This is a genomic window from Candidatus Poriferisodalis sp., from assembly GCF_965205175.1.
Classification (GTDB): Bacteria; Actinomycetota; Acidimicrobiia; order Acidimicrobiales; family Poriferisodalaceae; genus Poriferisodalis.
In genome coordinates this window covers 1,897,677-2,359,049 of record NZ_OZ242038.1, presented here as the reverse complement: position 1 = coordinate 2,359,049, position 461,373 = coordinate 1,897,677, and the positions used below count along the sequence as shown (strand labels likewise).

Annotated in this window: 366 protein-coding genes, 5 tRNA genes, 1 other RNA gene and 2 pseudogenes (2 of these 374 running past the window's edge); 190 read left to right on the top strand and 184 right to left on the bottom strand. The window is 67.8% G+C overall.

Annotated features, from left to right (window positions below; translation table 11 throughout):
• Window positions 1-2,147, top strand: partial view of a 3-phosphoshikimate 1-carboxyvinyltransferase gene (gene aroA, locus ACOGI4_RS10185; RefSeq protein WP_419841562.1) — the 3' portion only. 166 nt of this gene lie to the left of the window's left edge; only the last 2,147 of its 2,313 coding nucleotides appear in the window; its start codon lies beyond the left edge, outside the window; it ends in the stop codon at window positions 2,145-2,147.
• Complete coding sequence (locus ACOGI4_RS10180) at window positions 2,137-2,844, top strand: lysophospholipid acyltransferase family protein (protein WP_419841561.1); 708 nt, start codon at window positions 2,137-2,139, stop codon at window positions 2,842-2,844. The genes aroA and ACOGI4_RS10180 overlap by 11 nt, the downstream gene beginning before the upstream one ends.
• A gap of 29 nt (window positions 2,845-2,873) precedes the next feature.
• Here the strand turns inward: ACOGI4_RS10180 and ispH are convergent, their stop codons facing one another.
• Window positions 2,874-3,917 carry a 4-hydroxy-3-methylbut-2-enyl diphosphate reductase gene (ispH, locus tag ACOGI4_RS10175; RefSeq protein WP_419841560.1) on the bottom strand — a complete coding sequence of 348 codons (1,044 nt, stop codon included), beginning with the start codon at window positions 3,915-3,917 and terminating at the stop codon, window positions 2,874-2,876.
• A 70-nt stretch (window positions 3,918-3,987) separates the two neighbouring features.
• On the opposite strand from ispH, the gene ACOGI4_RS10170 reads away from it, so the two are divergent.
• From ACOGI4_RS10170 to ACOGI4_RS10155, 4 genes are all read left to right on the top strand, one after another.
• Window positions 3,988-5,550: a DUF512 domain-containing protein gene (locus ACOGI4_RS10170; protein WP_419841559.1), complete on the top strand. Its 1,563-nt coding sequence runs from the start codon at window positions 3,988-3,990 to the stop codon at window positions 5,548-5,550.
• A complete protein-coding gene (gene der, locus ACOGI4_RS10165) occupies window positions 5,547-6,905 on the top strand; it encodes a ribosome biogenesis GTPase Der (RefSeq protein WP_419841558.1) in 1,359 nt (452 codons plus the stop codon). The genes ACOGI4_RS10170 and der overlap by 4 nt, the downstream gene beginning before the upstream one ends.
• On the top strand, window positions 6,902-7,141 hold the full coding sequence (locus ACOGI4_RS10160; RefSeq protein WP_419841557.1) for a hypothetical protein: 240 nt from the start codon (window positions 6,902-6,904) through the stop codon (window positions 7,139-7,141). The genes der and ACOGI4_RS10160 overlap by 4 nt, the downstream gene beginning before the upstream one ends.
• A gap of 99 nt (window positions 7,142-7,240) precedes the next feature.
• A tRNA-Pro gene (locus ACOGI4_RS10155) sits at window positions 7,241-7,318 on the top strand.
• A gap of 28 nt (window positions 7,319-7,346) precedes the next feature.
• Here the strand turns inward: ACOGI4_RS10155 and ACOGI4_RS10150 are convergent.
• Window positions 7,347-8,615, bottom strand: coding sequence for an NAD(P)/FAD-dependent oxidoreductase (locus ACOGI4_RS10150; protein ID WP_419841556.1), 1,269 nt, complete (start codon window positions 8,613-8,615; stop codon window positions 7,347-7,349).
• A gap of 240 nt (window positions 8,616-8,855) precedes the next feature.
• On the opposite strand from ACOGI4_RS10150, the gene ACOGI4_RS10145 reads away from it, so the two are divergent.
• Complete coding sequence (locus tag ACOGI4_RS10145) at window positions 8,856-11,300, top strand: ribonucleoside-diphosphate reductase subunit alpha (RefSeq protein ID WP_419843128.1); 2,445 nt, start codon at window positions 8,856-8,858, stop codon at window positions 11,298-11,300.
• A gap of 229 nt (window positions 11,301-11,529) precedes the next feature.
• Complete coding sequence (locus tag ACOGI4_RS10140) at window positions 11,530-12,489, top strand: ribonucleotide-diphosphate reductase subunit beta (RefSeq protein ID WP_419843127.1); 960 nt, start codon at window positions 11,530-11,532, stop codon at window positions 12,487-12,489.
• Here the strand turns inward: ACOGI4_RS10140 and meaB are convergent.
• Entirely contained in the window at window positions 12,441-13,478 is a 1,038-nt protein-coding gene (gene meaB / locus ACOGI4_RS10135; protein ID WP_419841555.1) for a methylmalonyl Co-A mutase-associated GTPase MeaB, read from the bottom strand. The two genes, ACOGI4_RS10140 and meaB, sit on opposite strands and share 49 nt — an antisense overlap.
• A gap of 75 nt (window positions 13,479-13,553) precedes the next feature.
• On the opposite strand from meaB, the gene ACOGI4_RS10130 reads away from it, so the two are divergent.
• From ACOGI4_RS10130 to ACOGI4_RS10120, 3 genes are all read left to right on the top strand, one after another.
• Window positions 13,554-14,789 (top strand): ImmA/IrrE family metallo-endopeptidase, encoded by a 1,236-nt coding sequence (locus ACOGI4_RS10130; protein ID WP_419841554.1) that lies wholly within the window; start codon window positions 13,554-13,556, stop codon window positions 14,787-14,789.
• Entirely contained in the window at window positions 14,789-15,364 is a 576-nt protein-coding gene (locus tag ACOGI4_RS10125; RefSeq protein ID WP_419841553.1) for a DUF4411 family protein, read from the top strand. The genes ACOGI4_RS10130 and ACOGI4_RS10125 overlap by 1 nt, the downstream gene beginning before the upstream one ends.
• 82 nt (window positions 15,365-15,446) lie before the next feature.
• Entirely contained in the window at window positions 15,447-16,001 is a 555-nt protein-coding gene (locus ACOGI4_RS10120) for a hypothetical protein (RefSeq protein ID WP_419841552.1), read from the top strand.
• Window positions 16,002-16,055: 54 nt separating this feature from the next.
• Here the strand turns inward: ACOGI4_RS10120 and scpA are convergent, their stop codons facing one another.
• Window positions 16,056-18,479: a methylmalonyl-CoA mutase gene (scpA, locus tag ACOGI4_RS10115; protein ID WP_419841551.1), complete on the bottom strand. Its 2,424-nt coding sequence runs from the start codon at window positions 18,477-18,479 to the stop codon at window positions 16,056-16,058.
• Window positions 18,479-20,038 (bottom strand): methylmalonyl-CoA mutase family protein, encoded by a 1,560-nt coding sequence (locus ACOGI4_RS10110; RefSeq protein WP_419841550.1) that lies wholly within the window; start codon window positions 20,036-20,038, stop codon window positions 18,479-18,481. The genes scpA and ACOGI4_RS10110 overlap by 1 nt, the downstream gene beginning before the upstream one ends.
• Before the next feature lie 211 nt (window positions 20,039-20,249).
• Here ACOGI4_RS10110 and leuS point away from each other — a divergent pair, with 211 nt between their 5' ends.
• Both leuS and ACOGI4_RS10100 read left to right on the top strand, forming a co-directional pair.
• Complete coding sequence (gene leuS, locus ACOGI4_RS10105) at window positions 20,250-23,093, top strand: leucine--tRNA ligase (protein WP_419843126.1); 2,844 nt, start codon at window positions 20,250-20,252, stop codon at window positions 23,091-23,093.
• Window positions 23,090-24,826, top strand: coding sequence for a thiamine pyrophosphate-binding protein (locus ACOGI4_RS10100; protein ID WP_419841549.1), 1,737 nt, complete (start codon window positions 23,090-23,092; stop codon window positions 24,824-24,826). Before leuS ends, ACOGI4_RS10100 begins: the two co-directional genes overlap by 4 nt.
• Here ACOGI4_RS10100 and ACOGI4_RS10095 read toward each other — a convergent pair.
• The gene (locus tag ACOGI4_RS10095) at window positions 24,823-26,295 is read right to left on the bottom strand and encodes an ABC transporter ATP-binding protein (protein WP_419841548.1); all 1,473 of its coding nucleotides are present in this window, start codon (window positions 26,293-26,295) and stop codon (window positions 24,823-24,825) included. The two genes, ACOGI4_RS10100 and ACOGI4_RS10095, sit on opposite strands and share 4 nt — an antisense overlap.
• Before the next feature lie 180 nt (window positions 26,296-26,475).
• Between ACOGI4_RS10095 and ACOGI4_RS10090 the strand changes: the two genes are divergently transcribed.
• Window positions 26,476-27,801, top strand: a complete 1,326-nt coding sequence (locus ACOGI4_RS10090; protein WP_419841547.1) for a PLP-dependent aminotransferase family protein — start codon at window positions 26,476-26,478, stop codon at window positions 27,799-27,801.
• Here the strand turns inward: ACOGI4_RS10090 and ACOGI4_RS10085 are convergent.
• Complete coding sequence (locus tag ACOGI4_RS10085; protein WP_419841546.1) at window positions 27,788-28,198, bottom strand: limonene-1,2-epoxide hydrolase family protein; 411 nt, start codon at window positions 28,196-28,198, stop codon at window positions 27,788-27,790. The two genes, ACOGI4_RS10090 and ACOGI4_RS10085, sit on opposite strands and share 14 nt — an antisense overlap.
• Before the next feature lie 175 nt (window positions 28,199-28,373).
• Here ACOGI4_RS10085 and ACOGI4_RS10080 point away from each other — a divergent pair, with 175 nt between their 5' ends.
• From ACOGI4_RS10080 to ACOGI4_RS10065, 4 genes are read left to right on the top strand one after another with little or no spacing between them, the layout of a single operon-like run.
• Window positions 28,374-29,819 (top strand): CaiB/BaiF CoA transferase family protein, encoded by a 1,446-nt coding sequence (locus ACOGI4_RS10080; protein ID WP_419841545.1) that lies wholly within the window; start codon window positions 28,374-28,376, stop codon window positions 29,817-29,819.
• On the top strand, window positions 29,816-31,135 hold the full coding sequence (locus ACOGI4_RS10075) for a CaiB/BaiF CoA transferase family protein (RefSeq protein ID WP_419841544.1): 1,320 nt from the start codon (window positions 29,816-29,818) through the stop codon (window positions 31,133-31,135). Before ACOGI4_RS10080 ends, ACOGI4_RS10075 begins: the two co-directional genes overlap by 4 nt.
• A 30-nt stretch (window positions 31,136-31,165) precedes the next feature.
• Complete coding sequence (locus ACOGI4_RS10070) at window positions 31,166-31,918, top strand: enoyl-CoA hydratase/isomerase family protein (RefSeq protein WP_419841543.1); 753 nt, start codon at window positions 31,166-31,168, stop codon at window positions 31,916-31,918.
• A 20-nt stretch (window positions 31,919-31,938) separates the two neighbouring features.
• On the top strand, window positions 31,939-33,201 hold the full coding sequence (locus tag ACOGI4_RS10065) for a CaiB/BaiF CoA transferase family protein (RefSeq protein ID WP_419841542.1): 1,263 nt from the start codon (window positions 31,939-31,941) through the stop codon (window positions 33,199-33,201).
• Window positions 33,202-33,286: 85 nt separating this feature from the next.
• Here the strand turns inward: ACOGI4_RS10065 and ACOGI4_RS10060 are convergent, their stop codons facing one another.
• The 4 genes from ACOGI4_RS10060 to ACOGI4_RS10045 all read right to left on the bottom strand — a co-directional run bounded on the left by ACOGI4_RS10060 (window position 33,287) and on the right by ACOGI4_RS10045 (window position 39,167).
• On the bottom strand, window positions 33,287-34,234 hold the full coding sequence (locus ACOGI4_RS10060; protein ID WP_419841541.1) for an MOSC domain-containing protein: 948 nt from the start codon (window positions 34,232-34,234) through the stop codon (window positions 33,287-33,289).
• 45 nt (window positions 34,235-34,279) lie between these two features.
• Window positions 34,280-36,241, bottom strand: a complete 1,962-nt coding sequence (locus ACOGI4_RS10055) for an acetyl/propionyl/methylcrotonyl-CoA carboxylase subunit alpha (protein ID WP_419841540.1) — start codon at window positions 36,239-36,241, stop codon at window positions 34,280-34,282.
• A gap of 47 nt (window positions 36,242-36,288) precedes the next feature.
• Window positions 36,289-37,911 carry a carboxyl transferase domain-containing protein gene (locus tag ACOGI4_RS10050; protein WP_419841539.1) on the bottom strand — a complete coding sequence of 541 codons (1,623 nt, stop codon included), beginning with the start codon at window positions 37,909-37,911 and terminating at the stop codon, window positions 36,289-36,291.
• A gap of 86 nt (window positions 37,912-37,997) precedes the next feature.
• Window positions 37,998-39,167: a hypothetical protein gene (locus ACOGI4_RS10045; RefSeq protein ID WP_419841538.1), complete on the bottom strand. Its 1,170-nt coding sequence runs from the start codon at window positions 39,165-39,167 to the stop codon at window positions 37,998-38,000.
• A gap of 125 nt (window positions 39,168-39,292) precedes the next feature.
• Here ACOGI4_RS10045 and ACOGI4_RS10040 point away from each other — a divergent pair, with 125 nt between their 5' ends.
• The 11 genes from ACOGI4_RS10040 (at window position 39,293) to ACOGI4_RS09990 (ending at window position 64,953) form a co-directional block, all read left to right on the top strand.
• On the top strand, window positions 39,293-41,812 hold the full coding sequence (locus ACOGI4_RS10040) for a CoA transferase (protein WP_419841537.1): 2,520 nt from the start codon (window positions 39,293-39,295) through the stop codon (window positions 41,810-41,812).
• Between the two features lie 389 nt (window positions 41,813-42,201).
• Entirely contained in the window at window positions 42,202-45,219 is a 3,018-nt protein-coding gene (locus ACOGI4_RS10035; protein WP_419841536.1) for a fibronectin type III domain-containing protein, read from the top strand.
• A gap of 566 nt (window positions 45,220-45,785) precedes the next feature.
• Entirely contained in the window at window positions 45,786-46,916 is a 1,131-nt protein-coding gene (locus ACOGI4_RS10030; protein WP_419841535.1) for an LLM class flavin-dependent oxidoreductase, read from the top strand.
• On the top strand, window positions 46,913-49,399 hold the full coding sequence (locus ACOGI4_RS10025; RefSeq protein WP_419841534.1) for a molybdopterin-dependent oxidoreductase: 2,487 nt from the start codon (window positions 46,913-46,915) through the stop codon (window positions 49,397-49,399). Before ACOGI4_RS10030 ends, ACOGI4_RS10025 begins: the two co-directional genes overlap by 4 nt.
• Window positions 49,400-49,503: 104 nt before the next feature.
• The gene (locus tag ACOGI4_RS10020; RefSeq protein ID WP_419841533.1) at window positions 49,504-50,793 is read left to right on the top strand and encodes an O-acetylhomoserine aminocarboxypropyltransferase/cysteine synthase family protein; all 1,290 of its coding nucleotides are present in this window, start codon (window positions 49,504-49,506) and stop codon (window positions 50,791-50,793) included.
• The gene (locus ACOGI4_RS10015; protein WP_419841532.1) at window positions 50,790-51,383 is read left to right on the top strand and encodes a CoA-binding protein; all 594 of its coding nucleotides are present in this window, start codon (window positions 50,790-50,792) and stop codon (window positions 51,381-51,383) included. Before ACOGI4_RS10020 ends, ACOGI4_RS10015 begins: the two co-directional genes overlap by 4 nt.
• A 122-nt stretch (window positions 51,384-51,505) precedes the next feature.
• On the top strand, window positions 51,506-54,712 hold the full coding sequence (locus tag ACOGI4_RS10010; RefSeq protein ID WP_419841531.1) for a cell wall-binding repeat-containing protein: 3,207 nt from the start codon (window positions 51,506-51,508) through the stop codon (window positions 54,710-54,712).
• A gap of 361 nt (window positions 54,713-55,073) precedes the next feature.
• Entirely contained in the window at window positions 55,074-58,328 is a 3,255-nt protein-coding gene (locus ACOGI4_RS10005; RefSeq protein ID WP_419841530.1) for a cell wall-binding repeat-containing protein, read from the top strand.
• Between the two features lie 333 nt (window positions 58,329-58,661).
• Window positions 58,662-61,847, top strand: coding sequence for a cell wall-binding repeat-containing protein (locus tag ACOGI4_RS10000; protein ID WP_419841529.1), 3,186 nt, complete (start codon window positions 58,662-58,664; stop codon window positions 61,845-61,847).
• A gap of 500 nt (window positions 61,848-62,347) precedes the next feature.
• On the top strand, window positions 62,348-63,391 hold the full coding sequence (locus tag ACOGI4_RS09995) for a hypothetical protein (RefSeq protein ID WP_419841528.1): 1,044 nt from the start codon (window positions 62,348-62,350) through the stop codon (window positions 63,389-63,391).
• A 35-nt stretch (window positions 63,392-63,426) separates the two neighbouring features.
• Window positions 63,427-64,953, top strand: coding sequence for a glycoside hydrolase family 3 N-terminal domain-containing protein (locus ACOGI4_RS09990; RefSeq protein ID WP_419841527.1), 1,527 nt, complete (start codon window positions 63,427-63,429; stop codon window positions 64,951-64,953).
• Window positions 64,954-65,217: 264 nt separating this feature from the next.
• On the opposite strand, the gene ACOGI4_RS09985 is transcribed toward ACOGI4_RS09990, so the two are convergent.
• Together ACOGI4_RS09985 and ACOGI4_RS09980 are read right to left on the bottom strand one after the other, a co-directional pair.
• Window positions 65,218-66,333 (bottom strand): hypothetical protein, encoded by a 1,116-nt coding sequence (locus ACOGI4_RS09985; protein ID WP_419841526.1) that lies wholly within the window; start codon window positions 66,331-66,333, stop codon window positions 65,218-65,220.
• A gap of 247 nt (window positions 66,334-66,580) precedes the next feature.
• Entirely contained in the window at window positions 66,581-67,300 is a 720-nt protein-coding gene (locus ACOGI4_RS09980; RefSeq protein WP_419841525.1) for a thiamine diphosphokinase, read from the bottom strand.
• Window positions 67,301-67,350: 50 nt separating this feature from the next.
• Between ACOGI4_RS09980 and ACOGI4_RS09975 the strand changes: the two genes are divergently transcribed.
• The 4 genes from ACOGI4_RS09975 to ACOGI4_RS09960 all read left to right on the top strand — a co-directional run bounded on the left by ACOGI4_RS09975 (window position 67,351) and on the right by ACOGI4_RS09960 (window position 71,921).
• Window positions 67,351-69,699, top strand: coding sequence for a transglycosylase domain-containing protein (locus ACOGI4_RS09975; RefSeq protein ID WP_419841524.1), 2,349 nt, complete (start codon window positions 67,351-67,353; stop codon window positions 69,697-69,699).
• A 56-nt stretch (window positions 69,700-69,755) separates the two neighbouring features.
• Complete coding sequence (locus tag ACOGI4_RS09970) at window positions 69,756-70,556, top strand: zinc ribbon domain-containing protein (RefSeq protein WP_419841523.1); 801 nt, start codon at window positions 69,756-69,758, stop codon at window positions 70,554-70,556.
• 109 nt (window positions 70,557-70,665) lie between these two features.
• The gene (locus ACOGI4_RS09965; protein WP_419841522.1) at window positions 70,666-71,175 is read left to right on the top strand and encodes a hypothetical protein; all 510 of its coding nucleotides are present in this window, start codon (window positions 70,666-70,668) and stop codon (window positions 71,173-71,175) included.
• A 143-nt stretch (window positions 71,176-71,318) separates the two neighbouring features.
• Window positions 71,319-71,921, top strand: a complete 603-nt coding sequence (locus ACOGI4_RS09960) for a histidine phosphatase family protein (RefSeq protein WP_419841521.1) — start codon at window positions 71,319-71,321, stop codon at window positions 71,919-71,921.
• Between the two features lie 116 nt (window positions 71,922-72,037).
• Here ACOGI4_RS09960 and rnpB read toward each other — a convergent pair.
• Together rnpB and ACOGI4_RS09950 are read right to left on the bottom strand one after the other, a co-directional pair.
• Window positions 72,038-72,425: RNase P RNA component class A (gene rnpB, locus ACOGI4_RS09955), an RNA gene on the bottom strand.
• Window positions 72,426-72,472: 47 nt separating this feature from the next.
• The gene (locus ACOGI4_RS09950; RefSeq protein ID WP_419841520.1) at window positions 72,473-72,964 is read right to left on the bottom strand and encodes a hypothetical protein; all 492 of its coding nucleotides are present in this window, start codon (window positions 72,962-72,964) and stop codon (window positions 72,473-72,475) included.
• A gap of 117 nt (window positions 72,965-73,081) precedes the next feature.
• Between ACOGI4_RS09950 and ACOGI4_RS09945 the strand changes: the two genes are divergently transcribed.
• From ACOGI4_RS09945 to ACOGI4_RS09935, 3 genes are read left to right on the top strand one after another with little or no spacing between them, the layout of a single operon-like run.
• The gene (locus tag ACOGI4_RS09945) at window positions 73,082-73,495 is read left to right on the top strand and encodes a WhiB family transcriptional regulator (RefSeq protein WP_419841519.1); all 414 of its coding nucleotides are present in this window, start codon (window positions 73,082-73,084) and stop codon (window positions 73,493-73,495) included.
• Window positions 73,496-73,522: 27 nt separating this feature from the next.
• On the top strand, window positions 73,523-74,647 hold the full coding sequence (trpD, locus tag ACOGI4_RS09940; protein ID WP_419841518.1) for an anthranilate phosphoribosyltransferase: 1,125 nt from the start codon (window positions 73,523-73,525) through the stop codon (window positions 74,645-74,647).
• Between the two features lie 9 nt (window positions 74,648-74,656).
• Window positions 74,657-74,899, top strand: a complete 243-nt coding sequence (locus tag ACOGI4_RS09935) for a hypothetical protein (RefSeq protein WP_419841517.1) — start codon at window positions 74,657-74,659, stop codon at window positions 74,897-74,899.
• 44 nt (window positions 74,900-74,943) lie between these two features.
• Here ACOGI4_RS09935 and ACOGI4_RS09930 read toward each other — a convergent pair whose 3' ends face one another.
• On the bottom strand, window positions 74,944-75,879 hold the full coding sequence (locus ACOGI4_RS09930) for a serine/threonine-protein kinase (protein ID WP_419841516.1): 936 nt from the start codon (window positions 75,877-75,879) through the stop codon (window positions 74,944-74,946).
• A gap of 124 nt (window positions 75,880-76,003) precedes the next feature.
• On the opposite strand from ACOGI4_RS09930, the gene queG reads away from it, so the two are divergent.
• The 4 genes from queG to ACOGI4_RS09910 all read left to right on the top strand — a co-directional run bounded on the left by queG (window position 76,004) and on the right by ACOGI4_RS09910 (window position 80,046).
• Window positions 76,004-77,170, top strand: coding sequence for a tRNA epoxyqueuosine(34) reductase QueG (gene queG / locus ACOGI4_RS09925; protein ID WP_419841515.1), 1,167 nt, complete (start codon window positions 76,004-76,006; stop codon window positions 77,168-77,170).
• Window positions 77,170-78,282 carry a glycosyltransferase family 4 protein gene (locus ACOGI4_RS09920; RefSeq protein WP_419841514.1) on the top strand — a complete coding sequence of 371 codons (1,113 nt, stop codon included), beginning with the start codon at window positions 77,170-77,172 and terminating at the stop codon, window positions 78,280-78,282. Before queG ends, ACOGI4_RS09920 begins: the two co-directional genes overlap by 1 nt.
• A 65-nt stretch (window positions 78,283-78,347) precedes the next feature.
• Window positions 78,348-78,836 carry an SRPBCC family protein gene (locus ACOGI4_RS09915; RefSeq protein WP_419841513.1) on the top strand — a complete coding sequence of 163 codons (489 nt, stop codon included), beginning with the start codon at window positions 78,348-78,350 and terminating at the stop codon, window positions 78,834-78,836.
• 25 nt (window positions 78,837-78,861) lie between these two features.
• Window positions 78,862-80,046 (top strand): aminotransferase class I/II-fold pyridoxal phosphate-dependent enzyme, encoded by a 1,185-nt coding sequence (locus ACOGI4_RS09910; protein WP_419841512.1) that lies wholly within the window; start codon window positions 78,862-78,864, stop codon window positions 80,044-80,046.
• Window positions 80,047-80,089: 43 nt separating this feature from the next.
• On the opposite strand, the gene ACOGI4_RS09905 is transcribed toward ACOGI4_RS09910, so the two are convergent.
• Window positions 80,090-81,574, bottom strand: a complete 1,485-nt coding sequence (locus ACOGI4_RS09905) for an FGGY family carbohydrate kinase (RefSeq protein ID WP_419841511.1) — start codon at window positions 81,572-81,574, stop codon at window positions 80,090-80,092.
• A gap of 118 nt (window positions 81,575-81,692) precedes the next feature.
• Between ACOGI4_RS09905 and trkA the strand changes: the two genes are divergently transcribed.
• The 3 genes from trkA to ACOGI4_RS09890 are packed head-to-tail and all read left to right on the top strand — an operon-like array spanning window position 81,693 to window position 86,232.
• A complete protein-coding gene (gene trkA / locus ACOGI4_RS09900; protein WP_419841510.1) occupies window positions 81,693-83,036 on the top strand; it encodes a Trk system potassium transporter TrkA in 1,344 nt (447 codons plus the stop codon).
• Window positions 83,033-84,664: a potassium transporter TrkG gene (locus ACOGI4_RS09895; RefSeq protein ID WP_419841509.1), complete on the top strand. Its 1,632-nt coding sequence runs from the start codon at window positions 83,033-83,035 to the stop codon at window positions 84,662-84,664. The genes trkA and ACOGI4_RS09895 overlap by 4 nt, the downstream gene beginning before the upstream one ends.
• Window positions 84,661-86,232 carry a TrkH family potassium uptake protein gene (locus ACOGI4_RS09890; protein ID WP_419841508.1) on the top strand — a complete coding sequence of 524 codons (1,572 nt, stop codon included), beginning with the start codon at window positions 84,661-84,663 and terminating at the stop codon, window positions 86,230-86,232. Before ACOGI4_RS09895 ends, ACOGI4_RS09890 begins: the two co-directional genes overlap by 4 nt.
• A gap of 4 nt (window positions 86,233-86,236) precedes the next feature.
• Here the strand turns inward: ACOGI4_RS09890 and ACOGI4_RS09885 are convergent, their stop codons facing one another.
• The 4 genes from ACOGI4_RS09885 to ACOGI4_RS09870 are packed head-to-tail and all read right to left on the bottom strand — an operon-like array spanning window position 86,237 to window position 89,516.
• The gene (locus tag ACOGI4_RS09885) at window positions 86,237-86,890 is read right to left on the bottom strand and encodes a GerMN domain-containing protein (RefSeq protein WP_419841507.1); all 654 of its coding nucleotides are present in this window, start codon (window positions 86,888-86,890) and stop codon (window positions 86,237-86,239) included.
• A complete protein-coding gene (locus ACOGI4_RS09880) occupies window positions 86,887-88,317 on the bottom strand; it encodes a sensor histidine kinase (protein WP_419841506.1) in 1,431 nt (476 codons plus the stop codon). Before ACOGI4_RS09880 ends, ACOGI4_RS09885 begins: the two co-directional genes overlap by 4 nt.
• A 9-nt stretch (window positions 88,318-88,326) precedes the next feature.
• A complete protein-coding gene (locus ACOGI4_RS09875; RefSeq protein WP_419841505.1) occupies window positions 88,327-89,007 on the bottom strand; it encodes a response regulator in 681 nt (226 codons plus the stop codon).
• Entirely contained in the window at window positions 89,004-89,516 is a 513-nt protein-coding gene (locus tag ACOGI4_RS09870) for a hypothetical protein (protein WP_419841504.1), read from the bottom strand. The genes ACOGI4_RS09875 and ACOGI4_RS09870 overlap by 4 nt, the downstream gene beginning before the upstream one ends.
• Window positions 89,517-89,581: 65 nt before the next feature.
• Between ACOGI4_RS09870 and ACOGI4_RS09865 the strand changes: the two genes are divergently transcribed.
• Window positions 89,582-90,088, top strand: coding sequence for an NUDIX hydrolase (locus ACOGI4_RS09865; protein ID WP_419841503.1), 507 nt, complete (start codon window positions 89,582-89,584; stop codon window positions 90,086-90,088).
• Between the two features lie 205 nt (window positions 90,089-90,293).
• The gene (locus ACOGI4_RS09860; protein WP_419841502.1) at window positions 90,294-90,671 is read left to right on the top strand and encodes a DUF3040 domain-containing protein; all 378 of its coding nucleotides are present in this window, start codon (window positions 90,294-90,296) and stop codon (window positions 90,669-90,671) included.
• Window positions 90,672-90,722: 51 nt separating this feature from the next.
• On the opposite strand, the gene ACOGI4_RS09855 is transcribed toward ACOGI4_RS09860, so the two are convergent.
• The 3 genes from ACOGI4_RS09855 to ACOGI4_RS09845 are packed head-to-tail and all read right to left on the bottom strand — an operon-like array spanning window position 90,723 to window position 95,216.
• Window positions 90,723-93,005, bottom strand: a complete 2,283-nt coding sequence (locus tag ACOGI4_RS09855) for a transglutaminase TgpA family protein (RefSeq protein ID WP_419841501.1) — start codon at window positions 93,003-93,005, stop codon at window positions 90,723-90,725.
• Window positions 93,002-94,225, bottom strand: coding sequence for a DUF58 domain-containing protein (locus ACOGI4_RS09850; RefSeq protein ID WP_419841500.1), 1,224 nt, complete (start codon window positions 94,223-94,225; stop codon window positions 93,002-93,004). The genes ACOGI4_RS09855 and ACOGI4_RS09850 overlap by 4 nt, the downstream gene beginning before the upstream one ends.
• Before the next feature lie 10 nt (window positions 94,226-94,235).
• A complete protein-coding gene (locus tag ACOGI4_RS09845) occupies window positions 94,236-95,216 on the bottom strand; it encodes an AAA family ATPase (RefSeq protein WP_419841499.1) in 981 nt (326 codons plus the stop codon).
• Between the two features lie 199 nt (window positions 95,217-95,415).
• On the opposite strand from ACOGI4_RS09845, the gene ACOGI4_RS09840 reads away from it, so the two are divergent.
• Both ACOGI4_RS09840 and ACOGI4_RS09835 read left to right on the top strand, forming a co-directional pair.
• Entirely contained in the window at window positions 95,416-95,739 is a 324-nt protein-coding gene (locus tag ACOGI4_RS09840) for a hypothetical protein (RefSeq protein WP_419841498.1), read from the top strand.
• A 50-nt stretch (window positions 95,740-95,789) separates the two neighbouring features.
• Complete coding sequence (locus tag ACOGI4_RS09835; RefSeq protein ID WP_419841497.1) at window positions 95,790-96,419, top strand: HNH endonuclease; 630 nt, start codon at window positions 95,790-95,792, stop codon at window positions 96,417-96,419.
• 2 nt (window positions 96,420-96,421) lie between these two features.
• On the opposite strand, the gene ACOGI4_RS09830 is transcribed toward ACOGI4_RS09835, so the two are convergent.
• Window positions 96,422-98,560, bottom strand: a complete 2,139-nt coding sequence (locus tag ACOGI4_RS09830) for a fibronectin type III domain-containing protein (protein ID WP_419841496.1) — start codon at window positions 98,558-98,560, stop codon at window positions 96,422-96,424.
• Window positions 98,561-98,893: 333 nt separating this feature from the next.
• On the opposite strand from ACOGI4_RS09830, the gene ACOGI4_RS09825 reads away from it, so the two are divergent.
• The 19 genes from ACOGI4_RS09825 to ACOGI4_RS09735 all read left to right on the top strand — a co-directional run bounded on the left by ACOGI4_RS09825 (window position 98,894) and on the right by ACOGI4_RS09735 (window position 117,397).
• Window positions 98,894-99,565, top strand: coding sequence for a lipoyl protein ligase domain-containing protein (locus tag ACOGI4_RS09825; protein WP_419841495.1), 672 nt, complete (start codon window positions 98,894-98,896; stop codon window positions 99,563-99,565).
• Window positions 99,566-99,807: 242 nt separating this feature from the next.
• Window positions 99,808-100,254 (top strand): division/cell wall cluster transcriptional repressor MraZ, encoded by a 447-nt coding sequence (locus ACOGI4_RS09820; RefSeq protein ID WP_419841494.1) that lies wholly within the window; start codon window positions 99,808-99,810, stop codon window positions 100,252-100,254.
• Window positions 100,251-101,207: a 16S rRNA (cytosine(1402)-N(4))-methyltransferase RsmH gene (gene rsmH / locus ACOGI4_RS09815; RefSeq protein WP_419841493.1), complete on the top strand. Its 957-nt coding sequence runs from the start codon at window positions 100,251-100,253 to the stop codon at window positions 101,205-101,207. The genes ACOGI4_RS09820 and rsmH overlap by 4 nt, the downstream gene beginning before the upstream one ends.
• Window positions 101,208-101,239: 32 nt before the next feature.
• Entirely contained in the window at window positions 101,240-101,716 is a 477-nt protein-coding gene (locus tag ACOGI4_RS09810) for a hypothetical protein (protein WP_419841492.1), read from the top strand.
• Window positions 101,700-103,649 carry a peptidoglycan D,D-transpeptidase FtsI family protein gene (locus tag ACOGI4_RS09805; protein WP_419841491.1) on the top strand — a complete coding sequence of 650 codons (1,950 nt, stop codon included), beginning with the start codon at window positions 101,700-101,702 and terminating at the stop codon, window positions 103,647-103,649. Before ACOGI4_RS09810 ends, ACOGI4_RS09805 begins: the two co-directional genes overlap by 17 nt.
• Complete coding sequence (locus tag ACOGI4_RS09800) at window positions 103,646-105,166, top strand: UDP-N-acetylmuramoyl-L-alanyl-D-glutamate--2,6-diaminopimelate ligase (protein ID WP_419841490.1); 1,521 nt, start codon at window positions 103,646-103,648, stop codon at window positions 105,164-105,166. Before ACOGI4_RS09805 ends, ACOGI4_RS09800 begins: the two co-directional genes overlap by 4 nt.
• Window positions 105,163-106,215 carry a phospho-N-acetylmuramoyl-pentapeptide-transferase gene (gene mraY, locus ACOGI4_RS09795; protein WP_419841489.1) on the top strand — a complete coding sequence of 351 codons (1,053 nt, stop codon included), beginning with the start codon at window positions 105,163-105,165 and terminating at the stop codon, window positions 106,213-106,215. The genes ACOGI4_RS09800 and mraY overlap by 4 nt, the downstream gene beginning before the upstream one ends.
• Window positions 106,212-107,654, top strand: a complete 1,443-nt coding sequence (gene murD / locus ACOGI4_RS09790) for a UDP-N-acetylmuramoyl-L-alanine--D-glutamate ligase (RefSeq protein WP_419841488.1) — start codon at window positions 106,212-106,214, stop codon at window positions 107,652-107,654. Before mraY ends, murD begins: the two co-directional genes overlap by 4 nt.
• The gene (ftsW, locus tag ACOGI4_RS09785; RefSeq protein ID WP_419841487.1) at window positions 107,651-108,778 is read left to right on the top strand and encodes a putative lipid II flippase FtsW; all 1,128 of its coding nucleotides are present in this window, start codon (window positions 107,651-107,653) and stop codon (window positions 108,776-108,778) included. The genes murD and ftsW overlap by 4 nt, the downstream gene beginning before the upstream one ends.
• Before the next feature lie 3 nt (window positions 108,779-108,781).
• Window positions 108,782-109,963: a UDP-N-acetylglucosamine--N-acetylmuramyl-(pentapeptide) pyrophosphoryl-undecaprenol N-acetylglucosamine transferase gene (locus ACOGI4_RS09780; RefSeq protein ID WP_419841486.1), complete on the top strand. Its 1,182-nt coding sequence runs from the start codon at window positions 108,782-108,784 to the stop codon at window positions 109,961-109,963.
• On the top strand, window positions 109,960-111,369 hold the full coding sequence (gene murC, locus ACOGI4_RS09775) for a UDP-N-acetylmuramate--L-alanine ligase (protein ID WP_419841485.1): 1,410 nt from the start codon (window positions 109,960-109,962) through the stop codon (window positions 111,367-111,369). Before ACOGI4_RS09780 ends, murC begins: the two co-directional genes overlap by 4 nt.
• Window positions 111,359-112,369, top strand: coding sequence for an FAD-binding protein (locus ACOGI4_RS09770; protein ID WP_419841484.1), 1,011 nt, complete (start codon window positions 111,359-111,361; stop codon window positions 112,367-112,369). The genes murC and ACOGI4_RS09770 overlap by 11 nt, the downstream gene beginning before the upstream one ends.
• Window positions 112,370-112,438: 69 nt before the next feature.
• Window positions 112,439-113,155 carry a cell division protein FtsQ/DivIB gene (locus ACOGI4_RS09765; RefSeq protein WP_419841483.1) on the top strand — a complete coding sequence of 239 codons (717 nt, stop codon included), beginning with the start codon at window positions 112,439-112,441 and terminating at the stop codon, window positions 113,153-113,155.
• 186 nt (window positions 113,156-113,341) lie between these two features.
• Window positions 113,342-114,430: a cell division protein FtsZ gene (ftsZ, locus tag ACOGI4_RS09760; RefSeq protein WP_419841482.1), complete on the top strand. Its 1,089-nt coding sequence runs from the start codon at window positions 113,342-113,344 to the stop codon at window positions 114,428-114,430.
• 78 nt (window positions 114,431-114,508) lie between these two features.
• Window positions 114,509-115,192, top strand: coding sequence for a laccase domain-containing protein (locus ACOGI4_RS09755; RefSeq protein ID WP_419841481.1), 684 nt, complete (start codon window positions 114,509-114,511; stop codon window positions 115,190-115,192).
• Window positions 115,189-115,854, top strand: coding sequence for a YggS family pyridoxal phosphate-dependent enzyme (locus ACOGI4_RS09750; RefSeq protein ID WP_419841480.1), 666 nt, complete (start codon window positions 115,189-115,191; stop codon window positions 115,852-115,854). Before ACOGI4_RS09755 ends, ACOGI4_RS09750 begins: the two co-directional genes overlap by 4 nt.
• 117 nt (window positions 115,855-115,971) lie before the next feature.
• Window positions 115,972-116,469 carry a cell division protein SepF gene (locus ACOGI4_RS09745; RefSeq protein WP_419841479.1) on the top strand — a complete coding sequence of 166 codons (498 nt, stop codon included), beginning with the start codon at window positions 115,972-115,974 and terminating at the stop codon, window positions 116,467-116,469.
• Between the two features lie 31 nt (window positions 116,470-116,500).
• A complete protein-coding gene (locus ACOGI4_RS09740) occupies window positions 116,501-116,755 on the top strand; it encodes a YggT family protein (protein WP_419841478.1) in 255 nt (84 codons plus the stop codon).
• A gap of 57 nt (window positions 116,756-116,812) precedes the next feature.
• Window positions 116,813-117,397 (top strand): hypothetical protein, encoded by a 585-nt coding sequence (locus ACOGI4_RS09735; RefSeq protein WP_419841477.1) that lies wholly within the window; start codon window positions 116,813-116,815, stop codon window positions 117,395-117,397.
• Here ACOGI4_RS09735 and ileS read toward each other — a convergent pair.
• Window positions 117,394-120,564, bottom strand: coding sequence for an isoleucine--tRNA ligase (gene ileS / locus ACOGI4_RS09730; protein WP_419841476.1), 3,171 nt, complete (start codon window positions 120,562-120,564; stop codon window positions 117,394-117,396). The genes ACOGI4_RS09735 and ileS overlap by 4 nt on opposite strands.
• 200 nt (window positions 120,565-120,764) lie before the next feature.
• Here ileS and ACOGI4_RS09725 point away from each other — a divergent pair, with 200 nt between their 5' ends.
• From ACOGI4_RS09725 to ACOGI4_RS09715, 3 genes are read left to right on the top strand one after another with little or no spacing between them, the layout of a single operon-like run.
• Complete coding sequence (locus ACOGI4_RS09725) at window positions 120,765-121,487, top strand: TraR/DksA family transcriptional regulator (protein WP_419841475.1); 723 nt, start codon at window positions 120,765-120,767, stop codon at window positions 121,485-121,487.
• Between the two features lie 46 nt (window positions 121,488-121,533).
• Complete coding sequence (gene lspA / locus ACOGI4_RS09720; RefSeq protein WP_419841474.1) at window positions 121,534-122,025, top strand: signal peptidase II; 492 nt, start codon at window positions 121,534-121,536, stop codon at window positions 122,023-122,025.
• On the top strand, window positions 122,022-123,077 hold the full coding sequence (locus ACOGI4_RS09715; RefSeq protein WP_419841473.1) for an RluA family pseudouridine synthase: 1,056 nt from the start codon (window positions 122,022-122,024) through the stop codon (window positions 123,075-123,077). The genes lspA and ACOGI4_RS09715 overlap by 4 nt, the downstream gene beginning before the upstream one ends.
• Here ACOGI4_RS09715 and ACOGI4_RS09710 read toward each other — a convergent pair.
• A complete protein-coding gene (locus ACOGI4_RS09710; RefSeq protein WP_419841472.1) occupies window positions 122,999-123,454 on the bottom strand; it encodes an RrF2 family transcriptional regulator in 456 nt (151 codons plus the stop codon). The two genes, ACOGI4_RS09715 and ACOGI4_RS09710, sit on opposite strands and share 79 nt — an antisense overlap.
• Window positions 123,455-123,556: 102 nt before the next feature.
• Here ACOGI4_RS09710 and ACOGI4_RS09705 point away from each other — a divergent pair, with 102 nt between their 5' ends.
• The 4 genes from ACOGI4_RS09705 (at window position 123,557) to ACOGI4_RS09690 (ending at window position 126,757) form a co-directional block, all read left to right on the top strand.
• Window positions 123,557-124,693, top strand: a complete 1,137-nt coding sequence (locus tag ACOGI4_RS09705; protein ID WP_419841471.1) for an alkaline phosphatase family protein — start codon at window positions 123,557-123,559, stop codon at window positions 124,691-124,693.
• A 72-nt stretch (window positions 124,694-124,765) separates the two neighbouring features.
• Window positions 124,766-125,272 (top strand): proteasome activator, encoded by a 507-nt coding sequence (locus ACOGI4_RS09700; RefSeq protein ID WP_419841470.1) that lies wholly within the window; start codon window positions 124,766-124,768, stop codon window positions 125,270-125,272.
• An 84-nt stretch (window positions 125,273-125,356) separates the two neighbouring features.
• Window positions 125,357-126,022, top strand: coding sequence for a hypothetical protein (locus tag ACOGI4_RS09695; RefSeq protein WP_419841469.1), 666 nt, complete (start codon window positions 125,357-125,359; stop codon window positions 126,020-126,022).
• Between the two features lie 45 nt (window positions 126,023-126,067).
• Window positions 126,068-126,757 carry a nitroreductase family protein gene (locus ACOGI4_RS09690; protein ID WP_419841468.1) on the top strand — a complete coding sequence of 230 codons (690 nt, stop codon included), beginning with the start codon at window positions 126,068-126,070 and terminating at the stop codon, window positions 126,755-126,757.
• 73 nt (window positions 126,758-126,830) lie between these two features.
• On the opposite strand, the gene ACOGI4_RS09685 is transcribed toward ACOGI4_RS09690, so the two are convergent.
• Window positions 126,831-128,645 (bottom strand): glutamine--tRNA ligase/YqeY domain fusion protein, encoded by a 1,815-nt coding sequence (locus ACOGI4_RS09685; RefSeq protein WP_419841467.1) that lies wholly within the window; start codon window positions 128,643-128,645, stop codon window positions 126,831-126,833.
• Window positions 128,646-128,651: 6 nt separating this feature from the next.
• The gene (locus tag ACOGI4_RS09680) at window positions 128,652-129,551 is read right to left on the bottom strand and encodes an SCO6745 family protein (RefSeq protein ID WP_419841466.1); all 900 of its coding nucleotides are present in this window, start codon (window positions 129,549-129,551) and stop codon (window positions 128,652-128,654) included.
• A gap of 526 nt (window positions 129,552-130,077) precedes the next feature.
• Between ACOGI4_RS09680 and ACOGI4_RS09675 the strand changes: the two genes are divergently transcribed.
• Window positions 130,078-132,240: a fibronectin type III domain-containing protein gene (locus tag ACOGI4_RS09675; RefSeq protein WP_419841465.1), complete on the top strand. Its 2,163-nt coding sequence runs from the start codon at window positions 130,078-130,080 to the stop codon at window positions 132,238-132,240.
• A 713-nt stretch (window positions 132,241-132,953) separates the two neighbouring features.
• Here ACOGI4_RS09675 and ACOGI4_RS09670 read toward each other — a convergent pair.
• Window positions 132,954-134,546 (bottom strand): phosphotransferase family protein, encoded by a 1,593-nt coding sequence (locus ACOGI4_RS09670; protein WP_419841464.1) that lies wholly within the window; start codon window positions 134,544-134,546, stop codon window positions 132,954-132,956.
• 159 nt (window positions 134,547-134,705) lie between these two features.
• Between ACOGI4_RS09670 and ACOGI4_RS09665 the strand changes: the two genes are divergently transcribed.
• Window positions 134,706-136,007 (top strand): dihydroorotase, encoded by a 1,302-nt coding sequence (locus ACOGI4_RS09665; protein ID WP_419841463.1) that lies wholly within the window; start codon window positions 134,706-134,708, stop codon window positions 136,005-136,007.
• A 20-nt stretch (window positions 136,008-136,027) separates the two neighbouring features.
• On the opposite strand, the gene ACOGI4_RS09660 is transcribed toward ACOGI4_RS09665, so the two are convergent.
• On the bottom strand, window positions 136,028-137,251 hold the full coding sequence (locus ACOGI4_RS09660) for a CaiB/BaiF CoA transferase family protein (protein ID WP_419841462.1): 1,224 nt from the start codon (window positions 137,249-137,251) through the stop codon (window positions 136,028-136,030).
• Between the two features lie 148 nt (window positions 137,252-137,399).
• Between ACOGI4_RS09660 and ACOGI4_RS09655 the strand changes: the two genes are divergently transcribed.
• Entirely contained in the window at window positions 137,400-137,723 is a 324-nt protein-coding gene (locus tag ACOGI4_RS09655; RefSeq protein ID WP_419841461.1) for a hypothetical protein, read from the top strand.
• A 135-nt stretch (window positions 137,724-137,858) separates the two neighbouring features.
• Entirely contained in the window at window positions 137,859-139,073 is a 1,215-nt protein-coding gene (locus tag ACOGI4_RS09650) for an NAD(P)-dependent oxidoreductase (RefSeq protein WP_419841460.1), read from the top strand.
• Here the strand turns inward: ACOGI4_RS09650 and ACOGI4_RS09645 are convergent.
• Window positions 139,060-139,929 carry a methylenetetrahydrofolate reductase gene (locus tag ACOGI4_RS09645; RefSeq protein ID WP_419841459.1) on the bottom strand — a complete coding sequence of 290 codons (870 nt, stop codon included), beginning with the start codon at window positions 139,927-139,929 and terminating at the stop codon, window positions 139,060-139,062. The two genes, ACOGI4_RS09650 and ACOGI4_RS09645, sit on opposite strands and share 14 nt — an antisense overlap.
• A gap of 12 nt (window positions 139,930-139,941) precedes the next feature.
• On the bottom strand, window positions 139,942-141,651 hold the full coding sequence (locus ACOGI4_RS09640; RefSeq protein WP_419841458.1) for a formate--tetrahydrofolate ligase: 1,710 nt from the start codon (window positions 141,649-141,651) through the stop codon (window positions 139,942-139,944).
• Window positions 141,652-141,832: 181 nt separating this feature from the next.
• On the opposite strand from ACOGI4_RS09640, the gene ACOGI4_RS09635 reads away from it, so the two are divergent.
• From ACOGI4_RS09635 to ACOGI4_RS09600, 8 genes are all read left to right on the top strand, one after another.
• Window positions 141,833-144,355 (top strand): FAD-dependent oxidoreductase, encoded by a 2,523-nt coding sequence (locus ACOGI4_RS09635; RefSeq protein ID WP_419841457.1) that lies wholly within the window; start codon window positions 141,833-141,835, stop codon window positions 144,353-144,355.
• A gap of 27 nt (window positions 144,356-144,382) precedes the next feature.
• On the top strand, window positions 144,383-145,147 hold the full coding sequence (locus ACOGI4_RS09630) for an electron transfer flavoprotein subunit beta/FixA family protein (protein WP_419841456.1): 765 nt from the start codon (window positions 144,383-144,385) through the stop codon (window positions 145,145-145,147).
• On the top strand, window positions 145,144-146,187 hold the full coding sequence (locus tag ACOGI4_RS09625; protein ID WP_419841455.1) for an electron transfer flavoprotein subunit alpha/FixB family protein: 1,044 nt from the start codon (window positions 145,144-145,146) through the stop codon (window positions 146,185-146,187). Before ACOGI4_RS09630 ends, ACOGI4_RS09625 begins: the two co-directional genes overlap by 4 nt.
• 180 nt (window positions 146,188-146,367) lie before the next feature.
• The gene (locus ACOGI4_RS09620; RefSeq protein ID WP_419841454.1) at window positions 146,368-148,332 is read left to right on the top strand and encodes a molybdopterin oxidoreductase family protein; all 1,965 of its coding nucleotides are present in this window, start codon (window positions 146,368-146,370) and stop codon (window positions 148,330-148,332) included.
• Window positions 148,325-150,118, top strand: coding sequence for an NADH-ubiquinone oxidoreductase-F iron-sulfur binding region domain-containing protein (locus ACOGI4_RS09615; RefSeq protein WP_419841453.1), 1,794 nt, complete (start codon window positions 148,325-148,327; stop codon window positions 150,116-150,118). The genes ACOGI4_RS09620 and ACOGI4_RS09615 overlap by 8 nt, the downstream gene beginning before the upstream one ends.
• Entirely contained in the window at window positions 150,115-151,122 is a 1,008-nt protein-coding gene (locus ACOGI4_RS09610) for a 2Fe-2S iron-sulfur cluster-binding protein (protein WP_419841452.1), read from the top strand. The genes ACOGI4_RS09615 and ACOGI4_RS09610 overlap by 4 nt, the downstream gene beginning before the upstream one ends.
• Window positions 151,123-151,128: 6 nt before the next feature.
• The gene (locus ACOGI4_RS09605; protein WP_419841451.1) at window positions 151,129-152,562 is read left to right on the top strand and encodes an MFS transporter; all 1,434 of its coding nucleotides are present in this window, start codon (window positions 151,129-151,131) and stop codon (window positions 152,560-152,562) included.
• 77 nt (window positions 152,563-152,639) lie between these two features.
• The gene (locus ACOGI4_RS09600; protein ID WP_419841450.1) at window positions 152,640-153,464 is read left to right on the top strand and encodes an EamA family transporter; all 825 of its coding nucleotides are present in this window, start codon (window positions 152,640-152,642) and stop codon (window positions 153,462-153,464) included.
• A gap of 256 nt (window positions 153,465-153,720) precedes the next feature.
• Here the strand turns inward: ACOGI4_RS09600 and ACOGI4_RS09595 are convergent, their stop codons facing one another.
• The 6 genes from ACOGI4_RS09595 to ACOGI4_RS09570 form a co-directional block, all read right to left on the bottom strand.
• Entirely contained in the window at window positions 153,721-155,253 is a 1,533-nt protein-coding gene (locus ACOGI4_RS09595) for a trimethylamine methyltransferase family protein (protein ID WP_419841449.1), read from the bottom strand.
• Window positions 155,254-155,263: 10 nt separating this feature from the next.
• Entirely contained in the window at window positions 155,264-157,402 is a 2,139-nt protein-coding gene (locus ACOGI4_RS09590; RefSeq protein WP_419841448.1) for an ASKHA domain-containing protein, read from the bottom strand.
• 10 nt (window positions 157,403-157,412) lie between these two features.
• Entirely contained in the window at window positions 157,413-158,351 is a 939-nt protein-coding gene (locus tag ACOGI4_RS09585) for a dihydropteroate synthase (RefSeq protein ID WP_419841447.1), read from the bottom strand.
• A complete protein-coding gene (locus tag ACOGI4_RS09580) occupies window positions 158,348-159,043 on the bottom strand; it encodes a DUF1638 domain-containing protein (RefSeq protein WP_419841446.1) in 696 nt (231 codons plus the stop codon). Before ACOGI4_RS09580 ends, ACOGI4_RS09585 begins: the two co-directional genes overlap by 4 nt.
• Window positions 159,044-159,074: 31 nt before the next feature.
• The gene (locus ACOGI4_RS09575; protein ID WP_419841445.1) at window positions 159,075-159,809 is read right to left on the bottom strand and encodes a corrinoid protein; all 735 of its coding nucleotides are present in this window, start codon (window positions 159,807-159,809) and stop codon (window positions 159,075-159,077) included.
• A gap of 133 nt (window positions 159,810-159,942) precedes the next feature.
• Window positions 159,943-161,652, bottom strand: coding sequence for a proline--tRNA ligase (locus ACOGI4_RS09570; RefSeq protein WP_419841444.1), 1,710 nt, complete (start codon window positions 161,650-161,652; stop codon window positions 159,943-159,945).
• 383 nt (window positions 161,653-162,035) lie between these two features.
• On the opposite strand from ACOGI4_RS09570, the gene ACOGI4_RS09565 reads away from it, so the two are divergent.
• The 4 genes from ACOGI4_RS09565 (at window position 162,036) to ACOGI4_RS09550 (ending at window position 168,823) form a co-directional block, all read left to right on the top strand.
• Complete coding sequence (locus ACOGI4_RS09565; protein ID WP_419841443.1) at window positions 162,036-165,647, top strand: DEAD/DEAH box helicase; 3,612 nt, start codon at window positions 162,036-162,038, stop codon at window positions 165,645-165,647.
• On the top strand, window positions 165,644-166,036 hold the full coding sequence (locus ACOGI4_RS09560; RefSeq protein WP_419841442.1) for a hypothetical protein: 393 nt from the start codon (window positions 165,644-165,646) through the stop codon (window positions 166,034-166,036). Before ACOGI4_RS09565 ends, ACOGI4_RS09560 begins: the two co-directional genes overlap by 4 nt.
• A gap of 638 nt (window positions 166,037-166,674) precedes the next feature.
• Window positions 166,675-166,995, top strand: coding sequence for a hypothetical protein (locus tag ACOGI4_RS09555; protein WP_419841441.1), 321 nt, complete (start codon window positions 166,675-166,677; stop codon window positions 166,993-166,995).
• 340 nt (window positions 166,996-167,335) lie between these two features.
• Window positions 167,336-168,823, top strand: a complete 1,488-nt coding sequence (locus ACOGI4_RS09550; RefSeq protein ID WP_419841440.1) for a DUF222 domain-containing protein — start codon at window positions 167,336-167,338, stop codon at window positions 168,821-168,823.
• Between the two features lie 134 nt (window positions 168,824-168,957).
• Here the strand turns inward: ACOGI4_RS09550 and ACOGI4_RS09545 are convergent, their stop codons facing one another.
• From ACOGI4_RS09545 to ACOGI4_RS09535, 3 genes are all read right to left on the bottom strand, one after another.
• The gene (locus ACOGI4_RS09545) at window positions 168,958-169,662 is read right to left on the bottom strand and encodes a DsbA family protein (protein ID WP_419841439.1); all 705 of its coding nucleotides are present in this window, start codon (window positions 169,660-169,662) and stop codon (window positions 168,958-168,960) included.
• 195 nt (window positions 169,663-169,857) lie between these two features.
• A complete protein-coding gene (locus ACOGI4_RS09540) occupies window positions 169,858-171,894 on the bottom strand; it encodes a DNA gyrase/topoisomerase IV subunit B (RefSeq protein ID WP_419841438.1) in 2,037 nt (678 codons plus the stop codon).
• Window positions 171,891-174,386 carry a DNA gyrase/topoisomerase IV subunit A gene (locus tag ACOGI4_RS09535; protein WP_419841437.1) on the bottom strand — a complete coding sequence of 832 codons (2,496 nt, stop codon included), beginning with the start codon at window positions 174,384-174,386 and terminating at the stop codon, window positions 171,891-171,893. The genes ACOGI4_RS09540 and ACOGI4_RS09535 overlap by 4 nt, the downstream gene beginning before the upstream one ends.
• Window positions 174,387-174,611: 225 nt before the next feature.
• On the opposite strand from ACOGI4_RS09535, the gene ACOGI4_RS09530 reads away from it, so the two are divergent.
• Window positions 174,612-176,081 (top strand): hypothetical protein, encoded by a 1,470-nt coding sequence (locus tag ACOGI4_RS09530; RefSeq protein ID WP_419841436.1) that lies wholly within the window; start codon window positions 174,612-174,614, stop codon window positions 176,079-176,081.
• On the opposite strand, the gene ACOGI4_RS09525 is transcribed toward ACOGI4_RS09530, so the two are convergent.
• The 8 genes from ACOGI4_RS09525 to ACOGI4_RS09490 form a co-directional block, all read right to left on the bottom strand.
• Window positions 176,028-176,441 (bottom strand): NUDIX hydrolase, encoded by a 414-nt coding sequence (locus ACOGI4_RS09525; protein WP_419841435.1) that lies wholly within the window; start codon window positions 176,439-176,441, stop codon window positions 176,028-176,030. The genes ACOGI4_RS09530 and ACOGI4_RS09525 overlap by 54 nt on opposite strands.
• Window positions 176,438-176,950: an N-acetyltransferase family protein gene (locus tag ACOGI4_RS09520; RefSeq protein ID WP_419841434.1), complete on the bottom strand. Its 513-nt coding sequence runs from the start codon at window positions 176,948-176,950 to the stop codon at window positions 176,438-176,440. The genes ACOGI4_RS09525 and ACOGI4_RS09520 overlap by 4 nt, the downstream gene beginning before the upstream one ends.
• Window positions 176,951-176,955: 5 nt before the next feature.
• Window positions 176,956-178,671: an FAD-dependent thymidylate synthase gene (locus ACOGI4_RS09515; RefSeq protein WP_419841433.1), complete on the bottom strand. Its 1,716-nt coding sequence runs from the start codon at window positions 178,669-178,671 to the stop codon at window positions 176,956-176,958.
• Window positions 178,672-178,758: 87 nt separating this feature from the next.
• The gene (locus tag ACOGI4_RS09510) at window positions 178,759-179,388 is read right to left on the bottom strand and encodes a diacylglycerol/lipid kinase family protein (RefSeq protein ID WP_419841432.1); all 630 of its coding nucleotides are present in this window, start codon (window positions 179,386-179,388) and stop codon (window positions 178,759-178,761) included.
• A complete protein-coding gene (locus ACOGI4_RS09505) occupies window positions 179,385-181,781 on the bottom strand; it encodes a DEAD/DEAH box helicase (protein WP_419841431.1) in 2,397 nt (798 codons plus the stop codon). Before ACOGI4_RS09505 ends, ACOGI4_RS09510 begins: the two co-directional genes overlap by 4 nt.
• Before the next feature lie 53 nt (window positions 181,782-181,834).
• On the bottom strand, window positions 181,835-182,656 hold the full coding sequence (gene tatC / locus ACOGI4_RS09500; protein WP_419841430.1) for a twin-arginine translocase subunit TatC: 822 nt from the start codon (window positions 182,654-182,656) through the stop codon (window positions 181,835-181,837).
• On the bottom strand, window positions 182,653-182,994 hold the full coding sequence (gene tatB / locus ACOGI4_RS09495; protein WP_419841429.1) for a Sec-independent protein translocase protein TatB: 342 nt from the start codon (window positions 182,992-182,994) through the stop codon (window positions 182,653-182,655). Before tatB ends, tatC begins: the two co-directional genes overlap by 4 nt.
• A 36-nt stretch (window positions 182,995-183,030) precedes the next feature.
• Window positions 183,031-183,297 (bottom strand): hypothetical protein, encoded by a 267-nt coding sequence (locus ACOGI4_RS09490; RefSeq protein ID WP_419841428.1) that lies wholly within the window; start codon window positions 183,295-183,297, stop codon window positions 183,031-183,033.
• A 143-nt stretch (window positions 183,298-183,440) separates the two neighbouring features.
• On the opposite strand from ACOGI4_RS09490, the gene ACOGI4_RS09485 reads away from it, so the two are divergent.
• Window positions 183,441-184,199 carry a glycerophosphodiester phosphodiesterase gene (locus ACOGI4_RS09485; protein ID WP_419841427.1) on the top strand — a complete coding sequence of 253 codons (759 nt, stop codon included), beginning with the start codon at window positions 183,441-183,443 and terminating at the stop codon, window positions 184,197-184,199.
• 64 nt (window positions 184,200-184,263) lie between these two features.
• Here ACOGI4_RS09485 and lepB read toward each other — a convergent pair whose 3' ends face one another.
• The 11 genes from lepB to arc form a co-directional block, all read right to left on the bottom strand.
• The gene (gene lepB / locus ACOGI4_RS09480; RefSeq protein WP_419841426.1) at window positions 184,264-184,875 is read right to left on the bottom strand and encodes a signal peptidase I; all 612 of its coding nucleotides are present in this window, start codon (window positions 184,873-184,875) and stop codon (window positions 184,264-184,266) included.
• Window positions 184,872-185,897 (bottom strand): DUF3866 family protein, encoded by a 1,026-nt coding sequence (locus ACOGI4_RS09475; protein ID WP_419841425.1) that lies wholly within the window; start codon window positions 185,895-185,897, stop codon window positions 184,872-184,874. Before ACOGI4_RS09475 ends, lepB begins: the two co-directional genes overlap by 4 nt.
• Window positions 185,898-185,984: 87 nt before the next feature.
• Window positions 185,985-187,343: a Pup--protein ligase gene (pafA, locus tag ACOGI4_RS09470; RefSeq protein WP_419841424.1), complete on the bottom strand. Its 1,359-nt coding sequence runs from the start codon at window positions 187,341-187,343 to the stop codon at window positions 185,985-185,987.
• A 21-nt stretch (window positions 187,344-187,364) separates the two neighbouring features.
• On the bottom strand, window positions 187,365-188,138 hold the full coding sequence (gene prcA, locus ACOGI4_RS09465; RefSeq protein ID WP_419841423.1) for a proteasome subunit alpha: 774 nt from the start codon (window positions 188,136-188,138) through the stop codon (window positions 187,365-187,367).
• A complete protein-coding gene (gene prcB, locus ACOGI4_RS09460; protein ID WP_419841422.1) occupies window positions 188,135-188,977 on the bottom strand; it encodes a proteasome subunit beta in 843 nt (280 codons plus the stop codon). The genes prcA and prcB overlap by 4 nt, the downstream gene beginning before the upstream one ends.
• Before the next feature lie 5 nt (window positions 188,978-188,982).
• A complete protein-coding gene (locus ACOGI4_RS09455) occupies window positions 188,983-189,174 on the bottom strand; it encodes a ubiquitin-like protein Pup (protein ID WP_419841421.1) in 192 nt (63 codons plus the stop codon).
• Window positions 189,175-189,261: 87 nt separating this feature from the next.
• Window positions 189,262-190,770 (bottom strand): depupylase/deamidase Dop, encoded by a 1,509-nt coding sequence (dop, locus tag ACOGI4_RS09450; RefSeq protein ID WP_419841420.1) that lies wholly within the window; start codon window positions 190,768-190,770, stop codon window positions 189,262-189,264.
• Between the two features lie 54 nt (window positions 190,771-190,824).
• The gene (locus ACOGI4_RS09445; protein WP_419841419.1) at window positions 190,825-192,417 is read right to left on the bottom strand and encodes a DNA polymerase Y family protein; all 1,593 of its coding nucleotides are present in this window, start codon (window positions 192,415-192,417) and stop codon (window positions 190,825-190,827) included.
• A 2-nt stretch (window positions 192,418-192,419) separates the two neighbouring features.
• A complete protein-coding gene (locus ACOGI4_RS09440) occupies window positions 192,420-193,205 on the bottom strand; it encodes a hypothetical protein (RefSeq protein WP_419841418.1) in 786 nt (261 codons plus the stop codon).
• Between the two features lie 56 nt (window positions 193,206-193,261).
• Window positions 193,262-196,729 (bottom strand): error-prone DNA polymerase, encoded by a 3,468-nt coding sequence (locus tag ACOGI4_RS09435; RefSeq protein ID WP_419841417.1) that lies wholly within the window; start codon window positions 196,727-196,729, stop codon window positions 193,262-193,264.
• Window positions 196,730-196,890: 161 nt separating this feature from the next.
• The gene (gene arc, locus ACOGI4_RS09430) at window positions 196,891-198,654 is read right to left on the bottom strand and encodes a proteasome ATPase (protein WP_419841416.1); all 1,764 of its coding nucleotides are present in this window, start codon (window positions 198,652-198,654) and stop codon (window positions 196,891-196,893) included.
• Between the two features lie 231 nt (window positions 198,655-198,885).
• Between arc and ACOGI4_RS09425 the strand changes: the two genes are divergently transcribed.
• Complete coding sequence (locus tag ACOGI4_RS09425) at window positions 198,886-199,119, top strand: ferredoxin (RefSeq protein ID WP_419841415.1); 234 nt, start codon at window positions 198,886-198,888, stop codon at window positions 199,117-199,119.
• A 73-nt stretch (window positions 199,120-199,192) separates the two neighbouring features.
• Here the strand turns inward: ACOGI4_RS09425 and ACOGI4_RS09420 are convergent, their stop codons facing one another.
• From ACOGI4_RS09420 to thrH, 9 genes are all read right to left on the bottom strand, one after another.
• Entirely contained in the window at window positions 199,193-200,050 is an 858-nt protein-coding gene (locus tag ACOGI4_RS09420) for a S1 family peptidase (protein ID WP_419841414.1), read from the bottom strand.
• Entirely contained in the window at window positions 200,047-200,892 is an 846-nt protein-coding gene (locus ACOGI4_RS09415; protein ID WP_419841413.1) for a tRNA (adenine-N1)-methyltransferase, read from the bottom strand. Before ACOGI4_RS09415 ends, ACOGI4_RS09420 begins: the two co-directional genes overlap by 4 nt.
• On the bottom strand, window positions 200,889-201,164 hold the full coding sequence (locus ACOGI4_RS09410) for a hypothetical protein (RefSeq protein ID WP_419841412.1): 276 nt from the start codon (window positions 201,162-201,164) through the stop codon (window positions 200,889-200,891). Before ACOGI4_RS09410 ends, ACOGI4_RS09415 begins: the two co-directional genes overlap by 4 nt.
• Window positions 201,165-201,185: 21 nt before the next feature.
• Window positions 201,186-201,431, bottom strand: coding sequence for a hypothetical protein (locus ACOGI4_RS09405; protein ID WP_419841411.1), 246 nt, complete (start codon window positions 201,429-201,431; stop codon window positions 201,186-201,188).
• On the bottom strand, window positions 201,424-201,795 hold the full coding sequence (locus ACOGI4_RS09400) for a hypothetical protein (protein WP_419841410.1): 372 nt from the start codon (window positions 201,793-201,795) through the stop codon (window positions 201,424-201,426). Before ACOGI4_RS09400 ends, ACOGI4_RS09405 begins: the two co-directional genes overlap by 8 nt.
• A 150-nt stretch (window positions 201,796-201,945) precedes the next feature.
• On the bottom strand, window positions 201,946-203,403 hold the full coding sequence (gene dacB, locus ACOGI4_RS09395) for a D-alanyl-D-alanine carboxypeptidase/D-alanyl-D-alanine-endopeptidase (RefSeq protein ID WP_419841409.1): 1,458 nt from the start codon (window positions 203,401-203,403) through the stop codon (window positions 201,946-201,948).
• A 22-nt stretch (window positions 203,404-203,425) separates the two neighbouring features.
• Window positions 203,426-204,433: an ROK family protein gene (locus ACOGI4_RS09390; RefSeq protein WP_419841408.1), complete on the bottom strand. Its 1,008-nt coding sequence runs from the start codon at window positions 204,431-204,433 to the stop codon at window positions 203,426-203,428.
• Between the two features lie 61 nt (window positions 204,434-204,494).
• Window positions 204,495-204,977, bottom strand: coding sequence for a peroxiredoxin (locus tag ACOGI4_RS09385; protein ID WP_419841407.1), 483 nt, complete (start codon window positions 204,975-204,977; stop codon window positions 204,495-204,497).
• Window positions 204,978-205,044: 67 nt separating this feature from the next.
• Window positions 205,045-205,677, bottom strand: coding sequence for a bifunctional phosphoserine phosphatase/homoserine phosphotransferase ThrH (thrH, locus tag ACOGI4_RS09380; RefSeq protein WP_419841406.1), 633 nt, complete (start codon window positions 205,675-205,677; stop codon window positions 205,045-205,047).
• Window positions 205,678-205,857: 180 nt separating this feature from the next.
• Between thrH and ACOGI4_RS09375 the strand changes: the two genes are divergently transcribed.
• Window positions 205,858-207,021 carry an acyl-CoA dehydrogenase family protein gene (locus ACOGI4_RS09375; protein ID WP_419841405.1) on the top strand — a complete coding sequence of 388 codons (1,164 nt, stop codon included), beginning with the start codon at window positions 205,858-205,860 and terminating at the stop codon, window positions 207,019-207,021.
• A gap of 44 nt (window positions 207,022-207,065) precedes the next feature.
• Here ACOGI4_RS09375 and ACOGI4_RS09370 read toward each other — a convergent pair whose 3' ends face one another.
• From ACOGI4_RS09370 to ACOGI4_RS09355, 4 genes are read right to left on the bottom strand one after another with little or no spacing between them, the layout of a single operon-like run.
• Window positions 207,066-208,541 carry a dihydrolipoamide acetyltransferase family protein gene (locus ACOGI4_RS09370; protein ID WP_419841404.1) on the bottom strand — a complete coding sequence of 492 codons (1,476 nt, stop codon included), beginning with the start codon at window positions 208,539-208,541 and terminating at the stop codon, window positions 207,066-207,068.
• A 5-nt stretch (window positions 208,542-208,546) separates the two neighbouring features.
• Window positions 208,547-209,578 carry an NAD(+)/NADH kinase gene (locus tag ACOGI4_RS09365; RefSeq protein ID WP_419841403.1) on the bottom strand — a complete coding sequence of 344 codons (1,032 nt, stop codon included), beginning with the start codon at window positions 209,576-209,578 and terminating at the stop codon, window positions 208,547-208,549.
• Window positions 209,575-210,591 carry an alpha-ketoacid dehydrogenase subunit beta gene (locus ACOGI4_RS09360; protein WP_419841402.1) on the bottom strand — a complete coding sequence of 339 codons (1,017 nt, stop codon included), beginning with the start codon at window positions 210,589-210,591 and terminating at the stop codon, window positions 209,575-209,577. Before ACOGI4_RS09360 ends, ACOGI4_RS09365 begins: the two co-directional genes overlap by 4 nt.
• Window positions 210,591-211,574: a thiamine pyrophosphate-dependent dehydrogenase E1 component subunit alpha gene (locus ACOGI4_RS09355; RefSeq protein WP_419841401.1), complete on the bottom strand. Its 984-nt coding sequence runs from the start codon at window positions 211,572-211,574 to the stop codon at window positions 210,591-210,593. The genes ACOGI4_RS09360 and ACOGI4_RS09355 overlap by 1 nt, the downstream gene beginning before the upstream one ends.
• Window positions 211,575-211,849: 275 nt before the next feature.
• On the opposite strand from ACOGI4_RS09355, the gene ACOGI4_RS09350 reads away from it, so the two are divergent.
• The 6 genes from ACOGI4_RS09350 to ACOGI4_RS09325 all read left to right on the top strand — a co-directional run bounded on the left by ACOGI4_RS09350 (window position 211,850) and on the right by ACOGI4_RS09325 (window position 217,722).
• A complete protein-coding gene (locus ACOGI4_RS09350) occupies window positions 211,850-212,794 on the top strand; it encodes a calcium/sodium antiporter (protein ID WP_419841400.1) in 945 nt (314 codons plus the stop codon).
• A 99-nt stretch (window positions 212,795-212,893) separates the two neighbouring features.
• Entirely contained in the window at window positions 212,894-214,432 is a 1,539-nt protein-coding gene (locus tag ACOGI4_RS09345) for a class I adenylate-forming enzyme family protein (RefSeq protein WP_419841399.1), read from the top strand.
• A 1-nt stretch (window position 214,433) separates the two neighbouring features.
• Window positions 214,434-215,390, top strand: coding sequence for a YihY/virulence factor BrkB family protein (locus ACOGI4_RS09340; protein WP_419841398.1), 957 nt, complete (start codon window positions 214,434-214,436; stop codon window positions 215,388-215,390).
• A gap of 10 nt (window positions 215,391-215,400) precedes the next feature.
• The gene (locus tag ACOGI4_RS09335) at window positions 215,401-216,186 is read left to right on the top strand and encodes a hypothetical protein (RefSeq protein WP_419841397.1); all 786 of its coding nucleotides are present in this window, start codon (window positions 215,401-215,403) and stop codon (window positions 216,184-216,186) included.
• A 67-nt stretch (window positions 216,187-216,253) separates the two neighbouring features.
• Window positions 216,254-216,805 (top strand): TIGR03086 family metal-binding protein, encoded by a 552-nt coding sequence (locus ACOGI4_RS09330; protein ID WP_419841396.1) that lies wholly within the window; start codon window positions 216,254-216,256, stop codon window positions 216,803-216,805.
• A complete protein-coding gene (locus ACOGI4_RS09325; protein ID WP_419841395.1) occupies window positions 216,802-217,722 on the top strand; it encodes an MBL fold metallo-hydrolase in 921 nt (306 codons plus the stop codon). Before ACOGI4_RS09330 ends, ACOGI4_RS09325 begins: the two co-directional genes overlap by 4 nt.
• A 20-nt stretch (window positions 217,723-217,742) precedes the next feature.
• Here the strand turns inward: ACOGI4_RS09325 and ACOGI4_RS09320 are convergent, their stop codons facing one another.
• On the bottom strand, window positions 217,743-219,197 hold the full coding sequence (locus ACOGI4_RS09320) for an NAD(P)/FAD-dependent oxidoreductase (RefSeq protein ID WP_419841394.1): 1,455 nt from the start codon (window positions 219,195-219,197) through the stop codon (window positions 217,743-217,745).
• Between ACOGI4_RS09320 and ACOGI4_RS09315 the strand changes: the two genes are divergently transcribed.
• The 6 genes from ACOGI4_RS09315 to ACOGI4_RS09290 all read left to right on the top strand — a co-directional run bounded on the left by ACOGI4_RS09315 (window position 219,196) and on the right by ACOGI4_RS09290 (window position 225,233).
• A complete protein-coding gene (locus ACOGI4_RS09315) occupies window positions 219,196-219,960 on the top strand; it encodes a GNAT family N-acetyltransferase (RefSeq protein ID WP_419841393.1) in 765 nt (254 codons plus the stop codon). The genes ACOGI4_RS09320 and ACOGI4_RS09315 overlap by 2 nt on opposite strands.
• 148 nt (window positions 219,961-220,108) lie before the next feature.
• Window positions 220,109-221,017 carry an agmatinase gene (speB, locus tag ACOGI4_RS09310; protein WP_419843125.1) on the top strand — a complete coding sequence of 303 codons (909 nt, stop codon included), beginning with the start codon at window positions 220,109-220,111 and terminating at the stop codon, window positions 221,015-221,017.
• Entirely contained in the window at window positions 221,014-222,144 is a 1,131-nt protein-coding gene (locus ACOGI4_RS09305; RefSeq protein WP_419841392.1) for an ABC transporter ATP-binding protein, read from the top strand. The genes speB and ACOGI4_RS09305 overlap by 4 nt, the downstream gene beginning before the upstream one ends.
• The gene (locus ACOGI4_RS09300; RefSeq protein WP_419841391.1) at window positions 222,144-223,091 is read left to right on the top strand and encodes an ABC transporter permease; all 948 of its coding nucleotides are present in this window, start codon (window positions 222,144-222,146) and stop codon (window positions 223,089-223,091) included. The genes ACOGI4_RS09305 and ACOGI4_RS09300 overlap by 1 nt, the downstream gene beginning before the upstream one ends.
• Window positions 223,092-223,104: 13 nt before the next feature.
• Window positions 223,105-223,941: an ABC transporter permease gene (locus tag ACOGI4_RS09295; RefSeq protein ID WP_419841390.1), complete on the top strand. Its 837-nt coding sequence runs from the start codon at window positions 223,105-223,107 to the stop codon at window positions 223,939-223,941.
• Between the two features lie 152 nt (window positions 223,942-224,093).
• Window positions 224,094-225,233 carry an ABC transporter substrate-binding protein gene (locus ACOGI4_RS09290; RefSeq protein ID WP_419841389.1) on the top strand — a complete coding sequence of 380 codons (1,140 nt, stop codon included), beginning with the start codon at window positions 224,094-224,096 and terminating at the stop codon, window positions 225,231-225,233.
• Between the two features lie 72 nt (window positions 225,234-225,305).
• Here the strand turns inward: ACOGI4_RS09290 and ACOGI4_RS09285 are convergent, their stop codons facing one another.
• From ACOGI4_RS09285 to ACOGI4_RS09275, 3 genes are all read right to left on the bottom strand, one after another.
• A complete protein-coding gene (locus tag ACOGI4_RS09285; RefSeq protein ID WP_419841388.1) occupies window positions 225,306-226,544 on the bottom strand; it encodes an acyl-CoA dehydrogenase family protein in 1,239 nt (412 codons plus the stop codon).
• Between the two features lie 13 nt (window positions 226,545-226,557).
• Entirely contained in the window at window positions 226,558-226,782 is a 225-nt protein-coding gene (gene infA / locus ACOGI4_RS09280; protein ID WP_419841387.1) for a translation initiation factor IF-1, read from the bottom strand.
• A 180-nt stretch (window positions 226,783-226,962) separates the two neighbouring features.
• On the bottom strand, window positions 226,963-227,508 hold the full coding sequence (locus ACOGI4_RS09275; protein WP_419841386.1) for a flavin reductase family protein: 546 nt from the start codon (window positions 227,506-227,508) through the stop codon (window positions 226,963-226,965).
• 140 nt (window positions 227,509-227,648) lie between these two features.
• Between ACOGI4_RS09275 and ltaE the strand changes: the two genes are divergently transcribed.
• Window positions 227,649-228,653, top strand: coding sequence for a low-specificity L-threonine aldolase (gene ltaE, locus ACOGI4_RS09270; RefSeq protein WP_419841385.1), 1,005 nt, complete (start codon window positions 227,649-227,651; stop codon window positions 228,651-228,653).
• Here the strand turns inward: ltaE and ACOGI4_RS09265 are convergent.
• From ACOGI4_RS09265 to ACOGI4_RS09250, 4 genes are all read right to left on the bottom strand, one after another.
• A complete protein-coding gene (locus ACOGI4_RS09265; protein ID WP_419841384.1) occupies window positions 228,650-228,988 on the bottom strand; it encodes a hypothetical protein in 339 nt (112 codons plus the stop codon). The genes ltaE and ACOGI4_RS09265 overlap by 4 nt on opposite strands.
• Window positions 228,989-229,006: 18 nt before the next feature.
• Window positions 229,007-229,135, bottom strand: a complete 129-nt coding sequence (locus tag ACOGI4_RS09260) for a hypothetical protein (RefSeq protein ID WP_419841383.1) — start codon at window positions 229,133-229,135, stop codon at window positions 229,007-229,009.
• A gap of 35 nt (window positions 229,136-229,170) precedes the next feature.
• Window positions 229,171-229,244 (bottom strand) — tRNA-Val (locus ACOGI4_RS09255).
• Between the two features lie 20 nt (window positions 229,245-229,264).
• On the bottom strand, window positions 229,265-230,029 hold the full coding sequence (locus tag ACOGI4_RS09250) for an inositol monophosphatase family protein (protein ID WP_419841382.1): 765 nt from the start codon (window positions 230,027-230,029) through the stop codon (window positions 229,265-229,267).
• Between the two features lie 158 nt (window positions 230,030-230,187).
• On the opposite strand from ACOGI4_RS09250, the gene ACOGI4_RS09245 reads away from it, so the two are divergent.
• Window positions 230,188-230,757 (top strand): hypothetical protein, encoded by a 570-nt coding sequence (locus ACOGI4_RS09245; protein WP_419841381.1) that lies wholly within the window; start codon window positions 230,188-230,190, stop codon window positions 230,755-230,757.
• Between the two features lie 39 nt (window positions 230,758-230,796).
• Here the strand turns inward: ACOGI4_RS09245 and ACOGI4_RS09240 are convergent, their stop codons facing one another.
• From ACOGI4_RS09240 to ACOGI4_RS09220, 5 genes are read right to left on the bottom strand one after another with little or no spacing between them, the layout of a single operon-like run.
• Window positions 230,797-231,981, bottom strand: coding sequence for an ABC transporter ATP-binding protein (locus ACOGI4_RS09240; protein WP_419841380.1), 1,185 nt, complete (start codon window positions 231,979-231,981; stop codon window positions 230,797-230,799).
• Window positions 231,978-233,690 carry an oligopeptide/dipeptide ABC transporter ATP-binding protein gene (locus tag ACOGI4_RS09235; RefSeq protein ID WP_419841379.1) on the bottom strand — a complete coding sequence of 571 codons (1,713 nt, stop codon included), beginning with the start codon at window positions 233,688-233,690 and terminating at the stop codon, window positions 231,978-231,980. Before ACOGI4_RS09235 ends, ACOGI4_RS09240 begins: the two co-directional genes overlap by 4 nt.
• Window positions 233,691-233,720: 30 nt before the next feature.
• Window positions 233,721-234,551, bottom strand: a complete 831-nt coding sequence (locus ACOGI4_RS09230) for an ABC transporter permease (RefSeq protein WP_419841378.1) — start codon at window positions 234,549-234,551, stop codon at window positions 233,721-233,723.
• Window positions 234,544-235,692 (bottom strand): ABC transporter permease, encoded by a 1,149-nt coding sequence (locus tag ACOGI4_RS09225; RefSeq protein ID WP_419841377.1) that lies wholly within the window; start codon window positions 235,690-235,692, stop codon window positions 234,544-234,546. The genes ACOGI4_RS09230 and ACOGI4_RS09225 overlap by 8 nt, the downstream gene beginning before the upstream one ends.
• Before the next feature lie 29 nt (window positions 235,693-235,721).
• Entirely contained in the window at window positions 235,722-237,767 is a 2,046-nt protein-coding gene (locus ACOGI4_RS09220) for an ABC transporter substrate-binding protein (protein ID WP_419841376.1), read from the bottom strand.
• Between the two features lie 131 nt (window positions 237,768-237,898).
• Here ACOGI4_RS09220 and ACOGI4_RS09215 point away from each other — a divergent pair.
• Window positions 237,899-237,971, top strand: a tRNA-Ile gene (locus tag ACOGI4_RS09215).
• Between the two features lie 109 nt (window positions 237,972-238,080).
• Window positions 238,081-238,153 (top strand) — tRNA-Asn (locus tag ACOGI4_RS09210).
• Window positions 238,154-238,198: 45 nt separating this feature from the next.
• Here the strand turns inward: ACOGI4_RS09210 and dnaG are convergent.
• From dnaG to ACOGI4_RS09195, 3 genes are all read right to left on the bottom strand, one after another.
• Complete coding sequence (gene dnaG, locus ACOGI4_RS09205; RefSeq protein ID WP_419841375.1) at window positions 238,199-240,523, bottom strand: DNA primase; 2,325 nt, start codon at window positions 240,521-240,523, stop codon at window positions 238,199-238,201.
• Window positions 240,524-240,588: 65 nt separating this feature from the next.
• Complete coding sequence (locus tag ACOGI4_RS09200) at window positions 240,589-242,142, bottom strand: putative PEP-binding protein (RefSeq protein WP_419841374.1); 1,554 nt, start codon at window positions 242,140-242,142, stop codon at window positions 240,589-240,591.
• Window positions 242,143-242,194: 52 nt separating this feature from the next.
• Window positions 242,195-243,493 (bottom strand): glycine--tRNA ligase, encoded by a 1,299-nt coding sequence (locus ACOGI4_RS09195; RefSeq protein ID WP_419843124.1) that lies wholly within the window; start codon window positions 243,491-243,493, stop codon window positions 242,195-242,197.
• 184 nt (window positions 243,494-243,677) lie between these two features.
• Here ACOGI4_RS09195 and ACOGI4_RS09190 point away from each other — a divergent pair, with 184 nt between their 5' ends.
• Window positions 243,678-244,124 (top strand): hypothetical protein, encoded by a 447-nt coding sequence (locus ACOGI4_RS09190; RefSeq protein ID WP_419841373.1) that lies wholly within the window; start codon window positions 243,678-243,680, stop codon window positions 244,122-244,124.
• A 171-nt stretch (window positions 244,125-244,295) separates the two neighbouring features.
• Here ACOGI4_RS09190 and recO read toward each other — a convergent pair whose 3' ends face one another.
• Window positions 244,296-245,012, bottom strand: coding sequence for a DNA repair protein RecO (gene recO / locus ACOGI4_RS09185; protein WP_419841372.1), 717 nt, complete (start codon window positions 245,010-245,012; stop codon window positions 244,296-244,298).
• 16 nt (window positions 245,013-245,028) lie between these two features.
• Window positions 245,029-245,751 (bottom strand): polyprenyl diphosphate synthase, encoded by a 723-nt coding sequence (uppS, locus tag ACOGI4_RS09180; protein WP_419841371.1) that lies wholly within the window; start codon window positions 245,749-245,751, stop codon window positions 245,029-245,031.
• A 128-nt stretch (window positions 245,752-245,879) separates the two neighbouring features.
• Between uppS and ACOGI4_RS09175 the strand changes: the two genes are divergently transcribed.
• Window positions 245,880-247,832 (top strand): ATP-dependent DNA helicase, encoded by a 1,953-nt coding sequence (locus tag ACOGI4_RS09175; RefSeq protein WP_419841370.1) that lies wholly within the window; start codon window positions 245,880-245,882, stop codon window positions 247,830-247,832.
• 30 nt (window positions 247,833-247,862) lie between these two features.
• On the opposite strand, the gene era is transcribed toward ACOGI4_RS09175, so the two are convergent.
• The 5 genes from era to ACOGI4_RS09150 are packed head-to-tail and all read right to left on the bottom strand — an operon-like array spanning window position 247,863 to window position 252,030.
• On the bottom strand, window positions 247,863-248,744 hold the full coding sequence (gene era / locus ACOGI4_RS09170) for a GTPase Era (RefSeq protein WP_419841369.1): 882 nt from the start codon (window positions 248,742-248,744) through the stop codon (window positions 247,863-247,865).
• Window positions 248,745-248,758: 14 nt separating this feature from the next.
• Window positions 248,759-250,135: a hemolysin family protein gene (locus ACOGI4_RS09165; protein ID WP_419841368.1), complete on the bottom strand. Its 1,377-nt coding sequence runs from the start codon at window positions 250,133-250,135 to the stop codon at window positions 248,759-248,761.
• The gene (ybeY, locus tag ACOGI4_RS09160) at window positions 250,120-250,719 is read right to left on the bottom strand and encodes an rRNA maturation RNase YbeY (protein WP_419841367.1); all 600 of its coding nucleotides are present in this window, start codon (window positions 250,717-250,719) and stop codon (window positions 250,120-250,122) included. Before ybeY ends, ACOGI4_RS09165 begins: the two co-directional genes overlap by 16 nt.
• A 44-nt stretch (window positions 250,720-250,763) precedes the next feature.
• Window positions 250,764-251,726 carry a PhoH family protein gene (locus ACOGI4_RS09155; RefSeq protein ID WP_419841366.1) on the bottom strand — a complete coding sequence of 321 codons (963 nt, stop codon included), beginning with the start codon at window positions 251,724-251,726 and terminating at the stop codon, window positions 250,764-250,766.
• A gap of 55 nt (window positions 251,727-251,781) precedes the next feature.
• Window positions 251,782-252,030: a DUF3039 domain-containing protein gene (locus ACOGI4_RS09150; protein WP_419841365.1), complete on the bottom strand. Its 249-nt coding sequence runs from the start codon at window positions 252,028-252,030 to the stop codon at window positions 251,782-251,784.
• A gap of 193 nt (window positions 252,031-252,223) precedes the next feature.
• Between ACOGI4_RS09150 and hemH the strand changes: the two genes are divergently transcribed.
• Complete coding sequence (gene hemH / locus ACOGI4_RS09145; protein ID WP_419841364.1) at window positions 252,224-254,611, top strand: ferrochelatase; 2,388 nt, start codon at window positions 252,224-252,226, stop codon at window positions 254,609-254,611.
• A gap of 45 nt (window positions 254,612-254,656) precedes the next feature.
• On the opposite strand, the gene ACOGI4_RS09140 is transcribed toward hemH, so the two are convergent.
• The gene (locus ACOGI4_RS09140; RefSeq protein ID WP_419841363.1) at window positions 254,657-257,470 is read right to left on the bottom strand and encodes a vitamin B12-dependent ribonucleotide reductase; all 2,814 of its coding nucleotides are present in this window, start codon (window positions 257,468-257,470) and stop codon (window positions 254,657-254,659) included.
• A gap of 155 nt (window positions 257,471-257,625) precedes the next feature.
• Here ACOGI4_RS09140 and ACOGI4_RS09135 point away from each other — a divergent pair, with 155 nt between their 5' ends.
• On the top strand, window positions 257,626-258,369 hold the full coding sequence (locus ACOGI4_RS09135; protein WP_419841362.1) for a dihydrofolate reductase family protein: 744 nt from the start codon (window positions 257,626-257,628) through the stop codon (window positions 258,367-258,369).
• Window positions 258,370-258,606: 237 nt separating this feature from the next.
• Window positions 258,607-259,263, top strand: coding sequence for a transcriptional repressor LexA (gene lexA / locus ACOGI4_RS09130; RefSeq protein ID WP_419841361.1), 657 nt, complete (start codon window positions 258,607-258,609; stop codon window positions 259,261-259,263).
• Here lexA and cysS read toward each other — a convergent pair whose 3' ends face one another.
• The 3 genes from cysS to ACOGI4_RS09115 form a co-directional block, all read right to left on the bottom strand.
• Window positions 259,264-260,703 carry a cysteine--tRNA ligase gene (gene cysS / locus ACOGI4_RS09125; protein ID WP_419841360.1) on the bottom strand — a complete coding sequence of 480 codons (1,440 nt, stop codon included), beginning with the start codon at window positions 260,701-260,703 and terminating at the stop codon, window positions 259,264-259,266. It abuts the gene before it with no gap.
• A 138-nt stretch (window positions 260,704-260,841) separates the two neighbouring features.
• Window positions 260,842-261,528 carry a hypothetical protein gene (locus tag ACOGI4_RS09120; RefSeq protein WP_419841359.1) on the bottom strand — a complete coding sequence of 229 codons (687 nt, stop codon included), beginning with the start codon at window positions 261,526-261,528 and terminating at the stop codon, window positions 260,842-260,844.
• A gap of 197 nt (window positions 261,529-261,725) precedes the next feature.
• Entirely contained in the window at window positions 261,726-262,223 is a 498-nt protein-coding gene (locus tag ACOGI4_RS09115) for a helix-turn-helix domain-containing protein (protein ID WP_419841358.1), read from the bottom strand.
• A gap of 218 nt (window positions 262,224-262,441) precedes the next feature.
• On the opposite strand from ACOGI4_RS09115, the gene ACOGI4_RS09110 reads away from it, so the two are divergent.
• Genes ACOGI4_RS09110 through ACOGI4_RS09070 form a run of 9 tightly spaced genes read left to right on the top strand, consistent with a single transcriptional unit; the run spans window position 262,442 to window position 269,861 of the window.
• Window positions 262,442-263,164 carry an SAF domain-containing protein gene (locus ACOGI4_RS09110; protein WP_419841357.1) on the top strand — a complete coding sequence of 241 codons (723 nt, stop codon included), beginning with the start codon at window positions 262,442-262,444 and terminating at the stop codon, window positions 263,162-263,164.
• Window positions 263,134-264,510, top strand: coding sequence for a CpaF family protein (locus ACOGI4_RS09105; protein WP_419841356.1), 1,377 nt, complete (start codon window positions 263,134-263,136; stop codon window positions 264,508-264,510). The genes ACOGI4_RS09110 and ACOGI4_RS09105 overlap by 31 nt, the downstream gene beginning before the upstream one ends.
• Window positions 264,507-265,361, top strand: a complete 855-nt coding sequence (locus ACOGI4_RS09100; protein WP_419841355.1) for a hypothetical protein — start codon at window positions 264,507-264,509, stop codon at window positions 265,359-265,361. The genes ACOGI4_RS09105 and ACOGI4_RS09100 overlap by 4 nt, the downstream gene beginning before the upstream one ends.
• Entirely contained in the window at window positions 265,358-266,101 is a 744-nt protein-coding gene (locus tag ACOGI4_RS09095; protein ID WP_419841354.1) for a type II secretion system F family protein, read from the top strand. The genes ACOGI4_RS09100 and ACOGI4_RS09095 overlap by 4 nt, the downstream gene beginning before the upstream one ends.
• 52 nt (window positions 266,102-266,153) lie before the next feature.
• Window positions 266,154-266,558: a hypothetical protein gene (locus ACOGI4_RS09090; protein ID WP_419841353.1), complete on the top strand. Its 405-nt coding sequence runs from the start codon at window positions 266,154-266,156 to the stop codon at window positions 266,556-266,558.
• Complete coding sequence (locus ACOGI4_RS09085) at window positions 266,555-266,956, top strand: hypothetical protein (protein WP_419841352.1); 402 nt, start codon at window positions 266,555-266,557, stop codon at window positions 266,954-266,956. The genes ACOGI4_RS09090 and ACOGI4_RS09085 overlap by 4 nt, the downstream gene beginning before the upstream one ends.
• Window positions 266,950-267,402, top strand: coding sequence for a hypothetical protein (locus ACOGI4_RS09080; protein ID WP_419841351.1), 453 nt, complete (start codon window positions 266,950-266,952; stop codon window positions 267,400-267,402). Before ACOGI4_RS09085 ends, ACOGI4_RS09080 begins: the two co-directional genes overlap by 7 nt.
• A 25-nt stretch (window positions 267,403-267,427) precedes the next feature.
• Entirely contained in the window at window positions 267,428-267,850 is a 423-nt protein-coding gene (locus tag ACOGI4_RS09075; protein ID WP_419841350.1) for a hypothetical protein, read from the top strand.
• Between the two features lie 4 nt (window positions 267,851-267,854).
• The gene (locus tag ACOGI4_RS09070; RefSeq protein WP_419841349.1) at window positions 267,855-269,861 is read left to right on the top strand and encodes a hypothetical protein; all 2,007 of its coding nucleotides are present in this window, start codon (window positions 267,855-267,857) and stop codon (window positions 269,859-269,861) included.
• 75 nt (window positions 269,862-269,936) lie between these two features.
• Here the strand turns inward: ACOGI4_RS09070 and hemW are convergent, their stop codons facing one another.
• From hemW to lepA, 4 genes are all read right to left on the bottom strand, one after another.
• Window positions 269,937-271,025, bottom strand: coding sequence for a radical SAM family heme chaperone HemW (gene hemW / locus ACOGI4_RS09065; protein ID WP_419841348.1), 1,089 nt, complete (start codon window positions 271,023-271,025; stop codon window positions 269,937-269,939).
• A gap of 1 nt (window position 271,026) precedes the next feature.
• The gene (gene dnaJ / locus ACOGI4_RS09060; RefSeq protein ID WP_419841347.1) at window positions 271,027-272,205 is read right to left on the bottom strand and encodes a molecular chaperone DnaJ; all 1,179 of its coding nucleotides are present in this window, start codon (window positions 272,203-272,205) and stop codon (window positions 271,027-271,029) included.
• Window positions 272,206-272,216: 11 nt separating this feature from the next.
• Window positions 272,217-273,323: a heat-inducible transcriptional repressor HrcA gene (gene hrcA / locus ACOGI4_RS09055; protein ID WP_419841346.1), complete on the bottom strand. Its 1,107-nt coding sequence runs from the start codon at window positions 273,321-273,323 to the stop codon at window positions 272,217-272,219.
• Window positions 273,324-273,423: 100 nt separating this feature from the next.
• Window positions 273,424-275,250: a translation elongation factor 4 gene (gene lepA, locus ACOGI4_RS09050; protein WP_419843123.1), complete on the bottom strand. Its 1,827-nt coding sequence runs from the start codon at window positions 275,248-275,250 to the stop codon at window positions 273,424-273,426.
• 54 nt (window positions 275,251-275,304) lie between these two features.
• Here lepA and rpsT point away from each other — a divergent pair, with 54 nt between their 5' ends.
• Window positions 275,305-275,574, top strand: coding sequence for a 30S ribosomal protein S20 (rpsT, locus tag ACOGI4_RS09045; protein ID WP_419841345.1), 270 nt, complete (start codon window positions 275,305-275,307; stop codon window positions 275,572-275,574).
• Window positions 275,575-275,582: 8 nt separating this feature from the next.
• Here rpsT and holA read toward each other — a convergent pair whose 3' ends face one another.
• The 4 genes from holA to ACOGI4_RS09025 form a co-directional block, all read right to left on the bottom strand.
• The gene (holA, locus tag ACOGI4_RS09040) at window positions 275,583-276,575 is read right to left on the bottom strand and encodes a DNA polymerase III subunit delta (RefSeq protein WP_419841344.1); all 993 of its coding nucleotides are present in this window, start codon (window positions 276,573-276,575) and stop codon (window positions 275,583-275,585) included.
• A gap of 170 nt (window positions 276,576-276,745) precedes the next feature.
• Entirely contained in the window at window positions 276,746-278,698 is a 1,953-nt protein-coding gene (locus ACOGI4_RS09035; RefSeq protein ID WP_419841343.1) for a ComEC/Rec2 family competence protein, read from the bottom strand.
• On the bottom strand, window positions 278,685-279,347 hold the full coding sequence (locus tag ACOGI4_RS09030; RefSeq protein ID WP_419841342.1) for a helix-hairpin-helix domain-containing protein: 663 nt from the start codon (window positions 279,345-279,347) through the stop codon (window positions 278,685-278,687). The genes ACOGI4_RS09035 and ACOGI4_RS09030 overlap by 14 nt, the downstream gene beginning before the upstream one ends.
• 93 nt (window positions 279,348-279,440) lie before the next feature.
• Window positions 279,441-280,604, bottom strand: a complete 1,164-nt coding sequence (locus tag ACOGI4_RS09025; protein WP_419841341.1) for an MFS transporter — start codon at window positions 280,602-280,604, stop codon at window positions 279,441-279,443.
• Window positions 280,605-280,773: 169 nt separating this feature from the next.
• On the opposite strand from ACOGI4_RS09025, the gene ACOGI4_RS09020 reads away from it, so the two are divergent.
• Together ACOGI4_RS09020 and ACOGI4_RS09015 are read left to right on the top strand one after the other, a co-directional pair.
• A complete protein-coding gene (locus ACOGI4_RS09020) occupies window positions 280,774-281,811 on the top strand; it encodes a phosphotransferase family protein (protein WP_419841340.1) in 1,038 nt (345 codons plus the stop codon).
• A gap of 253 nt (window positions 281,812-282,064) precedes the next feature.
• Window positions 282,065-283,078, top strand: a complete 1,014-nt coding sequence (locus ACOGI4_RS09015) for an LLM class F420-dependent oxidoreductase (RefSeq protein WP_419841339.1) — start codon at window positions 282,065-282,067, stop codon at window positions 283,076-283,078.
• A gap of 67 nt (window positions 283,079-283,145) precedes the next feature.
• On the opposite strand, the gene ACOGI4_RS09010 is transcribed toward ACOGI4_RS09015, so the two are convergent.
• A complete protein-coding gene (locus tag ACOGI4_RS09010; protein ID WP_419841338.1) occupies window positions 283,146-283,550 on the bottom strand; it encodes a pyridoxamine 5'-phosphate oxidase family protein in 405 nt (134 codons plus the stop codon).
• Between the two features lie 130 nt (window positions 283,551-283,680).
• Between ACOGI4_RS09010 and ACOGI4_RS09005 the strand changes: the two genes are divergently transcribed.
• From ACOGI4_RS09005 to ACOGI4_RS08995, 3 genes are all read left to right on the top strand, one after another.
• A tRNA-Ala gene (locus ACOGI4_RS09005) sits at window positions 283,681-283,753 on the top strand.
• 116 nt (window positions 283,754-283,869) lie between these two features.
• Window positions 283,870-285,666 carry a cation:proton antiporter gene (locus ACOGI4_RS09000; RefSeq protein WP_419841337.1) on the top strand — a complete coding sequence of 599 codons (1,797 nt, stop codon included), beginning with the start codon at window positions 283,870-283,872 and terminating at the stop codon, window positions 285,664-285,666.
• A 77-nt stretch (window positions 285,667-285,743) separates the two neighbouring features.
• Window positions 285,744-286,388, top strand: coding sequence for a VOC family protein (locus tag ACOGI4_RS08995; protein WP_419841336.1), 645 nt, complete (start codon window positions 285,744-285,746; stop codon window positions 286,386-286,388).
• 157 nt (window positions 286,389-286,545) lie between these two features.
• On the opposite strand, the gene ung is transcribed toward ACOGI4_RS08995, so the two are convergent.
• Both ung and ACOGI4_RS08985 read right to left on the bottom strand, forming a co-directional pair.
• The gene (gene ung, locus ACOGI4_RS08990) at window positions 286,546-287,211 is read right to left on the bottom strand and encodes a uracil-DNA glycosylase (protein WP_419841335.1); all 666 of its coding nucleotides are present in this window, start codon (window positions 287,209-287,211) and stop codon (window positions 286,546-286,548) included.
• Between the two features lie 24 nt (window positions 287,212-287,235).
• Window positions 287,236-288,366: a phosphotransferase family protein gene (locus ACOGI4_RS08985; RefSeq protein WP_419841334.1), complete on the bottom strand. Its 1,131-nt coding sequence runs from the start codon at window positions 288,364-288,366 to the stop codon at window positions 287,236-287,238.
• A gap of 275 nt (window positions 288,367-288,641) precedes the next feature.
• Between ACOGI4_RS08985 and ACOGI4_RS08980 the strand changes: the two genes are divergently transcribed.
• Window positions 288,642-290,129: a pyridoxal-dependent decarboxylase gene (locus tag ACOGI4_RS08980; RefSeq protein WP_419841333.1), complete on the top strand. Its 1,488-nt coding sequence runs from the start codon at window positions 288,642-288,644 to the stop codon at window positions 290,127-290,129.
• 18 nt (window positions 290,130-290,147) lie between these two features.
• Here ACOGI4_RS08980 and hisC read toward each other — a convergent pair whose 3' ends face one another.
• Genes hisC through ACOGI4_RS08965 form a run of 3 tightly spaced genes read right to left on the bottom strand, consistent with a single transcriptional unit; the run spans window position 290,148 to window position 292,190 of the window.
• Window positions 290,148-291,239, bottom strand: coding sequence for a histidinol-phosphate transaminase (gene hisC, locus ACOGI4_RS08975; RefSeq protein WP_419841332.1), 1,092 nt, complete (start codon window positions 291,237-291,239; stop codon window positions 290,148-290,150).
• Window positions 291,240-291,274: 35 nt separating this feature from the next.
• Window positions 291,275-291,820 carry a hypothetical protein gene (locus ACOGI4_RS08970; protein WP_419841331.1) on the bottom strand — a complete coding sequence of 182 codons (546 nt, stop codon included), beginning with the start codon at window positions 291,818-291,820 and terminating at the stop codon, window positions 291,275-291,277.
• Between the two features lie 13 nt (window positions 291,821-291,833).
• Window positions 291,834-292,190, bottom strand: a complete 357-nt coding sequence (locus ACOGI4_RS08965; protein WP_419841330.1) for a helix-turn-helix domain-containing protein — start codon at window positions 292,188-292,190, stop codon at window positions 291,834-291,836.
• A 201-nt stretch (window positions 292,191-292,391) separates the two neighbouring features.
• Between ACOGI4_RS08965 and ACOGI4_RS08960 the strand changes: the two genes are divergently transcribed.
• From ACOGI4_RS08960 to ACOGI4_RS08950, 3 genes are all read left to right on the top strand, one after another.
• The gene (locus ACOGI4_RS08960) at window positions 292,392-293,522 is read left to right on the top strand and encodes an epoxide hydrolase family protein (protein ID WP_419843122.1); all 1,131 of its coding nucleotides are present in this window, start codon (window positions 292,392-292,394) and stop codon (window positions 293,520-293,522) included.
• Between the two features lie 40 nt (window positions 293,523-293,562).
• Window positions 293,563-295,245 (top strand): long-chain fatty acid--CoA ligase, encoded by a 1,683-nt coding sequence (locus tag ACOGI4_RS08955; protein ID WP_419841329.1) that lies wholly within the window; start codon window positions 293,563-293,565, stop codon window positions 295,243-295,245.
• Window positions 295,246-295,499: 254 nt separating this feature from the next.
• The gene (locus ACOGI4_RS08950; RefSeq protein WP_419841328.1) at window positions 295,500-295,802 is read left to right on the top strand and encodes a hypothetical protein; all 303 of its coding nucleotides are present in this window, start codon (window positions 295,500-295,502) and stop codon (window positions 295,800-295,802) included.
• A gap of 112 nt (window positions 295,803-295,914) precedes the next feature.
• Here the strand turns inward: ACOGI4_RS08950 and ACOGI4_RS08945 are convergent, their stop codons facing one another.
• Window positions 295,915-296,517, bottom strand: a complete 603-nt coding sequence (locus ACOGI4_RS08945; RefSeq protein WP_419843121.1) for a class I SAM-dependent methyltransferase — start codon at window positions 296,515-296,517, stop codon at window positions 295,915-295,917.
• A complete protein-coding gene (locus ACOGI4_RS08940) occupies window positions 296,514-297,296 on the bottom strand; it encodes a crotonase/enoyl-CoA hydratase family protein (RefSeq protein ID WP_419841327.1) in 783 nt (260 codons plus the stop codon). The genes ACOGI4_RS08945 and ACOGI4_RS08940 overlap by 4 nt, the downstream gene beginning before the upstream one ends.
• 105 nt (window positions 297,297-297,401) lie before the next feature.
• Between ACOGI4_RS08940 and ACOGI4_RS08935 the strand changes: the two genes are divergently transcribed.
• Entirely contained in the window at window positions 297,402-299,030 is a 1,629-nt protein-coding gene (locus ACOGI4_RS08935; RefSeq protein WP_419841326.1) for an alpha/beta hydrolase, read from the top strand.
• A gap of 20 nt (window positions 299,031-299,050) precedes the next feature.
• Here the strand turns inward: ACOGI4_RS08935 and ACOGI4_RS08930 are convergent, their stop codons facing one another.
• The 5 genes from ACOGI4_RS08930 to ACOGI4_RS08910 all read right to left on the bottom strand — a co-directional run bounded on the left by ACOGI4_RS08930 (window position 299,051) and on the right by ACOGI4_RS08910 (window position 306,277).
• Entirely contained in the window at window positions 299,051-299,728 is a 678-nt protein-coding gene (locus ACOGI4_RS08930; RefSeq protein ID WP_419841325.1) for a hypothetical protein, read from the bottom strand.
• A 277-nt stretch (window positions 299,729-300,005) separates the two neighbouring features.
• Entirely contained in the window at window positions 300,006-300,437 is a 432-nt protein-coding gene (locus ACOGI4_RS08925; RefSeq protein ID WP_419841324.1) for a hypothetical protein, read from the bottom strand.
• A gap of 431 nt (window positions 300,438-300,868) precedes the next feature.
• A complete protein-coding gene (locus tag ACOGI4_RS08920) occupies window positions 300,869-301,621 on the bottom strand; it encodes a hypothetical protein (protein WP_419841323.1) in 753 nt (250 codons plus the stop codon).
• 361 nt (window positions 301,622-301,982) lie between these two features.
• A complete protein-coding gene (locus ACOGI4_RS08915; RefSeq protein WP_419841322.1) occupies window positions 301,983-304,952 on the bottom strand; it encodes a molybdopterin-dependent oxidoreductase in 2,970 nt (989 codons plus the stop codon).
• On the bottom strand, window positions 304,949-306,277 hold the full coding sequence (locus ACOGI4_RS08910) for a 4Fe-4S dicluster domain-containing protein (protein ID WP_419841321.1): 1,329 nt from the start codon (window positions 306,275-306,277) through the stop codon (window positions 304,949-304,951). The genes ACOGI4_RS08915 and ACOGI4_RS08910 overlap by 4 nt, the downstream gene beginning before the upstream one ends.
• Window positions 306,278-306,435: 158 nt before the next feature.
• Here ACOGI4_RS08910 and ACOGI4_RS08905 point away from each other — a divergent pair, with 158 nt between their 5' ends.
• From ACOGI4_RS08905 to ACOGI4_RS08895, 3 genes are all read left to right on the top strand, one after another.
• Window positions 306,436-307,695, top strand: a complete 1,260-nt coding sequence (locus ACOGI4_RS08905) for a quaternary amine ABC transporter ATP-binding protein (RefSeq protein WP_419841320.1) — start codon at window positions 306,436-306,438, stop codon at window positions 307,693-307,695.
• Window positions 307,692-310,337 (top strand): ABC transporter permease, encoded by a 2,646-nt coding sequence (locus tag ACOGI4_RS08900; RefSeq protein WP_419841319.1) that lies wholly within the window; start codon window positions 307,692-307,694, stop codon window positions 310,335-310,337. The genes ACOGI4_RS08905 and ACOGI4_RS08900 overlap by 4 nt, the downstream gene beginning before the upstream one ends.
• Window positions 310,338-310,782: 445 nt before the next feature.
• Window positions 310,783-311,817, top strand: coding sequence for a glycine betaine ABC transporter substrate-binding protein (locus ACOGI4_RS08895; RefSeq protein ID WP_419841318.1), 1,035 nt, complete (start codon window positions 310,783-310,785; stop codon window positions 311,815-311,817).
• A 141-nt stretch (window positions 311,818-311,958) separates the two neighbouring features.
• On the opposite strand, the gene ACOGI4_RS08890 is transcribed toward ACOGI4_RS08895, so the two are convergent.
• Window positions 311,959-312,786: an SDR family NAD(P)-dependent oxidoreductase gene (locus tag ACOGI4_RS08890; RefSeq protein WP_419841317.1), complete on the bottom strand. Its 828-nt coding sequence runs from the start codon at window positions 312,784-312,786 to the stop codon at window positions 311,959-311,961.
• 37 nt (window positions 312,787-312,823) lie between these two features.
• Here ACOGI4_RS08890 and ACOGI4_RS08885 point away from each other — a divergent pair, with 37 nt between their 5' ends.
• The gene (locus ACOGI4_RS08885) at window positions 312,824-313,675 is read left to right on the top strand and encodes an alpha/beta fold hydrolase (protein ID WP_419841316.1); all 852 of its coding nucleotides are present in this window, start codon (window positions 312,824-312,826) and stop codon (window positions 313,673-313,675) included.
• A 74-nt stretch (window positions 313,676-313,749) separates the two neighbouring features.
• On the opposite strand, the gene ACOGI4_RS08880 is transcribed toward ACOGI4_RS08885, so the two are convergent.
• On the bottom strand, window positions 313,750-314,892 hold the full coding sequence (locus ACOGI4_RS08880) for an amidohydrolase family protein (protein ID WP_419841315.1): 1,143 nt from the start codon (window positions 314,890-314,892) through the stop codon (window positions 313,750-313,752).
• Window positions 314,893-315,125: 233 nt separating this feature from the next.
• Between ACOGI4_RS08880 and ACOGI4_RS08875 the strand changes: the two genes are divergently transcribed.
• Complete coding sequence (locus ACOGI4_RS08875) at window positions 315,126-316,115, top strand: NADPH:quinone oxidoreductase family protein (protein ID WP_419841314.1); 990 nt, start codon at window positions 315,126-315,128, stop codon at window positions 316,113-316,115.
• Window positions 316,116-316,130: 15 nt separating this feature from the next.
• Here the strand turns inward: ACOGI4_RS08875 and ribH are convergent, their stop codons facing one another.
• A complete protein-coding gene (gene ribH, locus ACOGI4_RS08870; RefSeq protein WP_419841313.1) occupies window positions 316,131-316,700 on the bottom strand; it encodes a 6,7-dimethyl-8-ribityllumazine synthase in 570 nt (189 codons plus the stop codon).
• Between the two features lie 150 nt (window positions 316,701-316,850).
• Here ribH and ACOGI4_RS08865 point away from each other — a divergent pair, with 150 nt between their 5' ends.
• Entirely contained in the window at window positions 316,851-317,453 is a 603-nt protein-coding gene (locus tag ACOGI4_RS08865; RefSeq protein WP_419841312.1) for an MOSC domain-containing protein, read from the top strand.
• A gap of 34 nt (window positions 317,454-317,487) precedes the next feature.
• On the opposite strand, the gene ACOGI4_RS08860 is transcribed toward ACOGI4_RS08865, so the two are convergent.
• Both ACOGI4_RS08860 and ACOGI4_RS08855 read right to left on the bottom strand, forming a co-directional pair.
• The gene (locus ACOGI4_RS08860) at window positions 317,488-318,513 is read right to left on the bottom strand and encodes a branched-chain amino acid aminotransferase (RefSeq protein WP_419841311.1); all 1,026 of its coding nucleotides are present in this window, start codon (window positions 318,511-318,513) and stop codon (window positions 317,488-317,490) included.
• A gap of 93 nt (window positions 318,514-318,606) precedes the next feature.
• Window positions 318,607-319,839: an Ldh family oxidoreductase gene (locus ACOGI4_RS08855; RefSeq protein ID WP_419841310.1), complete on the bottom strand. Its 1,233-nt coding sequence runs from the start codon at window positions 319,837-319,839 to the stop codon at window positions 318,607-318,609.
• 156 nt (window positions 319,840-319,995) lie between these two features.
• On the opposite strand from ACOGI4_RS08855, the gene tcuA reads away from it, so the two are divergent.
• Together tcuA and ACOGI4_RS08845 are read left to right on the top strand one after the other, a co-directional pair.
• On the top strand, window positions 319,996-321,435 hold the full coding sequence (tcuA, locus tag ACOGI4_RS08850) for an FAD-dependent tricarballylate dehydrogenase TcuA (RefSeq protein WP_419843120.1): 1,440 nt from the start codon (window positions 319,996-319,998) through the stop codon (window positions 321,433-321,435).
• Between the two features lie 34 nt (window positions 321,436-321,469).
• Window positions 321,470-323,764, top strand: coding sequence for an NADP-dependent isocitrate dehydrogenase (locus ACOGI4_RS08845; protein ID WP_419841309.1), 2,295 nt, complete (start codon window positions 321,470-321,472; stop codon window positions 323,762-323,764).
• 25 nt (window positions 323,765-323,789) lie between these two features.
• Here ACOGI4_RS08845 and argG read toward each other — a convergent pair whose 3' ends face one another.
• Window positions 323,790-325,172 (bottom strand): argininosuccinate synthase, encoded by a 1,383-nt coding sequence (argG, locus tag ACOGI4_RS08840; protein WP_419841308.1) that lies wholly within the window; start codon window positions 325,170-325,172, stop codon window positions 323,790-323,792.
• 194 nt (window positions 325,173-325,366) lie between these two features.
• Between argG and ACOGI4_RS08835 the strand changes: the two genes are divergently transcribed.
• Window positions 325,367-326,569, top strand: a complete 1,203-nt coding sequence (locus ACOGI4_RS08835) for a M20 family metallopeptidase (protein ID WP_419841307.1) — start codon at window positions 325,367-325,369, stop codon at window positions 326,567-326,569.
• Window positions 326,570-326,620: 51 nt separating this feature from the next.
• Here the strand turns inward: ACOGI4_RS08835 and ACOGI4_RS08830 are convergent, their stop codons facing one another.
• From ACOGI4_RS08830 to ACOGI4_RS08820, 3 genes are all read right to left on the bottom strand, one after another.
• Window positions 326,621-327,178 (bottom strand): hypothetical protein, encoded by a 558-nt coding sequence (locus ACOGI4_RS08830; protein WP_419841306.1) that lies wholly within the window; start codon window positions 327,176-327,178, stop codon window positions 326,621-326,623.
• Between the two features lie 60 nt (window positions 327,179-327,238).
• The gene (locus tag ACOGI4_RS08825; RefSeq protein WP_419841305.1) at window positions 327,239-327,628 is read right to left on the bottom strand and encodes a hypothetical protein; all 390 of its coding nucleotides are present in this window, start codon (window positions 327,626-327,628) and stop codon (window positions 327,239-327,241) included.
• A 399-nt stretch (window positions 327,629-328,027) separates the two neighbouring features.
• The gene (locus ACOGI4_RS08820; RefSeq protein WP_419841304.1) at window positions 328,028-328,483 is read right to left on the bottom strand and encodes a nitroreductase family deazaflavin-dependent oxidoreductase; all 456 of its coding nucleotides are present in this window, start codon (window positions 328,481-328,483) and stop codon (window positions 328,028-328,030) included.
• A 104-nt stretch (window positions 328,484-328,587) separates the two neighbouring features.
• Here ACOGI4_RS08820 and ACOGI4_RS08815 point away from each other — a divergent pair, with 104 nt between their 5' ends.
• From ACOGI4_RS08815 to cofH, 6 genes are all read left to right on the top strand, one after another.
• Complete coding sequence (locus tag ACOGI4_RS08815) at window positions 328,588-329,040, top strand: hypothetical protein (protein WP_419841303.1); 453 nt, start codon at window positions 328,588-328,590, stop codon at window positions 329,038-329,040.
• Between the two features lie 15 nt (window positions 329,041-329,055).
• On the top strand, window positions 329,056-330,237 hold the full coding sequence (locus ACOGI4_RS08810; protein ID WP_419841302.1) for an FIST signal transduction protein: 1,182 nt from the start codon (window positions 329,056-329,058) through the stop codon (window positions 330,235-330,237).
• 27 nt (window positions 330,238-330,264) lie between these two features.
• On the top strand, window positions 330,265-332,232 hold the full coding sequence (tkt, locus tag ACOGI4_RS08805) for a transketolase (protein WP_419841301.1): 1,968 nt from the start codon (window positions 330,265-330,267) through the stop codon (window positions 332,230-332,232).
• Between the two features lie 114 nt (window positions 332,233-332,346).
• Window positions 332,347-333,438: a transaldolase gene (gene tal / locus ACOGI4_RS08800; RefSeq protein ID WP_419841300.1), complete on the top strand. Its 1,092-nt coding sequence runs from the start codon at window positions 332,347-332,349 to the stop codon at window positions 333,436-333,438.
• A gap of 61 nt (window positions 333,439-333,499) precedes the next feature.
• Complete coding sequence (locus ACOGI4_RS08795; RefSeq protein ID WP_419841299.1) at window positions 333,500-334,075, top strand: winged helix-turn-helix transcriptional regulator; 576 nt, start codon at window positions 333,500-333,502, stop codon at window positions 334,073-334,075.
• Window positions 334,076-334,238: 163 nt separating this feature from the next.
• Entirely contained in the window at window positions 334,239-336,668 is a 2,430-nt protein-coding gene (cofH, locus tag ACOGI4_RS08790) for a 5-amino-6-(D-ribitylamino)uracil--L-tyrosine 4-hydroxyphenyl transferase CofH (protein WP_419843119.1), read from the top strand.
• 27 nt (window positions 336,669-336,695) lie between these two features.
• On the opposite strand, the gene ACOGI4_RS08785 is transcribed toward cofH, so the two are convergent.
• The 4 genes from ACOGI4_RS08785 to ACOGI4_RS08770 all read right to left on the bottom strand — a co-directional run bounded on the left by ACOGI4_RS08785 (window position 336,696) and on the right by ACOGI4_RS08770 (window position 340,749).
• Window positions 336,696-336,911 carry a hypothetical protein gene (locus ACOGI4_RS08785; RefSeq protein WP_419841298.1) on the bottom strand — a complete coding sequence of 72 codons (216 nt, stop codon included), beginning with the start codon at window positions 336,909-336,911 and terminating at the stop codon, window positions 336,696-336,698.
• 33 nt (window positions 336,912-336,944) lie between these two features.
• Window positions 336,945-338,261, bottom strand: a complete 1,317-nt coding sequence (locus ACOGI4_RS08780) for a (Fe-S)-binding protein (protein WP_419841297.1) — start codon at window positions 338,259-338,261, stop codon at window positions 336,945-336,947.
• On the bottom strand, window positions 338,258-339,199 hold the full coding sequence (locus ACOGI4_RS08775; protein WP_419841296.1) for an FAD-binding protein: 942 nt from the start codon (window positions 339,197-339,199) through the stop codon (window positions 338,258-338,260). The genes ACOGI4_RS08780 and ACOGI4_RS08775 overlap by 4 nt, the downstream gene beginning before the upstream one ends.
• An 89-nt stretch (window positions 339,200-339,288) precedes the next feature.
• A complete protein-coding gene (locus ACOGI4_RS08770) occupies window positions 339,289-340,749 on the bottom strand; it encodes an FAD-linked oxidase C-terminal domain-containing protein (protein WP_419841295.1) in 1,461 nt (486 codons plus the stop codon).
• Window positions 340,750-340,778: 29 nt separating this feature from the next.
• Here ACOGI4_RS08770 and ACOGI4_RS08765 point away from each other — a divergent pair, with 29 nt between their 5' ends.
• Window positions 340,779-341,567, top strand: coding sequence for a hypothetical protein (locus ACOGI4_RS08765; RefSeq protein WP_419841294.1), 789 nt, complete (start codon window positions 340,779-340,781; stop codon window positions 341,565-341,567).
• A 39-nt stretch (window positions 341,568-341,606) separates the two neighbouring features.
• Here ACOGI4_RS08765 and ACOGI4_RS08760 read toward each other — a convergent pair whose 3' ends face one another.
• From ACOGI4_RS08760 to ACOGI4_RS08745, 4 genes are all read right to left on the bottom strand, one after another.
• The gene (locus ACOGI4_RS08760; protein WP_419841293.1) at window positions 341,607-341,873 is read right to left on the bottom strand and encodes a hypothetical protein; all 267 of its coding nucleotides are present in this window, start codon (window positions 341,871-341,873) and stop codon (window positions 341,607-341,609) included.
• A gap of 132 nt (window positions 341,874-342,005) precedes the next feature.
• Window positions 342,006-343,193 (bottom strand): ribonuclease D, encoded by a 1,188-nt coding sequence (locus tag ACOGI4_RS08755; RefSeq protein WP_419843118.1) that lies wholly within the window; start codon window positions 343,191-343,193, stop codon window positions 342,006-342,008.
• An 8-nt stretch (window positions 343,194-343,201) separates the two neighbouring features.
• Entirely contained in the window at window positions 343,202-343,780 is a 579-nt protein-coding gene (locus tag ACOGI4_RS08750; protein WP_419841292.1) for a molybdenum cofactor guanylyltransferase, read from the bottom strand.
• A complete protein-coding gene (locus ACOGI4_RS08745) occupies window positions 343,777-344,241 on the bottom strand; it encodes a DUF3151 family protein (protein ID WP_419841291.1) in 465 nt (154 codons plus the stop codon). Before ACOGI4_RS08745 ends, ACOGI4_RS08750 begins: the two co-directional genes overlap by 4 nt.
• 82 nt (window positions 344,242-344,323) lie before the next feature.
• Between ACOGI4_RS08745 and ACOGI4_RS08740 the strand changes: the two genes are divergently transcribed.
• A complete protein-coding gene (locus tag ACOGI4_RS08740) occupies window positions 344,324-344,635 on the top strand; it encodes a hypothetical protein (RefSeq protein ID WP_419841290.1) in 312 nt (103 codons plus the stop codon).
• 16 nt (window positions 344,636-344,651) lie between these two features.
• On the opposite strand, the gene pyk is transcribed toward ACOGI4_RS08740, so the two are convergent.
• From pyk to ACOGI4_RS08720, 4 genes are all read right to left on the bottom strand, one after another.
• A complete protein-coding gene (pyk, locus tag ACOGI4_RS08735; RefSeq protein ID WP_419841289.1) occupies window positions 344,652-346,085 on the bottom strand; it encodes a pyruvate kinase in 1,434 nt (477 codons plus the stop codon).
• A 120-nt stretch (window positions 346,086-346,205) separates the two neighbouring features.
• The gene (locus ACOGI4_RS08730; protein ID WP_419841288.1) at window positions 346,206-349,403 is read right to left on the bottom strand and encodes a hypothetical protein; all 3,198 of its coding nucleotides are present in this window, start codon (window positions 349,401-349,403) and stop codon (window positions 346,206-346,208) included.
• Between the two features lie 77 nt (window positions 349,404-349,480).
• Window positions 349,481-352,987: a tubulin-like doman-containing protein gene (locus tag ACOGI4_RS08725; RefSeq protein ID WP_419841287.1), complete on the bottom strand. Its 3,507-nt coding sequence runs from the start codon at window positions 352,985-352,987 to the stop codon at window positions 349,481-349,483.
• Between the two features lie 79 nt (window positions 352,988-353,066).
• The gene (locus tag ACOGI4_RS08720) at window positions 353,067-356,093 is read right to left on the bottom strand and encodes a vWA domain-containing protein (RefSeq protein ID WP_419841286.1); all 3,027 of its coding nucleotides are present in this window, start codon (window positions 356,091-356,093) and stop codon (window positions 353,067-353,069) included.
• An 815-nt stretch (window positions 356,094-356,908) separates the two neighbouring features.
• Between ACOGI4_RS08720 and ACOGI4_RS08715 the strand changes: the two genes are divergently transcribed.
• Window positions 356,909-357,526, top strand: coding sequence for a histidine phosphatase family protein (locus ACOGI4_RS08715; RefSeq protein WP_419841285.1), 618 nt, complete (start codon window positions 356,909-356,911; stop codon window positions 357,524-357,526).
• A 221-nt stretch (window positions 357,527-357,747) separates the two neighbouring features.
• On the opposite strand, the gene ACOGI4_RS08710 is transcribed toward ACOGI4_RS08715, so the two are convergent.
• Window positions 357,748-358,578 (bottom strand): SirB1 family protein, encoded by an 831-nt coding sequence (locus ACOGI4_RS08710; RefSeq protein ID WP_419841284.1) that lies wholly within the window; start codon window positions 358,576-358,578, stop codon window positions 357,748-357,750.
• 33 nt (window positions 358,579-358,611) lie between these two features.
• Here ACOGI4_RS08710 and ACOGI4_RS08705 point away from each other — a divergent pair, with 33 nt between their 5' ends.
• From ACOGI4_RS08705 to ACOGI4_RS08695, 3 genes are all read left to right on the top strand, one after another.
• Window positions 358,612-359,469: a glycerophosphodiester phosphodiesterase gene (locus ACOGI4_RS08705; RefSeq protein WP_419841283.1), complete on the top strand. Its 858-nt coding sequence runs from the start codon at window positions 358,612-358,614 to the stop codon at window positions 359,467-359,469.
• Window positions 359,466-360,914 carry an FAD-binding oxidoreductase gene (locus ACOGI4_RS08700; protein WP_419841282.1) on the top strand — a complete coding sequence of 483 codons (1,449 nt, stop codon included), beginning with the start codon at window positions 359,466-359,468 and terminating at the stop codon, window positions 360,912-360,914. The genes ACOGI4_RS08705 and ACOGI4_RS08700 overlap by 4 nt, the downstream gene beginning before the upstream one ends.
• Before the next feature lie 73 nt (window positions 360,915-360,987).
• A complete protein-coding gene (locus ACOGI4_RS08695) occupies window positions 360,988-362,586 on the top strand; it encodes a gamma-glutamyltransferase (protein ID WP_419841281.1) in 1,599 nt (532 codons plus the stop codon).
• Window positions 362,587-362,637: 51 nt separating this feature from the next.
• On the opposite strand, the gene ACOGI4_RS08690 is transcribed toward ACOGI4_RS08695, so the two are convergent.
• Window positions 362,638-363,189: a GGDEF domain-containing protein gene (locus ACOGI4_RS08690; RefSeq protein ID WP_419841280.1), complete on the bottom strand. Its 552-nt coding sequence runs from the start codon at window positions 363,187-363,189 to the stop codon at window positions 362,638-362,640.
• A gap of 55 nt (window positions 363,190-363,244) precedes the next feature.
• Between ACOGI4_RS08690 and ACOGI4_RS08685 the strand changes: the two genes are divergently transcribed.
• Window positions 363,245-364,090 (top strand): fumarylacetoacetate hydrolase family protein, encoded by an 846-nt coding sequence (locus ACOGI4_RS08685; protein WP_419841279.1) that lies wholly within the window; start codon window positions 363,245-363,247, stop codon window positions 364,088-364,090.
• Between the two features lie 22 nt (window positions 364,091-364,112).
• Window positions 364,113-365,060: a DNA-3-methyladenine glycosylase family protein gene (locus tag ACOGI4_RS08680; RefSeq protein WP_419841278.1), complete on the top strand. Its 948-nt coding sequence runs from the start codon at window positions 364,113-364,115 to the stop codon at window positions 365,058-365,060.
• Between the two features lie 41 nt (window positions 365,061-365,101).
• On the opposite strand, the gene ACOGI4_RS08675 is transcribed toward ACOGI4_RS08680, so the two are convergent.
• Entirely contained in the window at window positions 365,102-366,904 is a 1,803-nt protein-coding gene (locus ACOGI4_RS08675) for an acyclic terpene utilization AtuA family protein (RefSeq protein WP_419841277.1), read from the bottom strand.
• A 111-nt stretch (window positions 366,905-367,015) separates the two neighbouring features.
• On the opposite strand from ACOGI4_RS08675, the gene ACOGI4_RS08670 reads away from it, so the two are divergent.
• On the top strand, window positions 367,016-367,705 hold the full coding sequence (locus ACOGI4_RS08670; protein ID WP_419841276.1) for an alpha/beta fold hydrolase: 690 nt from the start codon (window positions 367,016-367,018) through the stop codon (window positions 367,703-367,705).
• On the opposite strand, the gene ACOGI4_RS08665 is transcribed toward ACOGI4_RS08670, so the two are convergent.
• The 7 genes from ACOGI4_RS08665 to ACOGI4_RS08635 all read right to left on the bottom strand — a co-directional run bounded on the left by ACOGI4_RS08665 (window position 367,668) and on the right by ACOGI4_RS08635 (window position 374,822).
• Window positions 367,668-367,943 carry a DUF4031 domain-containing protein gene (locus ACOGI4_RS08665; protein ID WP_419841275.1) on the bottom strand — a complete coding sequence of 92 codons (276 nt, stop codon included), beginning with the start codon at window positions 367,941-367,943 and terminating at the stop codon, window positions 367,668-367,670. The two genes, ACOGI4_RS08670 and ACOGI4_RS08665, sit on opposite strands and share 38 nt — an antisense overlap.
• Window positions 367,944-367,952: 9 nt before the next feature.
• Entirely contained in the window at window positions 367,953-369,104 is a 1,152-nt protein-coding gene (locus ACOGI4_RS08660; protein WP_419841274.1) for an AI-2E family transporter, read from the bottom strand.
• Entirely contained in the window at window positions 369,094-369,915 is an 822-nt protein-coding gene (locus ACOGI4_RS08655) for an inositol monophosphatase family protein (RefSeq protein ID WP_419841273.1), read from the bottom strand. Before ACOGI4_RS08655 ends, ACOGI4_RS08660 begins: the two co-directional genes overlap by 11 nt.
• Entirely contained in the window at window positions 369,912-371,549 is a 1,638-nt protein-coding gene (locus ACOGI4_RS08650) for a cation:proton antiporter (RefSeq protein WP_419841272.1), read from the bottom strand. The genes ACOGI4_RS08655 and ACOGI4_RS08650 overlap by 4 nt, the downstream gene beginning before the upstream one ends.
• Before the next feature lie 93 nt (window positions 371,550-371,642).
• Window positions 371,643-372,482, bottom strand: coding sequence for an enoyl-CoA hydratase (locus ACOGI4_RS08645; RefSeq protein ID WP_419841271.1), 840 nt, complete (start codon window positions 372,480-372,482; stop codon window positions 371,643-371,645).
• Between the two features lie 109 nt (window positions 372,483-372,591).
• Window positions 372,592-373,068, bottom strand: a complete 477-nt coding sequence (locus ACOGI4_RS08640) for a peptidylprolyl isomerase (protein ID WP_419841270.1) — start codon at window positions 373,066-373,068, stop codon at window positions 372,592-372,594.
• Window positions 373,069-373,103: 35 nt separating this feature from the next.
• Window positions 373,104-374,822 (bottom strand): N-acyl-D-amino-acid deacylase family protein, encoded by a 1,719-nt coding sequence (locus ACOGI4_RS08635; RefSeq protein ID WP_419841269.1) that lies wholly within the window; start codon window positions 374,820-374,822, stop codon window positions 373,104-373,106.
• A gap of 240 nt (window positions 374,823-375,062) precedes the next feature.
• On the opposite strand from ACOGI4_RS08635, the gene ACOGI4_RS08630 reads away from it, so the two are divergent.
• On the top strand, window positions 375,063-375,731 hold the full coding sequence (locus ACOGI4_RS08630) for a hypothetical protein (protein WP_419841268.1): 669 nt from the start codon (window positions 375,063-375,065) through the stop codon (window positions 375,729-375,731).
• Between the two features lie 83 nt (window positions 375,732-375,814).
• Here ACOGI4_RS08630 and ACOGI4_RS08625 read toward each other — a convergent pair whose 3' ends face one another.
• Together ACOGI4_RS08625 and ACOGI4_RS08620 are read right to left on the bottom strand one after the other, a co-directional pair.
• Window positions 375,815-376,213 carry a hypothetical protein gene (locus tag ACOGI4_RS08625; protein ID WP_419841267.1) on the bottom strand — a complete coding sequence of 133 codons (399 nt, stop codon included), beginning with the start codon at window positions 376,211-376,213 and terminating at the stop codon, window positions 375,815-375,817.
• A 524-nt stretch (window positions 376,214-376,737) separates the two neighbouring features.
• Window positions 376,738-378,102, bottom strand: coding sequence for a M20/M25/M40 family metallo-hydrolase (locus tag ACOGI4_RS08620; protein ID WP_419841266.1), 1,365 nt, complete (start codon window positions 378,100-378,102; stop codon window positions 376,738-376,740).
• A gap of 64 nt (window positions 378,103-378,166) precedes the next feature.
• On the opposite strand from ACOGI4_RS08620, the gene ACOGI4_RS08615 reads away from it, so the two are divergent.
• From ACOGI4_RS08615 to ACOGI4_RS08605, 3 genes are all read left to right on the top strand, one after another.
• Complete coding sequence (locus tag ACOGI4_RS08615; protein ID WP_419841265.1) at window positions 378,167-379,354, top strand: acyl-CoA dehydrogenase family protein; 1,188 nt, start codon at window positions 378,167-378,169, stop codon at window positions 379,352-379,354.
• Between the two features lie 120 nt (window positions 379,355-379,474).
• Window positions 379,475-380,758 carry an LLM class flavin-dependent oxidoreductase gene (locus ACOGI4_RS08610; protein ID WP_419841264.1) on the top strand — a complete coding sequence of 428 codons (1,284 nt, stop codon included), beginning with the start codon at window positions 379,475-379,477 and terminating at the stop codon, window positions 380,756-380,758.
• Window positions 380,755-381,615, top strand: a complete 861-nt coding sequence (locus ACOGI4_RS08605) for an alpha/beta fold hydrolase (RefSeq protein ID WP_419841263.1) — start codon at window positions 380,755-380,757, stop codon at window positions 381,613-381,615. The genes ACOGI4_RS08610 and ACOGI4_RS08605 overlap by 4 nt, the downstream gene beginning before the upstream one ends.
• Before the next feature lie 48 nt (window positions 381,616-381,663).
• On the opposite strand, the gene ACOGI4_RS08600 is transcribed toward ACOGI4_RS08605, so the two are convergent.
• From ACOGI4_RS08600 to ACOGI4_RS08585, 4 genes are all read right to left on the bottom strand, one after another.
• Entirely contained in the window at window positions 381,664-384,132 is a 2,469-nt protein-coding gene (locus tag ACOGI4_RS08600; protein WP_419841262.1) for an RCC1 domain-containing protein, read from the bottom strand.
• A gap of 169 nt (window positions 384,133-384,301) precedes the next feature.
• Window positions 384,302-386,548 carry a penicillin acylase family protein gene (locus tag ACOGI4_RS08595; protein WP_419841261.1) on the bottom strand — a complete coding sequence of 749 codons (2,247 nt, stop codon included), beginning with the start codon at window positions 386,546-386,548 and terminating at the stop codon, window positions 384,302-384,304.
• A 16-nt stretch (window positions 386,549-386,564) separates the two neighbouring features.
• Window positions 386,565-387,485 (bottom strand): TIGR01777 family oxidoreductase, encoded by a 921-nt coding sequence (locus ACOGI4_RS08590; protein WP_419841260.1) that lies wholly within the window; start codon window positions 387,483-387,485, stop codon window positions 386,565-386,567.
• A 4-nt stretch (window positions 387,486-387,489) separates the two neighbouring features.
• Window positions 387,490-388,272: an enoyl-CoA hydratase/isomerase family protein gene (locus ACOGI4_RS08585; RefSeq protein WP_419841259.1), complete on the bottom strand. Its 783-nt coding sequence runs from the start codon at window positions 388,270-388,272 to the stop codon at window positions 387,490-387,492.
• Between the two features lie 223 nt (window positions 388,273-388,495).
• Here ACOGI4_RS08585 and ACOGI4_RS08580 point away from each other — a divergent pair, with 223 nt between their 5' ends.
• Entirely contained in the window at window positions 388,496-389,263 is a 768-nt protein-coding gene (locus ACOGI4_RS08580) for a DUF169 domain-containing protein (protein WP_419843117.1), read from the top strand.
• 163 nt (window positions 389,264-389,426) lie between these two features.
• The gene (locus ACOGI4_RS08575; protein ID WP_419841258.1) at window positions 389,427-389,852 is read left to right on the top strand and encodes a rhodanese-like domain-containing protein; all 426 of its coding nucleotides are present in this window, start codon (window positions 389,427-389,429) and stop codon (window positions 389,850-389,852) included.
• Between the two features lie 55 nt (window positions 389,853-389,907).
• Here the strand turns inward: ACOGI4_RS08575 and ACOGI4_RS08570 are convergent, their stop codons facing one another.
• Entirely contained in the window at window positions 389,908-390,456 is a 549-nt protein-coding gene (locus ACOGI4_RS08570) for a DsbA family oxidoreductase (protein WP_419841257.1), read from the bottom strand.
• A gap of 147 nt (window positions 390,457-390,603) precedes the next feature.
• On the opposite strand from ACOGI4_RS08570, the gene ACOGI4_RS08565 reads away from it, so the two are divergent.
• Window positions 390,604-391,860: an acyl-CoA dehydrogenase family protein gene (locus ACOGI4_RS08565; protein WP_419841256.1), complete on the top strand. Its 1,257-nt coding sequence runs from the start codon at window positions 390,604-390,606 to the stop codon at window positions 391,858-391,860.
• 50 nt (window positions 391,861-391,910) lie between these two features.
• On the opposite strand, the gene ACOGI4_RS08560 is transcribed toward ACOGI4_RS08565, so the two are convergent.
• The 14 genes and pseudogenes from ACOGI4_RS08560 to ACOGI4_RS08495 form a co-directional block, all read right to left on the bottom strand.
• Window positions 391,911-392,333: a MaoC/PaaZ C-terminal domain-containing protein gene (locus tag ACOGI4_RS08560; protein WP_419841255.1), complete on the bottom strand. Its 423-nt coding sequence runs from the start codon at window positions 392,331-392,333 to the stop codon at window positions 391,911-391,913.
• A 70-nt stretch (window positions 392,334-392,403) separates the two neighbouring features.
• The gene (locus tag ACOGI4_RS08555; RefSeq protein WP_419841254.1) at window positions 392,404-392,943 is read right to left on the bottom strand and encodes an FAS1-like dehydratase domain-containing protein; all 540 of its coding nucleotides are present in this window, start codon (window positions 392,941-392,943) and stop codon (window positions 392,404-392,406) included.
• A gap of 139 nt (window positions 392,944-393,082) precedes the next feature.
• Window positions 393,083-393,928, bottom strand: coding sequence for an alpha/beta fold hydrolase (locus ACOGI4_RS08550; RefSeq protein ID WP_419841253.1), 846 nt, complete (start codon window positions 393,926-393,928; stop codon window positions 393,083-393,085).
• 4 nt (window positions 393,929-393,932) lie between these two features.
• A complete protein-coding gene (locus ACOGI4_RS08545) occupies window positions 393,933-395,228 on the bottom strand; it encodes an O-acetylhomoserine aminocarboxypropyltransferase (protein WP_419843116.1) in 1,296 nt (431 codons plus the stop codon).
• A gap of 78 nt (window positions 395,229-395,306) precedes the next feature.
• Complete coding sequence (locus ACOGI4_RS08540; protein ID WP_419841252.1) at window positions 395,307-397,670, bottom strand: xanthine dehydrogenase family protein molybdopterin-binding subunit; 2,364 nt, start codon at window positions 397,668-397,670, stop codon at window positions 395,307-395,309.
• 73 nt (window positions 397,671-397,743) lie between these two features.
• Entirely contained in the window at window positions 397,744-398,853 is a 1,110-nt protein-coding gene (locus tag ACOGI4_RS08535) for a hypothetical protein (protein ID WP_419841251.1), read from the bottom strand.
• Window positions 398,854-399,143: 290 nt separating this feature from the next.
• Window positions 399,144-399,902 carry a hypothetical protein gene (locus ACOGI4_RS08530; protein WP_419841250.1) on the bottom strand — a complete coding sequence of 253 codons (759 nt, stop codon included), beginning with the start codon at window positions 399,900-399,902 and terminating at the stop codon, window positions 399,144-399,146.
• 115 nt (window positions 399,903-400,017) lie between these two features.
• Window positions 400,018-403,287, bottom strand: coding sequence for a DUF499 domain-containing protein (locus ACOGI4_RS08525; protein ID WP_419841249.1), 3,270 nt, complete (start codon window positions 403,285-403,287; stop codon window positions 400,018-400,020).
• A gap of 183 nt (window positions 403,288-403,470) precedes the next feature.
• Window positions 403,471-403,890: a hypothetical protein gene (locus ACOGI4_RS08520; protein ID WP_419841248.1), complete on the bottom strand. Its 420-nt coding sequence runs from the start codon at window positions 403,888-403,890 to the stop codon at window positions 403,471-403,473.
• A gap of 74 nt (window positions 403,891-403,964) precedes the next feature.
• The gene (locus tag ACOGI4_RS08515; protein WP_419843146.1) at window positions 403,965-406,298 is read right to left on the bottom strand and encodes a DUF1156 domain-containing protein; all 2,334 of its coding nucleotides are present in this window, start codon (window positions 406,296-406,298) and stop codon (window positions 403,965-403,967) included.
• Window positions 406,299-406,551: 253 nt separating this feature from the next.
• Window positions 406,552-406,674, bottom strand: a pseudogene (locus tag ACOGI4_RS08510) (DUF1156 domain-containing protein); the annotation flags it as partial.
• Between the two features lie 98 nt (window positions 406,675-406,772).
• Entirely contained in the window at window positions 406,773-408,089 is a 1,317-nt protein-coding gene (locus ACOGI4_RS08505; RefSeq protein ID WP_419841247.1) for an ATP-binding protein, read from the bottom strand.
• Complete coding sequence (locus tag ACOGI4_RS08500; protein ID WP_419841246.1) at window positions 408,082-410,922, bottom strand: TrlF family AAA-like ATPase; 2,841 nt, start codon at window positions 410,920-410,922, stop codon at window positions 408,082-408,084. Before ACOGI4_RS08500 ends, ACOGI4_RS08505 begins: the two co-directional genes overlap by 8 nt.
• A gap of 24 nt (window positions 410,923-410,946) precedes the next feature.
• A complete protein-coding gene (locus ACOGI4_RS08495) occupies window positions 410,947-414,600 on the bottom strand; it encodes a helicase-related protein (RefSeq protein ID WP_419841245.1) in 3,654 nt (1,217 codons plus the stop codon).
• Window positions 414,601-414,664: 64 nt separating this feature from the next.
• Between ACOGI4_RS08495 and ACOGI4_RS08490 the strand changes: the two genes are divergently transcribed.
• A complete protein-coding gene (locus ACOGI4_RS08490; protein WP_419841244.1) occupies window positions 414,665-415,264 on the top strand; it encodes an HhH-GPD-type base excision DNA repair protein in 600 nt (199 codons plus the stop codon).
• Complete coding sequence (locus ACOGI4_RS08485) at window positions 415,261-416,202, top strand: PfkB family carbohydrate kinase (RefSeq protein WP_419841243.1); 942 nt, start codon at window positions 415,261-415,263, stop codon at window positions 416,200-416,202. The genes ACOGI4_RS08490 and ACOGI4_RS08485 overlap by 4 nt, the downstream gene beginning before the upstream one ends.
• A gap of 100 nt (window positions 416,203-416,302) precedes the next feature.
• Here the strand turns inward: ACOGI4_RS08485 and ACOGI4_RS08480 are convergent, their stop codons facing one another.
• A complete protein-coding gene (locus tag ACOGI4_RS08480; RefSeq protein ID WP_419841242.1) occupies window positions 416,303-417,175 on the bottom strand; it encodes a methyltransferase domain-containing protein in 873 nt (290 codons plus the stop codon).
• Window positions 417,176-417,248: 73 nt separating this feature from the next.
• Here ACOGI4_RS08480 and ACOGI4_RS08475 point away from each other — a divergent pair, with 73 nt between their 5' ends.
• The 4 genes from ACOGI4_RS08475 to ACOGI4_RS08460 are packed head-to-tail and all read left to right on the top strand — an operon-like array spanning window position 417,249 to window position 423,104.
• Window positions 417,249-419,687, top strand: a complete 2,439-nt coding sequence (locus tag ACOGI4_RS08475) for a xanthine dehydrogenase family protein molybdopterin-binding subunit (protein WP_419841241.1) — start codon at window positions 417,249-417,251, stop codon at window positions 419,685-419,687.
• A gap of 60 nt (window positions 419,688-419,747) precedes the next feature.
• Complete coding sequence (locus tag ACOGI4_RS08470) at window positions 419,748-421,145, top strand: TauD/TfdA family dioxygenase (RefSeq protein WP_419841240.1); 1,398 nt, start codon at window positions 419,748-419,750, stop codon at window positions 421,143-421,145.
• Window positions 421,138-422,025, top strand: coding sequence for a 3-keto-5-aminohexanoate cleavage protein (locus ACOGI4_RS08465; protein ID WP_419841239.1), 888 nt, complete (start codon window positions 421,138-421,140; stop codon window positions 422,023-422,025). The genes ACOGI4_RS08470 and ACOGI4_RS08465 overlap by 8 nt, the downstream gene beginning before the upstream one ends.
• Window positions 422,022-423,104, top strand: coding sequence for a 3-hydroxyacyl-CoA dehydrogenase NAD-binding domain-containing protein (locus ACOGI4_RS08460; protein ID WP_419841238.1), 1,083 nt, complete (start codon window positions 422,022-422,024; stop codon window positions 423,102-423,104). Before ACOGI4_RS08465 ends, ACOGI4_RS08460 begins: the two co-directional genes overlap by 4 nt.
• A 252-nt stretch (window positions 423,105-423,356) precedes the next feature.
• Here the strand turns inward: ACOGI4_RS08460 and ACOGI4_RS08455 are convergent, their stop codons facing one another.
• Entirely contained in the window at window positions 423,357-423,557 is a 201-nt protein-coding gene (locus ACOGI4_RS08455) for a ferredoxin (RefSeq protein WP_419841237.1), read from the bottom strand.
• Window positions 423,558-423,879: 322 nt separating this feature from the next.
• Here ACOGI4_RS08455 and ACOGI4_RS08450 point away from each other — a divergent pair, with 322 nt between their 5' ends.
• The gene (locus tag ACOGI4_RS08450) at window positions 423,880-426,315 is read left to right on the top strand and encodes a molybdopterin-dependent oxidoreductase (RefSeq protein ID WP_419841236.1); all 2,436 of its coding nucleotides are present in this window, start codon (window positions 423,880-423,882) and stop codon (window positions 426,313-426,315) included.
• A 402-nt stretch (window positions 426,316-426,717) separates the two neighbouring features.
• Here ACOGI4_RS08450 and ACOGI4_RS08445 read toward each other — a convergent pair whose 3' ends face one another.
• The 3 genes from ACOGI4_RS08445 to ACOGI4_RS08435 all read right to left on the bottom strand — a co-directional run bounded on the left by ACOGI4_RS08445 (window position 426,718) and on the right by ACOGI4_RS08435 (window position 429,881).
• On the bottom strand, window positions 426,718-427,680 hold the full coding sequence (locus ACOGI4_RS08445) for a hypothetical protein (RefSeq protein WP_419841235.1): 963 nt from the start codon (window positions 427,678-427,680) through the stop codon (window positions 426,718-426,720).
• Between the two features lie 115 nt (window positions 427,681-427,795).
• Window positions 427,796-428,935, bottom strand: a complete 1,140-nt coding sequence (locus ACOGI4_RS08440; RefSeq protein ID WP_419841234.1) for a hypothetical protein — start codon at window positions 428,933-428,935, stop codon at window positions 427,796-427,798.
• Window positions 428,936-429,122: 187 nt separating this feature from the next.
• Entirely contained in the window at window positions 429,123-429,881 is a 759-nt protein-coding gene (locus ACOGI4_RS08435) for a dihydropteroate synthase (protein ID WP_419841233.1), read from the bottom strand.
• Between the two features lie 790 nt (window positions 429,882-430,671).
• On the opposite strand from ACOGI4_RS08435, the gene ACOGI4_RS08430 reads away from it, so the two are divergent.
• Both ACOGI4_RS08430 and ACOGI4_RS08425 read left to right on the top strand, forming a co-directional pair.
• Window positions 430,672-430,812: a hypothetical protein gene (locus tag ACOGI4_RS08430; protein WP_419841232.1), complete on the top strand. Its 141-nt coding sequence runs from the start codon at window positions 430,672-430,674 to the stop codon at window positions 430,810-430,812.
• Window positions 430,813-432,684: 1,872 nt separating this feature from the next.
• The gene (locus ACOGI4_RS08425; RefSeq protein WP_419841231.1) at window positions 432,685-434,106 is read left to right on the top strand and encodes a DUF222 domain-containing protein; all 1,422 of its coding nucleotides are present in this window, start codon (window positions 432,685-432,687) and stop codon (window positions 434,104-434,106) included.
• Window positions 434,107-435,353: 1,247 nt separating this feature from the next.
• Here the strand turns inward: ACOGI4_RS08425 and ACOGI4_RS08420 are convergent.
• The 3 genes from ACOGI4_RS08420 to ilvD all read right to left on the bottom strand — a co-directional run bounded on the left by ACOGI4_RS08420 (window position 435,354) and on the right by ilvD (window position 440,136).
• Window positions 435,354-436,064: a thioesterase family protein gene (locus ACOGI4_RS08420; RefSeq protein WP_419841230.1), complete on the bottom strand. Its 711-nt coding sequence runs from the start codon at window positions 436,062-436,064 to the stop codon at window positions 435,354-435,356.
• A 40-nt stretch (window positions 436,065-436,104) separates the two neighbouring features.
• Window positions 436,105-438,126, bottom strand: coding sequence for an MFS transporter (locus ACOGI4_RS08415; RefSeq protein WP_419841229.1), 2,022 nt, complete (start codon window positions 438,124-438,126; stop codon window positions 436,105-436,107).
• A 174-nt stretch (window positions 438,127-438,300) separates the two neighbouring features.
• A complete protein-coding gene (gene ilvD, locus ACOGI4_RS08410) occupies window positions 438,301-440,136 on the bottom strand; it encodes a dihydroxy-acid dehydratase (RefSeq protein ID WP_419841228.1) in 1,836 nt (611 codons plus the stop codon).
• Window positions 440,137-440,227: 91 nt separating this feature from the next.
• On the opposite strand from ilvD, the pseudogene ACOGI4_RS08405 reads away from it, so the two are divergent.
• The 7 genes and pseudogenes from ACOGI4_RS08405 to ACOGI4_RS08375 form a co-directional block, all read left to right on the top strand.
• A pseudogene (locus ACOGI4_RS08405) lies at window positions 440,228-440,539 on the top strand (arsenate reductase family protein); the annotation flags it as partial.
• Window positions 440,540-440,583: 44 nt separating this feature from the next.
• On the top strand, window positions 440,584-441,855 hold the full coding sequence (gene gcvT, locus ACOGI4_RS08400; protein ID WP_419841227.1) for a glycine cleavage system aminomethyltransferase GcvT: 1,272 nt from the start codon (window positions 440,584-440,586) through the stop codon (window positions 441,853-441,855).
• Between the two features lie 293 nt (window positions 441,856-442,148).
• Window positions 442,149-445,031, top strand: coding sequence for an aminomethyl-transferring glycine dehydrogenase (gene gcvP / locus ACOGI4_RS08395; protein WP_419843115.1), 2,883 nt, complete (start codon window positions 442,149-442,151; stop codon window positions 445,029-445,031).
• Window positions 445,032-445,059: 28 nt separating this feature from the next.
• A complete protein-coding gene (locus tag ACOGI4_RS08390; RefSeq protein WP_419841226.1) occupies window positions 445,060-446,013 on the top strand; it encodes a nucleoside hydrolase in 954 nt (317 codons plus the stop codon).
• A gap of 31 nt (window positions 446,014-446,044) precedes the next feature.
• Window positions 446,045-447,157 carry a selenide, water dikinase SelD gene (selD, locus tag ACOGI4_RS08385; protein ID WP_419841225.1) on the top strand — a complete coding sequence of 371 codons (1,113 nt, stop codon included), beginning with the start codon at window positions 446,045-446,047 and terminating at the stop codon, window positions 447,155-447,157.
• A gap of 126 nt (window positions 447,158-447,283) precedes the next feature.
• Window positions 447,284-447,844 carry a hypothetical protein gene (locus ACOGI4_RS08380; protein WP_419841224.1) on the top strand — a complete coding sequence of 187 codons (561 nt, stop codon included), beginning with the start codon at window positions 447,284-447,286 and terminating at the stop codon, window positions 447,842-447,844.
• The gene (locus ACOGI4_RS08375) at window positions 447,790-449,004 is read left to right on the top strand and encodes an isopenicillin N synthase family dioxygenase (RefSeq protein WP_419841223.1); all 1,215 of its coding nucleotides are present in this window, start codon (window positions 447,790-447,792) and stop codon (window positions 449,002-449,004) included. Before ACOGI4_RS08380 ends, ACOGI4_RS08375 begins: the two co-directional genes overlap by 55 nt.
• A 38-nt stretch (window positions 449,005-449,042) precedes the next feature.
• Here the strand turns inward: ACOGI4_RS08375 and ACOGI4_RS08370 are convergent, their stop codons facing one another.
• Together ACOGI4_RS08370 and ACOGI4_RS08365 are read right to left on the bottom strand one after the other, a co-directional pair.
• A complete protein-coding gene (locus ACOGI4_RS08370; protein ID WP_419841222.1) occupies window positions 449,043-450,497 on the bottom strand; it encodes a mycothione reductase in 1,455 nt (484 codons plus the stop codon).
• A complete protein-coding gene (locus ACOGI4_RS08365; protein ID WP_419841221.1) occupies window positions 450,497-451,897 on the bottom strand; it encodes a serine hydrolase domain-containing protein in 1,401 nt (466 codons plus the stop codon). The genes ACOGI4_RS08370 and ACOGI4_RS08365 overlap by 1 nt, the downstream gene beginning before the upstream one ends.
• 298 nt (window positions 451,898-452,195) lie before the next feature.
• Here ACOGI4_RS08365 and ACOGI4_RS08360 point away from each other — a divergent pair, with 298 nt between their 5' ends.
• The 9 genes from ACOGI4_RS08360 to ptsP form a co-directional block, all read left to right on the top strand.
• Window positions 452,196-452,609 (top strand): hypothetical protein, encoded by a 414-nt coding sequence (locus ACOGI4_RS08360; protein WP_419841220.1) that lies wholly within the window; start codon window positions 452,196-452,198, stop codon window positions 452,607-452,609.
• Window positions 452,610-452,718: 109 nt separating this feature from the next.
• Window positions 452,719-453,399 (top strand): histidine phosphatase family protein, encoded by a 681-nt coding sequence (locus ACOGI4_RS08355; protein WP_419841219.1) that lies wholly within the window; start codon window positions 452,719-452,721, stop codon window positions 453,397-453,399.
• A 65-nt stretch (window positions 453,400-453,464) separates the two neighbouring features.
• Window positions 453,465-454,511, top strand: a complete 1,047-nt coding sequence (locus ACOGI4_RS08350; protein ID WP_419841218.1) for a peptidase M29 — start codon at window positions 453,465-453,467, stop codon at window positions 454,509-454,511.
• A 52-nt stretch (window positions 454,512-454,563) separates the two neighbouring features.
• Window positions 454,564-456,234: a class I adenylate-forming enzyme family protein gene (locus ACOGI4_RS08345; RefSeq protein ID WP_419841217.1), complete on the top strand. Its 1,671-nt coding sequence runs from the start codon at window positions 454,564-454,566 to the stop codon at window positions 456,232-456,234.
• The gene (locus tag ACOGI4_RS08340; protein ID WP_419841216.1) at window positions 456,224-457,189 is read left to right on the top strand and encodes an NAD(P)-dependent oxidoreductase; all 966 of its coding nucleotides are present in this window, start codon (window positions 456,224-456,226) and stop codon (window positions 457,187-457,189) included. The genes ACOGI4_RS08345 and ACOGI4_RS08340 overlap by 11 nt, the downstream gene beginning before the upstream one ends.
• A gap of 305 nt (window positions 457,190-457,494) precedes the next feature.
• A complete protein-coding gene (locus ACOGI4_RS08335) occupies window positions 457,495-459,315 on the top strand; it encodes a zinc-binding dehydrogenase (protein ID WP_419841215.1) in 1,821 nt (606 codons plus the stop codon).
• Window positions 459,312-460,253, top strand: coding sequence for a 1-phosphofructokinase family hexose kinase (locus tag ACOGI4_RS08330; protein WP_419841214.1), 942 nt, complete (start codon window positions 459,312-459,314; stop codon window positions 460,251-460,253). Before ACOGI4_RS08335 ends, ACOGI4_RS08330 begins: the two co-directional genes overlap by 4 nt.
• On the top strand, window positions 460,250-460,918 hold the full coding sequence (locus tag ACOGI4_RS08325; RefSeq protein ID WP_419841213.1) for a hypothetical protein: 669 nt from the start codon (window positions 460,250-460,252) through the stop codon (window positions 460,916-460,918). The genes ACOGI4_RS08330 and ACOGI4_RS08325 overlap by 4 nt, the downstream gene beginning before the upstream one ends.
• On the top strand, window positions 460,915-461,373 hold the 5' portion of the coding sequence (gene ptsP, locus ACOGI4_RS08320; RefSeq protein WP_419841212.1) for a phosphoenolpyruvate--protein phosphotransferase. It continues 1,269 nt past the right edge of the window; the window shows 459 of its 1,728 coding nt (coding positions 1-459); its start codon is at window positions 460,915-460,917; the stop codon falls past the right edge of the window. The genes ACOGI4_RS08325 and ptsP overlap by 4 nt, the downstream gene beginning before the upstream one ends.

Genomic DNA, 461,373 nt, shown 5'->3' with positions numbered 1-461,373 from the left:
TGGACGGCGTGCTGTTCGCAGACGACACCGAGGCGATGATCCAGGCCGCTGCAGCCATCGGTGCGGAGGTACGCATCAACCGGGGCAAGCGCCGGCTGGTCATCGACGGCATCGGTGCTGCCAGTCCAGCTGTTGCTGGCCCAGTTGTTGCTGGCCCAGTTGTTCCCAGCCCAGTTGCCGACGGCCTCAGCCATGCGAGCTCGCCGGCACCGGACCCCGGCCATGAGCGGGCCGCTGCGCAGGCGCCGGCCGCCGCGAGCGGGGTGCATGCACGGTCCTCGGGCACCACGGCCCGTTTCGTCCTGCCCGTCGTCGCAGCCCTCGGCGGACGTTGGCAACTCGACGGCGATGCACAGCTGCGCGCACGCCCGCTGGACGATCTGCTCGCCGCGCTGCGCTCGCTGGGAATCACGGTGCGTGAACTCTGCCACCAAGGCTGCCTGCCGATCGAGGTGATCTCCGACGCTGCAGGAGACGGTGCCGATGACCGTGTCGATGACGGTGCCGACGAGCCGAGGCAACGGCGCCACGTGCGAATGCGCGCCGACACCTCCAGTCAGTTCGTGAGCGGACTGCTGCTCGCCGGACCGCTGTTCGGCGGCCTCTCGGTGGAGATCGACGCCGCGTTCGACACCGTGAGCAGACCGTACATCGACATGACGATCGCGGTCATGGAGGCGTTCGGGGCCAAGATCGACCGGCCCAGCGCCGACAGCTTCGTCGTTGCCCGAAACGGGTATCGAGCGGTCGACTATGCGATCGAGCCGGACGCATCCGCAGCCGGCTATGTCTGGGCCGCCGCGGCGCTGTGCGGCGGGGAGGTGCGCGTCGAAGGGCTCGGTGCCAACAGCGTGCAAGGCGACGTGCGCTTCGCGGACGTGCTCGGTCAGATGGGCGCTGAGGTCACCGTCGGCGACCACGCCATCGCGGTGAGCGCGCCGCCGAGCGGCACGCTTCGAGCCGGATCGTTCGACTTGCGCGACTGCTCCGACGCGGCCCAGACGCTGGCGGTGGTGGCCGCATTCGCTGAAGGCGCCACCACGATCAACGGCATCGGCTTCATCCGGCGCAAGGAGACGGACCGCATCGCCAACACGGCCGCCGAACTCGCACGGCGCGGCGTCGATGCCGTGGCGGACCCCGACGGCATCACCGTCCGCCCCAGTCCCTTCGGGCTGCGTGCGGGGCTGGTGCGCTGCCACGGGGACCACCGGATGGCGATGGCGATGTCGCTGATGGGCCTGCGGGTAGCCGGCATCCAGCTCGACGATCCTTCCTGCGTCGCCAAGACGTTCCCCGAGTTCTTCGACGTGGTCGAGACGCTTCGCCGCACGCCGGAGGTGACCTGCGGCGCAGGTTCAGCCGCCGATGCGCCCGCAGGCCCGATCATCGCCATCGACGGCCCCGCGGCGTCAGGCAAGTCCAGCGTGGCTCGCGGCGTGGCTGCCGCGCTCGGCATGGAATACCTCGACACGGGCGCGATGTACCGGGCGGTGGCGTGGGCGGCGTTGAGGGACGGCATCGACCCCCACGACCTCGATGCCGTCGCCGAGATCGCACGCACCGCGCGGATCCGCATCTCCAGCGTGTGCGGCACGCAGCAGGTGACCGTAGACGGCCAGGACGCTGCCGCCGCGATTCGCACCCCTGAGGTGGACCGCAGCGTCAGCGCAGTCGCAGCGAACCCTGCCGTGCGGCGAGTCCTGGTCGAGCGTCAGCGACGCTGGGCCGGCGAACTGGGCGGAGGCGTCATGGAAGGCCGGGACATCGCCAGCGTCGTGTTCCCCGACGCCGCCCTGAAGGTGTTCCTGACTGCCACACCCCAGGCGCGAGCTGAGCGTCGTCTCATGCAGCAGGCCGCACAGCATGTCGTGTCCGGCAACGGCGCAGATCGGCCGGCGTGTCCGGATCGGCTGGATCAACCTGATCGGCTCAGCCCTGGCGCTGAGGACATTGCGGCGCTGGCCCACGGGCTCGGCGAACGGGACCGGCTGGACGCGAGCAGGGCCGACTCGCCGCTGCGGATCGCGCCGGGCGCCGTCGTGGTCGACACCACCGAGCTGACCCAAGACCAAGCAGTAGCGCAGGTGACGGCGCTCTTTGCACTTTGTGGGCGCTTCGTGGGTGACAGCGCTCATGCCGGCTGACTCGCGCGGCGCCGGTTCGCATTCCGGTCCGCAGCTGCGAGACGGACGCCTCAACATGGTCGCCTACGCCACCATGAAGTACGCGATCTGGGGCGTCTTTCGGGTGTGGAACCGGATTTCGGTGGACGGGCTGGCGAACCTGCCCGCAGGCGCGTGCGTGTGGGTGCCCAACCATCGCAGCTACATCGACACACCGATTCACGCAGCAATTCCGCGGCGGATGCGGCTGATGGGCAAGGATTCGATGTGGAAGTACCGTTTTCCGGCTTGGCTGTTCACCACCATCGGCTGCTTCCCGGTGAACCGCGACGCACCGGACCGGACGGCGCTGCGCATTGCCTCGGATGCGTTGCGATACGGCAGCGACCCGGTGGTGATGTTCGGCGAGGGCGAGCGCAAGGACGGCCCCCGCGTGCTGCCGCTGTTGGACGGGCCGGTGTATCTGGCTGCGCGGGCGCAGGTTCCGATCGTGCCGGTCGGCATCGGCGGAACTGCCGCCGCTATGCCGCGAGGCGCCAAGTTCATGTATCCGCGGCGCATCAAGATCATCGTCGGCGAACCGATGGTGCCGCCGCCGCTGGGGCCGAACGGCCGCGTGCCGCGCCCAGCGGTCCGCGAGCTGACCGCTCAGCTGCGTGAGCGCATTCAGGAGCTGTTCGATCAGGCGCAGTCCGACGTCGGCACACCCAACACCTGAACCGACGGTCCGAGTCTCCCGACGGCGCCTCAGCCGCCGGAGGCGACGAGTCCGGCCAGAACGCTGCTTGCCGCTGTCGTTCGATCCGAGGTGCTGCGTCTCGCCTGCGGGGGCACGGCGAGACCTGCGTGAACGGCAGCCTCCAGCGCGCCGAGCAGGCTGCGCAGCTCGCGAGGTGCAGGGAAGTACTCGTCCTCGTCGGTCATGGCCACCTCGGTGGTGCCGTGCGCCGGCGCGAGCCGTTCGATCACCGAGTCCACGAGTTCTTCGGGCGCCGATGCCCCCGCGGTGACCCCGACGGTGCCGTGCAGGTCTTCGGGCAGCTCGGAGGCGCCGTTCACCCGCAGCACGCGTCCGCAGCCCGACTCGACGGCCACGTTGACGAGCGCCATCGTGTTGGACGAGTTGGCCGACCCGATGACCACGACGGCGTCGCAGTCGGGTGCGATCTGCTCGAGTGCGCTCTGGCGGTTGGTGGTGGCGAAGCAGAGGTCCGAGCGTTCCGCCATCCAGACGTCGCCGAAGCGCGATGCGGCGGCGTCGGCGACCTCGGCCCAGTCCCGGTGGCTCAGCGTCGTCTGAGCCAGCACTGCCACCGGGGCCTCGGTGCGCTCCAGCGAGTCGACGTCTGCGGGCGCTGAGACCAATGAGATGGCATCGGGCGCAACGGCCATCGTGCCGACGGCTTCGTCATGGCCGTCGTGGCCCACGTAGACGATCCGGTAGCCCTTGGCGGCGCGCACGCGAACCTCGTGATGCACCTTGGTGACCAGCGGGCACACCGCATCCACCACGTAGCCGCCGCGTCGGCGGGCCTGGTTCACCACCGCGGGCGCGGAACCGTGAGCCGACAGCATCAGCGGCGCTTGGGGCGGCACCTCGTCGACGTCGTCCACGAACACCACGCCGAGCCGCTCGAACCGGTCCACCACGAGACGGTTGTGGACGATCTCGTGATAGCAGTACACCGGCGGCGGAAACGAACGAACCAGCCAGGCGAGCGCCTTGATGGCCATCTCCACGCCGGCACAAAAGCCGCGAGGCGCGGCCAGCAGCACCCGGTCGACGGCCATGGCGCCGACATTACCGACGGTGCAGGTGTGACCGGCGTTCTGGCCGCCTGCATCTTCCTATCCTGCATCCATGTCCCGGCCGGTGGTTGAGGCGGTCGAGCCCGGCTCGGCGGCGGCGAAGGCCGGACTGTCCGCAGGCGACGAGGTGCTCTGCATCGACGGTGCGGTGCCGTCAGACGTCATTGCCTGGCAGATGCTGGTGGACGAGCCCGATCCCGTCATCACGGTGCTGCGAGACGGCCGCCGCGTCGAGCTCACGGTGTCCAAGCGCGCCGGGGTCCCGTTGGGCGCGCAAGTGAACGCTGCCATCTTCGACCGGGTGCGGACCTGCGACAACCACTGCGAGTTCTGCTTCATTTACCAGCTGCCGCCCGGTCTGCGGCGCAGCCTGTACCTGAAGGACGACGACTACCGGCTGTCGTTTCTGTACGGGAACTTCACGACCCTCACCCGCTTCACCGAGTTGGATCTCGAACGGGTGCTCGACGAGCGACTGTCGCCGCTCTACGTGTCGATCCACGCAACCGACCCGGACCTACGAGCGAGGATGCTGCGCAACCGACGTGGCGCGACGAGCCTGCGCTGGCTGAGCGCCTTGCTGGCAGGCGGCATCGAAGTCCACGGCCAGGTGGTGGTGTGTCCAGGCGTCAACGACGGCGCGGTGCTGGCGGACACGCTGCTGGGTGTGCTGGACCGGTTCGATTCGCTGGCCACGCTGGCGGTGGTGCCGTTGGGCGTCAGCGCCCACCAGCGCGAACCCGCGATGCGGCCTCACACCGCAGCCGAGGCGGCGGCGGTGGTGGACCTGTGCGAGCAGTGGCAGCGGCGCTTCGTCGAGGTGCTCGGCCGACGGCTGGTGTTCGCGGCCGACGAGTACTACTTGCTGGCGGGCCGCTCGTTCCCGCCTGCGGATGCCTACGGCGACTTCCCGATGCACGAGGACGGCATCGGCATGGCCCGAGCCTTCGAGCAGGAGTTCACCGCTGTCGGCAGCGATGCCCCAGCGACGCCGCGTGCGCCCGCTGCAGGGTTCTTCTCCTGGGTGGACGGTGCGCCCGCTGTGGGATACCGAGCTGTGCGGGCGGCGGGTCACGGAGCGAATCGCAGCGGCGCAGTCGGCGGCGGAGCGTTGCCGTCCTCGCCGGGGGCGGTGCCGGTCTCGTTGTCCGTGCAGCCGCAGCGGCGCCGAGACCGCCGTGGCCACGACCAGGCAATCGGCATCCTCACCGGCGCCTACGGGGCTGCCGTGCTGGGTCCGCTGGTGCAGGCTTGGCGCACCGAAACCGAGCGCGACCGCGGCGCGGCGGCACCCGACGCGGTACTCGACGTTCGGGTGATCCCGGTTCCCAACGAGTTCTTCGGCGGCAACATCGGCGTCACCGGGCTGCTGGCCGGTGCCGACATCGCAGCGGTGCTCAGCAGCCAGCCTGCAGGGGACCGCTACCTGCTCGCCGACGTGTGCCTGTCCGGCGGACGGTTCTTGGACGGCACCTCCCCGCAGGACTTGCCGCGCCAGGTCGAGATCGTGCCGACGAACGGCACCGCGCTGCGCAGGCTGCTCGACGCCGCCGCGGCAGCGCACCGCCGCGGCCCGGGGCTCTCGGCGGCCGCTGCGGTGGGGGCGACGCTGTGAGCGCGCCGCTGCCGGTGGTCGGCATCGTGGGACGGCCCAACGTCGGCAAGTCCACGCTGTTCAACCGGCTCGTCGGACGCCGTGAAGCAGTGGTGGCGCCTGAACCGGGCGTGACGCGTGACCGCAAGGCCGCCCAAGCCGCCTGGCGGGGACACTCGTTCTTGGTCGTGGACTCCGGCGGCTGGTCGGCTGGCGGCGACTCGCTCGACGGCAAGGTTTCCCAGCAGAGCGAACGTGTGATGGACGAGGCCGACGTGCTGCTGCTGGTGGTGGACGTGACGGTGGGCATCACCGAGCCCGACGCCCGGATTGCGGCACGACTGCGGCGCAGCGAGCGTCCGACGCTGGTCATCGCCAACAAGTCCGACAGCGTCGCGCGTGACGACGGACGCTGGGAATTCGACCGGCTCGGATTGGGCGAAGCCTGGGCGGTGTCCGCGCTGCACGGTCGCAACGTCGGCGACGTGCTGGATCGGCTGGTCGAGCTGACAGGCATGCGCGCCGCCGGCGCCGCGGAGACCAGCGCAGACAGCTCCAGCGCCGCCGTGAGGAGACACGACGACGAGTCTCACGCCGACATCAGCGACGACGAGATTCCGGCGGTCGCCATCGTGGGCCGGCCCAACGTGGGCAAGTCGACGCTGTTCAATCGCCTCATCGGCGACGAGCGGTCCGTGGTACACGACCGCGCCGGCACGACCCGCGACGCCATCGACACGGTCGTACACACCGAGGCCGGGCCGGTGCGATTCGTGGACACCGCCGGCATGCGGCGCAAGGCACGGGTCGACGCGGACACCGAGTACTACGCCAACCTGCGGGCGCTGCGGGCTATCGACGCCTGCGACGTGTCGCTGCTGGTCATCGACGCCTGCGACGGCGTGACGGCGCAGGATCAGCGTCTCGCCGAGCGCATCGACGCCGCCGGCTGCCCGATGGCGGTGCTGCTCAACAAGTGGGACACGCTGGACGCCTCACACCGAGACGACGTGCTGAGCCAGCTCGGGCGTCGTCTGCACTTCGTCGGAGCGTCCCCCGTGCTGCGCATCAGTGCGCTGACCGGTCGGGGCGTACACCGTCTGGTGCCCGCGATCACCGCCGCGATGGAGGCGTACGCCTCGAGGGCGCCCACCGCCAAGGTGAACGAGATCGTCCAGCTGGCGCAGTCCGCGCAGCCGGCGCCCGGCGGTGCGCGGGTGCTCTACGCCACCCAGGGGGCGACGCAGCCGCCGACGTTCACGCTGTTCGCGAACCGGGAGCTGCCGGCCACCTACCTGCGGTACCTCGAACGCCGCTTGCGCGAGGAGCTGGGCTTAGCCACCACGCCGGTCAAGCTGCGGGTTCGGCGTCGATGAAGCGCCGCGCAGACGTCGGTGCGGCGCGGTCGAGTCGGCGTCGGCCGGCGGCGGTCACGCCTCGCGTCGAACGCGACCGGCACCGGCGCCGACGGGACCGGGCGTCGCGTGGGCAGGGGGCGCCGTGGCATTTCTGGCTCGTGGTGGTCATGGCGACCGTCTACTTGGGCTGGCGCGCAGTCGAAGGGGTCGTCTGGCTCGTGCAGTGGATCGCCGGCGGGTTCGGCGTCGCATAGGCGGGCTGCACGGGCGGGCTGCACAGGGCGCTGAGCCGCAGGTCGGCGCCCACCACGCATGAGGCAGTGGCGCCTGAGGCAGTATCGTGCCCGACGACACGGGCTGTGGCGCAGTCTGGTTAGCGCACTGGTCTGGGGGACCAGGGGTCGGAGGTTCAAATCCTCTCAGCCCGACCACCACGCGAGCTGCTCGGCCAAGCAGCATTCAGCTCAGCGTGGCCGCCAGCTCCAGCGCCTCCTCCCATGTCGGGTGCTGGAGGAGCAGGCGACGGAATCGCACGAAGGGTCTGATCGCGTCGAGCGCCATCACGGCGCTCAGGCGACCGTCGCGCCGGTAGCCGGCCACCACCGCACGCCCTGAGTCGGAATCCGGTCGCACCAGCACCTCGACGTCGTCGCCGGCATCGGGATGCCCGGCGATCTGGATGCGGGCGTCGTACTGGTCGGACCACACGAAGGGAACCGAGTCGTAGGCCTTGGCTTCCTCTGGCGCCAGCAGGTTGCGACCCACCGCCATGCCGTGCTCGACGGCCGCCGTCCAGTGCTCCACCCGAACCGGTCGCTCCCCAAGCCACGGCTGCAGCCACCTGTTGGGCACCCGCGCGACGTCGCCGACGGCATAGATGCCCGCAGGACCGCAGTTCAGCGTCGCATCGCAGACCACGCCGTTGTCGATTCGCAGGCCCGAGCCCTCCAGCCACGCCGTGTTCGGCGCCGCCCCGATGCCGACGATCACCAGGTCGGCCTCGACGCGGCTGCCGTCGACCATGGCCACGGCCTCGACGCGGTCGGTCCCCAGCACCCCGCCGACGCCGACGCCGAGGCGCAGCGCGACGCCGTTGTCGCCGTGCAACGCGCCGACACGCAGGCCCATCTCGGCGCCCAGCCCGCGCACCAGCGGCGCGGCTGCCGCCTCGATGACGGTCACCTCGCAGCCTCTGGTTCGAGCCGCAGCGGCGACTTCGGACCCGATGAAGCCCCCGCCGACGACCGCGACACGCTCCCGCTCGCGAAGCTCGTCCCCGATGGCTGCCGCGTCGTCGAGCGTGCGCAGCGTGTACACACCGGCGAGGCCTGCGGTGGCCGGCAGCGACCGAGCGGCCGCGCCGGTGGCGATGACGAGGCCGTCGAACGGCACCGTCTCGACCGTCCGGGCATTGCCGCCTGACGCGGGAGCGACGGCGACGGTGCGCGCCTGCACATCGAGCCCCACTGCGTGCGTGCTCGTCATGACCTCCACGCCAAGACCGTCGTAGGCGCCGTCAGGGTCCAGCATGAGCGACGCGGCGTCCAGCTCGCCGGTGAGGAACTCCTTGGACAAGGGAGGCCGGTCGTAGGGGAGGTGGGCTTCGGCGCCGATGAGCGTCAGCGGGCCGTCGTGTCCAGCTGCGCGCAAGCTGTGTACCGCGCGCGCTCCCGCCAGCGAGGCGCCGACGACGACGATGCGATGCGGTCGCTCCGGCCTGTGCGGCATCTCACCAGTCTGGCACTTGCGACATAGGCACGGACGCGCTATATCAGTTGCTCACATTCATGGAACTACACCCATGTCGTTTCCCAGGACAGGGGGGCGCAGCCGTGCCGCGTGCGGCGTGTGCTGTGGAGGAGGAGAGGCCAGCCCGAGATGAGCATCACCGAAGCGAACCCTGAGCCGTCGCCGAACCCGAAGCCGTTGAAGACCGTGGCTGCTCAGCGCAACGCAAGCGCGCCGGGGATGCGTGTGCGCAAGCGGGACGGCTCGTTGCAGGCGGTGGACGTCAACAAGATTGTGCGGGCGGTGGAGCGCTGCGCGGTGGGGCTGGCCGGGGTGGATCCGATGCGGGTCGCGACGCGTACCATTTCCGGGCTGCATGACGGCGCGACGACCACCGAGCTGGACGAGCTGTCGATTCGCACGGCTGCGGGGCTGATCTGCGAGGAGCCGAACTACAGCAAGCTGGCTGCCGGCTTGCTGTCGACCTACATCGACAAGGAAGTGCAGAACCAGAACGTCTATTCGTTCAGCCAGTCGGTGGACGTGGGCGCCGGCTGCGGGCTGATCGGCGCTGAGGTGGCGGCATTCGTGGCGGCCAATGCCCGCAAGCTCAACGACGCGGTCGCGCCGGAGCGCAACGGCGACTTCGAGTTCTTCGGGCTGCGCACCGTGTACGACCGTTATCTGCTGCGTCATCCGCAGCGGCGCTGTGTGATCGAGACGCCGCAGTACTTCTTGCTGCGGGTGGCGTGCGGCCTGTCGAGGTCCGCTGAGGAGGCTGTCTCGTTCTACGAGCTGGTGTCGAGCTTGCGCTACCTGCCGTCGTCGCCGACGCTGTTCAACTCGGGCACCGCTCACGCGCAGATGTCGTCGTGCTATCTGCTGGACAGCCCCGACGATTCGCTGGAGGCCATCTACGACCGCTACTCCGAGATCGCACAGCTGTCGAAGTTCGCGGGCGGCATCGGGGTGAGCTGGCATCGGGTTCGTTCGCGCGGCTCGCTGATCAGCGGAACGAACGGCTTGTCGAACGGCGTCGTTCCGTGGCTGAAGACACTGGACTCCTCGGTCGCGGCGGTGAATCAGGGCGGCCGACGCAAGGGTGCTGCGTGCGTGTACCTCGAGTCGTGGCATGCCGACATCGAGGAGTTCTTGGAGCTGCGCGACTCCACCGGGGACCACGCCCGGCGTACCCACAATCTGAATCTGGCGAATTGGGTGCCGGACGAGTTCATGCGGCGGGTCGAGAACGACTGGCAGTGGTCGCTGTTCGATCCCAAGGCGGTGCCGCATCTGTGCGACCTGTGGGGCGAGGAGTTCGCGGAGGCGTACCGCGCCGCCGAAGCCGCCGGCATCTACGAGCGTCAGGTGCCGGCCCGCGAGCTGTACAGCCGCATGATGCGCACGCTGGCGCAGACCGGCAATGGCTGGATGACGTTCAAGGACGCGTCCAACGCCAAGTCCAATCAGACCGGCGAGCCGGGCAACGTCGTCCATCTGTCGAATCTGTGTACCGAGATCGTGGAGGTCACCAGCAGCGCCGAGACCGCAGTGTGCAATCTCGGCTCGGTGAATCTCGCCAAGCTCGTCACCGACACCGGGCCGGACAGTGCTGGGCCGGACAGTGCTGGGCTGGACAGTGCTGGGCTGGACAGTGTTGGGCTGGACAGTGCTGGGCTGGACAGTGCAGGGTTCGATTGGGACGCGCTGGGCGAGGTGGTGCGCACCGCGGTGCCGTTCTTGGACCGTGTCGTGGACATCAACTACTACCCGACGCCGTCGGCTGCTCGCTCCAATGAGCGCTGGCGCCCGGTCGGGCTGGGCGTCATGGGGCTCGCCGACGTGTTCTTCCAGCTGGGCTTGGCGTTCGACTCGCCCGAGGCCGCCCGCCTCGCCGCCCGCATCGCCGAGGAGACCTACTACTGGGCGCTGTGGTCGAGCTGCGAGCTGGCCCGCCGACACGGACCCCACCCGGCGTTCGGCGAGACACGCGCGGCGGCGGGCGTGCTGCAGTTCGACCTGTGGGGCGTCGAGCCGACGCAGCCGGAGCGCTGGGCGGAGCTGCGAGAGCGGATCGGCCAGCACGGACTGCGCAATTCGCTGCTGGTGGCCGTTGCTCCCACGGCCACCATCGCGTCGATCGCCGGCTGCTATGAGTGCATCGAGCCGCAGGTGTCGAACCTGTTCAAGCGCGAGACGCTCTCGGGCGAGTTCATGCAGATCAACCGGTACCTAGTGCGCGAGCTGCAAGCACGCGGACTGTGGGACGACCAGATGGCGAACCGCATCAAGATGGCCGAAGGCTCCGTCGCCGGCATCGAGGACATCCCCCAAGACGTCCGACGCGTCTACCGCACAGCGTGGGAGCTCCCCCAGCGGGCACTCATCGACATGGCCGCGGCACGCGGCGCGTTCATCGACCAGAGCCAGTCGCTCAACCTGTTCATGGAGAGTCCCAGCATCGGGAAGCTCTCCTCGATGTACATGCATGCCTGGAAGTCGGGACTCAAGACCACCTACTACCTCCGCTCCCGTCCGGCCACCCGCATCAACCAGACCACCACCGACGCAGCACCCCCACGCGAAGCGACCGTCGCCGCGATGAACGACCCCGCAGCCGCCGCAACGGCCGACGCAGTTGCTTGCTCACTTGAGAACCCCGAGACCTGCGAAGCCTGCGACTGAGCCGCCGCCGCGCTCGCAGCCGCTGAGCAGCACATCAACACCGATACAGCGATCAAGCGATCAACAGATACAGGACTGAAAGAGGGTGCCGATGGCACTGGTCTCCCATGATCTCGAACTCGAACCGCTGGCCGTCGAGCCCGCTCCCGACGGTGCCCCGCTAGCAGGCCAGACTGCGCCTCGGCGCGGCAACATCTTGGACCCGGGCTTCGATCTGACGCTTCGGCCGATGCGGTATCCGCGGTTCTTCGACATGTACCGCGACGCCATCCGCAACACGTGGACGGTTGAGGAGATCGACTTCTCCGACGACATCATCGACCTGAACCGCAGGCTGGCGCCCGCCGAACGGCACCTCATCAACCGTCTCGTGGCGTTCTTCGCCACCGGTGACTCGATTGTCGCCAACAACTTGGTGCTGAACCTGTACCAGCACATCAATAGCCCCGAAGCTCGCATGTACCTCAGCCGGCAGCTGTACGAGGAAGCGCTGCACGTGCAGTTCTACCTGACGCTGCTCGATCACTACATTCCGGACTTGCACGAACGGTCGGCGGCGTTCGCCGCTGTCGAGAACATTCCCTCGATCGCCGCCAAGGCCGAATTCTGCTTCCGCTGGATGGACAGCGTGTGGTCGCTGGATCGGCTGTCGACCGCGGAACACCGCAAGGCCTTCCTGCTGAACCTCGTCTGCTTCGCGGCTTGCATTGAGGGGCTCTTTTTCTTCGCAGCGTTCGCCTATGTGTATTTCCTGCGCTCCAAAGGACTGCTGAACGGGCTCGCAGCCGGCACGAACTGGGTGTTCCGGGACGAGTCGGCGCACATGAACTTCGCCTTCGAGGTGGTGCGCACGATCCGGGCCGAGGAGCCCGAGCTGTTCGATCAGGATCTCGCTGACCGGATTCGGGAGATGATCACTGAAGCGGTCGACGTCGAGACGCAGTTCGCGCACGATGTGCTGTCCGGTGGCGTGGCCGGAATGTCGGCAGCGGACACGCGGGCGTATCTGGAGTTCGTGGCAGACCAGCGGCTCGCCCAGCTGGGCCTCGACAAGATGTACGGCTCGACGAATCCCTTCTCGTTCATGGCGCTGCAGGACGTCCAGGAACTCACCAACTTCTTCGAGCGCACCGTCGCGAGCTACCAAATGGGCATCGAGGGCGAGGTCGCCTTCGACGAGGAGTTCTGAGCGGTCCGCTCGAAGGCCGCCATCAGATGGTCCGCTGCGGCGGTGGGCGTCTGCCGGTCGGCGCGCACGTCGGCTTCCAGATCGGCCAGCAGTCCGGCTGTGCCCGCAGTGAGGCGGGCGCGCATGCGTTCGTCGAGCATGGCGTGCATCCAGCGCACCCGCTGGTCGGCTCGCCGCAGGTCGAACTCGCCGGAGTCCGACATCACTCGTCGGTGGGCGCTGACGTGTCCCCAGAGCGTGTCGAGACCGTCTCCGGTCACGCCTGAGCACACGATGACCGGGGGTGTCCACGTCGGCGAGACGGGTTGGGTCATGGCGAGCGCCAGCCGATAATTGTTCGCGGCGGCGTCGGCCCGTTCCTTGTTGTCGCCGTCGGCCTTGTTCACCGCGATCAGGTCGGCGATCTCCAGAATGCCCTTCTTGATGCCCTGCAAGTCGTCTCCGGCACCGGCCAGCATGAGCACGACGAAGAAGTCCACCATGTCGGCCACGGCGGTCTCCGACTGGCCGACGCCGACAGTCTCCACGAGCACCACGTCGAATCCTGCTGCTTCGAGCACCAGTATCGACTCGCGGGTCACCCTCGTGACGCCGCCGAGTTCGCCGGCGGCGGGAGAGGGCCGCACGAACGCCGCAGGATCGTTCGCCAGCGAGGTCATGCGCGTCTTGTCGCCCAGGATGGAACCGCCCCAGCGCGCCGAGGTGGGATCCACGGCGAGCACGGCGACGCGATGGCCGGCTCGTGTGAGGGTGGTGCCGAGCTGCTCGATGAGCGTGCTCTTGCCCACGCCGGGAACGCCGGTGATGCCGACGCGGTGTGCTCCTGCGCTGTGGGGCAGCAGTGCGCGGAGCAGCTCCTGTGTCGGCTCGGCGTCGCCGCTGCGCCGAGACTCCACCAGCGTGATGGCCCGGCCGATCGCCGCCCGGTCGCCGTCGCGCACACCGGCGGCGAGTTCGTCGATGTCGCCGTGCGAGGCTGGCGCAACCACCGCGAGCAAGGTACCCCGCGCACAACCCGCCCCGTCGCGCATGCAGCGGCGCTGAAGCGAGGCGATACTTGGGCGGTGAGCACCGAAGCCGAGGCAGGCAAGGAACTGCCAGCCGACGAGCAGGGCCGGTCCGGTCCGCAGCGCCGCGTGAGCGTTCGAGTCAAGGTGCAACCGGCGCTGCTGGAATGGGCGCAAGCGCGTTCCGGCGTCGATGACGAGAAGATGCGCAGGCTCTTCCCGCGCTTCGATGAATGGAAGAGCCGCACGAGACAGCCTACGATTCGCCAGCTGCAGAAATTTGCCGCGACGACCTACACTCCGTTCGGGTTCCTGCTGCTCGCCGAGCCCCCGACGGAGACACTCCCTATCGCGGATTTCCGAACTCGCGCCAAGAGTGCTGCCGCATCTCGCACGAGTGCAAACTTGCTTGACACCCTCTACGCGTGCCAAGCTCGCCAAGAGTGGTTTCGGGACAACCAGCTCCTCTACAACGAATCGCCGGTCGAGATGGTACGCAGTGCGACCACGACGACTTCGCACGTTGATGCTGCATCCCTGCTGAGAGGGGCGCTCGGTTGGGACAGTGAGTTCCGCAAGAACATTAGCAGCCAAGAAGAGGCGCTCAAGGAGTTGCGTGAACGTGCTGAGCATATTGGGGTCCTCGTGATGATCAGCGGAACGGTCGGCTCGAACACTCGTCGCAAACTGAATCCGAGCGAATTCAGTGGCTTTGCGCTCATTGACGAATGCGCCCCGCTGGTGTTTGTGAATGGGGCAGACGCAAAGTCGGCGCAGATGTTCACCTTGGCCCATGAGCTGGCGCATCTCTTGCTCGGCGAGACAGGTCTTTCCGATACTAGTAACCAAACGGTTGCCGAAGCGAACCAAGAGCGCTGGTGCAATGCTGTGGCAGCAGAGCTGTTGGTGCCCATGGCCGACTTCAGACAGAGGTTCGATTCCCGGCGTGGCGTTCGCTCGCAACTGGAATCGTTGGCGCGGCATTATAGGGTGTCGACGCAGACTGTTCTTGTCCGATGCCGCGAAGCAGGGTTGATTGGTCAGGATGAGTGCATGCGCGAACTCGAGATTGAGCGCGCGCGTACGGCGAATCATGCCACACAACGAGACTCGTCGGCTCGGGGTGGCAATTTCTATGCAATGAAGTCAATTCAAGTAGGGAAGCGGTTCGCTCGCGATGTCATCTCTAGCACATTTGAAGGGAGGACGACGTACACCGAGGCGTACCGACTGCTCGATGTCAAGAACGCGAATGTCATCGAACGATTCGGTCAACACCTCGGAATAGTATAATGGCCTATCTGCTCGATGCTAATGTCTTCATTTCGGCGCATCGTTTGCACTATAGCTTTGACGTTTGTCCAGGATTCTGGGCGTGGCTGGACCTCGCATTTCAGGCGGGAAGTGTTTGCAGTATTGATGCCATTGCCGAAGAACTGCTTGGCCATGATGACCAACTTGCCGATTGGGTGCGTCTGCGTCGTAGTATGTTCGCAGAACCAGCAGAACCAACTGTCGCGGACATTGACGCGATATCACAGGTGAATCGCTGGGCAAATGAGTCAACACACTACACCGATGCAGCGAAGGCACAGTTTGCCTTGGCTGCTGATTCGTTTGTCGTCGGTCAAGCGCTCGCCGGTAACCATACTGTCGTTACCCACGAAAGACCCAGCAATAGTAAGCATCGAATCAAGATACCCAATGCTGCCGCACAGTTTCAGTTGCGTGTGCGGAGTCCATTTGTCATGCTACGAAGCGAACGTGCTCGGTTCGAACTCGCACGTCCGAACGAGCAACAGCAGATGCCGTTGCCGTTGATCGACCCTGCAAGGTCTGCTGCTGTTGGCCGCAATGAGGCTGACTGATGTCGAGTCTCGGCCACGACGCGAAGTGCGCTCGGCGACGCGATTGCTTGGGCGCGGCGGCTGGCTGGGGCACAATGGCCGCATGGGCATGCTGAGGCGGCTGCGCACCGGGGATCGATCGCATCCCGCGGACGAGTTCGTCGGCACCGGCGATCACGTGCATGCGCTGGTGCCGGCCCAGGGCGGCCTCCACCCGTTCACGCTGCTGGTGGTCGGCGTGACCGCGCTGGCCGGCATCGTGCTGACGGTGAATCAGCCGTGGGTGCAGGTCGTGCTGATCTCCGTCACCGTGTTCGCGACCGCTGCAGTGCTGAGCATGTCGCGTTACCGGCTGCTCGCGCTCACCGACGCGGACATCGTGGTGATGCGTACCCGAGCGCTGCGTCCAGCGAAGCCTGTGGAGCTGCTCGGGCGGGTCGAGCGCACCTTGCCGTTCGAGATTCGGGGCTCGGCATGGGGCCAGATCACCGTGGGCTCAGAGAAGCTGTGGGTGCATCGCCGTTACCACAAGCACCTCGACGATGCCGATGCGCGGCTCGTGGCCGCGCCGCGCAGCCTGCGAGCAGCGTCGAGCACCGCATACCGTGCGGCGAGGGCCAAGAAGAAGGTGCGCAACGTGGGCGGCCGCCGCCGCTGAATCGCGGCGCGCTCAAGACGCTGCCGCGCCACACCGTCGCAGAACACCCCCGCCTCAGGCAGCCGTGTTGAGCAGGTCCAGCATCTGGGCCGCGGCATCGGCGATGACCGTTCCGGGCGGATAGATCGCCGCGGCGCCTGCTGCGCGCAACGCGTCGAAGTCTTGAGGCGGGATGACGCCGCCCACGACGATCAGGATGTCGGGGCGGCCCAGTCCGGCGAGCGCCGCTGCGAGCTCGGGAACCAGCGTGAGGTGCCCGGCCGCCAGCGAGGAGGCCCCGACCACGTGGACGTCGTTCTCGACGGCTTGGCGGGCGGTTTCGGCCGGTGTGCTGAACAGCGGCCCGATGTCCACGTCGAAGCCCAGATCGGCGTACGCGGTGGCGACCACCTTCTGGCCTCGGTCGTGGCCGTCTTGGCCCATCTTGGCGATGAGGATGCGCGGCCGGCGCCCGGTCCGCTGGTCGAATTCGCCGACCCGCCGACGCACGGCATCCACCGCAGCCGCCATCGGGTTCGCGACATGGTCGCTGTCGCGGCCCGCGCCGGATTCGCCGTCAGCCCCGGCGTCCACGGCAGCGTCGCCGCCCAGCTCGCTCCCGTACACGCCGCTGATCATGCGAATCTGCGCCGTGTGCCGACCGAACACGTCCTCCATGGCGGCGCTGATCTCTCCGACGGTGGCGTGGCAGCGTGCCGCATCCACCGACGTAGCCAGCAGGTTCCCCTCGCCGCTGCGTGCCACGTGGCGCAGAGCGTCCAGCGAGCGCTGCACGGCGGCGGCGTCACGGCCCGCACGCAGTCGCTCCAGCTTCGCGAGCTGGGCGCCGCGGACTTCGGCGTTGTCGACCCGCAGGATGTCGATGTCGGCGTTCAGCTCTGACTGGTAGCGGTTCACGCCCACCACGGTTCGCTCGCCGGACTCGATGCGGGCCTGAGTGCGCGCCGCGGCTTCCTCGATGCGCATTTTGGGGATCCCCGCCTCGATGGCGCGCGCCATGCCGCCGAGCTCCTCCACTTCTGCCAGGTGCGCCGCGGCACGTTCGGCCAGGTCGGCGGTCAGACGCTCCAGGTAGTAGCTCCCGCCCCACGGGTCGATCACCCTGGTGGCACCGGCCTCGTGCTGCAAGAACAGCTGCGTGTTGCGGGCGATTCGGGCGCTGAAGTCGCTCGGCAGCGCAAGGGCCTCGTCGAAGGCGTTCGTGTGCAGGCTCTGCGTGTGCCCGTCCACCGCGGCCATGGCTTCGATGCAGGTGCGCACCACGTTGTTGTACGGGTCCTGGGCGGTGAGCGACCAGCCCGAGGTCTGACAGTGAGTGCGCAGCGACAGCGATCGCGGATCCTCGGGCTCGAATGCAGCGACCAGCTTGGCCCACAGCAGCCGAGCGGCTCGCAGCTTCGCAACCTCCATGAAGAAATCCATGCCGACACCCCAGAAGAAACTGAGACGCGGCGCGAAGTCGTCGATGCGCATGCCGGCGCCGAGGCCGCAGCGGACGTACTCGAGGCCGTCCGCGAGCGTGTAGGCCAGCTCCAGGTCCGCCGTGGCGCCGGCTTCTTGCATGTGGTAGCCGGAGATGGAGATGGAGTTGTAGCGGGGCATCTCTCTTGAGGTGAACTCGAAGATGTCGCCGATGATCCGCATCGAGGGCTGGGGCGGGTAGATGTAGGTGTTGCGGACCATGAACTCCTTGAGAATGTCGTTCTGGATGGTCCCGGTCAGCTCGGCGGGCGCCACACCCTGTTCTTCTGCGGCCACGATGTAGAGCGCCAGCACCGGCAGCACGGCGCCGTTCATGGTCATCGACACGCTCATGCGGTCGAGCGGTATGGCCTCGAACAGCGTGCGCATGTCCAGTATCGAGTCGATGGCGACCCCGGCCATGCCGACGTCGGATGCGACTCTGGGGTGATCGGAGTCGTAGCCGCGGTGCGTTGCCAGGTCGAACGCCACCGACAGGCCCCGCTGGCCGGCCGCCAGATTGCGCCGGTAGAAGGCGTTGGAGTCCTCCGCTGTGGAGAAGCCGGCGTACTGCCGGATCGTCCACGGCCGGCTCGTGTACATGGTCGGGTACGGGCCTCGCAGGTACGGAGCGAAGCCCGGGTAGCCGTCGAGGTAAGTGCGCTGCGATGAGCCGCCTGCGCCGTCATCGGATGCGGGCGCACCCAGGTCGGCCCCATGCAGCTCAGACTCATGCAGATCAGCGCCATACAGGCTTGCTCCGTACAGGTCTGCAATGTCTGCGGCGACGTACAGCGGCGCTACGTCGATGCCTTCGGGTGTCGTGAGCGCAGTGGGGGGCCGACCGCTCTCTGCGGCGAACTGCGATGCCCAGCTCGCTCGGTCTGCGCCGATTGGGCCTGCACCGTTCGGCCGATGCGGTGCTCGTTCGTCCTTGGGCGACTCAGCGCCCGACTCAGCTAGGGCCGGCGCGGCGCCGGCCAACTCGAGTTCGGCGAAATCGGCGACGACGCCCATCAGTGTGCTGCCTCGGTCTGGCTGTCGCCTGTTTCGTGGGGCGCAGCCCAGCGGTGAGTGCCCAAGCTGCAGCTGAGCGTGTCCGCGGGGACCGCTTGGACTGCCTGGCAGGACGCGCGGCGCTGCGCGTCGTCGTGCGGCGAGTGCGCCCGCGGTTCGGTGAAGGCGGTGACGCCCACGAGCACGTAGTCGCCCGCGGCGATGCGCTCGTCTCGCTGCGCGCGGTCTTCAGCGATCGCCTCGGCGAGCGCGCCGCCGGCGAGCGCCGCGCACACACCGCCGGCAGATTCGATGCTGCGGAACCGATCCCAAGCCGCGTGTGCCAGCGTGCGCGTGAGTTCCTCTAGGTACCAGCTGCCGCCGGCGGGATCGATCACCGATCCGAGGCGGCTCTCGTGGCGCAGGATCAGCTGCGTGTTGGCGGCCACCCGCCATCCGAGGCTGCTCGACGTCGGTCCGGCGCTGACGTGGTCGAAGGGTCGAACGGTGATCGCATCGACACCGCCGTTCGCGGCGCCGAACGCGGCCGTCGTGGCGCGCAGCATGTTGATCCACGGGTCGAGAGCGCTCAGCATCGCCGTGGAGGTGACGGCGTGGAGCCGCATGCGCAGAGCGCCGTCACCCACGCCGCAGGCGCCCAGCATCCGCGACCAGCACCACCGCAGCGCGCGGCACTTCGCGGTCGTCTGATATGGATCAGGTCCTGCGGACACGGTGAAGCCCAGCAGGCGCGCAGCAGCATCGACGGCGCGGCCCGGGCCGCTTGCATGGTCGCAGATGACGCGCAGCCACGCGGCGCCGGTGGCCAACATGGCAGCCAGCTCGGTGGCGTCGGTCGCACCGGCGTCGGCGAACACCGAACCGTCGGCTTCCAGCGGTACTGCGTGAGGCATACGCTGCGCGAGGTCTGTCGCGCTCCGGGCCGCGTTGCACATCTCGACCGTCAGCTCGGCCGTCGGCTCGGCGGATGCGTGCCCGGACCAGCCGCTCGCGGCGCCCGCGATCGGGTCCATGCCCAGCCACGAGCGCTGTCGTGTTGCGTCGGCGCCGCAGCTTTCGAACGCATCGGTCAGCGCGGCAACGTGGGCGGCCGTCGTTCCCGATTGCAGATGCACCGTTACCCCGGCGGCCGCCGCGTCGCCGATGCCGGCGGCGAGCGCATCGGCGTGGCGCTGCGGGTCCCAGCCGCGGGCGACGGTGACCGCATCCACTCCGGCGGTGGTGTCCACCGCCACGGCGTCGGGAGTGCCAGCCAGCGTGACGTCGTGGATCTGGCGCACCTCCCAGCTGCCCCATCCGCTGGTCGCAGCAGCGCCGCGAACATGGGGAGCGGCACCAGGCAGGCCGACAGGGTCGTCCGCGGTGCTGTGGCGGTGCGGGGAGTACAGCGGCCCGGTCGCAATGCCGCCCGGCAGCAGCGTGTCCAGCGACGACAGCGCTGCGCCGCGCAGAGCGCTCTCGGCCGCCGACGCCCACTCGGTTTCGCCGACGCCTGCGAAGCCCGAATCGTCGAGCAGATCGCGCAACTCGCGCAGTTGGGGTGTCCGCGACACGGTCACGCTGGTCAGGGTAGCGCTGGCCTGTTTGGCGAGTGCCGGAGCGCCGGGGCCGGCGCCGCGACGGTCAGGGGCGTGCGGCGGGCCTCGTGGCATCCTTGCTGTCATGAGCGCTGCCGGTTCAGCCCGCAGGTCGAACGCCGAGCCACGTCCGCAGACGGCATCGCAGCACCCCGACGCGAGCGAGCTGCCGCCCTTTCGCTACGACGCGGCGATGGCGAACAGGATCGAGCTGCGCTGGCAGCGGCGCTGGCGTGAGGAGGGCACGTACCACACGGCTAATCCCATCGGCGCACTGAGCTCGCCCGACCCTGCTGCCGAGAGCCCGGCTGCTCTGGACTCGGCTGCCGAGAGCCCGGCCGTCAAGCACCCGACCGTCAAGCACCCGGCCGCCAACAGCTCCGGGCCGAAGCTGTTCGTCATGGACATGTTTCCGTACCCCTCGGGTTCGGGGCTGCACGTCGGGCACCCGCTGGGCTACATCGGCACCGACGTGTACGCGCGCTTCAAGCGCATGTGCGGCTACGAAGTGCTGCACCCGATGGGCTACGACGCCTTCGGCCTGCCCGCCGAGGAGCACGCCCGCCAGACGGGCGAGCACCCGCGGATCAACACGGAACGCAACATCGCCACCATGTCGCGCCAGCTCGCCCGGCTCGGCCTCGGACACGACGAACGGCGGACCTTGGCCACCACCGACGTCGGCTACTACCGCTGGACGCAGTGGATCTTCTTACAGATCTTCAACTCCTGGTACGACACGGCGGCCGCTCGGGCACGCCCGATCACCGAACTGGCCGAGCAGTTCGCCTCCGGCCGGCGGCCTACCTCGGACGGCCGCTCCTGGGCGGACATGAGCGACGTGGAGCGTCGTGCCGAGCTCGACGACCACCGTCTGGCGTACTTGGGCGAGGCGCCGGTCAACTGGTGCCCGGCGCTGGGCACCGTGCTGGCCAACGAGGAGGTCACCGCACAGGGACGCTCCGAGCGAGGCAACCACCCGGTGTTCCGTCGTCCGCTGAAGCAGTGGATGATGCGCATCACCGCCTACGCCGACCGGCTGCTGGCCGACCTCGACCGGGTGGACTGGTTCGAGAGCGTCAAGGTCATGCAGCGCAACTGGATCGGGCGCAGCGAGGGCGCATCGGTCCGTTTCGCCACCGACGCAGGCCCCGACATCGAGGTGTTCACCACACGCCCCGACACCGTCTTCGGCACCACGGCCATGCTGCTGGCGCCCGAGCACCCGCTCGCCGACCAGCTGGTCGCCGAGTGCTGGCCGCCGGGCACGGACCCGCGCTGGACCGGTGGGGCGCCGTCGCCGCGCGCAGCGCTCGAGTCCTACCGCAGCCAGGCATCGGCGCTGTCAGACCTGGAGCGCCAGACCGAGCGCGACAAGACGGGTGTGTGGCTGGGCACCCACTGCGTCGTGCCCGTCAACGGCGAGCGCGTGCCGATCTTCGTGGCCGACTACGTGCTCGTCGACTACGGCACCGGCGCAGTGATGTCGGTGCCCGGCGAGGACCAGCGCGACTGGGACTTCTCCGAGCAGTTCGGCCTGCGGATCACCCGCACGGTGCAGCCGCCGCCGGATTTTGACGGCAAGGCCTACTCCGGCGAGGGCGCAGCCGTCAACAGCGGCTTCCTCGACGGCATGAACGCAGCTCAGGCCAAGGCTGCGGCGTGCGACTGGCTCGAACGACACGGCCACGGTCGGCGCACGGTCACCTACAAGCTGCGCGACTGGCTGTTCAGCCGTCAGCGCTACTGGGGCGAGCCGTTGCCGATCGTGTTCGACGAGACCGGCCTGCCGCTCGCAGTGCCAGAGAGCGAGCTGCCCGTGGAGCTTCCCGAGCTCATCGACTGGGCGCCCCGCTCGCTCGACGAGTCGTCGGATCCGGAGCCGCCGCTGGGCCGAGCCGTCGAGTGGTCCGACGCCGTCTACGACCTCGGCGACGGGCCGCGCACCTACCGGCGAGAGCTGAGCACCATGCCCCAGTGGGCCGGCTCGTGCTGGTACTACCTGCGCTACTTGGACCCGACCAACGACGAGGCCTTCGTCGATGCCGAGGTCGAGCGCTACTGGATGACCGACGCCGCAGGCGGCGTGGGCGGCGTGGACCTCTACGTCGGCGGTGTCGAGCACGCCGTGCTGCACCTGCTCTATGCCCGCTTCTGGCACAAGGTGCTCTACGACCTGGGTCACGTGTCGGGTCCGGAGCCCTTCGGCCGGCTCTACAACCAGGGCTACATCCAGGCGGCGGCGTACCAGGACCGGCGCGGCACCTACGTCGAGGCGTCCGAGGTGGTCGAACGTGACGGCAGGTTCTTCCACGGCGACACCGAGGTGACACGCCATTTCGGCAAGATGGGCAAGTCGCTGCGCAATGCGGTCACCCCTGACGACATCTACGAGGCGTACGGCGCCGACACGCTGCGGACCTACGAGATGTTCATGGGCCCGCTCGACCAGGGCCGCCCGTGGGAGACCCACTCGGTGGTCGGCTCGCACCGCCTGCTGCAACGCGTCTGGCGCAATCTGGTCGACGAGGCCACCGGCGAGCTGGCGGTGTCGGAGGCCGAGCCCGACGCCGCCCTCGAGCGTCTGGTCCACCGCACGATTGCGTCGGTCACCGAAGCCATGTCGCAGCTGCGCTTCAATTCTGCTGTCGCACGCATCACGGAGCTGAACAACGAGCTGACCCGCCGCGACGGCGCGACGCCACGAGCAGTGGCCGGCGTGCTGGTGCGACTGCTGGCCCCGCTGGTGCCTCACCTGGCCGAGGAGCTGTGGCACAAGCTGGGCCACACGAACACGGTCGTGTGCGCCCCGTTTCCGGTGGCCGATCCGACGCTGCTCGCAGCAGAGACGATCGAAGTGCCGGTGCAGGTGAACGGCAAGGTGCGCAGCCGCATCTGCGTCGAAGCCGACATCTCCGACGACGATCTGGCCGCGGCGGCGCTCGCCGACGACCGCATTGCGCAGTTGGCCGCCGGCCGGGATGTCCGACGCGTCGTGACCGTGCCGTCCAAGCTGGTGAACATCGTGCTCGCGTGAGCGAGCAGCAACGAGCACAGGCTCGCGTGAGCGAGCAGCAGGAGAACGAGATGAGCGAAACCGCACGACGCACGCGCAGCGTCACAGAGTCCCAAGCCCACGGCGGCAAGCTGGCCGCCAAGGCCCTGAAGGCCGCCGGCGTGGACTGCGTGTTCACGCTCTCGGGCGGACACGTCATGGGCATCTACGACGGCTGCCTTGACGAAGGCATCGACATCGTGGACGTGCGTCACGAGCAGGCCGCCGTGCATGCCGCCGACGCCTGGGCGCGCCTGCACCCAGGCAAGGTCGGCGTGGCGGTGCTCACCGCAGGCCCCGGAGTGACCGACGGCGTCACCGGCGTCGCGAACGCTTGGCGTGCGAACTCGCCGATTCTGGTCTTCGGCGGGCAAGGGCCGTTCCGCCACGCCGGGCGCGGCTCGCTGCAGGAGATGGACCACGTGTCGCTCATGCGTCCGGTGACCAAGTGGTCCGGCGCCTGCGCGGACACCCGTCGCATCGCCGAGTACGTCGAGCTTGCGGTGCGCACGGCGCTGAGCGGCGTGCCGGGGCCGTCGTTCTTGGAGATTCCGATGGACGTGCTGCACGGGCCGGTGGACCTCGACGCAGTGATGCTGCCGCGATTTCGCGACTACCGAGTCGCATCGGCTGCGCCGCCGGAGGTGCTGGGCGCGGCGGCGGAGCTCATCGTCGGTGCTGCCACGCCGGTGGTGATGGCCGGCACCTCCCTGAAGTGGAGCGAAGGCGGCCGCGCGCTCGCGTCGTTCCTGGATGCCACCGCCATCCCGTGCTACGTCAACGGGATGGCCCGCGGCGAGATTCCGTGGGATCATCCGTCGTTCCTGTCGCTCACGCGCTCGGAGGCCCTCGCCGGCGCAGATGTGGTGATCCTCGCCGGGACGCCGCTCGACTTTCGCATGAAGTTCGGCCGCGCCATCCCCGCCGGTGCTCGCATCGTGCAGCTCGACCTGGACGAGACGCTCATCGGACAGAACCGCGCCGCGGACGTAGGGCTCGTCGGCAACCTGGGCGCGAATCTCGATGCGCTGACGGAACTGCTCAAGGCATCTGATGCGACGGTGGACGCTTCTGCGCACCTGTCGGTGCTGGCGGCCCGCGAAGCCGAGCTGGACGCGGCCCGCGCTGTTGAGCTGAACAGCGACGAGGTGCCGATCGACCCGCTGCGGCTGTGTCGCGAGATCGCGGACGCGGTGACTGACGACATGATCGTGATCGGCGACGGCGGCGACATCGTTGCGCAGGCCTCGAAGGTGATCCGAGTGCCGAGACGAGGAACCTGGATGGACCCCGGCCCGCTCGGCACGCTCGGCGTGGGGATGCCGTTCGCGTTGGCTGCGCAGAAGGCACACCCTGACAAGCGGGTCCTGATCGTGTACGGCGACGGCTCGTTCGGTCTGAACGGCTTCGAGTACGACACCGCGGTGCGCTTCGGCCTGCCGATCGTGGGCGTGGTGGGCAACGACGCCGCTTGGGGTCAGATGCTGCGCCCGCAAGCCGGCCTGTACGGCCAAGATCGGGTGGTCGCCACCGAGCTGAGCTACACCCGCTATGACAAGGTCGTGGAGGCGCTGGGGGGCTACGGCGAGCACGTCACCGAGCCGGACCAGATCGCGCCGGCGCTGCAGCGAGCCTTCGGCTCGGGCTTGCCGGCGCTGGTCAACGTGGAGATTCGCCAGGACCGCGGAGCGATGAAGGGCTCTACCTACGTCTAGCGGTGTTGTGCCGTGAGGCTGTCGACCGGGTGTTGTTGGTGTGCCGCTGGGGCAGCGGAGATGCGGCGCTCCGTTCGCGCCGGCACCGCTTCGTCGGCGCCTCGCGACCCATGGCCGGAAGTCGGAAATGCGACGACTTCGGTGCCGATGAACTCCACCGCAACGGCGTCGCCACGACGCACCGCGGGGTCGGGCCCGCAGCGCACCCGCAGCCGGGTGCCTTCGAGGTTCACGACCACCATCGAATCGTGTCCGTAGAACTCCACCAGCTCGATGTCGGCTGCGCAACCAGGTCCCCTGTGGGCCGGTGCCAGGCGGAGCTGTTCTGGCCGCACCATCACCTCGACCGCGCCGGTCGAGGGCGCCGCTCGGCGCTGACCGGTGCTGCGGGCAGGCGCAGCGGCACGGTGAAGCGGCAGGCGACCCAGCACGGTGTGTGCGCAACCGTTCGACACCCGAGCCGGCAGCCACGAGGCAGTGCCCACGAAGTTCGCGACGAACGCATTGGCAGGATGCCGGTAGAGGCTGTCGGGCGTGCCGATCTGCACCAGACGCCCTTCGGACATCACGCCCACTCGGTCGCCCACCACAAAGGCCTCGTCCTGATCGTGGGTCACGAACACGGTCGTCATGCCCAACTCGATCAACAGCCGGCGAACCTCGCTGCGCACGTCTTCGCGCAGCGAGGAATCCAGATTCGAGAACGGTTCGTCCAACAGCAGCACGCCCGGCCGCGGGGCGAGCGCCCGTGCCAGCGCAACTCGCTGCTGTTGACCGCCTGAGAGCGTCGAGGGCATGCGATCGGCCAGGCCGGACAGACCGACCAGCTCGAGAGCCCCCGCGACATGGCCGGCGGTGTGCTTCGAACGACGGAGCCCGTAGCCGACGTTGCGCTCCACGGTCAGGTGCGGGAACAGCGCCCAGTCCTGGAACACCATCCCCACCCGGCGCGATTCGGGCGGCACCCACGCAGCGCTGCGTCCCGACCGGCCCGCTACCAGTTCGGGCCCCAACGAGACGGTGCCGGCCAGCGGGCGCTCGAGGCCTGCGACGAGCCGCAGCAACGTGGTCTTGCCGCACCCGCTGGGCCCGAGCAGTGCGACCGACTCGCCGGCGTCGACCTGCAACGACAGGTCGCGCAACGAACAGAGGGCGCTGCGGTGCTCGGCGTCGAGTTCGGCATCGTCTGGGTCGCCGGAACCTCCAGCGCCTCGCGTGCCCAGTCTTCGGGCGCTGGTGCCTCTGCCAAGGCCGTACGCGTGCGTGACGTTGTCGAGCCTGATCGAACGCGCCTCATGGTGGTGCCTGCCTCGGCCTCGACGGGCGCTTCCGAACCGCCGGTCAGCCTCGCCTGAGGTGTCCCGCGGCTGGTCCCGAGTCACGTTGTCGCCGGTCGCGCCGTCGTCGGTTACTCGGCGGTCGCTGGGTCGCAGGTCTCGTCGTGACCGCAGCGCTCGGACTGTGCGCACGGCGCGCAGTATAAGCTCTTGAATCGCCCAGCAGTTACCGATCTTCAGAGTGTCTGCTAAGCATGGCTAACACGCTGTTCAGGGTCCACACCGTGCCGAAACCAGCAACGCTAGGCCAGCGTGGCTCGGCCATTGAGGCTAGCTTGGCCGCCACCCGCCGACGAACCGTGGGGCAGCGCCGTGGCAACGAATCAGGACGACCCGGCGCAGGACGACCTCGCGCACGCTCCCTTCGATGTGCGCTCCAAGATGGCCTCCGGGCTGCCCGGCCCTGCGCCGGCATGGACCGGCTCGTTGCGCTTCAGCTTCGTGGGCGGCAACAACGATGCGCCGAGCGTGCCGGTGGGCGGGCTGGCCGAGGCGGCGGTCCACGCGCTCAACAGGCACGGGTCCGCACTGGCCACCTACAACCTCGGCGACAACCCGCAGGGGTATGGGCCGCTGCGTGAGTTTCTCGCTGCGCAGCTCGCCGCGGAGGCCTCGTTGCCCATCGGCTCACACGAGGTGCTGGTGGTTTCCGGTTCCCTGCAAGCGCTCGACCTCGTCATCGAGACGTTCGTGGCGCCGGGCGACGTGGTCGTCGCTGAGCAGGCGACCTATGGCGGGATGCTCAGCAGGCTTCGACGGGCCGGCGCTGCGGTGGTGCCGGCCGAACTCGACGACGACGGCATCGTGCCCCAAGCGCTGGATGCGCTGCTCGGCCGTCTCGCCGACGAAGGCCGGCTGCCAAAGCTGATCTACACCATCCCGACAGTCCAGAACCCGACCGGATCGGTGATGCCCGTCGAGCGCCGCCGTCTCGTGCTGGACGTCGCGCGGCGTTGGGGTGTGGTGATCTTCGAGGACGACTGCTACGCCGATCTGATGTGGCAAGGCGTCCGCCCGCCCGCCATCGCGGCGCTGGCACGCGAAGGCAGCGACGTCGGCCGCGTCGTGTACTGCGGATCGTTCTCGAAATCCATTGCGCCGGCGCTGCGCGTGGGATTCATGGTGGCGGAGCCGCCGGTGATGAGCCGGCTCGTGGCACTCAAGGACGACGCCGGCACTGGCGCGGTGGAACAGATGCTGCTGGCCGAGTACTGCTCGGCCCACTTCGTGGACCATGTGCGCGAGCTGCGGAACACGCTGGGATCCAAGTGTGCGGCCATGCGCGACGCGGTGGACACGCATTTCGGTGCGCGCTCGGCGGTCGCAGGCAAGCTGGGCGGACCGGTGCAGGTGACCGATCCGAAGGGCGGCATCTTCGTGTGGCTGACCTTTCCGGCCGGCGTCGACACGGCGCGCTACCTGGCGCCCGCGGCCAGTCGCGGCATCCAGTTCAACGAGGGGGCGGCGTGGTCCGTTGACCGTGCCTGGGGAGCGCGGCGGATGCGTCTGTGCTTTGGCAGCCTGTCCATCGAGGACATCCACGAAGGCGTCGCAGCCCTCGCCCAGGTCATCGTCTCGAACGAGCAGGCACCCACCGACCCCGAACCGCCCGGCTGCGGATCGCTCAGCTGCCCTTGACCTGGCGCATGAAGGTGGCGTTGTCGAAGTAGTCGCGCCAGAACGTGATCAGGCCGCCGTTCACCTCGAAGATGCCCATCACCGGCAGCTCGATCTTTCGGCCCGAGCCGGTGTGGAACCGGTCGACTCGTTCGTTCATCACGGTGTTGCCGGTGCAAGTCTGGCGGACGACCTCGAACTCCACCGGACCGGCGCCGCCCAGCATCGGTGCGAGGAACTCGCGCATCGCCTCGCGGCCGTTCATGTCGCCGATCGGGACGTTGTCGTAGTACACGTCGTCGGCCACGAGCTGCGATGCCGCGTCGAGATCCTTGGCCTCGATGTGCGCGATGAACCGCTCGACGACTTCGGTCGGCGATGCGCTGGCTTGGTCACGGTCGGAGATGGCTGCTGACATGGTTGCACTGCTCCTCGCAACGAGGCGGCCCCCGGACGGTGCCGCTGCGGGCATGGTCTTAGCACGAAGCACGAGCCGGCGCCGTTGCGCCGGTCGGCGGCCACGTCTGGCCCTCAAGGTTCGTTGCATCTAAGGTCGTCAGTGCCGGCGCTGGTTGACACGGGGGGGCAGAGACATGGTGCTGACCGACATGGCCCAGGCCGACCAGACCCAGGCCGACCAGACCCGGCCCGAGCACGCCGGCGCGAGCAGGCGTCCTCTCGAAGGGGTCCGGGTCTTCGAGATCAGCATCGCGGTAGCGGCGCCGTGCTGCGGCAGGGCGATGGCGCACCACGGTGCCGAGGTCTTCAAGGTGGAGGCCCGCAGCTACCCCGATGTGGCGCGCGCCTTCGGCTCGGCGTGGGCTCGCGACCCCGAACTGGCAGACGTCTTCTGCGACACGAGCCCGTACGTGCCGGAGATGTCGTGCGGCAAGCGCTCTGTCGGTCTCGAGCTGAAGCTGCCCGAAGCGCTGGCGGCCGCGAAGCGCCTGCTGGCGACCTGCGACGTCTTCCTGACGAACTTCGCCGCTCCTGGCATCGCCGAACTCGGCCTGGACTACGCGTCGGTGGCCGAGGTGTCCCCGAGCATCGTCTACGCGGGCATGACCGGCTTCGGCGTGGACCCGGCGATGCCGTACTACTCCTTCCGCGCCTTCGGCCCCAATCAGGCGCCGCTGGTGGGCTGGGATGCGCTGACCGGCTTCCCGCACGAGGCGCCCGCCGGCATCCCGTCGATCGCGCCCCCCGACTACATCGGCGGGTTGCACACCATGGCGGCGATCGTAACGGCGCTGCGCGAACGCGATCGCACCGGCGCAGGGCGCTTCATCGACATCAGCCAGCTCGAGACGACCGTGTCGTTCCTGGGGCCGTACCTGCTGGGGCAGGACCTCGGCGTTCCCGAGCCGCGCCGCAATGGCAACCGGGTGCCGTGGGCAGCTCCGGCGGGCATCTACCGCTGCGCCGGCGACGACCGCTGGGTTGCGGTGGAGGTGCCCAGCGACGAGGCGTGGCAGTCGCTCGCCGAGCTGGCGGAGTGGTCCAGCATCGAGGCGCACGACGGCAGCGGCAGGCCTGCCCTGTCGAGGTACCCGCACGACACGCTTGCTGACCGCATCAGCCATCACGACGCGATCGACGCGGAGCTGTCTGCGTGGACTGCGCGGCGGAGCCCGGCGCAAGCAGCCGCAGAACTGCAGATGCTGGGCGTCGCGGCCTACGAGGTGCTGGACCATCGGGGCGTGATGACCGACGCGCAAGTCCACGATCGGCGCCCGTACTCGGTGGCGCCGAGCCCGAGGCTGGGCCGGGACCTGTTCGTGCGCAATCCGCTGCGCATGAGCCGAACCCCGCCGTACGTGGCGCGGGCCGGCCCCAACATGGGCGGCGACACCGTGGACGTGCTGTCCGAGATCGGCTACTCCGATGCCGAGGTGGCGCAGCTGGTCACCGACGGCGCGGCATTCACCGATGCTCGGCCCGAGACTGTCCTTGAGCGTCCGTTCGACCGCTGGTACGAGGAGCTGGGCTTCGCCGAGTTCTATGACGGCGAGGGCAACGCGCCAGGCGGCAGGCAGTGAGCGCAGGCAGCAACGGCAAAGGCGGCGGCGCAGGTGGCGGCAACGCAGCTCGTGCCGCGCCAACCGTCGGTGCAGGCGCCGACGGGCGCGGGCCGTGGAGCGGCGTGCGTGTGCTCGATCTCACCGGCCTGTTGGGTGCATACGGAACTCGAGTGTGGGCGGCGCTGGGAGCGGACGTGATCTGCGTGGAGCCGACTGAGGGCAATCCCATCCGGCGCATGCCGCCGCTGGCGCCGGGTCACCAAGGACCCGAAGCCAGCCTGTGGTGGGCCTACTTCGGCGCGACGAAGCGCAGCGTGGTGCTGGACCCGACCCACCCGGACGGTGCCGCAGCGCTGGTCGGCCTGATCGGCACCGCGGACGTCGTCCTCGACGACGCGTTGCCGCACATCCAGGAGAGCTACCCGTGGCTGGCCGACAGCGGCCAGGGCGGTCTCGGCATCGCCGGCATCGTCAAGCGCTTCCCACGCCTGACGTGGGTGTCGATCACGCCGTTCGGCATGACCGGACCTCGCCGCCACTGGCAGTCGTCCAACCTCGTCGGCTGGGCGTCGTGCGGGCTGGCCTCGACCGTGGGCTTTCCGCACGGCCCGCCTCTGGCGCCGGCAGGAGAAATCGGCGTGCTGATGCATGCTGCATCGCTGCATGCGGTGATCGGCTCGATGCTGTCGCTGCGGGCGCGCGATCAGGCTGTCGCAGCGAGTGAGGCGGCATCGACGCAGAACTCTGGCCCGAGCGTTGGCCAGACCATCGATCTGTCGTTGCAGGAGGTGGGCCTGTGGCTGTCGCCGGAGACAGGCGTGCCGCTGTACTTGGACGATCAGGTGCCGCGGCCGCGCGCCGGCAACCGGCGTCCTGTCACGAGCCCGATGGGCCTGTATCCGGCATCGGACGGCCATGTGGCAATCATCGCCATCCAGCCGACGCACTGGAACGCTGTGGCCCAGTGGGTCCACGAGGTCACGGGCAATGAAGGGATTCTGGACGACATCTTCGTCGACATCGTGGTGCGGCGCGAAGCGCTGGAGGCAGTGGATGCCTGGGTGGAGGAGCTGACGACCCGCTTCACCAAGCAGGAGCTGTTCATCGAAGGCCAGCGGCGACGCATCCCGATCACCCCGGTCAACACCGTGGGCGACCTGCGCCACGACCCGCACCTCGATGCCGTGGGCTGGTGGCGCACTGAGGAACACCCGGTGCTCGGCAGCTTCACCGTGCCCGGGTCGCCGTTCACCACCGACGGCGACTGGTGGGCCTGGAAGCGGGCGCCCCTCCTCGGCGAGCACACCGACGAGGTGCTCAACGAACTGGTCTGATCGGCATCGCATGCGTGTTCGGAGGCGCTGATGATCCATCTGCGACATGACCAGGCGGTCGGCGTGGTGACGCTGTCTCATCCGCCGCACAACCTGATCGGCGACGAGTTCATCGAGCGCTACTGCACCGCGCAAGAAGACGCAGTAGCTGCTGGAGCGCGCGCAATCCTGGTGCGCAGCGATCTGCGTCATTTCTGTGCCGGCGCCGATGTAGCGGCGCTCGGACCCGACAACGGCACTGCAGGCGACCCCGCGGCCGTGCTTCAACGGCTCGAATCGATCCCGGTGCCGACCGTGGCCGCGATACACGGTGCCGTGCTCGGCGGCGGATTCGAGCTGGCGCTGACGTGCGACATGATCGTGGCGGGCGAGTCGGCTCAGGTGGGTGCTGTGGAGGTGACGTTGGGGCTCGTGCCTCTGCTGGGCGCAGTCCAGCGCTTGGTGGCGCGAGCGGGTCCGGCCCGGGCGCGTGAGATCACCATGCTCGGCCGTCGCTATCGGCCCGCGGAACTGGAGCGGCTCGGCGTGGTGAACCTGGTGGTGCCCGACAGCGATCTGGAAACTGCCTCGATGTCGCTGGCACGTCAACTGGCGGCCGGGCCCACCGTCGCCTTGGGAGTCATCAAGCGGATCGTCAATATTGCTGTCAGCCAAGGCACACGGGCTGCCGACTTGGCGCTCAGCGACGAGCTCGCGACGATGTGGGCGTCGAATGACGTGGGTCGCGGCACGCGGGCAATGCTTGCCGACGGTCCAGGCACAGCGGTGTTCGAGGGCAACTGAACGACGGGAGTGTTGACATCGTGAGCGGACCGTGCGACAACGCGGACGAGGCAGCCGGGTCGGGCACAGTGGCCCACGCAGCTCCGCTGACAGGCATCTCGGTGGTCGATTTCACACGGGTGCTCGCCGGCCCGACGGCTACACGGATCCTCGCCGAGATGGGCGCGTCCGTGACCAAAGTGGAACCGCCCGCGTCCGACATCGCCCGGGCAGCATCGCCCACCGCTGGTGCCACTTCGGGCTATTACTTGCAGTTGAACGGCGGCAAGCGGAACCTGAGCATCGACCTCAATTTCCCCGAAGGACGCGCCGCCGTGTTCGAACTGTGCCGCCGTGCGGACGTCATCGTCGAGAACTACCGGCCCGGCACGATGGCGACGTTCGGGTTGGACTACGAGTCGGTGAGCGCCGTCAATCCTGCCGTCGTGTACGTGTCCATCTCTGGCTACGGCCAGGACAATCCGTGGTCGTCGCGTCCCGCGTTCGCTCCCACGGTGCAAGCCGAGAGCGGATCCACAGCCACTCATCTCCGGCACTATGGGGATCTGCTGGCTCGTCCGACGACGGACTCGACCAGCCAAGCCGACCTCTATACGGGCGTCCAAGGTGCGCTAGCTGCGGTGGCCGGGCTGTTCCAGCGCAGCGTGACCGGGCGCGGCAGTCATGCCGATGTCTCGATGATGGCCACGATGCTCTCGGTGAACGAGCGGTTGCACATGGAGGCCAACGAGCTGGACCCGATGGGGGAGCCAGCAGCGCTGAGCGCACCCGAGTCGCCGATCTTCGAGCTGGCGGACGGCTCGTTGATCACCATTGCCGCATCACCGGTGTGGACTCCCGCGTTCGGCCGTTACTGCACGATGATGGGCCGCAACGACCTCAAGGCAGACCCCCGTTACACGACGCCGGAGCTGCGCAGGGAGCACTACGACGAGCTGATGACGGAGGTCGCAGCTTGGATTCGCACCTTCGCCGGCATCGACGAACTCGAGCATCAGGTTTCCGGAGCGGGCGGCTTGGCCGTCGGTCGCATCCGGACGTCGGGCGAGGCGCTCGACACCGAATGGGCCGAGGCAGTCCAGCCGTACTACACGGTCGAGACCGAAGGGCGCGAGCTGCGCCTGATGCGGGGGCCGTGGAAATTCGACGGGCAGTCCACGGCGGCGCTGCGGCCGGCAGCCGCCCAAGGTGCGGACAACGCCGAGATCATGGCCGAGATCGGCGCCACCATCGAGCAGATCGCAGACCTCACCAAGCGAGGCGTACTCCGTTCCGACGGTTAGCACAGCCGGACATGTCTGCACGACACGAGTGCACAGCAATTGCGCGCAGTCTTGGAGCGTCGGCGCGGCCCGCCGTGCGGCAGCTCTAGCGCGGCGGCGCCAGCAGTGGCGCGCCGGTGGCGGTGACGGTGACCGGGTCGCCGACCGACACCTGCGCTCCGTCGGGATCGATGGTGCAGGCGATGCCGAAGATGGCATTGCCTTCCAGCATCGAGCGCATGCCTGGCGAGTAGCCCTCCGCGTTGGAGCACCAGCGGTGCTCGCGCAGCACCAGCGCCGGTTCGCGGTGGCGTTTGCCGGTGTCCTGGTCGATCTGCGGGACAGCACACCGCGGCCACGCCACGCGCGCTGCCAGCTGCGCCGGCCCTATGGAGAACGCGGTCCACGTATCCTCAACCCACGGCTGATCGGTGGTGACGACCAGATTCGCGCGGAATCGTTCGATGCCGAACGGCTCGGCTGCTCGGGCCACGAGGTCGTCGAGCGAAGCGGTGTTGGCGACCAGCACCGGGGCTGCGTCGGCGAAGCCGGCCAAGCGCCCTCGGAACAATCGCACCGGCCGTGACGTTTCGGGCGTCAGTGCTGCGAGCCGGGCCGGGAAGCCGAGCACGTCGCTGAAGAACTCGGCGGCTTCGTCTCCGGCGTCGGCGCATGCCACTTCGTCGCCGATCAGCGAATGGACGACGACGTCGTTGGTCTCGGGCCGCTGCACGTGAATGGTGCCGACATCGGGTGCGCTGACGGTCAGGCCATCGCCGGTGGGGAGCGGCACGACGGTGGCGAGCACAGCGTTGCTGCGCTGCGTGACGGCTTGGCCGAAAGCGCCCGCCTCGTCGGGAGCGGTGACCACCTGCCAGGCGCGGTCGCCGTCGAGGCCGGTCGCGGTCACTGCGGCCGTGTTCAGCTCCACGCGCCGGCAGCCCTTGATCGGATGCACGGCAATGCCCGTGAGCGTGCCGACGCTCTCGCCGCCGAACTGAGCGTTGTCGAGTCGGGCGCCGTCCAGCGGTGCGCTCGTGGCGTCTGCAGCCATGGGTTGAACCCTACGCCCACCCGGCACTCTCGTTGCGCGGGCGCTTCAACTGCTGGTCGCGTCCTGGAAGCTGACGAGGACTTGGTTCGCCTCGACGGCGTCGCCGGGATGGCAGTGGATGTCGGCGACGATGCCTGCGCCGCTCGCAGTGAGCGAATGCAGCATCTTCATCGCTTCCACCACCACGATCGTGTCGCCTGCCGCGACCGCGGCGCCAATCGATACCGCCACCTCCACGACGACGGCGGGGAAGGGCGCAGTGATGGCGTTCACCGATCCCGCGCCAGCCGATGCATCCGCTGCCCACGCATCGGACCGCTCGGGCACCTCGAAGGTGACGGTGTGCCCAGCCACGTTGACTGCCACATTGACAGGCACATTGACAGGCACGTTGGCTGGTGTACTCGCTGCCGCGTCGAATGACGTGGCCTCGCGTGTCGTGCTGACAGCCGTGGCCCAGAGGCGGTCGCCGGCTGCGGCCACTGCTTCGGCGGACACCTCATGGAGTTGCCCGGCCGCATCCCGCAGCATCACGACGGCTTGCGACGTGTGGGGAGTCAGCCGGAATCCGCTCAATGCAGCCCACGGACTGCTCCCAGCCGCCGCAGAGCGCAGGGCCCGCTCATGCGCGAGCCAGGCCGCAGCCGCTGCGGGTGCTGCCTCAGCGCTCGTCGGCGGATCCGGCAGCCCGTCGATGCCGAGCGCGTCGAGCGCGTTCGTGGTCATGTCGCCTGCCCGCAGCGCCGACTGGTCGATCAGCCAGCGCAGGAAGCCCGCGTTCGTCGGCACTGGCCCGAGCACGAGCCGGTCCAACGCAGCACCCAGTTCGTCCAGCGCGGACTCGCGGTCGGTGCTCGTGACGATCAGCTTGGCCAGCATCGGGTCGTAGTACGGCGATACCTCGCTGCCTGCGGTCACCGACGTGTCCCATCGAACCCGGTCGGGCACCGAGACGCATGCGACCGGCCCGGCGCGGGGAGTGAAGCCGTCGTGCGGGTCCTCCGCGTTGATGCGCACCTCGATGCTGTGGCCGCGCCAGCAGACGTCGTCTTGGGCTAGTCCCAGCGGCCCACCGGTCGCTGCTCGCAGCTGCAGCTCCACCAGGTCCAGGCCGGTGACGGCCTCGGTGACCGGATGCTCGACTTGCAGCCGAGTGTTCATCTCCAGGAAGAAGAACTCGCCGCTGTCGGCATCCACGACGAACTCGACCGTTCCGGCGTTGTCGTAGCCGATGTGCCGAGCGAGGGCGACGGCGGCCCGGGTCAAGCCCTCGCGGGCAGCAGCGGGCAGATTCGGCGCCGGTGCTTCCTCCACCAGCTTCTGGAAGCGTCGCTGCGAGGAACAGTCGCGGGTGCCAAGGTGGATCACCTCGCCGTGGCGGTCGCCGACCACCTGCACCTCCACGTGGCGCGGCCGCTCGATGCAGCGCTCGACGATCATCCGGTCATCGCCGAACGAGCGCATGGCCTCGGTGCGCGCCTCTCCCAGCGCAGCCTCGAATGCGCCGGCCGAGCGCACGATCCGGATGCCCTTGCCGCCGCCCCCGGCCGAGGCCTTGACCATCACCGGGAATCCGATCTGCGCTGCGGCGCGGGCCAGGTCGCCTTCGCTGGCGCCCGGGATGATCGGCACTCCGGCGGCCTGCGCCAGCGCACGCGCCTCGATCTTGGCGCCCATCGCAGCGATGGCGTCTGGATGCGGCCCCACCCAAACCAGCCCGCGGTCGATGACCGCCCGGGCAAGGCCCGCATTCTCCGACAGGAAGCCGTAACCGGGATGCACGGCGTGCGCGCCCATGCGCGTCGCCGCGTTCAGCAGCGCCTCGACGTCGAGGTAGGAGTGCTCCAGCGCGGCTGGGCCGATGCAGCAGGACTCGTCTGCGTCACGCACGAACGGGGCGTGGCGGTCCGGCTCGGCGAAGACCGCCGCCGTGCGCCAGCCCAGCCGTCGAGCCGTGGCGAACACCCGGCTGGCGATCTCGCCCCGATTGGCGACCAGCAGCTTCACAGTATGGCTTTCGAGAGTGTCTGGTTCATCGCAGGCGCACCGCTTTGCTACATCCGGTACACGATGCCGTTGCCCGCGGCGGGGGCATCCTGGCGTGCGGCCAACGACAGGCAGAGCCCGAGCGCGTCGCGTGTGTCGGCCGGGTCGATGAGCCCGTCGTCCCACAGTCGCGCCGTGGCGTAGTACGGGTCGCTCTGGCGCTCGTACTGGTCGGCCACCTCGGCCCGCATCGCAGCGATCTCAGCCTCGGTGGTCTCGTGGCCGCGCATCCCCGCCAGTCTGATGTCCACGAGCACGGTCTGCGCTGTCTCGGCCGACATCGTCGCAATGCGGCTGTTGGGCCAGGCGAACAGCAGCCGAGGGTGGAAGCCTCGTCCGCACATGCCGTAGTTCCCCGCTCCGTAGGAACCGCCGATGAGCACGGTGTAGCGCGGCACGGTGGCGTTCGCCACTGCAGCCACCATCTTGGCCCCGTGCTTGGCGATGCCGGCAGCCTCGGAGTCGCTGCCCACCATGTAGCCGGTGGTGTTCTGCAGGAACAGCAGCGGCACTCGGCGCTGCTCGCACAGCTCGATGAAGTGGGCGGCCTTGAGCGCGTCGGACGAGAAGATGATGCCGTTGTTGGCGACGACGCCGACGAGATGGCCCCAGATGCGAGCGAAGCCGCAGGCGATGTGGGTGCCCCAGTCGGGCTTGAACTCGGCGTAGCGGGCGCCGTCCACCAGGCGAGCGATGATCTCGCGTGCATCGAAGCCGATGCGGTCGTCGGCGGAGATGATGCCGTAGATCTCCGAGGCGTCGTAGGCGGGAGGCGCCGGCGCCTCCCACGACAGCCAGCCCTCGCGGTGATCCGCCGGCCGCTGATTGGACGCCGCGCAGAGCTCGCGCAGCTTGCCGTATGCGGCTCGTTCGTCGGGCGCCATGTAGTCCGACACGCCCGAGACGCGGGTGTGCAGCGCAGCTCCGCCCAAGTCCTCGGGTTCGATTATCTCGCCGAGGGCGGCCTTCACGATCGGGGGGCCGCCGAGGTAGATGCGGCCGATGCCGGTCACCATGATCACTTCGTCGCTCAGCGCCGGCACGTACGCACCGCCGGCCGTGCAGCCGCCCAGCACCACCGAGAGCTGCGGCAGGCCTTGGGCCGACAGTCGGGCTTGGCGGTAGAAGCTGCCGCCGAAGTGGTCCTTGTCGGGGAAGATGTCGTCCTGCAGCGGCAGGAACGCCCCGCCGGAGTCCACCAGGTAGATCACGCCGAGGCCGTTCTCCGCGGCGATGTCCTGGGCTCTCACGTGCTTCTTGATGCTGACCGGCAGCAGCGATCCGCCTTTGACAGTGGCGTCGTTGGCGATGAACATCCACGGCACCCCGCAGACCACGCCGATGCCCGTGACGATGCCTGCGCCTGGGGCGCTGTTGTCGTACATCTCCCAGCCCGCCAGCGTGGACAGTTCCAGGAACGGCGTATCGGTGTCGCAGATCAGATCGATGCGATCCCGCGGCAGGATCTTGCCTCGGCTGTGGTGACGCTCGATGGAGCGGGCTCTGCCGACGCCCCCGCAGATGGCGAACTGCTGTCGCTCGCGCAGCACGGCGAGCAGGCCGGCGTAGGCCGCGGTGTTGGTTTCGAACTCGTCGCTGCGGGTGTCGATGCGGCTCTCGAATTGTCTCATTCGATGGGTCTCATTCGGCTGGTCCTACTCGAACGGTCTCATGTGGGGGGTCTCCTTCGACAGGCCTAGGTGACAAGCACCGGCGCTCAGAAGCGGGGGTCGCCCGGGTCGAGGCCCAGCAGCACTCGCCCGGCGGTGTCCATCTGGTGGCTGCCCACCATGAAGTGGCCCGCGACCGCGCGCACGTCGTTCAGCAAGCCGCCGAGCGGCGACGACGTGTAGTTCGCGGTGCTGCCTGCAGCATTCGCCAAGATCTCCGCTGCTGCGATGCAGTTCTGCACGCTCCACGAGCATGCCAAGCGCGCCCGAGCGTGCAGGCCGGCCGGCACCGCTTCGCCGCCGGCCGAGGCAGCCTGCCAAACCTCCTCCAGCATCGCGTCCACGAAGGCGCGGCCGGCGCCGACCAGTGCGGTGGCACGCGCGATGCCGGTTTGCGCCTCGGCGCGGTGGGCGAGCGACGAGTGCTCGAACAACGGCGTCTTGGAACCCGCCAGCTCGGTGAACTCCGCCAGCGCACGCTCTGCGATGCCCGCCGCCACGCCGGTCTTCGGGAACGGGAAGCGCAGTCCCGAGGGCAGTCGGTACCACGGGTGCCCGCTGGGCTTGGGCAAGGCGAAGCTGTCGACCACCGCGGCCCACTCGGCGGGCACGAAGCGCTCGCTCAGCACGACATCGTGGCTGCCGGTGCCCCGCAGGCCCACGGTGTGCCACGTGTCGTCGATCAGGTCAGCGTCGGCGCGAATCAGCACGTAGCACAGCTGCCGGGGGCGGGGGCCGTCCACGAGACACGTCAGGATCCACCAGTCGGCGGCCGCACACCCGCTCACGAACGGCCATCGGCCGTCCACGATCCACCCGCAGTCTGTCGGCCGGGCGACGCCCTTGGGCACGCCTGATCCCGCAATGACCGCGTTCGGGTCGGCGCCATAGAACGCTGACACTGTCGCGGCGTCGAAGTGGGAGGCGAATATCTCCGCTTCCTCATTGCAGGTCATGGCGACCCAGCCCGTCGAGGGGTGCTCGTGGGCGATCCGTCGGGCGAACTCGACGAACTCGCCGGGGTGGCAGCCGCGTCCCCCCAGCTCGGAAGGCACCAGCAGGCGCATCAGCCCGCAGCGGGCCAGCTCCGCGATCACCCCTGCATCGGGAGTTCGCTCAGCGTCGCTGTGAGAGCCGCCGGCACGAATCCGCTCCAGCAAGCAGTCACTCAGCTCCGGCGGCGATCCTTGCTGCCGCGGCGAGGGAGCGTCGGCCATCGGGACAAGCTAGTTGCGTCTTGGCCGACGGATGTTTCGCTGCTGTCTCACGGTGGCTGCTGGCGTATCGTCACTTGGTGCCGATCGCGCTGCACGGTGCGTCGGCAGGGCGGGGTGAGAGATCCATGAGTGCGCTCGATGCCACATGCGACTCCTCAGCGGTGCCGCTCGCCGGCATGACCGTGCTCGATCTCACCGATCACCGAGGCGAGTTCGGTCCGTGGCTGCTGGGCGAGCTCGGTGCCGACGTGATCAAGGTGGAGCCGCCGGGCGGCACGCCTGCTCGCGCAGCGCTGCCGCGAAGACCAGCCGGCCCCGCCACGGAGGATCGGGGCAGCTGGCAGTTCTGCGCCTACAACTCCAACAAGCGCTCCATCGTGCTCGACCTGCGCGAAGCCAACGACCGTGCCGTCTTCGAGCGCTTGGTGACGCTCGCCGATTTCGTCTACGAGTCAGGTGTGCCGGGCACGCTTGCCGAGGTGGCGTACACACATGACCACCTGCGGCTGCTCAACTCGCAGCTGGTTCACGTGCAAGTCACGCCCTTCGGAGGCGACGGCCCTCGCAGCGCCGACGCCGCCAGTGAGCTGTCGCTGGCGGCGCTGGGCGGCGCCGCGCACATGCAAGGCGTCGCGGAGCGGGCGCCGGTCAAGGCCTCCATCCCGCAGGCGTGGCGTCATGCGGGTGCCGAAGCTGCCGTTGCGGGGCTGGTCGCTCATGCTCGCATGCGAGCGTGCGGCACTGCACAGCACGTCTGCGTGTCCGCGCAGGCCGCCATGACGTGGACGCTGCTGAACGCCATGACCGCCCATGCCATCTGCGGCCGGGACTTCCAGCGCTCGGGCACGGTGGTGAATCTCACTGCCCCGCTGCAGATGCGCTATCGCACCCAAGACGGATGGGCGATCGGCATTGCACGAGGCGTGGCGACCGGCCGGCTGCTGGAGTGGTACATCGAGGAAGGGCTCGCCGACGAGAGCTGGCGTGCGGAAGACTGGGATACCTACGATGTGCGCGCCTCGAAAGGCGAGCCGGTCAGTCGCACTTTCGACGAGCTCTACGAGGCGATGGCAGAACTGTGCCGGCGCCACACGAACGCTGCACTGCTCGAAAGGTCGGTGGAGCTAGGCGAGACCATCGCTCCGATCCACACCGTGGCCGACCTAGCGGAATTCGAGCACCTGCGGGTGCGCGGCTTCTGGCGCACGGCTGAGCTCGCCGGCACTGCAGGCACCGAAGAGGTGGAGGTGCCCGGCGGGCCGGTGACGATCGACGGCGTCCGCATCGGCACACCTCCGAGGCCGCCTCGCCTCGATGAACACGGCAACGTCATTCGCCGGGAAGCCGCTCAGGCCCACGAATCCGTCGGACTCGCCGGCGGCGAGACGGCTGCTGTACCGGCGAGCGCCGCAGCGCAGCGGAGCATCGGAACGAGCAAGCTGCCGTTCGCCGGGCTCAAGGTGGCGGACTTCAGTTGGATCGGCGTCGGCCCGATCACCGCCAAGGCCCTCGCAGACCACGGCGCGACGGTGGTGCGGATCGAATCCAGCGGTCGCATCGACGGCCTGCGTGCGAATCCGCCGTTCAAAGACGACGTGGTGGACGTCGACATGGCGCACTTCTTCGGCAGCTTCAACACCTCCAAGCTCAGCATCGACATCGACCTCAAGACGCCTGCCGGCGCCGACATCGCGCGCCGCATGATCGCTTGGGCTGACGTGGTGGTGGAATCCTGGACGCCGGGCACCTTCGCTCGCAACATCGCCGACGACCCGCTCATCGCGGAGCTGAATCCGACGGCCGTCGTGGTCCACACGTCGCTGCTCGCCAGCGGCGGCCCGCTCTCCAAGATGGGCGGCTTCGGCTACCACGCGGCGGCCATCGCCGGCTACTATCCCGTCGTGGGCTGGCCTGATCTGCCGCCCGACGGGCCGTACCTGGCCTACACCGACACCATCTCGCCGCGCATCATCACCGCCACGCTGCTCGCGGCGCTGGATCGCCGGCGCCGCACGGGCGAGGGCTGCGTCATCGAGGCAGCACAGCTCGAATGCGGCCTGCAGTTCCTGGCGCCCGAGCTCGCCGATTACGCCCACAGCGGCACGGCGGCCACCCGCAACGGCAATCGGGATCCCGACGTGGCGCCGCAGGGCGTGTATCCGTGCGCGGGCGACGACCAGTGGTGCGCCATCACGATTGCCGACGATGCGCAGTGGCAGACACTGGTGGAGCTGATGAGTGCGCCGCGCTGGGCACAGGCGCGGGAACTGTTGTCGCTGGAGGGCCGTCTGGCCGCCCACGATGCCATCGACGACGGCATCTCCGTTTGGACCGCGACCCAACAGGCCGTGAAGCTCGAACGGCGGCTCGCAGAAGCGGGCATCGCTGCGGGCATGGTGCAGCGCAGCAGCGACCTGCTGGCGGACCCTCAGTACCTGCACAGCGGCTTCCACCGCTGGCTGGAGCACCCCCGGATGGGAACCGTGCCGTACTCGGGTCATCAGTACCAGATCGTGGGCTACGAGCACGGCCCGCGGTTCGCGGCGCCCACGCTCGGCCAGCACACCTTCGACGTCCTGAGCGGCGAGCTCGGTCTGACCGACGAGCAGATCGCACAAGCGGCAGCCGAAGGAGCACTCGGCTGAGGACGTGGTCGCTGCAGGCGGTATCGGGTGGGCCTGCATGGGCAGTTTCAGGGGTGCAGCGTGCCGTGCTGCGGTCGATGTGGGTAGATTGTGTGTTGCGTACAGGGTGTCTCGTCGAAGGTGCCCAGGAGTGCCGGCCGGATGGAGGGTGTGTCGATGTCGGGTGATGGTCGTGTTGCGAGCTTGGTGAGCCACCTCTGCGGGGGGGGGGGGGTCGGGTGCCTGGTTGGCTGGTTGAGCGGCCGCGTGCCGCGGCTGGGGTTGGTGGGCGCCGTGGTGGTGTGTTGTGGGGGCTGGTTGGTGTAGTCGTTGTTGCGGCGTCGGTGGTGTTGGTGCCGGTGGGTGTGGCCGGTCAGGCTTCGGTGCCGGCGAAGCCTACGGGTTTTGTCGTGTACAGTTTCGCGGGCGGTGTCGGGTGGTATTGGTCTGATCCGGGGGATTCGACGATCACGAAGTATCAGTACGTGGCGGGTTCCGCTGTGCAGACGGTGACGGATTCGACGAGCTGGGTGGACATAGCGAATTCGGGTGCGTCGACTACTTCGGCGACGTTGACGGGCACCGGCACGATTTATGTGAAGATTCGGGCGGTGAATGCAGCGGGCGGGGGTCCGCAGTCGACTGTGCGGAGCGACACTGCGGGCACGTCGGCGAACACGATCAGCGTCTCGGCGCAGCCGTCGACGGTGGTTGAGGGCAACTCGGACACGACGGAGGTGACGTTGACGGTGGTGTTGCCGTCTGCGACGACGACGTCGGTCGGCCGCAGCGTCGTATTGGATTATGCGGCGCCATCCGACGGCGACCTCGGGACGTGGAACAGCAATGCCGGGTCGACGTCGTGTTCTGCGCCGAACCCGGCGACGGCTGACGTCTGTTTCCCGAACGGGAAGACGATCAGTATCGCGCAGGGGCAGACCACGGGCAGTTTGGTAATCGGCGTGCGGGCGGACACCACCGAGGAAGCCAAGACAGAAGCTGTGATCATACAGGCGAAGTCCTTCGGGACGCCTTTTCTGGAAGGCACCGTTCGTTTGTTGATTGTTGATGATGATGGTGCGAATTCGCCGGTGCCGGAGGTGCCGGTGGGTTTTGTGGTTGTGCGGGGTGTGGGTGGGTTGCGGTTGTTGTGGGTGGATCCTGGTGATTCGTCGATTTCGAAGTATCAGTACGTGGTGTTGCCGACTGCGACGAACACTCGTCAGGCTGCGAGGGATTCGACGGCGTGGGTGGACATTCCGAATTCTGGTGCGTCGACGGTGACGTTTTTGGCGCCTGCGTCTGCGGCGAGTTGGGTGAAGATTCGGGCGGTGAACGATGCGGGGAACGGCGAGGAGACCGAGCCGTTCAGCGACGCGCCGGGGACGGCGGGCAATGTGATCGTGGCGCGTGCGAGTCCGGTGTTGGTGACGGAGGGCGATTCGGGGACGAAGAATGTGACGTTGTCGGTGACGTTGCCTGAGGCTGCGCCGGTGGGGGGCCGGTCGGTGAGGGTGAGGGCGGTGTCGGGTCAGACGGCGACGGTGAACTCGAATTACGATTCGTCGACGTCGTGCAGTTCGCCGTCGTCGGGTGCGGATTACTGCTGGCCGAACGGGGACACGATCAGCATCGCCCGGGGGGAGACGCAGGGTTCGTTGGTGTTGGGTGTGCTGGGCGACGAGGTCGACGAGGACAGGCACGAGTCGGTGTACCTGCGTCCCGCGTATCAGGACGAGGACGTTGGGGCGGTGCTGGGGTGGGCGGCGTTCGTGATCGTGGACGACGACGAGGGCTCCTCGGGCGGGGGTTCGTCGGATCGGTTGCCGCCGAAGCCGTCGGGGGTGACGTTGGAGCGGCGTGCGGGGACGAACACGTTCGATCTGTCGTGGTCCGATCCGGGTGATTCGTCGATCACGAGCTGGCGGTACAGGTATCGGAAACCGGACGGGACGGAGTTGGGGTGGTTGACGGTGTCGGGCTCGGACGCGGAGACGACTACGGTGGCGTTCACTCCGAGCGGGGGCATCGGCGACGGGACCTGGAGGGCGCGTGTGCAGGCCCTCAACGCGAACGGCGAGGGCGCCGCGTCGGACTGGGTGAGCGCCCGCATAGGCGAGGGCGAGACCGCCACCACCACCACGTCCGCCACCAGCAGCACGTCCACCTCGACGTCCACGACTTCTGTGTCGACGACGGTTGCGGCGGGGGTGCCGGCGAAGCCGACGGGGCTGTCGTTCTCGCGGCGTGCGGGGTCGAATCTGTTCGACATGACGTGGACGAACCCGAACGATGCGACGATCAATTTGTACCGTCGCCAGTGGGAGACCCCGGCGGGGTCGCGGTCGGGGCAGGTGAACATCACCAGCTCGGGTGCTTCCACGACGTCCGCGGCGTGGGGCCCGGTCGGGGCGATCGGCAACGGCAGGTGGCGGGTGCGCATCCAGGCCCGCAACACCAACGGGTGGGGACCGTGGTCGGACTGGGCCACCCACACCGTCGGCGCCACAACAACCACCACCACCACGACTACTGCTGCCACGACAACGACCACCACTGCTGCGACGACCACGACGGCTGGTGCTACGACGACGACTGCTGCGACTGCTACGACGGCGGCGCCGAGGGTCCCCTCCGGAGGCGGAGGCGGTTCTGGCGGCGGCGGCTCCGGCTCGGGCGGCGGTTCGGGCGGAGGCTCGGGCGGCGGTGGTTCTGGTGGTGTGTCGGTGTCGGGGAGGCCGTGGGCGCCGTCGGGGGTGCGCACTGTGTCGGGGGGCGGCGTGCTGTTGGTGTCGTGGTCTGCGCCCGCAGGCGGCGCTTGCGGGGCGTCGGGGTATCTGGTGCGCATACGCGACAGCAAGGGGCGTGTGGCGGCGGAGTCGCTGGTGCTCTCAGGCGTCACGAGCTGGCTGGTCACCGGACTGACGCCCGGCGTCGGGTACACGGTGGAGGTGCACGCCTACAGCGCAGCGTGCTGGAGCTTCTCCCCGCCCGCCGCCCGCACGTTCGCTGTGACCGCCACAGGCGACCCGCCTGCGGTGCCCAAGCGTCCGTTGGCGGCGCCGACGCCGGTGCGGGACCTGAGCGTGGACACGTCCAGACGCGACCGTGTGACTGTCACCTGGGCCAAGCCGGCTGCGATCAGCGACGCGCGCCGCGACTCTCGCTGCGCGTACACCCGCCCGGGGGAGCCGCACTTCGCCAGACGCGTCCGCTACGCCTATGAGGTGGTGAACATGACCACCGGCGAACGCGTCACCGCAGGCACCTTCGAGTCCAACAGTCCCACCCTGACACGCACCGTGACGCTCACCGGCCACGCAGCAGGGGCGGGGTATCGGCTGCGGGCAAGCGTCGTGGCCTACTCCGAGGCCTGCAACCGCTGGTCCCCCATCCGCCGCACCCACTGGTGGACCAAAGCCTCATAGCCGCAGTCGCCCGCCGCGCCGGCCGAGCGCGCCCCGCGCCGGCCGGCAGCCGGCTGTTGGACAGCTCGACAGGCTGGTGCGGTCACCGCGAGCCTGCATCTGGCGGGCGGCGAACGATCTCACCAACCAGGGCGGAACGCGGCCAGGCAAACCGCCGGGGGGCCGAGCAGCACCCGATGTCGGACGTGAGCGGTCCCACCGGCGACAACGCGCTCAAGCAGCGAACAACCCACCGGCGCCCGTTGTTCGGGGGCGAGCGGTCCCACCGACGAGGGCGGAGCGTGGGCAGCGGAACGGCGAACGACCGAGCAGCACCCGCCGTTCGGGGCGTGCGGTCTCACCAACGAGGGCGGAGTGTGGGCAGGGGCCTCCGCGCGCAGTTCTGCGACGCCACCCACCCCGCGCGTTCAACAATTGCGTCGCAGCTGTTTGAGCACGGAGGCCCCTGCCCACACCCCGCCCGGACGAGACACAGCCGACAGTCGCGCTCGCAGCTGTTCGGGCACGGAGGCCCCTGCCCACGCTCCGCCCGGACGCACACCGCCCACGGTTCGTAGCCTGATGCCGTGGGAGTGCGCGAACCCGTTCCGCTGTCGGTGCTGGACCTGGCGACCGTGCGAGCGGGCGGCACCAGTGCGCAGGCCTTGGCGGAGACGACCGAGCTGGCGCGTGCGGCGGATCGACTGGGTTATCGCCGCTTCTGGGTAGCCGAACACCACAACATCGACACGGTGGCCAGCACGTCGCCTGCGGTGCTGATTGCTCATCTGGCTGCTCACACCGAGCGCATCAAGCTGGGCTCGGGCGGCGTCATGCTGCCCAATCACCGTCCGGCAGTGGTGGCCGAGCAGTTCGCCATGCTCGAGGCGTTGCACCCCGGCCGCATCGACCTCGGCGTCGGCCGCGCACCGGGCAGCGATCGCGCCACGGCGGCAGCCATTCGGGGCCCGACCCAGCACGATTCCAGCGACGGCCACCCTGCGCCAGACCGGTCCCAGCCAGACCGAGCCCAGCCAGACCCTTGGCAGATCGACGATTTTCCGAGCCATCTGATCGATCTCATGGCCTATCTCGGAGACGTGCGCGCCGCCGACGGCCCGTGGACAGACTTCCGGGCAACGCCGCTGGCCACCTCGGCGCCGGCGGTCGTGCTCCTGGGCTCCAGCGGCTACTCCGCACAGCTCGCGGGCTACCTCGGGCTCCCTTTCGCGTTTGCCCACCATTTCGACGGGGGCGGCGTGCTCGGCGCTGTGGACCTGTACCGGCAGCGGTTCCAGCCGTCTGCGGTGCTCGATGCGCCGTACGTGATGGTGAGCGTGGGCCTGGTCACCGCGGCAGACTCCGACACTGCCGGCTACCACGCTGCACCCTCGCTGCTGCGCCGCTGGGGTATTCGCACCGGCCGGTTCTGGCCGCTGGCTCACCCGGACGACGCGATGTCGCATCCCGAATGGCACCGCGCATCTGCTATGCCGACGAACGCCATCGTGGGCGATCCCTCCGAGGCAGTCGACGGGCTGCAGGCTCTGGCGGCCGCCACCGGTGCCGCGGAGTTGATGGTACACACCTCCACCTTCGGCCTCGCCGAGCGGATCACCAGCCTCGAGCTGTTGGCAGAGGCGTGGCAGCGCAGCACGGACGAGCCCGCAGCAGCTCCGCCTGCCGCTGAGCTCGCCGTCTCTGTCGCGGCCCCATGAACGAACGCCCGGCAAGCGACTTTGCGCCCGGCGACCTCGCTGGCAGAGAGGTCGCGGGCAACGACCTTGCGGGCGGCGGGGCGCCAGGCGGCGTGCGCACCACGGCGCTCGGGACGCACTTCGGACCGTTCCTCGTCGATGCCCGTGACGGCGAGGTGCTGGCCGTGCGAGGCCACCCCGCCGACCCCGAGCCCTCGCATCTGGGGGACTCGCTCAAGCACTATGCCGAGCATCGGGTGCAGCGTCCCGCCGTGCGCCAGTCGTGGTTGCGCGACGGGCCCGGCTCGCAGACGCATCTACGCGGCCGCGAGCCGTTCGTGGAGGTCAACTGGGACCGCGCCTTGGACTTGGTTGCGTCGGAGCTGGCTCGGGTGCGCGAACGCCATGGCCGTTCGTCGATCTTCGGCGGCGCCTACGGCTGGGGTTCAGCGGGCCGGTTCGGGCTGGCTTCGGCTCAGCAGCACCGCTTCATGCGGTTGCTCGGCGGCTGCACCGATCAGAAAGGCACCTATTCGTCCGCGGCTGCGGAGGCGATCTTCCCCTACATGCTGGGCATGGGCTACCACGCGGCGCTCGCTCGCCAGACCTCGTGGTCGGTGATCTGCGCGCACACCGAGCTGTTCGTGTGCTTCGGAGGCATGCGCGCCACCAACTCCCACGTCACCTACGGCGGTCAAGGGCCTCATCATCACAACGACTGGATCGCTCGGGCGCGCGACGCTGGCGTGCAGTTCGTGAACGTGAGCCCGTTGCGAGACGACTTCGCGCCGTCCGTCGGCGCTCGCTGGCTGCCGATCCGCCCGGGCACCGATGTGGCACTGATGCTCGGGGTCATGCACACGCTGGTGACCGAGGGGCGCGCCGACGAAGCGTTCCTGCGGACGCATTGCCACGGTTGGGACTCGCTGCGGGCCTACCTGCTGGGCGAAGGCTACGCACCTCCCGCGGGCGGACCGGCACCGTGCGGCCGCCTGCTCGCTGAGCCGGCGTGGGCCCGAGCAGTGGACTACGACACGCCCAAGACGCCGGCGTGGACGTCGCAGATCACCGGCATTCGGGCCGACGATGTCGTCGCGCTGGCCCACGAGATGGCCGCCAAGCGCACGCTGGTCAACCTGAGCCTGTCCACGCAGCGGGCCCATCACGGCGAACAGCCCTACTGGACGGCGCTGGCGTTGGCGTGCGTGCTGGGCCAGGTGGGCGTGGCAGGCGGCGGCTATGCATGCAGTTTCGGGACGCAGGGCAACACCGGCGCAGGCCAGGTGCGCGCCCGGATACCGGGTCTGCCGGTGCCGATGCGACAGCCCGGTCCGCCCACGATCGCTGTGTCGCGCATCACCGAGATGCTGGAAGGCCCGGGCCAGCCGTTCGACTTCGACGGCAAGCGCGGCCGCTTCCCCGACGTCAAGCTGGTGTACTGGGCAGGCGGCAATCCCTTTCATCATCATCAGGACTTGAACCGGCTGGTGCGTGCATGGCAGCGGCCCGAGACGGTGATTGTGCATGAGCCGTTCTGGACGCCGCTGGCCCGCCGTGCCGACATCGTGCTGCCGGCGACCACGCCGCTGGAGCGCAACGACATCGGTGGCGCGGAAACGATGCTGATCGCGATGTCGGCGGCTGCCGCGCCGGTGGGCGAGGCACGCGACGACTACTGGATATTCTCCCGCTTGGCCGAACGGCTGGGCTTCGGCGAGCAGTTCACCGAGGGACGCACAGCCGACGAGTGGCTGGAGGCCATCTACGGCATCTGGCAAGCGGCGCATCCCGCGTCGCCGCCCTATGAAGAGTTCGTGCGCAACGGGTGCGAGCCGGCACCGGGCATGGCGCTGATGGGCGAACCTCGCCAAGTCTTCCTGGAGACCTTCCGAAGCGACCCGGCTGCCAAGCCGCTGCGCACCCCCAGCGGCCGCATCGAGCTGTGGAGCGAAGCCATCGCCTCCTACGGCTACGACGACTGCCCGCCGCACCCGGCCTGGATGGAGCCCTTCGAACGTCTGGGCGGGGCACGCAGCGACCGCTTCGGTCTGCACTTGGTGACGAACCAGCCTGCGGCGCGCTTGCACAGCCAGTACGACCATGCAGCGCCCAGCCAAGCCACCAAGGTGGCCGGCCGCGAACCGGCACGCATGCATCCCGCAACCGCAGCAGCGCGGGGAATCCGCCACGGGGACGTGGTTCGCCTGTTCAACGACCGCGGCGCCTGCCTGGCCGGCGCGGTCATCGACGAAGCGGTGATGGAAGACGTGGTGCAGATCTCCACCGGGGCGTGGTACGACCCTGCGCCCGACGGCACCTGCCGTGCAGGCAACCCCAACACGCTCACCGCCGACGTCGGCACCAGCCGGCTGGGCCAGGGCCCCTCGGCCCACACCTGCCTAGTGGAAGCGGAGCGCTGCGAGGACGCGCCGGCGGTGGAGTCGTACCGCCCGCCGCAGATCGTGGCTGCGGCGCCGAGCGAGCAGGCCGCGCCGCAAGACTAAGACTCCGGTGCGTCTCCGACGGCTTGCGCGCCGTCGTCTTGCGCGCACCAGAGCGACGTGGGCCGCTTCGAAGACGGTCGCCGGCTCGTTCTAGGCTGCGCACGATGAACGACCACCGGTTCGGGTTCCGTACACGTGCGCTGCACGCCGGCGGCCGGCCCGACCCGACCACGGGGGCGCGTGCTGTCCCGATCTACCAGTCCACGAGCTTCGTGTTCGAGGATGCACGAGACGCAGCCGATCTGTTCGCGTTGCAGAAGTACGGCACGATCTACAGCCGCATCTCCAACCCGACCGTCAACGCCTTCGAGGAGCGGATGGCAAGCCTGGAAGGTGCGATCGGCGCCGTCGCTGCCGCCTCGGGCATGGCGGCGGAATTCCTGACGGCGGCTGCGCTGTGCAGCGCCGGCGACAACCTGGTGACCTCCACCGCGCTGTACGGCGGCACCCACACGATGTTCGACGTGACGCTGGGCCGTTTCGGCATCGAAGCCCGATTCGTGGACGGGGACAGCGCCGACGCGTACGCGGCCGCCATCGACGAGCGCACCAAGTTCTGCTACACCGAGATCATCGGCAACCCGTCGGGCTCGGTCGCCGACGTGGCCGCCATCGCCGACGTCGCTCACGCTCACCGGCTGCCGCTCGTCGTGGACGGCACGTTCGCCACGCCCTACCTGTGCCGTCCGATGGAGCACGGCGCGGACATCGTGCTGCACTCGGCGACCAAGTTCGTCGGCGGCCACGGCAACTCCCTCGGCGGCGTGGTGAGTGAGGCGGGCAGGTTCGACTGGGGCAGCGGTCGCTTTGCCGACATGACCGAACCCGTCGCCAGCTACAACGGGCTGCGCTTCTGGGAGAACTTCGGCGAGTACGCCTTCTGCACCAGGCTGCGGGCGGAGCAGCTGCGCGACATCGGCGCCGCGATGTCGCCGATGACAGCGTTCTTGTTGCTGCAAGGCCTCGAGACGCTGGCCCAGCGGATGGACGCGCACGTGGCGAATGCGCAGGCCGTCGCCGAGCATCTGGAGGCCCACCGGGCGGTCAGCTGGGTCGCCTATGCGGGGCTCGAGTCCTCTCCCTATCGGGAGCTCGCTCGTCGCTACCTGCCGCGGGGACCGGGCGCAGTGTTCACGTTCGGCGTGCGCGGCGGGCGCCAAGCGGGAGCGGACTTCATCGAATCGCTGCAGATGATCAGCCACCTGGCGAACGTCGGCGATGCTCGCACGCTGGTCATCCATCCCGCTTCGACGACGCATCAGCAGCTGTCGGACGAAGCGCTCGCGGCGGGAGGCGTGAGCGCGGACATGATCCGCCTGTCGGTGGGACTCGAAGACGTGGAAGACATCCGCTGGGACCTCGACCAGGCGCTCGCGAAGGCCGTGCCGGCATGATCGGCGACGGTGCGCTCGGGCGCGGCCCCACCGGCCGCGGCCCCGCAAGCGACCGGCGCCGCGGTCGCGAGCCGGTAGACGTAGACGGCTGGGCCGAGCCGAGCGCTGCGCAGCGGCAGGCGCTGCTGGGGCGCACCGAATCGGTCGCGATGGTCGGCGTCTCGGCCAACCCGGCCCGGCCCTCCCACTTCGTCGCCACCTACCTGCTCAGCTCCAGCACGGACTTCGACGTGTACTTGGTGAACCCGGCGGCCGACGAGATTCTTGGCAGGCCGTGCTATCGGCGTCTGGCGGATCTGCCGGCAGTGCCTGATCTGGTGGACGTGTTTCGACGGCCCGCCGATCTCGCGGGCGTGGCCCTCGAGGCCATCGATGTCGGCGCGCAGGCCTTCTGGGCGCAGCTGGGTCTGTGGAGCCCGCAGGCCGCCCGGCTGGCGCACGATGCGGGCCTCGACGTGGTGATGGACCGCTGCCTCAAGATCGAGCACGCCAGGTTTGCCGGCGGTCTGCATCTCGCCGGATTCGACACGGGCGTGGTGGACTCGCGCCGCACCGCCCGCAGGGCCAGCCGCACCACCAGCAACGCCTGAGTGCGGCTGTGGTGGGTTGGTGGGGTGGGGTGTCACAGGTGTGGGTGTGGTGTGGTTGTGTTGGGTAGGTGCCTGTTGGGGTGCTGTCGGGTTTTGTGAGGTGTGTTGTGTCGGTTGTTCGTGTGTCGGGTCGCAGGTCGTGGTGGGTGGTGTTGGTGGTGGTGTTGTTGGGGGGTTCGTTGTTGGGTGGGTCGTTGGTGGGGGGTGTGCCGGTGGGTGCGGCGAATTCGGCTGGTGAGTGGTTGGTGGACTCGGATCGGGACGGTCGGCCTGATGCTCGTGGGTTTGCGGGTCGGGATCGGTATGAGACGGCGTTGTTGTTGGCGCGGCATTTCGCGGATGGGGGTTTGCCGGGGTCGGTGGATGTGGTGGTGGTGGCGTCGGGCGAGTCGCAGATTGATGCGGTGTCTGCTGCTGGGTTGGCGGGGTTTGTGGAGGCGCCGGTGGTGTTGACGTATCGTGATCGGTTGCCGGGGGGGGTGGCGGCGTTTTTGGAGGATCAGGGTGTGGGGACGGTGTTTGTGGCTGGTGGTCCGGTGGCGGTGTCGGATGCGGTGGTGGCCGAGTTGAAGGGTTTGGCGTCGAAGCCGCGGGTGGTGCGTGTGGCGGGTGCGGACAGGTATGCGACGGCGGCGGCGATGGCGGGGCGGGTGCGGTCGTCGGCGCGGTGGTGCGGTTCGGATGATGAGGCGGTGTTGTTGGCGAACGGGGATCGGGTGCCGTTCACGTCTGCGGTGTTGGCGGGTCCGTTGTCGTATCGGATGCAGGTGCCGTTGTTGTTGACGGCGGCTGACAGGCTGCCTGCGGTGTCGGCGGATTACATCGGGGACAACGGGATCGACCGTGTGGTGATCGTCGGGGACGTGTCGGAGGTGTCGGAGGGTGTGGCTGACGCGGTGACGGCGTTGGGGGCTCGGGTGGATCGGTATGCGGGGGGTGACGCGGCGGCGACGTCGGTGAGGCTGGCGGAGTTGATGTGGGGCGGTTGTGGGGGTTTGGGCACTGACACGGGCCGGGTGGCGTTGGTGTCTGAGTCCTCGACGGCTGATGGTGTGGCGGCTGGGCCTGTGATGGGCCGCGGTCTGGATCGGGACGGCCGTCCGGTGCCGATTTTGGTGGTGGGGGCGGAGTTGCCGGGGGTGGTGCGGGATTGGCTGGCTGCGACGCCGGTGAAGGACGCTTCGGGGAACAAGACGCATATGTCGGTGGTGGCGGTGGGGGGGACTGCTGCGGTGTCGGCTGGTGTGGTGTCTGCTGCGGTGGCTGCGGCGGGGTCGGCGCCTTCGTTGTCGGCGTCGATCAGCGCGCAGCCGGCGTCTCGGTCGGGCCGTGTGACCGGTGATCCGTCGGTGTTCACGGTGACGTTCAGCGACGCGATCCGCTCCACGCGGGCGGATCTGTCGAAGCTGGTTGGGATGCTGTTCGTGAACGGCGTGTCGGCTTTGGTGTCGAAGGTGGAGCTGGACGACGCGTTCCCGCCGGCGGGTTCGTGCACGGCGGGCACGAGGGTGACGGCGACTTTGCTGGCGCCGTTGAAGGCGGGCGACAAGGTGGAGCTGCGTCCGGACAGGGACGCGGCGTTGGGCGCGTCGGGTGACATGCGCAGGGTGGGGGCGGCGTCGTTCACGGTGCCGTTGAAGGCGTCGGTGTCGGTGGTGCCGCCGTTGGAGGTGATCGCGGTGGAGGGCCAAAAGCAGGTGTATCTGCGGACCACTGGGGCGGTGGGCGGCGATGAGGATCTGGTGCTGTCGAACGGGAAGGTGTCTGTGACCTCGAAGCGGGGCGCGAAGGTGTCGGTGGCGGCTTTGGAGGACGTGTCGTTCCGTCGCACGAACACGCAGGCGTTCGATCCGGCGTTGACGTTGGCGGAGGCGTTCGATTTCAACGGCGACAAGGACAAGACCGACACGAACGAGGCGAAGGGCAGTCCGTATTTCCTGGCTGCGGGGGACACGGTGACCGTGGAGCGGGGCGCGTTGTCGTTGGACGGCGTCGGGTCGAGGCTGGAGCGTGCGGCGGTGGCCAAGCGCACCCCGAAGCCGAAGGTCGCCTCGATCCGGGTGGGGCGGCCCGACACGGGGGTGAACGACGACCCTGCTGATGACGGCAAGCCGGGCGGTCTGCCGGGGGACGTGGCGCCCAAGCCGACCGAGACAGGGTTTTTGAGTCTGCGTCCGGTGGCGCACATGGGCGCCCCGGTGGGGGCGGCGTTCAGCGATCCGCGTGCGCGGATCAAAGCCGACGACGGTTCGACGTCCGCGTCGATCACGTGGCCGGCGTCGGGGTTGACGGTGGCTCGCGAGATGCAGGCCTATGCCCGCTGGGACGGGATCGCGGCGGGCGCGAAGGGCAACGACTGGGCGGTGCGCTTCGACTACGCGAAGGCGTATTGGGCGCCTGGCGCGGCGTTGGAGGACGAGGAGGTGGAGATCGACGTGACGGTGGGCCGCAATGTGGGCCGTTCGGGTGGCGGGCTGGTGCGGGTGACGTTCCTGGCGGGTTCCCCGACGTTGGGCGACATTGCGGACGCGTTGAACGCCGACAGGGACTTCGCCGACAATTTCACGCTGGCCTATGACTGCGCGGACCGCGAGAAGCTGATCACGGCTCGTCCGGCGAACGAGTCGGCGGTGAACACGTACTGGCATCGCAGGTTCTACCCGTTGATCGGGGGGGTGTCCAGCGTCGGCATCGAGGTGACGTTCGGGGAGTGGCATTCGGCGCATAAGAACACCAGCGAGCTGCGCAATTTCTTGTTGGGGTCGCTGGTGCCGGGCTGGAACCCGGACAACGCCGCGGACCTGATCGCTGCTGCGGACGTGTACGGCAACAGCAACTATGTCGCGGACTCGGCGCAGCGCAAGTTCACGCACCATCAGACCGGCAACGTGGCTGCGGCTCGGCCGATCAAGGTGTGGCATCTGCGGTTCACCACCGGCGACGCGTCGCTGCTGCCGGGGCCGCGTACGGGCGTGTCGGGAGGGGCGATCATGTTCCCCGGCTACTATTACGACGACAGCGGCACGCTGGTTGACCTGTGGGAAGGGGAGCCGGCCAAGACCCCGTTCGGGATCCGGAACATCAACTGGGACGGCCGTTTCCCGGTCAGCTATTTGAACCCGACGGCGTCCGATCAGGTGGAGGACGACTCGCAGGGCGTGCCGGGGAAGCTGCCGGCGCAGATCGACGACGACGGCGACGGGAACGCGAAGCAGTCCAAGACTGCCGGGGTGCTCACTGAGCAGGTGGAGTGGGCGGCGCCTGATCACACGGTGCGGGTCACCGCCGGCGACGTGCCCTCCTACCAGTTCGAGCTGCCCGTCAACTAGCCCCCCGGGGGGTCTGGCGCCGGCAGCCTGGCGGCGCCCTCGACGCGACACACCGGCGTACTCCTTTGGGTGGGGTCCGCCGGCGTGGCTGGGCGGCCCCGCGGCAGAGCCTGCCCGGGTCCGGTCCGGCGGGCTGCGGGCTTGTGGGGCCGGCGTCTTTGTTTGGGGGCTGCGGCTGGTTCGGGGAGTGTTCTGCGGTCGGCTGCGTGTCGGAGTGGGGCGGGGGTGGGCGTGCGGCCGGACGCGGATGCTGTGGGATGCTGGGGGTGTCACAGGTGCGGGTGTGGTGTGGTTGTTGTGTGTGAGGTGCCTGTTTCGGGGTGCTGCGGGTTTTGTGAGGTGTGTTGTGTCGGCTGTTCGTGTGTCGGGTCGCAGGTCGTGGTGGGTGGTGCTGGCGGTGGTGTTGTTGGGGGGTTCGCTGCTGGGTGGGTCGTTGGTGGGTGGTGTGCCGGTGGGTGCGGCGAACTCGGCTGGTGAGTGGCTGGTGGACTCGGATCGGGACGGTCGGCCTGACAGTCGGGGGTTCGCGGGCAGGGACCGGTATGAGACGGCGTTGTTGTTGGCGCGCCATTTCGCTGACGGGGGTGTGCCGGGGTCGGTGGACGCGGTGATTGTGGCGTCTGGGGAGTCGCAGATCGACGCGGTGGCTGCTGCGGGGCTGGCGGGCTATGTGGAGGCGCCGGTGATCTTGACCTATCGTGACCGGCTGCCGAGGGGTGTGGCGGAGTTCGTTGACGCTCAGCGGCCGGGGACGGTGTATGTGGCTGGGGGCCCGTCGGCGGTGTCCGACGCGGTGGTCGCCCGGTTGGAGGGGTTGGCGTCGAGGCCGCGGGTGAGGCGTGTGGCGGGTGCGGACAGGTACGCGACGGCTGCGGCGATGGCGAAGATGATCAGGCCTTCGGCGAGGTGGTGCGAGTCTGACGATGAGGCGGTGCTGTTGGCGAACGGGGACCGGGTGCCGTTCACGTCCGCGGTGTTGGCGGGCCCGTTGTCGTATCAGATGCAGACGCCGTTGCTGCTGACGGCGGCTGACAGGCTGCCGGCGGCGTCGGCGGAGTTCATCCGCGGCAACGGGATCGACCGGGTGGTGATCATCGGCGACAAGACGGAGGTGTCCGACGCGGTCGCGGACGAGGCGGCGGCGCTGGGCGCCCGGGTGGACCGTTATGCGGGCGCGGACGCGGCGGCGACGTCGGTTCGGGTGGCGGAGCTGATGTGGGAGGGCTGCGGGGGTCTGCGCGCGGACCGCACGCATGTCGCGTTGGTGTCGCAGGGCTCGACTGCTGACGGCGTCGCGGCGGGGCCGGTGCTGGGCCGCGGGATCGGCCGCGACGACCGGCCGGCGCCGATCCTGCTGGTCGGCAAGAGCTTGCCGGGGTCGGTGCGGGACTGGCTGGCGGGCACGCCGACCACTGACAGCGCGGGGAGCAAGACGCATCTGGCGGTGGTGGCGGTGGGGGGAACTGCTGCGGTTTCGGCTGGTGTGGTGACAGCGGCGGTGGACGCGGCGGGCACAGCCCCGGCGTTGTCGGCGAGGATCAGTTTCGACACGAGCGAACGTTCGCGGTTCACGTTGACGTTCAGCGACAGGCTGCGGCTGAGCAGCGACGCGTTGTCGGCGGCGGACCGGAAGGCGTTGGCGTCGATGGTGTACGTGAACGGCTCGAACGTGGAGGTGAACAATTTCACGGTGAACGAGGGCTACACGGCGCCTGATGCGTGCTCGGCGGGTGCGGGGACGCAGCTGTTGGTGCTCTTGCCGGCGCCTCCGGGGTATCGGCTGCTGCAGCCGGGGGACCGGGTGGAGCTGCGCCCGAACCGGAACTCGATGCTGGGCGCCGGGGGGGACAGGCGGATGGTGCAGGCCGCCTCCGCGGTGTTCCCGGCGCTGCCGCCGCCGGCGTCGGTGGACCCGACGCCGACGGTGGTGGCAGTGGAGGGCCAGACCAAGATGCAGCTGTACCTGGACGCCTACTCCTATCCGGACCGGGGCAACGTGAACACTCAGATCGACGGCACGGCGGGGAAGATCAGCGTCACGACCGCACGGTTCAAGAACCGGCCGGGTCCGAAGGTGAAGCCCGACGACGGCTACGACCTGGAGTCGGTGGGGAACGCGTCGGGGTTCCCGGGGTACAACGTGAACCTGGTATTGGCCGAGGCGTACAACTGGAACCCGGGCGAGGACTCCGACACGACCGACACGAACGAGGCCGCCGGGTCGAAGTATTTCCTGCGCGCCGGGGACACCGTCACGGTCGACCGGGGCGCTTTGACGCACACCGCGAGCCGCACCCAGTCCCGGTTCGCGCGCACCACGGTCTCCAAGCGGGTCCCGAAGTTCGCGGTCACCTCGGTGCGGGTCGGCCGCCCGGACACGGGAGTGAACGACGACCCCGCCGACGACGCCAAGCCGGGGGGCCTGCCGGCGGTGGTGGCGCTGGACGGGAACGCGAACGACTCCACGCCGCTGATCAGCCGCCGCGCGCTGGGGTTCGTCGGACGGGCCAACACGACGACGTATCTGCATGTGCGGCCCCGCTGGGACGGGTACGCGGCGGGCGCTTTGGGGAACGAGTGGACGGTGCGCACCTTGTTCTCCCCCGACTGGGACCCGAACGGGGCGCAGCGGCTCGACGTGGACGTGAACAAGTACGCGACCGGCGTCGGCGGGCAGATCTCGGTCACGTTCGTCGGCGGCAGCTTCACGCTCGGCGACGTGTACGACATTCTGCGGGCCGACAAGGAGTTCGCAGCCAATTTCGACGTGTACTATCCGCCCGAGGCCGGCGAGCTCAGCAACAACTGCAACTGGCGCAGGGTGCGGGTGAACGCCAAGGAATGGGCCGAGACGTCGTCGGGCACCGCGATAGGCGACCAGCAGGTCCGCAACCAGCCGACGTTCTTCGGCGGGGGGGTCAGCTCGGTCGGCATCGAGATCACCTTCGGCGACTGGGTCGCTGACCTGCCGGGCACCGCGACGGGCCAGAAGCTGCGCGACCAGGTGCTCGCCGCTTTGGTGCCCGGTCATGTCCTGAGCAATGTGCCGGCAGGGTTCCGCACCAACGGCGAGGTGCGTCACATCCAGAGCAACGAGTCCGGCGGGGACCCCGTGGGCCGTGACGCGTCCATGCTGGTGGACATGCTCACCCACTCGGCGCGTCCCTACACGCCGGCGAACCACGACCACTACACGGCGGTGGTGTCCTCCGCCGACAACGGGACAGTGGGCTCGAGCGGCCTGCCCACCAAGACGTTCCATGTGCGGGTCACCACCCGCGACCCGCAGCGGCTGCCCGGGCTGCGCACCGGCGCCGGCAAAGGCGTGGTCAGCTTCGGCGGGGAGTACTGGTCCACCACCGCGGGCACGCTCGCCGGCAGCCCGGCCGCGGTCGCGTACAGCTACCTGTGGGCGAACGGCTCCGACCAGGCCGCCGACACCAGCCTCGGGGTGCCCGGCCGGCTCCCAGCCGAGATCGACGACGACCGCGACGGCGCCGCCGACAAAGCCAAGACCGCGACCAGCGAGCCCGCGGACTACGCGTCGGCCGCGGGCAGGGTGCGGGCCGTGTCAGGCGACGTGCCCTCGCTGCGTCCCGGCAACCCCCTCGGCTAGCCCCCCCGCCCGCCGGCGCCTCGTGTGCTGCCGTCCCGAAGCTCTCGACGGCTTCGGGACGGCATCGTCTTCGCCGCCCCGGCGGCCCCCCGCCGGCGGCGTCCTGAGGCGCCCGGTCGGCCGCGGGGGTCGGCCGGCGGGTCCGCGGGCCGGCCCTGGGACTTCGCCGGCGGCGGCCTTTGGGGCGCCCGTCCGGCTGGGGGTCCTGCGGGGCTGGGGGGTGGGGGTGTCACAGGGGGGGGCGGGGTGCGGTTGTGTTGGTGAGGCGCCTGTTCGGGCGCCGCGACGGGTCGACGGGTCGTTGCTGTCTAGGGTTGTGCTGTGAGGTGTGCTGTGCTGTTGGGTCGAGCGAGGCTGTGGGTGCTGTCGGGTCGCAGGCGGGCGGCTGTGGTGCTGCTGGCGGCTGCGGTGGCGGGGTCGATGCTGGCGGTGGCGCCGGGCGCCGGGGTGGGGGCGGCGAACTCGGCGGGCGAGTTCTTGGTGGACACGAACCGTGACGGGCGTCCTGACAGCCGTGCGTTCGCCGGGGGGGACCGTTACGCGACGGCGCTGTTGTTGGCGGAGCATTTCGCTGACGACGGCACGCCTGGGACGGTGGACGCGGTGATCGTCGCGTCGGGGGCGTCGCTGGTGGACGCCGTGGCGGCTGCGGGGCTGGCGGGCTATGAGCAGGCGCCGGTGCTGTTGACCCGCCCCGACGGGCTGCCTCGCGGCGTCGCGGAGTTCGTGGAGGACCAGGGGGTGCGCACCGTGTACGTCGCCGGGGGCACAGCGGCAGTGTCGGAGCGGGTGGTGACCCAGCTGGAGGGCTTGGCGTCGTCCCCGAAAGTCACCAGGGTCGCGGGGGCGGACCGGTATGCGACCGCGGCGGCGATGGCGAAGCTGACCCGCTCCTCGGCGCGTTGGTGCGGCACCAACGACGACGCGGTGCTGCTCGCGAACGGGGACGCCGCCCCGTGGAGCGCGGCGGTCGCGGCGGGGCCGCTGGCGTACGCGTTGGAGATGCCGCTGCTGCTCACCCCCTCAGACGCGCTGGCGGCCGCCGCGGCGGAGTACATCGACGACAACGGGATCGACCGTGTGGTGATCGTGGGCGGCACCGATCAGGTGTCGGCTGCGGTCGCGGATCAGGTGACTGCTTTGGGGGCGAGGACCGAGCGTGTCGCCGGCGCGGATGCGGCGGCGACGTCGGTCGCGGTGGCGAGGCTGATGTGGGGCGCCTGCGCGGGTGTAGGCACCGACACGAATCGTGTGGCTTTGGTGTCCGCGACGTCCGCGGCGGACGGCGTGGCCGCCGCGCCCGTTCTGGGTGCGGGGATCGGCGGTTCGGGCAAGCCGGTGCCGGCGCTGCTGGTCGGCGAGGTGCTGCCCGTCTCGGTGCGGGACTGGCTCGCCGCGACCCCGGTCGCCGACGCGGCGGGCGCCCGTCAGCATCTGTGGATCGCTGCTGTGGGCGGCACCGCGGCGGTGCCGGCGTCGGTGATGGCCGCCGCGGTGGCGGCCGCTTCGGGGGGTGCGCCGCTGACAGCCAAGATCTCCAGGGACCCGCTGACACGCGACGGGCGCATCGTCGGCAATCTGTCCGCTGAGGACAGAGCGAAGCAGGAAGAAGAGGACCGCCAGTTCACGATCACTTTCAGCGACAAGATCAGCCAGACCCCCGCGGCGCGTACCACGACGACGACGTTCGACGCCTGGTTCGACCGGCTCGCGTCGATGCTGTACCTCAACGGCGCCCCGATGGCGGTCGCCGCTGACGGCATCGAGGCCGACACGAACTATCCGCCGTCTGGCACGTGCGGCGCGGGGACTCGTGTGACGGTCACCTCGTCGGACACGCTCAAGGCGGGGGACCGCATCGAGCTGCGCCCCAACGAGTCCGGCTCGATGCTCGGCGTGACCGGCGACATGCGTCGTGTGCAGCCCGCGAGCTTCACGGTCCCGCTGAAGACGACGGTGCCGGTGGTGCCGGTCGTGGAGCTGGTCGCGGTGGAGGGCGAGAACTCCGCCGCGGTGCGTGTCGCCCAGCTGTCCGACAGCGAGCTGACCCGGCCCAACGACGTGAACTCCGCGAGCCATGCGGCCGACTACCATCCCGTGTCGGTCGTCAGCAAAGCCGGCGCGAAGATCAAGACGCGCTTCAGCTTCGGCGACGCCACCTTGCAGACCGCAGCGGCGAACAACCAGATCAACGGCTACAAGGTCGTCTGGAAGCTGGCGGAGGCGTTCGACATGAACGGCGACGGCGACACCGGCGACTCCTACGAAGCCAAGGGCAGCAGCTATGCGCTGCAGGCCGGCGACGTGGTGACCATCGACCGGGGCGCGTTCGTGCACACCGAGAGCGGCGCTCAGTCCCGCTACACCCGCACCGTGGTCACCAAGCGGATACCCAAGTTCGGGGCCACCTCGGTGCAGATCGGCAAGACCGACACCGGCGTCAACGACGACCCCGCCGACGACGACCTGACCGGCGGGCTGCCCGCCGACGAGCAGTGGGGCAGCGACGCCGATCTCAGCCGCCGCGCGATCGGCTACCTGGGCCCCAAGAGCGGGGATCATCTCAAGATCCGTGCCCGCTGGGACGGCATCGCCGCCGGCGCACGCGGCAACGACTGGTCCGTCAACGTGCGCCGCCCGGCGGGCGCTTCGGGCAGCGGCTTCCACCGTCCCGACGACCCGGTCGACATCGACGTGCGGGTCGTGCCCGGGATCGGCGCCGCCGGGGGCGGCAGGATCGACGTGACGGTCCTGGCGGGCACCCCCACCCTGGGCGACATGCACACCGCGGTGACCGGCACCAAAGCCTTCGCGGACAGCTTCACCGCCGAGTACAGCAACTGCGCCCGCCGCGGCCGCAAGCTCGCCGCCGTGCCGGAGTGGCTGAGCTCCCGCTACAAGATGCGAGGCGGCGTCACCACCGTCGGCATTCTGGTCACCTGGGAGGACTTCGTGCACACCGTGCTCACGAACACCCTGACATGCCAGGTGCTCGGCGCGTTGGTGCCCGGCCACTACACAGGCGGCTCTCCCGTCTCGTGCACCGCGGGCGCGTTCTCTTCGGCCCGGATCACCGCCCGCACCGTGGTCACGACCGACGCCGGCTGGGCCGCCACACCACCCGAGCCCGCCGAGCGCAGCGTCTACTCAGCGTCGGTCGAGTTCTTGCGGCCCTCCAAGTCCGCCCGCATACAGTTCTCGACCACCGACATCTCCAAGCTGCCGACGCTGACCAGCGGCTCAGGCAGAGGCGTCGTCACCTTCTACGGCAGCTTCTACGAGTACGCGCCTGACGGCACCCGAGGCCAGTTCGACACCGACTCCGGCTCACACGTGGCAGGCAACTACCTGCTTTCGACCTACAGCTGGAGCGGCCGCGTGCCGGAGATCGACGACGACGGCGACGGCGACGCCACCTACGGCAAAGGCCCCCGCACCGAGCCGGTCGACTTCCACAACCGCGCCCAGAAAATCGCTGTCACCACCGGCAACGTCCCCAGCACCCCATACGGATACTGACCACACCACACCCCCCGCACCACCGCACCGCAGCACAGGCAGCCCCCCACCCCAAAAACAGGGGAGAGGGGCTGCCTGTGCTGCCGTGTCCGCACAGCCACCACACCACCAGCCGAACCGACCCGCACCCGGCGCAGCGCCGCAAGCGATCGTAAACCGGCACGACGCGGCGCAGTCGCCGACCGAGACAACCGGACCCCCCGAACTGGCGCGCTCCGCGCTGCGGACCCGTGCGACCGGCACACGACTGAGTCGGCCCGGTTCCCCACGAACGTCGTCGTGTCGGCTGCCGGCTGATCGACGCACACTGAGCCAGACAAGCGACCGGCCCCGAAGAAGGTCCAAGATCAACCGTGTGACCAGCTCGGCGCACCGCTGACGAAACCGCCGATATCGCTCGCCCCCCTCGACGTTGCGGCCGGCACGAAACCCATTTGGGCTGCGTGCCGCCGTCTCCTACGGTTCGCATCGACCTGACAGACCCACACGCGGAGGCGACCGTGACAGAACAGGAACGCTCCTTGCTCTATGCTCAGCTGTGTGACGAGTTCGGCCAACCGTTCGCGAAACTGCTGATGTCACTCGCCCCGCCGCCCGATCCCGTTACCGGCGAGCGCCTCGCCGCCGAGCTGGCACGCTTCCCCACAAAAGAAGACCTGAAGACCGAGCTGGCCCGGTTCCCGACGAAAGCCGATCTCGCCGCCGAGCTGTCACGGTTCGTTACCAAGGACGATCTGAAGACGGAACTGTCGCGATTCGTCACCAAGGACTACCTCGACGCAGTCATCGCACGCTGGGCTGGAGAACAAACTGCACAGCGCGAAGAGGACCGCAAAGAACGAGAGGCGCAGCGCGAAGAGGACCACGCGGTAATGGCGCGCTGGGCCGCAGAACTGACGGCTCAGCGTGAACAGGACCGTAAGCAAGCCGCGGCCCAACGCGAACAGGACCGCAAAGAACTGGCATCACAACGCGGAGAGGACCACGCGGTGATCGCACGCTGGGCAGGAGAACAAACTGCACAGCGCGAAGAGGACCGCAAGGAATTGGCAGCCCAGCGCGAAGAGGACCGCAAAGAACGAGAGGCGCAACGCGGAGAGGACCACGCGGTGATAGCGCGCTTGGCTGCAGAACTGACGGCTCAGCGTGAACAGGACCGTAAGCAAGCCGCAGCCCAACGCGAACAGGACCGCAAAGAACTGGCATCACAACGCGGAGAGGACCACGCGGTGATAGCGCGCTTGGCTGCAGAACTGACGGCTCAGCGTGAACAGGACCGTAAGCAAGCCGCAGCCCAACGCGAACAAGACCGCAAAGAACTGACAGCCCAGCGCGAGGAAGACCGTGCGGTGATCGCACGCTGGGCCGCAGAGCTCGCAGCTCAGCGTGAAGAGGACCGCAAGGAACGGGACGCTCAACGCGACGCGGACCGCCGCGACGCCGACGCCCGAGCGGAACGGTTTGAACGCAGACTGAGACACCTGCAGGTAGCGCTCCCGGTGGAGATCCTCGTGTGCGTCGCAGCGGTGAGCGCAATCACCTAGCGGTTGCATGGTCGAGTGAACTGAACCGAGTGCGTTTGACGGCACTTCGGCGATCGCTGCGGTTCGCCGCGGCACTGACAGCAGCCGCCGGTTTGCTCGCAACCGCGCCGCACGCGACTGCCCAGACCTCGAACCAGCCCACGGCACCGCCGTTGGTCACGGTGGCACCCGACGGGCTGCCCGCTGACGCTGAGACCACTACACCAGTTGCGGTGGTCGCTGTGTTGCGGGGCCCCGGGGGCGTCGGCTACTGGGTGGTCGGCGCAGACGGCGCGATCGAAGCAGTCGGCACCTCGATCCTGCCGACGGCCAGCGATCCGCCTCCGTTGGAAGCACCCGTCGTCGGGGCGCGTCTGGGTGCTCCCGGAGCGCTGGGCGTGTGGCTGCTGCTTGCTGACGGGTCGGAAGTCGCTGTCGGGGATCCGGGTCCAACGGTGCTCACGGGCCAGGAGCGGCCGTTGGGATGGCTGTCGGGAGTGGGGGTTCGTCAGCTGCTCCGCGGAGCGTGGTGGAACGACGTGGACCGCCAATGCACCAGCGAGCTGTCGCTGCCGGTGCGCATCGGCCAGACGATCATGGCGACGCTGGGTGAGCGTTCGCTGGGTCTCGCCGTCGAAGAGGCCCGGGACCGCCGGATCGGCGGCGTTCTCGTGCAAGGGCCCGTCACCGAGCATGTCTGGCGTCGCATCGCCGAGGTCCAGGACTTCGCGGGCCGTGTGCCGCTGCTGTTCGCCGTCGACGAAGAGGGCGGCCGAGTGCAGCGACTCGCCGAGGTCCTGGGACGTCTCCCCTCTGCGGCGGCCCAGACTGCGATGCCACCTTCCGAGGTGGCAGATCGGGCGGCGAAGCACGCGCGCAAGATGTCCGAACTGGGCTTCACCATGAACTTCGCGCCGGTCATCGACGTCGGGGCAGGCGAGGGCATCGGGGACCGGTCATTCGGCGACGATCCTGCCACCGTCGCCGAGTACGGCACGGCCACCGTGGAGGGCCTCAGTGCCGGCGGGATCGTGCCGGTGGTGAAGCACTTCCCGGGCCACGGCGCGGCCAGCGCCGACACCCACGACCGAGCAGCCGCGACAGCGTCGCTGGAGGACCTGCGCCGGCGCGACCTGATTCCGTTCGCCGCCGTCATCGGCGCCACCGACGCTGCGGTCATGGTAGGCCACCTGACCGTCCCAGGCCTGACCGGAGGGCTGCCCGCGTCGCTGTCCCCGGCGGCGATCGACGGCGTGCTGCGCGGCGACCTCGGCCATTCGGGTCTGGTGGTGACCGACTCGCTGACCATGGGTGCCATCCGAGCCCGGTGGACGGTGAACGAAGCGGCAGTGCTGGCGATTGTCGCCGGCGCGGATGTCGCACTTGTCGGTGGCGTCGAGGATGCCGCTGCTGCGTTCGCTGCGCTGGAGGCGGCGGTGGATGCTGGGCGACTCAGCTTGGAACGTCTAGACGATGCGGCCACCAACGTGCTGCGCGCCAAGGGGGTGTACGCATGCACCCTCGTCGGCCGCGACGGCCTCGGACGGACGGTGCTGTACGACCCGACGCTCGTCGGTCGCTGAGTGCAGCCTCCCGTCCGGCGTGGCGTGTGGTCTGCTACTTGCGTCCGGGCGAAGCTGGGGCAGGGGCCTACGTGCTCAAACAGTTGCGACGCAGGTGTTGCACGGCGGGCGTGCCTAGCGTCGCAAAACTGCGCGCGGAGGCCCCTGCCCCAGCTCCGCGCTCGTGTTGCTGTGCCGTGTCCGCGAGCGGGCTGTGCGGTTTGCGCTGTGGTGTCTGCCTCAGCTCCGCTGTCGTTCCGCTGTGTCGCGGCAATGGGCGTGGGCTCAGGGCAGGGTGACCGTCACTTCTGGCGGCGGCGGTGGTGTTCCTGTGCGGAAGTTGCGGACCACTTGGCCCCACGTCAGCTGCCATTGCCTCCAGTTGGCGCCGACGTAGGCTGGATCGGGACGGTACGGCTGCACGGTCACGCCGAACTCCGTCCACTCGGGCGTGCTCACGATGTCGCTGCGGGCGGGTCTGGCGCCGAAACGACTGCCGGTGCCGAACTGGAACAGCGGCTCGCCCATCGCGTCGAGCAGCCGACCGGCGAGGGAGGCGTTGCGCGCCCCGGTCACGATGCCGGCGTAGAAGCCGATGCGCACGCAGTCCTCGGTCACCACGGCGATGTCCAGCGACGCAGGCAAGCCAGGCTGGTACTGGGCGAACACCGAGGGCATGCCTGCCGTGCCCCAGGTCAGCGGCAGACGTCCGCCCAGCGACTCCAGCGTCACCGGACCGGACTCGTCTTGGCTGATCGGCAGTTGCGGGGGAGGCTCGCCCCCAGCGAAGCGCTCGAAGACGGCGACCTCCCAAGTGGGCGCAAGCTCGGTGCCCCATCGCAGCATCTCGTCGAGCACTCGGGGCCATGGCATCGCCTCTGGCGCACCGCTCTGCGGGTACCGCCGCTCCAAGGCGACCAGCAGGTAGACGCCCATTCGGGCGGATTCGGCATCGGGGATCACGGCGGTGTTGGCGTGGGCCGGATCCCAGAGGGCATCGAGGCCGGCGGGCACCGGCGGCGGCGCAAGCTCAGTGTCGGGCAGCTCGTCGATGGATCGCTGCGGCTCGACATAGAACGACGGCAGATAGTTCAGGCAGGCATCGATGTAGCTCACCGGCATCATCGCATGATCGCTCACCGCCAGTTCCTCGACCAACGGACCGGGCGCCAACGGTACGTACGGCTGAACGAGACCGCTGTCGATGACGAGCTGCAAGTCCAGCGTGTCGACGCCGACGACGACGTCGGCCACCGGGTGGGCGCGGCTGCGCTCGAGCAGATCGATCACGTCCTCGGGCGTATTCTCGCGGAACACGAGGACTTCGATGCCGGTGTCCTCGGTGAAGGCGGCTAGCGCGTCGGCGGGCAGGTGAAAGTCGCGGTGGGTCAGGACGCGCACCGAAGCGGACCCGCCCGCCGACTCGCTGCAGGCAGAGAGCAAGCAAGCGACGGCGCACGCGGCAACGACGAGAGCCCCCAGACGACGAGCAAGACGGCGACGAGCAAAACGGCGACCGACACAACGGGGACCAGCGAAGCGGTCCTCAGCGACACGGTGGGCCCAAGTGTTGCAGGCGCCTCGTGACGCATCCGTCGCAGCTCGCCTGGCGGCGGAGGTGTTGCAGGTGCGCGTGTCGCGGGTGCCTCTAGGGCAGGGATTCGCCATGGGTCTGTATCGCCAGCACGGTGCCGGACTCGACGAGGATGCCCGCGGACTGATCGGTGAACTCGTTGCTCAGTCCGAGCGAGGTCGCGCAGTGCAGCGGCGTCTCGGGGGTCAGGTTCCATCGCAGGCCGCTGGTGTGCAGGTGCGCCGTGCCGCCCACGGCAAGCAGTGTCATCAGATTCCCGTCGCCGACCGGCAGCTCCATGCGCATGCCGGCCGTGGCCGCCCGAACCACGTTCGCATCGACGTAGGCCGTCAGCGGCAGCACGGCGTAGCGAGGCCGCGCCAGCATGGTCATCGAGGTCAGCAGATGATCGAGCCTGCCGCCTCCGCCGGCGATCAATGCCACCTCCGCCGGATCCAGCCCCCAGGCGAAGCTCAGCGCCATGTCCAGATCGCTGTGAGCCTTGTCCCGATGATGTCGTCGCACCAGCACGTCGGGCCACTGATCGCGTGTGCGCTGCAGCACGCGGGGGTCGACGGAGTCGAAGTCGCCGACGACGACATGGGGCCGCAGTCCCAGCCGCAGCGCGTGATGCAGCCCGCGATCCACGGCGATGACGCAGGTCGGCTCGCCGGGCGGATGTCGGCGGGGGGCGTTCGGACCGCCGTCGACGATCCAGACGCAGCGGGCGTCGAGATGTGTGCCGTCGCGGGGCTGTCCGTCGCCATACGGAGCGCTGCCGGCTTCGGGGTTCATGTCACCAGTGTGACGCTGCGCGACCGTCTTGCGGCGCGCCGAGGCTGCGCATGCGGTCCGGTACCTTGCACTCCAACGTGGATCTTGCCCGCCGCCTTGCCCGGCTGCCGCTGCTCGTCGTGATGATCGCGGCCTGCGTAGCGCTCGTCACCGTCGGGACGCGCGCCGCGGCGCCGCACACCGCTCGCCTGTTCGACGCCGTCGAACGCGACCGCGACCACATCGAGATCGATCTGCGACCTGGGGCGCAGCGCACGCAGGTCTTCGATGCCGACGGCAATCCCATCGGCATTCTGCTGAACGACATCGACCGCGAGATCATCACGCTGGACCACGTCCCCGACGACGTGATCGCCACCATCGTGGCGGTGGAGGACAGCAAGTTCTGGCTGCACAACGGCGTGGACCTGCGAGCGACCGCACGTGCCCTGGTCTCCAACGTCTCGGCCGGCCAGATCGCGTCGGGCGGCTCCACCATCACCCAGCAGATCGTGAAACTGCGCGTCGTCGGCAGCGAGCGCAGCTTCAATCGCAAGATCCGCGAGGCGGTGATCGCGGCTCGGCTCGAAGAGGAATTCTCCAAAGAACAGATCCTGGAGTTCTACGTCAACGAGGTGTATCTCGGCAATGGGGCGTACGGGCTGCAGGCCGGGGCCGAGACTTATTTCGGCAAGAACGTCTCCGAACTGGACGTGGGCGATGCGGCCTTGCTGGCGAGTCTGATCCGCAGCCCAGGCCTGTTCGACGGGTTCGATCAGAACATCGAGACCATGACGCGACGCCGCAGCAGATCGCTGCAGCAGGCGGTGGACGCCGGAATCATCACCGAAGCGGAGCAGGAAGCGTTCGAACGGCGGCCGTTGCCGAGCCGCAATCTGTCGCCTCGCCGCACCGATGTCGCGCTTCGGCGCGACTACTTCTTGGTCGAGGTGCGCCAGGCGCTGCTGGCGAATCCGGCGCTCGGCGACACCTACCAGGCGCGCTTCAGTCAAGTGTTCGGCGGCGGTCTGCGGGTCTGGACGACGCTGCGCCCGGAGCTGCAGGCCGCCATGCGTGCCTCGGTGGCGGAGGTGCTGCCGGAAGGCACCGGCGAGTTCGAGGTGTCCATCGCGAGCGTCGATCCTGCAACCGGGGCAGTACACGGGTTCATCGGCGGGCCTGCGTTCAGCGATTCGGAGTTCAACCTCGCGACGCAGGGCCGGCGTCAGCCGGGCTCGTCGTTCAAGACCTACGTGCTCGCAGCAGCCATCGAGCGCGCCGGCCTGTACCCATTCGACACGATCAGCGGCCAAGGCCCGTGCGTGTTCCCCAATCCGCCCCAGGACGACTACGAGGTGAACAACTTCGGCCGCAGCGCCGGACGGGTGGCGACGCTGGAGGACCAGACGACGGCCAGCTCGAACTGCGCGTTCGTCCGGCTCGGTCTGATCACTGGGCTCGACGAGGTGGTGGGCACGGCGAATCGGCTGGTCGGCCGGACCGGCGAGAACGGCTTCCTGCCGTACCCGTCCATCTCGCTCGGCGCGCAGGAGATGTCGCCGCTGGAGCAGGCGGTGGCCTACGGCACGTTCGCCAACGGCGGGGTGCGGATGGAGCCGTACTATGTGACTCGCATCGAGAACAGCTTCGGCGAGGTGCTCTATGAGCACGTGCCGCGTGGCCGGCGGGTGGTGTCATCGACCACGGCCGACTGGGTCACCGCAGTGCTGGCACAGAACGTACGATCCGGCACCGGGACGCGTTCGGCGCTCGAGAGCGGGCAGGTCTCCGCAGGCAAGACCGGAACCACGCAGTCGTTCCACGATGCCTGGTTCGTGGGCTACACGCCGCAGATGGCCACCGCGGTGTGGATGGGCCACCCCGACGAGCAGGTCCCGATGGGCGAGATTCAAGGACGGCGTGCGACCGGAGGCTGGATTCCGGCGCGTGTCTGGTCGGCCTACATGGGGCGTGCGCTGAGCCAGACGCCGTTGCGAGCGTTCGCTCCGCCGCCTCCGCCGTCGCGAGCCGGCCAGTACCTGTTCTTGCCGGGGGACACCTGCTCGATCGAAGCCGAAGTGTCGCCCGCCGAGTCACCGGCCGAGTTCGATCTGCCGTGCAGCATGGTCCGCCCCACCGGGGCAGGCGAATTCGAGCCGTTGGCCGATGCCCTGTGCAATGTTGCCGTGCCGACCGGCGACGGCGGGACCAGACTGGAGTGGCTTCGCTGTGCTCGCATCGCTGACGAGCTGGCGGCGCGAGCGACGCAGCCGGTGGACGATGCTGTCGAGGATGGCACCGAGGATGCAGAAGGGTCCGAGCGGCCGGACGGCACTGACGGCACGGGCGCCGACGAGTCCGATGCAGGCGAGACGGGTGCCGAAGCGGACGTGAACGAAAGCGAGCAGGATGGCACCTGATGACCGCGTGCTCCACGGATCGGCAACCATGAACCCAGACTCATGAACCCAGACTCATGAACCCAGACACACAGAGTCCAGACGCACATGCAGCGAGCGCCTCGGCACCGAACGACCAGGACGAGGTGCCGACTCCGCTGGCCAATCGGCTGGAATGCCTCGCTCAGATCGCAGACGTGGACCTGCAGCTCGCTCAAATCGCCCACCGCGTCGCGCACCTGCCCGAACGGGCGATCCGGGACGACATCGCTGCCGAGCTGGACGCTTGTGCCTCCGAGACCGAGGCGCTCGATGCACAGATCGCCGAACTCGAACGTGAGCAGCGCAGGCACGAGGGCGAGATCGAACTCATCGAGGCCAAGCGGGCCGAGAACTCTGCCCGGCTGTACAGCAGCGGACTCACGTCGCCCAAAGAAGCCGAGGCGCTGACGGCTGAAGCAGCGGCGCTCAGCCGTCGCCAGACAGCCGTAGAGGATCATGTGCTCGAACTCATGGAGCGCTTGGAGCCGCTGGGCGAGACCCGTGCCCAGCTCGGACGTCGGCTGTCGGCCGCATATGGACGCATCGACGGCCTCGACAGCGTCATCAGTGCTGCTGAGGCCGAGGCAGCCAACCAGAGAGACCACGCACTCGGCGAGCGCGCAGCGCTGGTGCCCTGCGCCGATCCTGCCCAGCTGTCGGTCTATGAGCAGCGTCGAGCCCGCGCCCGCGGCGCGCCGGTCCTCGGTCGGCTCGTCGGCCGCACCTGTGGCGCGTGTCACCTCGGGATCGCCTCCATCGACTACGAGCGCATCGTCGGGCTCGAGGCCGGCGAACTCGCCGAATGCCCTCAGTGCGGCGCATTGCTGGTGCGTTGAGTACTGGCCGGCTGAGTGCTGGCCGGTGGCGTGCCGGCCGGCTGATCGGCAGTCCATGTGTGGGTGCCAGTCGCGGGCGCAGCAGACGCGGCTGCGAGCGATTTCGCTGATGCTGTTGTGGTTCGTGGCCACATCGCTCGCAGCCATGCGCTGGACGTTCGCAGACACGGCGATCGATCATCGTCTCATCGTGGCGGGCGCACTCCTGCCGGACGTGCTGCACGCCGCCGCCAGAGGGGCACCGCTGGCTCATTCGCTGGTCTTTCCCGTGTGCGGGCTCGGCGTCGTGATGCTGGCCACCATCGGGCGGCGGCGGCCGCGGCGGCGATGGCTGGCGCTGCCGATCGGCGTGTTCTGGCATCAGCTGTTCGACGGGGCCTGGATGCAGCCGTCGCTGCTGTGGTGGCCCTTCGCCGGCAGCACTGCTGCTACGACGCTGCCGCTGGCTTCGCGTGGCGTCTGGCTGATCTGCGTGATGGAACTCGCCGGACTGCTCGGCTGCTGGTGGATCTGGCGCTCGTCCGACCTGTCGCGCGACCCGCAAGCCCGCGCCCGCTTCTGGCGCACCGGACGGCTCGCCTACAGCAGCAGTCCGCGGTCTGGGCGAAGCGTCGGCTGATGAGGAACCTGCTGCGTCGCCGGCTTCATGGCGATGTCCGCACGCGGCGAACGCCGGCATCGAGGCTCCTGCGTCACGGACGCCGGTGCTGATCCTCGTGCGTCACGGACGCCGGTGCTGATCCTCGTGCGTCACGGACGCCGGTGCTGATCCTCGTGCGTCACGGACGCACGAGTGCCAACGCCGCGGGCTTGCTGCAGGGACGCATCGACCATGAGCTGGACGAGGTCGGCGCGCAGCAGGCGGAGCAGATCGCCATGGCTTTGGCGAACGGCGACCACCGGCCGGAGGCAATCGTCACCTCGCCGCTGACACGTGCCGTCCAGACCGCTGCGGCGACCGCCCGGCAACTGGGGCTGATGCCGTCGGTCGACGAGCGCTGGGCTGAACTGGCCTACGGCGATTGGGACGGCGTTGCGATCTCTGCAGTGCCGCCGCAGGCTTGGCTCAGCTGGCGCGCTGATCCCGCGTTCGCTCCGCCGCGCGGCGAGTCGTTGGCGGAGCTGAACGTGCGAATCACCGGCGCCTGCGAGGAGCTGGCGGCGCAGGCCTCGCAACGGAACATCGCCGTGTTCACCCACGTCTCGCCGATCAAGTCGGCAGTGCGGTGGGCGCTCGGCACCGATGAGGAGATCAGCTGGCGGATGCACGTCGCCCAGGCGCAGATCACCTGCATCGGATTCCGCAACGGAGCGCCCACCCTGCAGACGTTCAACGACACGTCGCACCTGAGCAGTCGCACCTGAGCAGTCATGCGCACGTTGCCGCGACCCACCGTCTGCTGCGATACCTACCGGCTGCTGCGATACCTGAAGCACCGTGGCGTCTTGGCCGCCGGGACCGTGCCGGCGATGTCGGCCGTGCGGTGAGCCGGCCTGTAGGCGGGATTCTGTCCGTCGGCTGCTGCCGCCGGGGTGGCCATCCATCTGAGCGGCCTACCCGAGATCATGAGACGGGCCGCCCGATCTCTGCTTGGCCTTGCTCCGGGAGGGGTTTGCCGATCCGCCGGAGTCGCCCCCAGCGATGGTGCGCCCTTACCGCACCGTTTCACCCTTGCCTGTGGCTGCGCACGTGGCCCAGCCCATCGGCGGTCTGCTCTCTGTTGCACTTTCCGTCGCCTTGCGGCGCCTGGTAGCGAGCCAGCTCCCTGCCCTGTGGAGTCCCGACCTTCCTCGAATTGCGTCGCCCGTGCGGCAACGCTCGTTGCGTGCCGTCGACACTGCGCAGCCCGCGGCCACCCGGCCGACTCACCGCAGCCGGTGAGGTTAGCGCTGTTGGTGCTGCGGACGCGAGGCGCTCATCGGAGTCGGGGGCGGTGCTGGTCTTGGCTGCGCAGCTGGTCTCGGCTGCGCGGCTGTTTGCGGCTGCGGGGCGGGTCGGCGGTCAGCGACGGCCGTCGCCGGCTGAACATGCCGGCCAGCAGACCGCCCAACGACGCCAGCGATGCTGCCAGCAGCATCGCGAGCGGAAGGCCCAGCGGTGCCACCGCCTCGCCGGTGCCGAATCGGCGGATCAGCTGCACCACCACGGCCAGCACCATCACCGGACCAGAGCTCAGCACTGCGGCGGTCAGTCGGTGTGCCGTCGAGCGGGCCGCGGCAACTGCTCCTCCGGCGATCAGTCCTGCGAACAGCAGTCCGTTGACGGCGTAGGCGGCTGCGGTTCGTTCCCGCACCAGTGTGCCGATCACGACGCCGACTGCCAGCGCAGTCCCGGTGGACACCAGTGCTCCCGCCACCACCGCTCGAGGCTCGACGGTGCGACCGAAAATCTGCAGCAGGCTGCGCATGAGACGCAATTGTGCCTGGCTGCATTGGGCTTCACCGCATGGGGGCTCACTGCACTGGACAGCGCAGCAACATTGCGTCTTGACAATCTGCGATGCATCGGCAAGATTGCGCCACAGATGCCCTCCGCCACTGCCGTCGAGCGCTCCTCGTCCGGATCGGCGAGCACACCTTCGACACTGGCGCGTGTGCCGACGAGCGACCCCATGCGGATCCTCGTGGACCGACACGGCGGACTCACGACTGACCTGTTGGCGTGGCAGCGACACGCGGCATGCCGGGGCCTGAGGGCCGAGATCTTCTTCCCGCCAGACGGCGACGACACCGACCATGACGACACCGCATTCGAGGCCAAAGCGGTCTGCGCCGTCTGTTCGGTATCGGGCGACTGCCTGGAGTACGCCATAGCAGTGCGGGAAAAGAACGGTGTCTGGGGCGGGCAGACTGCAGCGGAACGTGTGCGCATCATTCGACGACGCCGCCGCGCTGCGGCGCGTGCTCGCAACGGTCAGTCGTCGGCCCGTCCTGACTGATGAGCACCGCTTGATGGACGGCGCTTGATGGACAGCGCAGGGATGGGCAGCGCCGCTGCTGATCCGCACCATGCTCACCCCCTCGAGCATTTCGGCGGGTGGAAGGCGGTGCTCACGGACCTCGTCGCGGGCATCGATCTGAGCCCCGAAGTAGCGCGGGCAGCTCTGGGCGCCATCTTGAGCCAGCGAGCCACCGATGCCCAGCTGGCGGGCTTCGTCATCGCCTTGGGCATGAAGGGCGGCTCGGTCCCAGAACTCACCGGCCTGGTGGACGCCATGCACGACGCCGCCGTGCCGCTGAGCGTGCCCGCCGGCGCCATTGACATCGTCGGCAGCGGAGGCGCCCCGGTTCGCCAGCGACACGCGCTCAGCGTGTCCACCATGGCGGCCTTCGTTGCTGCGGCTGCGGGAGCAGTGGTGTGCAAGCACGGCTCGGTTGCCGCGTCGTCGTCGTCGGGCTCGTTCGACACGCTGGCCGCGCTGGGGCTGGCGACCGAGCTGGACGGACCGAGCGTAGAACGATGTGTGTCGGAGATCGGCTTGGGTTTCGCCTTCGCCAAGACGTTCCACCCAGCGATGCGCTTTGCAGCCTCGGTGCGGGCAGAGCTGGGCGTGCCCACTACTTTCAACTTCCTCGGACCGCTGTCGAATCCGGCCCGCGTCAAGCGGCAGGTGCTCGGCGTGAGCGACCCGGTGATGGCGCCACGAGTCGCCGGGGTGCTCGCGGCGCGCGGTTCGAAGCGTTCGCTGGTGGTACACGGCGCCGATCGTCTCGACGAGATCACGCTGACCGATCTCACCCGCATCTACGAGGTGCGCGACGGCGAGATCGTCGACGAGTACCAGTTCGACCCGGCATCGATCGGGGTCGAACGCGTGAATCGAGCCGAGCTGTGGGGGGGAGGACCGCAACAGAACGCCGAGATCCTCCGAGCCATCGTGGCAGGCGAGGAGACCGGCGCCAAGGCCCGGATCGTGGAACTCAATGCGGGTGCCGGCTTGGTGGTTGCCGGCTTGGCGGAGAATTTCGCGGAGGGTGCCGAGCTGGCGCACGCGGCGGTGGCCGACGGCCGCGCTGCGGCCAAGCTGGAGTCTGCTGTCAGGCTGACGAACGAGTTGGCCTCAGCGTCGTCTGCCGACGGCGCGGCCTAGCGTGGCTGCTTGAGCGTGGTGGTGGGTCTGTCGTTGCCCTTCGGGGTCGGCGACGTCGTCCGCTTGGCCGACACGTCCGATGAGCGCCGTGCTTCGCTGGTGGGAACGACGGCAGTGGTCACCGGGGTTCGTCCCGGCGACCGGCGCGTCATGGCGGTGGTGGACTTCGACGGCGGCCCCGCCGAGACTGTTTTGGTGTACGGCATCGACGACGTCGAGGTCGTCGAGCGCTATCGCCATGGCGTGCCCTGAGCGTGCCCTCGGCCAGAGGCGACCATGCAGGCACGCTGCGACCGTCAGGTGCGGCTGGTCAGCCTGCGCAGGAGTCCGCGCCGCCGCGTGTCCTGCGGCGCCGGCACTTCGACCGAAGCGAGCGCAGCGGCAAAGTCGGCGCCGCTCGCGTAGCGCGCGTCGGGTGCTTTGGCCATGGCGGTCAGGATGATCTGCGCAAGATCGGCCGGCACGCCCCGCTCCGCGGGATCGGGCGGGGGCGTCCGCACGTGCGCGTGCAGCAAGTCGTTGCGCTCTCCGTAGAAGGGCGCCGAGCCCACTGCCAGCGCGTAGAGCGTCGTCCCGAGGCCGTAGATGTCGGTGCGTGCATCGACGGGCTGCGCGAGCGCTTGCTCGGGGGACAGGTACATGGGTGATCCGTACACCCGGCCCGGCGGCGACGCAGGACCGTCGAGGTCGTGCGCCAAGCCGAAATCGAAGAGCACGGCTCGGTCTGGGCTGCTGGATTGAGGGCTGCTGGATTGAGGGTCGTCGGATGGCGCGCCGTCGGACCGAGCATCCAGCATGATGTTCGATGGCTTCACGTCCCGGTGGACGATCCGATGCCGGTGGACGTGATCCAGCGCGGCGCAGATCTGCTGGATCACGGCGATGCCCTCGGCAAGGCTCGGCGGCCGACGGCTTGCGCACCGGTCGGCCAGTGTCTCGCCGTCCACGATCTCCATCTCCATGAAGTGGGCGCCGCCGATGACCCCCGCGCCGTGGACGGCCAGCACATTGGGGTGGTCGAGGCGTGCCATCAGCTCGTACTCCTGCTCGAACAGGGAGCGGATCTCCGCGCGTGCCTCGGCGAACGGCGTCAGCACCTTGAGGCCGACCTCGTCGCCCTTTGGCGTCGTCGCCCGGTAGCAGTGAGCGACCGTGCCGCGCCCGAGGAGTCCGGTGATCTTGTACGGGCCGTACTGGCGGCCGACCCAGACGTCTGTGTGGTTGTCGTACATCGCACCGGCCGCGGCTGGAGAGCCGGACGCAGCTTAGGGAACGGCAGAACCGAAGTGCCGGCATAGGGGCTGGCGGCAGCGCGGGCTGCCGCTAGCAGGGGCTGTGCAACGGCACACTTGAGCGATGGCAACCGCCGCCGCGTCGAGCCTGCTGGAACCGATACGCCAGGCGTGTGCTGACTCCGGCATCGACGCAGTTGGGGTCACCGACGTCGCACCTTTCACACATGCGCGCCGGGCGATCGAGGAACGCAAGGCAGCTGGACTGCACGCCGGCATGTGGTTCACCTATGGGCGGCCCGAGCGTTCGACGACCCCGGCCGACATCTTGCCTGGGGCGCGCAGCATGGTGGTGTGCGCCCGCCGCTACCGGCCGCCCGACGCCGGCGACAGGCGGTTCGACCGGCACCGGAGCGGGACGGTGGCCGCCTACGCGGCCGACGACGCCTACGTGCGCCTGCGAGCTGGGCTGGACCGAGTCTGCAGCGTCCTGGAGGCCGGAGGCGCTCGCGCGGTGACGGTCTGCGATGACAACCGCTTGGTCGATCGCGCCGCTGCCGTGCGTGCCGGCCTGGGCTGGCTGGGCCGCAACACCATGCTGCTGTCACGAGAGCTCGGGTCGTGGAACGTGCTGGGCTCGGTGATCACCACCGCTGCGCTGCCGGTGTCGGACCATATGCAGACCGACGGGTGCGGCAGCTGCCGCATCTGCCAGTCGGCCTGTCCGACCGGAGCGCTGGACACGGCGGGAGTGCTCGATGCGAACCGATGCCTGGCCTGGCTGCTCCAGGCGCCGGGCGTCTTTGCGGCCCAGTACCGCGTCGCCTTGGGCGACCGGCTCTATGGCTGCGATGACTGCCAGGCCATGTGCCCGGTCAATGATCCCGCAGCCGAGCCTCTGCGCAGCCGGCCCCGGCCAGTGAACATTCGTCACCGTCGCAGCAGCGTCGATGTCGTCGAGATGCTTCGCATGGCCGACGATGAGCTCATGGCGGCCTTCGGGCACTGGTACGTGCCGCGTCGCCAGCCTGCCTACTTGCGACGCAACGCGCTCGTCGTGCTCGGCAACGTGGGCGACCCCGGCTCGCCGGCCGTCGAGGAGGTGCTGCGTCGGGCGCTGTCGTCGCCGAATGCGATGATCGCTGCGCATGCGGTGTGGACGGCGCGTCGGCTGGGGCGCGACGATCTCGTGGCACAAGCGCGAGCCGGCGGGCTCGAAGACCGGGACGCCGACGGTCTGGTGGCCGCAGAACTTGCCAGGCCGGTGTGCGTGGCACGCACGGCGAGCTGATGCGGCCCCACCTGCTCGTCACCAACGACTTCCCGCCCAAGATCGGCGGCATCCAGAGCTACCTGTGGGAGCTGTGGCGCCGCCTGCCGCCGGAGGCCGCCACCGTGCTCACCACGCCGCACCGCGGCGCTGCGCCCTTCGACGCTGCCGCGCCGATGCGCGTGCTGCGGACGCGCGAACGCGTGCTGCTGCCGCGTCCGAGCCTGGTCAGGCGCATTCGTGCGGTGGCCGACGACGTCGGCGCGGAGCTGGTGCTGCTCGACCCGGCTGTTCCCCTCGGCATGGTTGGGCCGCGACTGGGCATTCCCTACGGCGTCGTGCTGCACGGCGCCGAAGTCACGGTGCCGGCGAGGCTGCCGGGCATCTCCGGCGTGCTGTCCGGCGTGCTCGAAGGCGCCTCGGTCGTCATCTCCGCCGGCGGGTACGCCGCGGCTGAAGCTCAGCGATGCGCATCTCGCCGGCTGCCGGTGCGCGAGGTGCCTCCGGGGGTCGATGTTGCCCGGTTCGTGCCCCTGTGCGCCGAGGAGCGGCTGCGCGTCCGACGAGCATTCGGCTTGGACGCAGGGCCGCTGGTGGTCTGCTTGAGCAGGCTGGTCCCGCGCAAGGGCTTCGATGCGGTCATCGAAGCTGCAGCGCGTCTGCGGGCCGAGCATCCGGGGCTGCAGGTGGCCGTTGCCGGCGCTGGACGTGACCGTCGGCGCCTTGAGCGGCTGGCGCGCCGCTGTGGCGCAGCGGTCGTCTTCTCGGGCCGAATCGGCGACGAGGAGGTGCCGCGGTTCATGGCGATGGGCGATGTCTTCGCCGCGCCGTGCCGCAATCGGTGGGCGGGACTCGAGCAGGAAGGATTCGGCATCGTGTTCGTCGAGGCTGCTGCGTGCGGGGTGCCCGTCGTGGCAGGCAGGTCCGGAGGCAGCCACGAAGCAGTGGTCCATGGCCGGACCGGACTGATCGTGGAACGCCCCACCGAGGTGGACGCGGTGGCCGAGGCGATCGACGAACTGCTGTCCGGCGAGAGCCGGCGGGCGGTGATGGGGGCTGCTGCGCGGCGCGAGACCGTGCAGCGATTCTCCTGGGACCTGCTCGCCGCCGAACTCGAAGCGGCGCTGTCCTAACCGGGCCGGGAGCGCATTGCGTACACTTGCGCGATCTTCGGAGAACCGACCCGCAACGAGACGGCATGCGGAGGCGGGACGCAGCAATGATCGACGAGATGACGATGACCACGATCGTGGCTGCGTCACCGCAGGACTGCTACGCGCTCATCTCCGACATCGAGCGCTACCCCGAGTGGGCGACCGACGTTCGTGCAGCCACGGTGACAGCGCGTGATCCCGACGGGCGGGCGACGCAGGCATCGTTCCGCGTCGCGGCGCTCGGGCGGACCGCTGACTACACGCTCGCTTACGACCATGGCGGCGCTCCGCAACGCATCTCCTGGAAGCTGATCGACGGCGACGTCGTCAAGCAGCTCGACGGCAGGTACGAATTCAATCCCGCAGCTGGGTCCGTTCACGTTGGGCCGGTCCGCACGGAGGTCGTGTACCAGCTCGCGCTGGAGCTCGCGGTGCCGCTGCCCGGCTTCGTCAAGCGCCGCGCGGAGCGTCGCATCGCGCACACCGCGCTGGCTGACTTCGCGGCCCGCCTCGAAGCCGATCTCGCCGGCTAGGGCGCGAGCGCCGACCTCAAGCACCATGGAGTTCCGACGCATCGGCGGCCTGCCGCCGTACGTGTTCACCGTCATCGACTCGCTGAAGATCGAGCGTCGGCGTGCGGGTGCCGACGTGATCGACCTGGGGTTCGGCAATCCGGACCTGCCGTCTTCGGAGCGGGCAGTGGACAAGCTGGCCGATGCGGCCCGCAATGCCCGCAACCACCGGTATTCGGCCAGCCGCGGCATCCCGAAGCTGCGTGCCGCCGTCGGCGACCTGTACCGGCGCAAGTGGCAGGTCGAACTCGATCCCGACACCGAGATCATCAACACGATCGGCGCCAAAGAGGGCTTCTCTCACTTGATGTGGACGGTGCTGGGGCCGGGCGACGCCTGTTTGGTGCCGACGCCGTCCTACCCGATTCACCTCTTCGGTCCGCTGTTGACCGGCGCAAGCGTGCGCGAGGTGCCTCTCGACGTCGGCGAGACGTTCTTCGAGCGCCTGGTCGAGCGCTTCGAGTACTCGTGGCCGCGGCCTCGGGTGATCGTTCTGTCGTTTCCGCACAATCCCACGACTGCGTGCGTCGATCTGGAGTTCATGCAGCGCATCGTGGATTTCGCGCGCGAACGAGAAGTGCTGCTCGTCCACGACTTCGCCTACGCAGATCTGGGCTACGACGGCTACGAGCCGCCGTCGATCCTGCAGGCGCAGGGCGCGATGGAGGTCGCGGTGGAGTTCTACAGCCTGACGAAGTCGTTCTCCATGGCCGGCTGGCGGGTCGCGTTCTGCGTCGGCAACGCCGAGGTCGTGGCGGCGCTCGCCAAGCTCAAGAGCTACCTCGACTACGGCACGTTCCAGCCGATCCAGATCGCAGCGACGGTGGTGATGAACGAGGAACGCGACTATCCCGGCGAGATTCGGGAGACCTACCGCAATCGGCGGGATGTCTTGGTGCGCGGGCTGGGCCGTATCGGCTGGCCGCTGGCGCCTCCGCGAGGGACCATGTTCGCTTGGTCGGAGATCCCAGAGCCGTACCGGCACCTGGGCTCGGTGGAGTTCTGCAAGCTGGTGGTTGCCGAGGCGAACGTCGCACTGTCTCCTGGCGTCGGCTTCGGCCCGGGCGGCGAGGGTCACGTGCGCTTCGCGCTGGTCGAGAACGAGCATCGCATCCGCCAGGCCATCAGCCAGCTGCGCGGCGCCTTGGACCTGCTGACGCCCGCCGAGTGACTCGAGCGCCGCTCGGGCTGCGACGCCTGGGCTGGGCCAGCTGCTACCAGCGCAGGGTTCGCTCGAGCGCCTGTCGCCACAGCGCGTGCAGCCGGTCGGCGTCCGCACGGTCGCCGGTGGGCTCGAAACGGCGATCCAGCTTCCAGGCCGAGGCTGCGTCCGCCGGGGACGACCACACGCCCTCGGCCAGCCCGGCCAGCATCGCCGCGCCCATGGCAGTGGTCTCGGTCACCTCGGGTCGGCTCACCGGGGCGTCCAGCTGGTCGGCTTGGATGGCGCACAGCAGATCATTGACTGCGGCGCCGCCGTCGATCCTCAGTTCGGCGACGGGACGGCCCACCGCGGCATGCATCGCTTCTGCGACGTCGCGAGTCTGCAGTGCCATGGACTCCACAGCAGCCCGTGCGATGTGGGCCGGGGTGGCCGCGAACGTGAGGCCCATGATCGCGCCACGAGCGCTCGGATCCCACCAGGGACTGCCCAGACCGGCGAAGGCCGGCACCACGACCACTCCGGCGCTGTCGGGCACGCTGCGGGCGAGCGATTCGATCCCGGCCGGGTCGGCGGCCCCGGCCAGGACGCCGCACAGCCAGCCCACGGTCGCGCCGGTGGCAAAGATCGATCCTTCGAGCGCGTAGGTGCGGCCGGTGCCCAAGTCCCATGCCACGGTCGTGAGCAGCCCGTCGACCGGCTGCGGGCATCGCTCGCCGACATTCATCAGGACGAACGATCCGGTGCCGTAGGTGTTCTTGGCCATGCCCGCCTCATGGCAGCCTTGGCCGAACAGAGCAGCCTGCTGATCGCCTGCCACGCCGCTCAGCGCGATCCCCGGCCCCAGCGCCGTCGTGTCCGCCGTGCGGCAGAACCGACCGGCCGACGGGCGAATGTGTGGCAGCGAGTCGATCGGCACCGACAGCAGGTCGCACATCGACGTCGACCAGGCGCCCGAAGCGAGGTCGTACAGCAGCGTGCGTGAAGCGTTGGTGGCATCGGTGGCGAACGCTGAGCCGCCGCTCAGCTTCCAGATCAGCCAGCTGTCCACCGTGCCGACAGCCAGATCAGGATGCACGGGCACGCCGCCGTGGCGCAGCAGCCACTCGGCCTTGGTGCCGCTGAAGTACGGGCTCAGCACCAGACCCGTGCGCCGACGGACCTCAGGCAGGTGGCCGTCAGCCTCCAGCTGCTCGCAGCGGCCTGCGGTGCGGACGTCCTGCCACACGAGTGCGCGTGCGAGCGGCTCGCCGGTGCGACGGTCCCATGCCACGACCGTCTCGCGCTGATTGGCGATGCCGACAGCGGCCACCGCCGCAGGACGCCCGTCGTCTCGGGTCCGCAGGGCGGCGCACAGCTCGCTCAAGGTCAGCGTCGTGGCTTCCCAGATGTCGTTCGGGTCGTGCTCGACGAGGCCCGGGCCGGGATAGTGCTGCGGGAACGGTCGGTAGGCGTAGGCCAGCTCGGCACCGGTCTCGTCGATGGCCATGGAGCGCACGCCGGTGGTGCCGGCATCGATCGCGATCACGACGGCCATGTCGCCTGCTTTCGCTGTTGCCCCGGCCCGAGATGGCCGGCCTCAAGATGCCAGACCTCGAGATACCGGACCTCGAGATACCAGACCGTACCGAGGTATCGAAGTAGGGTCGCACGCCGTGAGGATTCTCGTGGTGGGCGCTGGCGAGGTCGGAAGCTACATCGCTGAGCGCCTCAGCCGTGAGGGCAACGACGTCGTCGTCATCGACCGGCACTCCGGACGCCTCGACACGCTTGCGTCCGAGGTGGACCTGCTCACCGTCAACGGCAGCGGCACCAATCCTTCGGTGCTCGCTGAGGCGGGCCTCGCCCGAGCCGACTTGGTCGTCGCGGTCACCGACTCCGACGAGGTCAACCTGCTGGCGTGCATGCAAGCCAAGCAGGCGGGTGTCCCCGCGACGGCGGCTCGCTTGGCCGACAGCGACCTGCGGGGCCCGCCAGGGCGCAGCCTGCGACATGCCATCGGCGTGGACCTGGTGCTCGATCCCGACGAGCAGACCGCCGACACCATCATGGATCTGCTCGTGTACCACGGGGTGTCCGACATCAACGAGCTGGCCAACGGCGAGGTGCTCGTCGTCGGTGCGCACCTCGCGCCGGACGCGCCGCTGGTCGGCAAGACCATGGCCGAGGTCGGGGCCTACTACGAGCCTGAGTGGGACTTCATCTTCGGCGCGCTCTCGCGCCACGGCGAGATCACGGTGATGCGTCGGGACACGACGCTGCAGCCCAACGACCTGCTGAGGGTGGTCTGCCGGCGCCAAGGCCGGCGAGAGCTCATGGAGATCATGGGCCTGCACCGAACCGATCTGAGACGCGTGATGATCCTGGGTGGAGGCAGGACCGCAGGGCTGCTGGCCGGCCGGCTGCTGGAGCGCCGCATCGAGGTCGTCATCGTCGAGCAGCACCATGAGCGCTGTCTCGAGCTCAGCGAGCGCCACGCGGGGGCGCTGGTGCTGCACGGCGACATCACCGACATCGACGTGCTGGCACGGGAGGACATCGGCAGCTTCGATGCCGTGGTCGCCGTCACCGGCGAGGACGACGCCAACGTGCTGGCGTGCCTGTATGCGAAGTCCGAGGGTGCCAGCGAGACGGTTGCCGTGGTGCATCGCCTGTCGCTGCTGCCGTTGCTGGAGCAAGTCGGCATCGATGCGGCGCTGTCTCCGCGCACAGCGAGCGCCAACATGGTCCTGCGCATGGTCCGCGGGGACGTCACCGCCGTGGCGACCTTCCTCGAAGGCGACGTCGAGGTGCTGGAGTTCGAGGTCGGCTCGGGTTCGGGCGCCGACGGTTCGCGGGTACGGGACCTGCACCTGCCGGGCCAGATGCTGCTTGCGGCCATCGTGCGCGACGGCAAGGCCCGCATTGCTCGGGGCCGGAGCGAGCTGCGAGCACGCGATCACGTGGTCGCCTTCGTGACGCCTGACTGCGTGGACGAGGTCAAGCAGGCCTTTCGGTGACGCCTCGTCCGGCTCGCCGGGCGCCGCAGCGCGACAAGCTCCGCTGGCTGATGGTGCGAGCCGCGCGCGCCGCCGATGACGCGCTGCACTGGTGGGCACGGGGGCCCTACGAATCCAGCGTGGCGGTCACGGCGCTGGTGGTGCTGGCCAGCTCGCTGCCGGTCTTCGTTGCCTGTGCGCTGTTCGATCTGGTGGCGGGAGGGCGTGTGGCTGCGAGCGGCGAGTCCGGTGCTGATGCGACGGCGCTGCTGATCGCGGGCTGTGCCGTCTCGGCGGTCGCTCTCGGTCTGCTGCGGCTGTGCAGGTTCGAGCGACGCATCGGCGAGCGTCAGGCATTCACTGCGCTGGTGATCGGCTCGTTCGCAGCGGTTGCGGCCGTGGCGGTGGCGCACGTGGCGACCGGCGCGGTGGCGCCCACGGCGCTGGCGACGGCGTTCGTCGAGGCCGCTGCCACGGTCACCGGCACCAACAGCACGGCGATCTCCCCGGCAGAACTCGGCGGCGGCATGCTGGCCCTGCGCGCAGTCGGGCAGTGGCTCGGCGGCGCGGCATTCATCGTGGTGCTCGTGCGCGTGCTGCCGCACCTGGGCGTCGGCGGCCTCGATGCCGACGGGGGAGTGGCGACACGCTCGGCTCGCCGGCTGGCGCCGCGCAGCGCCGGCACCATGGGCCGTCTGCTGCTGCTCTACGGAGCGCTCACCGTGCTGGTGGCCGTCGGCTACGCGCTGGCTCGCATGCCGCTGGCGCACGCTGGACTGCACGCGTTGACCACGACCTCGACCGGCGGCTTCTCCACCCAGGCCGGATCGCTGGGCAGCTACGAATCCGCCGCGATCGAGTGGGTGGCGATCTTCGGCATGGCCGCCGCCGGTGTCAGCCTTCCGCTCATGTACTTGGCGATTCGGCGCCGCGAGCCGGCGCGCTTCGTCCGCAGCTACGAGTTCCGCACATACCTGATGCTGACCGTCGGCGCTGCGGCGTTGGTGGCGCTGTGGTCTGGCGGCGACTTCGGCCATGAGCACCTTCGCAGGTCGCTGTTCGCCGTCGTGTCGGCGATCTCCACGACCGGCTTCGAAGCCGCGTCGTTGGTCGGCCTCTCCAGCGGCGCCGTCGCGGCGCTGTTGACGCTCATGGCGATCGGCGGCATGGGCGCCTCGATGGCCGGCGGCTTCAAGGTGGTGCGCCTGCTGACGCTCACCTCCTACATCGGGCGCGAGCTGCGCCGCGCCGTACACCCGTCCCTCGCACAGCGGCTGCGGCTCGGACGCTCGACGGTCTCGGAGTCCACCATGAGCCGCATCGTGGGGGAGCTGCTGCTGGCGGTGCTGCTGGTCATCCCTGCCGCCGTGGTGTTGGCGGCGAGCGGGCTCGACGTGGTCGGCGCGCTCAGCTATGGAGTGTCCGCGTTGTCGACGGTCGGGCCTGCGGTCGGCGCAGCCGGCTCGACGGAGCATCTGGCGTCGCTCGACGGGACGGGACGCGTCGCCGCAGGACTGCTCATGCTGTGCGGACGGATGTCGGTGACCGCTGCGTTGGTGGCGCTGAGTGTCGCTTTGCATCCGGCAGCTGCTGCTTGGCGACGGGCATCGCGGGTCCGGCGCAGGTCCATGGGCGACATGCTGCGATGAACGGCCCAACCACAGGAGCGGGGCGACGCTTCGAGTCCACGCCAGTACACGTGAGCGGGCTGGCGCTGGTGTTCGTGGCGACCGGCATGGCGATCTCCGCCGGTGTCGCACTGGTCGACGGCGGAGGCGGCACCTTCGCGCTGGTCGCCTCCGCAGCGGTCACCGCGAGCGTGGGCGGCGCCATGATGGGCAGCACCACCGCATCGGCGCGTTCGGATTCGCCGCTGGCCTTCGCCTCGGTGGCGTGGGCGTGGCTGGCCGTCTCGCTGGCCGGTTCGATGCCGTACCTGTTCAGCGGCGTGGTCCCGTGGAGCGAGGCCGACAACGCGCTCTTCGAGTCGGTCTCAGGCTTCACCTGCACCGGTGCCACCATCTTGGCCGACATCGACGGCGTGGCCCACGGGATCCTGTTCTTTCGCAGCATGACGCAGTGGTTCGGCGGCATGGGCCTGATTGTGCTGGCCGTGAGCGTGCTGCCCGCGCTGAAGGTCGGCGGCTTGGAGCTCATCGCCAACGAGGCGCCCGGACCGACGGCAGACCGCTTCACGCCGCGCGTTGCAGCCACGGCGCGGCGGCTGTGGCTGTTGTACGCAGGATTCACGCTGGCTGTCGCAGCGGCGCTGCTGGCTGCCGGACTGAGCGTGTTCGACGCGGTCGCGCACGCCTTCACCACGGTTGCCACCGGGGGATACTCGACGCACACGGGATCCATCGCGCACTTCGACTCGCTGGCTGTGGAGCTGGTGGTGATGACCGGCATGATCGTCTGCGGCGCCAGCTTCTCGATCCACTGGCACACCATCATGCGCACCCGGTCGAAGCTGCGGGGCTACTCAGAGCTGCGCTGGTACCTGAGCCTGATCGGCGGCGCAGCGATCGCTGTGGCGCTGCTCAACTCGGGCAGGCTGAGCCTCGGCTCGAACCTTCGAGAGGCGGCCTTCTACGCCGTGTCGTTGGGCTCCAACACCGGCTACGGCCTCTACGACTACACCGACTCGCAGCGCTGGACGCCTGCTGCGCAGCTGGTGCTGCTGGTGCTGTTCCTCGTGGGCGGCATGACCGGCTCCACGGCCGGCGGCATGAAGGTGCTGCGCTTGCAGATCGTGGTCCGCTATGCCGTCCGCGAGGTCATTCGGGCCCGCCATCGCAGAGCGGTGCTGCCGATGCGCCTCGGTGACACCACGGTGGCCGAGGACGTTGCGGCGCGGGCGCTGGGCTTCGTGCTGCTGTATCTGGGGCTTGCCCTAGTCGGCGGCATTGTGATGACCGCTTTGGGCAACGATCTGGAGACCGGGTTCTCCGGCGCAGTGTCGGCCGTCGGCACCGTCGGGCCGGCGCTGGGCGAGGCCGGGCCGACGGCTTCGGCGCTGGAGTTCGCACGCCAGTCGCGGCCGGTGATGATGGTGTTGATGCTGTTCGGCCGCCTGGAGGTGTTCCCGACGATGCTGATGTTCGCAGCCGTGGCGCGAGCCGCCACGCGCTCGCGCTACAGCAGGCCCGCCACCGGCCGCGGCGTTCGCAGGCTTACCCGCAGGCCGTCTCGGCGCACTGATCGGTCACCGTGCTGATCGGTCAACGCAGGGCGGCCGAGCGCAGCGGCGCGGGCGGCATCAGCTCGCCGTAGTCCTCGACGCGCAAGGCGCGAGGCAGCTGGCCCGGCGGCGTCTGCGCGATGGCCCCAGCGCCGTCGGGCAGCGACTGGGCGACTCCGTCGAGGAAGAACCTCACGCCTTGACTGTCACGTGCGAGCGCCGAGGCGGTGAACACGATCTGCGCCGCTGACCGCACCCGCTGCGCACCTTCGACTTCGAAGAAGACGTCGTTGAGGTGTACCGAGATGACGTTGTTGCGCAGCAGCTGTACGTCCACGAACTCGGTGCCCGCCGGGATCGCGGACTCGAGTCCGTTCTCTGCTTCGGTCGGCGTCGGTCCGGCCAGCAGGCTGTTGAGGGGCGCATCGAGGAAGACCGGCGCAGCCAGCGACCTTTGCAGCTCCACGAGCACCCCGTCGCGCAGGAAGTACACCGGGTGCAGCGACGTGTCAGGCGTCTTGGCCGCTGCGCCGACGACGGGCCGATATGGCTCATCAGCGGCGTCGGGAAACAGGCCGGCAGGCACGTGGACGCTGGTCGGGCCGTCGTCGATCGGCAGTCCGCAGGCAACACTCGTGACGACGCACGCCCCCAGCGCGCCGAACGATCTCCACCCGGCGCGGCGAGACCTCATCGGTGTCCCGCAGTCCCGTGCCCCGCTATGGGCAGCTCGACCACGAAGCTCGCTCCGCGTCTGCCGTCGGGGAGCGATTCGACATGCACCGAGCCGCCGTGACGTCGGGTGTGCTCGTACACCAGGGCCAGTCCCAGACCAGCCCCGGTGCCGGCGCCTCGCTTGCGCGCCGCTGCGCCGCGAGCGAAGCGTTCGAAGACCAGCTCGCGCTCTGACGGCGCGACACCCGGCCCGTTGTCCTCGACAGCGATCCGCACGGAGTTGCCGGGCCGGGAGATGGCTACACGGGTGGCGCCGCCGCCGTGCTTGTCGGCGTTGCGCAGCAGATTGTCGAACACCTGTGCGAGGCCGCGCTTGTCGCCGATCACCACGGCGTCCTCAGCACCGGCGCCGACCTCGAGGTCCACGTCGGGCTCAAGGGCACGGACGCGATGCTGCACCAATTCGGTGACGTTCACCAGACCCCGTTCGAGCACCGAGTTCTCTGCGTCGGGCCGCGAGATCTCCAACAGGTCCTGCACCAGCTGCTGGAACCTGTCGACGTCTGCGGCCAGCAGGTCCAGTGCAGTCCGCGCGTGTGCCGACAGCTGGTCACGGTGTCCGTTCAGGAAGTCGATGGAGGCCCGCAGCGTCTGCAGCGGCGATCTCAGCTCGTGGCTCACATCGGACGCGAAGCGCGCATCGCGGGCGATCCTGCGCTCCATGGCATCGGCCATGTCGTTGAACGACTTGACGATCACGGCGAGATCAGGATCGTCGCTGGGATCGACGCGGGTGTCGAATCGGCCCCGAGCGATGGAATTCGCAGCATCGGACACGGTCGCCAGCGGTCGCAGCAGCCGTCCGCCGGCCCATGCACCGACGGCCACCCCGATCAACACGGTCAGCGCGGCGCCGCCGCCGAGAATCAGGCGCAGGCTGGCGAGCGTGGCCTCGATCTCCGACAGCGGAACCACCTCGAAGTACAGCGTCTCGCTGAGCTGCGAGACCGCGGCCGGGCGCAAGCGCAGACCGAGCGCGAGCTGGCCGCCGCCGTCGAGTCGGTAACGCATCACGTGGGCCCGCCCGGATCGTTCGACCGCCTCGATGAGTGCGGCCGGAAGATCGTTGGGCACCAGCGACGGCGATCGCCACGTGTCGGGTCCCGTGCGAACGATGGAGCGGCTGCCGCCCAGGCTCGGCAGCGACTCGAGCAGCACCGCGAAGTCGGGGCTCTCCGCGCGCAGCGAGTTCTGCACCTGTGTGGCGTTCGCGAAGAACTGTGCCTGTGAGGAATCCTGACGGAGCCGCAGCATCGAGCCTCGCGAGAGGCTGTAGGTCATCACCACCAGCAGGAAGGCCGCCAGCGTCGCGCCGAGCGTGAACGCACCGACGACGCGCGCGCGCAGCGGAAGCCGGCGCAGGGGCCGCGGCCTGCCCAGACTCACTCCGGACTCTCAGCCGGAGGCCCGCAGCTTGTAGCCCAAGCCGCGAGCCGTCACCACGTAGCGAGGATCGGCAGGGTCGTCCTCGATCTTGAGCCGAAGCCGACGCACGTGTACGTCGACGAGTCGGCCGTCGCCGAAGTAGTCGTAGCCCCAGACCCGTTCGAGCAGATGTTCGCGGCTCATCACCTTGTTGGGATGGTCAGACAGCTCGCACAACAGACGGAACTCGGTCTTGGTCAAGTGCAGCTCCTGCCCGCACTTGGTCACCACGCCCTCGTCGGGCACGACCTCGAGGTCTCCGAATGCTCGGGGCAGTCCGCTGCCGTCCACCGTCCGGCTTCGCCGCAGCAGCGCTCTGATGCGGGCGAACAGCTCGTTGGGGGCAAACGGCTTGGTGAGGTAGTCGTCGGCGCCGGCTTCGAGTCCCGCCACGATGTCGTGGGTGTCGTCGCGGGCGGTCACCATGATGATCGGCACGTGACTCACTCGCCGGATGGATCGGCACAGCTCGAACCCGTCGAGTCCGGGAAGCATGATGTCCACGAGCACCACGTCGGTGCTCTCGGGCACGAAGCGCTCGAGGGCTTCTTCGCAGGACTCCGCTTCGCTGACCTGCCAGCCTTCGTCCTCGAGCGCCAGGCGCAGCGTGGTGCGGATGCGTTCGTCGTCTTCGACCGCGAGGACGTTCATGGTCGCCGTCGAACCGTCGTCGCGCCCGACCGCCGTGCGAGCGAGCTCGAAGCAGCCGCGTCCGGCCCGGAACGCGGCGCGCGTCCGCGTGACGGGTTGCCGCGGTGGCGCAGTGAGGCCTGATCGCTCCATTCGCTCATGGACCGGAGCACCAGCGCGGCGAGCGCGGCCACGCCCGCTGCGCCTGCCAAGGCGCCGACAGCAGCTCCGCTGAGCGTGGGGCCGGCGCAGCTGCCGCTGCACTGCAGGGCGCTGGTCGCGTATCCGGCCAGGCCTCCGCACACCGCTGCCACCACGATGGCGCCGAAGGCCACTGCTCTGGCCAGCACCGACGGCAACGCCGTCGGCGCCGCTGTGGACCCGATGCGGATCGTTCTGGTCTCATCGGTGCCGGCGCCTGCGGGAATGGCTTCGTCGGCGCCGTCGTCAGCAGTGGGAGCGGCCGCGGCCCCCGCGTGGCCACGACGGCGCCTGTCGCCGGGCTGAGCGTCCTCGCCGTGCGTGCTCACCGCTGCCATGGTACGGCCAGAAGCACAGCCGCTCAGCCGCACTACGTGCGTGACATACTGCCGCCATGCCGTCCAGGTCGCGTCGATGGTCTGTCGCCAGCGGCATCCTCGAGTTCGACGGCACCGTGTTGATGGTCAACAACCTGCGGCGCAGCGGCCGCACCGACTGGACGACGCCGGGCGGGGTGGTGGATCGGGGCGAGACGGCGGTGAAGGCGCTGACGCGCGAGGTGGCGGAAGAGACCGGCCTGCGGGTGGCGTCGTGGGACGGTCCGATGTACACCGTCGAGGCCGATGGCCGCGACGGTCCCGGCTGGTTCTTGCGGGTCGAGGTTCACCGAGCGCGCCGCTGGAGCGGAGAACTGGACGTCGCCGATCCCGACGGCATCGTCTTCGATGCGCGCTGGGTGCGAGTCGGCGAGATCGAGGCCCTGCTCGAAGGCCAGCACAGCTACATGGCCGAACCGCTGTTGGCCTACCTCGACGGCGATGCCCCGCGAGGTCACGTGTTCCGCTACACCGTGTCCGGCGATCGCCGCAGCGGCTGGGTGATCGCACCGGCGACGCAGTAAGCAGCCGCTGCCGAGTCAGCCGCAGTTGCTGAGCCAACGGGGCCAGCACTGCCCAGTCCTGCCCCGAGCTGCGCTGAGCAGGCAGGCCGGCGAGCAGCCGCCGTGGGGTTCCGGCCACGGGTGGATGCACGGGTGCGTGGAAGTGGTGCAGGCTGTCGTCCTACACTGGTGTCAACATCGGCAAGACAGCACTTGGAGTCCGTGCGTGCCGCTCTCTGAAGACGAACAACGCATCCTGCTCGAGATTGAGAAGGACTTCTACGACACCGACCCGGAGTTCGCGCGGGAGGTGTCCGAGACGACGCTGACCCGGCATGCGTTGCGCAACATCCGCTGGGCGGTGCTCGGCGGGATCTTGGGTCTGGTCGGCGTCGGCTTGGGTCTGCAGGTCCACTTCGCGCTCGCGTTCGGCGCATTTCTGGTCGTGTTCGCCAGTGCCGTGGTGATCGAGCGCAATGTCCGCAAGATGGGCAGGCTAGGGATCGAGAAGGTCTCCGATTCGATCGCCAAGCGCTCCCGCCCGAGCAACGCCGACTCGTTCGGCGACCGCCTTCGGCGACGTTTCCGCAACGACTCCAGCTAGCGCCCGCGCACTGTGGGAGGCGGGCAGTGCCGACGTCGCAGCGCTTCGTGCTCAGCCTCGAGGACTGTCGGACGACCAGCCGTAGCCGGCTGAACGGTGCCGTCGGCGGGAACGGGGGCCAGCCACCAGTGCCGCTGTACCGCACGCCGTCCTGAGGCGATCCCAGCGGCTGCGCAGCGACCGGATGCGAGACTCGAGCCGGCGTGCGTCCGTCTTGGCCTGAGCGACCGCCGCCTGTGTCGGGGGCTCAGCTGAGTACACCGCCGCTTGTGCGACGTGTGCCAGCTCTCGCAGCTCGCCCGAATCGATGCGCAGCCGGCGGCCGGCCCGCTGTGCGAACTCGGCGTGCGTCTCGGCTGCGCGTCGATCGATGCCGACGTCGAAGAGCGTCTCTGCCACGTCGCCCCAAGCCGCTCCCACCCCGGCGCGTGTGTCGCTGCGGGCACGCCGATGGTGCAGCACCCTGCGGACTCGCACGGCGGAGTACACGGTGACGAGCCACAGCACGCCGACCGCCAGCGCCGCGTAGAACGGCACCACGAGCCATTCCGACCACTGCCCGGCAGGCGCCTGCGAGCCCTCCGCGTCGAAGACGTCCACGAAGCCCTCCAAGTCGGCGGACAGCCCTTCCAGATCCTCGAGCCCGAGCGCGCCGATGAACCCTGAGCCGGATTCGCCCGCCGCATCGGGGTCGCCCGACACCGCCTGCTGAGCGGCTACGCCGGTGTAGGTCACCGCCCCGGGTGCGCCTCTGCCCGGCGTCGGCTCGAAGTAGACCCAGCGCCCTGCGATCCACACTTCGGGCCACGCGTGGTAGTGCTCACCTCTCACGACGTACTCGCCGTCGATCAGCTCACCAGGCGTGAAGCCGACGGCAACGCGCGCCGGCAGTCCGATCGACCGGGCCATTGCCGCGTAGGTGCCGGCAAACTGCTCGCAGTAGCCCCGGCGCTCGTCGAACAAGAACTGCTCCATGCGATCGGCGTCGTGCCCGCCGGGCACGCTCAGTGCGTAGACGAAGTTGTCCAGAAAGAAGTTCTGCAGCGCCAGAGCTTGTGCGTACGGGCCGACTGCATCGGCCGCGAGGTCCGCTGCCAGGTCGGCCACGCGCGGGCTGAAGCCGTCGGGCAGCGCCAAGTACTGCTCCGACACGTCGGCCGGGACGTCGCCGCCGGCGGCCATCAGCTCGACGACAGACGGAATGTCGATCTTGGAGCTGACCGAGTAGGTCATCGCGGGCGCCAGCTCGCTGCTGTGCTCGGTCACCAGCGTGCCCGTCTCAGGGTCGTACAGCGCATCGGGACCGTCGTAGGCTCTCGGCTCGTACGCGGCGGGAAGCCAGACACTGTCGAGCGCGCCGATCGTGAACTGCTGGTTGAGCAGCTCGTCGTCGGCAGTGGCGAGCAGGTGTCGAGCGGCACTGCGGTACGTCTGCTCGGAACCCCAGAACCTCCCGTCAAAGCGGCTGAGGCCCGACACCCGCCAGTACGCAGGGGCATCTGCTCGGACACGGAACAGCTCGGCGCCCGACGAGCCCACCAAACGGCCTTGTGCGTTGACCAAGGGGCTGATCGTCACTCTCGCAGCGGGCACTGTGCCGTCGAGGTCCTTCCAGGAGACGATTGCCGGCGCGTCGCTGCCGGGCAGCAGCGGGACCGTCAGCGCGGCACACACCGCAGCAGCCGTGCCGAGGCGCAAAGCGGTGCGCATCGGCACCGTGGCGCGCCGCCGGTTCAGCGAGCCCACCCGAGTCCGGTCCGCACTGTGGTGGACGCCGTGCGCAGCCACGAACGCCACCGTGCACAGCACCATCGCCGCGGCGCTTCGGATGCCCCAGGCATCGGTGCCCAGTGCCGCGACGAAGGCGAACATGGCGAACGCAGGCACCAGCGCCAAACCCGCCGAGCCGGTGCGCAGCGCCAAGGCGTCGGCCGTGAAGGCCGCGATCCACACGACGGCGCCGCCGACCAGCAAGAACCCCGCAGCGGCCGGTGTCGGCGCCTCCACGATGCCGAATGCGTCCCACGCTGCGGTCACGTCGGCACTCGCTTGGCGAAACGTCTCGGTGCTCGGGAGCAGTCGCAGCCACAGCGTGCTGGGGTACAGCGCCAGGCCTTCGACGAGGACCAGCGTCAAGGCTGACGCTGCAGCTGCGACCGCGACCGGCCAGCGCTGCCGTCGTGTCAACGCAGCCGACGCGTGTCCTCCCAGCGCGGCCATGAGCCACAGCGGCAGGTAGTCCCAAGCGTCGAAGAGGCGGCGAGCGCCCAGCACTGTCAGCAGCGTGAGCAGCCACAGGGTGATCTCCACCTGCCACAGGCTTCGCCTGCTCATGCCTGTGCCCCATTCGTGGGTATCGCATTCGACGGCATGGCACTGCTCTGGATGACACTGCTCGGGGGAGACGTCTGTGCCGCAGCCCACGTGTCCCGCAGCTCTGCGGGGGAGCTGATGTCGACGGTGCGCAGTCCGATCGGCGGCGGCGCGTGCCCCGGCGTGCAGATCCGCACCACCGTCATGGCCGGTGCGCGTGACCAGGCTGCTGCGAGCGCCTGAGCGTCGCGGGCCGCATCCGGCGCCAGTGCGCCGAGCACGACGACCACGGCGCCGGCTGCCGTCGCTGCGGCGGTCGCCAGTGCGCTGCTCAGCGATTGCTCCGACGAACGGCGGATGTCAGCGAGGCGCTCGAAGAGCTGGGACAAGCCGTGGCGGGAGGTCACGATGCCGGTGTCCGCGCCGCTCGTCGTCAACAGTCGCAGCGGATCACGACGAGCGGCACCGGCGAGCGCAATGCTGGCAGCAGCCGACACCGCCAACTCGAAGCGCTCCTCGTCGTACGCGGCGCTGCGAGTGTCCAGCACGATCGTGACACGGCGCCGTCTGGGCGCTTCGTCCTCGCGCACCATGGGACGGCCGCGCCGCGCCGTGGACGGCCAGTGAATGCGGCGCACGTCGTCGCCGGCGGAGTAGTCGCGCAAGGCGTAGAAGTCCTCGCCGATGCGCTGGAGCGTGTGGTGGTCGGTCGCATGACCCAGCGCTTGGGTCCCGCGTGCCAGGCGTGGAGGCACCAGCGCCTGTATGGCGGGATAGACCACGACGGTCGTTCGCGGGCCGGCGCCCACGCGGGCGCGGGCCAAGCCGAGCGGATCGACGACGTCCACCTCCGACGGGCCGATCTCGAAGCGTCCTCGACGCTGCGTCGGCGCCAGGTAGGAGGTGTGCAAACGTTCGGCGGGCAGCAGCGGGCCGAGGAGCAGACGCGCGCCGAGCGTTCCTTGAACCGGGTCGGTCAGCTGCAGTTCCGGCACGTGACCACCCAGATTCGTGAGGTCGAGCCGCACCCGTGCCTGCTCGCCCGCATGGACGCGTGCAGGCTGGACCGAACGCTGCAGCCTGAGGCGAACGCGGCGCGTCCGGGTCCAAGCGACGGAGCCGCAGATCAGCAGGAGCCCAGCAGCGGCGAGCACCCAGAATTCCTCGGTGCCGAAGAGCCGTCCGGCGCCTGCGGCGGCCACAGCACCGACGCCGACCGTCCAGCCTCGCCGCGTCAGCACGCGATGTCGCCTAGCCGGCGGAGGTGGGCATCGCGACGGTGTCGAAGACGTCGCGCAGCGCGGCGGCAGGTGTCAGCCCTTGGATCTGCGCGTCAGGGCTCAGGCGGATCCTGTGCCCGAGCACCGGCTCGGACACCGCCTTCACGTCGTCGGGCACCACGTAGTTGCGGCCGGCGGCGAGCGCATGTGCTTGCGCGACACGCTGCAGGTCGAGCGTGGCTCGCGGGCTGATGCCGAGCGAAATGGTGCCGCGGCGCCGCGAGGCGTCGGCCACCGCCACGATGTAGCGGCGCAGAGCCGGCGCAACGTGGACCTCGGTGACCGTGCGGGTCATGGCCAGGATCTCCTGGGCCGTCGCGACCGGCGCCAGCGTGATGTCAGCGGTGCCACTGTGGAGCTCGAGTACCGCAACTGCGGCGTCCGCGTCCGGGTAGCCGATGCTGACGCGCATCAAGAATCGGTCCAGCTGAGACTCGGGCAGCGGATAGGTGCCCTCGTGCTCGATCGGGTTCTGGGTGGCGACGACCATGAACGGTTCGCCGAGCAGCCGCGTGGTGCGGTCCGTGGTGACTTGGCGCTCCTGCATGGCTTCGAGCAGAGCGGCCTGGGTCTTGGGCGAAGCTCGGTTGATCTCGTCCACCAGCACGATGCTGGAGAACAGGGCGCCAGGCCGAAAGTCGAATGCTCGCTCGCGCTCGTCCCACACGCTGACGCCGATGACATCGGACGGCAGCACGTCGGGCGTGAACTGGATCCTGCCGAAGGGCACGTCGATCGAGGCTGCCAGCGACTTGGCGAGGCTGGTCTTGCCGACGCCGGGCACGTCTTCGATCAGCAGATGCCCATCGCACAGCAGGCACATCAGCGAGAGTCCGACAGCGTCGGACTTGCCGCAGATGATGCGCTCGACATTGGCCGTGATGCGCTCGAACGTCTGGCGGAACACTTCGGCATCGGCTGCGTGCGTATGCGGGGCAGTGTGATTGCGCACAGCGACTCGCTCTCCGGCTTGCGATTGCCGCCGATCGGGGCCTGCCAGACAAGACCTGCCAGACAAGCCCGGTCGGACACAGGGCGCGCGAACGCAGCGAGGCTACTCAGCGTCGCCGTTGTGCATCACCGTTGCGCATCAGGTGCAGAGGCAGTGTGGAGTCGCTGATCGTTGGAGTTGCCGCTTCTAGAGTGGCCCGATGCGCCGATCACCGACGCCGTACAGCCTGCATGCATGGAGCAGCCTGCGAGGATGGGGCAGCCTGCGTGTATGGAAGCTGCCGGCAGCAGTCGCCATGCGGCCGCGGCTGTGGTGTACGGCCGCGCGCGTCGGGTTGCGGATGATCCCGCCGCGCTGGTGGGCTCGAGCGCCGTATCTGCCGGTGCCTCCGCGTGCCTACCTGCGATTCCGGCTGCAGACCGCCCTCGGCAGTGAGAACAGCACGACACTCGAAGCCGCCGATCTGATCCGATGGCTGGAATGGTGCCGTCAGTGGCCGGCAGCCGCGTCGGCGTACCGCTGAGGGGCGACATGCGATCTCGAGACCGTGAGACGAGCAGCTCCGCAGCGGCCGTGCGGCAACTGGTGCCGGCGGACGATGCGGCTCGCTCCAACGGCGCGGTCAACGGCCATCGAGTGCGCCGCGACGAACCTCACCTGCAGCCGGATCATGCGCGGCCTGGCAGCGTGCTGTCGGAACGAACGCTGGTGCTCAACGTCACCTACCAGCCGCTGTCCATTACGACCGTGCGCCGTGCGCTGATGCTCGTGCTGGGGGGCAAGGCCGATGTCGTACACACCGGACCCGGCCGCGTCCGCTCGCCGCGCACGACGATGTCGGTGCCTTCCATCGTGCGGCTGAACTACCACGCGCGGGCGCCGTTTCGGCGGCGCGCACCGCTGCACCGGCGGGCAGTGTTCGCACGCGACGCCTACCGCTGCCAGTACTGCGGCACACGCGCTGAGTGCATCGACCATGTCCATCCCAGAAGCCGCGGCGGGGAGCACACATGGGAGAACGTGGTTGCCTGTTGTCGCGCCTGCAACGTGAGCAAGGGCGACTCGCTGCTCTCTGAGGGCCGCTACCGGCTGCTTCGCGTTCCCTATGCTCCGGACCCGCTTGCCGTGGTGGCCGCGATGCGAGACGACTCGCGCACCGAGTGGTCCGAGTACGTCGCCGACCTGCAGCCTCAGCCGGCCTGAGGTCAGTCGTCGTCGATGATGGTGCCCTCGACGCGCATGAATCGAGTTGAGCCGCCTGCAAAATAGATTCGCTCGTCGGTTGTGCGCAGCTTGTTTATGTGAAGCACCAGTGTCTCGTCGCCCTCGACGTCGGTGTCGCCGTAGACGACAATTTGCACCTGCTTGGACAGTGCGTCGCCGGTGGCGCCGGCCGCGAACACCACGCTCCGCTGGCTGTGATATTGGTAGAAGTCAACGTTGTTGCCGCTCGCGGTGGGCGGCTTGGTGGCATGCTTACTGCGCCGCTGCTCGGCGCCGTGGGCTGTGGCGGTCATTCGCACGTCGGCGTCAGGTGTGTCGCTGAGCGTGACGGTGAACGTCAAGACGGTCTTGCCGTCGTCGCCTTCGGTGACAGAGACCGGTGCCGATTCGATGAACAGCAAATCGATTGTCGGCACGGAAATGCCCGGGGTCACCGGGTCGTCGGGCAACCCCACCTTTACAATGGAATCTGCAGCGGTGGTGAAGGTCGCAGACCCCAGACTGAACGGGTCACCGCAGTTGGCACCTGAGCCGTAGCCGCCGACCGTGACCGTGTACTCGGTCTCCGGGTCCAGCCCGGAAACGCCGTGCTCGACCGTAGCCGAGTTGACCGTGCTGGTGTACGCAGCCTGCGTGCCGCCGACCGGTGTGACACGAACCCGGTATTCGGAGACCGAGCATTGCGGGACGCTCTTCCCGTGCTCCCATGTGACCGTGGCCCTGGTGTTGGTGACCTGACCGACCGTGATCGACGCAGGCTGAGCGGCCGCGGCGCGTGTGGTGAACTCCCGCGGACTGGCGCCCTGAGACTGCTTGCAGGCAATGTCGCCGCTGGGTGCATTGGAGACGATCTCCGCCCGGTAGTTGTAGCCCTGTTTGAGGCCGGTAACGGTGTGCGTTGTGGCAGTCGCGCTCAGGGTCTTCTCGTGGACGATCTGTATGTTGCCGATGGTCACGAGCCTGACCCGATATGAGGCAACCCGACAATGGTTGTCCGCAGCGGGCGTGCCGTGCGTCCACGTCAAGACGACGCCGCCTGTCGTCGGAGCAGCTGCGAGGTCGCTCACGCGAGGCGGCGGATAGGGCGTGGCCGCATCGGTGGTGAAGTTCTGATGCTGCCAGCTGACGCGCAACGGCGAACCGTCAGATTCGGTTGTCAGGCACCTCTCGTCGGTTGCGGCACCATAGCTGGAGACTCTCACCCGGTACTGTTGACCAGCCTTGAGCCCGGTCAGGCTGACGCTGTTGGTGCCCGCTGCGATCTTCTTGTCGATGGTGGTGACGACAGGTTGGGCGTACGGCCATTCGCTCACCTGCACGCGATGCCCCGCGGCGCGACACGCGGTGGCTGTGCCGGGCGTCCACGAGAAGGCAGCGCTGTGAGAGGTGATCTCGCTGACCTTCGGATAGAAGGGTTGAGGGGGGTGTGTCGCCGGGATGCTCTTGGTGGTGAAATACTGCACCGTCCACAGCGAGAATGACGGGGACGAGCAAAGAGGGCTATTGCCTTGGGCGCGCACCAGCGCCTGATACCTCGTGTTGTGATTGAGCTGTGACAGCGTGACCTGCGACGTCGAAGCGGAGACGTCCTTGTCGAGCACCAGACGCCGCTCGCCGTTGGCCGACCGCTGAACCTCTCTCACTTGGACCCTGAACTTCGAGACTGCACACCCGTTGACTGCGCCAGCGGTCCACGAGATCTTGCCGCCGCCGGTGGTGACCTCCGTGACGGAGACAGCAGTGGGACGAGCCGGGGCCACTTTGTCGCTCGGCCACGTCGTGAACCTGGTCCATATGATGCTCTGAGGGACGCGATCGTGTTCTCTGGTCCGGCAGCCGCCTGCATTGGGGTCACCTGTGGCGATGATCTCCAATGAATACTCGGTGTTCGGGGTCAGGCCGGTCATGGTGACGCTGGTCGTGTCGCCGCTCACCGTCTTTTGGGCTCTAAAGTAGCCTCCAAGGGAGCTTCGGGTGCCCCACCAGACGTTGTACTGGGTTACCGCGCAGCCGTTGGCCGGGCCGTGCTGCCAGGAGACGGTGGCCGAGGTGTCGAGCGCCGTGACCGAGTAGATCGGCTTCGGCGGTGGTTGCCTCAGGAATGCGTCCGCGGCGGGCATTACCGCCGCGAGGGAGGCTGCGGCGATCACCGCTGCCGCTGTCAGCCTCGCAGCCGTACGCAGACGACTTCGGGACATAGTTGTGTGGTGCTGGTACATGTGCATTTCCCATCCATGCTGCCGCGAAGCCTCAGGCGCTACGGCAATTTTCATCCATGCTGCCGCGAAGCCTCAGGGACTCCGGCAACTTCCATCCATGCTACCGCGGAGTCCCAAGGGCCACGACAACAGCCGAACACGGATGCGCCGCTGCAGTGAACTCTCCATCGGTAGCGCGGCACAGCATACCGGTTGACTGCGCTGTCGACGCGGATGTGCTGAGGGGGTGGACGGGTGTCCACGTGGATACGTGAGGAGTGGCGGGCCGATGCCGCACTGCTGCACGCCCGCCCGATGCCCCAGGACGGCCGACGCCGCGTCTGCCGGCTGCAGCCGTCGGCCCCGGCGCTGATCCTGGGCTCGGCGAGCTTCCTGCCTGCGGGTGCTGCGCGGTGGGCGGCCAGCCGAGGCGTCCCGGTCGTGCGCCGGCGCAGCGGCGGGGGGCTGGTGTGGCTGGATCCGGAGTCGTGCGCATGGGTGGACGTCTTCGTGCCGGCCGGCGATCCGCTGTGGCGTGCTGACGTCGGCGAGGCCTTCGGTTGGCTGGGCCACGCGCTGGCGCAGGCCTTCGCGGACTTCGGCGTGACTGCAAGCCCGCATCGCGGCGCCTACGAAGCCGGCCCGTCCAACGGCCTCGTGTGCTTCGCTTCCCTCGGTCCGGGCGAGGTCTGCGTGGAGGGCAGGAAGCTGGTCGGCATCTCGCAGCGCCGCACTCGTGAAGGGTGCCGATTCCAGTGCCTGGCTGCCGCACGATTCGAGCTCGGGCCCTTGGCGGCCGCAATGGACTCCGCGACCGCTGCCCGGGTGACCGAACGAGCAGTGGGATGGGCCGACCTGGGCGTCAGCGGCTCGCCCGCGGACATTGCGGAGCTGCTCGTGAGGCACATCAGCGCGTACGAAGCCTGAAGGCTCTGGCGACCTGCCGGCACGGCAGCGCTCGCCGCCGCTTGGCGCATCGCCGCCGACCGCATGGCACCCATCTGGGGTCGGCGACGTTGGGGTCGGCGTTGTGCCATCCGCGAGCAGAAGTCCATAGGCGGGGTGGACACGGGGGGCGATTAGGTCATAAAGTGGTGTGAAGTGGTTCGCAGAGGCACACCCGCCCATGCGCACCAGGTTCTCGTCCGAATGCTGCGGAGGCCCGGTCTGTGGAGAGTCTGTTCGTCGGCCAGCACGAGCACTCGCTCGATGCCAAGGGCCGCATCGTGCTCCCGGCGGCCTTTCGCGGCGCGTTCGAGCCGTCCGGATTTCTGATCAAGCACAGCGAGGGTTGTCTTGCGCTCATGACGCCGGATCGCTTCGGCGAGATCGCCGGTCAGATGTCGGAGCGCTCCGAAGCCGGCGGCCCGCCTGCGCGCGCTGCCAAGCGATCCTTCGGCGCCGGCGCTGCTCGGGTCATGCCCGACAAGCAGGGTCGGATTGCGGTGCCCGAGGAGCTGCGTCGCTTCGCCGGCCTACGGCGTGACTGCGTCGTGATCGGCGTCATCGACCAGGTCGAGATCTGGGATGCCGAGCGCTGGCAGGACATGAATGCCCAAGGCGAATCGCTGCTGGAAGCACCGGAGCGCAGTCTCGTCGTGCCGGCGCCGACATGACGGCGCCGAAGACTCATCGATCGTTCCACGATCCGGTGATGGTCGACGAGATCGCCGAGGTGTTCGCGACCGTCGGCGGAGGGCTGTTCGTCGACGCGACCTTGGGCGGAGGCGGTCATGCGGAGCTGCTGTTGCGCCAGCATCCGCAGCGCCGACTGCTCGGCGTCGATCGAGATCCCGAGGCCATCGCCGCTGCACGGGAACGTCTCGCGCCCTTCGCCGACCGCGTCACCCTGTGCTGCGAGCCGTTCGACCGCCTCGGCGAGCTGATCGACGCGGCGGCGTGCGGTCCGCTCGTCGGCGTGCTGTTCGACTTCGGCGTCAGCAGCCACCAGCTCGACACCGGCGAGCGCGGGTTCTCTCACCGCCACGACGCTCCGCTGGACATGCGGATGGATCCGCGCACCGGACGCGACGCCGGCTATGTGGTGAACCGTTACGGGTTCGACGAGCTGCGCGCGCTGCTGCGGCGCCATGCCGGCGAGCGCCACGCCGGCCGCATCGCCGCGGCGATCGTGGCGGCACGGCCGCTGTGTTCCACGTGCCAGCTCGTCGACGTCGTCACCTCAGCTGTGCCCGCTGCCGCCCGCCGCGCCCGCAGACATCCGGCGATGCGCACGTTTGCGGCCATTCGCATCGAAGTGAACGACGAATTGAACCTCATCGACCCCGCCCTGCGAGCCGCGCTCTCGCGACTGGCGCCACGCGGTCGCCTCGCAACGCTCGCCTATCACTCAGGAGAAGACAGCATCGTGAAAATCATTCTGCGAGAAGCAGCCGACGGCGTGTGCCAGTGTCCGTCCACCCTGCCGTGCATCTGCGGCGCCGAGCCTTCGGTGCGCCTCTTGCGGCGCAAGGTCACACGGCCCAGCGCCGCTGAAGTCGAGCGCAACCCGCGCGCCGCAAGCGCACTGCTGCGCGCCGCGGAGCGCCTTGAGCCGGCACATCGCTGATCCCGGCGCTGAGTCAGCACCCGAGCACTCTCATGGCTGTCGTCGCCGCACACCTCGGCGTTGCGAGCACGATGCCCGCGCAACGGCAGGCGCCGGCGCAGCAGCAGGCGCCGGCGCGACGCATGGTGGGCCTGCGAGTCGTGGGCGTCGCCGCGCTGTGCGCGGCTGGCGCCATCGCCGTGCTCACCGGGCTGGCGGCGTTCCACTCGATGCTGGCAGCAGGCCAGTACCGCCTGTCCGAACTGGAATCGGAGATCGCCGTGGAGCGAGAGCGCTTGATCGATCTTCGCTACGAGCTCCAGACGCTCCATGGTCCCGCGGAGATCGAGCTGATGGGGATCGGAGCGCTCGGACTGGTGAACGCCGCCGACCCGATCGACCTGAGGATTCAGCCACGTCACATCGCAGCAGCCGACCAGTCGCAACCGGTCGCTCATCAAAGCGGAGACTGGCTCTGGATCAAATCGCTGCTGACCGACGCGTCCACCGCGCATGACCGACGTTCTTGAACAGCACCAGCGCCCCGACACGATGGCGCAGTGGCATCCGTCGATGGGCAAGCCGCCGGGCCTGGCTGCGCCCGCTGCCCGCCGCGACCCGGCCTCGGACCGTCGGTCGCGAGCGGCCGCGTCGCAGGCACGACAGCAGCGGTGGCATCCCGCAGCGGGAGCACCCCGAGGGCGTGATGCGCCGCAGCGCCGGCGAGCCGCTGAACAGGCATCGCCCAGCTCGCGTCGGCGTTCGGCGCGTGCGGGGCTGCCGCGTCGACGGGCGCTGCTGCTGATCGTTGCCTCGATTGCGGCGCTGGCCACGCTCGGCGTCCGCCTCGTGCAGGTGCAGTGGCTCGACCGCGACACCTATGCCGCCTTGGGCGAACGCCAAGGGACTGCGCACTGGGAGATCGAGTCGGTACGCGGCGCGATTCTGGACCGGAATCTGAATCTGCTCGCGGTGTCGGACAGCCTGCCCACGATCTGGGCCGACCCGCGTCAGGTCACCGACCCGTACGCCACCGCTGCTGCACTGGCGTCAGTGCTCGACGTCGACGTCGAGGTCGTTGCCGAGCGACTCGCAAGCGATCGGCACTTCGTGTACGTGGCGCGCCAAGTGAGCCCGCAAGACGGACTGGCTGTGCAGGAGATGCAGCTTGCCGGCATCGGGGTGCGCCGCGAGCTCTCAAGGCTGCGGCCCAACGGGGACGACTTCGCACGAGGACTGCTGGGCGGCACCGACATCGACCAGAATCCGCTGGGCGGCGCCGAGATGCAGTTCGCCGAGCTGCTCGACGGCACCGACGGCCGCGAGGTCGCGCGCATCGCTTTGAGCGGGATGCCCCTGCCGGCGGGCACCCAGCTCTTCGAGCCGGCGAGCCACGGCGACGACGTCGTGCTCACCCTGCACACGCAGATGCAGTGGGTTGCCGAGCGATCCATCAGCGAGGCGGTTCAGGAGACCGGCGCGCAAGGCGGCATGGCGGTGGTGATGGCGGTGGACACCGGCGACGTGCTGGCGCTGGCGGGCGTCGCCCGCGACCGCGACACCGGACGGATCAGGCCCGTGGCCTACAACCCGGCCTACTCGCATCCCTTCGAGCCGGGTTCCGTCGCGAAGAGCTTCGCGATCGCCACTGCACTGGACGCCGGGCTGACCACGCCCGAGGAGCTGCACCACACGCCGTCCAGCTACACCTTCGCCGACAAAGAGTTCGTCGAGCCCTACTCCAGCTTCGACCGACAGATGACGACATCGGAGATCCTCGTTCATTCGTCGAACATCGGGACGATCAAGCTCGCTGAGCGGATCGGGGCGGCGCGACTGCACCGCTCCCTGAGATCGTTCGGCTTCGGACGGCTCACCGGCAGCGGCGATGCGCCTGCGCTGCCAGGCGAGAGTCGCGGCATCTTGCGCCCCGCCAAGCAGTGGCGTGGCACCGATCTGGCCACGATCGCGTTCGGCCAAGGGGTCGCGGTGACGGCAATTCAGCTGACAGCAGCGTTCAATGCGCTCGCCAACGACGGCGAGTACGTCCAGCCGCGCCTCGTGGTGGGCAGCGTCGGCAGCGACGGCACGTTGCAGCCCGCAGCTGCGGCGTCGACGCGTCGAGTCGTGTCCGAGGAGACTGCTCGTCAGATGCAGACCATCCTGGCCGAGGTTGTCGAGACGGGGACAGGCAAACGAGCTGCCGTGGAGGGCTACCGAGCTGCGGGAAAGACCGGCACTGCGCAGAAGGCCAGTCCCGATGGCGGCTACCTCGACGACGCCTACACCAGCTCGTTCGCAGGGTTCTTGCCGGCTGACCGGCCCGAGCTCACGGTGGTCGTGGTGCTCGACGAACCTCGAGAGCATCGGGCCGGCATCGTGGCCGCGCCGGTCTTTGCGGAGATCGCCGAGTACGCCTTGCGGATGCTGCGGGTGTCGCCCGACGAGCACCGAACGCGATGAGCAGTGCCACGCACCTGCCGACGGCCGCAGCACCGCAGCCCGGCGCCACGCGTGTGGAGGAGCTGGCCCGAGCTGTCGGCGGCACGTACGTCGGCCCCTCCAGCCCGGGGTCCAGTCCGCAGGCCGGCCAAGCTGCGTACGAGGGTGCGCTCGTGTACGGCATCACGCACGACAGTCGCTGCGTCACGCCCGGAGCGCTGTTCTGCTGCGTGGTGGGTCAGCACCACGACGGGCATCGCTTCGCTCCGCAAGCGCTCGCCGCCGGTGCCACAGCTGTGCTGGTGTCCCGTCGGCTCGACCTCGACGTGCCCCAGATTGTCGTGTCCGACGTGCGAGCTGCGCTGGGACCCGCCTCTGCGGCGGTCTGGGGACAGCCGTGGCGACAGTGCAGGGTCGTCGGGGTCACCGGCACGTCGGGCAAGACGACCGTGGCGCACGCCGTCGCCGACCTCGCGCGTGCGTGCGGAACCCCCTGCGAGGTCATGGGGACGCTCGACGGAGCGCGTACGACACCCGAAGCGCCGCAGCTGTGCCGTCGCCTTCGTCGTGCGGTTGATGCCGGTGCGGAGATGGTGGTGCTGGAGGTCTCCTCCCACGCGCTCGCCTTGGGCCGGCTCAATGGCGCCCGTTTCGCAGCCGGCGTGTTCACGAACCTGAGCCATGAGCATCTGGACTTTCACCGGACCATGGAGGACTACTTCGCTGCCAAGGCGCGCCTGTTCGACGGCCGCAGTGCCGTGGCCGTGCTGAACGTGGCCGACGCGTGGGGCCGCCGACTGTCGAAGATGATCGCCGGCACCACGGACCTCGTCGCAACATGGCAGCCGTCCGACATCGAACAGGTCACGGTGAGTCCCGTCGGCATCAGCGGTCGATGGCGCGGGCACACGGTACGAAGCCGCCTGCTGGGACGGATCAATGCGGCCAATCTCGCGGCCGCGGCGGCCACGGCGAGTGCGCTCGGATTTGACGACGACGCGATCGCTGCGGCGATGCCCGCGATTGCCCCGGTGCGAGGGCGCCTGTGGCCGGTGAGCGGAACCGACGACGACATCACCGTGCTGGTCGACTTCGCGCACAAGCCCGACGCGCTCGCCGCCGCCTTGAGGAGTGCTCGCGAGCTGTGCGCTCCAGCAGGGCGCTTGTGGGCAGTGTTCGGCGCCGGCGGAGATCGGGACCAGTCCAAGCGGGCACCCATGGGCGCGGCAGCGCACCGCCATGCCGACATGGTGGTGCTGACCTCGGACAATCCCCGCAGCGAGGATCCGGCTCGCATCGCAGCTGACATCGCCGAGGGCGTCCGCCGCAGGCCTGGCGCACGCGGCGGTCTGCACGTCGAGCTGGACCGATCCGCCGCCATTGCCTTCGCCGTCGACCACGCCCGAGCGGGCGACGTCGTCGTGGTTGCCGGCAAGGGCCACGAGACGTCGCAGACGATCGGGAACCGTACGGTGCCTTTCGACGATGCGGCAGCGGCGGGCGGGCGTCTGCAGCAGCGTCGGCGAACGCGGCGATGATAGCACTGCTCCTCGCCGCCAGCTCCGCGATGGTGGTGTCGCTGGTGGGCACCCGCTATCTCCTGCCGTGGCTGCGAGCGCGGGGCGTCGGCCAGCCCATCCGTCTCGACGGCCCGCAGGGCCACATCACCAAGGCGGGCACGCCGACCATGGGGGGCGCCGCAATCGTTGCCGCGGCCGCGGTCGGCTACGTCGTGAGCCACCTGCGTGCAGAGACCGTCATCACGCGTTCGGGCATCGTGCTGATGGCAGCCGTCTGCGGCGCCGGCGCCGTCGGCCTGGCCGACGACTGGATCAAGGTGAGCCGCGAGCGCAATCTGGGTCTCAACAAGCGAGCCAAGCTGTTCGGTCTGATTGCTGTGGGCGCAGGCTTCGCTGCTGCGTGCGCGTGGTGGGTCGACATCGACACGGCGATCGGCTTCACACGCCTCGACGGGAACTCACTGCGGATCCCGGCTTCGGTGTGGGTGCTGTGGGCGGTGGTCGTCGTGCTCGGCACGTCGAACGCGGTGAACCTCACCGACGGGCTCGACGGACTGGCAGCCGGGTCGGCATCGCTGGCGTTTGCGGCGTTCGTCGTCGTCGGCTACTGGGCCTTCCGTCACCCGAACTCTTACGACGTCAAGCACCCGCTGGACCTCGCCATCGTGGCGGCGGCCATGGCCGGCGCGTGCGCAGGGTTCCTGTGGTGGAACTCGCCGCCGGCCCGTATCTTCATGGGCGACACAGGCTCACTGGCAATCGGCACGGCGATGGCAGGGCTCGCGATGCTGTTGCACGTCGATCTCCTGCTGCCGGTCATCGGCGGCTTGTACGTCATCGAGACCGCCTCGGTGATCGTCCAAGTCGGTTCGTTTCAGCTCTTCGGACGCCGCGTGCTGCGCATGGCGCCGATGCACCATCACCTCGAGCTGGGCGGCTGGCCCGAGACCACCGTGCTCATCCGGCTCTGGATCGTGAACAGCCTGCTCGTCGCCCTCGCGTTGGGCGTGTACTACGCCGACTACTTGAGCCTGGGCCTCATCGAGCTTCCGGCGGACTCGCTGTGAGCGGTGTCACGTCCGGCCGGCGGCACCGGTCCGACCAGCACCGCTCCGGGCTGCATCCGGCGCAGGGGCCGGTGGTCGTCGTCGGCATGGGTGTGACCGGCTGCGCAGTGGCCACGGCGTTGGCTGCACGGGGCCACGAGGTGATCGCAGCTGACGACCGTCCCGCCGAAGCTACGGTGCGCCTCGCGCAGACTGCTGCGCCCAAGGTCGCCGTTCACGACGCCGGCGACGGCGAGCAGATGCGCTCGCTGCTGGCGGGGGCCGCTGCTGTGGTGCCGGCTCCCGGCGTGCCGCCTCGACACCTCTGCTACACGCTGGCGGCCCAAGCCGGCCTGCGGGTGGTCAGCGAGCTGGACCTTGCCGCTCAGTGGGACCGTCGGCCGCTGGCAGCGATCACCGGCACGAACGGCAAGACGACGGTCACCACGCTCACGGAGCGAATGCTCAACCGCAGCGGCATCACCTCGCTCAGTGCCGGCAACACCGACATCGCCCTGGTTGAGGCCATCGACCGTGATGTCTCCACGTTCGTCGTGGAAGCATCGTCGTTCAGGCTGCATGGGGCACGCAGCTTCGCGCCCCGAGTGGCCGCGTGGCTGAACCTGGCGCCCGATCACCTGGACTGGCACGGCGACCTGCACGACTACGCCGCGTCCAAGGCTCGCATCTGGGCTGCGCAAGGTACCGACGACGTCGCCGTGGTGCCCTTCGGCGACCGTGAGATCGCGCCATGGACGGCCCATGTCCGATCGCGGCGTGTGACCTTCCCGACGCCGGAGCAGCTCGAGGCGCGCTGCGACGTGCGCTACGAACGCGGGATGCTGACCGCACACGGCCGGCGCGTCGTGGCGCTGGCCGCCATGCCTCGACGGCGCCCTCACGACTTGTCGAATGCTGCAGCCGCCACTGCGGTGGCGTGGGAGATGGGCGCATCGGCCGAGGCGATAGCTGCAGAACTGCAGGCTTTCGACGGCCTTCCTCACCGCCTGGCCAGGGCGGGAAGCATCGGTGAGGTGGACTTCCACGATGACAGCAAGTCCACCGCGCCGCATTCGACGGTGGCTGCGCTGCGAGGCTTCCGTGATGCAGTGCTCATCGCAGGAGGCCGCAACAAGGGTCTCGATCTCGGCGATCTGGCTGCGATTGCAGGCCACGTTCATGCAGTGGTGGCCATCGGCGAGGCCGCCGATGACGTTGCGGATTGCTTCGGTCAGCCGGGCTGCGGCCAGGTTCGAGTCGCCCGTGCAGCATCGATGCCCGAAGCTGTCGAGATCGCCTACCGGATGGCGCAGCCGCACCGTGCCGTGGTGCTGTCGCCTGGGTGTGCGTCGTTCGACTGGTATGCGAACTACCGCGAACGTGGCCGGCACTTCAGCGCAGCCGTGGCCGATCTGGCTGCACGCCTCGGTACCCGACGCGGCGACGGGGCGCATCGGTGAGCCGTCCGGCCGCCCCGCGTGCGCGATCGGGTGCCCAGCCGGGACCTTCGGTCAGATACGCGGCGCTGCTGTGCGCGGCGTTCCTGCTCCTGCTGCTCGGCGTCGTGCTGGTGCTGTCGGCTGCCTCAGCCACCGGCATCGACTCGTCGGTCCGGCCCATGCGCTACTTCACTCGCCATGTGTGGTCCGCAGGGATCGCAACTGCTGCCTTGCTGGTCACGCTGGGCATCGACTATCGGCACTGGCGACGCTTGGCGCTGCCCTTGGCGGCCGTCAGCGCGAGCCTGCTGGTCATCGTGCTGGTGGTGGGCGACCGCACGGGCGGCGCACGTCGCTGGATCCAAATCGGTCAGTACAGCATTCAGCCCTCGGAGATCGCGAAACTGGCGCTCATCGTCGCATTGGCAGCCTTCCTCGATGCCCGCAAGGACCAGATCGAACGTCCCGATCGCATCCTGCGCCCGGCGATGCTGCTGCTCACGGCGGGCTGCTCGCTGGTCTTGCTGCAGCCCGATCTGGGAACCACGCTCCTGTTGGCGGGCATCGGGGTCGGGATGCTGTTCGTGGCCGGCCTGCCGGGCCGTGATCTGGGCAAGATCGCCGCGATGATCGCTGTTGCGGCGCCATTGCTGGCGGTTGTCGCGCCCTACCGTCGAGCGCGGCTGGCCGGCTTCTTGGATCCGGTAGCCGAGCGCGGCGCGAGCGGCTATCAGACCTTCCAGAGCTTGGTCGGCTTGGCTCAGGGAGGACTGCGCGGCGCAGGTCTCGGGCAGGGTCAGGCCAAGTGGGGCTGGGTGCCCAACGCGTCCACGGATTTCATCTTCGTCATCGTGGGCGAGGAGATGGGCCTCATCGGCGCGCTCGGGCTGCTCGGGCTGCTCGGTGTCGTCGGCATCGGAGGGTTTCGGACCAGCCAGCAAGCGCCGGATCTGTTCGGCGCGCTGCTCGCTGCGGGCATTTCGATCTGGATCGTGCTGCAGACGCTGGTGAACGTGGGCGGTGTGGTCGGCTTGCTGCCGGTGACCGGCGTGACGCTGCCCTTCCTGTCATTCGGAGGCTCGTCCTTGGTGGTGACAGCGGCAGCGGCCGGTTTGCTGTTGAACGTGACACGGCGATCCGGCTGAACCATGCGGGCACGCGACCGAGCTGCCGACGTTCCCGACGTGCTGATCGCGGGCGGCGGCACCGCAGGGCATCTGATGCCGGGCCTGGCCGTGGCGGCGGCGCTGGCTGAGCGCGGCTGGCCGTCCGAGCGGATTCACTTCGTCGGCAGCGCCCGAGGCATGGACGCACAGCTGCTGGTGGACTCCGAGTTCGGCGCGACCTTGCTCGGCGGGCGAGGTCTCAACGCGCGTCGGGTGAACCTCGCCAATGCCCGGTCAGCGGCAGGCCTGGCGTGGGCGACGCTGCGCGGCGTCGCACTCGTCGGGCGTCGGCGTCCCGCGGCGGTGCTGTCACTGGGCGGCTACGCAGCACTGCCTGCGACCGTGGGCGCAGTGATCTGGCGCGTGCCGTTGGTGATCGCCGAGCAGAACGCGGTAGCGTCGGCGACGAACCGCCTGCTGGGTCGCTTTGCGCGTGCAGCAGCTGTGCCTGTGCCTGGCACCGGCCTGCGCAGAGAAGTCGTGACGGGAAACCCTGTGCGCGCCCAAGTCGTCGAGGCAGCGACCGACGCGGGGAACGCCCGCAGCCGGCTCGGCTGGCCGAACGATGCCACCGTCGTCGTGGTGTTCGGCGGCTCGCTGGGCTCGCTGCGCATCAATCGGGCAGTGTGGGCGTCGCTGCCGACACTGCGGGATCGAGACGGCGTGTTCGTGCATCACGTCGTGGGCAAGCGAGACTGGCTCGGGCGACCCCCGCCTCCGTCGCCGCGCCCCGACGGGGCCCGCGTGCGCGACTGGTACCGCGCCGTGCCGTTCGACGAGCAGCTGCCGATAGCGCTGGCCGCCGCCGACCTTGCGATCTGTCGCGCCGGAGCGTCCACCGTGGCGGAGCTGGCGGTGCTCGGAACACCTGCCGTGCTGGTCCCCCTGCCGATCGCGACCAATGACCACCAGCGCCGCAATGCGGAGCAGCTGGCCGCGCTGGGCAGGGCTCGCGTCGTCAGCGATGACGAATTCGACAGCGAACGGATGCTCGCGGAGATCGCGGCGCTCAGCGACGCCGACGCGCCGTCGCCTGCCCCCGAGGCCACCTTCGGTCGTCGTGATGCTGCACAGCGGGTGGCCCAACTCGTCATTCGTCACAGTGCGGCCGTGCCGAGCACGGTCGAGTGTCCCCGTGCCACGCCGCAAGGGCACGCCCGGTGACCGACTCGCCGCCGGCGAGCGAAGCCCGGGACGGCGCATCGATCGAGTTGGCCGAGCGTCGCAGCATTCACCTCGTCGGCGCCGGGGGCGCAGGCATGAACGCCATCGGTTTGGTGCTCGCGCAGATGGGCCACAGCGTCAGCGGCAGCGACCTGCGCGCCGGGCCAGGCGTGACGCGTCTGGCTGCTCACGGTGCGCGCGTCGTCGTCGGTCACCAGGCCGCCAACCTCGGCGCCGCGGATGTCGTGGCCCATTCCAGCGCCGTGCCCCTCGACAACGTCGAGCTCGTCGAGGCTCGACGTCGTGGCATTCCCGTGCTCAGCCGAGCGGCGTTGCTGTCGGCGATCTGCACACGCAAGCGAACGCTGGCCGTCGGCGGGACTCACGGCAAGACGACCACCTCCTCGATGCTGGCGTTGTGCCTGGTGGCCGCCGGGGAACGCCCGTCGTTCCTCGTCGGCGGCGAAGTCAACGACATCGGTTCCGGCGCCGTGTGGGACCCGACGGGGGAGTGGTTCGTCGTCGAAGCCGACGAGTCCGACGGAACATTCCTGCAGCTCGGCGCCGCAGCAGTGCTGGTGACCAGCGTCGAGGCTGACCATCTCGAGCATTACGGCGGCTTGGAGGAGCTCACCGCCGCTTTCGAGGCGTTCGCCGGTGCTGCAGCGGGGCCGCGCATCGTGTGTACCGATGACCGAGGGGCCGCACGACTGGCCGACAGCGTCGGCGGCTGCGTGGGCTACGGCACGGCCGCCCACGCCGACTATCGGATTGTCGATGCGCGCACGCGGCGGACTGGTGCGAGCTTCGAGCTGATGCGGGGCGCGGTTTCCGTCGGCCGCTGCGAGCTTCCGCTGCCCGGGCTGCACAACGTGACCAATGCTGCCGGCGCGCTTGCCGCCGGGCTCGAGCTCGGCGCAGCCGCATCGGCGATGACCGAGGCGCTCGGACGCTTCGCGGGCGTGGCGAGGCGTTTCGAGCGCCGCGGCGAGCGCCACGGCGTTGCCTACATCGACGACTACGCCCACCTGCCTGCCGAAGTAGCAGCTGCGATTGCCGCTGCCCGCAGCGGCGGTTGGCAGCGGGTGGTGGCCGTGTTCCAGCCGCACCGTTACTCGCGTACCGCCGCGCTGTGGCGCGACTTCGCCGACTCGTTCGTCGAGGCCGACTGCGTCGTGCTGACCGACATCTACGGTGCGGGCGAGTCGCCGCGCCCGGGAGTCTCCGCAGAGCTGGTGCTCGGCGCCGTGCTCGACGCGCACCCGCGCGCCTCGGTGGCCTACATCCCCGCGCGGGCCGAGCTGCGCTCGTACCTGAGTGCCCATCTGCGGCCCGGCGACGTGTGTCTGACGCTGGGCGCAGGCGACCTGACGACGCTCGCCGACGAGTTGTTGCATGTCGATTGAGCGATGGTCGGACCCTGATGCTGTGCGGCGTGCTGCGGCAGTACTGGGCGACGGTGCTCGCGTCAATGCCCCGCTGGGCGCATTGACGACCTCGCGGGTCGGTGGTCCCGCAGCGGTCGGGTTCGTGGCCAACGACCACGCAGACGTGCAACGCGCCGGCGAGGCGGCGGCGGTCTCGGGGCTGCAGACGCTCATCGTCGGCAGAGGATCGAATCTGCTGGTGGCTGACCGAGGCTTCGAGGGCATCGCGCTCTTCCTCGGGGCCGCATACGGCAAGGTCGAGTTCGACTGCCTGACCGGAACGGTCAGCGCCGGGGCATCGGTGCCGCTGCCGGTGTTGGCGCGTCAGTGTGCTGCGGCGGGAATCGGCGGCCTGGAGTGGGCCGTCGGCATACCGGGCTCGGTGGGCGGTGCCGTTCGCATGAACGCTGGAGGGCATGGCAGCGACCTGGCGGCGTGCTTGATCGATGCCGATGTCGTCGACCTCGCCTGCGGCACACCGCCGACCGAACAGCGAATCACTGCCGCCGACGGTGAGCTGGGCCGCGCACCTGTCGGCGAACCGGTTCCGGTGGACGCTCGGAGTCTGGACTTGGGTTATCGCAGCAGCGGCCTCAAGCCTGACCAGCTGGTGGTTCGTGCGCGGCTGCACGGACGGCGGGTTCCTGTCTCGGCGGCGATGGCACGTATTTCCGACATCGTCCGGTGGCGCAGGGAGCATCAGCCCGGCGGGCACAACTGCGGCTCGGTGTTCCTGAACCCGCCGGAGGAGTCTGCCGGTGCTCGAATCGACCGTACCGGTCTGCGCGGCCTGCGTGTCGGCACTGCGGAGGTGTCGCGTCTGCACGCCAATTTCATCGTCTCCGACCCCGACGGCGCCGCTGCCGACGTCGTCTCGCTCATTGCCGAGATCAGACGCCGTGTCACCGAGACGTCCGGCGTGGTCCTGCAGCCCGAGGTCCAGATGGTGGGCTTCGACACGCCGCCGGCGTCGTCGTGACTCATGGCGCGGCGAGCAACCGCGCACGCTGAGCGGCGCAGATGTCGTCCACGGCGGTGGCTGACTGCATTGGCGGTCGGCGTGTTCGTCGCGTCGGCGGCCGCCGTCCTGTTCGCAGCGGGCGCGTTCGAGGTGGAGCGGATTCGCTTCAGCGGCCTGCATCGTGTGAGCTACGACGAGGCCCTCGCGGCCGCAGGCATCCGTGTAGGCGACTTCATGGGAACGCTCGATGCCGGCCGAGCAGAGCACTCGCTGGAGGCGCTGGCATGGATCGCCGAGGCCCGCGTCACACGGCGGTGGCCGGCGACGGTGGACGTGGACGTCGTCGAGCGCTCGGGCGCCGCCATTGCGCTGGCCGCGCCGGGCAGCTGGGTGCTGGTCGATCGTGAAGGACGCGTGCTCACCGCACCGTTGGAGGCTCCGCCCGACCTGCCGCGGTTGTCCGGCATCGCAGCCGCTCCGCAGCCTGGGGCCTACTTGGGCGACGACGCCGACGCACCGCTGGCAGCCTTGAATGCAGCGCGTGGTCGGCGGGAATTCTCGGTCATGGCACTGTGGAGGGACCAGCGAGGCGACCTGCTCGCTCGGGTGCGGCAAACCTCGAGCGGCCTCGTGATCGAGGCCGCCTTGGGCGACGACTCGGCTGTGGGCGCCAAGGTGGCGGCGATAGCCGCAGTCATCGAGGAGATGTCAGATGCCGATGCCGTCGTGTCCGGTGTCGCGGTGTCCGATGTCGTGATCGACGTGTCCGTTCCCCACCTCCCGGTGCTTCGGACGCTGAGCTAGATCCAGCGGCCGAGCTAGATCCAGCGTGTGAGATTCCGTGTCCGCACGCACTGCCCGCGAGCCACGGCGCCGTCGTGGCCGCTGCCGCAAGCGCCGGTATCGTGCCGGGTTGCGCTATCTTCCCTACGATGTTGCTGCCAGCGGCCTCTGGGCTGTCCCGGCAGGCCGGCCAATGCAAGGAGCCCGGTGGCCTCACCACAGAACTACGTCGCAGTGATCAAGGTGGCGGGTGTCGGGGGCGGTGGCTCGAATGCCGTCAACCGCATGATCGACGTCGGCCTGAGCGGTGTCGAGTTCATCGCCGTGAACACCGATGCCCAAGCCCTGCTCCTCAGCGACGCGGACGTCAAGCTGGACATCGGCCGCCAGTTGACTCGCGGACTCGGCGCCGGCAGCGACCCCGAAGTCGGCACCCGGGCTGCTGAGGAGCATCGTGACGAGATCGCGGAGGCTCTGCAGGGAGCGGACATGGTGTTCATCACGGCCGGCGAAGGCGGCGGCACCGGAACCGGCGCTGCTCCAGTCGTGGCAGAGGTCTCCAAGGAGGTGGGGGCACTGACCATCGGCGTGGTGACGCGTCCATTCGCATTCGAGGGCAAACGCAGGCAGATCCAAGCAGAGCAGGGAATTGAACGCCTCAAGGAGCGGGTCGACACGCTCATCGTGATTCCCAATGATCGACTGCTGACCGTCGCCAACGAGCACACATCGATCATCGATGCGTTCCGCATGGCCGACGACGTGCTCCGTGAAGGCGTTTCGGGTATCTCAGGGCTCATCACCACCCCGGGACTCATCAATACCGACTTCGCGGACGTGAAGGCGATCATGTCCAGCGCAGGCACCGCCTTGATGGGCATCGGCCGGGCCCACGGCGAGAATCGATCCAAGAACGCCGCTCGACAGGCAGTCTCGTCGTCCTTGCTCGAAGAGTCCATCGACGGTGCCCGAGGCATCTTGTTGAACGTCGCTGCCGGGCCGGATCTCGGCCTGTTCGAGATCAATGAGGCAGCCGAAGTGATCCGCGAAGTGGCACACGCAGAGGCCAACATCATCTTCGGCACCGTCATCGACGACTCGCTCGGGGAAGAGATTCGTGTGACGGTCATCGCGGCAGGCTTTGACCGCTATTCGCCCGGCCATCGACAAAGTCATCAGCCAAGCGTCGCGCTGGGCGACTACGCGGCGTCTCACGATGCCGGCGCCGCGACCGACCCGTTCGCCGATGCCGACGAGGACGACGAGTCGTTCGACGTGCCTAGCTTCCTTCGGTGAAGCGCCGAGCGGCGGCGCCGCTGTGGGCGCGGGTGTGCAGCCGCGCATTGCGCTAGGCCGTGCCGGCGGAGCTTGGGGATGCTCGTGCTGCGCCGACGTTGCGGAAACCAACTGGTGGCGGTCGCGGTCACGGAGCGTTCCGACGGCGACCAAGCCCACATCGAACTCGACGCGCCCGCTTCGGTCACCGCCTTGCGGCAGGTCCACGGCACACGCGTGGTGCAGGTCACCCGACCGGGGGAACATCGTGGCGCCGAGGCAGATGCGGCTTGGACATCGATGTCGGGAGCGACACTCGCCGTCAGAACTGCCGACTGCGTGCCGATTGCGCTGTACGGCACCGATCCCTTCGGCCGCAGTGCGGTTGCTGCGATCCACGCGGGCTGGCGAGGACTGGTCGACGGCGTCGTGCGGGCAACGATCGCTGAGCTTCGACATCACGGGTTCTGCAACGTCCGTGCCGTGATCGGCCCCTACGTCTGTGCGCTGCACTACGAATTCGGCGAGGCCCTGCTGGAGGCAGCTGGCCAAGCCGTCGATGCCCCGGTGGCGAGCACCACCCATTGGGGCGCCCCGGCGCTCGATTTGGGCGCGGCCGCACGCTGGCTGCTGCGACGAGACGGGGTGCTGCTCGACAGCGAAATCGGGCGCTGCACCGCTGCGGATCTGCGCTATTTCTCGCACCGAGCCAGGGCGGAGCAACAGCGCACGGCTGTGCTGGTGCGCATAGACGACATCGCACCACGCAGTCACGGCCGATGATCGACCGAGCAGCTGTCCGCGCCGGCGCGGAGCGCATCAAGCACCGAATAACCGATGCCGGGGGAGACCCTGCCCGCATCGCCATCGTGGCAGTGACCAAGGGCTTCGACAGCTCGGCTGTTGATGCTGCTGCCGCTGCCGGTTTGACGATGATCGGCGAGAGCTACGCCCAGGAGCTGCACCGCAAGTGGCCGCAGGTCGCGTCCGAGACCAGATCAGCGATGGAGGTTCACTTCATCGGGCGTCTGCAGTCGAACAAGGTTCGCCGGCTTGCCGGAGTCGTGGATGTGTGGCAGAGCGTGGACCGGATGCGGATGGTGACCGAGATTGCACATCACGATCCGGGTGCAACGATCTTCGTGCAGCTCAATGTGAGCGGCAACCTGTCGCAGGGCGGCTGCCCGCTTGGGGAGGCATCTTCGGTGGTAGCGGCAGCCCGCGGTGAGGGGCTCGCCGTCGCAGGCTGCATGGCCATCGGTCCGCAGGGTTCGCCGTCACACCTCGAACGAGCATTCGGAGAGGTTGCACGATTCGCGGATCGGCACGAACTCAGGCACCGTTGCATGGGCATGAGCGCAGATCTCGAAACTGCAGTTGCTGCGGGCGCAACGATGGTGCGCATCGGGACGGCGCTGTTCGGCAGTCGCCCGCAGGCTTCGTGACGGCGGATGCACACCGGCGCGTTGGCTGATGCGCGGATGACGAATCGGTACGCTGTGCAATTGAGGCAGTAGGCCGACGCAGTCTGTCGGCATCGAAGTTCTGCATCGAGGTACTGCATGGCATCGTTCATGAAGCAGGCAATCAGCTATCTGGGCTTGGGTCCAGACGAGAGCTATGCACCGCCTGCTGAGCGCGCCGCGCTGAGCGAGGCACCTGCTGCAGACGAGCTGGCCGAAGAGTCCGGCCACAGCGGTGTCACGGTCGTGGAGCGGCCGATGGCGACCTCGACACGCCCCGGCGAAGCTGCACCGCCCTCGGCAGTGCGCCGAGTGGCGATGTCGTCGGCGCAGCCCTTCGTGATGATGCCCCGGATGTTCGACGATGCGCAGCAGATCGGAGATCGCTTCAAGCGCGACCAGCCCGTCATCTTGAACTTGCAGGGGCTCGACCGCGACACCGCCCGTCGACTGCTCGATTTCGCCAGCGGGCTGTGCTACGCCCGCGACGGCGAGATGCGCAAGGTCGCGAACGCCGTCTACATGGTCGTGCCCGCGAACGTCGTGGTGAGCCAGGACGAGCATCGCTCGATTCCCGCGCCCGACGTCGGTCGCTGAGACGATCTAGCGCAGAACGCCGAGGAGCGCAATGGGCTTGCTTTGCACGCTGATTTCGCTGTACGTCTTTGCGATCTTCGCGCGCGTGCTGTTCAGCTGGATCCCGCTGGCGCAAGAGAGCCCGGTCAACGTGGTTCGAACATGGCTGGTGAGGATCACCGAGCCGGTCATGGGACCGCTGCGGCGTGCGCTTCCTCCAGTGCGGCTCGGCCGCATAGCGCTCGACCTCTCGCCGATCGTGCTGATCATCGGACTGCAAGTGGCGCGCATGCCGCTGGGCTGTTGAGTTCGAGTTCTCCCGTCTGAGACGCTGCTACATCTTGCTACTGGTACATTGCGCCGCGTGGCGAGTTCGTCGACCCATCCTTCTGAAGCCCCTGAAGCCGAGAGCGGGGGCGTGCTTGAGACGATCGGCGCGCAGCTTGCGATGCTCTGCACACAGGTCGCCGATATCGACCAGCGCATGGCGAAGGTCGAAACGGACCGCGCTGCATCGGCGTCGCCGTCGCGACCGGTGCAGGTCCAGCTGTCGCCCGAGACTGTCGCGCAGATCGCCGACGCACTGGCTGGATTGCAGGCGGCAAGCAGCCAGGCAGTGGACGAGGCATTCAAGACGGCAAGCGATGATCTCACCGAGGCACTGTCGGATCTCGTGCGGGCTGAGATTTCGAGGACGTTGCGAGACGCCGGCTACACCGTCGAGGTCAGCCAGGCTGCCGAGGCCCGTGCCGCTGAGATCAGCGAAGTCGTCGAGCATCCTGAGCCTGCGGATGACGGTGCTGTCATCGCGTCGGCATCGACGGCCGACCTCGGCGGCGACGCTGCCGGCATCGACGGCACCGACGCAGACCGAGCGCCCCTGAGCCTCTCCGACCTCGACGACCCCTTCTTGGACGCGCTCGTCCGCAAGGCGCCGCTGACCGCCTAGAGCCCGCCTGCTGCGACCCGTGCGAGGCGGATCTCGGGTTCAGCGGTGCCAGGCAGCCACTCCAACCGCTGCGCCAGGACCGCAGCCCGCACCAGCGATTCGTGACGCCGCACTGCTGCTGCGTTCGGCGGGCTCCAACGAACCGTCACGGTGATGCGATCGGTCACCTCCAGCCCGGCATCCTTGCGCTTGCGCTGAATGCTGCGGATCAGATCCCGCGCCGCACCCTCGGCCTCCAGCTCGGGAGTGATCGTGGTGTCGAGCACCACCACGAGCTGCTGTTTGGCCAGCACAGCGGTGGTAGCGGGTTCGACGGGCTGCAGGCTCAGCTGAAACTCATCGGGCTGCAGCCGATGGCCGCCGGCGTCGGCGGTGCCGTCGGCTGCGATCCGCCACTCGCCCGAGCGAGCCGCTGCGAAGACCTGCTGAGCTGCGCCGCCGAGGCGGGGCCCGAGCAGCGAGCCTCGGGGGCGCAGCACGGGCGTGGCCCACGCGCCCAGGTCCTCGCTCACTACCACTTCGGCGACATTGATCTCCTCCGCCAGCAGGAACGTGTACGGCTCGAGCAGCGATGCGCCTGCGCCGGCGACCGTGACGCGTGGCAGCGGCAGGCGAACCCGCAGCTCGGCGTCCTCGCGTAGCCGCAACGCGGCTGAGGCAGCAGCCCGCACGGCATCCATGCGTTCGACCAAGTCCGGGTCGCGCGGCAGTGCCGCCGCGTCGGGCCAGTCGCTCAGATGCACACTGGCGCCGCCGGTCAGGCCGCCGTAGATCTCCTCGGTGATCATCGGCAGCAGCGGCGCCGCCATGGCCGCGAAGATCCGCAGCACCGTGAAGAGGGTGTCGAAGGCTGCGCGGTCGCCGGTCGAAGGCGCCTGGACCGGCGTCGCGCCCGCGCCAGACTCGCCCCAGAACCGTCCGCGGCTGCGGCGGATGTACCAGTTGTTCAGGGCGTCGATGAACGTCAGCAGCTCGGCTGCGGCACCGGGCAGGTCGTAGGCGTCGAAACTCGCGGTGACCGATTCCAGTGTGGCCCGTGTCTTGGCCAGCACGTAGCGATCGAGCACATCGGAGGAGTCGTAGCGAACCTTGGCCTCGTAACCGTCCGCGTTCGCGTAGAGCGTGAAGAACGCGTAGGAGTTCCAGATCGGAATGAGGACCTGCCGGAGAACCTCGTCGATGCCTTGGTCGGAAATGCGCGTGTCGCCGCCTCGCACGATGTTGGTGGACATCAGGTACCATCGCAGCGCATCGGCGCCCTTGTCGGCGAAGATGTCGGTGGGTTCCGTGTAGTTGCGCAGGCGCTTGGACAGCTTGGCGCCGTCAGCGGCGAGCAGCACCCCGTGGCAGATGACGTTGCGGAACGCCGGTTGGCCAAAGAGCGCTCCCGCAAGGACGTGGAGCGTGTAGAACCAGCCGCGGGTCTGGTTGATGTACTCCACGATGAAGTCGGCCGGGAAGTTCTGCTCGAACCACTCGGTGTTCTCGAACGGGTAGTGAACGGCTGCGAACGGCATCGAGCCCGACTCGAACCAGCAGTCCAGCACTTCGGGCACCCGTCGCATGGTCGAGCTGCCGCTGGGGTCGTCCGGATTCGGGCGGGTGAGTTCGTCGATGTACGGCCGATGCAGATCGGTCGGGCGCACCCCGAAGTCTGCTTCGAGCTCGTCGATGCTGCCGTAGACGTCGATGCGCGGATACTCGGGGTCGTCGCTCATCCAGATCGGGATGGGCGAGCCCCAGAAACGATTGCGGCTGATCGACCAGTCACGGGCACCGGCCAGCCACTGGCCGAATCGGCCGTCTCGCACATGATCGGGGACCCAGTTGATCTGCTGGTTGGTCGCTGCCAAGCGCTCTGAGATCTGCGACACCTCGACGTACCACGAGTTGATGGCCTTGTAGATGATGGGTGTATCGGTTCTCCAGCAATGCGGGTAGTTGTGCTCGTAGGTGTCGTGGCGCAGCACCCTGCCGCGGTGCTTCAGATGGGCGATGATCTGCGGGTTTGCCTCGAAGACGTTGAGCGTCGCCCACGACGCCACGGCATCGGTGAAGCAGCCTTTGTCGTCCACCGGCACGGCATCGCCGATCTCGATGCCGTTGGCTTCGCACAGCAGCTGGTCCTCCTCGCCGAAGCCAGGGGCAAGGTGAACCACGCCGGTGCCTTCGGACGTGTCGACGAAGTCGCCGACGAGCACTCGGAACGCCTCCGTTCGGTGGCTGAAGCAGTCGAAGAGCGGCGAGTAGCGGCGACCTGCCAGCTCAGCGCCGGTCAGCGTGCCGACGACAGTGCAGGGCTCGAGGTCCGCGGCGTAGCGCTCGAGACAGTCCGAGGCGAGGACGTAGCGAGCGCCGCCGAGCGCTTCGGCCTGCACCACCGAGTACGAAGTGTCGGCGCCGACGGCGACGGCAAGGTTGGACGGCAGTGTCCACGGCGTCGTCGTCCAGGCGAGCAGTCGCAGCGGCTCGCCCGTGCGTGCAGTGGCATCAGTGTCGGCCAGCTCGAACCAGACGGTGACAGCCGGATCCTGTCGAGGCCGGGTGGCGTCGTCGAGCCGAATCTCGAAGTTGGACAGCGGAGTCTCCGCGCCCCACGAGTAGGGCATGACCCGGAACGCCCGGTAGATGAGGCCTTGGTCCCAGAGCTGCTTGAACGCCCACATGACCGATTCCATGTACGGCAGATCCATGGTCTTGTAGTCGTCGTCGAAGTCCACCCAGCGCGCCTGGCGGGTGACGGTGCTGCGCCACTCAGCGGTATAGCGCAGCACGGAGGCGCGACAGTGCGCGTTGAAGCGCTCGATGCCGAACTCGGTGATTGCGGCCCGCCCGCTGACACCGAGCTCACGCTCGGATTCCATTTCTGCGGGCAGGCCGTGACAGTCCCATCCGAAGCGTCGATTGACGCGGCGTCCACGCATCGTCTGGTAGCGGGGAATCACGTCCTTGACGTATCCGGTCAGCAAATGCCCATGATGCGGCAGACCGTTCGCAAACGGCGGACCGTCGTAGAAGACGAACTCGTCGTCGGCCGGCCGATTGGCGATCGACGCCTTGAAGGTGTCCTCGTCGCGCCAACGTTCGAGGATGCGCTCCTCGATCTCAGGAAAGTCGGCCGGCGCGGGCACGCGCGGGTACACCGTGTCGGACGGCTCTCGCTTCACCAGCGCCTCCCGCGGACTCGGTCGCAGCCTCCTGCCGAGGATGCGGACGAGTTCACTCGCCTGCGCACGAAGCAGCGAGGGTACCCATCACCGTGGGCCCAGCCTCGATCCAGCCTCGATTCGGCCCGACATCGAATCGGCGGGGGCGGAGTTCGGGCTTCGAGTCGTACACTGTGGCGCTGCTTCTGTAGGGAGGGGCTATGGCTGCTGCCAAGAAGGCCGCTGCGAAGAAGGCGCCCGCCCGCAAAGGTGCCGCGAAGAAGGCCGCCGCCAAGAAGTCTGTGGCCAAGAAAGCCGCTGCCAGGAAGGCGCCTGCTCGCAAGGCTGGTGCTGCGAAGAAGGCGGCTGCCAAGAAGTCTGTGGTCAAGAAAGCCGCTGCCAGGAAGGCGCCTGCTCGCAAGGCTGGTGCTGCGAAGAAGGCGGCTGCCAAGAAGTCTGTGGTCAAGAAGGTCGCTGCCAGGAAGGTGCCTGCTCGCAAGGCTGGTGCTGCGAAGAAGGCGGCAGCGAAGAAGGCTGCGACGCGCCGCAAGACGGCCGCAGCGCGCTTCGGCGAGGAGTTTCTGGAACAGCAGCGTCAAGCGCTGCTGGCTGAGCGCCGTCGCTATACCGCACACGCCGAACGATACGAAGCAGAAGCAGAACAGCTGGTCAGCGAGCGCGAGCCAGGCGACGTGCAGTTCGACGAGGAGTCGGGCGAAGGGGACTCCATCGCGGTCGAGCGTGACCGAGCACTGCAGATCTCCGCTCGCGAACGTGAGGAAATCGCGGAGATCGACGCTGCGTTGGCGCGCATCGACGACGGCACGTACGGCGTTTGCGTCGTCTCGGGCAAGCCGATCCCCAAGGCGCGTCTGCAGGCGATTCCGCACGCTTCGATGCGGGTGGAGGTGAAGAGCAGCGGTCCGGCGTGGCGGCGATCTTGAGCGGTTGCCGTTGCCGACGATACGCCGAGTTCCGACGCGATGGCAGGTGACGAGCAAGCGCAGCCTCACCATCGCCATCGTTGCGGGCGTGGTGCTCGGCCTCGATCAGGCCACCAAGGCGTGGGCGCTGGCAGTGCTCGACGACCGCATCATCGACGTGATCTGGACGCTGCGCTTGCGCCTCGTGTACAACACTGGCATCGCCTTCTCGGCGGGGCGGGGCCTCGGTCCGATACTGGCACTGGTCGCAGTCGTGATCGTCGGATTCCTGTGGTCGTCTCGCCGGCGGTTCGGAGGCCCATATGCCCAGATCGGCCTCGGCTGCGTCATCGGAGGCGCGCTGGGAAATCTCGCCGACCGGCTGGTGCGCAACGCAGCCTGGGGGCGTGGCGCCGTGGTGGATTTCATCGATCTGGGATGGTGGCCGGTCTTCAACGTGGCTGATGCTGCCATCAGCGTCGGGCTGGTCTTCGTGCTGGTCCACCTGTACCGGAGCGAGCGGCGCAGCGACGGCGGCTCGCGCTTGGCGGCTGAGTGAACGAACGATCTGAGCGCGTGACGGTGCCGGAGGCGTTGTCAGGCGAACGCGTCGACCGGGCAATGTCGCTGCTGACCGGGCGTTCCCGATCCGAAACGGCGGACATGGTCGCGCAGGGCCGTGTGCTGATCGATGGGGAACAGGTCACCACGAGGTCCGTTCGACTGTCGGCGGGTTCGACTGTCGAGGTGACACCGCAGCGGTCGGCCACGTCGGCCGCTGAGCGGCGACATGAGGCCGTCCCGTTCGAGGTGCTGCACGCTGATGCCGATGTCGTCGTGGTCAACAAGCCGGCCGGTGTGGTCACGCACCCGGGCAGCGGGCACGCCAGCGGCACGCTCGCAGACGCTCTGGTCGAGCGTTTCCCCGACATGGCCGACGCAGGCCAGCCCGGCCGACCCGGCATCGTGCACCGCCTCGACCGCGGGACCAGCGGTGCGCTGGTGTGCGCCCGCAACCGTGCAGCCTATGACGCGCTCGTCGAACAGCTGTCGCAGCGCTTGGTCGTGCGGATCTACGCAGCACTCGCAAGCGGACGACCTCCTGCGGAGACGGGCACGATCGATGCGCCGATCGGCCGAGATCAGACGCATCGCATGCGCATGGCGGTGACGTCCGACGGACGCTGGGCGCGCACGCACTACCGCGTCGCGGAGATGTTCACGCATCCGGTGGAAGCGTCGTTGCTGCGTTGCCGGCTCGAAACCGGACGGACTCATCAGATCAGGGTGCATCTGGCGGCCGTCGGACTGCCGTTGCTGGGCGATCTGGCCTACGGTGTGCCGGATCCGGTCGGCATCGGGCGACCGCTCCTGCACGCATGCCGGCTGTCGTTTCGCCACCCGACATCGGGTGCGGACGTGGACATCGAGGCGCCGATGCCCGCCGACTTCGATCGTGCCTTGACGGCGTTCGGCTCAACCGTGTCGGCCGCAGTTCTGTCGGCCGAATTTCCCCCAGCCATCGACACCTCTCAGCGAGGCTGCTCGGCATCGCACTTTGGCCACGGGGCACGTCCCCGGGAGACCTCCGCCACCGCTGCGAGACTGTAGGAATCGAGCTGTGCACGCATGCTCTGGCCGACGGAGTCCCAGATTGCCAGCAGCACACACTGCCCCTCATGGTCGCAGGCGCCGTCTTGATGGGGCTGGCCGAAGTCGCCGAGGGAAATCGGACCGTCGACCGCTCGAACGATCATCCCGATCGTGACTTCGGCTGGATCGCGTGCCATCACGTAGCCCCCGCCGACACCGCGCTTGGAACGCACCAGTCCGGCGCCTTTGAGCGCGAGGAGGATCTGTTCGAGGTACGGCTGCGGCAGACCGGTGCGCTCAGCGATGTCCCTGACCGAAATCGGTCGCCCGTTGTCGTTCAGGACGAGCGACAGCAGCGCGCGGCTCGCGTAATCTCCCCGCGTCGAGACCGCCACGCCGGCAGCGTAGCCCCGGCGTCTCGCGCGCCCCAGCGCCGGACACGCAGCGCCAGAGTCTCAGAGCCAGACGCGCACGCTGCCGCGCATAGTGTCGCCTGCGTGGGAGATGGCGTCTTCGGGCCAGGCACCGACGCCGAGCCGCCGGCACTCCAGCGAACCTTGCCCGCCTACGACGACGGCTGCCTGACTGCGGTGGTGCCGGCGCTGCTGGCCGGCGTGCAGACGGACATACTCAGCGAGGCCGTCGCGCGAGCACGCACCGTGGTGCTGTTCGTGGTCGACGGCTTGGGGTGGCACCAACTGCGTCGCCATCGCCGGCTGGCGCCCACGCTCGCTGCGGCGAGCGACGCGTCGCCGCCGATCACCACCGTGGCGCCCAGCACCACAGCCTCCGCGCTGACATCGCTGACTACGGGGGCAACCCCGGGCGAGCACGGCCTGGTGGGGTACCGCGTGGCCACGCCCTATGGCCTGCTCAACGCGCTGCGCTGGCGCGCCGGCGGCCGGGACATGCGAGTTGTGCTGCCGCCCGCGCAGATGCAGCCCGTCGAGCCCTTCTGCGGCCGGCGTGCAGCGGTGGTGACCCGCTCGGCGTTCCGCTGCAGCGGCTTCAGCGCCGCCCACCTGCGGGGCGCCGCATTCTCGGGCTGGGACGATGCGTGCGGTCTCGTCGCCGCGGTGCGCCGCGCCGTCGACGAGCACGCCCCGTTCGTCTACGCCTACTACGACACGCTCGACAAGGCGGCGCACGAGTTCGGCTTGGGCGAGCGCTACCGAGCGGCACTGGCCGAGGCCGAGCACATTGCTGTCGCGCTGCGCAGCACCCTGCCGGCGCAGATCCCGCTTCTGGTCACCGCCGACCACGGCGTCGTGGAGGTGCTCGAGCCGCCGACGGTCATCGACGACGACATCGTGGCGCTGGCTCAGGGTTGGTCCGGCGAGGCCCGATTGCTCTGGCTGCACGCGCACGCCGGTGCCGAATCCGAGCTGATGGCGAGCTGCGAGCGCTATCGCGGCTTGGCTGACGTCGCTTCGTTGGAACGCGTGCTGGACGAGAGATGGCTGGGCCGTTACGTCACCGAGGCAGCCAGAGCGCGGCTCGGCCATGTCGCGTTGGTGCCCCGCGGCTTGGCTGCATTCACGATGCCGAACCAGCCTCAGCCCAGCCACCCGCTCATCGGCCGCCACGGCGGATTGACTGCCGAGGAAATGCTGGTGCCGCTCGCGCAGCTGTGACGAGCGCGGTCGTGAGGCCGACTGCCACTGCGGCTCGGTGGGCAGGAATGCTCGCCAGATAGCATCCTGCGGGTGGTCGACCGTGCAGTGCGCGACGCAGCGCAGAGTCCCCAGCAGGGTGAGTTGCTGGAGGGCGGACCGCTGAGCGACGACAGTGTGGAGGACGAGGCCGTCGTTCCGGAACCGGCCAAGCTCATGCGCATCGGCGGCATGATTCGCAAGCTGCTCGAAGAAGTCCGCCACGCCGAACTCGACGAAGCAGGTCGCGATCGGATGCGCGATGTCTATCACCTGTCGGTCGACGAGTTGGCTACGGCGCTGTCCGAGCCGCTTGCGGACGAGCTGCATCGGCTTGCGCTGCCCTTCGACGAGGACGTCCCGTCGGGTCCAGAGCTCCGCATTGCTCAGGCCCAGCTGGTGGGCTGGCTCGAAGGTCTCTTCCACGGCATCCAGGCGGCAGTGTCCGCGCAGCAGATGATGGCAGAACGTCAGCTGCGCACGATGCGAGGAGATGCGCTCGAGGCTGGAGAGCAGCCCAACCGAGCTCCGGCCGCAAAGCGCGGCGGCGTCTACCTGTGATCCGCCACTGACAGCCACCGAAGGACAAAGACAGGTCGTGCCCGGCGGGGCCGACCAGCGAGCACAGCGGGGAGCGAGAATCACATGGCGCTCGAAGTTGAGACAAAGGACTGCACGGCCCTCAGCGACGCTGAGATCTCCGAGATGGCCGAGCTGGTCACCGGCGAGAATGTTCACTTCGATGTCGGCCATCTCTCCAAGCAACGTGACGCGTGGGTGCTCGTCACCCATGTCCGCGACGGCGCCAAGTTGGCGGCGTACGGATTCTTCACGCTCGAGCGGGTCGGCGGAGACCCGAGCGTGCTGATGGGGGCCGGCGCCACCCGCCGTTCGGCCCGCCGCGACAGCGCGCTGCGGGCCATGATGACCGACCAGCTGCGGCGTGCAGTGCTGGCGTTCCCCGACGAGGACGTGCTGGTGGCGTGCCAGATGGCCGACGCAGCGGCCTTCACGGCGTTCAGGCAGCTCGACCGGGTGGTGCCTCGCCCCGGTTACGAGCCGAACGGCGAAGACCGCGCGTGGGGTCGGCGGCTGGCCAAGCGCTTCGACGTGCAAGGCGAGTACAAGGCGCGCGAGTTCAAGATCTGCGGGGACGGCGGACCGTCATTCGTGCTGAATCACACGGCGCCGAAGCCCGAGAAGCTCGAACCCGCAGTGATCGGGCTGTTCGACGGGTTCGACACCGCCGCAGGCGATGCACTGATCGCGTTCGGCTGGGCGAGTCGGGAAGATCTCGCGAAGCTGCTGTAGCGCTCGCTGCTCATGGACGCTTGGGCCTGCTGAGCGCGTGAGTCCGTGACTGCTCGTTTCCGCGAGCTGGCCCGCCGCCGCCGGATGACGCGGCATTTCCTGCCGGACCCCATCGACGACGCGCTGCTGCGTGGTCTGCTCGACACGGCACGCCGGGTCCCGTCGGCCGGCAACGCGCAGGGATTCGACTTCGTGGTGCTGCGCGGCGCGCAGGAGACGGCGCGCTACTGGGAGGTGACGCTGCCGCCGGAGCGCCGCGGCGCGTTCCGCTGGGCGTCGCTGTGGAGCTGCCCGGTCCTGGTCACGGTCTGGGCGGACCCGCAGGCGTACCTCGAGCGTTACGCCGAGCCGGACAAGGCCCGCTCCGGGCTCGGTGCCGGCGTCGGGGCCTGGCCGACGCCGTACTGGACAGTGGATGCTGCGTTTGCAGCGCTGGCGCTGCAGTACGCCGCCATCGACGAGGGCCTCGGCGTGCTGTTCTTCGGGATGTTCGGCCACGCCGACGCAGTCGCAGCGGCGCTCGGCGTCCCGTCGGCGCATGAGCCCATCGGCGCGTTGGCGCTGGGCTGGCCCGATCTGGACGCCGAAGCCGCCGATGACCCTGCGGCGAGCCGCGATCGTGCGCGACGCTCCCTGTGCGGCGGCCCCGCAGATGATGCGACAGATGATGCAGTGCCGACAACGAGCGCGGCGCGTCGTCGAGTGGTGCATTGGGGACGTTGGATGGGCGCCTGAAGCTGGCTCGGCGACGTCGCTGTCGGCTAGCGCAGTCGTCGACGGCGACGCTGCCGGCCACTGGAGCTGCCGGTTACTGCGTCGGGGCGTTCGCTTTCGGCTGTGTGCCCGCAGCAGCACGATCATCTGCCTGCATCCGCTTGGCGATGTTGGCCCACTCGTCTCGCAGGCCAACCGTGCGATGAAACACCAGAGGGCCGGAACGGTCGCGCCCGGCCTCCTCGGCACAGAAGTAGCCGAGCCGTTCGAACTGCACCACCTGCCCGGGCCCGATGTCGGCGATCGCGGGCTCCGCCACACCATGGAGCAGCTGCTGTGAGCTGGGATGCAGGTCGTCGAGCGGATCGCCGGTGCGTTCCCCCGGCAGTTTGGCATCGAACAAGCGTTCGTACAGCGCTGCGCCGATAGGCACGGCGTGGGCTTCGCTCACCCAGTGGATGGTGGCCTTGACCTTGCGTCCGTCCGGCGCTCGGCCGTCGGCCGTGTGCGGGTCGTAGGTGCACCGCACCTCGGTGATGGACCCGTCGGCATCGGTGAGGACATCCGTGCAGCGAACGAAGTAGCCCGCACGCAGCCGCACCTCGCGTCCGGGTGCCAGCCGGAAGTACTTGGGCGGCGGTTCGAGCCGGACGTCGTCCTGCTCGATCCACAGTGACCCGCTGAAGGGCACCATCCGGGTGCCGGCCGAGGGGTCCTCCGGATTGTTGACGGCTTCCCGGTACTCGACGACGGGAATCCCTGCATCGTCGGCGGGCCAGTTGGTGATCACCACCCTGATAGGGCGTAGCACGGCCATGCGGCGCGGTGCCACAGCATTCAGCTCGGTCCGCACGAAGGACTCCAGCAGTTCTGGAGCGTGCCGGCTGTTGGTCCGCGCCACGCCGATGAACGCACAGAAGTCACGAATGGCAGCGGGCGGATAGCCGCGTCGACGCAGCGCCCGCAGCGTGGGCAGCCGAGGATCGTCCCAGCCGTCCACATGGCCCGCGTCGACCAGTCGTTTCAGCACCCGCTTGGAGGTCACCGTGTGCGACAGCTCCAGTCGGGCGAACTCCGTCTGGTAGGGCCGATCTCCGGCGCAGCCGGGTTCGCCCTGGGGCAGGTGTTCGACGAACCAGTCGTACAGGGCGCGATTGTCGCGGAACTCCAACGTACACAGCGAATGGGTGACACCCTCGATGGCGTCGCTGGGGCCGTGCGCCCAGTCGTAGGTGGGATAGATGCACCAGCGGTCGCCGTGGCGGTAGTGGTGCGCGAGCCGGATGCGGTACATCACGGGATCGCGCATCTGCATGTTCGGGTGCGCCATGTCGATTCGGGCCCGCAGCACGCGGCTGCCTTCGGGATGATCGCCTGCTGCCATCTCTCGGAACAGACGCAGGTTCTCCTCGACCGTGCGGTCGCGGTGGGGGCTGTCGGTTCCCGCCCGACCGAATCCGCCGCGGCCGGCCGAGATGGCATCGGCGTGCTGGTCGTCGACGTAAGCCAACCCGCGTTCGATGAAGTGCTCGGCCCAGGCGTACAGCTGCCCGAAGTAGTCCGAGGCGAAGCGAATCTCGTCTGGTTCGAAGCCCAGCCACCGTACGTCTTCGACCATGGCGTCGACGTACTCGGGGGACTCTGTCGCGGGGTTGGTGTCGTCGAAGCGCAACAGGCAGCGCCCGCCGAACTCGACTGCGATCGCAAAGTCCAGACAGATGGCCTTGGCGTGCCCGATGTGGAGGAATCCGTTCGGCTCTGGGGGAAAGCGCGTCTGGACGCGGCCGGCGAACCGTTTCGAAGCGAGGTCCTCGACGATGAGCTCTCGGATGAAGTCGCGCGCAGCGTCATCCGGTGCCGGTGATGCCGACGAAATCGCTGACGTCGTTGCCGAGGATGGTGACGGCACGGCGGCTCACGCGTCGACGACGACGTGGGGCGGCGGCCAGACGCCTGCAACGGTGCCGTTGGCGACCAAGTAGGACACGATGCGCTCGAGACGGTCGAGGAGGGCCTCGAACTCGTCGCCCGCCAAGGCGTCGGCGGCTGGCGAGGACAGCTCGTCCGTGTGGCGTTCTATCGCTCGGCGTGCGGCCGTGCCTTCGGCTGTCTGGCCGCCGTCTGCGCTGACCCAGCCCCGGTCGATGAGGCGCAGGCACGCAGATTCCCACTCCTCGGCGGTCCAGCCGCGGATCTTCTGGATAGTCGCGCCGTTGCCGTGACCACCGGTGGACATCATCACGTGGCACTCGACGGGGTCGAGATCGCCGGCGGCGAGAGCGATGTTGTGGCAGTCGAACCGGAATTCGCGCAGCAGGGTGCATCCGTGCCACAAGTCCATGCTGTCGTCGCTGCCGGCATCGCGGCTCGGCCACGGTGCCGCGGCCCACGCCCCGTAGAGCGGCCGGGCCGCAGCGGGCAAGCCGCTTGCGAAGCTGCGAAGCGCCGATGCCGCCGCGCCGATGTCGTCAGGGTCGGGGTAGTCGCCCAGTGCGCGCTGCATAGACGCAGCGGTCAGCTCCGTCTGGCGGGCTCGCACGGCATCGGGCGACATGATGTCCCAGCAGCCAGGCACGGCCCGCGCCACCATGCGCGGGGCGAAGTTGTAGAACACGGCGGTGACCACCGCAGCGCTGACCGCACCCATCGGCGCTGAGCGATATGCGAAATAGGCGTGCCACCAGCCCTTGAACCCGTCGTCGTTGAATCCGTAGATCTCCGGCGAGTAGTACGCGACGGTGTGGATCGGCTCGACCGAGCGCCCGAGGCGCCGGATCGGGCTGCGACGGTCTTCGGTGCGTGGTATCTCGCCCATCGATGGCTCCTCGAGGTGCCGCCATCGTACGGCCCAGCGCTGCTCGTTGGGGCGGTGCCCGGTTCAAGCGGTGGATGCTCCGATTGCGTCTGGGGTTGAGTCCGGGCGGGGTGGGGGCAGGGGCCTCCGTGCTCGAACAGTTGCGACGCATGTGTTGCACGTCGGGGGGTGGGTGGCGTCGCAAAACTGCGCGCGGAGGCCCCTGCCCCCACCCCGCCCTCTCGCCCTGTGTCCGGCGGCCCGCAACCTCCGCAACCCCCGCACCCGCCGAAGCGCGGGTGTGAGTAGCCTGCGAGTTCTGCGTTGAAGGTGCCGACGTTGCGACGCTTGGGACTGGAGGGTGTCCTGATGATTGATGCGGGTCGTCTGCGACGTTTGGTGAGCCGACTTCGCGGGGGGGGGTCGGTGCGTAGTTGAGCGGCCGCGTGTCGCTGGTGGTGGTGTGTTGTGGGGTCTGGTTGGAGTAGTCGTTGTTGCGGCGTCGGTGGTGGTGTTGGTGCCGGTGGGTGTGGCTGGTCAGGGTTCGGTGCCTGCGAAGCCGGAGAATTTTGTGCTTGCGCGGGCTGTGGGCGGGGTGCGGGCGCACTGGGTGAACCCGGACGATGCGTCGATCACGAAGTATCAGTACGTGGTGGGCACCGCTTTTGGGTCCGGGGCGCTTGCGGCGGTGCGGGATTCGACGGTGTGGGTGGACGTGGAAGGTTCGGGTGCGTCGACGACGTCGCTCGTGGCGCCGGCGACGGGGTGGAGCTATGTGAAGGTTCGGGCGGTGAACGCGAACGGGCCGGGTGCGCAGTCGGACGTCGTGGCCGAGACGCCGGGCACGTCGAGCGATGTGATCGCAGCGTCGTTGGCGCCTGCGCAGGTGCGGGAGGGCAGCTCGGGCCGCACGGATGTGACGTTGTCGGTGACGTTGCCTGCTGCGGCGCCGGTGGGCGGCCGGACGGTGACGGTGTCCGCGTTGCCGCAGAACTTGGCGTTGGCCAGCACGTTGACGTGGAACTCGAATTACACGCCGGCGACGTCGTGCTCGGCGCCGAATCCGGCGAACGCTGACATCTGTTGGCCGAACGGGAACACGCTCACGGTGGATGCGGGCGAGACGACGGGTTCGTTGGTGTTCAGTGTGCTGGGGGACACGACCCAGGAGAACAAGCGCGAAGTGGCATACCTGTTTCCGCAGTACGGCAGCAGTGTCGCACGAGTGGGGGGATCGGTGATATTGGAGGTCCTCGACGACGACGGCACGAATGCGCCGGCCACGACCACTACGACAACAACGACGACTACCACTACGACTACGACCACCACCACTACCGCGACGACTACGACCACGACCACATCGACGACTACGACCACTACGACGACGGTGCCGGTGCCGGGGAAGCCGTCGGGTGTGGGGTTGCAGCGGGTTGGGACGTCTAATCGGTTGAGGGTGACGTGGAGTGATCCGGGTGATGCGTCGATTACGGGTTGGCAGTATCAGTGGCGGCCTCCGGGCGGGTCTGACAGTGGTTGGTATTCGATTGGGGGTTCGGGGGCGTCGACGACGTCGCACACGATTAGGCGGTCGGGGGGTTTGGCTGCGGGTGTGTGGCGGATGCAGGTGCGGGCGGTGAACGCGACCGGCACGGGGCCTGCGTCGGACTGGGCGTCGTTCACCGTCGGCACTGCCACAACGACCACTACGACGACGACTTCCACTACTACGACCACCACGACCACCACGACGACGGCGCCGACGACTACGACTACGACAACCACCACCACGACTACGACAACCACTACGACGACGGCGCCGACGACTACGACGACTGCTGCGACGACCACTACGACATCGCCGACTACGACGACTGCCGCGCCGACCAGCACGACGGCGGCGCCGCGGTCTTCGTCGGGAGGAGGCTCCGGCGGCGGCGGCGGCTCTGGCGGCTCCGGCGGTTCGGTTGGTTCTGGTGGTGTGGTGGTGTCTGGGAGGCCGTGGCAGCCGTCAGGGGTGCGGGTCGTGTCGGGCGGCGGTGTGCTGTTGGTGTCGTGGTCGGTGCCGGGCGGCGGTGCTTGTGAGGCGTCGGGGTTTCTGGTGCGTGTCCGTGAACGGTCTCGTGGCGGCGGGTCGGGTGTGGGGCGTGTGGTGGCGGAGTCGCTGGTGCTGTCGGGCACCACGAGCTGGCTGGTGACCGGCCTCGATCCGGGAGTGAGCTACATCGCGGAGGTGCTGGCGTACAGTGCTGTGTGCTGGAGCTTCTCGCCGCCGGTGACGCGCACGTTCACGGTCACTGCCGAAGGCAGACGGCCTGCTGCGCCGAGGCGTCCGTTGATGAGCCCGATGCCGGTGCAGGAACTGAAAGTCGACACCGGCAAGCCGGGTCGGGTGACGGTCACCTGGACGAAGCCCGCTGCCGCGCCGGATGTGCAGCGTGATGTGCGTTGCGCGTACACCCGTGCGGGTGTGCCGCATTGGGTGAAGACCGTTCGTTATGCCTATGAGGTGCGCAATGTGACCACCGGTGAACGCGTCGGGGCGGGCACCTTCGAGTCCGCTGGCCCGACGCTGGCTCGCACCGTGAGTCTCACCGGCCACGCGGCAGGCGCCGGCTATCGGCTGCGGGCAAGCGTTGTCGCCTATTCGGAGACCTGCAATCGCTGGTCCGCGATACGCCGCGTCTTCTGGTGGACCAAAGCCCCATAGCCCGCCGTCGCGCTGCGCTGGCCGAGCGTGCCGCGCGGCAGCGGCATCCCAATACTCGACAGGTCGCCGCCACCACCGCGAGCCTCCGACGAGCGAGCGGCGAATGATCTCACCGGCGAGGGCGGAGTGTGGGCAGGGGCCTCCGCGCGCAGTTCTGCGACGCCACGCACCCCGCGCGTTCAACAGGTGCGTCGCAGCTGTTTGAGCACGGAGGCCCCTGCCCGCACTCCGCCCGGACAAGACACTGCCGGCAGCCGGGCCGTCACGCACCCCGCGCGTTCAGCAGGTGCGTCGCAGCTGTTTGAGCACGGAGGCCCCTGCCCGCACTCCGCCCGGACAAGACACTGCCGGCAGCCGGGCCGTCACGCACCCCGCGCGTTCAGCAGATGCGTCGCAGCTGTTCGGGCACGGAGGCCCCTGCCCACACTCCGCCCGGACGAGACACAGCCGACAGCCGCGCTCGCAGCTGTGCCGTCACGCACCCCGCGCGTTCAGCAGGTGCGTCGCAGCTGTTCGGGCACGGAGGCCCCTGCCCGCACTCCGCCCGGACGAGACACAGCCGACAGCCGCGCTCGCAGCTGTGCCGTCACGCACCCCGCGCGTTCAGCAGGTGCGTCGCAGCTGTTTGAGCACGGAGGCCCCTGCCCTCGCTCCGCCCGGACAAGACCCAACCCAGCCAGCAGCCGCCCTCGTGCTGCTCGACCACTCAGGCTTCATGGACCCTCCGGTTTCGTGGGCAATCCGGCGACGTAGCGGAAGGCGGAGTACTTCGGCTGGTCGATGGCCACTTGATGAACGACAGACGTGCGCAGGTACTCCGCAAGGCCCGGCGCATCGAGCGGCATCGATCCGTCTCGCAGGCGACGTACGAGTTCCCAACGCCCGGCGGTGACACGCTCTGCGATTGCCGCGTCCGAGACAGCGCGCTGCTCGCGCAGTCGCAGCGGGTGGTCGAGCAGCTCGGTGAGCCTGGCGAGTTCGTAGCGGCGCAGTTCAGGGCCGATGATGCGTTCTCGCAAGGCGATGTCCACGGAGTTCCCGGCGACGAGTGCCAAGAAGTTGGTGCGGCCCTCGGTAGCGCGGCGGGCCTCGCCGTGTAAGAAGTCGCGCACGCTCTCAAGGAGTTCGTCCACGCGGGGCATGTCCCCTGCCGCCGCATGCGCTTGGGCGCTGGTGTGGCTGCCGCCGAGCGGCGAGGTCTCGCTTCGTGGCCGGCCTGAGTCGCCGTCGAGCAGGCCGAGTTGGGCGACTGTCGGCAGGAAATTGACAGGTCCCGGAATGATCAGGTTCACGCAGTCGAGCTGGCATTCCGAGCTGCGGCGGCCGATTGCCGGCCGTTCCACGGTGGCATCAGAACCGGTCCGATAGCGGTCTGCCATGCCGAGGCATCCGATGGCCCACCAGAACGATCCGAAGACTTCCCAGTATTGCACTCGGCCCGGGTCCACCGGGCAGCCGGCTACGTCCTCGTAGCCGGCGAACAGGTCGTCGTAGTTGCCGAAACCGCCGACCGGCAGATGCCGCTGGCCGAAGCGCCACGAGTTGGTGCAGATCCATCCCAAGTCTCGCATCGGGTCGCCGATGTGGGCAGTTTCCCAATCGAGCACGGCCACGAGGCCCTCGACGGGATCGACCATGATGTTGCCGTTGCGGAAGTCGTTGTGTACCAGCGTGAGTTCCACCGGTCCGCGGCCTTGCAGCTCGTTGGTCAGCCAACGTGCCGCGTAGTCGATCATCGGCTGTGGCGTGGGCATGAGCTGGTAGCGATCCCACGTCTGCGCCAGATAGTCGCCTGGTTCGAAGCGGTGCAGCACGTCGGCCAGGCCGGTTGCGGCGACATCGACACCGTGGATTCGCGCCATCTGTTGGCCGCACTGGAAGGCGAGTGTGCTGCGTGCATGGTTCAGCGCCGGGGAGCGGGCGATACGTGATCCGAGCGTCTCGCCGTCCAGCCATTCCATCAAGAAGCCCGCGCCGACGCCGTCTTCGGGCTGCAGCACGTAGAGGACTGCGGGTTCGGGAACCCCGGCAGACCGTGCCACGCTCATGCACAGGGCTTCAGCGGAGACGCCGGTGACGTTGGCCTCGTCGCGGTCCTGGCCGTCGGGCCCGCGACGCAGGCAGACGTCGAACGTCGCTTCAGGTTCGGAACCGCTGATACAGCGCAGCCGGTAGGTCTCCATGCTGGCCCCGCCGCTGAGCCGTTCGGCCGATGTCACCGCCGCGCAATCGGCCACTTCGCGGCGCACGACGACATCAAGCGCCGCGAAGAAGTCCGGCTGCGCAGGCGGAGGGCCTGAGGTCATCGGCGATGCCCGGTTGCCACAAGTGGAGCTGCTGCAGGCATCGTGCCCAACCGTATCGGGCGGCCAGTGTCGGCTTCGGTGAGCGGAGCTTCGGTGACGGGGTGCTGGCTGATCTCACCGACGCGCTCATCGGCTGAGCCGAGTCCTTAGCGTGAGACCATGGTCGCGGAGCTGGTGATCCTCGGTGGTCGGCTGGCTGAGTCCGCCGCAAGCGGCGACCCCGTCGACGTTCTCATTGAGTCAGGGCGCATCGCTGCGGTGCTGCCCGCTGGGGAGGCCCCGATGGCTCGGCGTACGCTGGATGCTGCCGACGCGTGGATCATGCCCGGTTTCGTCGACATCCAGGTCCACTTCCGCACGCCCGGCGCCACCGACAGCGAGGACATCGCGTCCGGCGCCGCGGGCGCGGCAATGGGCGGCGTCACCGCTTGCGTGATGATGCCCAACACGAGTCCGCCGATCGACTCGCCGGACATGGTCGCCGAGGTGCTGGCGCTGGCCGCGGAGGCTCCGTGCGATGTGAGGACCTCCGCAGCGATCACTGCAGGTCGCGCCGGTCGGCAGCTCACCGACATGGCGGCGCTGTACGCCGCCGGCGTGCGAGTGTTCACCGACGACGGCGACTGCGTGGCCGATGACGCGCTCATGGAGGCTGCATTGGCGCTGACGACCCGATTGCCGGGCGCGGTCATCAGCCAGCACGCCGAGGATCCCGCGATGGTGGCCGGCGGTGCCGTCAATGCCGGAGCGGTCGCGCGGCGGCTGGGTCTGCGGGGGCGGCCGGCGGAGGCGGAAGTCTCGATGGTGCGACGGGATCTCGCGCTGGCGCGGCGAACGGGAGGTCGGTACCACGTCCTGCATCTGTCTACTGCGGCGGCTGCGGAGTCGATCCAGCTCGCCAAACGCGACGGCGTGGCAGCGACCGCCGAAGTGACGCCCCAGCATTTGGTGCTCAGCGAAGACGACGTCGAGCGGCTCGGGACCTCAGGCAAGATGAATCCGCCGCTGCGGCGCACGTCGGATGTCGCGGCGCTGCGACGGGCGCTCATCGACGGGACGCTGGACGCGGTGGCGACGGACCATGCGCCGCATCATCCGTCGCTGAAGGACAGGTCGCTCGCGGAGGCGCCACCGGGAATGATCGGCGTGGAGACGATGGCAGCGGTGGTGTGGTCACAGCTGGTCGCGACGGGTGCCATGACGCCGGCACGCTTCGTCGAAGTCGTCTCGACCGCACCGGCTCGCATCGCCGGGCTCGCCGCGCACGGCAGGCCGGTCGTGGCAGGCAGTCCGGCGAACATCGCGGTGTTCGACCCGACTGTTCGGTGGACGGTAGACGCAACGGCATTGCAGTCACGCAGCACCAACTCGCCCTGGCATGGCGAAACGCTGACCGGCCGACCGCGTCACACCGTGCTGGCCGGCCGCCCGGTGATGGTCGATCACGAGCTGTGCGCCTGAGCGGCGCCCGGCTGCGTCGGCTACCAAGCGCCTTGCTCGCGCCAGCGCTCCAGGTGCTCCCAGGAGGCGCCGGCCTCGAGCAGCACTTCCTCGGTGTGCTGACCGAGTTCGGCCACCTCGACACCGGCACGCGTCGGCGTGTCGGACATGGTGATCGGGCAACCGACCCAGGTCTGCTCGCCCCACTCGTCGTGCTCGGCTCTGACCAGATAGCCGTTGGCGTAGGGCTGATCGTTCGCCACCACGTCGGAATGGCTGCGCACCGCGCAGAAGCGCTGCTGCTCGGCTTCGAGGCGTTCGGTCCATTCCTGGGTGCTGCGCGTCAGGAAGATCTCGGCGAAGAACGTTCGCATCTCCAGCGCCACCTCGCGTGGCAGGAAGTAGGCGTTCCAGTGTGGATGGTCTTGCAGGTCCGGTCGCTCGACCACGCGGCACATGCCCGCCCACAGGTGCTCGGGACAGCCCGCCAGAGCGATGCAGCCGTCCGAGGTCGGGAAGATGCCGTACAGCGCATGCACCAGCGGGTGGCCGTTGTTGGAGCGCCCTGCCTCCTCGCCGGTCAGCAGCAGGTGGGTGTACTCCACAGCCTGCAGCCAGATCTGGCCGCCCAGCAGGCTCACATCGACGCGCTGCCCCCGTCCGGTGCGTTCGCGTGCGTACAGCGCCGCCAGGATCCCGGTCTGGAGATTCTGCGAACCGCAGTGGTCGGCGACCAGAGCGCCGTAGGTGGACAGCGGCCCGCCGTCAGAGCCACTCGAAGCAATGACACCGCCGGAGGCTTGGCCGGCTATGTCGGCGCCCTCGCGGTCTGCCTCGGGTCCGCAGGGACCCAAGAAGCTGCCGGCCGCCCAGATGATACGCGGGTTCACCTCGGCGAGGTCCTCGTAGCCGAGGCCCCATTCGTCGAGCGTTCCGGGCTTGAAGTTCGACAGCACCACGTCTGCTGTGTTCACGAGTTCCAGAAACGCTTCGCGACCTGCCTCGACGCGCAGATCCAGTGCGACCGAGCGCTTGCCGCGGTTGCACGCGATGTAGACCGAAGCGTGGCCGTAGTCCTCCAGCACATCGACATGGCGCCCGACGTCTCCGACATCGGGCAGCTCGATCTTGATGACCTCGGCGCCGAGACCATGCAACATGGCTGCGGCTTGGGGTCCTTGAACCAGTGTGGACAGGTCCAGAACTCGAACTCCTGCAAGTGCGCCGGCCATGGCTTCCCCTTCGATCTTGGCGGAGTCGATCATGGTGGTGTCACCACGAGACCGCACCGCGAGACAACGCGGCCAAGATGGTAGTTCGCGCACCGGAATGGCCGATTCGCCTGAGTCTGGGCCAATGTCTGGGCCTGGGCCTAGGCCAGGGCCTGGGACTCGGCTGCAAGAATGGACCTCCGTGACCGAGACAGCAGCAACCGCTTCGGAACACGATGCCGCGTCGGCGCGCACGCTTCGGTTCTCCCTGCTGATCTCTGGGGTGCGCTGCACCTTGGCGTACGTGCTGCTGCCGTTCGTGGCACCGCTGGTCGGTTTCGCACCCGGGGTCGGACCTGTTGTCGGCTTGCCAATCGCGCTGGTCGCGCTGTGGGCGAACGCCGCCAGCATCAGGCGGCACTGGCGTTCCGATCACCGGTGGAAGTGGCCGGTCAGCCTGCTCAACGCCGGGATCATCGTGCTGTTGGTGATCTTGGTGGTCTTGGACGTGAGACAACTGCTGTAGGCCGCCCGCGCCGCAGCGCTGCTGCACCGTTGTCGCGGCGCACTGCAGCGCTGGCACACTGGAAGACCATGCAGGAAGATCATGCCGGCACATGATCTCTGTGTCGGTGTGCGTCCGGACCTGTCGGTGAGCTAGATGCGCATTCTGTTTGCGGACAGGATCGACACGGCGCGAATCGGCCGGCTGGAAGCTGCCGGCCACGAGTGCGTCGTCAAACCCGAGCTGACGGCGGAGGAACTCGCCGGGCACATCGACGACGCCGAAGTCCTAGTCGTGCGCGGCACCGAGGTACAGCGTGCCGTCTTCGAGGCTTCCGACGGGCTCTCCATGGTGCTGCGTGCCGGTGCGGGCACCGACTCGATCGACTGCGACGGGGCCAGCGAGTTCGGCATCTACGTCTGCAACGTGCCTGGCCGCAATGCCGCAGCCGTTGCCGAGCTGACCATAGGACTGCTGCTCGCCGTCGACCGTCAGATTCCCGCGGCCACATCGGACTTGCATGAGGGTCGCTGGGACAAGGCGCGATACGCCGGTGCCTCAGGACTGAAGGGCCGTCGCATGGCGATCGTGGGCATGGGTGCGATCGGCATCGAGGTCGCCCGCCGGGCAGCGGCATTCGGCATCGAGCTGTCGGCGCTGCACCGCTCCGGTCGCTCACGTTCGCTGCGTGCGGAGATGAAGCGACTCGACGTGCAGGTGCATGCTGACTGGGACAGCCTGCTGGGCGACGCCGACATCGTGTCGGTACACCTGCCCGCAACCTCGGAGACCATCGGCTTGGTGGACGCGGAGTTCTTGGCGAGGCTGCCCGACGGCGCGATCTTGCTCAACACCTCCCGCGGCGAGATCGTGGACGAAGCGGCGCTGCTGCGCGCACTCGACGAGCGGGGCATGCGTGCGGGGCTTGACGTGTTCTGCGGGGAACCGTCCGGCGCCGACCGCCACTGGCACTCGCCGCTGGCGTCGCACCCCCGTGTCACGGGCACCCACCACATCGGGGCTTCCACCGCGCAGGCCTCCGAGGACATCGCCGAAGGAGTCGTGGAGGTGCTCGAGGCGTTTGCGGCCGGCGACGTGGTCAACTGCGTCAATCGAGCCGAACGGCCGTTGGGCCGATGCACGATCGTCGTGCGTCACCGCGATCAGGTGGGCGTGCTGGCAGGGATACTCATGGCTCTTCGGGCAAGCGGCATCAACGTCTTGCAGATGCGCAACGAGATCCTGGCCGGCCCAACCCATCACGCCGCTGTCGCCACCATCAGCGTGTCGCGTCAGCCGTCACCCGAGGTGCAACGGGAACTCGCAGCGATGGAGGCGGTCCACGGCCTCCGGCTGATCAACGCTTGCTGATGCTGGCTCGGGGCGCGCCAGAGCGACGGCCCGCCACAGCGGCATTGCGCCAGGCCACGGTGTCGGCGACGGCGTTGAACGTGAAGACGTGCAAGCCGGTGATGTCGAGTTGTTCCGCGTGCGGGGCGATTCGGTGGACCAGGTTCGTGGGGTCGTAGCCGCCGGGTCGCAGCAAGCGCCGCACGGCACCTGCGTTCTTGCGGAGATAGCGCAGCGACGCGCCGATGCCCAAGCGGGCGCCGATGCGCGCCAGACGTGCAGCATCGACGACACCGGGTATGCCGAGGTGCAGCGGGAGCGCGAACCCGCTGTCTCGCTCGGATTTCAGCCAGTTCAAGATTGCCTTCGAGTCGAAGCACATCTGGGTGGCGGCGTGGCCTTCGATGCCCAGTTCGGCCAGCAAGACCTGCTTGACGTGCAGCGCTTCGTGCAGCACTGCGTCGGTGATGAGCGCGTGCCCTTCGGGATAGGAGGTGACGCCGATGCTGGTGAGCGAGTGCGCTGTCTCGCGCAGCGCTTCGAGCAGCCCGACGGCGCCGTCGAAGGGCCCGGCCGGGGAGGTCACGTCTCCTCCGACGAGGAAGATCTCGTGGCACCCCATCGAGTCGACGTGGCCGAGCAGCTCTTCGAGGTGGCTGCGGCTGGCGACCATGCGAGCCGCAATGTGCGGCACCGGTCGGTGGCCCAGAGCGCACAGCTCCGATGTCACCTCAAGGGTGTCTTCGAGTGTCTTGGACGCCGAAGCCGTCACCGACACCGACGAGGCCGGTGGCAAGAACGGCAGCTGCTCAGCCAGGTTCCGCAGCGGAATCAGCTCCCATCGAGCCCGGGTCAGCAAGTTCGTGTGCGGGTGCATGCAGATCGCGGTTCAGCTCAGGCCGACGATGGCGCCGTCGTCGGCAAGGTCGATGCGGCGCGCTGCGGGCATTCGCCCCAGTCCGGGCATGGTGCGCATGTCGCCGCACACCGGATACACGAAGCCCGCGCCGACTGACGCACGGACCTCGCGCACCGGCAGTGTCCATCCCGTGGGAGCGCCGGCGAGCGATGCGTCCGAGGAGATGGACAGGTGCGTCTTGGCGATGCACACTGGCAGCCGTCCGAAGCCGTTGCGCTCGTAGCTGTCGATCTCCCGATCCGCTCGCGCCGTGTAGCTCACGTCTGCTGCGCCGTACACCTTGGTCGCGACCGTGCGAATCTTGTCTTTCAGCGACAGGTCGTCCGGGTACAGCATCGAGAACTGGGCCGGTGCCTCGGCCGCTTCAGCGACCGCTTCGGCCAGTTCGACAGCGCCCGCGCCGCCGTCGGCGAAGTGTGTGCAGCGAGCCGAGCGAGCGTGGTACTCCGATGCGATCTCGGCTATCGCAGCGAGGTCGGCCTCGTGGTCGTCCGGGAACTGATTGATGGCCACCACGGGCGAGACGCCGTGCATGCGAACGTTCTCGAGCTGCTTGCGCAGGTTGTCGCCGCCTGCGTGAACCTCGTCGGGATTTGGTTCGAGCAGCGCCGCGGGCAGGGGGCGTCCGGCCACGATCCGGTGCTTGCCGGAATGAGCCTTCAGACCCCGCACCGTTGCCACGATCACCGCGGCGTCCGGCGAGAGCCCCGAGTACCGACACTTGATGTTGAAGAACCGCTCGGCGCCCATGTCGGCGCCGAATCCGGCTTCGGTCAGCAGGAACTCAGAGGTTCCGATGCCGAGGTGGTCGGCGACGACGGAGGAGTTGCCGGTCGCGATATTGCCGAAGGGCCCCGTGTGTACGAGTGCCGGCGAGCCTTCCAGGGTCTGCATCAGGTTCGGCTTGACGGCTTCGCGCAGCAGCACGGCCATGGCGCCGGCCGCGCCGATGTCCTCTGCGGTCACCGGCTCTCCGGCATCGGTGTAGCCCAGCACCGTGTGACCGAGCCGCGTCCGCAGGTCCGACATGGAGGCACACAGCGCCAGCGTCGCCATCACCTCAGAGGCTGCGGTGATGTCGAAGCCGGATTCGCGGGGAATGCCGTCGAGGCGACCGCCCAGGCCGATCGTGATGTTGCGCAGGGCACGATCGTTCACGTCGAGCACGCGGCGCCACGTGATGTTGTGGATGTCGAACCCGGCCTCGTTGCCGTGATACAGATGCGCGTCCAGCATGGCTGCGCAGAGATTGTGCGCCGCCGTCACGGCATGCATGTCGCCCGTCAGATGCAGGTTGAACAGGTCCATCGGTACGACTTGGCTGTAGCCGCCGCCCGCGGCGCCGCCCTTGATCCCGAAGGTGGGTCCCATCGAGGGCTGCCGAATGGCGATGGTGGCGGTGCGCCCGATGTGCCTGAATGCCTGCCCGAGACCGACGGTGGTGGTGGTCTTGCCTTCGCCGAGCGGTGTCGGCGTGATGGCAGTCACCACGACGTAGCGGCCACGGGGCCGATCGGCCATCGCCTCGGCAGCTTCGAGCCGAACCTTGGCGACGCCCGTTCCGTACAGCTCGAGGTGCTCTGGCGGAATCCCCGCGTCGGCTGCGACATCGGTGAGCGGCCTGATGTTCGCCGCTGCGGCGATGTCCAGATCGCTCGGGACTCGGCGTCGGGTGGTCATTGCACGCACTCCCTTCTGCGCCGGGGCAGGCACCGGCAGGTCGGCCGCTGCGCTGGCACACAGTCTCGGCTTGTACGCAGTCTCGCGTCGTCGGTGCGCGGCGCGGCGTCTCGGCGGGCCGTAGGTTGGCAGCGGCGCTGATGCGGATGCACGCTGTGGTTCGCGAGCGGAGGAGTCACCCATGAGCAGTGTCCCCGAGAGCGCCGACTGCGTCGTCATCGGTGCAGGCATCGTCGGCAACTGCCTGGTCGGGCATCTCAGCGATCTCGGCTGGAGCGACATCGTGCTGCTCGACAAAGGCCCGCTGCCGAATCCCGGCGGATCCACGGGCCACGCGTCCAACTTCATCTTCCCGGTCGATCACTCGAAGGAAATCGTGGATCTGACGCTCGACAGTCAGCGTCAGTACGAGGCGTTGGGGTTGCAGAACACCTGCGGCGGCATCGAGGTGGCGCGCACCCCTGAACGGCTGGAGGAGTTCCGTCGTCGCATGACGTCGGCAACCTGCTGGGGCATCGAGGCGAGACTGCTCACGGTTGCCGAAGTGGTCGAGCTGGTGCCTTTCATCGACCCCGACGTCATCTTGGGCGGCTTCTTCACTCCCAGCGTCTCCGCGGTGGACTCGCTGGAGACCGGCACCCGGATGCGCCGCAAGGCCGAGCAAGCCGGTCACCTGCGGACCTTCGCCAACACCGAGGTGCTGGACATCGAGACCGAGGCCGGCCCCCGTCGTCGGCGTGTCTCGGCAGTGGTGACCGATCGGGGTCGCATCGCATGCCGCACTGTGGCGATCGCCTGCGGGGTGTGGAGCCCCAAGATCGCCGAGATGGCCGGGGCCACCATTCCGCTCACGCCGGCGGTCCACCAGATGGTCGACGTCGGACCGTTCGACGTGCTCGTCGAGACCCATCAAGAGCTGGCGTACCCGATTGTGCGCGACATGGACACCTTCTGCTACGAGCGCCAGTCCTCGGGCTCCATGGAGGTGGGCAGCTACGCCCATCGGCCGATTCTGCACCGGGTGGAGGACATCCCCTCCAACGACGAGGCGGCGCTCAGCCCGACCGAGATGCCGTTCACGCCCGACGACTTCGACGAACAGCTGGAGCAGGCCGTCGAGCTGATGGAGTTCTTGGGCGACGGCGAGATCAGGTACGCCATCAACGGCCTGCTGTCGCTCACTCCCGATGCGGCGCCGGTGCTCGGGCCGACCACCGAAGTGGACCATCTGTGGTCGGCCGCGGCAGTGTGGGTCAAGGAGGGCCCTGGCGTCGGCCGGCTGATGGCCGAATGGATGACCTACGGCTACCCGCGGCTCACCGATCCTCACAGCAGCGACGTGACGCGCTTCTACCCCCAAGACCGCAACGTGATCCACATCGAGGCCAGGGCCGAGGAGCACTTCAACAAGACCTACGGGATCGTGCATCCCCGCGAGCAGTGGGCAACGCGGCGCAACGTGACCTGCGGCCCTGCGAAACCTCGCACCGACGAGCTGGCAGCGGTCTACTTCGAAGCCGGCGGATGGGAACGGCCGCACTGGTACGAGTCGAACGCAGACCTCGTCAAGCACTACGGCATCGAGGGCCGCACCCACGAGTGGGATGCCCGCTGGTGGAGCCCGATCGTCGACGCGGAGCACCTCCACCTGCGCGAGCACTGCGGTCTCGTGGACATCTCGCCGTTCCAGGTCTTCGAGATCTCGGGCCGTGGCGCGCTGGGCTACATGCAGAAGATGGTCGTGAACACGTGCGACGTGCCGGTGGGCCGAGCGGTCTACACGCCGGTGCTGACGCCTGCGGGCGGCATTCGTTCCGACGTGACCGTTGTGCGCCTGGCCGAGGAACGGTTCCGCGTCGTGACCGGGGCCTTCGACGGCGGCCGCGACGAGTACTGGTTGCGCACGCACTTGCCCGACGCCGGCGTGACGTTCGAGAATCGCACCGAAGCGCTGGCCACGTTCGGCGTGTGGGGCCCCAACGCCGTTGCCCTGCTGCAGACGCTGACCGAGAGCGATCTGTCGCAGGCGGCGTTCGGTTACGGCAACGTACGAGACGTGCTGTTGTCGGGCATCCCGGCGCAGATGCTGCGCATCTCCTACGTCGGCGATGCCGGATTCGAGATCTACTGTCCCACGAGCAACGGTCTGGCGCTGTGGGATGCCGTGTGGAGCGCCGGAGCGGACTTCGGCCTGCGGCCTGTGGGCGCCGGCGTGTACGGCACCACGGGACGCCTCGAGAAGGGCTACCGGCTGATGGGCGCCGAACTCGAGAACGACTACGGACCGACCGAGGCGGGACTGGCCAGACCACGGGTGAAAGCGGACGACTTCATCGGCAAGGAGGCATACCTGGCTGCTCGGGAAGCCCCGGCTGCGGCGCAGCTGGTGATGCTGCGCTTTGCGAGCCTGCGCTGCGCCGCCGGCTACGACCGATTCCCCATGGGGGCGGGCAACGAGCCGGTACTCACATCAGCGGGAGAGCGAATCGTGGACTCGCACGGCAGGGTCAGCCGGGTGACCACGGCGGGCAGCGCTCCGTCGCTCGGCGACTACTTGGCCATGTCCTATGTGCCCATTGAGCTGGCCGCCGTCGGCACCGAGCTGTCGGTGATGTACCAGAACGAGCGGTACCCGGTCGAGGTTGCTGCTGCGGGCCGGAACCTGGCGCTGTTCGACCCGGACGACAGCCGCATGAAGGCCTGAGCCGTCTTCGTGCGCATCCTGGTCTGCGTGAAGCGGGTGCCTGCGGTGGGTGCGCGCATCAACGTCGCCGCCGACGGCCGGCAGGTGGACACCGCGCACTTGGGGTTCACCACCAGTCCGCACGAGGAGTGCGCGCTCGAGGAGGCCGTTCAGATCGTCGAGGGACTCGAAGGCGACGGCCACGGTGTGGTGGTGCTCACGCTGGGCCCCGAGGCCGCGACCGAGCAGCTGCGCTATGCCGCCGGCGTCGGCGGAACGGAGTTCGCGCTGGTGGCCGCGAACGGCGGTCTGGACTGGGATCCGCAGCGGACGGCGGCTGCCCTCACCGCAGCCGTGCGAGAACTCGAAGCCGCCGGAGGGCAGTTCGACCTCATCTTGTTCGGCAACGAATCCGCAGACGGGGGCAACTTCCAGGTCGGCATCCGAGTGGCCCACGCGCTCGGGCGACCGATCGTCAACGGCATCAAGGGGATCGAGCGGCACGAGCGCGGCTTCACAGCGCGGCGTGAGACCGACGCCGGCCACGAGGTGTATGAGCTGGAGTCACCGTGCGCGCTCGGCGTCAAGGAGGGCATCAATCTGCCCCGCTATCCGACCATGAAGGGACGGCTCGCCTCGCGCAGGGCGCAGATCCAAGTCCTGGACGGCGCGTCGGATACCGAAGCAGGCGGCCAAGCGCGGGTGCGTCTGCGCCGACCGCCCGAAGCCGCCGGCACCACGGTCGTGCTGGGTGACAGCGCTGCGGCCGCACCCGCGGTGGTGGACTTGCTGGACGAACTGGGAGTGCTGTGAGCGGCGTCGCTGTGCTCGTCGAGCAGCACCGTGGCATCGTGCCTGGCAGTGCCCTCGAAGCCCTCAGGGTGGCCAACACGCTGGCAGCCGACCTCGGCACCCACGTCGAAGCCGTCCTGCTCGGCGACGATGCGCTGTTCGAGGCGCACGGAGACGAGCTGACTGCTGTCTGCACAGCTCACGGCGCGTCGGTCGTACACTGCTGCAGGCACGAGCTGCTCGCCGACTACGGACCCGATGCTTGGGGCATGTCGCTGGCTGCTGTTGCCGAGCATGCTCGACCGAGCGCCATGGTCGCCGCAGGCACCGACCGCGGTGCCGAAGCGATGGCACAGCTCGCTGCGCGTCTCGACGTGCCGCTGGTGGCCAACTGCGTGCGCATCGAGCCCGGCACGCCGTGGACCGTCAGCAGGCTCCAATGGGGCGGCTCGCTGGTCGAGGATGTGACGCTGGAGTCCCCCTTGCCGCTGCTGACCGTCGCTCAGCACGCTGTCGCCGCCGACGCGTCCGACCCGCCCGATGTGCATGCTGCTCAAGCGACAGTCTCCGTCTTGGCGCCCGAGCTGGGGCCCGCTGCGGAGCGAACTCTGGTGCGCAAACGGGTGGACCGCACCGGCGGGATCACATTGTCCACTGCGACGGTGGTGGTGTCGGGCGGCCGCGGCGTGGGCTCCGCTGACGGATTCGCCCGACTCGAAGAGCTCGCCGAACTGCTCGGCGGACGCGTCGGCTGTTCGCGCGCCGTCACGAACAACGGCTGGCGTTCCCATGCTGACCAAGTCGGCCAGACCGGCACCCGGATTGCTCCGGAGATCTACATCGCTTGCGGCATCTCCGGCGCCATTCAGCACTGGGTCGGCGCTATGGGCTCGAAGAACGTCCTCGCCATCAACATCGACCCTGAAGCCAACATGGTCACCAAGGCGGGCTACGCCGTCATTGCGGATCTGCACGAGGTGGTGCCGGCCGTCTGTGACGAGATCCGACGGCGGCGGGACCGACGCGACGAGTCCGGCGAGTCCGGTCCGACGAGCACATGACGCCGTGCTCGTTGTCCAGCTGCTGATCGTCCCAACGTCCATCATGGGTTCACCATTGCGGCGACCACGGCGCTCATAGCATTGCGTGCAGCATGGCGCTCCCGATGGCCTCACCGCGGGCGCGTTCATGAGCGGGGAGTGACGATGCAACGGGGAGACACTGCACGCGACACGGCACGAATGAGCGCACGAGCAGGCGCGGCACGAACCGCAACTGCACCGACGAGACGTCGCGAGCCGCCTGTTGCCCGGCTCGACACACCGCTGGTGCGCGACGGGGGCATCTTGCGGCCGACGACGTGGGACGATGCGCTCGATCGTGCCGCCTCGGGGCTGCGCGCCGCCACTCAACAACACGGCGCCGGCGGCGTCGGCATGTTCTCGTGCTCGAAGAGCACGAACGAGATGAACTACGCCGCCCAGAAGTTCATGCGGACGGTGCTGACGTCCAACAACATCGATTCGTGCAATCGCACCTGACACGCCCCGTCAGTCGTCGGTCTGGCGACGGTATTCGGACTCGGGGGCGGGACGAGTTCCTATGCGGAACTCGCCGAGACCGATGTGATCCTGCTGTGGGGCTCCAATGCTCGAGAGGCACATCCCATCTTGTTCCACCACCTGCTGCGCGGCCTCGACAACGGCGCGGCGCTGTACGCGGTGGACCCGCGCCGTACCTCCTCGGCAGAGTTCGCTGACCTTTGGCTCGGCCTCGACGTGGGCACCGACATAGCCATGGCCAATGCAGTGGCTCGTGAGATCATCGCTCAAGGCATGCACGATCAGTCGTTCATCGAACGGGCGACCACGGGATTCGATGCCTTCGCGTCGTCGGTTGCGCCGTTCACGCTGGAGGAGGGCGAGCGGCTGACCGGAGTCCCGGCTGGCGCCATCGCGGAAATGGCTCACGCCTACGCCACAGCGCCCCGGGCGCAGATCCTGTGGACGTTGGGCATCACCGAGCATCACACTGCTGTGGAGAACGTGCTGGCGCTGTGCAACTTGGCGCTGCTCACCGGACATGTCGGCCGTCGCGGCTGCGGTCTGGTGCCTCTGCGGGGCCAGAACAACGTGCAGGGCGGCGGCGACATGGGAGCGTTGCCTGACCGATTGCCGGGCTTCCAGCCGCTCGCCGATCCGCAGGTGCGAGCGCGTTATGAGCGCGCCTGGGACTGCGCGCTGAATCCCGAGCCAGGCAAGAACCTCACCGAGATGTTCGATGCCATGGATTGCGGCGAGCTGCGGGCGCTGTACGTCATCGGCGAGAATCCGGCCGATTCCGAGGCCAATGTGGCACATGCTCGCAGGCTGCTCGGGGCACTGGACCTGCTGATCGTCCAGGACATCTCGCTGACGCGCACCGCTCGCATGGCCGATGTCGTGCTGCCGGCTGCGCCCGGCTGGGCGTGCAGTGAAGGAACGGTGACCTCGTCCGAACGCCGGGTCCAACGTGTGCGCGCCGCGCTGGCCCCGCAAGGCGACGCCCGCGACGACGTCGGCATCATTGCGGAGCTGGCGCAGCGCATGGGCGCGCAGTGGGGAGCGACTTCGGCGCAGGGACTGTGGGATGAGATGCGCTCGCTGTCGCCGTTGCACGGCGGGCTGAGCTGGGACCGGCTCGAGGCAAGCGGCGGCTTGCAGTGGCCGTGCCCGCACGAGGAGCATCCCGGCACGGAGTTCCTGCACAGCTGGCTCTGGCAGCACGACCTGGACGGCCACGAGGCTGCGCCCTTCTCGGCGGTCACGCACCGCCCGCCTGCTGAGGCGCTGAGCGAGGAGTTCCCGCTGCGGCTGACCACTGGCCGCGTGCTGGACTCCTACAACACCGGCGTGCAGTCCGCCGGCTATGCGTCGCCGATCCGTTCCGGCGATGCCATCGAGATCAGTCCTGCGGATGCGTCGGCACTCGGGATTGCGAACGGCGACGCAGTGCGAGTCAGCTCGCCCCGAGGTTCGGTGGACACGAACGCACGGATCACCGCTCGCCTGCCCGAGGGCCTGGTCTTCACCACGTTCCACTTCCCGGAGCTCGCCGATGCGAATCTGCTCACGAACGACGTCACCGATGTTCGCAGCGGCACAGCGGAGTTCAAGGCGGCCGCTGTGAGAATCGAACTGCTGGGAACCGTCGGCCGCCGTGGCTGATCTGCACTTCTCCGACGCAGCACCGACAGCGGCCGAGCGCCACGCGGTGCTGACTGCGCTCGACCTGGACGATGCGCACTCGGGCGCCGTGGTCGTCGAGCATCCGCGAGCCGTGCGCGGCGGGACGCGTCGCCGCAAGCATCTGCGGCACTTGCTGTTGCCGGCGCTGCATGCGCTCCAGCGAGAATCCGGCTGGATCAGCCCGGGCGGCCTCAACTTCGTCGGTCGCCTGCTCGGGGTGCCGCCGGCGGAGGCCTACGGCGTGGCCACCTTCTACGAGATGTTCCGCACCGAAGCTCCAGCCCCAGCCGCTGACGGCCTCAGTGTTCGCCATGTGTGCGCCGATCCGATCTGCATGCTGGCCGGTGCCGAGCTGCTGGCCGACCAGCTGCGCACGCAGGGCCTCCCGGTACACGAGGCGTCGTGCCTCGGACAGTGTGAGCGGGCGCCTGCGATGTTCATCCACGGCCGACGCGAACCCGACCGCGTGCCCGCCGACGAGCGCGCGGCGGCGTCACCGGTCGTCAGCGTCACGGCGTCGAATGCCGATGCGCCGAGTGTGCTGCGCCAGATGGTCGAACCGCGCCGACCGCACGACGAGAACGCTTCGCTGGAGGAGTACCTGCGGCGCGGTGGGGGAGCAGCGATCGACGCGGCCCTACGGCTGAGCGCCGACGAGATCATTGCGCAGATTGCCGCGGCGGGTCTGTCTGGACGAGGCGGAGCTGCATTCCCCACAGGCGTCAAGTGGCGCGCAGTGGCCGATGCGCCCGGCCCCAAGCATGTCGTCGCCAACATCGACGAGTCCGAGCCGGGGACGTTCAAGGATCGACTGCTGTGCGAGCTGACGCCCTCGGCGATCATCGAGTCGATGGTCGTGGCGGGCTTGGTCGTCGGCGCGCAGCAGGGCTGGATCTACATCCGAGGCGAGTACCCATTGGCCACGCAACGGCTCCAGAACGCCATGGCGCAGGCCCGAGACGCCGGCTGGCTGGGCGACGACGCGGCCGGGTCGGGACAACCCTTTGACATCGAGCTGCGCAGGGGTGCCGGCGCCTACATCTGCGGCGAGGAGACGGCGCTGTTCAACTCGCTGGAGGGCTACCGAGGCGAGCCCCGCAACAAGCCGCCGTACCCGACCACACATGGCCTGTTCGGTCGTCCCACGGTCGTGAACAACCCGGAGACGCTGCTGAATGTCATGGAGGTGCTGCGGATCGGCCCCGACGCCTACCGCAGCGTGGGAACGCAGGACTCGCCGGGGACCAAGCTGTTCTGTGTGTCGGGCCATGTCCGCACGCCCGGGCTCTACGAGGTGCCCTTCGGGACGCCGCTGGGCGAGCTGCTGAGGCTGGCCGGCGGCGTGGGTGACACACTGGCAACGGTGCTGCTGGGGGGAGCTGCAGGCAGCTTCGTCGGCGCCGACGCCGAGGAGCTGCCGCTGTCGCTGGAAGGCGCACGTGCGGCAGGAACGACGCTCGGCTCAGGCGCAGTCATGGTCTTCGATGACACGGCCAACCTGGGTGCGGTGGTGGAGCGGCTGGCCAAGTTCTTCCGCGACGAATCCTGCGGTCAGTGCGTGCCGTGTCGCATCGGCACCGTGCGCCAGCATGAACTGGTGACGCAGATCCGACGTTCGGGCGGGCCGACCGCGCCTCAGCGCAGACTGCTCGACGACATCGCGGCCGCCATGGGCGACGCGTCCATCTGCGGACTGGGCCACACGGCGGCCTCTGCGGTGAGCTCTGCGCTGCGGCTGGACCTGCTGAGCGAGCAGGCGTCATGAATGCGGCCCTTGCGCACGTGGCCCCGGCTGCATCGGGCAAAGCCACCGATGAAGCCGCGAACCCGGTGACGCTGAGCATCGACGGATGCGACGTGACGGTGGAACGAGGCGCCTCGGTCTTGGCTGCCTGCACGGCAGCCGGCGTGGACACGCCCACGATCTGCTGGGCGCCCAACCTCACTGCGGCCAACGCGTGCCGTCTCTGCGTGGTGGAGCTCGAAGGCTCGCGCACGCTGGTGCCGGCCTGCTCTCGTCCCGCAGAAGCGGACATGCGCATCTGCACCGACTCCGAACGTGTCCGACACAGCCGGCGCATGGTGCTGGAGTTCCTCGGCTCTGCGAACGATCTCTCGCAGGCACCCGAGATCGCCGCTTGGTCGCAGCACTACGGAGCTGACCCGTCACGGTACCCAAGCGCCCTGGCCAATCAGAGCTGCGCGGACGCGGCAACGACGGCGCCGGCGCCCGAAGACGCAACGGACAACGGGCACGAACTCGGGCCCCGACGTGTCGAAGAGCCGGTGCGCGTGCAAGACGATCTGTACATCCGGGCCTACGACCGGTGCGTGCTGTGCTACAAGTGCGTGGAAGCCTGCGGCGACGATGCCCAGCACACCTTCGCGATTGCGGTGGCAGGACGCGGCTTCGACGCACGCATTCGCACCGAGTACGACACCGAGCTTCCCCAGAGCGCCTGCGTGTACTGCGGCAACTGTGTCGCGGTGTGCCCGACCGGTGCGCTGCAGTTCCGCACCGAGTTCGACTTGCGCGCCGCGGGGGAGTGGCGTCCCGACGAACAGACGGTCACCACCACCGTGTGCTCCTACTGCGGCGTCGGCTGCAACCTCGAACTGCATGTCCAAGACGAACGCATCGTGAAGGTCACCTCGCCGGCGGACCATTCGGTGACCAGCGGTCATCTGTGCATCAAAGGCCGGTTCGGCTGGCAATACGTGCATGCGCCGGCACTCGATCTGTCTGCGGCCCCGTCGACGGATCGCTAGCTGTCGATGTCTGCGCAGGCCCCGCCGCCATCGCAGTCGCCCACTCCGAGCTACGACGAAACACCACCCGACCCGGTCAGCTCAGGCCCGGCCAGAAGCGCTACGGTTCGTGTCACTCGCCGCACTCGTGCGCTCGAACGCGCCCGTTCACTGGCCGCTCGCGAGCTTCGCAGAGCCGGACGCGCGGCGACCCCTGAACCGCACGCCGGCGGACCGGCACTTGCTTCGCCCGCCGCCCGCAGCACGGCCCTGTTCGTCGGCATAGCACTGCTGATGGCGGGCAACGGCCTGCAGAACACCTTGCTCGGGGTGCGTGCGGAATCCGAAGGCTTCGGCTCGACGGTTGCGGGCCTGGTGATGGCCATGAACTTCGTCGGGTTCTTGGTCGGAGCTGCCGCGGCGCCCAGCTTGCTGCGGCAGGTCGGCCATGTACGAGTCTTCGCCGCTCTGGCCTCGGCCGGCAGCAGCGTGGTGCTCGTGCAGGCAGTGTGGGTCAACCCGTTGGTGTGGGGTGCGGGCCGGTTCCTGTGGGGGATCTGTTTCGCTGCACTGCTCGTGGTGGCCGAGACGTGGCTGAACGAACTGGCGACGAACGAGAACCGCGGCCGGATGCTGGCGCGGTACATGGTCATCACGATGGGCGCCATTGCCACGGGGCAGTTCATGGTGGCAGCCGCCGATGCCAACGGATTCGCCCTCTTCGCACTGACCTCCGTGCTGGTATCGCTTGCCCTGGTGCCGATGTCGCTGTCGGCGTCGGCCAACCCGCCGGTGATCGTCCCGGAGCGAGTCGGCCTGCGAACGCTCATGCAGACTGCGCCGACCGGCGTGGTCGTGGCGTTCCTGGTCGGGGCCGCGCTCGGATCGATCTCCGCCATCGGCACCGTGTACGCCGCCGCGCGCGGACTGTCGCCGGTGGGCGTAGCAACCTTCGTGGCGGCGCCGATGATCGGCAGCCTGTTCGGCCAGCTCCCGCTCGGACGCCTCTCGGATCGCGTGCCCCGGCGCATCGTCATCGTGCTGGCGGCCTCCATTGCGGGCACTGCGTGCTTGGTCATGCCGGCACTGGCGGAGAGCAGCGTGGCCGGGGTCGCGGTCATGGCCGTGATGGGGGCGTTCGCGTATCCGATCTACTCGCTGGCCGTGGCTCAGACCAACGACTGGCTGCGGGACGGCCAGCGGGCAGGCGCCAGCGCCGTGCTGGTGCGAATGAACGGGGTGGGCGCGACCATCGGTCCGATCTGCGCTGCGCTGGCGATGTCGATCACGCTCGACGCGTTCTACTTCGTCATGGCCGGGGCGCACATTGCGATTGCGCTGTTCGTGGTTGCCCGCATGCTGCTCGTGGCGGGCCCGAGAGTTGCCCAGCAAGGGCGTTTTCTGCCGATTCCCGCCCGCGCCTCCGCTGCGGTGGCCGCGTTGTTGAGGCGCCGCCGATGAGGCTGCCGGCGACGAGAAGCCGGCGATCGGCTGTCCAGCTCAAGGCTTGATGTTGAGCGCCTGATGCTGAGGGCTTGATGGGAGCACTGTTCGGTCTGCTCGCGGCGGCGAGCATCGGCACCAGCGATCTGTTCGGCCGACGCGTGGTGATGCGGTGTCACGTGCTGTCGGCGATGATCGCCTTTCAGGCCAGCGCGGCGCTGGTTGCCTTGTTCGTCGCGCTCGTCGTGCCCGGCTCGTTCACGGGCGACGACTTTGCGCGCGGCCTCGTGTCCGGCGTAGGTCTGGGAGCGGGCCTGGCGTGCTACTACACCTCGCTTGAGCGGGCCGGCTCGGCAGTAGCGGCGCCCGTTGTCGCCACACTGTCGGCAGTCATCCCGTTCGTCTACAGCGCGCTGCGTGGCCACGACCCTTCGCACCTAGCGGTCGTCGGTGCAGCCGTTGCGTTCGCAGGGCTCGGACTGGTGACGGCGGGTGGCACGCGAGGCACCCGGCTGCGGACGGGCACTGCGTGGGCGGCGCTGTCGGGTGTCGCCTACGGCGTCGGCCTCAGCGTGCTGGTGGACCTCTCCGAGCACTCGGGCGCATGGCCGGGATTCGGGCAACGGGTCACGTCTGTTGCAGCCATGGCCGCGCTGGTCGCCGCTCGCAGGCTTCCGGCTCTGCCGCCGGCAGACGTCATGGGGTTTGCGCTGCTGACCGGTGTGGCCAGCGCCGGGGCAACCGCCTTCTACATCGTCGGCATCTGGTTCAACGCTCCGGCGACCGTCGTCGGCGCATCGATGTTCCCGGTGTTGAGCGTCCTCGTCGGCCGAGCGGCCTATGACGATCCCAGCAGCCTCCGCCAGTACGTGGGCATCGCAACGGCTGTCGCAGGAGTCACAGCGGTCGTCGCCCTCTGAGCTTGGGTTGCCCTGCATCGTCGCCTACGCCAAGTCGTGGAGGTTGCCGTGTTCATCGTCCTCTGAGTTGCCGATGAGGCCGCCGTTTCGGACAGCTCATATGGCTATTTTGGGCCCGTGCTTGCTGGACCAGATGGAGGGTGCTTCGAGCTTCTCGAGACCACAGCCGCTTTGCCGTTCGTTCCGGCGTGCCGTGAGTGCGCCCCTCGCAGTCGTCTGAGCCCGGACGCGATGCGGGCTCAGAACAGCGTTTGCGCTAGACGACGGCGTCGGGCTCTGCGGCCTTGCGGCGTTCGATGAACTCGCGCAGTTCCTGGTCGACAGCGTCGTCGATGGGAGGCGGCTCGTAGCGAGCCAGCATCTGCTTCATCAAGCGGTTGGCACGTTGGGCTGCATCCAGCGAGCCTTCCTCGGACCACTGCTCGAAGCTGTTGTTGTCCGCGATGGACGACTGGTAGAACGCGGTCTCGAAATTCGCCAACGTGTGCGGATGGCCCAGAAAATGCTCACCGTGGGGATTCGAGCCGAACGCTTCGACCGCCTGGCCGTTGGGCGTCATGTCGACGCCCTTCGCATACACCTCCATCATCCCCAACTGGTCGGCGTCCATGACCAGCTTCTCGTAGCCGAGCGTCAGCCCGCCCTCCAGCCAGCCCGCTGCGTGCAGCACGAAGTTCACCCCTGCGGCCATGGTGGGCAGCAGTGTCGATGCCGACTCGTAGGCCGCTTGCGCATCGGCGGCCTTGGAGGAGGTGAGCTGTCCTCCGGAACGAAACGGCACACCCACCCGTCTCGCCAGCTCGGCCATGACGTAGATCGCCAGTCCCGCTTCCGGTGTGCCGAACGTCGGCGCGCCGGTGGCCATCGACATCGACGACGCGAACGTTCCGAACACCACCGGCGCGCCCGGGCGCACCAGCTGGCAGTAGGCCATGCCGGCCAGCGCCTCGGCCAGCGCCTGGGCCGCCAGGCCAGCCACGGTGACCGGCGACATGGCACCCGCCAGGATGAACGGCGAGATCACGCAGGCTTGGTTGTGCCGCGCGTAGACCTCCGCGGCGCCGAGCATGGTGGCGTCCCAGCGCAGCGGCGACGATGCGTTGATCAGGCTGGTCAGCACCGTGCGGTCGCCCAAGTCGCCGCCGAACGCGATGCGGCACAGCTCGACGGAGTCGGCAGCCCGCTGAGCCGCCGTCACCGAGCCCATCAGCGGCTTGTCGCTGTAGCGAAGGTGCGCGTACACCATGTCCAGATGCCGCTTGTTCACCGGCACATCCGTCGGCTCGCACACGGTGCCGCCGCTGTGGTGGAGGTGCGGGAGCATCCACACCAGCTTGACCACCCGCTCGAAGTCGGCCAGCGTGGCGTAGCGGCGGCCGTTGTCGAGGTCGGTCACGAACGGCGAGCCGTAGCTGGGCGCGAACACCGTGGCGTCGCCGCCGATCGGCACGGACCGTGCGGGGTTGCGAGCGTGCTGGACGTACGCCGCTGGTGCACCGGCCTGCACGATCTCGCGGCACATGCCACGCGGGAACCGCACCAGCTCGCCGTCGACGTCGGCGCCGGCGGCGCGCCAGAGCTCGAGGGCGCGGGGAAAGTCCTGGAAGGCAACACCCACGTCGCACAGAATCGTCTCGGCATTCTGCTCGATCTGCGCCAAGCCCTCCTCGTCGAGCACGTGTACCGGCGGCAGCGTGCGCGCCAGATGCGTGCGCAGCACCGCATCGGCCACCGCTCGCTGAGCCTGACGTGCCGATCGACCGCCGCCTCGTCGCGCTGGTCTGCTCATGCTGGCCTGGTCATTGTGGCGCAGTGCGGGTTCTGCGCAGCCGGTGGCGCCTGGTGTCCTCGCGTGCAGGCAGGCTCACGGCGGTCGCGAGCAGGGGAGAGGGCGCCGTGGCGTGGGGAAGTGCCATTGCTGCCACGAAGAACTCCTGAAATCGCGGCTCGACCGCCGTTTCGATCTTGCGAATGCTGCGAACCGTCCGTTCCATCTCCAGCCGCTGACGTCCCGACAGCAGCGCCCGGACAGCACCGGTGCCCGCGGCGTTGCCGATGGACCGTACATCAGATGGCTCATGGTCGCCGATCATGCCGAGCACCATGGCCCGCACCGGATCGATATGGGTGCCGAACGCTCCGGCGAGCTGAACACGGTCGGGTGCATCGATGCCGGCGTGCTCGCACAGCAGATCGACGCCTGCGCGCAGTGCTGCCTTTGCCAACTGGACTGCCCGGACGTCGTTCTGGGTGACCGTGACGGTCGGTCCGCGCGAGCCTGGCGGCGGTTCGTAGAGCACGTATGACGAGGTCCGCCCGTCGGAGACGATGCGCGAGGCGTGTTCGCCGTCGCTGGGCGGGGCTGCGATGACACCGTCGGACGACAGGATGCCGGCGAGGTACATCTCTGCGATGACCTCAATGATCCCGGAGCCGCAGATGCCCGTGACCCCTGCGGCTGCGCTACGAGCGCCGGCAGCGACTTGGCGTTCTACTGCTTCGGCGAAGCCAGGCTCGTCGGACCACAGGTCGCAGCCGATGACACGCACCCGCGGCGTCCATGTCGTCGGATCGATGCGAACGCGCTCGATCGCGCCCGGCGTCGCTCGCTGGCCGCAGCTGATCTGGGCGCCTTCGAACGCGGGCCCGGTCGGGCTGGATGCGGCCCACAGGCCCTTCGAGCTGCCCAGCACGATCTCGGCATTCGTCCCCACGTCCACCAACGCAGTGATGTGGTCGGCGCGGTGCGGGCCTCCGGCCAGTACTGCCGCGGCAGTGTCCGCGCCCACGTGACCGCCGATTGCGGGACCGACGTACACGCGAGCTGCGGGGCACGGCATGCCCAGCGCGGGCCCGCCGAGTTCGACGGGCGCGTCGGTCGCCAACGTGAACGGGGCCTGACCCAGCGGCGTCGGGTCGATGCCGAGAACCAAGTGCATCATGATCGGATTGCCGACCAGCACCACCTCCAGGATCGAGGACGGTGCCGTGTCGGTCTCGGAGCAGAGCTCGACCGTCAAGGCAGCAATCGAGTCGCGGACTGCAGCAGTGAGCTCTCGGTCGCCGCCGGGATGCATCATCACATAGGAGACCCGGCTCATCAGGTCCTCGCCCAGACGGATCTGGGGGTTCATCCGGCCGGCCGAGGCCAGCACCTCGCCGCTGTGCAGATCGACAAGGTGGCCGGCGAGTGTGGTGGATCCGACGTCGACGGCCACGCCCAGCGCGGTCGTCACCACGCCGGGCCACAGCGCGGCCACGCTGGCGCTGCGTCGGGCGTCTTGGGCGCGGTGCCACCTCACGGCTGCGGTGACCACCCGGCCGCCGCTGAAGTCGGGCGTGCCGGCTGCCACCGAGGTATGGAGACTGCCGAGCGCGCTGGGCAAGACGCCGTCCAGCGCGATATCCCACTCAGCAGCGACACGGTCGATCACGGTCTCGGCCAAACCCCGCTCGCTGTCGAGCGTGGGCTCGGCAACGGTGATCGCGTGCAGGGTGGACAACGGGTCCAGCGCGATGTCGCCGACATCGACGGTCTTGCGCACGACCGGGCCGTGCAGCTGGCTGGCTGGAGGCACGTCCACGACGACGTCTGCCGTGATGCGGGCGTGGCAGCCCAGTCGAGCCGAGGCACCGAGCCGACGCCGGCCGCTGTAGGCGAGTTCGGTGGCGTCCGGCGCGCTGAGCGAATCGAGGCTGGCCGTGAGCGCCCATTTGGGGAACGAGCCCACGGCGGGCACGACTTGGCAGCGTCCGCAGATGCCGCGTCCGCCGCACACGCTGTCGAGGTCCACGCCGAACTCCCGCGCAGCATCGAGCACGGTGGTGCCCATGCTGACCACGCCGACTCGCCCGCTGGGAGTGAACACCACTTTGCACGACGCGGGGACTTCAGCGGTCGGCTGAGCTGGCGGCGGCAGCGGCTGGCCCGAAGGCATCGAGACTGCGCTAGCCGGCGCGAGCGCGGCGTCCGCCCCGTCGCCGTGTACCGCCGTCGGCGCCGCCGTCGGCATCGTCAGCCCTCGACCTAGGGCGGTCCATGGTGCGGTCGCGGTGCGCGGAGATCCAGGCCGCGCAGTTCTCGTCGTTGCCGGCCAGCACGTTGCCCGCCATGACCGCTGACTTCACCTCGGCATGGAGCGGATTCACGATGGCCGAGGTCAGGCCGGCACCGATGGCCATCGCCAGGAACGTCCCGGTGATGGCATTTCGATGCGGCAGGCCGAAGCTGACGTTGGATGCTCCGCAGGAGGTGTTCACGCCGAGCTCATCACGAAGCCGACGTACCAGACGGAACACCTGTCGCCCGGCTGTCGCCATAGCGCCAATGGGCATCACCAGCGGATCCACCACCACGTCGTGGCGCGCAATGCCGTAGTCGGCCGCTGCGCTCACGATGCGGCGTGCGACCTCGAAGCGGACATCGGGATCCTCACTGATGCCTGTCTCGTCATTGGAGATCGCGACGACGGCGGCCCCGGCGCGCGCCACGAGCGGCAGCACGCGTTCCATGACCTCGGCTTCGCCGGTGACCGAGTTGATCAGCGGCTTGCCGACGTACGCATCGACTCCGGCCTCGAGCGCTTCGATGACCGAGGAGTCGATGCTGAGCGGGACATCGGTGATCGACTGCACGAGCTTGACTGCCGCAGCGAGCAGCGCCGGTTCGTCGGCAAGCGGAACGCCGGCATTCACGTCGAGCATGTGGGCGCCGGCGGCGACCTGGGCCAGCGCGTCGGCTTCGACCCGGCTGAGATTGCCCGCCCGCATCTCCTCGGCGAGCATCTTGCGGCCTGTGGGGTTGATGCGCTCGCCGATCATGACGAATGGGCGATCGAAGCCGATGACCACGTCGCGCGTCGCGGAGCTGATGACGGTGTCAGTCACGCGTTCACCCCAGCCAGCTGCACCGGGACGCTGTTGCTTGCACAGGTGGCTGTACGAGCAGTCGTGGAAGCGGCGGCGTGCTCCAGCGTGGTCTGGAGATCCCCGCAGCCGGTCTCGACAATCTCGAGCGGGAGGCCGAGACGATCCGCCCCGGCGCGCGCAGAGGTCTCGATGCGAGCGCGCTGCGTGCCGTCGGAGGTCTGGGTCAACAGCACGACACGGCGATAGTTCCCGAAGTACAGCTCCGCCAGCTCGGGGTGGTCGGCAATGCCGAGACCCTTCCACACCAAGAGATCGAAATGCCGCGCCAGGTAGTCGGTCAGGTAGAACGTCGCAGGTTCGGCTTCGGACAAGTCGGCGAAGCGGCGAGCCGTTGCGAAGAACTCATAGCAGTGCGCTCCGGGCAGGCGAGTCACTCGGGGGCCGCCCTCGGCGACGTCCTCGGCAAGCTCAGCGACGAGCTCGTCGAGGGCGCCGGCTGTGCCGCAATCGGCGTAGCCGATCAGGATCCGCGCATAGGCACGCCCGTCGATTCGCAGCTGCGCGATGCGTTCGCTGACGGCATCTGCAATGAGCGAGGGCCGATTGTGGAGCTTGGCCGGCAAACACTCCACGTCGACGTGGTCGAGTCGTCCGGCGCGGACGACGGCCTGCAATTCGTTGACGAGCGCACCGCACGCAAGCACCAGCATGCCCTGCGGCGCCGGCCCCGAGGGGCTCGTCTCACGTTGCGGCGCCACGTCGTGCCCGAATGAGATCGGTCGCGGTCTCGGCTGCGACCGCCGCGTCGCGACAGTAGGCGTCTGCGCCGATGGCTTCGCCGAACTCTTGGTTCAGCGGAGCTCCGCCCACGATGACGAGGTAGTCGTCGCGCAGTCCTTTCTCGATGAGCGTGTCGATGACGACCTTCATGTACGGCATCGTCGTGGTCAGCAGCGCCGACATGCCCAGAATGTCCGGCCGATGTTCGTCGAGCGCTGCGAGGAAAGTGTCCACGTCGGTATTGATCCCGAGGTTCACCACCTCAAAGCCCGCACCTTCGAGCATCATGCTCACCAGATTCTTGCCGATGTCGTGGATGTCGCCCTTCACCGTGCCGATGACGATCTTGCCGATCGGCTCGGCACCCGTCTCTGCCAGCAACGGACGCAGGATCTCCATGCCGGCTTTCATGGCATTGGCGGCGAGCAAGACCTCCGGGACGAACAGGATTCCATCGCGAAAGTCGATGCCGACAATGCGCATGGCTTCGACCAGCGCCTCGTTGAGCACTTTGTCGGCAGGCCAGCCTCGTCCGAGCAGCAGCTCGGTGCCCTCGACGATCTCAGGTCCGAGACCGTCGTAGAGATCGTCGTGCATCTGCGCAATGAGATCGTCGTCGCCGAGCGCGGCAAGGTCGATCTCTTCATCAGCCCCGGCATCCGCCTCGGCTGCGCCAACGATCGCCACATCGGCCATGGGCTTGCCCCCTTGCCATGGTGATGACCCTCGCCGGGCATCGCATTGCTTGCAGACTTGCGAAGATACAGCTCTCGAAGCCTGAACTCTCGAAGACTCAGCAGTGTACGGCGAAGCTCGGCGGGGGATGTGCTCAGCGAGCGGCTTGCACCGCTCGGGCAGTCTCGGCAGCCGCATGCTCCAAGGCGATCATCCGTGTCTGGCGGGTGGCGCGTTCAGTGAGCTCCACGTTGCCGTGCGCAAGGCTCCGCGCACCGATGGTGAGCCGGTAGGGAATGCCCACGAGTTCCGCGTCCGCCAGCTTCACGCCGGGGCGCAGCGGACGGTCGTCGGACAAGACGTCGATGCGGAGATCTGCAAGCTCCCGCCGCAGCCGAGCGCCGGCGGCCGACTGCGCGGCATCGGAGGGTTCCAACACCGTGACGACTGCCTCGAACGGTGCGATGGCCACAGGCCAGCACAAGCCTCGTTCGTCGTGGTGGGTCTCGGCCACGGCGGCCATTGCCCGTCCGATGCCGATGCCGTAGCTGCCCATGATCGGAATGCGGGCTGCACCCGTGGCATCCAGTACTGATACGCCCATCGCCTCGGAGTACCTGCGACCGAGCTTGAAGATGTGTCCGACCTCGATGCAGCGCAGCATGTCGAGCGGTTCGCCGCAGTCGGCACAGATGTCGCCTGCTGCCACCTCACGCAGGTCGGCCCAGCGCGGATCAACGATGTCCCGCTCCACGTCCACGTAGCGCAAGTGCCAGTCGTCTTCGTTGGCGCCAGTGGTCATGCACCGTCTGCCGGCCAGTGCGACATCGGCGTAGACGGGAACGTCGGTGACGCCGACGGCGCCGAGGCTGCCAGGGCTGGCGCCAAGCTGAGCCGCGGCCTCTTGGGCGGTGGCAGGTCGCACGGCGGTCGCTTTGCCGTGGCCGGCCAGCTTCGCCAGACTGAGCTGATGGTCGCCTCGCAGGATGGCCAGCGTGAGCTGTTCGTCGAGCATCATCACCATCGTCTTGATCTGCCGTTCCGGCGGGGCACCGCCGTCGAAGCGAGCGAGCGCCTCGATGGTCCGGACGCCTGGCGTGGCGAATCGTTCAGGCGCCTTGGCCGAGGGCGGATCGGTTATCGTCGGCACCGCCGCTGTGGCCCGCTCGATATTGGCCCGGTAGCCGCAGCCGGTGCAGCGCGCCACGTCGTCCTCGCCTGCCGGCGATGCCACCATGAACTCGACGCTGGCATCGCCGCCCATGGCGCCTGAGGACGCCTGCACGGCCACGGCCTCGAGATGGAGCCGTTCGAAGATGCGCACGTATGCCTGGCGATGCGCCTCGAACGAGGCATCGAGGCCCGCTTCGTCGAGATCGAAGCTGTAGGAGTCCTTCATCATGAACTCGCGTACTCGCAGCAAGCCGCTGCGAGGGCGTGGCTCGTCGCGGAACTTGGTCTGGATCTGGTACCAGATTTGCGGAAGCTCCCGATACGAGCTCATCTCGGCTGCAAGCGCTGCGAACACCTCTTCGTGCGTCATGCCCAGCACGACCTCGGCGTCATTGCGGTCGCGCAGCCGGAACATCTCCGAGCCCATGAGGCGCCAGCGGCCGCTGCGCCGCCACAGATCGGCCGGATGCATCGCCGGCAGCAGGAACTCCTGCGCACCTATGGCGTTCATTTCCGAACGCACGACATCTGCCACCTTGTTGTGGACCCGCAGACCCAGCGGCAACAGGCTGTAATGGCCCGAGTGCAACTGCCGGATGAAGCCGGCTCGCACGAGCAACTGGTGACTGGCTGCCTCGGCGTCGCCAGGAGCGTCGCGCAGCGTCGGGATGAACGAGTCAGACCAGTGCATTCGAGGCAGGGTAGGGGTGTGGGGACCAGCGACGCTGCCGATACCCTCATGTCTCGCCGTCGGCAGCTGCAGTGCTGACGACGCTGCCTCGGAGGGGCAGCGATGGCAGCGGACCCGAGTCACCGTGACGGCCCCGGTGAAAGTGTCCGTGAAAGTGTCCGCTGCCGGCGCTGCGTCGACGCGTCGGGCCAAGCCTCGCTCTGTCCGGACGGGTCCTGTAGTGCGCTGGTCAGCACTTCGTGAAGCAACGAGCCACCACAACGCGGACACGCCTACACGCTCAGTTGCCAAGACCTCAGGTGCCCAGACGCTGAACGAGCACAGCCCGCAGACGGCTTGCGAAGCATGGAAACTCTCTTCGGAGCGGCACATCACATGACGCGATGAGCGATCACGACACTCTGACCGCAACTGCGAACCACAGCGTGCCGGTGCATGCCGGGACTACGTCGGCAACCGACGCTTGGCGCGACAGCGATGCGGTTGCGGAACGCGGCAGGCGCAATGGCACTGCCTCGTCGGCGCTTGCGACGATGAGCTGGTCTGAGATCGCGCGTCTCGTCTGGGCCGACGCGCAGGGGACCGCCCGACAGCAGGACATCGCCGCGCTCGAGACTGACCCGGTTCGACGAGAACGTGTCCTGCTGGACCTTCTGGATCAGACTGAGGATTCCCTTGCGGCGGCACGTCGTCTGCCGCGGCCGATCAGACGGCAGGTTGTGCGGGACTTCGAGGTCGACTTCGCTGAGCTTGCTGCTGTCTACGAACGCCTGACGGGCGGTGATGCGACTGCATCAGTCGACGAGCCTGAGGCAGATGCCGGCCCCGACGTTGCCGCCACAGGCAATGCAAGGACAGGCACGGCGAGCACCGCCAAGACGGCCGCCGACGACCGCGGCGAATCCAAGGTGCTGCCCGAAGCAGTTGCCCTGCAGCTGTCTTGGCTGCCGGGCCGGATCGTTGCGTGGGCCGGCGGGGCAGGCGCCGAGCCCGAGTCCGCGGAGCGGGTCATGGACCGCTTGGCAGCCGTCGGCGCGCCCGACGGCGTCTGGTGTGCCCGCCCGAATCTGGAACTGCCAGGCGGTGTACACGCGGAGTCGCTCGTGGCTGAGGTGGGGGACGTGCTGGGCTGGCTGGTCGGCCTCGACGGCCCGTCGGCCAGCCGTGCTTGCCGGGATCGTCGAGCGGACGGTGACGACGCCGATCTGGACCCGAGCGACGATCTCCTGCTGGGTGCCAGCGCGATGTGGCTGCGCACGGCGGCGAGGACGGCCGTGGAGCTGGTTGCCGGCGGACGAATCGTGCCGCGGCTTCATCGCGTCCGCAAGCGGCGCAACCGCAAGCGGCCCGACACTGCGGAGTTCTCGGTGCAGTGGCAGCCTGCGTCGCTGGAAGCAGCGCGGCTGGAGGAGCTCGTCGGGTGCCTGCCGGGCGCTGTGGCTGCGGCCGATCCGAAGGCTGAGCCGAGCGCCACCGTGCAGTCCGTCTTGGCCGGAACCGTCGATGCCATCGTCACGAGCGCTGCTCGACGACTGGATGTGCCCGCCGCGTCGCCTGAGCCTCGAAGTCGCGCCGAGATGGCAGAGGCATTTCTCGCGTATCTGGACGGCACTCGATTCGTCGGTTCGGCAGCCCAAGGCGCCGACTTGGCCCGGCGCATCGAGCTCTGGGCGCGGTCGGTGACCGCTGCGGCGCGACAGTCGCTGGTTGTGCGGCTCGACGAGCCCGACGACGCCGGAGCATGGCACATGGAGGTGCTGGCCACGAGTCCCGAAGGTGTGAACGAGCCTGTCGAAGTTGCCATGGTGAGCGGCGTCAGCGCGCATCGCACCGAAGTGCGTGATCAGCTCACCCGCCTCGAACGGCTGCTGCCCGTGCTGATGCGCCCGGGCGGGAAGCGGCGAGGCGAGGTGGTGCTCAGCCAGGACGAGGCCTGGCAGCTGATGTCGGTGACCGGACCGGCGCTGCAGTCAGCAGGCTTCACGGTCGAAGTCCCCAACCTCTCCCGTGAGCGTCCGGCACCGTCGCTGCGACTCACTGCAACCGACGGCGCCCCCGCCAGCCTGGGTGCGCAGCAGTTGACCGCAGTGAGCTGGACGGCGGCGTTCGGAGACGTGGAGCTGACCGCGGATCAGATTCATGAGCTGGCTTCGCAGGCTCGACCGCTGGTGCGCGATCGAGGCCGGTGGATTGCGCTCGACCATGCCGACCTCGCCGAGGCAGCCGCCGCACTCGCCGAGCGGGCCGGCGTCACCGCCCTGTCCGGTTCGCAGATGCTGCGCCAGGCATTGGGACTCGAAGGACCTTCCGTGCGCGGCGGCATCACCATTGCCGGGAGCGGCTGGGCGGCCGATCTGCTGCGCTCGGCGGCCGCGATCTCGAGTACACCGCGGACGAGCCCGCACGGCTTCGTCGGAACGCTGCGCAGCTACCAAGCCGAGGCGCTGGCCTGGCTGGAGTTTCTCGACGGTGCCGGCCTCGGAGGTTGTCTCGCGTTGGACATGGGCTTGGGGAAGACCCCCACGGTGCTCGCTCGCATAGCAGCAGACCTGCGCCAAGCTCCTGCACTGGTCATCGCGCCGCCGGCTGTCGTCAGCAACTGGGCCGCCGAAGCGGCGCGTTTCACACCAGGACTGTCGGTGATCGTGCATCACGGACCTGCCCGGCGCGACGCAGCAGAACTGGTCCGCATCCTGCGCGACGGTGCTGATCGTGACGGCGCCGTCCGTGCCAGGGCAGACACCGCCTTGACAGGGCGGATCGACACAGGGCAGATCGACGTGGTGATCACGACCTACGGAACTGCCGTGCGTGACATCGATGCGCTCGAAGACATCGCCTGGGACCGCATCGTCGTCGATGAGGCGCAGGTCATCAAGAACCACACGAGCGAGACTGCCAAGCAGCTTCGGCGGCTGTCGGCTCGCATTCGCCTCGCGTTGACCGGAACGCCGATCGAGAACGGGCTCGGCGATCTGTGGGCGATCATGGATTTCTGCAATCCGGACTTGGTTGGCTCGCGAGCGTCGTTCATCGCTCAGCTGCAGCAGCTCGGCGACGCACGCGGGGCTGCCGAGTCCGCGTTGCACGCGCTCAATGGGGTGCTGGTGTTCCGTCGCACGAAGGCGGAGTCGCAGATCGCCGCTGAACTGCCCGACCGCATCGACGAACTGGCGCACTGCGCGATGACGCCGGAGCAGATCGGCCTGTACCAAGCGGTGCTCGACCAGTTGGTGGCGGACACAGCGGAGAGCGAACAAGCAGGGAACCAGCGCAAGGGTGTTGTGCTGGCTGCCATCACCGCCCTCAAGCAGATCTGCAACCACCCGCTCAACTACCGCCCGGACGACTTCGATACGCGAATCGAAGGACGCAGCGGCAAGCTGGCACGGCTCCATGAGATTCTGGACGTGGTGTTCGCTGCCGGCGAGCGAGCGCTGATCTTCACCCACTTCGCCACTTGGGGCGAGCGGCTGGCCGATCACCTGACGCAGCGGACCGGACTGCAGATCGACTGCTATCACGGCGGACTGGGCCGCAGCGCGCGCGATCGCCTGGTGCAGAGGTTTCAGGCCGAGGACGGTCCCGGAGCGATCGTTCTGTCGCTCAAGGCAGGCGGCACCGGCTTGAATCTGACCGCAGCCAGCCATGTGGTGCTCTATGACCGTTGGTGGAACCCCGCAGTCGAAGACCAGGCGCGCGATCGGGCGTGGCGCATCGGTCAGGAACGCACGGTCATCTGTCACCGCCTGGTCTGCCCTGGCACGGTTGACGAACGGGTGGAAGAGGTGGTCAGCGGCAAGCGACGCATCGCCGACATGATCCTGCCCAAGTCCAGCTCTATCGGCGACCTCGACGCCGACCAGCTGCGTCGAGCCTTGGGCATCGATACTGATGCACTGCTCGCCGACGAACTCGACTGGATCGAGAACGGCTCGCCCTACAGCGACGGCCCGAGCGGGGAGCGGCTGCCGGTCACCGCAGGCAGCTCATGAGCAAGCGGCGGCGCAAGCAGTCCCGCACGCGTCGTATCGACGATACCGAGGCGCAACGGCGACAAGCAGCCGAAGCGAGCACGGCGTTCTGGCACGGCGCAGCTGCACCGGCAACGGACGTGTCCAGTGTTGAACCCGGTGCCGAGCCCAGCATCGGGCCCGCCGCGCCGACTTCGCACAGCCGTTGGACTGCGACCCGTCCGATCACGGTCACGAGCGACCCGACGTCGACCGTGCGCTCGCTCGGCAAGCCGCCGCTCGCCGGACGCGAAGCGGCAGCAGAGCACTACTTCGAGGCTGTCTACCAACGCGCCGTCGCGATGGCCGGGGCGTTGGCCGCAGCCGGAGGCCTGCTCGCTGACGACGAAGAGGATCAGCCCGGCGCCTGAGGCTCCACTGACCAGCAGGGGCGCTTCCACCCGATTTCCGCTCGTGCCTGCGCAGCGGTGTCCGCACTGCTGAGATACCGCCGCTGAACCGAGCCGTCGGTGGCCCGCTCGCTGAGTGTCATCGGCCGGTGCCGCGGCGGGCGCTTGCGACAGCAACCGGGCTGCGGGTGCTGGCTGCTAGGTTGGCTGCTGCGATCACCACCTAGGGCCGACAGGTCTGCCAACCACGGAGCGGGGGAACCGGTTCCGAGGTTCCCTCTTTGTGGTTGGCGTGGTGGTGATCGCACACACCCGTGTCTCCTGCTTGGAGGGAACCACCCATGCCCAAGGACAACAGGCCTCGCTCGCTCCAGCCCGCCGAGCTGCCGCCCGACGACAGCCTTGCGACATCGCCAGGATCTCACGGCGCCGCTGCAGAGCGGCCGAAGAAGAAACGTCGTTGGGGCTTCAAGAGGCTGCTGCTGTTTGCAGTGGGCGGCATTGTGCTCATCGTCATCATCAGCGGTGCATTGTCCTCCTCCGGCGACGATGGGGAATCGGCAGCGAACGACCAAGTACCGGCCCCAGCGGTGGCGCCGACGACGGCCGCCCCAGCAACCACAGCCGCTGACGCTGGCACAGCTGGCACAGCCGCTGATGTGCCCGTCGACATCGACTTCGCCGGCACGGGCAATGCCGTGGAGTTCGTGACGCTCACCGAAGGCCGCTGGGTTGTGGAATCGAGTGTGAAAGGCAACGAGGGTGAGTTAGGCATCGGAGCAGAGTTCACCGTCAAACTCCTAGACAGCGACGGTGGCCTCTGCGATTTCGTGGCGCTGGCGATGGGCGCTGAAGCGAATGAATCGAGCGTGATCAAGGTAGGTGACGGTCTGTTCGATCTGTTCGATTGCGCGCCGGGTGAGTTAGCTTTGGAGATCGACGCTGTCGGTGACTGGGTCGTGACCTTCACCAAGCGCTGACGCTTCTCGGCGCGTCACGGCCTGCGGCGGCTCGCGTGGGTGGATTATACCATCGGCACGATGTTGTGCCGTTACGAACGCGCCCATACCGGTGCGGCGTGCGGGAAGACCTGCGAGTGGTGTGAGTTGAATCACCGCTTGTTCTGAGTGTCCAGGCTTCTGCAAGTCGATCGAAGCGTTGTCGAACCGTCGCCTTTGGTCAGATCTGTAAGTCGGTTTGGATGTGCGAAAGTAGGCTATATGTCGGTCCTTTTCGGTGGCAATTTTGGGACTCGAGATTTGGTCAAAATCTATTGCCCATGTGGTTGTGTTTGAGTCAGTTTTCTGATAGCGTTACTGCATGTTCTCGCACGTCCGTCAAGCCTCGGAATGCCTGAGTGCAGCGCTCGATTGCTTGGAGGCTGTGTCTACTGGTGAGCTGCGGCGTGTGTTGAGTGAGAGCAAATGTTTGCGTGCTCGTGCGGAGCTGTTGGAGTCGCGGGCGGCTGCGTTGGTGGCTCGACGTGAGCGTCACGGCGACGGCGGCGCCGGGCTGTTGAACCAGATCAGCGGCCTGACACGCTCGGACGCTGTGCGCAATGTTCGTACTGCCGTCGAGCTGGAACAATTGCCCGCCGCGCAAGCCGGAGTCGCAGCCGGCGAGATCAGCATTGCGAACGCGGCGCGGCTGGTGCAGGCTGCGCGCAGCACCAGCACACAAGCCGTCCAGGACAGCGCCGAGCTGGTTCACCTGGCCAAGACGCCGCCTGCGGACCAGTTCGCGCAGACCACTCGGCGCTGGACGCTGCGTCATCAAGACGGCGAAGAACTCGCTGCGCGGCATCGCCGCAACCGTCGCCATCGGCATGTTCGGGTGTTCGAGGGCGATGACGGGTCGGTGCTGTTGCGGGGCAGCTTCGATGTCGAGATGGGCGCCCGCATCAGCCGGCGCCTTCACCGCGAAGCCGAACTCCTGCGCCGAGACGACCGCCGCCGGCTGCGTAACCAAACAGCCGTCGGCGGCATCGGTGATATGGACGGCGCTGTTCGGACCCGTGACCAGCGCATGGCCGACGCACTCGACCGGCTTCTCGCCGTCGACACCTGTCTGTCGGCTGATTCGGCCACGAGCTCTGCGTCGCGTGATTGCGACAGCCGCCTCACAGTCGGGCAGCCGGTTTCCGACGGGGTCGCCGCGTCCGTCGCCGACGCTGGCAACGAGCAGCGTTGCGGGTGCCGTTCACGTGCGGCTGCCCAGAAGAGCCCAGCCGCCGCGAACGCCGGCACATCCGTAGCTGCTGCGGCTTGCCGTGCTTGTGCTGACGTAGTCGACCAGCCCGTCGGTGTGGGACGCACACGCACCGACGCGCAGATCGTCGTGCGTGCCGACCTCGCCGCGCTCCTCGGCGAAGCGGGCGGCAGCGTCGAGATCGCCGGCAGCGGGCCGCTCCCGGCCGCAACGCTGCAGCGACTCGCATGCAACAACGACCTGTCGCTGATCATCTTCGGAAACGACCTGACACCGCTCCATGAGACCACCCCGAGCCGAGCGCCCACGACGGCACAACGACGCGCGCTGATCGCACGCGACGGCGCGTGCGTGGGCTGTGCAGCGCCGCCCGAAGAATGCGAAGCCCACCACATCGTCCCGTGGACCAGCGGCGGCAAAACCAAGCTCGACAACCTCGTGCTCGTGTGCTGGTCCTGCCACGACCGCATCCACGACCACAACTGGCACATCACCAAACGCCACGACCGCTACCGGCTCACCATCCCGGACCCCAAACGGCCCAATCCCGCACCTTCACGAAAACCCCGACACTTCACCCCACCCCCCGCCGGCCCGTAGTTTCGGCGGTCGGCCAAACGGCAAGCTAACCGCACGATTCAGCGAACCATTGAATCCGATCTCAACCCGATTTTGAGTGCATCGTCGCTCACATCGACCGACAAACACCGAGCCGACCCGCCAACACACTCCGATTACTGAGCGACCTCCACGATCTCGCCCCGGTTGATGCTCACCCAGTCACGGGCCTGCACGTACGGCCTAAAGGTGTCGACGATTTTGTGCTGGTCGCGAGGCACGTGCTGGATCTCGTACAGATGCGGGAATTCGAGCCATCCCAGCACGATGTCCCACAGGCGCAGCGCGGCATCTCCGCTGGGCGGGTCGAGCAGTACCGGGCCGAAGATCGCTGTGTCGCCGAAGTAGAGCGTCGGCACGCCGAAGCCGCCGGAGTCGATGACGCGCTGGTGCTCGGCTTTGATCTCCTCGTGGGTCGTCTGGTCCTCGATAGAGGCGTCGACGACGGCCGGATCGGCGCCGATGAGGCTCAGCAGATGGCGCGCCACGTCCGGGTGATGCGGCCGGTTGCCGTCGACGTGCAGCGCCTTGCCCGAAGCCGCGTACCACGCGTCGAGCAGGTCCATCGACTCCCGCCGCAGAATCGCCCCAATCCGCATCATCGACCAGCCGTAGCTCCAGTCGCGTTCCCACGGATGCTTCTTGCCTTCGCGAAGATTCACCTCTTCGAGGCTGAAGAACTTCCAGTTGACCTGCAAGCCCAGCTGGTCCCGCACGTCTCGCATCCACAACGAGGTCTGGTAGGCCCAAGGGCACATCACGTCGAAGTGGAAATCGACCTCCGTCGGGCCGGTGTAGCTGTCCGGATTGCTCGCAGCCATGGCGATGCCTTTCTATGCCGACTGCTGAAGCTACCGCACTCGCAAACCGCTCACAGAGGGCGAGCTGGGCAGCGGCCAGCACGGGCCAACATCGGCCAACGTTGGTAACTTGACATAATGTGCATTATCGGCGTTGTGAGATTGGCCGAGCGAGCGGCGCTCGATGCCCAGCCTTTGATGCCCAGCCGGTGATGCTCAGACGTCGAGCGCGTGCCCGTAGCTGCTGCTGTGGGTGATGATGAAATTCTTGCGCGGGTCGACGGCTGTGCCCATCATCACCTCGAACGCCGCTTGCGCGGCTTCGGCGTCGCCGACGGTGATCCTGCGCAGCACTCGGGTCTCGGGGTTCAGCGTGGTCTCGAAGAGCTCGTCGTCGTCCATCTCGCCGAGTCCCTTGAAGCGCGTCAGCCGGTAGCGCCGACCGGCGGCGTCCAGCTCGGCGATCAGCCGGTCGCGTTGCGATGCGGTGTAGACGAAGTGCTTGTGCTGGCCGACGGTGACGGCGTGCGTTGGCGGCTGTGCAGCGAAGACTCGCCCCGCGTCGAGCAGCGGGCGCATGTAGTGGTACAACAGCGTCAACACCAGGCAGCGGATGTGGCTGCCGTCGACGTCGGCGTCGGCCAGCAGCACCATGCGGCTGTAGCGGGTCTGGTCCAAGTCGAACTCTGCGCCTGAGCCGCCGCCCATGGCGGTGAACATCGCCGCCGCCTCGGCGTTGTCGAGCACGGCTTTGGCTGTGCCCTTGCCGGCGTTCACCACCTTGCCTCGCAGCGGCAGCACGGCCTGCCACGCGCTGTCGCGGGACCGCTTGGCCGGGCCGGCGGCGGAGTCCCCCTCGACGATCAGCAACTCGCCGTCGGGATGCAGGCGGCAGTCGGCCAGCTTGGCCGGCATGGCGCTCGAGCCCAGCGATACTGCCCGACGTCGTTCGTCCAAGGTCCTCTTGGCCGCCACCCTGTTCACCACTGCATCGGAGATCTTCTCGAGCACTGCTTTGACGTGGATTCGTTTGCTGGCTGCCGATGCTCCCGAGAACCAGTCGCGCAAGCCGTCGCGCACCACGTTGTTGACGATGCGCTGCACCGCGGGGGTGCCCAGCTCGCGCTTGGTCTGACCCCGGAACTGCGGCTCTGCACACGTGACCCGGACGACTGCCACCAGGCCTTCCTGGGCGTCGTCGCGCCGCGCGCGGGCATCGTCTCGCAGGCGGCGCAGCTTGCGCAGATCGGCCTCGGTCAATGCGGCGTTCACCGCTGTGGTCAGCGCCCGTTCGAACCCGGCGACGTGGGTCCCGCCGTCGAGCGTGGGAATGGTGTTGACGAAGCTCACGATCTGGGCGTCGAACGAGGCGTTCCAACGCATGGCCACCTCCACTTCGCAGCGGCGGACGACCTCGGCGAGGCTGCCGTCCACCGGCACCTGTTCGGTGAACTCGTCGGCACCGTGCAGCTGGACGAGGCCGCCCACCGGCTCGGCCTCGCCGCTCAGGTGCTCGACCAGATCAGCCAAGCCGCCTGATGACATCAGCTCCTCGTGCACCATGGGCTCGCTGCGGCGATCGGTCACCGCAATCTTCACCTTGGGCACCAGAAAGCAGGTCTGCTGCACGCGCTCTCGCACCTCGGCGTAGCTGATCGAAGCATCGCCGTCGAACACCGCAGTATCGGGCCAGAAGCGGATCCGGGTGCCGGTTCGCTTCGGCGGCACCTTGCCGACGATCTTGAGGGCATGGCCGCGGCGGAATCTTCCAGCGGCATCGGTGCTGCCGGCCGCCCGGTCCCGGAATTCGAGCCGGTGGGTACGTCCGTTGCGGTCCACCTCGACCTCAAGCCGCGACGACAGCGCGTTGACCACCGAGGCGCCCACGCCGTGCAAGCCGCCGGAGGCACCGTAGGCGCCGGTGCCGAACTTGCCGCCGGCATGCAGCTCGGTGAACACGACCTCCAGCGCAGTGACCTCACCGTCCTTGGCGTCCACGGGGATACCGCGGCCACAGTCGGCGACTTCGTAGGAGCCGTCGGGGTGCAAGGTCACGTCGATCTGTCGGCCATGGCCCGCGGCAGCCTCGTCCACGGCATTGTCGATGATCTCCCACAGCAGATGGGTCAGTCCCCCGGTGCCGGTTCCGCCGATGTACATGCCGGGCCGCTTGCGAACCGCCTCCAGGCCTTCGAGCACCTCGATGGCATCGGCGTCGTAGTCGGCCACCGCAGTCGACGGCGCCAACGTCATGCGAACCGGTCCTGGCCGAGGGCCACGATCTTGGGTCCGGCGAGCCGAGCCCGCAGGTTGCGCTTGGTAGGCACCAGCTCAGGGCGTGCGGGCGTGGGGTCGAGCCGTTTTCCGTCACCGTCGGCAGCGACGACCGCGGCAATCTGACGGTCCAGGCCGATCCACGCGTAGGCGACGCAGGTCTCAAAGCCGCCGAAGCGCACCACCGGCGAACCTGCGCCGCCCCGACGTCGGGCCGGCACTTCGGACATTGCAGTCACCTTGAGCGTCCCTTCGTCGGTGACGGCGACCGCAAGCGAGCCGAAGGCGATCGGCGCAGCGGCCAGCGCTGTGGCGCCGTGGGCAAGGCTGATGAGGTTCACTCCCCCGGCATCGGGCCTCCGCAGCGGAATCTCCTCGCATGCAGTGCGAAGCACTCGGCCGGCGCTCGACATCACCGCCAGCTCTGCTGTGGCCGACGCCGCGAACGCTGCCACGAGCCGGTCGCGGTCGGCGAGCCGCATAGCGGAGGTGCCGTCGCGACGCGACAGCAGCGCCGCTGTCTCCACACGCTTGGCGCTGCCGCCGCGGGCCACCAGTGCCAAGTGGTCAGTGTCGGCGTCGGCGGACCACAGCGCCACGATCCGCTCGCCGCGCGACAGGTCGAGGAGTTCGCCGGCAGAGGCGCCTCGACTGCCACGGGCCATCTCGGGGATGTCCCGAACGGCGATGGCGAACAGTCGCGCGTGATCGGTCAGCACGGTCACCTGCTCGAGATCGGACACGACGATTGAGGCGACCAACACGTCGTGGCGGCCCGGCTTCGCCGAGAGCGGATCCTCGGCGTGACGGCGCCCGAGCAGTCCCGAGGTGGACAGCGTCACCGTGCTGACACCCACGACGCTTCCGGGTCCGACGCCCGCCGCAGCAGTTCCCGCCGGCGACGCGCACTGGGCCCCTCCCCCGCCGTCCGACAGCGCCGCTGCACCGGCAGGCCGCTCTGCTCGGGCATCGAGCAGTGCGCGGTCCACCAGCCTGCTACGACGGGGTGTGCCGAATCGCTGGACCAGCTCGTCGAGCTCGTCGGCGATGATCTGACGGCGTTGCTCGTCGGATTCCAGCGTGGCGAGGTATGCAGCGATTGCAGCACGCAGGTCCAACAGCTCATCTCGCAGCTTCTGGGTCTCCAAGCCGGTCAGTCGCCGCAGCTGCATGTCCAGAATGTGGTTGGCCTGCACCTCGGTGAGGCGAAGCCGCGCCGTCAGCGCGGCACGCGCCGTCCCCACGTCGGCCGAGCTGCGAATAACGGCTATGGCCGTGTCGATGTCGTCGAGCGCGATGAGCAGCCCTTCGACGATGTGCTCACGCTCACGGGCCCGCGCCAGACGGTGCTGCGTGCGTCGGACGATGACGTCGAGCCGATGAGCGATGTACTGCTCGCACAGCTCCCTGACACCGAGGGTCTGCGGCACTCCGCCAACCAGCACCACGTTGTTGATGCCGAACGACTCCTCCAGTGGCGTCTTGCGCCACAGTTCGGCCAACACTTGGTGCGGGTCGGCGTGCGGTCGGCATTCGATGACCAGACGCAGCCCGCCGGCTCGGTCCGACAGGTCCGCTGCCTCGCCGACCTGGTCGAGCTGACCGGTCTTCATCAGCGCCCGAATCTTGGCGAGCACACGCTCAGGACCCACCGTGTAGGGCAGTTCGGTCACCACGATGGCCTGCCGGGTTGCCGTCATCGGTTCCAGGTGGACCTCGGCCCGGATGCGCACCGATCCGCGACCTCGTTCGTATGCCTCGGTGAGCTGCTCGTCGCAGACGACGATGCCGCCGGTCGGGAAATCGGGACCGGGCAGCACCTTCATGAGCGCGTCGGTGCCGGGCTTGCGCTGCGGACGGCGCAGCACCAGCTTGATGGCCGCCGCGACTTCGGTCAGGTTGTGCGGTGCCATGTTGGTCGCCATGCCTACCGCGATGCCGCTCGCACCGTTGACCAGCAGGTTCGGCAGCAGGGCAGGCAGGCACGACGGCTCTGACCGCTCGCCGTCGAAACTGGCCACGAGGTCGACCGTGTCCTCGTCGATGCCGGCGACCATCGTCATCGACGCCTCCGTGAGGCGAGCCTCGGTGTAGCGGTACGCAGCCGGAGGGTCGTCAAGGCTCCCGAAGTTCCCCTTCGGCGCCACCAGCGGCACCGACATGGAGAAGCTCTGGCCCATGCGGACCATCGCTTCGTAAATCGCATTGTCGCCGTGGGGGTGGTACTTGCCCATCACCTCCCCGACGACGCCGGCCGATTTGCGGAACGGTGTCCCTGGTCGCAGACCCAGGTCGTCCATGACGAACAGGATCCGGCGCTGCACTGGCTTGAGACCGTCCCGAACGTCGGGAATCGCCCTGGCCGTCATCACCGACAGCGCGTAGGGCATGAACGAGTTCCGCATCTCGTCGGCGACGTCGGTGTCGCGAATCTCACGGGCAATCTCAGCAGGTGCGGTAGGTGCGGCCATGACGGGGACCTTTCGGCTGTGGAGGGCGGACCGGCAGAGCGGACGGGCCACCGTGCGCGCCGCTCGTGCCCGCCGTTCGTGCCCGCATGCACAAGCCGGCAGGCGGAAACGGGCTCGCGGGCGAGAGTACGGCCCAGACGCCGGGCTGCACCGTCTTTTGGTCGCTGCCGCTGCGGCAAGGACTACGCTTCGGCAAGTGCTGCGGCGAGTGCTGGTGAAGTTCCCGTGAGTCCGCGCCTCGACATCGAGCTGACCAGCCGACGCGAGGACGGCTCGTGGACATGGCGCGCCGCAGGCGCGAAGCAGCCCAAGGGCCTGCTCGACGGCGAGTTGGCGCCGAGCGACGCTGCGGCGGGCGATGTCCTGCGAGTCGACGCGGCGTTCGAGATCGACGGCATCTTCGTCACCGCGGTCCTGCCGCCCAAGGCACGAAGCGGTCGTCCGCCCAGCGAACGCATCGAGCTGCTGGGTACGTTCGAGCGCAAGGAGGCTCAGCGCAAGGAGACATCCACTGCCGCATCCTCGGCGACCGACGCCCCAGACCGCGGCAGCCCCAAGCGTGGCGCCGACGGACAACGCAAGCGTGACCGCGGCGGGAATCGGAACACGCAGGGCGCACGAGGCACACGCGAGTCGCAGCGCCGGCGTCGAGAGGCTTCGACAGACGCCGTGCCAGGCGGCGAGCGCGACGAACAACGACCGCGAAGACGGCGAGACGGCCCCAAGCGCGACAGCAGTGACCGAAGCGCATCGCAGACCCGCCACGACTCCGCTCAGCCGAAGCCGGAGTCGCCCGACAGCCCGTCACGGCCCAGAGCGCCCAAGCTGCGGCCAGGGCGCATGCATCGAGAGGCGCTGTTCGCCTCCTTGCCGGCCGAGCAGCGGATCGTCGCGGAACAGGTTGCGCGCGGTGGCCTCGCTGCTGTGCGTGCCGAGATCGCCGAACAGAACCGCAGGGCAGCAGCCGCCGGAGCGTCCGAAGTCCCCGCCGACGGTCTCTTGTCACTCGCAGAATCGCTGGTCGGACGGGTGCAGATGGCCGAGTGGCGAGACCGTGCCGATGCCGCGCTCGCAGGCATCGACCGAGTCGACCTGCGCGATCTGCGGTCCGTGGTCGTGGCGGCTGAGGACTTTGCCCGCGATGCCCAGACGCGGGAGCTGGCCGAGACGATCCGAGCCGGGCTGAACCGGCGCGTCGAACAGAGCCAGCAGGAATGGCACCTCGAGCTGCGCGAAACCTTGGCCCAAGGCCGGGTCGTGCGAGCGCTGCGGCTCAGTTCTCGGCCCCCCAAAGCAGGTGCGCCGCTGCCGCCGGAAATCGCGGAGGAGCTGACGTCGCAGGCGAATGCTGCGTTGGGGACGGGCAACTCGCAGCATCGGATTGCCGTGGTGCTCGAAGCGGCAGCCTTCTCGCCGATACGTCCCTACATAGTCCTGCCGAACATCCCCGCGGCGCCTGCCGAGGAACTCCTCGAGGCTGCTCGCAAGTTCGCCAGCCGGCTGCCGGAGGTTGCTGCTGCTCTCGGCGTGGCGCCCGCGCCGGCGAGCCGTCGTCGGCCGAAGCGAAGCGGCCGCCGACATGCGGATGTCGAGAACGCGGATGCCGAGAACGCCGATGCCGAGAACGCGGACGCCGGCGAATCAGCGCCTGATGCTGAGGACGTAGCGGTCCAGGAACTCGCGCATCCCCACTGAGAGCGGCAGCGAACCGGACTCCAGCTCGGCGAAGCTCACAAACCGAGCCTCTGCGGCATCGTCGCCAGCTGTCGGCACGGCGACGGGCGAGCACTCCACGGCGTAGTCCAAGATCACGTAGTGCCGGCTGTCGCTGATGTGCTCGGCGACGCCGATGAGCTCGCCGCATTGCACCTCGAGCCCGGTTTCCTCGGCGACTTCGCGTTCGACCGCGCAGCTCAAGCTCTCCTGCGGCTCGACGCGCCCGCCGGGAAATGCCCACCGGCCGGCGGCGGGCGGGTTCCCGCGGCGGACCAACAGCACCGATGCTTCCCGCACGGCGACACCGCCGACGCAGACGTGAGGGACAGGTGCGCTCACTGCGGCTGGGGCGGGCGTCTGAGAGGCGAGCCGCCTTGGGGCGACAGCGGTCGGTGCAGCACCAGCAGGCGCGCAGTGAAGCCGAACGTCTCGAAGAAGTTCTTGGTCGCCCGGTTGCCGGGCAGTGCCAACGAGTCCACCCCGACACAGCTCTGACCCTCGCACCATGCCAGCACCTCCCCGATCAGCGTCTCCCCCACGCCGACGTCGCGAGCCTCCGCGGTCACATAGAGGTCCGTGACGCGTCCGAGCCGTTCTCCTGAGTGCAGTGTCTCCAAGGCGACGGCGGCGTAGCCCATCGGCACACCGTCGATCAGTCCGACCCACACGGCTTGGTCAGGATCGTCGAGTGCCGCCTGCAAGCTCTCGCCGAACGGCGTTGTGCGCACTTCTCGGCGCGACCACAGCCACCCGCCGCGGGCATCGGCCTGCTCGGCAACGCCCTGTGCAGCCAGCGCAGCCAGCGCAGCCACGTGTTCCCCGTCGGCCGGCACAGCAGTGACCTCCATGAGCCTCAGTCCGTCGTCGTGCGCGCGGCTGCAGGCGGCGAGGGGGTGTTCGCTGAGGCTGGGTGCGACGACGCAGGTACTGCCGAGCGCCGTCGCACCGTGTCCTGCTCGGCGCTCAGGCGCCCCAAGGTGCCTTCGGACAAGTCTACATGCGACAGCATCGCAGCCACGGCACGATGACCAGCGGTCTCCGCGATGTGGTGATACATCGTGGCCACGATGCGCCGATAATCCTGATGGCCCTGCGGCTGAGAACGCAGCTCGATGAGGTGCATGGCCTCTCGAGCGTTGAACTGCATGCTGTAGCGCACCCGATAGGCCATGGCAACGGCATACGAGGCTTCGAGCGGTCCCGCGACCTCGTCGAGTGCGCCATAGAGATCGGCCGACAGCTCCATCACGTCGTCGTAGGCGTCGCCTCCGCCGGCGGCTTCCACGAGTGCTGGGACCACGTAGCCGTGATGCGGTGTCAGCGGCTGCCATTCGATGGTCAGCAGGCGGTGACGCTGCAGGTCGCGGAAGCTCCCGTAATCGGCCAGCACGTCGAACCGGTAGTCGATCCGCTCCAGGGCTCGGCCCGGCCGATGCCGGCGATTGGAGCGTTCGCCGACGTACCGACGCACCAAGTCCAGCCGCTGAGCCTCGGTCATCTGGGCGACACGGCTTGCAATCTGCGATTCGGGCAGGTCCGTGTGAGGAAACAGCATCGCCGTCAGCATCTTGTCCTCGCCGGCTGGATCCCAGTCGCTCAGCACCACTTCGGGCACCGGTTGCGGCGTTTCGTCGCCGAACAGCTCCCGGGCGACGTCGTCCATTGCCGTGCGATTGGCTTCCAAGTACGCCGACCACACCACGCCGCGCTCTGCCTGGTCGACCCGGCGCAGAAACGACGGGATGACCTTGCGCAGCTCAGTCAGCATCAACGCTGCGTAGCTGCGCGCCTCTGGCAGCGGATGTGACCGCATTCTCAGCAGCAGCGCCTCGTAGGCCTGGCCGCTGCCGAAAATGCCGACATTGGACAGGCTGGCCGCCGGCAGCAAGCCGCGTGCCGCATCGAACGCCTGTGCCCGCAGGGCGCGGCGCCGGGCGAGATCCCCCCCGGCGGGGACGCCAGACGCTGCAGCGCTGCCCGCCGAGCCATGGCTCGCCTTCGCGCCGCGATGTTCGGCGAGCCATGCGCCCAGCCGGCGGACCAACGCGCCGTAGGCGTCGAACATCGTGTCGATGTCGCCGACGTAGCGGGTGCCGGCCGGCGAATTGGTCACCCCCGGAGGACGGTGGTACCGATAGCGACCGTGAACGCGTTCGTCGTACGCCAAATAGCGGGTGGACTGCTCCAGGTACGACATCAGCCGTCCCCGCTCCAGCACCTTGGTGAGCACGTTGGATGCCTGTTCGCAAGCGAGATGGACTGCTCCGAGCTGGGCCACCGAATCGTCGCCGTACTCCACGAAGACGCGCTGGTACAGCTGTTCGGCGCGGGCCACTCCCGCGGTGGCGTCGATGGACTCGTCGCCTGAGATGTCCAGGTCGTCCACGAACTCGTCGAGCAGCAGCCGCCGCAGAGTCTTGTGCGACCTGGAATAGCGCGCGAAGAGCGCTCCTTTGACGACCTCGGGAAGATTCACGAGTGCGAAGACCGGCAAGTGCAGGTTCGTCACGTACCGCCGCAGCACGTCTCGTTCGCCCGGTGTGAACGTCTCAGCGGCGTAGTGGATCACCGGATCACCGGCACCTGGAGCAAGAGTGCGGCACTGCTCGGTGATGGTACGGCCCGTGGGCGCGCAGCCCGGGGACCATCGCACGGCTCAGTAGGCGATGGCAGCAGCACCGGGCCGGACCGAGACCGTCAGCGTGCGGCACTCGCCGACTCGCTCGCCGTCGAGCCACACCGCCAGCGAGCGGTCGAACCGGAATTCGGCTCGTCGCACGCGCTGCACGGAGATCGCCGGATGCGGCACGTGAGCGCCCGACCGCAGCCGGCGCCGCGCCAGCACCCGCTGGGTCACGCTGAGCGGACGCTGGTCGATTCCGGTGCTGACCACGTGCATACGCCCGTCGTTGGGGTGAGCTGCAGGAGCGATGCGCCACTCCCCGAGCCGGTCCACGTTCGCGGCCGCCACCACCGGTCCGCGCCACCACGAGCGGCGCGCAACGACTCCGACACATGCCCAACGGAGGTGGCCCTCGATGGCTACCTCGATGAGATCGATCGGCGCCGTTCGGGCGCGTGCACCTCGCAGGCGTTCGACACCGCCCGGCGGAGCGCCGACCACGCGCCACAGATCGCCGCCCACCACGCCGACGGGCACGGTCGGCGCGTCGCCACGCATCTGGCAGGTGACCAGCCGTCGCAGCTCGGCATTGGTCGCGGCAATGGGCGCCCCGTCGGGCAGCGGGCAGCCGGCGCCCCACTGGGCACCGCGTCGAATCGTCACGACAGCCTGCGTGTGCGCCTCACCACAGGCACCGGGGCAAACCTGTCCGGTCCGCCGTGCGTTGCAGCCCACACTGGCCCGGCTGCTGGAATAGCTGCTGCGTCGTCGCCGACGTGTACCACCGAGGCCACCACGCCGCGATCGAGCGCTTGGCGAGCTTCGGCTGCCACACGCCGCGTACGTTGCTGCTGCGCGACATCGGCAATTCGGTCGAGCAGATCGATGAGCTGTCGCATCTGGCGGACGAAGTCGCCGCCTGGCAGCATCTGGTCGGTGCCTGCATCGCTGAGGCGCAGGTCGGCATAGGGCGTCCCGTCGGCCCATGCGTACACCGTGGCAAAAAAGGACGCGTCCGGCGCGCGTGATGTCGCCATGGCGCGCTGGTGCTCGGCGCGGCGGATCTGGGCTGCTAGCTCGAAGACGTGCGCGGCTCGGGTCCGAGAGTCCTGGTCCGGATAGCACGGCGCGGGAGGCGGTTGGCTGCTGCGGTGCGCGTAGGTCAGCAGCGACACCAGGCCTGCCAGCTGCGCCGGCTCGACATGGTCGAACACGCCGTCGCGCAGGCACAGCACGGTGAGCAGGTCAGACTCGTGGAAGACCGCCCTCAGACAGTCACCGGTCGGCGTCAGCGACCAGCCGTCTGCGCACTCGAAGGCGTTCAGCACGTCGCTCACGGCATCGAGCCGGCGGACCAGTCCTCCTTCGGCGAGCTTGATCCGCTCCTTCAGACGGCTCACTCTCGCCGCAACCTGCTCGACGTGACGTTCGGCCTCGATGAGGTGTCGCTGACCCTGCGACGATGACGGCTCGCCGCGCCGGTGTCGGCCAGAACGCGCCGACGGGCCGCGTGCTGCTGCCTGGGACCGTGGGCGACCGCGTCCGCCGCCCATCGACCTCACTCGCGCCCGGGCCGTGCGCAGCTCGGCGCGTTCGGCATCGAGCCGCTCCGTCCACTGGCCTACCCGCCGATCTGCCCGCCACTGGGAAAACGACTGCGCCAAGAGGTCCACTGCTTCGTCCCGCGTCCTGCTGGCCATGAGATTGGCGACCATGTTGTACGTGGGCCGGAACGATGATTCGAGCTCGAATTCGTTGCTCGCGACCAGCCGGGCCGTCTCGGCGAAGTCCAGATGCGGCTGCCACAGCGTGTAGGCATAGCCCGCCTCGTCGATGCCGCGGCGGCCCGCCCGACCGGTGAGCTGGGTGTACTCACCCGGCGTCAGCAGCGCAAAGCCCTCACCGCGGTATCCGCTGAGCTGCTCGACCACCACCGATCGCGCCGGCATGTTCACGCCCACCGCCAGCGTCTCGGTCGCGAACACCACCGCCAGCAGCCCGGCGGCAAAGCACTCCTCGATGGCTTCCTTGAAGGCCGGCATCAAGCCGGCGTGGTGCGCCGCAACACCGGCAGTGAGCTGGTTCAGCCAGTCGTCGTAGCCCAGCGCTGCCAGATCCCTCGGCTCGAAGTGCGACGTGTGAGCCGTCGCAATCTGGCGCACCCGATGCTGCTCGGGTCCATCGAGGAATGCCACCCCGCCCGCGACCAGCGACCGTGCGGCATCGTCGCAGCCTTGACGAGAGAAGACGAAGACGATGGCCGGCAGCCTGCCCGCCGCCGTCAGGTGCTCGACGACCTCGGAGCGTCGTGGACGGGCCGGCCGCATGCCGGTGCGACGATGCCGATGGCGACGGTCTGCGCGAACGCTCGCCTGTGCCGCCACCCGCTCGAACTCAGGGCTCTGACCTCCGTCTCGAAGCGTCGGCACATCGACCAGCCGGCGGCTGTGCCGATCGAACAGCAGGAAGCGGTCCTCCAACGGCACGGGACGCTGCGAGCAGACCACTACGCTGCACGCGCCCGCGGTGGCATCGATCCATCTGGCGAGTTCTCGGGCGTTGCTGACTGTTGCCGACAGGCACACCAGTCGCATGTGCGCGGGTGCGCTGATGATGATCTCCTCCCAGACGGCGCCGCGGTACGGGTCTTGGAGATAGTGGATCTCGTCGAGCACCGTGAGACCGAACTGCGCGACGTGGTGCGAAGCGGCGTAGATCATGTTGCGCAGCACTTCGGTGGTCATCACCACGACGTCGGCGTGCGGGCGCACGACGTTGTCGCCGGTGAGCAGGCCTACTCGATCAGCGCCCAGCCACGAGCTCAGTTCGCGCAGCTTCTGATTCGACAACGCCTTGGTCGGCGCTGTGTAGGCGGCTCGCTGTCCCTGCTCCAATGCCGTCGCGATCCCGTATTCGGCCACCAGCGTCTTGCCAGACGATGTCGGCGCCGTGACCAGCACCGATTCTCCGCGGTCGAGCACGGCGAATGCCTCGATCTGAAATTCGTCCGGGGTGATGTCGCGCGCAGCCAGCAGATCCGCCGGCAATGTGGACACCGCCTGCGTACGTGCCTGCGCACATGAGGTCGGCCGGCGGCCATCGGCAGGCCTCATCGTTGGCTGCCTTGTCGTTGAGCGTCTGGCCGTTGGGTGTCTGGGTCGGATCGACGAGTCCGGCGGCGAACGATCAGGTGCCCGACGAGAATCGAGAGCTCATAGAACACATAGAGCGGCACCGACAAGGCCGCGAGCGTGATCGGATCTCCTGAGGGCGTGATGATCGCTGCACCGGCCACGATGCCGACAATGGCGTAACGGCGGGCGCGGCTGAGTTGACGGCTGCTGACGATGCCGACGAGCTGAGCGAAGATCAGCACGATCGGAAACTCGAATCCGATGCCGAACACCAGCATCATGAACGTCACCAGGCCGAGGTAGGAACCCGGCCCCAGCAAGGGGTCGACCGCGTCGCCGCTCACCGCGATGAGGAAGTCCAGCGCTCGCTCGAAGGTGAAGTACGCCAGTGCGGCGCCGGCCACGAACAGCACAGACCCGGCGAGTATGAACGGGACGGCCCAGCGCTTCTCGCGCCGGTCCAGCGCCGGGGTGATGAAGCGCCACAGCTGCCACAACAGCACCGGCATCGCCAGCACCACGCCGAGGTACGCCGACACTTGGATTCTGGTGCGAAATCCCTCCAGCGGCGAGGTGATGACCAGGCTGCACGGTCGGTCGATCTCCTGGGATACCAGCACGTTGCAGTACGGCGGCAGGAACACCTCGCTGAGCAGCCGGTCGTACGCGATCAGCCCGACGATCATGCCGAGTCCGACGGCCACGAGGCTCCAGATGAGCCGAGTGCGCAGCTCCGCGACGTGATCCCAGAATCCCATCGTCGTCGGCCGAGGCCGGCGGCGCCACGTGAGCCTCACGCAGTGCCGTCGCTGGTCGCGCTCTCGTCGTCGAGCCGGTCACCCTGGTCGCCGGCATCGCGACGCTCGTCACGGTCGAGCTCATCGACACCGCCTCGGTGCTCGGCCTCGGACGTTCCGGCGGCCGGCTCAGCTGCGGGGCGGGCGGGCGGCGATGCCGGCTCGACCGCCGGTGGCGAGATTGCGGCGTCCATCTCCTGTCGGACCGTGGTCGAGAACTCTCGCACTTGCCGGAAGGCGCGGCCGACGCTGCGGATCGCTCCGGGCAGGCGTGTGGGACCCAGCACGATCAACGCTACGACCACGATGATCAGCATCTCGGCCGGCTGCAGGCTCACGGTGCGATGGTAGGACCTCGCACCGGCGCGCCGGTTCTAGGGCAGCATCCGTCGAACCGCCCATCGTGTCGCCCACCCGAGTGCTCTGTGGGCCGCCACGCGGCGTACCGACGGCAGCTCCAAGCTGTCGATCGCTGCCCGAGTCCGCACGACGTCGGCGTGTACTGCCGACGCCGCATCGGCGACGGACGCCGCGCGACGTGTCGCCGCTCGCAGCTCGGCCGTCAGCCGACGAATCAAGACGACGCTGACAACGGCCAGCAAACCGAGCGCGGAGACCGGCAGCCACCAGATCATCGGCACAGCCCGGACTGTAGGGCGCCGGACTGCACGGCGCGATCGCAGCCGAGCGCGTGTGCCTGTCCGCGTGCGACCGTCGGCTCGGCGGCCCCGGACGCGACGCGCAGATGCCCGCGCCGCGGTACACGGATTGGCACCATAGAGGCGTGCCGCCGCAGCAGCTGCCCTCGCTACGCACACCGCCGATTGCCTTCGCTCACCGGGGCGGACGGGCACATGGCCCCGACAATGCGCTGGAGACGTTCACGCGGGCCGCCCAAATGGGTGCAACGGGACTCGAAACCGATGTCTGGTTGAGCCGCGACGGGCATCCCATGCTGGATCACGACGGCGTCGTGTGGCATCGGGGCCTGCGCCGCCCGTTCAGCTCGCTGACCCGTGAACGCATCGGACCTGAGATTCCCACGCTCTCGGAGATGTACGAGGCCTGCGGCACCGACCTAGAGCTCTCGGTGGACCTGAAGGATCCGTCCGCAGCGCCGGCCGTCATCGGTGCCGCCCGTGACGCCGGCGCAGAGGACCGCTTGTGGTTGTGCAGCCGACACTGGGACACGCTCGTGGACGTCCGCGACAGCACGACCGCCAAAGCGGTCGACTCCACTCGGGTTCGGCGCATGAAGGAAGGCCCGGAACGTCACGCCGCTGCCATGGCGCGTAGCGGCATCGACGCCGTCAACCTCCCGGCCAAGGAATGGACCGGAGGCCTCGCAGCGTTGTTCCACCGATTCGAGCGACTCTGCTTTGCCTGGGATGTCCAGCACATCCGGGTGGCGACCGCGTTGCGCGAGATGGGTCTCGACGGCTTGTACGGCGACCACGTGGACCGGCTGCTGGCCGGCATCGGCACCCCTGCGGCACCCACGGTGAACTCGCACATGGATGCCTGCGAGCAGCCGTCTGTGTGATCAGCCGTCTGTGTGATCGTGTGCGCAGCGGGCGAATCAGCCCTGCGGCGCAGGACTGCCAGACTCACAGTCCGCCGAGCCGCGAGGGAGGCCAGAAGCGTGCAATGGCTCGCCCCACAATCTCGCTCACCGGGACTGTGCCGAAGACGCGACTGTCCTGACTCGCTTCGCGGTTGTCGCCCATGACGAAGACGTGCCCGTCGGGGACCAGCACGGGGCCGAAGTCGCTGGTCCTCACCCCGTCGGGGAGATAGTCCTCGCTTGCCGGGTTCCCGTCCACGAGCAGCTGACCTGCGTGCGCCTCGACCGTCTCGCCTCCGACTGCCACAACTCGCTTGATGAGCTCTGCAGTCCGCGACGGCCGCAAGGACGCCGGAGTGCTGAACACCACCACATCGCCCGCCTGCGGCTCTCCGATGCGGTAACTGAGCTTGGACACCAGCAGCCGGTCGCCGATCTCCAGCGCCGGCGACATGGATGCCGAAGGGATGTAGAACGCGGCGATGATGAACGTACGCATCACCATCGCGAGCAGCACTGCGCAGATCAGCACCCACGCCCACGACAGCACGCTGCGCATCCGACCGCTCATGGCACGGCGGATGCGAGGTTGGCGCGGCTGCGGCAATTCGGCGTCGGGCATGTCCGGCTCGCCCGACTCTTGCGCAGCGCTCATGACGACGCAGCGAGCCATGCTGCAGCGGCGCCGATCCACTCGCAGGCAAGCTCGTCGCCCTCGAGCGGACGTCCCATGGAGGTCACGCTCAAGCCCGACCGGGCAAGCGCGTCTGCGACATCGGTCGGCGTGACGAGGACGGCTCGCCGCCCCAGTGTCTCGATCCATGCAGCATCGCCGGCCGTCGTTTCGGCTGCTGGGCGGGTCGGGACCGGCACGACGGTGCGGGCGGGGCCAAGCGCTGCCATGGTCCGAGTGTGGTGGCTGATGCCGCGGTGTCGAGTCCGAGGCTCGATCGAGGACGCACGCGCAGCCAGCGCAGTGGCTGCTCCGAGCGCGTCCAGCACGGCTGCATGTCCGACGAGATCCAGACCGGAGAAGCCCAGCGGATGCCCAGTGCCGAGGTGGCCAGGGCCCGGCGCCACCACGATGTGCTCGATGTTGCGCCGTGCCAACGCAGCGACACCGGAGGCGACGGTGACTGCCTCGATCGGAGCGCCGAAGGCCTGCCCGGCACTCACGGCCTCGGCGATCACTCCGCGCTGCAAGCAGTCGGCGGCCAAGTCGCTGAGCACGAATGGCAGCGCGCCGCCGTCGCTCATGACGTATCCCGGCGCCGTGCCGGTGGCGTCTCGCAGGGCGACCGCAAGCGCCAGCGCGTGGCTGTGCAGCACGCACAGCACCACCCGCGTGCGGTCCAGCACAGGAAGCGGCGCCGTGTCCGCATCGTCGCGGATCGGGCCCGTTGCTTCCTCATAGGCATCGACCGGCAACTGCTCGGCGAGGTAGCGAGCCTTGACAACCCTGCTGGTGCGCGCCGCAGCGCTGCTGCGCACGGTGCTTCGGTGCGGCGAGCTGAGATTGGCCTGCACGACATGGGCGCCTCCGCTGCCCAGCTGCAGGTCCAGCGCGCAGGTGTTCACCAGCAGCATGTCGCCGACCTGCACCGGACCGCACAGATCCGTCAGCGCATAGGCCTCGCTTCGATCGGCAAGCGCGATGCGCGCCAAGCCGGGTCTCACGTGGCGAACCTTCGCGGCTCGCAAGTTTGCAAGGTGCGGCATCGGCTGATCTGGCGACAGGTCAGCGTGCTCGCGTCGCGACCGGCATCACAGCGACGCAATCAGCTGGTCCACACGCTCGTCGTGTGAACGGAATGGGTCCTTGCACATCACGGTCCGCTGTGCCTGATCGTTGAGCTTCAGATGCACCCAGTCCACGGTGTAGTCGCGGCGTCGAGCCTTGGCTTCGCGCACGAACTCCCCGCGAAGCCTGGCTCGAGTGGTCTGCGGAGGCGCCTGCGACGCCCGGCGCACGTCCGCGTCATCCAGGATCCGCTCGACCAGTCCGCGGCGCTGCAGCACGTAGAACACGCCCCGCTGGGAGTCGACATGGTGGTACTGCAGGTCCAGCAGAGCGATGCGGGGATCGTTCAAGCCGATCTGCGCTCGATCTGCGTAGTCGGTGAGCAGCTTGTGCTTGATGACCCAGTCCACCTCGCGGTCGAGTTGGAACGGGTCGCGGGCGATGGTGGTCATCGTGTGTTCCCACATCCGCAACGCACGTGATTCTTCGTCGGTGAGGTCGTTGGTCTCGGCAAATCGCAATGCTCGCTCAAGGTACTCGGACTGAATGTCGATGGCGCTGGCTTCACGTCCGTTGGCCAGGCGCACGTTGCGACGGCAGGTGATGTCGTGGCTGATCTCGCGAATTGCCCGGATCGGATTCTCCAGCGTCATGTCTCGCAGCACGACTGCCGGGTCTTCGAGCATGCGCAGCATGAGCGAGGCTGCGCCGATCTTGAGGAACGACGTGTACTCACTCATGTTCGAGTCCCCCACGATCACATGCAGGCGCCGGTAGCGCTCTGCGTCGGCGTGCGGTTCGTCGCGGGTATTGATGATCGGGCGGCTGCGGGTGGTCGCGCTCGACACGCTCTCCCAGATGTGTTCCGCTCGCTGAGTGATGCAGTAACGGGCGCCCTTGGCGGTGTTGAGCACCTTGCCGGCGCCGGCGTAGATCTGCCGGGTCACCAGGAACGGAATCAGCACCTCGGTGTAGTTCGAGAAGTCGTCCGCGCGGCTGGTCAGGTAATTCTCGTGGCATCCGTAGCTGTTGCCGGCCGAGTCGGTGTTGTTCTTGAAGAGGTAGATCGTGCCGTTGAACGACTCCTCGGACAGCCGCTGCGTGGCACTGGCGACGAGCCGTTCGAGAATTCGCTCGCCCGCACGGTCGTGGCACACCACGTCATAGACGGTGTCGCACTCCGGCGTGGCGTACTCGGGATGGCTGCCGACATCGAGATACAGGCGCGCCCCGTTTGCGAGGAACACGTTGCTGGAGCGCCCCCACGAGACCACTCGCCGGAACAGGTAACGCGCTACCTCGTCGGGACTCAGGCGTCGTTGCCCACGCAGCGTGCAGGTGACTCCGTACTCGTTCTCCAGACCCATGATGCGGCGCTGCACGAGGCTCACGGTAGTTCCGAACTAGGACTCCTCCTCCGCAAGTGCGTGCTGCGTCGGTCTGCGCTGAGGCCGCTTCGCAGCATCGTCGAGCGCTGCGTCGCGACTGAGCGCAGCCTGCACTTCTGCGTCGTCGAGACGCCGGAAGCACCGTCGACGGTGAGTGGGATCGGGAACGATCGATTCCAGCACGGCGACTTCGAGGTCGGGTGCGGCAATCTCGCGTTCGGGTCCGGCCAGCGCAGCGCAAGCCAGCCGGATGGCCTCGATGGCATCCAAGCCCGGGCTGTAGCCCGCTGCGACGCGCTCTCGCACTGCTTCGGCATCGCCGCCGATGCAGCAGTACGCCTCTTCGTCCATGACCGTGCCGTCGTACTGGATGCGGTAGATCTGGTTGGGTTCGCCGCCGATGCCCACCTCCACCACTACGATCTCCACCTCCAGCGGCTTCAATTCGTGTGTGAAGAACTGCCCGAGCATCTGCGCATACTGATTGGCGAGACTTCGGGCTTCGACGTCAGATCGCGAGTACTGGTAGCCCTTCAGCTCGGCGTGGCGAACGCCGGCGATGCGCAGCTGGTCGAACTCGATGTAGCGGCCGACACCGCCGAACGCGATCCTGTCGTAGATCTCCGACACCTTGCGCAGGGTTGCGCTGGCGTTCTCGGCCACCAGCGCGATGCCGCCGAGGTACTCCAGCGTCACCAGCGAACGGCCCCGTGCGATGCCCTTGCGGGCGTAGTCCGCCCGGTCTTGCATGAGCTGTTCGGGGCTGACGTACAGCCCGGGCATGCTCATCGGGATTCCACACCGGGATCGGCTGGATCGCCGCGCTCACCGCGGCGGCCCGCCAGCTCGGCCTGCAGCGACGCGAAGACCGCTTCCGACTCGCCGTCGGTCACCTGGCGAAAGCCGTCGCTGCCGATCGCTGCGAGCACCGGAAAGATGCCGCGTACCGGATCAGGTCCGCCGGTGGCGCTGTCCTCGTCCGCCGCGTGCCACAGTGCTTGCACGCTCAACGCCAAGGCAGCCTGCTCGCTCAAGTCGTCGCGGTAGCCCAGCTTGAGCACCGTTCCCGCGTGCAGGCCGCCGGAACCGGCAGTGGCGTAATTCTGTTCCTCGTAGCGGCCTCCGGTGACGTCGTACTGGAAGAGCCTGCCGCGCCCGTCGATCGGGTCGAATCCGGCGAAGATCGGCACGACCGGGAGACCGCGCATGGCCTGAGGCAAGTGCGCCCGCAGCATCTCGGCCAGCTGATTCGCCTTGCCTTCCAAGCTCAGCGGTTTTCCCTCGATCTTCTCGTAGTACTCCAGCTGCAGCTGGAAGATGCGCACCATCTGCACGGCCGGGCCTGCCGCACCTGCGATGGCGACTGCTGAGAAGGCGTCCGCCGGAAATACCTTGCGCATGTCGCGATGACTGATGAGGTGGCCGCTGGTGGCTCTGCGATCGCCGGCCACGACGACGCCTTCAGCGCTGCGCACGGCTAGCACGGTGGTGGCGTGGGCGTCGTCGAGGGCGGCCAAGGCGTTGTCGGCTGCGACCGACGCGAATTCGGCGAACGGGTCGCTGCCGGTCCGCCGCAGCAGATCGACGAAGCTGGCGCCGGGATCGTCGCCGGCCGCGAAGTAGGGCATCGACGTCACTCGCCGCCCTTTTGCACGTAGTTCTTGACGAACTCCTCTGCGTTGGTCTCGAGCACGTCGTCGATCTCGTCGAGCAGGTCGTCGAGTTCCGCCTTCAGCTCCGACGCCCCGTCGCCTGCGGTGCCGTGGGCGGTGGGGCTCTCGGCTTGCCTGGGCGCCGGTCGCCGGATCTGCTCGCGTTCTGCCATCTCGGTCCTCTTCCGGTGTCGATTGCTTGAGTCTCGTCTGCGTGACAGCTCCGAGTGCGGAACGCCGTCAAGGCCGGGTCCGGACGGCTAGCCGCCCAGACGGCGCAGCAATTCGGCTGCGTCGCGGCACTCGTGCAACAAGCTATCCACGTGCATTCGGGTTCCTCGCAGGGGCTCCAGCATCGGCACGCGGCGCAGCGGCTCGGTACCGATGTCGAACACCATCGAGTCCCAGTTGGCGGCCACGATCTCGTCGCCGAACTTGTCGAGACACCGTCCTCGGAAGTAGGCGCGGGTGGTCGGAGGCGGTGCCGAGACTGCCTCGTTGACCTCGTCGTCGGTGGTCAGGCGTTCGAGTCCGATGCGTCGCGCCAGCGATTTCGACGGTCGCAGATCGTGGTACTGCAGGTCCAGCGCGGCGAGCTTCGGATCGTCCCAGTCGAGGCCGTGTCGTGTCGCGAAGCCCTCGTACAGGCGCAGCTTGGCGATCCAGTCCAGCTGGGTCGCAAGGCTCATCGGGTCGGATTCGAGCGTCGCGAGCACCGATTCCCAGCGATCCAGGATGTCGTTGCCGACCTGGTCGCCGCCGACCGCTTCCAGACCATGGCTCTGCGCGTAGGTGCGCGCCAGGTTCAGGTACTCCCACTGGATGTCGAGCGCACGCATGCGACGGCCGTCGGCGAGTTCGATCAGCCCCGACAGCGCCGTGTCGAAGCTCACCTGGCGCAGTGCCGCGACCGGCGCGAGCGGCGTGAGGGGTTCCGGCACGACATCGTCGTCGATCATCGCCAGCACCAGCGAGGTGGTGCCCAGCTTGAGGAAGGTCTGCAGCTCGCTCATGTTGGCATCGCCCACAATCACGTGCAGGCGGCGGTACTTGCGCGAGTCGGCGTGCGGTTCGTCGCGAGTGTTGACGATGGGCCGCTTCAGCGTCGTCTCCAGCCCGACTTCCTCCTCGAAGAAATCGGCGCGTTGGCTGATCTGGAACGGCCGGTCCCCGAACGGCGCCTGCGACCGGTCGCCCATCGGCACCTCGACGCCCAGCTTGCCTGCGCCGCAGTAGATCTGGCGCGTGACGAAGAACGGCAAGACGTGTGTCACCACCCGGCCGAAGGGAACTTCACGGTCCATCAGGTAGTTCTCGTGGCAGCCGTAGCTGTTGCCCTTGCCGTCGCTGTTGTTCTTGTGGACGACCAGCTCTTCCCCGTCCGGCAGCAGGTCGTTGGCGGCTGCCATGGAGCGGATCAGGATTTCCTCCGCGGCCCGGTCGTACACCACGCACTGACGGGCGTCGGAGCACTCTGGCGTCGACAGCTCAGGATGCGCATGGTCGACGTAGTAGCGAGCGCCGTTGGTCAGCACGGCGTTGACGAGGTGGGTCTCGATCTCCGGTGCCAAGGCGTCGAATTCGTCGAAGCCTCTCGCATCGGTGCCTGGCTGCTCGTCGTCGAAGTCCCAGTTCACGCGCTGGCACAAGAACCCGTTGACGTAGGCATTGATGATCATCGACGACGCAGCAACGGGGTTCGAGTCGCCACTGCAGCGATGGATGATGCCGAACTCGGTCTCGATGCCGACGACCTTGTGAACCGCCACCATCGTGGACCCTAGCCGTGTTGTGTCGGGCACCCAAGGTTTGGGCACTCAGGTTCAGTCGTAGGTGGCTTCGCGCTGCCAGCGACCCTGTTCGACGGCGCACAGGTGAGCCGTGCCGTCATCGAGCACCAGCTGGAATCGGGCCTGGCGACGATGTGCTGGGGGATCCCACCAGCGCTCGTCCAACGGCCACGGCCCTGCCCACGCCGTAATGCGGCTACAGCGCCCGTCGGCTCGGCGCAACAGAGCCGGAGGCGCACTGAGCTGCGCTCTGCCGCTCACACCCACCGGCTCGCCGTTCGCGTCGAGCACCACGAGCGGCTCAGGCGTGGCCAGCACCTCGGCGGGCGCGGGCGCGCCGAGCCGTCCCGGCCACGGGGGTGTGGTGCCGCGAGCACCGGTTGTGTCTGTTGCGCCGGTGCCGCGAGCACCGGCGGTGTCTGTTGCGCCGGTGCCGCGAGCACCGGCGGTGTCGCCGAATGGCAGGCGCTGCTCGTAGTCCGCAAGGCGACGGCCTGCATCGAGACGGCCCACAGAGACTCCGTCGAAGCCGACCAAGGTCTGCACTCGTTGCAGCGCCCGCTCGGCTCGCTCGTCGACCTCGGATTGGCCGCCCCAGAAACTGAGCTGGCGCCCGTCGTCAGGCAGCGTCTCGATCACCCGCAGCCCCACGCTGCACACGCGGCCAGTCGGAACGTTGCGACTTTTGCCGTTTCGACTTTTGGCGCTGTGCCAGCCGTCGAGCTGCCAGCGCACACGGTCGACCACATCGGCCGGACTGAAACGGAATCCGTGTCGCCACCGCCCGCTGCTGACCTCGCCATGCTCGGTCTGCGCGCTGATCTCCACGCACACCAGCGCCCGACCTTCCCGGGCCAGCCGAGCGTCCAGCTGATCCGCCAGAGATTTCGCGACGAAAGCCACCGTGTCGAGTCGGTCAGCAGGCGGGTCGATCTCGGTTTCCGCGCTGAGCTCAGGCTGGGCAACGGCGGGCTGGCTCAGGCGAGAGTCATGTCCGCTCGCCAGCGTGTGCAGCCATGCGCCTGGTGTGCCGAATCTGCCGAGGAGGTCTCCCACAGGCAGCGCCGCGAGATCGCCGAGGCAGCGCAAGCCCAGCTTCCACAGCATGCTGACCAGATCATCGGTCGTCCCGTCGTTGGCGGCACCCGTCAGCAGAGAGAATTCTTCGGTCAGCTTCCCCAATGACAGCCCGCTCAGGAACTCCGCGCTGCCGCACGGCGGCACCACCATCACTCCCTTCGGCGCCATCCGTGCTGCAAGGCCCGCTGCGAACAGACCGTCGGCAATGCCGACGCGGACGGGTACCTCAGCCGGCACGCAGACCTGTGCATCGGCCAGCGCCTCAGCGACAGTCCGCTGTACCAGCACTGCCAGCGCCTCGTCGCCGCCGTAGTAGCGCGACGGGCCACGGACAGCGAGGACGCAACAACCCGGCACCAGCACCTCGACCCTCGGTGTCAGCCGTTCCAACGCTTCCACCACCGGAGCGAAACCGCGAGCGTCGAGCGCGGGATCATGGTCGACCTCTGCCACCAGCATCCGCGACCCAATGCCGGCCCCGGTGCCAGCCCCGATGTTGGCCCCAAAGTCGGCAAAGTGGTGCTGATCGGCCCGACTGTCCCGCACGGCTACCCCGTTCGGCTCAGCGCGGACACGACTGCATCAGCGTCTGTGTGGGTGTCGAGGCCGGTGACGGCACCGCGAGCAGCGCTGCGGGAGGCATCCACGAGACCGGCAGGCCGGTCGGCGCCCGCCGGAGCGGTCGCCTCGCGAACGGTCATGACGCGCCCTGCGGCATCGGGCAGCCACAAGACGACCCGTCGCGGCAGCGATGCCGCGCCGCGGCCTGCGGCGACCACCTCGGCCCGCCGTTCGGTCAGTCGGCCATGACCCTGCCCGAGACCGGTCCATGACGCACGCTCCACCGTCAAGGTGACGTCTGGACTGAATGCGCCGGCCCCACGAGCGCCGGCGTGCTCCTCGGCGATCTCGATCAGCACGCTTGCGCGTTCCCGCAGGCGAGCTCGAAGACGCCGACTGTGGACAGCAGCCAGCCGGATGCCACCAGCCAGCAGGATCACGTCCACGTTGCCGACCAAAGCATTCAACACCTCGGCCGCAGCATCGCCGGGTTCGTCCACGAACGCCCACCGGTTCAGCGACACGCCACGCTCGGCCACTGCTGAGATGCCCATGCGCCCGAGTCCCACCGCAGCCGCCCAGCCGCCGGCATGCGAGACCTCTGCCACCAACGCGGTGGCCAAGGTCAGCGCCCCCGGGCCCTGCGCTGCCAGCACCGACCCCCTGATGAGTCCCGGCTGCGTCAGCAGCGGGACGAGCTCGTCAGCGACCGGCAACAGCCGGTCACGGCGACCCACGGCCATGTCGCTCAAGCGCACCGCTTCTGCAGCCATCACCACAGACTAGACAAACAATCGTTTCTCGACGGTGCTCATGTGCTCAGTTGTGCTCAGCGAAAGTCGCGGCTGGCCACTGATGCCGGCACATGGAGGGCTTCGAGCCGCTCAGCGATCACGTTCGCCACACCTTCATGGCGTTCGAGACGGCCGGACACCACCAGCGCAGGCTCACCACGCGCAACCGAGCGGTACCGCTGCCAGCATCCTTGGGACACCACCACGTTGACCAGGCCCGTCTCGTCCTCGAGATTCAGGAACGTCGTGCCGCCGGCGGTCATCGGACGCTGACGGTGCGTCACCAGGCCGGCAACGCGGACCTTCCCGACCGGGCAGGCCCCTAGCTCGCCGGCAGTGCGCACCCCTGCAGCAGCCAGCTCGGTTCGCAGGAACTTCGTCGGATGCCCGCGAGGGGCTACCCCGCTGGCCCACAGGTCAGCGGCAGCGGTCTCGACGGCGGACATGTCCCGCAGCGGCGGCGACACCGCGCCGGTCACGATCCCCGAGAGCCGGTCCGGGCCTGCTTGATGCACGGCCGCTGCTGCCCACAGCGCCTCGCGTCGCGACAGCCCGAAGCAGTCGAACGCTCCCGCAGCAGCCAGCGCCTCGAGCGCCGGCAGACTCACGTCGGTCCGGCGGTGCAGATCCTCCATGCTGCGATACGGGCCCTCGGCCGCGGCCTGTTCGGCAATGCGTCGTGCCATGTCGTCGCTGACCTCACGCACCGACGACAGCCCGAGCCTCACCGCCACCTCGCCGGCGGAGTGCTCGCACGGCGCCAGCGTGGCGGCCTCAGCGGATGCATTGATGCACGGCGTGTACACCACCACACCATGACGGCGAGCGTCCTGGCACAGCGAATGCGGGGCATAGAACCCCATGGGCTGCGCGTTCAGCAATGCGGCGCAGAACGCCGCTGGGTAGTGCAGCTTGATCCACGACGAGGCATACACCAGGTGGGCGAACGACACCGAGTGGCTCTCGGGGAAGCCGTAGTCGGCGAAGGCGACCATCTTGTCCCAGACCTGCTCGGCCACCTCGCCGACCAGCCCCCGCTCGGCCATGCCGCGCAGCAGGCGCTCGCGCAGGCGGCCCATCCGCTCACGGGACCGCTTGGCCCCCATGGCCTGGCGCAGCTCGTCGGCCTCGGCCGCGGTGAAACCCGCCGCGTCGATGGCCATCTGCATGAGCTGCTCCTGGAACAACGGGACGCCCAGCGTCTTGGCCAGCGCGTTCTCGAGCAGCGGATGCAAGTACGTGACCGGCTCGTCGCCGTTGCGCCGCCGGATGTAGGGGTGTACCGACCCGCCTTGGATGGGGCCGGGACGGATGAGCGCAACCTCCACCACCAAGTCGTAGAAACAGCGAGGGCGCAGCCGCGGCAGCGTGGCCATCTGGGCGCGTGACTCCACTTGGAACACGCCGATGCTGTCGGCCCGGCAGAGCATGTCGTACACCGCGTCTTCCTGCGGGAGCCGGCCGAGGTCGACAGCGATGCCGTGCCCGTCGGCGATCAGGTCGACAGCACGGTGCAAGGCCGACAGCATCCCCAGCCCCAGCAGGTCGAATTTCACCAGCCCGATTGCTGCGCAGTCGTCCTTGTCCCACTGCAGCACCGAGCGATCCGCCATCGATGCCCATTCGACAGGACAGACACGTGTCACGGGCCGATCGCAGATGACCATGCCGCCCGAATGGATGCTCAAGTGGCGCGGCGTCCCTTCGAGCGCGGCAGCCAGCTCTGCCACATCAGCGGGAATGCCGGTGTCATGGCCATCGGCCGGTGGCTCGGGTCCCGCGTCGCGCCAGTCCCGCGCACGTGGGGGGCTGCCCGAATGCGTCGCAGCACCGGAGCTGCCGTGCCCAGAACCACCCGTGCTAGAACTGCTGCGCTCAGAACTGATGCGCTCAGAACTGCGGTGTCCAAGCCCGCCAGACGAGCATGGCAACGGGCCGTGCCGGTCCAGCGACTTCGACCAGGCATCGGCTTGACGGGGCGCCCACCCCAGTGCTCGTGCCGCCTCGCGTACCGACGAGCGCACCCGGTAGGTGACGACGTTCGCCACCAGCGCGGTGTGAGCCCGGCCGTAACGCTCGTACACGTACTGGATGACCTCCTCCCGGCGGCCGCTCTCGATGTCGATGTCGATGTCCGGCGGCCCGTCGCGCTCGGGCGACAAGAAGCGCTCGAACAGCAGTCCCAGCGCAACCGAGTCGACGTTGGTGATGCCGAGCGAGTAGCAGACCGCCGAGTTCGCAGCCGAGCCGCGGCCTTGGCAATAGATCTCGTTGTCGTGACAGAACCGCACGATGTCGTACACCAACAAGAAGTAGCCGGCGAAGCCGAGCCGGTCGATGAGGTCCAGCTCGTGTCGGATCTGCGCCCACGCACCCTGCACCCGCTCGGCGTCGGGAGGGCCGTATCGATCCAGCGCACCACGAGTGGCGAGATGTCGCAGGTAGGACATCTCGTCGTGACCGTCCGGACATCGGAACGGCGGCAGGTCGGGCGCGACCAGCGACAGATCGAATGCGCAGTCGCGACCGAGTTGTGCAGCAGCGTCCACCACACTCGGCCAGCGGGCGAACCGGCGGGCTTGTTCGGTGCCGGATCGCAGATGCGCTGTCGCTGCCGGCGGCAGCCAGCCGTCCAGCTCGGCCAGGCTGCGCCGGGCTCGCACCGCTGCCAGAGCCGCAGCCAGCCGCCGTCCGGCGGGGGCGGCGTAGTGGACGCCGTTGGTGCAGATCGACTCGACACCGGCTCGCGCGGCCAGCGCGGCCAGCGCGTCGTTGCGGTCGCTGTCGAGCGGGTCGCCGTGATCCCATAACTCCACGAAGACGTTGTGACGGCCGGCCGCTTCGACGAGGCGGCTGAGCTCCGCAGATGCGGCACGCGGGCCGTCGTCGCGTCCGCCGCGGACGAGCGCGGCGGAGACAGTGCCCTTGCGATGCCCGGTGAGGATCGCCCACTCGTCGCGATGGGTTGCTGCAGCGGCGAGGAATTCGCTGGTGCCAAGACGTGAAGCATGCTTGCGGCCCGCCATCTGCGCCGCTGAGATCAGCTCGCTCAGCGAGGCGTACCCCGCTGGCGAGCGGGCCAGAACGACGACATGGGACCCCGCAGGATCGGCGCACCCGGTGCGCTCCGGCTTGTCGGCGCTGTACGCGTCGAGCGTCAGCTCAGCGCCGAACACCGTCGCCAAGCCGTTCTCGGCGGCAGCCTGCGCGAAGCGCACCACCCCGTAGAACCCGTGGTGGTCGGTCAGTGCCAAGGCGTCCAGTCCGAGCCGCGCGGCCTCGACTACCAGCTCTGCGGGACTCGAAGCCCCGTCCAGGAAGCTGAAATTCGAATGAACGTGCAGCTCCGCGTACGGCACCGCCGGACCCGTCGGCCGCGACGGTTGCGGTGCCGGTGCCTGGCAGCCCGGGGCCTGCTGCTCACCACAGCCCGGCAACCGCGCACGGCCAGACAGCCGCCGCTCCAGCTCGCTCCAAGGAATCCCCGGATTCGTGAAACCCACGGACGCAACAGTAACGAACGAGAGTTCTGAGTACAACCGTTCTAGCTGTCAGGAGTTCTCGTTGTCAGGCTCTCGAACATGTCGGTACTGCCGCCTGCGCGCCGCGTGAGATCGTCGCGGCAGGAGCGCGCCGGCGAGCCGGCGCTGAGAGGCACTGGCGCTCAGAGGTACTGACTGGTCTGCACTCGTTCAATCGCCCGTCCGCCGAGTGCATCGCTGTCGTCAGGATCGACGAGCGTGCGAATGAACACGATCCGCTCGCCCTTCTTGCCCGAGATCTTCGCCCAGTCGTCGGGGTTCGTGGTGTTGGGCAAATCTTCGTGCTCGCGGAACTCTTGGCGGATGGCGCCCAGCAGGTCGTCGAGTCGGATGCCGGTGGTGCCGGCTGAGAGCGAACGCTTGATGGCGTTCTTCTTCGCCCGGCGCACGATGTTCTCGATCATCGCTCCCGAAGCGAAATCCTTGAAGTACATGACTTCCTTGTCGCCGTTCTGGTACGTGACCTCCAAGAATCGATTCAGGTCGTCGGGTCGGTACATCTCCTCGACGGTGCGCTCGAGCATGACGCGCACAGCCTTGTGCGGGTCGCCGCCGCCGAGATCGGTCACTTCCGTCGGATCGATCGGCAGCATCGGTGTGAGGTACCTGCTGAAGATCGACAGCGCGGCTGGCTCGTCAGGCCGGTTGATCTTGATCTTCACGTCGAGGCGTCCGGGCCGCAGGATTGCCGGGTCGATGAGGTCCTCCCGATTCGAGGCACCGATCACGATGACGTTGCGCAGGCCCTCGACGCCGTCGATCTCGGCGAGCAGCTGCGGGACCACCGTGGACTCCATGTCGGAGCTGATGCCGCTGCCGCGGGTGCGGAACAGCGATTCCATCTCGTCGAAGAAGACGATCACCGGCCAGCCTTCGGACGCCTTCTCCCTCGCCCGTTCGAAGATGCGCCGAATCTGACGCTCGGTCTCGCCCACGTACTTGTTGAGCAGCTCGGGGCCCTTGATGTTGATGAAGAAGCTGCGCGCGCCCTGCTGTTCGGTGAACTCGCCGACTTTGGCTGCCAGCGAGTTGGCCACGGCCTTCGCAATCAGCGTCTTGCCGCAGCCGGGCGGGCCGTAGAGCAAGATGCCCTTCGGCGCCGGCAGGTCATAGGTGCGGAACAGGTCCTGATGCAGGTACGGCAGTTCCACTGCGTCGGTGATGAGCTCGATCTGGTTGTCCAGTCCGCCGATGTCCCCGTAGGTGACGTCGGGCACTTCCTCGAGGAGCAGATCGTCCACTTCGGGCCGCGGCAGACGTTCGAGCACGACGTTGGAGCGAACGTCGAGCAGCAGATGGTCTCCCGATCGCAGCGGCTGGCTGCGCAGATCCCCGGCGAGTTCGACGATGCGCTCCTCGTCGGCACGTCCGGTGACCAATGCGCGACATCCGTCGGTCAGCACCTCGTTCAGCGTCACCACTTCGCCGGCGGTCTCGGGTCCGCGTGCCAGCACGATGTTGTAGGACTCGTTCAACGCCACCTCGCTGCCCTCGACGAACTCGGTCTCCGCCAAGTCGGGATGCAGGGCGACGCGCATCTTGCGTCCGCCGGCATGCACGTCGGCGGTGCCGTCGTCGTTGCGGGAGAGGAACGTGCCATATGCCGAAGGCGGCTGGGTCAGCTTGTCCACCTCTTCGCGCAGCGCAGCGATGTGCTCTCGCGCTTCACGCAGCGTGTAGGTCAGCTTCTCGTTCTGCGACACCGCAGATGACAGCTGGCTCTTGGCCTCGAGCAAGCGCTCTTCGAGCGTGCTGACACGCGCTGGCTCGTCGGCCAGCTTGCGCCGCAGGAGCGCTGCTTCTGCCTCGAGCGCGCGCACGCGACTGCGAAGCGCGCCCGCATCGGTGGCGTCGCTGCTCGGGATCTGCTCGTCGCTTGGGCACATGCGCGGCTGACACTACCCCGATGCTGTCCGCAGGACGCGACGCGCTGACATGCACGACACGATGCCGGACACGATGCAGCGCAGGGTGCAGCACATGATGATGCCCCATGGTGCCGTGTGAGCCGCTCGCCGACACGCTAGATTCCATGGTCGGCCCAGTTCTGAGGGGCCGTTGCGCAAGCGGTCGCGCAGCAAGTGCAACAAGTGTCGTGCAGGAAGGGTCGCTACGAGATGAAAGTCTGGATAGATCAAGACCTGTGCACCGGTGACGGGCTCTGCGAAGAGATTGCTCCTGACGTGTTCACACTGCTCGACGACGGTCTGGCGTACGTGAAAGAAGGCGACAAGGTCTTCTCCGATCCGGGCGGTGTCGAGGGACTCGCAGAGTTTCCCGACTCCCAACTCGACGCCGTGATCGAATCCGCCGAAGAATGCCCCGGGGAGTGCATCTTCATCGAGGCGTAGCCGAGATGAAGCGACAAGCAACGATCGAGGCGTAGCCGAGGTGAAGCGACAAGCAACGATCGAGGCGTAGCCGTCAGCGAAATTCGCACGCACCGTTGGCCACTGGGCGGAGTCGTTCGGCACTCGCCCTGACCACGGTGCGACCCCGATGGTCGATCCGGGCGTCGATCCCCGCCGAGACGAGGAAGCTCAGCAGCTCGTCGCGACTCAGCGCGAATGCGATCTCGGCGCGTCCGCTCGCGGCGGCGAAGGCCACGCCTGCCACGCGTCCGTGCCGATCCACCAGCGGCGCGCCTGACTGGCCTGCACGCACATCGGCAGCCAAGATGTAGACCTTGCGGCGTACACCGTCTCCCCACAGCCCGCTCGCCCACACGAGGTGCTCGACACGAGCAGGCGACGCTTGGAGCGCTGAGCCGGTGGGGTAGCCCAGAACCGCTGCGACTGCACCCAGCCGCGCACGATCCAGACCCATCGGCGGCACTTCGGCATCGGTTCGAAGCAGGGCGAGATCGCTGCCCGGCGAGAATCCGACCACCTCCGCCGCAAAGCGCAGCGGCTCGGCAGTGTCGTCGCGAGCGACGTGGATCTCGATCTTCGATGCGCCGGTGATGACGTGTGCAGCGCCGACGAGCAGTCTCGGCGCGACGGCGAATGCCGTGCCATGCGCGGCCGCGCCGCAACCCGTCGCCCGCACTCTGGCGATCCCGCGAGCGGCGACGCTCAGCCGAGCCGCGCCGAGCTGGTGTGCGGCCGGCGGCGCACCGAGCCAGAGCAAGCCGTCAGCGTGCTCGATGAACGTCACGGGCGTCTGCGGCACTTCCTCTGCCCGTCCCGCATCGTCCGGATCCGGTGCACAAGCGGTCATCGCAAGCATCAATGCCGCCACCCACAGCACCGCCGGCAGGTCCGTGGCGGTGATTCGTTTCACTCAGCGATCAAGCGTGCATGCGTCAGGAAGCCAGTGTGTGCGACCATGCGATGATCCGGCCGCACAGAGACGCCTTCGACATGCCAGCTTCGGTGCATGACTTCGATGGTCTCCGCGAGTGCCCATGGCCCGTCCTCCAAGGTGGCGCGCAGACGCTGCACTTGTGTCACCGAAGGGTTGTAGGCCACGAGGATGCCTCCGCAGCGCAGCCGTCCGGGCAAATGCGCCACGACGCGCCAAGGCTCGGGGATGTCGAGCACCGCCCGGTCGTACCTGCGTCGACAGGTGCTGTCCGCCTCGGCAACCGTCGTCACCGAGGCTTCGTGCGGCGGGTGATGCCGCGGGGGGTCAACGGATTCGTAGGCATCGCGGATCTGCACGTCGTAACGAGCGAGGGCTTGGGCACCCGCGATGGCTTCCACGTTCCGCAGGGCCCGGCCGGCGAAGTCCTCGCGCAGCTCGTAGCCGGTGACCAAGGCGCCCCCGCGCAGCAGCGTTGCGGACATGGCGCCGGAGCCCACTCCGGTCTCGAAGACCGTCATGCCGGGAAGCACGTCGGCCAGCATCCAGATGGCGCCGAGATCCTTGGGGTAGATCACCTGCGCGCCGCGTGGCATCTTGAGCACGTAGTCGGCAAGGGTCGGACGCAATGCAGTGAAGCGCGCACCCGAACTGCTGCGGAGGATCGTGCCTTCGGGCGAGCCGATGATCTGGTCGTGCGGCACCACCCCTGCATGCGTGTGGAACTCGCTGTCGCAGTGCAGCGTCACCAAGTACCGGCGCCTGCGGCTGTCGACCATGACGACCGCTTCTCCGGCTCTCAGCTTGCCAGGCTCGCTCACCCCTGCTCCGACGCGTGAGCGTCGCGGTCGCCCGTTGGCGACACCACCCGTATCGCAAGCTGTTCGCCGGGTGCCAGCTCGCTGCGGTACACCACTTCCCGTTCGCGTCGGGACCATCGGACCAGCAACCGCAGCCCGCTCGCAACGAACGCCGCCGCCAACCACAGGCCATTGCCGGAGCGCGCCCGACGCCATATCGCACCGCTGGCTCGGTGTCCCAAGCGTGCAGCCAGCGACGCCGGCGTCGGTGTCGTCGTCGCGTCCGCCTTCACTTCCGCCTCACGCCCGGAGTCCTAGACCCGAACGACTTCGACGAAGGTGCTGTGGCGGCGGCCGCGACGACGTCCGAACAAGAACGCCGCCAGCACCAGACCGGTGCCGACGGCTGCAGCTACCGCCACCGCAGCGCTCGATACCTGCTCGACCGTGTCGCCGGCACCGCCGAGGAGATCACGCACGCGCGCAGAGACGTCCGACGGCGTGATGCGCTGCCCTTCGTCTCCCGAGGACTGGCTCGAGTTCGGGCGGTGTTCAGGCATCGGCGTCTTCGGTCGCGTGCTCGGCTGGGTCCGGCGAAGCTCGTTCCGGCGAGGAATCGGGTCGTCGGGTGCTGATGGCGCGAACCGAGAGCACCACTGCCAAGGCCAGCAGTGCGCTGCCTGCCAAGTACGGGACGAAGGACCAGTTGGCATTGAAGAGGCCGGTTTCGGCTTGGAGCACTCGCACCAGCGCTAGCGCCGCAAGCACTGCTGCGAGGCTTACCCCGACAGCGCCGATGACGCCGAACATCACGTACCGACCGAGCCCGCGCAGCGGACCGATCGTCTCCTGAACGACATAGGCGCGCAGCAGGTTCGCCGTTTCGGAAATCTCGGCTCGCAGGCCGGAGGCTCGCTGTGGCACAGTTCGCTCAGTTCCGTTGCGCAGGGAGCACGGCGCACGTGCTGCCGCCTGACCCGGCAACGACGCTACCGCGGGCTGGGCGCTCTCGCCACACTGTCGGCAGCAGGCACCCCCGGCCGGCAGACCTTGTCGATCAAGCGACCCGGTCGGTCAGGAGACCGGCCGGGCCAGGCTCTGCAGCGCTGCTGCGTCACCCACGGGATAACGCAGCAGCTGAGCAGCTAATGACTCTTGCAGTTCCAGGCCCAGCCGGCCGTGGGTCGGCACGCCGTTCAGCACCTGAGCGAACGTCACCGTCCCGCTGTCGGTCACGACATGTCCGGCCAGAGCATTCACGCCGTTCAACAGTCCGGTCTTCGCGTGCAGTCGCCCAGCCGCGGGGTGCTCGCCGAATCGATGCGAGAGGGTTCCGGTACGAGCGGCGGTCGGCAGACCGGTCGCGTAGTTGCTCTCGATGCCGAAGTGGTTCAGCAGCGCGGCCAGAAAGCTGCAGGTGACCATGTTCTGGCGGTCGAGTCCCGAGCCGTCCACGACCGCCGGCCGCATCTGGTCGGGCAGCAGGTCGGACACGATGCGCTCAGCGGCCGCAGCACCGCCGGGCGTCGAGCCTTGCCCGGCACTGCGCAGTCCGATCTCGCGCAACAGCGTCTCCGCCGTGGTGTTGTCGCTCTCGCGCAGCATCTGCTGGACAATTTCTGCGAGCGGGGGCGACGTGAGACGAGCGATCTCGGTGAGGCCGCTCGGCGCGGCGGACACCGCAATCTCGACATCTACCGACACGCCTCGGACACGCAAGAGGTCTGCCAAGGTGGACACGAACCAGCGCGCCGGATGCTGCGCCGCTGACAGTGTCGTCGTATAGCCCGTGATGCCGTCGTTGAGGTTCAGTGCGGACAGCGGGCCGCTGTTCAGCTGCGTGACGTAGCGCTGCGGCCAGGTCTCGGGAAATCGCACCGTGTCGTGACGGGACTCGTCGGCGATGAGCCTGCCGGTGAAGGTCTCGATGCCCAGTCCGACGAGATCGTCGGCAAGCTTCTCCATCGGCGTGCGCAGCTGCGGTTGGCGCCGATGGGAGTCCGCGTACGACTGGGTCATGATGAGGGGGTCTCCGCCGCCCACGACCCAGACGGTGCCGTCCAAGGTTCCGTCGACGATCTCGGCGTCGCTCAGCACCTGCGTCACCAGGCGCTCCTGCGGGTCCATCACCGTCAGCGCGGCTGCCGCAGTGATGAGCTTTTGCACCGATGCAGGAATCACCGGTTCGGCGCCGCCGGCGAACACCTCGGTGCCGCCGATCCAGATGGCGAGGCAGTTCGGCGTCGGCCAGTCGGCGCTGAACGCCGTCATCTCTTCGCCGATGTGATGCTGTTGTGCCGCTCGCCAGAGCACATCGGGAGCGCGTTCGGCGCGCAGCAGCGGCGGCGCTGAGATGCGCGATTCGGTCTGCGCAGCTGCATCTGGCGCAATCAGCAGAGCAGGCGTGCGAAGCGAAGCTGCGCGCTCAGCGGCATCATTGGCCGAGGCGCTCATGCGAACTGCCGCCACGGTCGGCAGCAGTCCGGCAGCGGCAGTCAGCAGCGCCACCAGCGCTGCACGCAGCGGTCTCACGCAGCTCGCGAGATGCCGCAGCTCACGTCTGTGCCGGTGCCTGCGGCGGGTCCAAGGCTGCGCTGTGTCCTTGCGCGCCCAGCAAAGCTGCGCTGTGTCCTTGCGCGCCCAGCAAAGCTGCGCCGAGCGCCGCCGACAGTTCGCCTGCCTCGGAGGGCACGAGCTTGGGACGAGACTCCGCCGATCGGCCGATGAGCAGCGTCGCCAAGTGTTCTTCGGTCGGTTGCGCGAGCAGATCCCATTCCTCGCTGAGACCGCCGCCGATCACCACCATTTCCGGATCGAGCAGGATGCACAGGTTCGAGATGCCCAGCGCCAGCCAGTAGCAGAACTCGTCGAGCAGTTCGCGTGCCGTTGCATCGCCGTTGCGGGTTGCCGCGATCACTGCCGGTCCGCCGCTGCGAGCATCTCCGAATCGCTCGGCAGCCATGCGATCCAGCGCAGAGCCTGATGCGTACATCTCCCAGCAGCCTCGTCTGCCGCATCCGCATTGACGGCCCTCGACGTCGACGATCATGTGCCCGGGTTCCCCCGCCAGTCCGGTGAACCCTCGGAGTACCTCGTCGTTCAGCATGACCGCACCCCCGATGCCGGTGCCGAGACAGATCATCACTCCATGGCCGAGGTCCTTGGCGGCACCTGAGGACAGCTCCCATCGCGCAGCGCAGTTCACCTCGTTGTCGAGCGTGATCCGACAGTCCAGCAACTGGGCGAGACCTGGTCCGATCTGTGCTCCGTCGACGCCGACCAGATTGGGTGAGACCGTCACTCGACCGTCGAGCGTGATCAGGCCTGCCATGCCGACGCCGACCGAGGCGACATCTGCCCCGTTGCCGAGCTGGCCTGCCATCCGCGCCAGAGCGGCCAGCAGCGGTTCGACGCCGTGAGGTGTCGCGTGCCGCAAGGTGCGGTGCGGCGCACCCCGGCAGTCAGTTGCCACGCCGAAGATCTTGGTGCCGCCGACGTCGAAGCCCAGGTGCAGCGTGGATGTCGTTGTCGCCGCACCGTCGGCAGCGCCGAGCGCGTTCATCGGCTGGAGCGTCGCGGCGCTCGCTTCAGCGCGTCGCAGTACCGCGTCCGCGGGCTTCGGATCAGAGCTTGCCGAGGATCGACGAGCAGCTCGACACGCCGATCTCACCACCGGGCTCCACTTCGAGCGCGGTCAGCGTGCCGTCCTCGATCACGGCTGCGTAGCGCCTCGAGCGAGAGCCCAGACCGAAGCCGGAGCCGTCCATCACCAAGCCCATGGCCTCGGCGAAATCGCCGTTGCCGTCGGCAGCCATCTCGATGCCCTCCGCACCGGCGGCCTGCGCCCAAGCGTTCATGGTCCACGCATCGTTCACCGAGACGCACACAACCTTGTCGACGCCTTTGCCGGCCAGGTCCGCGGCACCCTTGATGTACCCGGGCAGGTGAACATTGCTGCAACCCGGCGTGAAGGCACCCGGCACGGCGAACAGCACGACTTTCCCGCTGCCCAGCATCTCACTGGACTGCACTGGCGCCGGCATCCCGCCCTCATCCAGCACTCGCAGCGTGACATCGGGAATCCGGTCGCCAACCTCAATCGCCATGGCCCTGCTCCGTTCTTGTTGTCGATGAGTATTCGATGAGTACGAGACTCCTAGCGTAGCTGCGCCGTCACCGCAGACTGCGGTCATGGCGCATGTCCGGCACGCAGACTGCGGCGACCCACTCCAGCAGCTCGCTGTACTCGGTTGCACACGGCAGGTCCGGGTTCGCAGCAGCCACCGCAGGCGGGCACCTGAACAGGCTCGCGGCGTCGGCTGCTCGCAGCATGGTGAGATCGTTGTAGGAGTCCCCCACGGCAGTGACGTGGTAGTTCAGCGCGCGGTACGCCGTCACCGCGCGTCGTTTGGCATCGTCGAGCCGGCGCTTCCATCCCGTCACTCGCCCGTCGACGACCTGGAGCCGGTGGCACAGCAGATGGGGATAGCCCATCAGCTCGAGGAAGTGATCATCGAACTGCTCGAACGTGTCCGAGAGCAGCACCACGACCCAGCGCCGACGAAGCTCGTCGAGGAATTCCCGCGCTCCGTCCAGCAGGGGCAAGTCGGCGATCACGTCGCGGATCTGCGCCAGCGACAAGCAATGCCGGTTGAGCACGTCGATCCGGTGCTGCATCAATACGTCGTAGTCCGGCTCGTCGCGGGTTGTTCGCTTCAACTCCTCGATGCCGGTGTCCTGCGCTACGGCGATCCAGATCTCGGGCGTCAGGACACCCTCCATGTCCAAGGCGATGATCCTCTGCACGGGCGCTGAGTCTGTCATGGTGCAGGCACTCGGCGACATGCCCGGCGACATGAGGACACGGCCTCGTCACCGCCTCACAGACGTGGGCTGCGCCTACGCGCAGTGCATGCGCTGGTGCCGGCGGCCACATTCGGACGGTAGACCTAGGAGGGCGTTCTGTTGACCGCTCGGAGGCTTCCGGTGAACATTCCTGTCCATCGCAACGTGTACATGACCGACGAGCTCCAGGCGATCTACGACCAGACCGCTGCCTTCGTCGCCAATGAGGTCGTTCCCGTCGGCGACGCTTGGGAAGCCGCAGGCCAAGTGCCACGTGAGGTCTACAAGCGCATGGGCGAACTCGGCATGTTCTCGCTGCGCGTGCCCGAGCGGTGGGACGGCTTGGGCATGGGTCCTCTCAGCTCGGCCACCTTCGCCGAGGCACTCGGGACGTCCACCTACGCCGGCTTTGAGGCCAACGTGCTGGTCCACACCGACATGGCGCTGCCCCACCTGCTCAACGCCGGCTCGGAAGCGCAGCTCGAACGATGGCTGCCGACCGTCCTGTCCGGCGACACCATGCTGTCGATTGCCGTCACCGAACCCGATGCCGGCTCCGATGTGGCCGGCCTGCGCACCACAGCCGTACGCGACGGCGACGGTTGGCGCCTGAACGGCACCAAGACCTTCATCACCGGTGCGGTCTACGGCGATCTGTCGATTCTGGCGGCCCGCACGGACCCCGACAACCGCTACGGCATTTCGATGTTCTTGGTGCCCGCAACGGCGGCGGGCTTCGAGGTAGCGCGCAAACTCGACAAGCACGGCTGGCGCAGCTCGGACACGGCGGAGTTGGTGCTGCGAGACGTATGGCTGTCCGATGACCACCTGCTGGGCGAAGTGCATCGCGGCTTCTACGCCACCATGCAGAACTTTCAGAATGAGCGCATGGTGCTGGTCGGGATGGGCATCGGCGCGGCACAGGCCGCCATCGACTTGACCAACGCCTACACACAGCAACGCCAAGCCTTCGGCGGCACCCTCTTCGACTTGGGTGCCATTCGCCAGCGCATGGCCATGCACCAAGCCGAGGTGGATGCCGTGCGAGCGTCGATGTACCACGCAGCCTGGCTTCAGGAACAAGGTGTCGATGCCATCAAGGAGACCTCGGGTCTCAAGGCCTACGGCGCCGAGGTGGTGAATCGGGTCATGTACGACTGCGTACAGTTCCACGGTGGCGTCGGCTACATGCGCGAGTCCACGATTGAGCGGATGTACCGGGATGCCCGCATCCTGCCGATCGGGGGCGGTGCCACCGAGGTCATGCTGGAGGAAGTCGCCAAGCGCAGCTACCTCGAGCGTTGAGCCGGTTGGACGTTGCCGGCTGGATTGGACAGGGTTGGGCTGGCTCAGGGCGAGGCCGGCTCACGCGACTCGAGCCAGTCCCGAATGGCGCCGGCAAAGCGTGCGGCCGGAGCACCGTCGAAGGCGCGGTGATCCCAAGTGAGCGACAGCGTCATCGTCGGACGCGCAGCGGGGACGCCATCGGCCCAGACGGTCGCTTCGCGGACTCGGCCGACACCCAGTATTGCCGTGTTCGGCGAGTTGAGGATCGGCGTGAACACGTCCACACCGAAAGCGCCCAGCGCAGTCACGGTGAAGGTGGACCCTTGGTAGTCGGCGTAGTCGAGACTGCCCTGCCGGGCACCGGCGGCCAGGCGCTTCGTCTCCGCAGCGATCTCGCCCAGGCTCAGCTGGTCGGCATGGCGGATCACGGGCACGAGCAACCCGTCGTCGAGTGCCACGGCCAGACCCACATGTATCTCGCCCAAGAGCGCGACCGCATCAGCGGTCACTTGAGAGTTCACCCTGGGATGAACCCGCAGCGCGGCAGCCGCCGCAGCAACCACGTAGTCGGTATAGCCCGGCACCGGCCCTGCCTCGGCTGTACTGGTGCGCCCCGCAGCTGCCCGCGAACCCCGCTCCGCTGCGACCGCGCTCAGATCGACGTCCACGGTCAGGGTCAGCTGCGCTGTGGACCGCAGCGAGTCCGTCATTCGCTGCGCGATCACGCCGCGCATGCCCTGCAAGGGGATGAGTTCGGTCGGCGGCTGAACCAGTGGTGCGGGGGCCGTCGGTTCTGCGGTGCCGGCCGGCGCGACTTGGCCGGACTCGGCTGACGGCGCAACGTCGCCGAGCGTGGCCGCGCGGGTGAGCATTCGGCGAATGTGGGCTGCCACATCTGCACGGGAGATGCGTCCGTCGTCGGCGGTCGGCTGCACTGCACGAAGGTCGGCGCCCAGCAGATCGGCGAGCTGCCGAGCTGCCAGCGTGGCCGGCGGTGTCGCTGCAGCATTGAGGCTCGGCGCGGCGGTCCCGCCGTCGGCCGGCGCCGGAGCGCCAACAGCCCGGACATCGCGTTCGGTGATGCGGCCATGAGCCCCGGTTCCGGCGACATCGGCGAGTTCCACGCCGAGTTCGCGTGCCAGCCGTTTGGCAGCCGGAGATGCCACGACGCGTCCGCCGGCGCTTCTGTGTTGCGATGACGCTGGGCGTGTCGGGCGCTGCGGATGCATCGCCGGCGGTGCGTCGGCCGGGGCCCGCTCCCCCGCCTGCGCAGATGGCGAAGGGACGTGCGGCGGCAGTTGGCCTGGCTCGGTGAACCATCCGATGCGCACGCCGCACTCGTAGGTCTGGCCGACCTCGCCGGTCTGATGCAGCACGCCGTCGTCCGAGGCGACGATCTCGGTCTCTACTTTGTCGGTCTCGACCAGTACGACTGGCTGGCCGGAAGCGACGTGAACTCGATCTGCTACCAGCCAACGCAGGATCGTTCCCGATTCCATGGTCAAGCCGAGCTTCGGCATCCCGAACTCGACGGCCACCGGACTCAACCCTGCTCCGACGAGCCGGACGCAGGCTCGAAGTTGCACAAGCGTCGTTGTGCGGCCGCGACAGCGGCGGCCACATCGATCACTCTCGGGCCGTCGTGGTTGACGGTGACGTGCGCCGCATCGCCGGCGTCGAGCACGATCTCGCGCTCCCCGTCCAGCGCGAGCACGCCTGGGCCTCGCAAGGTCACCGACCGGCCGAAGGGCAACCGCGTGCAGTCGGCGATGTCGGCGTCGACGTATCTGCCAGGTGCCACAGCTGCGCGTATGCGCTGAGCTGGCCCGCGCGCGCACGCCATGCGCACGTGAACTCCGCCGTCTTCAGTTCGTCCCACTGGGGAGACAGCTGCTGCGATAGCCGACAGGCCCACGCAGGAAGGCTCGGCGATGGCGGCGATCAGCTCTCCCGGCGACTCTGCGTCCCACACGGCGCGCGCGCCGACAAAGGACCCTCGTACCAGACACACATCGACGAGGGCCACGTCGGCGCAGCGGCGCTGTGCGAGTTCCACATCGATGATCTTGGCCTGCGACGTGACCGCAGCCGCATTCGCACGTCCGCTGGCGACGGCGCCGGCCGCGAAGCCGACAGCAGTGGCCTCGAGTCGTAACGGGAACACGTTGTTGGTGCCGACCGCCAGCGGGATCAAGGGCACATCCCTCCAGCCCTTGACGATGCTGCGCTGCGTGCCGTCTCCTCCCAGCGCGATCACCGCACCTGCACCCAGCGCGCAGAACTGCTCTGCGACCAGCTCGGTGTCGCGTCCGGTGTGCCAGCCGTGCTGCGGCAGCACCTCAGCCGTCGATGGGTCGTCGAGCCCTGCGAGCGCCCGGTCTCCGAGGCCAGATCGGTCTCCGCTCACGAGGACACGCTGCGCGCCTGCTTCGATCGCACCTACGATCGCATTGCGGACGGCGCCGATCTTCACAGCATCGGTGACTGGCACGGCCCCGCTGGTCAGCCGCCGCACGTCCTTGCCGGCCAGCGGATTGGCAGCGATGCCCACGGTCGCCGCGGCAGCCACCTTCACGCGGCGGCGAGGGATCGGATTCGCTCCCCGATGGTCGCAGCGCTCGGCACCCACATCTGCTCCAGTGCCGGGCTGAACGGCACCGGGCTGAACGGAGCGCCGATGCGTTCGATGGGCGCATCGAGATAGTCGAAGGCCGCCTCAGCTATCTGGGAGGCGATCTCGCCGCCGAGGCCGCCGAACCGGACTGCTTCGTGTACCACGGCCACCCGACCTGTCCGCCGCACGGCCTCGACCACGGTGTCGATGTCCAGCGGCTGCAGCGTGCGCAGATCGATCACCTCGCAGCCGATCCCTTCAGCGTCGAGTGCGTCGGCGGCCGACAGCGTCTCGTGTACCATCCGCCCGTAGGTCACGACGGTCACGTCGTCTCCAGCTCGCACGATGTTCGCAGCGCCCAGCGGCACCTCGTACATGTCGGGCGGGACGCTGCCTTGCAGTCCCAGCAGGCGCTTGTGCTTGACGAACACCGTCGGGTTGTCATCGCGAATGCACGAGATCAGCAGACCCTTTGCATCGTGAGGATTGGACGGCATCACGACCTTGAGGCCCGGAATGTGGCACAGCATCGCCTCGAGGCTTTGGCTGTGCTGGGCTGCGGCCGACAAGCCGGCGCCGGCGCTGGTCGTGATGGTCATCGGCAGCGTGGCTTTGCCGCCGAACATGTACTTCAGCTTCGCTGCCTGGTTCGCGATCTGGTCCATGGCCACCAGAATGAAGTCCATGAACATCAGGTCGACCACCGGACGCAAGCCGCTCACCGCGGCGCCGGTTCCGAGACCCACGATGGCTTGCTCGCTGATCGGCGTGTCCACCACCCGCATGTCGCCGAAACGTTCGTGCAGTCCGCGAAATGAGCCGAACACTCCCCCGGCCCGCCCGACGTCCTCGCCGGCCACGAAGACATCCGGGTCGGATTCCATGACCTGGCCGAGAGCCTCGGCAAAAGCGGCGCCGTAGGCGAGGGTGCGGCCGTTGCCGCCCGCGTCCTGATCTGCCGTCGCCGGTGCCATCAGACCGCTCCGGCTGCCGCGGTGTAGACGTCTGTCAGCAGCCGGTCAGGCTCGGGTGCCGGACTCTCCTCGGCAAATGCGATCGCTGCTTGGATCTCCGCCTCGACGTCTGCGTGTACGGCCTTGGCACCGCCGGCTTCGAGCACGCCCATCGCAGCCAGCCGGGCTTCGAACAGCTCAATCGGGTCCCGCTGCTTCCACTGCTCGAGTTCTTCGTCGGAGCGATACTGCATGCCGAGCGTCTGGACGCCGTGGTGGTTGAAGAAACGGTACGTCTTGGCCTCGATGAACGAGGGTCCTTCGCCTCGGCGAGCCCTGCCGATCGCCTCGCGCGCCGCTTCCCACACTGCGGTCACGTCCATGCCGTCCACGATGGCCCCGGGCATGCCGTAGCCTGCCGCACGGTCCACGACATCGGTGATGGCCATGGTGCGATCACGCGGTGTGAACTCGCCGTACTCGTTGTTCTCGCAGACGAACAGCACCGGCAGCGACAGCGCCGCAGCCATGTTCGCAGCCTCGTGGAAGGCACCGATGTTCGAAGCGCCGTCGCCGAAGAACACCGCTGAGACTCGGTCGCTGTCTCGGTACTTGTTGGCGAATCCCGCGCCCACCGCGATGGGCACGCCGCCGCCCACGATGCCATTGGCGCCGAGCATCCCCAGATCGAGATCGCAGATGTGCATGGAGCCGCCCTTGCCGCCGCAGTAGCCGGTTGCCTTGCCCATCAGCTCGGCCATCATGGCGCGGAAGTCTCCGCCCTTTGCCACCAGGTGCCCGTGGCCTCGGTGCGTCGAGCTGATCTGGTCGTCGTCGTCGAGGTTGGCGCACACCCCGGCGGCTACGGCCTCCTCTCCCACGTACAGGTGCAGGAAACCAGGCAGGCGATTCTGCTCGGCAAGCCGGCCGGCGGCTTCCTCGAAGTGCCGGATGCGCACCATACGACGGTGCAAGTCCAGCAATACCGTCGGATCGGTGTCCATGGAGTTCTCCTTCCGGCGCAGCCTGTGCATCACCCACACTAGTTCTGCTCATCGCAGCAGTGATGGGATGAGCGCCGACGGCTGATATTGGGCGATGTGGTCCGTACCCATCAACAACCTCCCGACACCGCACACCTAGCTTGTGGGCGATGCGTACGACTCTTGGCGTCGGAAGCCCCACTTCGGGTCGCAGCCGCGAGCGCTGAGCTGACAGCGCTCCTGATGTCGACGACGTGGCCTCCTGATGACATGGCTTCGATAACGATGTGGCCTCGATGATCTGGTCGCTGCTCGCGCTGGCGGCCGGCTTGGTGCTGTTGGTGGCCGCCGGCGATCACTTCGTGGCAGGAGCGTCGCGTCTGGCGACTGCGCTGCGCATCCGGCCTGCGGTGATCGGTGCCGTGGTGCTGGGCTTCGGCACCTCTGCTCCGGAGATGGTGGTGTCCTCCTTGGCTGCTCTCAACGGCGAGCCCGACATCGGCGTGGGCAACATCGTGGGCTCGAATGTGGCCAATCTCAGCCTCGGTCTGGGCGTGGCTGCGCTGCTCATGCCCATCCCGTTCGCTCGCACGGCACTCTGGCGAGATGTTCCGTGGTCGGTCGCGTCCACAGCGGTGTTCGCGTTGTTGGTGGTGGACGGCGACCTCACGCGGTTCGAAGGCGGAGCACTGGCCGTGCTCATGGGCTTCACGTTGGTCTGGCTCATCGGCAGCTCGCGCGATGCCCCCGCGCCCGGCGTGGATCCGCCGGCCGACGCGTCCGACGCGGAGCAGCCGCTGCGCAGTCTGATGCGGGCTGCGGCGGGTCTCGCCGGCGTGCTCGTCGGAGCGCAGCTGGCTGTGCAGGGTGCAACCGATCTCGCCGACCGGTGGGGTCTGTCCGGCGGCTTCATCGGCTTTTCCGTCGTGGCGCTCGGGACATCCCTGCCCGAGCTGGCCACCGTCGTGGCAGCCGCGCGCAAGGGCCATGCCGAGCTGATCGTCGGCAACCTGTTCGGCTCCAACGTCTTCAACAGTTTCGCCGTCGGCGGGGCAATGGGGCTGGTGGGTGCCGGCGCCATCGGCTCGCCGTCGCTGACCGGCCTCGGCATCGCTGCCATGACCGTAGTGGCGGTGCTGGCGTATCTCGGCGTGCTGAAGGGCCGGCGCGCCGGACGCGTCCAAGGCGCCCTCCTGCTGGCCGTCTACATCGTCGCCATGGCGCTGCTCGGCACCAGCTAGCTGCGTGGCCACCGCCACAACGCCACGATGCCGGCACTGCCGTCTCGGCACGGCCGGCCGCAGCCTGACCACGAACCGTGGCTCTAGCCTGCAGTCGCGATGAACGTCGCTGAGCTGCTGGAGCGCGCCCCCGACGGCGACGCCGTGGTGCTGATCGACCGATCCGCAGCGGTGCCGCGTCACACCACCGCTGCGCAGATGTCGGACCGTGTGCTGCGGCTCGGCACCGGCCTTCTGGCCCGAGGCATGGAACCGTCCACACGTGTCGGGCTGCTCGCGGCGAACTGCGGCGAGTACTACGACGTGATGTTCGGCGCCCCGGCGGCGGGGCTGGTCTTCGTGCCGCTCAACACTCGGCTTCCCGCCGACTCGCTGTCGTACATCCTCGACGACGCCGACGTACACACGGTCATCGCTGATGCAGAGCATGCGCCGTTGGTGCCGCCCGCGGTGCCCAGCATCGTCATCGGCAGTGCCGAATGGGACGCCTTGTGCAGCCACGAACCGCTGACGGCGCCGGCCGCAGTCGACGACGACGACATTGCCGTCCACATCTACACCTCCGGCTCGACCGGACGTCCCAAGGGCGTCCTGTTGACGCACCGCAACATCACCTTCACGGTGCTCGAGTACGGCGCCGCGATGCCAGGCGAGGTGATGCTGGTGTCGGCGCCGCTCTATCACAAGAACGCATCGATGTCCTCCAAGCTGGCATTCGCCAGCGGAGGCACCGTCGTGCTGCTGCCGCAGTTCAGCGCCGCGAGCTACGTCGAAGCCATCGAGCAGCACCGAGTGACGATGTGCTCAGGCGTTCCCACGATGTTCGCCTTGGTCACCGCCGAGATCGCAGCGAGAGCAGCAGCCGGCCACGAGCTGCCGGACCTGTCGAGCGTGCAACGCGCGTTCATCGGCTCGGCACCGCTCACTGAGGCGCTGCACGACGACGTGCAGCGCCTGCTTCCCCAGGCTGTCGTGTCCAACGGCTACGGCACCACCGAAGCGGTGCTGGCATTCGGCCCCCATCCCGACGGCACGCCGCGGCCTGCGATCTCCGTCGGACACCAGCACCCGAGCGTGGAGCTGCGGCTGGTCGACCCCGACACCGGTGCCGATGCCGACGCGGGCGAGCTCTGGGTGCGGTCGCCTGGCGTCATGGCCGGCTATCACCGCCTGCCCGAAGCGACCGCCGAGCGACTCACCGACGGCTGGTACCACACCGGCGATCTGATGACGCGTGATGACGACGGCTGGTACTACTTCGTGGGCCGAGTCGACGACATGTTCGTCTGCGCAGGCGAGAACATCTACCCTGATGCGGTCGAACAGCTGCTCGAACGGCACCCGGCCGTGCATCAGGCTGTCGTCGTCCCCGTTCCTGACGAGCTGAAGGGCCAGCTTCCGGCGGCGTTCGTACGACTGGCACCCGGCAGCACGCTCACCGTCGAGGACGTCAAGCAGTACGCGCTCGCCAACGGGCCGGCCTATGCGCACCCGCGCTACGTCTGGTTCATCGACGAAATCCCGCTGGCTTCGACCGCCAAGATCGATCGTCGGGGCCTGATTGCGCGCGCAGCCGAGCTAGCGCCGCGCCGGCAACGTCCCCCGACGCCGCCCCGTGCGCCCGCTGCAGCGTCGTGACATGGCGACGACGCCGACGGCGCGGTGGCGCTCGGTGGCCCGCGATGCCACGCGGCTCGCGAACGAGGTTCGGCACGACTGGACCCAGCACCGCATAGCGGGCCTCGCGGCGGAGATCGCGTTCTTCGCACTCTTGGGACTCTTCCCCGCAGTCATCGTGTTCGCTGCGCTGCTGGGCTCGCTGGACGTGCTGATCGGACAGAGCGCGGCGACCGGCACCGAGGAATGGCTGCTCGAACGCATCAGCGACACCTTCGGCGACCAGAGCGCGCTGGACGCAGCAGTGGCAGAGCTCTTCGCCCGCTCAGACGCCCGAGTGGTGACAGTTGGTGTGGCGGTCGCCGCGTACGCGGCATCACGCGGCTTCGTGGCCGTCGTGCGAGCACTGAACGTCTCCCGCGGCCACCACGGCAGGCGGAGCTGGCTGTCCACCCGGCTCGTCGGCTTCGCGCTGACGTTCCTCACGCTGCTCGCGGCGACCGCAGTCGCCGCCATGGTGGTCGTCGGACCGCTGCTCGGCAGCGGCGCCGATCTCGCCGACCGACTCGGGGCAGGATCGGCATTCAGCGCCGCTTGGGACTGGCTGCGATGGCCCGTGGTGGTGATCGTGGTGATCGCCTGGGCGGCCACCGTGTATCGCATCGCGCCGCTGCACAAGCTGCCTTGGCGCAGCGAAATCCCCGGCGCACTGCTCGCCACCGTGTGGTGGCTGACGGTCTCGGGTGGCTTCGGTGCGTACCTCCGCTTGGCCTCGAACGACGTGAACGCGGTGTTCGGGCTCCTCGGCGGTGCCCTCAGCCTGCTGCTGTGGCTCTACTTGCTGGCAATGGGACTGCTCGCCGGTGCTGAGCTGAACCGACTGCTGGACCGCTGGCGAACACGGTCCCGTCCGCCGTCCGACGCTGTGCCGACATCGTCGCAGACACCAGACTCGAATGGCTCGCCGCCGGGCGATTAGGGTGACCGCCATGTGGATGCGCCTTCGTCAAATCGCCGTGACCACCGCCGATCTTGCTCGGACCGCGGCAGACGTCCAGAGCGTGCTCGGCGTCGAGCCCTGCTTCACCGATCCAGGCGTCGGCGTCTTCGGCCTCAAAAACGTGCTGTGGCCGATCGGCACGCAGTTTCTCGAATGCGTGACGCCGACGCGACCCGAGACTGCGGCCGGTCGCTATCAGCAACGGCGCAGCGGCGACACCGGCTACATGGTCATCACGCAGGTCAGCGACGTGAGTGCTCGGCGCGCGCACGTCGAGCGGCTGGGCATCCGCATCGCCTTCGAGATGAACCACGCCGATCAGGGCCATGTCGGCATGCAGTTGCATCCGGCCGACACGGGTGGCTCGTTTTTCGAGATGGATCAGATGACCGGACCCGGCGGCGATGCCGTCGGAGGTGCCTGGACGCCCGCAGGGACCAACTGGGAACCCTACGTGTGCGTTGATCGGGTGAACGGGATCGCAGCAGCAGAGCTGCAAAGCCCCGAACCCGATCGCCTGGCCGAACGCTGGAGCGAGATTGCCCAAGTCGACCTTGACGCCGACGCCGCCGGCCACCCCACGATCCGGCTCGACAATGCCACGCTCAGGTTCGTGCCTGAGACGGACGGACGCGGCGAAGGCCTCGGCGGCATCGATGTGTCCACCACTGATCGCGAGTCGGTTCTGGCCGCCGCTCACCGCTGCGAGTGCTACGTGAACGACAGTCAGGTTGCGCTCGCCGGCTTGCGTGTCAACCTCGTGGATGACGACTGAGCACCAACCACGTCCCCGTCGCACCGTCCCCAGAGCTGCCCGAGAACGTCAGGAGCATGCAGGCGCCATGAGCGAAACCGTCACGAACTTCACGCGCGCTGTGGAGCTGTTCGATGCAGTGGTCGCGGCGGTGCCCGATGATGCATGGGACAACGACACTCCGTGTGCGGACTGGAATGCGGAGCAGCTGCTGCGACACCAATGCGGCGTGCTCGACGCACTCGCCGAAGTCGCCCGCAGCGGTGTAGTGAACAGACCGCAGATGGCAGCAGAGACCGACGACCCTGCCGGTCGCTGGGTCACCACTCGTGACGGCGTGTTGGCAGCGCTGGCCGGTGCAGACCTCGGTCGGGAAGACGACTACTGGTTCGGTTCGATGAGCTTCGAGGAGTTCTTGGCCATGGTGCAGTGGGACCCGCTGACCCATGCCTGGGACTTGGCGCAAGCCTGCGGGACCTCGCTCGACCTGCCGGACGATCTGTGCGAGGTCAGTCTCGCCCGCGTCAAGTCACTGGGCGAGACCGCGCGAAGATGGAGACTGATCGGCGACGAGGTGCCGATCGCGGACGACGCCCCGATAGCGCACCGCTACTTGGCCTACGTCGGGCGTCAGCCGTGAACGAGGCCGGTGGCCGGCCGGTGCCGCTGCGTTGGCGGGTCGGCGACGTCACGATCACGTCGATCTCGGAATCAGACACGCCGACGTCGCCGCGCTTTCTCTACCGCGGGGTGTCCAAGGCCGACGTGCTCGCCCGGGCGGACGCTGCTGGTTGGCTGCGCCCTCACTTCGTGACCGAGGAGGGCTTCCTGCGCCAGCGGATTCACTGCTGCATCATCGAGGCCGGGCCTCACCGCATTGCCGTCGACACCTGCGTCGGCAACGACAAGCAGCGTTCCCATCCCCTCTGGCACCAACAGCAGGGTCCCTTCCTGGACGATCTCGCCGATGCGGGCTTCCCGCCCGAGACCGTGACCCATGTGGTGTGTACGCATCTGCACGTAGACCATGTGGGCTGGAACACTCGGCTGGTGGACGGCGAGTGGGCGCCGACGTTCCCGAATGCGCACTACCTGTTCTGCCGCGCCGAGTTCGACCACTGGTCCCAGACAGAGGATCTCTTCGGCGACGACGTCTTCGGCGATTCAGTGCAGCCCATCGTCGATGCGGGCCTCGCCCGCATGGTCGCTGCCGACCACCGGATATGCGACGAAGTGTCGTTCTGGTCGACTCCGGGCCACACACCCGGACACGTGTCCGTGCTGATTGCCTCCCGCGGCAAGCGAGCCGTCATCACCGGCGACATGGTGCATTCGCCCCTGCAGCTGGCGGACCCGGAGCTCAGCTCGATGTTCGACACCGACCCTGAGGAGGCGCGAGCCACGCGCCATCGGGTCTTTCCGGACTGGGCCGACGGCGAGACGCTCCTGATCGGGACGCACTTCGGCGCACCGACCGGCGGGATCATGGAGCGTGACGGCGATGCCTACAGACTGCGCTTCGACGCAGTCGGATCAGATCGGCAGCGACCGGGTTGACCCGAGCTGTGCCGGCCCGTTCAGTGGCCGCCGCGCAGCGCCCGCGCGATGCCTGATGCGACGCGATCCGGTCGATCCGAACGCAGCTCGCGTCGGTCAGCCACGCCCAGCAGTGCCCGGCTGGAGCGCACGCCCAGCCAGCGCAGCGGCTCGGGTTCCCAGCGTCGCGAGCTGACCCCCACCCACGGCAGACGGGTGCGATCGGTGTTGCATCCGGCGATCAGCTCAGCCAGCGTGCGGCCCGCGAGATTGGACGCGGCCACGCCCTCGCCGACGTAACCGCCGAGCGTGCCCCGCCCGGTCTGCGGGCAGAAGCGCACGCCAGGCAGCCAGTTGCGGGGAATGCCCAGCGCACCTCCCCAGCGGTGCGTGATGCCGACGTCGTTCAGCTGCGGGAGCATCTCGGCCAGGATGCGCCAGATTCGCCGATGCATGCCCAGATGTTCCTCCATCGAAGGCTTGATCCGCGAGCCGAAGCTGTAGGGCACGCCGGTCGCGCCGAACGCAATGCGGTTGTCGGCGGTCCGCTGGCCGTAGGTGACCATGCGACGATCGTCAGCGAAGCTCGGGCGCGCGGCCAAGCCGATGTCATCGAAGAACTCGTCGGGCAGGGGCTCGGTAGCGATCATGCGCGAGTACACCGGCAAGAGTTCCCGCCGCGAGCCTCGCAGGTCTCGGGTGTACGCCTCGGTTGCCCGCACGATCACCGGCGCATGAACGCGCCGGCTGCTCGGTGCCCGGTCTTGGGCGTTCGGCACCACCTGCAGTGCAGCCGTGCCGATGGCGGTTGCTCGGGTCTGCTCATAGATCTCCACGCCAGACTGCTCAACCGTCCGGGCCAGCCCGGTCGCCAGCTTGGCGGGGTCCACCACTGCCGAGGGACCCACCAAGATGCCGCTGCGGACGCCGGTGGCATTCAGCTGTTCACACGCCTCGTCGGGGCCGAGCAGACGGAATTCGTCCTCGGTGAGCCCGAGACGTTGGGCCTCAGCGGCTTCGGCAGTCTGTCGCTGCGCCTGCGGCGCGGTTCGAGCGACTCGGATGGTGCCGCCCTTGGCGTAGTCGCAGTCGATGGATTCGGCCGCAGCGACCCGACCGATCTCGTCGACTGCGTCGAACATCGCTCGCATCAGACGCAGGGAATCACCCGGAGATCCGCTTCGACTCGAACGCCGTGCATAGTCGGCATATGAGCCGGCCAGCTCCCCGATGGCCCAGCCGCCGTTGCGACCCGAGGCGCCGAATCCGCAGTGGTGCCGCTCGATGACGACCACCCGCAGCGCCGGTGCCAGACGCTTCAGGTAATACGCAGTCCACAATCCGCTGAACCCGCCGCCGACGATGGCGACGTCTGCATCCAGGTCGGCCTCGAGTCCTGCACGGTGCGCGACGGATGGTTCGAGCCGGTCGATCCACAGCGGCACCGTCGACGCCGACCGGAGAGCTGCCGCACGGTCACCGACGAGGCGTGCCATGGCGCGCAAGCTAGTTGAGTCAACAGCCCACTTCAGCCACTTGTACTATCGGCTGAGGCTGCCGGATGCCGATGTACCGGAGGGGATGCTGCCAATGCGCCACATCGACGCGGTATCGGTGGGCAAGCAGTCGGGCCTGCGCTATGCCCAGATCCAGCCGGCTTGGGCCGCTGAGCTCGAGGCCTTGGAGCTGTCGAGCCACCCGACTGCCGACCCGCACGATCTCTACGACGAGTCTGCGTTCGATCAGCTGGCGCGTGACTTCCCCGAGGGCTGCTTTGCCGGTTTCGACGGCGACCGCCTGGTCGCGATGGGCGTCGGCATCCGCTGCAATTTCGATCCGGACGATCCGCTGCACACCATCGCCGACATCGTGCCCAGCGACCACAGCGGCAGCGGCCACCTCCGGACCGGCCGATGGTATTACGGCACCAGCATCGCCACCCGACCCGAGTACCGCCGCCGTGGCATCGGCGGCGAGCTGTACGAGCTGCGCAAGCAGGTCTGCGTCGATCTCGGACTCGAGGGCATCGTGGCCGGCGGCGTCATGCCCGGCTACGCCGACCACAAGGCGGAGATGAGCGCCGACGAGTACATCGCCCGCGTGCGGGCAGGCGAACTGTACGACCGAACGCTGAGCTTCCAGATCGACAACGGCTTCGAGGCGGTGTGCGGGCTGCCGAACTACCTCAGCGACCCCGCCACCGACAGCTGGGCTGCGCTGATCATGTGGCGCAACCCCCGTCTGGCGACTCGGCCGTGAACCGCTCGCTGCGGCGACGCCTTCGCGACACATGAACGACGGTTCGACAACGCAGCCGAGCGGCAAGGGCTTGTCAGCAGGCGCCGACACTGCGTTCGCCGGCGATCAGGCGTTTCGCGCCTCGCAGCTGACCGGGCGTGCGCCCGAGATGACCTACGGCGGAACGCTGTCGTTCCTGCGTCGCCGCTACACCCGAGACATCGCCGATGCCGACATCGTGGTTTCGGGCATCCCTTTCGACATGGCCACGTCCAATCGTCCCGGCGCGCGCCTAGGACCTCGTGCCATCCGGGCAGCTTCGACAGGTCTGGCCGAGCTGGACGCCTACCCGTTTGGCTTCGACCCGTTCGAGCATCTCGCCGTCGCCGACTACGGAGACTGCTTCATCGACTACGGCCACCCAGCCGAAGCCGTAGGGCGGATCGAGGCCCACTGCGCGGCGCTCCTCGACCACGGTGTACTCACGGTGACCTTCGGCGGCGACCACTTCGTCACCTACCCGATGCTGCGGGCGCACGCAGCACGGTACGGGCCGTTGTCGCTCATCCACTTCGACGCACATCCCGACACCTGGCCTGACGAGGACGGCCGGCTCGACCACGGCTCGATGTTCCTGCGGGCACTGCGGGAGGGCATCATCGATCCTCACGCGTCGGTGCAGATCGGCATTCGGACGCACAATGAACAGGACTTCGGCTTCGCGGTGCTCGGCGCGCCGTGGGTACACCGCAACGGCCCCGCCGCCGTGCTCGAGGTCGTGCGAGAGCGGGTAGGAGACCGCCGTGCGTACCTCACCTTCGACATCGACTGCTTGGACCCTGCCTTTGCACCAGGCACCGGCACGCCCGTAGCAGGCGGGCTGACCACGGCCCAAGCGCTGGAGATCGTGCGCGGGCTCGCGTCGGTTGAGGTCGTCGGGATGGACGTGGTGGAGGTGGCGCCCGCCTACGACGTGTCAGAGATCACCGCACTCGCTGCAGCCACCATCGCCCACGACTTCATCTGCACCCGAGCAGTGCGCGCCGGCGTGCCGGTCACGCCGCTGGGACGCACGTGAGCGACAGCACCGCGGCGAGAGTCAGCGCCGCCGGCGCGCCGGCTGTGGAACTGCGCGGCATCGCCAAGCGCTTCGGGGACGTCACGGCCGTGGACGGCATCAACCTGCGCATCGGCGACGGCGAGTTCTTCGCGCTGTTGGGTCCTTCCGGGTGCGGCAAGACCACGACCCTGCGGATGATTGCCGGGCTCGACATACCGACGCACGGCAGCCTGCTCATCTTCGGCGAGGAAGTCGCCGCCTGGCCGCCCGACCGCCGACCGGTGAACACCGTGTTCCAGGCATACGCCTTGTTTCCTCACATGACGGTTGCACAGAACATCTCCTTCGGGCTGTCGATGCGCGGCATCCGCGGGCGCGACGCTGAACGCCAAGTGGCCGAGGCGACGGCGCTGGTGCAGCTCGAAGGCATGGAGCACCGCCGGCCGTCGCAGCTCTCAGGCGGGCAGCAGCAGCGGGTGGCCTTGGCGCGGGCGCTGGTCAATCAGCCCAAGGTGCTCTTGCTGGACGAACCACTGGGAGCGCTGGACCTGAAGCTGCGCCATGAGATGCAAGGCGAGCTGAAGGCCTTGCAGCGTGAAGTGGGCATCACGTTCGTGTTCGTGACCCACGATCAAGAAGAGGCGCTGGCCATGAGCGACCGAGTCGGCGTCATGTCCCGAGGCAGACTGCTCCAGGTCGGGACGCCCGCGCAGGTCTACGAGCATCCCGCCAATCGCTTCGTGGCGGACTTCATCGGTCGCACCAACCTGCTCGACGGCACCACGCTGGGACCGTCGGAGATCCGCCTCCGATCAGGCGGCGTGGTGACTGCGGCGAACGACGTGGCGGCAGGCACAGCTGTAGCTCTGAGCGTGCGCCCCGAACAGATGCAGCTGCACCGCGTCGGCGACGCGCCCTGCGATGCGCCCAGCCTCGACGGCATCGTCGCCGATGCCACCTACCTCGGCCATGCCTACGTGTACACGGTGACGCTCGATCAGACAGGTCGACGCCGGCAATCCGGCGCCGAAGCAAGCCCCGAGGTCATCACCGTCCGAGCCGCAATCGGCTCGGCGGCGTTCGCCGCGGGCGAGCCGGTCTCGGTCAGCTGGCGGCCCGACACCACCACGGTCGTGACGGACTGATGCTGCGGCGGCATAGCGCGAGCCGTTCGTCGGACCGACAGGCCAAGCCCGCTGCCCCGCCGGCGGAGTCGCCCGATGAGGCAGCCATCCAGCGAAGAAGACGCCGGACTGGCACGCTCATCGCGGCGCCCGGCGCGCTGTATCTGGGGGTGTTCTTCGTTGCGCCGCTGGGGCTCATCACGGTGTACTCGTTTGCAACGCGGACGTCCACGGGCCGAACCTCGTTGAGCGGCTGGAACGTGGACGCCTACGAGCGCCTCGCCGACGACGTGATCCTGGGCGTCATCGCCCGCTCGGCGTGGCTCGCCACGCTCACCACCGCGCTCTGCTTGGTGGTGGCCTATCCGTTCGCGTACTACTTGGCCACTCGTCCGCCGCGCCTGCGCGCCAGGCTGCTGGTGCTGGTGATGATCCCCTTCTGGACCAACGGGCTGGTGCGCATCTTCGCCATCCGGTTCCTCCTCGGCTCCAACGGCCCGGCCTCGGCGCTGAGCGAGGCGATGGGATGGGGAACGTTTCGGATCCTGTTCACCCCCACGGCCGTGGTGCTGGGCATGGTGTACGGGTTCCTCACCTTCATGGTGCTGCCGCTCTACGTGGCGCTCGAACGCATGGACTGGCGTTTGGTAGAAGCCGCCCGCGACCTGTATGCCAGCGGCGCCAAGGCATTCTGGCGCGTGACCGTACCGCTCACGCGCTCGGGAATCGTGGCGGGCACGATACTGGTGTTCGTTCCGAGCTTCGGCGCCTACGTGGTGCCGGAGATTCTCGGCGGAGCAAAGACGCTGCTGCTCGGCTCCTATGTCGCCCGCCAGTTCCAAGCTGCCCGCAACTGGCCGCTGGGCGCCGCGCTCAGCGTGCTGATCATCGTGGCCATGCTCCTTGCCGTCGCGCTCAACCAGCGGCACGCCGCTCGCGCCGAGCGAACCCAAGGCTTCGCGCCGTGAGCGGCGCCTGACCGTGCAACCGGCGAACTCCCTCAGCGCCGGAAGGCTGGCGCGGTACCTGCTGAAGGCGAACGCCTGGCTGGTGTTCGCGTTCTTGTACGTGCCGATCGCTGTGCTGGTGGTGTTCTCGTTCAACGACTCAGAGCGGGTCAATGTGTGGCAGGGACTGTCGCCGCGTTGGTACGGCGAGGTCTTCGGCAACTCGCAAGTCATCAGCGCGCTGCGCGTGTCGCTCATCGTCGCGATCAGCTCGACCGTCGTGTCGACGCTGCTGGGCACGGCGGTAGCACTGGCGCTGGACCGTTACCGATTCCGGGGACGGCGAGCACTCGACGGCACCTTGTACCTGCCCATCGTCATCCCGGACATCACCATGGCCGTCATGCTGCTCGTCTTCTTCGCGGAGGCGTTCAAGCTCATCGACGCGATCGGCCCGAGGCTCACCTTGGGGATCACCACCGTGGCGCTCAGCCACATCGCCTTCAGCATTTCGTTCGTCGCCGTGGTGGTGCGCGCTCGTCTCGACCAGTTCGACCGGACGCTGGAGGAGGCAGCGCGTGATCTCTACGCATCGCCGTGGCGCACCTTCACGAGGATCACGCTGCCGCTCATTGCGCCCGGCATCGCTGCGGGCGCACTCCTGGCGCTGACGCTGTCCCTCGACGATGTCGTCATCTCAGGATTCACCGCCGGACCGGGTGCAACCACGCTGCCCGTCTACGTGTTCAGCACCATCCGTCAGGGCGTCACTCCCGAGCTGAATGCCATCTCCACGCTGATGCTGGCTGCTTCGATCACGTTGGTGATGGCGTCGCTGTCGCTGCAGCGCCGCGGCAGCACCACACGATGACGCCGGCGCCTCTGGGTCGCCGGCAACTGACATCGAGGCACGGCCCGGTCCCTTGCGCTTCTGGCTGTTCGCGTACCGGCCGCGCAGGCACTACTGTGAGCAGCGCAGAGACATTCGCTGCGCTCATTCATTGCACCCACAGGGGAGGAACCATGAACAGCCATACGAAGCTCGCGGCGCCGAAGCACCGTGTGCGTTGGCTGGCATTCGCAGCGACGGTGGCACTGCTGGTCGCCGCATGCGGCTCGGGAGGCAGCGACAACACTGCTGCCGATTGCGAGCCGGGTGAGACTGACGGCGATCTTGCGTTCTACAACTGGGCTGACTACATGGACGAGGATCTGCTTGCGGCGTTCCAAGAAGAGACCGGCATCAGCGTGGACTACACCGTCTATGACTCCAACGAGCAGATGCTCAGCCAGGTCGAGTCGGAGGCGGCCATCTACGACTTGGTCGTGCCGTCGGACTACATGGTCGCGCTGATGATCGAAGAGGACCTGCTGCTGCCGCTCAACTACGACGCGATCCCGAATTTCTCCAACGTCGGCGACGAGTGGAAGAACCCGCCGTTCGACCCCGAGCATCGGTACCACGCGGCCTACCAGTGGGGCACGACCGGTATCGGCATGACCCAGGAGATGCTCGAGACGCTGGGCGGCGAGTCGACGTGGGCGGTCATCTTCGACGCCGACACGGCGGCACAGGTTCCCGGCGGCATTTCGATGCTCGACGACGCGCCCGAAGCCGTGTCTGCCGCGCTCAAGTACTTGGGCTACAGCATCACCGAGACCATCGAGTCCGGCGACGAGGACGCAATCCGTCAGGCCGGCGAGCTGCTGAAGGCGACCCACGACCGACTGGTCAAGTACGACTCGGTGACCTACGGCGACGACCTCGTCAACGGCGAGGTGGACGTGTCGCACGGCTGGAGCGGCGGCTTCGCCCAGTCGTTCTCCGACACCGAGGCGTACGACACGCACGTGTACACGATTCCCGTCCAAGGCGGCGTCCGTTGGGTGGACACCATGGCCATCCCGCGCAATGCCGACAACGTGTGCTCCGCCCACGCGATGATCAACTTCCTGCTCGATGCCGAGAACGGTGCTGCGCTGACGAACTTCACCTACTACGGCAGCCCGAACGAGGCTGCGACGCCGTACATCTCGGAGGAGATTCTCTCCGATCCGGGCATCTACCCGCCGCCGGAGGTGTATGAGCGGCTGGAGCTGATCCCCCCGATGGGCGACCTGAGCCTGCTCGTGCAAGACATGCTGGCCGAAGCCAAGAGCTGAGCGCCAAGAGCCCCCCCAACAGGCCAGCCCAAGAAGGCCGGCACAGCGGCCGACGCCAGCGCGTCGCAGCTGTCAGTTGCGAGGGACGTCGATCCAGGGCACATCCTTGTCAAGCCGCGGCTCGCCGGGCAGCCCCAGAACCTGCTCGCCCAGAATGTTCCGCATGATCTCCGAGGTGCCGCCCTCGATGGAGTTGGCGCGCACGCGCAGGAAGCCGTGCTGGATGCCGCCGTCGGATCCGTCCACGGTCAGGTTCTCTGGACGTCGGCACGTGTAGTCGTAGCCGACGAGTCCCTCCGCGCCCATCAGGTCGACCGCGCAGGTCATCAGATCCTGGTTGAGTTCGGCTGACGCCAGCTTCGCGATCGACATCTCGGGTCCAGGGTTGCCCTTGCGTCTGTTGGCGCCTGCACGCAGGTTCGTGAGGCGCAACACCTCAGCTCGGGTCCACAGCTTCGTCAGTCGGTCCCGGGCGGCGGCGTCGCGATCGGCAGTTGCTCGCCGGCGCCACAGCTTGACCAGCACCGAGATCGGTCCAGAGGCTCGCTTGGCCTGGCCGCCACCGCCTGCCCCGATGGCGTTGCGCTCGTTCATCAGCGTGGTCAACGCCACTCGCCAGCCGTCGCCGACATCGCCGATGCGATCGGCATCGGCGATGCGCACGTCGGTCAAGTACACCTCGTTGAACTCGGCTTCGCCGGTGATCTGGCGCAGCGGTCGCACCTCCACGCCCGGCAGCTTCATGTCGAGCGCGAAATACGTGAGTCCCCGGTGCTTTGGCACGTCAGGATTGCTGCGAGTCACCAGCATCCCGTAGTCGGCCAGATGAGCCAGCGTGTTCCAGACTTTCTGGCCGTTCACCACCCACTCGTCGCCGTCTGCGACCGCCCGAGCCGCCAAGCCGGCGAAGTCGCTGCCGGCGCCTGGCTCGCTGAAGAGCTGGCACCACAGCTCCTCGCCGGTGAACATTGGCCGCAGGTAGCGCTGCCTGAGCGCTTCGTCGCCGTGGGTGTGGATGGTCGGTCCGGCGAGGTGCATGAAGAACATGATCGGCCTCATGGGCGGGGCGCCCGCCTTGCGCAGCCGTTCCTCTACTCGGCGCTGCAGTTTGGGGCTGACGCCCAGGCCTCCGTGGCCTTCGTCGAAATGCACCCACGCGAGGCCGGCGTCGAACTGCGCGGCTCGGAACTCTCCGTAGCTGCTGTGGGCGGGGTCGCACGAAGCGAGCAGTCCGTCGATTGCGGCATCGACCCGCATGATCGCAGCATCGGCAGATTCATCGACCATCGAGGCATCACGAGTGTCGGTCATCTCGGCTGCTTGGCTACTTGTAGCGGTACGTGATGCGGCCGCGGCTGAGGTCGTATGCCGAGACTTCCACTTGCACACGGTCCCCGGGAAGGATCCGGATGTGATGCTTGCGCATCTTGCCGCTCAGGTGGCCCAGCACCTCACGGCCGTTGTCGAGCTCGATGCGGAAGTGGCCTCCCTTGAGCGCTTCGACGGTCTTTCCTTCGAGCAAGATGGCGTCGTCTTTGACTTTCGGCACGTAGGATCCTCGGTAGGCGGCAGGTGCTGGTCGCCCGTTGCGACAACAGCGCAAGCAGGCAGCTCAACTCTAGCCGACGCAGGATGGGTGTTCCCGTCCGCTCGTTGGCGAACCACAGTTCTTGCGCACGGTCGTGTGCGCTCCGCCGCTGAGGCGGGCGCTAGCGAACTGAGCGGGCCTTCAGTGCCGCTTGACCCCGCCGTACTTCATGCGCGTGTGCGACATCGAGGCAATGTGTACGTCGTCATGGTTGATGCCGGCTGCTGCCAACTCGCCGATGAACAGCGTGTGCGTGCCCAAATTCATGCTTTGGCGGACCTCGCAGTCCGTCCAGGCCGCTGCGTCAGCGAACACCGGTGCGCCCGTGGCGGCCTCGTACACCCTCCAGCCATTGAGCGCGCCGCTCGTTGTGCCCTCGCTGTCGCCGGCACCGTTGCCGGCAGCCTCGTAGGTCGCCGGCTTGGAGAACTTCACGAACGGCCGCGTGTTGGCGGCATCCCACAAGTTGACGGTGAACGATCCGCCAGACTCGATGAGTCGATGGGTCACTGCGGTGTTGTCGACGCCGACACCGATCAACACCGGCGCCATGGACAACTGAGTGATCCAGCTCGTCGTCATGGCATTGCGCTCATCGCCCGCCCGCGAACCGACGAGTGCGAGCGCATTCGGAATCTTCCACGTCACTCGGTTGATGAGTTCGTCTGTCAGTGCCGGATGGCTCATGACTGCACCCTACGCACGCAGGCTGCCCGAGCGCGGGCAGGCGGCAGGTCAGGTCAGGGCATGCTCGCTGAGGCCGACATGCCAAGGGCGCCCGAGCCCGCGCCATGGCGCCGGCGCCGTCGCATGGCAGGCTGAACCTCGTGATCGACCTTCGCTCTGACACCGTGACCCGCCCGACGCCCGGCATGCGTGCCGCCATGGCATCGGCCGAGGTGGGCGACGACGTCTGGGGCGATGACCCGACCGTCAACGAGCTGGAGCACCGCGCCGCTGAACTGCTCGGCAAGCGCGCGGCGCTGTTTCTGCCGAGCGGCACGCAGTCGAATCTCTGTGGACTCTTGGCACATTGCGAGCGGGGCGATGAGTACATCGTGGGCGATCACGCCCACACCTACATGTACGAAGGCGGGGGTGCAGCCGTGCTCGGCAGCATTCAGCCGCAGCCGGTGCCGACCGACGACACCGGGATGCTGAACCTCGAAGCCGTCGATGCCGCCGTCAAGCCCGACGACGCCCACTTTGCCCGCACCCGGCTGTTGGCCTTGGAGAACACGATTGACGGCAAGGTGCTCACGCCGGCTCAGCACTCCGCAGCTCGCGAAGTCGCCGACCGGCACGGTCTGGGCATGCACCTCGACGGCGCTCGGCTGTGGAACGCGGCGGCGGCGTTGAGCATGTCGCCTGCAGCCATGGCAGAGCCCTTCGACACCGTCTCGGTGTGCCTCTCCAAGGGTTTGGGCGCTCCGGTCGGCTCGCTGCTCTGCGGCACCGAGGAACTGGTGGGGCGAGCGCGGCGGTGGCGCAAGCTCCTCGGCGGCGGAATGCGCCAGGCCGGCATCGTCGCCGCCGGCGGGCTGTACGCGCTGGCGCACCACCGTGACCGGCTCGCCGACGATCACGCCCATGCGCGGCGGCTGGCAGACGGCCTGCATGCCATCAGCGGCATCACCGTCACCGCCTGCGACACCAACATGGTTTTCGCTCGGCTCGACCGCGATGATCCGACGCTGTCCAAGCGCCTCCAAGGTCGCGGCGTGTTGGTCGACTGGCGCTTCGGTCGCTCCCGCATGGTGCTGCACCTCGACATCAGCGAAGCAGACGTGGACACCGCAGTGGAGGCCCTCGATGCCGAGCTGGCCGGCTAGCGCTGCTGCTGCAAGTTCTGGGCGAAGCGGATGCTGCGAAGCGTGTCCATGGCCGTGAAGCGGCCGATGGGCCCGGTGGAATAGCAGGCTTGGGCGACTTCGCCACCCGGTGCCAAGATGAAGCCGGTGGCGTGAAGGATGCCCCGACGGGGCTCGGTGAACGCACCGGTCATCGAGGCGATGTCGTCGGGATCGGCGCTGTGGAGCAGCTGCAGGGTACGCAGCTGCAGGCTGCCGGCCAGTTGTCGCGTCGTCTCCCGGTCGTCCACCGAGAATGCGATTGCGGTGGCATCGATCATCTTCAGCAGCGGGCCCGCCCCGTCGAAGTCAACCAACTGTTGACGGCAGTAGGGTCACCAGTGACCCCGGTAGACGAGCAGCACGCCCCAGCCGTCGCCGAATGCACCGGGCAAGTCGACGCGCTGGTCGTCGAGGTCGCGAAGCGAGAGCGCAGGGAACGCATCACCGCAGTCGAGTCTCATCGGCTCATGCACTTTCTCTTCGGTTGGGCGGCGGGTGGGCGCTGCAGGACTCGAACCTGCGACCCCCTCCTTGTAAGGGAGGTGCTCTCGCCAGCTGAGCTAAGCGCCCCCTCGGCCAAGCGTTGCAGGCTAGCTGTCGCCTAAGGCACGACGCTGTGGCTCCCCGTGTCCGAGCACGGCCGCCAAATCGGCGGAGCTTGCGGCCATAGGGCCGAGGCGCCGGCTGTGGTCGAGATGAAAGAGCTGCCGGTCGCGCGCCTCGCCGATCCATGCACCCGCCTCAGCGCAGATCAGGATTCCCGCGGCGTAGTCCCAGACGCCGTGATCGGCGTTGAGGTCCACATAGGCATCGAGTCGCCCGCATGCCACTGCGCACAGGTCCAACGCAGCCGAACCCAGAACGCGGACCTGCCAGGCCTGCAGTTGCGGCCCCGGCCTTCCCGAAACACCGACAACGGCTCGCTCACCTGTGGTTCTCTTGCTCGGACGGATCGCTGCGCCGTCACACTGCGCTCCCTCGCCGGCAACTGCAGTGAATTCCTCGCCCGTGACGAGGTGGCGAACCAGTCCGGCGACAGGCGCTGAGCCGTCCACGACGCACAGGCTGACGCAGTAGTGCGGCAGCCGACGGGAGGCGTTGGTGGAGCCGTCCACCGGATCCACGATGACGGTCTCGCCTCCCGCTCCTTCGCGCAAGCCGGACTCCTCGCTCAGCACCCCCACGCCCGCCGCGTCGAGTACCCCGAGCGCCGCCGCGTCAGCAACCTGGTCGAGCGCGTACTGGTCCGCGCGGTCGCCGCCGTCGCGCCAACGGTCGAATCCGGCGAGTGCGGCCTCAACTGCGTCGGCAGTGCGGCGCAGCATGGCCAGCCAGTCGTCGCCTGCCGGTTTCACGCGAGGCGATGTCGTGTGAGCCTCATTGCGCCACATGGTGGCATACGGCCCGGTATTTCGCGACTCGGCATATCGCCTCGAAGGCTGTCACCTCGCGGCTATAACATCCGCACACTGTTCCGGCGCAGCGTCTCCGGCGTCACGTGGGGAGCGTCCCGATGGCAGCGATCGACATCTCCGGCTACGTGGCAAGCCTGAAGGACCACGCCCATACGCACGGCTTTCACATCCACGACGAACGACAGTTCATCGAAACCTACAGCTTGCGTCAGACGTGGGAGATCGACTTGCACCCGGCCGAAGCCTGCGGGGGACCGCTCGACCTGCACCTCACGCTGGAAGCCGATCCTCGAACGATGCTGTCATTCGAGGAGGTCCTGTGGGCCACGCCCGAGGACGAGCTGCCGCCAGACGAGTTCTGGCTGCCGTTGCTGTTCACTTGGGCCATGCCGCCGCTGCATCACAGCCCCGACATGCTGGTGCTCGCTACTGACTTGGCGGGACTCGGCGGCACGACGCTGCCGGTGGAGGTGTCGGCCATCGACTCGCTCACCTCGGTCACCGACCCCGCCAAGCGAACGTTGACCATCGTGGCACGCCGGGAACTGTCGTTGCAGTCGCTGCTCAAGGGCGAGGACGACATGTGCGAGCCCTTCGACCGGTGTACCAAAATCTGCGACTACCTGTTGCACCACGCGAACGACTGGTACGACGAAGAACCTTCCTGAAGAAGCCCAAGCGGCAGCTCGGGCTGCTGCGAGCGTCGGCTACGCGGGCTGCTGCGCAGCGCTGATGACGATGCCAGATTCGCTGACACGCCCCGAAGCGATGTTTCGCTCGAGCGCTTCGTCCGCCTCGTCGCTGCCCACGGGGTAGAAGCAGCGGTACACATGCGCAGCCGCGTCGCTTGGCATGGCCTCGGCGGCTGACTCAGTGCTTGGTCGAGATTGCGCCGACGGCGAGGCCTCCATGAGCGCCGGCTCCTCGGCGTAGCACAGGTCCTGCGCGTACTTGCAGCGCGGAGCGAACTTGCAGCCCGACGACAGATCGGTCATCCGCGGCGGCTGGCCGCCGATGATCTCCAAGCGCGCGTGGCTGTCGTCGGTGACTTTGGGTATCGAGCGGAACAGCGCCTCGGTGTAGGGCATCCTCATGTCGCTGAACAGCGTCGTCGTCGGGGCGCGCTCGACAATCCTGCCCGCGTACATCACGATGACTTCGTCAGTGCGGCCGGCAACGATGCCCAGATCGTGGGTGATCAGCACGAGCGACATGTCCCGCTCGGCCCGCTGCGCCTCCAGCAAGTCCAGAATCTGTGCCTGCACCGTGACGTCCAGCGCAGTGGTCGGCTCGTCGGCGATCAGCAGGCGGGGGCTGCACGCCAGTGCGATGGCAATCACGATGCGCTGGCGCATGCCTCCCGAGAGCTGGTGTGGGTACTCGTCGATTCGGCGGTGCGGTTCGGGGATGCCCACCTCTTCGAGCAGTTCGAGCGCTGCGGCACGGGCTGCGCGCTTGGTCAGGTCGCGATGCACGCGCAGGCCCTCGCTCACCTGCTTGCCGATCTTCATCACCGGATTCAGCGATCCCAGCGGATCTTGGAAGACCATCGCCAGCTGCGGACCCCACATCTCCAGCAGTTCGCGGCGGCCAAGCGACATCATGTCGATGCCGTCGAAGCTGACAGCACCCGTCGAGGTCACTCTCGACTTGGGCAGCAGCCGCATGATGGATCGTGACATCACGGACTTGCCCGACCCGGACTCCCCCACCACCCCCAGTCGAGCACCTCGATACAGCGACCACTCGACGCCGTCGACCGCCGGCAGCGGCCCCACTGCCGTGTGGAATGTGGTGTACAGGCTCTCCACGGTGAGCAGTGCCGAATCGCGCGTACCGTCGGGGTTGGGCAGTGCATGCTGCACTGGGTCGTCCAACGAGCGGTCGGTCACGGCGCAGCCTGTGCGACCGCGGCCGGTTCGATTCGCTCGGGTGCCGGTTCGCCGAACAGCGGGGCGTGACAGGCCACGTAGCGTCCAGGCGCCACCTCGCGCATCTTCGGTTCCTCAGTTGTGCATCGCGGCACGGCGTGCGGACAGCGCGTGCGAAATCGGCAGCCGGTCGGCGGGTCCATCGGGGACGGCAGCTCGCCGCCGATTCGTGCAGTCCCCAGCTCGGCGGTCGGGTCGGGCTGCGGGATCGCCTCCAGCAGCAGCTCGGTATAGGGATGAGCCGGCTGGTCGAAGAGCGCATCGGGCTCGCTGACCTCGCAGAGCTTGCCGAGGTACATCACCGCCACCCGGTCGCTCACGTTCTTGACCACTGCCAAGTCATGCGCGATGAACACCATCGTCAGGCCCATGCGCCGCTTGAGATCCCCGAGCAGATTGAGGATCTGCGCCTGCACGGAGACGTCCAGCGAGGAGACCGGCTCGTCGCAGATGAGGATCTGCGGCACGCTGACCAGTGCGCGTGCGATAGAGAGCCGTTGTGCCTGACCTCCGGAGAATTCCCACGGCCGGCGGTCCATGGCGTCGTCGGGGTCGATGCCGACGTAGGTGAGCACCTCCCGGACGCGGGGTTCTGCCCGATCGCGTTCGGCTTGACGGTTGACCCGGTAGCACCGCAGCACCCACCGCCCCAGCAGCGCGTCGACCGCAATCGAAGCGACAAGCACCCACAACTTCGCGCCCCCGTCCAAGCCGGCGACGTAGAAGACCTGGAGCACCACCATGGCGCTGATGGTCGTGGCGATCCCGCCCGCACCTGCCCGCTCCGGCTTGTCGAGGGACGCCGCGAGCCACAGCACCGACGCAGCCGTGAGCAGCACCAGCGCACCGGAGTTCAGCCACTGCGCCCATCCGCCGAAGCTGGACCACGTCCGCACCGTCAAGAACCCGCACGCGCCTGCGGTGAGCAGCACGCCCGCAATGCCCACCGCGCCGGACACGTCGCCGAACTCACGCGACATCAACCCGAAGGGCAGCATCAGCGCGAGCAGCACCCAGACCAAGCCCAGCGCCAATCCGATTGCGGCTGCTGCGAGCGCGATGGCCAACGCGGGGAACCCGATGACAGCGGCGGGCGCCTGGGTCCAGCCCAGCCACGGCTCAGCCGCACGATCCTCGACCGCCTCAGACACGATCCACAGCACGAAGGCCACCGAAGCCAGCAAGCCCACGACGCGCAGAGGGCGAGCTGCGCGCCGAAACAGGTCGTGCATCAGCGCACCGATTCGTTCCTGCCACACCGCCACCGCAGAGCGACGCGCTTGGTTCTCCTCGGCGATCAGCAAGGGCTCAGCCACAATGTCGCGCACGCGGCGCCTGGGGTTGAGCGACGAGATCGGGTCCTGGTAGATCATCTGCAGCTTCGGGCGCACGGCGCGCATGGCGTCGTCGTCCAGCTCGGTCAGCTCTCGGCCGTCGACCCGCACCGATCCCGCATTCGGTCGCGGCAGCTGCAGGATCGCCCGGCCTGTCGTGCTCTTGCCGCAGCCGGACTCGCCGACGAGTCCAAGCGTCTCGCCTTGGGTCAAGTCGAGCGACAAGCCGGACACCGCATGCACCGTCCGCCCTCCGGCTGCTGGGAACTCCACCGTCAGGTCCCTTGCAGTCAGCAGCGCCTCCGAACGCAGGTGCGCGTCGCCGCTGCCGGCCACTAGCGGACTTCCTTCACGACCGGCCGGCTCTCACAGCACCGCCTGCCGAGGCTCGAAGTGCTGCTGCAGCTTGTCGCCCACGAAATTCAGCGCCAGCACCGTCACGAACATGACGACAGCCGGCATCAAGCTGATGTGAGCAGCCACGTCGAGATTGGTGCGGCCCTTGTTGATCATGTCACCCCAAGTGGGTGTGGGCGGCGGAACGCTGAGGCCCAAAAACGCCACCGAACCTTCCACCACGATCAAGCCGGCCATGATGATCAGCGCATAGCTGATCAGCGACGGTGCGACATTGGGGAGCACCTCGCGAAAGAGCACCCGGCCGTCACGCGCCCCGAGGGTGCGCGCCGCGAGCACGAAGTCCTGATGAGCGATCGACAAGGTGGCGGCACGCACTACACGAGCAATGGGCGCGATCGACAGCAGCACGAACGTGAAGATCAAGATGAAGATGCGCCGCTGCGCCTCCGAATCCAAGAACAGCACCAGTGCCAAGAACAGGATCAGCGGCGGAATCACGAGCGACGCATTCAGCGTGGCGGTGAGCCATCGGTCTGCACGGCCGCGGTAGTAGCCCGAGACCATGCCCAGCAGGCCGCCGATCACCAGCGCCAGCACGGTGCCCACCGTCGAGATCACCAGGCTCACTTGCGCGCCGTAGATGACCCGGCTGAACACGTCCCGACCGACGCCGTCATTGCCGAACCAGTGTGTGAGGCTCGGACCCTGCTTCGATGTTCCCGAGAACGTGGCCGAAGGGTCCTTGAGCGGCAAGAGGTCAGCAAAGACTGCTGCGAAGGCGAGCACGGAGAGATAGATCACCGCAATCCAGAAGAAGATGCCCAGCCGTTTAGGCACGACGTGCTGCTTCTGCGCCGCGCAGCCGCGGGTCGAGCGCCAAGTACAAGAAGTCGGACATGGTGAGCACCACGATGTACAGCGTGGAGATCACCAGCACGCCGCCTTGGACCGCGATGAAGTCGCGCTGCGTGACGCCCAGAAAGATGTACGCGCCCACGCCGGGAATAGTGAAGATGAACTCGATGATCAGCGCTCCGCCGATGAGCAGGCCCACGGTCAGGCCCACCACGGTCAGCAGCGTGAAGCTGGACGGCCGCAGCGCGTGCCGCCACAGGATGCGACGCGTCGGCAATCCCTTGCTGCGCGCCAAATCGATGAACGGCAAGCGCAGTGTGGCAATCATGTCGGAGCGCAGCAAGCGCATGAACACCGCTGCCTGGCCCATGGCCAGCGACAGCGACGGCAGCGCCATGTGCTTGAAGTGCAGCACGACGTTCTCGCCGAAGGGTATGTAGCGGGCGGCCGGCAAGGCCCGGAATCCGATCTCGTTGCCTGCCACGCTGAGTCCGCCGATGGCCAAGAACAGCACCAGCATCACCGCGAGCACGTAGTTGGGCGTCGCCAAGAAGCCCAGCATCACGTTGTTCACGCTGCGGTCGGTCGTGGTGCCCTGCCGGTAGCCGGCCCAGATGCCCAACGGAACCGCCGTCGCCAGCGCTATGGCGACCGAATAGGCCATCAGCTGCAAGGTCGGCGTGAGCGAGCGTGAGATGCCGTCCGCGATGTCCTCGCGCAGCACAATCGAGCTGCCGAGGTCCCCGGTCAACAGCCCGCCCAGCCAGTTGCCGTAGCGACTGAAGAACGGCTCGTCCAAGCCGAGTTCTGTGCGCACGATCGCCACCTGATCCGCAGTGGCGGCAGGACCCAAGATGTTGATGGCAGGATCGCCGGGCAAGCTCGCCATCAGCGCGAACACCACGAACGACACGCCCACCAGCACGGGGACCACACTGGCGATTCGCCGCAACGCGAAGTCTCGATCGGCGACGACCGCGCCCGCGGTGCCGATCACGATCAGCACCGCGAACGTCCAGCTGAACGGCGGCCGCCAGAACCAGGCCCAAGTCACGGTCAGCGCGAGCGCAGCCAGAATGATGCGACCTAGTTGGTCGCGGACGGCTTGGCGCGCGCCGACCAACGACGACTCCTGCGATCTGCCGGGCGCGCTCAGCCTTGGCAGTTCCCGTCAGTGCACCAGATCTGCGACAGGTGATGCTTGCCCGAGATCACCGCGAACGCGTCCTCGTCGTTGTCAGGAATCGGCAGATTGGTGATGTTCTGCACTCGCGGGTTGGCGATGATGCCCCACAGCGTCCAGTAGGTCCAGAGATTCCAGACGTTCTTGCCGAACGCCCGGTTGACAGCCTCCGCGGCGGCCTTGCGGGCCTGGGGATCCGGGACGTGCCGGATCACATTGAGCGCATCGGCAATCTCAGGATCCATGAAGCGCCCGAAGTTGAGCGCCAGCTCCGGCACCTGCGGGTTCACGGGGCTAGCCGTGAAGGGGCTCCACCAGTACCACTGTTCGGACGGGTCGACGCCTCCGTGGTTGCGCCACCCCTGCATCTGGAACACACCGGCCAGTGCAAGGTTGATGTACTGGCCCTGCTCGATCGGCGCGATCGACACTGCCAGCTCCTCGCCGAACACCTCCTTCCACATCGACACGATCAGCTCGTTGGACTCGACGTTGAAGGCGTCATTGGTGGTGTTGAATGCGAAGGTCACCGGGTTCTGGCCGCTGTCGGCTTTGCACTGCTCGAATTCGGCGCGCGCCGCGTCTACGTCGTAGGCCGGGTAGCCGGAGTCCTCCAGGTAGCCCATGCTGCCGGGCGGGAACGGTCCGTTCGCGACCGTCACCAAGCCTTGGTGCCGCTCCTGCGCGAAGCGTTCCCCGTCGAATGCATGGGCCAGTGACTTGCGGCAGCTCAGATGCACCAGCGGATTAGCGGCGTTGAGGTCCAGCGGATCCATCGGGATCGGCTCAGCGGCGCCTCGCACCACCTGCAGCCATGGATTCGCGCCAGTAGCCACGTTGATGAGGTTGTGGCTGGTTTCGCCGTAGTCGTTGGCCTGCAGCAGCACGAAATCGTCGTCACCGATGTACTTGGCGATCTCGTCGGCGTTGGCGGTATGGATGATGTCGAACTGGCCGGCCTTGAGGCCGTTCGACCGGCCCTGGATGTCCACCGCCACCACGAATTCGATCTCGTCCAAGTACGGCAGATTCTCACTGGTAATGCCGTTCTCGCCTCTCCAGTAGTCAGGGTTGCGCTCCGCGATGAAGCTGTTGCCGGGGCCCGGCGTGTAGCTCACGAACCTGAATGCACCCAGCCCGACCGGCTTGGAAGGATCGCCGTCGGCGTTGGTCAGCGCTGCTTCCTTCATCTCCTCAGTCAGCGGCGATGTGGACGACACGTACAGCGGATTGTTCGGCAGCGTCTCCATCCATGCCTTGGAGAACATCTGACCGCAAACTTCCGCGCGGCCTGCCGGGGCGAGACCGGTCGCCAGCGGCTGGCCCGGGCTGGCCGTGACGGTCACCGTCTGGCCCTCCCCCACGACGCTGTCGATGCCGAGCAGTGCCGGGCCGGTGAGCTGGCTCACACGGCACAGGTTGATGTTGTAGGCAACGGCCTCGCCGTCGAGCGGTGAGCCGTCGTGGAACGTGATGCCGTCGCGGATCGTGAGGGTCCATTCCATGTAGTCCTCGCTATGCGCCTCCGACTCCACCAGGTAGGGCACGATTTCGCCGTCGGTATCGGTGATGTACAGCGAGTCGGTGATAGCCCGGAAGACCATCCGGCAGCTGATCGCGCACGACGAGGCGTAGTGGACGAACGGATTGGCAGTGTCCGCTTCGATGCCGTAGACCAGCTTGCCGCCGTGGACCGGGCCGGTCTCGACCTCCCGGGTGTCCGTGCCAGTGGCCTCCCCAGCTTCGCGGTCGCGGGCGACCTGTTCCTGCGCTTCGGGCACGGTGGTCACCGATGCGGGCTGCGACGCTTCGGTGGTGGCGGGCGCCGGCGTCTCGGAGTCGGCGGCGTCGCTGTCGTCGGTGCCGCCGCAGGCAGCGGCGATCAAGGCAAATGCGCAGAGCACAACGGCCAGGCGGCGCCCGGTCCGATGCGACCAGTCGCGGTGACCGCGACAGGCCATGGAAGGTCTCGAGTCGTCTCCGGTGTCGACTCTGTGCGCATCGGATCTCTGCATGGTGGTACTCCCCCTCGAACGCCGCGTCGGCGCAATCTGCGCAACCTACTAGACCCACGCACGTCTGTTGGCCATTCTCGGCATGACCGTCCACGCACGCCGTGGGCGGCCGCTGCGGGTACGGTGCGGCCGGGCCGGTAGCTCAGTGGTCAGAGCAGGCGACTCATAATCGCTGGGTCGTGGGTTCGATCCCCACCCGGCCCACGGACCTATCCGTCAGTACAGGTCGGCCCATGCAGGTCGTCGTGCCGCAGCGCCGGTATCGTTCCTCGTCGCGTCCGGGCACGTTCGACGGTTCGACTGCTCGTCCCGGTCCGGGGTAGCTCAGTTGGCAGAGCAGCGGACTGTTAATCCGTTTGTCGTGGGTTCGAGCCCCACCCCCGGAGCACTCCGCTGCGGTCGGCGCTGCCATCCGACCGCCTTGCTCGCCGCTAGCTCGGCTCAAGGGCAGGTGGATTGCGGTCGGCAAGCAGCGGCTGTTCATCGGCGTCCGCCGCTGGGATGCCCGCGACAGCGGCGTCAGATTGCCCAGCCTGCTCAGACTGCGATGCTTCCTGCGGTGCCGTAGCTTCGACTGCGCACAGCCGGTCCCTCAGCTCCTGCACCGCGGCGATTCGACGATCAAGGTCAAGCAGTTCGGTTTCGCGTGCGCCGAGCCAACGCAACCGCTCGTGGCGTTCCTTCAGGCTGTCGTCGGCACTCAGGCCCGAGTCGAGTTCCAACCACGTCACGTCCTCGCCTGCGCTCACACGGTCCTTGGTCTCGCGCACGAAACGCAGCATGGCCATCGCCACGCGGTCGTTGGATTCTTCGGCGCTCATGTCGGCCCCGGCGGCGGCTGCGACCGCCAGCATCGCTGCGGCGGGATCGCCGCCGGCCATGTCCTCCTCAGACGATTCCGAGCCAGCCTGCTGCGTCGGTCCCGGAGCGCCGGCGGCTGCGGCACGTCGGCGCCAATGGGGGTCGGCGCGCATCTGTGCGAACGCCCGGCGCGCCTCGGGCGTGGCGTACAGCGCAGGCACGATCAGCTCGACTGCGCGGCCCTCGGCGCACGCCGCGGCCAGCAACTCCGCATCCCGCTCAGCCTGTCGACGAGCGTCGTCTCTGCGCCGACCTGCTGCGCGTCGTCGCATGGCGCCGGCAACAGGCGCCGCAGCACTGCGGTCGTCCTCGTGGAACATGCCCTCGTCGCCCGGCAGCCAGCCGTCCCCGGCGTAGGCGTCGTCTCGGTAGTCGTCGAACGGGCCGTCGTCGCTGTACATCTCATCTTGGGGGTAGGCGTCCTCGGGATAACCGGCGTCATCGGTCCCATAGCTTCGGGCCGAGGACCGTCGGTGCTGGGCGGCGGCGCGTTGGTCCAGCCGCTGCCGAGCGGCGTCAACGCGATCTCGGAACGGCCCGACATCCATGGGGATGCGGCCTGCGATCGGTGCCAGATCGTCGTCGAGCAAGACGTCCGGCGGGTACATCGCCAGCACTTCGGCTGCCTGCTCTGCTGCGTGGTCGCGACCGGCAGGACTGTCCAGCTCAGCTCGCTCGAGAAGGCGCTCGGCCCGAAAGGCGTACAGCGGCTGGGCGTCGTCCAATGCCTTGCGCAGCGCCGGCGGGTCCGTCGCTGCCAGGTCGCCAGGGTCCGCACCAGGCGGCAGCCTCGCTACCGACACGCTGAGCCCGTAGGTGCGCTCCCACTGGTGTACTCGCTCGGTTGCCGTTCGGCCTGCTGCGTCTGCATCGAATGCCAGCACGATGTGCTTGGCCGTACGCGACAGCAGTTCGGCATGCTGCGCCGTGAACGCCGTGCCGCAGGTGGCCACCGCCTCGGAGATGCCGACCAGGTCGCATCCGATGACATCGGTGTAGCCCTCGCAGACCACCATCCGCTCGGCGGTACGGCCAGCCTGCTTGGCCGCGTGCAGGCCGTAGAGCACGCTGCTCTTGTCGTAGACCGCGGTACCGACCGTGTTCTTGTACTTCGGACCCGGCAGCGCCGGCTCGTCTGGTCGTGGCAGCGTGCGTCCCGCGAAGCTGACGACTCGACCGCCGGCATCGCAGATCGGGAACATGATGCGATCCCGAAAGAAATCCGACGCGGCGACCGTCTCGCCGGCCCGCCCAGTGCCCTGCTGCCCAGTGCCCTGCTGGCCGAGGTCAGTTTGCTCAGTGCCAGTCGCATCGGCGGTGCTCCTGGCGCCTCTGCCGCCTTGCACGTAGGCCAGTCCCGCCGCAGCCAGCTGGTCTGCCGATGCACCGAGGTGCGCGCACAGCGCATCCCACAGCGCTGGCGCGTAGCCGAGGCGCCACTTGGTCACGACATGGCGGTCGTAACCCCGACTGCGCAGGTACGCCCTCGCCTTGCTCGCTTCGGCACCGCTCATCAACAGCTCGTGGTAGAAGCGGGCGGCGCGTTCGAGCAGGTCCAGCAGCTCCCTGCGCCGCCGGTTGGCGCGTTGCACGCCGGGTGAGTCGTAGGTCAAGGCGATGCTCGCCGCTGCGGCCAGCTGTTCGACGGCGTCCACGAAGTCCAGCTGTTCGGTCTCGCGCACGAAGGTGATCGCATCGCCGGAGGCTTTGCAGCCGAAGCAGTAGTAGAAGCCGTCGGCGGCGCTGACGCTGAAAGACGGCGTCTTCTCGGTGTGGAAGGGGCACAGCCCGACATGGCGGCTGCCCACCCGCCTGAGGCTGACCCGGCGGCCGATGAGCGCTACCAGATCCGTCGCCTCGCGTACGCGCTGCACGTCGGAGTCGCGAATGCTCATCTTCAGTCCGACGCTAATGAGCTTGCAGGGGCGCCGTCACGCCGTCCTCGTGCGATCCGTCGCGATCAGGACGGAATCGGTCCGGGCGCGCCCTGTTCGGTCGCCGCCGCAAGCAACGACTGCGCAGCGGCGAGACGGGCGATCGGCACCCGATACGGGGAGCAGGACACGTAGTCCAAGCCGGCTTGGATCGCGAAGCGGATGCTGGTCGGATCGCCGCCGTGCTCCCCGCAGATTCCGGCCCGCAGCTCGGGATTGATGCCCCGGCCCCGTGCCAGCGCACTGCTGACGAGCTCGCCCACACCGGCACGGTCGAGCGAGACGAAGGGATCGGCATCGAGCAGCCCGTCTTCGAGGTAGGGCGCAATGACCCGCGTCGCCGTGTCGTCCCGGCTGAAACCGAACACCATCTGGGTGAGGTCGTTGGTCCCGAAGCTCGCGAACGACACACCAGCCGCCAACTGGTCTGCGATGAGGCACGCACGCGGGGTCTCGATCATGGTTCCGATCGGCGGTACCGGCCCGCGCTGGGCATGCTCCCAAGCCGTACGCACGGCACCGACGGCGGCGCTCAGCTCGCCGGCTGTGGCAACGAGCGGCACCATGATCTCGACGCGGGCAGTGCCGCCGGCAGCACGCCAGTCGCCCACGGCGCCGGCGAGCGCCTGCACTTGAGCTGCGTACAGATCGGGGCGCAGCAAGCCGAGTCGCACGCCGCGCACGCCGAGCATCGGATTGTGCTCCTCCCATTGAGATGCCGATTCGGGGTCGGCGCCGGCGAGGAACTCGTGCATCGGCGCATCGAGCAGTCGGACCGTGACGGGCAAGCCGTCCATGACCACGAGCAGCTCATGGAAATCTGCCCGCTGAGCAGCCACGAGATCGTCGAGATGCTCGTCGTGCCCGCTCAAGATGACATGTTGCACGATCTCCAGACGATCCGGGCTCAAGAACATGTGCTCCGTTCGACACAGCCCGATGCCTTGGGCCCCCAGCGTGCGTGCCGTCGCCGCGTCCAGTGCGCTGTCCGCGTTTGCGAACACCGCCAGGCGCCCGCGTGCGAGGCGATCGGCCCATGAGAGCACGTCGGTCATCTCTGCCGGCAAGCCGAAGTCCGGATCGGTGCCGGCAGTTGCCGAGCCGGCGATGTCTCGTTCACCCAGCGTCACCTCGCCGGTGGATCCGTCGATGGAGATCGGCACGCCGTTCGCGATGCGCCGGTCGCCGACCGCGAAGCCGTCGTGGTGAAAAGTGATCTCGCGAGCGTCGCACACCGCAGGAATGCCCCAGCCGCGCGCCACCACAGCCGCATGGCTCGCCAGTCCGCCGCGAGCTGTCAAGATGCCCGCCGACAATCCCATGGCTGCCACGTCGGCGGGGGTCGTCTCGGTGGCGACCAAGATGACGGTGTTGCCCGCCGATGCGAGGTCCAGCGCAGCCTGCGATCCGACGGCGGCAAGTCCTGAGGCAGCCCCGGGGGACGCGGCCAGCCCGCAGGTCAGCAAGATGCCGGCCTCGCAGGCGAACCCGGGATGCAGTGCGCCAGTCAGCTCCTCGACACTGAGCTCGGCCACGGCACGGCGCTGATGGTCGGTCAGTCCTGCCACACAGCCTGTCATCGTCGGTGCCCCCTCGGTCCCCTCAGCGTCAGTGCGCGGGTGTTGTCAGCTGCTACAGACCCAGGCGATCTCTGAGGTCGTCGACCAATGCGCCGATCGGTAGCCGGTCCTGGGCCATGGTGTCGCGTTCGCGCACGGTGACGCAGCGGTCGTCGACAGAATCGAAGTCGACCGTCACGCACAGCGGCGTGCCGATCTCGTCCTGGCGCCGGTACCGGCGCCCGATGGCCTGCGTCTCGTCGTAGTCGCACATCCAGTGCGGCTGGCACATGGCGAGCACCTCGCCCGCCAGCGCAGGCAGCGGTGCCTTGCGGGAGAGCGGCAGCACCGCAACCTTGTACGGCGCGAGCCGCGGGTGCAGCCCCAGCACCGTGCGGACCTCCTCGTTGACGGTTTCTTCACGGTACGCAGCCAGCATGAATGCCATCAGCGCGCGAGTTGCCCCGGCAGCAGGCTCGATGACGTGCGGAACGTAGCGCTCGCCGCTGGCCTGGTCGAAGTACTCCAGCTTCTGGCCTGAGTGCTCCGCATGCCGGCGCAGGTCGTAGTCGCCTCGGTTGGCCACCCCTTCCAGCTCGCCCCAGCCCCACGGGAACAGGAACTCCACGTCGCTCGTCCCGCTCGAGTAGTGGCTCAGCTCGTCGGCACCGTGAGGGCGCAGCCGCAGCAGGCTCTGGGGAATGCCGAGATCCACGTACCACCGATGCCGTTCCGTCAGCCAGAACTCATACCACTGCTGGGCCTCCGCCGGCGGAACGAAGAACTCGAGCTCCATCTGCTCGAACTCGCGAGTGCGGAACACGAAGTTCCCCGGCGTGATCTCGTTGCGGAACGACTTGCCCATCTGCGCGATGCCGAAAGGCGGTCGCTTGCGGCTGGTCTCGAGGATGTTCTTGAAGTTCACGAACATGCCCTGAGCGGTCTCAGGTCGCAGGTACACCTCCGCTCCGGCGCCCTCCACCGGCCCGGCTTGGGTGCGGAACATGAGGTTGAACGCCCGTGCTTGGGTGAACGTGCCGCGTCGGCCACAGTCAGGGCAGCTGTCCGGGTCGTCGAGCTGGTCCTGGCGATGTCGGGTCTTGCAACTGGTGCAGTCCACGAGCGGGTCGGAGAAATTGGTCACGTGACCCGATGCTTCCCACACCTGCGGGGGGCTCAAGATGGCGGCATCGAGTCCCACGACGTCGTCGCGCAGCTGCACCATGGATCGCCACCAAGCGTCCTTGACGTTACGCAACAGCTGCGCTCCGATCGGCCCGTAGTCGTAGGCGCTGCGGAAGCCGCCATAGATGTCCGCCGAGCCGAACACAATGCCCCGTCGCTTGCAGAGATTCACGATCTTGTCGAACAGCCCGGGGTCGGCGCCGGCATCAGCGCAGGCGTCTGCATGAGGCCCCGGCTGTGGTGCAGGGACGGGCGGCGATGCAGCTTCGACGGCAGCGGGCGCAGTCACGAGCGGCAAGCGTACTGAGCGCCTCCTCGCAGCCTCAGCACGTGCAAGTCGGGATGCGCCGTTGGCCGAAGTTCTCTGACCTATGATCGGCGATGTGCGTCTGCGAGACCCCTCGGTGGCATTCATCTGCGCTTTTCTCGGCATCACCGCGTTGCTGGTGCCGCTGACGGCGTTCTCTAGTCCTTACGAGGGCATCGGGCCGGACGACGTCGTATGGACCTGCGCCAAGCCGCTGACGAGCTTGGCCGCGCCCGAGGTGGACATCGACGAGATTCGCACGTCCGTCGCGGCCGCTCGGACCGAATCGGTCACCACCGGCGAGCGCTACGTGCCTCCCACGAGCCGCCATCCGCTGTGCCGCGGACTGGCCCGCACTCAAGTGGTGCTGGGACTGCTCGCGCTGGCAGCAGCGGTGTGGCGGGGCCGCCGTTGGTGGCGCTCGACGGCCGACAAGCGAGCAGAGAAGCGCTTCCAGCGGCTGCACGAGAGCGTCGACGGCCGCAAGGAGACCACCAGCATCTTCCGCTGACCCACTCCAGCACAACAAGCGCCGCACCCCATCAAACGAGGGCGCGTGAGGGCAGGGGCCTCCGCGCGCAGTTTTGCGACGCCAAGCCCATCCAATGCCCAGCACAAGCGTCGCAACTGTTTGAGCACGGAAGCCCCTGCCCTCTCCCACCCGGGCGCCAGATGGCTGGCCCTACCCCAGCAGGTCCGCGCTTCGCAGCCGCCGTTCCATGTGGTGCTCCCACATGTGCATCACCACTGCTGCCGCCTCGCGGGTCTGCGCCGACGGACCGGTATCGAGCACGGCGTTCACCTGTCCGTCCAGGATCATGCGCAGCACCTCCAACGTCCGGCTGGACACCGTGCGACCCCGACGATGGACCTCGCAGGTCGTTCCGCCGAGCGCAGGGTCGAAGGCAACCAGCGGGGCGTCGTCGCAGTCGGTGCCCACGACGCACCCGTCCAGCATCGGCGCCGTTCCCTCGTGCGCGAGCAGTCGCAGCAAGAACGCAGGCAGCAGCATCTCCGCACGTGCCCGATCCAGGCGGTTCAGCGCGCCGACGAGCATCCGGTACGGCACCGGATCCTCGGTGCGGTCGTGGGCGGACTGGTCCACCGCCTCGGCCAGCGTCATGGCAGTGCCCAGCCGATCGAGATCGGTACGCACGGCCGGCCACCGGTCGAGCGTCACAGCGCCGGTGACGATGTCCAGCTCGCCGCGTCCCCGGTAGAGCTGCAGGTCGACGTGTCGCAACGGTTCGACATGGCCGGCCAGCTTGCTGCGCGTCCGCCGCGCCCCTTTGGCTACGGCTCGTACCTTGCCGTGCTGAGCGGTGATGACCGTGACGATCCGGTCGGCCTCGCCGAGCTTGCCGGTGCGCAGCACCACGCCTGTGTCCCGGTACTGCATCTGCGCGGGTCTCCACTCAGCGATTCAGTCCGCCGAATCGCCGGTCTCGTGCCTGGTAGGCGCAGATCGCGTCGAACAGGTCGTCTCGTCGAAAATCGGGCCACAGTGTGTCGGTGAACACCAGTTCGCTGTAGGCCATCTGCCAGAGCAGAAAGTTCGACACTCTGTTCTCGCCGGAGGTCCGAATCATCAGGTCCACCTCGGGCATCTCCGGGTCGTAGAGGTGACCGGCGAGTGCCGCTTCGTCGATGGCGTCGGCAGGCACGCCGGCGCGCACCAAGCCGGCTGCAGCATCGACGATCTCGGCGCGGCCGCCGTAGTTGAACGCCACCGTGAAGGTCAGGCCGGTGTTCGCCGCCGTGAGGTGTACCGCCTCGTCGATGCGGTCTCGAACACGGCGGGGAATACGCGCGTCGGGCCGGCCGACGAAGCGAATCCGCACGTTCTGATCGTGCAGCTCGTGGCTGCGACGAACCAGCAGCGACTCGTTGAAGCCCATCAAAAAGCGCACCTCTGAGGGCGGGCGACGCCAGTTCTCCGTGCTGAACGCGTAGACGGTCAGCCACCGCAGGCCGATCTCGGCTGCGCCCTCCACCGTGTCGATCAAGGCCTCTTCGCCGGCCGTGTGACCCTTGGTGCGGGGCAGCCCGCGGGCTTGGGCCCAGCGCCCGTTGCCGTCCATCACGCAGGCCACATGGGTCGGCAGGCGCGAAGGATCGACCTCCGAGCGGCGATTCACGACGCGAAGCGTAGAACCGCTGCAGCCATGCATCGCCGCGTCCCGTTGCCAGGCCACGCAGCAATGGGCTCAACAGCGCTCGGTCGGTCTCCTATGGTCGGCGAGAAACGTCGACGAAGGGGCGGCCGATGTCTCACGAGCCCTGCGAAGAGCCCTGCGACCTCTGCGCCGCACCCGTCGATGAGGTAACTGCGGCCCTCGGCGACGTGCTGGCAGCGCTTCCCGGCGGCGGCGAGCGGCGAGCAGGTCAAGCTGAGATGGCCCATGCCGTCCACGAGACCATCTCCGACGGGACCATGCTGGTGTGCCAGGCCGGTACGGGGGTGGGCAAGTCCATTGCGTATCTGGTGCCGGCTGTGCTGGCGGCCGCGACGGGCAGACGTGTGGTGATCGCCACAGCCACTCTGGCCTTGCAGGACCAGCTCGTCGGCAAGGACCTGCCGCTCGTGGTGGCCGGCATGAGGGAACGAATCGGCCGCCCGCTGCGTTGGGAAATCCTGAAGGGCCGCAGTAACTATCTCTGCCGTCACCGCTTCGCCCAGCACGCCCAGCAGCTCCTCGACTACAGCGATGGGCTCGCAGGGCAGGCCCGGCAACGTCAGCTCGCCGCGATCGAGCACTGGATGCCGCATACACGAACCGGCGACCGATCGGAGCTGGCAGTCGCGCCTGACGACGACGTGTGGTCGTCGCTGTCGGTGACCAGCACCGAGTGCATCGGCGCGGAGCGCTGTCCTCACGGCGACAGCTGCTTTGCCGAGCAGGCCAGAACGCGGTCCGCCACGGCGTCCATCGTGGTGACGAACCAGCACCTGTACTGCACCGATCTGTTCGGTGACGGACATCTGCTCGGACCGCATGACGCGGTGATCGTTGACGAAGCGCACCAGCTTGAGCCAGTCGTCACGCAAGTCGCGGGCTGGGAGATCACCCCCACCGGATTGGAACGATTGGCCGCCCAAGCACGCACCGTAGGCGTTGGAGGCCCGTCAGCGGACGGTGTCGCAGCGGTGGCGACGCGCTTGGCCACCGAGCTTGAACCCTTGCGGGACACCCGCTTGGGTGCCATCACGGGAGACCTAGTAGCGGTGCTCGAATCCGCCGACGGCCGAGTAGCGGATCTGACCGCAGAACTGCGAAGGGCTGACCCGCGACCGACCAGCACGGCCGACGCGGACCTCGAACGGGTTCGCGTCGCGCGCTTGGCTGCGGAATCGCTCACTGCGCTGCGTGCAGCGCTGGAACCGCCAACGGGCACCGCAATCCTGGTAGACTGCCGCCGTCGGCTTCGGCTGGCGCCGCTCGATGTGGGTGAGCTCCTCGCGAACCGGCTCTGGGGTCGGCAAGCGTCAGTGCTCACCAGTGCGACGCTCGGCCGTCATTTCGTGAGCAAGCTCGGTGTGCCGACAGATGACCACAGGTACCTCAGCGTCGAGAGCCCGTTCGACTATCGGACCCATGGGTTGCTGTACTGCGCCGCTCACCTGCCATCGCCGCGCCAAGACTCCTACCGAGAAGCCGCAATCGAGGAGCTGACCGCACTGATCTCGGCGATCGGCGGCCGCACGCTCGCGTTGTTCACCAGCTGGCGCGCGCTCAACGAGACTGCGAAGGCGCTCGCTGAGCGACTGGGCGGCATCCGAGTGCTACGGCAAGGCGGCGATCTGACCAACGCCGCGCTGCTCGATGCGCTGGGCGACGACCCGGCGAGCGTGGTCTGCGGCACCATGAGCTTCTGGCAGGGAGTGGACATCGCCGGGCCTGCGCTGTCGCTGCTCGCGATCGACCGACTGCCGTTCGCCCGCCCCAACGAGCCGCTCACGGAAGCTCGGCGCGAAGCCGCCGGCGACGATGCGTTCTTGAGCTTCGACGTGCCGCATGCGGCCGACCTGCTGGCCCAAGGTGTGGGCAGGCTGATCCGCACGGCAACCGATCGAGGGGTCGTAGCGGTGCTCGACTCTCGACTGGCCACCGCCGGCTACCGTTCGAGCCTGCTCGAACCGCTGCCGCCCATGCGCCGCAGCGTCGACAGGAACGAAGCCGTCGAGTTCCTGCGCTCCATCAGGCAGCAGCACTCGTGACGGTGCGGTGAGGAGTGCGGGACAGCGCAGTCAGCGGCGCGGGGCCGAGGGGGCTTGGGGAGCGAGCATCCGGGCGACAGCGTCAGGTGTGCGCTGCCAGTCCGGCTCGACTCGAACTCGCAGTTCGAGGTACACGCCCTCGAGCCCGAGTTCGCGGCGTGCTGCCGTGCCTGCCGCTCGCAGCAGCCGCCCACCTCTCCCGATCACGATCCCTTTCTGCGACGGACGCTCCACCGCGATGTCGCAGCGGATCCGATCCGGTGTCCATTCGGTGACCCGCACCGCGATGCTGTAGGGCAGCTCATCGCTCAGCCGCGCCAACAGCTGCTCGCGCACCGTCTCGGCGATGCGCCAGGCTTCGGGCTGGTCGGTGATGGTCTCGGCGGGGAAGTACGCAGGGCCTTCGACCAAGCCGGCGAACAGGTGCTCGAGCAGCGCATCGGTGCCCTCGCCGGTCACTCCCGATACGGGAAAGTACGCGTCGGCGTCGAACGCAGCTGCGGTGCCGAGCTGAGCCAGCACCTGCGCCCTCGACGCTCGGTCGCACTTGGTCACCGCGACCACTGCGCGAGCGCCGGTCGGCAACGACTGCCAGATCGTTCGGTCGCCACGGCCCAGCGGTGCAGTCGCGTCGATCACCATGCAGATCACGTCCAGCGGTTCCAACGACGCCAAGGCCGCCAGAGCGGTCTCGTTCAGCTGCTTGCCCAGCGACGTGACTGGCTTGGCGATGCCGGGGGTGTCCACGAAAACGATCTGAGCATCGGGACGGTGCCGCACGCCTGCGACCCGTAGGCGCGTGGTCTGCGGTTTGGCGGAGGCGATGCTGATCTTCGCGCCCACCAAGCAGTTCAACAACGTGGACTTGCCGGCATTCGGACGCCCGACCAGCGTGACGAAGCCAGAGCGCACGAGCTGGTCCGCGGCTAGCCCGAGCCGGCCGGACTGTCGCCCTTCGGCGCTGCAGCAGACCACTCGGAGCTGTCCGGGCCGGTGGCGCGTCGCGCTCCGACGCGGCTGATGCGACGACCCTCGACTTCCAAAGCGGACAGGCGCCAGCCGTCGAGCTCGGTGGTCTCGTCCGGCTCGGGCACATGACCCATGCGGTCCAGCACCAGACCGCCCACCGTGTCCCAGTCGCCTTCGGGCAGACGAAGCTCCAACACCTCAGCCAGCCTCGACGCCGGCAGGCGACCGGAGAACACGAAAGCGCCTTCTCCGACGACTTGGATGAGTGCTTCGTCTGCGTCGTACTCGTCAGCAATTTCTCCGACGAGCTCTTCGATGATGTCCTCGAGCGTGACCAGGCCTGCCACGCCGCCGTACTCATCGACCGCGACAGCCAGATGAGACTTCGTGACCTGCATTTCGCGCATCAGATCGTGGACCCGCTTCGTCTCGGGCACGAACGTCGCCGGCCGCATCGTCTGTGCGCAGGTCGCCGGCCCATCGGCGGCACCACCGTGCAGGTGGGCAGCGATCAGGTCTTTCGCCAGCACGATCCCTTGGATGTCGTCGACGCTGTCGGCGGTGACAGGCAGACGGGTGAAGCCGGATTCGATGACGCGCTCGAGCGCATCGGCCACGCTGTCGCCGCCGCCGACGGTGACCATGTCGGGGCGCGGCACCATGACCTCCCGCACGATCGTGTCGCCGAGCCCCATGATCTGGCCGATCAGCTCCGCCTCGCTGTCCTCGATCAGGCTGGCCTGCGCTGCAGCCGACGCCAGAGCCACCAGCTCGTCCTCGGTGACTTCGTCGTTGTCGCCCTGCGCGCCTGCGGGGCCTACTGCGCGCACCGGCAATGCGAGCAGCCGTGCAACCCAGGCCAATGGCACTGCACGGCTGAGTACCCGTGCGATCGGTGCCAGCGCCAGCGCCATCCGGTCGTTGGCTTCGACCCCCCAGCGCCGCGGCATCGCTTCGGTCACGCCGAACAGCACCACAGCTGTCACGGCGATTGCCGCCACCACGCCCGCCGCCCCGGTGCGGCTCGCTGCAATCCACGTGACCGCGCCGACCAGGGTCACCTGCGCCAGGACTCGCAGCAGCGAGACGGGGCCCAGCACCACCTCACGGTCCTGCACGAGGCGTTCGAGCGAAGCCCTCGGCCCCGCGCCGGCATGCCCGTTGTCGCGGCCGCGATACCGACGCTCGCCGGCGCCGTTGGCATCGTCCAGTCCCGATGCGCGAGCGCGCCCCAGCCGCACGAAGGTGATCTCCACCAAACGCAGCAGCATTGCTGTCGCAAGGAGGATCACGGCCGCAACGGCAAAGAGCACCCAGTTCACGAGCAGCGCCACCACCTTCGCAAGTGCGCCGTCTCGCGGGCCTGCATCGCAGCCGCCTCAGCGGCGTCGGCGTGATCCATGCCGAGCAAGTGCAGCACTCCATGCACGATCAGCAGATCGATTTCCGCCGCGACGCTGCCGTCGTGGCCCGAGCGAGCACCGATGCCGCTCGCAGCGTTCGACGCCGCAACAGCCGGACACACGACGACGTCGCCCACCAGCACGTCGCCCACCAGCACGTCGCCTGTGCGGGCGCCGTCGGCAGTGCCTGGCGCGACCTGCGGGCCGGGCACGAGGTCCAGCGGGAAGGCCAGCACGTCGGTCGGCCCCGTGCAGTCCATATGGGCTTCGTTCAGCTGTGTCATCTCGTCGTGCCCGACGAAGGCCACGGCGGTCTGGGTGCCCGGCGGCACCCTTTCGCCCTGCAGCACCAAGCGCACCAGCTCTCCATAGCGACTGGCTTTCAGACGCACGTCGGTCTGGCGATCCTCCACCAGCACCTCGTGCGCGCACCGTGCGCCGCCCGAGTCCGCACGCGACGCGCGCTGCGGAACTTGCCGTCTGAGCCAGTTCAACCGGTCGTCGGCTGTGCTCACGGTTTCGGCAACGCCTCCACCACGAAGGTCGTTCTGCGACTCGTTCACTCGTCGCCGTTGCGTTTGGCGTCGCGTCGGTCATAAGCCGCCACGATGTCGCCGACGATGCGATGCCGGGTGATGTCGCGCCTGCCGAGCCGTGCGAAGGCGAGGCCCCCGATGCCGTCCAGCGAATGCTCCACGTCGATCAGGCCGCTCTTGCCGCCGGGCACGTCGATCTGTGTCCGGTCGCCGGTGACGACAACCTTGGACCCGAAGCCGATGCGGGTCAGGAACATCTTCATCTGCTCCGGCGTCGTGTTCTGCGCCTCGTCCAAGATGATGAAGCTGTCGTTGAGGGTTCGGCCGCGCATGAACGCCAACGGTGCCACGTCGATGGTCTTGCGCTCAAGCAGTTTGGCAGCAGTCTCCACGTCGAGCATGTCGTAGAGCGAATCGTAGAGCGGTGCCAAGTACGGGTCGATCTTCGCCATCAGGTCTCCTGGCAGGAAGCCGAGCCGCTCGCCCGCCTCCACCGCAGGCCGGGTGAGCACGATGCGGCGCACCGACTTGGACATCAGGGCGTCCACGGCCAGTGCAACCGCCAGCCACGTCTTGCCCGTCCCCGCCGGCCCGACGGCAAAGGTCACGATGTTGGAGCGAATCAGGTCCACGTAGCGCTTCTGCCCTGCGCTCTTGGCGCGCACCACCCGACCGTTGGGGGCACGCACGATTGGCGCTGAGAGCACATCGCTCGGACTCTCGTGCGCCTCCACCATGTCGATGACCCGGTCGAGCATCTCCGGCTCGACCCGCTGGCCCGCTTCGAGCACCTGCACGACTTCCTCGAAGACCTGTCCCACCAAGGCGGCACTGGGACCCGCGACGGTGATCTCGTTGCCTCGTACGTGGATGTCGGCATCCGCGAAGTGGTCCGCTACCAGCCGCAGATGCTCGTCGCGCTGACCCAGCACGCCGACCATGAGGTGATTGCCCGGAACGTGAATCCGAACCTGCGTGTCGGTCACGATGGGTATCAGTCTAGCCGCCGGCCGCGTTCGGCAAGGGACAGCGCGTAGCTCCTCATCGCAAGCCGGAGTAGATCTCCCTGCAGGCCGGGCACACCGGGAACCGCTCGCCGTCGCGTGTGGGCACCCAGCGCTTGCCGCACAACGCAATGACCTCCTCGCCGCTCACCGCCGAGCGGGTCAGCGCCGTCTTGTTGACGTAGTGCGAAAAACGATCATGGTCGCCCTCGCTCTCACGGGTGTCGGGCCGCTCGAGAACACCCGGGGCGGAGGTGCTGATGCTGACGAGGATCTGGTTGGTCACTGTGCTGCTCCGAATGCTCGCGGCTGCTCCGAATGCTCGCGGCTGCCCCGAATGATGACGGCTGCTCCGAATGCTCGCGGCTGTCGGCGTCTGCGGCTCGCAACGCTACGACAGTAGCGTGCCCGATCGCGCCGCAGTCGAGCGCGCGGTGCAGGCACATGTCGAAGGGCGGCTCACACCCAGCATGGCGGAGATGTCTTGTTCGCCCGCCGAGCGCGGGACCCTCGGGTGCGAGAGACTCCGCAGCGGGGCATCCGGCACAGCTCGCAGCGGCCGACTGGACTCGCCCGCCGGCTGGCTGGTCGTGGCAGCCGCGGCACTCGCTACGTTCTCGGCATTCGGCGTGGTCTACAGCTTCGGCGTGGTGCTCGACTCCATCCGAAGCGAGTTCTCCATCGGCACCGGCTTGACCTCGCTGCTGTTCGCGAGCTCCACGTTCATCTACTTCGTGCTGGGGTTGTTCACCGGTCGCCTCGGCGACCGGCACGGCCCTTCGCCGGTACTGCTCGTCGGCGCTGCGAGCATGGGCGCTGGACTGTGGCTCACCAGCCTCGCCCAGAATCTGTGGCTGGCCATGGGCACCTACGGATTCGGCGTGGGCATCGCTGTGGCCTGCGCCTACGTGCCGATGGTCTCCGCTGTCGGTGCGTGGTTCGAGCGTCGCCGGACCGCTGCGCTCGGCGTCGCCGTCGCCGGGATCGGACTCGGTCAGCTCGTCGGCGCACCGGCGGTCGAGTGGCTCGTCGGCCGCTACGGCTGGCGAGACACGTACCGAGTGCTGTCCTTCGTCACCGCAGGACTGCTCTTGTTGGCAGCGCTGGCAGCGAGACGACCGCCCGCAGCTCCTGCGGCGAGCGAGTTCCCGTCGATTCTCCGCTTGGTGCGCAACCGCCGATTCAGCTTGCTGTATCTGTCCATGTTCCTGCTCAGCGCCAGCCTCTTCATCCCCATCGTCTACATCGACAACTACGTCTCAGACAGCGGAGGCACGCAGGGCGCCTGGCTGATCTCGGTCATCGGGCTGGCTTCGGTAGTCGGCCGGTTGGGCCTCGGCGCTCTCGGCGGCGTGCTTCCGCTGATGCGGCTGTACCAGATCTCGTTCGCGGTCATGGGCCTCAGCTATCTGATCTGGCTCTTCGCCGGCGGCAGCTACATCGCTCTGGTCGTGTACACGACGGTGATGGGCGCCAGCTACGGCGGCTTCATCGCGCTGAGCCCGGCGGTGGCGACGCAGCTGTTCGGCTTAGCGGGCCTCGGCGGCGTGCTCGGCGCGCTGTACACCGCGGCGGGCTTCGGCGGGCTGGTGGGACCGCCGCTGGTCGGCCTGCTCATCGACAACGTCGGCTATCCGGCGGCCATCGTGGTCTCGATGGCGGTAGCGCTGGCCTCGGTGCCTGTGCTGGTGGCAGCGGCGCGTGCCCGCTCGGGCCCGTTGGCCACCGTGGGCAGCGTCGGGCGGGCTGGGCGCGCGAGTTCGCCGAGCGTTGCAGCAGCGCAGCCCGGGCCACCGGACTCGACCTCGCTGCCGCCGTCGCCGTCCACGTCGGGCAGCCCGCCGGCGGTCCCTGTTCGCAGCCCGCTGGGGCCGACATCTATCGACTCGGTGCTGCTGCTCTCCTTCGGCGGGCCCGAAGGCCCCGAGGACGTCGTGCCGTTTCTGCGCAACGTGACCAAGGGCCGCGACGTGCCCGCGGAACGGCTGGCGCTCGTCGAGGCGCAGTACCTGCGCCACGGCGGCGTGAGCCCGATCAACCAGCAGACCCGTGCGCTGTCGGCGGAAGTGTCCGGCGAACTGGCTCGGCGCGGCATCACGCTGACCTGCTACTGGGGCAACCGGAACTGGCATCCCTACCTCGCGGACACGGTGCGCACGATGACCGACGACGGGTGCGCTCACGCTGCGGTCATCGTCACCTCCGCCTTCAGCTCCTACTCGGGATGCCGCCAGTACAACGAGGACCTCGCCCAAGCTGCCGTCGATGTGCCCGCTGCTCCGCAGCTGTCCCGCGTGCGCGTCTACGGCAACCATCCAGGATTCGTCGGCGCGGCTGCGCAGCGCGTCCGCGAGGCGATCCACGGCGCACGCCTGGGCAGCGACGTACACACGCTGTTCACCGCGCACAGCCTGCCGAGCCAGATGGCCGCGTCATGCGACTACGAGGCACAGCTGCACGACGCCGCTGTGACCGTCGCCGAGATGGCAGGCCTCGCCGGCGGGTTCGAGGTGGTCTACCAGTCCCGCAGCGGGCCGCCGCACGTGCCGTGGCTCGCGCCGGACGTCAGCGACCGCGTGCGTGAGCTCGGCGCACGGGGCTGCCGGGCTGTCTTGGTAGTGCCGCTGGGCTTCGTCTCCGACCATATGGAGGTACTCGTAGATCTCGACACCAAGACGCGTGCAGCTGCTGCGCGCGCCGGCATGACCATGGTGCGCGCCCGTACCGTGGGGACGCATCCGCTGTTCGTCGAGGCGCTGGCGGATCTGATCGAGGAGACCGCCGGCCTGCGTTCCACGCGGCCGACGACGGGCTGCTTGGGGCCGCGTCCCGATGTGTGCGCGCCGGGGTGCTGCGCGATCGGGTGAAGTGGCAGGGGCACAACTGCTCAGCGTCGGAACCTGGTTCGATGCTCAGCCGCAGCCGCTGGTCGCGCCGCAGGCGCGGCACGCAAAGCAGGTGCCGGCTCGCACCATCCGGTCCCCGCAGGTCATGCACAGCGGCGCGTTGGCGAAGGTTCGAGTCTCAACCCGGTGCGAGGGCGGGTCCGACACTGGCTCGGCACCGATCGCACTTGCGACAGCGGCGCTCTCGAGCCCAGGAAGCGGCGGATCGCTGCGTTCGTCGACGCTGAGCACGCCGAGCTGACTGCGCTCCTCGAGCGAGAGGTACTGGAGTGCGAGGCGGCGGAAGATGTAGTCCACGATGCTGGTGGCGATCCGAAGCTCGGGGTCGTCGGTGAGACCGGCCGGCTCGAACCGCATGTTCGTGAACGCCTCTACATAGGAACGCAGCGGGACGCCGTACTGCAGCCCATGGCTGACCGAGATGGCGAATGCGTCCATGATCCCGGCCAGCGTGGAACCTTGCTTGGCGACGGTCAGAAAGATCTCGCCGGGTCGGCCGTCGTCGTACTCACCGACGGTCATGTAGCCGTGACAGTCGGTGACGCGGAACGAGAACGTGTGCGATCGACGCCTGCGCGGCAGCCGACGGCGCGGCGGCATCGGCAGTCCTCCCCGCGCAGCCGCCGACACTGCGGCCGCTGCGTCGGCCGAAGGCGCCGGCCCCACGGACAAGGGCTGGGCGACCTTGCAGTTGTCCCGATAGACCGCCACGGCCTTGAGGCCGAGCTTCCAAGCCTCGACGATCAAGGCCTCGATGTCTCCCGCGGTCGCCGTCTCGGGCAGGTTGATCGTCTTGGAGATCGCTCCGGAGATGAACGGCTGGCAGGCGGCCATCATCGCGAGGTGACCGTGCGGCGCGATGGCATCGTCCCCGATCGAACAGGCGAACACGGCCCGGTGCTCGTCCGCGAGATGCGGCGCGCCGACGAGGTGGCCGTGCGCGAGCACGTGTGCTTCGATGTCGGCTATCTCCGCAGCCGAGTAGCCCAGCCGCCTCAGAGCAACGGGAACCGTCGAATTCACGATGCGCAGATCGCCGCCGCCCACGAGCTTCTTGTGCTTCACCAAGCCCAGGTCAGGCTCGATTCCGGTGGTGTCGCAGTCCATCATGAACGAAATCGTCCCGGTGGGGGCGATCACCGTGGCTTGCGAGTTCCGAACACCATGGGACTCACAGCCCGAAACGGCACGTTTCCAGCGCCCCCGAGCAGCGTCGCACAGCTGTGCTGCCAGTGCCGACACACCGGTGCGCACAGCCGCGCCGTCGGTGCAGGGTTCGATGCTGTGTACGGCATCGCGGTGCTTGACCAGGACGTTGCGCATCGCCTGCGAGTTCGCGTCGAATCCTCCGAAGGGACCGAGCCGCTCGGCCAAGTCTGCTGAGGTGGCGTATGCCTCGCCGCACATGAGCGCCGTGAGCGATGCCGCCAAGGCGCGCGCGGGCGCCGAGTCGTAAGGATGGCCGGCGGCCATGAGCAGCGCGCCCATGTTCGTGAATCCCAGTCCAAGCTGACGAAAACGCCGCGACGTATCGCCGATGGCCGCGGTCGGGTAGTCGGCATGGCTGACCAACACGTCCTGCGCGATGAACGTCACCCGTACGGCATGACGAAAGCCGTCGATGTCGAATGCGCAGCCGTCACGGCTGCCGTTTTCGTCGTCTCCGAGGAAGGCCAGCAGGTTGACGCTCGCCAGATTGCACGCAGAGTTGTCCAGGTGGAGGTACTCGCTGCACGGGTTGCTGGCACTGATCGGGCCGTGAGCGGGCGCGGTATGCCAGCTGTTGATGGTGGTGGAGAACTGCACGCCGGGATCAGCGCACTCCCAGGCTGCCGCGGCGATCTGCGCGAGGAGGTCTCTGGCTCGGATCACCGAGACGACGTCGCCGCTCGAGCGGGCCCGAAGTTCCCAGTCGCCGTCCGCCTCCACGGCCTCCATGAACTCGTCGGACAGGCGGACGGAGTTGTTCGCGTTCTGGTACTGCACCGAGAAGGAATCGGCGCCGTCGAGGTCCATGTCGAAGCCGGCGGCCGCCAACGCGCGTGCCTTGCGCTCCTCGCGCGCCTTGCACCAGACGAAGGCTTCGACATCCGGGTGGTCGGCTTCGAGCAGCACCATCTTGGCGGCTCGCCGGGTCGTGCCGCCGCTGCGAATCGTTCCGGCCGATGCATCGGCGCCGCGCATGAAGCTGACAGGCCCGCTGGCCGTCCCGCCGCCCGACAGCGGCTCGCACGATGCGCGCAGCGCCGAGAGGTTCACCCCGGCGCCCGAGCCGCCCTTGAAGATCCGGCCCTCGGTGACATACCAGTCCAGAATCGACTCCATGTCGTCCTCGACTGCGAGAATGAAGCACGCCGACGCCTGCTGGGGCACGCCTGCCACGCCGATGTTGAACCACACCGGGCTGTTGAATGCCGCCCGCTGGTGCAACAGCAGCCACGCCAGCTCAGCCTCGAACGTCGCCGCCTCGTCGGGTGAGTCGAAGTAGCCGTCGGCGACTGCCCAGCGAGCGATCGTGCCTGCGACGCGGTCGATGACCTGGCGCAGGGAATGCTCCCGCTCCGGGGTTCCAAGCGTGCCCCGGAAGTACTTCTGAGCGACGATGTTGACCGCGGTCGGGCTCCAGCCGACGGGAAACTCGACACCGTGCTGTGAGAAGGCGACCGACCCGTCCAAGGCGTTGGTGATGATCGCATCGCAACGCTGCCAGCTCACGGTGTCGAACGGGTCGGTGCCCACAGCGGTGAAATGTCGATGCACCTCCAGCGAGGCCGAGCAGCACCGATCACCGCCGCCCTGCAACTGCTGCTCGTCGCTCATCACCACAAGTCCTGACCTTAGAGCAGCCTGCTTGTGGATCAGCGGGGGCAAATCATCGGAAATCCTTGGGCAATACCTGTGTACAACCGATGGCCCCTGGGGAAACGTTGTCCAGGGTGACAGGTCCGGGGCGCATGTTCAGGCAGACTCGCCGCGTGCATCGGCTGTACCCGCTGCCCTCATCGCCCACCGATCCTGCGACCGCGTCCGGGCCGCGGCGCGTGTCGCACGCGCAACGCCCCTGGCTGTTGCTCAACATGGTCGCGAGCATCGACGGGGCCGCCGCAGTCGACGGCCGCTCACGCGGACTCTCCAGCTCGCCCGACCGAGCGATGTTCGACGCGCTGCGGGCACGCGCCGACCTCATTCTGGTCGGCGCCCGAACTGCCAACGCGGAGCGCTACGGGCCGCCGCAACGAGCCGGCGGCGGGTCTGCCGGCAAACCTGGCGCCAGGATTGCTGTTGTCAGCGGAACGCTGAGCGTCTGCTCGGATCTGCCGTTGTTCGGCTCGCATCCGCCGCCGGCACCGTTGCCGCTGGTGGTGACCACGACCGATGCCGATGCCGCCGCCGCTGATCGGTTTGCGGGCCGAGCAGAGCTGATGCGCGTCGGCGAAGGCAGCGTCGACCTGTCAGTGTTGATGTCGCGCTTGGGCTCGCAGGGAGCGCAAGTCGTTCTGTGCGAGGGCGGGCCTGCGTTGAACGCGAGCCTGCTGGCGGCCGACCTTGTGGACGAAGTGAACCTGACTCACGCCCCCCTGGCGGTGGGACGCGACTCGCCGCGGATTGCATCTGCGTCAGGCGATGCACCCGCGACGGCGCCACGCGGCTTCACGCTGGAACAGGTCGTGGTCCGAGATGGCGTGTTGTTCGTGCGCTGGACTCGCGCTCGGCGGTGAAGCTCTGCAGGTCCATGCGCGCTGGTGAGAACATGTGTTGCTAATCTGCGCTACTGAACGACAGTTCTACCGCCACGGAGCTTGGCCGTGACGGTGCCTGCGCCTGAGCGGAATGCCCAGCCGTGCCGGCCAAGAGCGGTCCGACGAGCGCTGCACTCGAAGTGAGCGGCGCTTCACGGGAACCGAGCAACTCAAGCAGCTCAACGAAATGCAGGGAACTCGAAGGAAAGGCCACACATGAGCGAAATCGGCTCGATGGATCAGCGGATCGCGCATCTCAACCCGCGACAGCAGGCCATGCTCCAGTTCATCGATGAGACCCAACGCGATCGGGGCTACCCCCCGTCGGTGCGCGAGATCGGCGAGAAGCTCAATCTCAGGTCGCCTGCGACCGTTCATCGCTACCTGAAGGCGCTCGAAGCCGACGGATGGGTACAGCGCGACCCCTCACGACCTCGAGCCCTCATCGTGAGCTTCGACTGGCAAACCGGCGTCAAGGGCGAGCGGCGGCCCACCCGACACGTGCCGCTCATCGGCGACGTGGCGGCGGGCACCGATGTGCTCGCTCAGCAGAATGTCGAGGAACTGATGCCGTTGCCGGCAGATTTCACCGGAAACGGCGAGCTGTTCATGCTGCGAGTCCGAGGGGATTCGATGGTCGACGCCGGCATCTGGGATCGCGACTACGTCGTGGCGCGCCACCAGCCCGAGGCGGAATCGGGCGACATCGTGGTCGCCGGAATCGACGGCGAGGAAGGCACGGTCAAGCGCTACCGGCCTGCCGACGGCCAGATCGTCCTTGAGCCGGCAAACGAGAGCTATAGCCCGATTGTGCGCCCAGCCGAGGACGTCACCATCTACGGCAAGGTGGTGACGGTGATCCGACGCCTCTGATCAGCCGCGATGCCAAGTGGCGCCGTCGTGACCGTCAGAGATCACGATGCCCGCTGCCGCCAGCTCGTCCCGCATGCGGTCAGCGGTGTCGAAGTCCCGCGCCGCTCGTGCCGCCGCTCTGCGTGCGATCAGTGCTTCCACCTCCGTGTCGGCGAGTTCGCCGGCTGGATGCTGCGGGTCTGCGTCGGCACCGAAGGAGAGTCCGAGCACTGCCAGCAGGCACAACGCCGTGCGTGCCGAAACCGCGGCCTCGCCACGGGCAGCGGCGTCGAAGGCGGTGTTCGCACTGCGCACAAGCCGGAAAACGACGTCGAGCGCGCTCGGCGTGGAGAAGTCGTCGTCCATGGCCGCGGCGAACGCCGACACCGCATCGAGGTCGAGGCCGTTGCCGAGGCCGCGCTCGATGTCAGGTCGCCGCCGCACCGCATCGGCTTCGAGCTGGATGCCGGCTTGAGCACACCTGCGAGCGAACGCATCGAGCCGTCGCACGCCACTGCGTGCCGCCTCCAGCGCAGCAGGACCCATCTCCATTGCCCGCCGGTAGTGCGTCTGCAGCACCAGCAGGCGCACAGCACGGGCGCCGACAGCGTCGATCGCCTCAGCCAGGTGCGTGTAGTTGCCCTGCGACTTGGCCATCTTCTCGCCGCCGAGAGTGACCATGGCGCTGTGTACCCAGTAGCGCGCAAACGTCTTGCCGGTCGCGGTCACCTGGGCCCACTCGTTCTGGTGATGCGGGAAGATCAGGTCGTCTCCGCCGCCGTGCATGTCGAAGCCCTGCCCGAGCGCGCTGAGCGACATCGCCACGCACTCGGTGTGCCAGCCGGGGCGGCCTTCCCCCCACGGCGTCGGCCAACGTGGCTCTCCGGGTCGCGATGCCTTCCAGAGCGCGAAGTCCAGCGGCGAGCGCTTGTCGGGGTCCACGTCTACGCGTGCGCCTGCGTCGATGGCGAGCTGTTCGAGCGTGCGGCCTGCCAGCTCGCCGTAGCCCGGTGCCGACTCCACCGCGAAGTACACACCCTTGCCCGCCACCTCGTAGGCAGCACCCGCTGAGCGCAGCTCCCCAATCAGCTCGATCATCTGGGAGATGAACTGCGTCGCGTGCGGGCGTGAATGGGGCGGCAGCACGCCGAGACGTTCCATCTCGCAGTCGTACGCGACGGTGAACTCCGCGGCGACCGCCGATTCGGAGCGACGCTCGCGCTGCGCGCGCGCCACAATCTTGTCGTCGATGTCGGTGACGTTCGAGGCCACGGTCACCGCAAATCCAGCCCACTCCAAGTAGCGCCGGATCATGTCGTAGCTCAGCGCCGTTCGGCCATGGCCTAGGTGCGGCACGTCGTAGACCGTCGGCCCGCAGACGTACATCGAGACCTCGCCCGGCCGCCGCGGGACGAAGGCGTTCTTGCGCCGCGTCATCGTGTCGTAGATCTGCAAGCTCACTGGTGCCGGAACCCCGAATATGCGCTACCGATCAGGCTCGACCGACCTGGCCCAGGCGGTTCAGGCCCGGTCAGACCCAGGCCCGAGCCATTCCGCCGAGCCGTTCCGCCGAGCAGAGTAGCGACGCGGCGCAGCGGTCTAGCTGAGGGCTTCGATGATGCTCCACACGGCGAGGTTGTGACACGCGTGCAGCACCAAGCCGGCCGACCAGCCGAAGCGCACCCGTGCAATGGTGAACATGAGGCCCAGCCACAGCTGCGGGCTTACGACGAGCGGCATCGCCATCACCGCGGCCGCGGACCACGTCACGTCGAAGTTCGAGACGTGTACCGTGCCGAATGCGGCGATCGAGATGCATATCGGCCAGCGCGGATGGGCGGCCCACCAGCTCGTCACGCAGTCGTGCCAGAGCATCGGGCGCCGCGAATCGTCGCCGGCGGCATCTTCAAGACATGCACGCGGTGCCTTGACGACGGTCCGCCGGCTTCGCGTCTGATCCGAATGCTTGGACCGCACGGATGTCATCGCCCACCGGCGCCGGACGACGAGCGATTGGATCCACATCGCGCCCGATGCCCCGATGAGGAGAACGCATACGGCTGCGACGACGAGCACGGGTCCACCGCCGGGCGCGAACTGCAGGATGCCCAGCACGCCTGCAGCACCAATCGCGCCAAGAGCAGGGCGCGCCACCAGTGGCAGGCGAAACACCAGTTCCTCGAGCACAGGCGCCAACAGCACCACCAGCATCAGCTGCTCGACAACGGCGAGTTCGAGCAGCTCGGCTTCCAGCGTGTTGGTGTAGCCAGTCCGCGCGGCGAGCACGGAGGCACCGTGCAAGGCGACTGAGCCGCCGAGACCGATGACGAACAGGAGGGCGAGGCCCGCCGGCCAGCGTTTTGGTCGTTCTGCTGGGCGCCAGTCGGGTCTCACACCGAATCGGGGGCTGATCGCACTCCACAGGCCCTGTGGTGCGCCGACCTCCGCGCACCCGCTGTCAGCGATGGGCGGCACTTCGCTGTTCAAGCGCCGTTTGTTTCTTCGACGTCTGCCAGTGCTGTGTCGACTGCTGCTGTGACGGTGTCGTCTGCGGCTGTTGCGTCTGAGCATGCGGTGTCGGCCACTGTCGCGTCGGCATCTGCTGGGTCGGCGTCGTCCGCGGCCGCGATGCCCGCGAACTCTGTGCTCGCATCGTCGACTGCTTCGTCATCGGTCATGTCCGTGTCGGCGACGCGCGCCTCGGGATAGAGGTGTTCGAGACTGCCTGGCGCCACCCTGCACTGCTCGACGAAGCCGTCCACGTCGTCGAGCCGCAAGCGGATGACACGCCCGAATCGGTATGCGGGCAACTCGCCTCGGTCGATGAAGCGGTAGAGCGTTCGGGTCGTGATGCCGATGCGATTCGCAGCCTTCTGCGTGGACAGCCAGATGATCTCGCGGTAGGGAAATCGGTGCTGTGCCTGGCCCGCAGCATCTTCGTCGCCCGATGCGTTCGGCTCCGCGTTCGGCTCCTGAGGCATCATCACACCTCCCAAGCGGTCGGCTGTTGGCGCGTGAAGGGACATCATCCATCCCCGACGACCAACGCTAGTGCGCGATCTGGCGTCCAATGCGGATGTCAACGGCCACCGTTGATGCTACGCGCTGTATCGGCATACGTATGCATAGTTTCAAATATATTTCCATATCTTTCAATATTCATTTTGTGATGTCAGCGAAAGATGCTTGAGTCTGCCGCGTGACGACGGATCCCCTGCTGACATCAGATCGCCGAGGACTCGGGCCGTCCGCGGCGCACCGGCGTGCGGGACGCGCGTCGCGGTCACGTCTCGTTGTCGGCGGGGCGCTGTGCGGGGCAGCAGCGCTCGGCCTGTGGTGGGTGCTGGAGCTGTCGGCGACAGATGCCGCGGCCAGCTACGTCGTCGCGCGGACGCGCCTTGCACCGGGCCAAGTGATCGACGAAGCCGATGTGGCGCTCGTCGCAGTCCGCCTGCCGGCCGAGATCGAGGCAACCGTGTTCAGCGACGGTGACGGTGTCGTGGGCAGCGTGGTGATCGACGCTGTCCACGCCGGCGAGCTGCTGACCCGAGGCGACGTCGATTCGCGTCGATCAGCGTCGGATCGACGTGCGGGGTATGCCATCGCCGTCGAACTCGAGCGGCCGGCGGCCCTCAACGGGCTGATCGCCGCCGGCGAACGGGTGGAGGCTGTGGTCACCGATCCTCGTGTCATCAGTGGGGGTCTCATGGACGCGCACGACACTGCGGACGGCGTCGAGACTGTCGGCGCTGTCGTGCTCGACCTGGACGACCACTCGCGCACCGAGCCGACGTCAGGCACGATCACCGTCACCCTGCAGGTGCATGATCGCGCTGCTGCGATCACGTTGGCAGCCGCCGCGCAGGCGCGTGCCATCACCTTGATCCGACCGTGGGGAACCTCGTCCCCGTCGACGACATGACCGAGCCGAGGCACCTGGCCGAGATCGAGCAGACGCTCTCCGAGCGAATTCGCCGTCTCGGCTTGGATCCGCGGTCGCCGGGCGCGGACCTCACCATCGCGACGCTCGCCCGCGAGGAGATTCGGCGCTGGAATCTCGCGTTCAAGCATGGAGATCACGGCTACGCGATCGACGACGTGGATGCCGTGGCGGACCGAGTCCTGCGGGACCTGCTCGGCTACGGGCCGCTCGAAGTGCCGTTGGCCGACGCCGACGTGTGGGAGATCATGGTCAACGCACCGCAAGAGATTTTCGTCAAGCGCCACGACGGCCCAAGCGGTCGGCACCACGAGTCGTTCCACGACGACGAGCACGTCCGCCGCACGCTGATCAGAATCATCGACGACGCCACCGCATCACATCGCAAGCTGGATCCCAGCGAGGGACTGCAAGATGCGCAGCTCGACAACGGCGCCCGCCTGCACATCGTGCATCCCGACATCGGTCGCGGCGGCCACCTGATCTTCAACATCCGCAAGTTCACCGACGTCGCCTTCTCGAGTCTCCGTGACCTCGCAGCCGTCGGAACGCTGACTCCGGACATCGCCGAGTTTCTGCGTGCTGCGGTGCGTGCCCGACTGTCGATGCTGTTCGCCGGCGCGCCGGGCAGCGGCAAGACGACCCTGCTGGGATGCTGCGCCGCTGAACTCGATCCGCACCTGCGGGTGGTGACCGCCGAAGAGGTGTTCGAGCTGGACATACGACTCCCCAATGTGGCCGGAATGCAAACTCGGCCGGGCAGAACCGAGCGGGCCGCGGTCGACTTGAGACGCCTGGTCACGGGCTTCTTGCGCATGGCGCCCGACGTGGCCATCGTGGGAGAGGTACGAGACCGCGAAGCAGTTCCGCTGCTGTTGACGCTGTCCAGCGGCGTCACCGGCTACGCCACGATCCACGCGAGCTCGGCACGCCAAGCGCTCGGCCGGCTGCGCCTCATGTGTCAACTGTCGCCTGACGTCCGCGAGATGTCCGCAGCGGCGATCACCCAGCTCGTGGCCGAGTCCATCGACCTCGTGGTGTACTTGCAGCGCGGACCAGCCGGTGTGACGGTCACCGAGGTCGTGGCGGTCGAAGAGCCGGACCAGCACGTCAGCGCGTCGTTCTGCACGACGACGCTGTACGCGACTGCGCACCCGGGCCAGTCACCTGTGAGGACAGCGCACGTCTCCCGGCGGCTCGCTCCGCTGCTGGGCGCCCTGCCTGCCTCTGCTGAGCCGGACGATGCCGGACCGATGCGGTCGTCGTCGTGCCGACCGTCCGCCGGAAGCCTGGTGACGGCCGACGTCTCAGCGAGTTGGTCGCGATGATCTTCGTGCCGCTCATAGCCGCCGCCGTGCTTGGCCTCTGGCTGTTGTACACCGCTGGCCCTCACACGATGAGGCGTCGCCTGCGACGGCCGACGGTCATGCATCGCACAGCATCAACAGCGCCGGCGGCACCGAGATCAGCGGTGCGGCTGCTGTGCGGCGCGCTGGTCGGCGCAGCGGGATGGATCGGCACCTGGACGTTGTTCGGCGGCATGGCTGCACCGGCCCTGGTTGCCGCCATCGGCGGGGCCGTCCCGCCGTCGAGTGCTCGCCGGCGGCGGCGTCGGCTTGCTGGGGACTGCTGGCAGGCGTGGCCGCGACTGCTCGCTGAGATTCGAATCTCGGTGGCACAGCGGGGCCAGTCGATTCCTGCCGCACTGTTCGCTGTGGGCGCTCACGCCCCCGCCCACATGCGCCCGGCTTTCGGCGAAGCGGAGCGCAGCTGGTCGTTGAACACGGATTTCGAAGCCGCCTTGCGCGTGCTCAAGACCTCACTGGCCGATCCGACCGCAGACGCCGTGTGCGAGACACTGCTCGCCGCCTATCAGATCGGCGGCGTGCGCATCGAGGCCCGCTTGCGCGCGCTGGCCGAAGCGGCCCAAGCGGAGGCCGCGGCGCGAGCCGACGCGCGGGCGAAGCAGGCCGGCGCACGGTTCGCACGCAGCTTCGTGGCAGCCGTACCAGCGTTCATGGCGGTGATCGGGTTGAGCATCGGGCGCGGGCGCCAGGCCTACGAATCGGGCGGAGGTCAAGTGCTGGTGGCACTCAGCGTGGCAGCGGTGGCCGGCTGCTGGCTGTGGGCCGGGCGCATGATGGCGATTCCCGCACGCAAGCGGGTGTTCCTACAATGACCGATACGGCCGATACGGCCGATACGCCGACGCTCAGCCGGCGCGCCGCGATGGCGGCCAACGCGGATGTCCAGCTTGCTCAGCGCCTGCTCGAAGCGGGGAGCTCTCAATCCCCATTCGATTTCCGTGCACGACAGCTTGGCGGTGCCGCCGCCGCTCTCGCCGCTTCGGGCGTGGCGCTGAGTGTTGTCGGCGTGCGTCCATGGCTCGCGCTCACTGCTGCGATGTTCGTGGCCGCTGTCGTGTTCGGCAGCGTGGAACAGCTTCTCGGAAAGTCGATTGCTGCACGGCGAACGCAGATCACCGAGGAGCTTCCGATCGTCGCCGAGCAGATCGGCATGCTGCTGGCCAGCGGTCTCTCTTTGACCAGCGCGCTGGACGCTGCGGCTCGGCGCGGCCGTGGCCTCTGCGCTGACGGTCTGAAGACCGTCGGCGCACGCGTTGCCGGCGGAGTACCTGCTGAGATTGCGCTGGCCGAGTGGGCAGATCGAGCCGGGTCAGCTGAGATCCGCAGGTTCGTGGGCGTGCTCACCTTGCACGAGGACACCGCAGACATGGCCGCGTTGGTGTCCGAGGAAGCTCGAGCCTCGCGGATGGAGGCGCACCGGCGTCTCATCGCGCACATCGAGCGCCGAAGCGAACAAGTGTGGATTCCCGTCACCGTCGCCGCGCTGGTGCCCGGATGCGTGCTGCTGGCGATTCCGTTCAGCGACGCCCTGCGTGGCTACACGGCGCTGTGACGGCGCCATCTGCTCATCGGTGCCTCAGCGCAGGCCCAGAAAGGACCATCCCATGCACACCGCCTCCGTCGTCTCACACCTCAGCTTCCAGATCACGTCGCACCTCCGGCAGTGGTTCGTCGAGTCTGCAGCCGCTGTGCCCGTCGGGCTGAGCAGCACGCTGGCCACGGTGGTGGCAGCGGCGCTGACGGTGTCTGCGACGAGACACTGCGCGGCTCAGCGCGGCGCAGCCGTCGTCGGCATCCGCACGGCGCTGCATCGCTGGCGTGGGTCCCGAGCAGTCGGCCGGGATCGCAGTGGCACGGCACGAAGCGAGCGGGGCGAGGGTGTGATCTCTGCGGCGATCGCGGTGCTGATCATCGCCTCGCTCGGCGCGCTCATGTGGGTCGGCTTCAAGGAGCTGTGGGAGAGCGCCGAGAAGTCGACCAATGACGAGATCGTGAAGATCGGCAGATGAGCCGGCAGCGCGATGAGCTTGGCGTCGGGCTGGTCGCCTTGCCTTGGGCCGTGCTGGCATACCTCGTGTTCCTGATGCTCGCGGTCCAAGTAGCGGTGTACTTCTACAGCACGTCGGTGGTCACCGCCATCGGCTACGACGCAGCACATCGAGCAGCGCACCGAGGCGGCGGCGTCTCCGCTAGGGCCGATGCCGAGCGCTGGCTGCGATCGCGCATAGGACCTGCCGTCGAGATCATGTCGCTCCGCTGGACCGCCACCGCTGAGACGATTGCTCTGGAGCTGACAGCAAGGCCGCCGAGTGTGCTCATCAACACATCGGCAGTGATCGGCCGCCGAGACGTCGAGCGCCGTTTCGAGATCAGGCGCGAGTCGGCTCGCTTCGGCGGCGTGTGGTGAGACGTGCGGTGCGTGGCGAAGACGGACTCACCGGTGCAGAGATGCTGCCCTTCGCCGTGCTGGTCTTTGTCGGCGGCACCTTGGTCTTCGCCCAAGCATGGGCAGCGCTGGACGCAAAGATCGCCGCTGTCGCCGGCGCGCAGGAGGCCGCACGGACCTTCGTGGAACATCGTGGGCCTCGCTCCGCCGATGCGGCAAACGCCGCTGTCGATGCCGGCGTGCAGGCCATGTCCGGCTATCGACTCCGTGGCGAAGGCTCGGTGCAACCCGTCGGCGCGGCCCGGCTGAGACGCTGCGAACGGGTGACATTCGAAGCCGTACGAGAGGTGCCGCGCCTCGCGTTGCTGCGCGGCGGCTGGTCTCCGGTCGTCGTCCGCGCTCGATCCAGCGAGCTGGTAGATCCCTTCCGGCACAGCCTCGACGGGAAGGCGCCCTGTGTTGGGTGACGGGCGGCGAGGCGAACGTGGTTCCGTGCTGCTGCTCGTTCCTGTCGGCGTGCTCATCGTGGCTTTGCTGGGAAGCATCACGGTCGACAGCACCGCTGCCTTCCTCGCGCAACGCGAAGCACAGGCTGCGGCCGCCTCGCTCGCCAATGAGCTCGTCTCGCTCGCGGTCGACGAGCGCCGGCTTCGCCTGCACGGCGCGTACCGACTCGATGACGCACGACTGCGTCAGCTCAGCGGATGGAGCCGCGAGCGAGCGCGTGAGCAGCTGTCGGCGATCTTCGAGCCCGGATCGGTGACGGTCACCCTTCGTACGGCGGGTCCGGCGGCGGTGCGGGTGTCGGTGGCCGGCTCGGCGCGACGAGTCGTCGGCTTGATCGGGAACGTCAGCGGGCAGTCGAGCCGGCCCGTCGCGGCCGAAGCGGTCGCGCACATGCGACTCTCCGCGTAGTCCGATGAGCATGTTCGCAGGCCCGACTGTGCGCGGCGACGGTGCGGGCCAAGCCGTCCTCGTCAAGCATGCCGTCGGCGCGATGCGGCGACGCCTGCATCACGAGGCCCAGGTCCTCTGCGCTGCGCGGCTCGAAGGCGTGGTCGAATGCGTCGGGCTGGACGAACTCGACGAACGCTGCGAGCTGCGACTGCGGTACGTCGAAGCGGTCACCCTCGCCGAGCAGCCGCCGCTTGGGGCCTACGAGGTGCTCGACGTGCTCATCGAACTCGGCAGGACCGTCGCCCAGCTGCATGCTCGCGGCATTCGGCACGGCGCGCTGCGCGCCGAACACGTCCTGCTGGCGCCACCGCACCGCCCCGTGCTCTGCGGCTTCGGCGAGGCCACCGGACCATCCGACCAATCCCAGCATCCCACGAGCGTCGATCTCGCCGCCATCGCCGTCATCGCTGCCTCCGAACTCGCACGCGCCCATGACGCGACGACCGAGTCCGGCGAGCGCCGCTGCTGCGTCGAGGCGCAGGTCGCCGCTGAGCGCCTTGCGCGGGCGGCGGGATCGGCTGACAACCACAGCGACCCGTTGGCGGAGTGGCTCGCACGCCTGGACCACATTCGCAGCTCTCGCAGGGCCGAGTCGCCGTCAACTTCCGGCGGTTTCACACCTGCCCGGCCATTCGCTGAGACTTGGGCACACGCGCCGTCGCAACGCTCAACACACCGGGCGACAGACCAACCGGCACACGCTGCAACGCACGCTCCGACGCCCTCGTCGACACACCCTCGCGACGAGCTTCGGGAGCGACTGCGGACCCAAGTCACGAATCGGACGCACGGCACGCATTCGGACATGTCCCATGATCGCGCTGCTGCATCGACCGAACTGAGTCATGACGAAACAGCGATGCCCGAACGACGCCGCGTCGTGCCTTGGGCAGCGCTGGCGGCGGTGCTGGTGGCCGCATCGTTCGTCGCGTGGCGTGCATTGGTGAGCAGTGGCGCGGGTGTTGCTGCCGCCGACCGGCCGGCCGCAAACGACGCGACGTCGACTGCCATGAGCGCTTCGCTGCGGGTCGGCACCGCAGCTGATGCAGACCATGCCGGCATGGGCGACGCCGGCACCGACGGCTCTGACGCGCACATCGCCGCCACGAGCAGCGGCGACGGTCGCGATCTGCTCGGCTCGGCTTCGGCCACCGAGACCAGCGCCGGCGTCCGGGCCTCACGGTCCGATGGCGCGACCTTGATCTACGGCACCGACGACGGCAGCGCTGACAGCCCTCAAGGCGGCCGCACCGGACACCTGGCACCCGGCGATTGTGCCCGGCCGCTCGATGCCGAATCCCGTGCGCCCGTCGGTCACGCGGACAGTTCGGCCAACAGGGAACGGTCAGACCTCCGTGCAGTTGCGCCAGGCGACGAGAGCACCGCCGACCGCGATGACGACACGGCTCGACACAACGGCCAGATCGATGCCGGCAATGCCGCTGACGCTGCTTGGGAGGTGCAGTACGCGGACGTCCGCGGCGACGGCTGCCTCGTCGCCGTGTACGTCGGCGCACCTGCCACCGACTCAGACGTCGAGACGTCCGGTGCTGATGCCCCCGCAGCGCGGGTGCGCTCGCCTGACGGCGAATGGACCGTCGGTGCTGTCGGCGATCTGGTGGCCATCGGCAACTGGGCCTGCGACGGCCGCTCCACGGTGGCCGCCGTCAGCCCGAGCACGGGCATCGTCAGCTTCTTCGGCTCGTGGCCACGCTCGGGACAGCCGGTCATGCCGACGCGAGTTGCTCACGTTCCGTTCGAGGCCACAGCAGTCTCGGTGGTCAGACCCACAGCAGCAGTTGCCGGTCGCGCAGACGGGTCGTGGGCGCCTTCAGCGCCGGACGGCTCTGCGAGTCAGGAAACACCGGAAGCGTGCGACGCGCTGGTCGTCCACTACGGCGAACTGAGTCTGACGGTCGCTCGATTCGAGCCTGCCGCCAGTGCAGCTTCATGGCTGCGCCGAAGATGACGGGAAGCCTGCGAGGGGTCAGTGCTCATCTTGGCTCAGCCCGTCTTGGCCTGTCTTGCAGCCCGCTCCAACCGGCTACCCAGCTCGCTCTCGCGGGTCGAGTCTGAGCGCCACCTCGTTGGCGAGCAGTCGCCCGCGTGCCGTCAGCCTCACTCGCCCACGCGTGCTGGGCGCCACCAAGTGCGCTACATCGTCGGGCACCACCTCGGCAGGGACACCGGCAGACGTGCGCAGCGCAAGCTGCAGCGACTCCACGCGCCGCTCGCGGACGTTCAACTGCTCGGTGCCCGCAACAGGTGAAGCACCGGTCGAGACTGCTGCTATGAAGCGCTCCGGGGTGCGGAGGTTCCAGTAGCGGCGTCCGCTGCGGTGACTGTGCGCAGCGCAGCCGATGCCCGCGTACTCGCCCTGCTGCCAGTACAGCAGGCTGTGCCGGCACTGCGCGCCCGGCCGCGCCCAGTTGGAGATCTCGTAGTTCACATAGCCGGCACTGGCCAGCAGCTCGTCCGCGAGCAGGTACTTGTCGGCCATGTCGTCATCGTCGGGGCGCCGTTGCGGATCGTCCCCGAGCGCAGTGCCGGGCTCGGGAGTCAAGCCGTACACACTCAGATGGTCGGGCTCGAGGTCGATGGCAGCGACAAGCGTGTACTGCCAGTCAGCCGGCGACTCCGCGACCGAGCCGTAGATCAGGTCCAGACTGAGCCTGTCGATGCCTGCGCAGCGGACGGCATCGACCGCAGCTGTCACCATCGCGGGGCTGTGGCGGCGGCCCAGCGACTCGAGCACCTCAGCAACCGCGGACTGCACGCCGAGGCTGATCCGATTGACGCCCAGTGACCGGTACTCGCGCATCTGCTCAGCGGTGACGAAGTCCGGATTGCACTCCACGGTGATCTCCGCCCCTGGTGCGACCGGCAACTCCCCGAGCACGTCGCCGATCGACGGCGGCGGCACCAGGTTCGGCGTGCCGCCGCCGAAGAACACCGATGTCACCGCCGGCATGTCGGCTGCCAGCTCCCGAGCCTGCCGGCTGCAGCAGGCCATGTAGTCGTCAATGAGGTGGCGCCGGTCTGTCCAGGTCGCAAATGCGCAGTAATCGCAGCGATGCGAGCAGAACGGAATGTGGCAGTAGACGCCGAAGTCCTGCGGAGCGCCGACGCGCATCTCAGTGCTTGCGCCGCCAGTTCCAGCGGCGCGCCGAGGGGTGATCACCGTCGAGTTCGTCGCTGGGCGACTCGACATGCGCAGTCGCGACGGCTCTGACGTTCACGTGCTCGCCGCGCTCAGCGGCCACTTCAGCGAGCAAGGCGGTCTCCGACTTCGACAGCTTCTTCGGGATGTCCACTCGCACCACCACGTGCAAGTCGCCGCGTCCGCGCCCGTTGGCGCGAGGGACGCCCAGTCCGTTCAGACGAATGGTGTCGTTGGGTTGCGTGCCCGCCTTCACCTCCAGTTCCCGAGGCCCGTCCAGCGTGTCGAACGACACGGTGGTGCCCAGCGCTGCCTGCAGCATCGTCACCGGCAGTTCCGCCAGCAGCAGATCGCCCTGGCGGACGAATTCGTCAGACTCCGCCACCCGCAGATGTACGTACAGGTCGCCGGCAGGTCCGCCGCGCGGACCGACCGGTCCCCGCCCGCCGAGGCGAAGCGTGGCACCGGTGTCGACGCCGGGCGGCACCCGGATGACGATCGACACAGTTTCGGCCAATCGGCCGTCGCCACGGCAGGACCTGCACGGCGCCGCAATCTCCTCGCCGATGCCCCGACAGCGAATGCACGGCGCTGTGGTCACCATCTGGCCCAGAAAGCTCTGGCGTACCTGGCGCACCTGACCGACGCCGTCGCAGTCGCGACAGACCGTCGGCGCTGTTCCCGCCGCTGCGCCCGAGCCGCCACAGTCAGCGCACGAGACTCGCGTGCCAATGTCGATCGGCCGGTCGACGCCGAAGATCGCCTCTGCGAATTCGAGATCGACCACGATTTCCTGATCGTCGCCGCGAGGTGGGCCTGACGCACGGCCACGTCGTCCGCCGCCGAAGGGATTCCCTCCGAAGAACGACTCGAAGATGTCGCTGAGATTGCCGCTGAAGTCGAAATCGAACCCTTGCCCGCTCGCGCCGCCTCGCAATCCCTCGTGGCCGTAGCGGTCATAGGTCGCACGTGCCTTCGGATCAGACAGCACCGCGTAGGCCTCGCTGATTTCCTTGAAGCGCGCCTCCGCGCCTGCATCTCCTGGATTCGCGTCGGGATGGTGCTCGCGCGCCTTGCGCCGGTAGGCGCGCTTGAGGTCGTTCTCGCCGGCATCGCGGCTCACGTCGAGCAGCTCGTAGTAGTCAGAGGGCATCGGCGGCAGGGCTATCGGTGTCTCGGCTGTGTTTGTCCTGGTCGGGCTTGCCGCGACTGGGCCTGCCGGTGCGCAGTGCTGCCGGCCCGCGCTGAGGAGCGGTCGCTCTCGCCGTCCCCGAGTGAGGCCGATAGCCGCCTGCTCACGGTATGAACGGCCGCCAGCGCCTTCGAGTAGTCCATACGCGTCGGCCCGAGCAGTCCCACGCTGCCGACCGTGCGGCCGTCCACTTGGTAGGGCGCGACCACTACCGAGCAGTCGGCCAGCGGCTTCATGCCGGTCTCTGAGCCGATCGCAACGCTCAGTCCGCGGTCCACGAGGCTTCGCAGCAGCGTCACCACCATCAGCTGCTCCTCGAGCACTGTCAGCACGGAGCGCAAAGACGACGCTGCCTCGAATTGCTCCGTGATTTTGGCCGTGCCGCCCACATAGAGCTCGCTCGGGGCCGGCGGGTCGTCATTCAGCGCAGCTATCGCTGCTTTCACCAGAGCGTCCGTCGTTGCATCGCCGGTTTCGAGCACCTCCTGCGACCGCAATCTGGCACGCCCCACGAGCGCATCAGCCAGCACTGCCGAGGCTGCGCCCACCGCCGGCCCTCTGGCTGCGTCCGCCAGCTCCCGGTTGCTGTAGACGTCGACGTAGGTGCGATCAACCGCACCTGAGGACATCACCAGGACGACGAGCAGCCGGCCGCCGCCCAAGTCCACCAGCTGGGCGGACCGGATGCTGTCTTGGTCGTGGCGCGGCGCCACGACCATCGCCGCGTACTCGGTCAGATCAGCCAGCAGGCGGCTGGTATCTGCCAGCAGCTCCTCGAGCTGACCTTGAGCGTGAGCGAAGAACGCGCGCACTTGCCGAACTTCGGTGTTGTCCAGTGAGCCCGGCCCGAGGGCGTCCACAAAGTGCCGGTAGCCGGCTTCGGTGGGCACACGGCCGGCACTGGTGTGGGGCTGCGTGAGATAGCCACCCGCTTCGAGCGCGGCGAGCTCGTTGCGGACGGTCGCAGGCGACACGTCCAAGTGCGTCATCTCCAACACCGCCGTGGAGCCGACCGGTTGCGCGTTCTCGATGAAATGCTCGACCACCGCCTGCAGCACGGTGGCTCTGCGTTGGTCCATCACGCCTCCGCGGCCGACGCCGCACGCGGCTCATCGGCAGCTGCGGGCAACGCGATGCTACCGATGCCCGGTCGGCCGAGGACTTGCAGGTCGAGAGGATTTACTGGTCGAGCCGCAGCGCGGAAACGAAAGCCTCGTTGGGCACCTCGACACGTCCGATGGCCTTCATGCGCTTCTTGCCTTCTTTCTGGCGCTCGAGCAGCTTGCGCTTGCGGGTGATGTCACCGCCATAGCACTTCGAGAGCACGTCTTTGCGCTTGGCCTTTACTGTCTCGCGTGCAATGATCCGACCGCCGATGGCGGCTTGGATCGGCACGTCGAAGAGCTGGCGCGGGATGAGCTCGGCCAACTTCGCCGTGATGGCCTTGCCGTAGGCATATGCGGCATCGCGATGGCGGATCGCCGAGAAGGCGTCCACCGACTCGCCGTTGAGCAGCAGGTCCACCCGCACCAGCCGCTCGGCGCGGTAGCCCGCGTGGTCGTAGTCGAGGCTGGCATAGCCTTGGGTGCGGCTCTTGAGCTGGTCGAAGAAGTCGGTCACCACCTCGGCCAAGGGCAGTTCGTAGCGCAGCTCGACGCGTTCGGGCGACAGGTAGTCCATCGAGGTCATCGAGCCTCGGCGCGACTGGCACAGGTCCATGACGGTCCCGGTGTACGCGCTTGGCGTCAGCACCGACACCGTCAGCATCGGTTCGGCGATCTCGGCAACCTGCGACGCGTGGGGCAGCTCCGAGGGGTTGTCCACCTCCAGTTCGCGGCCGTCGTCGGTACGAACCCGGTAGGCCACTGACGGCGCAGTCGCGATCAGCGAGAGGTCGAACTCGCGTTCGAGCCGTTCTCGCACGATCTCCATGTGCAGCAGGCCCAAGAAGCCGCAGCGGAAGCCGAAGCCGAGCGCGCCCGAGGTCTCGGGCTCGAAAGTCACCGATGCATCGTTGAGCCGCAGCTTCCCCAGCGCATCGCGCAGCTCCGGGTACTCGTCGCCGTCAATCGGGTACAGCCCGCAGAACACCATCGGCTTCGGGTCGTCGTAGCCTGCCAGCGGTGCCTCGGCCGCGGCGCCGGCCAGCGTCACGGTCTCGCCGGAGCGAGCCTCGGCCACGTCCTTGATGCCGGCGATCAGGTAGCCCACTTCGCCGGGGCCGAGCATGTCGGCCGGGGTCTGGGCAGGCAGACGCAGTCCGATTTCCTCGCACAGGTGCGTGCCGCCCGAATGCATGAAGCGGAGCCGGTCACCGGCGCGCAGACAGCCGTTCACGACGCGCACCGAGGAGACCACGCCACGGTACTGGTCGAAGTACGAGTCGAAGATCAGCGCCTGCAGAGGTGCCTGCGAGTCGCCGCTCGGCGCGGGAATCCGCTCCACGACAGCGTCGAGCATCGCCGCCACCCCGTCGCCGGTCTTGGCCGAGATGGCCACCACTTCGCCCGCATCGATGCCCAGCACTCGCTCGATCTCGGCTGCGTACAGCTCGGGTTCGGCCGCGGGCAGGTCGATCTTGTTGAGCACCGGCACGATGGCGAGATCCGATTCGAGAGCGAGGTAGCAGTTCGCCAGCGTCTGGGCCTCGATGCCTTGAGCGGCGTCCACGAGCAGCACGACGCCTTCGCACGCTGCCAGCGACCGGCTGACTTCGTAGCCGAAATCCACATGGCCGGGCGTGTCGATGAGGTGCAAGGTGTGGCCGCGCCAGTTCACCCGCACGTTCTGCGCCTTGATGGTGATGCCGCGCTCGCGCTCCAGCTCCATCGAGTCGAGATACTGCGCGCGCATCGACCGCTCCTCGACTGCACCGGTCAGCTCCAAGATTCGGTCCGACAGCGTGGACTTGCCGTGATCGATGTGAGCGATGATGGAAAAGTTGCGGATCGATCCGGTGCCGGCGCCGTCCAGCGGGACACCAGCCGCTTGGGGCACGTGGGGCATCGCAGGTGGCACGGTACCCTCCGAATCCGTTTCCGAGACGGAGAGCATGCCTTCGTGGCCAACATCAAGAGCCAGATCAAGCGCAACCGCCAGAACGAGACGCGTCGGCTGCGCAACCGCGCCGTGCGCTCAGAGCTGCGGACCCGCGAGAAGGCAGTCGTGCAGGCAGCCGAGGCGGGCGAACCCACCGACGACCTGATCCGCTTGGCCCAGGCGCGGCTGGACAAGGCCGTCTCCAAAGGCGTCATCCACCGAAACGAAGCAGGCCGGCGCAAGTCCCGCCTCACTGTGCACTCCGCGACGCGCGGCGCGAACGAGAGCTAGCGAACCGCTCAGCCGGCACCTGCGGCGAGCCGAGCGCAGAGAATCTCCGCGACGCAGCGAGCGTCCAGACCTGATCGCCCGCGCATGTCCACGTCGGCTTGGGCGAGCAGTTCGACGGCACGCGCGATGCCGTCCGTGCCGCGCCGTCGGCAACCGGCGAGCGCCTTGCGAGCCGGGAACGTCGAGCCGCGCAGGCCCAGCAGCGCGGCTGCAGCCTGCTCGTTTGCTGCCGCGGCGCCGTCGAGGCGGGCCATTCGCGTGAAGTGATTGACGACGGATGCCGTGACCGCCAGCGGGTGACGGTCTGCACCCCACATGCGCTGCAGCACCGCGAGCGTCGTGCTGACATTGCCGCTGTCGATGGCGTCGGTGAGCTCCCACGGCGGGACGTCGCCCTCCGCACCGAGATACGGTGCGATGTCGTCGGCGCCGAGGCGGGCATCCTCGCCGAACACCGCCGCAAGCGTTTCGAGCACTGCCGAGAGCCGGTTGAGTTCGGCCCCGAGGTGGTCAACAATGCTGGCTCGGGCCCGGGGATCGAGCTGAACCGCTGCCGCGGCGAGCTGCTCTTCGATCCACGATCGGCGTTGGCGTGCTCCGCCCGGCACGCCGGAAGCGACATGACTGCCGCCGGCTTGTTCGACCGCCGTGACGAGCGTGCGTGGCACCGGGCTCGAGTCCCACTCGAGTACCAGGTCCGTCGTCGGGCACGGGTCGCTGAGCCACGCGATGAGCGGGGCGATGCCCGCGGCGCCGAATCGGCTGCAGCCTCGGGCGACGACCACACGGTGGGTGGCCAGCATCGGCGGCGTCGAGGCAGCAATGACGACGTCGTCGAGGGTGTAGTCCTCACCCGCGTACTCGTCGAGCACGTCGATGCGGTCGGCTTCGCCCGCTGCCTCGGCGACGGCGGCTCGAACCGCTTCGGCGGCCAGAATCTCATCGGCACCGCTGATGAGCAGCACCGTTCCGCCGGGCATCAGCGCTGTTCCCTCGCCCATTGCGCGGCCTGTACCGCCTGGCCCGCTCTCACGCTGGTACTACTCGCAACGATGCCCGCTCTGCGTGATGCTTGTGTCATTGCCCTTGCCGAAGTTCGGACCGCTCGACGCCCCCACCCCAAGCCGCGGTGTCTGCCGCTGCAGCAGTGCACACCTGCAGGACGCCAACATTACATGCGGTGCCGACTGCCGTTCGCTGATGCCGGCTCGGCTGCGACCGCCAGCCGCTCCCCTGCGGGCTCGATGAGCAGCCCTGCCACGGTGACCGGCTCGGCGACGGCCTCATAGGGCACCCGGCCGCCGAGACCTGCAGGCGCGAGAACATACGCGACTTCGACGCGCGCGTCGAGGGCACGCACCGCCTCGCGACCGGCACGGCTCGCCGAGCGCGCCACGAGCACCTCGATGTGTTCGATGCCTGCCGCAGCGAGGCGGTCAAGCGCTCGTGCGGGATCGGGCCGGTCCACAACCACCATCGTCGGATTCGTCTGCACGACGCTCAGGTGAGCACCAGACGGCGGCGGCTGTCGATGGGCGCTTGCCGCAAGCCAGACACCGATGCCGGCACCGGCAATCGCCAGCCGGCGCGTGGTGGCCAAGAGCGAGCGCACAGCGCGACCGCGCTCAGCATGGTCGCCTTCGACCCGCCGACCCGCCACCAGCTGCGCCACCGCGCAGGCCCCGATACAGCAGGCGAGCACCAAGCCGGCCGGCACCAGCTCTGGCACTTCGATCTGCGGCCAACCCAGCGAGGCACCCCAGCGCGCCACGCCGGCGACCCAGCCCAGCATCAGCTCTGTCGGCACGTGCAGCAACGAAGCGACGGCGTCACCGGCGATGCCGCCTGCCAAGCCGCCGATGAGCCCCCAGACCATGGCCGGGCCTGCGACGGGCCCGGCAAGGACGTTGGCCGGGATGCTGACGAGCGGCAGCGAGCCGAACACTGCGAGCTGTACCGGCAGCACGCCCGCTTGAGCGCACAGCGTGGCTGCAAGCGCCAGGCGCAGCCATTGCGGACCCCGCAGCAGGCGCGAGACGCGACCGGCACCGATCACGATCGCGGTCGTCGCGGCAACCGAGAGCTGAAAGCCGACGGACCGAACGAGCAACGGGTCTGCAAGTACCAGCACCGTCACCGCGAGCGCCAACAGGCGAGGCGCCGAAGCGCGGCGGCCCACTGCGTGGGCGCCGACGGCGAGCGTGGCAAGCACGCAGGCCCGCAGCACGGAGGGCTCGCCCCTGGTCAGCACGGCGAACTGCAGCAGCAACAGCGCGACGGCGACCAGTCGGGCCCGGGGCGGCAGCCGGGTCAGCAATGGCGCGAACAACAACAGGACGAACGCCACGTTCGAGCCGGACACGGCGAGCAGATGTGTGAGCGACGTCGCCCGAAAATCGTGGACCACTTCCGGAAGCTGACCTCGGTCGTCCCCGTACACGAAACCGGCCAGCAGCGCAGCATCTCGCTGCGACAGCGATTCGCTGGACGCTTCGACGAGGCTGCGCAAAGAGTTGGCGATGCGAAACGGCGCACCGCCGCCGTCGAGGCGTTGCGCAGTGTCGATGTCTGCCGTTCCCGCCAGATGACGAGGCCACATGAACGGCCGCTCTGCCGGCTCGGCGGCCGTCGCGGTCCCGCTGACGCGCCAGCGCTCTCCCATCGCTGCGTCTTCGAGGCGCCATGCCGCCGGCCCACGAGCCCGGCCTTCCCAGCGGTGCTCGACACCGTCGATGGTGGCGCGAATCGGCACCGTCAGCGCCCCGTGGTGCCAACGCGGATCACCGGCGAGCAGCACGTCGCCTTCGAAGCTCCCGCTCGGCGGCGCGCTCAGCCCGACGAGCTGGGTCCCCATTGCTGTCGCCGCCCAGATCATCAATCCGACGGGGATCAGCACCCGAGCACGGCTCGCGATCCCCATCGCGCACAGGCACATGCCCAGCGCGGTGCCCCACCACCTCGGCACCTCGGGCGCCCACAGCGCCCCCAACGCTGCGGCGCACGCACCTGCCACTAGCCACCCGTCGGCGACGGCACTCAGAGCCCCAAAGCGCCGAGGAGCTGCACGCGCCGCGGCGACCTGTCGTGGATCGACTGCTGCGCTCGGCGCCTCAGACGGTTGCATGCGGACGCAGCTGAGCGAGCTTGGACGGTCCGATCCCAGGCACTCGCTCGAGTGCGTCGAGCGTTGCGAACGGTCCATGTTCGTCGCGGTAGTCGACGATCCTCGCTGCCAGAGCCGGGCCGATGCCCGGCAGTTCCTCGAGTTGGGACGCAGTCGCCGTGTTGACGTCGATCAGTGCCGACGACGTTGCGCCCGTTGCGCCTCGGGACCCGGCGAAGCCAGCCGGAGACTGCTCCCCTTGTCTGGGAACGTACACTTGCTGCCCGTCACGAAGGCGCTCGGCCAAGTTGACCGCCGCAAGGTCGGCATCGGCATGCGTGCCGTCGGCTGCGTCGAGCAGGTCGCCCACCCGATAGCCGGCCGGGACCTCAGAGAGACCGGGTCGTTGCACTGCACCGGCAAGGTGTACCTGCAGCATCGACGGTGCCGTGGTCGCTACCGGCGGCGGGGCATCGGCGGACGCAAGCGGCAGCTCCACGGGTGCGGGAGCGCCGTAGCGAACGCCGGCCAGAAAGGCCACCACCGCGATCGCGCAGACGGCGCCCAGCAGCAAGGCGAGCGGCTTCCAGCCGACCCGACGCGCAAACGCGGCCGTTTCAGAGGCGACGTCGCGCCAGTCCGTCCGAGTTTCAGGATCCGTCGTCGCCATGAGCGCAACTCCCATTCGGACCGTCTCTGCGGGCAGTCTCCTCTGGCAGCCTGAGTGAGCAACTGTCAGTTTCGGCGGGCCCGGCGCCGCAGGTCACGTGCTGTGGGTGAACACCATTGCCTTGGGCGGAACTTTCACTGCTCGCAGCCGCAGCGATGCGGTGCCCGCGAGCGCCAGACAGGCCACGCCCCAACCGCCGAAGAGCCAACGCGGACCTGCCCAGCCGTACAGCGGCGGACCTGCCAGCGCAGCAGTGCCGGCGACTGCAAGGCCGATCGCCTCGAGCACTCCGCCACCCATGGCGGCGTGTTCAGCTCCAGTGGCCTCCAGCACCAGCACTTGGGCGCCCATCACGCTGTAGGACTCGGTGATCGCTTCTGCGATGCCGATGGCGATGAAGCTCGCCAAGCCGCCGATCCAGCCGTAGAGCACCACTGCAGGCACGAAGAGCAGCAACGCCGGAACTGCGACCCGGCCGCCGCCCAGTCGCTCCGCGAGGGCACCGGTGTAGGGCGGCAACGCGATCAGCGGGATGCCGATGAACAGCAGTCCGATCGCCAGCTCGGCCGACGACAGCCCCACATCGGTCAGGTAGCGGTCCACGGTCGCGTCGAAGATGCCGACTAGGCCCCAGACGCCCATGTGCACGCAGATGGCCGCTTGGACTCGCGGCCGCCGCAGCAGGTTGCCCAAGTGCGAATAGTCCACCGGAACGGCCGAGATCGGCGAGTTGGAGATCAACATCGCGGCGATGGGCCCGAGCACAGCCATCGACGCGCCGGTGAGCAGGAACGGCGCCTCGAAGGAGATGCCGCTGAGCGCCGCGCCGATGGCAGGCCCGGTGACGAAGCCCGCGACGCCGCACGACAGCAGGCCGCCAACCTTGGCGCCGCTGCCGCTGATGTCACGCCCGATCAAGGCCTTGCGCGCGACCAGGCTGAACAGCCCGAAACCCACGCCGGCCATCGCACGGCTCAACGTCAGCGACCACGCGGCCGACGCGAAGACGAACCCGAAGGAGGCCCCCACCGCGGCCAGCACCGAGGCCCAGGCCACGACGCGGTGGCGGCCCCGGTCCACCAGCGGCGACAGCAGCAACTGCGAGAACAATCCCGCAACGAATCCGGCAGCCGCGATGACACCCAGTTCCAGATGGCTGAGGCCGTAGCGGTCCTGGAGGTCCGCCAGTGTGGCGAACACGACGCCGAGCGAAGCAGTCACCAGGAACTGCGTGGCATAGACCGTCACGAACAGCACCGCCGCAGCGTATTGGTGCTGTCGCCTGGCCGATTCGCAACATCGCCTCGGCCATGATGGACTGCATGGCGGTGAGCGGCAGCAAAGCAATCAGCATCGAAGCGAGCAACGACACAGCAAGTGGTGTTGAACGGTGCTGCCTCAGCAACGGCAGGCGGCGGTGTGTGCGGTGATCGCCGGCGGAGATGAACCAGTTCCCGGCATCGATCGCGGGCCGGTCACCGCGTGGATGGCGGAGAGGACCCACATCGCTCCCCCGCTGCAGTTCGAGATCATCGCAGGCGGGCACTCGAACCTGACGTACCGAGTCACCGATGCCGCCGGCCGCCGCTGGGCGCTGCGCCGCCCGCCGCTGGCACACCTGCTCGCCGGCGCGCACGACATGGTGCGCGAGCACCGTCTGCTGTCTGCGCTGGCCCCCACCGAGGTTCCCACGCCCCCGGTGGTGGGTCTGTGTACCGATGTCCACGTCAACGGCGCCGACTTCTATGTGACCGAGTTCGTCGACGGTGCAGTGCTGCGCTCGCTCACCGACGCACAGATGCTGACATCCGAGGCCCGGGCGCAACTCAGCCGACGGCTGGTGGAGGTGCTCGCTGCCATTCACAGCACCGACCTGGAGGCAACCGATCTCGCCACCCTGGGTCGACCCGACGACTACGTCGCCCGCCAGCTGCACGTCTGGCGCCGCCAGTTCAACGCCATGACGTCACGCGACCTGCCGATCATCGAGCGTGTCCACGATCTGTTGGCTGCTTCGATTCCGCCGCAGATCGAGTCCACGCTCGTTCACGGCGACTACCGCCTCGACAATTGCTTGTCGACCATCGGCGGCGACGTGGCCGCGGTGCTGGACTGGGAGATCTCCACGCTGGGCGACCCGATTGCGGAGCTGGGCATACTGCTCGCCTACTGGGTCGAGGCGGGCGACGGGTTCGCACCCTTGGGCCATGACGCCACCACTGCGGCAGGCTTCTGGGATCGCGACCAGATGGCCGGTGCCTATGGCGAGCTGACCGGCCGGGATGTCGGCGACGTCGGCTGGTGCTTCGCGTTCGCCAGTTGGCGCCTGGCCTGCATCCTCGAAGGCGTGCATGCCCGTTATGCAGGCGGGGCCATCCCCGACATACCCCCCGAGGTCCGCGAGTTCCCGAACAGCGTCGCGGCGCTGGCCGAACGGTCTGAGCAGACCTTGGCGCACCTCTGAACGGACCGCGCGGCGACCTGCGTCAGCCGGCTTCGACGCTGCTCTCGACACCAGCGCCGACGGCCATCTCGGCAGCCATCCCTGCGGCAACCGCTGCCGAGGTCCACTATGGTGCGCGCTCACGGTGCAGGCGGCGAGCGCCATGCACGCCCGCCTGTGCGGCTGCGCCCACCGCGGACCAACGGTGACGAAGGAACCGCAGAACCGAGTCGACACACACAGGCAGACAGGATGAGCAGATGAGGGCAGACCGATGAAGGTAGACGGCGGCATCGGGGTCACCGGCGGATTCGACCACCTGATCGAGTCCAGCCGAGATCAAGAAGCGTTGGGCTATGACGGCTTGTGGGTGCCCGAGACCAGCCACGACCCGTTCACCATGCTGCCGCTCATGGCGCATGCGACGTCGACGGTGGACTTAGGCACGAGCATCGTGGTGGGCTTCGCACGCAACCCGATGTCGCTGGCCTACAGCGCCAACGACATCCAGCTGCTGTCGCATGGCCGCTTCATCCTGGGCCTCGGCAGCCAGATCCGCCCGCACATCACCCGGCGCTTCTCGATGGACTGGTCCAAGCCGGCCGCCCGCATGCGCGAGATGATCCTGGCGATCAAGGCCATCTGGAACTGCTGGAACAACGGCGAGAAGCTCAGCTTCCGGGGCGACTTCTACCAGCACACGCTGATGACGCCGTTCTTCGAACCGGGCGAGAACCCCTACGGGCCGCCGCGTCTAGCGCTGGCAGGCGTCGGCCCGCTCATGACCGAGGTTGCCGGCGAGACCTGCGACGTCTTCCTGTGCCACGGCTTCACCACCGAGAAGTACCTGCGCGAGGAGACCATCCCGGCGCTCGAGCGGGGCGCTGCGCGAGCGGGCCGGGATCCCAGCGAGATCACCATCTCCGGCCCGTCGTTCATCGTGACCGGCAACAGCCAAGAGGACATGGACACGGCGCGGCAGGCCACCAAGCAGCAGGTCGCGTTCTACGGCTCCACGCCGGCGTACCGACCAGTGCTGGACTGCCACGGCTGGGGCGATCTGCAGACGGAGCTGAACGCCATGTCGAAGGAAGGCCGCTGGGTCGACATGGCCAATCTCATCGACGAGGACATCCTCGCTGCGTTCGCCGTGGTCGCAGAGCCCGAAGACGTGGCCGCCGAGCTGAAGCGTCGGTTCTCCGACGTCGTCGACCGCATCAGCTTCTACGCGCCCTATCAGGGCGACCGCGCGCGTTGGCAGACGATCTTCGACGACCTGAAGCGCTAGTTCGCAGCGGTGCAGTCGCCCGAACGCTGAGCTACTGCGCGCCATGCAAGTCGCGTGCGCGCTTCAGTCACGCGTGGGTGCTGCAGAGCGGAGCGCAATCGGCAGCACAGGCCGCATCTGGGGCCCCGGCCACATCGGACGCAGCCGGCGCGGGACGGTGCAGCACTCCTGAGGTCGGACGGAGCTCCAGTTCGGCGCCCCCGGTCCCGTCGACCGTTTGAGCGGCGGCGTCCACGATCATGGAGTAGCCGCCTGGCTCATGTGGTGGCCAGAGCACCGAGACGCTGGGCCGTTGGGCGACGTTGGCGACAGCGGAGCGGCTCGCTGGGCAACGCAACACCTCGCCTTCGAGGCGCAGCGTCACGTGCCCGATGTGCGGGGTGGCATCGTCGCGCACCGTGACGATGTAGGCGGCCGTTCCGAAGTGCTCGAGCTGGCCGGCAATGTCTGCCGGTGCCACGGGAATGCTCATGCGGTACGAAGATAGACCCCGTGAGCGAGCGGGATCGCCGCGCTCAGACGACTGCGCTAGCATGTGCCCTGCCGGCTCGGCCCGTTCACGAGTGGCCAAGTCGTGGGCCTGGTCGTGACCGCAGGGTCTCGGGGCTATAGCTCAGTTGGTAGAGCGCTTCCATGGCATGGAAGAGGTCAGGGGTTCAATTCCCCTTAGCTCCACGGTGCTCCGGCGCCGCATCGCGCCGGCGCCCTAGCGCGACCCGCAACATCACGCCCGACTGCCGGGCTTGACGCCCCCCGAGGCCGCCTGTGGAGGCCAATAGCCTGCGCTGCACATGCTGTTGGCCGCATCGGCGCCGCCGCTGTTCACCGAGCTGGCGATCATGCTGGTTGCGGGAACGCTGATCGCTTTCGTTTCTGCACGCTTCGGTGTCGCGCCGATCGTCGGCTTCCTCGCTGCAGGCATCGTCATCGGGCCCAGTGGCGTCGGGCTCATCAGCGACGTCGACTTGGTCAATCAGGCAGCCGACATCGGCATCGTGCTGCTGCTGTTCACGCTGGGGATCGAGTTCAGCCTCGACCGGGTCCGGCGTTTCGCTTCCCTGTTCCTGCTGGGAGGGACGCTGCAGGTAGGGCTCACCGTTGGCATCGTGACCGGCGCGGTCGCCGCCTTCGGTGTCGAGTGGCGTACCGCCGTGTTCACAGGGCTGCTCGTATCGCTGAGCAGCACGGCAATCGTGCTCAAGGTGCTGGCCGAACGTCGAGCCACCACATCGCCGGTCGGCAACGTCTCGGTGGCGTTCCTGATCTTCGAGGACTTGGCGATTGTCGCCATGGTGCTGGCGGTGCCCTTGCTGGGCGGCCAAGCAGCCGGACCTGCCGACATGCTGATCGCCTTCGCCAAAGCCGCCGGCATCGTGGTGGCTGTCGTCGTCGTGGCGCGGACGCTGGTGCCGGCACTGCTGCGGACGGTGTCTCGATTCCAATCGGCTGACGTGTTCTTGCTGACAGTGCTGGCGATCTGCTTCGGAACTGCGTACGCCACCAACTTGCTCGATGTCTCGGTTTCGCTCGGGGCATTTCTTGCCGGGCTGATGGTGAGCGAGAGCCGCGTGGCATCGCGAGCACTCGGCGAAGTGATGCCGCTGCAGGTCCTCTTCTCGGCGACGTTCTTCGTCTCGATCGGCATGCTGTTCGATGTCGGCTACCTCGTGCGCAATCTGCCCGTGGTGCTCGGCTTGGCGGCCGCCGTGGCCGTCATCAAGCTGGTTGCCACCACAGCAGCTGCACTGGCGGTGCGACAGCCGCGGGCAGTGGCTGCATGCGCAGGCGTCGCGCTGGCCCAGATCGGCGAGTTCTCCTTCGTGCTCGAACGTGCCGGCGAGCAAGTAGGACTCACGCCGGCCGGCCTCGCTGACGGCACAGAGGCATTCATCGCCGTCACCGTGTTGCTGATGGCCTTCAGCCCCTTCGGCGCGCGCTGGGCAGTATCGCGGGCGTCACGCCCCACAGGCCAGAGCGAAGCCAGCCAATGGCCTGGCGTCGGCCACGGTCTGCCCGAGCCTGGGTCTGACCGTGACGAGCATCAGCCCTTGCAGGATCACGCTGTGGTCCATGGCTTCGGCCCCAGAGCACGTCACATCGTCTCGGCACTCGAACTCGCACGCATACCCCACACCGTCGTGTCGCTCGATCCCGCAGCACAACGATGGGCGTCAGCGACGGGGCGACGCGTCCTCGTCGGCGACGTGTCCCGTCACGTCATCGCCGAACGCGCCGGTCTGCGTGATGCACGCGTCGCGCTCGCTGTGGACAGTCCGCCGTCTGCGGTCGAGCAGTTCGCGCGGCTCGCCCGCGAGCACAATCCGAACATCGCCGTGCTGGCTTGGGCCGCGAACACTGCTGATGCGGCCGATCTCGAACGTGACGGACTGGTGGATCACGTCGTCGCCGAGCGACAGGCCGGCATCGACGCACTCATCGCCCACGTGCTCGGGCACTTCGAGCTGCCCGAACCCGACACCGAAGCCGTCACCCATGTCGTCCTCCACGCTCAGCGCAGCGACGAGCCAGCCGACGGCACCGCTGCCACCAGCACCGACCACGGTAAGTCTGGCTGCGCACCGAGCTGAGCGACCAACTCGCAGCTCCGTCGACGACGCGGGGCCCGACCACGGCCTGCAGGCCCGGCTGCGGCTACTGTGCTCGCATGGCTGCAATTGACCACCTCGTGTTTGCCGCGCCGGACCTCGACCCGGCGACAGCTGCTGTGGGAGCGCTCGTCGGCGTCAGCGCGGCGGCCGGCGGCCCGCACCCGGGAATCGGCACGCGCAACACGCTCTTGTCACTCGGCGACGAGGTCTACCTCGAGATCATCGCGCCCGACCCCGACCAACCAGAGCCGGCGAACCCGCGCCCGTTCGGCATCGACGATCTGAGCGCGCCGAGGCTCGTGGCCTTCGCCGTGCATCCAACCCAAGGCGAGACCATCGACGACGTGATTGCGGCGATGCGTGATTGCGGCGAGGACTTCGGCGATGTCGCTCCGATGAGCCGCCTCACGCCCGACGGCGAACAGCTCCACTGGTCGCTCGCCTTTCCCGCTGCCGGTCTCACAGACGGCGCAGCACTAGTGCCGTTCGTCATCGAATGGGGCGACACGACCCACCCGGCGACGGTGACGCCCGCAGGCTGCACCTTGGTGTCGATGTCAGCCACCCACCCCGACCCGGACCGCATCGGAGCTCTCTATAACAGCATCGGCCTCGGCACAGCGGTGTCAGTCTCAGCAGGCGACACAGCAAGCCTCCAAGCAGTGCTGTCCAGCCCGAAGGGCCGCGTAACACTGCGCTGAAGCACCGCACCTAGCGGTGTGCCGAGCGGTCAGAGCCTCTATCCGCCGGCTTTCGCACCCTCGGGCTCTAGCAACACGACGATTGCAGCCGCTGCCCTGTGCAACAGTCAGTTCCGCGACGACACACCTCGGGAACACCGAGCTTGATGCTGTCCGTTCACCCGTCGAGACTCCAGTCCACCGGTGGGCGGCCGGCGGCGATGAGTGCAGCGTTGGCGCGGCTGAAGGGCTTGCTGCCGAAGAATCCCTGACTGGCGCTGAGCGGCGACGGGTGAGCCGACTCGACGACCACATGACGGTTCAGGTCCACCAACGACTTCTTGCGGCGAGCGAACGCACCCCACAAGATGAACACGACACGTTCGTCTTTCGCGTTGACAGCCCGGATCACCTCGTCGGTGAAGGTCTCCCAGCCGGTTGAGCGGTGCGAGCCCGCCTGGCGAGCACGTACTGTCAGAAACGCGTTCAACAGCAGCACACCTTGGCGTGCCCAAGCCTCAAGGTTGCCATGAGCGGGCGGCTCGATTCCCAAGTCGTCACGCAGCTCCGAAAAGATGTTCTGCAACGACGGCGGTTGCGGGACTCCGCGAGGCACCGAGAAGCACAGCCCGTGAGCTTGCCCGGGGCCGTGATACGGGTCCTGCCCGAGGATCAACACCTTCACCTCCGCGTACGGCGTCGTGTGCAGGGCCGCGAACACTTGGTCCTCAGGCGGGTAGACAGTCCTGCTCGACCGTTCGTCGGCCACGAACTGCTGCAGTATCGGCCAGTAGGGCTTGTCGAACTCTGCCCGCAGTATTGGGTTCCAGTCCGTGCGTGGCATCGGACTCCTACCGCCGCAGCCGCATCACGAAATCGTTGCCGCCGCCGCTGCGGAGAGCTCGATACCGCGTCCGATGCGGGCCCGATACAGCTCCAAGTCCACGTCGTCGGCAGGCTTCTGGCCGCGCATGTAGCGGGCATACACACCGTGAATGATGCAAGCCGATTTCCAGTGGTTGAAGCTCACGTAGTACTGCAACTGCCCCAGATCGGCGCCCGTACACCGCTGGTAACGCTCGATGAGTTCGGCCCGTCCGACGAAGCCGTCCACCAGTGTCGGCGGATCCGCGCCTTCCAGAATATCGTCGCTCGGCTCGGCCCAGCCATTCAGCGCGTAGGCAAAGTCCGCCAGCGGATCGCCGAGGGTAGAGATCTCCCAGTCCAGCACCGCCTGCAGCTCGCCCTCGGGGTTGAACAGGCAGTTGTGCAGCCCGTAGTCGCCATGCACAACCCGGGCCGGGCCCTGTTGCGGCTTCCGTTCGGCCAAGAAGTCGTGCAACTCGTGTACGACTGGCGTGTCGTACTGCGCCGCATCCGCCGACGCCGTCCACGACCGATACCACGTGCGGATCTGGCGACCGACGTAGTCTTCCGGCTTGCCGAGTTCGCCCAAGCCGGCTTCGAGCGGGTCGACGGAGTGCAACGCTGCGAGCACGTCCATGAACGACGTGCCGACGTTGGCGCGGCCCGCGGCGGTGAGGTGCTCGCGCGCATCGGCCGACGCGAACAACGGCCTGCCCTCGACGTAGCTCATCACGTAGAAGTGGGCACCGGTGACCTCGGGGCTCTCGCAATAGCCGTACGCCGCGGCCACCGGCACATCGGTGGGGCCCAAGCCGCTGATGATCGTGAACTCGCGCCCCATGTCGTGCGCTTTGGGCAGTAGATCGCCCATCGGCGGCCGGCGTACCACCGCCACCGTGCCGTCGCCGGCTTTGAGCTTGTAGGTCAGATTGCTGTGCCCGCCTTCCAGCTGCGTCCAGGCGAACGGCGGCTCGAGGCCGTCGACGTTCTCGCTGATCCAGGCTTCGACGGCGGGCACGTCATAGCCGACGACTGCGGCGGTCGCTTCAGCGCCCTGCGCTTCCGGGCTGGACGTTGCCCGGTTCGCCCCTGCTCGATCTGGCGCCCCATCGGGCATCTCGCCTCCCGACATCTGACCTCCCCGTGGTCTCCCCTGGCGTTCCGCAAGCGGCCCATCGCGCTGTCGCCAGCAGACGTTGCCCTCTCGAGTCTGGCCTCGGCAACTGCGCGCTCGCGACCTCGTCGAGCGGCTCGGCCCACACACACTATGGCCGACCGTTGCTGCCGAAAGCCAACGCCGCTAACGGTGCCGAAGCTCCATCGAGCGGCCCGTGCAGTTGCCTTGCTCGGCATGTGAGGCGTGGCAGCCACAGACGCACCCCCACAGTCCGCAGTAGCGTCGCCGCCGTGGAGCGAGGCGACCATGAGGCCCACCCGGGCGATCCATCGGCAACGCTGACCTCGCCGCCTCAGCACATGACGCCCGAGCAGTTCCGCGAGCACGGCCGGGCGGTGATCGACTGGATCGCCGACTACTGGGAGCGGGTCGAGACGCTGCCGGTCGCCTCGACGGTGCAGCCCGGCGACATCCGCGCGCTGCTGCCAGATACAGCCCCGGAGCATCCCGAGCCGTTCGAGAACCTGCTGGCTGATCTCGACCGTGTGATCGTGCCGGGAGTCACGCATTGGCAGCACCCGGGCTGGTTCGCGTACTTCCCGGCCAACAGCTCGCCGCCGTCGGTACTGGCGGACACGGTGTCGGCCGGTCTGGGGCTGATCGGCCTGCTGTGGTCGGCTTCGCCGGCGGTGACCGAGGTGGAGAGCCACGTGCTGGACTGGCTGGTGGAGCTGATGGGCTTGCCGCAACACTGGAAGACCACGGCGAGCGGCGGCGGCGTGCTGCAGGGCAGCGCATCGGACGCCACCCATGTCGCGCTCGTCGCAGCCCGCCACCGTGCGGCACAGCGCAGCGGCCGTCACGCCGCGCACACGGTGGCCTACACCTCTGCCCAGGCCCACAGCTCGGTGTACAAGGGCGCCGGCGTGGCGGGCTTCGGGCACGTCCGCTCGATCGAGACCGACGAACGCCACGCGATGCGGCCCGACATGTTGCGGGACGCGGTCGCCGCAGACGCCTCGGCTGGGCTGGTGCCGGCCTTCGTCGGATCGACCATCGGCACCACCGGCACCACGGCCGTCGACCCAGTGCGAGCCATCGCCGCAGTCGCCGGCCAGTACAGCCTGTGGCACCACGTCGATGCGGCGTACGCAGGAACGGCGATGATCTGTCCGGAGTTCAGGGAGCACCTCGACGGCGTCGAACTCGTCGACAGCTACGTGTTCAATCCCCACAAGTGGATGATGGTGAACTTCGACTGCTCGGCGTTCTACGTCTCCGAACGCTCCGCGCTGACCGAAGCCTTGTCCATCGACCCGCCCTATCTGCGCAACGCGCACAGCGATGCCGGCAACGTGATCGACTACCGCAACTGGCAGGTGCCCCTCGGCCGGCGCTTCCGGGCGCTCAAGCTGTGGTGGGTGCTGCGCAGCTACGGCGCTCAGGGCATACGCCAACTAGTGCGCCACCACGTGGCCATGGCCCAGGAACTGGCGGAGCGGCTCCGCGACGACCCGCGCTTCGAGATCGTGGCGCCGCATCCGTTCTCGCTGGTGTGTTTCCGCTGCCGCGCCGCCGATGCCACCGACGAAGCCGCCCGAGCCGCGGACCGAGCCACCGATGCCGTCGCGGCGGCGGTGAACGGCAGCGGGACCGCGTACCTGACGCCGTCCCAGCTAGATGGGCGCAGCATCATCCGAGTGGCCGTCGGTCAGTCCCGCACCGACCGCGAGCATCTCGATCAGCTCTGGAAGACCATCAGCGAGGCCGCTGCTTGACGCTCGACACCCAGAGCCTCAGCCCGGCGGCTCGATGGCTTGCAGCGCGTCGAGCACGCGATCGTTCTGCGAGGCGGTGCCCAGGCTGATCCGCACGCCTTCGCCTTCGAAAGGCCGCGTCACGAGCCCCTGTCGTTCCAAGCCGACGAAGAGATCCATGGCGCGCCCGCCCACCGGCAGGTACACGAAGTTGGCCTGGCTCGGCACCGCCGGCCAGCCCAGCTCGGCCAGCGCTGCGCTGACGCGCTCGCGCTCTGCCACGATGCCGTTCACCCGTTCGGCCATCTCCGCAGCGGTGCCGGGTTCCAGCGAAGCGAGCGCAGCGGCCTGGGCGATGCCGCTCACGATGAACGGCAGCGCCACCTTGTCCAGCGCTGCGACGACACTGGGATGCCCGACGCCGTAGCCGACGCGCAGGCCGGCCAGCCCGTAGGCCTTGGAGAACGTGCGCAGCACGAGCGCGTTGGGGTGCTGCGGCAGCAGCGCCTCAACGGGGTCGGCCACCGCCGGGTCGGTGACGAACTCCCGGTATGCCTCGTCGATCACCACGATCACGTCTTGTGGCACTGCCGTCAGCAGACGCTGCAGCTGTGCAGTCGTGCAGACAGTGCCGGTCGGGTTGTTGGGAGTAGACAGCACCACGATCTTGGTGCGCTCGGTCACTGCTGCTGCGACGGCGTCGAGATCGAAGCGGTGGTCGGCCAGCGGCACCGCAACGGGCACCGCTGCCGAGACGGCGCAGAACACCGGATGCACTTCGAAGGAGCGCCACGGATACACCACCTCGTCGCCAGGATCGACATAGGCCGCGAATAGCTGCTGCAGCACGCCGACCGAGCCGGCGCCCACCGTGACCTGGCCGGCCTCGACTCCGTGGCGGCGCGCAAGCGCATCTCGCAGCTCCAAGCAGCGATGGTCGGGGTAGCGGTTCACGCCCAGCGCCGCTTCGGCCACTGCCGCAACCACCGACGGCAGCGGGTCGTTGGCGTTCTCGTTGGAGGCCAGCTTGATCGCCTCGGCCAAGTCGTGCTCGGCCGCTGCCTGCGCCGCAGAACGGCCCGGTCGGTACTCCGGCAGACGGTGTATTGCGGCCCTCGGTCGTCCGATCATCGGCTCGCTCCCCCGCTCGACGCGCCAGCCGCAAGCTACCGCTGACCGCTGAGCAGGCTGGCCAGACGGCGGTATCGATGGTCGTCGTCGCCCACGATCCGCCCGACCCATCGCAGCGCCTCGGCTGCATCGATGTGAGTGCGCTGCGTGAGCATCGCCTCGATGTCCACCCAGTCCTTGGGCCGGTCGAAGACCGCCTTGCATACCGCGAGGTGCGTGGCCGAGAGGACGCGGATCGTGCGACCTGCGAAAGGGACGTTGACTGCCGCCCGCTCAGCAGCAGCGTGCAACGGGTGATAGCTGAAGAACAGGTCGATCGGTGTGCCGTCCCAGATGACCCGGATCTGTCCGTCTCGTTCAGCGGCGCTGACGACATCGTGGGTTTCCACCCCGAGGCGGTCGAGGGACGCCAGAACTTGCCCGGCCCGGTCGGCTGTCACGAACACATTCACATCGATATCGATGGTGCCTCGCGGCTCGGCGTGGTAGCCGAGCGAGATCGCCCCGCCGAACGCGTGCGGAAAGGCCGCCAAGGCAGCGTCGACGGCCACGATCTTGTCGGACAGGCTTAGCTTGCTCACAGCGACATGCCGGTCACGGGCGTGGGGCCTCCGGTGCTGTCTTGGATGAGGAATCGAAGCGCGGGAACCTCAGCGGCCCACGACGGCGGCTGCCGATGGCGTCTGCGAGCCCCAGGAGCTCGACCAGTCGCTCGCCGTGCTCTTCGATGTTCGCCGGCGGCGCGATCTCGGGTTGCTTGCGCGCAAGCCTGATCTCCAAGCGCTCCCCGGTCGCAGCGATGAGCCGTCGCAAGGTGTCGACGGTGGGGTTGCGTCGTCCTCGCTCGTAGGCGGAGATGACCGACTGGCTGGTGCCGACGCGCTCCGCCAAGGCAGCCTGGCTCAAACCCTGACGCTGACGGGCGAGCCGGATCAGCTCCGCAGCTTCCACAACCCGAAGCCTACCATAGCGCATTGTCTATATTGACCGACCGTATAGACGCCTTGCGCACCGCCGCTGGTTCGGAGACCTACGATCACCCGCTCAGACTCGCTTCACGCTCGTGCGTGCGGGCGTGCGAAGAGTACGCGGCCACGCCCAACGGCGCCGCCTTCGCGGTGTTCGGTGACGCGTATGGGCTACGGTCGTGGCATGCGAGTGTCGCCGTTTCGGATTGACGTGCCGGACGAGGAGTTGGCTGACCTGCGGGATCGGCTGACCCGAACGCGCTGGCCCGAGCGAGAACTGGTAGACGACTGGTCCCAAGGCGTGCCGCTGGCCTACGTCCAGGAGGTCTGCGACTACTGGGCCAACGCCTATGACTGGCGGGCGCGTGAGGCGGCGCTCAACCGCTTCGACCAGTACATCGCAGATGTGGACGGCATGGACATCCACTTCATCCACGCCCGCTCCGGCGAGCCCGACGCGCTGCCCATCCTCATCACCCACGGCTGGCCCGGCTCAGTCGTGGAGTTCCACAAGGTGATCGAACCCTTGGCCGACCCGGCCGCCCACGGAGGCGCCGCATCCGACGCCTTCGATGTGATCTGCCCGTCGCTGCCCGGCTACGGCTTCAGCGGCAAGCCCGTCGAGCGGGGCTGGGGTGTCGAGAACATCGCCGACTGCTGGGCCCGCCTCATGACGGGACTGGGCTACGAGCGCTTCGGCGCCCAGGGCGGCGACTGGGGCTCGGCGGTCACCACGGCGCTCGGCAGCCGCCACCCCGACCGCTGCGTGGGCATCCACCTGAACATGGTGATGCGCGGCAATCGCCCTACCGACCGCGAGCCCAACGCCGAGGAGCAAGCAGCCCTGGCTGCAGCGAAGCACTACAGCGACTGGGATTCCGGCTACTCCAAGCAACAGTCCACCCGGCCCCAGACCTTGGGCTACGGCCTCACCGACTCTCCCGCCGGCCAAGCGGCATGGATTCTGGAGAAGTTCTGGGCGTGGACCGACTGCAACGGCCATCCGGAGCATGCGCTGAGCCGCGACGAGATGCTCGACAACATCATGCTCTACTGGCTGAACGCAGCTGCCGCCTCATCGGGCCGGCTCTACTGGGAGAGCTTCCGAAAACTCCCGGCCATGACCGTGGACGTGCCCACCGGCATCGCCAAGTTCCCCGCCGAGATCATCCCGCCAGTGCGAGCGTGGGCCGAGCCCGTCTACTCCGACATCCGCCACTGGACCGACATGCCCGCAGGCGGTCACTTCGCCGCGTTCGAGCAGCCTGAGCTGTTCGTCGACGACGTGCGCGCCTTCTTCCGCCTGCTGCGATGACCCACAGCACCAGCGGCTGCGCTGCGCGCCACAGCGACAGATGACCACAGCACGCGCGCAGCCGGTTCTGGTCGGCGACACCATGGACCGGCCGCTGCTGGTGTCGGCGCTGATCGACTACGCGGCCCGAAGCCACGCAAGCACCGATGTCGTCGCAGTGGACTCAGCGGGGCGTTCCACGCGCAGCACGTGGGGGCAGATAGGCGCCCGTGCCCGTTCGGTGTCCGCGGCGCTGGCCGCGGACGGCATCGTGCCGGGTGACCGCGTCGCCACCATCGCGTGGAACGACCACCGCCATCTTGAGGCCTACTACGGCATCACCGGCATCGGCGCGGTGCTGCACACCGTCAACCCGCGGCTGCACGACCGCCAGCTGGAGTTCATCCTGAACGATGCCGCCGACACGGTGGTGCTGGTGGATCCGTCCTTCGTCGAACTCGCAGTCCGGCTCGCGCCCAACACGCCGACGGTGCGACGCTGGGTGGTGCTCGGCCGCACCGACGCATCGGCCGGCTTGCCGGGCGAGATCGACTACGAGGAGTGGATCGCTGCGGCGACTGGGCCCGCCGAGTGGCGCGAGTTCGACGAACGCGCGGCGGCGACGCTGTGCTACACCTCGGGCACCACCGGCAACCCCAAGGGAGTGCTGCAGAGCCACCGCTCGATCGTGTTGCAGACATGGGCCTGCTGCACCGGAGACGGCCATGACGTCCATTCCGGGCAGTGCGTGCTGGGCGCAGTGCCGATGTTCCATGTGAACGGCTGGGCGCTGCCCTTCGCCGCCGCGATGAGCGGCGCCAAGCTCGTGCTGCCGGGCCCGGACCTCAGTCCCGAAGCGCTCGTCGATCTCATCGAGGCTGAGGAGGTCACGTTCTCGGCGGGCGTGCCGACCATCTGGATGGGCGTCGTGAGCTACCTGCAGGCGTCGGGTCGCACGGTGTCGTCGCTGAGGAAGGTGGCTGTCGGCGGTTCGGCTGCGCCCCGCAAGCTCATCGACACGCTCGAGGACGACTACGGCGTCGCCGTCAGCCACGTGTGGGGCATGACCGAGATGACCCAAGGCACGTCGGGACGCTTGACGCATCGCATCGAACGAGCCGACCGCGACACCCAGCGGGCTCGCCAAGCCGCCGCAGGACGCGAGCTGTTCGGTGTCGAGCTGCGGGCGGTGGGCGAGGACGGCGCGGAGCTTCCTCGCGACGGTCGCAGCATCGGCGAGATACAGGCACGCGGCCCGTGGATGTGCGGCGCCTACTACCACGGCGCCCTCACCGACGCCGCAGCGCTGGCGGATTCTCACACTGCGCCGGCGGAGGGCGGCTGGCTGCGAACCGGCGATGTGGGCACCCTCGACGGTGAGGGCTGCTTGACCCTCACCGATCGGACGAAGGACGTCATCAAGAGCGGCGGCGAGTGGATCAGCTCCATCGATCTGGAGAATGCAGCCGTCGAAGCGCCCGGTGTGGCGGCTGCCGCGGTCATCGGCCTGCCACACGAGCGCTGGGGAGAGCGGCCGCTGCTCATCGTGGAACTCGCGCCGGGCGCGGCGCTCGACGCCGACTCGGTGCTGGATGCGATCCGGCCCCGGGTCGCATCGTGGTGGCTGCCCGACGATGTCGTGGTCATCGCGGAAATCCCATTGACCGGCACCGGCAAGATCGACAAGAAGGCTCTGCGCGCGGCCTATGCAGACCACACGTGGCCGGCGCGGTGCACTGTCTGACGCCTGCAGTCCGCCGATAGCCTCTGGCTTGGACTGCGCTTCCCGGGCTGCCGGGTCGGCGGGTTGGCCGCTCCGGCGGCTTGAGTACCGACGGCCGCTCCCACGGCCGGGGGCACTTCGAGGCCGAGCGAGGCCAAAGGCGGCTCGGCGTCAAGGCTCAGCCCGCTGGTCGGCAACCGAGTCCGTGCAGCTCCGCAGTCTCCTGGCCCCATGAGGCCTGTCCCGACAAGGTTACGAAAAGAAAGGTGAGCGTTATGGCTGCTGGTCGCACGACATTTGAGAAACTGCAGAGGGATCGGGCCAAGAAGGCGAAAGCCGAGGCGAAGCGCGCCAAGCGCATGGGCAAGATCCCCGAGAGCGGTCCGCTCGTGGCCGAGACGCCGACACCCCAAGACTCGGGCGCCGTGCTCGACGGCAACCTCGACGAGGAACTCTCCGCCGCAGATCTGATTCGCCTCGTCGAAGAAGTGCAGACGCAGTTCGACAACGACGAGATCAGCTTCGACGAGTACGAAGAGCGCAAGATCGAACTGCTCGCCCGACTGCCCACCGACTGAACCCAGCCCGGCTGAGCCGACCGGATCGAGCCAGCCCGGCCGAGTCAACCAGCGGCGGTGACTGCCCGACGCAGACAAGCCCAATCCGGCCGGCTCAATCAGGCAAACTCGGTCAACCGGCGGTGAGCTTGCGGTGAACCGACACCGCGTAGTCGCCGCCCGCATAGGCCGCACCCTCCCATGTCGCCCAGCGGGATTCGAGCGTCAAGCCGTGGCGCTCAGCCAGCGCGTCGAAGATGTGCAACTGCAGGTAGCCGTCGCTGAGCTGAAAGCCCGCAACGAGCGCGCCGCCCGGTCGCAGGTGCGCTGCGAGATTGGCCACCACGGCGGCTTCGGTGCCTGGCTCCAGGAAGATCATCACGTTGCCGGCCGCGATGGCGGCATCGAAGCAGCGGCGCTCGCCGGTCTCGCCCGCCACCACGATGCTCGCCAGGTCGCCGTGCAGCCAAGACAACTCTGGCGCCTTGTTCCGCGCGTGGTCGAGCATCGTGCGGTCCGCGTCGACGCCCACAACTTCGTAGCCGCGCCGAGCCAGCTCGATGGCCACCCGTCCGGTGCCGCATCCCGCGTCGAGCACGCTGCCGCCGGGCCGCACCAGCGACGCGACGAGGTCCGCTTCGCCGTGGATCGACTCCCCGCGTGCCGCCTTGCGCGCCCAGCGCTGGTCGTAGTCGGCGCCGCGAGGTACGTCGCGGCGGTGGGCCCAGCGGCTCAGCGATCCTGCCAGTTCGGATCGCGACGCTCGGCGAACGCCGTCGCGCCCTCGATGGCGTCAGCAGACGCGAACACCTCCTCCAGCGCCGGCTGCTGATACTGCCAGAAGTCGTCTTCGGACACGCCGAGCACGTTGCGGATCAGCGCCTTGGAGGCCCGCACGCCCTTGGGCGCATTGCGGGCGATGCGTTCGCCGAGCTCCACCGCGACATTGACCGCTTCGCCCTTGGCGCAGACCCGATTCACCATGCCGTGCTGATGGGCCACTTCGGCGGTGATCGGCTCGGCGGTCAATGCCATCTCCATGGCCAGGCTGTAAGGCAGCTGACGCGGCAGCCGCAGCAGCGCACCCGCGCCCGCGAACAGGCCGACGCCGACCTCGGGAATGCCCAGCTGCGTGCCCTCCGAGGCCACGATCAGGTCACACGACAGCGCCACCTCCAGCCCGCCCGCCAGAGCGAATCGCTCCACTGCGGCGATGAGCGGTTTGGCTGCGCTGCGTTCGACGATGCCGCCGAAACCGCGTCCGGCAGGGTTCGGCATGCCGCCGAGCCCGCCGCCGCTGACGAATGCCTTGAGGTCCATGCCTGCGCTGAACCCTCGTCCCGCGCCGGTGATCACGCCGACGCGGGTGTCGGGGTCGGCGTCGAGCGCGTCCAGCGCGTCGCCGAGCGCCTCCGACAACGCCATGTTGAACGCATTCATCGCATCAGGGCGGTTCAGCGTGAGCACTCTCACGTAGCCGCGTTGTTCGGTCAGGACCAAGGGTTCTTCGCTCACCGAGCCTCCTCAAGTTCGCTCTGTGTACTCGTGCCGGGCGTCCGTGCCAGGTGTTCACCAGGTTCGGACCGGCAGCGCTGACAGTGCCGACAGTAGCGTCGCTGGATGACCCACGACGAGGCGGCGTTCACCGCATCGGTCGAGGCAGAGGACAGCGTGGACGGCAACGACGACATGAATGGCAACGGCCCGGCCACTCGCAGCCAGCAGGGCCCGAGCCGGCATGAAGCGCACGAGCTGAGCGACCTGCTGTCCCGCATCGAGGCCGCCGACCCTGCCGAGGCAACAACGCTCGTGCAGCTCCTGGCGCGGACACCGGCGCTGCAGTACGCCCGCGGGGCGCCTGCGCTGCGGGCAGCGCGGGCGTTGAGCGTCCACGGCGGCCCGCAGGCGTTCGCGCAAGCAGGTGAGTTGGCGGCGCGCGCCCACCGTGACGGTGTTGCGGGCGCTGGCGTCGTGTTCGCTGAGTGCGCCGACAAGATGAGCCTGCTGAGCGGGCGGCCTCAGCAGTTCGGGACGGTCGTCACGTCGCACTTGGGCGATCTGGTGCTGGCGCCGATGGACGGCAGCGTCGACGATGCCGCTCGTGCTCGCTTGGGCTTGCCGTCTGTGGCTCAGCGGCAGTCTGAGATCGACAAGCGCAATCGGGAACTCGCTCGTGAGCGTGCCGACCAAGACGGCCTGCCTGCGGGACAGCGCATGTGCCGCATCTGGCGAGACCCCAGCGAGGCATGGCTCGCCGAACACCTCGGTGCCCAAGCCTCGTGCGGTTGGGCCAACGGCGACGAACTCACGCTGGCTTGCCGCAGCGACGCGGCGGGGCTTCTGCCGGGGCCGGTCATCGAACTGCCGATGTGGCGCGTCGGCGGTGGCGACCTGTGGGCGCTCAGCGTGCGCATCGAGCGTCTCCCCGAGGCCGTCATCGGCTACGGCTTCTGGCCGCTCGATGCCGGCGGCGGTCTGCTCGACGGTCGACGCGGCGCGGTGCCGCACCGCTTCCGCGGTCCCGCAGCACCCGAGGAGCTGCCGTCACACCGTGACCACGAGCTGCGTGGCACCAGCGCCAAGCACACGCTCGACAGTACCGCGCTGCGCACCAAGCGCAACGTCACCGTGTACCTGCCGCCGAGGCATTCGCCCGCAGAACAGCTGCCAGTGCTGTACGCCACCGACGGCAACATGATCGGGCCGTACATCCGCCGCATCGACGCCGGCATCAGCCGCGAGACAGTGCCCCGCTGTGTCGTCGTCGCAGCTCACGCCGCGCCGATGGCTGGCTACGGAAATGACCGGGCAATGGAGTACCTGCCCGGCTTCGACGACGACCGTTTCGACCGCCACCAGCGCTTCTTCGTCGACGAACTCGCAGTCTGGGCCGAGCAGCAGTTCAACGTGTCCGACGAGCGCAGCCGGCGAGCAGTGTTCGGCGCGTCAGACGGCGGCGGGCACGCGCTTGCCGTCGGCCACATGCATCGCGACAAGTTCGGGCACGCCATGGCGTACTCCACCGGCATGCCGCCCAACGAACGGATGAACTGGAACGCTACCGAGGCGCCGTTCGTGCATCTGTGCGCAGGCACTCTGGAGGGCGGCTTCCACCAGGCGACCGAAGCCTGGGCAGCGTGGCTGCACTTCGCCAAATCACCGCACCATTGGGTCGAACGGGTTTGCGGCCACGATCTCATCCAGTGGGTAGAAGAGCTTCCCCGCGCCATCACCCGTGCCTGGGGCTGACGAAGCTGCCGCACTCTATCTCACCGTAAGTGCAGGTACTCGGTGTCTAACAGCTGCTCGGTGAAATCAAAACCGTCTTTGCACCATAGTTTGGCTATCTCGTATTGAGTCAACATGTCGTCGACCTCATCCGATAGCACTCTTTGCATCCGGCCTCCGATCGAGAATCGGTACGGAGCCCGATAGAGCGAAGCAGGATCAACGTGTACTCCAGCCTGCTCGAACACTCGTGAAATGCATTCAAGATAGAGTAGAGTTGGTTCGTCATCTTCTTCAGTAAGATTGATTCCTTCGCGTGCCAACTCACACACGGGCCCAATAATCACACCGGGTTCAGCCCGACGTGCACTGAGTTTCCAGCCTCGGTCTGATTTCCATACCACACTCGTGTGTGGTGCGACAAGAGTGACGTATTCTAGAATCTGCAGATCGTCTGGCGACGGGAATAGTTCCGCTACAATTCCGATTTCCGCAATCTCATAAGCGGGCGTGACCTCGTCTGATTTGTTCGCAATCTGCTGCACTTTCGCAGATTCTTGCGCTGCGAGCACGATGACACCGCGTAGCCGTGAACTCATATCAATGACGAACGGCGCCATGTACAGCGATGCCAATGTGACTCGTATGTTGAGGCGTGCAAGGCCCGTCACAATTGCATGAAAATATTCGAATTCGCCCGATTCGGCAATGGCATGCACACATGCTCGTGCCAGCGAATATGTGGGTCCGATACCGTCACATTTCCCGGACCTCATCCATGCACGTGACGATCGCCAAACGATGCGTCTACCGCCAACGAGTTCCACATATTCTGTGATGACGATGGAGTTGAAGCTGGGTCCCCAATCGCAGACCGCGCCAACTCGCTTGATCTCGTGCATTGAACGTCGATGCCTATCGCCTCTACTTCATTACGCAATGCGAACCGCACAAGGGGGCCGAGCCACCCTAGAAAAGTCAGCGTCTGCGAACAGTTTACGGAGACCAGTGAGCGAAAGCTGCCTGGCCTGCCTCCGCCATCAGCTTGCTCAGTCGCGGACCGTACTCAACGTTGATGGGAGCAATGTACAGGGACAGCGGGTCTACAGCGATACCTAACTCATGCAAGCGCTTGATGATGGACGCGAAATAGAAGTACACGGTGTCACCCTCACTGAGAACGTACATGCAGAGCCGCGCAATCTTATGGCCCGACTCCATCAGCGGGATGTCGGCACCGGTTCTCCACTCCTTCTCCGAACGCCACACGAGTCGTTCGCCGTCTGCAAAATCGATGTACTCACGAATTGGAGAGCTGTGCCGATTGCAGTCGACGTCGCATATGGCACCGAGTCTTGTGACCTCACGACCTACACCGCTGCTCGATCGCAGAGCTTCAGGTGGTATAGCTCGGTCATCAACGATCATGTCCATGCGTCTATCAAGTACCATCTTTGAGGCTCTCGGCAGTAGCTCTACCAGTCTTGGCCCGAATTCAATTCTGAATGGCGCGGCATAGGCCGAAGCTGGGTCCACGTTTGTACCTATGTCGCGCAATCGGCGAGCCAGACAAGCAATATAGCTGATCGGAGTTTCGTCGTTGTCATGAAGTACCATCATACATGTAGCCGTGATTGCATGCGCGGGGGATATATCAAAGCGGTAAGCTGACGAACTCCAACCTCGATCCGACTTCCATCGGACACAACTATGGTCCTCTAGGACGATAAACTCGGTCACGCTGTAAGAACTGCCGACAGCTTCAATCTCGCATATTGCGCCAATTTCTCGAGCCTGAATCATCTTGTAAACTTTACGAAATGACGAACACGGATGTCACCGCCGTCCACCACATCAGGTCAGTACAAATAGCCGCGCGACCGAGCCATGTAGTATTCCTGCAACATGCCGTCAACTGCTCGTGGCAGCGCTTGACGGAGGGCAGGTGCAAACCTCACACGAAATGGAGCACAATATACCGAGACCAAGTTGACAAAAATGTTGCGCTTGTTCAACGCCTCCACGACGCGCTCGAAATATAGCATGGTTGGCTCATCATCTTCATCCGTGCAATATACGCCTGTGCGGACAATTTCACAACTAGGCCCGAGACCTAATGGCCTGTCCAAGCCCCGAAACTCAGCACCAGTACTTCGCTCAGCATACCATACTATAGGTCGATCACGGTCTTCTAACTGGACGTAATCGCGGAATTCGAGGTCGTGTTCAATTTCCTTATAGTCGACAATGACACCCAGTTCAGTTACCATAGGTGTACGCTGAGATGCTGTATCCCCATGACGATTGGTATAACCGCGGACGGACTGCTGTGCGGCGCTTGCGATATCCTGAGCCAAACACGAACTCATGTCAACCTCAAAAGGTGCCAAATAGAGCGACGCAGGCAGTATCGGATGCCCTAATTCTTCAAGCGCTGTCAAGGCTGCGTGAAAATAGCCGAAAATGGTGCGCTCATCGATCACATAGATGCATGCACGTGCCAAGATATAGGTTGGCTCAATATCGGCACGATTATCCGAGCGCATCCATGTTCGCTCGGACCGCCAAGTCACTCGGCAGCCGTCACTCATCTGAGCATATTCGGAAATCAATATAGAACTATACCCGGGACCCCAAGCACAAATTGCCCCAAATTGCTCAACGTGATACATGTAACGGCTGTGCACCAGTCACCGTGGTACCAAAACAGCGCACGGCAACCGAGCTACTGTCGAGTAATGAACATCTGGGAGGCCAGCCCGACTGCCGGGAAAGACAATCGCCATGCTCCTCCAGCGTGCCTGCCGTTGCAGTTCGTAACGGCAGCGGTACGTCGCTTAGGTTCAGACGCCGGATCCTCCTGTCGTCCCTTGAGCATGGTGTACCACATGTGGGATCGACAGCACAAGTCGGTCTGCTGAGGCGATGGGCGGAATCTTGCGCGTCTCGCCTCTGCGCGCGGTGCTTGCGGCTTCAGGGGCTGATGCGGTAGGCGTCGGCGTGCGGCTTCATCGGGCGTGTCAGCCACATGGGGCGGCGCAGTCCGCCAGGGCCAGGGGCCGGGCGCGTCATTGCCAGCCACTCCTCATAGGCAGCCCGGGCACGTTCGGTATCGACCACCACGTCCCCGTACCGGTCCTCGGGCGATGCCGGACCCACACGCACCCGCTGGTGCCAGCACTGCATGCCCGACACCGGATCGGGCTGCACCGAGAACGTCAGGTTCTGGTGTACACCGGTGTCGTTCCACCACACCCGCTCAGAATCGGGATCGCCCGACGCAAACGGCGCCATCGGGCCGGTGCGGCGCAGCCGCCATGCCGAGCCGTCCTGCTCGATCTCCGCGGGGCCGCCGGCCCACGACCTCGGCGGCGTGCTGCGGTTGTCCGTGTCAGAGCGAGCACCACGAGCCGCACGCCCCTCCGACGCAGGGTCGAGCCGCCAACGGCCCATGTGGTGCGACGCCGCCACCACCCCGGGGCGGATGCCTTCGGTGCGCCAAGCCGAGATGACGAAGTGGCCGATACGGGTGCTCACCCGCACCAGACCTCCCACCTCGATGCCGAGCGCTTCGGCATCCGAGGGGTGAACCCACAGCGGATGACGATGGCTGATCTCCGCCAGCCATTTGGAGTTGGCAGACCTGGTGTGGATCAGCGTGGGTATGCGGAACGTCGGCACCAGAATGCGCTCATCACCCGCCAAGTCCAGCTGCTCCCAGTGGACATGGCTGGGAATCCAACCCGGCGTGGCATGCTCGGGCCAGCCCCACTCGGCCAGCGTCGTGGAGTACAGCTCCAGCTTGCGCGACGGCGTCGGGAAGCCCTGACGCGCTGCGCCGGCCACCTGCACCGCCACCGAGCCGTCACCGAGCGGCGGCAGCACACGGTCGGCGCCGCGGACCGAGTCGCGCAGCGGACGGTAGACGGCGTCGTCTCCCAGCACAGCGCCGGCGAGCTGCGAGGGCTGCACCTCCCGTTCGTGGTGGCCGTAGGCATCACCTCGGACAGCGTAGGCGCCGCGGTCGCGCATGAACTCCAGCGGTGTCTGGCCCGCAGCGGCGGCATCGTCGGCGAGGCCCGGAACCTCCTCGGCGAAGATCGTGCCGTAGTACTCGTCGACGCTGATCGGCTCGCCAGGCCGAGCCGGACTCTCGAACCACTTTCGGATGCCCAGCGCGCCGTCTGGATCGATCCGCCAGGACAGGTCGATCCAGAACTCGTTCTCCTCCCACACCTCGCCCGGGTTGAACTCATGCGTGCGTGATTCGGGCCCCAGCTGCGAGCCCTGCAGCTCGGCATAACGGCGCATCACCGGCTGACGGAAGCCCAGCCATTGGCCGGCGTGCGTCTCGAACGACGCCAAGTCGTGGCGCTCCGAGCCCACACCCATCGGCAGCACGTAGTCGGCGAACCAAGCAGTCTCCGACCAGGTCGGGGTGAGCGCCACGTGGCAGCCCACCCGCTGCGGATCGCGCAGTGCCTCCAGCCAGCTGAACCCGTCGGGGTTCGTCCACACCGGGTTGTACACACGGGTGAAGTAGGTGTCCAGCTTGCCCCTGCCCTCGCGCAGGAAGTGCGGCAGCAGAATCGACATCTCGTGGTGGCTGAGCGGGTACTCGCGCGGCCACGACAGCTCGTTCCAGCGCTCCACCGGCGGCGGCCGCAGCGGCGGCGCCGGCTTCAGCTTGTGCCAGCCTGCGCCCGTGGTGCCACCCACGGTGCCCACCGACCCGGTGAGCACGTTCAACAGGAACAAGCACCGTGCGGTCTGCCAGCCGCCGAGATTGCCCGCCCCGGCGGCGCGCCAGTTGTGCGACGCGAACCGTCCCAGCGCTCCGCCGATCTCGGCGGCGATCACTCGCAGCTCGTTCGCATCCACCCCGCACAGCTGCGCCGCCCGTTCCGGCGTGTACTGCGCATACGCGTCGCGCAGCGCCACTTCGACCGATTCGAACACCGGCGGCAGGTCGGGCCGGGTCTGCGCCAAGTACGTCTCCCAGTTCGTCCAGCGATGAACGAACGCACGGTCCCAGGTGTCGGCCACGAGCAGCAGATGTGCGAGGCTGAGCAGCAGAACCGGTTCGGTGCCGGGCCACGCTGGCAGCCAGTGATCGGCCTTGGCGCCGGTGTTCGACAGCCGCGGATCCACACAGATCACCGTTGCGCCCCGCTGCTGGGCCTCGATGATGCGCTGCGCGTGCGGGTTGAAGTAGTGCCCAGCCTCCAGATGGCTGGAGATCAAGAAGATGACCTCGGCGTTGGCGAAATCCGACGAGGGCCGGTCGTGGCCCATCCAAGTCGTGTAGCCCACCCGGGCACTCGAAGAGCAGACGTTGGTGTGGCTGTTGTGCCCGTCGATGCCCCAGGCCGTCAGCACCCGCTCGGTGTAGCCGTCCTCGCCCGGACGGCCCACGTGGTACATGATCTCGTCACGCCGGTCCTCCACGATGGCCGCCCGGATACGGGCCGCGATCTCGCTCAGCGCCTCGTCCCAACTGACCCGCTCCCAGCCGCCGCCGCCTCGTTCGCCCGTTCGGCGCAGCGGATACAAGATGCGCTCGGTGTCGTGTACTTGGTTGATCGTGGCCGGCCCTTTGGCGCAGTTGCGACCTCGCGAGGCCGGATGCTCGGGGTTGCCCTCGAAGCGGACCACCTCGTCGGTGTCGCGGTCGATGTAGGCGACGAGTCCGCACGCCGCCTCGCAGTTGAAGCAGGTAGTGGGCACCAGCGTGTAGTTCCGCTCCACGCGACGGGGCCAAGCGGCTGCATCCAGCTCGGTCCAGCGATGCCAGTGCTCGTGAGGGACCGAGGCGCCAAGCCTCGGCGGCATATTCGCGGCGGCCGCACCGCTGGCATCGGCGGCCACGGCATCGGTCGCAGCGGCTGTGGCGTCGGCGTCGGCCGCTGCAGGATCGGCACCGAGTTCGCGCGATCCGCTCACGACAGCGGCACCGCTTGGGCCTCACGCAGGAAGCGGCGGTCGTGCCGCCACAGCCACGCCAGCACTCCCGCCGCCAGCACCGGCGTCCACATGATCGCCCAGGCGTCGGCCTTCACGGCCACATACGCGCCCCAGACCGAGCCGCCGCCGAGCACCGCCTCGCCGATCAGCCGGCCCGCAAGTGCGAGCACCGAGCGATCCGCCCACATCACCCGGCCGCGACACTGCCGCAACAGCAGCGCCGTGTACGCGGCGGTGGCCACCGACAACAGTGCCGTGGGGCCGATGAGCACTACGAACCACGTCGCGCTGCCCCACAGGCCCGCGATGCCCCACAACAGCACGAACAACCCGTCAGCCAGGATGACCCACGAGCCGGCGGTGATCCAGCTGCGCAGGCGTCCTTTCGTGAACAGGAACCAGAATCGCTCGGGCCGCTTCAGATCCGCGATCAGCAACACGCCGGTGACCGCTAGCGCTGCCAGCGCGATCGCCGCCGGTCCGACGGCCACCGCGGCGCGGTCGTCCCAACCGGCGAGCGTGGCGCCGATAGCCCACAGCATCACTCCTGCAGCTACGCCCTTGGTGACGAAGTAGCCGGCGACCTTGGCACCCCACGGCTCGGCGTGGGAAACCGTGTACGCGGTACGCGCCGCAGGCGCAGTGCCACTGGAGCGAACCTGGGCGGCGCGATCAGGCGGTCGCGATGTGCGGTGAGCCCAGTCCGCCCAGATCAGCCCGTCATCGGCTATGGGCCGGGCCAGCGGATCCAAGGCTTCAGGCACGGTTCCGGCGTAGTACACCTTGGGCAGCGTGCGTCGTCCGGGAGAACGCACGGGCAAGTCCTCGTTGCGGATGCGCTCGGCGACCACGTCGCGAGGATCGTCGTGGTCCACCACCGTGATGGCCCGCGTCGGGCACACCGACACGCACGACGGCTCAAGCCCCACCGCGAGCCGGTGCTGGCAGAAGTTGCACTTGTGCGCCGTGCCGGTGGCCGGCGAGATGTAGAGCGCGTCGTAGGGGCAGGCGTTCATGCAGCCCTTGCAGCCGATGCAGCGCGAGTCGTCGAAGTCCACCACGCCGTTCGAGGCTCGAAAGAGCGCGCCGGTCGGGCAGATGGCAATGCAGGGCGCGTCGTCGCAGTGGTTGCAGCGCATCACGGTGAAGTGCCGCTCGGTCTGCGGGAACGTTCCGGTCTCCAGGTAGTTGACCCAAGTCCGGTTGACGCCCAGCGGGACGTCGTGCTCGCTCTTGCACGCGACGGTGCATGCATGGCAGCCGATGCACGCACCGCTGTCCAACAGGAAGCCCAAGCGTGTCACAGCCGTGCATTCTCGCAGGCCGTGGCCCCGACCAGTCGCGGGAACAGGCGCGGCACCGCGCGTGACGTGCATCGGCGCGGTCCGTCGGGCTGCACGTGTTTCCCTGACCGGCACACCTCGGCGCGCCTATGGTCATCGGCGACGTGACGGGAGACCAGATGAACAACGTCGCTGGCAACAGCCACATCGCAGCCAACGAGACGCAGGACGAGGAGATCATCCGCCTGAACGAGGTGTACAAGATCTTCGGGCCTCAACCACGTGGCCGAGCGTTCGAACTGGCCCGCTCCGGTGTGCCCAAGAACGACGTGCAGCGGCTCTCGGGCCACGTCGTGGGCCTCACCGACGTGACCTTCTCAGTGAAGCGCGGCGAGATCTTCGTGGTGATGGGACTGTCGGGCTCTGGCAAGTCCACCGCCATCCGCACCGTCAACAAGCTGCACGACGTGACGCACGGCGAAGTGCTCGTCGACGGCGTCGACGTCCAGCAGCTCGACGGCACCGACCTGCAGGCGTTCCGGCGGGAGAAGATGGGTATGGTCTTCCAACACTTCGCCCTGTTCCCGCACCGCAAGGTGCTCGACAACGTCGGCTACGGGCTCAAAGTGCAGAAGGTGGACCGGGCCAAGCGCAACGAGGCAGCGATGCGAGCGCTGTCGCTGGTAGGCCTCGCGGCATTTGCCGGCCACAGGCCCGCGCAGCTCTCCGGCGGCATGCAACAGCGTGTCGGCTTGGCGCGGGCGCTGGCCTCAGATCCGGACATCCTCCTCATGGACGAGGCGTTCAGCGCGCTCGACCCGCTGATCCGGCGGCAGATGCAGGACGAGATGATGGACATCCAAGCCGAAGTCCACAAGACGATCCTGTTCATCACGCACGACCTCAACGAAGCGCTGCGCATCGGCGACCGGGTGTGCATCATGAAGGACGGCGCAGTGGTGCAGATCGGCACGCCGGAGGAGATTCTCACCGAGCCCGCGACCGGCTATGTGGCGGAGTTCGTTCAGGACGTGGACCAAGGCCGGGTGATCAAGGTCCACGAGGTGATGTCGGACCCGCAGCCGATTCCCTCGGACATCTCGCTCAGCGACGCGCTCGACCGAGTACACGAGATCGCGGGACGCTTCTGCTGCGATGCCGCCGGCAAGCCGGTATCGCTGCTGACGGCAGCCGACGGACTGCGCGCCCGGGGCATGGGCAGCAACGACCTCAAGAAGGCGCTGCGCACGGATTTCGACAAGTGCAGCCCGGACGCCACCTTGAACGAGATGTACGCCGCGGCGGGCCGTGGACTCTCCATCGCAGTGGTCGATGATGACGGCACCCTGGTCGGCAATCTGGATCCCCATCTCATCATGGAGGAAATGGGTCGCGTCGAGCAGCTCATAGACGGCTTCGAGCGGGAGGTGTTCATGTGAGCGCCGCAGCACTGCTCGCCCAGGCCGACAGCGAGCAAGACGACAACGGCCACTTCTTCGACCGGTTCGTCGACACCGTCACCGCACCCGAAGCCGGCGACCGGGTGGTCGAGTGGCTGACGACGGGAATCGAATGGGCGCTGCTGGTGGCGATCTTCGCCGTGCCTGCGCTGCTGCTGTTCGGGGGCGCCGTCGGGCGCCGCTACGGACTGGCAACCGGCGGACTCGTCGGACTCGTGGTGATGTGGTGGTATCGGATCAGACCAGACGAGGTGGTGGCGTCGGGCACTCGCCGCTTCCCCAGCGGCGACGGCACCGTGGAGTGCCGCGACGCCATCGTGGACGCCGATGGCGGTCTGGTCGACTGCTCGTCGGGCCTCATTGCACAGGTGCGCCAGAACACGGTGCTGGACAGCTGGCAGATTCCAGTCGGCGACTGGGTGGAGCAGGTCGTGTTCTGGGTGGACAACAACATGAAGGCAACGCTGGCGGTCATCGAATGGCCGTTCCGCACGCTGCTCAAGGTGATCGTCGACGATTGGCTCCTGCAGATGTCGTGGCTGACCGTGTGCGTCGCGGTATTCCTGCTCGGATGGTTCTTCCGCAACTTCCAAGTCGGACTCCTGGCCTTCCTCGGCCTGCTCATCTGCGGTCTGCTGGGCGATTCCTACTGGCGCGAAACAGCGCTGACGATCGGCTTCATCGGCGTGGCTGTGCTCTTGTGCGTGGCCATCGGGATACCCATCGGGATCCTGTGCGGCCGTGTCGACGGGGCGTGGAAGGTGGTGCGTCCGGTGCTGGATGCCATGCAGGTCGTCCACTCCTTCGTCTACATGCTGCCGTTCATCTTCTTCTTCGGGGTCGGCTTCGTCTCAGCGACGATGGTGACCATGACGTTCGCTCTGCCGCCGCTCATCCGGCTGACGAATCTCGGCATTCGGCAGGTGCCAGAAGACGTGGTCGAAGCGTCGCGCGCCTATGGCGCACCGGAATGGCGGGTCTTGACGGACGTGCAGCTGCCGTTGGCTCGGCCGGCGTTGATGACCGGGCTCAACCAGACGCTGCTGCTGGCCATCTCGATGCTCGGCATCGCCGCGATCATGGGCGCTGGCGGACTCGGCCGGCTGCTCTTCCAGGCAATATCCAATCTCGACATCGCACAGGCCGGCTCCGGTGGTCTCGCGTTCTTCTTGGTCGCCGTCGTGCTGGACCGCCTGAGCCAGCCCGAGGCAGGAGATTCGGGCAACCTGTTGAGCCGCATCGCTTCGGCGTGGCGCAACCGCCGCACCCCGGAGAAGCTGCTCGAAGCAGCGCAGCAGGCCGACGCTTCGCGAGCGCTGCCGGACGCCGGTGACGACACGCCGGACGAAGCCTTCGTGCAGGCGAGCAGCCGAGAGCGAGCCGGCATGATCGTCACCGCAGCAGGCGCCGTGGTCGCGCTGGCCGCGCTGGCGATGCCCTGGAACGTCAATGCGGGCTTGGTGTCGGCCTACGCGCGCTCGGCCGACACGGATCTGCGCACCGAGCAGTGTTCGGGCAACTGGGTTCAGACCGGCGCCCTGGACCCGTTAGCGGCCGATGGCGAAGCGCTGGTCTGCGACGGCACTGCGTCGTTCGTGTCGAACAGCTTCAACGGCATCGCCGCGTCCGGGGGCTCGTGGTTCGGCATCTTCCTGGCGATCCTGAGTGCCGCGGCGCTGTTCGCTGCGCTCAACACGCTGCTGCGGCCAGGCCAAGGCTCGCGCTGGCTGTCGGCCCACGGGGCCCTCGTGTTCTCGCTCGCATCGCTGGTGCCGGCGGTCGCCTACCTGTTTGCCAGACCGCCCGACGACGTCGCGGCGTCAGGCATCTACTCGTTGGGCGCGGGTGTATTCGTGGCAGCTGTGGGCTCGCTCGTCGCTGTCGGAGGTGCCTGCGTGTGGATGTGGTCCTCGCCGATGAGCGCGCGACGGCCGTTGCCGGCGTCGGTGAGCTGGGGTCGCCTGCTCGGCGGGTCGTTCGCTGTGCTGCTGCTGGTGATGGGCGGCTATGCGGGTTGGAGTTTCGACACCCGCGCCGAGTCGGTCATCGACGACGAGCTGCAAGCCGAACTCGACCGCATTGCGGCCGAAGGTGCCGAGGCTTCCGCCGCCGCACGTGCTGCTGCAACTGCCGCTGACGAAGCCGAAGCAGCAGGCGACGAGGTACAAGCGCAGGAACTGCGGCGAGAGCAGAGCCGGCAGCTCGCGCTCGAGGGAGTGAAAGCTGCCGACATCACAGCGATGATCGCCCAAGCCCAGCGGCAGGGCGACATCATCCACGACGGCTTCGAATCTGAGGGCGCAGGGCTAGGAATCTGGACGCTCGTCGCGGGCATCGCAGCACTCGCGCTGAGCGTGCCGGCCATCGGATTGCTCGGCATCGACGAGACGTTCCGCTACCGCTGGAGCAGCGTGGTGGCCGGGCTGGGTCTGGGTGTCGCGGTGGTGCCCCTCGCGTGGATCGTCACGATTGTGCGTGTGGCCGACGCCAACTTCGTCTCCGGCGTCGGAGCGATGTTCGTGCTCACTGCCGGCGTGACCTTGTTCTCGGCGTCCCGCAGCACGCTGGCGGAGTTCGAGCGGAACAAGGTCTACGGCGACATTCCCGTCGGTGCCGGCTAGACAGCCGAGCCAGGTCAGCAGCGAGGCCTTGGGCGCGGCACCGCGCTGGGTGCGCTTGCATCAAGCCTGTAAGCGCAGCCAAGCCGCACAGATCACCCAAAGTTGCGGGTGCGGCGCTGATGCGACTACGGTGCTTGTCGAGGAGTCCTCGTCGACCGGGTCGTTGGCGCCGTACGTGCGCCGCCGGTCGGGCCAACGGTACCGCGCATGCACAGCCGGTGCCCGATGTATGCGGCCACCGTCCGGCGCGGCGCTTCACGAAAGCTAATGCCTACACCGGAGAACATCCAAGATGAAACCACATCGACTGACCAGATGGATGCTGCTGCTCGCAGCATTCGCGTTGTTCGCAGCCGCTTGCGGCAGTGACGACGACGAAACCGCCGATACTCAAGCACCGGCTGCGACAACGGAAGCTCCCCCGGCCACAAGTGCAGCGCAATCGATGACTCCCGGCGAGGGCGTCAACGTCACCATGGGTAGAGCCGACTGGAACACCGGGTACTTCCAAGCCGAGCTGTATCGACAGCTGCTGGGGGAACTCGGCTACAACGTGAGCGACCCAGCCGAACTCGAACTCGGACCCAACAATGCCTACATCGCCATGGCCGAGGGCGACATGGACTTCTGGGTCAACAGCTGGTACCCGGGGCACAACACCTGGCTGGCAGGCGAGCTGCCCGACGGCACGCTGGTCGGCGACCACTTGTCGAAGGTGGGCGAAGAGATGATGGCCGGCGGCTTGCAGGGCTTCCTGGTGACCAAGTCGTTCGCGGACGAGTACGGCGTGTACACGATGGATGCGCTGAACGACAACGCCGAGGCGCTGGCTGCCTTCGACGAGACCGATCCCAACCCGGGCAACGGCGTTGCCGACATCTTCGGCTGCCCTGAGTCGTGGACCTGCGACAACATCATCACCAGCCAGATCGCTTTCTCCGGCTGGGACAACCTCCAACAGACCATTGCCGGCTACGACGCCATGTTCGCCCAAGCGGTGGACTCAGCCAACAGCGGCGTGCCGATGGTCGCCTACACGTGGACGCCCTCGGCGTACGTCACTCAGTTGCGCCCGGGCGACAACGTCTACTGGATGGGGGTCGACGAGATCTTGGACGACTCCAACCCGACCGGCGTCGAGGGCGGTGAGGAACACTCGCAGCGCGGCGCCGACGGCACCGGCGGCTACGCGGCTATCGGGCCGGACCAGTGCCCATCGGCCGCCGACAATCCTGACGGTCTGTGTCCGATCGGCTGGGAGGCCGCGGACATCCTGGTCACCGCGAACAATGAGTTTCTGGCCGCCAATCCAGCGGCAGAGGCACTGCTCGAAGCGGTCAAACTGTCGGTGATCGAGGTGTCGCTGGCCAATGTGGAGCAAGGCGAAGGTGCTGAGCCGGCCGATTTGGCAACCAAGTGGATTGCCAATAACCGGGCGACAGTCGACGCTTGGCTCGCGGCAGCCCGCGCGGCTGCGTAGCCGCTCAACCCACTAAGTCGCGCGGCCGCTCAGCAACGCTGATGGCGGCGCCGGCGTCAACGCACATTCAGACACCTGCGGATGGCGTCGGACTTCGGTCCGGCGCCTTCCGCGCGTGCCGGTGATGTGTGCCCGGCGCGCTCAGGTTTCCAGTTCGGGCAGCGCAGGCGGGGAGGAAGACGCGGCCACGCGCGCCATGCCGCCGTCGACGACCAGTGTCTCACCGGTGACGTAACGCGAGGCATCGGAGGCGAAGAACAGCACCACGTCGGCCACGTCGTCGCTGAGACCCCAGCGTTTCAGGGCGATCTGTCCGGCGAGGTCCTCGATCAGGCCCGGCACGGTGCTGCGTGCCTCCTCCCAGATCGCCGTTGCGATCAGGCCGGGTGCAACCGAGTTCACGCGGATGCCTTGAGGTCCCCAGTCCGCTGCGAGCGCTCGGGTCATGGCGTCGACGGCGCCTTTGGTGCCGGCGTAGGCGACGCGGCCGAGCGGACCGTGGACGCCGGCCACGGAGCTGATGTTGATGACGGATCCGCCGCCGCCGGCGATCATCGACGGTGCGAGCGCGATGCTCAGCATGGCCAGCGAGCGCACGTTGATCGAGAACACCAGGTCGAGGTCTGCTTCGGTGAGCTGAGCCGGGGTGCGGCGCATGGGAATGCCGGCGTTGTTGACCAGCACGTCCACGCGGTCCACCTGGTCGAGTATTCGGCGAGCCAAGTCTGTGCCTGCGCCGGCGGGAGCGAGATCTGCCGTCACCACGACGGGATCGTGCCGCAGTCCAGCGGCGACGCGTTGGAGGTCCGATGTGGTGCGACCGGTCAGCACCACCCGTGCGCCGGCTGCGTCGAGCACACGGGCGCAGGCTTCGCCGATGCCGCGACTTGCACCGGTGACGACCGCCACCTTGCCGCTCAGCCGGTGCTCGGCGCCGATCGTGTCGATTCCTGGGTCCGCGGAGTTCATGCGCGCAAGCTAACTGCACCATTAGCGTGATCCAGCGATGATGCGGCTCACCCACGCCGACGGCGAGCACGCTGTACTGCACGATCTGGGTGGAAGCGGGCCGCCGCTGCTGCTGACGCACGGCAACGGCCTCAACGCCGGCATGTGGGCCACCGTGGTGCCGCACCTCCAGCAGTCGTTCCGATGCTGGGGCTTGGACTTTCGCGGTCACGGTGCCTCGCGTCAACAGCACGACCAGATGTCCGTAGACCGGTCGCGCCTCGCCGGGGAGATACTCGCGGCGGTGAACGCCTTGGGTGGCGAGCCGTTGGTTGCAGCGGGCCACTCGCTGGGCGCTGCCTGTTTGGTCCTCGCTGAACTGCAGCAGCCCGGCACCTTCCGAGGCCTGTACCTCTACGAGCCGGTGCTGGTCCCTGACGGCTCCCCGGTGCTCGAGACCGATCACGAGCTGGTCGTGGCAGCGAGACGACGGCGCCTGCGATTCGCCACCGTGGACGAGGCCCACGACCGTTTCGTCTCCAAGCCGCCCTTCTCCCAGTGCGAACCAGCGGCAGTGCGGGCCTACGTCGAGCTGGGCACGTACCCCTCGGGCGACGATGCGGTGCGGCTGTCGTGCTCAGGCGACACCGAGGCTCGCATCTTTGAGTCAGGCGGGCCCGTTGACTATCGGCTGTTCGGCGCGGTGTCCTGCCCTACCGTCGTCGCCCGCGGCGATTCGCCTGCTATGTGGAACTCCGGTCCGCCGCAGCTGGCGGCACCTATCGCCGAGGCGCTCGGCAACGGGCGACTCGAAGCGTTCGCCGAGCTGAGCCACTTCGGCCCGATGGAGCAGGGAGAACTGGTCGCTGCGTCCATCCGGGCTCACTTGGCGCCGCCCGTCGCTGCGTAGCCGCGAGCAACAAGCACAGCGCGGCGCAGCCGCCAGCAGCCGGGCCTCCAGCAGCCGGGTCCGCCAGCTCGGACTCAGGCAGCTGCCGGAAGGCTGTCCGGATCCAAGCCGTAGAGGTCAACCACGTTGCTCCACACCATCTGCTCTTTCTCGTGAACCGGAACTTCTGAGAGAAGCTCGTCGAGTATCTGCCGCGAGTTCGGCCAGATCGAATCGTGGTGCGGATAGTCGTTGCCCCACAGCATGTTGGCGACGCCGATGGACTGCCGTGTCGCGATGCCCTCGGCGTCGTCCTCGAAGGTAACCCAGAAGTTCCGGTCGAAGTACTCCGACGGCTTCATGGTGAGCTCGTCGGAGACCTCCCACGGCGTGCGGTACGCGGCATGGTCGAGGCGCTGCTTGAAGTGGCCGACCCAGCCCGTCTCGTACTCGGCGCACACGAAGCGCAGGTCGCTGAATCGCTCCACGACGCCACCGCAGATGAGGTCGATCACCGTGTTGGCCACCGTCGTGTGAGCCAAGGTGTAGCCCTTCAGGTGACCTCCAGGCGTGCCCCAGTGCTCCGGCAAGCCGCCGTCGAAGCTGGTGCCGGTGAAGATGTGCATGGTCAACGGCACGCCGAACTCCTGAGCACGCGCCCAGAACGGGTCGAAGTCGGGGTGCGAGTAGGGCTTGGCAGGGTCGACGTGAGCCGGAATGGCGAAGCCTCGTACGCCCAACCCCGCAGAGCGGTCAATCTCGGCGATCGCCCGCTCCACGTCGGGCAGCGGCAAGCAGCCGACGCCGACGAGGCGGTTGCGATCGACCGAGCAGTAGTCGAGCACCCAATCGTTGTGGTTGCGGAACGCAGCGTCTCGCACCTCGTCGTCCTCGATGGCAAACGTGAACATGGACAGGCTCGGGTACATGACCTCCCCGACGATGCCGTCCTGCGCCTGCTCGTCGAGTCGCGCCGTGGGATCCATCACGCCGGGGTTGAAGCCGTCGTAGCCGCGTTCGATACGGGCGTGGGTAGCAGGATCGGACAGGCTGGCACCGGCGATGCCGAGCCGGCCCACCGGTATGGGACGGACGCCGCCCGGCAGCACGAGCCACGTGCCCGGCTTGTCGTCGTGATTCTGGCTGATGAACGGCGCTCGGTCTCCGTAACGGTCAGTCAGTCCCGCGTAGATCTCGGCTGCTTCGACCACATGCGAGTCGCACGAGTAGTACCGCATTGCCCCCCCCTGCTTCGCTTGGGCGTCTGTGCGCGGAGTCACCCTGACGGAGTCATCCCCAATCGGGAATACGTCGGTCTCCACAGTAGCAGCGGCCTGCGATGCGCTCCCCATGCTCGGCTCACGCGGATCGATGCTGTCTCTGCCGTGCCGCAGCAACGTCTTCGCCGAGATCGATGCAGACGGCATGCGTTCGGCCTGAACGTCGGCACCCGTTGTGCAACAGTGTTGCCATGCGTGCTTTGGAAGTGCAGTCGCTGACCGGGCCTTCGGGCGTCGCCGTAATCGACGCCCCCGAACCCGTTGCCGAAGCGGGTGCCGCATCGGTCATTGTCGATGTCGTCTGCGGCGGCGTGTCGTTCCCCGACCTGCTCCAGAGCCAAGGCCTCTACCAGCACCGGCCCGATCCGCCGTTCCGGCCAGGGATCGAGGCCTCAGGTGTGGTGCGCAGCGCTCCCGCCGACTCGGGCTACGCACCCGGCGACCGGGTCTGCGTGTGGTCGAGCGGCTGCTTGGCCGAAGTCGTAGCCGCCAGGCCTCGTGATCTGTTCGCCTTGCCCCGCCGGCTCTCCTTCGAGCAGGGCGCGGCGCTGGTGATGAACTACCAGACGGCGGTCTTCTGCATGGTCGACCGGGCGGGCTTGCGCGAAGGCGAATCAGTGCTGGTGCTGGGCGCTTCCGGCGGTGTGGGCACCTCGGGCATCCAAGTGGCCAAGGGCGTCGGCGCCGGGCCGGTCATCGGCTTGGTGTCGACGCAGGACAAGGGCGAGGTGGCCAAGGCGGCCGGCGCAGACCACATCGTGCTCGTCGGCGACGGCTGGAAGGACGAGGTCCGCGAGCTGACTGCGGGTCGCGGTGTCGATATGACCTACGATCCCGTCGGCGGGGATCGCTTCCTCGACGGCATCCGGGCGCTGGCGCGCTTCGGACGGCTCGTGGTGGTGGGATTCGCCGCCGGCGAGATTCCGACGGTGAAGGTGAATCGACTGCTGCTGCGCAACGTGAGCGTGATCGGCGCTGCGTGGGGCGAGGCCGTGGCTGCCGACCCGGCCATTCCCGCCCGCATCCACGAGCGTCTGCTGCCGATGATCGTCTCGGGCGCGGTGCGGCCCCCGATCGGACAGGTGCTGCCCTTCGAGCAGAGCGCGGAGGCCTACCGGCTGCTCGACGAACGAGAAGCCGTCGGCAAAGTGCTCGTGCGCATGCGCCCCGACCCCGTCTAGCTGGGTGAGACCCGGCTAGCGAACTGAATCGGCCGAGGCGATGTCGCGCGCAAGCAGCGCCATCGTGACTGCCACGCAGGCAGCCTCCTCGCCGACGTTGTGCTCACCCGGTCCTGGTGCTGGTTTCGGACGCTCCGCGCTGCTGCGGCCGGCGGCGGCATCGCCTGCGACGGCGGTACGCGGCACGTAGCTGCGGACTAGCGCCTGCTGGTGGTTCTCTACGGTGACGAGCCCGAATCCAATGGGCACCTCGGTCGCCAGCTGCACTGCCATGAGGCCGCTCGCTGCGCCTTCGCTGACCAGCTCGTAGTGCGTGGTGTCGCCCCGGATCACGGCCCCGATGGCGACGATCGCGTCCACTCGGCCGCTGCGGGCAAGCATCTGAGCAGCCAAGGGGATCTCGAAGCACCCGGGCACCGAGACCTCGGTGGTCTCGCACACACCGAGGTCGGCCAGGCCGCGCTGCACGCCGGCTGCGAGCCGATCCACAATGCCGGAGTTCCATGCCGCCCGAACGATGCCGACTCGCAGGCCCGCACCCGAGCCCGCGGGCGGCTTGCCAGCACGCTGATCGCCGCTCGCCACGCCCGCACGGTACCGCTGCCGGCCTCCTCAACACTCGAGGACATGCTTGAATCTGCTGACGCTCCGATACGTGCGGACAAGGCCGTGCCGGCTCAAGCACGAGCTGGATCAAGCATCATGCGGAGCACGCAACATCGAGGTACCGCGAAGATGAACACGTCAGCCAAGGACCATGCCGCCGCCGCTGGTGACGATGCCAATGCTGCGCGCCACCGCAGCGCGGACGAGCTGGAGGCCGCGCTCGCTCACATTCGCGAGTCTCCTGACGACAGCGGGGTCATCCGGCTCATCGCCCGTCGACCTGTCGAGGACTCCCGTGAAGTGCTGGACGAAGCCCGCATCAGCCTCACCCACGGCATCGAAGGCGACAGCTGGAACCAGCGCGGCTCGTCGTCGTCGCCGGACGGAGGTCCGCATCCGAACAAGCAGCTCACCATCATGAATGCGCGTGCCGCGCAGGCCATCATCGGCCCGATCGAGCGTTGGCCGCTGGCGGGAGACCAGATCTATGCAGACCTCCACCTCGCACACGGCTCACTGCCCGCAGGCACGCACCTCGCAGTCGGCGAGGCCGTAGTGGAAGTCGCCGTCGAGCCCCATCAGGGCTGCGCGAAATTCGCGGCGCGGTTCGGACGCGATGCCCTGCGATTCGTGAACACGGGCGAGGGCCGCGAGCTGCGTCTACGCGGGATCAACTGCCGTGTCATTCAACCCGGCACGGTCCGCGTCGGCGATGCCGTCAGCCGCCTCTGACCCACCGCCAGCAGCGCCAGGCGGCTGAGGTGGCTCAGCCCTTCACCGGCGTGCGCCAGCCGAAGGGGTCGGGCGCGGCGCCGACTTGGATGTCCACGAGTGCTTGGCGCAGCCGCATGGTGTTGCGGCCCGGCTGTCCGTCGCCCACGGTGAGCGTCTGGTCCGCAGACAGGATCGTGCCCACCGGCGCCAGCACTGCGGCTGTTCCCGACAAGAAGGCTTCGCCGTGCTGTGCCCATTCGACCAACTCTTCCGGAGCGATGGAGCGCTCCTCGACCGAGTAGCCCAACGACTCGGCCAGCTCGAGCACCGACGCACGGGTGACGCCGTGCAGGAACGACTCGTCGAGGTGGCGCGTCACCACCCGGTCGTCGTCGGCCAGAAAGAAGTTGGATGCTCCGGTTTCGGTGATGTCGCCGCCGGTGGCGAACAGCATCTGGTCAATCGCCTCGTTGCCTGCCATGGCATCCAGCGTGGGTGCGAGCGCCATGGCGTAGTTGCCGCCGCACTTGACCATGCCGAACTGAGGCACCGTGCGGGGAATCTCGGTTTCCACCAGCAACGTCAAGGGCCGTACCCCGCCCTTGAAGTAATCGCCGACCGGACAGTTCACGACATACAGCAGCGCGCTGCGGGTCGGCCGCGCCGCAGCTCCGATGTCGGGCTCGGTGCCGATCAGCGTCGGGCGGATGTAGAGCGATCCGGGCGGATCGGGCACCTCAGCGGCGTTGGCTTCGACCGCATCGACGACCATCCGATGCAGGCCGCCCGGATCGACGGCCGGCAGCCGTAGTCGCTCGGCGCTGGACACCATGCGTTCCACATGGCGGTCCAGCCGGAAGATCGCCAATGACCCGTCCGTTTGCCGATGCGCCTTGAGTCCTTCGAAGATGGCACTGCCGTAGTGCAGCACATGGGCGGCGGGGCTGATCGAGAAATCGCCGAACGGCTCTGCTTCGCCGCGGTAGCAGTAGGTGCCGCCGTCGGCACGCGCTGTGGTCATCCAGTCGCAGAAGATGGTCCCGAACGGGACCGTGAACGGGTCGGGCTTGTCAGTCACCGGCACTCCATTCGCGGCTCTATTCGGTATTGCCAGTTCGACATTGCCCGATGACGCTGGGCGAGCCTTGCAAGTGCCCAAGCGCCCATGCGCTCAAGCCTGCTGCAGCGTACTCACCGCGCCGGGCGGCATAGCGCGGACCGCCGAAGCGATCGACGCTTCGGGTACGCCTGCGGCGCGGGCGCCGCTGCAGATGCTCTCCCAGGTCTCAGCGGGCAGCGTGATGCCGGCGGCCATGCGCTGCTGGCGCCGCTCGTGCTCGACGTCACCCGGCAGCTGCACGGGACGCTGAGCATCGATGGCGTCGGCCTCACAGAACCAGTCGAGGTACGCCGCTGCGATGTCGTCGTAGCCCAGGTCGGTCGCGCCGGCGGCGGTGTCGACTCGGGCCGGGTCGATGTAGACCGACAGCATCCCGTTCGCGAAGCGAACGCGGCGGGGTCCCGCCGTGCCGGTGCCGGTGAGCGCACCGGCCAGCAGTTCGCACATGACGGCGATCCCCGAACCCTTGTGCTCGCCCATTGCGCGCAGAGCGCCTGCGCCGTTCATCGAGTTCGGCCGCTGGCCCTCGGCGAACGAATAGAGCACCCGCGGGTCGCCAGTGATCTCGCCGTCGCCGGACACCAAGGCGTTGTCGGGGACAGCCGGGCCGCCGTGCAGGGCGACCATGGCCTTGCCCTCGGCTACCACCGACGTGGCAAAGTCGTGAATCACCGGACGGCGGCCCGCCACGGGTGCGCCGAACGCGCACGGATTGGTGCCCATGCGGCGCGACTTGGCGCCGAAGGGCGCGACGAGCCGGCTGTTCGCGACGTTCACGAAATGCATCGAGACCAAGCCCTCGTCGGCGGCCATCTCCGCGTACTCGCCGATGCGACCGAGGTGTCCTGCGTTGCGCAGCCCGACCACCGCGACGCCGAGCTCGGTGCAGCGCTCGATGCCCAGCTGCACCGCTGCAGGCCCGACGGTCTGGCCCATGCCGTACTTGCCGTCCACCAGCATCAGCGCGCCGGAGTCGATCAGCACCTCGATGCGCTGATCGGCGACTTGCACGCCACCCGCCAGCAGTTCCACGTAGAGCGCCGAGCGGATGACGCCGTGGCTGTCGTGACCGGCAAGATTGGCGCCGACCAAGCTGGTGCCGATGCGAACCGATTCGGCGTCCGAGCAGCCTGCGTGGCGGAAGATCTCGGCGATGAAGTCCGCCAAACGCTCGTGGTCGATGATCACCGGCCCGCTTGCGTCGACCCCAGAAACCGCTGCTTCGTCCCCACTCGCGCCAGCAGCTGTATCTGCAGCCGCGTCTGCTGTACGGGTCTCGCTCATCACCGCAGCGTAGGTGCTGCGCCGACGGCGACGCCTACCGCAGCTGACCTAGCCTCGCCCGTCGTGAGCACACCGACGGGACCGCCCAATCCGTCGGCAGCACCTACCCCGAGCGAACGCTACGACGTGGTGGTGGTCGGCGCAGGCAACGCCGCGATGTGCGCAGCGCTCGCAGCGCACGAGGGCGGCGCTCGGGTGCTGGTGCTCGAGCGTGCCGGCGACACAGAAGCAGGCGGCAACAGCCGCTTCACCGCCGGCGCGGTGCGCTTCGCCTACGACGGTGTTGCCGACCTGCGCGCGCTGATGCCCGACCTGACCGACGCCGAAGTCGCGATGACGGACTTCGGCGCCTACACCGAGGACGAGTTCTTCGCCGATCTCGGCCGCGTCACCGACTATCGCTGCGACCCCGACCTAGCGAGCACGCTGGTGAACCGCAGCAAGGACACCTTGTTGTGGATGGCGAGCCACGGCGTGCGCTTCGCGCCGATCTGGGGACGTCAGGCCTTCAAGGTGGACGGACGCTTCAGGTTCTGGGGCGGCCTCACGGTGGAGGCCGTGGGCGGCGGCGAGGGACTGGTGGCGGCTTTGCGAGCGGCGATGGCCAGCAACGGGATCGAACTCTGGCACGAGGCGGCCGGACACCGGCTGATGCTCGACGAAGCGGGCCGTGTGCGCGGCATCGGTATCCGCCGGCCCGGACGCACGGTCGAGGTGGCAGCCGGCGCTGTGGTGCTGGCGTCAGGCGGCTTTCAGGCGAACGCCGAATGGCGTACCCGCTATCTGGGTCCCGGCTGGGATCTCGCCAAGGTGCGCGGCAGTCGCTTCAACACCGGTGACGGCATCAGGATGGCGTTGGATGTCGGTGCCATGCCGCACGGCAACTGGAGCGGCGCGCACGCGGTGGCGTGGGACTACAACGCGCCCGAATTCGGCGACTTGGCTGTCGGGGACGGCTTCCAGAAGCACAGCTACCCGTTCGGGATCATGCTGAACCAGCGCGGCCTGCGCTTCGTCGATGAGGGCGCCGACTTCCGCAACTACACTTACGCGCGCTACGGGCGTGAGATCCTGGCCCAACCGGGGCACTCGGCTTGGCAAGTGTTCGACGTCGGCGTCGCTCATCTGCTGCGCGATGAGTACCGCATTCGCCAGGTCACCAAGGTCACTGGCGACAGCTTGGAGGAACTCTGCGCTCGCATGGAAGGCGTGCATGCCGAATCGGCGCTGCACACGATTCGGGAGTTCAATAGCGCCGTCGACCGCGGCGTGCCGTTCGACCCCAACGTGCTCGACGGCCGCCGCACGAGCGGCCTGCGCCCCGACAAGACCAACTGGGCGATGCCGATCGAGACGCCGCCGTTCACCGCGTTCCGAGTGACCTGCGGGCTGACGTTCACCTTCGGCGGGCTGCGCATCGACGAGAGCGGCTGCGTCATGGACACCGATCTGCGACCGATCAGCGGCCTCTACGCCGCAGGAGAGCTGGTGGGCGGCCTGTTCTGCGGCAACTACCCCGGCGGGTCGGGCCTCACCGCCGGCGCCGTGTTCGGCCGCTTGGCCGGAGGCTCTGCCGCCGGGAAAGCAATGGGCTGACGCCGATGCACCGCGGCGGTAGCGTCACCACGGTATGTCGCTGACCTCCTCGCTCCAGCACACAGACGCACGAGGCGCGAGTTCGAGGATCGTCTACACCCACACTGACGAGGCACCGGCACTGGCGACCTATTCGCTGCTGCCGATCATCACGGCGTTCACTGATGCAGTCGGCGTCGATGTCGAGACTCGCGACATCTCACTGGCGGGCCGCATCATCGCTGCGTTCGGCGACGCTCTGGCACCTGGCCAACGCGTCAACGATGCGCTCGCCGAACTCGGCCTGTGGACCCAGCACCGCGACGCCAACATCATCAAGCTGCCCAACATCTCAGCTTCGGTGCCCCAGCTGAAGGCAGCCATCGCGGAGCTGCAGTCCAAGGGCTACGCGGTGCCGGACTACCCCGACGACCCCGCAGATGCCGTCGAGCGGGATGCCCGCGAGCGCTACGACAGTGTCAAGGGCTCAGCGGTGAACCCGGTGCTGCGCGAAGGCAACTCGGACCGCCGCGCACCCCGCGCCGTCAAGGAGTACGCCCGCCAGTACCCGCATTCGATGGGCGCTTGGTCCCCGGCGAGCCGCAGTCACGTGGCGACCATGTCCAGCGGCGATTTCCGCTCGAACGAGCAGTCGGCGACCATGGCCGCCGACGGCTCGCTGAGCATCGAGCATGTGGACGCCGAGGGTCGCGTGCGGCTGATGCGCAAGGTGCGCGTGAGCGTCGGCGATGTCGTGGACTCCACGTACATGTCGGTGGCTGCGCTGCGCACGTTCCTCGAGCATCAGATTGCCGACGCCCGCTCGTCGGGCCTGCTCTTCTCGCTGCATCTCAAGGCCACCATGATGAAGGTGTCGGACCCGATCGTGTTCGGCCACGCCGTGCGAGCGTTCTTCGCGCCGGTGTTCTCCCGACACGGCGATGCTCTCGCTGCGTCCGGCGCGGACCCCGACGACGGCTGGGCCAACGTGCTGTCCGCGGCGGAGTCGCTGCCAGTCGAGCAGCGCGAGGCCATCGAAGCAGACATCGCAGCCACGCTCGCCGAACGCCCTGGCTTGGCCATGGTCGACTCAGACCGCGGCATCACGAACCTGCACGTGCCCAGCGATGTCATCGTGGACGCTTCCATGCCGGCGATGATCCGGGCCTCCGGGCAGATGTGGAATGCGCAGGGCCGCCAGCAAGACGCCAAAGCCGTCATCCCGGACTCCAGCTACGCAGCCGTCTACCAGGCGGTGATCGACGACTGCCGGGCCAATGGCGCGTACGACCCCACCACGATGGGCTCAGTACCCAACGTCGGGCTCATGGCGCAAAAGGCCGAGGAGTACGGCAGTCACGACAAGACCTACGAGGTGGACGAGGCAGGAACGATGCGAGTCGTCACCGAGTCCGGCGACGTGCTGATGAGCCATCAGGTGGCCGCAGGCGACATCTGGCGCATGTGTACCACCAACGACGCGGCCGTCGCCAGCTGGGTGGACTTGGCCGTTCAGCGCGGCCGGCTCACCGGCGCAGCGGTGGTGTTCTGGCTGGATGCCGATCGGCCTCACGACGCGCAGCTCATCAGCAAGGTCGATGCCCAGCTCGCTGAGCGCAGGTCCGAGGATCCCTCTGTCGGCGAACTGAACATCAGCACGCTGGCGCCCGCCGAAGCGTGCCGTTTCTCCTTGGAACGCATCCGGCGCGGCGAAGACACCATCTCGGTCACCGGCAACGTGCTACGCGACTACAACACCGACTTGTTCCCGATCCTCGAGCTGGGCACCTCGGCCAAGATGCTCTCGGTCGTGCCGCTCATGGCCGGCGGCGGGCTGTTCGAGACGGGCGCAGGCGGTTCGGCCCCCAAGCACGTGCAGCAGATGGTGGCCGAGAACCACCTGCGCTGGGACAGCCTGGGCGAGTTCCTGGCGCTTGCCGTGTCGCTCGAGCATCTGGCGCGGGTTGCGGAGAATCCGGCGGCACAGCTGCTCGCTGACACCCTCGACGCTGCAATCGGCACGTGGCTGGCCGAAGGCCGCGCCCCGAGCCGGCGGGTCCACGAACCCGACAACCGCGCCAGCCACTTCCACCTCGCTCGACATTGGGCCGCGGAGTTGGCCCGTCAAGACGCCGACGCAGCGCTAGCCGAACAGTTCGCGCCGCTGGCCAACGCTCTGGCCAACCATGAGCAGCAGATCGTGGCCGAGCTCGTGGACTGCCAAGGCGGTCCGGTGGATCTCGGCGGCTACTACCTGCCCGACCCAGCGCTCGCCGAAGCCGCCATGCGCCCGAGCCCCACCTTCAACCGCATCATCGACAACTTCCGCGCCAGCCGCCCGACCACGTAAGTCGGGGTCTCAGTAAGTCGGAGTCTCAAGCGTCGAGTTCGGGGATGCCTCCGGCACCGAGGCGGCCTGAGTCGCGGTACGCGGCGAGCTTGGCGCGGCTGTCGGCGATGTCCAAGTTGGCCATGGTGAGCTGGCCGATTCTGTCCGCCGGGCCGAATGCTGCGTCGGACACACGCTCCATCGACAGCCGCTCCGGCGCGTAGGTCAGCCTAGGACCGGACGTGTCCATCACCGAGTAGTCGTCGCCACGCCGAAGCCGCAGCGTGACCTCGCCGGTGACGCTCGAACCCACCCAGCGCAGCAGCGAGTCGCGCAGCATCAACGCCTGCGGGTCGAACCAGCGCCCCTCGTACAGCAGCCGTCCGAGGTGCCGCCCCATCGTGCGGTAGTTCTCCAGCGTGGCCTCGTTGTGCATCGCCGACAGCAGACGCTCGTAAGCGATGTGCAGCAGCGCCATTCCTGGGGCCTCGTAGACGCCCCGCGACTTGGCCTCGATCACCCGGTTCTCGATCTGATCGCTCATGCCGAGTCCGTGGCGACCTGCGACGGCATTGGCCTCGATCACCAGCGCAACACGGTCATCGCCCGAGTTGCCAAGTGCCGAGTTGCCGGATGCCGATGGGCCGACCTGGCCGACTGCTACCGGCCATCCGTCCGCGAACCGCACCGTGACGTCCTCGGCTTCGATCTCCACGGCAGGGTCCCAATGGGCCACGCCCATGATCGGCTCGACGATCTCCATCGAGGTCGCCAAGTCCTCGAGGCGTTTCGCCTCATGGGTTGCTCCCCAGATGTTGGCGTCGGTGGAGTAGGCCTTCTCTGCGGGGTCGCGGTACGGCAGGTCGCGAGACGCCAAGTACTCGCTCATGCCCGCTCTGCCGCCCAGCTCGTCCACGAACGCAGTGTCCAGCCACGGCTTGTAGATGCGCAGCCCGGCGTGGACGAGCAGGCCGTAGCGGTAGAAGCGCTCGATGTCGTTGCCCTTGTAGGTCGAGCCGTCACCCCAGATGTCGACGCCGTCGGCAGCCATGGCCGTTACCAGCATGGTTCCCGTCACCGCGCGGCCTAGCGGCGTGGTGTTGAAGTAGGTGCGGCCCGCGGTGGAGATGTGGAATGCGCCGCACTGCAGCGCAATCAGGCCTTCGCGCACCAGCTCCGCGCGGCAGTCCACCAAGCGGGCGGCGTGAGCGCCGTAGTCCAGCGCTCGCTGCGGCACGCTCGGCAGGTCCGGTTCGTCGTACTGGCCTAGGTCGGCGGTGTACGCGTGCACGAGCACGCCGCGTTCGGCCATCCACGCCACGGCCGCGGAGGTGTCGAGTCCGCCGGAGAAGGCGATGCCGACACGCTCCCCGGCCGGAAGCTCCGCCAGCACCCGCGAACCGCCTCCCGATGCAGATCCGATCGACATGGGCCACCACGGTACGGCCTGTGACCTGTGTTGCAGAAGCGGCATGCAGCGGATCGCAGCGCCTTGGGTCGCGGCACCCAGTCGTTTCCGTCCAAGTCATTCGCATCGGAGTCGCAGGCGCTTGCACCGGCACTTGCACGATCGCTGGCACCGGCGCAGCGCGGCGCGTACGCTCGGCCGAGAAGGGGCGACACATGAGCGAGAGCGAGGCAGCAGCGGGCACCCGTGGCACGGCCACTGGCGCCACCGACGCGACCGGCCAGTCGATCGCAGAGCTGCTGAGCGAGATCGTGCGCATCCCGAGCGTCAATCCGATGCATCAGGGGCCGCGCTCGGGCACAGCGGCCGAAGCCGACATGGCCGACTGGCTTGCCGAGCGAGCGACAGCGCTGGGCGCAGACGTGGAGCTGGAAGTGATCCAGCCGGGGCGGCCCAACGTGTACGCCCGATTCGCCGGCCGGACGGAGCGCATGCTCGCCATCGACATTCACCTCGACACGGTCGGCGTCGAGCACATGGAAGGCGAGCCCTTCGACGGCCGTGTCAGCGAAGGCCGCGTCTGGGGACGGGGCGCCGTCGACACCAAGGCGACCATGGCCGTGGTGCTGGCGGTGCTGGGCGAAATGGCGTCCGCCGGGCAGCAACCGGCCTGCACCGTCGAGCTGGTCGGCACCATCTCCGAAGAGGGCGGCGGCCTCGCCGGTGCCACCGCATATCGAGACCGACTGCTGACGCGCGGCGAGCGTCGTGAGCAGATCGTGGTGGCCGAACCCACGATGTGCGCGCCGGTGTACGGCCACAAGGGCGGCCTCGGCATCGAGGTCCAGATCGAGGGGCGGGCTGCGCACTCCTCCAAGCCCCACCTCGGCATCAACGCGCTGTCCGCCGGGGGACGCGTGGTTGCGGCTATCGATGCTGAGCAAGAACGGCTCACCAGTCGAGGCAAGGCAGGCGCGCTCGGTGCCGGCACCGTGTCGGTGAACGAGATGCACGGCGGCCGGGCGCGCAACATCGTGCCTGATCTATGCGAGCTGTACGTCGGGCGACGCATCGCCGACGGGGAAGACTACGAGACCGAGTACTCCCGCCTCACCGAGGTCATTCGCGCCGCTGCGCTGCCTGCCAGAGTCAGCGTCCAGATGGCGAACGGCTTCGGCAGCAATGCCTTCCTGCAAGCGCCCGAATGCGCTCTGGTGACCTCACTGGCGCAGCTGTCGGGTCGCAGCCCCGAGGTGGCCGACTACGGCACCAATGCGCTGCGATACGGCGAGGTAGCCGACCAGATCGCGGTGTTCGGGCCTGGCTCCATCGACCAAGCCCACCAAGCCGTCGAATGGGTCGAGATCTCACAGCTCGAACGAGCCGCCGACATCTACCGCAAACTCCTCACCCGCTGAGTTTGATATCAGATGCAAATCGGAGAGCGTCAGCAATCGAATGATATCGAATCAGAAGCGCTGTCTCAAAGTAGCGATTAGCCGATTGAAGGCTGAATAGAGTTCATCAATTCGATCATCAAGCTGACTGATCTCATAGCGCAATGTGCCACGATCTAGAATTGTGGCACCGAACGGACTCGAACTCCCTATCGAATCACCAACGTCCTCAATTCTATCCTCCAGCTCACTGATATCGTAACGAAGAGTACCGTAATCGAAGCTTGAGTTGCCGATTGAAGCAGCAATACTCTGAATCACTCGCTCAAGCTGACTGATTTTGTAACGTAGCGTGTCGCGGTCTAGGCTTGAGATGCTGAACGGACTTGAGCTCCCTATCGAATCACCAACGTCCTCGATTCTTTCTTCCAGCTGACCGATATCGTAACGCAAAGCACTATTCTGAGAATTTATTTGACGCATCTGATCGCTGATAACTCTGGCCTGCCACACAAGAGCGAATACGCCCAACGCAACTATGGTCACTAGGACAATCGTGACCAAGTGCTTTACTTCATTCCTCGCCCACAAGTCTCGAATGCGTTCATACAGGTGATCCCAAACGGACATCTTACCTCTTCGTTTCGCGAGCCAAGACTTGAACACGGAGTTTGATGCCGCGCTGGCTCGTCAGTTGCGCCGTGAGTTAGTCCATTGGGCAAGAGCTCCCAGTCCAATAAACACTGCGCCAGCAAGGCTTCCTATTGCGCCAAGCCATTCTGCGCCAGCATTGATCAGCATCAGAGATATGACGAGGACCATGAATGCAACGACAGTGATGAGAGCGACACCAGCCCAAGCAAGGTGTCTTGCCGTCCGATTAGTGTCAAGCTGTGCCTCGTGGCTTCGTCGAGAAGTACTTTCGGCGAGCGTGAGGATTTCTTTGCCAGCGCCCGGTGAGGCTCGCTCATATTGCTCGAATTCATAAGCCGGAGGAAGCGGGCCACTATAGCTCAGGCTCAACTCAGTCTCAATATTTTCTGATTGTTCTCCTGCCGTAGCAATATCATCTCCAGTCACGATTTTGCCGAACTCGAGCCTGTGAATTCATCCATAGCGCGTCTGATGCATCTGCCTGTCAGCATCCAGTTTGCACGTGAAAGTTCGGTCGCCGCTTTCCAGTTATCGTTCGCCGTATCGTCTGCGCGTGGGCGCTCGCCAAGAACGAACAATATTGGCTGGCAACCAGTAAGCACTGCACGGGGCTTGGCGGCTCCATGCAGCGCGTTCAGCATCGCTTGCAGTTGAGCCCGTTGTCGTACCCGAGGCTCGACAGGTTGAGTTCGGCCATCAATTGACACAGCATCCGGCGCGCGCAGCGGCATGCGCTCAGCTTAGCATGCTTCCGGACATGCGGTGCATCCACAAAAGCGAAATCTACAGAACGCTGCACCGCGGCGGATGAGCGGGCGACGGGGTTCAGTTGGGGCGTGCGGTGACGAAGACGGGAATCTCGCGGTCGGTCTTGGCTTGGTACTCGGCGTAGGGCGGGAAGGCTGCCACACACCGCTCCCACCACTCCGCGCGCTCAGCGCCGTCGACGAGCCGCACAGCGGTCTCGAACGGCGCCGGTCCGTCCTGGATGAGCACGGTCGGGTCGGCCATGAGGTTGTGGTACCAGCCGGGATGTGCCGGCGCACCGCCCTTGGAACCCACGATGGCGTACTCGCCTTCGTGCTCGACCCGCATGAGCGGGACTTTGCGCACGAGGCCGGTGCGATGCCCGACGGTCGTCATCACGATGATCGGCAGTCCGGTGTCGCGCAGCGTGTTGGCTTGTGCGCCCGACGATGCTTCGTACGCGTCGGCCTGCTCTCGCACCCAGTCCCACGTGCTGGGCCCGTACTCGCCTGTGAACTTCTCACTGTGTCCCATGCGGGCAATCTAGGCCATCGCCGCCGCGGGGCCTGCGGGGAACCAGTGGCGCACGAGAGTCGGCGTACACCGCACAGCGCTGCGGCACGCCTACGATCCACCGCGTGCAGATCATGTCCGCGTTGTTCATCGAGCACTTCGACATGCGCCAGGCAGCAGGCGGCGCAGCCCGCATCGATCTGGGCGGCGTTCACTTCTCCACCGCCGCCCCCGGTCCGTTTCCGGTGACCATCACGCCGCACATGCTCGTACTGGTTCGCTGCCCGCCGTCCCATGCCGGTCTGGCGGCGCTCGAGGTTCGGTTCCTGCGCGGCGACGAGCAGGTCGCGCGCAACGTCCAGCCGCTGAGCGTCGAATCGGGCAAGTTCGGCTACAACCTCGTCCAGGCCGAGCTGACGTTCGACGAGCCGTGCACCATCGAGGCCCACTGCCGAATCGACCAAGGCGATGTTCTCGTGGTGCCGCTGACGATGAACCCGCCCGCAGACGACCCGGAACCGGCGGCGTCAGCGGCCGACGGCGGGTGGACGGGCACTCCCGCAGCCCAGAGCAGCTAAGCGAACCGGCCGACGATGCCCTTCACTGTCGGATGCTCGCAGCACGCCGATGCCGGCATGGCGACTGGCGAGATCGTCGGCAGAGTGCTGGACTCACTGGGCGCGCAGCCCGACGTCGCAGTGCTGTTCACCTCGGGCAGCCACATCGACAACACCGAGGACATTGCCGCGGCGGTCGCCGAGCTCCTCAGACCCGAGGCGTTCATCGGCACGACAGCGTGTTCGGTTGCTGCCGGCGAGCGCGAGATCGAAGAACAAACCGCGGCGGTGCTTTGGGCAGGCAGCCTCGGCTCGGTCCAAGCGCCGCGGGCGCGCGCAGTGCTCTTGGATCCCTCAGGCGTCGGCGAGGGCGGCATCGAGCAGATCGACGCGGCGTTCGACGAGGTGAACACGACCGGGCGACACTCGATGATCCTGCTGGCGGACCCGTACACGTACCCCGTCGACATTGCGATGGAACGCTGGGCCGAACGCTGGCCGGGGGTCGGCATTCTGGGCGGGCTGTCGTCGGGAGGCTCGATGCCCGGCATCAACCGCATCGTGGTGGACGGCGACGTCTTCCTCTCCGGGGCAGCCGTGCTGGTCCTCGGCGGCAGCACTGGCGTCACGCACGTGGTGTCTCAAGGGTGCCGGCCCATCGGCCAGCCGTACATCATCACGGAGGCGCAAGGCAACGTGGTGCGCTCGCTGGGCGGCATGCCGCCGTACCAACGACTGCAGCAGATCATCGCCAAACTGGATCCGGCAGACCGGCGCTTGGTGCAGCGCGGGCTGCATGTGGGTCGGGTGACCGACGAGCGCAAGGTCGACTTCGAGCGCGGGGACTTCTTGATTCGCGGTGTAGTGGGCGCCGACCGAGACAGCGGTGCCATCGCGATCGGCGATGAGGCACCGGTCGGCGCAACGGTGCAGTTCCACATCCGCGACGCCCGCACCGCGGACGAGGACCTGCGCGCTGCACTCGAGCACGCTCCTGCAACAGGCGGCGCTCTGCTGTTCACCTGCAACGGGCGGGGCACGCACCTGTTCGACGAACCCCATCACGACGCGGCACTGCTCGCAGAGCACACAGGCGCCGAGGTGGCCGGCATGTTCTGCGCGGGCGAGATCGGTCCGGTGGGCTCGCGCTCGTACTTGCACGGTTTCACCGCCTCGATGGCGCTGTTCCACGACGCCGACGAGCCGCCAAATGCCTGAGCGCCCAGACTCGCAGAGCACATCGTCATGAACGCAGGCATCGCAGCGGTCGCTCGCTTGGAAGCCCGCCAGATCAACACCATTCGGGCGCTGGCCATGGACGCTGTGATGCGTGCGCGCAGCGGCCATACCGGCACGGCGATGGCGTTGGCGCCTCTAGCGCACGTGCTGTTCACTCGCATCCTGCGCTACGACGCCACAGCACCAGACTGGCCCGACCGCGACCGGTTCATCCTGTCGCCCGGCCACGCCTCGATGCTCGTCTATGCCGTCGCGCACTTGGTGGGCTACGGCGTGACGCTGGAGGACATCCGACATTTCCGCCAGTTCGGATCGATCACGCCAGGCCATCCCGAACGCGGCCTCACCCCCGGCGTGGAGGTGACTACCGGACCACTCGGCCACGGTTTCGCCAACGCTGTGGGCATGGCACTGGCCGAACGCGGCCTGCGCTCCCGCTTGGGTGCGGACCTGGTCGACCATCGCACGTACGTGGTGGTGAGCGACGGCGATCTGATGGAAGGCGTCAGCCACGAGGCGGCATCGCTGGCCGGCCATCAGCAGCTCGGCCGCCTGATCGCGGTCTACGACGACAATCGCATCACCATCGACGGCAGCACCGAGCTGGCGTTCAGCGACGACACCGCTGCGCGCTTTGCGGCGTACGGCTGGCACGTCAGCGACCTCGGCGAGACTGCGGAGGACACCGACGAGCTCGAACGGGGGCTGCGCGAGGCGATGCTGGTGAGCGATCGCCCGTCGCTGGTCATCGTCCGCACCCACATCGGCTACCCGATGCCCACCGCGACCGACACCTCCGCAGCTCACGGAGCGATCACCGACGCCGCGGAGATCGCTGCAGCCAAGCAGGCGATGGACATGGATCCCGATGCAACCTTCGTCGTCGACGACGAGGTGGTCCGCGCCTACCGCGCCGCCGGCAGCCGTGGCTCAGCCGAGCGGCACGACTGGGAGGCTCGGCTGACTGCCAGCGGGCACGACCGCGACTGGCTCGATGCGCTGTGGTCAGCGAGCGCGGTGACCGGCAGGCTGCGCGAGCTGCCGACATTCGCCGCAGGCACCCAGATGGCCACCCGTGTCGCCGCCAACCGGCTGCTGGACGCATCACTGGACGACGTGCCCGCGCTGGTGTGCGGAGGCGCCGACCTCACCGGCAACACCGGCACCGACATCGCTGCCGATGTGCTGTGCCCTGCGAACCCGGCAGGCCGCAAGCTCTACTTCGGCGTCCGTGAGCACGCCATGGGCGCCGTCGCGAACGGCATGGCGCTGCACGGCGGCGTGCTGCCGGTCGTCGGCACCTTTCTGGTCTTCAGCGACTACATGCGCCCGTCGGTGCGCCTCGCTGCCCTCAGCGGCGCCAAGACGGTGTTCGTGTGGACGCACGACTCCATCGGCGTCGGCGAAGATGGGCCGACCCACCAGCCAGTCGAGCATGTTGCCTCCCTGCGCGCCATCCCTGACCTGTGCGTGATCAGGCCGGCGGACGCCAATGAGACTTCGCAGGCCTGGCAGATTGCTGTCGAGCGAGACGGCCCGACTGCACTGGTGCTGACGCGTCAGAACATCCCCGTGCTCGACGGCACCGACCGTCCCGCACAGGTGGCCCGAGGCGCGTACGTGCTGATCGACACGCCGGCGCCTGCGGTCGTCCTGGCGGGCACCGGCAGCGAAGTGCAGTGCTGCACCGCGGCAGCAGCACTGCTGGCTGAGAACGGTATCGCCAGCGCGGTGGTGTCGATGCCGAGCTGGGATCTCTTCGAAGCCCAGGACGACGACTATCGATCCGCCGTGTTCCCGCACGATGTGCCGGTACTCGGCGTCGAGGCAGGATCGTCGATGGGCTGGGACCGCTATGCCGATGCCACCGTCTCCATCGACCGGTTCGGCGCCAGCGCCCCGGGCGAGGTTCTCATGGAGCGCTTCGGGTTCACTGCCCCGGCCATCGCCGATGCGGCGCGCGCCCTGCTCTAAGCCGACGCTGTTGCAGACCGACTGCGCTGTAGACCGACCATGGAGGACTCCCCTGTGGCCTGCCCGACCCGCCCCAACAGTACCGCCGGCACTACCAGCTCGCTTCGACGGTTGGTGCAGCTCTACACCGAATGCGGACAGAGCCCGTGGCTGGACAACCTGCGCCGCAGCTGGATCACCGGCGGAACACTGGACGCCTGGGTCGACGCGGGCATCCGCGGCCTCACCTCCAACCCGTCGATCTTCCAGAAGGCCATCGAGACCTCCTCGGACTACGACGAGCAGTTCAGCGACCTCGTACGCGGGGGCGCCCCAGTCGACCATGCGTACTGGCAGCTGGTCGCCAGCGACATCGGCGGCGCGCTGCGAACGCTGGCAGGAGTGCATGCGGCGTCGGGGGGCACCGACGGCTTCGTGTCGGTGGAGGTGGACCCGTCACTGGCCCACGACACGACAGCCACCGCCGCTGCCGCACGCGAACTGCACGCGTCCCTCGCTCGGCCAAATCTCATGGTGAAGATCCCCGGCACGATGGAAGGGCTCGGGGCAGTCCGCCAGATGATCGCCGAAGGTCGCAGCATCAACGTGACGCTGATCTTCTCGGTGGCTCGCTATGAGCAGGTGGCCGAGGCATACGTGAGCGGGCTGGAGGATCGGGTCGCAGCGGGAGCGACTGACTTGTCGGAGGTGGCCAGCGTGGCCTCGTTCTTCGTGAGCCGCACCGACACCGAAGTCGACCGGCGGCTGGAAGCGACCGGCAGCACCGACGCGCTGAGCCTGCGCGGCCGGGCTGCGGTGGCGCAGGCCCACGTTGCCTACGGCCGCTTCGTCGAGATCTTCAGCGGACCGCGCTGGGAGCGTCTCGCAGCGCTCGGCGCTCAGCTCCAGCGGCCGCTGTGGGCATCGACCAGCACGAAGAATCCCGCCTATCCCGACACGCTCTATGTCGACGAGCTGATCGGCCCGCACACGGTGAACACCATGCCCGACGACACGCTCGCGGCCTTCTGCGATCACGGCACGCTCGGCCGCAGCGTCGATGCCAACGAGCCCGCGGCACAGGAGGTGCTCGACGCGGTCACTGCGCACGGCATCGACCTCGACGGCATCGCCGGCCTGCTCGAAGCCCAAGGCGTTGCCGCGTTCGCCAAGAGCTTCGACGAACTGCTGATGTCGCTGCAAGCCAAAGCCGACGCACTCGCCTGAACGCCGTGGACCCGCATCAGTGGGTTGCAATCCGAAACTGACTGCCCTAGCGTTCGCAGCCGTGACGACCGTCGCAACAGGCCGCTCCGGCTGCTCCATCCAGGCAACGCTGGACATCGTCGGCGATCGCTGGACGCTGCTGATCGTGCGGGACCTCTTCCGCGGCGTGCGTCGGTTCAGCGCCATGCAGCACGACCTCGGCATCGCCCGCAACATGCTGGCCGACCGGCTCGGCCGTCTCGTCGATGCCGGCATCGCCGCCAAGGTGCCCTACCAGCACCGTCCGATCCGCTACGACTACGTCCTCACCCACAAGGGCCGAGACCTGTCGAACAGCTTGCTGGCGCTCATGGCCTGGGGCGACCGATGGTGCCAGGACGGCGACGCCCCAACGGTGCTGGTGCATGCCGACTGCGGCACCCGACTGGAGCTGGCAGCGCGATGTCCGGCCTGCGAAGCGTCGGTGAGCCCGTCGGGCATACGCAGCCGCTCCCGCTTCGGGGCCCCGCAGCGCGGCTCAGCCCGCCCCGGCGGGGCCTGCGCCGCTGCGGCTGCCGACGCTCCGATGGGTCCTGAGTCCGTCCGAGCTGCGAACAGCGGGCTCACGGACCGTATCACGAACAGAAGCCTGCGGTGATACCGCTCGATTCGCCGGATGCCGGCATCGGCCGGTGCCCGAACGACCGGAACGCACACGACCGTCTCGCGAACGGAGGCCCACGGTGACGCTGCTCCATCCGACACCCACCCTCGAAGATCCGCCTGCGGGCCGCGCTGGGGAACCGCCGGAGCCGTCGGCGGTGTCGCAGGCACTCGCGGCGCTGCCGCTTGCCGAGTTGGCCGAGCGGGCAGCTGAAGTGCGCGACCGCAGTTTCGGCACTCGGGTGACGTACAGCCCGAAGGTGTTCATCCCGCTGACGATGCTGTGCCGCGACAAATGCGGCTACTGCACGTTCGCCCAGCCTCCGGCTCGCCTCGACTCTCCGTACCTGACCCCGGAACAGGTGCTGGAGATCGCAACCAGCGGTGCCCGTGCCGGCTGCCATGAGGCGCTGTTCACGCTCGGCGAACGTCCCGAGCTGCGCTACCCCGCTGCTGCCGACTGGCTGGCCGCCCGCGGCTGGGATTCCACCGTCCACTACCTGGTCGAGATGTGCCGGCTCGTACGCGACGAGACCGGTCTGCTCCCCCATGCCAACCCGGGCGCGCTGGCTGCCGACGAGCTGGCGGCGCTGCGGGAGGTCGCGCCGAGCCAGGGGATGATGCTGGAGTCGCTGAACCCTCACTTGGATTGCCACCGTGGGTCGCCGGACAAGACGCCGACACGCCGGCTCGCCACACTCGAAGCCGCCGGCGAACTGTCCATCCCCTACACGACGGGGATCCTCGTAGGCATCGGCGAGTCGCTCGACGACCGGCTTGTCGCCATCGAGGCAATCGCTGCAAGCCACGCCCGCTGGGGCCATGTCCAAGAAGTGATCGTGCAGAACTTCCTGCCCAAGGCGGGCACATCGATGCACAACATGCCTGCTTGCCCGCCCGACGAGTACGCGCAGGCCATTGCGCTGGCGCGACTGCTGCTGCCGCCGGAGGTCCATCTGCAGGCGCCGCCGAATCTCTCCGACGACTTCGGCGGCCTGCTGAGCTGCGGCATCGACGACTGGGGCGGCGTCTCGCCGGTCACCGCCGACCACGTCAACCCCGAGCGTCCATGGCCGGCACTGGACCGCCTGCGAGACGTCACTGAGGAACGGCAGTTCACGCTCGCCCCGCGGCTCACGATCTACCCGGAGTACGTGCATCGGCCGGAGCGCTGGCTGGCCGAGGCCAATCGGTTCGCAGTGATGGACCGCAGCGACGCCGAGGGCCTCGGACGCGACGATCCGGGCGCCCAGATGCCCGAGCGAACCATGGAGAACCTCCAAGCAGGCTCCGGCGCCGACGTGCTGGCGGCCGACGAGAATTCCACACAGTGGTACTCCGGCGGTGCCGGTCACCTGCCCACAGACCTCATGGGCGGGCCGTCGTTCGCACACGGCGCGGTGCGGGAAGTGCTCGACGGCGTGATGGCCGGCGAGCGGGTCGGGCACGAAGAGATCGTGACGCTGTTCGGCGCACGCGGGCCGGAGGTGGTCGCGGTCGGCGAGGTGGCCGACGAGCTGCGCCGTGAGGCGGTGGGCGATGTGGTCACCTGGGTGTACAACCGCAACATCAACTACACGAACGTCTGCACGTTCAAGTGCAAATTCTGCGGCTTCTCCAAGGGTCCTCTGTCGCTGAACCTGCGGGGCACGCCCTACATGCTGTCGCTGGCTGACATCCAGGAGCGGGTGATCGAAGCCGCCGAGCTGGGCGCCACCGAGGTGACGCTGCAAGGCGGCATCCACCCCAGCTTCGACGGCGACTACTACATCGACGTCTGCCGGGCCATTCACGAGGTCGTGCCAGACATGCACCTTCACGGGTTCACCGCCTTGGAGGTGATCGAAGGCGCCAAGCGGCTCGGCGAGTCGCTGGTGGACTACCTCATGCGACTCAAGGAGGCGGGGCTGAAGTCGCTGCCGGGGACCGCCGCCGAGATTCTCGACGACTCGGTGCGGGCGGTGCTGTGCCCCGACAAGATCAGCACCGCAGAGTGGCTCGAATGCCACGAGGCAGCCCACGCGGTGGGGCTGCACTCCAACATCACCATCATGTTCGGATCGGTCGAGCATCCGAAGCATTGGGCGAACCACATCGTAGCCACGCGTGAGCTGCAGCAGCGCACAGGCGGGTTCACCGAGTGGGTCCCGCTGCCGTTCGTACACATGGCCAGCCCGATCTACCTGCGAAAAGGAGCGCGGCGCGGGCCGACCTTCCGCGAGACGCTGCTCATGCACGCTGTGCCGCGGATCGCCTACCGCGGCCTCATCGACAACGTGCAGGTGTCGTGGGTGAAGATCGGCCTGCAGGGCGCACAGCAGATTCTGCGCGCGGGTGCCAACGACCTCGGCGGAACGCTCATGGACGAGAACATCTCCCGCGCAGCGGGCGCACAGCACGGCCAAGGCCTCACCGAACAGGATTTCCGCCACCTCGCCGAGCCAGTCGGACGTCGCCTCCGCCAGCGCCTGACCGGCTACCAGCCCGCGGACGGCGCGCCCGCTGTCGCCAGCCGAGTGCTGCGGCCGACTGACAACGCCACCGACCGCAAGCTCATCCCCCTCGAATCCCTCGGCACCCGCGTCTAGCTGCCACAACGCCGCACCACCACACGGCTAGTCGTCGACGGTGGGGCGAACAGCTGCGCGCAGGATGGCGGCGGCTTTGTGGGTGGCTCGGCGGGCTCGGGTGACGCTTCGCTCTAGCTGAGCGCGAGCTTGGGAGGTGTCGGCGTCGGCGAGAGCGCCTTGAAGCAGTTCGATCGACAGCTCGGCGAGCCGCTCGGCAGCGGCATCGAGCTGGTCGGCGAGTTCGGCGATCTCGTCGTTCATGCGCTCAGACCTCCGCTGACTGAGTGCATGACCTCAGGCCTCTTGCGACGGCATGCGCTCTGCCACGATCTCCAGCGGATGGCGTGCATCGATGCCGACGGCTCGCAAATGCAAGGCGCAGCCCGGGTTGGCGCTGGCCACGGTCCTCGCGCCGGTGCGCTCGATGGCGGCGACTTTACGCTCGCGCACCGCCGCCGCCACGTCCGGATGCTGCTGCGAGTACGCGCCGCCGGCACCGCAGCACATGCCCTCGTCATCGAGTTCTGCGACCTCGACGTAACGCTCGAGCACGGTGCGCACCGGCAGGTGGGCCTGCTGCACGTGACGCAGATGGCAGGGATCTTGCACCGCGATCCGCTCGCTCGGCACCGCCACACCCGCGCGCGTCGATGAACTGTCCGCAGTCGAGCCTGCTGTGCTTTCGGGCAGTTCCTCGACTCGCTCCGCCAGCCACTCGCACACGTCCTTCACGCGTGCTGCGAATCGGTGCGCCTCAGCGGTGCCGAGCAAATGTCCGTACTCCTTCATCGCGGCACCGCAACCTGCCGAGTCCACCAAGACCGGCGCGTCGCCCGGCAGAGCGGCCATGACCCGGCGAGCGAGCCGTCGCGCTTGGTCGCCGAGACCCGCGTGGGTGTGCAGCGAGCCACAGCACGCCGCGCCCGGCGGCGGCAGCGCGACACCCGCGCCGGCTGCTTCGATGACCGTCTTGGCAGCCCGGTGCGTGTCGCGCATCCACGCATCCATCACGCAGCCGGTGAACAGCCACACGTCCTCACCGCTGGGCACCAAGCGGCGCTGGCGGACCGGAACCCGCGGCAGCGATGCCGCCATCGCTCCCAGCCGCCGGAACCGCCTCGTGCGTCGCAGCGTCCCGGCAAGCCGAAGCACGCCCAGCCGCTGCGCCACTCCCAGCAGCCGCGACCCGGCACCGAGCAGCCGCGGCATGCCGAGCAGCCGGTAGGCCAGCCGTCGCAGCCGAGGCTGGTAGCGGGTCTGCGAAGCCAGCGCTTGGCGCGTGGTCTCCATCATGGCCCCGTACTTCACGCCGGCCGGACAGGCCGTTTCGCAGCCGCGGCACTGAATGCACGCGTCCATGAACTCCACGAACGCGCCGTCGGCTTCGCCGCGCTCGACGACTTCTCGCATCAATGCGATGCGGCCACGCGGTGACGCCGACTCCTCCCCCGTCACCCGATACGTGGGACAGTGCGGCAGGCACATGCCGCACGCGACGCAAGCTGCCAGTGTGTCGCTGTCGATGTCCAGCGACAGATCGAACGTGTCTGCCCGGCTCGGCGCTGCGCTCGGCGCACCCGCCGCGTCGGCCGTGGCCTCCGACGGCGTCACCAAGCACTCCTGCCCGGATTCAACCGACCGGCAGGGTCCAGCTTCGCCTTCAGCGCGGACATCAGCACTGCGTTGGCCGGCGAGACCGGCACCGCAGCCACGGGCTCGCTGCGATGCACCAGGCCCACGCCGACCTCGGCCAGCCACTCGCCCGGGGTCTCCGCCAGCGCCCGCAGGTCGGCAGGCCGCATCGACTCGCGCCCCGCAGCCGGCATCCGGGGAGGGCCGTCAGCAGACGGGGCGAAGCCCAGCGGGGCCAGCTTGGCAGCCTCGGCGGCGACGTCGGTCGGGTTGCCTTCCAGCAGGATCCAGCTGCGCGTGCCGTTCCATAGGATGCTGCTGGGCCGGTACAGCGCGTCGAACGCCGCGAACGGGTCACCGTCGCCCACCAGCCACTGAGAGCTCGGCGGCAGCGGCAGCGTGCGGAGGATCACCTCGGCCAGCAGGCCCAGCGTGCCCACCGAGCCCACCAGCAGGCGCACCAAGTCGTAGCCGGAGACGTTCTTGACGGTGGGCCCGCCGGCGGTCACCACCTTGCCGCTCGCATCGACATGACGCGTCTGCAGCACAAGATCGCGCACGTGGCCGTAGCGCAGCCGACGATGGCCGCTGTAGCCGCAGGCCAGCACACCGCCGACGGTGGCTGCATCGTCGGCCGGGTCGAGCGGCACCATCTGGCCGGTCGAGGCAAGATGAGCCGACAGCTCTGCCACGGCGGTGCCCGCGCCGCAGCGCACCGTCATCTCCGACGGCTCGTGCTCCCACACCCCCGATGGCGCGCGCACCTCACGGGTTCCCGCTCGCGGCGCACCGCCGACTGCCCAGTGGGTGCGAGCCCCCACAGCAGTGACCGGATCGCTGGCGCCGACCTCATGGGCGAACGCGCTCACCTCCGCTGCCACGCTCGCGGCCAGGCTGGCACCGACAGGAACCGACACGGCCTCCGCACCAGGTGCCCCGGTGCCAGTGTCGGCGCCGGCTGTCCTGGCAGTGCCCAGCACGGCACCCGCAGTACTGCCAGGAGCGTTCACACCCAAGCGCCTTCGGGCACATGCTGGCGGAACGAATCGCTGCAACGCGAGCCCGACGGAATCACCTTCAGCGGATTCGCGAACCCCTGCGGGTCGAACGCTTCACGAACCACGTCCTGCGTGTGCATGTCGTGCGCGCCGAACAGCATCCCCATGTAGTCGCGCTTCTCCAAGCCGATGCCGTGCTCGCCGCTGAGCACCCCTCCCGCCGCGATGGAGGCAGCCACGATGTCGCGCCCCGCCGCCTTTACGCGTTCGTCGACGCCGGGCTCGCGGCGGTCGAAGGCCAGGATCGGGTGCAGGTTTCCGTCGCCCGCGTGAAAGACGTTGACGGCGATCAGGCCGTAGGCGTCGGCGATCCGGTACACCTGCTCAAGCACTTCGGTGAGCCGCGAGCGGGGCACCACCGTGTCGTGCAGGTAGTAGTCCGGCTTGATACGCGCCACAGCGCCGAACGCGTTCTTGCGCCCCTTCCACAGCAGCGCCCGCTCGGCGTCGTCGGCGGCGACCCGCACCTCGCCAGCGTGATGGCGCTGCGCCACCTCGCGCACGATCTGCACTCCGGCTTCGACGCCGCCCGGCAGGCCGTCCAGCTCCACCAGCAGCACCGCAGCAGCACCGGTCGGGTAGCCGGCATGCGCGAACGCCTCCACGATCTCGATGGCCCGCTGGTCCATCATCTCCAGCGCGGACGGCACGAGACCGGCAGCGATGATGGCGCTGACCGCCGCCGAGCCCTCGCTCACGTCATCGAAGTCGAGCAATAGGGTGCGCACTGACGGCGCGTTCGGCGTGAGCCGCACAGCCGCCTTCGTGGCGATGCCCATGGTGCCCTCGGAGCCCACGAACAGGCCGCGCAGATCCAGTCCGGCAGGCTCGGCCTCGATACCGCCGAAGTTCGTCACCTCACCCGAGGGCAGCACCACCTCCAGCGCTGCGACATGGGCCGTGGTCACCCCGTAGGCCAAGCAGTGCGGGCCGCCGGAGTTGTTGGCGATGTTCCCGCCGACGGAGCAGACCTGCTGACTCGAAGGGTCCGGTGCGAAGTGGAAGCCCAGCGGTGCCAGCGCCCGCGACAGATCCAGATTCAGCACCCCCGGCTCGACCCAAGCCACCCTGTTGGCGAGGTCCACGTCGAGGATGCGGTCCATTTTGGCGGTCGCGATGACCACCGGGTTGCCCACCGGCGCTGCGCCGCCCGCCAGCCCGGTTCCCGAACCGCGGGCGACGAAGGGGCGTCCGTGACGGCGGCATATCCGAACGATGCCGGCAACCTCGTCCGCGTTCTCGGGCAAGCAGACGTTGGCCGGAACGCTGCCTTCGATTGAGCCGTCACGTCGGTACAGCGAGCGCTCGAAGCCGTTGGCACGCGCTCGGTCTCCCAGCAAGCCCGCCAACTCGGCCAGCAGAGCCGCCTCCGCTGCCGAATCGAGTGCCGTATCGGGTTCGCCGGCCACGGCGCGACCGTACCGTAGGCTCGCCGCCGATGGCGTCTGCGTTCGCCGCGAGCACCGATGACTGCGGCCACAGCGGCGCGACGCAGGAATGGGACACGCGCGAGTGGTTGTCGCTGGAGGATCCCTCCGAGCACCGCACCTGGCTGTTCGACGCGACGTTCCTCACCAGCACTTGGCGTTGCATCTACGGCGCCGGCTGCCCTGGCATCGACTCCGAACCGGCCCCGGAGCTGGCGCTGGGCTGCTGCAGCCACGGCGTCTACCTCAGCGGCGACAACGATGTCGCCCACGTCCGGGCCATGATCGCTGAGCTGGACGAGGAGACGTGGCAGCTGCGCTGCGATCCCGCCGAAGCGCTGTGGCAGGACAGCGACGGCTGGTGGCGGAGCCGTGTCGTGTCAGGAGCGTGCATATTCGCCAACCGGGCCGATCATCCCGGCGGCGCCGGCTGCGCCTTTCACCTGTTGGCCGACCGCACCGGCCGCCGCCCGATGGACACCAAGCCCGAGGTCTGCTGGCAGGCACCGCTGCGACGCGAGGATCACGAGACCGTCACCGGCCACGTCTACACCATGGTGCGGGAATGGGAACACCGCGACTGGGGAGGCCCCGACACCGACGTCTCCTGGTGGTGTACATCCGAGCTGAGTGCGCACAGCGGCAGCCAGCCGGTGTTCAGAGCGCTTCGCGACGAACTCACAGAAATCTGCGGCAGCCAGATCTACGCCGAGCTGCGGGCCCAGCTCGACGTACGCGTCGCCACGGCCCGGCTGCTGCCCCATCCCGCGGTTCGCCGCAGGAGTCGGCAGGCTGTTTGAGCAGCGCAGCGCGACTGAACGGCGCCGCGAAGGTGCCGCTCAAGCGCTCTCGCGCCGGGGCGTTTCCTCGATGTCGTCCGAAGTCTCCGAATCGAAGTCGGCGTACTTGGCCTCGAGGTCGGAGTAGTCGTCGTACTTGTCAGCGAGATGGCCGTACTGGGCGTCGGGCGCCGATTCCTCGTCATCGAACTCGACGCCGAAGCGGTCTGCATTGTCGAAGTCGTAGTCCTCGACAGTGAAGCGCTCAGCAGTGGCCCGCTGGAACTTGCGAGCCTCCTCGTAACGGCGGTGGCGACCCTTCTTCAACGTCTGGCTCCTCGTGCTCGACGGCGAGGCTCGGATGGCCTGCATCCGGCCATGCCCTGCTCCGTGCCGGGTGGGCATCTGTGTTGTACGAAGTGCATTTCCACCCTACCGCTCAGCGCCGGAAACTGGGTGTCATAGGCAGCGCGTGGGAGACCGATGTTCGAGTTGCAAGCCGGCCGAGGGATCGAACGCGAGCGCAGCCTCTCCGGCGAGCAGTGAACCGATGGCGTCTCCCACCACTTCGGCCCTCCAGCCCGAGCTGAGGCGTGAGGTGCCGTCGCGTGCCAGCAGTGCAGCGATGTCAGACCGAGTCGCCAGCAAGCTGCGATCGATGCCCTCCACACGTGCCACTTCGTCCACCCAGGCGCCGATGAGCGGCACCGCAGGCTGGAGTGCCGAATCCACACTCGGCCCGGTGGCCGGCGCGCTCGGCGGGATGTCGCTGGGCGCCATGTCGAGACCGAGCTGCACCTCTGCTATGATCCGCTCGCCGGCCGCCCCGCGGAACTGCCCGGAGTCAACGCCTCGCAAGCCCACCAGCTCCTCGATGCTGTTCGGACGACGCTGCGCAATCGACAGCAGCGCCAGGTCCGACATCACGAAGCGAACCGGCACGTCCCGCTCGCTGGCTGTGCGTTCCCGCCAGGCAGCCAGCCGATATGCAATCGCTCGCTGAGCGCCGCGCAGCTGACGCGCTCCTTTGATGCGGGTCCATGCACGAGCGGGGTCCGGCGGCAGTCCTGGCACACGTCGCCATTGCTCGCACTCGTCGAGCGCCCATTGCCAACGACGCCGGGCCGTCAAACGGGCGCGAAGCTCGTCGTGCAGCGCCGTCAGGTACGCAACATCGTCAGCTGCGTAACGCCGCTGGGCCTCTCGCAACGGCCGTTCGAACCAATCGGTCAAGCGGTTGCCCTTGGCCAGCCTCGCGCCGAGCAGTCGGTCTGCCAGCGCGGTCAGCGACGGGGTGCTCATGCCCAGGAACCCGGCCGCTACCTGGGTGTCGAAGAGCCGCGATGGAATGACGCCGCACTCCTGGTACAGCACCTCGATGTCCTGCGCGCATGCGTGCATGACGGTCACGAGGTCGGCCGCCAGCACCGTCCCGAGCACAGCGATGTCGGTTGCCGTGGGATCAACCAGCGCGACCCGATCGTCGAAGGCCAACTGGACGAGCGCCAGCTTGGGCCGATAGCTGCGTTCCCGGTGAAACTCGGTGTCCACGGCGACACGGTCGGTGGCCAGCAGCTCGGCAACGAGCGCCTCGAGGCCGGTTTGGGTGTCGACCCACTCGTGGCCGTGCTCGTCGTTGCGCTGCACCAAGCAGGTCACCCTAGGTCTGCGCCCACGGCGTCGCGAGCCGCCAAGATCGCCTCGGCAGCAGCGAGTTCGCCACGCGTGTTGACGTTGAGCACCTCCGACGGCGCCGCCGGCACGGTCGGCACATGCTCCATGTCGAGTATCTCACGGGGACCGCGCGCGCCGGCCCGCAGCCCGTGCTGCAGCAGAGGGAGCGCACTGCGGGCATACCAGCCGATCAGCGGTTCCACTTGGGTGCTGCGCGCCAGCACGACCGGAGTGTCACTGCTGCGCGCACGGGCGATGACTCTCGCGAACAGCTCGGCTGTCACGGTCGGCACGTCGGTGGGGCATACCAGCACGTCGCCGTGACGTTCGAGCGCGTCAGCAATCGCCGAGAGCGGCCCGGCATGCGGCGCACTGTCAGGTTCTGCCACGAGCGGCGCCGGGGGTGTGCCGCCTTGAGCAACGACGGGCGCTGCGCCTGCGGCCCCTAGCGCGTCAGCGACCCAGATCGCCAACGGCCGTCCTGCCAGCACCAAGCTGGCCTTGTCGCTGCCCATGCGGGTCGACTGGCCGCCGCACAGCACGACGCCGGCCGGTTTCACGCCGCAGGCCACTCACCTGCAGGCGGTCGACCGCCGGGGTCGAGTTGCGTCAGGAATCCGGCGCACCTCTCGGCTTCGTCATGCTCGCCGATGGCCGCAGCCGAACGGCCCAAGCCCAGCAGCGACCACAAGAAGCCGTGATTGGCAGCTTCGGCCCAGCGCACGTAGCCGCTGCCGCGCCAGCCAGCGGCTCGCAGCGCGTCCAAGCCTCGGTGATAGCCGACTCGGCAGTAGGCATACGCTTCGACGTGACGACCGCTCGCTGCGGCGCAGCGTCCGAGTTCCGCCCAAGCGTCGAGCATCCGTGGCCATCGGGCCGCAACGACGCCCAGCGCGTCGGCTCGCTCGGGAAGCGGCTGCGCCAAGGCTGCACGCAGCGCCGCAGCAGCCGCCTCGGGTGCCGGGCCGAGCACGGTCTCGGGCAGTCCGCCCGGACGCAGGTCGATGGGAGTCGCAGTCACGGCCCGAAGCTAGTGAGCGCCAACGGCGAACGCTCCCAGGCGCGACGCGAAACAGCGGCTCTGCTCCGTACTCTGTGATCGAGTGCTGCCCGAATGGCTCGACGCGGACCGCGTGAACATCGCATTGGTCGGCGGTATCGCTTCGCTGGCCGTCGCAGCGGTGGTCGCAATCCGGTTGATCCGCCGGCTGGCGCTGGCAGTGACCGTCGCTCTCATACTGGTCGGCGCGGCCGCAGTGCTCGCGGTGCAGTGGACGGGTATGCGGGACTGTCAGCAGACGTGCTCGTGCGAGGTGTTGGGACGCACGGTGCAGGTGCCGGCCAATCCGTTGTGCGGACCGGACCGCCTGGACCCGGGACGCATCAATGTGGACATCAGCATCGATCCGAGTTAGCCGTCGGTGGCGGCATTCACGGCACGCGCATCGCGCGCAGGCTGTCGGTGGCATGCGACTCCGGACTCGAGCCGGACACCACCACCACCATGTCGCCGCTGCGCACCGCCCCGGCGCGTGCCGCAGCGTGTACCGCCTCCAGCGCCGATTCCGCCGGGGTGAGGCGCTCGCCGAAGACCAGCGGCCGAGTGCCCCACGACAGCGACAGCTGCATCGCCGTTCGCGGCTCCGGCGTGAGACCCAGCAACGGCATCGACGGACGGAACCTGGCCATGCTGCGCGCGGTGAAGCCCGAACGGCTCAGACAGACGATGGCATGGGCACCGAGTTCGCTGGCCAGCCGGGATGCCGCCTGGGTGATCCCGTCGGTGACGCGCAGGTAGTCCTCGGCGTGCTCGTCCAGGCGGCGCACGGACAGCAGCCGGTTCCACCAGGCCTCGTAGTCGAAACGTTCGTCGGCCCGTTCGGTGATGCGGGCCATGGTCCGCACGGCATTCACCGGATCGTGGCCGATCGCCGTCTCGCCGCTCAGCATCACCGCCGAGGTGCCATCGAACACGGCGTTGGCAATGTCGGAAGCCTCCGCACGGGTCGGCACCGGCGAATGCAGCAGCGATTCCAGCATCTGCGTCGCCGTGATGGCCGGCCGGCCATGCGACACACACGCCTCGATGATGCGCTTTTGCAGGTGCGGCAGCTCCTCGATGTCACACTCTGCGCCTAAGTCACCGCGGGCCACCATCACTGCCGAGGACGCCTCGATGATGCCGTCAAGGTTCTCCACCGCAGCCTTGGTCTCGATTTTGGCCACCAGCAGCGGGCCGCGCGGATGCGGTTCCACGCCCAGTCTCCGCATGTCATGTGCCGACCGGACGAACGACAGCGCGAGCATGTCGGTGCCCAAGTCCACGAACGTGTCGGCGAGCTTCAAGTCGGCAGGGGTGGGCGTAGCGATGCGCAGCTTGGACGAGTCCACGTGCAGGCCAGGCCTGCCTTCGAGGTGACCGCCGTGCAGCACTCGGGCCTTGAGCGCATTGGAGGCACGGTCCTCCACCACGAGGACCACATTGCCGTCGCCGAACGACAGCTGATCGCCGGGGCCCACATCGGTCAGCAGTCCCTCGTAGTCCACGACGAGCCGATCGGCAGTGCTGACGTCGCCTTCGATGGCCAGCGACAGCAGCGCGTCCTGGGCAATCTCGCAGCCGCCCTCGGGGAATGGTTTGCAGCGCACCTTCGGCCCCGGCAGGTCCACGAGAATGCCGATGGCACGTCCCGACTGCTCCGAGACGGCTCGCAGCCGCCGGAAGGTGGCGACCTGCTCGTCGAGCGTGCCGTGCGCCAGGCTGAGACGCCAAACGTCCACACCGGCATCGATCATGGCCGCGACGGTCGTTTCGTCGTCGCAGGCCGGGCCGACGCTGGCGATGATCTTGGTTCGTCGTGCCATGTGCCACCACGGTACCGCGCAGGTCGCGCTTGGCGACCAACCCGAGCCGACGAGCGGTGCGGTCAGGCTGCGCCCGGCGCGACCGGCCACAGGGTGCAACTGGCTGCACTGGGCGATCGACTACATCAGGGGCGCATCGGGGTCGTCAAGCGGGTCTGACGGTGCAACTGCTGCGCCTGCGCCGTCGTCCGCAGGGCCGTCGGCCACAAGAGCGTCGGGCCGTGCGGGGGGCATGAGGCGATCGAGTGCGACGGGCTCAGACACGTCCACTCGTACTGCGTGCAGCAGCACCGTGCCGCGTTCTCGCACGGTCCCGCAGCGATGGGTGGGCGTGGCGCTGGCTTCGGGCACCGCGACCGCTTTCGGCCAACACACGACGGAACGAAACTCGGGCGCGGGCTCGGTGCTCAACGGCAGTGCTCCCGACACGAGCTGTGTGTCACCCCTGGGCAGGAGTTCCCCCAGTACCTCAGCGAGCGGCCGGCGTATCGATGCTGCGCCGCCGGATGCCTCGCAGATCACTGCTGAGCCGGCCGTCTCCTCCATGGCCCGGTACATCGCAGCTTGCGCCGACTCGTGCAGCAGCGAGTCGTAGTCGCCTGCGAACACGCGCTGCGCGAAACGCCAGCGTGGTCCGGTTCCTTCACCGTTCAGCACCGACGCCAATGCCATCGGCTCGGTGCAGTGCTCCGGCGGAGTCAGGCCACCGTCGGCACCAGTCCCGAACGGGGGTTGGTCGCTGTGCATGAACGCTTGGGACATCCGACCGAACTGCTCGCGCAGCCACCCGGGGCTGACGGCCTCCCGACGAAACTCGCGCAGCACATCTCGCTCGGTCTCCACCGCCAACTCGACATCGAGCAGCGACAGTTTGCGCACAGCAGAGTCGGGGTCGTCGGGTTGGCTTGTCGCGGGATCCGTACCGAACGGACGATGCACCAGGCGCGCAGCGGCCGCCGCGGTGACCAGCCAATGGGACTTGGCCAAGCTGAGCGCGGCGCTGCGAACGCAGGCCAGCTCGCACGCATCGACACGTCGGCAGACCTGCCCCTGCCACACGCGCAGTCTGGTGCGGTTCAGCCGCGGTGCGAGCAACCGCAAGCCGACGGCAACCGCGGCGAGCGCAGCAGCCGAGAGCAACAACACCGTGAAGGCAGCACTGGTGTCTTGGTCTAGAGCCGACGCGACCTCATCCATGTTCAATGCAGCTACCACCACGACGAACACATACGCCACCAGCGCCGCGAATGCAGCCCGACCCGAGGCCAGCCATCCAGCCTTGCCGAGCAACGCCTTGTTGTCAGCAGGCACACGGTTGCGGCTCACAAGGGCCAGCACCAGCACGACAGAGACCACGACCGCTGCCGGAATCAATCGGGCGACGCCGCCCAGCGCGTCAGGATCGATCCTGCGGACCTCTCGTGCGATGAACTCACGCGAGAACCACACCACAAAGAAAGCTCCGACGTAGCTTGCCGCCAGCAGCGGCAGCCGCACCTGCGCAGCTTTCGGCTTTGCAAGGGCTATTGGCCCCCCAACCATCAGCCTCAACACCGACGGCACGGTTGCAGCCAAGGACACCAGGCCGAAGAGTGCGACTCTGACCACTTCGCCTCTCCCATCCGGTGTGGCCCAGTCGCGGGCCGAGGTCAACGTCAGCACCGCAGCGGCCGCGATCAGTCCGGCCACCCAGGGCGCGTGCTTCAGAAATGCGCTCAGGCCGGTGCGAGGCTGCCCCGAGATTTCGCGGTCAAGCTCGGCGATGGCGTTGTCGGTGGCGCTGCTCGCTTCAGCAATCTGCTCATCGAATCTGCAGGTGACGTCCTGCAGCAGCGACGCGGGATCGGGTGCGTCCGATGCGGTGTTGTGGTCGGCAGCATTCGTCGACGCATCGATGACCGTGTCGTCGTCGGATGTCCCGTCGTCGTCCGCTGCCTCCGACTGATCGCCGTCGGGCTCGGCGGCGTCTTCGTCGGCATCAGGGCGGCCATGCTGTTGGTCAGCTGGCGCATCGTCGGACATCGCCGGTGACGCTGCCGCATCGTTGAGGCCCGTATCGCGGAGCGACGCAACAGTGAGCATCGAGACGGCTTGGGCAAGACTCGACACGTCGGGCGAGAAGGCGTCGGGGTCGGCTACTGGATCGAACGCTCCGGCCGCAGCGGCCTGCACCACCGACGCTCTCGGACCTGCATCGACCACGCCGAACATGTCGTCGAGCACCGCGTCCCAGGCACTGGTCGGCACCGTCCCGAGCTTGACTTTCGGACCGATGGCACGGTCGAGCCGTACGCGCACCTGCTCGAGTGTTCCGTCATCGGCAACGCGAGGCGGACCGTCTCGCGGGAGCAGCGGCTCCGCCCAGGGCGCGTGATGGGCAATCTGCTCGGTGCCTTCGTCGCTGCCGAGCTTCACGTCCGCTCCGGCTGCTACCAAACGGGCACCGACCCCTTGCCAGCCAGGCAGCAGGCTCACCCGCTCTGCCGAACCGCCGGCGATATCCCACGGCCTGAGGCAGTCCGCTGCGGCCTGAGCCGCGTGGTACGGATCCGGTGCCGGCATCAGCTGCACGGGCACCGGCAGCGATCCGCTCGCGTCGAGCAACTGCGCAGGCGACGGCATCCGGATACGAGCAGTTCGGCACATCGAGCGCACCAGCCGTACCAGCGGCTGGTCGCTGCCGCTAACCGCCGGCACCAGCGACTCCAGCGGGGCGTGGTCCAGCGTCGACCACAGACCCGTCAATGCCGCGAACTCTGCTGCCACATGCCACGCGAAGGCGTCGCTCGCCCGGGCACTGGTCAGCGGTTTGGCGGCAGCTCGATCCGTTGGGCGATCCTCGGGCAGCACCACGAGTGCTGATTGGGTGCCGCTGCTCGCGTAGTCAGCGGCCGGCGCGAGCCCGTCGTCACCGAAGCACGGAAACCAGAGGCGATGGAATGCCAGCGGAACGGCGAGCGGCATGACCCGTTGCAGATCGTGGCGCACACTGACCTCAGCATCGGCCAGCGCTGTCTGTTGCGCAGCGCTCAAGCCGGCGGTGCAGACCGTGACCACGTCGAATCTGTCGAGCGAGCCCAGACCGGCGAGGAGGTCCAACAGATCGACCTGGTGCCGCTGGCCGCGTTCGAGCAGCGATGCATAATGACGAATGGTTCCGAGCAGCCCCGCGTCGTCGGCGGGCAGCCGGCACGCGGCATCGATGAACGGTGCCAGCTGCGAATCGGCCGAGAGCTGCGCCAGGACGTCCACCGCAGCCTCGGCGGCCGCTTCATCGCCATGCCGCAGGAGCATGACGGCGCGGGAGGTGCCAGTCATGCTGTGCATCGCCAGAGCAGAGGCGGCAGGGTCTTGGTCAGCGGGCATGTCGGACCCGATACGCAGCGATGCGGCGCTCACATCGCAGGCTCGTCAACCTGCCCGTTCTGCCCAGCCTGCTGCTCTGCTACCGTCGCCAGCTCATCGAGCGCCGGTTCCATGTGGCTTCGCCACAGACCGGTCCACAAGGGCGCGGTGGACAGCAACGCCGGCTGAGACGACCAAGCCGCCTCCAGCTCCTCGTACTTCTTGTCGTAGCGGTCACTGGTCTCTCGGCAGATTGCGGCAAGCGATACAAGTCGCGTATGTGGCGTGTCCACAGCGTTCGCATGGGCCGTCTCGCTCAGCACCGATGTGTTCGACCATCGCGCGTGCCCGTTCGTACCGCTTCCTTCCGTCCAGCCCTGATCAACCCAGTTCTGCAGATCAGGGCCCAAGTATGCGTATTCGAGCAAGCTGCAGTCTGGACCTGCGCGCCCCAGTTCTCTCAAGGCGATGTAGGGCCGCAACGCTCGCAGGGTGCCGCTGCGTTGCACAGCTAGGAATGCCAGCGGCAGCGACTCCAGCACGCGAGCGCATCCATCGTGGATCATGCGAGCTCCCTTCGGACATCCGCTCACCGGCAGCAGCGTGTCGGCAAAGGCCTCGAACTCGCCGTCTTCGGGGACCCAGATAGACCACGCGCCGTCCACCAGCTTCACGTTGCCGAGGACTCGGCCGACATACCAGCCGCGTACCAGGCATCGCAATAGGGCCTGACTGACCGGAACGAACGATTCCAGAGGCTGCGCTCGCCGGAAGTTCCAGAAGCTCTTCTTCTGGTTGAGCGAGTCTCGTTGGAACCAGTCTTCGGCGATCGGTCGCAGCAGGCTCTCGATCACCAACGGAGATACCGGCGCGCCGAGGGCGCTCGAGATGTCGACACTTCTTATCCCCTTGTCGCTGGTCAGGATGGTATTGATCTCCGCATCACCGATTCCAGCGCGCGACAAGTGACTGCGCAGTTTAGCTTCGATTCGATGGGTAGCGAGCGGAAGGGAACTGAGCTGCAGTCGAGTACTGCTCCAGTCGGAGTTCGGATGTACGAGCCCGAGCAGCGATTGATCGATGCCGACCAACGGCACAGCGGCTTCCATCGCCGCATTGAGTTGATTCAGAAAGCGAGATTCGTTGATATGGCGTTCTACCTCATCCATGGCATAACGGTCATCTTCATCCGATGAGCCTAAGAAATCACGCAGTGTGCGGGAGACAAAACGCTCGAATTCGCTGCCTTTGTGTGTCAGTAGCCGACGTGCCCGCTGCCTCAGCGCATCAAGTCCGGTGTGCACCACAATACGCACTGATACCGGAGAGCGACCGTTGTTGGCGGCTAGTGGATTCCAGTGTCGCGCGACTTCAAACATTTGGATATCGCCGTCCGGCGCAGCGATTGTAGCTCGCAGGTTTGGCTGGAAGGCACCAATAACTTCACGGCGCACCGCTTTGCGTCTGGCGTCGGCACCAGCAATCTGTCGGTAGTCGCTTTCGAGCAGTTGTCGAAAATGCTCGGCATAATCGTCAGGGTCGATGAGAGAGAAATCTCCTTCAGGCGGCCGAGCACCTTCGGGCGGAGTTTCTACATCGCTCCACGACGGCCAGCTGCGCACGATCTCCGACGCCAAAGTCGCTTGTTGATGAGCATGTTCGAGGGATTCGCTGAGCGGGCGCAGGATCCTTGCGGCTACTTCTCTCGCCAACGCCGCCGCACGAGACCACCAGTCGGATTCCATCTGATACGCACGTCCACGGGCCTGCTGCGCTGCCAGCAGGCCCGGTGCCGGCTGATTTCCACCATCACCCGCCAATCCGTCACCGCCATCCTGTAGCCTTTGCTTTGTGCCGGCATCCAAGTTGGGAACAGCTTCCCGATCAAGGTATCGTGCAACCTGCCGGCAGAGTTCCGCAGCAATGACGAAACCATATTCGTGAACCAATTCAGCGAGCGTTTGCAAGATATTGTCTTCAATGTTGCGCAGCCACACTCCCATCTGCGCTTGCACCGACGCGTCCATGCCCTGCTTGTAGGCAGGTTCAGCGCCATCAACGGCTAGCGTGGCCGCAGCGGCGACAGCTGCAGGCAAACCCGCTACGCCAGCGACTCCCAATTGAGCTGCGTTAACGAAATTCGCAAAATTTGCCGCATAAGCCGGTGGCTGCAGCGCCGCAATGATCTGATTGCTAGCTGCGAAGGGACCTGGCTGTTCGAAGAGTAATACTGGAGCCGTACTTAGGGGCGCTGGCACCGGCTTGTCCTGATTCAAACCCACCTTAGATCGAAACGATTGCAGCAGCTGTTGAGCGACAAAGTTCGCCACGAAATCTTTGGACTTAGTACCTTCCGCCGCGCCGTCCAGCTTAGTGTGGCCAAGATTCAGATGTGTCACGGCATCGCGCACAAGGCGCTGCGTGGCATATCGCTCAAAGTGTTCGCCACCCACCGAGAGACGCGAAAAGCCGAGGGCGGAGATGCACGGTGCGCCTTGCTCGTGCGATTCACCCGCATCGACCAAGATGTCGCCTTGTTCATGTGCTCGCGCCGACGCTGCCCAGTTACCAGAGGTGTAGGCAACGAAGCGGCTGTGAACTACCATGTCCACCACCCATGACAACAGCGATCGGCCTGTCACCTCGAAGAGTCGATCTGGAGTGCCGTGGTCGGTATGACGGCCAGCTATGCGACCAACGAGAAACGGATACGTGGGCCCCGAACGCTCTTGCGGTTTAGGCTGGCCCGCCCGGCGCAACACGCCACTTCGTTTCGGTGCCGCAATTGCCGGCGCATCTGTCGAGCTGCCCTGCCACCATTGCCCGTTCAGCATTTCGCACAGCGCAGCAAGACTATTTGCGTGTACGCCGCCTGTCACCTGCTTGCCCAGCGACTCGAAGACCTCGGGCGTGTACAGCAACGCGAAGATGCTGTCACCCGCCGGGGTCTGCATCGAGCGCAGCATGTCGCAGACAAGGTTCATCAAGCCCGAGCCCGTGCCACCAGCCAGACTTCCCACTATCACGATGTACATGTTCGCGACGCCACCACTGGCATGAGTGGCGTCTGTTTCAACCTCATCATAGAGTTCACGGAGCGCGGCAGTAGAATCTGGATCGTTCATTCGCCGGATGTGCTCTCGCAGCCGTTGCCGAATACGCTTGGCATAGGCTAGGGCGATCGTCTGGCCAACGGCGCGGAACTGCCCAGCGCCATGGGAGAGAGGCACACCGAGACCGGCGGGCTCCACCCGCCAGGATCGCAGTTCGCTCAGGGTCTCTGCATCACCGTCGAGAATGTTCTGCAGCGATGTGAAACTCATCCCCGGTGCCATGAGACCTAGGTATTCATCAGGTGCCAGCGATTCCGTCACAGACGAATCAATGTCGATGTCATCCGGTTCAATGGGCGTATCAATGTGAAGGAACTGCCAACCCTCCGGAATCGTCTTCTCGCGGCCATGTTCGTCGAGCCAGCGCTGCATCTCTCGCTTGAGAAAACGGAGTGTCTTTCCGCCCGAGCCGCCTAGGCCAACAAAAAGAAACTTGCTATACATGCCTTTTGTACCTCACATTGTTCTGTAATGCGCTCCGGGGCGCAAATACCGTGGAACTGGCCAACGCTTCAGCTTCGCGTTACGTGGCGTCTATGCTGCTACTATCTTGTTGGAGAAGCGCTTCAAACACTGGGTTCAATCGATCGGCAGGCAGGCGCAATACCGCGTCGGCACCACTACCGGGTACACGAGGTACAATTGACCGCTGGAGGAGAAGAAGTGAGCATGTCACCTGATGGGAAGGTTGATCATCTGCTGCGAGCTGCGCAACTACGCACACGCGATCGAATCGAGCCGATAGCAATTGACCATCGCTCAAGCCGGGCGGAAAACTCGAGGGCACGTAATCTCCGTCACAAGTTCCGGCGAAACAGACCGTGTAACCGTCGGCTGGCCGAAACGTGCAGCGTGGCTCACACAATAAGCTAGCGAGATTGAGCCTGCCTCGCTGCTGCAGCACAATGTCGCCAATGCCTCGCTTTGGGCTAAGCCCAGCTGGCACAGGCATCGCTGTGTACATCGGCAACTGCGAAGGTCCATCAGATTCCGCTGGAGCCTGAAGCCCCGCGCCGGCGTCATTGAGTGCGGCTTCGGCCGATGCGCCTAGCACCATGCCACCGCGTCCATCTCGTACGACTGACACGCTCGTGTGTCTCCACCGCAGTATGCCGCCAGCCCCCTGATAGGGATTGGGCAGTGTGTGCTTCAGCCTTGCGGTCCGGCATGCCCACCAGTAACACGCTGCGAGGCTCAACAAGGTGCCGAGCCCAAAGATCACAAGAGCAAGCGATATACCCGGCGGCAGTTTGAAGTTCCATTCAACTTTGAACTCACGCCCGTAGTCCGCCATGTCCGTATTGATACGCCGTTGTTGTTGTTGGTCCACGGGAAGGTCGGTCTCCGCATCAGCCCCCGTCGCGTCCGGGCCTTGGTCCGAGGCTGCCGCACCGTCTCCATCGGCCGGAGGCTGCCACTGCGGCTTCAGCTTGATGTTGATCTGGCCTTGGCGGTGCTCGCCGTCCAACGGACGAGCGGTCACGAGCCGAATGGGGATTATTTCCGCGTCAAGCTCGCCATCCGGTTGCTTGTTTCCGCCAACCAGCAGCGTAGGTCCGCCTTCGTTGACCGAGTCCGTTGTGACGCTCACGTTCCGATGGTGTTCCCCGTAGTAATCCTTGTCGAACTGCCAAGTAGGGGAACCGCCATCGGGCACAGTACCACCATTATCTGCCGGAAGGAGGCCGAGTTCCGATGTACCAAATTTCGACGGAAGGAAACTGCAGGGTATCTCGAGCCTAACAGGACCCTCCGATAACTCGCTGCCGCTTCCTTCGACGATTGCCGTGCCACCGTCGCATTCGCCGCCACCATTCACATTCACAAGTCTCGGAGCGCCGCATTTGTGGTACAAACTGTTCGAGTCTTCCACCTTGACCTGTACAGTTTGCTTGATGCCATGTTCTGCGCCGAACAATGCCTCTAGGCCTTCGGGAACGTAGGAGAATCGGTACGACTGGCTGAAATCGTAGTTTCCATTGCAGGACAGCGGCTCCAGCGTGAGCTTCAGCATCAGAGGACCTGCACTGCTACTAGAGTCGCTACCCTCGTCAGGGCAGGGAGCTTCCGTGGAAACTTCACCAAAGGACCCAGCTGCGTAGGCCCCCAGTGTACGGACACTGCGGTACCAAGCCCGGTCGGAGTTGCCGTCCGCCGCTTGGCTCCCCCTGCCGTCATCCGATAGAGGGTTGTATGTCTTCCATTCGTTACAGTTTAGGTCGGCGCGCTCTGCTACTACTTGGATGTCGACCGGGCGACTGCCCTTTTTGGCACTGTACCATGTCCATTGGTCATCCGCTGGCGCTAGGCTGCCACCCACCTTCAGGGCCCCCGATATAGTGGCGGTCTTCGGCGGTTCTTCAATGGCCTTGAAATAGCATCGCACCTCGTCCTCGGGCTGTTCTGGCGCGTCTACATTTAGCACCCAAGGGAACTCCATGTCTCCGTAGTCATCTACGCTGAGCCGCAATACTGACGCGGAAACATCCTTGGGCTTGCCTGGCTCGGCGTCTGCACCGTAGGGGCTGAGCGAATATCTGTATTTTGTCGCACCTGTAGCGAATGCCGCAATCTCTTGAATATAGGTTCCGTCCGGCAATTTCGGCGAAGCACCTCCGGACTCACAGAGTTTCGGTCCTCTAAAGCCACGTGCCGTAAGTGACACTCCTTCGGCAGCCTCGCTCAGCGTCGCTGCCAACTCACCCACGTTATCGATCTCGAGAATCTTACCGCGTTGATCCCGCTGCGGTTCGGAAGCACAAGGCTGAGTCCCCAGCGCTCGCCACGTTTTCGCTTCGTTTTCGCTTGGTTGCGCCAAGTTACCCTCAGTATCTCCGGTGACGGCACGCATAAAGTACTTCGATGCCACACGTAGGTCGGCGGCATTCTTGTCATCGCGAAACTCGTCCCCGAGAACAACGGCATATGTGAACATCTGATCAACGGCAAGTTGGTTCGTCAACGCTTTACAGGCGTCTCCGAGTAGGTCGAGCGCCTCATCGCCTGGATCTTGTTGCTCCTCGGGTAGAGGATTCCTTGCCCGATCGCTTGGATCATGGATGCCGTCGGTAAAGAATATCAATACTCTGCATGGCACATCTTGGGATGGTGGCACGGTCTGAGGGAAAGCTTCGATGGCGTGCTCAAAGGCCTCAAGATAGTCTGTGTTCTTTGGCGGCGATTGGACAGATTTATCGATATGCTCGTCGGATGGATGGTCTTCTGAAGCTCGTGCGAATCCGACAATTTCTTTTGCGCTATCGTTGAAGGTCCAAAGGGCTATTTGGACATTGAAGGCGGTTTGGTCTGGTTGATGTAGTGCTCGTGCAAGGGTTGCCAAGCGACTTCTGAGGCCTCGTAGAGCATCGCGACGATTTCTGCCTCCTTTGTCGCTCTTGCTCATTGAGCCGGAGGTATCCATCAGTATCAGCAAATCGATGCCGGGATGCTTGTAGGCAGCAGGGCACAATTCGGGATATACAATGCTGTTGTCCGGTTCTGGTTGTTGCGCGGATGCCTCGCTGGCGACGGTACTCATCATCAACGCCATCACTACGGCGCTACACGCAATGGCGTACCACCGCGCCGCCGGCCGTACGACTGCTACCATGGCCGAGCCAGATCTTTGGCCCAGTACCACAGATGCAATGCGCCCACGGACCAAACCAGTGCCGTAAGCCCTGACTTGACCCAAGTCAACTTGGGAATCGGCTTCAGCCCGGAGAGCCTGAAGCGATTCTCAGCTACGTACGCTTTCCAGTGCCGGTACAAGGCATACGGAACGATGGCCAAGCCAGCCGACGCGCCGACGGTGTGATGAGTGAGTTTGGGGCTACCGGCGGGAAGGCCGAAGCTCAGCCAATCGAGCCAAGCAAGCTGAGCCCACAGGGAAATGAGGGTGTAGATGCACAGGCACGCGAGCGCCACACGCGGAAAGAGGCTAAGACCCCCCCCCCCCCCCCGCTTTCGGGGCTTTGGCAGGCGTTTTCGCCATCACGAACGTCCTGTCACGTGCAGCGCCGTAGGCTTCGATGTGACACTCAACCGCAGCTTGGCGGCCGACCCCAGCGTGTCTCCACCTTCGACTGCACCCCAGCTCACCGCTCAGTCGTCCTCCTGTTGGCAGCGGTGGGCAGAGTAGCGACCGATTGCCCGCTTCGCAACTTGACCATGTCGTCGACTGGTTGTCTGCCGTCAGCTGCGAAGCGGGCCCAGGTCCACGCAAGCGGCGACTCCAACGCAGATTCACTGAACTGGCGTTTGGCTTGATATTGTATGAAATATAGTGAAAGTTGTATTGCTGCAAGATGCGCTGCATGAAGCGACCGTCGGTGTCGAGCCAGTCGACATCTAGGGTCGTCGGCCATGGAACTTGTCTTCGTCCGCCACGGCCAGCCCGAGCGAATCGTGCGTCACGACGGGCAGCCGGCCGATCCGCCGTTGTCCGACATTGGCCGCCAGCAGGCGGCGGCAGTCGGTGAATGGCTGGCCGAAATGAACATCGACGCCTTGTACGCCAGCCCGATGCGGCGAGCATCGCAGACGGCCGCCGCCATCGGTGCGGCGACCGGACTCGAGGCAATCGTGCGCGACGGCCTGAGCGAGTTCGACCGCGACTCGTCCTCCTACGTCCCCATGGAAGTGCTGAAGGCCACCGACCGCGAGCGCTGGAACGAGCTGGCGACCGGCTCGTTCAGCGATGCAGAGCGCACAGCACAGTTCGTCTCCGCCGTCTGGCGAACTGTTGACAGCATCGTGGCAGACCATCGCAGCCAGCGTGTGGCCGTCGCCTGCCATGGCGGCGTCATCAACGCCTACTTGGCCCGCTGCCTGGGCTTCGAGACTGACGCGTTCCTGCGCTTCGATGTGGACTACACGTCCGTCACGCGGGTGTTCGCTTCCAGCCAAGGCCATCGAAGCGTGCTCTCGGTCAACGAACGCACCCACCTGCGCAGCCGGCCCGATCTCGCCATCGGTCTGTAGCCGGCACGTTCGCTGCGGCCGGCTGGGCACCGGCGCTCACAACGCTGTCGCCCGCAGCCGGCACGATCCGCTTGCTCGCAGCACAGTCTCCGTACACGGGCAGCGGTGGCTGCAAGTTCGCTTGAGACTGTGCTGATGCGTGGCGCTGGCGCGTCACGCGCAGGTGCGGTCACTGGCGATGTCGTGCCTGGCCATGTAGCGCACGGCGGTGTGATGCCGTGCTAGTTCAACTGCGCCCACAAGCGCATCGCAACTTGCCGAAACCGCTCGCTGTGCTTGTCTTCGAATCGGTCTGCGGCTGCTTCCAGCGCCCGGGCGCCTTCGTCTGGACGGCCCACTGCCGCCAGCAGCTGTGCCCGATACAGGTGCTCGTCGGGCGGGCAGATGTCCAGCCGCGTCAGCAGCTCCAGCACGGTCAGCTGCGACGGTGCTCCGGGTTGGCGCAGATGCACGGTGCGCAGGTTGTTGAGCATTCGCACCAGAATCGACTGCGGCGACGCGGGCTTGAAGAACACCTCGTGAAACGCATGACGCTGCCCGGTGCGATTGAAGATGGCGATTGCGCCGGTTCGGTCGATGAAGCGGCCGTCGAATGCGTCGATGAGCACCTGCGGGTCGGGTGTGCCGACCAGGAAGTGGCCCGGCATGCCGACCCCGTGCAGCTCGACGCCGGCGCGGCGAGCCACTTCAATGGTGACCACGGCGAGCGAGATGGGGATGCCGAGCCGGCGAGCGACGACGAGGTCCAAGTAGCTGTTCGCCGGGTCGGCGTAGCGGGCTCGGTTCGGCCCGAAACCCTCCGCCCCGAAGAGCAGCTCCACCACAGCCTCGGGCGTGGGCTCGCGCACCGCTGCGCCGAGGCGGTCCAGCTCGGCCAGCGTGGAGGCCACATCGACTGGCTCTGCTCGACAATCTGCTCGACAGTGCGTGGCCATGGCCAACGCCGCCCGGTCCAGCGGCACCGGCTCGCAAGCAGCCCACATGGCGAACGCATCAGCAGGCGACAGGTCGGCCTCAGAGGGCTGCTGCGCTCCCGCATCGGCATCGGACACAGCAACGACAGTACCGGCGATACTGAGGCTGTGATGTCGCCGCATCCGTACCTGGGCGGGTCCGCGCCGGTGCCGATTGCCCACCGCGGCGGTGCTGCGCTGTGGCCGCAGAACACCATGGCCGCATTCGAGGGTGCCGTCGCGCTGGGTTACGACCACCTCGAGACCGACGTGCAAGCCACTTCCGACGGCGTCCTCGCCGTGTTCCACGACGACTCGCTGGACCGGATCGCAGACCGCCACGGGCGCATCTGCGAGATGACCTGGAGCGAGATCTCCGCAGCACGGGTGGGAGGCGAGCCGATCCCCCGCCTCGAAGAGCTGCTTGACGCATTCGGCGAGGTACGCATCAGCATCGACCCGAAGTCCGACGCGGCTGTGGCACCGCTCATCGCAGCGCTGCGTCGGCCAGGCGTGCTCGACCGGGTGTGCATCGGCTCGTTCTCCGAGGCTCGCCTGCAGCGTGTCCACGAAGCGTTCGGGGATGCGGTGTGTCTCAGCTGCAGCCCTCGCGAGATCGCCCGGCTGCGAATGCTGAGCCTCGTCCCCCAACGCCGACAACCCCAGCGCACCCGCCCGCAGCTCGGGGCGCAACCCGCGTCACAGACGATGCCGCGTCGGCGCCGAACCGACCGTCGCCGGCCCTTCCGAGGACGCGTCGCGTCAATCCCCTTGCGACAAGGCCCGATGCCGCTCGCCACCCGCCGCTTCGTGGACTGCGCGCATCGCCTCGGCATCGCGGTGCATGTGTGGACCATCGACGATCCGGCCGAAATGGACCGCTTGGTCAGCCTCGGTGTGGACGGCGTGATGACCGACGAGCCCGCAATCCTGCTCGAGGTCTTGGCTCGCCGCGGCATCCAGCGCCCACGCGGCGAGCCCGACACATGACCGCCTCGGCGGTCGAACCGGCGGTCATCGAAGAGCTCGCCGGCGTCGTGGGTCCGGCGCATGTGCTGAGCGATCCCGAGGTCACCGCCGGCTACACGCTGGACTGGACACGTCGTTTCGCCGGTTCCACGCCATTGGTGATTCGACCGGGCGACACCGCGGAGACGGCGGCCGTTCTCGGTGTGCTGGCAGCCGCCCGCATTCCCGTCGTTCCCCAAGGCGGCAACACCGGACTCGTGGGCGGCAGTGTGCCGCTGGCCGGCGAAGCAGTGCTGTCGACGCGGCGACTGCGCTCCTGTGAGCCGGTGGACGAACTGGCATCGCAGGTGACACTGGGTGCTGGGGTCACGCTGGCCGAGGCTCAGGCGCACGCCGCCGGCGCCGGCCTCAGCGTCGGCGTGGACCTTGCTGCACGCGACTCCGCCACAATCGGCGGCATGGTGGCCACCAACGCCGGCGGCATCAACGTCGTGCGCTACGGCTCGATGCGGGCACAAGTCGCCGGGATCGAAGCAGTGCTGGCGGACGGCTCGGTCGTGAGCCACATGGCTGGACTGGAGAAGGACAACACCGGCTACGACTTGGAAGGCCTGCTGGCCGGAAGCGAGGGCACGCTGGGCATCATCACACGCGTGCGTCTGCGACTGCATCCAGTGCTGTCCGAGCGCGCGACTGCTTTGCTGGCATTCGACACGGCAGCCGATGCCGTTGTGGCAGCGGCGGCGCTGCGGCGAACAGTCGCCTCCCTGCGTGCGCTGGAGGCCGTGTTCTGCGATGCGATGACGCTCGTTTCGCAGCACTTGGGCGTCAACCCACCTGTCGGCACCGTGTCGACGGGCAGCGCATCTGACGGCGGTCTGAACGCGCTCACGCCTCGCACGCCCGGCGCCGACGGCGGCGCAGCCTGGCTGGTCGTCGAGGCCGCGGCGCGTGCCGACCCCAGCGACGAGCTCGCCACAGCGGTTGCTGATCTGGGCGATCTGGTCACCGATGCAGCCGTGGCGCTCGACCCCGGGGCGCGGCAACGACTGTGGGCATTCCGCGAACACGTCACGGAGGCGATCTCGGCAGCAGGCATTCCGCACAAGCTGGACGTGACGCTCCCTGCAGCCCGCCTGGCCGAGTTCACCGACGGCGTGACGGCAGTGGTGCGAGCGGCTGATCCGCACGCGTTGCCGCTGCTGTTCGGCCACCTCGGCGACGGCAACGTCCATGTGAACGTGCTCGGTCCCGACGGTGCAGAACCGGCGGCCGGCGTGGACGATGCAGTGCTGCGCTACGTGGCCGATCTCGGCGGCAGCATCTCTGCCGAACACGGCATCGGCACCGCCAAGCTGGCTCAGCTGCATCTCAATCGCAGCGAAGCCGAGCTGGCCGCCTTCGCTGCCATCAAACGGGCGCTCGACCCCGCGGGCCTGCTCAACCCCAACGTCCTGCTCCCCTGAGGGTGTACTTCGGGCTGAAGGCCACACGCCCTCAAGGCCGACGAGCACGGTCGCCGGGTCTACCGTTCGTGGGATGAGCCGATCCCGACCGCTGGTCCCCTTCGCAACCCGCTACGCCCGCAGCGGCATGGTGTGCAGCGTCGACCATCTCGCGAGCGACGCGGGCGTCTCGCTGCTGCGCGCCGGCGGCTCAGCAGCCGATGCAGCGGTAGCGGCCTCCGCAGTGCTCGCGGTGACGACCCAGCACATGTGCGGCATGGGCGGCGACTTGTGGGCGCTCGTCCACCACGCAGACCGCACAGCACCCGCAGCGCTCAACGCCAGCGGTCGGGCAGGCAGCGGCGCAGATCCCGACGCGCTGCGCGCCGAAGGCCGCACACGGATGCGCTTCCGCGGAGACATCCGCAGCGTGCCGGTGCCGGGATGCGTCGACGGATGGGTGAGCCTGCACGAACGCTTCGGCACAGCGCCCTTGGCTCAGGTGCTCACACCCGCTGTGGAACTCGCAGAAGGCGGCTTTCCGCTGTCGCCGCACGGTGCTGCCACAGCCGCATTGCTCGACGGCGTTGCGAACACCCACGACTACGAAGCCGCGAGCCGGCCGGGGGACCTCGTCACCAGACCGGGCGTGGCCGCTGCCCTGCGAGACATCGTCGAGGGCGGACGCGAGGCCTTCTACGAGGGCGACTTCGGCCGCGATCTCGGTGAGCTGGGGCGTGGCGAGTACACCGCAGCGGACCTCGCCCGCAGCCAGGCGGATTGGGTGACGCCGCTGAGCACGCAGGCCTGGGAGCACACGCTGTGGACGGTGCCGCCGAACTCGCAGGGCTACCTCACCTTGGCGGGCGCGTGGATCGCCTCGGAGCTGGAGCTGCCGGTGGACCCCTCCGATCCGCTGTTCGCACACCTGCCGGCCGAAGCCGCCAAGCAGGCAGGCTGGGACCGGCCCGCCGTCCTCTTCGAGCATGCAGACGGTGAGGCGCTGCTCGCCCCGGAACGGCTGGCGCCCCGGCGTGACGCAGTGTCGCCGGACACCGCAGCGCCGCTGGGCGCCGGATGCGGGACCGGCGACACCATGTATTTGGCGGCGGTGGACGCAGATCGCATGGGCGTGTCGCTGATCCAGTCCAATGCGGGAGGCTGGGGCGCGGGACTGTGGACCCCGACACACCGGATCAGCCTGCACAATCGTGGCATCGGCTTCAGTCTGATCGAGGGCCACCCCGCTGAGTACCGCCCCGGACGGCGCCCGCCGCACACGCTTGCTCCTGCGATCGTTCAACGCCGCGACGGTTCGCTTCGCTCGGTGGTGGGCACGATGGGCGGCGACGCCCAGCCGCAGGTGCTGTTGCAGGTGCTGGCCAGACTGTTGCGCGCCGGCGAGTCGCCGGCCGGGGCCATCGGCGCAGGCCGCTGGCGCTGGGGCGCGGCGCAGGGCACCGGCTTCGACACGTGGGCGCATCCAGCTCAGCTGCAGCTCTGCATCGAAGGCCACGCGGCGTGGGCAGGCACCGATGCTGTCGCCGATCTCGCCGGACGTGGCCACCGAGTCGTCACCGAGCCCGCGTACCACGACTCCTACGGACACGCGCAGCTCATCGACGTGTACGACGGCCTGCTCGCCGGAGCAGCCGACCCTCGGGCGCTCACAGGATCGGCGGCCGGCTTCTGAGCGCTGCCTTGTGCCGAGCAGCCGCCGAACACCCGGGCCGCCGAGACGTCCTCAGCGCGGCAACGTCTCGGCAACCTCCAGTCGGGCAGGCCCCAGCGACCGCGCAGCGAACAGGGCCGCGTAGGCGCGGTCGCGCAGGTCGGCTGCCTCCAGGGCGTGTGTGGGATAGCTGGCCACCCCCATCGAGAGCGTGAGACCCATGTGGTAGGTGCGCGCGGCAGCCTCGCGGCGCACGCGGCCTGCAGCCCACACCGCACCGCTGTGGGAGGTGTCGTCGAGGATCGCCGCCAGTATCCCGTCGGCGCAGTGGCAGACACTGTCGGACTCGCGCAGCGTGCCGCACACGAGGCGTGTCGCGAGCCGCTGAGCGACGCGGGCCTGTGTCGCGCTGAGCTTGTCGAAGGCATCGACTTCGAAGAACACCACCGACAGCGGCTGGAGTGACCGACGGGCCATGGCCAGCTTGCGGTCGAGCAGCACAGCGAACACGCGCACGTCGGGAAGCCCGGTGACCGGGTCCAGCACGGAGTCGAACGCGCCAGGAGTCGAATCCCCTGCGCCATGGCGAGCCACGGGGTGCCAGAGTGCCACTGTCGCTCGCATCGCACAATGCCAAATCGCCTCGCCTGCACGCGAGCTGGCAGCTAGTGTCGAATTCGTGCGCATCGCGAGACACCTCCGAGACGGGCGGCCGGCGCTGGCTGTGGTGACCGACGACGCCGTGGTCAGCTTGGAGTGCGACCACACCGACCTGCCGTCACTGCTCGAAGCGTGCGGCGGCGACTTGGCAGCGGCAGTCGACGCGATGGAGCGAGGGCCTGCGATGCCGCTCGACGAGGCTCGGCTGCTGTCCCCGGTCGGTCGCCCGCCGACCATTCTCGCTGTCGGGCTCAACTATCGGGCTCATGCAGCCGAAGGCGGCCGCGAACCGCCGACGGTGCCCATCATCTTCAACAAGCACCATCACTGCATCGTCGGACCGCACCACCCCATCCACATTCCGGCCGCCGCACCGGACATGGTCGACTACGAGGGCGAACTCGCCATTGTCATCGGGCGGTCTGCCCGAGCCGTGTCAGCATCGAAAGCGCTCGCGCACATCGCGGGCTACACCATCATGAACGACGTCAGCGTGCGGGACTGGCAGCGCGCCAGCCCGACGATGATGATGGGCAAGTCGTGGGACACCCACGGCCCGTGCGGACCTTGGCTGGTCACCGGCGACTCGCTCGATCCGCACGCCTGCCGACTGGTCACCGAGGTGAACGGCGCAGTCCGCCAAGACGCCAACACCGACGATCTCATCTTCAACTGCTACGAGATCGTCGAGCACCTGTCGACCGCCTTCACGCTCGAAGCTGGCACCGTGATCGCGACCGGCACCCCCGAAGGCGTCGGTGCATTCTCCAAGCCGCCGGCATTCCTGAGCCCGGGCGACGTGGTGTCGGTCACCGTCGAGGGCATCGGCACGCTCACCAACCCGGTCACCGCGGAACCTGTCTGAGGCCGCCGGACCGAAAGCGGCGATGCGGCAGTTTGCGGGCACAGCAGCGGCGACGCAGACCCGCTCGCCCGATGTCAGGCAGCGGTTCGAGTTCGACTACGCGCTGGACACCGACAGATCGCTCGGACGCGCCGGCGGCAAGGGCGCCTTGGGCCCCGTGTGCTACGACGGCCCCGACATCTGGCGTACTTGGGACACGCCGGCGGGCGAAGCCACGCTGCGCATCACACGCGCTGGGCACGTTGCGGAGGTCTGCGCGTGGGGACAGGGCGCGCAGGCCGCGATGTCGGGAGTGCCCGCGCTGCTCGGCAGCCATGACGACCCCGCCGCACTCGTGCCCCACGACGCGGTAGTCGCCGAATGGATGCACCGCTGGCCGGCGCGCAGGCTGACGGCCACTGGCACGATCTGGGAACACGTCATCCCCACCGTCTGCGGCCAGAAGGTGCCCGGACTCAATGCCAAGCGCTCGTGGCAGGGCATCTTGCGCAGGTGGGGAAGGACGCCGCCAGGGCCGGCACCCGAATGGCTGCGGCTGCCCCCGAGCGCCGACCTCGTGGCCTCGCTCGCCTACCACGAGTTCCATCGGTTCGACGTCGAGCGTCGTCGAGCCGAGGCGATCATCGAATGCGCCCGCCGAGCCTCGACGCTGGAGCGCTTGGCCCGCTGCGCTGCCGAGACGGCTCGCGAACGCCTGCAGGGCGTGCGAGGCATCGGACCGTGGACCGCATCGATCGTGACATTGCTGTGCCACGGCGACCCGGACGCGGTCATCGTCGGCGACTACCAGATCCCCAGCTACGTCAGCTGGCACTTCGCCGGCGAACGGCGCGGCGACGACGCCCGCATGCTCGAGCTGCTCGAGCCCTACCGCGGCCAGCGCGCCCGAGTGCAGTCACTCGCCAAGTCGGCCGGGCCGCCGCCGCGCCACGGTCCGCGTCTGTCGCTCCAAGACCTGCAGGGCCGCTGAGCCGCGCCCTGCTGCCCTGTCGTGGGACGCTGTGGTCGATCTCAGTCCAACAGCACGACGGGAAGGTCGACCACCTTGGCGCGCAAGTACTCCCCCAGCGCCTTGGCTTGCGGGTCCTGCCGGGTGGAGGCGGCGACACCTTCCTCCAGCAGGCCGTGCAACACGAAGTTGAGACTCCAGATGTTGGGCAGGTCGTAGCGGTCGACCCGGCGGTCGGCCGCTTCGGGCATCAGCGCTGCGAGCCGCTCGACGGTCAGGAAGTCCGACAGCCACCAGAAGGCCGCAGCCGAGCGGGCAAAAATTCCCAGGTTGGCGTTCGGCCCTTTGTCGCCGGAACGAGTGCCGTACAGCGTGCCCAGCGGCACGGCCCGAGTCGGGCCGCTCGGCGGCACCAGGCGCTCAGGCGGGGTCACGCTGACAGGCTCGAATCGTGAGCGGGCTGCCGCGACGTCCGATGATGCACTGTCGACGACGGTTCGGCGGCCGTCCACCGACACCTGCATGGGCACCAAGGCCGCGTCGACCAGTGCGGGCCAGTAGACGCCGAACGGCTGGCCCGGGCCCGGGCCTGCGCCGGTGCCGAACAGGCCGGGTATCGAGCACAGCCCGATCTCGGTGCCTGCGTTGGAAAACGCCCGGCCGACCTTGTGCTCGTCAGGGTCCTTCACGGTGATCTTGTAGACAGCGACCGCTTCCTCGTTGCTGCCAGGGTCGGTCTTGTGGGTCCGCAGCAGCGTGCGCACCACCGTCTCGTAGTCCTCTGGCCGGTACGGGCACGCATGCCAGAACTGGCGCTCGACGAGTTCTGCTTTCGCCTCGATGTCCAGTCCCGTCAGCCCGATGGAGATCTGGTTGCGGTAGCCGCCTTGGTAGTTCATGGCCACCTTGAGCGTCGGCGGCGCCGGCTCGCCTTGCGTGCCGCTGATGCGCACCCGGTCCCGCCCGACCTGTTCCAGCTGGATCGTGTCGAAGCGACTCACCACGTCGGGGTTGAGATAACGCTCGCTGCCGATCTCATAGAGCAGCTGCGAGGTGACCGTGCCGACGGAGACCTCGCCGCCAGTGCCGTCGTGCTTGCCGATCACGCTGGTTCCGTCGGCGGCCACTTCCGCCCACGGGAAGCCCGGATAGGTCATGTCGGCGATCTCGGTGAAGAAGCTGTAGTTGCCGCCGGTTGCCTGCCCGCCGCACTCGATCACATGCCCTGCCACGATGGCCCCCGCCAGCGCATCCCAGCTGTCCCGGGTCCACCCGTGATGCCACGCGGCGGGACCCGCCACGACCGCGGCGTCGGTGGCGCGGCCGGTGACGACGATGTCGGCGCCCTGGTTGAGTGCTTCGACGATCCCCCAGCAGCCGATGTACGCGTTGGCCGTCACGATTCGCTCGGCCAACGCGCCCAAGGGCCGGCCGGTGTCGAGGTGAGCGAAGTCGTTGCCGGCTGCGATCAAGTCCCCGAGGCGGTCGGTGAGGTCGTCGCCGTCCACATAAGCGATGGACGGCTGCAGGCCGAGCCGGTCGGCCACCTGCGCCACCGCGTCGGCGCATCCCGACGGATTCAGGCCGCCGGCGTTGGACACGACCTTGATGCCCCGATCCAAGCACGTGCCCATGACCTGCTCCATCTGCGTGACGAAGGTGCGGGCGTAGCCCGTGCCGGGCCGCTTGGCGGCGATGCGCGACAGGATCAGCATGGTCAGCTCGGCCAGCCAATCGCCGGTGAGTGCATCGATCGGACCGTCGGTGACCATCTCTCGTGCCGCTGCGAGCCGGTCTCCGAAGAACCCGCTGCAGTTGGCAATCCGGATCGGCGGTGTTGTCGTAGTGCTCGTCGTCGTGCTCATGGTTCGGCTCTCGTGCATTGGGGTGTGTGCGTCCGCCGCAGCTTCGTGCGGGCCCAAGACCGGCCAACGGTAGCCCGATTGCCCGCCGGCGGTTCTGGCAGACTTCCGGCCATGGCGAACCCTGTGCTGCTCCTCCACGGCTTCACCGGCTCGGTAGCCGGCACGTGGCAGCCGACCGGCATCATGGACCTGCTCTCAGACGCCGGCCGCGAGGTCATTGCGTGGGATCTGCCCGGCCACGGCTCGGCGCCCAAGCACCACGACCCAGCCGCGTACACCGACATGGAGGCCGAGCTGGTCGAGCGGCTGGCCTCGCACGCCGGCGAACAGGTCGTGGACGGCGTCGGATTCTCGATGGGCGCGCGCACGCTGCTGGTGATGGCAGCGATGGCGCCTGAGCGCTTCGGCCGGCTGGTGGTCTCCGGCGTCGGTCAGAATCTGTTCGAGCGCGACCAAGCACAGGCCGAGCGCATCGCACGAGGCGTCGCAGGCAAGTCCGCTCCTGCCGACGTACACGCTCAGACCTTCGCCCGCTACGCCTCCGAGCCGGACCAGGACGGCCGAGCGCTGGCGGCGTTCATGCGCCGCAAACACGCACCGCTGGGCCCGCCCGAGTTCGCGCGCATCACCCATCCGGTGCGGGTCGTGCTGGGGACCGAGGACTTCGCGGGGCCCGCAGACCCGCTGCTCGACGCCTTGGCCGATGCCTCGTTCACCGAGCTGCGCCGCTGCGATCACTTCGCCACACCGAAGAACTTCGGCTTCATCGATGCGGTGATGGAACACCTCGAGGTCTTCTGAGCCCAGCCGCCCGCAGCCGCCTCACCAGCTCGCGACTGCCCACCGCTACCGCGCCTGCTCGCAGCGCCAGGACCCGTTCGGTCTCGTCGACGTCGTAGTGATCGCCTTGAAATGCCTCCCGACGCTTGCCGATGCTCGCCGCGAACCGATGCAGTTCCTCATGGCTCTCATCGGAGACGAGGTGCGCCCAACGCCGGCCGCGCCACGACCACACGGCGTCGTCCACGAGAACGGTCATCGGCCCCGCTCAGCCGGCCTGCGGCGGCTCGGCTTCGGTGTCAGCGGCGGCCTGCGAGTGCGTCTCGAACAGCTCCGACTCGATGAGCTCATGGCGTGCGACATAGGTGGAGACGAAAGCCTGAATCGTCGCCGCGGCAGGAACCGCCAGCAGGGCGCCGACCCCGCCGAGCAGCGCTGCGCCCACCAACACCGAGCCGAAGGCCACCGCCGGATGAATGTTCATGGTGCGGGCGGTGATGCGCGGCGACAGCACATAGTTCTCGAGCTGCTGGTACGCGAGTACCTCTGCGACTACCCAGATGGCAGAGACCGGCTCGTCGAGCAGCGCAATCAGCAGCGGCAGCAGTCCCGCCAGATAGGTGCCAACGACCGGTACGAACTGCGACAGCACCCCCACCCACATCGCCAGCGGAAGCGGAAACGGCACACCGATGATGCTGAACGCGGCCCAGTGCACCACGAACGCGGCGAGTGCCAGCAGCGTGCGGGAGTAGATGTAGCCGCCGGTCTTGTCTATTGCCAGCTCCCAGCCGCGCAGCACCACCGCCTGTCGCTGCGGGCTCAGCGTCGAGCACACCAGACGCCGCAGCCGAGGGCCGTCAGCCACCAGATAGAACGTGAACAGCGCCACGGTCAGCAGCTGCACGGCCAGGTTCACCGCCGTCGAACCGACCGACACCAAGTTGCCGGCCACGTCGCCGAGCAGCGATGCCGCACCTCCGCCTGCGCTGAACTGGGCGCTGAGGTCATCGGTGCTGAGCTGAATGCCGAACTGCTCGTCTGCCCAGCGCTCGATATCGGCGAGATAGCCCGGTGCCGCGTCGATCAGCTTCAGAATCTGGTCGGCCAGCACCGAGGCCATGGCCGCAGCGAATCCGGCGGCGAGGAGCACGAAAGCACCGAACACGGCGGCTGTCCCGAGCCCGCGCCGCCATCCCTTGCGTGCCAGCCAGTTCACCGCAGGCTCCATGGCGAACGACAAGAACAACGACACCAGCAGCACCACCAAGAGGCTGCGCAGCCGCACGAGCAGCCACGACGCGGTCGCCAAGCCGACCACGCCGGCCAGCGCCAATGCGATGGCACGCGGCACCCAGCGCGGCATCCGATCCCTTGTCGGCAGATGGCGCTCGACGTCGCGCCGCGCCTCAGCCGACACGCCCGTTCTCCTGAGGTGCGCGCATGGCCTCGACGATCTCGGCGTGCAGCAGCCCGTTGGTAGCGATGCCGCTGCGGTTGCGGTATTCGGGCCGTCCGGCGACATCGGTGAAGGTCCCGCCGGCTTCAGCCATGATCACCGGCATGGGTGCCAGATCCCAGACTTCGCACACCGGGTCGATCATGGCCTCGGCCTGTCCGGTCGCCGCCAGGAAGTAGCCGTAGGCATCGCCCCAAGTACGCAGCATCGCGCCGCAGCTGCGAAGTGCGTCGAACTGGGGTGCTCCGAAGGTGGCGAAGTCCGAAGTGTTGACCAGCGCGCCTCGCAAAGCGCTGCGATCGGTGACGCGGCAGCGGTGATCGTCCAGCCAGCAGCCGCTGCCTCGGCCGGCGGCCAGCGTGTGGCCGAGCACCGGCAGGTCGATGACGCCCACCAGCGGACCGTGGCGATCCACCAGCGCCACGAGGGTCGCGTACAGCGGGACGCCTCGCACGAAGCCTCGGGTACCGTCGATGGGATCCACGATCCAGGTGCGGCCATCGGGTCGTATCGAGCCGCCCTCTTCCTCGCCGAAGACCGCGTCGTCGGGGAACTGCTCGCCGATCCGCTCCCGCACGAAGCGCTCCGCGGCTCGGTCAGCTTCGGTGACCTCCGTGCCGTCCCGCTTCCACGTGACGCCGAGGTCGCGTCGGCCGAACCATCGAAGCGTGAGCGAACCGGCCGCAGCGGCGATGTCGCGCACTGCAGCCACCAGCCCCTCGTCCGCGCTCGGCGGATCGTCCGACGGTGCGTCGCCGGGCGCGACGCTCACTCGCTGCGCCCCGAGGCCTGCCACGGCAGCCGACGGGGCCGCTGCCTGCCGGTCGGCTCAGCGTCGGGCTGGTTCAGCGGGAACGTCAGCACGGGCACCGCAAGCTGGCGAGCGATCCGTTCCGACGGCAACAGTGCGAGGCGCGAAGCACCCGCCGGCGGCCGCGGCGCGAACAGCACCACCAGATCCGCTTGATGCTGGCCGCGCGAGCGCACCACTGATCCGGTGAAGCTCTCGTTGCGCAGCGAACGGAACTCGAAGTCCACGTCGCGGCTGCCGCACAGCTCGCCGATCTTGACGGCGTGAGCGTCGTCTCGCTCCCCCGGCATCAGCACGACCAGCGAGGCGCGCCAGCGAGCCGCCTGGTCGATCAGCCATTCGGGCAGTTCCACCGGCACCGGCGCCGCGATGAGCACACGGCCGGGCAGCTCGAACTCCTCGGGGGCGGTGCCGTTCTCGTGCTCTGCCGACGACCATTCGCGCAGGTCCCGCGCGACGAGCAGCGGCCCGATCAGCTCGAACAGCACGACCGCGCCGAGCACCACGGTGGCGGCCTCGGCGCCCGGATCGCCGAGTTGTTCGGACGCGAGCACCGCCAAGCCCACTGCGACACCGGCCTGTGGCGTCAAGTTCACACCCAGCCTCAGCGACATTCGCCAGCCGAGACCCCCTGCCAAGCCGCCGCCGAGACCGCCGACGATCTTGGCCGCGACGCGCACCACGATGTAGGCCACGCCGACCAGCCCCACCTTGGGCACATCGGAGAGGTGGATCGCAGCGCCGGCCAATGCGAAGAACAGCAGATACAGCGGCTGCTCGATGGTCTTGATCGTCCGGAACAGCCGTACCGAGAACGCCTGCGGCGACACCGTCGCGGCGGTGGCGCCGGCCACCAGCGCAGCCAGCGGCAGCGAGATGTCGAGCCAGCCCGCAATGGTCCACCCGACCACGATGTGTACCAGCACGAACAGCAACAGCTCACCCGAGGTCTCGATCTGGAAGCCCAGCCGGGAGATGAACCAGCCTCCGAGCAGCCCCAGCACCGCGCCGCCGATGCCCAGCTGCACGAAGTTCACCACCGCGCTGCCGATGTTGGCGGCCTCGTCCGAGAGCAGCAGCGCGATGGGCAGCACTGCGGAGAACGTGACCGTGGCCAGCGCGTCCGACACGGCATGAGTGCCGACGATGCCGGTGGGGTAGCTGCCGCGGGCTCGCGCCGAGCTGACGATGTGCGCAATCGTCATCGGCGCGCCTGCTCCGGCGAGCGCTCCCAGCACCAGCGCCACCGGACGGTCGGCGCCCAAGCTGCTGGTGGCCCAGAAAACGGCGATGCCGCTCAGGGCGAACTGGACCACTCCAGTGGTCAACGTCCACCGAGCGGCTCGCAGCGCACGCACCGAGACGCGTTCGCCGATCACGAACATGAGCACCGCCAACGCCACCTCGGTGACCGGGCGCAGCGCGACCAGCGACGGCTCGTCGATGAGGCTCAAGAACGGCGGCCCGGACGGTCCGAGCAGCGCACCCACGATGAGGAACGCCACCAGCTCGGGCAGATGATGGCGCGCCAGCAGGCGGCTGGCCAGATACGCCAGCCAAGCCAGGACAGCGAAGGCCACCAGCGTGTTGCTCATGGCCGGCGTGCCGTGCGAGCTGCGGCGTGCCGGCGCCGATGCACCGACAACATCTGGCTGAGCAGTACGTACCGCCTGTGTGGCGGGGGCTGACTAGGCGTCAGCGACGACTGGCTCGAAATTCGGATCGCGCCGCTCGACGAAGCTCTGGACGCCTTCCTTGAAATCCGGGCGCCGCAGCGACTCGCGCATGAGCGCGTTCGACTCCTCAAGCGCCTCGGTGCGGGCTTGGTCGAGCTGACCCCAGACCTGTCGCTTGATCTGCGCCATTGACCACGGCGCACTGTACCGCCCGAGGTCGCGGGCGTAGCTGACTGCCTCGGCCAGCAGCTCGTCGGGGGCAACGACTCGGCTGACGACACCCATCTCCTTGGCTTCCGAGGCCAAGAAGACACGGCCGGACATGAGGATGTCCAGTGCATGCGAGGGTCCGACGACGCGGGGCAGCATCCACGCCACGCCGTGCTCGGCAATGAGTCCTCGGCGAGCGAATGCACTGGTGAACTTGGCGCCCTCGGCAGCGAAGCGGACATCGCACATCATCGCGTGTACGAAGCCCAGACCTGCGCATGCTCCGTTGATCGCCGCGACGACCGGCTTGGGGACGGTCAGCGCGTAGTCGTGACGCTCCGAGCGCAGCCGCGGGCCGTCGCCGGTACCTCTGCCTTCGGCGCCTTGGCCGCTCGAGATGCCCTGCAGATTGTCCATGTCTGCGCCGGCGCAGAATCCTCGGCCCGCGCCGGTCACCACGATGGCTCGCACGTCCGGGTCGGCTGCTGCACGGTCCAGCGCATCGAAGTAGCCGGTGCCCAGCTCGCCCGTCCACGCGTTCAAGCGTTCGGGCCGGTTCAGCGTGACGATCGCGACTCCGTCGTCAACCTCATAGAGCACCGCGTCGTGGCTGCTGGGCTGTTCATGGGTATCGCCGCTCATCTGGCTCTCCTTGACTGCATCGGACTTGCGTCGGCCCTCAGTTTCGTCGGCACTGTCACCGATGCCGTCACCGTAGCCGCGCGAGCCGCAACACGCTGAGAACTGGCGGCTATGGGCGCGCCAACTCCTGCACCGTCACCGCGTCCATGGTGTCGCCGACGGAGATGGCAAGCGCCGCGTCCATTCCCTCGGTCACGTAGCCGAACAGGTTGTAGGCGGGCTGCAGCTTGGTGCGGCAGTCGTCGATGCAGATGAAGAACTGGCTGCCGTTGGTGTTGGCGCCCGCATTGGCCATGGCCACCGCGCCCAGCGTGTAGTCGCCCTTCACGGGCTCGTCGGCGAATCGATAGCCCGGGCCGCCGCGGCCCGAGCCGTCCGGGCAGCCTCCTTGGATGACGAAGTCCGGCACGACGCGATGGAAGGTCAAGCCGGTGTAGTAGCCGTCTCGCGCCAAGTTGACGAAATTGTTGACCGTCGCCGGCGCGAGCTGCGGGTCGAGGTCCATGACGATGCTGCCTTTAGGCGTGTCGAGCGTGACACGCCAGATGGCATCGACGTTGATGTTCATTGGGGGTGCGCTAGCCATGAGGCGCAGAAGCTAGCGCGGCACCGCCGTCGCGCTCAGTCGGTTGAGCGCAGCGTCCTTCCGGCAAGTGCGCCGGTGTGCTCGCCGTCGCGCATGAACACCGCGCCGTTCACCAGCGTGGCTTCGTAGCCGGCGCCGCGCTGGATGTATCGGCCTGCACCGCCCGGGAAGTCGTACACGTACTGCGGCCCTGACAGCGCCAAGCGCTCGAGGTCGATGACGTTGACGTCGGCGAAACGGCCCGCCTGCAGGCGTCCCCGGTCGACCAGCCCGAACAGGTCCGCGGTGTCGGAGGTGATGCGGCGCACGCCCTCGGCCAGTGAGAAGAAGCCGTTGTCGCGCACCCAGTGGCTCAGGAAGAAGGTGGGTTGGCTGGAGTCCATGATCTGCCCGACGTGGGCGCCTGCGTCGGCGAGGCCCATCACGATGGAGGGGTGCTCCAGCATCCGCTCGATCGCCTCGAAGTCCTGGTTCAGCACCGGCAGACTCAGCATCACCGTCCCGTCCGAGCGATCCGTCTCCTGCAGGAACAGCTCCACCGGAGTCACTCCTGCGGCGGCTGCTTGCGCTTCGAGGGTGCCCTCAGGGCCCACCCGGTAGTCGGGATTCGTCGCGTCCAGCAGGTACAGCCGGCTCAGGTCCACCAGCGCGTTCGCCATGCCTGTGGAGTTGCGGCTCGACGCGTTGGCCTCGGCCACCAGCGCCGCACGGGTGGCCGGGTCGCGGATCGCATCGAGGCGGCCGGCCACATCCAGGCTGCGCAGCGAACGCCATGTCTCCCCCGCACGATCCCACGGCGTTCGGTGCGCTATGCCGAGCACCACGCCGATGGCGCGGCAGGTGGTCTGCGGACGCAGGTTCGCGCCGGCCGCGTTCTGTTCGGCGACGTAGCCGAGCACTAGGTCGCTCATCTCGGGCTTTCGGGCGGAGTACACGAGCCCGAACGTGCACGGCCGGCCGCTGCGGCGGGTGATCTCGCCCAGCACCTCGATCTCGTGCCGGCCGCCGGCAAAGTCCGGTCCGGCGGCCTCGAAGCGGGGCGCGGACTCGAACACGCCGCGGCCATGGCGGCCCAGCACGTCGCCGAACGCGTACAGCTCCTCGTCGTCTGCGAAGGTGCCGGGGATCGGGCGGCCGTCGGGTGTGCGGTGCAGCAGCGTGCGCGAGGTCGAGAACCCCAGCGCACCCGCCGACATCGCTTCGTCCACCAGCTCGCACATGGCTGCCACCTGCGGCTGCGACGCGGGCCGCTCTTCGAGGCTGTCTGGGCCCATCGTGTGCCAACGCACTGCGACATGGCCGACCATGCCACCCACATTGAGGCCCTTGGGCGTCCCGTCCAGGAACTCCAAGTACTCGCCGTAGGTGCGCCAGTCCCACGGCAGGCCCTGCATGATCGACTGCTTCGGGATGTCCTCCACCGATTCCATGACCTCGGCGATGTAGCTGATGTCCTCGGTCTTGACCGGGGCGAAGGTGACGCCGCAGTTGCCCATGACCACCGAGGTCACCCCATGCCAGCACGAACTGGAGCCGATGGGGTCCCAAGCCAGCTGAGCGTCGAGGTGTGTGTGAATGTCCACGAAGCCGGGCGTCACCACCCTGCCCGCCGCGTCGATCTCGGTGCGGCCGGGCTCGGGGACGCTGCCGACCGCAGTGATCCGCTCGCCGTCGATGGCGACGTCAGCGACCGCGGCTTCGGCACCGGTGCCGTCGACCACCAAGCCGCCTCGAATGACCGTGTCGTGTGGCATGGTGCGCTCCCCTGCTCGTGCTCGCCTACTCGTGCTCGGCCGCCGCCTGCAACAGGCGAGCTTACGCCAAGCTCCGAGTGCCCGCCGGTGTCACCCCGCCGCGTCGCGGTCTTCGGTACTCTCGATGCTATGCCTGCTCCCCGCAGGGCTGCGACTGGAAGGGCGACTGCCGTGCATCGACTCGATTCCTGCTGTGTTGGACGTGCCGTGCGCGCTGGCCGTGCCCGAGGCCGAAGTGCGGTGGCGACGGCGCTGGCCGTGTCGCTGCTGGTCAGCGCGTGCGGACTGCTGAGCGACGACAACGACGACAGCACAGACGCCACCACCACAACAGCCGCTGACGGCTCGGCGGCCTCAAGCGTCGAGACTGCCACCGTCACCACCACGCTCGTGACGGTGGCGCCCACAACGACCTCGGCGGATGCCCCGGCCGACGGCGACAGCGGCCCTGCGGCTTCCAACGTGACGACGGCGTCGAAGCTGTCGACTGCCGGCCTGTCGCCGGTGCAGATCGGCCACACGCTCCAAGACGCGCAGACCGCTGCGGGCGCCTTGCTGATCGCAGTGCCTGGCGGCACCGACGCCTGCCGCTACTACACCATTCAGAACGGACCCCAAGGCGTGCGGCTGCTCGCTGTCAACGCCGAGATCGTGCGCGTGGACATCGACGCCGGCCCGATCACCACCATCTCCGGCTACGGCATCGGCTCGACGCGCAGCGAGATCGTCGAGGCTTTCGGCAACCGGATCGAGGACGGCCCCGGGCTCTCTGCAATCCAGTACGTGCCTGTGGACACCCCCGATGCCGACAAGCGCGTGGTCTGGGAAATCGATGAGGCCGGCTCGGTGATCTCCCTGCGGGCCGGACGCCTCCCCCACATCACCCCCCGAGTGGGTTGCACCAGCTGACGCCCGACCCTGAGCCGAATACTGGGCACGGCTGAACGCTCAGCGCACCCAGCAGCCGTCGGCCGACAGCGCTGAAGGGCATGTCAGCAGTGGATGATTCGGTGTTCGGTCTCGTCAGCTTCGGGTCGGTTGCGGTCGGCCGGATCTGGTGCGCTGCCGCCGAGCAGCGCCAAGCAAGACTCAGGCATCTCCTGAAAAAACTCGGGGTGAGACAACGTGGGGCTCACGGCTGGCTGGCCAGCGACAGCATTGGGGCTGTGCATCTGCCGCCAAGCGTCGATGCGCCACAAATGCCACCGATAGCACCGGCGCGCTACACCGGCATCGTCGTCGACGAAACCGTAGAAGATGGATACTGGCCAGGCAGCCTGGCCGGGTTCGACGAAGTCTTTGGCACCCAGGCCCCGTGCGCAGGACACGAATGCTCCGTACGCGGTCTCCCGCTCCTCGTGACTGACGTAACCGTCATCAAGCTCAGGCATGTGCCGGAACAGATCAGAGGACCCTGGCGCGGCGTCATGCGATGCCCTGCGCAGAGGCGTGCGGTCTGGTTCCGCGTTCCGAGCCGTCACCGACTCCGGTGCCGGAGCGGCGGGCGCAACGACCCCAGCACGGGCATCAGTCGCTGCAACCGTGTTCGCCGCCGCTTCACCGCACGCCGCCGCCCCTGCCAGAATCAAGCCCGCGGCCAGCACACCAGACAGCGTTGGCCTCGTCGCGATGGCTCTCAAGCAGATCCGAACCCCGTCGAACCGAGCGAACCCAGCCATACCGAGCGAAGTCCGACTGCACATCGCAGGACTTCGCCGGCGGCTGCTCCTCACCCGCTCGGAACGCGGTGCCCCATTGGTAGTGGACATCCCACCCCCCTGATGGACCCAGCGACGCACGGATCGTGCAAGTCGGGGAAAGACGGATCTCACAGTACCACTGCTGATTCGGTGGCGGTACGCGCCCTCGATGCATTGCCGCTGAGTGCCTGGCCGTGGCAACCAAGCGGGTCAGGTCACGAAGCGACCCGGTCGCCTCGGTGCTTGATCACGTCGATCCACAGCTGGGTGCTGAGTGCCAGCGAGTCGACGTCGACGCGCTCGTCGTTGCCGTGGAAGCGCAGCATGAAGTCGCTGGAGTTGACACGGTTGCTGAACAGCCCGGCGCCGTAGGCCACCGCGCCCTTCTCGCGGAAGAACCTGGCGTCGGTGGCGCCGACGATCAGCTGCGGAATCACCGGAGCACCGGGGTGCGCCTTGGCCACCAGCTCGCTGAGCAGCTGCCACATCGGCGTGTTGGTCGGCGAGGAGCTGGCCGGGTCGTCGTGGAGGCGCTCGATCTCCACCTCGTCGAACAGCTCGCCGAGCGCTTCTCGCAAGTGCTCATTCACCGCAACCGGATCGCCGGGCGCAGTGCGGATGTCCACCTCGATCTCGACCGTGTCGGGAATGATGTTGGTCTTGTTGCCGCCGCCGACCACGTTCGGGCTGAACGTGGTGTGGCTGCACGCGTGGAGGTGCCGGGCCAAGCCGGGCGAGTCCATCGCCGCCACAGCGTCGTAGACACGGCCCGGGTCCAGCAGGGCCTCACGTGTCTCGTCGTCCACCAGCAGCGTGGAGACGTGGTGCTGCCACATCTCGGTGAGCTGGGGCGCCGGTCGGTACTCGGCGATGCGCCGCACCACCTCGGCGGCCTTGACGAGCGCGTTGTCGGTGCCGAACGGCATCGAACCGTGACCGGGCGTGCCGCGCACGATGAGCCGACGCCAGCCGATCCCCTTCTCACCGGCTGCCAAAGTGATCTTGGTGCCCTGTGGCGTGTGGCTGGGCATCCCGCCGAACTCGGTGAGGACGTAATCGCACTCGATGGCATCCCAGTGGTGCTGCGCCATCCACTTGGCACCGTAAGTGCCGCCAGCCTCCTCGTCGGCGACGCCGAAGTAGATCACGTCGCCGGCCGGCCGGAAGCCGCTGCGGGCTATGTGGCGGAAGGCCACCGCCATCGAGGACGTGAGGTTGAGCATGTCGACTGCACCGCGCCCCCAAACTTCGCCGTCCACCAGCTCACCGCCGAACGGGTCGCGACTCCAGCCCGCTTCGTTCACCGGCACCACGTCGGTGTGGCCCATCAGGCACAGCTTGGGCGCCGACGGGTCGGTGCCGGCGATGCGAGCCACCAGCGAACGGCGGCCCGGCTCGGACTCGAAGCTGCTCACCTCCACGCCGGGCCCTTCTAAGAATGTCTGAAGCAGGTCGCTGTTGCGCACCTCCTCGCCCGAGGCCACCGTGCCGTCGTTCACACAGGCGTTGCGGATGAGCTGCTGCAACAGCGCCACCGTCTGGTTGGTCAGCGCAGGATCGGTGTGGTCGAGTTCGCCCATGGCCGCGATGCTAGGACACCGCTACTGTGCCGACAGATGAGCCCCAACAGATGAGCCCCAACCGATGAACACCGCCGTACCGATGCAATCTGCTGCGACGAGCGCTGCATCTGCATCCGCCGTGGCGGCAGACGCAGCGATCGAAGCAAACCTTGAATCGTTCCGAACAGAGGCAGCGGCGTTCCTGGCGCATGCTGTCCGCACCGGCATCGCGTGTCCTGCCTACGGAGCGATCCTGGCGCCGGAGCTGCACGAGCAGGCGCGACTGTGGCAGCGGCACTGCTTCGAGGGCGGCTGGGCCGGCCTGCACTGGCCGGCCGAGCATGGCGGGCAGAGCCTGAGCCGACGCCACACCGCGGTGTGGATGGAGGAATGCGAACGCGCCGGTGTCGCGCCGTACCTCAACCTGCAAGGCATCGTGCTGGCGGGCGAGGCGATCCTGCGCGCCGGCACCGCCGATCAGCAACGCACGTTCCTGCGCCCGACGCTCACGGGTGAGCTGCTGTGGTGCCAGCTGTTCAGCGAGCCCGGCGCCGGATCGGACCTCGGCGGGCTGGCCGCCGCCGCGGTTGCCGACGACGACCGCTTCGTGTTGAACGGCCAGAAGGTGTGGTCGTCGAACGCGCAGTTCGCCGAGTACGGCATCTTGATGGCGCGCACCGAGCCCGATGCGCCCAAGCACCGCGGCATCAGCTTCTTCCTGCTGGACATGAGCCTGCCCGGCGTGGAGGTCCGCCCGATCCGGCAGATGACCGGCGACAGCGAGTTCTGCGAGGTGTACTTCGACGACGTTGCAGTGCCCGCAGACGCGCTGCTGGGCGGGCGCGGCGGCGGATGGGGGGTGGCGATGGCGGTGCTCGAGGATGAACGCGGCGGCGCCGGGGCGGCCGGGGTGACCGGCCTGCGCAAGCGACTGGCGCAGATGGTCGAAGCAGCTGGGGCCACTGGGCCGCACGGGCGGCAGTCGCTCGCCGACCTGTTCGCCCGCGGCAGTGCCTTGGCGGCGCTCATGGACCTGCGGGGCACCGATGCTCGTATGGCCCCCGTCGCCAAGCTGGCAAACAGCGAACTCGGCTACGACGAAGCCGCCGTCGCCGTGGGCCTGCGCGGCGCGCACGCCTTGGTCGACTCCGCGCCGACGCAGCGGTTCCTGTACGCGCCGTGCATGCGCATCGCAGGCGGCACCAGCGAGATCCAGCGCAACATCATCGGCGAGCGAGTGCTCGGCCTGCCACGCGAACCGTCGCCCTAAGGGACCGCAACCGAGCAGTCGCAATAGGGTGGGCGAGAGCAGACCAGCCGACGCAGCACCGCGGACTGTCGCGCCGGCGCCCGCCAGATTCGGCACCTGTCAGATACGGAGGCAATCCACATGACCGTGAAGTTCTGCTGGTTCAACCTGATGCCGTGGCCCGACCTGCCCGACGACTTCAAGACCGAGCACCGGTCCGTCTGGGTGGACATCGACGGCTCGCTGTTCGACCCGGAGCGCGCCAACGGCGTCTATCACGAGTACATGGACCAACTCGAGTTCGCCGACGAGCTGGGCTTCGACGGCATCGGCGTCAACGAGCATCACCAGAACGGCTACGGCATCATGCCCAGTCCCAACATCATCGCCGCCGGACTGGCCCGGCGCACCTCGCAGGCAGCTATCTGCGTGATCGGCAATTCGATCGCGCTGTACAACCCGCCGCACCGTGTGGCGGAGGAGTTCGCGATGCTGGACTGCATCAGCGGCGGCCGATTGGTGGCGGGCTTCCCGGTGGGCACGCCGATGGACACCAACTTCACCTACGGGCAGATTCCGGCGCTGACCCGCGAGAAGTACTACGAGGCCCACGACCTCATCATGGAGGCCTGGACCAACCCGGACGTGTTCACATTCGACGGCAAGTACACCCAGCTGCGCTATGTGAACTGCTGGCCGAAGCCGATCCAGCGGCCCCATCCGCCGATCTACATTCCCGGCGGCGGATCGATCGAGACGTGGGACTTCTGCCTGGAGCACGACTACAACTACTCCTACCTCAGCTTCAACGGCTACTTGGCCGGCCAGACACTGATGGACGGCTACTGGAACCGGGTCGGCGAACTCGGCAAGAGCCCGTCGCCCGGACGCGCCGGCTTCGCGCAGATCATCTGCACCGCGTCCACCGATGCCGAAGCAGAGGAGCTGTACAGCGAGCACATGCTGTACTTCTTCAACCGCTGCCTGCATGTGTTTCCTGGCTTTGCCGACCCGCCGGGCTATCGGACCGTCAAGACCATCCAGGCGGGCAAGCTGGACCAGTTCCGCAAAGAAAACCAGGCCCTGTTCAAGCGGCTGACGTGGAAGGACTTGGTCGAAGGCGGCTACGTGATCGCCGGCTCGCCGGACACGGTGCGCGAGCGCATGGAGGACATGATCCGCCGGCTGCGGCTCGGCACCGTGTTCTGCCTGCTGCACATGGGCAACATGCCGGACTGGAAGACCCGCTACTCCAGCCAGCTCTTCGCAGAGAAGGTGATGCCGGGACTGCGCGGCATCTGGGGCGACGAGTTCGACGACGCGGCCGACTGGTGGTGCAAACCGATGGCCGAGCGTGTGCGCCCCGAGCACACGATGGCCGACGCCCGTCGCTATCCCGACGCACCCCAGGCCGTCGTCGCGTGAGTACGGGCGTTGCCGCGCCGACCGCGGCGTTCGAGGAGGTCGAGGTCACGACCAAGCGCCGCGTGACGGCACCGGTGCGCGTCTACGAGCCGAGCGAGGGCACAGCACCCTGCGAAGCGACCGTGCTGGCGCTGCACGGCGCCGGCGGCTGGCTGCCCGACGAGCCCGTGCTCCAAGGCTTGGCCGCCGCGGGCCTGCGGGTGGTCGCGCCCGTGTGGCCGGCGTGGAGCGAGCACGGCGACGAGGACCGTCTGTCGGACATGTGGGACTTCGCGCTGCACGGCTGGGACGTCGCCTCCGAGATGGGCCTGCTCTCGGACCCGGGCAGCGGCGCTCTGCACCTGATGGGCCACTCGATGGGTGGCATGATCGCTGCGGAGATGGCGGCCATGGCGCCCCAGTCGGTGACCCGCATGGCCTTGCTGTGCCCCGCGGGAATGTGGCTGAGCGAGCATCCGATTCCCGACATCTTCGCCATGCTCCCCTACCAGCTCGCCGAGGTGCTGTTCGCCAGCCCTGACGTGGGAGAGGAAGTGCTGACCGGAGGCGCTGACTTCTCCGACAACGAGACGCTGACGCGGTTCATGGTGGCGCGGGCGCGCCAGCAGGGCATGGCCGGCAAGATCCTGTTCCCGATCCCGAATCGGAGATTCTCCCAGCGGGCGTATCGCGTGACGGTTCCGACACTGCTGGTGTGGGGCCGCCAAGACCGGCTGATCCCGCCGGTGTATGCGGACGAATGGCAGGCGGCGCTGCCTGACGCAGCGGTGGAGCTGGTGGACGGCGCCGGGCACATGCTGCCTCATGAGCAGCCCGCTGCAGTCGTGTCGGCTGTAGCGGCCCATTTGCGCGGCTGACGGGCACCGAGCGCGGCAGGGCGACCCAAGGCCCGGCCCCGGCTGGCGCTATCTCGGCGGAGCGAGCAGGGCGAGGTCGTCCCAGCAGATCACCGAGCCGTCGTTGCGGACGGCGCACGCATGCCCCCCGCCCACCGAGACGGCACGCAGCGCACCGGACGGCGCAACCGCTGGACCATCTGAGCCGCGGCCCCAGCACACGGCGGTGCCGTTGCTGCGCAGCGCGCACGTGCTGCTGCCACCCGCAGAGACCGCGACGAAGGCACCTGTAGGGGCTGTCGATTTGCCGTATTCGTTGTCGCCCCAGCACACCACCTTCCTGTCGGTCCGTATCGCGCACGAATGATCCCAGCCGGCTGCCACCGCAGAGAACTTCCCGGCAGGCGGTTTCGCCTGTCCGTAGTTGTCGGCGCCCCAGCAGGCAAGGCTGCTGTTGGTACGAATGGCACAGGCATGCCCCACCCCGACGGACACTGCGCGGAATGTTCCCCCGGGCGCGGCCAGCAGGCTTGCATTGCCTGTGCCCCAGCACAGCACGGACTCGTCGATGAGAATCGCGCACGATTGCAAGAGGCCTACCGACAGGGCGGTGAAGTCGCCGGCGGGCACATCTCGCGCACTGTCGGATTGGCCTCCCCAGCAGTGCATGGAGCTGTCGCTTCGAATCGCGCACGAGCGACCGCCGCCTGCGGAGACTGCGCTGAAGACACCGCTGGGCGCGTCCGCCTGCCCGAAGTTGTTGCTGCCCCAGCACGCCACGGTGTCGTCGCTGCGGAGCGCGCACGAGTGGCCCCAGCCGGCAGCAACGGCCGTGTACGCGCCTGCCGGCGAATCGGCTTGCCCCTCGGTGTTGCGTCCCCAGCAGGTCGCCGTGCCGGCGCTGCGCAGCGCACACGAATGACGATCACCAACAGCGACCGCAACATATGCCCCTGCAGGCGCGTCGGTTTGGCCCGAACCGTTGTCGCCCCAGCACGCCACCGCGCCACTGCTGCGCAGAGCGCACGAATGACGGCCGCCGGCTACAACAGCAGTGAACGCGCCATTCGGCGCATCCGCCTGACCAGAACCGTTGTCGCCCCAGCACGCCACCGCGCCACTGCTGCGCAGAGCGCACGAATGACGATCACCAGCCGCGACCGCGGTGAATGCCCCACTGGGCGCATCCGCCTGACCAGAACCGTTGTCGCCCCAGCACCGCACCGACCGATCGCGGCCCACCGCGCACGAATGACGATCACCAGCCGCAACAGCAGCGAACGTGCCGGCCCGCGCCGATGCCTGCCCGGACCCGTTGTCGCCCCAGCACCGCACCGTTCCATCGCGTCGAACAGCGCACGAGTGACGATCCCCGGCCGCGACGGCCGTGAATTCGCCGGACGGCGAATCCGCCTGACCGGAACCGTTGTCACCCCAGCACCGCACCGACCGATCGCGGCCCACCGCGCACGAATGACGATCACCAGCCGCAACAGCCGTGAACTCGCCATCGGGCACGTCGGCCTGCCCGTGCTTGTTCCAGCCCCAGCAAGAAGCGCCCGCGCCAACGCGAATTGCGCATGTGTGGAAGCCGTTGGCCGCTATGGCGGTGTAGCGGGCGACATCTTGGCTGCGGTCGACGCAGGGTTCGTCGGCAGTGCTGGTGCCTGCGTTGGTGTCGCCCTTGGCGCGACTGCCGACCAGTTGTGCCGTAACCCAACGATCTTTGCCCGCGAGCCGAGTCATCTGGCGCCCGCACGTCTTGGCGGTGGGCACTGCGGCCGTTCCGCCCACCACGTAGCCTCCGCGTGCTGCGGCATCCAGACGAGCTTGCTGCGCTGCCGGGATGACGCCGTCGCGGGCACCCGCCAAGATCACACAGTCCGTGCCGAGCGCGCCCGCGAGCGTGACGGCGCTGTAGACGTCCGACTGCGCCCCCGCATCAGACGCCACCACAATCGGCACCTCGCCGGCACAGCCTGAGCTGAACCAGCCTTCCGCACCGGCGAGGTACGCCCCAGCGCTACGGACCGACGAGGATCCGGACCCCGCAGTCGGCCGGGCAGGTGCGCGCGTGGGATTCCCGCCCGCGGCGACGGCACCCACGAGCTGCGCAGTCGCCCAACGGTCAGACCCCGCGAGCCGGGTCATGCTGCGCCCAGCAACCTTGGCGGCGGGTACCGCGGCCGTTCCGCCCACCACGTAGCCCCCTCGAGCGGCCGCATTCAGACGCCTCCGCTGCGCCGCCAGCATGACGTCGTCGCGGGCACCTGCCAAGATCACACAGTCCGTGCCCAGGACGCCGGCGAGCGTGACGGCGCTGTAGACGTCCGACTGCGCCCCCGCATCAGACGCCACCACAATCGGCACCTCGCCGGTGCATCCCGATTCGATCCACCGTTGCGCGCCGCCCACAAAGGCGTCGCCCGCCTGTGCGCCTGCCGGCCCAAGCGACACCAGTCCAGCCAGCAGTGCCACCGCCGCCGTCGTACACGTCATGAGCGTGCGAGCACATCGGGGTCCGGTCATTCGCATCATTGCGTCGCTCCTCGTTCTTAGTTGCCTTCGGAATCATCGGCGCCGCTTGACGGCGGTCGCAAGCGGGCCGTCCGCAGCGGCCACACCCACCCTGCAGATTATGGGGGGGGGGGGGGCAATTTGGTGGATGGTCGCCGACCCGCCGACCGCGCCAGACCAGAGCCGGCGCCTACACCTGCTGAATTTGGGCCGTCGCCGCTGCCACTGCTGCAGGCGTGTAGGCCATCGGGATCAGCTGGCAGTCCAGCCACGCCTGCCGCTGGTCGAGGTCATGGCCGCTGCCGCGCACGCCGGACACGCCATGGGGGACCACCCAGCCGGAGCTGTCCCAGTCGCCTAAGTCGAACACGTAGCGAGCGACCGAGCCATGGACGGCGCGCTCGCCGGTCTCCGGTGCCGTGCCGCCCTGCCGGACGGTGTCGCCGTCGCCGGCACAGCCGTCCGCCGGTGGGTGCAGGTCGCTCGCCGCTGCAATCGCAGACGCGAGCGGATGCGGCGATGCCATGCGATGCACCCGCCTCCACAGCCACGACGACGAATCGTCGCCGAGTCGCTGCGTCAGCTCGGCGGCGGTCTCGTCCACGCAGGCGCTCACGGCCATGCGCAGCCCGATGGGATGGTCCAGGCCCGGCACCGCACCGAGATTCCGTTCGCACAGCATGCGCGTTGCCGCACCGGCGGCCATGCGGCTGGCCTCTGCGGCCGGAGGCCAGCCCGCGGCGCCCAGCTCGGCGCCGGCGATGCCGAGCCGTTCGACGATGGTCTCGATGAGTCTCCGCTTGACCACCGCGTAGATGGTTGCCGGCGCCGAGTCGGCGGTCATGCGCTGGTCCCAGGCGGCCAGTGTGTCGAGCAGCTCGTGCGAGCGCTCGTGGCCGCATTCGACGGCGTGCTCGAGCACCAGCTCGACCACCTTGGGTGCCACCAACGAGGTCACGTCGGCATGCATGTCGGCCATATCTGCCGCGACGGCATCGGTCATGGGCGACAACAGCTCGCAGATGCGGTCGTGGCGGCTGGGGCCGGTGAAGTCCAGCGAGATGTACGGGCCGCCGTCGGCGGTGCGGTTGTTGGCGGTCACCAAGTAGCCCCGTTCGGGGTCGATCCATTCCGGCAGGTCACCGAACGGCACCGGCGCCAAGCCGTCCCACGAGAACTCGTCCGTGCCGGGCACCGGCGTCCAGCGGCTCGCAGGCCGCCGCTCGACGACACGCCCGCGGATCTTGAACGCCACGGCGCCCGCGCGGTCGGCTGCCAGCAGATTGTTGACCGGCAGCACCCACGGCCGCACAGCCTCGATCAGCTCCGACGTCGAGACTGCGCACAGCATCGGCCACAGGGCGTCCAGCGTGGTGTCGGGTCCGAACGCGGCCGTCCACTGCATCGACAGGGCGATGCCCTCAGCCGGATCGCCCAGCACGACCGGGCCTCGCGGGGTCGAACCGCACAGCACGTCGACGATGCCCTCACCGCGAATATGCAGCTCCTCCACCCGCCATGACGCTTCCGGCGTCCAGTCCGGCGCGAACCGCTCCACGAACACGTCGGTGTCGTCGCACATCCCGTGGGTGATGCCCCAAGCCACCTCAGCGTTGTGGCCGAAGTGCGGGAAGCCCGGAACGCCCGGAAAGCCCAACCCGATCGCATCGAACTCGTCGCAGCGCATGTGGAACTGGTGGTACACATTCGGGAACTCGATGCCGCGGTGCGGGTCTCCGGCCAGCAGCGGCTTGCCGCTGGCAGTGCGCTCCCCGCTGAGCACCCACGAGTTGGACGCACCGTCGGCATCCATCGCCGCCGCCAGCGCCGCCATGTCGGGTGCGCACGCGTCGAGCACGCTCGCTGCGTCGGCCAACAGGTCGGGGCGCGGCCCGTCGCCCGGCACCATGGCGGCGTCGGCCTCGATGTCGCCCACCGTGGCCATCACCGCTTCGGGGCCCGCCTGGCACAGGATGCGGCCCCGCCACAGCTTGCGAGCGAGCGTGCCCATGAAGATGTGCCGCAGCTTGTACACCGCCACGCAGTGCCAGGGCGCCCACGGCTCGGGCGGCGCCGGATGATGCTCGAACTCGGCCGGCAGCGCGTCGCCATGGTCGGCGAGCCAGCGATTGACGCCGCCTGCGTAGGACTCGCACATCTCCTGCGTGCGACCGTCGAGCGCCTCGTAGTCGGAGCGGGCCATCGCTGCGAGCCCCAGCCGGCGGAAGAACGCGTCCTCACGTGCGCCGGCCATCCCCACCACCTCAGCCCAGCGGCCCAGCGCCCGGCGTCGGTCCCATTCCATCTGCCAGATCCGGTCAGCAGCCGCCACCCAGCCCTGCGCCGCGAACGCAGCGTGCGCGTTGGGCGCCTCGACATGGGCGATTCCCCAGCGGTCGCGCCGCACTGTCGCGCCGAGCAGTTCCCCTGCGGGCATTTCTGCAGGCCCGTCCTCAGCCGAAGCAGACCGCCACGGCGCTGTCCAGGTCCGGGTGCTCGAACGCGAATCCGTCGCGCTCGAGCGCGGCCGGCAACACACGAGCCGAGTCCAGCAACAGCTCCTGGCCCATCTCCCCGAGCACTGCTCGAATGGCGAACGACGGCGCGGGCAGCATCGCAGGACGCCGCAGCTGCGCGCTCAAGGCACGCTGGAAGTCCCGCTGGCGAACCGGGTTGGGAGACGTCAGGTTGAACGCTCCGCTCGCGTCGCTGTCGATGAGGTGACGGATGGCCCGCACCTCGTCCTCCAAGCTGATCCAGCTCCACCACTGCCGACCAGACCCCAGCGGGCCGCCCGCGCACAGACGCGTGACTTTGGCCATGCGCTCGACGGCCTCAGCACCTGGACCCACGACCAAGCCGGTGCGGATGCGCACCAGACGCACGCCGGCGTCGTTGAGCGGCACGGCGGCACGTTCCCACCGCTTGCACACCTCGGCCAAGAAGCCGTCGCCTGGCAGCGAACTCTCGGTGAGTTCCTCGTCGCCCCGGTCGCCGTAGAAGCCAATCGCTGAACCGCAGACGAACACCGTCGGCTTGGCGTGCAGCTCGCCGATGGTCTTGGCGAGCAGTGCGGTGGAATCGACACGGCTGGACATGATCGCTGCCTTGCGAGCGGCACTCCAGCGACCGCCGATGCCCTCCCCCGCGAGGTGTACCACGGCGTCGAGCCCTTCGAGCGCCGCGGTGTCAACAGTGCCTGCGGGGACGTCCCAGCCGACCATGCACTCGACTGCTGGGCTCTCACCGCCGTGTATCTCACCGGCGGCATCGGCACTGCGCGAGATACCGACCACTTCGTGGCCGTCGGCGTGCAGGCTGGCGGCAAGCGCTCCGCCGATCAGCCCTCGGACTCCCGTGATCGCGACGCGCATGGGTTCAGCGCCCGACGAAGTTGCCCGGGCGACGTTCCGAGACTGCCCGCATGCCTTCGCGGGCATCCTCGGTACCGGACAAGCGCAACTGCTCGGCTGCTTCTCGCTGAGTGATCTCGCGCACCTTGTCGCCGAGTCCCAGCCTCAAGGTGGCCTTGATGGCGCGCACCGCCAGCGGCGCGTTGGCGCCGATCTCGCGGGCGACCTCGATGGCGCGATCACGCACTCGGTCGGCGGGCACGCATTCATCGGCCAAGCCGAGCGCGACCGCTTCGTCGCCCTTGTAGCGCTTGGCGCCCAAGAGCACCTTCGCGGCTCGTTCCGGGCCGATCAGCGCCGGCATCGTGACGCTCATGCCGAAGCCTTGGTGGATGCCCAGCGATGCGAAGTTCGCGCAGAAGCGCGCCTCGGGGCAGGTGATGCGAATGTCGGGCACCATGGCCAAGCCCAGCCCGCCGCCGATGGCCGGCCCGTGGATCGCGCCGACGATCGGCAGGGTCACGTCGAAGAGCCGACCCGAGCCTTGGTAAAGCTGCAGCGTGGCGCTGCCGCCGACCTTCTCGTCGGACCCGCCGCCGACGCCGTCGCCGCCCAGATCGGCGCCGGCGCAGAACGAACGGCCTTCGGCGGCCAGCACGGCGCAGCCGATGCCCATGTCCTCCTCCAGCTCGGCCAGGGCGTCGGCGATGTCGTGTACTTGGCGGTAGCTCAGGAAGTTGTGCGGCGGGCGATCCATGACCACCAAGCCGACTCTGCCGTCCCGCTCGACCCTCAGTCCCTCGGCCATCGTCACGTCTCCCTTCGTTGCTCGTGTGCTCGCGGCAACCCTCTCGAAGCGAACTCGTGGCAACCGCCGGCTCGCTCTGGTTCGGCTCGCAGCCCACTTGAGATCAGTTCAGCTCACGCTAGTAGTCGCTGCACTAGCGTGAGTTGCCGTGACCCGGACAGACATTCGCGACACCGCGACACCGATCGCAGAGAAATCCGACCCGGCGCAGACCCCAGCGCACGTGCGCACGGCGTCGATCAACTGGGACGAGCTGCTCGGCCGACTGCAAGCCGTGCTGCGCCTTCGCACCACGCCCATCGGCATGCAGCTGTTCGAGACTGCCGACCAGATGGCGGCTGTGCCCCGCGTGCGCCGGCCGAGCGCGATCCACACGACCGACCAGATCGTGGGCATGGCCTGTCGGCTGAACTGGACGGTAGGCATCACCATGGACGACCTCGTCGGCGCCCAGTGCGGTGCAGTCATCGGGCTGCATCCCCAGGACGACCAGTGGCTGTCCGGTGACCGCATGGCCGGCGTGTGGTTCGAGACCCTCGACGACGCCTCAGCGCATCAGCGCGCCATGGATGTCGTGCCCTACGGCACCTATGAGGCGATGGTCGTTTCGCCGCTGTCGTCGAAGCGCCTCGACCCGCCGGATGTCTGCTTGATCTACGCCACGCCCGCCCAGATGATCATCCTCGTCAACGGTCTGCAGTGGCGCGGCTACAAGAAGCTGGAATGGGGCTGCGTGGGCGAGTCGGCGTGCGCGGACTCCTGGGGCCGGGCGCTGCGCACCGGCGAGCCCAGCGTGTCCATCCCCTGCTTCGCAGAACGGCGATACGGCGGCGTGATGGAAGACGAGCTGCTGATGGCGCTGACGCCCGATGATCTCGTGGTCGCGGTGGAGGGGATGGAAGCGCTGGCACGCAACGGCCTGCGCTATCCCATCCCGCCCTACGGCATACAGACCGACGCCCGGGCCGGCCTGGGCGCCAGCTACGACTGAGCGCTGACTGAGCCCTCTGCCGAACGTACGACGCGCGGACTCGACCCGCAGACCGGCAGGAAACGCCACGACACCGCAGCCGACCCCCGACGGATCTGGCCAAGACAGTCCCGGCCAAGACTGTGCAGGCCAAACCGAACGCGGCACCGGCCCCGCGAAGCGGATGACCGTCCACGACCTGCTGAAGCGGGCGCGAGCGGGCCTCGAACGCGTCTCGCCAGGCGAACTCGCCGAGCTGATGCGCACCGCCGGCCCGGACGGCTCGCCCGTGCTGCGAGTCATCGACGTCCGGCCCCGCGACCACCTCCAACGCACGGGCGTGATCGAGGGCTGCGAGCACATCGAGCAGCTCGTGCTGGAATGGCGCATCGATCCGGATTCGGGTGCCTCGGCCGGTACAGCCGCAGACTTCGACGATCATCTCGTCATCGTCTGCAACCAGGGCTACAGCTCAAGCTTGGCGGCATCGAGACTGCAACAGATGGGCTTTGCGCGTGCCACCGACCTGGTCGGCGGCATCGAGGGCTGGATCGGTCACGGGCTGCCCGTGGTACCGCCGAACGACGCGCTCACAGAGCCCGCTGGCTGAGCCAGCCCGGCGACCAATCAAGCCCGGCGACTGAGCCAACCCGGCGGCACCGTGCTCAATGCGCGTCGGGCACCGGGCGCTCACGCAGACGCCTGATGACGTCCGCCATGAACTCGGCGTCCTGAGCGCCAGGCACCACGAGGCGGCCGTCGAACAGCCAGCTCGGAGTGGCACTGATGCCCCACTCGTGCGCCCGCGCCATCGAGGCTCGCAGCGCAGGCAGCAGCTCGTCATGGACAACCGCTCGGCGCAGCACATCGGGGTCGATGGCCACGTCGGACGCCAAGCCCACCAGCACCTCTGGATCGCTGACGTCCAGCTCTTCCTCCCAGTAGGCCCCATAGAGCCGGTCGTGGTAGCGCTCGGCCGCATCGGGATCAGCGTGCTCCACGGCCAGCGCTGCCTGGTGCGCCTTGGCACTGTTGCGCAGGCGCTGGGGCGCCACGAACGCAATGCCCTCGGCCTCGGCAAGCGACGCTACCCGATCGAATCCGCTGCGGACCTCGATGCCCTCCGCCGGCACTTCGGGATGGATCTCGTACGCGAGCCAGGTGATATCGAGGCGGTGCCGTTCAGCCAGACGGACCGCCCGGGCCCGTGCCAAGTGGCACCACGGTCACAGGTAGTCGGACCACACCAGCACGGACATCGCAGTCGGCATCGACATGGCGCTCACCTCCGCCCGTCATCCTCGCACACCGTCGACCGTCAGCGCGGCGGCGCCAGGGGGCGGCCCGGTAGGTTGCCGCGCATGGACTTCACCATCCCGGCAGACATCGCGGCACTGCTCGACGACCTGGACGCATTCATCGACGACGTCATCAAGCCCATCGAAGCCGAGAACGACAACATCCGCTTCTTCGACCACCGCCGCGAGGACTCGCGCACCGACTGGCACCGCGACGGGCTGCCCAACGCGGAGTGGGAAGCACTGCTGGGCCGCATGCGCGCAGAAGCCGACAAGGCGGGGTTCCTGCGCTGGCAGCTGCCCAAGCGTTTCGGTGGCAGCGACGGCACCAACTTGGGCATGGCCGTCATCCGGGAGCATCTCGCCCGCCGTGGCCTGGGGCTGCACAACGACCTGCAGAACGAGAACTCGATCATCGGCAACTTTCCGACGGTGCTGATGATGGAACGCTACGGCTCAGCGGCCCAGCAGGAGTACTGGATCCCGAGAATGCTCGAGGGCGCTGCGCGCATCGGATTCGGCTTGACCGAGCCGCTGCACGGCTCCGATGCCACCTGGATGGAGACCGCCGCGGTGCGTGACGGCGACGAGTGGGTCATCAACGGCGAGAAGTACTGGAACACAGGCCTGCATCACGCCACCCACGACTACATCTTCGCCCGTACCTCAGGCAGCCCCGGCGACGGCCACGGCATCACCTGCTTCATCGTGCCGGTGGACACGCCGGGCTTCGCGGTCGAGAAGTTCATGTGGACCTTCAACATGCCGACCGACCACGCCCATGTCCGGCTGACCGACGTGCGGGTGAGCGACGACGACATCCTGGGCGACGAGGGCCGCGGCCTGCAGACGGCGCAGCTGTTCGTACACGAGAACCGGATCCGCCAGGCGGCGTCGTCGGTGGGAGCGGGCCTGCACTGCATCGACGTGGCCGTGGAGTACGTGAAGAACCGCACCACGTTCGGCAAGCCGCTGGCGCAGAACCAAGCCATCCAGTTCCCGCTGGCCGAGCTGTACACCGAAGCGGAGATGATCCGAGCGCTGATCTGGAAGACGGCATGGGAGATGGACGAAGGCGTAGACCACATGGAGATCACCGACAAGGTGGCGATGTGCAACTACCGGGGAAATCGCTTCTGCTGTGACGCAGCGGATCGGGCGATGCAGAGCTGCGGCGGCAACGGCTACGGCCGCCACATGCCCTTCGAACACATCTACCGGCACCACCGCCGGTACCGCATCACCGAAGGCTCAGAGGAGATCCAGATCCGCAAGGTGGCGGGCAAGCTGTTCGGCTTCGCTCAAAGAGCGAAGAGCTAGCACAGCGCCCAGCGGGCAAAGCGCCGGAGCGACACTCAGTCGTCGGGGGCTCAGTCGTCGAGGCGGGCGGTGGCCTGGCCGGTGAGGACCGCTCGATCGTCCTGGTTGGTGGTGGTGATCGTGAGGTCCACCAGCTTGTCGCCGTCCTCGTCACGGATCGCGGCAACCTCGGCCTTCGCGGTGAGCGTGTCGCCGGGCCACACCTGACTCGTGAACCGCACGCCGTAGTAGGTGAGGCGGCCGTCGCCCACGAAGTTGGTGACCATGCGGCCGGTCATGCCCATGGTGAGCATGCCGTGCGCGAACACCGTGGGGTAGCCCGCCACCTCGGTGACGAACTTCTCGTCGGTGTGGACCGGGTTGTAGTCGCCTGATGCGCCCGCGTACTGAACGATCTGGGTGCGGGTGAGGTCGTCGACGATCTGCTCGGAGTAGCTGTCGCCGATGTTGAGCTGCGATGCGCTGAGTGCCATGTCTGTGTGCCTTGTCTGTGTGCCCGGTCTGAGTGCCGTTCTGGATTCTGAGGTGCGCTGAGACGCCGGCTCAGCCGTCGATGACCTTCTCGGTGACGACACCGACGCCTTTGGCCGTGATGACCAGCTCGTCGTCCTCGTCGCGGTACTCGGTGACCGATTCGGAGAACTTCAGGATTCCTGCCCGCTTGGACTGCTTCTCCCACCTCTCGCCGTCGTAGGTGACCGTGTGCAGCACGTCGCCGGGCTTGAGGTGCCGGTGGTAAGTGAAATGCTGTTCGGCGTGGAGGCCGCCCGCAGCAGCGCCGGATTGCTTGTCGCCTTCCCGCTCGTCTGCAACGTCTTCGCCGTCTGCCTCGGAAAGGTCGCGCACGAGCGTGCCCGATGCGGTGCGGCCGCTGCCGAACCACTTCTTGTCGGGCTTGGGCCGCAGGAAGTAGTCCGGATCGAACTGCGCACTGGACTGCGCGAAGGTGGGCGGCGCGATGATCGAGCCGACCTCGGTGCCGGCCGCGTACTGCGGATCGCTGTAGATCGGGTTCGTGTCGCCGATCGCCCTCGCGAACATCAAGATGTGCGAGGACTCCACGGGAAATCGCTCGACTGCCATGTCCGATGCCTCCTGCAGGTCGCGTGCCGGATCGTGTTGTCGTCTTCACATGATGGCACTCGCGCCGGCGACGCGCACGCGTGAGCGGCCGCACCCGTCGGCAGACGGCACCGCCAGACCGAGTGTGCCCGGGGTCGGGCTAGGCCAGTGCGGTGGCGAGCGCGGACCGGACGCCGGCCGGATCCTCGTTCATCATCATGTGGCCCGCGCCCTGCAGGTGAACGACGTCGCAGTCCGCGAAATCGGCAATCAGCGGTGCAGCCGCGCGGGGCGGCGTCATCTTGTCCTCGCTGCCGACCACGACCGTCGCCGGGCACCGGACACGAGCCGCGGCATCACCCGCCTCGTAGGCAGCGCAAGCACGCAGGTCGATGTGGATGACCCCATTGCGGGCCCGCTCCAGCAAGGCGACCGCTCCTCCGGCCATCCACAGTCCAGGAGTGGGGTTGGTGGCGATGTGCGCCCGACTGCCGTGTCCCCATGCGGTCATCAGTTCCGGCGCCAGCCGCTCGTTCGCTTGGGCAGCGCCCAGCAATGTCGGATGCACCGGCATCGTGGCGGCCGTGCCCATCAGCACCAGCCGGGCGACGCGACGATGATCGGCAGCAGCAGTCTCGGTGCAGACGAGCGAGCCCATCGAGTGGCCGACCAAGCGCACCTGCTCGCACGCCAGCCGTTCCCCCACCGCGGTGACCGCTTCGCTGAGCCACTCCGACATGTCCGCCACCGAGGTCAGCGGCTCGCCGCCGCTGTTGCCGTGACCTGGCAAGTCAACCGCCAGCGGTGTGTAGCCGTGGTGCGCCAGCCAGCGCGTCTGCTGCTGCCACACCGTGCGGTCCATGCCAGCCCCGTGTACGAGCACCACCACCGGTGCCGCTGCCGCCGACACAGGGTCGGGCACCGCGCCGCCGGTGGCAACGCCTACCGCTTGGCCGCGGACCTGCAGCCGGAACGCACTGCTCGGTGTCGTGCCTTGCAGCGTCACGGCATCAGCCTTTCTGGGAGGCCCGCAGTGCTCGGGACAGGTCCGAGATGATGTCGCCGGGGTGCTCGAGGCCCACCGAGAGCCGCACCAAGTCCTCGCCGACACCGGCCGCGGCCAGATCGTCGGCGCTCATCTGCTGGTGGGTGGTGCTAGCGGGATGGATCACCAGCGTCTTGGCGTCGCCCACGTTCGCGAGATGTGACGCCAGCCGCACCGCTTCGATGAAGCGCCTTCCTGCGTCGCGACCGCCTTCGATGCCGAAGCTCAGGATCGCGCCAGCGCCCTTGGGCAGCAGGCGCTGGGCGAGCTCGTGGTCGGGGTGCGTGGGCACCGAGGGGTGGCTCACCCAGCTCACGGCGTCGTGGGCGGCGAGGAACTCCACGACCGCCTCGGTGTTGGCAACATGGCGGTCCATGCGCAGCGGGAGCGTCTCGACTCCTTGCAGCAAGTGGAACGCCACCGCCGGGCTCATGGCCGCGCCGAAGTCGCGCAGTCCCTCGGCTCGTGCTCGCATCGAGAGCGCCTGTGGCCCGTATTCGTCGGCGAAGGCGATGCCGTGGTAGCCCGCGTACGGCTCGCTCAGCGTCGGGAACTTGCCCGATGCGGCCCAGTCGAAGCGCCCGCCGTCCACCACGACGCCTCCGATGGCGATGCCGTGCCCGCCGAGGAACTTGGTGGCGCTGTGCATCACGATGTCTGCGCCCAGTTCGATGGGCCGCATCAGGTGCGGCGTGGTGAAGGTGGCGTCCAGCATCAGCGGCAGGCCGGCCTCGTGCGCCACGGCGGCCACGGCGGGCACGTCAAGCACTTCGATGCCCGGGTTGCCCAGCGTCTCGGCGAACAGCACCTTGGTGTTGGACTCGATGGCGCTGCGCCACGCCTCCAGGTCGCGTGGGTCCACGAAGGTGGTAGTGATGCCGAAGCGGGGCAGCGTCAGGCTGAGGATGTTGTGGGTGCCGCCGTAGATGTTGCGGCTGGCCACGATGTGGTCCCCAGCCGAGGCGATCGTGGCGCACGCGAGGTGGAACGCCGCCATGCCGCTGGCGGTACACACTGCGCCGACTCCCCCTTCGAGCGCGGCGATCCGCTCCTCCAGCACGGCCACAGTCGGATTGGAGATGCGGCTGTAGATGTGGCCCGGTATCTCCAGGTTGAACAGGCTTGCGGCATGGTCGGTGTCTGTGAAGCTGAACGAGGTCGTCTGGTAGATCGGCACTGCGCGAGCGCCCGTCGTGGGGTCGGGCTGCTGGCCCGCGTGCAACGCCAGCGTGTCGAAGTGCAAGAAGTCCGGCTCGACCATGTCTGCCTCCTCGGCCACGCGAGCAGCCACTGTATTGCCATTGCCGCCCTCCGACGGGTGTGCCCGGAAGCGGCTGCCTCAGCCGGTCACGGCCTGCGCGGAACGAATGGCCTCCCAGACGCGCTGTGGCGTGAGCGGCATGTCGATGTCGGTCACGCCGAGGTGCGCTACTGCGTCGATGACCGCGTTCTGCACAGCCGGCGGTGCGGCGATGGCGCCGTTCTCGCCGATGCCCCGAGTGCCCAGCTCGTTGCGGCCGGTCGGGATGCCGAGCCGTGCCGTGTCGATACGCGGCATGTCGGCGGCTGCGGGAATCGGGTAATCGGCCAGCGTGGTGGTGCGCGGCGTGCCGTCCGGGTCCCAGTGCGCAGCTTCCATCAGCGCTTGGGAGATGCCGGCTACCGCTCCCCCGTGCTGCTGGCCCTGCGTGGAGGCATCGTCCAACACGCGGCCGCAGTCGTCCACTGCGGCGAATGCCGCCAGCGTGACCTGACCGGTCTCGGCATCCACTTCGACTGCTGCGGCGTGCGTGCCGTAGGGGTGGGTGGGGCCGCTGCGGCGCTGGGTGACGGTTGCGCTGATGCCCTGCGGCGAAGCAGCGGCAATGTCGGGCCAGCCGACCAGTCGTGACGGCACTCCCGCGACATGCGCGCCGTTCGAGGTCAGCTTGACGTCGTCCGCGCCGGCTTCGAGCAGATCGCCGGCGATCTCGCAGATGCGGTGCCGCAGCTCGGCAGCGGCCGCGGCAATCTGGCTGCCGAGCACCGAGGCCGTGCGCGATCCTCCGGTGACCCCACCGTGCGATGAAGCTGCCGAGTCTGCGTCGTTCACCTGCACGGCCTCTGCACTGATGCCGACGCCGGTGCTGACGATCTGAGCCCACAAGCTGTGATGGCCTTGGCCGTGACCGTGGCTGCCGCAGGTCACCAGCACCGTGCCGTCGGGCTGCAGCTCCAGCGATGCATAATCGGGGTCGTCGCCGCTGCCTGCGGTCTGGCTGTAGCACCCGTAGCCGACGCCGATCAACGCTGCAGTGTCACCGGTTGCCCGTCGCTGCACGGCCAGTGCCTGCCGGCGCGGTGCGTCGATGAGCGTCTGCGCAGCTTGGAGTGCCCGAAGCGGATCGCCGCTGTCGATGGTGATGCCGGTGCCGGTGTCATACGGCAGCTCGTCGCTGCGCAGCAGATTGCGGCGGCGGATCTCGACAGGGTCGAGGCCGAGCCGGCGAGCCCCTGCGTCAATGGCGCGTTCGAGCGCGGCGTTCACTTCGGGCTGGCCTGCGCCGCGGTAGGCGCCGGTAGGTGGCGTGTTCGTGACGGCGGCGCCGTAGCGGTAGCGCAGCCGCGGCACTCGGTACATGCCGGTGCTCTGGCGGTAGCTGGCAGCCGCCAGCATCGGCGCCATGTGCGGGTAGGCGCCTGCGTCGCACCACATGACTGAGTCGAGCCCCACGATGCGTCCCTCGGCGTCGAAGCCCATGCGGATGCGGTGGCGCTGGCCGCGCCCGTAGGGCATGGAGACGAACTGCTCTTGGCGGCTCTGCACCCAGCGCACGGGGCGACCGAGAAGCTGAGCAGCCCGCGCCACCACGAAGAACTCCGGCATCGGGTCGCCGCGTCCGCCGAAGCCGCCGCCGACGTGAGGCTCGCGGACGCGCAGCGCGCTGAGCGGCACGCCCAGTAGCCGGCGGTACAGGTACGGCGCGCTGTGTACGCCTTGGCCGGTGCTCCAGATGTCGATCTCGCAGTCGGGCGACGCGCCGTCGGCCAGCGGCGTGCCCCGGATCGACTCGAATGGCGAGGCGACGACGGCGCAGGGCTCGATCGGCAGCGAGGTGACCCGGTGGTTCTCGCACGCCAGCTCCACCACGCAGTGTGCGCCGGCGCACGGGTCCTCATCGGCTGCAGCGGGCGGTGCCGATGTTGAATCGCCGAGCGCCGTCGGTGGCGACACGAAGCCGCCGCCGTCGAGCGGATCGAGCGGTCGAACCACGTTCGTGCCTGCGTCTCCGAACAGCAGCACATCGTCCGCTGCGGCCCGCTCGGGGTCGATGACGGCCGGCAGCACGTTGATGTCGGTGGTGACCAGCTCGGCAGCGTCGAGCGCCTGTGCGGGCGAGTTCGCCAGCAGCACAGCGACGGGCTCGCCGACGAACCGCACGCGACCGTCTGCCAGCAGCGGGCGAGCCATCTTCCCGCCCACCGTGGTCGCTCGGTAGTACTCCAGCGGTTCCAATCCAAGACCGGCAGCGTCGAAGGCTGCGACGACTCCCGCGGCCCGCTCGGCTTCGCGCAGATCAACCTGGCGAAGCTCGCCGTGGGCAACTGTCGAGCGCACGAACGCTGCGTGCAGGCAGCCCGGTGGTGCCGGCAGATCGGCGGTGTAGCGAGCAGTGCCTCGCAGCATCGGCATGTCCTCAACCGCGAGCCGAGCGATGGTCACGCAGCCACGGTAGCCACAGGGTCGCTGCCAGCAGCAAGCCGCCCAAGCCGGCTCTGCTCAATGGAATCGCTGGTCACTGGAACCGCTTTGTCGGCAGGTGCGGCCCGATGTAGCCGATGTGGATCTTGCGCGTCGGTCCGCGAGTGTCGTCAAAGAAGTACAGCCGCGGCGCCGCGGCACCGTTGCTGAGCCTGATATGCGCGACCATCAGCTGCTGCCCGCTGGGCTCCAGAACTGGATCGACGGGAAACATCCGCTCCTTGCGCAACTCTGGGTCCTGCAGCACGCTCTCCGACTCATTCATCGCAATCCGATTGGCCGGATAGGAGGCCGCACCGGAGGCCTGATCGCACCAGTGCCGAAAATCACCTCCGGGGTCTGCGTCCAAGGCGTAACACTGCAACGCTCGCAGTGCGTCGAGGACGGCCCGGCCGCGGGACGCTCGCTTGCCCGAGACATCCATTTCCGTGACTGCGGCGGTGACGACCGCTTCCGGGATGCTCAACACCAAAGACTGAGTCGCGGCTTCCAAGGCGTTGCCAACGCTGTGTACGGCACCCGCGAGCGCACCATGGGGGCCTGACTGGGCAGCTGCGGCCTGTAGTGCGGCCACATTGACCGCCGCCACCTCAGCGACCCGCTTCCGCAGCTCAGGGACCTCAGCGGCGAGGCGCTGCAGCTCGGGAATCTGGGCGAGTTGCGGAGATTGCCGACGCACCTTGCACCTCAGCCGGCGAATGCGCTCACGCAGATGGCGCTCGGTCTGCAGCGCCTCCGAGAGCTGCCGCTCTGAGAGCATTGCGTTGTCCTGGTACAACTGACGCACCTTGGACCGGAGCCGACGGATGCGGTTGCTCGAGTAGGTTCCCGCCTGCCGCGCCGCCGCGAACTCGGCGCGCTGTTCGGCGATCTGCGCTCGCTGCTCTGCCACCACCGCTTGGCTCGCCGCGAGCTCCTCGCAAATCTGAGTCAGCCGCTCCCGCGTCTCGGCCAGATGCGCGCGGGTCTCGACCAACGCAGCCCAGTTCTGCTGCGCTTCGGCTTCTGCTTCACGAAGCCGGTCGCGGCGGCGATCGCTCTGCACCGGCGCCGCAGTCGTTGATGCTTCGCTTGCGCCAGTCGACGGCACGATCCGGAAGCACGACGGTACGGCTTGTCGACGAATGCTGCTGCGCTTGCCCATGACGGCTCCTTGCGTCTAGTGGATTGCTCTTGAGTTGCCTTGCGGCACTGCGCGCACGTCGGTGGCGCGCGCCAAGTCGCCGCAACCACGATCTCACCACAGGGGTGTGACATTGCGTCGGTCGTACGCTCGGCGGGACGGTCCGCGCCGCCGTGATGCCTTGTGGTACCGCTTTGTCGGACACCGGCCACGCAAGATCGGCTTGAGACGAGCACCAAGCCGAGGTCACGACACGTGGCGTGACTGCCGCAGCAGACCGCTCTTGGCACGCCTCTGGCTTGTGCGCTCCGTCAGGCCGGGCGAGCAGCGACTGGCAGGTTGGAGGCCGTCAGCGCTTCCACCCGCTCCACCACGGCCTTGAGATCGACACGTAGCTCGCGGAGGTCAACACGAAATTCGTCCATGCGGCGATCGGCCGCATCGAACCGCTTATCGACGGCACCAAAACGCTGATCGACAGCATCAAACCGATCGCCCATCCGCTTGTCGACAGCATCGAAGCGCTGGTCCACCGCATCAAACCGATCGTCCATCCGCTGATCCACAGCATCGAAGCGCTGGTCCACCGCATCAAACCGATCGTCCATCCGCTGATCCACAGCATCGAAGCGCTGGTCCACCGCATCAAACCGATCGTCCATCCGCTGATCCACAGCATCGAAGCGCTGGTCCACCGCATCAAACCGATCGTCCATCCGCTGATCCACAGCATCGAAGCGCTGGTCCACCGCGTCGAAGCGATCGTCCATCCGCTGGTCCAGAGCATCGAACCTATCGTCCATCCGCTGGTCCAGAGCATCGAACCTATCGCCCATCCGCTGGTCCACAGCATCGAACCTATCGCCCATCCGCTGGTTCACGGCCCCGAACCGGGCATCCACGTTTCGAGTGAAGCCCTCGAAGCCACGGTCAATGTGCTTGGAGAGCAGACCGATCTCGCGCGCATGGGCTCGGAAGCCCCATTTGATGAGCGCCCACACCCCAGTCGTCAGAGTGACGACGAGCGACAGCCCCACGGTGAGCAGCGGCACAACTCCCGACCAGTCCATGTCGAGACCTTACTTCCCGCATCCGGCACCGCAAGCGCATTATCGAAAGCTGCGTCGTGTTGCACTCAGCGGCGCTCGCAATCGCAGCTCCGGCGCGGTCACGCGCTTCGGGCGGTCACTCGAATTCCGCAGCTTGGGCCATGAGGCTCTGGGCGTTCTCGCTGACCGTACGGCGCGTGCTCTCGGAGTAGCCGGCGGCGTCGCTCGCACGCAGCTCGAGTTCTAGCTCGAGGTCGGGCCCGAGATGGGTCCCGACATGCTCGAGGATGTCGTGGAGCTGCCCGATGCCGCGCACGCTGTCAAGCCGAAACCGGGCGTAGAAGCCGGTGGGGTCCGCGCCGTGCTCGTCCCGGGCAGCGTCCGTACGCGGCTCGTCGAACAACTTCTCGGCGCTGTGGTGACCCTGCCCGGCGGCGGCCTCGGGCGGGGCCTCGTCAGCAGCCGGCGTGCGCGTCGGCGTTTCCAGCACGCAATCGGGGCGCACGAGCAAGCCGCTGGCCGACAGCTCGACATGCTCGCCGGCTCGCACACCCAGCCACGTGTCTCCGTCGTGCGCGAAGGCGTAGGCGAACGTCTCCTGCTGCCAGTTCAGCTGCGAGACACCGTCGCTGATGGCTCGTTCGAGCACCTCACGCGAGGCCAGGCGCGACATGTACGGGTAGCGCGCATACGCCTCCCACAGCGCTGCCACCGGCACATCTCCCCGCTCGCTCCACAGACTGTGCTTGTCGAGCTCCATGCGCACCCGCCCTCCCGAGTACCGGTCGATCAGCTGCTCCTCACTTCCCAACCGCTTGCTGATGCGTTCGCCGATATCGCCGGCGGCGGCGGCTCTCATCGTCTGCCATTCGATGTCCGCCGTGCCAGGCTGCCGAGACGGCAACAGCACATGGGTGAAGGTCTCGGCGATCATGCTGTCCACCTGCTGTGACGCCTCCGCTCTCTTGCTCTCCGCTTGGCGCTGCTGCTGAGCCGTCAGGTCCAGCGTGAGGCGGTCCTCGACGATGGAACTCCAGGCGAGGAAGTACCTGGCGGCACTGCGCAGCTCTGCGAGGCGGTTCGCCGCCGCAGCCACGAACACGAGCATGTTCTGATGCAGTCGCGGGCCGGCGTCTCGCTGACCCACGATGCGCTCCGCCAACTCGACAGCAGGCGATGTCTGCGTGCCACCCGAATGTGTCACCTCAGGCGTCAGCACCACCAGGCGCACGCCGTCGTCGCTGTCCGGCACGTCACCCGGTCCCGCGACGAACGGATGCACAGCCACGAAGCTGCCCCGCCCCCGCTGCGCCGTGATGCGCGCTCTGATCTCGTCGTCGGCTTCGCGGTCGCCGTACTTCGAGTCCGCCCGGTCCTTCGCCGTCCTCGTGACGTTGGGGACCAGCGAGTACCAGTACTGAACCCCGTCAAGGTACAGGTGGGTCGCCCGGTCCGACAGGCGCCGCAGCGCATCCGCGAACTGACCCGTGGGCTCGCCGGGCTGTGCGCATCCGAGCACCACCGACCTGACGTCCACACCCTGCTTGCCCTCGGGCCGTGGCGCCGAGCCCAAGTACGCCGTGCGTGCTGCACGTCGCGTCGCGGACACTCTGCCGAAGTGCTTGTACTCGATGTCGATGTGCAGCGGCAGCGCATTCGGCCCGTCGACATCGGATTTGATCACCGAATCCCAGTTGTCCTCAAGATACCGCTTCAGCTCGCCCACCACCGTGCTGGCGTCCATGGGCACGTTGCCGGGCATGATGAGCAGTGACTGGTCGTTGCGCTGCCACAGCTCAGAGATCACCGTGGCCATCAAGCGCAGTACTCCGCGTGTGCGCTGGAACTTGTCCAAGTCGGACCAATCCTCGAACAGCCGGTCGAACAGCTCGGGATGGATCGGGTAGCACAGCTCCATGCGCCGCCGATAGTCGGCCTCCGCCGTGCCGGTGGGGAAGGCGCCGGTGTCCTTGCCATACATCTCGCTGAATGCACGGACAACGCCGTCACGCACTCGCGCCTTGTCGGGCTCTATCGGGTCGAACAGCCGCCGACGGACAATCTCGAACGATTCATCGGTGGTGGCCGGCTGCCACTGCGCAGCGTTACGGCCGACGACGTTCTTCAGCCGATCCAAGGCCGTCTGGCCGTGCGCACCGCCGGTCTCGATGACGGACTCCGGGACGGTGACCAGCAGTACCACGTTGTCGGATGCGGCGGCCGCCTCCGTGAGGCTCTGCGCGAACGTGAACTGGGTGTCGAAGTCTCCGGCGGCGAGCCGCCTTCCCTCGGAAGACACACCGAGCAGCTGGCGGGCGTAGGCGACCCACTCGTCGATGAGCACGACGGCAGGGCCGTAGCGCCGGAGCAGCTCGCGCAACGACCCGCCCGGGTTGGTGCCCGCTTCGTCGTCGGCCCGGACCAGCTCGTAGCCGTCCATTCCGCCGAGCTGGTAGGCCAAGTGGCCCCACAGCGTGTGCAGCGACATTTCCGCTTCGACCTGCTCCGGCGCAGCGGGTGAGATCATCTGACCGACCAGCACTGCCCGGTTGATCGCGTCCGGCAGTTCGAGACTGGCCTCCACCAGCATCTCCGACACTCCCGGCAGCTGCGCAGCAGGAACGCCGGAGGCGAGGTGGTACAGAGCGATCATGGCGTGCGTCTTGCCGCCGCCGAAGTTGGTCTGCAGCTCGATGACCGGGTCGCCGCCGCGACCCGCGAGGCGACGCGCTGCTCCCACCAGCAGCTCAGACAAGCCGGCGGTGAGGTAGGTCCGCGCGAAGAACGCTTCGGGGTCTTGGTACTCCTCGGCGGCGCCGCCCCGGGCGACCTCGTACAGGTCTGCGGCAAACTCGGCTTGGCTGAAGCGACCGGACGCCACGTCGGCGTGCGGCGTGATGATCTCGCGCCATGGAGTGAGGCCCTCCAGCGGTTTGCCTTCGGTGGGCCGAGCCGCAGAACGTCGCCGTTCGCTGCGCGATTCCTCGTCGAAGACTTGCCGCATCAAGTCACGGCGCAGCGTGCGGATCTTCTGTCGCTCGTCGCTGTTGCCGAATGCTTCGAGCAGCCGTTCCATGGAATCGAGGGCGCGGGACGTGTCGTCGCTGTTGAGCGCCTGCTTGTGCGCCCAGCTGTTGCGCGCATCGGCCACCTCGAACACCAAGGACCGCACCTGCGGCGGGTAGCCGTGGCTGAAGACGTCGCCCCACGTGGCCTTGATGCCGCTCAGCACAAAGGCCACGTCGTGGGTGCCCGCCTCCCGGGGCGCCCGGTGTACTTGGTCGCGAACACGCGCCAGCCAGTCCTCGCCGTAGAAGCCTTGCCACGTCTGCTCGCACGCAGCCCGCAAGCCGTCGCTCAGCAGGTCGAGTGCCTTCGAGACGCGGTCAGCGTTCGACATCGCCATGACGTGCCTACCTCCCGTTCAGCCGCGCGGCCGTGCGCCAAAGACCACACAACGTGAGCGCCGCAAGCACGCTACGCAAGCCCTGTGACACGCTGTTCTTGCACTCGCGGCCTTGTGACACGCGGCAACGTGCGCCCGCAGCGCGCACCGCCTCCTCGGACGGGCGACAGCTTGCGCGGCGCGTTAGGTCGGTTTGGCTGCGACGGGCACCCTGAAATCCGCCAGCGCCTCCACCCGAACCACGAGCGCCCGCAGGTCGGCTCGTACCTCGTCGATACGCCGATCCATGCCGTCCAACCGCTGGTCGACCTTCTCGAAGCGTGCGTTCATGAGTTCGATGACATGATCGCGAGAGTCGTCGACACGCTTGGCCAGCTGACTGAATTGCTGCTGCATCTTGCCGAACTGCCCCTGCATCTTGCCGAACTGCCCCTGCAACTGGCCGAACTGCCCCTGCAACTGGCCAATTTGCTGCTGCATCTGGCCGAACTGCTGCTGGATGGACTGGAAGCCCCACTTGATGATCGCCCACACTCCCGCCACGATCGCAACGACGAGCGAAAGCGCCACGGTGAGCAATGGCACGGCCGCGGACCACTCCATGGCACGACCTTACCCGACACGGAAATCGCAGCAAGCGCATTTTCGTCGCAGGCATCAAGCGGCGCGAGCGGCGCTCAGCGCGTGAACAGCTCATCTTCGACGGGCGCTGTGGCTCGATCGGCCGCAGCGAGAGCCCCTTCGCGCAGGTTGGGCCAGGCGGTGATGAGGCCGTTGTAGGCGTTGGCCTCTGCCGACCAGCCCTTCTCGTCGGCTTTCTGGTACAGCAGATAGGCGAGCTGGCGCGCCCGCTCCCCGTGGCCACCCAGCGTGTGCAGCAGCTCCGCCGCCTCGGTCTCGGACCGCTCGAGTGTGGCCACGAGGTGCTGCAGCGCTTCCCACACCGTGAACCGGTCGTCTTGGGCTGGATTCCAGTCCGGTTCCAGCTCGCTGCGTGTATACAACCGGAACTTGCCGGCGCGTGCCGTGCCGATGCCCGACGCTTGCAGACCTTCAAGCGACGTGTTCTTGGCCTTCGCCATGCTCTCCGCGTCGCCCGCCGCGCCATCGCGATACTCAAACTCGGCATACCAGCTCAGCGCGAACCGGGTGTCTGCGTCCAGCTCGGCTTCTTCACCGTCGAGCACTTCGCCCAGCACGTCGTTGATGATCCCCAGCGCTGCCGACACCGGCATCGCAGAACCGTCTGTCTCGACGACCTTGGCGTAGCGTGAGAACACCCTGATTCCCGGCCCAATCGTGGACTGCGCCATGTCCACCGGTGCAATGTTGCCCGTCTGCAGCAGCCGCACCGCCTCCGGCAGTTCTCTGCGCAACGCCGCAATGAACTCCCCCCGCGTCGCCATTGGCGCCCGTTCAGGGCGAGGCCGACAGGCCAACACGATCGAGGAAGCCAACGCGTTCGAGCCAAGATTTCGCAAACGAGTTCCACGTTCAGTGCGCATGGGCCAAGTCGCCGCTACCTGTATTCCGGAATCAACTACCGCCTGCAGGAATGTCGCCCAGCCGTGCTTCTCTGTTGCCTTGAAGGCGTAGTAGATCGTAGCGGGTGCTGTCCGGTGGCTCTGGCGGTATACTTGGTGCACAAACTCTCCGATACCAGACTCAAAGTAGCGATTCGCCGCCTCTAATGAACCAGCGCGCATCCGGTCAGCTACCAATTCGTCTGCTTTAGGAGTAGAGAGTGTCCCCAATTCAGCGGGCCAGACCTCGCTGAGATTTTGGCGCAACCACATGAAGAAAAAGTCGGAAATATCTGCGAAAGGCACATTGTCGTAGTAAGGTGGGTCAGTCGAGATGATGACACCTTGAAGAGCCTCAAGATGTGTCCGAGCATCCTGCTGAGTCGCCATGTCAGTCGTATTCGGAGTACCCGTTGCGTGTTGTGAACTCGGTAACGCACCGATGGCAAGACATGCCGCCCGCAAGAGGCTCTGCATGCGCCCTGACGAGTTCGAGAACGGATTGCTTTCAGCGTAGTTCCAAGCGATTGGCAGTGCATGCATACCAAAGGTATGTCCAACCTTATCGCTGCCCGGTTGCCAAGTACAGATCGACGACCAATAGTCGGCACATTTGTCAATGACAAATGCCAGGTAGGTCACGATCGCGTCGGCATATGCGATCGATCCTGCGCCGTTGTCGCGCAATCTCGCGCCCTTAGCTGACAGTCCTGCGCGCGCCGCATCACCTCGTACATTGGCGGCGACGTCGGTGAGCAAGTCCGAAAATGTCGTCAGGGCGACTAGCTGTCGAGGTGTGAACAGTTTGTGCCACTCATTCATGCCGTAGAGCGGCGGGAGCATGTAACGGGGATTCGCCGCAATTGACTCAGTTGGCAAACCAGCAGTCGGCAGCCCAATATCTGCACCTGCTGTGTCGCCGACCTGCGGCGAGCAGTAGATCTTGCCGCCTTGACCCTCAGCCACAACCGCCATGAGTTGGCTCTTCATGCGTCCAGCGCGGCCTTCCGCCTTGATGTACGCATTGGGTATCGCAGCACCGGTGGCAATGCAGGTGCCGTTGCCACGAATGACAGTGCGTTCAGGCGTTGGCTCGCCGCCCTCGCGCACCTCGTAGCTGATGGTCTGCGTCTCGCGGTCGATGATCGGCTCGATCCAGACGGTTGGCTTGCCTTTCTTGTTGCGCAGCACCCACGAGGCCACCAACGGCACATGGCCGAACCAACTCGGGTTTGGCGATTCGACTGTACGAGCCCAGATCCAGGCGATCGGCGTCAGCTTCTCGCCGTCAGGCCCGGTCGCATCCGGGTACAGGTGGCCGATACGCCTCTGCGCCTCGTCGCGCATCCAGCGCCCGTACGCCTCCACATCTGCCGCGAGACCCTGCGCGCGCTCCCACGTCTTCAAGCTGGTGTCGATGTCGGGATGCACCGGCGGCAGGCCGGCGAAGCGCGGCGGAATCTCGATCATCGCCTTGTTGATGAGCACCGCGACGGGGTTGAGGTCGCCTGCGAGTGCCTGCAGCCCGAGGCGCTGGGCTTCTAAGGGGATCGACCCCCCCCCCCGCAAACGGGTCCAAGATTGGGGGCGGGCCGTCGGGGAACGCGCGTTCAATCTCCGCTCGAGCCTCAGCGAGCACCGCCTCGTTGTTGGAGTTCTCCCACTTGACGAGCCGTTCCAAGATGGCAAACAGCCGCTGCCGTTCCCTGTCCTGCGCTACTTCGGTGAGCAGCAGGTTGCCTTCGGGGTCTCGGCAGCCGTCGGCCGAAGGGTCGTCCACCAGTGACGCCCAGATCACAGCCCGTGCCGCTGCCAGCGGCCGTCGGGCCCACCACTGATGCAGAGCTGCTGGGTGTCCGTACACGATGCTCTTCTCCTTGGAACCCGCAGCGTTGATGGCCGCCAACGGCAGCGCCACCTCGATCAGCTTCGGCCCGAACTCCGCCACGGGCGCATAACCGGTTACCACAGCGCCGCCCGTTGCTCATCGGTCAGGTGCCTCACCGAATAACCCGGCTCGCCAGCGTAGATCGTGAGCATCAGCTCCGCGTCGTCGAACAGGCGGTACTCGGGCTCGCGCCCGGCGATCGCCGTGCTCTTGTCGAGGATGATCGGCACGCCTTCGCCTCGTCGCTCCATAAAGTGCATGCGAGCCCCAGAGAGCCACGGCACGTCTGGCACCCGACACCGAGACAGTAGGCTGCAGATGGTCTCATTGCGCGCCGACTGCCGATAGCGCAAGGAATCCACTGTCAGCGAGTTCGCAAGCGAGCCCGGCGAAAAAAGCTCCAGCCGATCGTCATACAGACGCAAGCGGATCTTGGCTCCGTGAATCGAGTAGTCACGATGAGCCACCGCGTTCACCATTGCCTCGAACACCACCGCATGATCGAACTGGGGTTCGTCAATACGTCCGACGATCTTCGACGCACTCGTCCTCATATGTCTAACAACGAAGCGCACTGCCTCGCCAACTTGCACATCCAATGGACCGGTGATATCCACCGCATCGAGCTGGTAACCGCCGCCTTCGCGGCTAGCTTCAAGGACAGCTCCTCTATACGCTACCGCCTGCACATACGCATTCGGCAACCATCTTTGCGGAGTCTCACAACCCATCAGTATGCCAGAGATAGTTGGCGAATAGTAACCGTCACTGGTTTCAGCAATCATGCCGAGCTTCGCTAGGAATATCTCGTCATTTTCGTCCGAGTTCGCAGTACGAAACCGCGAGCAGAGATCAGGGTCAAGGTCTCCCATTCGCGCTCCTGCTACTGGCTGCTCATCAAACCGTATCAGACGCGTTTGACTACGCTGCTGAAACAGTCGAGCCAGCAGATCCGGTGTCATCACACGTTTTGAGTCCCCCGCTCGCAGATAGTAGCCTCCGGGACTCTGGTGTACAAAAAGGCTACGCGGCACCTCCATCTTGATGACAATCACATCATCGTCATCTGCGATAGCGGACGGTACCTGTACACGAGTCAGCACATAGGATTCAATTGGCGGCCTTATCGAATCACTGCAAATCTCTTTAACATAATCCACGACATTATCAACCGATTCCAGCGGTATACCGACAATCGCGCGAGATCTATCCTCGACACCCAACATCAAAACACCTCCAGCCGAGTTCGCGAACGCAGCCAATTCATTGGCCAAGTCGTCCCGACTAGGGCCTCGGATCTCCAAGCCCCTAAAGCGCACTTCTTTGAATTCAAGAAACGATGTCTCGCCTAACCGTATTGCTTCCAAAAGTTCGCTCTTCGTGTCAAACATCGGTAGTCGTCATCTCAAGTCGGCGGTATCTGCGTTCCAAAGCGTCGCGTCCACCTTCCATAACGCGGCATACATCCTCACGAACCGCTGCGTCCTGCAATGACCCCCGTTGAGATACGACGCACTGGCCCTTAATGAAATCAAGAACATGCACCATCTCAGCATCACCATTGACAACGATATTGGGGTTGTGTGTAACGATGACAATCTGGCGTCGCCGCTTACTATCGCGTATTTGTTGTACGATCAAATCATAAATCAACTGGTTATCCAAATCGTCCTCCGGTTGATCCAGTATAAGCGGCTCGTTCCCATAGGCGAGGAGCAGGGCCAGCATCGCTGCCGCACGTTGACCTGCTGATCCCTGATGTATGGGCCTAAATGCACGGCCATTACCGGAGATGCTATACTCGACATGTAAACTATCGGGTGGCGACCATGCCAAGATACGATCGAGGAACTCCGGCCTTCTATTGTACTTTGTCCTCAAGTTGTTGTCAAAGCGTGAACTGAACACAATATCGCTAGATTGATTTTCCAGCGTACAGGCCAAGATAAATCGTTCGCGTAGCTTGTCGAGCCGGTCCTCAATCCGAGATGTACGCTCTTCCATTGCCGATGGGAGATCGCGAAAGAGACTGTTAATGATTGCTGTATCTGATGGATCGCCGCCAGGGCCGCCTATATCGTTCTCGAAGCGGTCCGACTCCAGTTCAAGCGCCTCACGTAGAGACACGGCAGCTGCTTGCAGATTGTCGCCATAGTTCACCAACTCAATGCGGACGTATTCGTTATCCTTTATAGTCTCGCTCAGAAATCTAGCACGCTTGTCGCTGATGGCACGTCGCGCAAGTTGAAGCTGGCTCATCTCTGCTTCTAAACGCTCAATGGTCTCCGTGCGTTCAGCGGCTAGAGAAGCGTTCTCTCGTAATTCACCTTCCAGCCGCCGGCGCTCATGCATTAGATTACCGTACGACTGAGAGTAGCTGCTAGAGCCATCCGTTTCGAGCGCATCCGACGCATCCAAAGAGTCATACTTGAGCGAGATCTCCTCGTATCGGCGTTGCCAAATCCCTGTCGCGAGCATCCTACGCTGTTCATTCAGCGTCGTGGCAAGCCGGGCAGCAACATCAGCCAACTCCTTACCAGATTGGTCCACTCCTTTACGAATGGCATCAATAATTGACAATATGGACTCGTCTCCCGAATCCTCCGCATTGAAAGAGTCTCGCCGTGGATCCTCCGCTCGAAGTTCCTCGGCAACCTCAATGATCGAGCGAATCGCTCGTTGTGCCATTTCAAAATAGCGTTCAATTTCATGACGCTGTTGCTGGCCGCGCTCGTACTCTTGAATCACTTCAGTATGGCCCGATTGCTCCCAGGTCGCTAGCTGCTGTCTGATGTCCTCTAGCGCTACGCTCGCACGTTGGTTTTGCGTTAACTTGATATCGAGCTGCCGCAAGTGGGCACGCGCCTTCAATATGCCAGAGCGACATTCCTCATAGCGCGCCTTGTCGTCGGCAACACTCGCACCTTCGTCAATAAGATGGAGAAGGGCTGATTGATCTTCACCTGCTAACTCAGCTATCTGGCCTTGACCGAATATGCGGATCGGAAACCGTTGCTCGTACACATCTTGCACGTCGTGCCTTAGCCAGTCACCATTGCCATCCCGCATTTCCACGAGCGTGTCGTCTGCATTAGTATCCTGCCGGAAGTGAATCTGATATTGGCGCCCGTCTTTGGAGTGCGTCCAAGTTATGTGGCTATCACTGGTCAACCCTCCATCACTACCACGTACTGTTGCCACATGATTAAACCCGCTAAAATTCCGCCAAGTGCTACTATGTTCGCCTAGTTGACGCAGCTCCGCTTCACGCCGCGCCGCCAATCGAAGGCAATGCAATACGGTAGATTTACCCGTCCCGCGGCCACCAATCAATACGTTCAGCCACGGACTGAATTCGAGCTTCGCCGATTCATTACGGCCCATATAGCGTGCCTTATCAATCTCAATAGCACGAATACACTGGCGCGGAATCGGCGGCGGCATTGATGCGTCAGCATCATCGGCCCGTACAACGGAGAATTTAGACCCATCTAGTAGCGCTAACCGGAGACCTTCAATGTTCGGTGTGGCCATCTTTACCCAAGTGTAGCGCGAGACCGAAGTAGGCTCGTCGGTTGCTGACGGCAAATGATGCAAATCGGATCCGATCACCTCCGTCCATTCAAGTTGACTCTCAACATATATCTGCGGCTTTGGTTTGGTTCTGTCAATGACTTCAACGGCGATAATGTCCTTGTTCTTGAGTATAGTTTTAAGTGTATTGCCCTGTTCGTTCCAAATGCCCTTCTCGAGATCTGCATGCGCAGGAATCACAACAGCGCCCTTTTGTGCGACCGTTTCCGTTATTTTTACTAAACTTTGTTTGGCTGCCTCCTCCGTTTGGTCCCGCTTTACGTCTACTGCGCCTAGTAGCTCAGATATATCCTCGGCTGCGCGTCGAGGATCGAAAATGGCGAGGACATGTACGCCTCCGGCTGCCGTGATTTCCACGCCTGGAAAGATGTATATTGGACGAAAGTCAGCGCAATCGGATTTCTTTAGATTTTCGTATGCTGTCTTCAGTTTGTCAATCCATCTGCCTGTGTTGTGATCGGTTATTGCCACACAGTCGATTTTGGCTTGCATGAAGGCAAGCAGCCAATCTTCAGGCGATGTATAGTCATCACCCTTCCAATCGGGCGAGGCAGGTGTGTGAATGTGAAAGTCAAACTTCCACCAGCGCGCGCCCGGGTACTCCCAAGCGTCTTGATGTGTATCGGCCATGCACTCAGTCTACATGGCCTCATCTCAGCAGGGTGGGCGGGCATCGGCGAGGAGCTTGGCCACGTCGAGGGGGACGTTCGGCTGGGCGTCGTGCATGGTCATGCCCGCGAAGGGCTCAACGAGGTAGCGCACCTGCGGTTCGCCGGCGGGATCGTCGGGCACGGACACTACGGCGAGCCGCCAGCGCTCCGGGTCGTTCTGGGCCTGGCGCACTTGGCGGGCACTCACGTGGATCTGCTCGGTGCGCGGCAGATGGCCCTTTACCTCGATGAAGTAGTGGTCGCCGGTAGCAGGGTCCACCGACATGACGTCGTAGCCCGGGTTGGCGTGCTCCTGCTCAGCCGGAATGCGCCCCAGCGCACGCTCCGCAGCCAGCACCGCTGCCACGGCGCGACGATCGGTCTCGGCTCGGTCGGCGGCAGCGTCCGGCGGCTGCGGCGCACCCGCCCAGTGATCCAGCAGGCCCTGAGGCACGATCACCGCCGCAGCCACCACCGTCGGCGGACTGCTGTGGACGTCTTCCTCCGCGTCGAGCTCCGTGCGCCGTCGCGCCAGCCGCCCCTCCAGCTCCTCTGCGCGGCGGCGGGCATTCTCGGAGTTCAGCTTCGGCGTGCCGCCGGCAGCCTCTTGGGCCCCGATCTCGATGGCGCGTCGGTCCCAGTAGTGAATCTCCGACATCAGCCGCTGCCGTACCGCCTCACGCACCCGCGCCACTCGGTCGCGCACCACTGCTGCAACCGACTCGAGGTGCGGGCCGGCCAGATGCTCGATGGCCCAGTCGCGGGCAACCGTCTCGGCTGCCGCGCCCGTCCATGACGTGTCCAGCCGCCGAGCACACCGCTCCTGCTGCTCGTCGGTGAGCGGCACGCAGTCCAAGTACGGCTCGGCACCCGGATCACGAGCATGGCCCGCAGCATCCACTTCCACGTACTGGCAGCGGCGCGACACGACCTGGCGAGCACCGTTCACGGTGCGCCCATCGGTGACCACGTGGTCCAAGCACACGAGCAGCCGCGGCTCAACGGAGAGGTCGGCGCTGTCCACCAGCACGGCACCGTCGTGCAAGGCGTAACCGTGATCGTCGAGCACCTTGCGAGCCACCGCGCCGAGCAGCGCTGTGCCGGGCGAGATCAGCTCTGCGCGGTCGCCCGCGGGGTCCGGCCCCGAAGCTACGACACCCTCCGGCGGCTGCACGAACGCCTTGTCGAAGGTCACCCTCGCATAGCGTTCCTGCACCGGCCCGAGAGACGGATCGGCGGCCTCGCGCACCGAAGCCGGCACGCGGGTGATCTCGTAGCGGCCGCTTTCACGGCGCACGATGCGGCCGCCGTAGAGCTGCAGCGCCTGGGCAAAGAAGTCATGCACGAACCACGGCTGCAGGCGGCGTGCGCGAGCCTCCTCCATGCGGCGACGCACCTCATCGTTCGTCGACGTGCCCACCAAGCCCCCCAACAGCGCTCGCTCCTCCAGCACTTTGCGCAGCGGCACGCCGATCTCTGCCTCGATGACGGTGTCCATCCAGGCTGCGTGGGCCGGGTCCGAGTCGGCCTGGATGGCCTGCAACAGCACATCCCGCAGCGACACGTTGATCTGCGCATCGCCGAGCACGTCGTACACCTGATCGCCGTACACCTCACGCTGCTGCTCGATCTTGGCGAACAGCCGCTCGAAGACTTGGCCTTCACGCGTCCGATGCGCCACCAGATTCCACAGGTGACACGGTCGCTGCTGGCCGATGCGGTGGATGCGCCCGAAGCGCTGCTCGATGCGGTTCGGGTTCCACGGCAGGTCGTAGTTGACCATCATGTTGGCCACCTGCAGATTGACGCCTTCCCCAGCAGCGTCGGTGGCCACCAGCACCGACACCGACGGGTCGACACGGAACCGATCCTGTGCGGCTCGACGCTCTTGACGCTTCATGCCGCCGTGAATGGTCGCTACCGCATCTGCACGGCCCAGCTCGCCTCGGATGCGGTCGGCGACGTAGTCCAGCGTGTCGCGGTGCTCGGTGAACACGATCAGCTTGCGAACGCTGCTGCGGCCGTCTGCCTCGCGGCCCAGCCGATCTGAACTGGTCGGTGCCGAGCGGGGCGGTTGCAAGCCCGACTGGGCCGACGCGAACTGATCCGAGCTGAAGCGATCTGAGCGGAACTGATCCGAGCGGAGCAGTCCCCGCAGGCAGGTCCACTTGGCATCGGCGCGGCTGTTGCGCACGCGCTCTGCCAGCGTCACCAGCCGATCCAGCACCCGCACCTCAGCTTCGAGTTCGTCAGCGGTTGCAGCTGCGGTTGCCGCATCGACGGTCAAGCTGTCCAGCTCCTCCAGCTCGGCCTCGCTGAAGTTGTCGATGTCGAACTCTTCGAGGTCGGCGAAGCGCACTCCCTTGGGCAGATCGGGCACACGGATGGGCTCGCCCGAAGCAGCAAGACGACGCAGCTCTGCCGCCTGGCCCGCGAGACGGTCCCTGCGGCGCACCAACGAGCGGTGAATGGCGGCCGGCGACGATGCCAAGCGGCGCTGCAGCGCCGCGAGGGCGAAGCCGACGATCACGCCGCGCCGCCTGTCGCCCGCGTCGGTCATGCGGGCAGCGCGGTTCATCTCGTCGCGCACGTAGGAGGTGACGGCCTCGTACAGCTCCGCCTCGGACTCGGACAAGTCGAACTGCAAGGTGGTGGCGAACCGCTGGGGGAACAGCCGCCTGCCGTCGAACGTCCGCAAGTTCTCCTTCACCAGGCGACGCATGACATCGCTGACGTCGGGTGCTTCGCCGGCTGCCGAGGCAGAGGCACCTGTGGCGGCCCGCGAGCGTCCTTCGAACCGCTCCGGGTCGATCAGCGTCATGAACGCCAGGAAGTCGTCGAGCTTGCCGTTGTGGGGCGTGGCCGTGAGCAGCAGGAAGTGGCGTGTGCACTCGCGCAGCACTTCGCCGAGCCGGAAGCGTTTCGTGGCCCGCAGCTCTTCGCCGTAGCGGCGGGCGGACATCTTGTGGGCCTCGTCGACGATCACGAGATCCCACTCGGAGGCTGCGAGGCGACCACGCAGTTCGTCCGAGCGGGCCATCTGGTCCAAGCGAGCGATCAGCAGATTCCGATCGAGGAACGAGTTGCCGGTACGGGACGCCTCGACGCTGTCGCGCGACAACATCTCGAAGCTCAGGCCGAACTTGTCCCACAGCTCGTCCTGCCACTGCTCGACCAAGCTTCCCGGCGCGACGATCAGGCACCGCGCCACGTCGCCGCGCAGCATCAACTCACGGATGAGCAGCCCGGACATGATCGTCTTGCCGGCACCCGGGTCGTCGGCCAGCACGAACCGCAGCGGCTTGAGCGCCAGCAGCCGGTTGTACACCGCGTCGATCTGATGCGGGTAGGGCTCGATGCTCGACGTGTCCACCGCCGCGAACGGATCGGCCAGGTGCGCCGACTGCATGCGGCGAGCTTCTGAGGCGAGCCGGAACATGGCGCCGTCCGCATCGAAGGTCCAGCGGCTGTGGGCCGCTTCGCTGACATCAGCGAGGTCGGCTGCGCAGACAAGCCGCTCGCCGAGGCTGCCGTCGGCACGCCGATAGGTCAGCGTGGCCGCGCCGGCACCGTGCAGCCCGACTGCGACGACGGTGACATCCGCGCCGGCCACGATGCCGCGCAGCCGCATGCCGCTCGTCAGGTCGCTGAGCTTCATCCGCGCACCGCCGCCCGGTTGCCGACGGCCAGCGACGGTAGCGTGCCCGTGGATGGGGGCGAGTGTGAGCGAACGACTGAGCGAACCAAAGGGATCCTTGGCAGTCACCGGCGACCCAGCAGCCGACGAGCTGGTGCGCGACGACCCGTTCGCGCTGCTGGTCGGGATGATGCTGGATCAGCAGATTCCCATGGAGTGGGCGTTCAAAGGCCCTGCCCGGCTGGCAGAACGACTCGGCGACCGCTTCTCCGCCGCAGCCATCGCGCAGATGCATCCCGACGAACTCGAGGCGGCCTTCAGCACCAAACCCGCGCTGCACCGCTTCCCCGGCTCGATGGCCAAGCGCTGCGGCGAGCTGGCCCGTCACCTCGTGGAGCACTACAACGGCGACGCGGGCGCCGTGTGGGCCGATGCCCGCAGCGGCAAGGCGCTCTACGACCGGCTGCGCGCCCTGCCCGGCTACGGGGACGAGAAGGCCAAGATCTTCGTGGCGATTCTGGCCAAGCGGTTCGGCGTGGCGCCACGCGGCTGGAAGGCCGTGGCCGGACCGTTCGCGGACAGCCAGCCGCGTTCGGTAGCCGACATCGACGGGCCCGACGCACTCGCGCAAGTCCGTGCCTGGAAGAAGAAACAGAAGGCTGCGGGCAAATCCAAGCAGGAATGATCGTCTGCTGCGGCGAGGCGCTCATCGACGTGCTGAGCGGCGACGGCCGCCACGACGAGCAGTCAGCGCCAGGCGGCGGACCGATGAACGCCGCCGTTGCCGCCGCCCGGCTCGCAGTGCCGAGCGCGTTCGTGGGGCGAGTGTCCACCGACGCTGCGGGCGAGCGCATCTGGGACCACCTTCGACGCAACGACGTCGACGTTCGTGCCTGTGAGCGAGGCCCCGAACCGACCGCACGGGCAGTCGTAGGTGCCGGCCCGAGCCCGTCGTTCCGCTTCGAGGGAGACGGCACAGCCGACACTGCACTCGGCGCGGCCGATCTGTCGGTCTTCGGTCCGGGGCGACACATCCTGCACGGCGGCACGCTGGGAATGTTCCGCGGGCGCACTGCCGACGTCCTGGCCCGTCTGGCGCAGCGACACGAGGGCATCGTTTCCCTCGACCCCAACGTGCGGCCCGCGGTCATCGAGGACCGAGATCGATGGCATCGCTTCCACCGACGCTGGCGCAGTGCTTGCGACTTCTATCGGGCTTCCGATGAGGACCTCGCGTGGATCTGGCCCGGCCGCCCCACCGATGCCTGTGCCGAGGAGCTGCTCGCCGGCCGGACCGCTGCGGTGATGGTCACCCGAGGCGAGCGAGGCGTCACCGTCTACACCCGCACAGGCAGGCTCGACGTGGCCGCCCCGTCGGTCGATGTGGTGGACACGGTCGGCGCCGGCGACTCGTTCGTCGGTGCAGTGCTGGCGTCGCTGTGGCAGCTGCTCGGTGCCGACAGGACCGCCTTGGACGCGGTCGAGCTGAATCAGTGGCGTGCCATCGCGCAGCGGGCGGCAGCGGCCGCGGCCATCACCTGCTCACGACCCGGCGCCGACCCGCCGTTCGCCCACGAGCTGGCGGACCATCTGTCGCTGCAACGCCTGTTGGCGAACGACTGAGCGCCGAGCCACCTGCAGTGCCGGATCACGAGCCGCCTGCAGTGCCGGATCACTGGTCGCCGAGCCAGCTACGAAGCTGAGCGCTCCGAAACGAACCGACTCACGCGACCTGCGCGAGCGCCTGGCCGTGGACGTAGTGGAAGTAGGCGTCGGGACGGTCGGCCCATCTGCGCCAGCCGGCGGCGATCCACTCCAGCTCGTCACGCGTCGAGTAGCCGTAGTCCACCGCTTGGCGGGCGAACGCCGTGTGCAGGCAGCGCTCAGCCCACGAGTAACCCCAGTCGCGCCGAGTGGCGTCGGTCCAGAATTGCTGCACCGCGCCCGACATCTGCACCTGCGGCAGCCCGGCTGCACGGAACCACGCGTACAGGTGCCGTCCGGCGTCCGGCTCGGCGCCGTTGTGCCGACTCACCGTGCGGAACACCTCTCGCCAGCGGGTGATCTCCTCGCTGGCCGGATAGGGACGCATCGTGGAGTAGTCCGAGTCGCGCACTGCGACCCAGCCGCCGCGGCGCACCACGCGGGCCATCTCCGTGACGGCGGCCACCGGATCCGACAGGTGCTGGCACACCTGGTGGGCGTAGGCCACGTCGAACGAATCGTCGGGGTACGGCAGTTCGTAGACCGACGCCGCTTCGAGGGTGACATTGCCGACGCCGGCCGCGGCAATCGTGGCCGCTGCCGTGTTCAGAATGTCGCCGCCAGGCTCGATGCCGGTCACGTGCCCGCGGTGAGCCCAGCGGGCGAGGCCTGCTGTGATCGACGCCGGGCCGCAGCCCACGTCCAAGATCTGTGCGTCCTCGCTGATCGCGTGGCGTGCGAACGCAGCGCAGTCCTCGGCGGTGCGCTTGGCATGCTGAGCCACCGCCGCGTGATGGTGACCGTGGATGTACACGTCCCGCGTGTGCGAGCCGGCGGCGGCGCTTCCGGCCGCGGGCGCCGAGCCTGCGCCCTCCGCAGCAAGACCACTCACGAGCGTCAGCGTAACGAGGGCGTCGCAACGCTCTCGGGCCCGGTTGCGGGGCACGTCGCTAGCCTCGCCGCCCATGGCCGGTTCGATCCTGGGCAACGAAGTACGGCGCAGCGAGGACCCTGAGCTGCTCACCGTGGGCGGCCGCTACGTCTACGACCACGCAGCGCCCGGCATGTGTCACGCAGTGTTCGTCCGCTCACCGGTCGCCCATGCGCGCATCAACGGCATCGACACCGACGAGGCACGCCAGGCACCGGGCGTGATCGACGTGGTCACAGCAGCCGAACTGGGCGTGGCGGCTCACCACGGCTTCGTCAAGGTGGCCGACGAGTTCGCCCGGGCGCCGCTGGCGACCGGCAAGGTCCGGTTCGTCGGCGAAGCGGTTGCCGTCGTGGTGGCTGAGACGCTCACTCAAGCGGTGGACGCAGCCGAGTTCGTCGTTGTGGACTACGAACCGCTGACCGCCGTGGCCGACGTGGAGTCAGCGCTCACTGCGGGCGCGCCCGCAGTCTTCGACGAACGGCCCGGCAACGTGGCCACTCAGATCACCGACCCGCCTGGCATCGATCCGCTCGACGGCGCAGACCGAATCGTGCGAGGCCGATACGTGAACCAGAAGATCGCCGCGGTGCCGCTGGAGCCCAACTCGTGCGCTGCGGTACCCGCAGACGACAGCCGCATCACCGTCTACTGCGCGACGCAGATGCCACACCTCACCAAGATGCAGCTCGCCGGCGCGCTCGGCTGGGACGCACAGCGGCTGCGCGTCATCGCTCCCCATGTCGGCGGCGGCTTCGGCGCCAAGGCCGGCCTGTACCACGAGCACACCGTGGTGACGGCGCTGGCGGACCGGCTGGCCAGGCCGGTCACGTGGACGCCGGGGCGCAGCGAGGACATGACCACGCTGGCACACAGCCGTGCGCAGGTGCAGTACGCCGAGCTGGGCGTGCGCGACGACGGCACCTTCACCGGGCTTCGGGTGCGGCTCGTGGGCGACACCGGCGCCTACCCGAACATCGGGACCATGCTGCCGGCGGGAACCAAGCGGATGTCCAACGGCACCTATGCCTTCGGATCGATCCGATTCGACGTCGCCACCGCGGTCACCAACACGACGCCCACCGGTGCCTACCGGGGTGCCGGTCGGCCCGAGGCGGCGGCGCTGCTGGAGCGACTGGTGGACCAAGCCGCTCTCGAGACCGGCATCGACCCCATCGAGATCCGTCTGCGGAACTTCATCCCGCCCGATGCGTTCCCCTTCGATACGCTCACCGGCGTCACCTATGACAGCGGCGACTACGCGCTGCCGTTGCGCCGCGCCGTCGAGCTGGCCGGCTACGACCGCCTGCGAGCAGAGCAGCGCGCTCGCCGTGAGCGCGGCGACGTGCGCCAGCTTGGCATCGGCGTGGCCAGCTTCGTGGAGATCACCGCCGGCGGTCTGACCAGCGAGTTCGCCGCTGTGCGCATCGAGCCGGACGGCGGCGCCACCGTTCGCGTCGGCACCAGTGCGCACGGCCAAGGGCATCACACCACGTTCGCTCAGATCGTCTCGGCGCGCACCGGCATCCACGTCGAGCACATCGGCTTCATCCAGTCCGACACCGACTTGGTGCCCCGCGGCGGCGGCACCGGCGGCTCGCGCTCGGTGCAGGTGGGCGGCTCTGCGGTGGCCAACGCCACCGACGTGCTCGTCGAGCGGGCACAGCGACTGGCGGCGCACCTGCTCGAAGCCAGCGCAGACGACATCGTGCTCGATGCCGCTTCGGGCACCTTCAGCGTGGCCGGCGTGCCGGCTCGATCGGTGGACTGGGCGCAGCTGGCCGCAGCGGTCGACGGCGCGCCCGCGGAGGTGCTGGGCGACCCGACCGCCGCCGAGACCGCGGCCGCCGAACGCGGCGAGCCGATCGACCCGGGGCTCGCAGCGCAGCTCGACTTCGACCAGGGCGAAGCCAGCTTCCCCTTCGGCGCCCACATCGCGGTGGTGGAGGTGGACACCGATACCGGTGACGTCAACTACCTGCGCCACATCGCAGTGGACGACGCAGGCACCGTGATCAACCCGCTGCTGCTCGCCGGCCAGCAGCACGGAGGCATCGCGCAAGGTGCCGCACAGACGCTGTACGAAGAGATGGTCTTCGACCGTGATGCCAACCCGCAGACCGGCACGCTGCTGACCTACCTGTTTCCGTCGGCGGCCGAGTTCCCTAGCTTCGAGGTGTACAGCACCCAGACGCCGTCGCCGCTCAACCCGCTGGGCGCCAAGGGCATCGGCGAGGCCAGCACCATCGGCGCCACGCCAGCGCTGCAGAACGCAGTGATCGATGCGGTGTCGCACCTGGGCATCCGGCACATTGACATGCCGATGAGCCCTCAGCGGATCTGGGAGGCGATTGCCGCGGCCCGAGCGGGCAGCCCGGCCGATCCATGGCGAGAGCCGCCGGCGATCTTCGCTGACATGGCTGCCGGCCAGGCGGCTGACCCCGAAGGCCTTGCGGCGGCCGAGAGCATCTGAGCAGCGGCTTGGCGTGACACCTGCGCGGCCCTAGGCCGCAGCTGTGAGATACTGCCGCCAGTGACCAATCGGGTCCGCTCCGTGCTGCCCAATCCGAGCGGCGCCACAGCGGGCCTCTTCGCGCCGGACAACGCCACCACGGTCGTCTGCACGCCGGACGGTCATGAGTCGAGCGATGCGAGCACGGTCATCCTCACGCCGGACCATTACGCCTACCCATGGACGGCGTTGGCCTCGGCGAGTCTCACCCCGCGCGGCACGGCACTGGTGAGCTGGCCGGACGGCGCCACGCTGGAATGCCACCCCATGTGGCTGCGCGAGAACGCGCCCGGGCCGGGCGGCATCGACCCGGTGACCCGCGAGTGCGAGCTGGACCCCGCCCACCTCCATGCCGGCCTGTCGCTGAGCCGCATCTGCCTCGACAACGGCGCGCTCGCGGTGACCTTCGAGCCTGAGCGCCGCAACGCTGCGTTCCATCCGGGCTGGCTGCGTCATGTAGCAGACCTGATGCACCTGCCGTTCGCAGCCGTCCCGCCGGCAGTGCCGTGGACTGCGCACGAGCACGCCGAGCCGGTCACGCACGACGGCCCGCGGGTGCTGGGCGACGGCGCTGCGCTCACGGCTGCGCTGTGCGACCTCGCTCGCTATGGGCTGATCCGCTTGCAGAGGTGTGGAACCGCACCCGACGCCTTGGCTCGCGTGGCAGGCCTCATCGGCGCCATGCGCGACTCCAACTTCGGCCTGACCTGGCACGTCGACGTCGACATCACGCCGACGTCGCTGGCCAACACCGGTCAGCGGCTCACCCCTCACACTGACCTGCCCACTCGGGAAGTCCCGCCGGGACTGCAGATGCTGCACTGCGTGGAGAACTCCGTGGACGGCGGCTGGTCGACCATGGCCGACGGGCTGGCCATCGCCGAGCATTTGAGCCAGTGCGAACCCGACGCGTTCGAGGCGCTCACCACGCTGGAGTGGGTGTTCTTCAACCGTTCGCCCGAGCACGACCACCGCTGGCAGGGTCCGGTCATCGACGCCGGCGACGGCCGCCTCCCTTGCACCTATCGGGCCTTTCACCCCGTGAGAGCGTTCCCGGCGATGCCCGTTGCCGACATGGACCGCGCGTACGCCGCGCTGCGACTGCTGAGCATGACGGCCGGCTCGCAGAGATTCCAGCTGCGCTACCCGTTCCGACCAGGCGACATCGTGATCTTCGACAACCGACGGGTGCTGCACGGACGGGATGCATTCGAGCCGCGCGCCGGCGCGCGCCGGCGCCTCATCGGCACCTACATGGACACCGACGAGCTCTACTCGCGGCTGCGCGTGCTGCTGCGCCGCACGCCGGTGCCGTGCGCCGGTGACGATGCCGTGGAGATCGACGCGACACCGCCGAGCACCGGCCGAACCAGCACCGGCCGAACCAGCACCGACGAGGAGCATCCCGCCCATGCCTGACGTGTTCATCACCTGTGCTGTCACCGGAGCGGGCGACACCGTCGGCAAGTCCGACAAGGTGCCCTACACGCCCTCCGACATCGCCCAGAACGTCATCGACGCCGCCGCGGCGGGCGCGGCAATCTGCCATGTCCACGTGCGCGATCCCATCACCGGCGATGCCGCCAGAGACGTGGACTGCTACTGCGAAGTCACCGAGCGGGTGCGCGCCTCGAGCACCGACGTGGTGCTGAATCTGACCGCCGGCATGGGCGGCGACTTCGTGATCGGCTCGGTCGAGCAACCGCTGCCGCCCGATCCGATGCGATCCGACATGGCCGGTGCCACGGAGCGCTTGGCTCATGTGCGAGAGCTGCTGCCGGAGATCTGCACGCTGGACTGCGGCACGATGAACTTCGGCGAGGGCAACTACGTCGCCACCAACACCCACGACACGCTGATGGAGATGGCTCGCCAGATCCAAGCGCTGGGGGTTCGACCCGAGATCGAAGCCTTCGACACCGGCCAGCTCTGGGAAGCCAAGTCGCTAGTCGAAGCCGGTGTGATCGAGGCGCCGGTCATGGTGCAGCTGTGCATGGGCATCCGCTGGGGCGCACCGCCGGATCTGAACACGTTCATGGCGATGATCAACAACGTGCCTGACGACTGGACGTTCTCCGCGTTCGCGCTGGGACGCGATCAGTTGCGGTACGTCGCGCTGGCCGCGATTGCGGGAGGCAATGCCCGAGTCGGCCTCGAAGACAACCTGTACCTCGAACGCGGGCGACTCGCCACGAACGCCGAGTTGACAGCGCGTGCGAAGCAGATTCTGGAGGCCATGAACTACCGGGTCATGGGTCCCGAGGAGGTCCGCGACCGGCTCGAACTGACGCGGCGTTGACCGGCTGCAGCGTCGACCACACGCACGCGTCAGTCGGCGACGAGCTGCCGGCGCGCGTCGGCGTGGTCGGCGCGGGCGTGATCGGCGCAGCGTGGACCGCACGCTGGGCGCTCTGCGGAGTGGACGTCGTGGTCGCCGACCCCTCGCCGTCGGCAGCCGGCTACGTCGCCACCACGGTGGCCGCGGCGCGCGCTGCGTGGCAGCGGCTCGGCTTGCTGCCCGGTGACGAAGCAGTCGCAGACGCAGGCATCACCAGCGGTGCCAGCGGCACGGTGACCGTCCTCGCACCCGACGCCGGCGCGGCCGCAGCGGCCGATGGCGCCCAGCTCATCTGCGAGTGCGTGCCCGAGCGTCTGGAGGTCAAGCAGTCGGCCTACGCCGAGATCGAAGCCGGAGCGGCCGCCGATGCGGTCATTGCGTCGTCCACGTCGGGCATCCGCCCGAGCGAGCTGCAGGTGGGCATGGTTCGGCCCGAGCGTCTGGTCGTCGGCCACCCGTTCAATCCGGTGTACCTGCTGCCGCTGGTCGAAGTGGTTGCCGGCGCCCGGACCTGCGAGCAGGCCGTCGAACGAGCCACGCAGTGGTTCACGGCGGCGGGCATGGCGCCGCTGCGGGTTCGTTCCGAGATCGACGGCTTCTTGGCGGACCGGCTGCTCGAGGCCTTGTGGCGCGAAGCGCTGTGGCTCGTTCACGACGGTGTCGCCACCGTCGCCGAGATCGACGAGGTGATGCGGCTGGGGTTCGGTCTTCGCTGGGCACAGATGGGCGTGTTCCAGACCTATGCCACAGCAGGCGGCGAAGGCGGTTTCCGGCAGTTCGTCGAGCACTTCGCCCCCACGCTGAACTTGCCGTGGACGAAGCTCACCGACGTGCCGACGATGACGCCCGAATTCGTCGAGGCTTTGGTGCGCCAGGCTGAGCAGCAGGCCGACGGCCGGTCGGTCGCAGAGCTGTGCGCAGCGCGCGATCGCAACCTCGCGGACATGCTGCTGGCCTTGGAGGCCAACGAATGGGGTGCGGGCCGCTGCCTCGCTGCGCTGCGGCGGCGATTGTCGTCCCGCTACCACCTACCGCGATGACTGCTCTACGGCGTCGGGTCTGCGAGATCGGGTCTACGCGATGGTGTCTGCCCAGTCAGGAGAATTCCCGGTGACATGGCGCTGGCGATGTGCGGGTGTCCAGGCGCCGTGCGTACATGCAGGTATGGATGCCGTGTCTGGAGGATGCTGCATGGGCACCGAGCCCGGACACCCGCGAGGCAACCGTAGGTGAGCATCGACCTCGGATCACAGCCATTTTCCGCCGAGCGGCCGGCGTTGTCCAGCGGGCGTCTACTCTTCGACGAGCACCGCGTATTCGGGGCAGTTCGCAGCCGCCAGGCGTGCCTTGTCCTCTAGGCCTGCCGGCACTTCGCCGTCGCCTGCCGCGGTGGCATAGCCATAGTCGTCCACGTCGAACAGCTCCGGTGCCAGCGAGTAGCAGCGGTTGTGACCTTGGCACTTGTCGGCATCCACGCTGATTCGCATGTCCATCGCCTCCTACGGGTCGTTGGGACCTCTGCCGTCGGGCCTCGACGTGCTGCCCGGATTGCCCCAAGCTACTGCGACCACGCCATTCGGCGCTCTCGCTTCGAGGACCGCCGCCCGATGCGCGTCTCGACGCGTGCAGTCCAGCAGGCTGCACACCCTTACAGGCAGCACAGTCGCGGCCTGCCGTAGTCTTGCTGTGCTGCGTGGTTGCGCCGAGTAGTTGTGCTGCGTCGCGCTCGAATGCGGGTCGCACCCGCTGACAGCCCGCGCCGCTGTCGTCAGCACCGCGCAGCCGCGAACTCTGGCCACCACGAAAGGAAGCACCATGTCTGATGCGAATGCCCGCCTCGCAGCACTGCGCGCCAAGCGTTCGGCCGCGCCAACCGGAACCGCCCGATCCAGTGGCACCGCAGTCGCCGACGCCGACCCCACCGCCGTCGACCGTGCAGCAGCCGTTCCCGCGGCCAGCGATCCCACCAAGGTCTGGCACAAGACGGCGTGCGTGCTGTGCTCCAACAACTGCGGCATCGAGGTGCGGCTGGACGGTCGCAGGATCACTCGTGTGCGCGGTGACAAGGACCACCCTGCGTCCAAGGGCTACACCTGCGAGAAGGCACTGCGGATCGACTACTACCAGAACGGGCGCGACAGGCTGACGGCCCCGTTGCGCCGCAAGGACGACGGCACGTTCGAGGAGATCAGCTGGGACGAAGCGATCGCTGAGGTTGCCGAGCGCCTCACCGCCATACGCGACTCGGTGGGCGGCGACAAGATCCTCTACTACGGCGGGGGCGGCCAGGGCAATCACTTTCCGGGCGCGTACGCCCGCAGCGTGCTGCAGACGCTGGGCGTCAAGTACCGGTCGAATGCGTTGGCGCAGGAGAAGACCGGCATGTTCTGGGTGCAGGGCCGGCTGTTCGGCAGGCAGAACATCGGCGCCATCGGCGATTTCGAGCACACCGACTGCGCAGTGTTCGTCGGCAAGAACCCGTGGCAGAGCCACGGCTTTCCCGAGTCGCGCAACGAGCTCAACAAGATCCGCAACGACGACACGCGCAAGCTGGTCGTGATGGACCCGCGGGTGTCCGAGACCGCTGCCATGGCGGACCATCACCTGCGGGTTCGTCCCGGCACCGATGCGTGGGCGCTGGCGGCGCTGCTGGCGATCATGGTCGAAGAAGGGCTCACCGACGACGCGTTCCTGTCTGAGCGCTGCACCGGCTGGATTGAGCTGCGTGCGCTGATCGCCGGCGTCGACATCGCCGGCTGCGCCCGCACCTGCGGCATCGACGAAACGGAACTGCGTGCGGCAGCGCGCGCCATGGGCACTGCGCGCTCGTTGTCCACTGAGGAGGACCTCGGCATCGAGATGGCGCCTCACTCGACGCTGAACAGCTGGCTGCAGCGATTGCTGTATCTGGTGACCGGCAATTTCGCGAAGCCCGGCGGTATGAATCTGCCGCTGCGTCTCGCTCCCGTCTGCGGGCATTCCGGCGAGGGCGAGACGGATCCGGTCACGGGCAACGCCATGCTGGCGGGTCTGGTGGCGTGTGCAGCGATACCGGACTGCATCGACACCGATCATCCGAATCGGTTCCGAGGGATGATTGTGGAGTCGGCGAATCCGCTGCACACGCTGCCCGACTCGAAGCGCTTCCGCGAGGCGTTCGCCAAGCTGGAGTGCCTCGTGGTGATCGATGTGGCGATGACGGAAACGGCTCGTGCCGCGGATTATGTGCTGCCGGCGTGCTCGCAGTACGAGAAGCCCGAGGCCACGTTCTTCGCCGGCGAGATGCCCGCCAACTACTTCCAGGTTCGCCATCCCATCTTGGCGCCGCTGGGCGATTCGCTGCCCGAGCCGGAAATTCACCAACGGCTGTTAGCGGCGATGGGCGGACGGCCTGCGGCTACCGACAACTTGGTGGCAGCGGCCCAGCGGGGCCGCGAGCAGTTCATCGAGGCACTCGGTGAGGCGTTCGCCTCCGATTCGGAGGTGGGTGCCAAGCTGCCGGCGGTGCTCTATGAGTCGCTTGGCTCGACGCTGGGGGCTATGGCACCGGCATCGATCATGTTCGGCGCGGCGATGCAGGCCTCGATGCGCTATCCCGACGAAGTGCGGGCCGCAGGCATCGAAGGCGACGGCTTGGAGCTGGCCGGCAATCTGTTCGACAAGCTGGTGAGTTCGCCGTCGGGGATGATCTACAGCGTCAGCGAGTACGAGCAGACATGGGACCGCATCGCGCATGCCGACGGCAAGATCCATCTGTTCATCGAGGAGCTGGCCGACGAGTTCCGGTCGCTGTCAGATGCTGCTGAGGGGGTCCGCTCGGTGGCTGACGAGGAGTTGGCTGCGACTGCCCAGCGGGACCGCTTCCCGTTCGTGCTCTCCGCCGGTGAGCGCCGTTCGTCCAACGCCAACGATGTGATCCGCGATCCGCAGTGGCGCAAGAAGGACAAGGCCGGCTCGCTGCGTATCAGTCCGCATGATGCAACGGCACTCGGCGTTGTGGACGGCGACCGCATCCGCATCGTCTCCAAGCGAGGCCAGGCCGAAGCCCCAGCCGAGGTGACCGACACCGTCATGGTCGGCCACGTCACACTCCCCCACGGCTTCGGCACCGAGTATCCCGACGAATCCGGCGAGCACCGCATCCACGGCGTAGCAGTCAACGAACTCACTGACATCAACGACCGCGACCCCCTCGCCCTCACCCCCCACCACAAACACGTGAGAGTAGCCCTAGAACCCGTCGTAGGTTGACCGCGCGGGTTTGCGGCATATCACTTTCGTGGGCGATCCGTTCATACCCTCTCTCACCATGGTGATCTGAGCATCCGTCGCCATACACTATTGGGCGCCTTCATACAGCACCTCGACATCGCGACCCCAGCACAATCCAGCTAGCTCGGTCAGCTCCATCATGCGTTGCTTCGCTACCGCAGCGCTGCTATGGCTGTGAAGCTGCCATTGTGTATGTCCTGGCACTGGCTTGTAGGGCTTATGTGGGATCCGCTTCAGCTGTCGCCATTGAGAGTCGGCAGTTGAGATCGCACGGGGTTGATAGCCCCACTTGCCTTTCCTGCTGCCGGGGAACTTGTTGCCCAACTCACGCAGAGTACCGGGGATCATAGATTCGATCGCTCCGGCAAGCACCCGATAAGCCTAAGCACTGCTGCTTACGGGAAACTCTTTACCCATCAGACGGACAGAGATCGGAGATTCAGCGTAACTGCTTGTTGATTTAGCGTCATCGCTTGTTGGTCGCCTCAAACGATCGTCGTCCGTTTGCAGTTGGTCGGGTCCGAGACGATATGGGTTGGGAGCACGAGCCTCTTCCTGTCCTGCCGGCAGCACTTGGACAGGGTCAGAGCCCACAGAGTGTTGATCCCAAGTGGCCGCAACATTGCGTTGCTCTAACGCTCTGGACTCACGGAGCAAAAGTTCCTTTGCGTACTGGTCCACTAGACTTGCATCCAGGTTCTGCAACTCCGATCGCTGCTTGGCTATTGTTACAAGGAGAACGAGCAGCGAGGAGTCGGGTCCCGACAATAGCTGATGCCAAACCGATCGTAGCAGTTCTATGACCTTGTCTCTGTCGTCGACACGCCGTATTCTGGCTTCGGCATCATCCAATGCGTCACCCAACAGTACAGCATCTCGTCTGAGAAATCGACCAATACCTTTAGCCAGATCGCCTATGTCACCGCTCAGCATGTCGAAGTGAGCGAACCTACATTCTGCTAGCGTTCGATTCTTCATTGGCAGGAAGAAGTCCCACGATTCGCCATCCGCCATCACCAGAAGATTCTCGGGATAGATCAGCTGGGTAATGACGGAGGCGCTAGTCCCGGTATCGGCATGTTGATCGTCGTGCTCGCAATAGCCCTGATGTGCAGCGAAAATCAACACACGCGGCACACCATCTTGGCCCATCAACGCTATGTCCACCTTCTCACCGTGGATCGACAACGAATACTGCACTTCGCCGAGTCGAACATTCCAACCATGCTCTTCCACGATCGGTCGCAGAAAGTCACGCGCAATAGTCTCGGCATCGGCAAAGCTATCTGCGTCTCTTCGAGATTGCAGCTTCTGCCTCTGTTCGTTGAGCAGCGCCTCAAGCATTATAGTGTTTCCCCCTGTTTCGATACATGTCTGAGATCCTCAGTGTGACAGGGTCTAGCTTCGATTCGCTGGCAATGTTGCGGCATAGAAGCCAATGCGGAACCTTCGCTATACCTCAGCGTTGGGTATAGAGTAGCACAACATCCTTACCCCACTTCTTCCCGGCGAGTTCTGTGACTTCCTGCATCCAATCGCTCAGTTGCGCTGGATCGTCGCTCATGTACAAGTACCATTGCGCGTGCTTCGGCACTTGTGTATAGGGCTGCTTGTCGGTGTACCGTAATTGTCGAAATCTAGAGTCAGTGTCGAATATAGTTCGCGGTGACGTGCCTGTCGTGATTGGATACCGGTTCTCTAACTGCTGCAGAATATTGCCATTGGTAGCTTGGAGCTCTGCGACCAAGTGCAGATATGCCACCGTGGGCCCTTCCAGCGGATGTACTCGATTTGCAATGGAGATGCCGTAGAACTTGAATCCCAGGCCACTTTCGTTGTGACCATTCGGAGCCGGTCCATCGCCGTCAGCACCAGATACGTTAGGGTTCATGAATGCAGCCGACTGCTGGCGCAGGAACTTGTCGACTTCGGCCGCTAATGAATTCACAATTTGATTGCGAACGGCTAGTTTAGCCTGCATATCACTAATGAGTTGATTGCGCAATGTCCGCCGAGGAGCGATCAACACGTCTCTCCAACACCAACTGAGAAGTTTGTCGATCTCCTGACGACTCGCAAATCGATTTATTGCCGCCGTAGCTGCCTGTTCCGCGGTTCCAGAACGCACCGCTGTTGGAGACAGATACTTCACAAGATCCGCTGCTACGGTATCCTCGTCATTAAATTCGATATCAAATGACTGAAACTTCCGATCAGAAACCGGACGTTGACTAGTCGTGAGATAGAGATCCCACTTCTGGTCATCAGTGCATACCAAGAATGGAACCTGTTGACTGGCTGCGACACCGATGGACTCTTCGGCTCCTTCTTCCAGCGGATGATGATGTTGCCTCACTTGTACGAAGATCAGCGGCTTGCCTTGATGACTGAACAGCGCTTCGTCGAATTGGTGACTGCCAACGAGATACTGTGTCTGCCAGTGATCGGGTTCAGCTGGGTCCCAGCCGAGGTGCCCGAGTATCGGCCTCACCACGGACAGCTGAATGGCGCCCTTGTTGTTGAGTTTTCCTGCTTGAAGATGATGTTTGGCTTTGCCGAGCGCTGCCACAAGTTCCCCGTTTGCCCCGTTGCTGGCCATTTCCTACCCCCAGAAGACTCTCGTGACCAGATATGCCACCGATTCTAGCCCTCCCGATGCGGATGGTTGGCGACGCTGGACGCAACACACGGCGAGAACTCCCTCGGTGCGCGGTTGTCAGATGCTCTGGTGCCGCTTGTGCAGCCGCCGCTTGAGCGATGCCACCGGATTCGGGCAGGCCGACCGGCTACAGCGACGGCGCAGAGTTGAGGGCGGCGTGGCGTTGGCGGACTTGGGCTGGGTGGTGGGCGCGGACGTAGTCGGGGTTCTGGGCGAGGGCGAGATCGAGCAGCTCGAGTCGGTCCGGTGTCTGCAGCCATGGCACAGGCACGTACAGCGGAAGGTTGAAGCGGCGCAGCTGGTCGAGGCCGCCATAGATCGCTCGCTGGTACGCCGCCCGCTGCGGCCAAGTCATGTCGTGCGGGCCGAAGCCGACACCACAGTCCAGCAGCAGCCGCTGGCCAACACCAGATCGGCGCAGGCGCTCGATGTGATGCCCGAACCAGTCGCTCATCACCGCCGCAGGGTCGCCGCCGACGTCACGGACACTGCGGAAATCCCGCCCCAGCATGAATGGCAGCACCACCGTCACCCCCCGTTCGGCTGCCAGCTCCACCATCTCAGGAGACTGCAGCGCATCCCCGGCATTCAGCACGGTTGCACCAGCGTCGAGTGCTCGTCGGGCCACCTCCGGCTTGCGAGTATCGATCGCCACCTCGGTGCCGAGCGACAGCAATCCCCGCAGCGGGCCCGAGACCCGCTGCCACTCGTCCTGCGCACTGACCTCTTCGCTGCCGAGCGTGGAGCCTTCGCCTCCGAGATCGAAATAGTCCGCGCCGGCGTCGATCAGCTCGCTGCCGCGAGACACGGCTTCGGCGCAGGTGCGGACCACCGAGAACTCTGCCTTCGAGTCCGGAGAGGCGTTGACCACGCCGAAAATCTCCATCGCTGCAACCTAGTTGCGCGGACGGTGGCGGTGGCCGGCAGGTGATTGTGATGCGTGGTGCTGCATCGTTCACGGTCCGGGCAGGAACGAGCCATTGACCTGTCCGGCGAGCAGCCGCATCCTGGCGCCGGCGGTCATGTGACACCCTTGCCCTACGGTTGTGCATATGACGAGCGGCAGCACCTGTGGCGGCGTCCGAATTGACCGCAGCGGCAATGACCGGGCCGGATTCGAGGACCTGGACGGCCGGAGAAGCGAGGGCAGGATCGAGAGCCGCGGCGCGTGCCGGCACTCCAGCTTCAGATGTCCGCTGCGTGCCGACAGGGATTGCTTCCGCAACGACATGATGGACGATTGCTCCTGTGGCCATCGGCTGCGCTGGTCGCAGTGAGCATGGCGCCGCGTTACCGACCACGGCCGGCGCCGCGCCCTCTAGGCGGGTCGGAGTGTGCCGCAACTTCCGCTGCACCTGCCGAGCCACGCCGGCCACGGCCCACCGCGCGTCCTCCAAACAGATACAGAAACAGCCAGAACGAGGACGACCACATGGCAGACACCGACCATCCGGATGGTGCGGGCACCCGTCGCCTGTGCCAAGCGGCTGGCCACAGCTGCCACGTCGATGCGCTCGACGCAATACCGGGCACGGCCGGCGCCGCGTCCTCAAACCGGTGGAGAAGCAGCCATAACGAGGACGACCACCATAACGAGGACGATCACATGGCGGACAGCGGCCAGGTGGCTGCTGAAGGCGCTGATCACGTCTGTCAAGTGGCTGGCCATTGGCATCGTGCATCTGGTCGGTTGGGTCTTGGTGGCATGGATGGCGCTGGTTGTGGCAGCACTGTGGCTGGCCGCGCTGATGGGCCGGATCTTTCTTTGGCTGCTCTTCTGGCCCATCTACCTCGTCCGAGGCATCTGGCGGAGCTAGCCGTCGCCTGCGCAGCCTCGATCCGTGCCAGCACAGCGATCCCAGCACGGTCACCTCGAACCCCAGCACGGTCAACGTTGCACCGGACCTCCCCGAGTCCCATGACGACAGCGACATGCAGACCGCGAGCCACGCGGTCCGTAGCCACGCCTACCGCAGTTTCGCCGCTGCGCCTTGCGGTGTCTGCATCAGCTCGGGGACGGTCGAGCGGTTGGGGCCGTGCGAGCGACGCTTGAAGATCCCGACAGCCTGGTGCGGGCGGTGGCCTGCGAGGCCGCCCGACATGCGCACGTGTTGAGCGCAACGACGGACGGCGCCCGCCTCGGCCGGCGCGACCAACGAAGGTGGGGCGCACCGGCAACCCGAAGGTCGTCGTCAAACGTCGGGCACGAAATCCGTTGGCGTCGCCGACGGGACAGCAGCAGGTGGGAGGTCGACGCCGAGATCGCAGAGCAGAGGCTGGACATCTGTTGTGGAACTGTCCGTTACGCGCCGCTCCACGCGTCCGGGACTGGGGTGCGCTCGTGGTTGGCACGCCCGCACGCCATGGCGTGCCGGCCGCCAGACCTGCCGGCTGTCACGATCCGCTCGGGCCTGCTACAGCTCTGCAGTCCTTGCGTGCCGCGACTTCGCCGCCGGACCTGCGGGCTGTCCGGGTCCGCTCGGGCCCGACCAGTGTCCTGCACGGCGATCGCAGCCGGAATCACCAGACACTGCAGCCAGCGCGCCTGTGCCGCCGCGATCTCAACAGCCAAAAGCTCCGCCGCCGCGACCAGCAGCCGATGGCCAGCAGCCGACGGCGGTCGCTGACTTCCCTGCGCAAGCCTCAAACTGTGCTGTGCTGTTCTGCTATATTCTATATCATCTTAGTCAGTGTCCTGTACGGCGATCGCAGCCGGAATCACCAGACACTGCAGCCAGCGCGCCTGTGCCGCCGCGATCTCGACAGCCAAAAGCTCCGCCGCAGCGACCAGCAGCCGACGGCCGGCAACCGACGGCGGTCGCTGACTTCCCTGCGCAAGCCTCATACTGTGCCTTTTTGCGCTGTACTGCGCTATTTTATGCTGTTCCATTATATTCAAAGATTTCTTATTATTTAAAAGTATATTTCTTGATTCCGTTGGTTGCCGGATTCTGAAGCCGCCGAGGTGCCCAGCGGTAGGGCCATTCGTGTACGAACCCACCGGCGTTGGTTCGGATGCGGTCGGTTCCTCTGTTCCGCTGGCCTCGACCCGCCATCGCGTGTGGGCGATTCGACTTGCACCCCACTCCTGCGTTCGTGCCCGTCATCAGTGACGCAGGCCGCGCCATCGCGTGCGGCAGCAGTTCTGGCATCGGCACGCGAAGCACTCGCCGGTTCGAGTCCTCCGATGCACCGAGCCGCCGGCTAGCCGAGCTTGCGGCCAACCGCTGCCGAGCGCGTCACACCCCTTGCGTACGGTTCCTAGGGTGGCAGTTGAGGGTACGCGCAGCAGCGACCGCAGCATCACGAGCGGCAGTGACGACACGGTGACAGCCCGAGTCGGCGATGCAGAACTCGCGCCAGATGGCCTGTTCGACGGTGCATCGCTGGGTGACCCCGCTCACTGCCACCAGCTGCGAAGCGTGTCACACCCCCTGCCTACGGTTGCTGCCATGAGTACCGAACATTCCGGGAGCAGCAGGCACACGCCAGACGAGCAGAGCGATGGCCAGTGGGCACTCTCGAACGGGTCGCGCAGCGCCGAACCGCTCAGCAGCCGCGCCCGCGCTCACACGGTAGCGAGCGTGTCACACCCCCCGTTTACGGTTGCTGCCATGGCAAGCGGTGTACGCAACAGACCCGAGAGCGGCCGCGGGCGCCGTGACGGCGTTCGCTCGACGGAGGCTGTCATGTCCGGCGAGCCGCACGCGTGGCCCGAGGTGCTGTCTGATACGTGGCTGGGTGTGGATGTGTCGCGGCTCGGTGATGGGGCGCTGCGTCGGCGGTTGGCGCAGGTCGGTCGTGCCCGGTCGCAGCTGGCCGCAGTCGAGGCTGCTGCGCTGAGCGAGATCGCCCGCCGTGACGGCGAGGCCGCCGCCGCGCACACCGCAGTCGACGTGCTGTCGACTTCAGGCCGAACGGCGCGCCATGACGTCAAGACCGCCGTGGCGCTCGCCGCGCTTGACGCGACTCGTGAGGGCCTGAGGTCGGGCGCGGTGCCTGCCGCGCACGCACGCATGATCGCTCGCGCCGCTGGGGACGCGCCGGTCAACGAGCAGCACCTGGCCGAACGCGCACGAGTCGAAGGTCATGACGTGTTCCGTCGAACCGTGGCCCGTCACGTCGCCCACTGCAGCGGCGACGACGGCGCGTCGCTGCTGGACCGGCAGCGCAGGCAGCGTTCGGCGCGTGTGTTCACCAGTCGTGAGACAGGCATGACGGTGGTGAACGGCCAGTTCGACCCGATCACCGGCGCGCGCATCGCCGCAGCCGTGGATGCCGCAGCGAACCGCTTGTTCCGCAATGAGGACCCCGATAAGCGGCTCACACCAGCACAACGCACCGCCGACGCAATCGCCAATCTCCTGTGCGAACCTGACGCGTCGCGGCCGGCGGGCACCGCGTTGATGCTCGTGGCCGACTACGACACCCTCAACCAGCAGATCGCCAACGCGCGGCTCGCCAACGGCACACCAGTGCCCATCTCAGAGATCGCCGGCATCGCCGTAGACGCCGGGATCCTGCCTGCGATCTTCGACACAGCGACCGGGGAGCTGAGAATGGGTCGCCGTCGCCGCTCCGCCACCGAGCTGCAGCGCAGCGCGCTCGCACTGCGCGACCAGGGCTGCGTCGGCTGCGGGGCTACGCCGGAGCTGTGTAGGGCGCATCACATCGTCGAATGGCAGCACGGCGGCAACACCGACCTCGACAACCTCGTGTCGGTCTGCCACCACTGCCACCACCACAACATCCACCAAGACGGCTACACCGTCGAACGAGACCCGAACACCGGCCGTTACAGGCTCCGACCACCCAACAAACCGCCAGCGAGCAGGCAACCAGCAGCCGATCCGTCGTCAGCTGCTCCACTGCCCGTCACAGCGTCGTCAGTTGCCTCACCGCCCGTGACACCGTCGTCAGCCAAGCGTCCGTCCGCCATGACGCCGCGAAGCAAGCAACCGCCTCGCAAGTCATCCGGGCGGCCCGCAGCCGACATCGACTCGACCACGGGCACCGCCGCCCTTGTTCAGTCTGGCAGGATCAACGCCGCCGAGCCCGCAGCCGACATCGACTCGACCACGGACACCGCCACCCGGGGCCCGCCCGCCTGAACCGGGACGGCAGTCCCGCCTGTCACCTGTGGGAAGGCTCGCCATCGGCACAGCACCACTGCGGGCACGACCACCCGAGCCCCGCCCACGTAGACAGGCCCGCCCACGCAAACCCTAGGGTTCCTGGCCTGCCGTGCAGCACACCACCGCACGTAGGCGGTGGTGTGTGTGTAGGGGCCTCCGCGGCTGCCGTGTTCTGCTTGTGCAGCGAGGAGCCGCACGAGAGCGGTGGTGTGGGCAGGGGCCTGCGCAGGCAGTACTGCAGCCTCCGCGTGGGCGGCGGGAACGCCACGAGACCGACGAGACTCCAGCGTGCTGGCGCAGCGGCCTCCACCTGCCGCAGGAACCACCGCACAAAGCACAGCGACCCCCGCACCGGCGGCCGGAATGCCACGAGACCGACGAGACTCCGGGCCTGCTGGCGCAGCGGCCTCCACCTGCCGCAGGAACCACCGCACAAAGCACAGCGACCCCCGCACCGGCGGCGGGAACGCCACGAGACTCCGGCGTGCTGCGGCAGGCGCCTCCACCTGTCGCAGAGGCCACCGCGCAAAGCACTGCGACCTCCGCGTCGTCGGCCGGAATGCCACGAGACCGACGAGACTCCGGCGTGCTGGTGCAGGCACCTCCGCGCACAGTCTTGCGGCGCTACGCATCCCCGGCTCGCAGCACACGCGCCGCGACTGCTGGGGCACGAAGGCCCCTGCCCCAGCTCCGCCCGGACTGCGACTCAAACCCGGACTTCACTACGAGCGCAGCCTCCTCAGTCCCGACACCGCCCAGACTGAAGGCTGCCCGAACTCCGCGAACACTCACTGCATCGGCAAACTCGCGCTCCTGCCCCCGCACCGCCCGGACTGCGACTCAAGACCGGACTCCATTGCGAGCGCAGCCTCCTCAATCCCGACATCGCCGAGACTGAACACTGCCTGAACTTCGTGAACACTCACTGCATCGGCAAACTCGCGCTCTTGCCCCCGCTCCGCTCGGACTGAACCTGGACAGTGGCCATCATCCCGGAAGCGGCTCTACCGGCCCTGTCTCCTCGCGAACCAAGTGCCTTATCGGACAGCACGCCCGAACAGGCGCCACGCCCGCACGGAGAACTCAACAAGTCAGCAACCGTCAGCGAGCGGTCGAACAGGCACACCTCGTCAGCTCGGTCCTCAGCTCGGTCATCAGCACACCTGGTCAGCTCGCGAGCGTGCGGTGCCCGCTGACCTGGCGGCCGCTGCCGCGGCGGCAGATCAGGCGAGCTGGGGGACGAGGTCCACGTGCAGGTGTGCTTGGGCTGAAGGCGGGACGGCGATGGTGCGACCGACCTGCGAGGGCAGGGACAGCTGCTGATGGGCTGCCCAGATGTCGCCCAGCCGCCGATAGGGCGCATCGGCCATCGGGCCGACGCGCCGAGTCGGTCCGTCGATGTGCAGCGAGACGAATTCGCAGGTTGCCGCGACGTAGCCGTCCTGGGTCTGGGTCATCACCTGGAACGCGTGAATCCGTTTGCGGTCGTAGCCGAGCAGTTGCACCGTGATCGAATACGGCTCGTCCGGCCCGATCTCGCGCACGTAGGTGACGTGATTCTGTGCGCTGAACGTCGTGACATCGCACGCTTCGCGATGTGCGGCACCAAGCCCGATGAACTCCATCCAAGGACCGATGGCATCGTCGAAAGCCACGAGGTAGTAGCCGGCGTTGAGGTGACCGTTGTGGTCGATCCACTGGCAGCGAACGGTGCCGCGCAGCACTTCTATCGGTGCCTCTGCTACCGGATCGGTCGAGCGAAGGTGAAGATCCTGCGCGGCGCCTGCACCAGCGCGTCGCTCATCGTGGGTGACCGACGTCGGCAGACCGGTCTCCAAACCGGTCTGCGACTGCCGCCCGGCCGCCTGCGGCACATTCTGAGGACCGGTCCCGGCAGCGGCCGTCTGAGGCGCCGTGAAGGGCTGCTCGCTCATTGCTCGCTCATTGCTCGCTCCGTGCTCGTCCAACACCGGCTCACCTTGGGCCGTGCTCCAAGACAGTCGCTGCGGGCACGGGCCAGTACACCGCGGGCGGACTCGCGCGCAGTGCCGCCGACCGCGGCTGCGCCAAGACAGCAGCCAGTCCGTTGTCCTCCAAGCCGTTGTCCTCCAAGCCGTCATTCTCGTCGGCCGCATCCGGCACAGCGACACCGCGACTCACCGCCGACGGTGCTGCGGCAATGCGCGAGCTATCGGCCCGCAGCGACGCTGCAACGACAGGCGCACCAACCGCCGGCGACGATCCAGACGATCCAGCGGTGACAGGCCCATCGTCTGCCCGTGGCGACGCTACCGCGTCACGCACACCCACAGCCCGCGAAGACCCGCCGGCATCAGGCGTATCGCCAGGTCGCAGGGACGCCGCAACGCCGGGCAAACCGCCGATCCGCGACGATGCAGCGGCACCAAGCGTCGTGTCTATCTGCGACTCTATCTGCGACGCGGTAGCCGCGACAGGCGCACCAACAGTCGGCGAGGATCCCGCGGCAACGGGCAATCGGTCGTCGGACACGGGTATCGCCACAGCAAGGGCAAACGGGTCGTGACTCTGCGAGTGAGCTGTCTCCGCCGCGACCGCCACGGGCACGAATTCCGGCACTGCCTCACGCGCCACCGCTACCTCCGACGACGCCGACGCCGTCTGCGCAGCGCCGGCCGCCAACGGCTGCCCGTTGTGCGCACGAGGCCGCGTGGGCACGGACACCGCCCGTCCCGCAGCAGGGGTGACAGACGGCGGCACCGGCGGCACAGCCGGCATCGGCGGCGGCACGTCGCCCGGTGCGAGATAGGTCGGCAGCGGCAGCGGGTGCCGGGTGGTCGGCAGCAGCACCACAGCACCCGCCAGCGCAATGACGCCGACCGCCAGGATCGGCACCGACACACCACCGCTGGCATCGTGAGCAAAGCCCAGCAGCGGCGGCCCCACCAGCGCACCAATGCTCGAAAAGAAGAAGAACCTGCCGACCACGGCCCCGAGACTCGCCAAGCCGAACAGGTGCGCAGTCACATCACCGATCAGCGCCACAAATCCCCCGTAGCAGACGCCGAGCAGCGCAGCGAAGATCACCAGCAGCACGTACTTGGCCTCGAGCGAACTCACCCGAGTGGTGACGAGCCAGATGGCGAACGCCACCGGCAATCCGCCGAAGGCGATCTTCAGCAGACGAACCGACCCCAGCGGTCTCGCCAAACCCGTCAGCGCCAAGCGTCCGACGATGCTGGAGAGACCAACGACGAAGACCAGCCAGCCCGCGGCCAGCTCCGGCACGCCGTCGTCTTGAGCGAACGGGATGACGAGCCCGATCGTGCCGATGACCGCGATCGTGAACAGAATCATCGAAGCACCCAGTTGCCAGAACGTCGGCGTTCGCAGCAGCAGCGCCAAGTGGCGGCGCGAGTCCCCCATCTGCGGCCTCGGCGGCTGACGGATCACGGCCAGCCCCAACAGCAAGATCACCACCGCGATCAGCGCCAGCCAGCGCATGCCGACGCGCCAGCCGTACTCCCCCAGCAGCCGCTGAGCGAACGGCACGTAGATCATCGTGCCGAGCCCTGAACCGGTCGCCACGATGCCCTGCGCCATCGCACGGTGACGCACGAACCACAAGGCGACGAGCGCGAACAGCGGGGCGTTGAACATTCCGCCACCGAACCCGAGCCCGATGCCGTACAGCACGTAGCCGTGCCACAGCACCGTCACGTACGAAGTGGCCACCAGTCCGCTGACGAACAGCGCACCGCCGCCGACCAGCAGCGGCACGATCCCGAACCGGTCGTACAAGCGCCCCGACAACAGCGCGCTGCCGAAGTAGAGGAACACCGTGATCCCGAACACGATCGAGATCGGACCCAAGCCCGTGTCGAACTCGTCAGCCATGTCGCCGGCGAAGGCCGTGAAGCTGTAGATCGTGCCGAACCCGGCCATGATGACGACCGCCGCCCCGCACGCCGTCACCCAGCCACGGGCCGAGTCCAGGTGCGCTGGCTGCGCGCTCATGGCACCGGGAACGCTGGGCACACAGGGTGCATTGGGTGCGCTGACAGCGTTCACCGCCCCGACACTAGAGCGCTGCCGGGCACCGTGTCCCTAGGCCCGAGTCCCTGAGCCAGAGCCCCTGAACAGGGCCGCCAGAACCTGATGCTTCGAGCCAAGCCACGCAGCCTGCGCAGCTCAGCCCAAACCGGCGAGATCGCGTACGGCGCCCTTGTCGGCGCTGGTGGCCATAGCTGCGTAGGCGCGCAGTGCCGCGGAGACCCGCCTCGAACGGGGCGCGGCGGGTTGCCAGCCGGCCGCGTCCTGCTCGCTGCGCCGCCGCTCCAGCTCGGCCTCGTCGACGGCCAGGCGAATACTGCGATTCGGAATGTCGATCTGGATGGCGTCGCCGTTGCGCACCAGCCCGATCAAGCCGCCTGCGGCAGCCTCCGGCGAGACATGGCCGATCGACAGCCCCGACGTGCCGCCCGAGAAGCGGCCGTCGGTGACGAGCGCGCACACCGCGCCGAGGCCCTTCGATTTCAGATACGACGTCGGGTACAGCATCTCCTGCATGCCCGGACCGCCCCGAGGCCCCTCATAGCGCACGACCATCACCTCGCCGGGCGCCACCTTGCCGGCCAGAATGTGCTCGACGGCCTCGTCCTGGCTCTCGACCACATGGGCCGGACCGGCGAATGTCCAGATGGACTCGTCGACCCCGGCGGTCTTCACGACGCAGCCGTCGGGCGCCAAATTGCCGTAGAGAACCGCCAGCCCGCCGTCGGCGGAGTATGCGAAGTCCACGGACCGAATGCAGCCACGCTCGCGATCGGTGTCCAGCGTGCGATAGCGCTCGGATTGGCTGAAGGCCACCTGCGTCGGAATGCCCGCCGGTCCCGCCCGGTAGAACTCGGCCAGTTTCGGGTCTTCATTGGTGACCACGTCCCAGCGCGAGATCGCGTCGAACATGGTCGGCGAATGCACTGTGGGCACCTGATTGGCAATGAGTCCAGCCCGGTTCAGCTCGGCCATGATGGCCATGACACCGCCCGCACGGTGTACGTCTTCGACGTGGTAGTACTCCGACGCCGGTGCCACCTTGCAGATGTTGGGCACCTTGCGCGACAGCCGGTCGATGTCGGCCATCGTGAAGTCCAGCTCGGCTTCTCGCGCAGCAGCGAGCAGATGCAAGATGGTGTTGGTGGACCCGCCCATCGCGATGTCGAGCGTCATGGCGTTCTCGAAGGCCTCGAAGCTGCCGATCGAGCGCGGCAGCACCGACGCATCGTCGCCTTGGTAGTAGCGCCGGCACAACTCGACCACGAGCCGCCCCGCCTCCAAGAACAGCTCACGACGGTCCGCATGCGTCGCCACCACAGTGCCGTTGCCGGGCAGCGACAGCCCCAGCGCTTCGGTGAGGCAGTTCATGGAGTTGGCGGTGAACATCCCCGAGCACGAACCGCACGTCGGACAGCCGGAGCGCTCCATCTCTGCCACGTCCTCGTCGCTGACGGAGTCGTCAGCGGCAACGACCATCACGTTGATGAGGTCCACCTTCTGCGTCGCCAGCTTCGTCTTGCCGGCTTCCATCGGCCCGCCCGACACGAACACCGTGGGCACGTTCAGCCGCATCGCGGCATTGAGCATGCCCGGCGTGATCTTGTCGCAGTTGGAGATGCACACCAGCGCATCGGCGCAGTGCGCGTTCACCATGTACTCGACGGAGTCCGCAATGAGGTCCCGCGACGGGAGGCTGTAGAGCATGCCGTCGTGCCCCATCGCGATGCCGTCGTCGACGGCGATGGTGTTGAACTCCTTGGCGACGCCCCCCGCGGCCTCGATCTCGCGGGCGACGAGCTGGCCGAGGTCCTTGAGGTGAACATGGCCCGGCACGAACTGGGTGAAGGAGTTGGCGACGGCGACGATCGGCTTGCCGAAGTCATCGTCGGTCATGCCGGTCGCACGCCACAATGCGCGCGCTCCAGCCTGATTGCGGCCTGCAGTGGAGGTGACGGATCGGTAGCTCGGCATGTGCGCAGCCTACGCGAGCGCTGCCGCTAGCTTCGCGCCCGTGAGCAACGTGAAGATCTACCACAACCCCCATTGAAACTCTTCTCGGAATGCCTTGGCGGTCGCCGAGGAAGCTGGAGTCGAGACCGACATCGTCCTGTACATGAAGTCGCCGCCCGACCGCACCGAACTCGAGCACATCGTGTCGATCCTGGCCGATCCCGTCGAGGACCTGGTGCGCAAGGACTCGCAGTTCAAGAAGCTGGGCCTGAATGAGGACGACTACGTCGGCAATCCTGCAGCGGTCGTCGACCTGTTGAGCCAGAAGAAGGCGCTCATGCAGCGTCCCGTGGTGATCATCGACAACCGGGCCTACATCGGGCGTCCGAAGAGCCGCATCGCTGCGCTGCTCGCCGAAGCCTGAGGTGAAGCCAAGCGAAGCGAATTCAAGCGAGGTCACGCCGCTCGATGGCTGAAACGAGCACCGCCATCGGCCGTGGTGCGATGGCCGGTGGTGCGAAATCCGGTACAGACAAACTCGGTACAGACAAACTCGGCACAGACACTGACGCCGACGCCGATGCCGAAACCGACACAGCCACTGGCGGCATCTGCACTCCGCTGTTCGAGCTGCACACCGCGCTGGGCGGGCGCATGGTCAGCTTCGCCGGCCATGCACTGCCCATGCGATTCGAGGGCACGGTCGCCGAGCATCGCCGCACGCGTTCCGCCGCCGGACTGTTCGACGTCAGTCACATGGGCATCGTTGACCTCCACCCCGGCACCGATGACCTGCGCGACGATGACCTGCGCGACGCAACGGCCTGGCTGGAGCGATGCGTGCCCGGGTCGATGCAGAGTCTCCAGCCGGGCCAGATGCGCTACACGCTGTTCACCACGCCCAGCGGAGGCGTGCTGGACGATCTCATCGTTGCCCACCACCGAAGCCGTCTGCGGCTGGTGGTGAACGCTGCGCGCATCGACGCCGACATGGCCATGCTGCGAGCTGCGAACGGCGGCAGTGACGACGGCGAGGTGCGCATCTGCCTGCGGCACGACCTGGCGCTGCTCGCGCTGCAAGGCCCCGCCGCGGCCGATGTCGTAGCGCGATGGGCACCCGCTGCGGCCCAGCTCGCCTTCATGGCCACCGCCGCCATGTCCATCAACGGCGTCGAGTGCGAGGTGTCGCGCTGCGGCTACACCGGCGAAGACGGCTTCGAGCTGGCCGTGCCCGCGGCGGACGCGGTGCATGTCGCAGAACTGCTGCTGGGCTGCGAAGAGGTCTCGCCCGCTGGACTCGGTGCCCGCGACACGCTGCGGCTGGAAGCCGGGCTGCCGCTGGTGGGCCACGAGCTGACCGAGTCGACATCGCCCGCAGAGGCCGGTCTGGGGTGGTGCATTCCGAAACGCAGACGAGCCCAAGGCGGTTTCCCGGGTGCCGACGCCATTGCTGCACAGCTGGCGCGGGGTCCGTCTCGGCGACGTGTGGGCATCGTCGCCGACGGTCGCCGGCCCATTCGCGACGGCGCTGTGCTGGCCGACGCGCAGGGCAGCGAGGTCGGCATCGTGACGAGCGGCAGCTACGGACCCACCGTCGACGCGCCGATCGCCATGGGCTACGTGGCCGTCGAACACGGCACCGTCGGCACGGAGCTGTTCGCACGCGGGCGCAAGGGACCCGAGCCGTGCCGCGTGGTGCCGCTGCCGTTCGTCGAGCATCGTTACTGGCGCCCGTCCTGAACGCGGCATCAAGCGATGCGGTGCGTGCGACGATTCCCTCGGCGACTGAGCCGGCGCCAGAGCCGCCGGCAGCTGCCGGCTTGGCGACGAACCTGGAGCGAGGCATGACCGCGAACGACACCTGCCGAAACGACAGCCACGAGACAGCCAACTGCGAGACAGCAAACTACGAAACGGCCAACTACGAGAACGGCGCCTACGACATCTGCTCGTCGGGCACCACGTCGGGCACCGCATCAGGCGCCGCGTTCGCTTCGCGCCACATCGGCCTGCGACGCGATGACATCGCAGCCATGCTCCAGCGGCTCGGATTCGATTCGGTCGAAGCACTCGTGGACGCCGCGATGCCCGAGTCGATCCGGCTTCGCGAGCCGATCGTGCTCGACGGCTTGGACCGGCCGCTTACCGAGACCGAGGCGACCGCGGCGATGCGCTGGCTGGCGAACGCCAACCAGCCGCTGCGTTCGCTCATCGGGCTCGGCTACTACGGCACGCTCACCCCGTCGGTCATCCGCCGCGGCGTGCTCGAGGACCCGTCGTGGTACACGGCGTACACGCCGTACCAGCCCGAGATCTCCCAAGGCAGGCTGGAAGCGCTGCTCAACTACCAGACCATGGTCTGCGACCTGGTGGGCATGGAGATCGCCAACTCCTCGCTGCTGTGCGAAGGCACCGCCGCAGCCGAGGCCATGGCCATGGCACGCCGCATCACTCGCAGCGGCCCGGACTGCTTCTTCGTGGATCAGGACTGTCACCCGCAGGTCATCGACGTGGTCGCGACCCGGGCAGCGCCGCTGGGCATCGAGGTGACCGTCGGCGATCCGCGCCGCGAGCTGGCCTCGTCGCACGTGTACGGGGCGCTGCTGGCCTACCCAGGCAGCAGCGGCGCCGTCCACGACCTTCGACCGGCTGTCGAAGAGCTACACGGCGCCGGTGCCATCGCGGCCGTCACCGCAGACCTGCTGGCGTGCTGCATGCTCGAACCTCCCGGCGAACACGGCGCCGACATCGTGGTCGGCACCTCGCAGCGCTTCGGCGTTCCGCTGGGCTTCGGCGGACCGCACGCAGCGTTTCTGGCCACCCGCGAGCAGCACCGCCGCTCGATGCCCGGCCGGCTGGTGGGCGTGTCGGTGGACGCCGCCGGTCGGCCCGGCTACCGGCTCGCATTGCAGACGCGTGAGCAGCACATCCGACGCGAGCGGGCCACCAGCAACATCTGCACGGCGCAGGTGCTGCTCGCCGTCGTGGCGTCGATGTACGCCGTCTGGCACGGTCCCGACGGGCTGAGCGACATCGCTCGGCGGGTGCAGCGTCTGACGGCGGCGCTGGCGGCAGGCCTGCGAGCCATCGGCGCAGACGGCAGGCCGCGCAGTGCATCGGACTGGGCATCCGGCCGATTGTCGCTGCGCAACGACACGTTCTTCGACACACTGACCGTGGAGGTGCCCGGCGCTGCCGACGCCGTGATCCACGCCGCTCTCGCGGCGGGCTTCAACCTGCGACGCGTCGACGCCGACACGGTGGCTGTCTCGCTGGACGAGACCTGCGACGAGTCCACCGTTGCGGCGCTGCTGGACGCCTTCGGCGAGCTGCCCGACGGCCGAGCCGCCGACGCCGGCGCAGTAGCAACGCTCTCAGCATCGGCTGCGCCAGGGGTAGCCGCGGGGCAGCTGCGCACCTCGGCATTCTTGACCCACCCGACGTTTTGCGCGTACCGGAGCGAGACGGAGCTGATGCGCTACCTGCGGCGGCTGGCGGCGATGGACGTTGCGCTGGACCGCTCGATGATTCCGCTGGGCAGCTGCACGATGAAGCTCAACGCCGCAGCGGAGATGACACCGATCACCTGGCGGGCCTTCGCCGACATGCACCCGTTCGCCCCCAGCGAGCAATCGGAGGGGTACCGCCAGATCATCGCCGATCTCGAAGCGTGGCTGGCGGCGCTGACCGGCTACGACGCCGTGTCGCTGCAGCCCAACGCCGGTTCGCAGGGCGAGCTGGCGGGACTGCTGGCGATCCGCCGCTACCACGACGACCGCGGCGACATGCACCGCACGGTCTGCCTGATCCCGTCCTCCGCGCACGGCACCAATGCGGCCTCCGCCGTGATGGCCGGCATGGGGGTGGTCGTGGTGGGCTGCACCGACGACGGCGATGTGGACCTCGACGACCTCGACGCCAAGCTCGCCGAGCACGGCGAGCGGCTGGCTGCGTTCATGGTGACCTATCCGTCGACGCACGGCGTGTTCGAGGACGGCATCGTGCGGGCCTGCCGCAGCGTGCACGACGCGGGCGGGCAGGTGTACGTCGACGGCGCCAATCTCAACGCGCTGGTCGGGCTCGCGGCACCCGGCGCTTTCGGCGCCGACGTCAGCCACCTCAATTTGCACAAGACGTTCTGCATCCCGCACGGCGGCGGAGGTCCGGGCATCGGCCCGGTGGCGTGCCGCGCGCACTTGGCCGCGTACCTGCCCAACCATCCGCTGGCGCCGAACGCCGGGCCCCACACCGGTCCGGGCGCGATCTCCTCCGCGCCTTGGGGATCGGCGGGGATCCTGCCGATCCCGTGGATGTACATCGCGATGATGGGCGCCGCAGGGCTCACGCAGGCCACCCGAGCGGCGATCCTGTCAGCCAACTACGTGGCTGCACGGCTCAGCGAGCACTTCCCGATCCTGTACCGAGGCAGCGGCGGACTCGTCGCGCACGAGTGCATCGTGGACCTGCGGCCGTTCTCGCAGTGGGCCAGCGTGGACGACGTGGCCAAGCGCCTCATCGACTTCGGGTTCCACGCCCCGACGATGTCGTTCCCGGTCGCCGGAACGCTGATGATCGAGCCGACCGAGAGCGAGTCGCTGGCAGAGATCGACCGGTTCTGCGACGCCATGGCCGCCATCCGAGCCGAGATCGACCAAGTCGCCGCGGGCGCATGGCCGGCCGACGACAGCCCGCTCGCCAATGCACCCCACACAGCCGTCGACGTCCTGGCCGACGAGTGGCAGCACCCCTACTCGCGCACGCAGGCGGCCTACCCGGCAGGCACGTCAGTGGCAACGCTGGTGGCAGACAAGTACTGGCCCCCGGTGAGCCGCATCGACGGCGCCTACGGCGACCGCAATCTCATCTGCGCCTGCCCGGACCCACGCGCCTTCGAGACTGACCAGGCCGGCGAGTAACCAGCCCAGCGAGCGACGGGGAACCGCGATGACCACTGCAACGGCCGCAGCCATGACGACGAGGCCGGCCATCATCCTCGACTGCGACCCTGGCCACGACGATGCGGTCGCCATGCTGCTGGCAGCACGGCACTGCGAGCTGCTGGCGGTGACCACCGTGTCGGGGAACGCTCCGCTGCACCTGACCACGCAGAACGCACTGCTGGTGTGCCAGCTGGCGGGCCTCGACATGCCGGTACATGCCGGTGCCGACCGTCCCCTGCTGGTGTCCGCGGCTCATGCGCCGCGCGCCCACGGCCGCACAGGACTGGACGGTCCAGTGCGACCCGACGTACACCGCACCGTCGCAAGCAACGACGCAGTCGGATGCATCATCGAGACGGTCCGGGCACGCGACGGCGTGTGGATCGTCGCGGTGGGGCCGCTCACCAATGTCGCGCTGGCCATTCGCCAAGCACCCGACATCGTCGACCGCCTCGCCGGCATTTCGCTGATGGGCGGCGGCGCAGGGCCGGGCAACGTCACCCCCACCGCCGAGTTCAACATCTGGGCCGATCCCCACGCCGCCCAGATCGTCTTCGCCGCCGGAGTGCCGCGCCTGCTCATGGCCGGACTGCACCTCACCCACCAGCTGTGCGTCGGCCCCGAGGTCATCGCCGCGCTGCGAGCCGGCGGCGGCACCGTGGCCGGCTTCGTGGCCGAGCTGTTCGATTTCTACGTCGCCGGCTACCGCGAGCGGGCCGGCCTGGACGCCGCGCCGCTGCACGATCCCTGCGCCGTCCTGGCGCTCACGCACCCGGAGCTGCTGGGGTTCGCTGCTCGTCGGGTCGAAGTGGAGACCACAGGCGTGCTGACACGGGGCATGACCGTGGTGGATGAACGGCCCGGCGCCGACGGCACGCCCAACTGCGATGTGGCCTACGGCATCGACGCCGACGCTGCTGCGGAGTTGATCGTGGACGCAGTGTGCAGCTACCGCTGAGCGCCGCCGCCGGATCGGTACCGTTGCCGTCGTGCCCGACGCCAGCGCACGCCACAGTCCGGCGTTCCGGCTGAGTCAGTACAGCCACGGGGCCGGCTGAGCGTGCAAGCTCGGGCCGTCCGAGCTGGCGCAGGTGCTGCGCCGTCTGCACCCTCCGGCACATCCTGATCTCCTCGTCGGCGCGGACGCCGGCGACGACGCTGCCGTGTGGCGGCTCGACGACGGTCGCCTGCTGGTGAGCTCAGCCGACTTCTTCTCGCCGGTCATCGACGATCCGCGAGCTTGGGGGCGCATCGCCGCGGCGAACGCAGCCAGCGACATCTATGCCATGGGGGCCGTGCCGCTGTTCGCGCTCAATCTGGCCGCGTGGCCGCGTGAGACACTGCCGCTTGACTTGCTGGGCGAGGTGCTGGCGGGCGGTACCGACGCTGCAGCACAGGGCGGCTGGGTGGTAGCCGGCGGGCATACGATCGACGCTCCCGAGCCGCTGTACGGGATGGCGGTGACCGGCATGATCGCGGCGGGAGACTCGGCGGCGGCGCTGCTCACCAACGCCGGCGGGATGGCCGGCCAAGCCCTGGTGCTCTCCAAGCCGCTCGGCACCGGACTGCTGGCAACTGCGCTCAAGCGCAGCGACGCGAGTGCCGTCGATGCCGGCGGCCAACTGCACGCCGCCTACACCGCCGGCGTGGCCGAGATGAGCCGGCTCAATGCGGTCGCAGCGAATGTCGCACTGGCGTCGGGGGCCACCGCCGCTACCGATGTCACCGGCTTCGGCTTGCTCGGACATCTCGCTGAACTGGTCGCTGCCAGCAACGTAGCTGCCGTGGTCGCCGCTGATGCGGTGCCCCTGCTGCCCGACGCGGCGCGCCTCGCAGCCGACGGCTTCGTGCCGGGCGGCACGGCGCGCAACCTCGAGTACGTGGCCGAGCGTCTGGTCGGCGGCGACACGCTCACACGTGCCGTGCTCGGCGACCCGCAGACCTCGGGCGGACTGCTGTGGAGCTGCGAACCGCAGCGAGCCGAGGATGCAGTACGCGAGCTGCGCAGCAGCGGTCACCACGCCGCAGTCATCGGCGAGCTGTGCGAGGACAGCGCCGGCTCGATCGCGGTCTCCGGAAGCGTCGGCACGGACAGCCGCTGAGGCTGCTTGATGGTCGCTCGGGAGGCTCCGGCAGGTGATCTGGCAGATGACCGGGCAGATAGTTCGTCAGGTTGTTCCGCGGCAAGCCCAGCCGACCTCCAGGCAGCCGGCGGGCGACGCCGCGGCGTGTTCCCCGGCTCGTTCAACCCGCCGACCACCGCTCACGTGGCCATCAGCAATGCGGCGCGCGCGCAGCACAGACTCGATGTGCTGGTGTGGTCGGTGAGCCGGGTGGCGCTGGCCAAGGAAGACGTGCAGCGCCCGCTGCTCGACGACCGGTTGACCGTGCTCCGCGAGGTGGCCAGCAGCATCGACTGGCTGGAGGTTGCCGTCACCGACGCGCAGTTGCTCGCAGACGTAGCTGCGGGCTTCGACGTGATCGTGATGGGTGCCGACAAGTGGCACCAGATCCACGACCCGGTCTTCTACGACGGCGACACTGCTCGCCGGGACGCCGCGATCTCGTCGCTGCCGACACCAGCAATCGCGCCTCGACCGCCTCATGACGTCCCCGTGTCGATGAGGCTCGCGGTTCCTGCCTGGGTGGGCAGCGTGTCGAGCACGATGGCGCGATCGGTCGATCCTGCCGTGATGGTCCCCGAGGCTGCTCGCTTCGACGCGCAGACCGGCGCGTGGACAGATCCAGCACGCTACGAACGCTGGCGAACGACGAGGTACGCGACCTAGTCAGCGACCAAGCAAGCGACCACGTCGCCGATCAGCAAGGGACCCAGGAGTCCTCCACCAGACAACCGGGAGGCGCCGTGAATCGAGCCAGCCGAGATCCAGCTCGCACAAGCCCAGTCGGCACAGACCCAACGAGCACCGACCTAGCCAGCACCGACCCAGCCAGCACCGATCGCCGTGCGCCGGACGAGATTCTGGACGTGGACCTGCTGGCCTTCGAGCACGGATCGTCGTCTCAACGCCAAGCGGTCACCGACGGCGTGATGGCCAGCCTGCGGACCGGCTTCGTCTACACGGCACATGACCTGCCGGCCGGCCTGCTCGACGATGCCTACGGCGTGCTCGCCAGATTCTTTGCGCTCGACGCCGAGGCCAAGGCGCGCTGCGTCGATGCGGAATCGTTCGGCGCCCGGGGCTACACCGGACCGCTCACCGAGACCGCGGCCGTCTCGGAGCGGCCGGACTGGAAGGAGATGTTCAACTGGAGCGACCTGCCGCCCGCCGGGCATCCCCTTCGCTCCAAGTACGGGCGCTGGTACCGGCCGTCGGTCTTTCCCGACGACAACGTCACCGGCGCCCGGGAGGTCCTCACCGAGTTCCATCGCCGGCTGGTCGACCTGCAGCGGCGCTTCCTGCGGGTCATCGCTGTGGCAATCGGAGCGCACGAGACGTACTTCGACACGATGACCGCGCACGGCACGCACCTCAGCCGCGCCATCCGCTACCCGCCGATGTCGAGCGCACCAGGCGGAGGCGCCGAGGGGCACGTCTGGGCGGACGAGCATGCCGACATCAACCTCATCACTGCCCTGCCGCGTGCCACCGACCGCGGCCTGCAGGTGCGCATCGACGGTGAGTGGGTCGCCGCCGCACCACCGCCCGACCACGTCATCATCAACTCCGGGATCATGCTCGAGCACCTCACGAACGGGCTGATCCGCGCGGCTTGGCACCGGGTGCAAGCCGACCCGGCTCAGACCGGCGACCGCCTCAGCGTGGTGCAGTTCTGCCATCCGCGCCCGTCCACCATCCTCACGCCGCTGCCTTCGACGGTCACCCCCGAGCGACCGTGCCGCTACGAGGCAGTCTCCGCTGAGGACCGGCTGGCCGAGGTGATCTGGGAGATCAACCTGATGCCCGACGCCCGCCGCGTCGAGTGAACATTGCCCTCGAGCCGGCGCTACAGGTCAAGTTGGCGCTACAGGTCGAGCAGCGCGTTCTCGACGACTTCGGTGAGCGCCGGGTGGATGTAGAACTGGTCGTGCGCCATCTGGTCGACGGTCTGGCCGAAGGTCATGCCGGAGATGAGCGGCTGGATCAGCGTCGAGGCTTGCGGGCCGATGATGTGAGCGCCGAGCAGCTCGCGAGTCTGCGCGTGGGCGATCAGCTTCACGAAGCTGGTGCTGTCCTCCATCGCCCAGCCGTAGGCAGTGTCGCCGTAGGGCTTGATCGCTACTGAGACCGGCAGGCCGCCTGCTCGGGCCGCTCGCTCGGTGAGGCCGACGGAGGCGACTTGCGGGTGAGAGAACACGGCATGGGGAACGAACCGTTCGCACACGCTGCGCATCGGGCCCTCCGCCTGACCCTCAGCCACGAGCAGGTTGTGCCGCAGGGCCCGCACCTGCGCGTTGGCGAGATGCTTGAGCTGTATCTCACTGGCCAAGTCGCCGAACGACCACACCCCCGGCGCGCTCGTGCGGAAGTGCTCATCGACCAGCACCCGACCTCGCTCGTGCGCCACGGCACCTGCTTCGAGATTCAGCAGGTCGCCGTTGGGCATCCGTCCCGTCGCCACCAGCAGCACGTCGACGTTGCCGTGCCCTCGGCTGGTGCTGGTCGCGAACTCCACGAGCACACCGTCGGGCATCGGACGGACGTTGGTCACCGTGGCGCCGAGCCGCAGATCGAAACGCTGCGCCGCCGCTCGGGTGAACGCCTCGGACACATCGTCGTCCTCGGCCCGCAGCAGCCGCTCGCTGCGGTTCACCAGCATCACCTCGACGCCCAGCGCCGCGAACACGTAGCCCAGCTCCGCAGCGATGTAGCCGCCGCCGAGCACCATCATGCGCTCCGGCAGCTCCTCCAGCCGCATCACCGTGTCGGAGGTGTGATACGGCGAGCGATCTAGGCCCGGGAATGGGGGAATGAACGGTCGCGCCCCTGCCCCGAGCACGACATGGCGTCCGCGGACGCGAGCAGTGCCGCCGTCGTTTAGCCGGACGTCCAGCTCACGGTCCCCGATGAAGCGAGCCTCGCCCTCATAGACGCAGACATTGGGGCACTCGGCCCCGTGGCGGTACTCCTTGCCGGCTTGCGCAATCGGGTCGATGCGCTCGAACACGCGATCCCGAATGGCCGGCCAGTCCGCACCCTGCGCAGACGCCGAGATGCCGTACACGCCGGCCGTTTCGACGGTGTCGACCACATCGGCCGCATACACGAGCATCTTGGAGGGGATGCAGCCCACGTTGAGGCAGGTGCCGCCGAACACGCCGCGTTCCACCAGCGCGATCGACCAGTCGTCGAACTCGGGACCGGGAATGGAGTTCGCGGAGCCGCTCCCGACGATGACGAGATCGAACTCGCCAGTGTCGCCGGCTTCGCCAGTCGCAGCGGTCCCGCCGGCTTCTCCAGCACCGCTTTCAGAGGGCATCACACCAGCGCCTGATAGACGAGGGGCTTCAGCTCGGTCCGTATCGGATGGACGCTGGAGGGCAGCAGCTGCGTCAGGAACACCACGGTGATGTCCTCGACAGGATCCACCCAGAAGGCCGTCGATGCGGCGCCGCCCCACGCGTACTCGCCTGTGCTGCAGACCGTCTTGGTCTTGGCGGGATCGAGCACGACCGAGAAGCCCAGGCCGAAGCCGACGCCGTCGAAGGCTGTCTCGGAGAACAGCGCTCGGCCGAACTGCGTGAGGTCCGCTCCGTCGGGCAGGTGATTGGACGCCATGAACGCGAGCGTGCGGGACCCGATGATGCGGGCACCGTCCAGCTCGCCGCCGTTGCGCAGCATCTGGGTGAAGCGGTGATAGTCCCCCATGGTGGATACCAAGCCGCCGCCGCCCGACAGAATCTTGGGCGGCGCCAAGTACGGCGAGGTACGCGGGTCGTCGATCAGCCGGCGCGCCAAGCCGGGATTGTCCGAGCGGTAGGTCGGCACTGAGCGGCCGGTGTTGCCCGCGCCAACGCGAGCCGCAAGCGCAGCCGTGGTGTAGTTGGCAGCGAATCGCTCGACTTCGCCTTCGGGCACTTGGAAGCCGGTGTCGACCATGCCCAGCGGCCCGGTGACGTGCTCGGTCAAGTAGTCGTCCAGCGCCTGGCCGGAGACGAGTTCCACGACGCGGCCCAGCACGTCGGTGGAGTAGCTGTAGTTCCACTCGCTGCCCGGGTCGAACAGCAGCGGCAGCGAAGCCAGCGCTTCGCAGGTCTCTTCCAGATTGCCGGGAGCGCCCCAGTTGAAGCCGTTGGCGCGGTACAGCTCGTCGACCACATTGGCGAAGTGGAAGTCGTAGGTGAGACCCGAGGTGTGGGTCAACAGGCTGTGAACGGTGATTTCGCTCGCGGGTTCTCGCGTCTGGTACTGGGCTGCGTTGCCGCCGGCGAACACTCGGGCGTCCGCGAACTCGCCGATCCAGCGTGACACCGGGTCCTTGAGCAGCAGCTTGCCCTGCTCGTAGAGCTGCATCGCAGCGATGGACACGATGGGCTTCGTCATCGAGTAGATGCGATAGATCGTGTCGGCGGTCACCGGCAACGACCGCTCGCAGTCCCTGTGGCCGTAGCGATGCGAGTACGCGATCTGGCCGCCACGGGTCAGCAGCACCGACACGCCCGGCAGGCGTCCGTCGTCCACGTAGCGATTCAGATGTGCCGCTATTCGCTGCAGGCGCTGAGCATCAAAACCCACCTCTGCCGGTTCGACAGCGGGCTCGACGGCCCGTGAGCCAGCCGAATCGCTGCGTGCTGTGCTGGTCGGCTCGCTGCTCGGCGTGTCGGATTCCATCGTTGCCCCCGATGCATTGTCGCTGCGAATCCGCAGGCTACGGCTCACCGCGATCTTGCTGCGTGCGTGCCGTGTCGGTGCTGCGATCACGGCCGCTTGCCGTCGCCGGCGAGTTCGGCAGCCGAACCGCGCGGAGCCTGCAGGCCACAGTTGACCCTGTGCTTCAGCCAACATCACGCATCAAACTACACAAAATATATGGTAAGAGACTCAAATTATCGCATTTGACACCGGCTGGTGGATGCGGACTAGAGTGCCGCTGGCGCAGCGGGCGACCGTGACGGCCGACCCGTTGCCTTGGGGTCATGGACGGCAACGGTCAAGCGAGGGAACGAAAGGCGGCACGATGGGGACGACCACCTACGTATTCGGCTTGTTTGCAGAGGGTGCCGATCTCAGCGTCGCATCGACAGTCGAGCAGCTCGAACGCGCCGGCTACACGCATCCCGCCGCAGTGGCCAACTCCGGTGTCCAGGCGCTCGTCTTCTCGCGTCGGGCGCAGCGTCTCGCCGATGCAGTGAGTGCAGTGGTGGCAGCGGCCGAGAGCATCTCCGGGCTCCGCATCGCCCGCCAGGCACGCAGCGGGTCCGTGGCCGTATTCCACGCGGACTCGCTGGAGTTCGCCACGGCCTGTGTGCTCGTCATGTCCACGGAACCCCACAGCACGGCTCAGCAGCGGGCACGTCACCGCAGCGTTCGTTGCCGGCAGACCGACACGCACGCGGACGCTCACACCGACGCACTGGGTGCGGCGAGCTGAACCGCTGCGCAGGCGGCAGCTGAGCGCCCGTAGGGTTGGGCGGCATGGCGATCGGCGGCGGGCGACATGGCGGGCAACATGGCGGGCGACATGGCTGACAGGCAACTGCATGGCTGACCGGCAACTGGTCTCGTGCTTGCTGCTCGTGCGGCACGGCGAGTCTGTCGCGATGGCCGAAGGACTCGTCGGAGGTCGCGGCGGATGTCGGGGGCTCACCGAGCGGGGGCGCGCACAGGCCAAGGCGCTACGAGACCGATTCGCCGCCGGCCGCGAACCCCAGGTAGACGCCGTCTACTCCTCTCCCCTGCCGCGTGCGCGCCAGACCACCGACATCGTGTTGCCAGCGCTGGGAACCGGGGCGGACTGCGGAAACCTGCCGGTGCATCTCCATGACGATCTCGAAGAGATGCGGCTGGGGCCAGCGGACGGCATGACGTGGCACGCCGCCCGGGAGCGCTTCAGATTCATCCCGTCGGTCGAACAGCCCTACACACCCGTGATTGACGGCGGTGAGAGCCGCGCCGGCTTTCGCCATCGCGTTGCACAAGCCCTCAATGACATCGCAGCGGCGCACCCGGCACAGACAGTCTTCGTGGGCTGCCATGGCGGTGTCGTCTCTGCGGCGATAGCCATGGCATTCGGCATCCCGCCGAGCCAACGCGGCGTCGGCGACGTCACCGAGGTGACCTCCATCACCGAACTGGAACTGCTCCAACGCCGCGGACGACACCGCTGGCAGCTGCGAAGATTCAACGACGCCGCCCATCTCGCGGTCCTCGAAGCAGCCTGAGCGGCGGTCTGGGCGTTCGCGAGAGACTGAGTCTGCGCCAGACAAGCAACCCACGGGAGGAACAGATGCTGGTCGAGCGAATCGAGGCGAAGTGGATCGACGCCTTCTCGTCGGTCTTCGAGCTGTGCGGCGTCGAACCGCCGCTGACGGCGGCCGTCTTGTCGGAGAGCCAAAGCCGGGCAGTGAACGTGAACCTGGCCGAGCTGGCTTTGGACCGGCTGGGCTGCCCGCCGGTTCACGTGGTGGTTCCCACGCCGCGCCAGTCGGCGCCGGTGCCGGTGCGATCCACGGGCGCTTCTGACGCCATCGCCGGCTCAGCAGCGGTGCTCGCCGCGCTCGGCGCAGTGGACTTCGTCGTGGACTGCACCGTGGAGGGGCTGCTGCACGCCCCGGAGCTGCCGAAGATCCTGGGCACCGGCACACGGATCTTGATGGTCTCCAACGAGCACCCGGAAGCGCTAGAACGCCTCGCGCCCACACCGCACCTCGAACCGAAGGTCAAGGCCGGCATCAAGCAGCTGATCGCGGCGTCGCAGATGCACGTGACCTCGGCCGCCGGCACCGATCTGGTCGTCGATGTCAGCGAGGCGCCGTGCGGCGGCGGCTGGGGCTACACCACGCGACCAGGAACGATCAGCCACTGGCCCGGCGGGCTCTGCTTGGCTTTCCCCAGCGCCAACACGGTGAACGGCACCATCGTGATGGACCGCGGCGACATGAACCTCACCTTCAAGCGCTACATCGAGTCGCCCGTGACGCTGCGCATTCGAGACGACTACGTCGTCGATGTCGAGGGCGAGGGCACGGACGCGGCGCTGTTTCGCAGCTACACCGATGCCTGGGGCGACCGCGAGGCCTACGCGACCAGCCATGTGGGCTGGGGCATGAATCCGGCGGCCCGCTGGGACACGCTGTCGATGTACGACCGGAGCCAGACCAACGGCACCGAGCAGCGGGCTTTCGCCGGCAACTTCCTGTACTCCACTGGCGCCAACGAGCACGCCGGACGTCACACGCTGGGCCACTTCGACCTGCCCATGCGCAACCACAGCGTCTTCCTCGACGGCGAAGCGGTGGTGGTCGACGGCGTGCTGCAAGGCGAGCTGGCCTGAGCCGAGCCGGTCTTCGAGCACCCGAGTCGAGCACCTGAGTCGAGAACCTGGCATGACGGGGCTCGGCGCCGACTTGGCTGCGCGTGTCGAGCGCTGGGCCGACCACCGCCCCGATGCGCCCGCCGTCGCCTTCGAAGGCATCGAGCACAGCTATCGGTCCTTCGCCGAGCAGATCGCTGCCACAGCCCGCTGGCTGGCCGGCGCCGGTGTGGGCGAGGGCGACCGCGTGGCGTGGCTCGGCCCGAATCGGCCCGCCGCGTTGCGGCTGATGCTCGGCTGCTCTTGGCTCGGCGCCGTCTACCTGCCGTTGAACTCGCGCTTGGCGCCGCCCGAGCATCGCTGGATTCTGCAGCACGCCGATCCCCGCCTGCTCGTGCTGGATGCAGCCTTCGAACGCCACGGCGCGAGCATCGAGGTGCCGTGCGAGACACAGGTGGTACCAGACGAGCCGGAGTGTTCCGATGCGCCTGGTGCGCTCGCGCCCAGGCGAGGCACCTCCGCGCACCCTGTGCTGCTCGCCTACACCTCGGGCACGACTGGGCATCCCAAGGGCGCCGTGCTGGATCAGGCGGCGATGGCAGCCAACGCCGTGAACGCGACGCATGCACACGATCTCACCAGCCGCGACCGGGTGCTCACCGCCATTCCGCTGTTCCATGTCGGCGGACTGAACATCCAGACGCTGCCGGCGTTGCTCGGCGGAGCATCAGTGCTGATTCAGCGCACATTCGACGCCGATCAGTTCCTCGCAGACGTCGAGCAGTGGCAGCCCACCTGGACGGTGCTCGTGCCCACGGCGCTCGCGGCGGTTGCGGCCCATCCTCGCTTCGCCACCGCAGACCTCAGCTCGCTGCACGGGATCATGACCGGGTCCGCGCCTGTGCCTGCGGCCACGACTGCGCCTTTCTTCGACCGGGGCGTGCCGGTCGGCCAGATCTACGGGTCCACCGAGACGGCCCCGATTGCAACGCACCTGCGCTGTGACCAGGCTGCCGCCCGTCCGGGCTCGTGCGGCAAACCCTCCACCATGTGTGAGGTGCGCATCGTCACCGACGCCGGGGACGACGCCACGCCAGGCCAACGCGGAGAGCTGTGGGTGCGTGGGCCGAGCGTGTTGCGGGAGTACTGGCGCGACCCGCAGGCCTCGGCTGAGGCGCTGCGCGACGGCTGGTTCCGCACCGGCGACATCGGTCACGTCGACCGCGACGGCTGGATGTACATCGACGATCGTCGTACCGACATGATCATCTCCGGCGGCGAGAACGTCTACCCCGCAGAACTGGAGGCGGTGCTGGCCCGCAGCGATCTGGCGCGAGAAGCGACCGTGGTGGGCGTGCCCGACGAGCGCTGGGGCGAAGTGCCCGTGATCGTGGCGGTGCCGCCGAGCGATCGCACCAAGACCAGTGGCGCCTGTGGCAACCAAGACCGTGCCAGCGAAGACCAGGCCGACCAAGACCGTGCCAGCCAAGACCGTGCCGACCAAGACCGTGCCAACGATGCCGCTGCATTGCTGCGCCTGTTCGACGGCCGGCTGGCACGATTCAAGCATCCCAAAGCCGTGTTCTGGACTGACGAATTGCCCAGGACAGCACTCGGCAAAGTCCGCAAACACGAGGTGCGTGCAATGCTCCGTGAGCAACAGTCGGCCAGCCCGCCCCGAGCGCGTTGCCTGTCCGGCGATGGCCAGTCCGCCCAGCGCCAGAATGTCCCCGATGTCAGGTGATGCCGTGCCGGCTGGCGTCGCCTTCATCGGCCTCGGCGTCATGGGCTACCCGATGGCGGGGCACCTCGCAGCCGCCGGCCACCGTGTCACCGTGTTCAATCGCACCGGAGCTGTGGCGCAGCGCTGGGCCGCCGAACACCACGGCACAGTGGCGGACACGCCGGCGCAAGCTGCCGAAGGGGCACAGTTCGTCTTCGTGTGCGTCGGCGCCGACGACGACGTGCGCGCTGTCGTCCACGACCGCAACGGCACGCTGTCGGCCATGGGCAGCCCCGCAGGCGCAGCAGCAGGCAGCTCAGCGGACAGCGCTGTCGGCAGCCCCGAAGAACATCCTGCGGGCGGCGGGGGCGCGATGCTCGTCGATCACACCACGGCGTCGGCAGGCCTGGCACGAGAGCTGGCAGCCGCCTGCGCCCGACGGGGGGTGGGCTTCCTCGACGCGCCCGTCTCCGGCGGCGAGGCCGGCGCCCGCAACGGTGTCCTGACGGTCATGTGCGGCGGCGAGGCCGGCGACTTCGAGCGCGCACGGCCGGTCATGGACGCCTACGCACGGGCCGTCACGCTGATCGGGCCGGCCGGATCGGGCCAGCTCGCCAAGATGGTGAATCAGATCTGCATCGCCGGCTTGGTGCAGGCACTGTCGGAGGGGCTCGAGTTCGGACGGCGCGCCGGGTTGGACCTCGACGCTGTGCTGAGCACGATCTCCCAGGGGGCAGCCGGCTCGTGGCAGATGTCCAACCGGGGCGCCACGATGACCGCAGACGAGTTCGACTTCGGCTTCGCCGTGGACTGGATGCGCAAAGACCTCGGCATCGTGCTCGCCGAGGCGCAGCACAACGGCGCTCCCCTGCCGGTCACCGCGCTGGTGGACCAGTTCTACAAGCGCGTCCAGGAACTCGGCGGAGGCCGCTGGGACACCTCCAGCCTCATCGCGCTCCTGCGCCCATCCAGCTGATCGGAATGCCCAGGTCGTGCTGCTCGTGCTCCGTTGCACATGCCGTGCTGCCCATGCCGTGCTGGGCCCGCAGGGTGTCAACGGGTTGTCGACCGGCTGAGCTTCCGGAAGAGGCGTGGCGTTCGCAAGATGCGCGTTGGCATCCAAGTTGTGACCCCAAGTTTGGACCTCAGTTGTGACAGTCTGACATCAGCAGCACAAATTGGCGCAGTGTCTCTGGGCCAAACTGCGAGTTGCAGCTTCAACCGTCTCGGCCGACGATGACAGGAGCGAGACGAGTGACGTAGCTCGCAGGGGGTCAGTCCGTGACGTTCATCGGCGAGTGGACCTTCGACGACTACCGTGCCGGGGTCACGCCGTTGCCTGACCCGAATCTGGCCTGGAACACCTACGGCACCGGCCTCGCCAGTGTCGGACGCGACGGCCGCCCCGAGCCGTCGCAGGTGCCCAGCCCAGCGCATGACCAGCTGCTGGTACGCGTCGATGCCGTCGGATTGTGCTATTCGGACGTGAAGCTGATCCGACTCGGCGCCGACCATCCCAAGCTCTATGGACGCGACCTCGCCGCAAACCCCACGCGCTTCGGCCACGAGGCCACGGTCACGGTCATCGATGTCGGCGACGGCCTCACGCCCCGGTACAGCAAGGGAGACAGGCTGGCCATCCAACCAGACATCTATGAGGACGGACGGCACAACTCCTACGGCTACACGATCCCAGGCGGCCTCATCCAATACCACCTCATCGGCCCGGAGATCCTCGACGGCGACGACGGCGCCTACGTGATCGACGTCGATGAACGCCTTGGCTACGCCGAAGCCGCCTTGTCGGAGCCTTGGGCCTGTGTGGAGGCCGCATACACACAGCGCCGTCGCCTCTGGCCGCTTGACGGCGGCACCGTGTGGATCATCGGCCATCCGCACGACCAGCGCAGCTACGACTTCGGCCAGTCGCTGCGCGGGGCTGCCCGGCTCGTGCTGACCGGTCTTGGCACTGGGGTGCGCTCCTGCGCTCAGGCAGCGGCGAGTGTCGATGTCACTGCAGTCGTGGCCGACGATGCGGCCCCCTCGGACTATGCGGCTCTCGCCGCAGAAGTCACCCGCGGCACCGGTTTCGACGACATCATCATCCTCGACCCTTCGTCTAGCGACCAAGTGACGCAGGCCGCCCGTTGCATGGCCTTTCGAGGCACGCTCAACTTGGTGGGCGAGCAGCCTCTCGACGGTCTGGCGGAGATCGACTTCGGCCGCCTTCACTACGACTACACGGCCTTTGTCGGCACGCGTGGCACCGATGTGACGGCCGCATACGGCGAGGCTCGCAACCGCTGCGACCTGCGCTCCGGCGGCGTCACCGTGTTCGTGGGCGCCGGCGGGCCGATGGGCCAGATGCACGTGCAGCGTGCCATCGAGAAGGCCGATGGGCCGTCGGTCATCGTGGGCGTCGATCCGGACGCCGAACGACTCAGCGTCCTGGAGGCATCATTGGGCACGCTGGCCGAGCGAGCCGGCCGCCGCCTCGTCTTGGTCGATCCCGGCACGCCCGACGCCCGTGGCGGCAGTGTCGAAGAGATCGTCGCCGGCCTCACCGGCGGCGCCGGTGCGGACGATGTCGTGGTCACCGTCCCCGTCGCGTCAGTGATGGCGAGCGCGTCACGCCTCATGCGACCCGACGGGATGCTGGTGCTGTTCGCAGGGGTGGCGCATGGCACGACAGGTCCGCTGGACATGAGCCGCGTCTACTTGGGCAACGCCCAGTACACCGGCACGTCGGGCTCCACGATTGGAGATCAGGCACTGGTGCTCGACAAGACCGCCGGCGGAACGCTCTCGCCGGCATTGAACGTTGCGGCAGTCGGAGGGATCGAGGCCGGCCGGGACGGTATGGAGGCAGTGCTCGAAGGCCGCTTTGCCGGCAAGGTCGTGATCTTCCCTCAGGTCAGCGGCGTCCCACTTCTCGGGCTGAGCGAGCTGGGAGCACAGTTCCCCCACATCGCACAAGCGCTCGGAGACAGAGGCGAGTGGACAGCTGAGGCCGAGCGGCGCCTCATTGAGCGCCACATCGCCACAGCGGGAGTCAGCGCCGCGGCACCCTCGGCCGACGACGAGGCTGCCGTAGATCGGTGATCACCACGCTCACCGCTCATCCGAGCATCGACCGCACGCTGCGGGTGACTCGGCTGGAGCGAGGCGGCTTGATGCGGGCTTCGTCTGTCCTCGTCGAGTGCGCCGGAAAGGGCGTGAACGTGGCCCGGGCGCTCGCGGTCAACGGCCACGCAGCTCGAGCTGTGCTGCCTGCTTGCGACGACGACGCAAGGGCCTTTGCCGCGTTGCTGCACGCAACCGGCGCCGACATCTGCACCGTGAGCATTCGCGGCCGTACCCGCACCGCCATCACCCTCATCGAGCCCGACGCCACGATCACGAAGATCAACGAACCCGGTCCGGCGTTGCATGCATCCGAGTGCGAGGCGCTCGTGGCTGCCGCCGTGTCCGCCGCCCGAGATTCCCAGTGGCTGGTAGCCAGCGGCAGCCTGCCGCCGGGCGCGCCGCCCGACATGTACGCCAAGCTTGCTGCGGCCTTGCCCGCAGCGCGTGAGCAGCTCGTGGCCGATACCAGCGGCGGCGCACTCGCCTCGTTGGTCGGCATTCCGTGCGCCGTCGTCAAGCCCAATCTCGCCGAGCTGGCCGAGGTAGCGGGTCGAGCGCTTCACACCGTCGGGGAGGTCATCGACGCGGCCCAGTGTCTGCGCGGCAAAGGCTGGGGCACCGTGCTCGTCAGCCTGGGTCGCAACGGCTGCGTACTCATCGATGACGAGGCGACCTATGGAACCGTCCGCGTTCGTGCGGTGTGCAACTCCGTCGGTGCGGGCGACGCCCTGCTAGCCGGATTTCTGTCTGCAGGAGGGCGCGGTGCCGCCGCGCTCGGCGAAGGGCTGGCGTGGGCTGGGGCGTCGATCCGGTCCGAAGGCACCGTCGGTCCCACGGTGCTCGAGCATGATCGGCGGGCGGTGACGCTGGCCGAACGGCCCCCGCACGGCCTGCCCATCGGAGGTTCAGCATGACACCGGCGTTTCCTCTGCCCATCTCGGAGATGTTCCGTCGAGGAATCGTGGGGTACGCAAAGAACGTCGTGCCGCTGACCGCGGCCGCTGCTGCCACGTTCGCGGTGTACGGCGTGTTTCGAGCCGCAGCGAGCACTCGACACAGCGCTGTCGGCGCAATCGTCTTGGACCTGGTCGGGCTGATGCTGGCCGGCACTGTCTCGCTTCCGTGGTTTGCCTATGCGCTCGATGCCGCCCGCGCCAGACCCGTGAACATGCTCGGCCCGCTGCGCAATGGCGGCTCATTCGTTGCCCAGCTCGTGTGCTCGTTCTGGTTCTGGGCGGCCGTCCTGCTCGGGGCGCGCTACCTGTTCGGCATTCCGTCGCTGATCGCCGCACTCTTCTACGGGTTCTATGGCTATGTGGTCGCTGACCGGGCCGCGAAGGGCGGCCTGAGCGCATTGGGCACCAGCGTTCGCCTCGGCACCAAGCGCCGGGTGGCGTTGTTCGCGATCATGACGCTGTTCATCGTGTTCAACTTCCTTGCGGCGATTCCCTTGGGGTACGGCGTCACGGCCCTGACGGTCGCTGGAACCGTTGCAGCCGGGCTGGTCACCTCCAGCATCACGGTTGTCGCTTGGGCTTGTCTCTACGACGCTCTCCGCGACTGCTTGGGCGAGCAATGACTTCGCGCGGCGAGCTGCTGATTGCAGGCACTGCGGCGTCTGCGGGGGTTGCCGTCGGTCCTGCGGTAGTGGTGGACACGGTGCGGTCAGCGGCGGCCGGCGATGCAGTGCCGCCGCTCGACGACTCCGAGCCGATTGCCGCGTTGCGTGCAGCGATCGCAGATGCGGCCCGCCAACTCCGGTCGCTGCGGGACGCCGCCCGCGCCGCGGAGCGGACCGAAGCGGCCGATGTCCTCGAAGCACAGGCACTCATGGCCGAGGATCCCATGCTCGTCGACGCGGCCACCGCAGCACTCCGCAACGGCGCAAGCCTCGGTGCCGCACTGGTCAGCGCCGCCGAGGAGATCTCCGGCCTGCTGGCCTCCATTGACGACCCCTACATCGCAGCGCGGTCTGCCGACGTGGTCGAGGTGGCCGACCGGGTGCGGCAACGGCTTGCCGGACTCGACTCGCCG

Excerpts from the sequence above, each read along its gene's own strand:
- ACOGI4_RS08700 (WP_419841282.1), top strand. The coding sequence starts at position 359,466 with ATGACCGCCTCGGCGGTCGAACCGGCGGTCATCGAAGAGCTCGCCGGC.
- ACOGI4_RS09575 (WP_419841445.1), bottom strand. The coding sequence starts at position 159,809 with ATGGCCGATGTGGCGATCGTTGGCGCAGCCGAGGCGGATGCCGGGGCT.
- ACOGI4_RS08575 (WP_419841258.1), top strand. The coding sequence starts at position 389,427 with ATGACCGTCCACGACCTGCTGAAGCGGGCGCGAGCGGGCCTCGAACGC.
- ACOGI4_RS08545 (WP_419843116.1), bottom strand. The coding sequence starts at position 395,228 with ATGGTCGAGCCGGACTTCTTGCACTTCGACACGCTGGCGTTGCACGCG.
- ACOGI4_RS09780 (WP_419841486.1), top strand. The coding sequence starts at position 108,782 with ATGCGGGCACGCGACCGAGCTGCCGACGTTCCCGACGTGCTGATCGCG.
- ACOGI4_RS09885 (WP_419841507.1), bottom strand. The coding sequence starts at position 86,890 with ATGAGGTCTCGCCGCGCCGGGTGGAGATCGTTCGGCGCGCTGGGGGCG.
- ACOGI4_RS09875 (WP_419841505.1), bottom strand. The coding sequence starts at position 89,007 with ATGAACGTCCTCGCGGTCGAAGACGACGAACGCATCCGCACCACGCTG.
- ACOGI4_RS08680 (WP_419841278.1), top strand. The coding sequence starts at position 364,113 with ATGCGGCAGTTTGCGGGCACAGCAGCGGCGACGCAGACCCGCTCGCCC.
- ACOGI4_RS08535 (WP_419841251.1), bottom strand. The coding sequence starts at position 398,853 with ATGGGCAAGCGCAGCAGCATTCGTCGACAAGCCGTACCGTCGTGCTTC.
- ACOGI4_RS09565 (WP_419841443.1), top strand. The coding sequence starts at position 162,036 with ATGAGCGATCACGACACTCTGACCGCAACTGCGAACCACAGCGTGCCG.
- ACOGI4_RS09200 (WP_419841374.1), bottom strand. The coding sequence starts at position 242,142 with ATGACAGGCTGTGTGGCAGGACTGACCGACCATCAGCGCCGTGCCGTG.
- ACOGI4_RS09340 (WP_419841398.1), top strand. The coding sequence starts at position 214,434 with ATGGCGACGACGCCGACGGCGCGGTGGCGCTCGGTGGCCCGCGATGCC.
- ACOGI4_RS09600 (WP_419841450.1), top strand. The coding sequence starts at position 152,640 with ATGGGAGCACTGTTCGGTCTGCTCGCGGCGGCGAGCATCGGCACCAGC.
- ACOGI4_RS08880 (WP_419841315.1), bottom strand. The coding sequence starts at position 314,892 with ATGCGGTACTACTCGTGCGACTCGCATGTGGTCGAAGCAGCCGAGATC.
- ACOGI4_RS08675 (WP_419841277.1), bottom strand. The coding sequence starts at position 366,904 with ATGAGCACGACGACGAGCACTACGACAACACCGCCGATCCGGATTGCC.
- ACOGI4_RS08645 (WP_419841271.1), bottom strand. The coding sequence starts at position 372,482 with ATGAGCGGCGATACCCATGAACAGCCCAGCAGCCACGACGCGGTGCTC.
- ACOGI4_RS09570 (WP_419841444.1), bottom strand. The coding sequence starts at position 161,652 with ATGCACTGGTCTGACTCGTTCATCCCGACGCTGCGCGACGCTCCTGGC.
- ACOGI4_RS09750 (WP_419841480.1), top strand. The coding sequence starts at position 115,189 with ATGATCGACCGAGCAGCTGTCCGCGCCGGCGCGGAGCGCATCAAGCAC.
- lepB (WP_419841426.1), bottom strand. The coding sequence starts at position 184,875 with ATGAGCGCTGCGCAAGAGTCGGGCGAGCCGGACATGCCCGACGCCGAA.
- ACOGI4_RS09335 (WP_419841397.1), top strand. The coding sequence starts at position 215,401 with ATGTGGATGCGCCTTCGTCAAATCGCCGTGACCACCGCCGATCTTGCT.
- ACOGI4_RS09970 (WP_419841523.1), top strand. The coding sequence starts at position 69,756 with ATGAACCCAGACACACAGAGTCCAGACGCACATGCAGCGAGCGCCTCG.
- gcvT (WP_419841227.1), top strand. The coding sequence starts at position 440,584 with ATGGCTGAAACGAGCACCGCCATCGGCCGTGGTGCGATGGCCGGTGGT.
- ACOGI4_RS09030 (WP_419841342.1), bottom strand. The coding sequence starts at position 279,347 with ATGGCGACGACGGATCCTGAAACTCGGACGGACTGGCGCGACGTCGCC.
- ACOGI4_RS08440 (WP_419841234.1), bottom strand. The coding sequence starts at position 428,935 with ATGGCCAGCAACGGGGCAAACGGGGAACTTGTGGCAGCGCTCGGCAAA.
- ACOGI4_RS09840 (WP_419841498.1), top strand. The coding sequence starts at position 95,416 with ATGCGCCGATCACCGACGCCGTACAGCCTGCATGCATGGAGCAGCCTG.
- arc (WP_419841416.1), bottom strand. The coding sequence starts at position 198,654 with ATGTGCCCAAGCGACGAGCAGATCCCGAGCAGCGACGCCACCGATGCG.
- tkt (WP_419841301.1), top strand. The coding sequence starts at position 330,265 with ATGAACGCAGGCATCGCAGCGGTCGCTCGCTTGGAAGCCCGCCAGATC.
- ACOGI4_RS08450 (WP_419841236.1), top strand. The coding sequence starts at position 423,880 with ATGTCTGATGCGAATGCCCGCCTCGCAGCACTGCGCGCCAAGCGTTCG.
- ACOGI4_RS08625 (WP_419841267.1), bottom strand. The coding sequence starts at position 376,213 with ATGCCTGAGCTTGATGACGGTTACGTCAGTCACGAGGAGCGGGAGACC.
- ACOGI4_RS08595 (WP_419841261.1), bottom strand. The coding sequence starts at position 386,548 with ATGCCCGCAGGGGAACTGCTCGGCGCGACAGTGCGGCGCGACCGCTGG.
- prcB (WP_419841422.1), bottom strand. The coding sequence starts at position 188,977 with ATGCCCTACTTCGCGGCCGGCGACGATCCCGGCGCCAGCTTCGTCGAT.
- ACOGI4_RS09405 (WP_419841411.1), bottom strand. The coding sequence starts at position 201,431 with ATGCCTGAACACCGCCCGAACTCGAGCCAGTCCTCGGGAGACGAAGGG.
- ACOGI4_RS09725 (WP_419841475.1), top strand. The coding sequence starts at position 120,765 with ATGGCTGCTGCCAAGAAGGCCGCTGCGAAGAAGGCGCCCGCCCGCAAA.
- ACOGI4_RS09950 (WP_419841520.1), bottom strand. The coding sequence starts at position 72,964 with ATGCGCAGCCTGCTGCAGATTTTCGGTCGCACCGTCGAGCCTCGAGCG.
- ACOGI4_RS09085 (WP_419841352.1), top strand. The coding sequence starts at position 266,555 with ATGAGCCGGCAGCGCGATGAGCTTGGCGTCGGGCTGGTCGCCTTGCCT.
- ACOGI4_RS08725 (WP_419841287.1), bottom strand. The coding sequence starts at position 352,987 with ATGTATAGCAAGTTTCTTTTTGTTGGCCTAGGCGGCTCGGGCGGAAAG.
- ACOGI4_RS08935 (WP_419841326.1), top strand. The coding sequence starts at position 297,402 with ATGACCCACGACGAGGCGGCGTTCACCGCATCGGTCGAGGCAGAGGAC.
- ACOGI4_RS09540 (WP_419841438.1), bottom strand. The coding sequence starts at position 171,894 with ATGACGTTGGCGCCGTCGACTGCGGTGGCCGACTACGACGCCGATGCC.
- ACOGI4_RS08370 (WP_419841222.1), bottom strand. The coding sequence starts at position 450,497 with ATGCCCTCTGAAAGCGGTGCTGGAGAAGCCGGCGGGACCGCTGCGACT.
- ACOGI4_RS09680 (WP_419841466.1), bottom strand. The coding sequence starts at position 129,551 with ATGGGCGAGATACCACGCACCGAAGACCGTCGCAGCCCGATCCGGCGC.
- ACOGI4_RS08650 (WP_419841272.1), bottom strand. The coding sequence starts at position 371,549 with ATGAGCAACACGCTGGTGGCCTTCGCTGTCCTGGCTTGGCTGGCGTAT.
- ACOGI4_RS10060 (WP_419841541.1), bottom strand. The coding sequence starts at position 34,234 with ATGGCTGCAGACGCCACGAGCGCACCGCTGGACGGCGCCCGACTCGAC.
- ACOGI4_RS08720 (WP_419841286.1), bottom strand. The coding sequence starts at position 356,093 with ATGGCGTTGATGATGAGTACCGTCGCCAGCGAGGCATCCGCGCAACAA.
- ACOGI4_RS09830 (WP_419841496.1), bottom strand. The coding sequence starts at position 98,560 with ATGCCCGCCGCGGACGCATTCCTGAGGCAACCACCGCCGAAGCCGATC.
- ACOGI4_RS10125 (WP_419841553.1), top strand. The coding sequence starts at position 14,789 with ATGGCCTATCTGCTCGATGCTAATGTCTTCATTTCGGCGCATCGTTTG.
- ACOGI4_RS09100 (WP_419841355.1), top strand. The coding sequence starts at position 264,507 with ATGATCTTCGTGCCGCTCATAGCCGCCGCCGTGCTTGGCCTCTGGCTG.
- ACOGI4_RS09805 (WP_419841491.1), top strand. The coding sequence starts at position 101,700 with ATGACCGACGTTCTTGAACAGCACCAGCGCCCCGACACGATGGCGCAG.
- lepA (WP_419843123.1), bottom strand. The coding sequence starts at position 275,250 with ATGCCCCACGTGCCCCAAGCGGCTGGTGTCCCGCTGGACGGCGCCGGC.
- ACOGI4_RS08590 (WP_419841260.1), bottom strand. The coding sequence starts at position 387,485 with ATGCGCGTCGCGATCACGGGAGTCCGAGGGCTGATCGGCGGAGCGCTT.
- ACOGI4_RS09315 (WP_419841393.1), top strand. The coding sequence starts at position 219,196 with ATGGCGCGCAAGCTAGTTGAGTCAACAGCCCACTTCAGCCACTTGTAC.
- ACOGI4_RS08665 (WP_419841275.1), bottom strand. The coding sequence starts at position 367,943 with ATGACCGTTCTCGTGGACGACGCCGTGTGGTCGTGGCGCGGCCGGCGT.
- ACOGI4_RS09090 (WP_419841353.1), top strand. The coding sequence starts at position 266,154 with ATGCACACCGCCTCCGTCGTCTCACACCTCAGCTTCCAGATCACGTCG.
- ACOGI4_RS08810 (WP_419841302.1), top strand. The coding sequence starts at position 329,056 with ATGCCCTTCACTGTCGGATGCTCGCAGCACGCCGATGCCGGCATGGCG.
- ACOGI4_RS08695 (WP_419841281.1), top strand. The coding sequence starts at position 360,988 with ATGAGCCGATCCCGACCGCTGGTCCCCTTCGCAACCCGCTACGCCCGC.
- ACOGI4_RS08600 (WP_419841262.1), bottom strand. The coding sequence starts at position 384,132 with ATGATGCGAATGACCGGACCCCGATGTGCTCGCACGCTCATGACGTGT.
- ACOGI4_RS09535 (WP_419841437.1), bottom strand. The coding sequence starts at position 174,386 with ATGGCCGCACCTACCGCACCTGCTGAGATTGCCCGTGAGATTCGCGAC.
- ACOGI4_RS08585 (WP_419841259.1), bottom strand. The coding sequence starts at position 388,272 with ATGGCCGAGGGACTGAGGGTCGAGCGGGACGGCAGAGTCGGCTTGGTG.
- ACOGI4_RS08565 (WP_419841256.1), top strand. The coding sequence starts at position 390,604 with ATGGACTTCACCATCCCGGCAGACATCGCGGCACTGCTCGACGACCTG.
- ACOGI4_RS08465 (WP_419841239.1), top strand. The coding sequence starts at position 421,138 with ATGCCTGACGTGTTCATCACCTGTGCTGTCACCGGAGCGGGCGACACC.
- trpD (WP_419841518.1), top strand. The coding sequence starts at position 73,523 with ATGGACAGCGCAGGGATGGGCAGCGCCGCTGCTGATCCGCACCATGCT.
- ACOGI4_RS08730 (WP_419841288.1), bottom strand. The coding sequence starts at position 349,403 with ATGACTGGCACCTCCCGCGCCGTCATGCTCCTGCGGCATGGCGATGAA.
- ACOGI4_RS08620 (WP_419841266.1), bottom strand. The coding sequence starts at position 378,102 with ATGGGCGAACTCGACCACACCGATCCTGCGCTGACCAACCAGACGGTG.
- ispH (WP_419841560.1), bottom strand. The coding sequence starts at position 3,917 with ATGGCCGTCGACCGGGTGCTGCTGGCCGCGCCTCGCGGCTTTTGTGCC.
- ACOGI4_RS08355 (WP_419841219.1), top strand. The coding sequence starts at position 452,719 with ATGGCTGACCGGCAACTGGTCTCGTGCTTGCTGCTCGTGCGGCACGGC.
- ACOGI4_RS08505 (WP_419841247.1), bottom strand. The coding sequence starts at position 408,089 with ATGTTTGACACGAAGAGCGAACTTTTGGAAGCAATACGGTTAGGCGAG.
- ACOGI4_RS08530 (WP_419841250.1), bottom strand. The coding sequence starts at position 399,902 with ATGGACTGGTCGGGAGTTGTGCCGCTGCTCACCGTGGGGCTGTCGCTC.
- holA (WP_419841344.1), bottom strand. The coding sequence starts at position 276,575 with ATGGGCGAGGGAACAGCGCTGATGCCCGGCGGAACGGTGCTGCTCATC.
- ACOGI4_RS09965 (WP_419841522.1), top strand. The coding sequence starts at position 70,666 with ATGCTGTTGTGGTTCGTGGCCACATCGCTCGCAGCCATGCGCTGGACG.
- ACOGI4_RS08525 (WP_419841249.1), bottom strand. The coding sequence starts at position 403,287 with ATGGCGATGTCGAACGCTGACCGCGTCTCGAAGGCACTCGACCTGCTG.
- mraY (WP_419841489.1), top strand. The coding sequence starts at position 105,163 with ATGATAGCACTGCTCCTCGCCGCCAGCTCCGCGATGGTGGTGTCGCTG.
- ACOGI4_RS09595 (WP_419841449.1), bottom strand. The coding sequence starts at position 155,253 with ATGAGCAGACCAGCGCGACGAGGCGGCGGTCGATCGGCACGTCAGGCT.
- ACOGI4_RS10140 (WP_419843127.1), top strand. The coding sequence starts at position 11,530 with ATGCGGTATCCGCGGTTCTTCGACATGTACCGCGACGCCATCCGCAAC.
- ACOGI4_RS09175 (WP_419841370.1), top strand. The coding sequence starts at position 245,880 with ATGTCTCACGAGCCCTGCGAAGAGCCCTGCGACCTCTGCGCCGCACCC.
- ilvD (WP_419841228.1), bottom strand. The coding sequence starts at position 440,136 with ATGCCGAGCTACCGATCCGTCACCTCCACTGCAGGCCGCAATCAGGCT.
- ACOGI4_RS09740 (WP_419841478.1), top strand. The coding sequence starts at position 116,501 with ATGGGCTTGCTTTGCACGCTGATTTCGCTGTACGTCTTTGCGATCTTC.
- ACOGI4_RS09945 (WP_419841519.1), top strand. The coding sequence starts at position 73,082 with ATGCCCTCCGCCACTGCCGTCGAGCGCTCCTCGTCCGGATCGGCGAGC.
- ACOGI4_RS08610 (WP_419841264.1), top strand. The coding sequence starts at position 379,475 with ATGACCGTGAAGTTCTGCTGGTTCAACCTGATGCCGTGGCCCGACCTG.
- ACOGI4_RS08390 (WP_419841226.1), top strand. The coding sequence starts at position 445,060 with ATGACCACTGCAACGGCCGCAGCCATGACGACGAGGCCGGCCATCATC.
- ACOGI4_RS09330 (WP_419841396.1), top strand. The coding sequence starts at position 216,254 with ATGAGCGAAACCGTCACGAACTTCACGCGCGCTGTGGAGCTGTTCGAT.
- ACOGI4_RS09550 (WP_419841440.1), top strand. The coding sequence starts at position 167,336 with ATGTTCTCGCACGTCCGTCAAGCCTCGGAATGCCTGAGTGCAGCGCTC.
- ACOGI4_RS08890 (WP_419841317.1), bottom strand. The coding sequence starts at position 312,786 with ATGAACTCCGCGGACCCAGGAATCGACACGATCGGCGCCGAGCACCGG.
- ACOGI4_RS09345 (WP_419841399.1), top strand. The coding sequence starts at position 212,894 with ATGAACGTCGCTGAGCTGCTGGAGCGCGCCCCCGACGGCGACGCCGTG.
- ACOGI4_RS09275 (WP_419841386.1), bottom strand. The coding sequence starts at position 227,508 with ATGAGCCATCCGGCACTGACAGACGAACTCATCAACCGAGTGACGTGG.
- ACOGI4_RS08445 (WP_419841235.1), bottom strand. The coding sequence starts at position 427,680 with ATGCTTGAGGCGCTGCTCAACGAACAGAGGCAGAAGCTGCAATCTCGA.
- ACOGI4_RS10150 (WP_419841556.1), bottom strand. The coding sequence starts at position 8,615 with ATGCCGCACAGGCCGGAGCGACCGCATCGCATCGTCGTCGTCGGCGCC.
- ACOGI4_RS08560 (WP_419841255.1), bottom strand. The coding sequence starts at position 392,333 with ATGGCACTCAGCGCATCGCAGCTCAACATCGGCGACAGCTACTCCGAG.
- ACOGI4_RS08485 (WP_419841243.1), top strand. The coding sequence starts at position 415,261 with ATGATCGTCTGCTGCGGCGAGGCGCTCATCGACGTGCTGAGCGGCGAC.
- ACOGI4_RS09645 (WP_419841459.1), bottom strand. The coding sequence starts at position 139,929 with ATGCACCCGCACACGAACTTGCTGACCCGGGCTCGATGGGAGCTGATT.
- ACOGI4_RS09890 (WP_419841508.1), top strand. The coding sequence starts at position 84,661 with ATGAACGGCCCAACCACAGGAGCGGGGCGACGCTTCGAGTCCACGCCA.
- ACOGI4_RS08765 (WP_419841294.1), top strand. The coding sequence starts at position 340,779 with ATGGCGTCTGCGTTCGCCGCGAGCACCGATGACTGCGGCCACAGCGGC.
- ACOGI4_RS10040 (WP_419841537.1), top strand. The coding sequence starts at position 39,293 with ATGAGTGCGCTCGATGCCACATGCGACTCCTCAGCGGTGCCGCTCGCC.
- ACOGI4_RS08475 (WP_419841241.1), top strand. The coding sequence starts at position 417,249 with ATGGCCGGTTCGATCCTGGGCAACGAAGTACGGCGCAGCGAGGACCCT.
- ACOGI4_RS08420 (WP_419841230.1), bottom strand. The coding sequence starts at position 436,064 with ATGAGCGAGCAGCCCTTCACGGCGCCTCAGACGGCCGCTGCCGGGACC.
- ACOGI4_RS09350 (WP_419841400.1), top strand. The coding sequence starts at position 211,850 with ATGATCTGGTCGCTGCTCGCGCTGGCGGCCGGCTTGGTGCTGTTGGTG.
- ung (WP_419841335.1), bottom strand. The coding sequence starts at position 287,211 with ATGCCACGCACGGACTGGAACCCAATACTGCGGGCAGAGTTCGACAAG.
- ACOGI4_RS09440 (WP_419841418.1), bottom strand. The coding sequence starts at position 193,205 with ATGGCTGCAGAAGCGGTGCGCTTGAGCGACATGGCCGTGGGTCGCCGT.
- ACOGI4_RS08875 (WP_419841314.1), top strand. The coding sequence starts at position 315,126 with ATGCGTGCTTTGGAAGTGCAGTCGCTGACCGGGCCTTCGGGCGTCGCC.
- ACOGI4_RS09425 (WP_419841415.1), top strand. The coding sequence starts at position 198,886 with ATGAAAGTCTGGATAGATCAAGACCTGTGCACCGGTGACGGGCTCTGC.
- ACOGI4_RS09665 (WP_419841463.1), top strand. The coding sequence starts at position 134,706 with ATGGTCGCGGAGCTGGTGATCCTCGGTGGTCGGCTGGCTGAGTCCGCC.
- argG (WP_419841308.1), bottom strand. The coding sequence starts at position 325,172 with ATGTCGATCGGATCTGCATCGGGAGGCGGTTCGCGGGTGCTGGCGGAG.
- ACOGI4_RS08360 (WP_419841220.1), top strand. The coding sequence starts at position 452,196 with ATGGGGACGACCACCTACGTATTCGGCTTGTTTGCAGAGGGTGCCGAT.
- ACOGI4_RS10145 (WP_419843128.1), top strand. The coding sequence starts at position 8,856 with ATGCGTGTGCGCAAGCGGGACGGCTCGTTGCAGGCGGTGGACGTCAAC.
- ACOGI4_RS09670 (WP_419841464.1), bottom strand. The coding sequence starts at position 134,546 with ATGACCTCAGGCCCTCCGCCTGCGCAGCCGGACTTCTTCGCGGCGCTT.
- ACOGI4_RS08350 (WP_419841218.1), top strand. The coding sequence starts at position 453,465 with ATGCTGGTCGAGCGAATCGAGGCGAAGTGGATCGACGCCTTCTCGTCG.
- ACOGI4_RS09390 (WP_419841408.1), bottom strand. The coding sequence starts at position 204,433 with ATGAACGCGCTCGGCGCTGCCGACGGTGCGGCGACAACGACATCCACG.
- ACOGI4_RS08830 (WP_419841306.1), bottom strand. The coding sequence starts at position 327,178 with ATGTCCGTTTGGGATCACCTGTATGAACGCATTCGAGACTTGTGGGCG.
- speB (WP_419843125.1), top strand. The coding sequence starts at position 220,109 with ATGACCTACGGCGGAACGCTGTCGTTCCTGCGTCGCCGCTACACCCGA.
- tcuA (WP_419843120.1), top strand. The coding sequence starts at position 319,996 with ATGTGCGCAGCGCTCGCAGCGCACGAGGGCGGCGCTCGGGTGCTGGTG.
- ACOGI4_RS08785 (WP_419841298.1), bottom strand. The coding sequence starts at position 336,911 with ATGAACGACGAGATCGCCGAACTCGCCGACCAGCTCGATGCCGCTGCC.
- ACOGI4_RS08520 (WP_419841248.1), bottom strand. The coding sequence starts at position 403,890 with ATGGAGTGGTCCGCGGCCGTGCCATTGCTCACCGTGGCGCTTTCGCTC.
- ACOGI4_RS09140 (WP_419841363.1), bottom strand. The coding sequence starts at position 257,470 with ATGAGCGACGAGCAGCAGTTGCAGGGCGGCGGTGATCGGTGCTGCTCG.
- ACOGI4_RS08670 (WP_419841276.1), top strand. The coding sequence starts at position 367,016 with ATGGCGAACCCTGTGCTGCTCCTCCACGGCTTCACCGGCTCGGTAGCC.
- ACOGI4_RS10180 (WP_419841561.1), top strand. The coding sequence starts at position 2,137 with ATGCCGGCTGACTCGCGCGGCGCCGGTTCGCATTCCGGTCCGCAGCTG.
- ACOGI4_RS09980 (WP_419841525.1), bottom strand. The coding sequence starts at position 67,300 with ATGAACCCCGAAGCCGGCAGCGCTCCGTATGGCGACGGACAGCCCCGC.
- ACOGI4_RS09560 (WP_419841442.1), top strand. The coding sequence starts at position 165,644 with ATGAGCAAGCGGCGGCGCAAGCAGTCCCGCACGCGTCGTATCGACGAT.
- ACOGI4_RS09245 (WP_419841381.1), top strand. The coding sequence starts at position 230,188 with ATGGCAGCGATCGACATCTCCGGCTACGTGGCAAGCCTGAAGGACCAC.
- ACOGI4_RS09920 (WP_419841514.1), top strand. The coding sequence starts at position 77,170 with ATGCGGCCCCACCTGCTCGTCACCAACGACTTCCCGCCCAAGATCGGC.
- ACOGI4_RS09285 (WP_419841388.1), bottom strand. The coding sequence starts at position 226,544 with ATGACCGACACTCGTGATGCCTCGATGGTCGATGAATCTGCCGATGCT.
- ACOGI4_RS10020 (WP_419841533.1), top strand. The coding sequence starts at position 49,504 with ATGAACGACCACCGGTTCGGGTTCCGTACACGTGCGCTGCACGCCGGC.
- ACOGI4_RS09545 (WP_419841439.1), bottom strand. The coding sequence starts at position 169,662 with ATGGCTGCGAGCAATCCGGACAGCTACACCGGCCCGACGGAGGTCGAT.
- ACOGI4_RS08835 (WP_419841307.1), top strand. The coding sequence starts at position 325,367 with ATGAGCGAGAGCGAGGCAGCAGCGGGCACCCGTGGCACGGCCACTGGC.
- ACOGI4_RS08500 (WP_419841246.1), bottom strand. The coding sequence starts at position 410,922 with ATGGCCGATACACATCAAGACGCTTGGGAGTACCCGGGCGCGCGCTGG.
- prcA (WP_419841423.1), bottom strand. The coding sequence starts at position 188,138 with ATGAGCATGCCCGGGCTGTACGTCAGCCCCGAACAGCTCATGCAAGAC.
- hemW (WP_419841348.1), bottom strand. The coding sequence starts at position 271,025 with ATGCGCGTCGGCGCTCCGCAGGACTTCGGCGTCTACTGCCACATTCCG.
- ACOGI4_RS08555 (WP_419841254.1), bottom strand. The coding sequence starts at position 392,943 with ATGGCAGTCGAGCGATTTCCCGTGGAGTCCTCGCACATCTTGATGTTC.
- ACOGI4_RS09975 (WP_419841524.1), top strand. The coding sequence starts at position 67,351 with ATGCGGTCCGGTACCTTGCACTCCAACGTGGATCTTGCCCGCCGCCTT.
- ACOGI4_RS10085 (WP_419841546.1), bottom strand. The coding sequence starts at position 28,198 with ATGTCAGCAGCCATCTCCGACCGTGACCAAGCCAGCGCATCGCCGACC.
- ACOGI4_RS09190 (WP_419841373.1), top strand. The coding sequence starts at position 243,678 with ATGATCGGCGATGTGCGTCTGCGAGACCCCTCGGTGGCATTCATCTGC.
- hrcA (WP_419841346.1), bottom strand. The coding sequence starts at position 273,323 with ATGGACCAACGCAGAGCCACCGTGCTGCAGGCGGTGGTCGAGCATTTC.
- hisC (WP_419841332.1), bottom strand. The coding sequence starts at position 291,239 with ATGATCGGACGACCGAGGGCCGCAATACACCGTCTGCCGGAGTACCGA.
- gcvP (WP_419843115.1), top strand. The coding sequence starts at position 442,149 with ATGCTCCAGCGGCTCGGATTCGATTCGGTCGAAGCACTCGTGGACGCC.
- ACOGI4_RS10070 (WP_419841543.1), top strand. The coding sequence starts at position 31,166 with ATGATCCATCTGCGACATGACCAGGCGGTCGGCGTGGTGACGCTGTCT.
- ACOGI4_RS09035 (WP_419841343.1), bottom strand. The coding sequence starts at position 278,698 with ATGCAACCGTCTGAGGCGCCGAGCGCAGCAGTCGATCCACGACAGGTC.
- ACOGI4_RS09520 (WP_419841434.1), bottom strand. The coding sequence starts at position 176,950 with ATGGAGGTCACTGCTGTGCCGGCCGACGGGGAACACGTGGCTGCGCTG.
- ACOGI4_RS10120 (WP_419841552.1), top strand. The coding sequence starts at position 15,447 with ATGGGCATGCTGAGGCGGCTGCGCACCGGGGATCGATCGCATCCCGCG.
- dnaG (WP_419841375.1), bottom strand. The coding sequence starts at position 240,523 with ATGAGCATTCGCGACTCCGACGTGCAGCGCGTACGCGAGGCGACGGAT.
- ACOGI4_RS09385 (WP_419841407.1), bottom strand. The coding sequence starts at position 204,977 with ATGGCGATTGAGGTTGGCGACCGGATTCCCGATGTCACGCTGCGAGTG.
- ACOGI4_RS09650 (WP_419841460.1), top strand. The coding sequence starts at position 137,859 with ATGCGCATTCTGTTTGCGGACAGGATCGACACGGCGCGAATCGGCCGG.
- recO (WP_419841372.1), bottom strand. The coding sequence starts at position 245,012 with ATGCAGTACCGGGACACAGGCGTGGTGCTGCGCACCGGCAAGCTCGGC.
- ACOGI4_RS08955 (WP_419841329.1), top strand. The coding sequence starts at position 293,563 with ATGACCACAGCACGCGCGCAGCCGGTTCTGGTCGGCGACACCATGGAC.
- ACOGI4_RS08905 (WP_419841320.1), top strand. The coding sequence starts at position 306,436 with ATGAACAACGTCGCTGGCAACAGCCACATCGCAGCCAACGAGACGCAG.
- ACOGI4_RS08925 (WP_419841324.1), bottom strand. The coding sequence starts at position 300,437 with ATGATCGTTGATGACCGAGCTATACCACCTGAAGCTCTGCGATCGAGC.
- ACOGI4_RS09855 (WP_419841501.1), bottom strand. The coding sequence starts at position 93,005 with ATGAGCAGGCGAAGCCTGTGGCAGGTGGAGATCACCCTGTGGCTGCTC.
- scpA (WP_419841551.1), bottom strand. The coding sequence starts at position 18,479 with ATGGGCGTCGTCGCCGATTTCGCCGAACTCGAGTTGGCCGGCGCCGCG.
- dnaJ (WP_419841347.1), bottom strand. The coding sequence starts at position 272,205 with ATGCCCTCTGACTACTACGAGCTGCTCGACGTGAGCCGCGATGCCGGC.
- ACOGI4_RS09000 (WP_419841337.1), top strand. The coding sequence starts at position 283,870 with ATGCTGTTGGCCGCATCGGCGCCGCCGCTGTTCACCGAGCTGGCGATC.
- ACOGI4_RS09360 (WP_419841402.1), bottom strand. The coding sequence starts at position 210,591 with ATGGCACCGGCGACGGCAGATCAGGACGCGGGCGGCAACGGCCGCACC.
- ACOGI4_RS08455 (WP_419841237.1), bottom strand. The coding sequence starts at position 423,557 with ATGGACATGCGAATCAGCGTGGATGCCGACAAGTGCCAAGGTCACAAC.
- ACOGI4_RS08855 (WP_419841310.1), bottom strand. The coding sequence starts at position 319,839 with ATGAGCGAGACCCGTACAGCAGACGCGGCTGCAGATACAGCTGCTGGC.
- ACOGI4_RS09015 (WP_419841339.1), top strand. The coding sequence starts at position 282,065 with ATGAAGGTAGACGGCGGCATCGGGGTCACCGGCGGATTCGACCACCTG.
- ACOGI4_RS08635 (WP_419841269.1), bottom strand. The coding sequence starts at position 374,822 with ATGCCACACGACACGGTCATTCGAGGCGGCTTGGTGGTCGACGGCACC.
- ACOGI4_RS09115 (WP_419841358.1), bottom strand. The coding sequence starts at position 262,223 with ATGCCTCAGGAGCCGAACGCGGAGCCGAACGCATCGGGCGACGAAGAT.
- leuS (WP_419843126.1), top strand. The coding sequence starts at position 20,250 with ATGGCGAACAGGATCGAGCTGCGCTGGCAGCGGCGCTGGCGTGAGGAG.
- ACOGI4_RS09755 (WP_419841481.1), top strand. The coding sequence starts at position 114,509 with ATGCTCGTGCTGCGCCGACGTTGCGGAAACCAACTGGTGGCGGTCGCG.
- ACOGI4_RS09580 (WP_419841446.1), bottom strand. The coding sequence starts at position 159,043 with ATGCTGGTGCTTGCGTGCGGTGCGCTCGTCAACGAATTGCAGGCCGTC.
- ACOGI4_RS08995 (WP_419841336.1), top strand. The coding sequence starts at position 285,744 with ATGGCTGCAATTGACCACCTCGTGTTTGCCGCGCCGGACCTCGACCCG.
- ACOGI4_RS08345 (WP_419841217.1), top strand. The coding sequence starts at position 454,564 with ATGACGGGGCTCGGCGCCGACTTGGCTGCGCGTGTCGAGCGCTGGGCC.
- ACOGI4_RS09865 (WP_419841503.1), top strand. The coding sequence starts at position 89,582 with ATGCCGTCCAGGTCGCGTCGATGGTCTGTCGCCAGCGGCATCCTCGAG.
- ACOGI4_RS09610 (WP_419841452.1), top strand. The coding sequence starts at position 150,115 with ATGAATGCGGCCCTTGCGCACGTGGCCCCGGCTGCATCGGGCAAAGCC.
- queG (WP_419841515.1), top strand. The coding sequence starts at position 76,004 with ATGGCAACCGCCGCCGCGTCGAGCCTGCTGGAACCGATACGCCAGGCG.
- ACOGI4_RS08325 (WP_419841213.1), top strand. The coding sequence starts at position 460,250 with ATGACACCGGCGTTTCCTCTGCCCATCTCGGAGATGTTCCGTCGAGGA.
- pyk (WP_419841289.1), bottom strand. The coding sequence starts at position 346,085 with ATGGCACGACGAACCAAGATCATCGCCAGCGTCGGCCCGGCCTGCGAC.
- ACOGI4_RS09095 (WP_419841354.1), top strand. The coding sequence starts at position 265,358 with ATGACCGATACGGCCGATACGGCCGATACGCCGACGCTCAGCCGGCGC.
- ACOGI4_RS09905 (WP_419841511.1), bottom strand. The coding sequence starts at position 81,574 with ATGGCCGTCGTGATCGCGATCGATGCCGGCACCACCGGCGTGCGCTCC.
- ACOGI4_RS10160 (WP_419841557.1), top strand. The coding sequence starts at position 6,902 with ATGAAGCGCCGCGCAGACGTCGGTGCGGCGCGGTCGAGTCGGCGTCGG.
- ACOGI4_RS08885 (WP_419841316.1), top strand. The coding sequence starts at position 312,824 with ATGATGCGGCTCACCCACGCCGACGGCGAGCACGCTGTACTGCACGAT.
- ACOGI4_RS08960 (WP_419843122.1), top strand. The coding sequence starts at position 292,392 with ATGCGAGTGTCGCCGTTTCGGATTGACGTGCCGGACGAGGAGTTGGCT.
- ACOGI4_RS08715 (WP_419841285.1), top strand. The coding sequence starts at position 356,909 with ATGGAACTTGTCTTCGTCCGCCACGGCCAGCCCGAGCGAATCGTGCGT.
- ACOGI4_RS08820 (WP_419841304.1), bottom strand. The coding sequence starts at position 328,483 with ATGGGACACAGTGAGAAGTTCACAGGCGAGTACGGGCCCAGCACGTGG.
- ACOGI4_RS09635 (WP_419841457.1), top strand. The coding sequence starts at position 141,833 with ATGAGCAGTGTCCCCGAGAGCGCCGACTGCGTCGTCATCGGTGCAGGC.
- ACOGI4_RS10025 (WP_419841534.1), top strand. The coding sequence starts at position 46,913 with ATGAACGAACGCCCGGCAAGCGACTTTGCGCCCGGCGACCTCGCTGGC.
- ACOGI4_RS08845 (WP_419841309.1), top strand. The coding sequence starts at position 321,470 with ATGTCGCTGACCTCCTCGCTCCAGCACACAGACGCACGAGGCGCGAGT.
- ACOGI4_RS10050 (WP_419841539.1), bottom strand. The coding sequence starts at position 37,911 with ATGAGACAATTCGAGAGCCGCATCGACACCCGCAGCGACGAGTTCGAA.
- ACOGI4_RS09695 (WP_419841469.1), top strand. The coding sequence starts at position 125,357 with ATGGCGCTCGAAGTTGAGACAAAGGACTGCACGGCCCTCAGCGACGCT.
- ACOGI4_RS09290 (WP_419841389.1), top strand. The coding sequence starts at position 224,094 with ATGAACAGCCATACGAAGCTCGCGGCGCCGAAGCACCGTGTGCGTTGG.
- ACOGI4_RS09640 (WP_419841458.1), bottom strand. The coding sequence starts at position 141,651 with ATGACCACCCGACGCCGAGTCCCGAGCGATCTGGACATCGCCGCAGCG.
- ACOGI4_RS08950 (WP_419841328.1), top strand. The coding sequence starts at position 295,500 with ATGGCTGCTGGTCGCACGACATTTGAGAAACTGCAGAGGGATCGGGCC.
- ACOGI4_RS09355 (WP_419841401.1), bottom strand. The coding sequence starts at position 211,574 with ATGGACACCGATCCGACGGTATTGCTGGACTTGCACCGTCGTATGGTG.
- hemH (WP_419841364.1), top strand. The coding sequence starts at position 252,224 with ATGTCTTGTTCGCCCGCCGAGCGCGGGACCCTCGGGTGCGAGAGACTC.
- ACOGI4_RS08865 (WP_419841312.1), top strand. The coding sequence starts at position 316,851 with ATGAACACGTCAGCCAAGGACCATGCCGCCGCCGCTGGTGACGATGCC.
- ACOGI4_RS08415 (WP_419841229.1), bottom strand. The coding sequence starts at position 438,126 with ATGAGCGCGCAGCCAGCGCACCTGGACTCGGCCCGTGGCTGGGTGACG.
- ACOGI4_RS09455 (WP_419841421.1), bottom strand. The coding sequence starts at position 189,174 with ATGGCAGAACGCGAGCAGATCCGGCGACCGGCGCCCAGGCAAGCCGAG.
- rsmH (WP_419841493.1), top strand. The coding sequence starts at position 100,251 with ATGACGGCGCCGAAGACTCATCGATCGTTCCACGATCCGGTGATGGTC.
- ACOGI4_RS09800 (WP_419841490.1), top strand. The coding sequence starts at position 103,646 with ATGAGCAGTGCCACGCACCTGCCGACGGCCGCAGCACCGCAGCCCGGC.
- ACOGI4_RS08705 (WP_419841283.1), top strand. The coding sequence starts at position 358,612 with ATGTCGCCGCATCCGTACCTGGGCGGGTCCGCGCCGGTGCCGATTGCC.
- ACOGI4_RS10080 (WP_419841545.1), top strand. The coding sequence starts at position 28,374 with ATGGTGCTGACCGACATGGCCCAGGCCGACCAGACCCAGGCCGACCAG.
- ACOGI4_RS09320 (WP_419841394.1), bottom strand. The coding sequence starts at position 219,197 with ATGGCACGCCTCGTCGGTGACCGTGCGGCAGCTCTCCGGTCGGCGTCG.
- ACOGI4_RS08640 (WP_419841270.1), bottom strand. The coding sequence starts at position 373,068 with ATGGCTAGCGCACCCCCAATGAACATCAACGTCGATGCCATCTGGCGT.
- lexA (WP_419841361.1), top strand. The coding sequence starts at position 258,607 with ATGAGCGAAATCGGCTCGATGGATCAGCGGATCGCGCATCTCAACCCG.
- ACOGI4_RS08425 (WP_419841231.1), top strand. The coding sequence starts at position 432,685 with ATGTCCGGCGAGCCGCACGCGTGGCCCGAGGTGCTGTCTGATACGTGG.
- ACOGI4_RS08495 (WP_419841245.1), bottom strand. The coding sequence starts at position 414,600 with ATGAAGCTCAGCGACCTGACGAGCGGCATGCGGCTGCGCGGCATCGTG.
- ACOGI4_RS09660 (WP_419841462.1), bottom strand. The coding sequence starts at position 137,251 with ATGATCGACTCCGCCAAGATCGAAGGGGAAGCCATGGCCGGCGCACTT.
- ACOGI4_RS08895 (WP_419841318.1), top strand. The coding sequence starts at position 310,783 with ATGACTCCCGGCGAGGGCGTCAACGTCACCATGGGTAGAGCCGACTGG.
- ACOGI4_RS09260 (WP_419841383.1), bottom strand. The coding sequence starts at position 229,135 with ATGAGACTCGACTGCGGTGATGCGTTCCCTGCGCTCTCGCTTCGCGAC.
- ACOGI4_RS09010 (WP_419841338.1), bottom strand. The coding sequence starts at position 283,550 with ATGAGCATTCCCGTGGCACCGGCAGACATTGCCGGCCAGCTCGAGCAC.
- ACOGI4_RS09605 (WP_419841451.1), top strand. The coding sequence starts at position 151,129 with ATGTCTGCGCAGGCCCCGCCGCCATCGCAGTCGCCCACTCCGAGCTAC.
- ACOGI4_RS09745 (WP_419841479.1), top strand. The coding sequence starts at position 115,972 with ATGGCATCGTTCATGAAGCAGGCAATCAGCTATCTGGGCTTGGGTCCA.
- ACOGI4_RS10045 (WP_419841538.1), bottom strand. The coding sequence starts at position 39,167 with ATGGCCGACGCTCCCTCGCCGCGGCAGCAAGGATCGCCGCCGGAGCTG.
- ACOGI4_RS08435 (WP_419841233.1), bottom strand. The coding sequence starts at position 429,881 with ATGGAGATTTTCGGCGTGGTCAACGCCTCTCCGGACTCGAAGGCAGAG.
- ACOGI4_RS09590 (WP_419841448.1), bottom strand. The coding sequence starts at position 157,402 with ATGCCTTCGGGCCAGCCGCTGCCGCCGCCAGCTCAGCCGACCGCTGAA.
- ACOGI4_RS08985 (WP_419841334.1), bottom strand. The coding sequence starts at position 288,366 with ATGTCGGGAGGCGAGATGCCCGATGGGGCGCCAGATCGAGCAGGGGCG.
- ACOGI4_RS08690 (WP_419841280.1), bottom strand. The coding sequence starts at position 363,189 with ATGCGAGCGACAGTGGCACTCTGGCACCCCGTGGCTCGCCATGGCGCA.
- ACOGI4_RS08615 (WP_419841265.1), top strand. The coding sequence starts at position 378,167 with ATGAACACCGCCGTACCGATGCAATCTGCTGCGACGAGCGCTGCATCT.
- ACOGI4_RS09910 (WP_419841512.1), top strand. The coding sequence starts at position 78,862 with ATGGAGTTCCGACGCATCGGCGGCCTGCCGCCGTACGTGTTCACCGTC.
- ACOGI4_RS09915 (WP_419841513.1), top strand. The coding sequence starts at position 78,348 with ATGCGGAGGCGGGACGCAGCAATGATCGACGAGATGACGATGACCACG.
- ACOGI4_RS09810 (WP_419841492.1), top strand. The coding sequence starts at position 101,240 with ATGGCTGTCGTCGCCGCACACCTCGGCGTTGCGAGCACGATGCCCGCG.
- ACOGI4_RS10170 (WP_419841559.1), top strand. The coding sequence starts at position 3,988 with ATGTCCCGGCCGGTGGTTGAGGCGGTCGAGCCCGGCTCGGCGGCGGCG.
- ACOGI4_RS09220 (WP_419841376.1), bottom strand. The coding sequence starts at position 237,767 with ATGCAGAGATCCGATGCGCACAGAGTCGACACCGGAGACGACTCGAGA.
- ACOGI4_RS09930 (WP_419841516.1), bottom strand. The coding sequence starts at position 75,879 with ATGTACGACAACCACACAGACGTCTGGGTCGGCCGCCAGTACGGCCCG.
- ACOGI4_RS08340 (WP_419841216.1), top strand. The coding sequence starts at position 456,224 with ATGTCAGGTGATGCCGTGCCGGCTGGCGTCGCCTTCATCGGCCTCGGC.
- ACOGI4_RS10015 (WP_419841532.1), top strand. The coding sequence starts at position 50,790 with ATGATCGGCGACGGTGCGCTCGGGCGCGGCCCCACCGGCCGCGGCCCC.
- ACOGI4_RS09300 (WP_419841391.1), top strand. The coding sequence starts at position 222,144 with ATGCTGCGGCGGCATAGCGCGAGCCGTTCGTCGGACCGACAGGCCAAG.
- ACOGI4_RS09070 (WP_419841349.1), top strand. The coding sequence starts at position 267,855 with ATGAGCATGTTCGCAGGCCCGACTGTGCGCGGCGACGGTGCGGGCCAA.
- ACOGI4_RS09770 (WP_419841484.1), top strand. The coding sequence starts at position 111,359 with ATGTCGATTGAGCGATGGTCGGACCCTGATGCTGTGCGGCGTGCTGCG.